This window comes from Aquihabitans sp. McL0605 (genome assembly GCF_049993875.1).
GTDB lineage: Bacteria > Actinomycetota > Acidimicrobiia > Acidimicrobiales > Iamiaceae > Aquihabitans.
In genome coordinates this window covers 1,707,861-2,159,034 of sequence record NZ_CP188252.1, presented here as the reverse complement: position 1 = coordinate 2,159,034, position 451,174 = coordinate 1,707,861, and the positions used below count along the sequence as shown (strand labels likewise).

425 protein-coding genes, 1 tRNA gene and 4 pseudogenes (1 of these 430 running past the window's edge) are annotated in these 451,174 nt (G+C 72.0%); 255 read left to right on the top strand and 175 right to left on the bottom strand.

The features are described from left to right. The first annotated feature begins 72 nt into the window (after nt 1-72). The 7 genes from ACPPVX_RS09855 to ACPPVX_RS09825 all read left to right on the top strand — a co-directional run bounded on the left by ACPPVX_RS09855 (nt 73) and on the right by ACPPVX_RS09825 (nt 15,525). Entirely contained in the window at nt 73-7,041 is a 6,969-nt protein-coding gene (locus ACPPVX_RS09855) for an SDR family NAD(P)-dependent oxidoreductase (protein ID WP_426574724.1), read from the top strand. Between the two features lie 168 nt (nt 7,042-7,209). Next, a complete protein-coding gene (locus ACPPVX_RS09850) occupies nt 7,210-11,832 on the top strand; it encodes a beta-ketoacyl synthase N-terminal-like domain-containing protein (protein ID WP_426575024.1) in 4,623 nt (1,540 codons plus the stop codon). Next, a complete protein-coding gene (locus tag ACPPVX_RS09845; protein WP_426574723.1) occupies nt 11,825-12,136 on the top strand; it encodes an acyl carrier protein in 312 nt (103 codons plus the stop codon). Before ACPPVX_RS09850 ends, ACPPVX_RS09845 begins: the two co-directional genes overlap by 8 nt. Beyond that, nucleotides 12,136-12,912 (top strand): alpha/beta fold hydrolase, encoded by a 777-nt coding sequence (locus ACPPVX_RS09840; protein ID WP_426574722.1) that lies wholly within the window; start codon nt 12,136-12,138, stop codon nt 12,910-12,912. The genes ACPPVX_RS09845 and ACPPVX_RS09840 overlap by 1 nt, the downstream gene beginning before the upstream one ends. A gap of 112 nt (nt 12,913-13,024) precedes the next feature. Further along, a complete protein-coding gene (locus ACPPVX_RS09835) occupies nt 13,025-14,212 on the top strand; it encodes a glycosyltransferase (protein WP_426574721.1) in 1,188 nt (395 codons plus the stop codon). A 12-nt stretch (nt 14,213-14,224) separates the two neighbouring features. After that, on the top strand, nt 14,225-14,737 hold the full coding sequence (locus ACPPVX_RS09830; protein WP_426574720.1) for a Clp protease N-terminal domain-containing protein: 513 nt from the start codon (nt 14,225-14,227) through the stop codon (nt 14,735-14,737). Beyond that, nucleotides 14,734-15,525, top strand: a complete 792-nt coding sequence (locus ACPPVX_RS09825; protein WP_426574719.1) for an alpha/beta hydrolase — start codon at nt 14,734-14,736, stop codon at nt 15,523-15,525. The genes ACPPVX_RS09830 and ACPPVX_RS09825 overlap by 4 nt, the downstream gene beginning before the upstream one ends. Before the next feature lie 12 nt (nt 15,526-15,537). Here the strand turns inward: ACPPVX_RS09825 and ACPPVX_RS09820 are convergent, their stop codons facing one another. The 4 genes from ACPPVX_RS09820 to ACPPVX_RS09805 all read right to left on the bottom strand — a co-directional run bounded on the left by ACPPVX_RS09820 (nt 15,538) and on the right by ACPPVX_RS09805 (nt 19,258). Further along, nucleotides 15,538-16,092: a DUF427 domain-containing protein gene (locus tag ACPPVX_RS09820; RefSeq protein ID WP_426574718.1), complete on the bottom strand. Its 555-nt coding sequence runs from the start codon at nt 16,090-16,092 to the stop codon at nt 15,538-15,540. Continuing rightward, complete coding sequence (locus tag ACPPVX_RS09815; RefSeq protein ID WP_426574717.1) at nt 16,092-16,415, bottom strand: DUF6204 family protein; 324 nt, start codon at nt 16,413-16,415, stop codon at nt 16,092-16,094. The genes ACPPVX_RS09820 and ACPPVX_RS09815 overlap by 1 nt, the downstream gene beginning before the upstream one ends. Before the next feature lie 75 nt (nt 16,416-16,490). After that, complete coding sequence (locus ACPPVX_RS09810; RefSeq protein WP_426574716.1) at nt 16,491-18,419, bottom strand: primary-amine oxidase; 1,929 nt, start codon at nt 18,417-18,419, stop codon at nt 16,491-16,493. After that, on the bottom strand, nt 18,416-19,258 hold the full coding sequence (locus ACPPVX_RS09805; RefSeq protein WP_426574715.1) for an SDR family NAD(P)-dependent oxidoreductase: 843 nt from the start codon (nt 19,256-19,258) through the stop codon (nt 18,416-18,418). The genes ACPPVX_RS09810 and ACPPVX_RS09805 overlap by 4 nt, the downstream gene beginning before the upstream one ends. 144 nt (nt 19,259-19,402) lie before the next feature. On the opposite strand from ACPPVX_RS09805, the gene ACPPVX_RS09800 reads away from it, so the two are divergent. Both ACPPVX_RS09800 and ACPPVX_RS09795 read left to right on the top strand, forming a co-directional pair. Continuing rightward, entirely contained in the window at nt 19,403-20,581 is a 1,179-nt protein-coding gene (locus tag ACPPVX_RS09800; RefSeq protein ID WP_426574714.1) for a cytochrome P450, read from the top strand. A 126-nt stretch (nt 20,582-20,707) separates the two neighbouring features. After that, entirely contained in the window at nt 20,708-21,925 is a 1,218-nt protein-coding gene (locus tag ACPPVX_RS09795; protein WP_426574713.1) for a CaiB/BaiF CoA transferase family protein, read from the top strand. Between the two features lie 8 nt (nt 21,926-21,933). On the opposite strand, the gene ACPPVX_RS09790 is transcribed toward ACPPVX_RS09795, so the two are convergent. Next, nucleotides 21,934-23,205, bottom strand: coding sequence for an acyl-CoA dehydrogenase family protein (locus tag ACPPVX_RS09790; protein ID WP_426574712.1), 1,272 nt, complete (start codon nt 23,203-23,205; stop codon nt 21,934-21,936). Then, entirely contained in the window at nt 23,202-24,308 is a 1,107-nt protein-coding gene (locus ACPPVX_RS09785) for an acyl-CoA dehydrogenase family protein (RefSeq protein WP_426574711.1), read from the bottom strand. Before ACPPVX_RS09785 ends, ACPPVX_RS09790 begins: the two co-directional genes overlap by 4 nt. A 114-nt stretch (nt 24,309-24,422) precedes the next feature. On the opposite strand from ACPPVX_RS09785, the gene ACPPVX_RS09780 reads away from it, so the two are divergent. Next, the gene (locus ACPPVX_RS09780) at nt 24,423-25,616 is read left to right on the top strand and encodes an amidohydrolase family protein (RefSeq protein ID WP_426574710.1); all 1,194 of its coding nucleotides are present in this window, start codon (nt 24,423-24,425) and stop codon (nt 25,614-25,616) included. Beyond that, nucleotides 25,613-27,265: a class I adenylate-forming enzyme family protein gene (locus ACPPVX_RS09775; RefSeq protein WP_426574709.1), complete on the top strand. Its 1,653-nt coding sequence runs from the start codon at nt 25,613-25,615 to the stop codon at nt 27,263-27,265. The genes ACPPVX_RS09780 and ACPPVX_RS09775 overlap by 4 nt, the downstream gene beginning before the upstream one ends. An 18-nt stretch (nt 27,266-27,283) precedes the next feature. On the opposite strand, the gene ACPPVX_RS09770 is transcribed toward ACPPVX_RS09775, so the two are convergent. Continuing rightward, nucleotides 27,284-28,582 (bottom strand): amidohydrolase family protein, encoded by a 1,299-nt coding sequence (locus tag ACPPVX_RS09770; protein WP_426574708.1) that lies wholly within the window; start codon nt 28,580-28,582, stop codon nt 27,284-27,286. 196 nt (nt 28,583-28,778) lie between these two features. On the opposite strand from ACPPVX_RS09770, the gene ACPPVX_RS09765 reads away from it, so the two are divergent. Then, nucleotides 28,779-30,044, top strand: a complete 1,266-nt coding sequence (locus ACPPVX_RS09765) for a TetR/AcrR family transcriptional regulator (RefSeq protein ID WP_426574707.1) — start codon at nt 28,779-28,781, stop codon at nt 30,042-30,044. Nucleotides 30,045-30,134: 90 nt separating this feature from the next. Here ACPPVX_RS09765 and ACPPVX_RS09760 read toward each other — a convergent pair whose 3' ends face one another. Both ACPPVX_RS09760 and ACPPVX_RS09755 read right to left on the bottom strand, forming a co-directional pair. Further along, complete coding sequence (locus ACPPVX_RS09760; protein ID WP_426574706.1) at nt 30,135-31,667, bottom strand: class I adenylate-forming enzyme family protein; 1,533 nt, start codon at nt 31,665-31,667, stop codon at nt 30,135-30,137. Nucleotides 31,668-31,676: 9 nt separating this feature from the next. Further along, entirely contained in the window at nt 31,677-33,830 is a 2,154-nt protein-coding gene (locus tag ACPPVX_RS09755; RefSeq protein ID WP_426574705.1) for an acyl-CoA dehydrogenase family protein, read from the bottom strand. An 86-nt stretch (nt 33,831-33,916) separates the two neighbouring features. Between ACPPVX_RS09755 and ACPPVX_RS09750 the strand changes: the two genes are divergently transcribed. Together ACPPVX_RS09750 and ACPPVX_RS09745 are read left to right on the top strand one after the other, a co-directional pair. Beyond that, nucleotides 33,917-34,840: an SDR family oxidoreductase gene (locus tag ACPPVX_RS09750; protein ID WP_426574704.1), complete on the top strand. Its 924-nt coding sequence runs from the start codon at nt 33,917-33,919 to the stop codon at nt 34,838-34,840. Nucleotide 34,841: 1 nt separating this feature from the next. Further along, entirely contained in the window at nt 34,842-35,690 is an 849-nt protein-coding gene (locus ACPPVX_RS09745; RefSeq protein ID WP_426574703.1) for an SDR family NAD(P)-dependent oxidoreductase, read from the top strand. Between the two features lie 204 nt (nt 35,691-35,894). On the opposite strand, the gene ACPPVX_RS09740 is transcribed toward ACPPVX_RS09745, so the two are convergent. Beyond that, nucleotides 35,895-36,392, bottom strand: a complete 498-nt coding sequence (locus ACPPVX_RS09740) for a hypothetical protein (protein WP_426574702.1) — start codon at nt 36,390-36,392, stop codon at nt 35,895-35,897. A 37-nt stretch (nt 36,393-36,429) separates the two neighbouring features. After that, the gene (locus ACPPVX_RS09735; protein ID WP_426574701.1) at nt 36,430-36,615 is read right to left on the bottom strand and encodes a hypothetical protein; all 186 of its coding nucleotides are present in this window, start codon (nt 36,613-36,615) and stop codon (nt 36,430-36,432) included. 306 nt (nt 36,616-36,921) lie between these two features. Between ACPPVX_RS09735 and ACPPVX_RS09730 the strand changes: the two genes are divergently transcribed. After that, nucleotides 36,922-38,535, top strand: a complete 1,614-nt coding sequence (locus ACPPVX_RS09730) for a hypothetical protein (protein WP_426574700.1) — start codon at nt 36,922-36,924, stop codon at nt 38,533-38,535. Nucleotides 38,536-38,644: 109 nt separating this feature from the next. On the opposite strand, the gene ACPPVX_RS09725 is transcribed toward ACPPVX_RS09730, so the two are convergent. After that, a complete protein-coding gene (locus ACPPVX_RS09725) occupies nt 38,645-39,856 on the bottom strand; it encodes an amidohydrolase family protein (protein WP_426574699.1) in 1,212 nt (403 codons plus the stop codon). 53 nt (nt 39,857-39,909) lie between these two features. Between ACPPVX_RS09725 and ACPPVX_RS09720 the strand changes: the two genes are divergently transcribed. Then, nucleotides 39,910-40,773 carry an amidohydrolase family protein gene (locus ACPPVX_RS09720; RefSeq protein ID WP_426574698.1) on the top strand — a complete coding sequence of 288 codons (864 nt, stop codon included), beginning with the start codon at nt 39,910-39,912 and terminating at the stop codon, nt 40,771-40,773. A 28-nt stretch (nt 40,774-40,801) separates the two neighbouring features. Here ACPPVX_RS09720 and ACPPVX_RS09715 read toward each other — a convergent pair whose 3' ends face one another. From ACPPVX_RS09715 to ACPPVX_RS09700, 4 genes are all read right to left on the bottom strand, one after another. Next, a complete protein-coding gene (locus ACPPVX_RS09715; protein ID WP_426574697.1) occupies nt 40,802-43,102 on the bottom strand; it encodes an arylsulfatase in 2,301 nt (766 codons plus the stop codon). Between the two features lie 66 nt (nt 43,103-43,168). Further along, nucleotides 43,169-44,422: a cytochrome P450 gene (locus ACPPVX_RS09710; RefSeq protein WP_426574696.1), complete on the bottom strand. Its 1,254-nt coding sequence runs from the start codon at nt 44,420-44,422 to the stop codon at nt 43,169-43,171. Continuing rightward, nucleotides 44,419-45,561 (bottom strand): M24 family metallopeptidase, encoded by a 1,143-nt coding sequence (locus ACPPVX_RS09705; protein ID WP_426574695.1) that lies wholly within the window; start codon nt 45,559-45,561, stop codon nt 44,419-44,421. The genes ACPPVX_RS09710 and ACPPVX_RS09705 overlap by 4 nt, the downstream gene beginning before the upstream one ends. Beyond that, nucleotides 45,558-46,802: a M24 family metallopeptidase gene (locus ACPPVX_RS09700; protein WP_426574694.1), complete on the bottom strand. Its 1,245-nt coding sequence runs from the start codon at nt 46,800-46,802 to the stop codon at nt 45,558-45,560. Before ACPPVX_RS09700 ends, ACPPVX_RS09705 begins: the two co-directional genes overlap by 4 nt. 120 nt (nt 46,803-46,922) lie before the next feature. On the opposite strand from ACPPVX_RS09700, the gene ACPPVX_RS09695 reads away from it, so the two are divergent. The 8 genes from ACPPVX_RS09695 to ACPPVX_RS09660 all read left to right on the top strand — a co-directional run bounded on the left by ACPPVX_RS09695 (nt 46,923) and on the right by ACPPVX_RS09660 (nt 52,907). After that, nucleotides 46,923-47,918 carry an NAD(P)-dependent oxidoreductase gene (locus ACPPVX_RS09695; RefSeq protein WP_426574693.1) on the top strand — a complete coding sequence of 332 codons (996 nt, stop codon included), beginning with the start codon at nt 46,923-46,925 and terminating at the stop codon, nt 47,916-47,918. After that, nucleotides 47,911-48,573, top strand: coding sequence for a class II aldolase/adducin family protein (locus tag ACPPVX_RS09690; protein WP_426574692.1), 663 nt, complete (start codon nt 47,911-47,913; stop codon nt 48,571-48,573). Before ACPPVX_RS09695 ends, ACPPVX_RS09690 begins: the two co-directional genes overlap by 8 nt. Next, entirely contained in the window at nt 48,570-49,016 is a 447-nt protein-coding gene (locus ACPPVX_RS09685) for a hypothetical protein (RefSeq protein WP_426574691.1), read from the top strand. Before ACPPVX_RS09690 ends, ACPPVX_RS09685 begins: the two co-directional genes overlap by 4 nt. Continuing rightward, complete coding sequence (locus tag ACPPVX_RS09680; RefSeq protein WP_426574690.1) at nt 49,013-50,716, top strand: GMC oxidoreductase; 1,704 nt, start codon at nt 49,013-49,015, stop codon at nt 50,714-50,716. The genes ACPPVX_RS09685 and ACPPVX_RS09680 overlap by 4 nt, the downstream gene beginning before the upstream one ends. Further along, complete coding sequence (locus tag ACPPVX_RS09675) at nt 50,713-51,753, top strand: zinc-dependent alcohol dehydrogenase (protein ID WP_426574689.1); 1,041 nt, start codon at nt 50,713-50,715, stop codon at nt 51,751-51,753. The genes ACPPVX_RS09680 and ACPPVX_RS09675 overlap by 4 nt, the downstream gene beginning before the upstream one ends. Beyond that, nucleotides 51,750-52,199, top strand: coding sequence for a VOC family protein (locus ACPPVX_RS09670; protein WP_426574688.1), 450 nt, complete (start codon nt 51,750-51,752; stop codon nt 52,197-52,199). The genes ACPPVX_RS09675 and ACPPVX_RS09670 overlap by 4 nt, the downstream gene beginning before the upstream one ends. Before the next feature lie 179 nt (nt 52,200-52,378). Beyond that, complete coding sequence (locus tag ACPPVX_RS09665; RefSeq protein ID WP_426574687.1) at nt 52,379-52,630, top strand: hypothetical protein; 252 nt, start codon at nt 52,379-52,381, stop codon at nt 52,628-52,630. Beyond that, nucleotides 52,623-52,907 (top strand): ribbon-helix-helix protein, CopG family, encoded by a 285-nt coding sequence (locus ACPPVX_RS09660; RefSeq protein ID WP_426574686.1) that lies wholly within the window; start codon nt 52,623-52,625, stop codon nt 52,905-52,907. The genes ACPPVX_RS09665 and ACPPVX_RS09660 overlap by 8 nt, the downstream gene beginning before the upstream one ends. A gap of 64 nt (nt 52,908-52,971) precedes the next feature. Here ACPPVX_RS09660 and ACPPVX_RS09655 read toward each other — a convergent pair whose 3' ends face one another. After that, nucleotides 52,972-54,384 (bottom strand): xylulokinase, encoded by a 1,413-nt coding sequence (locus ACPPVX_RS09655; RefSeq protein WP_426574685.1) that lies wholly within the window; start codon nt 54,382-54,384, stop codon nt 52,972-52,974. 56 nt (nt 54,385-54,440) lie between these two features. Here ACPPVX_RS09655 and ACPPVX_RS09650 point away from each other — a divergent pair, with 56 nt between their 5' ends. Then, entirely contained in the window at nt 54,441-55,682 is a 1,242-nt protein-coding gene (locus ACPPVX_RS09650; protein ID WP_426574684.1) for a zinc-dependent alcohol dehydrogenase, read from the top strand. Nucleotides 55,683-55,712: 30 nt separating this feature from the next. Here the strand turns inward: ACPPVX_RS09650 and ACPPVX_RS09645 are convergent, their stop codons facing one another. The 4 genes from ACPPVX_RS09645 to ACPPVX_RS09630 are packed head-to-tail and all read right to left on the bottom strand — an operon-like array spanning nt 55,713 to nt 60,665. After that, nucleotides 55,713-56,438 (bottom strand): ABC transporter ATP-binding protein, encoded by a 726-nt coding sequence (locus tag ACPPVX_RS09645; RefSeq protein ID WP_426574683.1) that lies wholly within the window; start codon nt 56,436-56,438, stop codon nt 55,713-55,715. After that, nucleotides 56,435-57,202 (bottom strand): ABC transporter ATP-binding protein, encoded by a 768-nt coding sequence (locus ACPPVX_RS09640; protein ID WP_426574682.1) that lies wholly within the window; start codon nt 57,200-57,202, stop codon nt 56,435-56,437. The genes ACPPVX_RS09645 and ACPPVX_RS09640 overlap by 4 nt, the downstream gene beginning before the upstream one ends. Then, nucleotides 57,199-59,319: an ABC transporter permease gene (locus tag ACPPVX_RS09635; protein ID WP_426574681.1), complete on the bottom strand. Its 2,121-nt coding sequence runs from the start codon at nt 59,317-59,319 to the stop codon at nt 57,199-57,201. Before ACPPVX_RS09635 ends, ACPPVX_RS09640 begins: the two co-directional genes overlap by 4 nt. A gap of 8 nt (nt 59,320-59,327) precedes the next feature. After that, nucleotides 59,328-60,665: an ABC transporter substrate-binding protein gene (locus tag ACPPVX_RS09630; protein WP_426574680.1), complete on the bottom strand. Its 1,338-nt coding sequence runs from the start codon at nt 60,663-60,665 to the stop codon at nt 59,328-59,330. A 307-nt stretch (nt 60,666-60,972) separates the two neighbouring features. On the opposite strand from ACPPVX_RS09630, the gene ACPPVX_RS09625 reads away from it, so the two are divergent. Further along, the gene (locus ACPPVX_RS09625; RefSeq protein ID WP_426574679.1) at nt 60,973-61,374 is read left to right on the top strand and encodes a cyclic nucleotide-binding domain-containing protein; all 402 of its coding nucleotides are present in this window, start codon (nt 60,973-60,975) and stop codon (nt 61,372-61,374) included. Between the two features lie 76 nt (nt 61,375-61,450). Here the strand turns inward: ACPPVX_RS09625 and ACPPVX_RS09620 are convergent, their stop codons facing one another. Continuing rightward, the gene (locus tag ACPPVX_RS09620) at nt 61,451-61,759 is read right to left on the bottom strand and encodes a hypothetical protein (RefSeq protein WP_426574678.1); all 309 of its coding nucleotides are present in this window, start codon (nt 61,757-61,759) and stop codon (nt 61,451-61,453) included. 29 nt (nt 61,760-61,788) lie between these two features. Then, entirely contained in the window at nt 61,789-64,053 is a 2,265-nt protein-coding gene (locus tag ACPPVX_RS09615) for an MMPL family transporter (RefSeq protein WP_426574677.1), read from the bottom strand. A gap of 97 nt (nt 64,054-64,150) precedes the next feature. On the opposite strand from ACPPVX_RS09615, the gene ACPPVX_RS09610 reads away from it, so the two are divergent. Together ACPPVX_RS09610 and ACPPVX_RS09605 are read left to right on the top strand one after the other, a co-directional pair. Next, the gene (locus tag ACPPVX_RS09610; protein WP_426574676.1) at nt 64,151-64,831 is read left to right on the top strand and encodes a TetR family transcriptional regulator; all 681 of its coding nucleotides are present in this window, start codon (nt 64,151-64,153) and stop codon (nt 64,829-64,831) included. Nucleotides 64,832-64,892: 61 nt separating this feature from the next. Further along, on the top strand, nt 64,893-66,602 hold the full coding sequence (locus tag ACPPVX_RS09605) for a carotenoid oxygenase family protein (protein WP_426574675.1): 1,710 nt from the start codon (nt 64,893-64,895) through the stop codon (nt 66,600-66,602). A gap of 94 nt (nt 66,603-66,696) precedes the next feature. On the opposite strand, the gene ACPPVX_RS09600 is transcribed toward ACPPVX_RS09605, so the two are convergent. The 6 genes from ACPPVX_RS09600 to ACPPVX_RS09575 form a co-directional block, all read right to left on the bottom strand. After that, nucleotides 66,697-68,163, bottom strand: a complete 1,467-nt coding sequence (locus tag ACPPVX_RS09600; protein ID WP_426574674.1) for a potassium/proton antiporter — start codon at nt 68,161-68,163, stop codon at nt 66,697-66,699. A gap of 27 nt (nt 68,164-68,190) precedes the next feature. Further along, nucleotides 68,191-68,922 carry an ABC transporter ATP-binding protein gene (locus ACPPVX_RS09595; RefSeq protein WP_426574673.1) on the bottom strand — a complete coding sequence of 244 codons (732 nt, stop codon included), beginning with the start codon at nt 68,920-68,922 and terminating at the stop codon, nt 68,191-68,193. Further along, nucleotides 68,919-69,695 carry an ABC transporter ATP-binding protein gene (locus ACPPVX_RS09590; protein WP_426574672.1) on the bottom strand — a complete coding sequence of 259 codons (777 nt, stop codon included), beginning with the start codon at nt 69,693-69,695 and terminating at the stop codon, nt 68,919-68,921. Before ACPPVX_RS09590 ends, ACPPVX_RS09595 begins: the two co-directional genes overlap by 4 nt. Beyond that, complete coding sequence (locus ACPPVX_RS09585; protein ID WP_426574671.1) at nt 69,692-71,794, bottom strand: ABC transporter permease; 2,103 nt, start codon at nt 71,792-71,794, stop codon at nt 69,692-69,694. The genes ACPPVX_RS09590 and ACPPVX_RS09585 overlap by 4 nt, the downstream gene beginning before the upstream one ends. Next, nucleotides 71,698-73,017, bottom strand: coding sequence for an ABC transporter substrate-binding protein (locus ACPPVX_RS09580; protein WP_426574670.1), 1,320 nt, complete (start codon nt 73,015-73,017; stop codon nt 71,698-71,700). Before ACPPVX_RS09580 ends, ACPPVX_RS09585 begins: the two co-directional genes overlap by 97 nt. A 172-nt stretch (nt 73,018-73,189) precedes the next feature. Further along, the gene (locus ACPPVX_RS09575) at nt 73,190-73,702 is read right to left on the bottom strand and encodes a MarR family winged helix-turn-helix transcriptional regulator (RefSeq protein ID WP_426574669.1); all 513 of its coding nucleotides are present in this window, start codon (nt 73,700-73,702) and stop codon (nt 73,190-73,192) included. Between the two features lie 58 nt (nt 73,703-73,760). Between ACPPVX_RS09575 and ACPPVX_RS09570 the strand changes: the two genes are divergently transcribed. Both ACPPVX_RS09570 and ACPPVX_RS09565 read left to right on the top strand, forming a co-directional pair. Then, nucleotides 73,761-74,750 carry an EamA family transporter gene (locus ACPPVX_RS09570; RefSeq protein WP_426574668.1) on the top strand — a complete coding sequence of 330 codons (990 nt, stop codon included), beginning with the start codon at nt 73,761-73,763 and terminating at the stop codon, nt 74,748-74,750. After that, the gene (locus ACPPVX_RS09565; protein WP_426574667.1) at nt 74,657-75,121 is read left to right on the top strand and encodes a hypothetical protein; all 465 of its coding nucleotides are present in this window, start codon (nt 74,657-74,659) and stop codon (nt 75,119-75,121) included. The genes ACPPVX_RS09570 and ACPPVX_RS09565 overlap by 94 nt, the downstream gene beginning before the upstream one ends. A 12-nt stretch (nt 75,122-75,133) precedes the next feature. On the opposite strand, the gene ACPPVX_RS09560 is transcribed toward ACPPVX_RS09565, so the two are convergent. The 3 genes from ACPPVX_RS09560 to ACPPVX_RS09550 are packed head-to-tail and all read right to left on the bottom strand — an operon-like array spanning nt 75,134 to nt 76,960. Further along, entirely contained in the window at nt 75,134-75,940 is an 807-nt protein-coding gene (locus tag ACPPVX_RS09560) for an acyl-CoA thioesterase (protein ID WP_426574666.1), read from the bottom strand. Nucleotides 75,941-75,964: 24 nt separating this feature from the next. Then, nucleotides 75,965-76,339, bottom strand: coding sequence for a YchJ family protein (locus tag ACPPVX_RS09555; RefSeq protein ID WP_426574665.1), 375 nt, complete (start codon nt 76,337-76,339; stop codon nt 75,965-75,967). Between the two features lie 24 nt (nt 76,340-76,363). Further along, nucleotides 76,364-76,960 (bottom strand): TetR/AcrR family transcriptional regulator, encoded by a 597-nt coding sequence (locus ACPPVX_RS09550; protein WP_426574664.1) that lies wholly within the window; start codon nt 76,958-76,960, stop codon nt 76,364-76,366. Between the two features lie 85 nt (nt 76,961-77,045). On the opposite strand from ACPPVX_RS09550, the gene ACPPVX_RS09545 reads away from it, so the two are divergent. Next, on the top strand, nt 77,046-78,470 hold the full coding sequence (locus ACPPVX_RS09545; protein ID WP_426574663.1) for a carotenoid oxygenase family protein: 1,425 nt from the start codon (nt 77,046-77,048) through the stop codon (nt 78,468-78,470). Continuing rightward, nucleotides 78,467-80,038 carry an AMP-binding protein gene (locus ACPPVX_RS09540; protein ID WP_426574662.1) on the top strand — a complete coding sequence of 524 codons (1,572 nt, stop codon included), beginning with the start codon at nt 78,467-78,469 and terminating at the stop codon, nt 80,036-80,038. The genes ACPPVX_RS09545 and ACPPVX_RS09540 overlap by 4 nt, the downstream gene beginning before the upstream one ends. Before the next feature lie 59 nt (nt 80,039-80,097). Here ACPPVX_RS09540 and ACPPVX_RS09535 read toward each other — a convergent pair whose 3' ends face one another. Both ACPPVX_RS09535 and ACPPVX_RS09530 read right to left on the bottom strand, forming a co-directional pair. Further along, nucleotides 80,098-81,630: an amidase gene (locus tag ACPPVX_RS09535; RefSeq protein ID WP_426574661.1), complete on the bottom strand. Its 1,533-nt coding sequence runs from the start codon at nt 81,628-81,630 to the stop codon at nt 80,098-80,100. Between the two features lie 194 nt (nt 81,631-81,824). After that, nucleotides 81,825-84,410, bottom strand: coding sequence for a DEAD/DEAH box helicase (locus ACPPVX_RS09530; RefSeq protein ID WP_426574660.1), 2,586 nt, complete (start codon nt 84,408-84,410; stop codon nt 81,825-81,827). Between the two features lie 2 nt (nt 84,411-84,412). Here ACPPVX_RS09530 and ACPPVX_RS09525 point away from each other — a divergent pair, with 2 nt between their 5' ends. Together ACPPVX_RS09525 and ACPPVX_RS09520 are read left to right on the top strand one after the other, a co-directional pair. Further along, entirely contained in the window at nt 84,413-84,925 is a 513-nt protein-coding gene (locus ACPPVX_RS09525) for a YbhB/YbcL family Raf kinase inhibitor-like protein (protein WP_426574659.1), read from the top strand. Nucleotides 84,926-84,932: 7 nt separating this feature from the next. After that, nucleotides 84,933-86,045, top strand: coding sequence for a sialidase family protein (locus tag ACPPVX_RS09520; protein ID WP_426574658.1), 1,113 nt, complete (start codon nt 84,933-84,935; stop codon nt 86,043-86,045). Between the two features lie 28 nt (nt 86,046-86,073). Here ACPPVX_RS09520 and ACPPVX_RS09515 read toward each other — a convergent pair whose 3' ends face one another. The 3 genes from ACPPVX_RS09515 to ACPPVX_RS09505 form a co-directional block, all read right to left on the bottom strand. Next, a complete protein-coding gene (locus ACPPVX_RS09515; protein ID WP_426574657.1) occupies nt 86,074-86,550 on the bottom strand; it encodes a hypothetical protein in 477 nt (158 codons plus the stop codon). Nucleotides 86,551-86,567: 17 nt separating this feature from the next. Continuing rightward, on the bottom strand, nt 86,568-86,987 hold the full coding sequence (locus ACPPVX_RS09510; RefSeq protein WP_426574656.1) for a globin domain-containing protein: 420 nt from the start codon (nt 86,985-86,987) through the stop codon (nt 86,568-86,570). Between the two features lie 79 nt (nt 86,988-87,066). After that, nucleotides 87,067-89,697 (bottom strand): LuxR C-terminal-related transcriptional regulator, encoded by a 2,631-nt coding sequence (locus ACPPVX_RS09505; RefSeq protein WP_426574655.1) that lies wholly within the window; start codon nt 89,695-89,697, stop codon nt 87,067-87,069. A 99-nt stretch (nt 89,698-89,796) separates the two neighbouring features. On the opposite strand from ACPPVX_RS09505, the gene ACPPVX_RS09500 reads away from it, so the two are divergent. After that, nucleotides 89,797-90,603, top strand: coding sequence for an enoyl-CoA hydratase/isomerase family protein (locus ACPPVX_RS09500; RefSeq protein ID WP_426574654.1), 807 nt, complete (start codon nt 89,797-89,799; stop codon nt 90,601-90,603). A 70-nt stretch (nt 90,604-90,673) separates the two neighbouring features. Here ACPPVX_RS09500 and ACPPVX_RS09495 read toward each other — a convergent pair whose 3' ends face one another. Beyond that, nucleotides 90,674-91,063, bottom strand: a complete 390-nt coding sequence (locus ACPPVX_RS09495; protein ID WP_426574653.1) for a phage holin family protein — start codon at nt 91,061-91,063, stop codon at nt 90,674-90,676. 15 nt (nt 91,064-91,078) lie between these two features. Further along, on the bottom strand, nt 91,079-92,650 hold the full coding sequence (locus ACPPVX_RS09490; protein ID WP_426575023.1) for an SLC13 family permease: 1,572 nt from the start codon (nt 92,648-92,650) through the stop codon (nt 91,079-91,081). Between the two features lie 98 nt (nt 92,651-92,748). On the opposite strand from ACPPVX_RS09490, the gene ACPPVX_RS09485 reads away from it, so the two are divergent. Next, on the top strand, nt 92,749-94,398 hold the full coding sequence (locus tag ACPPVX_RS09485; RefSeq protein ID WP_426574652.1) for an AbgT family transporter: 1,650 nt from the start codon (nt 92,749-92,751) through the stop codon (nt 94,396-94,398). A gap of 147 nt (nt 94,399-94,545) precedes the next feature. Further along, on the top strand, nt 94,546-96,735 hold the full coding sequence (locus ACPPVX_RS09480; RefSeq protein ID WP_426574651.1) for a DUF4214 domain-containing protein: 2,190 nt from the start codon (nt 94,546-94,548) through the stop codon (nt 96,733-96,735). A gap of 64 nt (nt 96,736-96,799) precedes the next feature. Here the strand turns inward: ACPPVX_RS09480 and glsA are convergent, their stop codons facing one another. Continuing rightward, nucleotides 96,800-97,837 (bottom strand): glutaminase A, encoded by a 1,038-nt coding sequence (gene glsA / locus ACPPVX_RS09475; RefSeq protein ID WP_426574650.1) that lies wholly within the window; start codon nt 97,835-97,837, stop codon nt 96,800-96,802. A gap of 83 nt (nt 97,838-97,920) precedes the next feature. On the opposite strand from glsA, the gene ACPPVX_RS09470 reads away from it, so the two are divergent. Further along, a complete protein-coding gene (locus ACPPVX_RS09470; RefSeq protein ID WP_426574649.1) occupies nt 97,921-98,763 on the top strand; it encodes an META domain-containing protein in 843 nt (280 codons plus the stop codon). 24 nt (nt 98,764-98,787) lie between these two features. On the opposite strand, the gene ACPPVX_RS09465 is transcribed toward ACPPVX_RS09470, so the two are convergent. The 11 genes from ACPPVX_RS09465 to ACPPVX_RS09415 all read right to left on the bottom strand — a co-directional run bounded on the left by ACPPVX_RS09465 (nt 98,788) and on the right by ACPPVX_RS09415 (nt 110,208). Further along, nucleotides 98,788-99,033 (bottom strand): helix-turn-helix domain-containing protein, encoded by a 246-nt coding sequence (locus ACPPVX_RS09465; protein ID WP_426574648.1) that lies wholly within the window; start codon nt 99,031-99,033, stop codon nt 98,788-98,790. A gap of 60 nt (nt 99,034-99,093) precedes the next feature. Further along, nucleotides 99,094-100,182 carry a glycoside hydrolase family 130 protein gene (locus ACPPVX_RS09460; protein ID WP_426574647.1) on the bottom strand — a complete coding sequence of 363 codons (1,089 nt, stop codon included), beginning with the start codon at nt 100,180-100,182 and terminating at the stop codon, nt 99,094-99,096. Next, nucleotides 100,179-101,375 (bottom strand): family 1 glycosylhydrolase, encoded by a 1,197-nt coding sequence (locus ACPPVX_RS09455; RefSeq protein ID WP_426574645.1) that lies wholly within the window; start codon nt 101,373-101,375, stop codon nt 100,179-100,181. The genes ACPPVX_RS09460 and ACPPVX_RS09455 overlap by 4 nt, the downstream gene beginning before the upstream one ends. Nucleotides 101,376-101,431: 56 nt before the next feature. After that, on the bottom strand, nt 101,432-102,148 hold the full coding sequence (locus ACPPVX_RS09450; RefSeq protein WP_426574644.1) for a TetR/AcrR family transcriptional regulator: 717 nt from the start codon (nt 102,146-102,148) through the stop codon (nt 101,432-101,434). Continuing rightward, on the bottom strand, nt 102,148-102,489 hold the full coding sequence (locus ACPPVX_RS09445; RefSeq protein WP_426574643.1) for a DUF3040 domain-containing protein: 342 nt from the start codon (nt 102,487-102,489) through the stop codon (nt 102,148-102,150). Before ACPPVX_RS09445 ends, ACPPVX_RS09450 begins: the two co-directional genes overlap by 1 nt. Continuing rightward, entirely contained in the window at nt 102,486-103,256 is a 771-nt protein-coding gene (locus ACPPVX_RS09440) for an ABC transporter ATP-binding protein (RefSeq protein WP_426574642.1), read from the bottom strand. The genes ACPPVX_RS09445 and ACPPVX_RS09440 overlap by 4 nt, the downstream gene beginning before the upstream one ends. After that, the gene (locus ACPPVX_RS09435) at nt 103,253-103,975 is read right to left on the bottom strand and encodes an ABC transporter ATP-binding protein (protein WP_426574641.1); all 723 of its coding nucleotides are present in this window, start codon (nt 103,973-103,975) and stop codon (nt 103,253-103,255) included. The genes ACPPVX_RS09440 and ACPPVX_RS09435 overlap by 4 nt, the downstream gene beginning before the upstream one ends. Continuing rightward, nucleotides 103,972-106,188 carry an ABC transporter permease gene (locus ACPPVX_RS09430; protein ID WP_426574640.1) on the bottom strand — a complete coding sequence of 739 codons (2,217 nt, stop codon included), beginning with the start codon at nt 106,186-106,188 and terminating at the stop codon, nt 103,972-103,974. Before ACPPVX_RS09430 ends, ACPPVX_RS09435 begins: the two co-directional genes overlap by 4 nt. Before the next feature lie 15 nt (nt 106,189-106,203). Then, a complete protein-coding gene (locus ACPPVX_RS09425) occupies nt 106,204-107,553 on the bottom strand; it encodes an ABC transporter substrate-binding protein (protein ID WP_426574639.1) in 1,350 nt (449 codons plus the stop codon). Between the two features lie 182 nt (nt 107,554-107,735). Then, nucleotides 107,736-108,785, bottom strand: coding sequence for an IS110 family transposase (locus ACPPVX_RS09420; protein WP_426575022.1), 1,050 nt, complete (start codon nt 108,783-108,785; stop codon nt 107,736-107,738). A gap of 253 nt (nt 108,786-109,038) precedes the next feature. After that, nucleotides 109,039-110,208, bottom strand: coding sequence for a serine hydrolase domain-containing protein (locus ACPPVX_RS09415; protein WP_426574638.1), 1,170 nt, complete (start codon nt 110,206-110,208; stop codon nt 109,039-109,041). A gap of 146 nt (nt 110,209-110,354) precedes the next feature. Here ACPPVX_RS09415 and ACPPVX_RS09410 point away from each other — a divergent pair, with 146 nt between their 5' ends. Further along, nucleotides 110,355-112,274: a DUF4214 domain-containing protein gene (locus ACPPVX_RS09410; RefSeq protein ID WP_426574637.1), complete on the top strand. Its 1,920-nt coding sequence runs from the start codon at nt 110,355-110,357 to the stop codon at nt 112,272-112,274. 235 nt (nt 112,275-112,509) lie between these two features. Here ACPPVX_RS09410 and ACPPVX_RS09405 read toward each other — a convergent pair whose 3' ends face one another. Together ACPPVX_RS09405 and ACPPVX_RS09400 are read right to left on the bottom strand one after the other, a co-directional pair. Beyond that, the gene (locus tag ACPPVX_RS09405) at nt 112,510-112,938 is read right to left on the bottom strand and encodes a PPOX class F420-dependent oxidoreductase (RefSeq protein WP_426574636.1); all 429 of its coding nucleotides are present in this window, start codon (nt 112,936-112,938) and stop codon (nt 112,510-112,512) included. A 78-nt stretch (nt 112,939-113,016) separates the two neighbouring features. Next, nucleotides 113,017-113,089: transfer RNA gene (locus ACPPVX_RS09400), tRNA-Lys, on the bottom strand. A 99-nt stretch (nt 113,090-113,188) separates the two neighbouring features. On the opposite strand from ACPPVX_RS09400, the gene ACPPVX_RS09395 reads away from it, so the two are divergent. The 3 genes from ACPPVX_RS09395 to ACPPVX_RS09385 are packed head-to-tail and all read left to right on the top strand — an operon-like array spanning nt 113,189 to nt 114,472. Beyond that, complete coding sequence (locus ACPPVX_RS09395; RefSeq protein ID WP_426574635.1) at nt 113,189-113,428, top strand: hypothetical protein; 240 nt, start codon at nt 113,189-113,191, stop codon at nt 113,426-113,428. 40 nt (nt 113,429-113,468) lie between these two features. Next, nucleotides 113,469-114,035, top strand: coding sequence for a type 1 glutamine amidotransferase domain-containing protein (locus tag ACPPVX_RS09390; RefSeq protein ID WP_426574634.1), 567 nt, complete (start codon nt 113,469-113,471; stop codon nt 114,033-114,035). Continuing rightward, on the top strand, nt 114,032-114,472 hold the full coding sequence (locus tag ACPPVX_RS09385) for an SRPBCC family protein (protein ID WP_426574633.1): 441 nt from the start codon (nt 114,032-114,034) through the stop codon (nt 114,470-114,472). The genes ACPPVX_RS09390 and ACPPVX_RS09385 overlap by 4 nt, the downstream gene beginning before the upstream one ends. 199 nt (nt 114,473-114,671) lie before the next feature. Here ACPPVX_RS09385 and ACPPVX_RS09380 read toward each other — a convergent pair whose 3' ends face one another. Then, a complete protein-coding gene (locus ACPPVX_RS09380; protein WP_426574632.1) occupies nt 114,672-115,433 on the bottom strand; it encodes a DUF4397 domain-containing protein in 762 nt (253 codons plus the stop codon). A gap of 141 nt (nt 115,434-115,574) precedes the next feature. On the opposite strand from ACPPVX_RS09380, the gene ACPPVX_RS09375 reads away from it, so the two are divergent. Together ACPPVX_RS09375 and ACPPVX_RS09370 are read left to right on the top strand one after the other, a co-directional pair. Continuing rightward, the gene (locus ACPPVX_RS09375) at nt 115,575-116,393 is read left to right on the top strand and encodes a B12-binding domain-containing protein (RefSeq protein ID WP_426574631.1); all 819 of its coding nucleotides are present in this window, start codon (nt 115,575-115,577) and stop codon (nt 116,391-116,393) included. A gap of 531 nt (nt 116,394-116,924) precedes the next feature. Continuing rightward, nucleotides 116,925-117,545 (top strand): SGNH/GDSL hydrolase family protein, encoded by a 621-nt coding sequence (locus ACPPVX_RS09370; RefSeq protein WP_426574630.1) that lies wholly within the window; start codon nt 116,925-116,927, stop codon nt 117,543-117,545. Between the two features lie 69 nt (nt 117,546-117,614). Here ACPPVX_RS09370 and ACPPVX_RS09365 read toward each other — a convergent pair whose 3' ends face one another. Beyond that, on the bottom strand, nt 117,615-118,022 hold the full coding sequence (locus ACPPVX_RS09365; protein WP_426574629.1) for an ester cyclase: 408 nt from the start codon (nt 118,020-118,022) through the stop codon (nt 117,615-117,617). A 158-nt stretch (nt 118,023-118,180) separates the two neighbouring features. Between ACPPVX_RS09365 and ACPPVX_RS09360 the strand changes: the two genes are divergently transcribed. Both ACPPVX_RS09360 and ACPPVX_RS09355 read left to right on the top strand, forming a co-directional pair. Continuing rightward, entirely contained in the window at nt 118,181-118,924 is a 744-nt protein-coding gene (locus ACPPVX_RS09360) for a pyrimidine reductase family protein (RefSeq protein WP_426574628.1), read from the top strand. After that, nucleotides 118,921-119,457: a flavin reductase family protein gene (locus ACPPVX_RS09355; RefSeq protein ID WP_426574627.1), complete on the top strand. Its 537-nt coding sequence runs from the start codon at nt 118,921-118,923 to the stop codon at nt 119,455-119,457. Before ACPPVX_RS09360 ends, ACPPVX_RS09355 begins: the two co-directional genes overlap by 4 nt. A 236-nt stretch (nt 119,458-119,693) precedes the next feature. Here the strand turns inward: ACPPVX_RS09355 and ACPPVX_RS09350 are convergent, their stop codons facing one another. The 3 genes from ACPPVX_RS09350 to ACPPVX_RS09340 all read right to left on the bottom strand — a co-directional run bounded on the left by ACPPVX_RS09350 (nt 119,694) and on the right by ACPPVX_RS09340 (nt 122,158). Next, nucleotides 119,694-120,902, bottom strand: coding sequence for a PP2C family protein-serine/threonine phosphatase (locus ACPPVX_RS09350; RefSeq protein WP_426574626.1), 1,209 nt, complete (start codon nt 120,900-120,902; stop codon nt 119,694-119,696). Nucleotides 120,903-121,118: 216 nt separating this feature from the next. Next, nucleotides 121,119-121,712, bottom strand: a complete 594-nt coding sequence (locus ACPPVX_RS09345) for a phosphatase PAP2 family protein (protein ID WP_426574625.1) — start codon at nt 121,710-121,712, stop codon at nt 121,119-121,121. A 2-nt stretch (nt 121,713-121,714) separates the two neighbouring features. Then, nucleotides 121,715-122,158 (bottom strand): YkvA family protein, encoded by a 444-nt coding sequence (locus ACPPVX_RS09340; RefSeq protein ID WP_426574624.1) that lies wholly within the window; start codon nt 122,156-122,158, stop codon nt 121,715-121,717. Here ACPPVX_RS09340 and ACPPVX_RS09335 point away from each other — a divergent pair. Next, nucleotides 122,157-122,699 (top strand): Chromate resistance protein ChrB, encoded by a 543-nt coding sequence (locus ACPPVX_RS09335; protein ID WP_426574623.1) that lies wholly within the window; start codon nt 122,157-122,159, stop codon nt 122,697-122,699. The genes ACPPVX_RS09340 and ACPPVX_RS09335 overlap by 2 nt on opposite strands. Nucleotides 122,700-122,810: 111 nt before the next feature. On the opposite strand, the gene ACPPVX_RS09330 is transcribed toward ACPPVX_RS09335, so the two are convergent. Continuing rightward, nucleotides 122,811-123,383 carry a TetR/AcrR family transcriptional regulator gene (locus ACPPVX_RS09330; protein ID WP_426574622.1) on the bottom strand — a complete coding sequence of 191 codons (573 nt, stop codon included), beginning with the start codon at nt 123,381-123,383 and terminating at the stop codon, nt 122,811-122,813. Nucleotides 123,384-123,501: 118 nt separating this feature from the next. On the opposite strand from ACPPVX_RS09330, the gene ACPPVX_RS09325 reads away from it, so the two are divergent. The 8 genes from ACPPVX_RS09325 (at nt 123,502) to ACPPVX_RS09290 (ending at nt 129,760) form a co-directional block, all read left to right on the top strand. After that, nucleotides 123,502-123,915 carry a nuclear transport factor 2 family protein gene (locus ACPPVX_RS09325; RefSeq protein WP_426574621.1) on the top strand — a complete coding sequence of 138 codons (414 nt, stop codon included), beginning with the start codon at nt 123,502-123,504 and terminating at the stop codon, nt 123,913-123,915. Next, nucleotides 123,915-124,739, top strand: coding sequence for an SDR family NAD(P)-dependent oxidoreductase (locus ACPPVX_RS09320; RefSeq protein WP_426574620.1), 825 nt, complete (start codon nt 123,915-123,917; stop codon nt 124,737-124,739). Before ACPPVX_RS09325 ends, ACPPVX_RS09320 begins: the two co-directional genes overlap by 1 nt. A gap of 7 nt (nt 124,740-124,746) precedes the next feature. Beyond that, nucleotides 124,747-125,391, top strand: coding sequence for a hypothetical protein (locus ACPPVX_RS09315; RefSeq protein ID WP_426574619.1), 645 nt, complete (start codon nt 124,747-124,749; stop codon nt 125,389-125,391). Continuing rightward, nucleotides 125,388-126,437, top strand: a complete 1,050-nt coding sequence (locus ACPPVX_RS09310) for a dihydrodipicolinate reductase (protein WP_426574618.1) — start codon at nt 125,388-125,390, stop codon at nt 126,435-126,437. The genes ACPPVX_RS09315 and ACPPVX_RS09310 overlap by 4 nt, the downstream gene beginning before the upstream one ends. Before the next feature lie 145 nt (nt 126,438-126,582). Further along, nucleotides 126,583-127,896, top strand: a complete 1,314-nt coding sequence (locus tag ACPPVX_RS09305) for an ABC transporter substrate-binding protein (RefSeq protein ID WP_426574617.1) — start codon at nt 126,583-126,585, stop codon at nt 127,894-127,896. A gap of 68 nt (nt 127,897-127,964) precedes the next feature. After that, entirely contained in the window at nt 127,965-128,090 is a 126-nt protein-coding gene (locus ACPPVX_RS09300; protein ID WP_426574616.1) for a hypothetical protein, read from the top strand. Nucleotides 128,091-128,200: 110 nt separating this feature from the next. Then, entirely contained in the window at nt 128,201-129,136 is a 936-nt protein-coding gene (locus ACPPVX_RS09295) for a hemerythrin domain-containing protein (protein WP_426574615.1), read from the top strand. A 273-nt stretch (nt 129,137-129,409) separates the two neighbouring features. Next, nucleotides 129,410-129,760 carry a hypothetical protein gene (locus ACPPVX_RS09290; RefSeq protein WP_426574614.1) on the top strand — a complete coding sequence of 117 codons (351 nt, stop codon included), beginning with the start codon at nt 129,410-129,412 and terminating at the stop codon, nt 129,758-129,760. Between the two features lie 72 nt (nt 129,761-129,832). On the opposite strand, the gene ACPPVX_RS09285 is transcribed toward ACPPVX_RS09290, so the two are convergent. Beyond that, on the bottom strand, nt 129,833-130,480 hold the full coding sequence (locus ACPPVX_RS09285; RefSeq protein ID WP_426574613.1) for an exopolysaccharide biosynthesis protein: 648 nt from the start codon (nt 130,478-130,480) through the stop codon (nt 129,833-129,835). A 436-nt stretch (nt 130,481-130,916) separates the two neighbouring features. Between ACPPVX_RS09285 and pepE the strand changes: the two genes are divergently transcribed. The 5 genes from pepE to ACPPVX_RS09260 all read left to right on the top strand — a co-directional run bounded on the left by pepE (nt 130,917) and on the right by ACPPVX_RS09260 (nt 136,948). Beyond that, nucleotides 130,917-131,657 carry a dipeptidase PepE gene (gene pepE / locus ACPPVX_RS09280; protein WP_426574612.1) on the top strand — a complete coding sequence of 247 codons (741 nt, stop codon included), beginning with the start codon at nt 130,917-130,919 and terminating at the stop codon, nt 131,655-131,657. A 145-nt stretch (nt 131,658-131,802) separates the two neighbouring features. Next, complete coding sequence (locus ACPPVX_RS09275; protein WP_426574611.1) at nt 131,803-132,939, top strand: DUF1611 domain-containing protein; 1,137 nt, start codon at nt 131,803-131,805, stop codon at nt 132,937-132,939. Between the two features lie 2 nt (nt 132,940-132,941). Then, the gene (locus tag ACPPVX_RS09270; RefSeq protein WP_426574610.1) at nt 132,942-134,009 is read left to right on the top strand and encodes an alanine/ornithine racemase family PLP-dependent enzyme; all 1,068 of its coding nucleotides are present in this window, start codon (nt 132,942-132,944) and stop codon (nt 134,007-134,009) included. A gap of 370 nt (nt 134,010-134,379) precedes the next feature. Further along, nucleotides 134,380-135,756 carry a cystathionine beta-synthase gene (locus ACPPVX_RS09265; RefSeq protein WP_426575021.1) on the top strand — a complete coding sequence of 459 codons (1,377 nt, stop codon included), beginning with the start codon at nt 134,380-134,382 and terminating at the stop codon, nt 135,754-135,756. 43 nt (nt 135,757-135,799) lie between these two features. Beyond that, entirely contained in the window at nt 135,800-136,948 is a 1,149-nt protein-coding gene (locus ACPPVX_RS09260; RefSeq protein ID WP_426574609.1) for a cystathionine gamma-synthase, read from the top strand. Between the two features lie 154 nt (nt 136,949-137,102). On the opposite strand, the gene ACPPVX_RS09255 is transcribed toward ACPPVX_RS09260, so the two are convergent. The 7 genes from ACPPVX_RS09255 to ACPPVX_RS09225 all read right to left on the bottom strand — a co-directional run bounded on the left by ACPPVX_RS09255 (nt 137,103) and on the right by ACPPVX_RS09225 (nt 143,665). Continuing rightward, a complete protein-coding gene (locus ACPPVX_RS09255; protein ID WP_426574608.1) occupies nt 137,103-138,254 on the bottom strand; it encodes an aminotransferase class V-fold PLP-dependent enzyme in 1,152 nt (383 codons plus the stop codon). A 178-nt stretch (nt 138,255-138,432) separates the two neighbouring features. Next, the gene (locus ACPPVX_RS09250) at nt 138,433-139,182 is read right to left on the bottom strand and encodes an SDR family NAD(P)-dependent oxidoreductase (RefSeq protein ID WP_426574607.1); all 750 of its coding nucleotides are present in this window, start codon (nt 139,180-139,182) and stop codon (nt 138,433-138,435) included. 190 nt (nt 139,183-139,372) lie between these two features. Then, nucleotides 139,373-140,020, bottom strand: coding sequence for a TetR/AcrR family transcriptional regulator (locus ACPPVX_RS09245; RefSeq protein WP_426574606.1), 648 nt, complete (start codon nt 140,018-140,020; stop codon nt 139,373-139,375). 119 nt (nt 140,021-140,139) lie between these two features. Next, a complete protein-coding gene (locus ACPPVX_RS09240) occupies nt 140,140-141,054 on the bottom strand; it encodes a TIGR03564 family F420-dependent LLM class oxidoreductase (RefSeq protein ID WP_426574605.1) in 915 nt (304 codons plus the stop codon). Continuing rightward, entirely contained in the window at nt 141,054-141,605 is a 552-nt protein-coding gene (locus ACPPVX_RS09235; protein WP_426574604.1) for a nuclear transport factor 2 family protein, read from the bottom strand. Before ACPPVX_RS09235 ends, ACPPVX_RS09240 begins: the two co-directional genes overlap by 1 nt. Before the next feature lie 213 nt (nt 141,606-141,818). Further along, the gene (locus ACPPVX_RS09230; RefSeq protein ID WP_426574603.1) at nt 141,819-142,898 is read right to left on the bottom strand and encodes a phosphotransferase; all 1,080 of its coding nucleotides are present in this window, start codon (nt 142,896-142,898) and stop codon (nt 141,819-141,821) included. Nucleotides 142,899-142,978: 80 nt separating this feature from the next. Next, nucleotides 142,979-143,665: a TetR/AcrR family transcriptional regulator gene (locus tag ACPPVX_RS09225; RefSeq protein ID WP_426574602.1), complete on the bottom strand. Its 687-nt coding sequence runs from the start codon at nt 143,663-143,665 to the stop codon at nt 142,979-142,981. A 223-nt stretch (nt 143,666-143,888) separates the two neighbouring features. Between ACPPVX_RS09225 and ACPPVX_RS09220 the strand changes: the two genes are divergently transcribed. Both ACPPVX_RS09220 and ACPPVX_RS09215 read left to right on the top strand, forming a co-directional pair. Continuing rightward, entirely contained in the window at nt 143,889-145,652 is a 1,764-nt protein-coding gene (locus ACPPVX_RS09220; RefSeq protein WP_426574601.1) for a chloride channel protein, read from the top strand. Nucleotides 145,653-145,656: 4 nt separating this feature from the next. Further along, nucleotides 145,657-146,106: a hypothetical protein gene (locus ACPPVX_RS09215; protein ID WP_426574600.1), complete on the top strand. Its 450-nt coding sequence runs from the start codon at nt 145,657-145,659 to the stop codon at nt 146,104-146,106. A gap of 86 nt (nt 146,107-146,192) precedes the next feature. Here ACPPVX_RS09215 and ACPPVX_RS09210 read toward each other — a convergent pair whose 3' ends face one another. Both ACPPVX_RS09210 and ACPPVX_RS09205 read right to left on the bottom strand, forming a co-directional pair. After that, nucleotides 146,193-147,245: an SDR family oxidoreductase gene (locus tag ACPPVX_RS09210; RefSeq protein ID WP_426574599.1), complete on the bottom strand. Its 1,053-nt coding sequence runs from the start codon at nt 147,243-147,245 to the stop codon at nt 146,193-146,195. Nucleotides 147,246-147,329: 84 nt separating this feature from the next. Then, on the bottom strand, nt 147,330-148,085 hold the full coding sequence (locus tag ACPPVX_RS09205) for a c-type cytochrome (RefSeq protein ID WP_426574598.1): 756 nt from the start codon (nt 148,083-148,085) through the stop codon (nt 147,330-147,332). 139 nt (nt 148,086-148,224) lie between these two features. Here ACPPVX_RS09205 and coxB point away from each other — a divergent pair, with 139 nt between their 5' ends. From coxB to ACPPVX_RS09180, 5 genes and pseudogenes are all read left to right on the top strand, one after another. After that, a complete protein-coding gene (gene coxB, locus ACPPVX_RS09200; RefSeq protein WP_426574597.1) occupies nt 148,225-149,202 on the top strand; it encodes a cytochrome c oxidase subunit II in 978 nt (325 codons plus the stop codon). Beyond that, nucleotides 149,199-151,106 carry a cytochrome c oxidase subunit I gene (gene ctaD / locus ACPPVX_RS09195; protein ID WP_426574596.1) on the top strand — a complete coding sequence of 636 codons (1,908 nt, stop codon included), beginning with the start codon at nt 149,199-149,201 and terminating at the stop codon, nt 151,104-151,106. The genes coxB and ctaD overlap by 4 nt, the downstream gene beginning before the upstream one ends. 86 nt (nt 151,107-151,192) lie before the next feature. After that, nucleotides 151,193-151,729, top strand: coding sequence for a cytochrome c oxidase subunit 3 (locus tag ACPPVX_RS09190; protein WP_426574595.1), 537 nt, complete (start codon nt 151,193-151,195; stop codon nt 151,727-151,729). Between the two features lie 104 nt (nt 151,730-151,833). Beyond that, nucleotides 151,834-152,151 carry a hypothetical protein gene (locus ACPPVX_RS09185; protein ID WP_426574594.1) on the top strand — a complete coding sequence of 106 codons (318 nt, stop codon included), beginning with the start codon at nt 151,834-151,836 and terminating at the stop codon, nt 152,149-152,151. After that, a pseudogene (locus tag ACPPVX_RS09180) lies at nt 152,139-152,843 on the top strand (cytochrome c oxidase assembly protein); the annotation flags it as partial. The gene ACPPVX_RS09185 and the pseudogene ACPPVX_RS09180, both read left to right, overlap by 13 nt. Before the next feature lie 103 nt (nt 152,844-152,946). Here the strand turns inward: ACPPVX_RS09180 and ACPPVX_RS09175 are convergent. Continuing rightward, nucleotides 152,947-154,347: a cytochrome b gene (locus ACPPVX_RS09175; RefSeq protein ID WP_426574593.1), complete on the bottom strand. Its 1,401-nt coding sequence runs from the start codon at nt 154,345-154,347 to the stop codon at nt 152,947-152,949. Further along, nucleotides 154,344-155,189 (bottom strand): ubiquinol-cytochrome c reductase iron-sulfur subunit, encoded by an 846-nt coding sequence (locus ACPPVX_RS09170; RefSeq protein ID WP_426574592.1) that lies wholly within the window; start codon nt 155,187-155,189, stop codon nt 154,344-154,346. The genes ACPPVX_RS09175 and ACPPVX_RS09170 overlap by 4 nt, the downstream gene beginning before the upstream one ends. A gap of 200 nt (nt 155,190-155,389) precedes the next feature. On the opposite strand from ACPPVX_RS09170, the gene ACPPVX_RS09165 reads away from it, so the two are divergent. Both ACPPVX_RS09165 and ACPPVX_RS09160 read left to right on the top strand, forming a co-directional pair. Further along, nucleotides 155,390-157,204: a glycoside hydrolase family 15 protein gene (locus ACPPVX_RS09165; RefSeq protein ID WP_426574591.1), complete on the top strand. Its 1,815-nt coding sequence runs from the start codon at nt 155,390-155,392 to the stop codon at nt 157,202-157,204. 129 nt (nt 157,205-157,333) lie between these two features. Then, nucleotides 157,334-158,488 carry a universal stress protein gene (locus ACPPVX_RS09160; protein WP_426574590.1) on the top strand — a complete coding sequence of 385 codons (1,155 nt, stop codon included), beginning with the start codon at nt 157,334-157,336 and terminating at the stop codon, nt 158,486-158,488. Between the two features lie 24 nt (nt 158,489-158,512). On the opposite strand, the gene ACPPVX_RS09155 is transcribed toward ACPPVX_RS09160, so the two are convergent. Beyond that, a complete protein-coding gene (locus tag ACPPVX_RS09155) occupies nt 158,513-159,070 on the bottom strand; it encodes a shikimate kinase (RefSeq protein WP_426574589.1) in 558 nt (185 codons plus the stop codon). Nucleotides 159,071-159,207: 137 nt separating this feature from the next. Between ACPPVX_RS09155 and ACPPVX_RS09150 the strand changes: the two genes are divergently transcribed. Then, the gene (locus ACPPVX_RS09150; RefSeq protein ID WP_426574588.1) at nt 159,208-160,815 is read left to right on the top strand and encodes a phospholipase D family protein; all 1,608 of its coding nucleotides are present in this window, start codon (nt 159,208-159,210) and stop codon (nt 160,813-160,815) included. Here ACPPVX_RS09150 and ACPPVX_RS09145 read toward each other — a convergent pair. Together ACPPVX_RS09145 and ACPPVX_RS09140 are read right to left on the bottom strand one after the other, a co-directional pair. Then, on the bottom strand, nt 160,809-161,246 hold the full coding sequence (locus tag ACPPVX_RS09145) for a low affinity iron permease family protein (RefSeq protein ID WP_426574587.1): 438 nt from the start codon (nt 161,244-161,246) through the stop codon (nt 160,809-160,811). The genes ACPPVX_RS09150 and ACPPVX_RS09145 overlap by 7 nt on opposite strands. 89 nt (nt 161,247-161,335) lie before the next feature. After that, the gene (locus tag ACPPVX_RS09140; protein ID WP_426574586.1) at nt 161,336-162,202 is read right to left on the bottom strand and encodes a phosphatase PAP2 family protein; all 867 of its coding nucleotides are present in this window, start codon (nt 162,200-162,202) and stop codon (nt 161,336-161,338) included. A 157-nt stretch (nt 162,203-162,359) separates the two neighbouring features. On the opposite strand from ACPPVX_RS09140, the gene ACPPVX_RS09135 reads away from it, so the two are divergent. The 8 genes from ACPPVX_RS09135 to ACPPVX_RS09100 all read left to right on the top strand — a co-directional run bounded on the left by ACPPVX_RS09135 (nt 162,360) and on the right by ACPPVX_RS09100 (nt 168,644). Beyond that, on the top strand, nt 162,360-163,094 hold the full coding sequence (locus ACPPVX_RS09135; RefSeq protein ID WP_426574585.1) for a phosphatase PAP2 family protein: 735 nt from the start codon (nt 162,360-162,362) through the stop codon (nt 163,092-163,094). Continuing rightward, the gene (locus ACPPVX_RS09130) at nt 163,091-163,984 is read left to right on the top strand and encodes a diacylglycerol/lipid kinase family protein (RefSeq protein ID WP_426574584.1); all 894 of its coding nucleotides are present in this window, start codon (nt 163,091-163,093) and stop codon (nt 163,982-163,984) included. The genes ACPPVX_RS09135 and ACPPVX_RS09130 overlap by 4 nt, the downstream gene beginning before the upstream one ends. Beyond that, on the top strand, nt 163,981-164,955 hold the full coding sequence (locus ACPPVX_RS09125; protein ID WP_426574583.1) for a YihY/virulence factor BrkB family protein: 975 nt from the start codon (nt 163,981-163,983) through the stop codon (nt 164,953-164,955). The genes ACPPVX_RS09130 and ACPPVX_RS09125 overlap by 4 nt, the downstream gene beginning before the upstream one ends. After that, nucleotides 164,952-166,145: a phospholipase D-like domain-containing protein gene (locus tag ACPPVX_RS09120; RefSeq protein ID WP_426574582.1), complete on the top strand. Its 1,194-nt coding sequence runs from the start codon at nt 164,952-164,954 to the stop codon at nt 166,143-166,145. The genes ACPPVX_RS09125 and ACPPVX_RS09120 overlap by 4 nt, the downstream gene beginning before the upstream one ends. Before the next feature lie 158 nt (nt 166,146-166,303). Then, nucleotides 166,304-166,750: a PA2169 family four-helix-bundle protein gene (locus tag ACPPVX_RS09115; RefSeq protein WP_426574581.1), complete on the top strand. Its 447-nt coding sequence runs from the start codon at nt 166,304-166,306 to the stop codon at nt 166,748-166,750. 96 nt (nt 166,751-166,846) lie between these two features. Then, nucleotides 166,847-167,641, top strand: a complete 795-nt coding sequence (locus ACPPVX_RS09110; protein WP_426574580.1) for a hypothetical protein — start codon at nt 166,847-166,849, stop codon at nt 167,639-167,641. Nucleotides 167,642-167,646: 5 nt separating this feature from the next. Then, nucleotides 167,647-168,039, top strand: coding sequence for a phage holin family protein (locus tag ACPPVX_RS09105; RefSeq protein WP_426574579.1), 393 nt, complete (start codon nt 167,647-167,649; stop codon nt 168,037-168,039). Further along, nucleotides 168,015-168,644: a DUF3618 domain-containing protein gene (locus ACPPVX_RS09100; RefSeq protein WP_426574578.1), complete on the top strand. Its 630-nt coding sequence runs from the start codon at nt 168,015-168,017 to the stop codon at nt 168,642-168,644. Before ACPPVX_RS09105 ends, ACPPVX_RS09100 begins: the two co-directional genes overlap by 25 nt. A gap of 127 nt (nt 168,645-168,771) precedes the next feature. Here ACPPVX_RS09100 and ACPPVX_RS09095 read toward each other — a convergent pair whose 3' ends face one another. Both ACPPVX_RS09095 and ACPPVX_RS09090 read right to left on the bottom strand, forming a co-directional pair. Beyond that, complete coding sequence (locus ACPPVX_RS09095; RefSeq protein WP_426574577.1) at nt 168,772-169,380, bottom strand: DNA polymerase ligase N-terminal domain-containing protein; 609 nt, start codon at nt 169,378-169,380, stop codon at nt 168,772-168,774. After that, nucleotides 169,377-170,366, bottom strand: a complete 990-nt coding sequence (locus ACPPVX_RS09090; RefSeq protein ID WP_426574576.1) for a Ku protein — start codon at nt 170,364-170,366, stop codon at nt 169,377-169,379. Before ACPPVX_RS09090 ends, ACPPVX_RS09095 begins: the two co-directional genes overlap by 4 nt. Before the next feature lie 81 nt (nt 170,367-170,447). Here ACPPVX_RS09090 and ACPPVX_RS09085 point away from each other — a divergent pair, with 81 nt between their 5' ends. The 3 genes from ACPPVX_RS09085 (at nt 170,448) to ACPPVX_RS09075 (ending at nt 173,085) form a co-directional block, all read left to right on the top strand. Continuing rightward, complete coding sequence (locus tag ACPPVX_RS09085) at nt 170,448-171,173, top strand: hypothetical protein (RefSeq protein ID WP_426574575.1); 726 nt, start codon at nt 170,448-170,450, stop codon at nt 171,171-171,173. A 170-nt stretch (nt 171,174-171,343) separates the two neighbouring features. After that, entirely contained in the window at nt 171,344-172,588 is a 1,245-nt protein-coding gene (locus tag ACPPVX_RS09080; RefSeq protein ID WP_426575020.1) for a DUF2254 domain-containing protein, read from the top strand. Between the two features lie 245 nt (nt 172,589-172,833). Further along, nucleotides 172,834-173,085, top strand: a complete 252-nt coding sequence (locus ACPPVX_RS09075; protein ID WP_426574574.1) for a hypothetical protein — start codon at nt 172,834-172,836, stop codon at nt 173,083-173,085. 51 nt (nt 173,086-173,136) lie between these two features. On the opposite strand, the gene ACPPVX_RS09070 is transcribed toward ACPPVX_RS09075, so the two are convergent. Then, nucleotides 173,137-174,291 carry an AI-2E family transporter gene (locus ACPPVX_RS09070; protein WP_426574573.1) on the bottom strand — a complete coding sequence of 385 codons (1,155 nt, stop codon included), beginning with the start codon at nt 174,289-174,291 and terminating at the stop codon, nt 173,137-173,139. Nucleotides 174,292-174,310: 19 nt separating this feature from the next. Here ACPPVX_RS09070 and ACPPVX_RS09065 point away from each other — a divergent pair, with 19 nt between their 5' ends. The 3 genes from ACPPVX_RS09065 to ACPPVX_RS09055 all read left to right on the top strand — a co-directional run bounded on the left by ACPPVX_RS09065 (nt 174,311) and on the right by ACPPVX_RS09055 (nt 176,768). Further along, on the top strand, nt 174,311-175,381 hold the full coding sequence (locus ACPPVX_RS09065) for an AI-2E family transporter (protein ID WP_426574572.1): 1,071 nt from the start codon (nt 174,311-174,313) through the stop codon (nt 175,379-175,381). A 253-nt stretch (nt 175,382-175,634) separates the two neighbouring features. Beyond that, entirely contained in the window at nt 175,635-175,832 is a 198-nt protein-coding gene (locus ACPPVX_RS09060; RefSeq protein ID WP_426574571.1) for a hypothetical protein, read from the top strand. Nucleotides 175,833-175,883: 51 nt separating this feature from the next. Then, nucleotides 175,884-176,768, top strand: a complete 885-nt coding sequence (locus ACPPVX_RS09055; RefSeq protein ID WP_426574570.1) for a methyltransferase domain-containing protein — start codon at nt 175,884-175,886, stop codon at nt 176,766-176,768. Between the two features lie 24 nt (nt 176,769-176,792). Here the strand turns inward: ACPPVX_RS09055 and ACPPVX_RS09050 are convergent, their stop codons facing one another. Then, nucleotides 176,793-177,539: a VOC family protein gene (locus tag ACPPVX_RS09050; RefSeq protein ID WP_426574569.1), complete on the bottom strand. Its 747-nt coding sequence runs from the start codon at nt 177,537-177,539 to the stop codon at nt 176,793-176,795. A 119-nt stretch (nt 177,540-177,658) separates the two neighbouring features. Further along, entirely contained in the window at nt 177,659-178,633 is a 975-nt protein-coding gene (locus tag ACPPVX_RS09045; protein WP_426574568.1) for a TIGR03557 family F420-dependent LLM class oxidoreductase, read from the bottom strand. Nucleotides 178,634-178,804: 171 nt separating this feature from the next. Here ACPPVX_RS09045 and ACPPVX_RS09040 point away from each other — a divergent pair, with 171 nt between their 5' ends. From ACPPVX_RS09040 to ACPPVX_RS09015, 6 genes are all read left to right on the top strand, one after another. Further along, nucleotides 178,805-178,954 (top strand): GPGG-motif small membrane protein, encoded by a 150-nt coding sequence (locus ACPPVX_RS09040; RefSeq protein WP_426575019.1) that lies wholly within the window; start codon nt 178,805-178,807, stop codon nt 178,952-178,954. Continuing rightward, nucleotides 178,951-179,559, top strand: coding sequence for a flavodoxin family protein (locus tag ACPPVX_RS09035; RefSeq protein ID WP_426574567.1), 609 nt, complete (start codon nt 178,951-178,953; stop codon nt 179,557-179,559). The genes ACPPVX_RS09040 and ACPPVX_RS09035 overlap by 4 nt, the downstream gene beginning before the upstream one ends. A gap of 31 nt (nt 179,560-179,590) precedes the next feature. Next, nucleotides 179,591-180,115 (top strand): DUF6328 family protein, encoded by a 525-nt coding sequence (locus tag ACPPVX_RS09030; protein ID WP_426574566.1) that lies wholly within the window; start codon nt 179,591-179,593, stop codon nt 180,113-180,115. 187 nt (nt 180,116-180,302) lie between these two features. Then, nucleotides 180,303-182,459: a catalase gene (locus tag ACPPVX_RS09025; protein WP_426574565.1), complete on the top strand. Its 2,157-nt coding sequence runs from the start codon at nt 180,303-180,305 to the stop codon at nt 182,457-182,459. A 25-nt stretch (nt 182,460-182,484) separates the two neighbouring features. Next, a complete protein-coding gene (locus tag ACPPVX_RS09020; RefSeq protein ID WP_426574564.1) occupies nt 182,485-184,095 on the top strand; it encodes a phytoene desaturase family protein in 1,611 nt (536 codons plus the stop codon). After that, nucleotides 184,092-184,538 carry an SRPBCC family protein gene (locus ACPPVX_RS09015; RefSeq protein ID WP_426574563.1) on the top strand — a complete coding sequence of 149 codons (447 nt, stop codon included), beginning with the start codon at nt 184,092-184,094 and terminating at the stop codon, nt 184,536-184,538. The genes ACPPVX_RS09020 and ACPPVX_RS09015 overlap by 4 nt, the downstream gene beginning before the upstream one ends. A gap of 21 nt (nt 184,539-184,559) precedes the next feature. Here ACPPVX_RS09015 and ACPPVX_RS09010 read toward each other — a convergent pair whose 3' ends face one another. Both ACPPVX_RS09010 and ACPPVX_RS09005 read right to left on the bottom strand, forming a co-directional pair. Next, nucleotides 184,560-184,766 (bottom strand): DNA-binding protein, encoded by a 207-nt coding sequence (locus tag ACPPVX_RS09010; protein WP_426574562.1) that lies wholly within the window; start codon nt 184,764-184,766, stop codon nt 184,560-184,562. Nucleotides 184,767-184,781: 15 nt separating this feature from the next. Then, a complete protein-coding gene (locus tag ACPPVX_RS09005) occupies nt 184,782-185,264 on the bottom strand; it encodes a hypothetical protein (protein WP_426574561.1) in 483 nt (160 codons plus the stop codon). Between the two features lie 388 nt (nt 185,265-185,652). On the opposite strand from ACPPVX_RS09005, the gene ACPPVX_RS09000 reads away from it, so the two are divergent. Then, nucleotides 185,653-188,733 carry a SpoIIE family protein phosphatase gene (locus ACPPVX_RS09000; protein ID WP_426574560.1) on the top strand — a complete coding sequence of 1,027 codons (3,081 nt, stop codon included), beginning with the start codon at nt 185,653-185,655 and terminating at the stop codon, nt 188,731-188,733. 1 nt (nt 188,734) lies between these two features. Here the strand turns inward: ACPPVX_RS09000 and ACPPVX_RS08995 are convergent, their stop codons facing one another. Both ACPPVX_RS08995 and ACPPVX_RS08990 read right to left on the bottom strand, forming a co-directional pair. Beyond that, entirely contained in the window at nt 188,735-189,154 is a 420-nt protein-coding gene (locus tag ACPPVX_RS08995) for an ATP-binding protein (RefSeq protein WP_426574559.1), read from the bottom strand. A gap of 104 nt (nt 189,155-189,258) precedes the next feature. After that, the gene (locus ACPPVX_RS08990; RefSeq protein ID WP_426574558.1) at nt 189,259-189,582 is read right to left on the bottom strand and encodes an STAS domain-containing protein; all 324 of its coding nucleotides are present in this window, start codon (nt 189,580-189,582) and stop codon (nt 189,259-189,261) included. A gap of 171 nt (nt 189,583-189,753) precedes the next feature. On the opposite strand from ACPPVX_RS08990, the gene ACPPVX_RS08985 reads away from it, so the two are divergent. The 4 genes from ACPPVX_RS08985 to ACPPVX_RS08970 all read left to right on the top strand — a co-directional run bounded on the left by ACPPVX_RS08985 (nt 189,754) and on the right by ACPPVX_RS08970 (nt 193,512). Continuing rightward, nucleotides 189,754-190,863, top strand: coding sequence for a carboxylate-amine ligase (locus tag ACPPVX_RS08985; protein ID WP_426574557.1), 1,110 nt, complete (start codon nt 189,754-189,756; stop codon nt 190,861-190,863). Nucleotides 190,864-190,910: 47 nt separating this feature from the next. After that, nucleotides 190,911-192,068 carry an iron-containing redox enzyme family protein gene (locus ACPPVX_RS08980; RefSeq protein ID WP_426574556.1) on the top strand — a complete coding sequence of 386 codons (1,158 nt, stop codon included), beginning with the start codon at nt 190,911-190,913 and terminating at the stop codon, nt 192,066-192,068. Further along, on the top strand, nt 192,011-192,250 hold the full coding sequence (locus ACPPVX_RS08975) for a CsbD family protein (protein ID WP_426574555.1): 240 nt from the start codon (nt 192,011-192,013) through the stop codon (nt 192,248-192,250). The genes ACPPVX_RS08980 and ACPPVX_RS08975 overlap by 58 nt, the downstream gene beginning before the upstream one ends. A 149-nt stretch (nt 192,251-192,399) precedes the next feature. Continuing rightward, entirely contained in the window at nt 192,400-193,512 is a 1,113-nt protein-coding gene (locus tag ACPPVX_RS08970; RefSeq protein ID WP_426574554.1) for a carboxylate-amine ligase, read from the top strand. A gap of 19 nt (nt 193,513-193,531) precedes the next feature. On the opposite strand, the gene ACPPVX_RS08965 is transcribed toward ACPPVX_RS08970, so the two are convergent. Both ACPPVX_RS08965 and ACPPVX_RS08960 read right to left on the bottom strand, forming a co-directional pair. Beyond that, entirely contained in the window at nt 193,532-193,990 is a 459-nt protein-coding gene (locus tag ACPPVX_RS08965; protein WP_426574553.1) for a ParB/Srx family N-terminal domain-containing protein, read from the bottom strand. Then, the gene (locus tag ACPPVX_RS08960; RefSeq protein WP_426574552.1) at nt 193,987-194,652 is read right to left on the bottom strand and encodes a histidine phosphatase family protein; all 666 of its coding nucleotides are present in this window, start codon (nt 194,650-194,652) and stop codon (nt 193,987-193,989) included. The genes ACPPVX_RS08965 and ACPPVX_RS08960 overlap by 4 nt, the downstream gene beginning before the upstream one ends. An 83-nt stretch (nt 194,653-194,735) precedes the next feature. Between ACPPVX_RS08960 and ACPPVX_RS08955 the strand changes: the two genes are divergently transcribed. Genes ACPPVX_RS08955 through ACPPVX_RS08925 form a run of 7 tightly spaced genes read left to right on the top strand, consistent with a single transcriptional unit; the run spans nt 194,736 to nt 199,655 of the window. Next, entirely contained in the window at nt 194,736-195,329 is a 594-nt protein-coding gene (locus ACPPVX_RS08955; protein ID WP_426574551.1) for a hypothetical protein, read from the top strand. Then, the gene (locus ACPPVX_RS08950) at nt 195,329-196,558 is read left to right on the top strand and encodes an NRAMP family divalent metal transporter (RefSeq protein WP_426574550.1); all 1,230 of its coding nucleotides are present in this window, start codon (nt 195,329-195,331) and stop codon (nt 196,556-196,558) included. Before ACPPVX_RS08955 ends, ACPPVX_RS08950 begins: the two co-directional genes overlap by 1 nt. Next, nucleotides 196,555-196,965, top strand: coding sequence for a hypothetical protein (locus tag ACPPVX_RS08945; RefSeq protein WP_426574549.1), 411 nt, complete (start codon nt 196,555-196,557; stop codon nt 196,963-196,965). Before ACPPVX_RS08950 ends, ACPPVX_RS08945 begins: the two co-directional genes overlap by 4 nt. Continuing rightward, nucleotides 196,952-197,311: a PRC-barrel domain-containing protein gene (locus ACPPVX_RS08940; RefSeq protein WP_426574548.1), complete on the top strand. Its 360-nt coding sequence runs from the start codon at nt 196,952-196,954 to the stop codon at nt 197,309-197,311. The genes ACPPVX_RS08945 and ACPPVX_RS08940 overlap by 14 nt, the downstream gene beginning before the upstream one ends. Then, on the top strand, nt 197,308-197,478 hold the full coding sequence (locus ACPPVX_RS08935; RefSeq protein ID WP_426574547.1) for a hypothetical protein: 171 nt from the start codon (nt 197,308-197,310) through the stop codon (nt 197,476-197,478). Before ACPPVX_RS08940 ends, ACPPVX_RS08935 begins: the two co-directional genes overlap by 4 nt. Nucleotides 197,479-197,529: 51 nt before the next feature. Then, a complete protein-coding gene (locus tag ACPPVX_RS08930) occupies nt 197,530-198,000 on the top strand; it encodes a MarR family winged helix-turn-helix transcriptional regulator (RefSeq protein WP_426574546.1) in 471 nt (156 codons plus the stop codon). Between the two features lie 32 nt (nt 198,001-198,032). Continuing rightward, nucleotides 198,033-199,655 carry a chloride channel protein gene (locus ACPPVX_RS08925; protein ID WP_426574545.1) on the top strand — a complete coding sequence of 541 codons (1,623 nt, stop codon included), beginning with the start codon at nt 198,033-198,035 and terminating at the stop codon, nt 199,653-199,655. 142 nt (nt 199,656-199,797) lie between these two features. Here the strand turns inward: ACPPVX_RS08925 and ACPPVX_RS08920 are convergent, their stop codons facing one another. From ACPPVX_RS08920 to urtA, 7 genes are all read right to left on the bottom strand, one after another. After that, nucleotides 199,798-200,139 carry a DUF2200 domain-containing protein gene (locus tag ACPPVX_RS08920; RefSeq protein ID WP_426574544.1) on the bottom strand — a complete coding sequence of 114 codons (342 nt, stop codon included), beginning with the start codon at nt 200,137-200,139 and terminating at the stop codon, nt 199,798-199,800. A gap of 34 nt (nt 200,140-200,173) precedes the next feature. Beyond that, nucleotides 200,174-201,100 carry a hypothetical protein gene (locus ACPPVX_RS08915; RefSeq protein WP_426574543.1) on the bottom strand — a complete coding sequence of 309 codons (927 nt, stop codon included), beginning with the start codon at nt 201,098-201,100 and terminating at the stop codon, nt 200,174-200,176. Nucleotides 201,101-201,239: 139 nt separating this feature from the next. Further along, entirely contained in the window at nt 201,240-201,920 is a 681-nt protein-coding gene (locus tag ACPPVX_RS08910) for an ATP-binding cassette domain-containing protein (RefSeq protein WP_426575018.1), read from the bottom strand. A gap of 4 nt (nt 201,921-201,924) precedes the next feature. Beyond that, entirely contained in the window at nt 201,925-202,692 is a 768-nt protein-coding gene (gene urtD, locus ACPPVX_RS08905) for an urea ABC transporter ATP-binding protein UrtD (protein ID WP_426574542.1), read from the bottom strand. Further along, on the bottom strand, nt 202,689-203,867 hold the full coding sequence (gene urtC / locus ACPPVX_RS08900; protein WP_426574541.1) for an urea ABC transporter permease subunit UrtC: 1,179 nt from the start codon (nt 203,865-203,867) through the stop codon (nt 202,689-202,691). The genes urtD and urtC overlap by 4 nt, the downstream gene beginning before the upstream one ends. Then, the gene (urtB, locus tag ACPPVX_RS08895; protein WP_426574540.1) at nt 203,864-204,748 is read right to left on the bottom strand and encodes an urea ABC transporter permease subunit UrtB; all 885 of its coding nucleotides are present in this window, start codon (nt 204,746-204,748) and stop codon (nt 203,864-203,866) included. The genes urtC and urtB overlap by 4 nt, the downstream gene beginning before the upstream one ends. Before the next feature lie 136 nt (nt 204,749-204,884). Further along, nucleotides 204,885-205,976: an urea ABC transporter substrate-binding protein gene (urtA, locus tag ACPPVX_RS08890; protein WP_426574539.1), complete on the bottom strand. Its 1,092-nt coding sequence runs from the start codon at nt 205,974-205,976 to the stop codon at nt 204,885-204,887. On the opposite strand from urtA, the gene ACPPVX_RS08885 reads away from it, so the two are divergent. From ACPPVX_RS08885 to ACPPVX_RS08860, 6 genes are all read left to right on the top strand, one after another. Continuing rightward, nucleotides 205,966-206,286, top strand: a complete 321-nt coding sequence (locus ACPPVX_RS08885) for a hypothetical protein (protein WP_426574538.1) — start codon at nt 205,966-205,968, stop codon at nt 206,284-206,286. The genes urtA and ACPPVX_RS08885 overlap by 11 nt on opposite strands. A gap of 182 nt (nt 206,287-206,468) precedes the next feature. After that, nucleotides 206,469-207,119 carry an urease subunit gamma gene (locus ACPPVX_RS08880; protein WP_426574537.1) on the top strand — a complete coding sequence of 217 codons (651 nt, stop codon included), beginning with the start codon at nt 206,469-206,471 and terminating at the stop codon, nt 207,117-207,119. 17 nt (nt 207,120-207,136) lie between these two features. Next, nucleotides 207,137-208,849 (top strand): urease subunit alpha, encoded by a 1,713-nt coding sequence (locus ACPPVX_RS08875; protein WP_426575017.1) that lies wholly within the window; start codon nt 207,137-207,139, stop codon nt 208,847-208,849. After that, nucleotides 208,849-209,529: an urease accessory protein UreF gene (locus tag ACPPVX_RS08870; RefSeq protein ID WP_426574536.1), complete on the top strand. Its 681-nt coding sequence runs from the start codon at nt 208,849-208,851 to the stop codon at nt 209,527-209,529. Before ACPPVX_RS08875 ends, ACPPVX_RS08870 begins: the two co-directional genes overlap by 1 nt. Nucleotide 209,530: 1 nt before the next feature. After that, nucleotides 209,531-210,220 (top strand): urease accessory protein UreG, encoded by a 690-nt coding sequence (gene ureG, locus ACPPVX_RS08865; protein ID WP_426574535.1) that lies wholly within the window; start codon nt 209,531-209,533, stop codon nt 210,218-210,220. Nucleotide 210,221: 1 nt separating this feature from the next. Further along, complete coding sequence (locus tag ACPPVX_RS08860; RefSeq protein ID WP_426574534.1) at nt 210,222-210,989, top strand: urease accessory protein UreD; 768 nt, start codon at nt 210,222-210,224, stop codon at nt 210,987-210,989. 82 nt (nt 210,990-211,071) lie between these two features. Here the strand turns inward: ACPPVX_RS08860 and ACPPVX_RS08855 are convergent, their stop codons facing one another. Further along, the gene (locus ACPPVX_RS08855) at nt 211,072-211,584 is read right to left on the bottom strand and encodes a hypothetical protein (RefSeq protein ID WP_426574533.1); all 513 of its coding nucleotides are present in this window, start codon (nt 211,582-211,584) and stop codon (nt 211,072-211,074) included. After that, a complete protein-coding gene (locus tag ACPPVX_RS08850) occupies nt 211,581-211,853 on the bottom strand; it encodes an SHOCT domain-containing protein (protein ID WP_426574532.1) in 273 nt (90 codons plus the stop codon). The genes ACPPVX_RS08855 and ACPPVX_RS08850 overlap by 4 nt, the downstream gene beginning before the upstream one ends. A gap of 138 nt (nt 211,854-211,991) precedes the next feature. On the opposite strand from ACPPVX_RS08850, the gene ACPPVX_RS08845 reads away from it, so the two are divergent. The 3 genes from ACPPVX_RS08845 to ACPPVX_RS08835 all read left to right on the top strand — a co-directional run bounded on the left by ACPPVX_RS08845 (nt 211,992) and on the right by ACPPVX_RS08835 (nt 213,280). After that, complete coding sequence (locus ACPPVX_RS08845; RefSeq protein ID WP_426574531.1) at nt 211,992-212,531, top strand: GNAT family N-acetyltransferase; 540 nt, start codon at nt 211,992-211,994, stop codon at nt 212,529-212,531. Between the two features lie 151 nt (nt 212,532-212,682). Further along, nucleotides 212,683-212,805, top strand: coding sequence for a hypothetical protein (locus ACPPVX_RS08840; protein ID WP_426574530.1), 123 nt, complete (start codon nt 212,683-212,685; stop codon nt 212,803-212,805). 46 nt (nt 212,806-212,851) lie between these two features. Beyond that, complete coding sequence (locus tag ACPPVX_RS08835; RefSeq protein ID WP_426574529.1) at nt 212,852-213,280, top strand: hypothetical protein; 429 nt, start codon at nt 212,852-212,854, stop codon at nt 213,278-213,280. A 9-nt stretch (nt 213,281-213,289) separates the two neighbouring features. Here ACPPVX_RS08835 and ACPPVX_RS08830 read toward each other — a convergent pair whose 3' ends face one another. From ACPPVX_RS08830 to ACPPVX_RS08820, 3 genes are read right to left on the bottom strand one after another with little or no spacing between them, the layout of a single operon-like run. Beyond that, the gene (locus tag ACPPVX_RS08830; protein ID WP_426574528.1) at nt 213,290-214,528 is read right to left on the bottom strand and encodes a hypothetical protein; all 1,239 of its coding nucleotides are present in this window, start codon (nt 214,526-214,528) and stop codon (nt 213,290-213,292) included. Continuing rightward, nucleotides 214,525-215,682, bottom strand: coding sequence for a GNAT family N-acetyltransferase (locus ACPPVX_RS08825; RefSeq protein WP_426574527.1), 1,158 nt, complete (start codon nt 215,680-215,682; stop codon nt 214,525-214,527). The genes ACPPVX_RS08830 and ACPPVX_RS08825 overlap by 4 nt, the downstream gene beginning before the upstream one ends. Then, nucleotides 215,660-216,484 (bottom strand): glycosyltransferase family 2 protein, encoded by an 825-nt coding sequence (locus tag ACPPVX_RS08820; RefSeq protein ID WP_426574526.1) that lies wholly within the window; start codon nt 216,482-216,484, stop codon nt 215,660-215,662. Before ACPPVX_RS08820 ends, ACPPVX_RS08825 begins: the two co-directional genes overlap by 23 nt. 49 nt (nt 216,485-216,533) lie before the next feature. Here ACPPVX_RS08820 and ACPPVX_RS08815 point away from each other — a divergent pair, with 49 nt between their 5' ends. Next, the gene (locus ACPPVX_RS08815; protein ID WP_426574525.1) at nt 216,534-217,274 is read left to right on the top strand and encodes a PIG-L deacetylase family protein; all 741 of its coding nucleotides are present in this window, start codon (nt 216,534-216,536) and stop codon (nt 217,272-217,274) included. A gap of 76 nt (nt 217,275-217,350) precedes the next feature. Here the strand turns inward: ACPPVX_RS08815 and ACPPVX_RS08810 are convergent, their stop codons facing one another. From ACPPVX_RS08810 to ACPPVX_RS08800, 3 genes are all read right to left on the bottom strand, one after another. Continuing rightward, nucleotides 217,351-218,664: an acyltransferase family protein gene (locus ACPPVX_RS08810; protein ID WP_426574524.1), complete on the bottom strand. Its 1,314-nt coding sequence runs from the start codon at nt 218,662-218,664 to the stop codon at nt 217,351-217,353. A gap of 78 nt (nt 218,665-218,742) precedes the next feature. Then, the gene (locus ACPPVX_RS08805; protein WP_426574523.1) at nt 218,743-219,948 is read right to left on the bottom strand and encodes an amidohydrolase; all 1,206 of its coding nucleotides are present in this window, start codon (nt 219,946-219,948) and stop codon (nt 218,743-218,745) included. A gap of 52 nt (nt 219,949-220,000) precedes the next feature. Continuing rightward, nucleotides 220,001-220,654 (bottom strand): nitroreductase family protein, encoded by a 654-nt coding sequence (locus ACPPVX_RS08800; protein ID WP_426574522.1) that lies wholly within the window; start codon nt 220,652-220,654, stop codon nt 220,001-220,003. A 196-nt stretch (nt 220,655-220,850) separates the two neighbouring features. Here ACPPVX_RS08800 and ACPPVX_RS08795 point away from each other — a divergent pair, with 196 nt between their 5' ends. Continuing rightward, nucleotides 220,851-221,507 (top strand): maleylpyruvate isomerase family mycothiol-dependent enzyme, encoded by a 657-nt coding sequence (locus tag ACPPVX_RS08795; protein ID WP_426574521.1) that lies wholly within the window; start codon nt 220,851-220,853, stop codon nt 221,505-221,507. A gap of 27 nt (nt 221,508-221,534) precedes the next feature. After that, nucleotides 221,535-222,011 carry a GNAT family N-acetyltransferase gene (locus tag ACPPVX_RS08790; RefSeq protein ID WP_426574520.1) on the top strand — a complete coding sequence of 159 codons (477 nt, stop codon included), beginning with the start codon at nt 221,535-221,537 and terminating at the stop codon, nt 222,009-222,011. A gap of 11 nt (nt 222,012-222,022) precedes the next feature. Here the strand turns inward: ACPPVX_RS08790 and ACPPVX_RS08785 are convergent, their stop codons facing one another. The 5 genes from ACPPVX_RS08785 to ACPPVX_RS08765 form a co-directional block, all read right to left on the bottom strand. Beyond that, on the bottom strand, nt 222,023-222,616 hold the full coding sequence (locus ACPPVX_RS08785) for a GTP-binding protein (RefSeq protein WP_426574519.1): 594 nt from the start codon (nt 222,614-222,616) through the stop codon (nt 222,023-222,025). Then, nucleotides 222,600-222,941 (bottom strand): DUF742 domain-containing protein, encoded by a 342-nt coding sequence (locus tag ACPPVX_RS08780; RefSeq protein WP_426574518.1) that lies wholly within the window; start codon nt 222,939-222,941, stop codon nt 222,600-222,602. Before ACPPVX_RS08780 ends, ACPPVX_RS08785 begins: the two co-directional genes overlap by 17 nt. 13 nt (nt 222,942-222,954) lie before the next feature. Continuing rightward, nucleotides 222,955-223,380 carry a roadblock/LC7 domain-containing protein gene (locus ACPPVX_RS08775; protein ID WP_426574517.1) on the bottom strand — a complete coding sequence of 142 codons (426 nt, stop codon included), beginning with the start codon at nt 223,378-223,380 and terminating at the stop codon, nt 222,955-222,957. Beyond that, nucleotides 223,377-225,965: a sensor histidine kinase gene (locus tag ACPPVX_RS08770; protein WP_426574516.1), complete on the bottom strand. Its 2,589-nt coding sequence runs from the start codon at nt 225,963-225,965 to the stop codon at nt 223,377-223,379. The genes ACPPVX_RS08775 and ACPPVX_RS08770 overlap by 4 nt, the downstream gene beginning before the upstream one ends. Before the next feature lie 244 nt (nt 225,966-226,209). After that, nucleotides 226,210-227,061, bottom strand: coding sequence for a ubiquinol-cytochrome c reductase iron-sulfur subunit (locus ACPPVX_RS08765; RefSeq protein WP_426574515.1), 852 nt, complete (start codon nt 227,059-227,061; stop codon nt 226,210-226,212). 434 nt (nt 227,062-227,495) lie between these two features. Here ACPPVX_RS08765 and ACPPVX_RS08760 point away from each other — a divergent pair, with 434 nt between their 5' ends. Then, complete coding sequence (locus ACPPVX_RS08760; protein ID WP_426574514.1) at nt 227,496-227,702, top strand: hypothetical protein; 207 nt, start codon at nt 227,496-227,498, stop codon at nt 227,700-227,702. Between the two features lie 190 nt (nt 227,703-227,892). Here the strand turns inward: ACPPVX_RS08760 and ACPPVX_RS08755 are convergent, their stop codons facing one another. The 3 genes from ACPPVX_RS08755 to ACPPVX_RS08745 all read right to left on the bottom strand — a co-directional run bounded on the left by ACPPVX_RS08755 (nt 227,893) and on the right by ACPPVX_RS08745 (nt 231,725). After that, nucleotides 227,893-228,546: a PadR family transcriptional regulator gene (locus ACPPVX_RS08755; RefSeq protein WP_426574513.1), complete on the bottom strand. Its 654-nt coding sequence runs from the start codon at nt 228,544-228,546 to the stop codon at nt 227,893-227,895. 66 nt (nt 228,547-228,612) lie between these two features. Next, a complete protein-coding gene (locus tag ACPPVX_RS08750) occupies nt 228,613-230,007 on the bottom strand; it encodes a diacylglycerol/lipid kinase family protein (RefSeq protein WP_426574512.1) in 1,395 nt (464 codons plus the stop codon). Beyond that, nucleotides 230,004-231,725: a SulP family inorganic anion transporter gene (locus ACPPVX_RS08745; protein ID WP_426574511.1), complete on the bottom strand. Its 1,722-nt coding sequence runs from the start codon at nt 231,723-231,725 to the stop codon at nt 230,004-230,006. Before ACPPVX_RS08745 ends, ACPPVX_RS08750 begins: the two co-directional genes overlap by 4 nt. 191 nt (nt 231,726-231,916) lie before the next feature. Here ACPPVX_RS08745 and ACPPVX_RS08740 point away from each other — a divergent pair, with 191 nt between their 5' ends. After that, the gene (locus tag ACPPVX_RS08740) at nt 231,917-233,416 is read left to right on the top strand and encodes a CHAD domain-containing protein (RefSeq protein WP_426574510.1); all 1,500 of its coding nucleotides are present in this window, start codon (nt 231,917-231,919) and stop codon (nt 233,414-233,416) included. 15 nt (nt 233,417-233,431) lie between these two features. Here ACPPVX_RS08740 and ACPPVX_RS08735 read toward each other — a convergent pair whose 3' ends face one another. Together ACPPVX_RS08735 and ACPPVX_RS08730 are read right to left on the bottom strand one after the other, a co-directional pair. Beyond that, the gene (locus tag ACPPVX_RS08735; RefSeq protein ID WP_426574509.1) at nt 233,432-234,160 is read right to left on the bottom strand and encodes a VC0807 family protein; all 729 of its coding nucleotides are present in this window, start codon (nt 234,158-234,160) and stop codon (nt 233,432-233,434) included. A gap of 213 nt (nt 234,161-234,373) precedes the next feature. Continuing rightward, nucleotides 234,374-235,105: an alpha/beta hydrolase gene (locus ACPPVX_RS08730; protein ID WP_426574508.1), complete on the bottom strand. Its 732-nt coding sequence runs from the start codon at nt 235,103-235,105 to the stop codon at nt 234,374-234,376. 77 nt (nt 235,106-235,182) lie between these two features. Here ACPPVX_RS08730 and ACPPVX_RS08725 point away from each other — a divergent pair, with 77 nt between their 5' ends. From ACPPVX_RS08725 to ACPPVX_RS08685, 9 genes are all read left to right on the top strand, one after another. Next, complete coding sequence (locus tag ACPPVX_RS08725) at nt 235,183-236,040, top strand: SDR family oxidoreductase (RefSeq protein ID WP_426574507.1); 858 nt, start codon at nt 235,183-235,185, stop codon at nt 236,038-236,040. Nucleotides 236,041-236,190: 150 nt separating this feature from the next. Continuing rightward, complete coding sequence (locus tag ACPPVX_RS08720; protein WP_426574506.1) at nt 236,191-237,549, top strand: NAD(P)-binding protein; 1,359 nt, start codon at nt 236,191-236,193, stop codon at nt 237,547-237,549. Then, nucleotides 237,546-239,045 (top strand): carotenoid oxygenase family protein, encoded by a 1,500-nt coding sequence (locus ACPPVX_RS08715; RefSeq protein WP_426574505.1) that lies wholly within the window; start codon nt 237,546-237,548, stop codon nt 239,043-239,045. The genes ACPPVX_RS08720 and ACPPVX_RS08715 overlap by 4 nt, the downstream gene beginning before the upstream one ends. Further along, nucleotides 239,042-240,400, top strand: a complete 1,359-nt coding sequence (locus ACPPVX_RS08710; protein ID WP_426574504.1) for an FAD-dependent oxidoreductase — start codon at nt 239,042-239,044, stop codon at nt 240,398-240,400. Before ACPPVX_RS08715 ends, ACPPVX_RS08710 begins: the two co-directional genes overlap by 4 nt. After that, complete coding sequence (locus ACPPVX_RS08705) at nt 240,397-243,660, top strand: ATP-binding protein (protein ID WP_426574503.1); 3,264 nt, start codon at nt 240,397-240,399, stop codon at nt 243,658-243,660. The genes ACPPVX_RS08710 and ACPPVX_RS08705 overlap by 4 nt, the downstream gene beginning before the upstream one ends. 387 nt (nt 243,661-244,047) lie before the next feature. Beyond that, a complete protein-coding gene (locus ACPPVX_RS08700) occupies nt 244,048-244,452 on the top strand; it encodes a DUF7144 family membrane protein (protein ID WP_426574502.1) in 405 nt (134 codons plus the stop codon). 58 nt (nt 244,453-244,510) lie between these two features. After that, complete coding sequence (locus ACPPVX_RS08695; RefSeq protein WP_426574501.1) at nt 244,511-244,636, top strand: hypothetical protein; 126 nt, start codon at nt 244,511-244,513, stop codon at nt 244,634-244,636. 109 nt (nt 244,637-244,745) lie between these two features. Further along, entirely contained in the window at nt 244,746-246,344 is a 1,599-nt protein-coding gene (locus ACPPVX_RS08690; RefSeq protein ID WP_426574500.1) for an MFS transporter, read from the top strand. Between the two features lie 84 nt (nt 246,345-246,428). Continuing rightward, a complete protein-coding gene (locus ACPPVX_RS08685) occupies nt 246,429-247,169 on the top strand; it encodes a hypothetical protein (RefSeq protein ID WP_426574499.1) in 741 nt (246 codons plus the stop codon). 10 nt (nt 247,170-247,179) lie between these two features. Here the strand turns inward: ACPPVX_RS08685 and ACPPVX_RS08680 are convergent, their stop codons facing one another. The 6 genes from ACPPVX_RS08680 to ACPPVX_RS08655 all read right to left on the bottom strand — a co-directional run bounded on the left by ACPPVX_RS08680 (nt 247,180) and on the right by ACPPVX_RS08655 (nt 255,204). Continuing rightward, nucleotides 247,180-248,124, bottom strand: coding sequence for an alpha/beta hydrolase (locus tag ACPPVX_RS08680; protein WP_426574498.1), 945 nt, complete (start codon nt 248,122-248,124; stop codon nt 247,180-247,182). Between the two features lie 29 nt (nt 248,125-248,153). Beyond that, nucleotides 248,154-248,885, bottom strand: a complete 732-nt coding sequence (locus tag ACPPVX_RS08675) for an ABC transporter ATP-binding protein (RefSeq protein WP_426574497.1) — start codon at nt 248,883-248,885, stop codon at nt 248,154-248,156. Beyond that, nucleotides 248,882-251,701 (bottom strand): ABC transporter permease subunit, encoded by a 2,820-nt coding sequence (locus ACPPVX_RS08670; RefSeq protein WP_426574495.1) that lies wholly within the window; start codon nt 251,699-251,701, stop codon nt 248,882-248,884. Before ACPPVX_RS08670 ends, ACPPVX_RS08675 begins: the two co-directional genes overlap by 4 nt. 54 nt (nt 251,702-251,755) lie before the next feature. Then, nucleotides 251,756-253,063 (bottom strand): ABC transporter substrate-binding protein, encoded by a 1,308-nt coding sequence (locus tag ACPPVX_RS08665; protein WP_426574494.1) that lies wholly within the window; start codon nt 253,061-253,063, stop codon nt 251,756-251,758. A 236-nt stretch (nt 253,064-253,299) separates the two neighbouring features. Then, nucleotides 253,300-253,938, bottom strand: coding sequence for a TetR/AcrR family transcriptional regulator (locus ACPPVX_RS08660; protein WP_426574493.1), 639 nt, complete (start codon nt 253,936-253,938; stop codon nt 253,300-253,302). Between the two features lie 63 nt (nt 253,939-254,001). Then, complete coding sequence (locus ACPPVX_RS08655; RefSeq protein WP_426574492.1) at nt 254,002-255,204, bottom strand: cytochrome P450; 1,203 nt, start codon at nt 255,202-255,204, stop codon at nt 254,002-254,004. Between the two features lie 158 nt (nt 255,205-255,362). Between ACPPVX_RS08655 and ACPPVX_RS08650 the strand changes: the two genes are divergently transcribed. The 6 genes from ACPPVX_RS08650 (at nt 255,363) to ACPPVX_RS08625 (ending at nt 263,126) form a co-directional block, all read left to right on the top strand. Beyond that, complete coding sequence (locus ACPPVX_RS08650) at nt 255,363-255,677, top strand: hypothetical protein (RefSeq protein WP_426574491.1); 315 nt, start codon at nt 255,363-255,365, stop codon at nt 255,675-255,677. A 75-nt stretch (nt 255,678-255,752) separates the two neighbouring features. After that, the gene (locus tag ACPPVX_RS08645; protein WP_426574490.1) at nt 255,753-257,003 is read left to right on the top strand and encodes an amidohydrolase family protein; all 1,251 of its coding nucleotides are present in this window, start codon (nt 255,753-255,755) and stop codon (nt 257,001-257,003) included. After that, nucleotides 257,000-260,575, top strand: a complete 3,576-nt coding sequence (locus ACPPVX_RS08640; RefSeq protein ID WP_426574489.1) for an indolepyruvate ferredoxin oxidoreductase family protein — start codon at nt 257,000-257,002, stop codon at nt 260,573-260,575. Before ACPPVX_RS08645 ends, ACPPVX_RS08640 begins: the two co-directional genes overlap by 4 nt. Then, nucleotides 260,572-261,297, top strand: coding sequence for an EthD domain-containing protein (locus ACPPVX_RS08635; RefSeq protein ID WP_426574488.1), 726 nt, complete (start codon nt 260,572-260,574; stop codon nt 261,295-261,297). The genes ACPPVX_RS08640 and ACPPVX_RS08635 overlap by 4 nt, the downstream gene beginning before the upstream one ends. Before the next feature lie 124 nt (nt 261,298-261,421). After that, nucleotides 261,422-262,297 carry an oxidoreductase gene (locus ACPPVX_RS08630; protein WP_426574487.1) on the top strand — a complete coding sequence of 292 codons (876 nt, stop codon included), beginning with the start codon at nt 261,422-261,424 and terminating at the stop codon, nt 262,295-262,297. A gap of 274 nt (nt 262,298-262,571) precedes the next feature. After that, a complete protein-coding gene (locus ACPPVX_RS08625) occupies nt 262,572-263,126 on the top strand; it encodes a hypothetical protein (RefSeq protein WP_426574485.1) in 555 nt (184 codons plus the stop codon). 51 nt (nt 263,127-263,177) lie between these two features. Here ACPPVX_RS08625 and ACPPVX_RS08620 read toward each other — a convergent pair whose 3' ends face one another. Both ACPPVX_RS08620 and ACPPVX_RS08615 read right to left on the bottom strand, forming a co-directional pair. Continuing rightward, nucleotides 263,178-263,462 (bottom strand): pyrimidine/purine nucleoside phosphorylase, encoded by a 285-nt coding sequence (locus tag ACPPVX_RS08620; protein WP_426574484.1) that lies wholly within the window; start codon nt 263,460-263,462, stop codon nt 263,178-263,180. 46 nt (nt 263,463-263,508) lie between these two features. Next, entirely contained in the window at nt 263,509-264,729 is a 1,221-nt protein-coding gene (locus ACPPVX_RS08615) for a cytochrome P450 (RefSeq protein WP_426574483.1), read from the bottom strand. A gap of 40 nt (nt 264,730-264,769) precedes the next feature. Between ACPPVX_RS08615 and ACPPVX_RS08610 the strand changes: the two genes are divergently transcribed. Then, nucleotides 264,770-265,186 carry a nuclear transport factor 2 family protein gene (locus ACPPVX_RS08610; RefSeq protein ID WP_426574482.1) on the top strand — a complete coding sequence of 139 codons (417 nt, stop codon included), beginning with the start codon at nt 264,770-264,772 and terminating at the stop codon, nt 265,184-265,186. 142 nt (nt 265,187-265,328) lie between these two features. Here ACPPVX_RS08610 and ACPPVX_RS08605 read toward each other — a convergent pair whose 3' ends face one another. After that, complete coding sequence (locus tag ACPPVX_RS08605) at nt 265,329-266,789, bottom strand: aldehyde dehydrogenase (RefSeq protein WP_426574481.1); 1,461 nt, start codon at nt 266,787-266,789, stop codon at nt 265,329-265,331. Between the two features lie 88 nt (nt 266,790-266,877). Between ACPPVX_RS08605 and ACPPVX_RS08600 the strand changes: the two genes are divergently transcribed. Genes ACPPVX_RS08600 through ACPPVX_RS08590 form a run of 3 tightly spaced genes read left to right on the top strand, consistent with a single transcriptional unit; the run spans nt 266,878 to nt 271,289 of the window. Continuing rightward, nucleotides 266,878-268,518, top strand: a complete 1,641-nt coding sequence (locus ACPPVX_RS08600; RefSeq protein WP_426574480.1) for an N-acyl-D-amino-acid deacylase family protein — start codon at nt 266,878-266,880, stop codon at nt 268,516-268,518. Between the two features lie 17 nt (nt 268,519-268,535). Further along, a complete protein-coding gene (locus ACPPVX_RS08595; RefSeq protein ID WP_426574479.1) occupies nt 268,536-270,035 on the top strand; it encodes an aldehyde dehydrogenase family protein in 1,500 nt (499 codons plus the stop codon). 48 nt (nt 270,036-270,083) lie between these two features. After that, a complete protein-coding gene (locus tag ACPPVX_RS08590; RefSeq protein WP_426574478.1) occupies nt 270,084-271,289 on the top strand; it encodes a CaiB/BaiF CoA transferase family protein in 1,206 nt (401 codons plus the stop codon). An 18-nt stretch (nt 271,290-271,307) separates the two neighbouring features. Here the strand turns inward: ACPPVX_RS08590 and ACPPVX_RS08585 are convergent, their stop codons facing one another. The 5 genes from ACPPVX_RS08585 to ACPPVX_RS08565 all read right to left on the bottom strand — a co-directional run bounded on the left by ACPPVX_RS08585 (nt 271,308) and on the right by ACPPVX_RS08565 (nt 276,177). After that, nucleotides 271,308-272,510, bottom strand: a complete 1,203-nt coding sequence (locus ACPPVX_RS08585) for an amidohydrolase family protein (RefSeq protein ID WP_426574477.1) — start codon at nt 272,508-272,510, stop codon at nt 271,308-271,310. Nucleotides 272,511-272,781: 271 nt separating this feature from the next. After that, nucleotides 272,782-273,594: an alpha/beta fold hydrolase gene (locus ACPPVX_RS08580; protein ID WP_426574476.1), complete on the bottom strand. Its 813-nt coding sequence runs from the start codon at nt 273,592-273,594 to the stop codon at nt 272,782-272,784. A gap of 51 nt (nt 273,595-273,645) precedes the next feature. Next, a complete protein-coding gene (locus ACPPVX_RS08575; RefSeq protein WP_426574475.1) occupies nt 273,646-274,488 on the bottom strand; it encodes an SDR family NAD(P)-dependent oxidoreductase in 843 nt (280 codons plus the stop codon). Nucleotides 274,489-274,537: 49 nt separating this feature from the next. Further along, the gene (locus ACPPVX_RS08570) at nt 274,538-275,716 is read right to left on the bottom strand and encodes a thiolase family protein (RefSeq protein ID WP_426574474.1); all 1,179 of its coding nucleotides are present in this window, start codon (nt 275,714-275,716) and stop codon (nt 274,538-274,540) included. Further along, the gene (locus tag ACPPVX_RS08565) at nt 275,713-276,177 is read right to left on the bottom strand and encodes a Zn-ribbon domain-containing OB-fold protein (RefSeq protein WP_426574473.1); all 465 of its coding nucleotides are present in this window, start codon (nt 276,175-276,177) and stop codon (nt 275,713-275,715) included. Before ACPPVX_RS08565 ends, ACPPVX_RS08570 begins: the two co-directional genes overlap by 4 nt. 160 nt (nt 276,178-276,337) lie before the next feature. On the opposite strand from ACPPVX_RS08565, the gene ACPPVX_RS08560 reads away from it, so the two are divergent. Both ACPPVX_RS08560 and ACPPVX_RS08555 read left to right on the top strand, forming a co-directional pair. Beyond that, on the top strand, nt 276,338-277,300 hold the full coding sequence (locus tag ACPPVX_RS08560; RefSeq protein ID WP_426574472.1) for an LLM class flavin-dependent oxidoreductase: 963 nt from the start codon (nt 276,338-276,340) through the stop codon (nt 277,298-277,300). Beyond that, entirely contained in the window at nt 277,297-279,630 is a 2,334-nt protein-coding gene (locus tag ACPPVX_RS08555; protein WP_426574471.1) for a CoA transferase, read from the top strand. Before ACPPVX_RS08560 ends, ACPPVX_RS08555 begins: the two co-directional genes overlap by 4 nt. 106 nt (nt 279,631-279,736) lie before the next feature. Here the strand turns inward: ACPPVX_RS08555 and ACPPVX_RS08550 are convergent, their stop codons facing one another. The 3 genes from ACPPVX_RS08550 to ACPPVX_RS08540 form a co-directional block, all read right to left on the bottom strand. Further along, nucleotides 279,737-280,933, bottom strand: coding sequence for an amidohydrolase family protein (locus tag ACPPVX_RS08550; RefSeq protein ID WP_426574470.1), 1,197 nt, complete (start codon nt 280,931-280,933; stop codon nt 279,737-279,739). A gap of 192 nt (nt 280,934-281,125) precedes the next feature. Beyond that, complete coding sequence (locus ACPPVX_RS08545; protein ID WP_426574469.1) at nt 281,126-281,542, bottom strand: nuclear transport factor 2 family protein; 417 nt, start codon at nt 281,540-281,542, stop codon at nt 281,126-281,128. A gap of 14 nt (nt 281,543-281,556) precedes the next feature. Beyond that, nucleotides 281,557-282,192: a TetR/AcrR family transcriptional regulator gene (locus tag ACPPVX_RS08540; RefSeq protein WP_426574468.1), complete on the bottom strand. Its 636-nt coding sequence runs from the start codon at nt 282,190-282,192 to the stop codon at nt 281,557-281,559. 229 nt (nt 282,193-282,421) lie between these two features. Here ACPPVX_RS08540 and ACPPVX_RS08535 point away from each other — a divergent pair, with 229 nt between their 5' ends. Next, the gene (locus ACPPVX_RS08535; protein ID WP_426574467.1) at nt 282,422-283,498 is read left to right on the top strand and encodes a Zn-dependent alcohol dehydrogenase; all 1,077 of its coding nucleotides are present in this window, start codon (nt 282,422-282,424) and stop codon (nt 283,496-283,498) included. Continuing rightward, nucleotides 283,491-284,267 (top strand): SDR family NAD(P)-dependent oxidoreductase, encoded by a 777-nt coding sequence (locus ACPPVX_RS08530; RefSeq protein WP_426574465.1) that lies wholly within the window; start codon nt 283,491-283,493, stop codon nt 284,265-284,267. The genes ACPPVX_RS08535 and ACPPVX_RS08530 overlap by 8 nt, the downstream gene beginning before the upstream one ends. Before the next feature lie 22 nt (nt 284,268-284,289). Here ACPPVX_RS08530 and ACPPVX_RS08525 read toward each other — a convergent pair whose 3' ends face one another. Beyond that, nucleotides 284,290-285,078 (bottom strand): hypothetical protein, encoded by a 789-nt coding sequence (locus ACPPVX_RS08525; RefSeq protein ID WP_426574464.1) that lies wholly within the window; start codon nt 285,076-285,078, stop codon nt 284,290-284,292. Nucleotides 285,079-285,341: 263 nt separating this feature from the next. Between ACPPVX_RS08525 and ACPPVX_RS08520 the strand changes: the two genes are divergently transcribed. Continuing rightward, complete coding sequence (locus tag ACPPVX_RS08520) at nt 285,342-285,977, top strand: hypothetical protein (protein ID WP_426574463.1); 636 nt, start codon at nt 285,342-285,344, stop codon at nt 285,975-285,977. Nucleotides 285,978-285,993: 16 nt separating this feature from the next. On the opposite strand, the gene ACPPVX_RS08515 is transcribed toward ACPPVX_RS08520, so the two are convergent. Next, nucleotides 285,994-286,635 carry a dihydrofolate reductase family protein gene (locus ACPPVX_RS08515; RefSeq protein WP_426574462.1) on the bottom strand — a complete coding sequence of 214 codons (642 nt, stop codon included), beginning with the start codon at nt 286,633-286,635 and terminating at the stop codon, nt 285,994-285,996. An 88-nt stretch (nt 286,636-286,723) separates the two neighbouring features. Then, nucleotides 286,724-287,566: a FadR/GntR family transcriptional regulator gene (locus ACPPVX_RS08510; protein WP_426574461.1), complete on the bottom strand. Its 843-nt coding sequence runs from the start codon at nt 287,564-287,566 to the stop codon at nt 286,724-286,726. Nucleotides 287,567-287,646: 80 nt separating this feature from the next. On the opposite strand from ACPPVX_RS08510, the gene ACPPVX_RS08505 reads away from it, so the two are divergent. The 5 genes from ACPPVX_RS08505 to ACPPVX_RS08485 are packed head-to-tail and all read left to right on the top strand — an operon-like array spanning nt 287,647 to nt 292,817. After that, nucleotides 287,647-288,798, top strand: coding sequence for an acyl-CoA dehydrogenase family protein (locus tag ACPPVX_RS08505; protein ID WP_426574460.1), 1,152 nt, complete (start codon nt 287,647-287,649; stop codon nt 288,796-288,798). Then, entirely contained in the window at nt 288,795-289,739 is a 945-nt protein-coding gene (locus ACPPVX_RS08500; protein ID WP_426574459.1) for an acyl-CoA dehydrogenase family protein, read from the top strand. The genes ACPPVX_RS08505 and ACPPVX_RS08500 overlap by 4 nt, the downstream gene beginning before the upstream one ends. Next, a complete protein-coding gene (locus ACPPVX_RS08495) occupies nt 289,739-290,518 on the top strand; it encodes an enoyl-CoA hydratase/isomerase family protein (protein ID WP_426575016.1) in 780 nt (259 codons plus the stop codon). The genes ACPPVX_RS08500 and ACPPVX_RS08495 overlap by 1 nt, the downstream gene beginning before the upstream one ends. Then, complete coding sequence (locus tag ACPPVX_RS08490; protein ID WP_426574458.1) at nt 290,515-291,708, top strand: acyl-CoA dehydrogenase family protein; 1,194 nt, start codon at nt 290,515-290,517, stop codon at nt 291,706-291,708. Before ACPPVX_RS08495 ends, ACPPVX_RS08490 begins: the two co-directional genes overlap by 4 nt. Next, on the top strand, nt 291,705-292,817 hold the full coding sequence (locus tag ACPPVX_RS08485; protein WP_426574457.1) for an acyl-CoA dehydrogenase family protein: 1,113 nt from the start codon (nt 291,705-291,707) through the stop codon (nt 292,815-292,817). Before ACPPVX_RS08490 ends, ACPPVX_RS08485 begins: the two co-directional genes overlap by 4 nt. A gap of 90 nt (nt 292,818-292,907) precedes the next feature. On the opposite strand, the gene ACPPVX_RS08480 is transcribed toward ACPPVX_RS08485, so the two are convergent. Next, entirely contained in the window at nt 292,908-294,116 is a 1,209-nt protein-coding gene (locus ACPPVX_RS08480; protein ID WP_426574456.1) for an amidohydrolase family protein, read from the bottom strand. Nucleotides 294,117-294,253: 137 nt separating this feature from the next. Then, nucleotides 294,254-295,069, bottom strand: a complete 816-nt coding sequence (locus tag ACPPVX_RS08475) for an SDR family NAD(P)-dependent oxidoreductase (RefSeq protein ID WP_426574455.1) — start codon at nt 295,067-295,069, stop codon at nt 294,254-294,256. Nucleotides 295,070-295,164: 95 nt separating this feature from the next. Between ACPPVX_RS08475 and ACPPVX_RS08470 the strand changes: the two genes are divergently transcribed. Together ACPPVX_RS08470 and ACPPVX_RS08465 are read left to right on the top strand one after the other, a co-directional pair. Continuing rightward, a complete protein-coding gene (locus ACPPVX_RS08470) occupies nt 295,165-296,334 on the top strand; it encodes an aromatic ring-hydroxylating oxygenase subunit alpha (protein ID WP_426574454.1) in 1,170 nt (389 codons plus the stop codon). A 49-nt stretch (nt 296,335-296,383) separates the two neighbouring features. Beyond that, entirely contained in the window at nt 296,384-298,090 is a 1,707-nt protein-coding gene (locus ACPPVX_RS08465) for an N-acyl-D-amino-acid deacylase family protein (RefSeq protein WP_426574453.1), read from the top strand. A gap of 82 nt (nt 298,091-298,172) precedes the next feature. Here the strand turns inward: ACPPVX_RS08465 and ACPPVX_RS08460 are convergent, their stop codons facing one another. The 4 genes from ACPPVX_RS08460 to ACPPVX_RS08445 all read right to left on the bottom strand — a co-directional run bounded on the left by ACPPVX_RS08460 (nt 298,173) and on the right by ACPPVX_RS08445 (nt 303,079). Further along, the gene (locus tag ACPPVX_RS08460; RefSeq protein WP_426574452.1) at nt 298,173-299,054 is read right to left on the bottom strand and encodes an alpha/beta fold hydrolase; all 882 of its coding nucleotides are present in this window, start codon (nt 299,052-299,054) and stop codon (nt 298,173-298,175) included. A 31-nt stretch (nt 299,055-299,085) separates the two neighbouring features. Then, nucleotides 299,086-300,360 carry an amidohydrolase family protein gene (locus ACPPVX_RS08455; RefSeq protein WP_426574451.1) on the bottom strand — a complete coding sequence of 425 codons (1,275 nt, stop codon included), beginning with the start codon at nt 300,358-300,360 and terminating at the stop codon, nt 299,086-299,088. Nucleotides 300,361-300,428: 68 nt separating this feature from the next. After that, nucleotides 300,429-301,640, bottom strand: a complete 1,212-nt coding sequence (locus tag ACPPVX_RS08450; protein ID WP_426574450.1) for a cytochrome P450 — start codon at nt 301,638-301,640, stop codon at nt 300,429-300,431. Further along, nucleotides 301,637-303,079 (bottom strand): aldehyde dehydrogenase family protein, encoded by a 1,443-nt coding sequence (locus ACPPVX_RS08445; protein ID WP_426575015.1) that lies wholly within the window; start codon nt 303,077-303,079, stop codon nt 301,637-301,639. Before ACPPVX_RS08445 ends, ACPPVX_RS08450 begins: the two co-directional genes overlap by 4 nt. Before the next feature lie 130 nt (nt 303,080-303,209). Between ACPPVX_RS08445 and ACPPVX_RS08440 the strand changes: the two genes are divergently transcribed. Both ACPPVX_RS08440 and ACPPVX_RS08435 read left to right on the top strand, forming a co-directional pair. Beyond that, nucleotides 303,210-304,400 (top strand): amidohydrolase family protein, encoded by a 1,191-nt coding sequence (locus tag ACPPVX_RS08440; RefSeq protein WP_426574449.1) that lies wholly within the window; start codon nt 303,210-303,212, stop codon nt 304,398-304,400. A gap of 34 nt (nt 304,401-304,434) precedes the next feature. Then, entirely contained in the window at nt 304,435-305,619 is a 1,185-nt protein-coding gene (locus tag ACPPVX_RS08435) for a thiolase family protein (RefSeq protein WP_426574448.1), read from the top strand. A 63-nt stretch (nt 305,620-305,682) separates the two neighbouring features. Here ACPPVX_RS08435 and ACPPVX_RS08430 read toward each other — a convergent pair whose 3' ends face one another. The 4 genes from ACPPVX_RS08430 to ACPPVX_RS08415 all read right to left on the bottom strand — a co-directional run bounded on the left by ACPPVX_RS08430 (nt 305,683) and on the right by ACPPVX_RS08415 (nt 309,581). Then, nucleotides 305,683-305,880 (bottom strand): hypothetical protein, encoded by a 198-nt coding sequence (locus ACPPVX_RS08430; RefSeq protein WP_426574447.1) that lies wholly within the window; start codon nt 305,878-305,880, stop codon nt 305,683-305,685. Nucleotides 305,881-306,019: 139 nt separating this feature from the next. Then, on the bottom strand, nt 306,020-306,646 hold the full coding sequence (locus ACPPVX_RS08425) for an endonuclease/exonuclease/phosphatase family protein (protein WP_426574446.1): 627 nt from the start codon (nt 306,644-306,646) through the stop codon (nt 306,020-306,022). 234 nt (nt 306,647-306,880) lie between these two features. Then, nucleotides 306,881-308,008 (bottom strand): hypothetical protein, encoded by a 1,128-nt coding sequence (locus ACPPVX_RS08420; RefSeq protein WP_426574445.1) that lies wholly within the window; start codon nt 308,006-308,008, stop codon nt 306,881-306,883. A 100-nt stretch (nt 308,009-308,108) separates the two neighbouring features. Then, a complete protein-coding gene (locus ACPPVX_RS08415) occupies nt 308,109-309,581 on the bottom strand; it encodes a class I adenylate-forming enzyme family protein (protein ID WP_426574444.1) in 1,473 nt (490 codons plus the stop codon). Between the two features lie 20 nt (nt 309,582-309,601). Here ACPPVX_RS08415 and ACPPVX_RS08410 point away from each other — a divergent pair, with 20 nt between their 5' ends. After that, nucleotides 309,602-310,744 carry an acyl-CoA thioesterase gene (locus ACPPVX_RS08410; RefSeq protein ID WP_426574443.1) on the top strand — a complete coding sequence of 381 codons (1,143 nt, stop codon included), beginning with the start codon at nt 309,602-309,604 and terminating at the stop codon, nt 310,742-310,744. Continuing rightward, entirely contained in the window at nt 310,741-311,421 is a 681-nt protein-coding gene (locus tag ACPPVX_RS08405) for a DUF427 domain-containing protein (RefSeq protein ID WP_426574442.1), read from the top strand. Before ACPPVX_RS08410 ends, ACPPVX_RS08405 begins: the two co-directional genes overlap by 4 nt. A gap of 10 nt (nt 311,422-311,431) precedes the next feature. On the opposite strand, the gene ACPPVX_RS08400 is transcribed toward ACPPVX_RS08405, so the two are convergent. Continuing rightward, complete coding sequence (locus ACPPVX_RS08400; RefSeq protein ID WP_426574441.1) at nt 311,432-312,190, bottom strand: SDR family oxidoreductase; 759 nt, start codon at nt 312,188-312,190, stop codon at nt 311,432-311,434. An 80-nt stretch (nt 312,191-312,270) separates the two neighbouring features. Here ACPPVX_RS08400 and ACPPVX_RS08395 point away from each other — a divergent pair, with 80 nt between their 5' ends. The 4 genes from ACPPVX_RS08395 (at nt 312,271) to ACPPVX_RS08380 (ending at nt 315,471) form a co-directional block, all read left to right on the top strand. Further along, the gene (locus ACPPVX_RS08395) at nt 312,271-312,933 is read left to right on the top strand and encodes a TetR/AcrR family transcriptional regulator (protein WP_426574440.1); all 663 of its coding nucleotides are present in this window, start codon (nt 312,271-312,273) and stop codon (nt 312,931-312,933) included. Between the two features lie 52 nt (nt 312,934-312,985). Then, nucleotides 312,986-314,203 carry a CaiB/BaiF CoA transferase family protein gene (locus ACPPVX_RS08390; protein ID WP_426574439.1) on the top strand — a complete coding sequence of 406 codons (1,218 nt, stop codon included), beginning with the start codon at nt 312,986-312,988 and terminating at the stop codon, nt 314,201-314,203. Between the two features lie 103 nt (nt 314,204-314,306). Continuing rightward, a complete protein-coding gene (locus tag ACPPVX_RS08385; RefSeq protein ID WP_426574438.1) occupies nt 314,307-315,137 on the top strand; it encodes an SDR family oxidoreductase in 831 nt (276 codons plus the stop codon). A gap of 10 nt (nt 315,138-315,147) precedes the next feature. Further along, a complete protein-coding gene (locus ACPPVX_RS08380; protein ID WP_426574437.1) occupies nt 315,148-315,471 on the top strand; it encodes a hypothetical protein in 324 nt (107 codons plus the stop codon). A 117-nt stretch (nt 315,472-315,588) separates the two neighbouring features. Here the strand turns inward: ACPPVX_RS08380 and ACPPVX_RS08375 are convergent, their stop codons facing one another. From ACPPVX_RS08375 to ACPPVX_RS08365, 3 genes are all read right to left on the bottom strand, one after another. After that, nucleotides 315,589-316,848, bottom strand: a complete 1,260-nt coding sequence (locus tag ACPPVX_RS08375; RefSeq protein WP_426574436.1) for an acyl-CoA dehydrogenase family protein — start codon at nt 316,846-316,848, stop codon at nt 315,589-315,591. After that, on the bottom strand, nt 316,845-317,975 hold the full coding sequence (locus tag ACPPVX_RS08370; RefSeq protein ID WP_426574435.1) for an acyl-CoA dehydrogenase family protein: 1,131 nt from the start codon (nt 317,973-317,975) through the stop codon (nt 316,845-316,847). Before ACPPVX_RS08370 ends, ACPPVX_RS08375 begins: the two co-directional genes overlap by 4 nt. Before the next feature lie 114 nt (nt 317,976-318,089). Continuing rightward, a complete protein-coding gene (locus tag ACPPVX_RS08365; protein WP_426574434.1) occupies nt 318,090-319,313 on the bottom strand; it encodes a cytochrome P450 in 1,224 nt (407 codons plus the stop codon). A gap of 158 nt (nt 319,314-319,471) precedes the next feature. On the opposite strand from ACPPVX_RS08365, the gene ACPPVX_RS08360 reads away from it, so the two are divergent. After that, on the top strand, nt 319,472-320,122 hold the full coding sequence (locus ACPPVX_RS08360) for a TetR/AcrR family transcriptional regulator (protein WP_426574433.1): 651 nt from the start codon (nt 319,472-319,474) through the stop codon (nt 320,120-320,122). Nucleotides 320,123-320,189: 67 nt separating this feature from the next. Here ACPPVX_RS08360 and ACPPVX_RS08355 read toward each other — a convergent pair whose 3' ends face one another. Further along, complete coding sequence (locus ACPPVX_RS08355; RefSeq protein ID WP_426574431.1) at nt 320,190-320,669, bottom strand: nucleoside deaminase; 480 nt, start codon at nt 320,667-320,669, stop codon at nt 320,190-320,192. A gap of 76 nt (nt 320,670-320,745) precedes the next feature. On the opposite strand from ACPPVX_RS08355, the gene ACPPVX_RS08350 reads away from it, so the two are divergent. The 6 genes from ACPPVX_RS08350 (at nt 320,746) to ACPPVX_RS08325 (ending at nt 325,880) form a co-directional block, all read left to right on the top strand. Then, nucleotides 320,746-321,252 (top strand): PPOX class F420-dependent oxidoreductase, encoded by a 507-nt coding sequence (locus ACPPVX_RS08350; RefSeq protein WP_426574430.1) that lies wholly within the window; start codon nt 320,746-320,748, stop codon nt 321,250-321,252. A 107-nt stretch (nt 321,253-321,359) separates the two neighbouring features. Continuing rightward, nucleotides 321,360-322,871: an alpha/beta hydrolase domain-containing protein gene (locus ACPPVX_RS08345; protein WP_426574429.1), complete on the top strand. Its 1,512-nt coding sequence runs from the start codon at nt 321,360-321,362 to the stop codon at nt 322,869-322,871. A 14-nt stretch (nt 322,872-322,885) separates the two neighbouring features. Then, the gene (locus tag ACPPVX_RS08340) at nt 322,886-323,314 is read left to right on the top strand and encodes a Zn-ribbon domain-containing OB-fold protein (protein WP_426574428.1); all 429 of its coding nucleotides are present in this window, start codon (nt 322,886-322,888) and stop codon (nt 323,312-323,314) included. Further along, nucleotides 323,307-324,509: a thiolase family protein gene (locus ACPPVX_RS08335; protein WP_426574427.1), complete on the top strand. Its 1,203-nt coding sequence runs from the start codon at nt 323,307-323,309 to the stop codon at nt 324,507-324,509. The genes ACPPVX_RS08340 and ACPPVX_RS08335 overlap by 8 nt, the downstream gene beginning before the upstream one ends. A gap of 96 nt (nt 324,510-324,605) precedes the next feature. Continuing rightward, entirely contained in the window at nt 324,606-324,824 is a 219-nt protein-coding gene (locus ACPPVX_RS08330; RefSeq protein ID WP_426574426.1) for a hypothetical protein, read from the top strand. Between the two features lie 42 nt (nt 324,825-324,866). After that, nucleotides 324,867-325,880 (top strand): enoyl-CoA hydratase/isomerase family protein, encoded by a 1,014-nt coding sequence (locus ACPPVX_RS08325; protein ID WP_426574425.1) that lies wholly within the window; start codon nt 324,867-324,869, stop codon nt 325,878-325,880. A 121-nt stretch (nt 325,881-326,001) separates the two neighbouring features. On the opposite strand, the gene ACPPVX_RS08320 is transcribed toward ACPPVX_RS08325, so the two are convergent. Together ACPPVX_RS08320 and ACPPVX_RS08315 are read right to left on the bottom strand one after the other, a co-directional pair. Next, nucleotides 326,002-327,366, bottom strand: coding sequence for an amidohydrolase family protein (locus tag ACPPVX_RS08320; RefSeq protein ID WP_426574424.1), 1,365 nt, complete (start codon nt 327,364-327,366; stop codon nt 326,002-326,004). Continuing rightward, complete coding sequence (locus ACPPVX_RS08315) at nt 327,363-328,574, bottom strand: CoA transferase (protein WP_426574423.1); 1,212 nt, start codon at nt 328,572-328,574, stop codon at nt 327,363-327,365. Before ACPPVX_RS08315 ends, ACPPVX_RS08320 begins: the two co-directional genes overlap by 4 nt. A 233-nt stretch (nt 328,575-328,807) precedes the next feature. On the opposite strand from ACPPVX_RS08315, the gene ACPPVX_RS08310 reads away from it, so the two are divergent. After that, nucleotides 328,808-329,770 (top strand): quinone oxidoreductase family protein, encoded by a 963-nt coding sequence (locus tag ACPPVX_RS08310; protein WP_426574422.1) that lies wholly within the window; start codon nt 328,808-328,810, stop codon nt 329,768-329,770. A gap of 142 nt (nt 329,771-329,912) precedes the next feature. Here the strand turns inward: ACPPVX_RS08310 and ACPPVX_RS08305 are convergent, their stop codons facing one another. Together ACPPVX_RS08305 and ACPPVX_RS08300 are read right to left on the bottom strand one after the other, a co-directional pair. After that, nucleotides 329,913-330,635, bottom strand: coding sequence for a flavodoxin family protein (locus tag ACPPVX_RS08305; protein ID WP_426574421.1), 723 nt, complete (start codon nt 330,633-330,635; stop codon nt 329,913-329,915). A 68-nt stretch (nt 330,636-330,703) separates the two neighbouring features. Then, nucleotides 330,704-331,882, bottom strand: coding sequence for a sulfotransferase family protein (locus ACPPVX_RS08300; RefSeq protein ID WP_426574420.1), 1,179 nt, complete (start codon nt 331,880-331,882; stop codon nt 330,704-330,706). A gap of 106 nt (nt 331,883-331,988) precedes the next feature. On the opposite strand from ACPPVX_RS08300, the gene ACPPVX_RS08295 reads away from it, so the two are divergent. Continuing rightward, nucleotides 331,989-333,062 carry a quinone oxidoreductase family protein gene (locus tag ACPPVX_RS08295; RefSeq protein ID WP_426574419.1) on the top strand — a complete coding sequence of 358 codons (1,074 nt, stop codon included), beginning with the start codon at nt 331,989-331,991 and terminating at the stop codon, nt 333,060-333,062. Between the two features lie 15 nt (nt 333,063-333,077). On the opposite strand, the gene ACPPVX_RS08290 is transcribed toward ACPPVX_RS08295, so the two are convergent. Both ACPPVX_RS08290 and ACPPVX_RS08285 read right to left on the bottom strand, forming a co-directional pair. Further along, on the bottom strand, nt 333,078-333,623 hold the full coding sequence (locus ACPPVX_RS08290; RefSeq protein ID WP_426574418.1) for a mycothiol transferase: 546 nt from the start codon (nt 333,621-333,623) through the stop codon (nt 333,078-333,080). 43 nt (nt 333,624-333,666) lie between these two features. Beyond that, nucleotides 333,667-334,488 carry a hypothetical protein gene (locus ACPPVX_RS08285; RefSeq protein ID WP_426574417.1) on the bottom strand — a complete coding sequence of 274 codons (822 nt, stop codon included), beginning with the start codon at nt 334,486-334,488 and terminating at the stop codon, nt 333,667-333,669. A gap of 216 nt (nt 334,489-334,704) precedes the next feature. On the opposite strand from ACPPVX_RS08285, the gene ACPPVX_RS08280 reads away from it, so the two are divergent. Continuing rightward, the gene (locus ACPPVX_RS08280) at nt 334,705-336,174 is read left to right on the top strand and encodes an LCP family protein (RefSeq protein WP_426574416.1); all 1,470 of its coding nucleotides are present in this window, start codon (nt 334,705-334,707) and stop codon (nt 336,172-336,174) included. A gap of 72 nt (nt 336,175-336,246) precedes the next feature. Further along, nucleotides 336,247-337,308, top strand: a complete 1,062-nt coding sequence (locus ACPPVX_RS08275) for a dihydrodipicolinate reductase (RefSeq protein ID WP_426574415.1) — start codon at nt 336,247-336,249, stop codon at nt 337,306-337,308. A gap of 186 nt (nt 337,309-337,494) precedes the next feature. On the opposite strand, the gene ACPPVX_RS08270 is transcribed toward ACPPVX_RS08275, so the two are convergent. Beyond that, complete coding sequence (locus tag ACPPVX_RS08270) at nt 337,495-337,731, bottom strand: hypothetical protein (protein WP_426574414.1); 237 nt, start codon at nt 337,729-337,731, stop codon at nt 337,495-337,497. A gap of 184 nt (nt 337,732-337,915) precedes the next feature. Between ACPPVX_RS08270 and ACPPVX_RS08265 the strand changes: the two genes are divergently transcribed. The 4 genes from ACPPVX_RS08265 (at nt 337,916) to ACPPVX_RS08250 (ending at nt 343,817) form a co-directional block, all read left to right on the top strand. Beyond that, a complete protein-coding gene (locus ACPPVX_RS08265; RefSeq protein ID WP_426574413.1) occupies nt 337,916-340,858 on the top strand; it encodes a LuxR C-terminal-related transcriptional regulator in 2,943 nt (980 codons plus the stop codon). Between the two features lie 76 nt (nt 340,859-340,934). Beyond that, entirely contained in the window at nt 340,935-341,192 is a 258-nt protein-coding gene (locus ACPPVX_RS08260; RefSeq protein WP_426574412.1) for a hypothetical protein, read from the top strand. 140 nt (nt 341,193-341,332) lie between these two features. Continuing rightward, on the top strand, nt 341,333-341,803 hold the full coding sequence (locus ACPPVX_RS08255) for a hypothetical protein (protein WP_426574411.1): 471 nt from the start codon (nt 341,333-341,335) through the stop codon (nt 341,801-341,803). A 139-nt stretch (nt 341,804-341,942) separates the two neighbouring features. Beyond that, nucleotides 341,943-343,817 (top strand): acyltransferase family protein, encoded by a 1,875-nt coding sequence (locus tag ACPPVX_RS08250; RefSeq protein ID WP_426574410.1) that lies wholly within the window; start codon nt 341,943-341,945, stop codon nt 343,815-343,817. A gap of 30 nt (nt 343,818-343,847) precedes the next feature. Here ACPPVX_RS08250 and ACPPVX_RS08245 read toward each other — a convergent pair whose 3' ends face one another. Beyond that, entirely contained in the window at nt 343,848-345,680 is a 1,833-nt protein-coding gene (locus tag ACPPVX_RS08245) for a flavin-containing monooxygenase (protein ID WP_426574409.1), read from the bottom strand. Nucleotides 345,681-345,813: 133 nt separating this feature from the next. Here ACPPVX_RS08245 and ACPPVX_RS08240 point away from each other — a divergent pair, with 133 nt between their 5' ends. The 17 genes from ACPPVX_RS08240 (at nt 345,814) to yihA (ending at nt 361,522) form a co-directional block, all read left to right on the top strand. Further along, on the top strand, nt 345,814-346,959 hold the full coding sequence (locus ACPPVX_RS08240; RefSeq protein WP_426574408.1) for an NAD(P)/FAD-dependent oxidoreductase: 1,146 nt from the start codon (nt 345,814-345,816) through the stop codon (nt 346,957-346,959). Between the two features lie 73 nt (nt 346,960-347,032). Beyond that, a complete protein-coding gene (locus ACPPVX_RS08235) occupies nt 347,033-347,770 on the top strand; it encodes a DUF899 domain-containing protein (protein ID WP_426574407.1) in 738 nt (245 codons plus the stop codon). Nucleotides 347,771-347,875: 105 nt separating this feature from the next. Beyond that, the gene (locus ACPPVX_RS08230; protein WP_426574406.1) at nt 347,876-348,250 is read left to right on the top strand and encodes a hypothetical protein; all 375 of its coding nucleotides are present in this window, start codon (nt 347,876-347,878) and stop codon (nt 348,248-348,250) included. A 9-nt stretch (nt 348,251-348,259) separates the two neighbouring features. Then, a complete protein-coding gene (locus tag ACPPVX_RS08225; RefSeq protein ID WP_426574405.1) occupies nt 348,260-349,222 on the top strand; it encodes an ATP-binding cassette domain-containing protein in 963 nt (320 codons plus the stop codon). Then, the gene (locus ACPPVX_RS08220) at nt 349,219-350,061 is read left to right on the top strand and encodes an ABC transporter permease (protein ID WP_426574404.1); all 843 of its coding nucleotides are present in this window, start codon (nt 349,219-349,221) and stop codon (nt 350,059-350,061) included. The genes ACPPVX_RS08225 and ACPPVX_RS08220 overlap by 4 nt, the downstream gene beginning before the upstream one ends. A gap of 264 nt (nt 350,062-350,325) precedes the next feature. Then, a complete protein-coding gene (locus ACPPVX_RS08215) occupies nt 350,326-351,312 on the top strand; it encodes a hypothetical protein (RefSeq protein ID WP_426574403.1) in 987 nt (328 codons plus the stop codon). After that, complete coding sequence (locus ACPPVX_RS08210; RefSeq protein ID WP_426574402.1) at nt 351,312-352,076, top strand: nucleotidyl transferase AbiEii/AbiGii toxin family protein; 765 nt, start codon at nt 351,312-351,314, stop codon at nt 352,074-352,076. The genes ACPPVX_RS08215 and ACPPVX_RS08210 overlap by 1 nt, the downstream gene beginning before the upstream one ends. Before the next feature lie 170 nt (nt 352,077-352,246). Beyond that, nucleotides 352,247-352,741 (top strand): DUF2505 domain-containing protein, encoded by a 495-nt coding sequence (locus ACPPVX_RS08205; RefSeq protein WP_426574401.1) that lies wholly within the window; start codon nt 352,247-352,249, stop codon nt 352,739-352,741. A gap of 172 nt (nt 352,742-352,913) precedes the next feature. Further along, nucleotides 352,914-354,608, top strand: coding sequence for an ammonium transporter (locus ACPPVX_RS08200; RefSeq protein WP_426574400.1), 1,695 nt, complete (start codon nt 352,914-352,916; stop codon nt 354,606-354,608). A gap of 8 nt (nt 354,609-354,616) precedes the next feature. Further along, a complete protein-coding gene (locus ACPPVX_RS08195) occupies nt 354,617-355,231 on the top strand; it encodes a winged helix-turn-helix domain-containing protein (protein WP_426575014.1) in 615 nt (204 codons plus the stop codon). Between the two features lie 8 nt (nt 355,232-355,239). Further along, entirely contained in the window at nt 355,240-355,545 is a 306-nt protein-coding gene (locus tag ACPPVX_RS08190) for a P-II family nitrogen regulator (RefSeq protein ID WP_426575013.1), read from the top strand. A 9-nt stretch (nt 355,546-355,554) separates the two neighbouring features. Next, nucleotides 355,555-355,899, top strand: coding sequence for a hypothetical protein (locus ACPPVX_RS08185; protein ID WP_426574399.1), 345 nt, complete (start codon nt 355,555-355,557; stop codon nt 355,897-355,899). A gap of 54 nt (nt 355,900-355,953) precedes the next feature. After that, nucleotides 355,954-356,466: a winged helix-turn-helix domain-containing protein gene (locus ACPPVX_RS08180; RefSeq protein ID WP_426574398.1), complete on the top strand. Its 513-nt coding sequence runs from the start codon at nt 355,954-355,956 to the stop codon at nt 356,464-356,466. A gap of 62 nt (nt 356,467-356,528) precedes the next feature. Next, nucleotides 356,529-357,440, top strand: a complete 912-nt coding sequence (locus ACPPVX_RS08175) for a haloalkane dehalogenase (protein ID WP_426574397.1) — start codon at nt 356,529-356,531, stop codon at nt 357,438-357,440. Nucleotides 357,441-357,542: 102 nt separating this feature from the next. Beyond that, a complete protein-coding gene (locus ACPPVX_RS08170) occupies nt 357,543-359,918 on the top strand; it encodes a putative bifunctional diguanylate cyclase/phosphodiesterase (protein WP_426574396.1) in 2,376 nt (791 codons plus the stop codon). An 18-nt stretch (nt 359,919-359,936) separates the two neighbouring features. Then, a complete protein-coding gene (locus ACPPVX_RS08165; RefSeq protein ID WP_426575012.1) occupies nt 359,937-360,770 on the top strand; it encodes an alpha/beta fold hydrolase in 834 nt (277 codons plus the stop codon). A gap of 23 nt (nt 360,771-360,793) precedes the next feature. Then, nucleotides 360,794-361,522 (top strand): ribosome biogenesis GTP-binding protein YihA/YsxC, encoded by a 729-nt coding sequence (yihA, locus tag ACPPVX_RS08160; RefSeq protein WP_426574395.1) that lies wholly within the window; start codon nt 360,794-360,796, stop codon nt 361,520-361,522. A 24-nt stretch (nt 361,523-361,546) separates the two neighbouring features. Here yihA and ACPPVX_RS08155 read toward each other — a convergent pair whose 3' ends face one another. After that, the gene (locus ACPPVX_RS08155) at nt 361,547-362,353 is read right to left on the bottom strand and encodes an SDR family oxidoreductase (protein ID WP_426574394.1); all 807 of its coding nucleotides are present in this window, start codon (nt 362,351-362,353) and stop codon (nt 361,547-361,549) included. Between the two features lie 61 nt (nt 362,354-362,414). Here ACPPVX_RS08155 and ACPPVX_RS08150 point away from each other — a divergent pair, with 61 nt between their 5' ends. Beyond that, nucleotides 362,415-362,903 carry a nitroreductase/quinone reductase family protein gene (locus tag ACPPVX_RS08150; protein ID WP_426574393.1) on the top strand — a complete coding sequence of 163 codons (489 nt, stop codon included), beginning with the start codon at nt 362,415-362,417 and terminating at the stop codon, nt 362,901-362,903. Between the two features lie 218 nt (nt 362,904-363,121). Here ACPPVX_RS08150 and ACPPVX_RS08145 read toward each other — a convergent pair whose 3' ends face one another. Continuing rightward, complete coding sequence (locus ACPPVX_RS08145; protein ID WP_426574392.1) at nt 363,122-363,787, bottom strand: TetR family transcriptional regulator; 666 nt, start codon at nt 363,785-363,787, stop codon at nt 363,122-363,124. Nucleotides 363,788-363,962: 175 nt separating this feature from the next. Here ACPPVX_RS08145 and ACPPVX_RS08140 point away from each other — a divergent pair, with 175 nt between their 5' ends. Then, the gene (locus ACPPVX_RS08140) at nt 363,963-365,081 is read left to right on the top strand and encodes a ferredoxin reductase (protein ID WP_426574391.1); all 1,119 of its coding nucleotides are present in this window, start codon (nt 363,963-363,965) and stop codon (nt 365,079-365,081) included. A gap of 56 nt (nt 365,082-365,137) precedes the next feature. Beyond that, the gene (locus ACPPVX_RS08135; protein WP_426574390.1) at nt 365,138-366,307 is read left to right on the top strand and encodes a fatty acid desaturase family protein; all 1,170 of its coding nucleotides are present in this window, start codon (nt 365,138-365,140) and stop codon (nt 366,305-366,307) included. A 68-nt stretch (nt 366,308-366,375) separates the two neighbouring features. Here ACPPVX_RS08135 and ACPPVX_RS08130 read toward each other — a convergent pair whose 3' ends face one another. From ACPPVX_RS08130 to ACPPVX_RS08110, 5 genes are read right to left on the bottom strand one after another with little or no spacing between them, the layout of a single operon-like run. After that, entirely contained in the window at nt 366,376-367,485 is a 1,110-nt protein-coding gene (locus ACPPVX_RS08130; protein ID WP_426574389.1) for a Zn-dependent alcohol dehydrogenase, read from the bottom strand. Nucleotides 367,486-367,530: 45 nt separating this feature from the next. Further along, nucleotides 367,531-368,019, bottom strand: coding sequence for a hypothetical protein (locus tag ACPPVX_RS08125; protein ID WP_426574388.1), 489 nt, complete (start codon nt 368,017-368,019; stop codon nt 367,531-367,533). Next, on the bottom strand, nt 368,016-369,188 hold the full coding sequence (locus ACPPVX_RS08120) for a molybdopterin-dependent oxidoreductase (RefSeq protein ID WP_426574387.1): 1,173 nt from the start codon (nt 369,186-369,188) through the stop codon (nt 368,016-368,018). Before ACPPVX_RS08120 ends, ACPPVX_RS08125 begins: the two co-directional genes overlap by 4 nt. Next, a complete protein-coding gene (locus tag ACPPVX_RS08115) occupies nt 369,185-369,841 on the bottom strand; it encodes a methyltransferase domain-containing protein (protein WP_426574386.1) in 657 nt (218 codons plus the stop codon). Before ACPPVX_RS08115 ends, ACPPVX_RS08120 begins: the two co-directional genes overlap by 4 nt. Beyond that, a complete protein-coding gene (locus ACPPVX_RS08110) occupies nt 369,838-370,476 on the bottom strand; it encodes a TIGR04282 family arsenosugar biosynthesis glycosyltransferase (protein ID WP_426574385.1) in 639 nt (212 codons plus the stop codon). The genes ACPPVX_RS08115 and ACPPVX_RS08110 overlap by 4 nt, the downstream gene beginning before the upstream one ends. A gap of 121 nt (nt 370,477-370,597) precedes the next feature. On the opposite strand from ACPPVX_RS08110, the gene ACPPVX_RS08105 reads away from it, so the two are divergent. Beyond that, on the top strand, nt 370,598-371,290 hold the full coding sequence (locus tag ACPPVX_RS08105; RefSeq protein ID WP_426575011.1) for a response regulator: 693 nt from the start codon (nt 370,598-370,600) through the stop codon (nt 371,288-371,290). Continuing rightward, the gene (locus tag ACPPVX_RS08100; RefSeq protein WP_426574384.1) at nt 371,287-372,492 is read left to right on the top strand and encodes a sensor histidine kinase; all 1,206 of its coding nucleotides are present in this window, start codon (nt 371,287-371,289) and stop codon (nt 372,490-372,492) included. Before ACPPVX_RS08105 ends, ACPPVX_RS08100 begins: the two co-directional genes overlap by 4 nt. 32 nt (nt 372,493-372,524) lie before the next feature. On the opposite strand, the gene ACPPVX_RS08095 is transcribed toward ACPPVX_RS08100, so the two are convergent. After that, the gene (locus ACPPVX_RS08095; RefSeq protein ID WP_426574383.1) at nt 372,525-373,181 is read right to left on the bottom strand and encodes a glycosyltransferase family 2 protein; all 657 of its coding nucleotides are present in this window, start codon (nt 373,179-373,181) and stop codon (nt 372,525-372,527) included. Between the two features lie 122 nt (nt 373,182-373,303). On the opposite strand from ACPPVX_RS08095, the gene ACPPVX_RS08090 reads away from it, so the two are divergent. The 8 genes from ACPPVX_RS08090 to lgt all read left to right on the top strand — a co-directional run bounded on the left by ACPPVX_RS08090 (nt 373,304) and on the right by lgt (nt 381,897). Further along, on the top strand, nt 373,304-374,590 hold the full coding sequence (locus ACPPVX_RS08090; protein ID WP_426574382.1) for a hypothetical protein: 1,287 nt from the start codon (nt 373,304-373,306) through the stop codon (nt 374,588-374,590). Nucleotides 374,591-374,596: 6 nt separating this feature from the next. Further along, on the top strand, nt 374,597-375,646 hold the full coding sequence (locus ACPPVX_RS08085; RefSeq protein WP_426574381.1) for an NAD-dependent epimerase/dehydratase family protein: 1,050 nt from the start codon (nt 374,597-374,599) through the stop codon (nt 375,644-375,646). Nucleotides 375,647-375,721: 75 nt separating this feature from the next. After that, nucleotides 375,722-375,943, top strand: a complete 222-nt coding sequence (locus ACPPVX_RS08080; protein WP_426574380.1) for a heavy-metal-associated domain-containing protein — start codon at nt 375,722-375,724, stop codon at nt 375,941-375,943. A 3-nt stretch (nt 375,944-375,946) separates the two neighbouring features. Beyond that, nucleotides 375,947-376,111: a hypothetical protein gene (locus ACPPVX_RS08075; RefSeq protein WP_426574379.1), complete on the top strand. Its 165-nt coding sequence runs from the start codon at nt 375,947-375,949 to the stop codon at nt 376,109-376,111. After that, nucleotides 376,108-378,468: a heavy metal translocating P-type ATPase gene (locus tag ACPPVX_RS08070; protein ID WP_426574378.1), complete on the top strand. Its 2,361-nt coding sequence runs from the start codon at nt 376,108-376,110 to the stop codon at nt 378,466-378,468. Before ACPPVX_RS08075 ends, ACPPVX_RS08070 begins: the two co-directional genes overlap by 4 nt. After that, on the top strand, nt 378,468-378,752 hold the full coding sequence (locus ACPPVX_RS08065) for a metal-sensitive transcriptional regulator (RefSeq protein WP_426574377.1): 285 nt from the start codon (nt 378,468-378,470) through the stop codon (nt 378,750-378,752). The genes ACPPVX_RS08070 and ACPPVX_RS08065 overlap by 1 nt, the downstream gene beginning before the upstream one ends. Nucleotides 378,753-378,776: 24 nt before the next feature. Next, a complete protein-coding gene (locus ACPPVX_RS08060; RefSeq protein WP_426574376.1) occupies nt 378,777-380,810 on the top strand; it encodes a neutral/alkaline non-lysosomal ceramidase N-terminal domain-containing protein in 2,034 nt (677 codons plus the stop codon). A gap of 55 nt (nt 380,811-380,865) precedes the next feature. Next, nucleotides 380,866-381,897, top strand: a complete 1,032-nt coding sequence (gene lgt, locus ACPPVX_RS08055) for a prolipoprotein diacylglyceryl transferase (RefSeq protein WP_426574375.1) — start codon at nt 380,866-380,868, stop codon at nt 381,895-381,897. A gap of 38 nt (nt 381,898-381,935) precedes the next feature. Here the strand turns inward: lgt and ACPPVX_RS08050 are convergent, their stop codons facing one another. Next, a complete protein-coding gene (locus ACPPVX_RS08050) occupies nt 381,936-384,524 on the bottom strand; it encodes a LuxR C-terminal-related transcriptional regulator (RefSeq protein ID WP_426574374.1) in 2,589 nt (862 codons plus the stop codon). Between the two features lie 178 nt (nt 384,525-384,702). Between ACPPVX_RS08050 and ACPPVX_RS08045 the strand changes: the two genes are divergently transcribed. The 3 genes from ACPPVX_RS08045 to ACPPVX_RS08035 are packed head-to-tail and all read left to right on the top strand — an operon-like array spanning nt 384,703 to nt 386,294. Beyond that, nucleotides 384,703-384,984: a hypothetical protein gene (locus ACPPVX_RS08045; RefSeq protein ID WP_426574373.1), complete on the top strand. Its 282-nt coding sequence runs from the start codon at nt 384,703-384,705 to the stop codon at nt 384,982-384,984. Next, entirely contained in the window at nt 384,981-385,409 is a 429-nt protein-coding gene (locus tag ACPPVX_RS08040) for a hypothetical protein (protein WP_426574372.1), read from the top strand. The genes ACPPVX_RS08045 and ACPPVX_RS08040 overlap by 4 nt, the downstream gene beginning before the upstream one ends. 60 nt (nt 385,410-385,469) lie before the next feature. Continuing rightward, nucleotides 385,470-386,294 carry a hypothetical protein gene (locus tag ACPPVX_RS08035; protein ID WP_426574371.1) on the top strand — a complete coding sequence of 275 codons (825 nt, stop codon included), beginning with the start codon at nt 385,470-385,472 and terminating at the stop codon, nt 386,292-386,294. 152 nt (nt 386,295-386,446) lie between these two features. Here ACPPVX_RS08035 and ACPPVX_RS08030 read toward each other — a convergent pair whose 3' ends face one another. After that, entirely contained in the window at nt 386,447-387,046 is a 600-nt protein-coding gene (locus tag ACPPVX_RS08030; RefSeq protein WP_426574370.1) for a helix-turn-helix domain-containing protein, read from the bottom strand. A gap of 158 nt (nt 387,047-387,204) precedes the next feature. Between ACPPVX_RS08030 and ACPPVX_RS08025 the strand changes: the two genes are divergently transcribed. Beyond that, the gene (locus ACPPVX_RS08025) at nt 387,205-388,044 is read left to right on the top strand and encodes an EamA family transporter (protein ID WP_426574369.1); all 840 of its coding nucleotides are present in this window, start codon (nt 387,205-387,207) and stop codon (nt 388,042-388,044) included. A 54-nt stretch (nt 388,045-388,098) separates the two neighbouring features. Here the strand turns inward: ACPPVX_RS08025 and ACPPVX_RS08020 are convergent, their stop codons facing one another. Continuing rightward, a complete protein-coding gene (locus tag ACPPVX_RS08020; protein WP_426574368.1) occupies nt 388,099-388,923 on the bottom strand; it encodes an enoyl-CoA hydratase-related protein in 825 nt (274 codons plus the stop codon). A gap of 132 nt (nt 388,924-389,055) precedes the next feature. Here ACPPVX_RS08020 and ACPPVX_RS08015 point away from each other — a divergent pair, with 132 nt between their 5' ends. Genes ACPPVX_RS08015 through ACPPVX_RS08005 form a run of 3 tightly spaced genes read left to right on the top strand, consistent with a single transcriptional unit; the run spans nt 389,056 to nt 390,121 of the window. Further along, nucleotides 389,056-389,253, top strand: a complete 198-nt coding sequence (locus ACPPVX_RS08015) for a type II toxin-antitoxin system VapB family antitoxin (RefSeq protein ID WP_426574367.1) — start codon at nt 389,056-389,058, stop codon at nt 389,251-389,253. Beyond that, nucleotides 389,250-389,681, top strand: a complete 432-nt coding sequence (locus ACPPVX_RS08010; RefSeq protein WP_426574366.1) for a PIN domain nuclease — start codon at nt 389,250-389,252, stop codon at nt 389,679-389,681. Before ACPPVX_RS08015 ends, ACPPVX_RS08010 begins: the two co-directional genes overlap by 4 nt. 11 nt (nt 389,682-389,692) lie before the next feature. Further along, the gene (locus ACPPVX_RS08005) at nt 389,693-390,121 is read left to right on the top strand and encodes a hypothetical protein (RefSeq protein ID WP_426574365.1); all 429 of its coding nucleotides are present in this window, start codon (nt 389,693-389,695) and stop codon (nt 390,119-390,121) included. On the opposite strand, the gene ACPPVX_RS08000 is transcribed toward ACPPVX_RS08005, so the two are convergent. Both ACPPVX_RS08000 and ACPPVX_RS07995 read right to left on the bottom strand, forming a co-directional pair. Continuing rightward, nucleotides 390,114-390,710 (bottom strand): M48 family metallopeptidase, encoded by a 597-nt coding sequence (locus ACPPVX_RS08000; protein WP_426574364.1) that lies wholly within the window; start codon nt 390,708-390,710, stop codon nt 390,114-390,116. The two genes, ACPPVX_RS08005 and ACPPVX_RS08000, sit on opposite strands and share 8 nt — an antisense overlap. A gap of 11 nt (nt 390,711-390,721) precedes the next feature. Continuing rightward, complete coding sequence (locus ACPPVX_RS07995) at nt 390,722-391,357, bottom strand: histidine phosphatase family protein (RefSeq protein ID WP_426574363.1); 636 nt, start codon at nt 391,355-391,357, stop codon at nt 390,722-390,724. 85 nt (nt 391,358-391,442) lie between these two features. On the opposite strand from ACPPVX_RS07995, the gene ACPPVX_RS07990 reads away from it, so the two are divergent. The 8 genes from ACPPVX_RS07990 to ACPPVX_RS07955 all read left to right on the top strand — a co-directional run bounded on the left by ACPPVX_RS07990 (nt 391,443) and on the right by ACPPVX_RS07955 (nt 397,779). Continuing rightward, nucleotides 391,443-391,685, top strand: a complete 243-nt coding sequence (locus tag ACPPVX_RS07990; protein WP_426574362.1) for a MoaD/ThiS family protein — start codon at nt 391,443-391,445, stop codon at nt 391,683-391,685. A gap of 92 nt (nt 391,686-391,777) precedes the next feature. Next, the gene (locus tag ACPPVX_RS07985; protein ID WP_426574361.1) at nt 391,778-392,914 is read left to right on the top strand and encodes a hypothetical protein; all 1,137 of its coding nucleotides are present in this window, start codon (nt 391,778-391,780) and stop codon (nt 392,912-392,914) included. 66 nt (nt 392,915-392,980) lie between these two features. After that, nucleotides 392,981-393,523: an aerial mycelium formation protein gene (locus ACPPVX_RS07980; protein WP_426574360.1), complete on the top strand. Its 543-nt coding sequence runs from the start codon at nt 392,981-392,983 to the stop codon at nt 393,521-393,523. Between the two features lie 81 nt (nt 393,524-393,604). Further along, complete coding sequence (locus tag ACPPVX_RS07975) at nt 393,605-394,147, top strand: helix-turn-helix domain-containing protein (RefSeq protein ID WP_426574359.1); 543 nt, start codon at nt 393,605-393,607, stop codon at nt 394,145-394,147. Nucleotides 394,148-394,163: 16 nt separating this feature from the next. After that, nucleotides 394,164-395,375, top strand: coding sequence for a glycosyltransferase (locus ACPPVX_RS07970; RefSeq protein WP_426574358.1), 1,212 nt, complete (start codon nt 394,164-394,166; stop codon nt 395,373-395,375). Then, nucleotides 395,372-395,836 (top strand): YbjN domain-containing protein, encoded by a 465-nt coding sequence (locus ACPPVX_RS07965; protein WP_426574357.1) that lies wholly within the window; start codon nt 395,372-395,374, stop codon nt 395,834-395,836. The genes ACPPVX_RS07970 and ACPPVX_RS07965 overlap by 4 nt, the downstream gene beginning before the upstream one ends. A 231-nt stretch (nt 395,837-396,067) precedes the next feature. Further along, entirely contained in the window at nt 396,068-396,850 is a 783-nt protein-coding gene (proC, locus tag ACPPVX_RS07960) for a pyrroline-5-carboxylate reductase (RefSeq protein WP_426574356.1), read from the top strand. A 68-nt stretch (nt 396,851-396,918) separates the two neighbouring features. After that, entirely contained in the window at nt 396,919-397,779 is an 861-nt protein-coding gene (locus tag ACPPVX_RS07955) for an SAM hydrolase/SAM-dependent halogenase family protein (protein WP_426574355.1), read from the top strand. Between the two features lie 93 nt (nt 397,780-397,872). Here the strand turns inward: ACPPVX_RS07955 and ACPPVX_RS07950 are convergent, their stop codons facing one another. Together ACPPVX_RS07950 and ACPPVX_RS07945 are read right to left on the bottom strand one after the other, a co-directional pair. Continuing rightward, complete coding sequence (locus ACPPVX_RS07950; RefSeq protein ID WP_426574354.1) at nt 397,873-398,706, bottom strand: ABC transporter permease subunit; 834 nt, start codon at nt 398,704-398,706, stop codon at nt 397,873-397,875. Continuing rightward, nucleotides 398,703-399,716, bottom strand: coding sequence for an ABC transporter ATP-binding protein (locus ACPPVX_RS07945; protein WP_426574353.1), 1,014 nt, complete (start codon nt 399,714-399,716; stop codon nt 398,703-398,705). Before ACPPVX_RS07945 ends, ACPPVX_RS07950 begins: the two co-directional genes overlap by 4 nt. A gap of 113 nt (nt 399,717-399,829) precedes the next feature. Between ACPPVX_RS07945 and ACPPVX_RS07940 the strand changes: the two genes are divergently transcribed. The 9 genes and pseudogenes from ACPPVX_RS07940 to ACPPVX_RS07900 all read left to right on the top strand — a co-directional run bounded on the left by ACPPVX_RS07940 (nt 399,830) and on the right by ACPPVX_RS07900 (nt 408,297). Then, entirely contained in the window at nt 399,830-401,320 is a 1,491-nt protein-coding gene (locus tag ACPPVX_RS07940; protein ID WP_426574352.1) for an AMP-binding protein, read from the top strand. 61 nt (nt 401,321-401,381) lie between these two features. After that, a pseudogene (locus tag ACPPVX_RS07935) lies at nt 401,382-402,011 on the top strand (redox-sensing transcriptional repressor Rex); the annotation flags it as partial. 73 nt (nt 402,012-402,084) lie between these two features. Continuing rightward, nucleotides 402,085-402,654 (top strand): DUF1269 domain-containing protein, encoded by a 570-nt coding sequence (locus ACPPVX_RS07930; RefSeq protein WP_426574351.1) that lies wholly within the window; start codon nt 402,085-402,087, stop codon nt 402,652-402,654. A 1-nt stretch (nt 402,655) separates the two neighbouring features. Next, entirely contained in the window at nt 402,656-403,303 is a 648-nt protein-coding gene (locus ACPPVX_RS07925) for a precorrin-2 dehydrogenase/sirohydrochlorin ferrochelatase family protein (protein ID WP_426574350.1), read from the top strand. Continuing rightward, a complete protein-coding gene (locus ACPPVX_RS07920) occupies nt 403,279-404,550 on the top strand; it encodes a glutamyl-tRNA reductase (protein ID WP_426574349.1) in 1,272 nt (423 codons plus the stop codon). Before ACPPVX_RS07925 ends, ACPPVX_RS07920 begins: the two co-directional genes overlap by 25 nt. A gap of 10 nt (nt 404,551-404,560) precedes the next feature. Beyond that, on the top strand, nt 404,561-405,466 hold the full coding sequence (hemC, locus tag ACPPVX_RS07915) for a hydroxymethylbilane synthase (RefSeq protein ID WP_426574348.1): 906 nt from the start codon (nt 404,561-404,563) through the stop codon (nt 405,464-405,466). Between the two features lie 131 nt (nt 405,467-405,597). Further along, nucleotides 405,598-406,359 carry a VOC family protein gene (locus ACPPVX_RS07910; RefSeq protein ID WP_426574347.1) on the top strand — a complete coding sequence of 254 codons (762 nt, stop codon included), beginning with the start codon at nt 405,598-405,600 and terminating at the stop codon, nt 406,357-406,359. Between the two features lie 152 nt (nt 406,360-406,511). Continuing rightward, nucleotides 406,512-407,630: an ABC transporter permease gene (locus ACPPVX_RS07905; protein ID WP_426574346.1), complete on the top strand. Its 1,119-nt coding sequence runs from the start codon at nt 406,512-406,514 to the stop codon at nt 407,628-407,630. Next, nucleotides 407,623-408,297 (top strand): ABC transporter ATP-binding protein, encoded by a 675-nt coding sequence (locus tag ACPPVX_RS07900; protein WP_426574345.1) that lies wholly within the window; start codon nt 407,623-407,625, stop codon nt 408,295-408,297. Before ACPPVX_RS07905 ends, ACPPVX_RS07900 begins: the two co-directional genes overlap by 8 nt. Nucleotides 408,298-408,306: 9 nt before the next feature. Here ACPPVX_RS07900 and ACPPVX_RS07895 read toward each other — a convergent pair whose 3' ends face one another. Beyond that, nucleotides 408,307-408,954 carry a hypothetical protein gene (locus tag ACPPVX_RS07895; protein WP_426574344.1) on the bottom strand — a complete coding sequence of 216 codons (648 nt, stop codon included), beginning with the start codon at nt 408,952-408,954 and terminating at the stop codon, nt 408,307-408,309. A 35-nt stretch (nt 408,955-408,989) separates the two neighbouring features. Continuing rightward, nucleotides 408,990-409,607: an ABC transporter ATP-binding protein gene (locus tag ACPPVX_RS07890; RefSeq protein WP_426574343.1), complete on the bottom strand. Its 618-nt coding sequence runs from the start codon at nt 409,605-409,607 to the stop codon at nt 408,990-408,992. A 109-nt stretch (nt 409,608-409,716) separates the two neighbouring features. Here ACPPVX_RS07890 and cobA point away from each other — a divergent pair, with 109 nt between their 5' ends. From cobA to ACPPVX_RS07870, 4 genes are read left to right on the top strand one after another with little or no spacing between them, the layout of a single operon-like run. Further along, nucleotides 409,717-411,192, top strand: coding sequence for a uroporphyrinogen-III C-methyltransferase (gene cobA / locus ACPPVX_RS07885; protein WP_426574342.1), 1,476 nt, complete (start codon nt 409,717-409,719; stop codon nt 411,190-411,192). Between the two features lie 12 nt (nt 411,193-411,204). After that, the gene (locus ACPPVX_RS07880; protein ID WP_426574341.1) at nt 411,205-412,140 is read left to right on the top strand and encodes a pseudouridine-5'-phosphate glycosidase; all 936 of its coding nucleotides are present in this window, start codon (nt 411,205-411,207) and stop codon (nt 412,138-412,140) included. After that, nucleotides 412,137-413,009 carry a carbohydrate kinase family protein gene (locus ACPPVX_RS07875; RefSeq protein ID WP_426574340.1) on the top strand — a complete coding sequence of 291 codons (873 nt, stop codon included), beginning with the start codon at nt 412,137-412,139 and terminating at the stop codon, nt 413,007-413,009. Before ACPPVX_RS07880 ends, ACPPVX_RS07875 begins: the two co-directional genes overlap by 4 nt. Next, entirely contained in the window at nt 413,006-413,671 is a 666-nt protein-coding gene (locus ACPPVX_RS07870) for an HAD family hydrolase (RefSeq protein WP_426574339.1), read from the top strand. Before ACPPVX_RS07875 ends, ACPPVX_RS07870 begins: the two co-directional genes overlap by 4 nt. A gap of 7 nt (nt 413,672-413,678) precedes the next feature. Here ACPPVX_RS07870 and ACPPVX_RS07865 read toward each other — a convergent pair whose 3' ends face one another. After that, the gene (locus tag ACPPVX_RS07865; protein WP_426574338.1) at nt 413,679-416,450 is read right to left on the bottom strand and encodes a helix-turn-helix transcriptional regulator; all 2,772 of its coding nucleotides are present in this window, start codon (nt 416,448-416,450) and stop codon (nt 413,679-413,681) included. A 75-nt stretch (nt 416,451-416,525) separates the two neighbouring features. Beyond that, nucleotides 416,526-416,693 carry a hypothetical protein gene (locus tag ACPPVX_RS07860; protein WP_426574337.1) on the bottom strand — a complete coding sequence of 56 codons (168 nt, stop codon included), beginning with the start codon at nt 416,691-416,693 and terminating at the stop codon, nt 416,526-416,528. Nucleotides 416,694-416,878: 185 nt separating this feature from the next. Here ACPPVX_RS07860 and hemB point away from each other — a divergent pair, with 185 nt between their 5' ends. The 6 genes from hemB to zwf all read left to right on the top strand — a co-directional run bounded on the left by hemB (nt 416,879) and on the right by zwf (nt 425,705). Then, on the top strand, nt 416,879-417,862 hold the full coding sequence (gene hemB / locus ACPPVX_RS07855) for a porphobilinogen synthase (protein ID WP_426575010.1): 984 nt from the start codon (nt 416,879-416,881) through the stop codon (nt 417,860-417,862). 4 nt (nt 417,863-417,866) lie between these two features. After that, nucleotides 417,867-419,165 (top strand): glutamate-1-semialdehyde 2,1-aminomutase, encoded by a 1,299-nt coding sequence (gene hemL / locus ACPPVX_RS07850; RefSeq protein WP_426574336.1) that lies wholly within the window; start codon nt 417,867-417,869, stop codon nt 419,163-419,165. Continuing rightward, nucleotides 419,162-421,705: a sensor domain-containing protein gene (locus tag ACPPVX_RS07845; protein WP_426574335.1), complete on the top strand. Its 2,544-nt coding sequence runs from the start codon at nt 419,162-419,164 to the stop codon at nt 421,703-421,705. The genes hemL and ACPPVX_RS07845 overlap by 4 nt, the downstream gene beginning before the upstream one ends. Nucleotides 421,706-421,744: 39 nt before the next feature. Further along, the gene (locus ACPPVX_RS07840; RefSeq protein WP_426574334.1) at nt 421,745-423,307 is read left to right on the top strand and encodes a glucose-6-phosphate isomerase; all 1,563 of its coding nucleotides are present in this window, start codon (nt 421,745-421,747) and stop codon (nt 423,305-423,307) included. After that, complete coding sequence (gene gnd / locus ACPPVX_RS07835) at nt 423,304-424,206, top strand: phosphogluconate dehydrogenase (NAD(+)-dependent, decarboxylating) (protein WP_426574333.1); 903 nt, start codon at nt 423,304-423,306, stop codon at nt 424,204-424,206. The genes ACPPVX_RS07840 and gnd overlap by 4 nt, the downstream gene beginning before the upstream one ends. Before the next feature lie 104 nt (nt 424,207-424,310). Further along, nucleotides 424,311-425,705 (top strand): glucose-6-phosphate dehydrogenase, encoded by a 1,395-nt coding sequence (gene zwf, locus ACPPVX_RS07830; RefSeq protein WP_426574332.1) that lies wholly within the window; start codon nt 424,311-424,313, stop codon nt 425,703-425,705. Here the strand turns inward: zwf and ACPPVX_RS07825 are convergent. The 3 genes from ACPPVX_RS07825 to ACPPVX_RS07815 form a co-directional block, all read right to left on the bottom strand. Then, on the bottom strand, nt 425,615-428,020 hold the full coding sequence (locus ACPPVX_RS07825) for a putative bifunctional diguanylate cyclase/phosphodiesterase (RefSeq protein ID WP_426574331.1): 2,406 nt from the start codon (nt 428,018-428,020) through the stop codon (nt 425,615-425,617). The genes zwf and ACPPVX_RS07825 overlap by 91 nt on opposite strands. A 174-nt stretch (nt 428,021-428,194) precedes the next feature. Beyond that, nucleotides 428,195-429,457 carry a geranylgeranyl reductase family protein gene (locus ACPPVX_RS07820; RefSeq protein ID WP_426574330.1) on the bottom strand — a complete coding sequence of 421 codons (1,263 nt, stop codon included), beginning with the start codon at nt 429,455-429,457 and terminating at the stop codon, nt 428,195-428,197. A 46-nt stretch (nt 429,458-429,503) separates the two neighbouring features. Then, a complete protein-coding gene (locus tag ACPPVX_RS07815; protein WP_426574329.1) occupies nt 429,504-430,337 on the bottom strand; it encodes a c-type cytochrome in 834 nt (277 codons plus the stop codon). Between the two features lie 341 nt (nt 430,338-430,678). Here ACPPVX_RS07815 and ACPPVX_RS07810 point away from each other — a divergent pair, with 341 nt between their 5' ends. The 21 genes and pseudogenes from ACPPVX_RS07810 to ACPPVX_RS07710 form a co-directional block, all read left to right on the top strand. Further along, nucleotides 430,679-431,173 carry a hypothetical protein gene (locus tag ACPPVX_RS07810; RefSeq protein ID WP_426574328.1) on the top strand — a complete coding sequence of 165 codons (495 nt, stop codon included), beginning with the start codon at nt 430,679-430,681 and terminating at the stop codon, nt 431,171-431,173. 3 nt (nt 431,174-431,176) lie between these two features. Next, entirely contained in the window at nt 431,177-431,593 is a 417-nt protein-coding gene (locus tag ACPPVX_RS07805) for a 4Fe-4S binding protein (RefSeq protein ID WP_426574327.1), read from the top strand. 48 nt (nt 431,594-431,641) lie between these two features. After that, nucleotides 431,642-432,415 carry a selenite/tellurite reduction operon b-type cytochrome ExtP gene (gene extP, locus ACPPVX_RS07800; RefSeq protein ID WP_426574326.1) on the top strand — a complete coding sequence of 258 codons (774 nt, stop codon included), beginning with the start codon at nt 431,642-431,644 and terminating at the stop codon, nt 432,413-432,415. A 15-nt stretch (nt 432,416-432,430) separates the two neighbouring features. Then, a complete protein-coding gene (locus tag ACPPVX_RS07795) occupies nt 432,431-433,210 on the top strand; it encodes a menaquinol-cytochrome c reductase cytochrome b subunit (RefSeq protein ID WP_426574325.1) in 780 nt (259 codons plus the stop codon). Between the two features lie 15 nt (nt 433,211-433,225). Continuing rightward, nucleotides 433,226-434,086 carry a ubiquinol-cytochrome c reductase iron-sulfur subunit gene (locus tag ACPPVX_RS07790; protein WP_426574324.1) on the top strand — a complete coding sequence of 287 codons (861 nt, stop codon included), beginning with the start codon at nt 433,226-433,228 and terminating at the stop codon, nt 434,084-434,086. Next, a complete protein-coding gene (locus tag ACPPVX_RS07785; protein ID WP_426574323.1) occupies nt 434,086-435,309 on the top strand; it encodes a c-type cytochrome in 1,224 nt (407 codons plus the stop codon). Before ACPPVX_RS07790 ends, ACPPVX_RS07785 begins: the two co-directional genes overlap by 1 nt. After that, a complete protein-coding gene (locus ACPPVX_RS07780; protein WP_426574322.1) occupies nt 435,302-436,252 on the top strand; it encodes a hypothetical protein in 951 nt (316 codons plus the stop codon). Before ACPPVX_RS07785 ends, ACPPVX_RS07780 begins: the two co-directional genes overlap by 8 nt. Before the next feature lie 2 nt (nt 436,253-436,254). Further along, a pseudogene (locus ACPPVX_RS07775) lies at nt 436,255-436,602 on the top strand (NADH-quinone oxidoreductase subunit A); the annotation flags it as partial. A 116-nt stretch (nt 436,603-436,718) separates the two neighbouring features. Then, nucleotides 436,719-437,297 (top strand): annotated as a pseudogene (locus ACPPVX_RS07770) (NADH-quinone oxidoreductase subunit B); the annotation flags it as partial. Nucleotides 437,298-437,302: 5 nt separating this feature from the next. Next, complete coding sequence (locus ACPPVX_RS07765) at nt 437,303-437,833, top strand: NADH-quinone oxidoreductase subunit C (protein ID WP_426574321.1); 531 nt, start codon at nt 437,303-437,305, stop codon at nt 437,831-437,833. Between the two features lie 47 nt (nt 437,834-437,880). Beyond that, nucleotides 437,881-439,146, top strand: coding sequence for an NADH-quinone oxidoreductase subunit D (locus ACPPVX_RS07760; protein ID WP_426575009.1), 1,266 nt, complete (start codon nt 437,881-437,883; stop codon nt 439,144-439,146). After that, a complete protein-coding gene (gene nuoE / locus ACPPVX_RS07755; RefSeq protein WP_426574320.1) occupies nt 439,143-439,763 on the top strand; it encodes an NADH-quinone oxidoreductase subunit NuoE in 621 nt (206 codons plus the stop codon). The genes ACPPVX_RS07760 and nuoE overlap by 4 nt, the downstream gene beginning before the upstream one ends. Then, nucleotides 439,763-441,148: an NADH-quinone oxidoreductase subunit NuoF gene (gene nuoF, locus ACPPVX_RS07750; RefSeq protein WP_426574319.1), complete on the top strand. Its 1,386-nt coding sequence runs from the start codon at nt 439,763-439,765 to the stop codon at nt 441,146-441,148. Before nuoE ends, nuoF begins: the two co-directional genes overlap by 1 nt. After that, nucleotides 441,141-443,801 (top strand): NADH-quinone oxidoreductase subunit NuoG, encoded by a 2,661-nt coding sequence (nuoG, locus tag ACPPVX_RS07745; protein ID WP_426574318.1) that lies wholly within the window; start codon nt 441,141-441,143, stop codon nt 443,799-443,801. The genes nuoF and nuoG overlap by 8 nt, the downstream gene beginning before the upstream one ends. Beyond that, nucleotides 443,801-445,003 (top strand): NADH-quinone oxidoreductase subunit NuoH, encoded by a 1,203-nt coding sequence (gene nuoH, locus ACPPVX_RS07740; RefSeq protein ID WP_426574317.1) that lies wholly within the window; start codon nt 443,801-443,803, stop codon nt 445,001-445,003. The genes nuoG and nuoH overlap by 1 nt, the downstream gene beginning before the upstream one ends. Next, on the top strand, nt 445,003-445,656 hold the full coding sequence (locus tag ACPPVX_RS07735; RefSeq protein WP_426574316.1) for a NuoI/complex I 23 kDa subunit family protein: 654 nt from the start codon (nt 445,003-445,005) through the stop codon (nt 445,654-445,656). The genes nuoH and ACPPVX_RS07735 overlap by 1 nt, the downstream gene beginning before the upstream one ends. Continuing rightward, entirely contained in the window at nt 445,656-446,225 is a 570-nt protein-coding gene (locus tag ACPPVX_RS07730) for an NADH-quinone oxidoreductase subunit J (RefSeq protein WP_426574315.1), read from the top strand. Before ACPPVX_RS07735 ends, ACPPVX_RS07730 begins: the two co-directional genes overlap by 1 nt. Continuing rightward, nucleotides 446,225-446,536 (top strand): NADH-quinone oxidoreductase subunit NuoK, encoded by a 312-nt coding sequence (nuoK, locus tag ACPPVX_RS07725; protein WP_426575008.1) that lies wholly within the window; start codon nt 446,225-446,227, stop codon nt 446,534-446,536. The genes ACPPVX_RS07730 and nuoK overlap by 1 nt, the downstream gene beginning before the upstream one ends. Before the next feature lie 10 nt (nt 446,537-446,546). Beyond that, nucleotides 446,547-448,511: an NADH-quinone oxidoreductase subunit L gene (nuoL, locus tag ACPPVX_RS07720; protein WP_426574314.1), complete on the top strand. Its 1,965-nt coding sequence runs from the start codon at nt 446,547-446,549 to the stop codon at nt 448,509-448,511. Beyond that, nucleotides 448,511-450,130 carry an NADH-quinone oxidoreductase subunit M gene (locus tag ACPPVX_RS07715; protein ID WP_426574313.1) on the top strand — a complete coding sequence of 540 codons (1,620 nt, stop codon included), beginning with the start codon at nt 448,511-448,513 and terminating at the stop codon, nt 450,128-450,130. Before nuoL ends, ACPPVX_RS07715 begins: the two co-directional genes overlap by 1 nt. Beyond that, nucleotides 450,130-451,174, top strand: the 5' portion of a protein-coding gene (locus ACPPVX_RS07710; RefSeq protein ID WP_426574312.1) for an NADH-quinone oxidoreductase subunit N. 491 nt of this gene lie beyond the right edge of the window; the window shows 1,045 of its 1,536 coding nt (coding positions 1-1,045); its start codon is at nt 450,130-450,132; its stop codon lies off the right edge, out of view. Before ACPPVX_RS07715 ends, ACPPVX_RS07710 begins: the two co-directional genes overlap by 1 nt.

Here is a 451,174-nt window from a genome sequence, read left to right as displayed (position 1 = left end):
ACGTCTCATGCCATGTTCCGGGGGGAATCGGGTGCATCTTCAGCTGACGCAAGTTCACGTCGATGATCAGTCATGAGCGCTGACACCCGCCGGGTCCTCGTGGCCGACCCGTGCGGTCGCTCGAACCCCCGCCTCGTCGCGGCCGGCGGCCGCGCCGGCGGCATCGGCGTGCTCGACGTGTCCGGGACCGACGACGTGGTCGCCCTCGCCGCGGAGCTGGCTCGACGGAACGTGACCGACTGGTGGCTGCGCCCGACGGCGAGCCTCAGCCTCGCCGCCGTGTCGGCCCCCGGTGTGAAGCAGGCGCACGCGCCGAGCGCCGTGGTGGTCACCGCCGACGGTCACGACCTGGCGTCGTTCATCGCGCTGGTCGACGGCTGGTCGACCGTGGCACCCGACGTGATCGCCCAGGTGGTCTCGCGCGCCGAGGGCGAGCTGGCCAAGGCCGCCGGCGTGTCCGGTCTCATCGCGTCGGGCTGCGAGGCCGGCGGACGGGTGGGCGACACCGAGGCGTTCGTCCTCTTCCAGCAGCTGGTCGACCTCGGCGTGCCCGTGTGGGTGCGAGGTGGGATCGGCCTCCACACCGCCGCCGCGGTGGTCGCCGGGGGCGGCGCCGGGGTGCTGGTCGACTCGCAGCTCGCCCTGCTGCGCGAGGGCGGCCTCCCGCTCGACGTGCGCCGGGCGATCGAGGCCATGGACGGCAGCGAGACCCGCGTCATCGGTGGCCACCGCGTCTACACCCGACCTGATCTGCCGGCCGCGGCCCTGGCCGAGACCACCAGCGCGGACGAGGTGGCTTCCTTCCTGGGCGCCGACCTCCGCACCGAGCTGGTGCCCGTGGGCCAAGACGGCGGGTTCGCCGCCGGCCTGGCCGCGCGCTTCGCCACCGTCGGCGGCGTGGTGCAGGCCCTGCAGGCCTCGATCGACGGCCACCTGGCGGCGGCGGCCGCCGACCCGCCGCTGGCCGAAGGCAAGGGCGTGGCGGCCGCCCACGGCACCCGCTACCCCATCGCCCAGGGGCCGATGACCCGCGTCAGCGACCGGGCCGAGTTCGCCGCGTCGGTGGCCGACGGCGGTGGCCTCCCGTTCCTGGCGCTGGCGCTGCTGCGCGGCCCCGAGGTGCGCGAGCTGCTGGTCCAGACCAAGGAGCTGCTGGGCGACCGGCCGTGGGGTGTCGGCGTCCTCGGGTTCGTCCCCGCCGAGCTGCGCGCCGAGCAGCTCGAAGCCGTCCACGACGTGGCGCCGCCGCACGCGCTCATCGCCGGTGGCCGACCCAGCCAGGCCACCTCGCTCGAGGCCGCGGGCATCGACACCTACCTCCACGTCCCGTCGCCGGGCCTGCTCGACCGCTTCCTCAAGGACGGCGCCCGCAAGTTCGTGTTCGAGGGCCGCGAGTGCGGCGGCCACGTCGGCCCCCGTTCGTCGTTCGCGCTCTGGGACGCCCAGATCGAGCGCCTCCTGCAGGTCGACGATCCCGAGCACCTCCAGGTGCTGTTCGCGGGCGGCATCCACGACGCCGGCTCTGCCGCCATGGCCGCGGCCGCGGCGGCCACGCTCGCCGCCAAGGGCGCCCACATCGGCGTGCTCATGGGCACCGCCTACCTGTTCACCGAGGAGTCGGTGGCGTCGGGCGCCATCCAGCCGGCGTTCCAGGACGTGGCCGTCACGTGCGCCACCACGGTGCTGCTCGAGACGGCACCGGGCCACGCCACCCGCTGCGTCGAGACCGAGTTCGTGCGGGCCTTCGCCGCCCGCCACGACGAGCTGGTCGAGCAGGGCGTCGACCCCAAGGCCCGCTGGGCCGAGCTCGAGAGCCTCAACCTCGGCCGCCTCCGCATCGCGTCGAAGGCCCTGGTGCGCGACGAGTCCGGCGTGCGCTCGGCCGACGAGGAGGAGCAGCGCCGCGAGGGCATGTACATGATCGGCGAGGTCGCCACCCTCCGCCACGAGGTCACCACCGTCGCCGCCCTCCACGACGACGTGAGCGCCGGTTCGACGGCGTGGCTGCGGCCCACCGACGAGCTCCGGCTGTCGGTCCGCGAGCCTGAGCGCGAGCCCGATCCGCTCGACATCGCCATCGTGGGCATGGATGGGTTCTTCCCCGGCGCCATCGGCGTCGAGCAGTACTGGGCCTCGATCGTGGCCGGCACCGACGCCGTCACCGAGGTGTCCGACGAGCGCTGGGACGTGGCCCGGTACTACGACGCCGACGCCTTCACGAAGGACGCCGGCCGCAAGACCCCGTCGCGCTGGGGCGGGTTCATCGACCCAGTGGGCTTCGACCCGCTCGCCTTCGGCATCCCGCCCGCATCGCTCGCCGCCATCGAGCCCGTGCAGCTCCTCTCGCTCGAGGTCGCCGCCCGCGCCTTGGCCGACGCCGGCTACGCCGACCGCCAGTTCGACCGCAGCCGCGCCTCGGTGGTGTTCGGCGCCGAGAGCGGCAACGAGCTCGCCGGCGCCTACGGCATCCGCGCCTTCCTGCCGCAGCTGTTCGGCTCGGTCCCGGCGGGCCTCGAGGACTGGTTGCCGTCGCTCACCGAGGACTCGTTCCCCGGCGTGCTGGCCAACGTGATCGCCGGCCGCGTCGCCAACCGCCTCGACCTCGGCGGCGTGAACTACACGGTCGACGCCGCCTGCGCCTCGTCGCTCGCCGCCCTCGATGCCGCCTGCAAGGAGCTGCGCTCGGGCACCTCCGACCTGGTCCTCTGTGGTGGCGCCGACCTGCACAACGGGCTCAACGACTACCTGCTCTTCGCCAGCGTCCACGCCCTGTCGCCTACGGGCCGCTGCCGCACGTTCGACGCCAACGCCGACGGCATCGCGCTCGGCGAGGGCATCGCCTGCGTGGTGCTCAAGCGCCGCGTCGACGCCGAGCGCGACGGCGACCGCATCTACGCGCTGGTCGACGCCGTGGCGGGCAGCTCCGACGGCCGCCACCTCGGCCTCACCGCCCCCCGCAAGGAGGGCCAGCAGCGCGCCGTGCACCGGGCGCTCGCCCAGTCCGGTCGTTCGCTCGAGAACGTCGGGCTGGTCGAGGCGCACGGCACCGGCACCGTCGTCGGCGACCGCACCGAGATGGCCACGCTCACCGAGGTGTTCGCCGAAGCCGGCGTGCCCGTCGGCAACGTGGTGCTCGGCTCGGTCAAGAGCCAGATCGGCCACACCAAGTGCGCGGCGGGCCTGGCCGGGCTCATCAAGGCGGCCAAGGCCATCCACCACGCGGTCCTGCCGCCCACCGCCAACCTGGTGGAGCCCAACCCGTACTACGACGCCGAGACCAGCCCGTTCCGGTTCATCGACGCGGCTCGGCCGTGGCCCGGTGCGTCGCGGCTCGCGGGCGTCAGCGCCTTCGGGTTCGGCGGCACCAACTTCCACGCCGTCCTGTCGTCCTACGACGGCGGCGACGCACCCACCCACGGCGTCGACCAGTGGCCGGCCGAGCTGTTCTTGTTCCGCGGCGCCTCGCTCGGCGATGCCCTGACGGCCGTCGCCGACCTGGCCCGGGTGGCCGCCGACATCGTCGCCACCGACCCGCACAGCCAGCGCCACCAGCTCCGCGCCGTGGCCGCCGCCGTGGGCCGCGCCGGGGCCGGGCCGGTGCAGGTGGGCCTGGTGGCCGACTCGTTCGCCGACCTCGTGGCCAAGCTCGAGGTGGCCGCCGCCGGCAGCACCGAAGCCCGCAACGGCGTGTTCGTCGCGTCGACCTCTGCCGGTGCCGGCTCCGATGGCGCCGACGGCGAGGCGCCTGCGGTGGCGTTCCTCTACCCGGGGCAGGGCTCGCAGCGGCCGGGCATGGCCGCCGACCTGTTCGTGGCGTTCGGCGGCCTGCGCGACCTGCTCGTCCCCGCCGCGCCGTGGCTCGACGCCCTGTTCCCGCCCACGGCCTTCGGGCGCGACGAGCGCGCCGCGCAGCAGGCCGCCATCACCGCCACGAACGTGGCCCAGCCCACCCTCGGCATCGCCTCCCTCGCCCTCACCCGGCTGCTCCGGTCGGTCGGCGTCGAGCCGGCGATGGCCGGTGGGCACAGCTACGGCGAGCTGGTCGCGCTGACCGCGGCGGGCACCTTCGACGAGGCCACGCTCCTCACGTTGTCGGCCGCGCGCGGCGACGCCATCCTCGACGCCGTCGAGCAGTCGGGGGGAGACCCGGGCACGATGGCCGCCGTCGAGCTCACCGCCGAGCAGGTGGCCGAGCGCCTGGCCGAGTGGCCCGACATCGTGCTGGCCAACCACAACGGGCCCACCCAGGCCGTCATCTCCGGTCCCACCGCCTCGGTGGAGGCGGCCGCCGAGGCCCTCAAGGCTGCCGGCACCAAGGTGAAGCTGCTGCCGGTGGCGTGCGCGTTCCACAGCCCGGTGATCGCGGTGGCCGGCGACCTGCTGGCCGAGCGGCTGGCCTCTGTCGACGCGGCGCCGCCCGCCTTCCCCGTGTGGTCCAACGTCACCGCCGAGCCGTACCCCGTCGAGGTGCCCGGTGCCGTCGCCGACCTGCTTGCCCTCCAGGTCACGAGCGGCGTGCGCTTCGTCGACCAGATCGAGTCGATGTATGCCGCCGGTGCCCGCGTCTTCGTCGAGGCCGGGCCGGGCCGGGTGCTCACCCAGCAGGTCGGCAAGATCCTCGGCGACCGCCCGCACGCCATGGTGGCCACCGATGTCGCCGGCGAGCACGGCGTCCGCCGCCTGCTCCTCGCCCTCGCCGAGCTCGCCACCCTCGGGGTGCCCGTGGATGCGGCGCCGCTGTTCGACGGCCGTGCCGAGCCCGCCGATCTGGCCGCTCTCCCCGCCAAGGCGCCCGGCTGGCAGATCGACGGCGCGTTCATCCGCACCGCCGACGGCGCGGTCCTGCGCAACAGCCTCCAGCCCGCCAACACGCTCCCCGCACTCGAGCTCGAAGGGTTCTCCCAGATGTCGAACGGCCATGACGACGCCAGCACCGTGGTGCTCGAGTACCTCCGGAACGTGCGCCAGCAGGTGGCCGCCGAGCGAGATGTGATGCTGCGCTACCTCGGTTCGAACGTGCCGGTCACCGCCGGGTTCGACGACCTGGCCCCGCTCGGCTCGCCCGTCGGCCAGCCCATCGCCGCCACCGCCCAGCCCACGGTCGCACCGGTCGCCGCCGTCGCCGCAGCGGTGGCCCCGGCCGAGGCCGTCGCCAAGCCGGCGCTCAGCGGCGCCGACCTCATGAAGGCCGTGCAGGCCATCGTCAGCGAGCGCACCGGCTACCCCGTCGAGATGCTCGACCCCGACCTCGACCTCGAAGCCGATCTCAGCATCGACTCCATCAAGCGCATCGAGATCGTCGGCGAGCTGGCCGAGCGCATCGGCCTCGGCGGCCTCGACGAGTCGGCGGTCGACGAGGACATGGTGGAGGAGCTGGCATCGCACAAGTCGCTGCGCGGCATCGTCGAGTGGATCGAGGGCCTCGCGTCCGAGGCCGGCGACGCCGCCCCTGGCGGTTCGGCCGACGCGTCGTCCAACGGGTCCTCCAACGGGTCCTCCAACGGGTCGGCGTCGAGCGCGGCGCCCGCCCCCGACCACACCGCCGAAGCCCACCCGGCCCTGCCGGCCGCCGCCCAGCGGTTCGACGTGCGCACCGAGCTGCTCGGCCCCGCCGTCGCCCTCGGCGACCTGCACGCCGTGGCCACCGGTGTCATCGCCGGCCACGGCGGCCTCACCGGCGCCGTCACCCTGGCCCTGATCGAGCGCGGCGCCAACGTGGTCGAGGTGACCGCCGGCGGCGACGCCCGCCTCCAGCTCCTGGCCGGGCTCGACGCCGTCGTCGACCTGTCCACCACGCTGCTCGACTCGGGCGCCGATGCCCGCTCGGTGTTCGCCGACCTGCAGCCCGCGCTGCTCGGTTCGGCCCGCCGCGCCCTCGTCGTCACCGTCCCGGTCCACCCGAACGGCGCACCCACCGGCGTGCCCGGCCTGATGCGGTCCGTCGCCCGCGAGCGCCACGACGTGCTCGCCCGCTCGGTGGCCATCGCCGACTCCGACCTCGACGGCGACCTCGGCCCGCTCGCCGAGAGCCTGGTCGACGAGCTGCTCGACCTCGATGCCCCTGCCGCGCTCTCGTGGGCCGGCGGCCAGCGCTCCACCCAGGTGGTCGGCGAGGCCCGAGACCTCTCGATCCACGGCGACCTCGGGCTCGGGCCCGACGCCGTCGTCGTGGTCACCGGCGGCGCCCGCGGCATCACGGCCCGCGTGGCGGAAGGGGTGGCCCGCGCCAACCCCTGCACCCTCGTGCTGGTGGGCCGGTCGCCGCTCCCGGAGGGCGACGAGGACCCGCGCACCGCCATCGCCCCTGATCGCAACGCCCTGCGCCGGGCCCTGCTGGAGATCGGCGAGCTCACCAAGCCGCACGACATCGAGCAGGCCTGCACCCGCATCGAGGCCGACCGCGAGATGCGCGCCACCATCGCCCTCCTCGAGCGCTTCGGCGCCACGGTGGAGTACGTGGCGATCGACGTGCGCGCCCCCGAGTTCGGCGCCCTGCTCGACGATGTCCGCGCCCGTCACGGCCGCCTCGACGGCGTGATCCACGGCGCCGGCGTGCTCGACGACCACTTCATCCGCGACAAGGGCCAGGACGGGTTCGACCGGGTGTTCGGCACCAAGGTCGACGGCGCCCGCGCCATCCTCGACCGGGCCCACCTCGGCCTGCGGTTCGTGGTGCTGTTCGGCAGCATCAGCGGCGTCGTCGGCAACCGCGGCCAGACCGACTACGCCGCCGCCAACGACGCCCTCGACACCCTCGCCCGCGCCCACGACGGCCGCCACGGCTGCCGGGTCCTCAGCATCGACTGGGGCCCGTGGGCCGGCGGCGGCATGGTGTCGCCCGAGCTGGAGCGCGAGTACGCCCGCCGCGGCATCGGCCTGGTCGATCCCGACGACGGCGTGATGGCCCTGCTCCACGAGATCGCCGAGCCCACCGGCCCCGCCCAGCTCGTGGTCATGCGCGGCACCCCCGAGGCCTTCGGCCCGCCCGTCGAGCACAGCGCGGCCGACGACCTCGTCGGTCGCCCCACCACCACCGACTAGCCACCTCGTGCCCGCCGTCGCCCCGCCCCGCCCCGCCCTTCGCTGGTCGATCTTCCCCGCGTGGGGTGGATCATCGACCAGCGCTTCGGGCCGGGGGCAGCGCTGGTCGATCTTCCCCTCGTGGGGTGGAACATCGACCAGCGGGATGCGGGCTCGTGGGGGCGGATCGTGAGCGCGGGGGAGGGCGACGGGGTCGCGATCGTCGGGCTGGCGGGGCTGTTCCCCGGCGCGCCGACGATCGAGGCGTTCTGGGAGAACGTCCGCGGCGGGGTCGATGCCATCACCGAGGTGCCCCCCGGCCGCTGGGACCCGGTCTTCTTCGACGCCGACGCCAAGGCCGCCGACCGCTTCTACTGCCGGCGCGGCGGGTTCGTCGACGACCTCGCCACCTTCGACCCGCTCGCCTTCGGGATCATGCCCAACGCGGTCGACGCGGTGGAGCCCGACCAGCTCCTCGCCCTCGCCGCCGCCTCGGCCGCCCTGGCCGATGCGGGCAACCCGCACGAGACCGCCGACCCCGCCAAGGTGTCCGTGGTGCTCGGTCGCGGCGGCTACATCGGCGACGGCGTGGCCCGCCTCGACCAGCGGGTGCGGACAGCGCAGCAGCTGGTGGAGGCCCTTCGGGTCCTGGTGCCCGGCATCGACGAGGACCGCCTCCAGCAGGTGAAGGCCGAGTTCCAGGACCGCCTCGGCCCCGAGCGCCCCGAGAGCTCGATCGGGCTCGTGCCCAACCTGGCCGCGTCGCGCATCGCCAACCGGTTCGACCTGCGGGGCGCGGCGTACACAGTCGATGCGGCGTGTGCCTCGTCGCTCATCGCGGTCGACCACGGGGTGAACCAGCTGCGCTCCGGTGCGGCCGACGTGGTGCTGGCCGGCGGCGTCCACCACTGCCACGACCTCACGCTCTGGAGCGTGTTCTCGCAGCTCCGAGCCCTGTCGCCCACCGAGGCGATCCGGCCGTTCAGCAAGGACGCCGACGGCATCCTGGTCGGCGAGGGCACCGGCATCCTGGTGCTGAAGCGGGTGGCCGACGCCGAGCGCGACGGCGACCGCATCTACGCCGTGATCCGCGGCACGGGCGTGGCCTCCGACGGCGCCGGCGCGTCGCTCATGAACCCGCGGCCCGAGGGCCAGGTGCTCGCCGTGTCCAAGGCGTGGGCGGCCAGCGGGCTCGACCCCGCCACCGTCGGGCTGATCGAGGCCCACGGCACCGCCACCCCGGTGGGCGACCGCACCGAGCTGGAGACCCTGCGCACCGTGTTCGGCGAGCGGGCCTCCGGCGGACGGGGCGGATCGGGTGCCGGCCCCGTGCTCGGCTCGGTGAAGTCGATGATCGGTCACGCCATGCCGGCCGCCGGCGCGGCCGGCCTGGCCAAGGCCGCGCTCGCCATCTTCCACGGCGAGCTGCCGCCCACGCTCCACGTCGAGGAGCCCAACGAGGCCCTGGCCACCACCCGCTTCCGGGTCCTGGCCGAGGCCGAGCCGTGGGAGTCCGCCGACGGCGCGCCCCGCACCGCCGGCGTCAACGCCTTCGGCTTCGGCGGCATCAACGCCCACGTCGTCCTCACCGAGCACCCGTCTCAACGCTCGACCGCGGCGCGCCCCGTTCGGGTCACGGATGGTTCCACCGCGACCGCTGGTGACCCGAAGGCGGAGGGCGATGCGGTCCGGGTCACGGATGGTTCCACCACGACCGCTGGTGACCCGAAGGCGGCGGACGAGGAGGTGCTGCTGCTGGCGGGGGCCGACGCCGCGGACCTGCTGGCGCAGCTCGATGGGTGGTCGGCCGGCTCGCCCGGGCTCGCCGTGCCCACCGGTGGGCCGGCGCGGCTGGCGATCGTCGATCCGAACGAGCGGCGGCTCACGCTGGCCCGCAAGGTGCTCGAGCGGGGGACGCCGTTCCGCGGCCGCAACGACGTGTGGTTCGAGCCGGGCGGCAGCGAGCTGCCGGCGGGCAAGGTGGCGTTCCTGTTCCCGGGCGTCGAGCCGGTGTTCGAGCCCCGCGTCGACGACGTGGCCGAGCAGCTCGATCTGCCGTGGGCCGGTCTGGCCGACGACGTGCCGGCCCTGGAGCGCCAGGGCCGCGGCATCGTGCAGGTCGGCCTGCTGCTCGACGCCGCGCTGGCCCAGCTCGGCATCCGCCCCGACCTCGCGGCCGGCCACAGCCTGGGGGAGTGGACCGGCCAGATCGTCTCCGGCCAGATCCCCACCACCTACGTCGACGAGTTCCTCGACAGCCTGCAGCCCGGATCGATCGAGGTGTCCGACGTGGTGTTCGTGGCCCTGGGTGCCGGTGCCGAGGTGGCGGCCTCGCTGGTCGAGGGCCTCGACGAGGCCTACGTCTCCCACGACAACTGCCCCCACCAGAGCGTGATCTGCGCGCCGGCCGCCGCGATGGCCGTCGCGGTCGAGCGGGCCAAGGAGCGCAAGGTGCTGGCCCAGGAGCTGCCGTTCCGGTCGGGCTTCCACTCACCGCTGTTCGCTCCGTTCGTGGCGTCGATGGCCGAGCAGTTCGCGGGCATCCCGCTGGCGGTCCCCGCCGTGCCCATGTGGTCGGCCACCACCGTCGCCCCCTACCCCGACGACCCGGCGGGCATCACCGAGCTGTCGGGCCGGCACCTCGTGGAGCAGGTGCGGTTCCGCGAGCTGGTCGAGCAGCTCCACGCCGACGGGGTGCGCACGTTCGTCCAGGTGGGCACGGGCAGCCTGCTCGGGTTCGTCGACGACACCCTCCGCGACCACGACATCCTCACGATCTCGGCCAACACCGCCAAGCAGACCGGCATCGGTCAGCTCCGCCGGGTGGCCGCCGCCCTCTGGAGCACCGGCCTCGACGTCGACTTCGCCCCCCTGGGCCACGCGCCCGCTCCGGCTTCGCACGGATCCGGTGCCCCCGCCGATGGGAGCCACGCGAAGCTCGCGGGCGGTGGCGGGCAGGCGCCGCCCGTGGTCCTCGGGTCCCGGCTGATCCGCGACCTCACGCCGCTCGACCGGGTCGTCACCGACCGGCCCGATGACGCCGACTGGGCCGACCTCGACGCCCCCGCGCCGATCCTCGAGGAGTTCCGCAGCGGCCTCGCCGATGCCTCGGCCGCCGCGCTCGACGTCCTCCGTGCCGCCCGCGATTCGAAGCGCCCCGTCCGCCGCGGCCTCCCCGCCGCCCAAACCCCCGCCCCCACGGCCAACTTGTTGCAGCCAGAGCTCGATGGAGCCTTCCCTGCAACAAGTTCGGAGGCGGGCGGGTCCGCCGCGGGCGGATCGCCGAGCCTTCGGGAGACGGTGCACGACCTCTCGGTGGCGGCGCAGCCGTACTGGCTCGACCACGCCTTCTACGAGCAGCCCGCGGGCTGGCCGGTGGTCGACGACCTGTTCCCGCTGGTCCCCATGACCGCCATCATCGAGATGCTCCAGCACGAGGCCGAGGCGCTGGTCCCCGGCACGGTGGCGACGCGGGTCGAGGCGATCCGGGCGTTCAAGTGGCTCGCCGTCCAGCCGCCCACCTCGGTCACGGTGCGCGCCACCCGCGACGGCGACGGTGCCGATCCGGCCACCGGCGAGACCACCGTGAAGGCATCGATCGACAAGCACGCCCGGGCCACGATCGTCGTCGCCCCGACCTACCCCGAGCCGCCCGCCCCGGCGGCGGCGCCGGTGCACGGCGAGATCGCCTGCCCGTGCACCCCCGAGACGCTGTACGACGAGCGCCACCTGTTCCACGGCCCGGCCTACCAGGGCCTCCTCACGTTCGACGAGTTCGGCGACGACGGCGCGAGCGGCCTGCTCGAGACCAAGGACTTCCCCGGATCGCTGCTCGACAACGCCGGCCAGCTCTTCGGCTTCTGGCTGGCCCAGCGGGTCGACAAGGACCGCCTGGTCCTTCCCACGAGCATCGACCGGATCAGCTTCTACGGGCCCCACCCCACGGCCGGCACCGTCGTGCGCTGCGTCGTGAACGCCACCGAGATCGGCGACGTGGTGGTGCGCGCCGACCTGGAGCTGACCGTCGACGGCGTGGTGTGGTGCCGGATCGAAGGGTGGGAGGACCGGCGCTTCCAGAGCGACGACCGGCTGTTCACCCTCCTGCGCAAGCCCCACGACCGCACGCTGGCCGAGCCGCAGGACGGTGGGTGGGTGCTGGTGCGCGAGGGCTGGCCCGACTCCGCATCGCGCGACGTGGTGCAGCGCCGCTTCCTCGGTCGGGCCGAGCGGTCCGACTACGACAGCCGCAACCCGAACGTGCAACGCACGTGGCTCCTGGGCCGCATCGCGGCCAAGGACGCGGTGCGCGACCTGCTGTGGCGCACCGGCAGCGAAGCCCGGATCTTCCCCGTCGAGGTCCCCGTGCACAACGACGCCGAGGGCGCGCCCCACGTGCAGAGCCCCGACGGCAGCGACGTGCGGGTGTCCATCGCCCACACCGCCGGGCTGGGCGTGGCGATCGCGGCGCGGGGCACCGACGTCGGCATCGACATCGAGCGGGTCGAGGGGCGCACGAGCAGCTTCGAGGTGACCGCCCTGTCCCGGAAGGAGCGGGAGCGGTTCGAGGACCTGCCCGACATCGATCGCCAGTCGGTCCGAGACGTCGAGCTCACCCGCTGGTGGGCCGCCAAGGAGGCCGCCGCCAAGGCCGCCGGCACCGGCATGCAGGGCCGGCCCAAGGACTGGAAGGTCGTCGAGGTCGACGGCGATCGGCTACGAATCGGAGACCGCTGGCTGCGCACCGCGCTGGTCGGCGACGAGCACGTGGTGGCCTGGACCGAGGTCCCACCAACAGAGGAAGACCATGCCTGAGACCGTGACCCAGCAGAGCGTCCTGGAGGAGTTGGAGCGGATCCTCGTCGAGGTGATCGGCGACGACCTGCTCCTCGACGGCCCGCTCACGATGGAGACGTCGTTCGACCAGGACCTGCAGCTCGAGAGCATCGAGTTCGTCGCCCTGTCGGAGAAGCTGCTCGAGACCTACGGCGAGCAGGTCGACTTCGTCAGCTGGCTGGCCGAGATGGAGCTGGACGACATCATCGCCCTCACCGTCGGCCAGCTCGTCGAGTTCGTGGCCGCCCACGCCGACCGCGGCGCCGGCCCGACGGGCGCCTAGTGCCCGTCGAGGAGGCCAACGGCCTGAAGCTCCACACCCAGCACCTCACCGGAGGCGACGCCACCGGCGCCCGCCCGCAGGTGGTGATGCTGCACGGCCTGGTCATCGACAACCTGTCGAGCTGGTACTACACGCTCGCCAACCCCCTTGCGATGCACGCCGACGTGCACCTCTTCGACCTGCGAGGCCACGGTCGCAGCGAGATGCCGAAGACCGGGTACACGGTCGAGGACAACGTCGACGACCTCGTCGCCCTGCTCGACCTGTGGGGGATCACCGAGCCCGTCCACCTGTTCGGCAACAGCTTCGGCGGCGTCGTGTCGCTCGCCCTGGCCCACCGCCACCCCGAGCGCGTCGCCAGCCTCTTCCTGATCGAGGCCCACTTCGCGGTCGAGGGCTGGGGCGAGCAGATGGCCGGCAGCCTGGCGCTCGCCGCCTTCGGCCTCGACGAGACCGCGGTGCAGGACTGGCTGGCCGAGAACGCCGACCGCAAGCTCTCCCGCATGGCCAAGCGCAGCGAGCGGTTCCTGATGGAGACGTCGCTCATCGACGACCTCCAGGCCGAGCAGCCGGTCACCTGGCTGCCCGAGATCGCCTGCCCCACCTACGCCATGTACGGCGCCGAGACCGACATCATGGACCGGGCGCTGGAGCTCCAGGCCAAGGTGCCCGGCTGCGAGCTGGAGATCGTCCCCGACTGCAGCCACTCGCTCCTCACCGAGCAGAGCGGCCTGGTCCGCGACCGCGCCCTCGCCTGGCTCGACCGCGTCAGCTGACCGTGCCCCCCACCCGCCACCTCCTCCGAACGATCGAACTTCCTGTGACGCCCCGGGGGAACCTCCGGCTGATCACAGAGAGTTCGTGGCGGTTGGGGCCGGGGGTCAGGGTGTGACGCGGTTCTTGTTCGTGGTGCCGCCGTTCACGGGGCACGTGAACCCGACGGTGGCGGTGGCGGCGGCGCTGGTCGAGCGCGGGCACGAGGTGGCGTGGACCGGGGTGCCGGGGGCGACCGAGGACCTGCTGCCCCCGGGCTCGACGTTCCTGTCGGCCGTGTCGCCCGAGGTGGCGGCGTTCGTGGCGGCGGTGGGGGAGCGGCGCGACGACGCCCGGGGCGCGGCCGGGTTCAAGTTCCTCCAGGAGGAGGTGCTCCTCCCGCTGGCCGACCACATGGTCGACGGGGTGGACGCCGCGGTCGATGCGTTCGGTGCCGACGTGCTCGTCGTGGACCAGCAGGCGCTCGGCGGGGCGGTGGTGGCGCGTCGCCGCGGCCTGCCGTGGGCCACGTCGGCCACCACGTCGGCCGAGCTGGTCGATCCGCTGGCCGCGCTGCCCAAGGTGGCCGAGGCCATGCACCAGCTGCGGACCGACCTCCAGGTGCGCCACGGCATCGCGGCCGGCGTGGCGGCGGCGGGCGATCTGCGCCTGTCGCCGCACCTCGTCCTGGCGTACACGGTGGAGGAGCTCACCGGGTCGCTGGCCGGCACGCCGGCGGGCGAGGTGCCGGTGCGTTTCGTGGGGCCGTGCGCGGTGGGCCGCCCCGCTCCCGGCGCCTTCCCGTGGGAACGGCTGAGCGCCGACCCGGCCATCCCCAACGTCCTGGTCTCGCTGGGCACGCTCAACGCCGAGGTGGGCGAGCGGTTCTGGGCCGCGGCGGCCGAAGCGTTCCGCGACCAGCCGTGGGTCGGCGTGTTCGTGGCGCCCGACGACCTGGTGCCCGACCCGCCGCCCAACGTGATCGTCCAGCGCCGGGTCCCCCAGCTCGAGCTGCTGCGCCGCACGGCCGCGGTGGTCACCCACGCCGGCCACAACACCGTGTGCGAGTCCCTGGCCGAAGGGCTCCCGCTCGTGGTGGCCCCCATCCGCGACGACCAGCCGGTGGTGGCCGACCAGGTGGTGCGCGCCGGCGCGGGGGTGCGGGTGAAGTTCGCCCGGGTGCGGGCCGACGCGCTGCGCCAGGCGATCGACCAGGCCCTCACCGAGCCCGGCCTCCGCGCCGCCGCCGAGCGCATCCAGGCCAGCTTCGCCCACGCCGGCGGGCCGGCCGCCGCCGCCGAGGCGCTGCTCGGCCTGGTCTGACAGGCTGCGGCCGTGTTCGAGCGCTTCTCTCCGCACGCCCGCCGGGCGGTCGTGATCGCGCAGGAGCTGGCCCGGGAGCTCCGGCAGCCGATCATCGCCCCCGTGCACCTGCTGCTCGGGGCCCTGGGTGCGGACGACCCCGCGATGGAGGCGCTGCTCGCCCAGCTGGGTGCGGACGGGTCCGAGCTCGTCGAGGGCCTCACCGCGATCAGCTCGATCGGGTCGGCCGAGGTGACCGGGCACATCCCGTTCCACAGCGACACCAAGCGGGTGATCGTCGATGCGGTGCGGACGGCGTCGGCCTTGGGCGACGATCACGTCGGGACCCCGCACCTCCTGCTGGCCATGCTGCACCTGGACCGCGGGCGGTGCTCGGCGGTCCTGGCACAGCACGGGGTCACGACCGAGAGCGTGACGTCGGCGCTCGGTGGCGAGCAGGCCGGCGCACCGACGTTCCAGGTCCGCACCACCAAGGGCGCCGGGCGCTTCCGCCGCGGCAAGAGCTCGACGGGAGCCGAGCCGTGAGCCCCGACCGGTCGGTCCAGCACGCCCAGGTCAACGGCATCGACCTGGCCTACGTGCGGGAGGGGACGCCGGGCGCGCCGCGCCTGCTCCTGCTCAACGGCTCCGGCAGCACGATGGCGGCCTCGGCGATGCTCTTCGCCCCGCTCGCCAGGAGCTTCGACCTCGTCACGTTCGATGCGCGCGGCATCGGCGAGAGCACCATCCCGGACGGGCCGTTCACGATGGCCGACTGCGCCGCCGATGCCCTGGCCCTGGCCGACCTCGTCGGGTGGGAGACGTTCCGCGTGGTCGGGATCAGCTTCGGCGGCATGGTCGCGCAGGAGGTGGCGGTCACCGCCCCGGAGCGGATCGAGCGGCTGGCCCTGCTCTGCACCTCGCCCGGTGGTGCCGGCGGCTCGTCGCACCCGCTCCACGAATCGCCCGCCACCCCCACCATCGTCGACATCCGGTTCACCCCCGAGTGGCTCGCCGACCACCCCGACAGCGCGGCCATCGTCGAGGTCATGGCCAAGGCGCGCGCCGTGCCGAAGTCCGCCGAGGTGCTGCGCGGCGAGCGGGCCCAGCTCGAGGCCCGCAGCCACCACGACGTGTGGGACCGGCTCCCTCGGATCACCGCACCCACCTTCGTCGGGTCGGGTCGCTACGACGGCCTCGCTCCGCTGGTCAACGGCGAGGCGATCGCCTCGCGCATCCCGGGTGCCGAGCTCCACGCCTACGAGGGCGGCCACGCCTTCTTCATCCAGGACCCGCAGGCGTTCCCCGAGATCCTGGCGTTCCTGGCCGCCTGAGCCGCGGCCGGGCTACCAGCCCCAGGTGCCGTCGCCGCCCTTGAACGGCCCGACGATCCTCGACGTGATCCAGCCGCCGTAGAAGGTGCCCTCGTTGCCCGCGACCTGCTCGTCCTCGATGAAGCAGGCGTCGACGAGCTGCGGGTAGAAGGCGACGTGGTCGATGAGGGCGGCGTAGGCCGGCGGGGGCTGCGGGTAGTACCAGCACGCGTCGACCACGGGCGCTGATCCCGGGACGAGCAGGTGGTGGTACGACGCCGCGCCCTTCCACTCGCAGAAGCTGTGGCCGGGGGAGGGGCGCAGCAGGCTCATGTCGGTGTCGGAGGTGGGGATGTAGATCCCAGGTGGCTGGCTGGTCTCGAGCACCCGCAGCGCACGGGCGGTCTCGCAGACGGCGCGCCCTCCGTGCACCACGCGGATCAGCTCCGACGTGGCCTCGACGCGAGGCGGTCGGGGGTAGTCCCAGACGGACTCCTGGCCGGGCCCGGGCTCGATGCGCGGGGGTCGCTCGACGCCTTGCGGTGCCTGGCCGCCGAACCGGTGGCCGGTGGGCCGGCGGCCTCGCATCAGGTCGACCAGACCTGGGACATGTCGGTGGCGGTGGCCTTCAGGTGCTTGTGGCCGAGGCCCCACTCCTGGAGCGAGGCGGTGGCCTTGGCGAGGCCCACGTCGACCGGGTCGGGCACGGGATCGGCGTCGTCCGCGATGCGCACCTCGTAGCGGAAGTTGAAGGCCACCAGGTTGCGCTCGTAGATGAACGTGCCCCACTCGGTGTAGGTGACCTGGTGGAAGTCGTGCTCGTCGGCCTCGGCCAGCAGCGAGGCGCGCTGCTCGTCGGTCAGGTCGGCGAAGTGCCCGCGCACGACGACGCGGTGGACGGTGGCAGCCATGGGTCCCAGTGTGGCCGAGCGACGGGCCATCCGTCTCGGCGGGTTCCCGGTCCACGCGCCGTCCCGGGTGGGGGCCTAGGAGTGGCAGTGGCCGGAGGGCGACGGCGGGACGTCGAGGGCGGGGTTGCGGTCGAAGAAGCCGAAGGGGGCGAGCAGGAAGCCGGTGTACTCGACGGGCATGACCGGCCAGTCCTCGGGCCGCGGCAGGTGGGTGACGCCGAACGTGTACCAGAGCACCACGTCCTCATCGACGAGGTTGCGGTCGGCGGCGGTCCACTCGGGGAGCCCGGCGCCGCCCTCGTGCTGGTTGGGGAAGTCGCCGGCGGCGCGGATCTCGTCGGGCCGGTACGGCGTGACCCACAGGTTGTGGTGGGCGAAGCCGGCCCGCTTGCCGACCGAGGAGTCGGGCGCGGCGAGCATCGTCGGCGTGGCCATGCTGGGCACCAGCTTGTAGCCCACGGGTCGGTCGACGGCGTTGGTGACCGCCGGGTTGACGACGCGCCAGGCCCGGCTGGTGGCGGGGTTGGTGGTGCGCTGGGCCTCGGACTCGGTGGCGAGCACGGTGGCGACGGGCCGGAAGGCGTTGCCCCACGGGTTGTCGGGGCCGGTGGGCAGCACCTCGACCTCGACCTCCTCCACCCGGTTGGCGGTGCCGTCGACGTCGAGGTCGAGACGGGCGCAGAACAGGTGCTGGTGCACGGGCGCGGCCAGGCCGGGCGCGATGGGGTTGGCGAACGGGCTCGACTCGCCGAGCCGCACGCCCTGCGTGGAGAGGATCCCGGAGAGCTTCACCTCGAGCTGGATGTTCCCGTCGAGGTACAGGTACCAGAAGAAGCCGTACTCGTAGTTGCCGACGGTGGCGATGTGGCTGATGACGAGGCGTCGGCTGCGGCGGACCTCGTGGGTGCCGGTCATCAGGTCGACGTGCTTCCACCCGATCCCGACGTCCTCCTCGTGGATGCAGATGGCGTTGGGCACGATCCACGGGGTGCCCTGCTCGGTGGCCATGGTGACGTCGACGTAGTGGATCTCGCCGAGGCAGTCGCACCCGAGGGTGAGCGACTGGGTCATGCGCCCGAGGCCCCATTCGCCGGCGTCGAACGCGTTCTTCCAGCCGTGCACCTCGCCGGGGTCGCCGTAGGGCACGACCATCTCCGAGACCGACCCGCGATGCAGGATCGATCGGGTGCGGGTGGTGCCGTCGGCCGCGGTGTCGTCGTAGGCGAGCTGGTGCAGGACCAGCCCCTCGTAGGGGTCCCAGCCCAGGCGCAGCGACCACTTCTGCCACGACAGGAGGTTGTCGTCGATGGTGAAGCTGGGCCCCTCGGGTTGGGTGATGGAGATGGGGCGGAGGTCGGTGCGCAGGGGCCCGACGGCGTCGGCCGAGTAGCGGCCGCCCTGCGGTGCGAGGGGGATCGGGTCGGTGCCCGCAGGGATGTGGTCGATGACCTCGAGCACCTCCTCGCGCCCGAGGTCGACGTGCACGATGAGCCCTTCGATCGGGCGGGCGTAGCCGTTGTCGTCGTCGGTCTCGCGCAGGAACGAGATGCAGCGGGCGATGCGGCGGTCGGGCTCGACGCCGTACCCGAACGACCCGGCCGGCCACGGGTCGATCTGGACCAGCTCGAGGTCGGTGATGCCCCGGCGGGCGAGGGCGGCCACGTACCCGGGGTGGTCCTTGCAGGCGAGCATGGCCAGGAACGACTCGCCCATGAGCAGCGCCGGGCGCATGCCCTCGATGACGGTGCGGTCGACGATGGCGCCCTCCGTCACCGAGATGACGAGCTCGATCATCGTGAGCTCCGGGCCGGGCAGGATCAGCGCCTTCACCCGGCGGTCGAACGGGGTGCCGGGCGTCCAGGCGGCGAGGTCGGCCTTGTCCGGCTCGACCAGGACGATGTGGACGACCGTCGCGCCCTCGGGCAGCTCGCCGGCGGCGCTCAGGACGGCGTGGGCGGCGGTGACCTCGTCGGGCGCGAGCAGCGAGAGGGGATGGGTGGTCACGGGCGGTCGGTCCCTTCGGACGGGCGGGCCGGCAACGGTCGACCGAGGTCGTGGAGGCGCGTGGTGGTGTACTCCGCGGCGCCCTGGAGGAAGCCGTCGAGGTCGCCGGTCTTGACGGGCGGGATGTCCTGGAACCAGGTGGGGACGAACGTCTCGGCCGCGCCCGTGTCGAGCGCGGAGACGACCGCGCCCACGATCTCGGCCGGCGCCAGGGGCTCCATGTCGGAGATCGACGGGTCGTTGTCGGGCAGCTGGAACAGCGGCGTGTCCAGCACCCCGGGTTGGACGACGTGGACGCCGACCGGGCTGCCGGCGACGGCGAGGTCGACCCGGAGCGTCTCGGCGAACGCGGTGATGCCGGCCTTGGCGGCCGCGTAGACGGCCTCCGACGGAGGGGCCAGCCGGGCAGCGACCGATCCGATGAACACGATGCGGCCGCCGGACGCGTCGAGGGCCGGCAGCAGGGCGAGGCTGAGGGCGATCGGCGAGTGGAGGTCGACCCGCAGCACGTCGTCGATCTCGTCGGCGCGGTGCTCCCACGCCCAGCGGCGCTTGGGCATGCCGGCGTTGTTCACGAGCACGTCGAGCCCGCCCAGGTCGTCGAGCACGCGGGCGGCGAACTCGTCGAGCCCGTCGATGGCGCCCAGGTCGACCGCCCATGCCCGGCTGTCGGGGCTGTGCGCCTGGACCTGCGCCAGCACCTCGTCGAGGTGGCCCTGGCGCCGGGCGCACAGCCCGATGGTGGCGCCGCGCTCGGCCAGGCCGACGGCCAGGGCCGCTCCCAGCCCCGACGACGCGCCGGTCACCAGCACCCGCTTGCCCTGCAGATCGAACGCCATCGGCCCCCCAAGTTTCGAACGTCGGCGTCAGGTTAGGGGGACGAGCTGCCCGCGGGTGCCCGTCGCCGGGCCTCGCGCGCGCCTACCTGACGCCATCGTTAGAAATGGGGTAGAACGAGGGCCGGGACTGCCGAAGGGAACGCGATGACCGACCTGATGTCGATGGCCGGAGACCAGGATCCGAAGGACCTGGCTGCGCCGCAGCCGTTGTACAAGCTGCTGCGCGAGGCCGGCGCCGCCGTGGACATGGGTGAGGGCGACGACGGTCCGGGCCTGGTCATCGTCGGCAACGACGAGGACGTGCGCCACGTGCTCGGCCACCCCGAGGTCTTCAGCTCGGGCATCGACGCGGTGGCGATCGGCCAGGTGCGGCCGCTGATCCCGCTCCAGATCGACCCGCCGGAGCACAAGAACTACCGCAAGCTCCTTGACCCGATCTTCGCGCCGCGCAACGTGGCGCTGATCGAGGACCAGACCCGCGCCCTCGTGCGCGACATCGTCGAGCCGCTCGCCGCCGCCGGCTCGTGCAACTTCCACGATGCCGTCGCCGAGCCGCTCCCCACCACCGTGTTCCTGCAGCTCCTCGGCCTGCCGGTCTCCCGGGCCGACGAGTTCATCGCGCTCAAGAACGGCATCATCCGCCCGCCGGTGAACTCCAACGAGGAGCGGATCGCCTACACCGCCGAGGTCGGCCAGAAGATCTACGCGGTGCTCCAGGAGGCCATCGACCTCCGCCAGGCCGAGCGGGGCGACGACTTCATCTCGATGTTCCTCGACGCCGAGGTCGACGGGCACCGCCTGACCAACGACGACGTGCTCGACATCGGGTACCTGTTCTTCCTGGCCGGGCTCGACACGGTGACGGCGTCGCTGGACTGCATGCTCGCCTACCTCGCCGAGCACCAGGACCAGCGCCAGGCGCTCGTCGACGACCCCGGCCTCATCCCCCATGCGATCGAGGAGATGCTGCGCTGGGAGACCCCCGTCCCCGGGGTGATCCGGGTGACCACCGCCGACACCGAGATCGGTGGCTGCCCGATCGCCGAGGGCCGCAACGTGGTCGTCCTCCTGGCGTCGGCCAACACCGACGAGCAGGCGTGGGACGACGCGGAGAGCGTCGACTTCCACCGGGCCCAGAACCGCCACCTCACCTTCGGCGGCGGGGTGCACCGGTGCCTCGGATCGCACCTGGCGCGCATGGAGCTGCGGGTGGCGCTCGAGGAGTGGCACCGGGTGGTGCCGCAGTACCGGGTGGCCGACGGCGTCGAGCTGCTCTACACGGCGAACCTGCGCTCGGTGGAGAACCTCGAGCTGGTCTGGTGACCTGAACGGCCGGTCCGAGACCGCCGCGCCGACCTCTGCCTCGCGGCGGCGGCTCCACCCGGCCCATCCCTGCCCACCCCGCCCACCCCTTCGCCCCACCGTTCGTCCCAACCCGAGGAGCACTGCGTGTCCGGACCACTCGACGGCATCCGCATCATCGAGGTCGCCAGCTGGATGTTCATCCCGTCCGGCGGCTCGGTCCTGGTCGACTGGGGCGCCGACGTGCTCAAGGTCGAGCACCCCGAGACCGGCGACCCGCAGCGCGGGCTCGTCACCTCGGGCCTCCTCCCGGGTGGCGCCGGCGCCGTGAACTTCATGATGGAGCAGCCCAACCGGGGCAAGCGCTCGGTGGGCATCGACCTCGCCTCGCCGGAGGGCCACGAGGTCCTGATGAAGCTGGTGGCCACGGCCGACGTGTTCCTCACCAACTACCTGCCCCAGGTGCGCGCCAAGCTGAAGATCGACACCGACGACATCCGCGCCGCCAACCCGAACATCATCATCGCCCGCGGCTCGGGCGCCGGGCCGAAGGGGCCCGAGGCGCACAAGGGCGGCTACGACGGCGCCGCGTTCTGGGCCCGCGGCGGCGTGGGCGAGTCGATGCCCGCCCGCGAGGGGTGGCCTCCCGGCCAGCCGACCCCTGCGTTCGGCGACGTGATGGCCGGACTGGCCGCCGCCGGTGCCATCGCGGCCGCGCTGGTGAAGCGCGAGCGCACCGGCGGGCCGAGCGTCGTCGACGTGTCCCTGCTGAACACCGCGATGTGGCAGGTCTCGCCGATGATCATCGCGTCGAGACTGTTCGGGTTCTCGAAGATCCCGCAGGGCGACCGCACCAGCTCGCCGAACCCGGGTGTGGGCACCTACCGCACGAGCGACGGCCGGTTCATCGCCCTCATGCTCCTGCAGTCGGACAAGTTCTGGGTCGACTTCACGGCGCGCCTCGGTGATCCCGACCTGGCGACGGACCCGAGGTTCTCCGACGCCACCGTGCGGGCGCAGAACTCCGGCGAGTGCATCGCCCGGATGGACGCCGCGTTCGAGGCGCAGACGCTCGACCACTGGAAGGAGGCGTTCGCCGACTTCGAGGGGGTGTGGAGCCCCTTCCAGACGCTCGACGAGCTCTACGACGATGTGCAGGTCGTGGCCAACGGCTACCTCCCCACGATGACCGCGGGCAACGGCCAGGAGGTCCAGCTCGTGGCCAGCCCCGCCCAGTTCGACGAGGTGCCCGTCACCGTCGAGCGCGCCCCCGAGCACGGCGAGCACACCGAGCTGGTCCTGATGGACCTCGGCTACGACTGGGACCAGATCACGGCCATGAAGGAGTCGGGCGCCATCCTCTAGGCGGGAGGTCAGCGGCGGGGCGAGGGGCCTCGGCGCACGTCGCGGTAGGGGATCTCGCGGTCGCCGGCGGCTTCGCGCGGCATGCCGAGCAGCCGTTCGCTGATGATGTTGCGCTGGATCTCGTTCGACCCGCCGCCGAGCGACAGGCCCTGGCGCGACAGCGTGGTCTGCGCCATCTGCGCGCCCCAGGGCGGTTCGCCGGCGGGCCACGCCGCCGGTGCGGAGCCGGCGAGCGTGAGACCGATCTCGGCTTGGCGCATCCAGCTGGTGGCCCCGTAGAGCTTCATGATCGATCCCGCCGGCGGGGCCATCGCGCCGGTGCCCATGCCCTGGGTGACGCGCCGGACGAGCTGGCCGCCGACGAGCTGGAGGATGTGGTCCTCGGCGACGAGCTGGCGCACGTGGGCGTCACCGGCGCGGCCCGAGGCCCGGACCGCGTCGACCAGCTGCGAGCCGCCGTCGGCGGGACCGTGGCCCACCGACCGGCCGCTGGTGTAGATCGAGCCGCCGCCGACGGCCATCCGCTCGTGGGTGAGCAGCCGGGTGGCGACGGTCCAGCCGTCGTCGATCTCGCCGACCACGGCCGAGGCCGGGATGGCGACGTCGTCGAAGAACTCCTGGCAGAACTCCATCGAGCCATCGACCTGGCGGATCTGCTCCACGGTCACGCCGGGCTGGTGGATCTTCACGATGAACATCGTCAGGCCGCGGTGCTTGGGGACGTCCCAGTTGGTGCGGGCCAGGCAGAGGGCGTAGTCGCTGACGTAGGCGGCCGAGCTCCAGATCTTCGAGCCGTTCAGGATGAACACGTCGCCGTCGCGGTCGGCGCGGGTGAGGCAGCCGGCCAGGTCGGAGCCGCCGCTCGGCTCCGAGAGGAACTGCACCCACAGCTCCTCGCCCTTGAGGATGGCGGGGAGGTGCCGGAGCTTCTGCTCGTGCGTGGCGAAGTCGACCAGGGTGGCGGCAAGGATCCCGAGCGTCGGCACGTTCAGCGAGAACGGCATGTCGTAGGGCTCGGACTCGGCGGTGAACGCCCGCTGGTGCGCGGGCGTCAGGCCCAGCCCGCCGTACTCCGCGGGGAAGCAGATGCCGGCGAAGCCGCCCTGGTGCAGCCTCGCTTGCAGGGAGCGCTCGACGGGGCGCCGTCCTTCGCTGCGGTCGGTGTAGCCGTCGGTGAGCGGAGGCATGGACTCGGCGAGCCACGCCTTGGCGCGCGCCCGGAACTCGGCGACGGGCTCCAGCTCGTCGGCCCGCTCGGTGGCGCCGGCGGTGGCGGTCACGATGCCGCTCCCAGCAGCCCGGTGGCGACGCGCTCGGCGTGCTCCTCGGGTGTGCCCAAGGTGGCCCGGTTGACGGTGGCGCGCCGGAGGTACAGGTGGAGGTCGTGCTCCCACGTGATGCCGATGCCGCCGTGGAGCTGGATGCAGTCCTGGATCAGCTCGGTGGCGTGCGGTCCGATCCACGCCATCGCCGCACTGGTCAGCTCGCCGGCGTTCGGGAGGTCGGCCGCCACGGCACGGGCGGCGCCGGTGGCGATGCCGTGGCAGGCCTCGAGCCAGACCTTGTCGTCGGCGAGCCGGTGCTTGAGGGCCTGGTACGACGACAGGGGCCGGCCGAACGAGTAGCGGTCGCCGAGGTACTCGAGCGTCATGGCGAAGACGTGGTCGAGGGCACCCACCGTCTCGGCGCACTGGAGCACGCACGCCACCCGCCACTGACGGTCGATCTCGGCGCCGGCACCACCTGGTGGGCCCAGCAGGCGGGCGCGGTCGATGGCCACGTCGTCGAAGCGCACCTCGGCGAAGCGCCGCACCAGGTCGAGCCCGTCGAGCGGGGTGATGGTGAGGCCGGGGGCGCCGGCGGGGACGAGCGCCTGGCTGAGCCCGCCCTCGAGGCGGACGGCGACGAGGAGGTGATCGGCCTGCGCGCCGGCCTCGACCGCGGCGCACGTGCCCCGGAGCGAGAGGCCCGACCCGGTGACGACCGCGTCGATCGGCTCGGGCCCGCACCACGCCGCCAGCTGCTCGCCGGAGAGGAGGCCGGGCAGGACGCCGGCGCGCTGGTCCGTGGACCCGGCGCGCGACACGGCCTCGGCGACCACGTTGACCGGTCCGAGCGGGCCGGCCGCCACGACCCGGCCCATCTCCTCGGCCACGAGGACCAGATCGGTCAGGCCGTGATCGGAGAACGACCCGCCGCCGTCGGCCTCGGCCACGAGCAGCGAGGTCCAGCCGAGCTCCGCGGCGCGCCGCCACACCTCGCGGTCGAACCCGTCCGGGTGCGGCTCGAGCGCCCGGACGGCGCTGAGGGGCGAAGCTGCGGCCAGGAACCGCCGCGTCGTCTCCACGAACGCCGCCTGCTCCTCGGTCAGCTCCAGCTCCACGCAGCCTCCACGTCGCTCGATCGGCCGACACCCCTTCCGTCGGCCAGGAGCGGCAGTGTATGGTCATCTAACAGGTATGTCACCTTTGCTGGGTGATGGGAACGGGGGTCACCGATGCCGTCTCGCCACCTCGACTTCGAGGTCTTCGACGCCGACAACCACATGTACGAGACGCCCGACGCGTTCACGCGGTACCTGCCGCGCGAGTACGCCGGGCTCATCCGCTACGTCGAGGTCGACGGGCGCACGAAGATCGCCATCCGCGGCACGATCAGCGAGTACATCCCCAACCCCACGTTCGAGCGCGTCGCCGCGCCGGGCGCCCAGGAGGAGTACTTCAAGGCCGGCAACCCCGACGGCAAGAGCCGCCGCGAGATCATGGGCCGCGGCATCGACGCCCTCCCGGCGTTCCAGGCGCCCGAGCCGCGCCTCGCGCTCATGGACGAGCAGGGGATCGACCGGGCCCTGATGTGGCCCACCCTCGCCAGCCTCCTCGAGGAGCGCCTGCGCGACGACCCCGACGCCACCCACGTGGTGGTCCACGCGCTCAACCGGTGGATGGCCGAGCACTGGACGTACAACTACCAGGACCGGATCTTCGCCGTCCCGGTGATCACCCTGCCCATCGTCGAGAAGGCCATCGAGGAGCTCGAGTTCGTGCTCGGCCACGGCGCCAAGGCCATCCTCATCCGGCCCGCCCCCGTGCCCGGGCTGCGCGGCATGCGCTCGTTCGCGCTGCCCGAGTTCGACCCGTTCTGGAAGCTCGTGGAGGAGGCCGACCTCGTGGTCGGCATGCACGCCTCCGACAGCGGCTACCAGCGCCACCTCAACGAGTGGGAGGGGATCCGCGAAGGCGAGTTCACCCCGTTCGCCGGCGGCGGTGCGTTCTCCGCCATCATCGGTGGCATGCACCGCGAGATCACCGACACCGTGGCGTCGGCGATCGGCCACGGCCTCTGCACCCGGTTCCCCAAGATCAAGCTGGTCCCGGTCGAGAACGGCAGCGGCTGGGTGCGCCCCCTCATCCACGACATGGCCAACGCCTACGAGTTCAACCCGCACCTCTTCGACGAGGACCCGGTCGAGGTGCTCAAGCGCAACGTGTTCGTCCACCCGTTCCACGAGGAGAACCCCAAGGGGCTCGTCGAGATCATCGGGGCCGACAACGTGCTGTTCGGCTCCGACTTCCCGCACCCCGAGGGCATGGCCGACCCCATCTCGTTCGTCGACGACCTCGACGGGCTGGCTCCCGACCAGGTCGCCAAGGTGATGGGTGGCAACCTCGGGCGCCTCATGAACGTGGCGTGACCCGCTCCCCGTCGTTCCCGCCGTTCCTGCCCACGAGCGGCACGCTGATCCGGACGGGTGCCGAACGGTGGGGTGACCGGCCGTTCGTGACCCTCGGCGACCACCGCCTGACCTACGGCGAGGCCGAGCGGGCCTCGGCCCGCCTGGCGAAGGGCCTGCTCGTGTCGGGGGTGGGCAAGGGCACCCACGTGGGCCTCCTCGCCCCCAACAGCCCCGAGTGGGTGGTGGGCTGGCTGGCGGCTACGCGCATCGGCGCCGTGGTCGCCCTGCTCAACACGTACAACAAGACCACCGAGCTGCGCCGGACCATCCGCCACGCCGACCTGCAGCTGCTGCTGGCCGTCGGCGCCCACCTGGGCCACGACTACCTCGACCGGCTGGAGGAGGCCGCTCCCGGCCTGGTCGAGCAGGACCACGAGCACATCGCCCTGCCGTCGCACCCCTACCTGCGCAGCGTGTGGACCTGGGGCGCTCCGGAGCGCAGGTGGTGCGGCGACCTGGACGGACTGGCCGCCCGCGGCGACGCGGTCGACGAGCAGCTCCTCGTGGAGGTGGAGTCCGAGGTCACCCCGGCCGACGCCATGGAGATCGTGTACTCGTCGGGCAGCACGGCCGACCCGAAGGGCGCGGTGCACAGCCACGGCGCCACCGTCCGCCACGCCCACAACCTCAACCAGATGCGCGACCTGCAGCCCGACGACGTGCTCTACACCCCGATGCCGCTGTTCTGGGTCGGCGGGTTCAGCTTCACGCTCGTCGCGGCCATGCACGTGGGGGCGAGCCTCGTCTTCGAGGAGCAGTTCGAGCCCGGTGCCACCCTCGACCTGATCGAGCGGGAGCGGGTGACGCGGGTGCTCGGTTGGCCCCACATGGCCAAGGCGCTCGTCGACCACCCGTCGTTCGCCGACCGCGACCTCTCGTCCATCCGGGCCGGCAACGTCACCGCGCTGCTGCCGCAGGACCAGCAGGTCGACGCCGACGTGCCCAAGGCCACCTCGCTCGGCATGTCCGAGACGCTCGGCCCGCACACGTTCGCCGACGCCACCCCGCTCACGCCGGAGCAGGAGGGGAGCTTCGGGTTCATCGTGCCCGGCGTCGAGCACCGCATCGTCGACCCGGTCACGCTCGAGGACCTGCCCGTCGGCCAGATCGGCGAGGTGTGGGTGCGCGGCTACTCCGTGACGGTCGGGCTCCACAAGCGCGAACGCGCCGACACCTTCACCCCCGACGGCTGGTACCGCACGGGCGACGCCGGGCGCTTCGACGAGGACGGCCACTTCTACTTCACCGGGCGGATGGGCGATCTGATCAAGTCGTCGGGGATGAACATCACGCCGCGCGAGGTGGAGGTGGCGCTCGAGGAGCTGCCCGAGGTGGTGATGGCGTTCGTCACCGGCATCGACCACCCCGACCGCGGCCAGGACGTCGTCGCCGCCATCGCCCTCCGGTCCGGCGAGGCGCTCGACGGCGACGTGGCGCGCACGCGGATCAAAGGCGACCTGGCGTCGTACAAGCTGCCGCGGCGCATCGCCGTGTTCGCCGACCAGAAGGACCTGCCCTGGCTCGACTCGGGCAAGGTGGATCGGCGCCGGCTGGCGGCGATCCTGGAGGAGCGGTTCGGGCCCGGCTCCGAGGCCGCGGCCCCCTGACCAGGCCGGGGCGGAGCGTCAGGCGTCGGCCTCGTTGGCGGCCGCGATGCGCTCCATGAGGGTCACCGCGGTCACGATGCCGTCGTCTTGGAACTTGCCGGTGCCGTAGCTCACCGGGTTGGTGTCGACGTCGGTGGCCTGGGCCCGCAGGGCGCCCACCGTGCACTGCTCGCGGGGGATGTGCGAGAACGGGTCGTAGCCGTAGTTCCGCATGGCGTTGCCGTGCGTGATCTTGTCGATCTCGGTGTCGGGCACGCCGTCGAGGTACTTCATCGCCATCTCGGGCGCCTGCGGCCACGTGGAGTCGGAGTGCGGGTAGTCGCACTCCCAGTGGATGTGATCGCCGTTGAGGTGGTGGCGGATCTCCATGCCGGCGGCGTCGTCGATGAAGCAGGTGAGCACGTGCTCGTTGAACACTTCGCTCGGGAGCTTGGCGCCGAAGTCCTGGTTGGTCCACTGCTTGTGGTGGCGGTACACGTAGTCGATCCGCTCGAGGAAGTACGGCACCCAGCCGATGCCGCCCTCGCTCAGGGCGATGCGCAGGTTCGGGAACTTGCGGAACACCGGCGACCACACCAGGTCGGCCGCGCACTGGACGATGTTCATCGGCTGCAGCGTGATCATGGTGTCGATGGGGGCGTCCATGGCCGTGATGACGGTGGTGGACGACGAGCCGATGTGGAGGTTGATGACCGTGCCCACCTCCTCGCACGCCTGCAGGAACGGGTCCCAGTGGTCGCTGTGCCAGCTGGGGTGGCCGAGCTTCTCGGGGTTCTCGGAGAACGTGACCGCGTGGCAGCCCTTCTCGGCGACGCGGCGGATCTCGTCGCCCATCGCGACCGGATCCCAGATCGGCGGGACCGACAGCGGGATCATCCGGCCGGGGTAGGTGCCGCACCAGTCCTCGATGTGCCAGTCGTTGTAGGCCTGCAGCAGCTCGAGCGCGATGGCCTTGTCGTCCATGGTGCTGAACAGCTGGCCGCAGAAGCCGGTCATCGACGGGAAGTTCAGCGATCCGAGGACGCCGTTGACGTTCATGTCGTCGATGCGGGCGTGGATGTCCCAGCACCCCTTGCGCATCTGGGAGAACGCCACCGGGTCGAGGCCGTACTCCTCGGGCATGCGGCCGGCCACGGCGTTGAGGCCGACGTTGGGCAGCGCCGTGCCCTCGAACATCCAGACGTCGCGCCCGCTGGCGAGCGTCTCGAGCCTGGGCGCCCGCTCGGCGGCCGCCGCGCTGAGCCGGCCGTCGAAGAGGTGGGGCGGCTCGACGACGTGGTCGTCGACGCTCACCAGGATCAGATCATCGACCTGCACGATTCCTCCTCGGCCCCTCGAGGCAGAAAGCTGACGTTGTTGTTAGATTACCGGTCACGCCCGACCGTGCAACCGGACTTGGAGGAGGGGAAGCCGATGCCCGAACCGGTGGTCGGACCTCGCCGTCCTGTGCCGGCCTCGCGCCAGGGCCGCGTCGCTGCGGGGCCTCGCGGAGGGCATCGCTAGCGTGCCCCCGATGGATGCAGGCATCGTGCGGCGGGAGCCCTTCGGGAGCAACCCGACCGTGGGCGAGCGCGGGACCGACACCCGGCGCCGCGTGCTCGATGCCGCCCTCGAGGTGTTCGGCGAGATGGCCTACTCCGAGGCCCGCGTCGAGCAGATCACCGAGAAGGCCGGCTGCTCGCGGCCCGCCTTCTACCAGTACTTCTCCTCGAAGGACGACGTCTTCTGGGCCCTGGCCACCGAGCTCGGCACCGAGATGGTGGACCTGGCCGAGCAGCTCGGCCCGGTGTCGTCCGACGCCGACGGCCTGGCCCACCTCACCGACTGGGTGGCCGCGTTCCTCGCCATGCACGAGGCGTGGGCGCCGGTGTTCGACTCCTTCTTCGCCGCCAGCCGCACCGACGAGGGCAAGGTCGGGCGGTCCGAGCCGGTCGGCGCCAGCACCGGCCGCGCCCTGCTCGACGCCTTCGGTGCCCCGTCCACGACGGCCGACAAGCGCATCGTCACCAACCTGATCGCGGTCCTGATCCGCTGCAGCTTCTACGCCGAGCACCTGCCCAAGGGCCTCAGCGCCAAGCCGCTCGTGCACGCGCTGGCCCACCTGTTCCACCGGGTGCTCGCCGGGCCGATCGACGGCGTGAACCTCGACCGCGGCCGTCGCAGCAGCCGGCGGCGCATCAAGGTGCCGGTGCCGCCTCGCCCGGCTCCGCCCGAGCCGCTGCGCCCCCGCGGCGAGCAGACCCGGCGACGGCTGCTCGATGCCGGCGCGGTGGTCCTCCCGGCCCGCGGCTACCACGATGCCCGCGTCGACGACATCGTCGCCGCCGTGGGGGTCAGCCACGGCACCTTCTACCGGTACTTCGAGAGCAAGGACGACTTCTTCCGGGTCCTGGCCCAGGAGGCGTCGGCCCGGCTGATCGAGCTGGTCGACCGCCTCGACCTCGAGGCGTCGCCCGATGAGCTCCGGGTGTGGCTCGGCGACTGGTTCGACGCCTACGAGGCCGACGGCGGGGTCATCAGCACCTGGCAGGACATGCGGACCAGCCCGGAGCTCCGGGAGTTCTCGCAGCAGGTGGGCGCCTGGGTGTTCACCCGCCTCGAGAAGCTGCTCGACCGCCGAGACTTCGGCGAGCCCCAGATCGACGCCACCATCCTGCTCGCCCTGCTCGAGCGGGCGCCCTACAGCGTGTTCGCCCTCGGCTTCAGCTCGCGCGACGAGGCCATCGACGCCACCCTCGCCGTGATCCGCCGCGGCTTCCTCGGCACCGCCGACCACTAGCCCGCCTTCCCCTCCCCGCCCCCCGAGCTCGGCCCTGATCCGGGACGAGGGTGTCCGGGATCGGTGCCCGGTTCGAGCAGGTCCGAAGGATCAGCGGCCGGGGAGGTCGGCCTTGACCACCTTGCCGGTGGCGTTGCGGGGGAGCTCGTCGACGAAGGTCCACCGGCGGGGGACCTTGAAGTCGCTGAGGCGGTCGGCGCTGAACGCCCGCAGGTCCTCCTCGCCCACCTCGCCGTCGGCGTCGGGGTCGCGCACCACCCAGGCGCCGATGTCCTCGCCGAGCACCGGGTGCTCGATGCCGGCCACCGCTGCTTCCCGCACGCCGGGGTGCTCGTAGAGGACGGCCTCCACGTCGGCCGCGTGGACGTTGTTGCCGCCGCGGATGATGACGTCCTTCTGGCGGCCGACCAGGTAGAGGAACCCGTCCTCGTCGAGGTACGCCAGGTCGCCCGAGTGCAGCCAGCCGTCCTTCCACACCTCGGCCGTGGCCTCGGGATCGCCGAAGTACTCGCGCTCGCGGCCCTGGTTGCGGACCAGCAGCTGGCCGATCTGGCGCGGGGCCAGGTCGGTGCCGTCGTCGTCGATGATCCGGAACTCGGTGGGCTTCATGGGCCGGCCGACCGACCCGACCCGCCGGCTCTGCTCCTCGGGCGGCATGAAGCAGAACGCGGGCCCGGCCTCGGTCATCCCCCAGGAGTTGGAGACCATGGCGTTGGGGAGGCGCTCCTGCAGCCGGGCCAGCGTGGCGGGGGCGACGGGCGCGCTGCCGAGCGGGCACATGGTGAGGCTCGACAGGTCGGCGCGGTCGAAGCGGGGGCTGGCGATCAGCAGCTCGGCCATCGCCGGCACCAGGAAGGCGGCGGCGGGCCGGCGCTGCTCGACGTTGTCGAACCAGGTGTCGACGTCGAAGCGCGGCAGGTACAGCAGGCGCATCCCGAGCTTCATCGGGTTGTAGACGGAGGCGATCCCGGCGAACGTGAACATCGGCGACGAGTGCAGCCAACCGCTCCCGGTCCAGCGGGGGAGCCCGTTCGGGACCATGGCGATGTTGCCGTGGCGGACCACGACGCCCTTAGGTCGGCCGGTGGTGCCCGAGGTGTACATCACGTCGGCCATGTCGGCGCCGGTGAGCGGCACCTGGATGGCGCGGTCGTCGGGATCGGTGGCATCGTCCCACGCCACCATGGGCCCGTCGCCGGTGGACGCGCCGGCCGCCGGGGCGCTGGTCACGATGCGGCGCAGCGCGGGCAGATCGGGCCGGGCCTCGAGCAGCGCCGGCAGCGTGGAGGTCCCCGTGATGGCGACGACAGCACCGGCGTGGCCCAGGACGAACCCCAGCTCCCGGGCGACGAGGCGGGTGCTGGTGGGCACGGCCACCGCGCCGGCCTTGTGGATGGCGGCGTAGGCGATGAGGAACAGCTCGGGCTCGGCGGGCGGCACGTGGATGGCGACCCGGTCGCCCTTGGCCACGTCGGCGGTGATCAGCCAGCGGGCCAGCTGGTTCGACCGGCGCTCCCACTGGTCGAACGTGAGGTCGCGATCGGTGGAGACGTCCGTGAACGCCACCTCGTCGGGCCGCGCCGCGGCCATGATCCGCAGCTGTTCGGGGAGCAGCTCAGCCATCGCTCGGCCTCAGGACGACGGCTCCGGGTCTCGGGGGAGGCCGAGCAGGCGCTCGCCGATCACGTTGCGCTGGATCTCGCTGGTCCCCCCGGCGATCGTGAGGCAGCGGTTGGCGAGGAACCCGAACGTCCACTGCGCCCCGGCGCCGGCGTTGGTGGCGCCCTCGGGGCCCAGCAGCGCCAGGCCCAGCTCCTGGGTGCGCTGGTCGTGCTCGACGCCGAGCAGCTTGCGGACGCTCGCCTCGGGGCCGGGCTTGGCCCCGGTCACGGACCGGACGGCGCTGCGCAGGCCCATGACCGACAGCGAGTGGGCCTCGGCCACCAGCGCACCCAGGTCGTCGAGCACGATCGGGTCGTCGCCGTCGATCAGGCCGGTGCCGATGCGGTCCGCCACCAGGCCGACGAGGGCCTCGATGCCGCCGCCGAACGAGGAGCCGCTGCCCATCGACACCCGCTCGTTGGCCAGGGTGGTGCGGGCGAGCGGCCAGCCGCCGTCGACCTCGCCGATCACGCAGTCGTCGGGCACGAGCACGTCGTTCAGGAAGACCTCGTTGAACATCTCCATCCCGGTCAGCTCCTTGAGCGGACGGATGTCGAGCCCCGGGGTGGCCATGTCGACGATGAAGTAGGTGATGCCCTGGTGCTTCGGTGCCGTGGGGTTGGTGCGCGCCAGGCAGATGCCCCAGTCGGCCTCCTTCGCCATCGTGGTCCACACCTTCTGCCCGTTGAGCAGCCAGCCGCCATCGACCTTGGTGGCCGCGGTGGTCAGCGCCGCCAGGTCGGAGCCCGCCTCGGGCTCGCTGAACAGCTGGCACCACTCGATCTCGCCGCGCAGCGTGGGCCCGACCCACCGCTCCTGCTGCTCGACGGTCCCGTGAGCGGCGATGGTCGGTGCCGCCCACGCCCCCACGGTGAGGTGCGGCACGCGGACCTTGGCCCGCCGCAGCTCCTGGTCGATCACCAGCTGCTCCACCGCGCCCGCATCGCGCCCCCACGGTGCCGACCAGTGCGGGACGATGAGGCCGGCGTCGGCGAGCGGCGTGCGGCGGTCGGCCTTGGGGAGCGCGGCGATCTCGTCGATGGTGGCGGCGATGCCGGCGCGCAGCGCATCGGCCTCGGGCGGGAGCTCGAGCTGGAGGTGCCGGCGCGTGCCGCCGATCGCCGCGGTGGCGAGCTGGTTCCGCCACGGGCGCGGGCCGCCGAACAGCTGCCGGAGGGCGACGGCGCGCCGCAGGTAGAGGTGGGCGTCGTGCTCCCAGGTGAAGCCGATCCCGCCGAGCACCTGGATGCAGTCCTTGGCCACGTCGACGAACGCATCGAGCGCGATGGCGCCGGCCGCGGCCACCGCCACCTGCGCGGACGGGCCGTACGGATCGTCGCCGTCGAGCGCCGCCGCCGCGTCCCACGCCACGGCCCGGGCCTGCTCGAGGCGCACGAGCATGTCGGCGCACCGGTGCTTCACGGCCTGGAACTGCCCGATCGGCCGCCCGAACTGCCGCCGGTCCTTGGCGTACGCCGCGGCGGTGTCGACGCACCAGCTGGCCCCGCCCACCGCCTCGGCCGCCGCGAGCGTGATGCCGATGGCCTGGACCTGCCGGCGGGTCACGCCCCGCAGCTCGATCGCGCCGGCTCCGCCCGCTCCTCCTTCGGCCCCGGTGCCGACGTCGAGCTCGGGATCGAGGGAGAGCTCCGCCAGCGAGCGGGTGGCGTCGAGCGCGTCGATGCGCGTCGTGGCCACGTCGGCGCGGTCGATGGCGAACCAGCGCTCCTCGCCGTCGACCTCCAGCGGGACGATGACCGCATCGGCCCCGGCCGCGCCCAGCACCGGGCCGCGGGCGGTGGGGGCGACCGTCGCCGCCGACCAGGTCGGGTCGAGGCCGCCGGCGCGCGCCACCGCGATCGCCCACGCCGTGGGGAGGCCGCCGCCCGGCGCGACCGCGCGGCCGAGCCCCTCGAGCACCACGGCCAGCTCGCCGAACCCCAGGCCGTCGTCGGGCTGCAGGGCCAGCCAGCCGAGCGCGGCCAGATCGTCCCAGAACGGTGGCCGCTGGCCGTCTCCTCCACCCGATGCGGCGCGGGCCACATCCGGCGGGCACCGGTCGGTGGCGAAGCGGCCGACGGCGTCGGCGAGGAGCTGTTGGTCGTCGCCGATGGCGATGCTCACGTGGCCGGTCCCCCCGATCTAACGACCGCGTCACCTTAGTGGCGGCCCTAAGGTGACGCGGCCGTTAGCTCGTCGAGGAGGACGCTGTGGCCGGGTTGTGCGAAGGACGGGTGGCGATCGTGACCGGAGCCGGTCGCGGCATCGGGCGGGAGCACGCGCTGATGCTGGCGTCGGAGGGGGCGGCGGTCGTGGTCAACGACCTCGGTGCCCGGCCCGACGGCGGCGGGGCCGACCCCGGACCGGCCCACGACGTGGTCGCCGAGATCGAGGCCATGGGCGGCGCCGCCATCGTGAACGGCGCCGACGTCACCGACTTCGCCGAGGCCGAGGCGATGGTGGCCCAGGCGGTCGAGGTGTTCGGCCGGCTCGACGTGCTGGTCAACAACGCCGGGATCCTGCGCGACCGGATGATCTTCTCGATGAGCGAGGCCGACTGGGACGACGTCATCAGCGTCCACCTCAAGGGCCACTTCTGCCCCACGCGCCACGCCGCCGCCTACTGGCGGGCGCAGTCCAAGGCCGGCGAGGCGGTCGATGCCCGCATCATCAACACGGCGTCGCCCTCGGGCCTCTACGGCAACGTCGGGCAGGGCAACTACGGCGCGGCCAAGGCGGGCATCGCCGGGTTCACCGTGGTCTGCGCCCTCGAGCTCGGCCGCATCGGCGTCACCGCCAACTGCCTGGCGCCCGCCGCCCTCACCCGCCTCGTGGCGCCGCTCATGGGCGGCGACGAGAACATCTCCGACGAGCTCCGCGAGCAGCTGTCGCCGCGGTGGATCGCCACCGTCGGCACCTGGCTGGCGAGCCCCCTCTCCGCAGGTGTCACCGGCCAGGTGTTCGACGTGCGCGGCGACACCATCGCCATCTCCGAGGGCTGGCACCGCGGCCCCGACGGCACCAACCCGGGCGACCCCGCCGGTGCCGGTGCGGTCATCGAGTCGCTGCTCGCCACCACCCGCCCGAGCGCCGACCTCGATGGGCGCGACGACCCGAACCGGTTCGGCGGCTGACGTGGAGCTCGCCGGCGCCAGGGTCCTGCTGACCGGCGCATCCGCGGGGATCGGCGCCGCCCTCGCCCCGGTGCTCGCGGCCCGAGGGGCCACCGTCGCCCTGGTCGGGCGGCGGGCCCACCGCCTCGACGAGGTCCTGGCGGCGTGCCGCTCGGCGTCGGGTTCATCGGGTGCTGGTGCTGGTGCTGGTGCTGGTGCGGGTTCGCCGTCGTCGTCGCCGGTCTACGAGGCGTACGTGGCCGACCTGAGCGTCCCCGATGGCGCCGAGGCCCTGGCGCTGCAGATCCGCGACGACCTCGGCGGCATCGACGTCCTCATCAACAACGCCGGTGCGCCGATGCGCCGCAAGGTCCAGGACCTGACCACCGACGAGCTCCAGCAGACGATGGCGATCAACTTCGAGTCGCCCGTCCGCATGGCCCTCGCCCTGCTGCCCGACATGCTCGCGGCCGACCGGGGGATGGTGGTCAACGTCTCCAGCTTCGGCGGGCGCGCCGGCATCCCCGCCGAGGCCGCGTACTGCGCGTCGAAGTTCGCGCTCGCCGGCTGGAGCGAGTCGATGGCGCTCGACCTCTGGCACACGGGGGTCGACGTCCGGCTGGTGCTCCCGGGTGCGGTCGACACCGAGATCTGGGACCGTCCCGGCAACGACCCCGCCCACTACTCGGGCGAGCTGGAGTCGCCGGCAGCGGTGGCCCAGGGGATCATCGCCGCCATCGACGGCGACCGCTTCGAGCACTACCTGCCCGACCTCAAGGCCGTCGCCGAGTTCAAGACCGCAGCCATCGACGACTACCTCGCCAGCGTCCGCGCCTTCGCCGACGAAGCCCAGGCCGGCACCGCCGACTGACCGCTCGCCCGAGCCGATCTCTCGCCCGAGCCGATCTCTCGCCCGAGCCGATCTCTCGCCCGAGCCGATCTCTCGCCCGAGCCGATCTCTCGCCCGAGCCGATCTCTCGCCCGAGCCGATCTCTCGCCCGAGCCGATCTCTCGCCCGAGCCGATCCGCTGCTTGCCACTCGTGGGGCGCGGGCGCCCGGCTCACCGCGGTGTCGTCAGACCAGACCGCAGTGCCGGGCGGCGTACCGGTCGAGGGCGTAGGCGTCGGCGAGGGCGGCCGGGTCGTTGCGCTGCCGGTACGACACCTCCGGATCGAGGGCCAGCTCGTGGAGGCGGCGGGCGGGAGCGCGGAGGTGGTCGGGGAGCGAGCGGAGCAGGCGCTGGTAGCCGTGCTCGTCGGCCCGAACCGTGCGGGCGATCGCCGCCCGGCTGGGCTGGTCGGCCTCGGTGAGGCCCTCGGACAGGGCGAGGCTCCACGCCGGGCCGGAGCTGGTGATGCCGTTGCTCCAGTCGATCTCATCGAGCCCGTCGACGGATGCGCCGAGCGCCGAGCACGTCTCGGCGCGGGCGCTCGACCTGAGGTGGGCCCCGGTGAGCGTGGTGATGGCCGCGACGGCGACCATCACCACCGCGACCAGCGCCACCATCCGGATGCGGGAACGGGCGGACCCGCCACTGGCGGTCCCCGCCTCGAGATCCTGCGCCGCCGCCATCGGCTGAGTGTCCCACGCCTGGCGCGTGCGGACCTGCTCAGCCGGCCGGGAGCGCCACCTTGGGGAACAGCAGGATCACCAGCAGGCCGAGCGGGCCCAGGAAGAAGGCCAGCAACAGGCCGCCCCACGAGCCGATCACGCGCCCCTGCCCGAGCACCTGCCCGTAGTAGCAGCAGGCCACGAACGCCACGATGAACACCGCCATCACCACCAAGAACCCCACGCCGCCGACGATACCTCGACCAGGTGCGGGGTACGGCTTGCCAGGGGGCAGCACCTCGATCGAGAACCCCTTCTGAACTGGTGACGAGGCCATGGACGGCCACGGTTGGTCCCGTCCTGGTCGTCGGTTCCACGGCGAGCCGGCGACCGGGTTCGGGAGAGGGAGGCTGCCCGTTCGAGCCGGGCCGGGGGGTGCCCTTCACGCGGCCGTGCTCTGTCAGGCACCAGCCCCCTTCAAATCGGACATTTCGATTCTTTTCAGGGGTTTCTGTTGTGATCGAACGTGTGTTCGACTACGGTCCTTCCCATGAAGATCACCGCTGAGCTCCGGGACCAGGCGCTGCACGTCGCGGCCGTGCTCGAGCCCGAGACGCTCACGGGTGAGCAGGCGGTGTCGGCGGTGCAGGATCTGGCCACGGCCGAGCGGGCGGCGGCATCGGCGCTTATGTTCACCGCGCTCCGGGTGGCGCGGACCAGCGCGTGGCAGGGCCAGGGGTTCGCCTCGGCGGCCGACTGGCTGTCGGCGCAGGTGGGCATCTCGGTCCGGGAAGCAGCGGGGCTGCTCGGCACGGCCAAGAAGGCCGACCGCATGCCCAAGACCAAGGAGGCCATGAAGAAGGGCGACCTCTCGCCCGATCAGGCCGGCGCGGTCACCGATGCCGCCACCGCCGATCCGTCGGCCGAGGACGACCTGCTGGACTCGGCCGCCCGAGACACCAACAAGGTCCTCAAGGACAAGGCGGCCAAGGCCAAGGCGGCGGCCACCGACTCCGCCACCCGCGAGCGGAGGATCCGCTCCGAGCGCTCGCTGCGCCGCGGCACCGACGCCGAGGGCGCGTTCTGGCTGCGGCTGCGCGGCCCTGGAGTCGACGCCGCCGGGTTCGAGGAGCTGCTGCGGCCCTTCGAGGAGCACCTGTTCCGGCACGGACGCAGCACCGGCGAGCGCGACACCTTCGAGAACCGCAGCTACGACGCCTTCATGGCCATGCACGCCTGGTTCCGCAGCCGTGCGGACCACGGCACCTCCGATCCGGGTCGCACGCCCGAAGCCACCCCCGTGGCACCACCCGCCGGGCACCGAGCGCCGCCGGCCGACACCGCCGAGCCGTCCCGGGTGCCCGTGGGGCCCGCCCAGCGCAGCGGGTCGCACGGGGAAGCGCCTGACGATGCTGGCGTTCCCGGCTCGGTCGCCCCCGCGTCGGGTCCTCCACGTGGGCCCATCGAGCCCGCCGAACGTCGCGGTGTGACCGAGCCGGGCCAGGCGGAGCCCGCGCCGCAGGGCGACGGATCACCGCCCACCTGGAGGCCGGCGTGGGATCCCGGTCGGGCGGTCCCGCTCCCCACCAAGCTGCCCGGGGGGAACAACACCAAGGTCATCGTCCTCGTGGACCACACCGCGCTCTTGCGAGGGCACACCCTGGCGGGCGAGACCTGCGAGATCGCGGGCGTCGGGCCCGTGTCGGTCACCGCCGTGCGGGAGATCCTGCACGACGACCCGTTCCTCGCGGTCGCCATCCGCAAGGGCCACGACATCGTCAACGTCTCCCACCACGGCCGCGGCCTCAACGCCCACCAGCGCACGGCCATCGAGGCCAACGGCCTCCGCTGCTCGAACCGGGCGTGCAACCGGGCCATCGCCATCCAGATCGACCACCGCGTCCCCTACGGCGGCGATCAGGTCACCGAGCTGCCCAACCAGGACCCGCTCTGCCCGGAGTGCCACCGCAAGAAGACGCACGAAGGCTGGTGCCTCGAAGACGGCAACGGGCCGAGACGCTTCCTCCCGCCCGACGGCGAGCGACGGACCGAGCACCGCGACCCAGCCCCTGGAGACGATGGGCTGCCGGCCGACTCCGAGCCGGTCGAGCCGGTCGAGCGGATCGAGCAGATGGGGCAGATCGAGCCGGCCTCGTTCTGCTGAGCGGGATCTGCCGGCCGAGGCGGGGCCGGCCGGCGGACCTCTCTCTGGCCCAAGGCCGGGGTTCGCCCGGACGGGTGGCTCGGGCGGTGCCGACCGCCGGAGGGGTGGGTCAGGCGGGGAGGCCCAGGAGGTCGAGGACGTTGTCGAGCATGACGGCCTTGGTCTCGGCGGCGTCGAACTCGGGGATGTCCTTCACGTACTGGATCGGGTCGGGGAGGCCCTCGGTGTGCGGGAAGTCCGAACCGAACAGGAGGCGGTCGATGCCGATGGCGTCACGCAGCCGGCCCATGTCGTCCTCGTAGTAGGGCGACACCCACACCTGGCGCCTGAACTGCTCCACCGGGTGGTCCTTGAAGGCGAAGGGCATCTTCCCGTAGGCGTCGTTCAGGTTGCGGAGCAGGTCGGGCACCCACATGGCGCCGTTCTCGATCGAGGCCAGCTTGAGCGCCGGGAACCGCTCCAGGACGCCGTGGCAGATCAGCGCGGCGAACGTGTCGGAGATGCCCCGGTCGGCGAAGGCCACCAGCGGGAACGCAGCGTGCTTGAAGCCCTCGAACCCGCCGTCACCACCACCGGGGGGCGCCGAGCGCCAGAACTTCCCGTAGTGGCTCACGCCGGAGAGCCCGGCGTGCAGCGCCAGCGGCACACCCGACTCGGCGATGAGCCCCCACACACCGTCGAACTGGGCGTGACCGGGGGAGACGTAGCCGCCGTCGCCGTCGGGGATCGGGCCGGGGATGGTCACCAGGATGCGGGCCCCGGCATCGAGCACCCGGCGCACCTCGGCCTCGGCCCGGGCCGGGTCGGCGAAGGTGATGACCGGCGCGGCGTAGAGGCGGCCGTCGCCCTGGTCGTAGCCCCAGTCGTCGTCGAGCCAGCGGTTGAACGCCTCGAACGCGGCGTGCAGCGCCGGCAGGTCGTGGCGCAGCGCTTCCTGCATGCCCACGCCGAGCGTCGGGAAGAGGAGGGCGCCGGCCAGCCCCTGCTCGTCGAGCTGCAGCACCCGGGCGGCCCGGTCGCGGTAGGGCGGGTGCTCGGAGATCGGATCGAGGTCGCCGAACATGGTCTTCAGGTCGAGCCCGCCGGTGTTGCGCCCCCGGAAGTAGTCCTCGAGGCTGCCCGGCTGCGCGATCGGATCGAACGTGGGGTTCGGGATGAACTTGTTGATCTTCCCGCCCACGAGCAGCCGCTGCTTGCCCCCGACCTCGGCCCACTGCATGGCGCGCTTGGCCATCTTGGGGTCGATGTGGCGGGTGAAGGCGTCGGTGGCCTCGTAGTAGTGGTGGTCCGCGTCGAAGGGCTTGAAGCCGAGCTCGCTCATGGATCTGATGGTACCCCAGCGTCTAACAGTGGTGTCAGGTATCGTCCCCGGCCATGGTCGCCGCCACCAGCACCCCGCCCGTCATCGATGCCTGGGTCAACATCTTCCCGGAGTCCTTCGCCAGCCGTTGGACCGCCAAGGAGGAGCAGCAGGGGGTGGTCCAGCTCTTCGGCCCCGACCTCGCCAAGGGCCACACGGTCCAGACGCTCCTCGAGGCGATGGACGGCGCTGGCATCCAGACCGGCGTCCTCACCGCCGGCCTCAGCGACCCCGCCCGCGCCCACCGCCGGGGCGGGTTCGCCGCCGAGGACTTCCTCGCCATCGCCGAGGAGCACCCCGGCCGCTTCCTGGTGTCGGTCACGGTCGACCGCGTCGCCAAGCCGCTCGACAACGTCCGCCGCCTCCGGGAGCTGGCCCAGCACCCCGCCACGGTGCTGGCCCGGGTCACGCCGCTCGTCGAGCAGTACGACCTCAACCACCGGCTCTACTACCCGGTCTACGCGACGGCGGCCGAGCTGGGCATCCCCATGTCGATCAACGTCGGCATCCCCGGTCCGCAGGTGCGCTCGCGCTGCCAGGACCCGGTGCACCTCGAGGACGTCCTCATCGACTTCCCTACGCTCACGGTCATCGGTGCCCACATGGGCCACCCCTACGAGGCGCTGCTCATCCAGTACATGCTCAAGTGGCCGCAGCTGCACCTCATGACCTCGGCGTACCTCGCCACGTACATGGACCCGGCGATGGTGAAGTTCATGGACTCGTCCCGCGGCCGGGGCCGCATCCTGTTCGCCTCCGACCACCCCGTCATCCCCGCCCAGAAGGCGCTCGACGCCGCCCGCGCTCTGCCGCTGTCCGACGAGGGCATGGCCCTCTACCTGGGGGGAGCTGCCCAGCGGATCTTCGGCCTGATGTGATCCGGGGCGGCTGGGGGGCCGCCTCGGATCACTGCATGGCGATGATGTCGTCGGCCTCCTGCTCGGGGTCGATCGCGGGGACGCCGTCGACGTCGATGTCGACGCGGTGGAGCGTGCCCGTGAACTCGAACCGGCCGCGGTACTCGTCGTCGGCGGGGGAGAAGTCTGGGGACCAGCCGGCGGTGAGCCCGGCGCCGGTGAGCGAGAACCGGCTCCACACGGTGCGCTTCACCGCGCCGGTCCCGATCACGTCGCCGTCGACCAGGAGCTCGGCGTGCGGCGGGTCGAACCGGAACGCGAGCGCGTGGTCGCCCGGTGCCAGCGCGCCGGCAGGCACCGGGGCCGCCACCCGGTAGCGCCGCCAGCCGACCAGGTTGTGCACGTAGACCAGGCGCGCCGGCTCGCCGTCCTCGCCGCCGCCCAGGAGGTGGAACGACCACCCGCCGAGCACGTTGCCCTGGACGGCCAGCACGCCCTCGACCACCTCGAGGTCGGGCGGGATGGTGACGTGGGCGGTGATCTGGTGGGGCCGGCCCCGCACGTTGACCGCCACCGACTCGGGCACCGGCATCCGCCCCGGCCAGTACGTATACCGGGCACGCCGCGCCACCGCCACGGGACGCTGGAACACCAGCTCGGAGAAGGGCCGGTTGTCGAGCGGGAGCACGTGGTTGCGCTCGGCCTCGGCCCACCAGCGAGCGTCGAGGTCGGCGACGCGGTCGGGGTGCTCCGCGGCCAGGTCGTGGCACTCCGACGGGTCGGCTCGCAGGTCGTAGAGCTCCCACGGCACCTGATCGAGGCCGGGCTCGTCGAGCTGGACCTGGTGGTAGGTGACCGCCTTCCACCCGTCGTGGTACATGGCCCGGCAGCCGAGCATCTCGTAGTACTGGCTGGTGTGGTGCTCGGGTGCGCCGCCGTCACGGAGGGACGCGGCGAAGCTCGTGCCGTCGATCGACAGCTGGTCGACGCCGGCCACCACGGTGGGGGCCTCGATGCCGATCACGTCGAGCAGCGTCGGCAGGATGTCGATGGCGTGCACGTACTGGTGGCGCACGGCGCCCCGATCGCTCTCGGGGACCCCCGCGGGCCAGTGGACGATCAGCGGATCGGCCACGCCGCCCTCGTGGGTCTCGCGCTTCCACCGGCGGAACGGGGTGTTGCCGGCGACGGTCCAGCCCCACGGGTAGTTGTTGTGCTGGCGGGGCCCGCCGATCTCGTCGAGGTGCTCGTCGGCCTCTTCCACCGTGCGGGGCAGCGCGTTCCAGACGCGGCCGTCGTTGAGCGACCCGACCGGACCGCCCTCCGACGACGCGCCGTTGTCGGACAGCACCACGATCACCGTGTTCTCGAGCTCGCCCATGGCGTCGAGCCGGTCGACGAGGCGCCCGAGCTCGTGGTCGGTGTGGGAGAGGTAGGCGGCGAAGGCCTCCATGTAGCGGGCGTAGACGCGGCGTTCGACCTCGCTCAGGTCGGCCCACGCCGGCACCCACTCCGGCCGCTCGGAGAGCTCGGTGTGCTCGGGCAGCAGCCCTTCGGCCTTCTGCTTGGCCAGGGCGGCGTCGCGCCACTCGTCCCACCCGCGGTCGAAGTGGCCGCGGTAGCGCTCGACCCACTCGGCCGGCGCCTGGTGCGGTGAGTGGCAGGCGCCGGTGGCGAGGTAGGTGAACCACGGCTTGTCGACGTCGACGTTGCGGAGGTCCTCGACGTTCTCGATCGCCCGATCGACCAGGTCGGCGGTGAGGTGGTAGCCGTCGTCGTAGCTCGCAGGCGGCTCGACCAGGTGGTTGTCGTGGGCGAGGGCCGGGACGAACTGGTGGGTCTCGCCGGGGAAGAAGCCGTAGAAGCGCTCGAAGCCGCGGCCGAGGGGCCAGCGGTCGCGCCGGGCGCCGAGGTGCTCCTCGTCCTCGGGTGTGAGGTGCCACTTGCCGACGGCGTACGCCGCGTAGCCGTGGGGTGTGAGCATCGCCGGGAGCATGGCGGCCGAGGGCGGGATGCGGGCGTCGTAGCCGGGGAACCCCGTCGCCAGGTCGATGATGCGGCCCATGCCGACGCGGTGGTGGTTGCGCCCGGTCAGCACCGCGGCGCGCGTCGGCGAGCACAGCGCGGTGGTGTGGAAGTTGGCGTACCGCAGCCCGCCCGCGGCCAGGCGGTCGAGGGTGGGCGTGGCGATGTCGGACCCGAAGCACCCGACCTGCGCGTAGCCCACGTCGTCGAGCACCACGACGAGCACGTTCGGTGCACCGGCGGGCGGCGCCGGCTCGTCAGGCCACCACGCCTCGGACTCCCAGTGGTACCGCCCGATGCGCCCGCCGAACTCCGCTGCCTCCACGGCTGGTCTCCTCGTCGGTCGTCAGGGTCGGTCGTCAGGGGGTGGCGACCCGTGGGCCGCACTCCGTCAGAAGGGGCGTTCGGCGGGCCCGAGCCGGGGCCCGGGCGTGAACGTGGCCGGCAGGTGCACCACCCCGTTCAGCTCGGGGTTGCCGGCGTAGAGCTGGACGCCGTCGGCATCGATCTCGTAGTCGGGGATGCGGGTCAGGACCTCGGTGATCAGCACCTGGAACATGGTGCGGGCCATGTGCATGCCGATGCAGCGGTGCGCGCCCACGCCGAACGCCAGGTGCGGGTTCGGCGCCCGGTCCAAGACGACCTCGTCGGGACGCTCGAACACGCGCTCGTCGCGGTTGGCCGAGAGCCAGCTGAGCATCAGGTGCTCGCCGCGGCAGAGCTCCTGGCCGCCCAGGGTGGTGTCGGCCGTGATCGTGCGGGTGAGCGTCTCGTTGACCGAGAAGAAGCGCAGGAACTCCTCGGTGGCGCCGGCCAGGAGCTCAGGGTGGTCGATGAGGTCCTGGCGCTGCTCGGGGTGCTGCGCCAGGTGCAGCAGGCTGAGCGAGGTCAGCGAGGTGGTGGTGTCGAGCCCGCCGCCGACGAGGTTCCAGAGGACGGACCGGATCTCGTCGTCGTCGAGGCGGCGGCCGTCGACCTCCATGGTCACCAGGTCGCTGAGCAGGTCGTCGGTGGGGGCCTGCCGGCGGGCAGCGGCCTCCTCGCCGAGCCGGGTGAGCATGGCGCCGACGTTGCCGATGGCCCGGTCGAACTCCGGCGACCCGGGGCGGTGGGCGATGGTGCCGTGGAAGAACTCGGCGTACAGGTGCCAGTCGTCGAGCGGCAGGCCGACGAGGTCCATGGTGAGCACGGCGGGGACCGGGTTGGTGAAGTCGTCGACCAGGTCGAGGCGGCCGCGCTCGATCACCTGGTCGAGGAACCAGCGGGCGCTGGCCTCCATCCGCGGCCGCATGGCCCCGATGGCGGTGGGCGTGAGGTACCGGTTCATCACCCGGCGCAGGGCGACGTGCGTGGGCCCCTCGACCTCGGCGATGCCGGCGGTGGGGATCGACCGGCCGCGCGGGATGCCGGCGATGCCCAGGTAGCTGATGCCGTCGTCGCCGGGCTCCCGCTGGTGCTTCGACGAGAAGGTCTCTCCGTCGCGCGACACCTGGTCGACCACGTCGTGGCCCGACACCACCCAGAACCCGCCGTAGCGCTCGTTGAACGCCACCGGGCACTCCCGGAGCTCGGCCCACCCCGCGACGCGGTCCTCGTGGAACTCGGTGCTGTGGTGGTCGAAGTCGACGATCGGCCGTTCGGTCACGCTTCGTCCTCCGTCAGCACCACGGGCCCATCGTCGCCCACCAGCACCAGGTCGCGCTCGAAGACGCCGCCGACGCCGGTGGCGGTCACCCACGCCGACACCGCCAGCACCGTCCCGGCCGCCAGCACCGCGCCGGCCCCGACCCCTGCGCCCGGGTCGATGACCGGCGGCTCCATGCCCAGCCCCACGCCGGTGGCGAGCGGCACCGGCGGGAGCGGCTCGCCGGTGGCGGTCCACGCGGCCGCCAGGTCCGCGCCCGTGGCGCCGGGCCGGCAGGCGGTGATCGCCGCGTCCTTGGCGGCGGCGGCCCGGCCGGCCAGGGCCCGCTGGTCCTCGGTCCACCCGCCGACGGCGCGGGTGCGTCCGACGCCGCCCTCGTAGCCCCGGTAGAACGCGCCGGGGTCGAGCACGACCAGCTGGCCGGCGGCGATGGGCTCGGTGCGGTCGAGCCGCCGCAGCGCGACCGGTCCGGTGGTCGGGGTGGCGCAGGCGACGCCCTCGGTGGGTGCGGTGGGTGCACCGGCGCGGGCCAGCGCTTCGAGGCAGGCGGCCCGCAGCCCGCGCTCGGTCGCGCCGGGCACGAGCGCGGCGTCCATGGCGGCCAACCCGATCCGCGCGATGGCGATCGCGTCGCGGATCCGCTCGACCTCCGCCGCGCTCTTGGGCGTGCGGGCCTCCCACAGCGCGGGCGCGGCATCGACCAGCTCGGCCTCGGGGGCCAGCGCCGCGAGCATCCGTCCGAAGGTGGGGCTCGACGACGAGGTCCCGACCCGCCTCGCCTCCCGGAGGCCCGGGATGGCAGCCAGCTCCTCGGCGAGCACGGCGGGGTTCCAGTGCAGGCCGTACAGGTCGGCGTGGCCGACCTCGATCGGGACGTTGTCGTCGGACACCGACAGCAGGTGGGTGTGCCCCGTCGACCGGACGGCCACGCAGGTCGCCCCGAACGGCCGGGAGCCGGCGGTCCAGAGCTGGCGGGCCCCGCTGGCGAACGTGACCTCGGCGGGTCGGCCGAGCACCAGCACGTCGAGGTCATGGGCTGCCATCGCGTCGAACAGCCGGCGCCGGCGGTCGGCGCGGATGGCGTCGTCGTCGACGGTCGAGGGGTTGGTGGCCGCGCTGGTGGAGGTGGGTGCGGTCACGAGGCGCCGACCGGGACGAAGGGGTCGTAGGGGTGGTCGCTGAGCGGCATCCAGCCGTCGTCAGTGATGGCGATGAGGTCCTCGGACCGGTAGCCGGCGGCGCCGTCGTCCCAGATCACCGGCTCGAACACGAGCACCATCCCCGGGGTCAGGACCTGGCTGGCGTCGAACTGATCGCCGAGGTCGGTCCCGATCATCGGCATCTCGGCGCTGTCGGTCCCCACGGAGTGCGCCAGGTAGAAGTGCTCGACCCACGGCTTCGCCCCGCCGCCGTCGGCCTCGATCGCCGCCTGGGCCAGCTCCTGGCCGGTTGCCCCGGGTCGGCAGCGGGCCAAGACGGCGTCCATGATGGTCCGCCACCGGTCGAACTGCGCCTGCTGGCGGCGGCTCGGCGTGGGGTCGGGGCCCGCGATCCACGTGCGGCCGAAGTCGGAGGCGTAGCCGCCGACGTGGATGCCGGTGTCGACCCAGATCACGTCGCCGTCGCCGATCGGCGTGGGCGCGCTCGGCGTGGGGAAGGCGATGTCGCCGTGCACGGTCCACGGCCCCTCGGCCTTGGTGGCCGGCATGATCTGCCAGATCGGATCGATCCCGATGTGCTCCGCGCCCCGCTCGACCGCCTCGCGCACGAACTGCGCGGTGAGGTCGGTCTGGGTCACCCCGGGTCGGCGCAGCAGCGGCTCGACGGTGGCCATGGCCCCCTCGGTGATGCGCTGCGCCTGGCGGATGCACGCCAGCTCGTCGGGCGTCTTCAGGAGCTTGGCCGGGCCCAGGACCGAGGCCGCGGCGCGAAGCGTGCACCCTTCGAGGGCGCGGGCCAGGGCGTGGGGCACGTCGTCGACGCCGATCCGCGCCGCCGGTCCGAGGAGGCGGCGCACGTGGTCGGCCAGCGCGGCGGCGCCGTCGTCGAGGTCGGGCACCGCCATGGGGTGGACGTGGTCGGCGGGGAGCTCGGGCGGGGCCCCCTCGGGGTACGGCGTGAACAGGTGCGGGTGCTCGGCGCCGGTGACGACGATGGCGGCGGGCCGGGTCAGCACCGCCCGCCCGCTGTCGCATCCGGGCAGCTCGGCGCCGGTGGCGTAGGCCACCGCGCTCGTGCCGAGCAGCAGCAGCCCGTCGAGCCCGGTGGCCGCCAGCTGCTCCTGCAGCTTGGCGTGGCGCTCGGCCCGCATCCGCCGCAGGTCAGGCACCTCGGGGACGATCCGGCCGCCGACGCTCGTGCTCGCTCCCGCGCCAGACATGACGTCGATGTTAGATGAATCCTCCGCCCCCTGCTCCCGTCCTCGGTCCGGCCCGCGCCCCCTCCGCGGGGTGGTCGCCTGCCGACTAACGTTCGTGTCACTTTCAGGGAGGGGGACCGGGTGCACACCGAGGGGACCAGCGAACGGGTGATCCTGTCGACGGCGCCGCTGCGCGGTCCGGCGCTCGCCCAGCTGCGCGAGCTGGGCGCCGTGATCATCGATCCGTGGATCGACCAGCGACCGCTCCGGCTCTACAACGCCGAGCAGCTCGCCGACCGCATCGCCTCCGAGGGCGCGTCGATCGTGATCTGCGAGGCCGACCAGTGCAAGGGCCCGGTGTTCGACCTGCCGCTCGAAGCCATCGGCTCCACCCGCGGCGACCCCACCAACGTCGACCTGGCCGGCGCCACCGCCGCGGGGATCCCCGTCCTCCGGGCGCCGGGGCGCAACGCCGATGGCGTCGCCGAGATCGCGGTGGGCCTGCTGCTGGCCGCCACCCGCGGCATCGTGGCCGCCGACCGGGACGTGCGCGAGGGGCAGGTGTACCGCGACGGCTCCATCCCCTACCAGCGGTTCCGGGGCTGGCAGCTCGCCGGCCAGACCGTCGGCGTCGTGGGCTACGGCGCGGTGGGCCGGGCTGCGGCCTGGCGGTTCGAGGGCCTCGGCATGAAGGTCATCTCGGCCGACCCGTTCGCGCCCGATGCCAGCCACAGCCTCGACGACCTCCTCGCCGAGGCCGACGTCGTGTCGATGCACGCGGCCGTCACGCCCGAGACCGTCGGCCTGATCGGGGCCGAGCAGATCGCCCGCATGAAGGAGGGCGCGGTGTACGTCAACACCGCCCGCGCCGCGCTGCACGACCTCGACGCGCTCACCGCGGCACTCCAGTCGGGCCACCTCTCGGCCGCGGCGCTCGACCACTTCGAGGGCGAGAACCTCTCGGTCGACCACCCGCTCGTGGCCATGCCCAACGTCGTGCTCACCCCCCACATCGGCGGCGCCAGCTACGACACCGAGTCGAACCACACGGCGCTCATGGCCTCGGGCCTCACCGCCCTCCTCGCGGGGGACGCTCCGCCCAACCTCGCCAACCCGGAGGTGCTCCACCGTGGGTGACCCGATCACATCGCCGACCACCACCCCCGAAGCGGTGCTCACCGCGGCCAAGAAGATGCTCGCCGAGGGCCTGGTGGAGGGCACGTCCGGGAACATCTCGGGCCGCCTCGCCGACGGGCACGTGTGCCTCACGCCGTCTTCGGTCGCCTACGACACCATGACGCTCGACGACCTCGTGATCGTCGACCTCGACGGCACCGTGGTGTCCGGTGAGCGCTCGCCCACCACCGAGAAGGACCTCCACCTCTCCGCCCTGCGGCTCTACCCCGAGCTCGGCGCCGTGATCCACACCCACGCCGTCTACGCCACCATGTTCGCCCTCGCCCACGAGCCCATCTCGGCCGTGATCGAGGAGGTGGTCGTGTACGTCGGCGGCGACGTGCCGTGCTGCGACTACAAGGGCACGGGCACGGCCTCGTTGGGCGACGAGGTGGCATCGAAGCTGGTCGATCGGGGGGCCGCGCTGCTCGCCAACCACGGCCTGGTGACCTGTGGGTCGACGCCGGAGAAGGCGCTGCACAACGCCGCCCTCGTCGAGCGCACCGCCAAGATCGTGTGGGGCGCCCGGGCCATGGGCGCCACCATCCACCCGCTGCCGGACAAGGTGAACCGCGACATGGCGGGCGTGTACCGGTACATCCGCGAGAACCCGTGACCGACACGTTCGACGAGCAGGAGCGGAGGGTGATCGGCGCCGCGCTCGATGCCGCGGTGCCCGGGGCCTCCGACCTGGGCGCGGTCGACTACGTCGACGAGCTGCTGCACGCGCTCGACCACGACCCGCCGCACATCTGGGCGGCCCCCGGCGCGTGGGCGGGCGCCGGCCCGCGGTGGCTGGAGCTCGGCCCGTGGGAGCGCCAGGCCTGGTCCCAGCGGATCGAGGCGTGGCGCCAGGTGTACGCGCGCGTCGTCGCCGGCACCGCGGATGCCCACGACGACCGCGTGGTGCACGAGCACGCCTGCGAGGCCACCTACGGCGACCCGGCGTACGGGGGCAACCGCGGCGGGGGCGGCTGGCAGCGCATCGGCTTCCCCGAGCCGATCTTCCCGCCCGCCCGCGCCGGTGGCGGCAGCACGGGCCGAGCGAGCACGTCGTGACCGACGCCGACTGCGACGTCATCATCATCGGCTCCGGTCCCGGTGGCGCCACCGTGGCCGAGGTCCTCACGGCCGCCGGGTGGTCGGTGATCGTGCTGGAGAAGGGGCGCAACCACCTCCTGGCGCTCGACGCCCCGTTCGAGCCGCTCAAGCACTTCGCCAACGACGAGATCGCGGCCCACCGCCGCCACCTCCTGGGGCCCGATCCGCTGCTCGAGCCCCGCACCTACCGGCGCACCGAGGCCGACGGCGACCGGCTGATGACCGGCGAGGTCAACAACCTCCCGTCGACGGTCGGCGGGGGCGGCGTCCACGCCGACGCCAAGCTCCCGCGCTTCCGCGAGGAGGACTTCCACCTCCTGAGCGAGCGCGGTCCCATCGACGGTGCCGAGGTCCTCGACTGGCCGCTGGAGTACGCCGATCTCGAGCTGCACTACGGCGCGGCCGAGCGGTCGTTCGGCGTCGCCGGCGAGGAGGGCAACCCGTTCGCCGCCCCGCGCACCACCCCGTTCCCGATGCCACCGGGCGACGACATGCCGATGGCGGTCGTCTCGTCCGCGGCGGCGGCGCGCGCCGGCCTGCACCCGTACCGCGCGCCGACCGGCGTGAACAGCATCCCGTTCGACGGCCGTGACGCGTGCGTCGACTGCGGCTTCTGCGGGGGCTACGGCTGCCCGGTGGCCGCCAAGGGCGATCCCATCGCCGCTCTCCAGCGGGCGCTGCAGACCGGGCGCTGCGAGATCCGGCCCGAGTCCTACGCCACCGAGATCGTCCTCGACGCCGCCGGCACGCGCGCCACCGGCGTGCGCTACCTCGACCTCACCGTCCACCCCGACGCGCCGGTGCGGGAGCTGCGGGCCGGCCGGGCCGTCGTCCTGGCCGCCGGGGCCTTCGAGACGCCGCGGCTCCTGCTGCGCAACGGGCTCGGCGGCGATGCCGTGGGCCGGTACCTCACGTACCACTACCAGACGTTCACGCTGGGCATCTTCGCCGACCCGGTCGGCGGGGAGCGGGGCCGCGACGTCACCCACCTGCACGACGACCTCATGATCGACACCCCCGAGCTGCGGGCGGTGGCGGCCGCTGCCGGCCTACCCTGGGTCCGCGGCGGCGTGGTCGAGCACGGGTCGGCCAACGCGCCGGTCGAGGAGGCCACCACCTACGGCTCCGGGCCCGGGCACACGGCGTCGATGGTCGACAGCGGGCTCCGCAAGCGCATGTGGGTCTTCACCATGCAGGGCGAGGACCTGGCCCAGGCGGCCAACCGCATCGACCTCGACCCGTCCGTGCGCGACGCGTGGGGGCTCCCTGCGGGACGGGTCACCTACGCGCCCCACCGCCACGAACTGGTGGCGTCGGCCCACGCGGGCACGGTCCACGAGGCGGTCATGCTCGACGCCGGCGCCCAGGCCTCGTTCACGGCCACGTCGCCCCCGCAGGGCGAGCTCGACCTCCACGCCGTGGCCAACCCGCTGGGCATGGCCCCGGCCAGCCGCCACGTCATGGGCACCGCCCGGATGGGCACCGATCCGCGCACCTCGGTCGTCTCGCCCGAGCAGCGGCTGTGGGACGTCGACAACGTCCTCGTCTGCGACTCCTCCGTCTTCGTGACCGCGGCCGGCTACAACCCCACCCTCACCCTGGCCGCCCTGGCCCACCGGGCCGCCACGCTGCTGTCGGGCGCGGAGCGCGGGCGATGACCGAGCTGCCGGCCGAGATGGACGCGGCGGTGCTGCAGGGTCCCGGGCAGATCGAGGTGCAGGCGGTCCCCGTGCCCGAGGTGGGCGACGACGGCGTGCTGGTGGCGGTGGACCTCTGCGGGATCTGCGGAAGCGACCTCCACATGGTGCTGGAGGGCTGGGCCCGCCCCGGCACCTGGCAGGGCCACGAGTGGGTCGGCCGGGTGGTGGCCGTCGGTCCGGATGCCGGGCGCTGGCAGGTCGGCGACGCCGTCGTCGGCGGGCCGAGCGAGCCGTGCGGCACCTGCGCCGGCTGCCGGGCGCACCGACCGTCGCTGTGCTCGGGCCGCGACGATCCCGGCCGCAACGACAACGCCGGCGCCTTCGCCACCTACAAGCGCACGCGGGCGACCGAGCTGCTCGCCCTGCCCGCCGGCCTCGACCCGCGTGCCGCCGCGCTGGCCGAGCCGCTCGGCATCGCCCTGCACGCCCTCCACAACGGGGGCGTGGCCGCCGGCCAGCGCGTGCTGGTGCTCGGCGCCGGGCCCATCGGGGCGCTCGCGATCGCCGCCATGCGCACGATGGACGTGGCCGAGATCACCTGCGTCGAACCCAACGCGCTGCGCCGGGAGCTGGCCCTGGCCGTCGGTGCCGACCGGGTCCTGGAGCCCGACGACCTGGTGGTCCCGTCGATCGCCGAGCCGAGCCTGGTGGTCGAGGGCGCGGTCGACGTGGTGCTCGAGTGCTCCGGCAACCGCGCCGCGATGGAGGCGGGCCTGGCCCAGCTGGTGCGGGGCGGGACGATGGTCCTGGTGGGCGCCGGCATCGACCCGCCGCGCTTCGACCCCAACCGGATCCTGCTGAACGAGCTGGTGATCACCGGCGCCTTCAACTACGACGCCGACGGCTTCGAGCAGGCCCTGGCCCTGCTGGCGAGCGGCCGGCTGCCCGTCGAAGCCCTGCTGGAGCCCGGGGCGGTGCCGCTCGCCGGCCTGCTCGATGCGATGCGAGACCTGGCCGACGGTCGGCTCGCCGGAAAGGTGCTGGTGCAGCCGTGACCGGACCCGCGTTCGCCAAACCGCCCACGTTCAACCACGTGGCGCTGTCGCTCCCCGCCGACGACCTCGACGAGCCCGGGCGCGCCGCCATCCTCGACTTCTACGGCGACGTCTTCGGCTTCGAGGAGTACGCCGAGCTCACCAAGGACCGGGCCCAGCTGGTCCTGCGGGCGCACACCCACGAGCAGTTCGTCTTCCTGGTCAGCGATGCGGAGCCGATGCGGGCACCGCGCATGGACCACATCGGGCTGTCGGTCTCGACCGTCGCCGACTTCGACGAGGTCGCCCGCCGCGCCGCGGCGTGGAAGGAGCGCCTCCCCGACGAGGTCGAGCTCGATGAACCGATGGCGGAGGTGTTCGTCGACGCCCTCCGCCTCCACTCGTTCTACGTCCGCTACAAGCTCCCGCTGCGCATCGAGGTCCAGCACTTCGAGTTCCTCGTCTGAGCCCGCTTCGCCGCCTGACCGTCAGAGGTCCTCGGTGACGTCGCTCGCGCCGGCCCGCCTCCCGAGAGGCCGACCGGTCCCTTCGTCCGCTCGCACCCCGGACCGCGCTCGCTGCGACGCAGCCGTCCCTGTCGACGTGCGCGCTTGGAGCGACTCGTGCTTGATATCGCGATACGATAATGGGCAGACGCATCCTCCCGTCGGCCCGCAAGCACGGGATCGACGACGACCAGATCCACCACGCGCTCGACCATGCCCTCGTGGTCGAGCGCTACGAAGACCGACTCCTCTACCTCGGCCCCGATCGAGCCTCCAACCTGTTGGAGGTGGTGACGATCATGGAGCTCACCGAGGAGCTGGTCATCCACGCCATGCCCGTTCGAGCCAAGTACCTCCCCCTGCTCCGAGGACTCGGAGACGACGATGCCTGATCGATCCACGACACCCCACGGCCGCACGATCACTGGGGTCGAGCTCACCGACGAGGTGCTCGACCGCTACGTCGCCGAGGCGGAGGCCGGCTTCGACCTGACCACGTTGCGGCCGGTCCGGGGCCGCCCGCTCATGGGGACCGCGCCGGCGAAGGCCTTCCCCGTCCGGCTCGACCCCGACCTCCGCCGCTCCCTGGACGAGCAGGCGGTTCGCGAGTCCCGTCCGGCGGCCGAGATCGTGCGGGAAGCGCTGCGCCGCTACTTGTCGGCCAGCTGACCAGATCCGGTCAGCAGCCGGCCCCGCCGGCGGGGTGGTGACCCCGATCGGAGACGCCGCCCCGTCAGCTGGTGGCTCGGGCGGTGAGCTCGCGGAAGCGGTCGTAGCGGGCGGCGGCGGGGGCGACCCAGCGGTCGTCGGGCTCGACGCGTCGCTCGGTCCGGGCCCAGCGACGGCCGTCGGCCAGGCCCGGCCCGAAGCGGCGCTCCGAGTGCTCGAGGCCGGCGACGCAGCGCGCCATGAACGCCGAGCCGAGCGCGGCGCCCTCGGGGACGGCGACCACGTCGACGGGCAGGCCCGTGGTGTCGGCCACCGCGTGCATCCAGGCTTCTGAGCGCGTGCCCCCGCCGGTGGCCACGATGCGCGTCGGCGCGGAACCGGCCGGAGCGGCGAGGTCGAGGAGGTGGCGGATGACGAAGCCGGTCGCCTCGTAGGCGGCCCACCGCAGCGCGGCGGGACCGTGGTGCAGCGCCGCGCCGTGGAGCTCGGCGCGCAGGTCGGGCCGGTGGAGCGGCACGCGCTCGCCGCGCGCGTAGGGCAGCCAGATCGGGAGGTCGGTCGGGTCGAGCGCCTCCAGCTCCTCGCGCGTCGCCGGGGCCAGCCAGCGATCGACCCGGTCGATGAACATGCCGCCGGCCGTGCTCGGCCCGCCGATCAGGAACTTGCCCCGTGCGGTGTGGGGGAGGGTCCACAGGCCGGGCGCCTTGCCCTCGTCGTCGAGCACGCTCCAGGTGATGAGGGTGGCGCCGAAGATGACCAGCACGTCGCCGGTCTGGTCGGCGCCCGCCACCGCTTGCTCGCCGAACGCGTCGATGGCTCCGCCGCCCACCAGCGCGCCGGCGGCCGGGAGCCCGTCGAGCACCCGCCCCACGGGTGTCACGCCCGGGACCACCTGCGGCAGCGCGGCCACGGCGGCGCCGGCAGCAGCGGCGCGCTCCTCGTCCCACTGGACGAAGTCGTGGAGCGGGTAGGCGGTGGTGGCGGTGGTGGAGTCGATGGCGCCGATGCCGGTGAGCGCGTGGTTGGCGACGGCCTGGGCCGGCCAGTAGCCGGCGGCGTCGGGAGCGTGCTCGGTGAGCCAGCCGAGGAAGGCCAGGAGCTCGCCGCTGTCGCCGGGCTCGGAGGGGTCGTTCTCGGCGGTCCGGCCGCGGCGATCGCCGTAGAGGAGTCCGGGCGAGAGCGCCCGGCCGTCGGCATCGACCGCGCCGAGCGATGGCACCATGGCCGACACGTTCACGGCGGCCACGTCGAGCCCGTCGGCGACCTGTCGGAGCGCCTCGATGACGCCGTCGCGCCAGGCCCGGTCGGTGTCGTGCTCGAACGCGCCGGCGGTGGGGCTCTGGACCCCGTGGGGCACCCGGGCCCGGGCCAGCACCACCCCGTCGGCGTCGGCGGCCACGGCCTTCACCGAGGTGGTCCCGATGTCGATGCCGACCGTCACCTGCTCGCCCCGACCCGCATCTAACACAGGTGTCACAATAGGCCCGAGCAGGTCAGGAGCGCGGCCGCACGGGCCGGCGACAGAGGGGGATCATGAAGGCGCTGGTGTTCGGCACGAGGACCCAACCGTTCGTCCCGCCCCCGGAGGCCAACCGGTTGGTGCAGAACCTGGCCACCACGCCGTGCGCGCTCGTCGACGTGCCCGACGCCCACCCGCTGCGCCCGGACTGGTACGTGGTCCGCCCGCTGCTCACCGGGATCTGCGGGTCGGACTCCAAGCAGATCCTCATGGACTTCGAGGGCGACAGCGACAGTGCCATGAGCGGCCTGTGCTCCTTCCCACAGGTGATGGGCCACGAGGTGGTGGGCGTGGTCGAGTCGGCCGGCCCCGAGGCGCGCGGCTTCGAGATCGGCGAGCGGGTGGTGCTGAACCCGTGGCTCTCGTGCGCGCCGCGTGGCATCGATCCGGTCTGCCCGGCGTGCGAGGCCGGCGACTTCAGCCTCTGCTGGAACTTCACCTCGGGCGACCTGGCCATCGGGATCCACACCGGCACGTCGAGCGACGCATCCGGGGGGTACGCCGAGCTGATGCCGGCGCACTCGTCGATGCTGTTCCGGGTCCCCGACTCGATCGACGACGAGCACGCCATCTTCGCCGACCCCTTCGCCGTGTCGCTGCACAGCATCACCCGCCACCCGCCACCGCCCGGCGGCCGGGTCCTGGTGTGGGGCGCGGGCTCGCTCGGCTCGGCGGCGATCGCCATCCTCCGGGCCCTCTACCCCGACGTCGAGGTCGGCGTGGTCGCCCGCTTCGACGCGCAGGCGGCGCTGGCGGCGCGCCTCGGCGCCCACCGGGTGTTCCGGCTCGGCGAGGAGCTGGCGATGGTGGAGGAGCTGGCCGCCTGGTCGGGAGGGGTGCTCAAGCCGACGATGGAGGGGCTCGGCGGCATCCCCATGTGCCACCCCGGCGGGATCGACGTCGCCTACGACACCATCTCCAAGCCCGAGACGTTCGAGATCGAGGTTCGCGTGCTCAAGGCCCGGGGCACCCTCGTGAAGAGCGGCGTCCACGCTCCTGGCCGGTGGGAGTGGAGCCCGCTCTACTTCAAGGAGATCTCGTGGGTGGGGTCCAACGCCTTCGGGATCGAGGAGGTCGAGGGCGTCCGCAAGCACGGCATCGAGCACTACCTCGACCTCGTCGCTGCCGGCCGCATCGACCTCACCGGGATGCTCACGCACACCTTCGGCCTGTCGCAGTGGCAGGAGGCCTTCGCCGCCCTCGCCGACCAGGAGCGCAGCGGCGCCATCAAGGTCGCCATCGACCCCGCCCGCTGAACCTCCGACCGGCGCCGCGCGCCGGCGCGGTCAGGTGCTGGCCCCGGTGCCGTGGTCGAACATGCGGGCGACGATGAGCTCCTCGGCGTCGTCCGACGGGCCTTCCCAGGTGATCGAGCCGTGGTCGAGCAGGATCGCCCGGTCGCACAGGTCGAGGGCGTGGGACACCTGCTGCTCCACGATGAGCAGGGCCGTCCCCTCCTCGCGCAGGCGGGCCAGCTGGACGTAGATCTCGTCGACGATGATGGGCGCCAGGCCGAGCGACAGCTCGTCGGCGATGAGCAGCGGCGGCGCCTCGACCAGGACCCGGGCCATCGACAGCATCCGCTGCTCGCCTCCCGACAGCGACCCGGCGAGCTGGGAACGGCGCCGGTCGAGCGCAGGGAACTGCTCGAACGCGGCGCGGAGCGCGCCCGGGACCGCTCGGGCCCCCTTCGAGCGGCGGAACGACAGGCGCAGGTTCTCCTCGACGGTGAGCGACGAGAAGACCGATCGGCCCTCGGTGGCATGGGCGATGCCGGCCCGCACGAACCGGTGCGGGTCGGCGCCGGTGAGGTCGGTGCCGTCGACGAGGACCGCGCCCTTCTCCGGCGCCACCAGCCCGCTGGCGACGCGGGCCACGGTGGTCTTGCCGACGCCGTTGGCGCCCAGCAGCGCCACCGCCTCGCCGGGCTGCACCTCGAGCGACACGTCGAACAGGGCGTGGAACGGCCCGTAGCCGGCGGACACGTGGCGCAGCTCCAGCACCGCACTCATGCGACGGCTCCCGGGCCGAGGTACGCCTCGCGGACCGCGGCGCTCTCGAGCACCTCGGCGGTGGTGCCCTCGGTGATGAGGGTCCCGAAGTCGAGGGCGTAGCAGCGCTCGGTGAAGCTCGACACCAGCTCGACGTCGTGCTCGACGAGCAGGATGGCGAAGCCCTGCTCGGCCTGGACGGTGCGCAGCGTGGTGGCGAGGTCGGTGGTCTCCTGGCGGTCGAGGCCCGACGACGGCTCGTCGAGCAGGAGGAGGCGGGGCTTGGTCATGAGCGCGCGCCCGACCTCGACGAGGCGGCCCTGGCCGAGGCTCAGGTGCTCGATGGGCTCGTCGGCCAGGTCGCCGAGGCCGAGCAGCTCGAGCACCTCGTCGCACGCCGTCAGCTCCTCGGCCTTCGGCTTGCCCAGGCCGAGCAGGTCCTTCCAGAGCCGGCCGTCGCCGCGGCGGATGCGCTCGGCGATGAGCAGGTGCTCGCGCACGGTCGACTCGTTGAACAGCTCGATGCGCTGGAACGTGCGCCCGATCCCGCGCTTCGACCGCTCGTGGACGGGCAGCCCGCTGAGGTCGTCGCCATCGAGCAGGACCGTGCCGCGATCGGGCTTGAGGACCCCGAGGAGGCAGTTGAAGAACGTGGTCTTGCCGGCGCCGTTGGGGCCGATGATGCCGACGCGCTCGGCCTCGCGGACCTCCAGGCTGACGTCCCGCAGCGCGGTGATGCCGGAGAACGTCTTGGTGATGCCGCGGGCATCGAGGACCGCGGTCACGACACCGGCTCCGGCACGGCGACCGCGGCGTCGCCGTCGTCAGCAGCGCCGCGGGGTGCGGCGGGATCGTCAGGTCCCCGTCGGCGCGCCATGAGCTTCTCCATGCGCTGGTGCGCCTTGCGCTTGCCGTTCTCGACGAGGCCCTCGGGGTGGCGGGCGAACGACAGCGTGGTCAGGCCGAACAGCACGTACCGCCACTTCGGCGAGATGGGGAAGAACCACGGGACGCGCTCTGGGCTGCGCAGCAGCCAGCCGATGAACGTCCCGCGGAAGATGATCTGGTCCATCAGCGAGAAGCTGGCCCCGGCGTAGGCGGCGCCCTCGACGGTGCGGGCGCCGAGCGAGATGACGAGCACCAGCCAGAACAGGGCGGCGAAAGGCGAGAAGTTGTTGGCGTAGTTCACGTTCTGCTGCTGGATCGACAGCATCGCCCCGCCGAGGCCGGCGAGGAACCCGGAGATCGCGAACGCCGTGACCCGGGCCCGGGTGGGGGAGATGCCGATCGACTGGGCCGCCACCTCGCTGCCGCGCAGCGCCTGGAGCGTGCGGCCCACCGTGCCCTCGCGGATCTTCGCCACCACGTAGGCCGCGGCCAGGAACACGACGACGGCGAGGACCAGGAAGCTCTTGTCGTCGGCGAAGTCGATCGGTCCGACGAACGGTCGCGGCACCCGCGTGCCCTGGAGGAGCGACGTGCCGCCTCCGGCGACGAACGGCAGCTTCACGATGACCGCGTCGAAGAACGCCGCGAACGCGAGGGTGGCGATGGCGACCCACACGCGGCCCAGGCGCACGGTGGGCAGCGACACGATCGCCGCGATCACGGCCGCCAGGCAGGCGCCGATGAGCGCGCCGAGCAGCGTGGAGACCCCGAAGTGCGAGGCCAGCTGGAACACGGTGAACCCGCCGGTGGCGGCGAACGCGCCCTGGCACAGCGAGATCTGGCCGGCGAAGCCGGTGAGCACGGTGACCGACAGGTAGATGGTCGAGAGGATCACGGCCTGCGTGACCAGGAAGAGCCACGAGGTGTCGGCCCGGGCCAGCACCACGTAGCCGGCGATGGCGAAGAAGCAGGCGGCGAACACCCAGGTGGCGACCGTCAGGCCCCGGCTGCGCGTGAGCGCGGCGGGCGCGGCCGGAGGCGGGTCGACGCCCGAGAGCGGATCGCTCTGCTCGCGCGTCCTGCGCACCGCCGGCCACAGGGTGACCAGGCCGAACAGCACGAGGAACGGCACCGCCGAGGTGATGTTGTCCTGGATGGGGTTGAGCCACGAGTGGCCCTCGGCGAGGTCGGGCAGGAACGTGTTGATGATGGCGATCAGCACGCCCAGCCCGAGCCCGCCGATCAGGGCCCAGGTCAGGCTGACGAGGCGGCCGATGGCGGCGGCGGCCACCGCCACCACCACCAGGTTGAAGAAGTCGGGTGCGGCCAGCGTGTTGAAGCGGGGTGCGATCAGCACGCCGGCGAGCCCGGCGAAGAAGCTCGACAGCGCCCAGGCGAACCCGGAGACGCGGCCCGAGCGGATGCCGTTCAGCTCGGTCATCCGCGGGCTCTCGACGACGGCCCGCATCTCCAGGCCGATGGCCGTGAACCGGAACAGCGCGGCCAGGCCGAGGGCGCTGGCGAGGGCGATGGCCATCGCGGTGAGCTCGTCGCGGCTGAAGGCGTACAGCCCGGTGGGGTCGTAGAAGACGGTGGCGCCGTGGGAGAGCAGGCCGCCGGGCGTGTGCCCCGCCACCGGCTCGAACCCGACGATGAGCTCGAACAGGTTGGGGATGGCCACGGCGAGGCCGATGGCGATGACCAGCTTGGCGAGCGACGACTCGGTGGGCAGGCGCCGGAAGATGAACCGCTCGAGGACCAGGCCGATGGCCGGGGCGACGATCACCACCGCCAGCACGAACGCGGGCAGCGTCGGCCAGTTCCACTCGTTGCGGGCCTGGAAGAACAGGGCGGCCGACACGTAGGCCTGGGCGCCGAACGCCAGGTTGAGCACGCCCGACGTCTTGTACGCCAGGACGAACCCGATCGCGATGAGGCCGTAGACCGTGCCCGGGGGCAGGCCCTGGAGGACGCTGGTGACCAGGTCCCCTCCGAACGAAGCGCCGAGGATCACAGCCAGGCTCAGCTGAAGTTGGTCGGCGTCGGCTCGAAGTCGACCTTCTTGCCGCCCTTCCAGCACAGCCAGGGCTTCGCGGGGTCGTCGAAGGCGACGAACTTGGCGTCCTTCACCTTCACCAGGGCGGCGCAGTCGGTGGGCGACCGCTCGCTGTCGGGGGCGTCCTTCGTGTAGGTCGTGTGGCCGGTGGTCCAGTCGGTGGGCTCGGTGAGGCCGCCGGCGGTGTAGTCGGTGAACGAGTTGGTGGCGTCGGTGACCTTCTGCCGGTCGAACTTGGGGCCGGTGGCGAGGAGCCCGTCGAAGGCCAGCGAGGCGTTGAGCCAGCCGGTCATGGCCAGCTCGGTCGGGGTGCTGCCCTGCTTGTCCATCCAGGTCAGGAAGTCCTCCATGGCCGTCCCCTTGGCCGAGGCCTCGAAGGGCCGGAACCCGACGGCGACGTCGTCACCCTCGAACAGCTTCCCGGCCTGCGCCACGAAGTCGGGGTCGTAGGTGTTCTGGTGGAACAGCACCACGTCGTTCATCCCCTGGCGGTCGAGCTCCTGGGCCAGGGTCTTCATGCCGTTGAGGTCGATGCACGTGGCGATGAACTGCACGCCGGCCTTCTTCATGGCCGTGACCTCGGGACCGATGCCGTTGGGCAGGCCGAAGTCGAGGTGGTCGTTCGTGTACACGCCCTTGACCCCGGACTCCTTCTCGTAGACGTCGTAGGACTCGGCGATGGTGTTGGTGCACACCTTCGAGTTCTCGCTGGTGCCGTAGCCGATGGCGGCCGCCTTGGTGGCCCCGGCCTTCTCGGCCGCGTACGGGTAGATCGGTCGGGGGCAGCTGGCGCAGCGCTGGATCGTGCTCGGGAAGTTGTGGGTGCGGTTGGCCGAGTCGGCGCCGTTGATGCCCCAGACGTAGGTGGGGATCCCGGCCTTGTCGAGGTCGCCCCAGCCGCTGGCGAGCAGCGTGGCCTGGAAGTTGCCGAACGCGTCGTTGGCGGAGACCACGTCGAGCGACCGGGCCTGGTTCTGACCGAGCTCGTCGTCGATGACCTTGTTGATCTTGAGGTCGCGGCCGTAGATGCCGCCCTGGCTGTTGCGGAAGGCGAAGTACGCCTTGATGCCCTCGACGTAGCAGTCGAGGATGCACGTGCCGAGCGGGTTGCCCGTCTTGGTGGCGACCACGTCGTAGCTGATGGCGTCGTCGGTCACCCCGGGCACGCCGGAGAGGCTGACCTTCTCGTTGCGGTGGGCCTCACCGCCGCCGGTCGGGACCGTGGTCTTGGTCGATCCCGCGGTGGTCGAGGAGGTGCTGTCGGAGGTGGAGTTGCCGCAGGCGGCGAGGCCCAAGACGAGCACCGCTCCGATCGCAGCCGCGCGTACTGATCGTCGCAACACCAGACCCCCTGTGTCCGTCTCTGCGCCACTCCCCAAAAAGGTGACGCAAGTGTTCGATAACTCGCACAGTACCGCGGAGCCTCTTCGCGCGCTGGACAACGCCCCGAACCGAACCTCGGCACCGGCCGTTGGCGGGCGATCGACGCGCCGGCCGCACGGTCCCCGCGTGCTTGCCCGGTGCTTGCTCTCGCGAGCACGGATGCCCCCCATCTCTGTTCTGTATGATATGACCATTTCAATTCGCTTTGACAGATGGCACACTGGACGCATGTTCTTCCGCACGATCGATCCCATCGCCACCCGACTGGTCGATCTCGGCCTGTCCACCACCGCCGCGGCCCGCCTGTCCACCGGCGGCACCCTGCTCGACCTCCCGGCTGGCACCACGCTGTGCACCAAGGGCGAGCGCGGCCGCCAGGCCTTCCTCATCGTCGAGGGCGAGGCCACCGTGCTCACCGCCGACGGCACCATCACGCTCGGCCCGGGCGAGGTCGTCGGCGAGCTCGCCGCCCTCGACTCCAAGCGCCCCCGCAACGCCGACGTGGTCACCGCCACCGCCGCCACCGTCTTGGTGTTCGACCTCGGGACCTTCCGCCTGCTGGCGAGCTCCGACGACCTGAACCCCCTGCTCGCCCCGGTCCGCACCGCCCCGGTCCGCGCCGCCGCCTGACCGGCAGTGGTCGCCTGACCGGCAGTGGCCGGTCGGGAAGATCCCGATGCCGCTGGTGAACGGCGGGAACAGACCTTCAGCTGGCCGTCGCGGTGCCCGTGGTCTGGTTGCCCAGTTTCGGTGGTGAGGAGCCGGCCGTCGGCGAGCTGCCCGAGCCGTGGTTCGCGGTCCCGTCGACCGACGGCGGGAACGTCTCGACGACCTTGACGATCTGGGTGGCCTTGAAGCCGCCGACCGCCTGGCTGTCGAGCTCGACGATGCCCCACCCGGCGGGGTGGCCCGTTCGGTCCTGGTGGGGTCCTCGACCCCGCGAACCGCTGCTGGCCGTCGTCGGACTAGGGCAGGAACCGTTCGTTCCTCCGCCGATGGCCTTGGTCCACCCCACGCGCCGTGGGGTGGACCGGACCGGGAGGATCAGACGGGCTGGAGCTCCCGATCGCCGTCGGGCACGTCGTCGCCGCCGTCGCCCTCGAGGGTGAGGTCGGCTTCGAGCTCGTCGGCCGGGAGCCTGGACTCGCCCTCGATGTCGAGGTTGGGGACGATGCGGTCGAGCCACTTCGGGAACCACCAGTTGGCGTCGCCCAGGAGGCTCATGGTGGACGGCACGAGGACCATGCGGATCAAGGTGGCGTCGACGAAGATCGCCGTGGCCAGGCCGATGCCGACCATCTTGATGGTGGGGTCGTCGCCCAGCACGAAGCTGAGGAAGACCGAGATCATGATCAGCGCCGCCGAGGTGATGACCCGGGCGGTGGTGGCGATGCCGGTGGCCACCGACTCGGTGTTGTCGCCGTCCTTCAGGTACTCCTCGCGGACCCGGGACAGGAGGAAGACCTCGTAGTCCATCGACAGGCCGAAGAGGATGGCGAACATGAGCATCGGCACGAAGGCGACGATGGGCAGCGCCTCGTGCACGCCGAACAGCCCGGCGCCCCAGCCCCACTGGAAGATGGCGACGATCACGCCATAGGCGGCACCGATCGACAGCACGTTCATGATGGCGGCCTTGAGCGGCACGAGGATCGACCGGAACACGATCATCAGCAGCAGGAACGACACCAGGATCACGGCGCCGATGAAGAACGGCAGGCGGCTGGCGATCTTGTCGGACATGTCGATGAAGGTGGCGGTGTTGCCACCGACGTAGACGTGGGCGCCGGTGCCCTTGACCACGGGCGGCACGACGTCGTCGCGGAGCGTGTGGATGAGGGTCGAGGTCTTCTCGTCCTGCGGCGAGGTGGTCGGGATGACCTGGATCACGGCGGTGTCGCCGTTGGGGCTCAGCGTCGCCGGTGCCACCGCCGCGACCCCGTCGGTGGCGGCCAGCTGGGACGAGAGCTCGGGCAGGAACGTCTTGGCGTCGGCGCCGCCCAGCTCGACCGACAGGATCAGCGGACCGTTCGAGCCGGGACCGAAGCCCTCGGCGATGAGGTCGTACGACTGGCGGAGCGTGGAGGTGGTGGGCTTGTTGCCGTTGTCGGGCATGCCCAGGCGCAGCGACAGGAACGGCACGGCGAGCAGCAGCACCGCGGCCAGGCTCAGCACCAGGTAGCGCACCGAGTGCTTGGACACGTGGTGGCTCCAGCGGGCCCAGCCGTGGTAGTTGCCGTGCTCGTCGAGGGCGCCGGTCTCCACCTTGGGCTTCATGCCCGGGATGCCGAACCGGTCGACGTTGTGGCCGGCGAAGCCCATGAGGGCGGGCAGCAGCGTGACCGCAGCAGCGGCGGTGACCGCCACGACGATGGCGGCGCCGTAGCCCATCCAGCTGACCATGGGGATGCCGGCGACGGCCAGGCCGCAGATGGCGATGACCACGGTGAACGCCGCGATGATCACGGCCTGCCCGGCCGTGGCGATGGCCCGGCCGGCGGCGTCGGCGACGGTGAGGCCGCGGGCCAGCCCGGCGCGGTGTCGGGTGACGATGAACAGGGCGTAGTCGATGCCCACGCCGAGGCCGATCATCACCGCGATGGTCTCGGCCACCGTGGGGATCGACACGAACGACGAAACGAACAGCATCAGCGCCATGCCCGAGCCCAGGCCGAAGAGGGCGGTGCCGATGGAGAGGCCCATGGCGATGATCGAGCCGAAGGCGATGACCAGGATGACCATGGCGGCGAGCAGGCCCAGGCCCTCGGAGCCGGGGGCGGTGCGCTCGTTGGTGTTGGCCATGTCACCGCCGAAGGAGACGTCGAGGCCGGCCTTGGTGGCCGACGCGGTGGCGTCCTGGAGCTTCTCGTAGTTCGCCTTGCCGAGGTCGATCGCCGATTGGTCGTACTGGACCGTGCCCAGCCCGATGGTGCCGTCCTTCGAGACCACGCCGGAGGCGCCCTTGGCGGTGGCGGCGACCGGGTCGACCGACCCGACCACGTGGGGGAGGGCGTCGATCTTGGCGAAGGTGGCGGCAACGGCCGCGGCGTTGGCCGGGTCGGCGAGTGCGCCTTCGGGGGCGTGGAACACCACCTGGGCGCGGGCGCCGGCCTGGGCCGGGAAGGTGGCCTGGAGCACGTTGAGCGCCTGCTGCGACTCGACGCCGGGGATGTTGAACTCGTCGTGGAGCTCGCCGCCGGCGGCGCGGCCCGAGACGGTGAGGACGATCAGGGCCAGGACCCAGGAGACGAGGACGAGCCAGCGTCGCCGGACGGCGAATCGTCCGAGGCGGTAGAGGTACGTCGACATGGGAGCTCCTGGTCACGATGGTTGCGGGCGCTATCCTGACACTCAGTGCCAAATAGCGCAACGTGACAATCGGCACGATGCGCCGTAGGGTGAGCCCATGGGGAAGTCCGGCGTGATCGAGGCCGCTGCGGCGGAGGCGCGCGTCCAGCTCGACCCCGCGACCGACGCCGCCCCGGGCCTGCGCGAGCGCAAGAAGGCGATGACCAGGCTCGCCCTCGAGGACGCCGCGCTCGAGCTGTTCCAGGCGAAGGGCTTCGACCACACCACGGTCGACGAGATCGCCGAGGCGTGCAACGTCTCCCGCCGCACCTTCTTCCGCTACTTCGCGTCGAAGGAGGACATCTTCTCGGGGGACAAGGAGGCCCACCAGCACGAGATGTTCGACCTCATCGCCTCTCGTCCGGCCGACGAGCCCGCGCTCGAGTCGCTCCGTGCCACGCTCCTGGCGCTTGCCGCCGACCTCGAGTCCGACCGGGCTCGCATGCTCGCCAAGGTCCGCATCATCAACGAGACCCCGTCGCTGCGCTCCGCCGGGCTCGAGCACGAGCAGGACAGCATCGACCTCGTGGTCGACGCCTTGGCCCGCCGCTCCGAGACCCCCGTCGACGACGAGGCCCGCTTCCGGCTTCGCCTCGTCACCCAGGCCGCCATGGGCGCCCTGCGCGCCGCCATCGACCGCTGGGTCGCCACCGGCGCCAAGGAGAGCTTGGGCGAGGTCGCCATCGACGCCCTCGACGCCCTCGCCGCCGGCTTCGGCCGCGCCCCCGCCGAGGGCTGACCCTGGCCGGGCCGGTCGGGCTCGGGCGCGCCTGGTCGTCCTGGGTTTACAGTGTTCACCCATGCCCCTGCCCCGCAGCCTGTTCTCCCGAGACACCCCGCAGGACCACGACCTCGCCGTGCGCAGCGGGCACTGGCCCGAGGGGCTCCGCGGCGAGCTGGTGCTGAGCGCGCCGCACCCCGGCACCTTCGACGGGCCCCACCCGTTCTTCGGGGAGGGCATGACGTACCGGTTCTCGCTGGAGCCCGGCCGCCACGGCGCCGCCCCCGGCACGTTCGCCTGGCGGCAGGCCAAGATCGACTCCCCGTCGGCCCGGCTGCGAGCGGCGCGGCCCGACGTGTTCGAGGCCACCATGATCGGCGTCCACTCGCCGTTCGGGCACGTGAACGCGGCGAACACCGCGCCCCTCCCGTGGGGCGACCGGCTGTTCATGACCTGGGACGCCGGCCGACCGACCGAGGTCGACCCGCTGACCCTGCGGTACCTCGGCGAGGCCGGGCACCGGTCCGAGTGGCTCGACTTCGAGGTGGGCCCGCAGCCGCTGCTGCCGATGGTGATGAGCACCGCCCACCCCGTCATCGACCCCGACCGCAACGTCATGTGGACCGTCAACACCCACTGGGGCTCGCTCCACGTCGTGCGGTGGGACGGCGAGGGGCCGGTGCAGCGCTGGCCGATCACCGGTGGGCTGATCCCGCAATCGGTGCACACCATCAGCCAGACGCGCGAGTGGCTGATCGTGGCCGACTGCGCGTACAAGGTGGAGCCGCAGGTCCTGTCGGGCGGCGCCCGCACCGAGCCGGCCAACGGCTCGGGCCCGGTGTACCTCATCCGCAAGGCCGATCTGGAGGCCGCCGCGCCCGGCACCGAGGTGGGGTGCCTGGTGTTCGAGCTGGCCCCGGAGAACAACCACTACTACGCCACCTACGACGACGCCGACGGCATCGCCATCTTGTTCGAGCACACCGAGAGCGCCGACATCGCCATGACCCAGAAGGCCGGCGACATCGACGCGCTCGGCCGGCCGTGCGACCCCGCGCTGCGCGGCCTCTACGGGTTCCCGATGGCGCCCGACCGCACCACCTTCGTGGTGTTCGACCCCGACCAGGGCCGCATCGTCCACCAGGCCGAGCAGCGCGATCCCGAGCGCCTCTGGACCCGGCAGCTCAACGCCATGGACTGGAGCACCGAGGGCCGCACCCGGCCGACGCTGCACCACACCGTCCACCAGGGCTTCCGGCCCGAGGCCATCACCCAGGAGATGCTCGCCCTCTACGGCGACCGCGTCGACCGCACGCTGCTGCCCGACGGCGAGACCCTGCCCCGCGTGGTGAGCACGGCGATGCCCGACCTGGAGATCACCGGCGAGTGGCTGCTGGCCGCCGACGACTTCCCCACGTCGCCGATCTTCGTGCCGCGCGACGCCGGCGCCGACCCCGGTCGGAGCCGCTACGCCGGGTCCGACCCGGGGGGCCACGAGGGCTGGGTCGTGGTGCCGATCATGAACGACGACGGCTTCCGCGTGGAGGTGTACGACGCCGCCGACGTGGGGGCCGGACCCATCGCCACCGCGGCCAAGGCCGGCATGACCGTGCCGTTCGTCCTCCACTCGGCCTGGATGCCCCGGGCCGTGTCCACCGCCGCCGACGGCATCCGCCGCAACCGCTTCGCCGACGAGATGGACCGCGTGGGCGAGCTGCCCGACGACCTCGCCGCCGTCGCCCACCAGGTGGTCGACGACCTGGCCACCGGCGCCCCCCTCCCCGCCTGACCCCTTCCACCGCCCGCCTATCCCGGCGACCCGCCCCACGGGCTGGGCAGGACGGTGTGTGGGCGACAGGGTCCTGCACGGGCCGGGCGGGGGGTCAGGGGGTGCCGGCGGCCCAGGTGACGAGGTGCTTGGCGTGGGAGCGGTGGGAGGTGACCACGAGGAGCCGGTCGCCGGGGGCCAAGACGGTGGCGCCGGTGGGGACGACCACCTCGTCGGCGCGGAAGATGGCCGCGATGCGCGCCTTGTCGGGGAGGGGGACCGTGGCCAGGGCGTGGCCGATGACCGGGGAGCCCGGGTCGAGCTCCACCTCGACGAGGTCGCCCTGGACCCGGTCGAGGGGGACGACGTCGACCATCGCCTCCCACGGCGAGGGGTCGGCCTCGAGCCCCAGCCACCTCGCCAGCGGGGTGACGGTGAGCCCCTGGACGAGGGCCGACAGGAGCACGACGAAGAACACGATGTCGAAGATGAGGACGCCCTGCGGGTGCCCCACCGACAGCGGGAAGGTGGCCAGCACGATGGGGACGGCGCCGCGCAGGCCCGCCCACGCCGTGATGGTGGTCTCCTGCCAGGTGGTCCGGAACCACGGCAGGCACACGCCGACCGCGATCGGCCGGGCGACGAACACCAAGACGGCGGCGATGACCAGGCCCCGCCCGGCCAGCTCGGTCAGCTCGCTCGGGTTCACGAGCAGGCCGAGCAGCAGGAACAGGCCGATCTCGGCCACGGAGCCGAGGCTGTCGTGGAAGCTGCGGATGAGCCGTCGATGCCGGGGGACCCGCGCCCCGATGGTGAGGCCGGCCACGTACACGGCGAGGAAGCCAGAGGCGCCGATGGCGGCCGACGCGCCGTACGCCACGCCCGCCACGGCCAGGGCGAAGACCGGGTAGGCGCTGGCGTTGCCGAGGCGGGACCGGTTCAGCACCCAGGCGCCGGCGAAGGCGACGGCCAGGCCGATGGCCGCGCCGCCGCCGAGCTGCACGACGCCGAACTCGACCCAGTCGGCCGCCGTGGGCGACGCCCTCCACGCCTCGATCGCGCCGATGGTCAAGAGGATCGCCATCGGGTCGTTCAGCCCGGACTCGACCTGGAGGAGCTGGCGGACCCGCGACGGGAGCGGCGCGCCGCGCATGGCGGAGAACACCGCGGCCGCGTCGGTGGAGGCGATGACGGCGCCGATCATCAGCGAGGTCGACGCCGGCTGGTGCAGCACCAGGTGGGTGGCCAGCCCGGCGATGCCGGCGGTGATGGCCACCCCGACCGTCGCCAGCACCAGCCCCGGAGCGACCACCCTGCGGAACGCGGCGACCGGGGTCGACAGGCCGCCCTCGTAGAGGATCAGCACGAGTGCCGTGGTGGCGAACGACTGGATCAGCCGGAGGTCGTCGAACCCCACGTCGATCCAGTGGAGCCCGTCCGTGCCGAGCACCATCCCGAGGCCCAGGAACAGCAGCAGGCTCGGCGCTCGCAGCCGTTGGGCGAGCCCCGCGGTGAGCACCCCGATCGCCAGCAGGGCGCCGGCCACCAGGAGCAGCTGGTCGCCTGGCAGCTCGATGTGCATGGACAAGCTGTAGCAGCCGCAGGACGATCAGGCTCCGAGGTAGCCCGCTTCGATGAGGTCGGGGCGAGCCTGGAGCTCGGCGGCGGTGCCGGCGAAGGTCACGTGGCCCTGGCGCAGGAGGTAGGCGCGATCGGCGATCCCGAGCACCAGCGGGACGTGCTGCTCGACCACCAGGATCCCGGCGCCGGTCTCGGTGGCGATCGACCGCAGCACCGGCAGCAGCTGCTCCACGATGATCGGCGCGAGGCCGAGGCTCATCTCGTCGACCAGCAGCAGCCGGGGTCGGCCGATCACGGCGCGAGCGAGCGCCAGCATCTGCTGCTCGCCGCCCGAGAGCAGGCCGGCCTTGCGGTCGAGCACCGGCCCGAGCGCGGGGAACCAGGTGAGGATCTGGTCCATCGGCACCGCGCCGCCCTTGCGGGGCTTGCCGAGGCGCAGGTTCTCGGCGGCGGTCAGGTCGAAGAACAGGCCGCGGTCCTCGGGGACGTGGGCCACGCCGCGCCGGGCGAGCCGCCAGACGTTGGCCACGGTCACCCGACGGTGCTCGTGCGTGGCCTCGTCGAGCACCTCGATCGTGCCGTCGAGCTTGGGCACCAGACCGGAGATGGCCAGGAGGGTGGTGGTCTTGCCGGCGCCGTTGGCCCCGAGCAGCGCCACCACCTCGCCGTGGCCGACCGTGAGCTCGATGCCGTGGATCACGGCGATGCCGTCGTAGCCGGCGGTGAGGCCGTCGACGAGCAGGACGGGCTGGTCGGTCACGCCGAGCCCTCCTCGGCGGCCGGCCCGGCGGTGGTCGAGGTACCGAGGTAGGCGGCGATCACGGTGGGGTCGTTGCGCACCTCGGTGGGGGTGCCCCCGGCGACGAGGCGCCCGAAGTCGAGGACGTGGACCTGGTCGCAGACGTTCATGATCAGCGACATGTCGTGGTCGACGACCAGGACCGTGGTGCCGACCGCCGGCAGGCGCCGCAGCAGGTCGGCCAGCGCCGCGGTCTCGCCAGGGTCGAGGCCGGCGGCGGGCTCGTCGAGCAGGACGAGCTGGGGTGACGAGACCAGGGCGCGGGCGAGGGCGACGACGTGGCGGGTGCCGTTCGACAGCTCGGTGGGGAGCCGGTCGGCGACGGGCAGCAGGTCGAGCAGCTCGAGGGTGCGGTGGGTGTCGGTGCCGTCGTGCGAGCGGGGCCAGAAGGCGTCGGCGATGGTGGACCAGAACGTGGGCGTGTGGGCGGCGACGAGCAGGTTGTCCCGGACCGAGAGGTCGTCGAACAGCTCGAGCGACTGGAAGGTGCGGACCAGCCCGGCGCGGGAGCGCTCGTGGGGCGCGTCGCGGGTGATGTCGCGGCCGGCGAAGGTGACCTTGCCGCGGTGCGGCGCGGTGAAGCCCGTGAGCGCGTCGATGAACGTGGTCTTGCCGGCGCCGTTGGGGCCGATCAGCCCGACGATCTGGCCGGTCTCGACCGCCAGGGTGACCCCGTCGAGCGCGACGAGGCCACCGTGGCGCACCGTGAGGTCGTCGACGGCCAGGACGCTCACGCCGGCACCGCCTCGGTGGCCGAGGGGGCATCGGGCGCGGGCGGGCGCTGGAGGCGGGCCACGCCCTTGCGGGCGAGGCCCGTGATGCCCTCGGGGGCGGTGATGGCGGTGACGATGAGGGCCAGCCCGCTCACCGCGAACACGTAGGTGTTGGCGTTGCCGCCCGTGAGGCGGTTCATGAACGCGGTGTAGATGCCCGCCTGGGCCAGCGCGCCGGCGAGCAGCGCGCCGCCCGTGCTGGAGACGCCCGCCAGGTAGGTGAGCGCCACGGCCACCAGCGAGCCGATGACCAGGAACGAGGTGGGCGACAGCGTGGTGACCGAGAACGCCATGAGCACGCCGCACAGCCCGGCCAGGAAGGAGGAGAAGGCGAACGCTCCGAGCTTGGCCCGGGTGACGTCGATGCCCGCGGCAGCTGCGGCTCGCTCGTTGGCGCGCACCGCCAGCCAGCGCAGGCCGGTGCGGTTGCGGCGGAGGTTGATGACGCCGAGGCTCGCCAGGGTCAGCACCGCGAGGCAGACGAACCCGAAGGCCGGGCGGAAGTTGGCGGTGCCGGTGGCCCCGATGCCGAGGTCGATCCCGAAGAGGTAGGGCCGTGGCGCCGACGAACCGGCGCTGCCGTGCGACAGCGGGGGGCTGGCCAGGACCAGGCCCTCGATCGCCACCGCCATCGCCAGGGTGGCGATCGCCAGGCTCATGCCCCGGACCCGTGTCGCCGGGTAGCCGACGATCACGCCGATCACGGTGGCGAGCAGGGCGGCCAGGACGAGGGCGATGGGGAACGGCACGTGGTGCTCGGTCAGGCGGATCGATGCGAACCCGGCGACCCCCGCGAACGCCAGCTGCGCCAGCGAGATCTGGCCGCTGAACCCGGTGAGCACCACGACCGACAGCGTCAGCAGGGCGAACACCATCGACACGATCAGCGCCTGGCGGTACCCCGAGCCGAGCGTGGTGAGCCCGACCGACACCAGGCCGACCAGCACGACCGTCCACGCAGTGACGTGGCGCGGCTCGGGCGACGGCGGGAGGCGGCGGCCGGCGATGGCGGCCCGGTCGGGCAGGGCGTCGCCCCGCCAGATCAGCACGCCGATGATGATCACGACCGGGACCATCTGCTGCAGGCCGGTGGTGGGGATCCAGCTCGGGATCCAGTTGGTGTCGGGCCGCACCGACCAGCCCAGGATCAGCGACTGGACCATGCCGATGGCGAGGCCGGCGGCGGTGGTGACGGCGAACGACTCCAGGCCGCCCAGCAGCGCCGCCGCCAGGGCCGGGATGACCAGCAGCGTGGTGGTGGTGGCGCTCAGCCCGGCGATGGGCTCGATGAGGATCACGGCCATGCCGGCGAGCACCGACGCCACCGCCCAGCACACCGACGCCAGCCGGTCGGGAGAGATCCCGAGCAGCAGGGCGCCCTTCTCGTTGCCGGCCGCGGCTCGGGTGGCGAGGCCGAACCGGGTGAGGCGGAACACGGCCCCGAGCACGACGGCGACGGCGATGACCAGGCCGGTCAGCAGCAGCCGGTTCTGGGTGACCGACGTGCCGAACAGCCGCACCGGGTCCTCGCCCAGCACCGGCCGGTGGGTGACGACCGACGCGCCGCTCACCGGGAACCGCAGCCGCACGATCTCCTGGATGTAGAGCAGCAGCCCGAGCGACGCCACCACGCGGGCCAGTGCGGGGGCTTGGCGCAAGGGGCGGAACACGAGCAGGTAGACGACCAGCCCCAGCACGACGGCGACGATCAGGGCGAACGCCAGCGCGCTGGCCAGGGTGGGCCGGGCCAGGAGGTGCACCCGGTCGGGCAGGCCGATGATGGGGATGACCCAGTCGCCGGTCTCGCGGAACTCGAAGAACGCGAACGCCACGTACATGCCCATCGCGGCGTGGGCGAAGTTGACGACGCCCGACGACCGGTGCGTGAGCACCAGGCCGAGCGCCAGCGAGGCCACGACCGCGCCGCCGCCGAGGCCCGACAGCAGGTACCCCAGGTAGGTGCTCAGGAGCTCGCCGCGATCTTGCCGACGTCGATCCAGTCGCCCAGCTGCTTCAGGGTGCCGTCGTGCATCTGGGCGAGGATCTGCTGAGGCGAGCACATCGCGGGGAGGTCGGGGAACTGCTCGCCGTCGCAGGTGTAGTCGTGGCCGCTGAAGCTCGGTGCGCCGGTCTGCGCCTTGAGCTCGGCCGTGATGGCCGCCGGGGTGATGGCGCCGTCGAGCTGGCTCATGATGGAGAACAGGTTCATGAGCGAGCGGAACGACACGGTGCCGGCGCCGACCGGGTCGAGGCCCTTGCCGTACTTCTCGATGATGGCGCTGTAGAGCACGAAGTCGGGGTTGGGCGGGTGCTGGCCGACCGGGCCCTCCACGTTGAAGATGGCCCCGTTGGTCTTGGCCGGTCCGGCCTCGTCGACGATCGACGGCGAGGCGCACGCGCCCACGTAGAACGGGGTGGCCGTGATCCCGAGCGAGGACACCCCGTCGAAGCCGGCCTTGCACCCGGTGTCGGCGGCGAGGACGAACAGGGCGTCGGGCTTGGTGGCCGCCGCCGCGTTGAGCGCCGAGCTGATGTCGGTCGCCAGGATCGGGTACGGGACCAGCTGCACCTTCACGCCGGAGCGCTCCAGCACCTGCTGACCCACCTTGGCGCTGTCGGTGATGGACCCGAACTCGCCGTAGACGATGGACACCTTCTTGGCGTGCAGCACGTGCGCCGCGTACCAGGAGAAGGCCACGGTGGCGCCCCACGTGCCGCCGCTCCACTGGAACGAGTTGGCGTCGGTGACCGACTGGGTGCTGACGGGGATGCCCCCGATGTAGGGGATGCCGTTCTGCTCGAGCGTGTCGATGGCGTTCCCGAAGACGTCGATGCCGCCGAGCACCGCGGGCACCTTGGCCTCGACGTACTTCTGGCCGCACGACGTGGACCCCTCGGCGGAGAACTCGGTGTTGCAGAGGTCGACGTGGATGGGTCGGCCGTTCACGCCACCCAGCTCCTGGTTGATGAACTCGACCCCGGCCTGGACCGCCTGGCTGAGCTCGGGGTACGAGCCGGCGGCGGTGTTCTCCTGGTTGATCATCCCGAGCTCGATGGGTGCGCCGGTGGCCTTGGTGGGCGCGTCGGGCACGTACGGGCCGATCGTGGACCGGCGGGCGCAGGCCAGCAGCGCCTTCCCGTCGCAGGTCTGGACGGCATCGCTGGTGGTCTTGCTCAGCCCCCCGGCGGCCTTGGGCTCCGGCTCGCTGCACGCCGTGAGCAGCGATGCGGTCAGCAGTGCGGCCGTGGCCAGGCCCGTGGCCCAGATTCCCGTGCGCCTCACGTGGCCCCCAACGCTCCGTGCTCGATGTGTGATCCCCGGGCCCCTGACCCGCTCGTGCGCCGAGATGGTAGGGGGTGAACACTGTTTAGCGCAGTGGGAGCGGCCGCACCGCTGGTGGGTGGTCCGCGCCGTCGGGTGCCTGGGCGCCACGGTCCGGCACGGACCGGGGCGGTCAGGGCGTGGCGGGGGTGTCGTCGAGGGAGAGGAGGACGGTGCGCAGGAGGGCGGCCAGCTGGTCCCGCTGCTTGGGGGACAGGGCGCGGAGGAGGTCTCGCTCGGTGGCCAGGTGCGAGGTCGACACCTCGTCGACCTTGGCGCGGCCCGCGTCGGTGAGGGCGACGATGACGGTTCGGCGGTCGGATCCCTGGCGGCGCTCGACGTAGCCGAGGTCGGTCAGGCGGTCGATGCGGTTGGTCATGGCGCCGGTAGTGACCATCGTCTGGGCGACGAGCTCGCCGGCGGTGAGCTCGTAGGGGGCGCCGCCGCGGCGGAGGGTGGCCAGCACGTCGTACATCCAGTCCTGGAGACCGTGCTCGCCGAAGTTCGCGCCGAGCCGCCGGTCGATGAGGCGGGAGAGCCGCGACACCCGCCCGACCACCTCGATGGGAGCTACGTCGAGGCGGGGGCGGACCTCGCCCCACTGCTGGACGATCCGGTCGACGGCGTCGGGATGCGAACGGGCCACGGGTGGATCGTAGCGCGACCCCCTTGATCCTAAGTATCTTTACATTAAGATACTGACCATGAAGGCAGAGGCACGAGACCCGAGGCTCACCGCGCTGGCCACCCTCCTGGCGCCCATCTCGTGGGGGACCACCTACGTGGTGGTCACCCAGCTGCTGCCGGCGGGCCGGCCCCTGCTCGTGGCGGCCCTGCGGGTGGCGCCCGCGGGGCTCCTGCTGCTGGTGCTGGGGCGGCTCACCTCGACGTGGCGGCCCCGCGGCCGCGAGTGGGGGCACACCGCCACGCTCGCCCTGTGCAACTTCGGGCTGTTCTTCCCGCTGCTCATCGGGGCGGTGTACCGGCTGCCGGGAGGGGTCGCCGCGGCCGCGGGCGGCATCCAGCCGATCCTGGTCACCGCCTTCTCGTGGGTGGTGGCCCGGCGCTCGCCGCGGCGCCACGAGCTGGCCGTGGGCGCGGTGGCCGCCGTCGGCGTCGCCCTGGTCGTGGTGAGGCCTGGCGCCGGGCTCGACCCGGTCGGCGTGGCGCTGGCGCTGGCCGCCAACGTGTCGTTCGCGAGCGGCGTGGTGCTGACCAGGCGCTTCCCCGCGCCGCCCAACCGGGTGGCCGCCACCGGGTGGCAGCTGGCGATGGCCGGCGCCGTGCTGCTCCCGGTGGCGCTCGTGGTGGAGGGCCCGCCGCCGCACGTGCCGGGCTCGGGCGTGGGTGGCTTCGCCTACCTGAGCATCGTCGCCACCGGGGTGGCGTTCCTGCTGTGGTTCGACGGCATCCGCAAGCTGCCGGCGCCCGCCCCACCGTTGCTCGGCCTGGCCGCTCCGGTCACGGGCGCGCTGCTCGGCTGGGTGGTGCTGCACGAGTCGTTGTCGCCCGTGCAGCTGGTCGGGTTCGCCATCACGGTGGCGGCCATCGCCCGCGGCGCCACCCTGCCCGAGGCCGAGCGGCCGGTACGGTGCGAGCCATGGCCCGTTCCAGCAGCCTCAGCGAGATCGGCGACGCCGACGGGTGGCGGTGCTGGCTCTGCGACGAGCCCGTCGATCCCGACATGTCCGTGAACGACCCCCGCGGGCCCAGCCTCGACACCCGCACCACGAAGGCCAAGGCCAAGGCCAAGGCGAAGTCGTCGGGCCCGCCGGCCGAGCGGCTGGCGCACCGAGGGTGCAACACCGGCAAGGGCGCCACCTCGCCGGTGGTCCCGTGGCCCGACCACCTCTTCGTGGTCGATCCGGCGCCGATCATCGCCAGCGTCGAGCGCCTCGACCGGAAGGGCGGCCGCGAGCTCATGGCGCGGTGCCCCACGCGCGGCGATGCCGAGGACGCCGCCGCCTGGCTGGTGGACCGCGTGTCGCGGCTCGAGCCGAGCCTTGCGGTCACCGGTGAGGTCGAGCAGGGCGGCGGCCAGTTCGTGGTGGTCCTGCGCGCCTAGGAGCAGACGGGCTCAGCGGTACCAGGCCAGCTGCTCGGTGGTGGCGAGCAGGACGCCGCCGCGGCTCCAGATGCGGGCCTGCTGGCCCGACGTGGACTCGGCGCCGCGTGTGCCGACGGCGTCGACCAGCACGTGGTCGTCGCCGACCGCGTCGAGCTCCGCCACGGTGGCGTGGAAGTACACGGACAGGGTGACCGAGGCCGACGGCCTGGGGCCTGCGCCCCAGTAGAACGAGCGCGGCGGGTACTGGTCGGCGAGGTAGGCGAGCAGCAGGTGGTCGACCGGCCGCCCCGACAGCTCGCGCAGCCAGTGCCGCGACGTGGTGTCGGCCTGGGCCTCCGGGGGGAACCCGGAGATCGGCCGCAGCACCGTGCGCTGGCCCTGCGGGCCCGGGGCCCGGTACTCGTCGAGCCCGTCGGGTTCGGGCACGGCGGGCACGGCCGGCTCGACGTGGCCATCGGTGGCGCGGCGGTTGGCCAGCACGACGGTGGCGGTGGTGAGCATCCGGTCGTCGTCGAGCGAGTGGATGTCGGCGCGCCAGTGGGCGAGGGACCGGCCCCCGCCGAGGTGCTGCACGTGGAGGCGCACGTCGTGGCCGGGGGTCACCCGCTCGATGAAGTTGATGGTGAGCGCGGCGGGGGTGGTCGGGTCGAGGGGCTCCCCCTCGGCCTCGGCGGCGCACTGCACCGCGTGGAGCGAGACCGCGCTGCTCCAGCCGCCGAACATGGCGCTGATCGACTCCTGATGGGGGTCGGCGAACGCGAACCAGGTGCCGGGCTCGCCGGGTTGCAGCGAGATGGACTCGTCGAACGGGGACACGGCGTCCGACCGTACCGGCGGCCGTCAGCCGATGCGGCCGACGTAGACCCACGCGCCGTCGACGCGGGAGAACGTGCTCACCTCGTGCAGCGCGTGGTCGCCCTCGTCATCGGTGTGGTGGGCGTGGAACTCCACCGTGCCCTCCTGGTCGAGCATGCCGCCCTTGGTGGTGGCCACCACGTCGAGCCCGGTCCAGGTGCGCGACGGATCGTCGTGGATCCGTCGGGGCCGGGTGTCGGGGTGCCAGGAGCGGGCGAGGTACGCCACGTCGCGCCGGGCGAACGCGCTGTAGCGCGAGCGCATCAGCTGCTCGGCGGTGACCGCCGGCGCCTCGCCGCGGTGGATCCGACCGCAGCACGCGTCGTACGGCGCGGGCAGCCCGCACGGGCATGCGCTCATGGCCGGGCGCTCACGGCCGGGCGGTCACGGGCGGTAGCCGGCGAGGATGCGGTCGGTGACCTCGTCGATCATGGCGTCCTCGAGCTCGCGGGGGAGCTCGAAGCCCAGCTGGAGCACCGACGCGACGCCGTGGGCGCCCGACCAGAGGGTGAGGGCCACGAGCAGCGGGTCGTCGGAGGCGATGGCCCCGGACCGCACGGCCTCCTCGACGGCACCCGCCGCCGCCGTGAACGCCTTGGTGGCTCCGGGGAGCTGGACGTCGGCGGGGACGGCGGCCGGGGTCAGGTCGGGTGGGAAGAGGAACATCACCCGGAACAGCTCGGGGTTCTCCCGGGCGTGGGTGACGTAGGCGCGGCCGTGGGCCTTGATGCGGGCGACCGGGTCGTCGTCGGTGACGGCGTCGAAGCGGGCGACGAGGCGCTCGAACTCCTCCTCGGCGAGGGCCCGCAGCAGGTCCTGCTTGTCGCGGACGTGGGCGTAGAGCGCGGGTGCGGTGACGCCGAGCCGTGCCGCCAGGCGCCGCAGCGACAGCGACTCCAGGCCCCCGGTGACGATCAGCTCGCGGGCCGCGTCGACGATGGCGTCGCGCTGGAGCGGAGGTCGTTCTGCTGCGGTGGCCACGGCGGAACTGTACCGGTGGAGCGACGGCGCCCCGCTCCGCGGTGAACACCGTTCACCCGAGAGGGATCCTTGGTACCGTGCCGCCATGACCGTCATCCCCGATGCTGCTGATGCCTTCGCGAGCGTCACCAACCCGTGGCTCCAGGGCGCCTTCGCCCCTGTGTTCGACGAGCGCGACGACCACGACCTCGAGGTCACCGGGCACCTGCCCGGAGGCCTGCGCGGGAGCTTCCTGCGCAACGGTCCCAACGCCCTGTTCCCGCCGCTCGGCGGGTACCACCTGTTCGATGGCGACGGCATGATCCACGGCCTCACGTTCGACGGCGACGGCGGCGCGTCGTACGCCAACCGCTGGATCCGCTCCGCCGGTCTCGAGGCCGAGATCGCCGCGGGCGGTGCGCTGTTCGGCGGGCTCACCGACTTCCGCCTGCCCCCCGACGACGTGTTCGCCACCGTCGGGCCGATGAAGAACACCGCCAACACCCACGTGGTCCGCCACGCCGGGAGGATCCTGGCGCTCATGGAAGCGGCGCCGCCCACCGAGCTCACCGCCGACCTGGCCACGGTCGGCGAACACCGCTTCGGCGGCGCGCTGCAGGGGCCCATGACCGCGCACCCCAAGGTCGATCCGCGCACGGGCGAGATGGTCTTCTTCGGCACCTCACCGTTCCCGCCGCACCTTCGCATCCACGGCGCGTCGGCCGACGGCACGCTCACCTGGACCACCGAGGTCGACCTGCCGGGGTCGGTGATGATGCACGACTTCGTGATCACCGAGACCCGCGTCGTCGTGTTCGACCTGCCGGCCGTGCTCGACGTCGACGCCATGCTCACCGGGGGCACCGGCATCTACTGGGCGCCCGAGCGCGGCGCGCGCATCGGCGTGCTCGAGCGCGGCGCACCCGGCAGCACCATCCGCTGGATCGAGGTCGATCCGTTCTGGGTGTTCCACTTCATGAACGCGTTCGACGACGGCGATGCCATCGAGGTGGTCGGTTGCCGGTCCACCCAGCTGAACACGAGCTTCGACGGCAGCGAGGTGGACGCCGACGTGCGCCCGATGCTGTACCGCTGGCGCATCGACCCGGTGGCCGGCACGTTCACCGAGCACCAGCTCGACGACCGCCCCACCGACTTCCCCCGCATCAACGACCAGCGCGCCGGGCGCACCAACCGCTACGGCTACTCGGGCCACAGCACCGGGTGGGCCGACGACGAGCCGCCGTTCGACGGGGTCATCAAGCACGACTTCAGCTCAGGCACCACCGCCACCCACCTCTACGGTCCCGACACCGTGTGCGGGGAAGCGGTCTTCACGCCCGACCCGGCCGGCGCCGAGCGCGCCGACGGCGGCGACGAGGACCGCGGCTGGCTGCTCAACTTCGTGCACGACCTGAGCACCGACCGCAGCTCGGTGGTGGTCCTCGACGCCGCCACCCTGGAGGAGGCGGCCCGGGTGCACCTGCCCCGCCGGGTCCCGTTCGGGTTCCACGGTAGCTTCCTGGCATGACGGCACTCCTCGCTGACATCGTGGCCAAGCGGGCCGACGAGCCGGCGGTGATCGATGAGCGGGGCACCACCACCTGGGCCCAGCTCGACCGGCGTGCCACCCGTCTGGTGCACGCGCTCCAGGACCGTGGCCTCCGCTCCGGCGACACCGTCGTGGCCATGGTGGGGAACCAGGTCGAGATGATCGAGCTCACCATCGCCTGCGCCCACGGTGGCTGGATCATGGTGCCGCTCAACTGGCACTGGGTGCCCCGCGAGGTGGCCTACGTGCTCGACGACGCCGAGGCCGCGGCGGTGATCGTCGATGCCCGTTGGGCCGAGGTGATGACCCATGCGCTGGTCGACGCCGACACCCCGTTCCTCAAGTCGCGCCTGCTGGTGGGCGACGACGTGCTGCCGTCGGGGTTCGAGCGGTACGAGGACGCCCTCCGCTCGGCGAGCACCGCCGAGCTCATCGACCCGCAGCGCGGCGGGCCGATGTTCTACACGTCGGGCACCACCGGATGGCCCAAGGGGGTGCGGTCGTCGCTCAGCGCCGTGGGCGGCCCGCCCGAGGTGCTGCTCCTGATCGCCCACACCATGGCGCCCATCATCGGCGTGACCCCGGGCGACCCCACCGTCCAGCTGGTGTGCGGTCCGCTCTACCACTCCGCCCAGTGGGCGTTCGGCCTGTTCGCGCTGTGCTGCGGAGCCACCGTGGTGCTGCAGCACCGCTTCGACGCGTCGGGGATCCTCGAGCTGATCGACGAGCACCAGGTGACCAACGTGCACCTCGTGCCCACGCAGATGATCCGCCTCCTCGAGCTGCCCGACGAGCAGCGCGAGGCGTTCGACGGGTCGTCGCTCCGCCAGATCATCCACGGCGCCGCACCCTGCTCGCCCTCGGTCAAGCGCCGCATGATCGAGTGGGTCGGACCCATCGTGACGGAGTACTACGGCGGCACCGAGGGAGGGTTCCTCGCCTTGATCCACGCCGCCGACTGGCTGGCCAAGCCGGGCAGCGTCGGCAAGCCGCTCACCATCATCGAGATCCTCGTCATCGGCGACGACGGGCAGCTGCTCGGGCCCAACGAGACCGGCGACATCTGGTTCCGCAACCTGCTCGGCTCCGACTTCGAGTACCACAAGGCACCGGAGAAGACGTCGTCGGCGCACCGCAGCGGCGGCTTGGGGACGCTCGGCGACGTGGGCTACCTCGACGACGACGGCTACCTGTTCCTGAGCGACCGCAAGATCGACATGATCGTGTCGGGCGGCGTCAACATCTACCCGGCCGAGATCGAGGGCGTGCTGGGCGACCACCGCGCCGTCGCCGACGCCGCGGTGTTCGGCGTGCCCGACCGCGAGATGGGCGAGGCCGTCCACGCCGCGGTGGTGCTGCGCCACGGCCACGTGTGGTCCGAGCAGCTCCAGGACGACCTCGACGGCTTCTGCCGCGACAACCTGGCGGGCTACAAGGTCCCGCGCACGTTCGAGGTGCACGGTGAGCTCCCCCGCAGCGAGGCGGGGAAGCTCACCAAGCGCACCCTGCGCGATCCGTGGTGGGCCGACCAGCACCGCCAGATCTAGCGATCACAGGTCAAGCGCCCGCCGTCGCGGTGGGTCGGTGACCCGAGATCGATCGGGTGTCAGGCGGGGACGGTGGCGGCGCTGACCGGAGGGGCCACCATCGGCCACGGGCGCTCGCGCTCGACGGCGAGGGCGACGTCGAACAGCAGCTCGTCCTGGTGGTGCTTGCCCAGCACCTGCATGCCGACGGGCAGGCCGTCGACGGTGCCGGCCGGGATCGACACGGCGGGGTTGCCGTACACGTTGGAGATGATGGTGAGCCCGCCCATGGTGACCATGTCGGGGAACTTCGCCGACGCGTAGTCGAGGATGATGTTGGGCAGCTTGGGGGCGAACGCCGACGCCACGCGGGTGGCGAACAGGGCGCCGCGGCCGGCGTACTTGGCCGCCTTGCTGGCCTGCACCAGGTCGAGCAGGTCGGACTCGGAGTTGCTGGTGGTCGCGGTGGCGGCGAACGCCGGGCCCGGGTTGGTGGCGGCGATGATGAAGTCGACGTCGTCGAACGCGGCGGCCATCTCCTTCTGGGCCAGCACGCGGAGCTTCTCGGCCACGGCCGCGGTGTGGAGGTTGTACATGGCCTGGGCGAGGTACAGGCCGGTGGCGACCTCGTCGGTGAGGTCGTCGGCGCACGCCGGCCACTTGGGGCCGAGCTCGGCGAGCAGGGTCGAGAGGTTGCCCATCATCCACTGGGCGGCGAGGTTCGGCGGGTTGACGGGCCGGTCCACCAGGATCATGCCGGTGTCGGCGATGAGCTCCTCGGCCGAGGCCCGCAGCGCCGCTTCGACGCCGGGCTCGAGGTTCACGCCACCGATGCCCGGGACGATGGTGACCTTGCGGCCCTTGAGGTCTTGCGTGCCGAGGCCCTTCTCGTAGCTGCCGGCAGCGGGCAGGGAGGTGGGGTCCCAGGTGTCGGTGCCGCCGCAGACGTCGAAGTAGCGGGCGGAGTCTCGGACGGAGCGGGACACGTTGCCGAGCACCACGGTGTTGGGGCGGGCGTAGGCGTCGGGGCCGCGGCTGATGCGGCCGAAGGTGCCCTTGAAGCCGAGGAGGCCGACGTAGCCGGCGGGGATCCGCAGCGAGCCGCCCCCGTCGCCGCCGCACGCCAGCGACACGTGCCCGCCGGACACGGCCGCGGCCGAGCCGCCCGAGGAGCCGCCGACCGTGCGGTCGTACTGCCACGGGTTGTGGGCCACGCCGTTGAGCTTGGTGATGCTGACGTTGAGGCCGCCGAACTCGCTGGAGGTGGTGAGGCCCACGGGCACGACGCCGCCCCGTTCGAACAGGCGCTGCATGTGGTGGCTGGTCTCGGTGGCGACGCGGTCCTTGAACACGAGCGAGCCGCCGGTGTCGGGCCAGCCCTCGACGCCCTCGAGCTCCTTGACCCCGGTGGGCACGCCGCCGAAGGGCAACGACAGGTCGGCGTCCCTGGCCGCGGCGCGGGCCCGCTCGGGGTCGAGGTGCGACCAGCAGTTGAGGTTGGAGGCCTCGATGGTGGCCAAGGTGGCGTCGAGCTCCTCGAGCGGCGTGCGGTCGCCCGCCCGGAACGCATCCACCAACGAACTTGCATCCTGCTGCCACGGGGTATCGGTCATGGCCCCATCATCCCGCGATCCGAGCATTCGCTCGTCATTTGTGCCCAATGACACATCCCGCCGCCCCCGCCCGATCGACCCCCTCCTTCCCGATCCCGCCCCCACCCCGAACTTGTTGCAGCGAGTGCTGCATGGAGCACTGGCTGCAACAAGTTCGGGGTTTGTGTGGGCGGCTTTGTGAGCGGTGGATGGGATCAGGTGTGGGGGCCGACGTGGGTGACGTGGACGACGGCCCGACCGGCCTCGTCGCTGGCGGCGAGGTCGACGAGGGCCTCGATGCGCCAGTCGTGGTCGTCGGCGGGGTCGTGGAGGATCTGGGCGACGCGCCAGTGGCCGGGGTGGTCGACGGGGGTCTCGTCCACCACGAGCAGGGCGGGGTTGCGGGCGTCGGAGCCGATGCCGATGGTGCCGTGCTCGGCGAAGTACGGGGCCATGGCGTCGAACCACCGCTGGGCGTCCCAGCCGTCGTCGCCGTCGAGCGCCTCGAGCTCCTGCCACTGGCGGGTGCCGATGTGCTCCACCCGCTGGAACATGGCGTTGCGCACCAGCACGGTGAACGCCCGGCGGTTGGCCGTGAGCGCTGGGGGCGGGCGGTCGAGGGGCGGGGCGGCGGCGGGGTCGGCCGGGTCGCGGAGCTCGGCCCACTCGTCGAGGAGGCTGCTGTCGACCTGGCGGACCAGCTCGCCGAGCCACTCGGTGATGTCGACGAGCTCGTCGGTCTTGCGGTCCTCGGGGATGGTGCGGGCGAGGGCCTTGTAGGCGTCGGACAGGTACCGGAGCACCGTGCCCTCCGAGCGGGCGAGGTTGTAGAAGCGGATGTAGTCGCCGAAGTCCATGGCCCGCTCCCACAGGTCGCGGGCGACCGACTTGGGCTGGAGCGGGTGCTCGGACACCCAGGGGTTGCGCTGGCGGTACACCTCGAACATCGGGTCGAGCAGTTCGGCGAGCGGCTTGGGGTGGGTGATCTCGTCGAGCGCCGCCATGCGCTCGTCGTACTCCATGCCCTCGGCCTTCATGGCGGCGACGGCCTCGCCCTTCGCCTTGAAGAGCTGGGCCGAGATGATCTGGCGCGGGTCGTCGAGCACCGCCTCGATGATGGAGATCATGTCGAGGGCGTAGGTGTCGGACTCGGGGTCGAGCAGGTCGAGGGCGGCGAGGGCGAACGGCGCGAGCGGCTGGTTGAGGGCGAAGGTCTGCTGCAGGTCGATGGTGACGCGGACCGTGCGGTCCCAGTCGTCGGGCTCGTCGAGCTCCTCCACCACCCCGGCGTCGAGCAGGGCGGCGAACAGGTCCTCGGCCCGGGCCACGTGCTCGGCCTGCTTGGTCTCGGTCTCGTAGTTGTCGGTGAGCAGGGTGTGCAGCGCGGCGCGCCCGTCGCCGGGCCGGTCGAGCACGTTGAGGAGCATGGCGTGGCTCACGGTGAAGCTGGAGGTGAGCGGCTCGGGCGGGGCGGCCACCAGCCGGTCGAAGGTGGGCTGGCCCCACGAGACCTGCCCGGGCGGTGGCTTCTTCTTGACCAGCTTGCGCACCTTCTTGTCCTGCTCGGTGCGGGCGGCGGCCTTCACCGCCGCCTTGTGGTTCTCGATGACGTGATCGGGGGCGAGGGCGATGACCGTGCCCATGGTGTCGAAGCCGGCGCGTCCGGCGCGGCCGCCGATCTGGTGGAACTCGCGAGCGCTGAGCAGGCGGGTGGAGGTGCCGTCGTACTTGGCCAGGGCGGTGAAGACCACCGTGCGGATGGGCACGTTGATCCCGACGCCGAGCGTGTCGGTGCCGCAGATCACCTTGAGCAGGCCGGCCTGGGCCAGCCGCTCCACGAGCCGGCGGTACTTGGGGAGCATGCCGGCGTGGTGGACGCCGATGCCGTGGCGCACGAACTTGGAGAGCGTCTTGCCGAAGCCGGGGGCGAACCGGAAGTCGCCGATGAGCTCGGCCACCTCGTCCTTCTCGGGGCGGGTGAGCAGGTTGATGCTCATGAGCGACTGGGCCCGCTCCACCGCCGAGGCCTGCGTGAAGTGCACGACGTAGACCGGTGCCTGGTGGGTGGTGAGGAGCTCCTCGATCGTCTCGGTGAGCGGGATCATCCGGAACTCGTGGACCAGCGGGATGGGCCGGGTGGCCGAGCGGACCACCGCCACCTCCCGTCCGGTGCGCCGCGGGAGGTCGTCGGTGAAGCGGGTGACGTCGCCGAGCGTGGCCGACATCAAGATGAACTGCGCGTCGGGCAGCTCGAGCAGCGGCACCTGCCACGCCCAGCCGCGGTCGGGGTCGGCGAAGTAGTGGAACTCGTCCATGACCACCTGGCCGACGTCGGCGGTGGGCCCTTCGCGCAGAGCGAGGTTGGCGAGGATCTCCGCGGTGCAGCAGATGATGGGGGCGTCGGGGTTGACCGACGCGTCGCCCGTGAGCATCCCCACGCGCTCGGCGCCGAACGTGGCCGACATCTCGAAGAACTTCTCCGACACGAGCGCCTTGATGGGGGCCGTGTAGTAGGTGCGGCGCCCCTCGGCCAGGGCGGTGAAGTGGGCCGCGGTGGCGATGAGGCTCTTGCCCGAACCGGTGGGCGTGTCGACGATGACGTGCGAGCCGGCCACCACCTCGAGGAGCGCCTCCTCCTGGTGGGGGTACATGGTGAGGCCGCGCCCCTCGACCCACTCGAAGAACGCCCCGACGATGGCGTCGCCGTCAGGCGGCTTCGGGACGAGCTCACCCAGGTCGGTCACCGGCGCAGCGTAGGAGCGGATCGGTCGCCCGCGGAGCAGGTTCGCGCTACAACTCATCCATGGACCTCGCTGATCGCCCCCTTGCGCCGAGCCCCTACGACCTGCTGCCGCCGGTCCCGTCGTTCACCGTCACCAGCGACGACCTCGTCGACGGCGACCGCATGGACGACCTGTTCGTCCACTCCGGTGGCAACCTCAGCCCCCACCTGAGCTGGTCGGGCGCGCCCGAGGGCACCAAGTCGTACGCCATCACCTGCTTCGACCCCGACGCCCCCACGGGGTGCGGCTTCTGGCACTGGTTCACCATCGGCGTCTCGGCTGCCACCACGTCGGTGGCCCGTGGCGAGGCGGCGCCGGGCAGCCACTGCGCCCGCAACGACTTCGGCGACGAGGGCTACGACGGTTGCGCCCCGCCCGAGGGCGACCGCGTGCACCGCTACATCTTCGCCATCCACGCCCTCGACACCGGCGACACCGGCGTGCCCGCCGGCGCCAGCCCCACCTACGCCAGCTTCGTGCACGTGGGGCACACCATCGCCCGGGCCACCATCACCGGCACCTGGTCCTGCTGAGCGGCCGGTGAGGGTCTCGGCCCCGCGGCCCGTGGTCCCCGGTCCGGGCCTGCCCCCAGGGCTCGAGCTCGGGCGCTCGAACAACAACCTCGACGCCGTCCGCCACGACGGTCGGTTGTGGCTGGCCACGCGCACCGCGCCCACCCACTACGCGTCGGCCGCCGCCCGGCTGCTCGTGCTGGTGAGCGACGACGAGGGCGAGACGTGGGTGCTCGACCGCACGGTGGCCATGGGTCGCGACGTGCGCGAGCCGCGGCTGGTCCCGTGGCAGGGGCGGCTGCTCCTGTACTGGTTCAGCGCCGGCACCTCGGGGACGAGGTTCCAGCCCGACCGCATCTGGGTGAGCGAGCGTGCGGTCGCGGACCAGGGCGACGGCGCGCCGTGGACCGATCCGGTCGCCGTCTCGCCGCCGGACTGCGTGGTGTGGCGGGTGCGGCCGGCGGGCGGCCGCCTGCTGATGACCCTCTACCGCGGGGCGGGCGCCCTGTTCACCGCCCACCCGGTGCCGCTCACGGTCGAGCTCTGGGCCAGCGACGACGGGATCGCGTGGGGGCCGGCCGACCCGGCGCAGCCGGTGGTCCACCACGGTGGGGCCGAGGCCGAGCCCATCGAGCTGCCCGACGGCCGGTTGCTGGCGGTGGTCCGCAAGGAGGGGCCCGAAGGCGGCTGGGGCAGCGACCTCGCGGTGGCCGACGCGTCGGCGATCGCCCGCTGGCGGCTCCGCCACGACCCCCGGAAGTTCGATTCGCCGCTGCTGTTCCTGTCGGCAGGGGTGCCGTACCTGGTGGCCCGCCGGCAGGTGGCGTTCGGCGGCCGCTACGACCTGGGTCTGCGCTGGCTGCCCGACGGCCTGCGCACCAAGGTGAACCTGCTCGCCTACGTGCTCACGCCGAAGCGCACGGCGGTCCACCGGATCGATCCCGACGCGCTCACCGCCACCTGGCTCGGCGACCTCCCGAGTGCCGGCGACACGTCGTTCGCAGCGGAGGTGCCCACCGCCGACGGGCACGGTCACCTGGTCTTCAACTACTCGTCGCCGGTGCGCCACCGCTGGTGGCCGTGGGTGGTGGGCCAGCTGCGGCCCACCCACATCTACGCGGTGGAGCTGTCCGACCTCTAGCCCGGGTGGGGCGCCGCTCGATCCCGCGTCAGGCCCGGTCGCGGTGGACGGTGATCCGTCGGCCGTGGCTGCCGTCGACGGTGGTGAACTCCTCGCCCTCGTGCCACCCGAGCGCGTCGAACGCGCGGTGGAGGACGGCGAGCGATCGGTCGTTGCGGTGCGACACGAAGAACGTGCGGGGAGGGTCGCCGTGGCGCTGGTCGCGGAGGAGCTCGGTGATGGCGGTGGTCCCGACGCCGCCGCGCGCCCACGGCTGGAGGAAGTACTCGAGGTTGCCCGACAGCGGGTTGCGGCCGATGTAGCCCGCCCGCCGGCCGTCGACCTCGATGATGCACCGCGGGCCGGACCGGACCGGTGTGCCGCGCAGCGGCGCGATGGCGAGCTGCAGCGGGGTCTCGGCCCAGTGGTACTGGACGCCGATCATCTCCGGGGCGAGCCCGGCGCGGGTCAGCCACCCCCAGTCGCCGCGGGTGGCGGGCCTCACGGTGACGGATCGGGTGGGCACGGCCTGGTGCTCGGGGGTCAGGAGGTGGCGGCGCGGTGGCGGCCGGACATCATCGATTCCGCCACCAGGTCGTGGACCGCTCGCCAGGCCTCGAGCATCGGCGGCGTGGCATCGCGGCCGAGCGTCTCGCTGATCGAGGTGACGAGCGCCTCGCTGGTGGCCCGGTAGTGCACGGCGCGCACGCCGTAGCCCACGTGGTCGGCGCCGAGCTGGCTGGCGCGGTCCTCGAACTCGTCGAGGTTGCCGATGAGCTCCAGCAGCGCGGCGATCTCGGCCACGAACTTCCCTCGCTGCGCGGTCATGTCGGCGGGGAACATCGATCGCAGGTCGGGGTGCTCGCGGAACAGCGCCCCGTAGAAGTTGGTGCTCCACGTGTCGGCCTGGCCGAGCAGGGCGACGGCCGAGCGCTGCACGAGCTGGATCTGTTCTGGGTTCACGACGGGGCTCCTGACGGCAGCAGAACTTCGAACGTCATGGTGCGCCTCCGACGGGGGGAGGCACATGAGCAAGCGGTACTCATCGTTGCCGGTCCAGGGCTTCGGCGAGCTCGGGCCGGCTCGACACCCCGAGCTTGGCGTACACGTGCTGGAGGTGGTTGTGGACGGTGCGGACCGACAGGAACAGCCGCTCGGCGATGTCCTTGGAGCTCACCCCGTCGGCCGCGAGCAGGGCGACCTCGCGCTCGCGCGTCGACAGCGGCACCACGGCCTCGGCCACCACGCTGCCCGGGGTGCGGGCCCCCTCGCAGCGCGCCAGCAGGCCCGAGGCCCGACCGGTGAGCGCGGCGGCGCGCCGGGGCTCACGCTTGGAGCGCCAGGCGTCGGCGGCGGCGTTGGCGGCCTCGGCGGCGAGGAGCAGCGCGCCCGTGGCCTCGAACGCATCGCTGACCGCGGTGAGCTGCTCCGGGTCGCCGGCGACCAGGGCGGCGGCGTGCCCGGCGAACGCCTCCAGCAGCTCGGAGTCGGACTGGTCGGCCGCCTCGCGCAGCAGGAGCGCGGCGTCGGCCGGAGCACCGAGCCGGGCCAGGTCGTGGGCCACGCGGCCCGTGGCGATCACGTTGCCGTCGGTGGCGGCCTCCTCGGCGGTGGCGCGCAGGATCCGGCGGGCCGATGGGACGTCGCCCGCCGCGGCCGACCGCCAGGCCAGGCCCATCTGCTGCTCGGCCGCGAGGAACGAGAACGGGCGGAGGCCGAGGAGCTGGTCGGCGGCGTCGTCGGCCGCGGCGCGGTCGCCCAGCACCCCCGCGGCGATGGCCAGGCCGGCCAGCCCGAGGCGGCGGGGACCGTCGAAGCCGGTGGCGCGGGCGAGGCCGGTGCCCTCGGCGTACCAGCGTCGGGCGGTGGCCGGGTGGCCCTGGAGGATGGCGATGCGGCCGAGGTTGAGGGCGAACCAGATCTGCCCGATGATCGACCGGTCGGCCACGGTGATGGCGTGCCCGGCCATCGCCAGGTCGTGGGCCTCGGACAGGCGGCCGGCATCGGTGAGCGCGAACGCCTGGGCCACGATGTGCGACCCGGGGTGGGCGATGGCCAGCTCGTCGCCCAGCGCCGTGTGCTCCAAGAAGCCCTGCTCGGCGACGGCGAGGGCCTCGGCCGTGCGGCCCACCGCCGTGAGCGCGGGCGACAGGCCGATGGCCCGCACGACGCGGGTGCGGGCGTCGTCGGCGTGGTCGAGCGCTTCGAGGGTCTCCAGCGCCAGGATCGGCCGGTTCGAGAACGTGTGGCGCGACGCCAGCTCGACGAGGAGCTGGTCGGCTTCGTCGTGGTGGGCGAACGTGCCGACCGCCGACGCCAGCAGCTCGGTGGCCGCCGGCGCGTCGAGCAGCCCCCAGAACTGGTTCTTGCTCCGCGTGACGAGCAGGAGCAGGCGCGTCCGGTCGTCGGCGGCGGGTACGGGCGGGTCGGCCAGCACCGCTTCGGACTCGGCGAACTGCGCCGTCTCGTAGAGGGCCTCGCCGAGCAGGAGCGTGCGGGCGGCCGTGGGCTCCTGGCGCAGCGCGGCGCGCGCCAGGCGGACCACCGCCGCGAAGTCCTGGGCCCCGCGCGCCACCAGCGCCGCCTGCTCGAGCAGGCGGGGGTCGGCCTGGCCCTCGGCGTCGAGGCGCCAGGTCGCCACCCGGAGCGCATCCTCCCGGCGGCGCAGTCCGTGGCACTCGAGGCGCTCGGCCTCGCGGACGAGCAGGCGGCGGGCGCGGCCGGCGGGGACGCGGGCCCGGATGACCTCGGCGTGGATCGGGTGGCCGAGCATCGCCTCGGTGCGCAGGCCGCTCTGCCGGATCTGGATGAGGCCGGCGGCTTCCAAGCGCTCGATCTCGGCGAGCGCGATCCGCTCCTCGAGGACGGCGACGGCGACGGGTTGGCACAGGGCCAGGACCTCGAGCGCCTCGCGGCTCTCGGGATCGATCGATGCGAGGCGCGACTCGATGAGGTCGACGAGGCGATCGGACGAGGCGTCGAGGTGGTCGAGCCGCCAGATGCCGTCGACCTCGGTGAGGGCCCCGCTGTCGATCGACGCCCGAACCAGCTCCGACAGGTAGAGCGGGCTGCCCTCGCTGGCGTTCCAGAGCAGGGCTTCGCCCGCGGCTTCGAGCGGCCCGCCGAGCACGCGGTGCAGGAGGGTGCTGACGGTGCCGCGGGGGAGCGGACCGAGGTCGATCCGCTCCAGGCCGTGGTTGCGCCAGAGGCCGGTGACCACGTCGGGGGCGGCCTCGCCGGAGCGGACGGTGGCCACGAGCAGCACCCGGCCGGCCAGCACCAGGTGCTCGACCAGCACCGCCGACGAGGCGTCGAGCAGGTGGGCGTCGTCGATGCGGAGGATGAGGCGCTCGGTCCCGAACCGTTCGTCGAGCGTGTCGGTGGCGCGGGCGAGCAGTTCGACGGCGTCGGCCTCGCCGGTGGCGGGCAGCAGGTGGGCCACGGCGGCGAGCGGGATGGCGGCCGCGGTGCGGCTGGCGGTGGCGCGCTCGGTGGGGCGCCCCTCGAGCTCCGCCCGATCCAGGCACTCGTCGGCCAGCCGGCTCTTGCCGACCCCGGCGGGCCCGTAGAAGACGATGCCGCGCGCCTGCGGGTCGAGCAGCGCATCGGAGAACAGCTCCAGCGCTTCGGAGCGCCCGGTCAGAGGCCACCGCTGCAGGGCCCTGGTGCTCACCCGCGCCTCCGTGCGAACCCGTGATCCCGGCCCGTCCGGGTGGACGACGAGACGCTACCGCCTGGCGCGATGGCCCTGGTTTGCTGGCAGCATCGGGCCATGACCGACCGCTACGCCGAGTTCGATGCCCTCACCTTCGACCGCCCCGCCTCCAAGGTGCTCCGGATCACGCTCGACGGGCCGGGGCTCAACTCCGTGGGCCACGACGCCCACCGCCAGCTGGCCGACGTGTGGCTCGCGGTGGACCGGGACCCCGACACCAACGTCGCCCTCATCCGCGGCGCCGGGAAGGGCTTCTCGGCCGGCGGCAGCTTCGAGCTCCTCGACGACCTCATGACCGATCCGGCGGTGCGCCTGCGCATCATGCGCGAGGCGCGGGACCTGGTGTTCAACGTCATCAACTGCTCGAAGCCGATCGTGTCGGCGATCCACGGCCCGGCCGTCGGCGCCGGCTTGGTGGCGGGCATCCTGGCCGACGTGTCGGTGGTGGGCCGCAACGCCAAGATCATCGACGGCCACACCCGCCTCGGGGTCACCGCCGGCGACCACGCCGCCATCTGCTGGCCGCTGCTGTGCGGCATGGCCAAGGCCAAGTACTACCTGCTGACCTGCGATCCGCTGAGCGGCGAGGAGGCCGAGCGGATCGGCCTGGTGTCCATCTGCGTCGACGACGACCAGGTGCAGGAGCGCGCCCTCGGCGTGGCCACCCAGCTGGCCGACGGCGCCCAGTCGGCCATCCGCTGGACCAAGCAGACGCTGAACCACTGGTACCGCGAGCAGTCGGCCGTGCTCGACGCGTCGCTCGCCTACGAGTTCCTCGGCTTCGCCGGCCCCGACGCCCGCGAAGGCCTCACCAGCCACACCGAGAAGCGCGACCCCGTCTTCGGCGGCCCCACCAGCGAGTGACCCTGACCTCGCCCGTTCTCGGCACCGATCGCAGACGGCGGTGTCCTGGATCGGTGCCGGCTTGGAGCGGTCAGTCGTTGCGGCGGTTGGCGAGGGCCTTCTTGAAGATGATCAGCGGGAGCAGCAGCTGGGCGGCGAGCGAGACGGCCCACACCAAGATGGTGGCGAAGAGCCAGGTGCTGGCCCCGGTGATGCTCAGGCCGTCGCTGATGGCGGCGGTGATCACCAGCCCGACGAACGTGGCGAACAGCGACGTGCCGCCGGCCAGGGCCCGGGCGTTGCGGGTGGCGAGGTCGCGGAAGAGGGGCTCGACGAGGACCTCGATGCCCGTGAAGATCAGCACGGCCAGCAGGTACGCGGCGCCGCTGACCGACATGTCGTCGAGGACGAAGTTGCCCACCAGCAGGGCGATCGCGTTGGCGACGAGCTTGACGACGGCGCTGGCGAGGAGGCGGATCACCCGGCCAGCGTAGGTTCAGAACGCCCAGATGGCGGGGACGAGCAGCACCGCCACCAGGCCGTACAGCACCAGGAGCGGCAGCCCGAGCTTCCAGTAGTCGCTGAAGCGGTACCCGCCCGGGCCCATCACCATCAGGTTGGCGGGGGTGGCCACCGGCGTGAGCAGCGAGGCCGCGGCGGCGACCGTGAGGCACATCATCACGGGCCGGACCGACACGTCGAGCTCGGACGCCGCGGAGATGGCGATCGGGATCATGATCAGCGCGGTGGCCATGTTGCTGATCAGCTGCCCGAGCGTGACGGTCAGCACGAAGATGCCGAGCAGCAGCGCGTAGGGACCGGCGTTGCCCACCAGGTCGACCAGCTGCGTGGCGATGCGCTCGGCGGCGCCGGTCTCGGTCATGGCGACCGACAGCGGGATCATGGCGCCGACGAGGACGATGGTGGTCCACGAGATGCCCCGGTACGCCTGGTCGACCGTGACCACGCGGCACAGGACCATGGCGCAGGCGGCGAGCAGGCCGGCCACGGCCGGGGGCACCGCGCCGGTGGCGAGCAGGACCACCATGGCTCCGACGATGAGCAGCGCCGGCGTGGAGCGCGGCCCGAGGGGCACGGCCTGGCGGCGGACCAGGTCGGGCTGGTCGACGGCGATGACGTCGGGGTCGGCGGCCACGTGCTCGTCGAGCGCCGCCCACGGGCCCTGCACCAGCAGGGTGTCGCCGACCCGCAGCTCCACCTCGGCATCGTCGAGCTGCTCGCCGTGGCGCTGGATGGCCAGCACGATGAGGTCGCCGCTGTCGGTGACCATGCCCGGGAAGACCTTGGCGCCGATCAGCCCGGACCGGGGCGGGATGACCAGCTCGGCCACCCCCTGCTCACGGTCGAGGAGCGTGTCCTCCTCATCGTGGTCGAGGAGGTACTGGGTGGACAGCGTCCGGGCGTGGGCGCTCAGGTCGGGGGCCAGGGACCGGGGCGTGCGGGTGGGCAGCAGCTTGTCGCCGAAGAGGGCGATGATGGCGACGGTGCCCACGACGAGGGGCACGCCCACGAGGGCGAACTCGAGGTAGCCGAACCCCTTGGCGCCGGTGCCCTCGGCCGCTTCCGACACGAGCACGTTGACCGGCGTGCCGGTCAACGCGAGCAGGGAGCCCGCGTGGGCACCGAAGGCGAGCGGCAGCAGGATCTTCGAGGGGGCCGTCTTGGTGCGGATGGCCACGATCACGACCATCGGCAGCAGCGCGGCCACCGCACCGTTCACGCTGATGAGCGCCGTGAGCAGCGCGACCAGCAGCAGCACCAGCACGACGAGCTTCGGCCGGTCGTCGCCCGCCAGCCCGATGACGCGCTGGCCGGCCCAGGTGGTGACACCGGTGGCGTCGAGCCCTTCGCTGACGACGAACAGCGAGGCGATCAGGATGACGGCCGGGTCGCCGAAGCCGGCGAGGGCCTGGTCGAGGTTCAGCACCCCGGTGGCCCAGAGGGACAGGGCGGCGCCGATCGCCACCAGCTCCACGGGCACGAGGTTGCTGACGAACAGCACCACCACCGCGCCGAGGATCAGGAAGGTGATCGTGATGTCGCTGATGGCCGGAGCCTACCGAGGTCCGAGAGGGGCCTTCCCTGGTGGTGGTACGTTCCGGGTAGGTGGACGCGGGTCGGCCTGCGGTGACACGGAGGGCGTCCATGAGCGAGGCAGCTGCGGAGTCCGTGGTTCCGAAGCGGGGTGCCATCCAGCGCTTCCTCGACGGGATCGAGCGGGTCGGGAACAAGGTCCCGCACCCCGCCATCATCTTCCTCGGCCTGTGCGTCGTGGTCATCGTGCTGTCTGCGCTGCTGAACGCGTTCGACGTGAAGGTCACCTACGACGTCGTCGAGCCACCACCGGCGCTCGCCCACGAGACCGAGCTGGGCGGGTCGGTGGTGCCCGACATCGCCGTCGAGAGGGACTACCTCGCCGAGGGCCACCTCGAGGTCCACCAGAAGACCACCCGCATCGAGAGCATGCTGAGCCGCGACGGGATCTCGTTCTTCTTCTCGTCGTTCGTCGACAACTTCGCCGGGTTCAGCGTCGTCGCGGTGGTGTTCATCGCCATGATCGGCGTCGGCGTGGCGGAGGCGGCGGGGTTGATGGGCGCGCTCATCCGCAAGCTCGTGGGCTTCGCCGGAGGTGGGTCGCTCACGTTCATCATCGTGCTGGTGGGCGGCCTGTCGAGCGTGGCCACCGACGCGGGCTACCTGATCCTCATCCCCCTCGCGGCGGCCGCGTTCTACTCGGTGAAGCGAAATCCGATCGTGGGCCTCGCCATCGCCTATGCGGGCGTGAGCGCCGGGTTCGCGGTGAACGTGCTGCTGACCCCGCTCGACGGGCTCCTCACCGAGGTCACCAACGAGGCGATCCACCTGAGCGACCCGAGCCGGTCGATCGACCTCACCGCCAACCTGTGGTTCTCGATCGCCTCCACCATCTTCGTGGCGATCGTGATGACGATCATCGCCCAGCGCATCACCGAGCCGGCGCTCGGCGAGTACACGGGGACGCCCGACACCACCGAAGGCGAGGACGAGATCCCCGAGGGCGAGGCGCGGGGGCTGCGGTTCGCCGGCCTGTTCACCCTGGTCGGGGTGGCGGTCATCACGCTGCTGACCGTCTTCCCGAACGCACCGCTGCGCAACCCCGACACCGGGGCGATCTTCAACAACTCCCCGCTGATGGGCAGCCTGATCTTCATCATCACGCTGCTGTTCCTGGTGGCCGGCCTGGGCTTCGGCTACGGCGCCAAGACGTTCACGAGCAGCGTCGACGTCATCGCCGGCATCGAGAAGGCGTTCGCCGGGCTGGCCTCGCTGATCTTCCTGCTGCTGCTGATCAGCCAGTTCATCGCCTACTTCAACTACTCGAACATGCCCACCGTGATCGCCGTGAAGATGGCCGACTTCCTCGAGCGGTCCGACGTGAGCGCCCTGCCGCTCCTGATCGGGTTCATCCTGGTGATCGTCTTGCTCGACATCATCATCCCGGGATCGCTGCCCAAGTGGGCGATCTTCGCCCCGATCTTCATCCCGCTGTTCATGCGCCTCAACGTGGCCCCCCAGACGGTGCTCGCCGCCTACCGGGTGGGCGACTCGCCGGCGAACGTCATCACGCCGCTGATGGTGTACCTGCCGTTCATCGTGATCGTCGCCCGGCGGTACAAGCCCGATGCGGGCGTCGGCACGATCATCTCGATGATGATCCCGTACACGCTCATCGTGCTCGCGGCCTGGCTGCTCTTCTTCGCCGCCTGGTTCCTGCTCGGGATCCCGATGGGCCCTGGCTCGCCCGTCGGGATGTAGGCGGCGCACCGGCGCGAGGGGCCTGGTTTCTGACGGTGCGTCAGGCCCGACTCGCTTCTGTTTCTGACGGTGTGTCAGAGTTCTCGTCGGCTGCCTGACCACCATGGTCAGGCCGTCTTCATCGAAGCCCCGGGGAGCTCCACCGACATGAAGCCGCGTTCCATCCGTTCTCTCCTGCTGGCTGCCGCTGCTGTCGCCGGCGGGCTCGCCATCGTGAGCGCCACCGGCGCCCCGGCTGGGGCCGCCACGGTCAGCCAGGTCCTCGGGTGCGGGGTGGGCGGCAACCAGACCGTCTCGCTCGTCACCAGCGCCCCGGCCACCGTGCCCGCGGGCGGCACCTTCACCGTGGTCCTCGCCGGCAACGGCAGCACCTCGCCGCCGGCCGAGATCAAGAACATGGTCACCACGTTCCAGGCCCCGACCGGCTCGACCATCGTCGCCGGCTCCGCCAGCTTCTCGGGTGGCAGCGGCACGCTGGGCAACGTCACCACCACGATCAGCGGCTCCACCGTGAACATCAAGGTCCCCGGCCCCATCGCCAGCGGCAAGCCGTTCACCCCGCCCACGCTCCAGTTCCAGCTGAAGGCCACCGGCGCCGGCGGCACGGTCCTCAAGACCACCTTCCGCCAGAGCGCGGGCTACACGCTCACCGCGGCCGGTTCGTTCAACGTCTCGTGCGATGCCAACACCCCGCTGGCCACCCTCACGTCGACCACCATCGAGGCCGGGGCCACCACCACGACCACCGCCGGTGCGACCACCTCCACCACCGCGGGCTCGGGCTCGACCACCACCACCACAGCAGCGCCCACCACCGGCACCTCGGTGTGGTCGCCCACGGGTACCTGCGGAACGGTCCAGACCACCACGGCTCCGGCCAACACCCAGTCCGTCTCGATCACCGCCGCCACCGGGGCCGGCGGCCGCAGCGGCTCGCAGGCCAGCAGCGCCACCGTGGCCGGCGGCGCCGGCAGCACGGCCGGCGGCACGTTCGCCGCCAGCGCCGGCCAGACCTACTCCGCCATCGTCGGCTGCGCCGGCGCCAACGGCGGCAAGTTCTCGAACCCGGCCACCGGCGGGTACGCCTCGGGCGGTGGCACCGGTCGCGGCAGCATCATCGCCGGCCAGTCGGGCTCCTCCGGCGGTAGCGGTGCCGGCGCCAGCGCCGCCTGCCTGGGCGCAGCGTGCACCTCGGCCGCAGCCGGGGTGGCGCCCCTGGTCGTCGCCGGTGGTGGCGGCGGCGGTGGCGTGAGCAACTGCAGCGGCACCGGCTCCGGCGCTGGTGGCGCTGGTGGCGCTGGTTCGTCGTCCTCTGATGGCGTCGGCGCCGGCAGCTCCGGTTCCGTCGGTGCCAGCGCGAACGGCTCCGGTGGCGCCGGCGGCGTCAACGGCTCCGGTGGGGCTGCCGCTGGCGGCAGCAACGGGAACGGCTCCGGCGGCGCCGGGGTCAACGTGGTCGGTGGCGGCGGTGGCGGCGGCTACGCCGGCGGCGCAGCCGGCAGCAACAGCAGCACCGGGTGCAAGGGCGCCGGCGGCGGCGGTGGTGGCTCCTCGTGGGTCAAGGCCACTGCGACCAGCCCGAGCTTCACCGACTCGACCGCCGCGACGGTCGTGCTCACCTTCAACCTGGTGATCCCACCCACGACGACCACCACCGCTCCCTGCGTGGCCGACAAGGTGCCGTTCCCCACGGTCACGGCGCTGGTGAAGCAGCAGTACCAGGACTTCACCGGCAAGGCGCCCACCACGGCGCAGACCAACCAGTGGGTCCCGGCCATCACGAACTGCACGGCGTCGCCCGATGCGCTGATCGTGAGCCTGCTGCCCACCAACGTGAGCAACAGCGACGATGCCCGGCTGGTGCGCCTGTACCTGGCGTACTTCCACCGGCCGCCGGACCCCGATGGCTTCAACTACTGGCAGGCGCAGCTCGATGCCGGCAAGGGCCTGATCAACGCGGCCAAGAAGTTCTCGGAGTCCTCGGAGTTCAAGCGGGACTACGGCACGCTCGACAACGGCCAGTTCATCGACCTCGTCTACCTGAACGTGCTCGACCGGCCCGCCGACCCCACGGGCCGGACCTACTGGCTCGATCGGCTGAGCAAGAAGACGGCCAACCGCGGTGACGTGATGATCAACTTCTCGGAGTCGACCGAGAACATCCGCGACAAGACCACGCACGTGCAGGTCTTCCGGATGTACCGGTCGATGATGGCGAAGTTCCCGTCGAAGGCGGGCTTCTTCGACCTCGTCAACCCGATCCTCAACGACGGCAAGACGCTCGACGACGCGGCCCACACCATCCGGCTCAGCGCCGCCTACGACGCCCGCGTCTGACCCGCACCACCATCTGCAGTTCACCGAGGCCGGTCCCTCACGGGGCCGGCCTCGGCGCGTACCGCTACGCCAGCCGGCGCGCGGTGCCTGCGGGCGGTGACGCCAGGCCGATGGGCTTCGAGGCGAACATGTTCAGGCCCAGGCGCTCGGACAGGTACTTCACGAGGCGCTGGCCCCGCACGCTGTTGCCGGCGTCGTCGAGCGGCGGGGAGAAGGTGCCGATGGCGCCCTTGCCCGGGGCGATGGCGACCATGCCGCCGCTGACGCCGCTCTTGCCCGGGATGCCGATCTCGTAGAGCCACTCGCCGGAGCGCTCGTAGAGCCCGGCGGTGGCCAGCACGGCGAGGACCCGCTTGCAGTGGCGGGGCTCGATGGCCTGCTCGCCCGTGATCGGGTTGATGCCGCCGTCGGCGAGGGTGGCGCCCATCACCGCCAGGTCGTGGGCGGTGACGAGGAGCGAGCACTGCCGGGTGTAGACGTCGGTGGCCTCGTCGGGGTCGAAGTACAGGCGCCCGTACCCGTCGAGCAGGTGGGCGATCCCCTGGTTGCGCAGGTTGGTGGCCGTCTCCGACGCGTAGACGGCGTCGTCGACCTCGAGTCGGCGGCCGGCGAAGCGCGACAGGCCGTCGACCAGGAACTCCCACTTCTCCTCACCGCTCCGGCCCGGGATCAGGCTGGTGGTGGCGATGGCGCCGGCGTTCACCATGGGGTTCATGGTGCGGTCCTGGTTGAGCTCGATGGCCATCACCGAGTTGAACGGGAGGCCCGTGCCGTTGACGCCCACCTTGTCGAGCACCTGCTCGTGCCCGAGGGCATCGCACACGAGCGCGAACACGAACGGCTTCGAGACGCTCTGGATCGAGAACGGGTGGGCGGCGTCGCCCACGTCGGCCACGTTGCCCGCGGCCCCGACGATCGACGCGCCGAACAGGGACGGGTCGGCCTGCGCCAGCGCGGGGATGTAGTCGGCGACGGCGCCGTCGTCGTCGTAGCGGTAGTGGCCGTACGCCTCGTGGAGGTGCTGCTCGACCTCGAGCAGCGAGGGCAGGTCGCCGGTGGAGATGGACGCGAGCGAGTCTTCGAACGGGAGCGATTCGTGCACGACCAGTGTTCTACTGGCCCCAGCCCGCAGGGTGAGCCGTGGGTCGCCCGTACGGGAGCGATGTCCGGTTTAGGGTCACCGTCATGACCAGGAACCTCACCAGGCAGGCCGGACGGATGGGCGCACTCGCGATCGTGGGCATCGTCCTGCTGGCTGGGTGCGGGAGCAGCGACTCGGGCGCCAAGGACACCACCACCACGGCCGCCAAGGGCGGTGGGACCAGCACCACGGCCGCCGGCGCCGCCGCGTCCGAGCTCGATGGCAAGGAGTTCACCGCCACCGGCGTCGAGGGCTACACGCCGGTGGCCGGCTCGCAGCTCACGCTCACGTTCGACGACGGGAACCTCTCCGTCAACGGCGGCTGCAACACGCTGTTCTCCTCGTACGCGGTCACCGACGGGAAGCTGGCGTGGACCGGCACCCCGGCCGGCACGATGATGGGCTGCCCCGACGATCTGATGAACCAGGACACCTGGCTCATCAAGTTCTTCACCGACGGCGCCACGGCCAAGCTCGACGGCGACACCCTCACCCTCACCTCCGGCGACGTCACCATCACGCTCGCCGCCGTGGCCGACGCCCCGCTCACCGGCACCGAGTGGTCCCTCGAGAGCACCATCAGCAAGGACGCGGTGACCACCAGCACCACGCCGAAGGCCGGGGCCCCCACGCTGACGATCGGTGCGGACGGCACCGCCAAGGTGTTCACCGGGTGCAACAACGGCAGCACCACCGTCGCGGTCACCGACACCACCCTCACGTTCGCCCCCATGGCCCTGACGCGGATGATGTGCGAGGACGCTTCCACGGTGGAGGCCGCGGTGACCACGGTCCTGTCCGGCGAGACCACCTACTCGATCGAGGGCCACACGCTCACGATCACCAAGGGCGACACCGGGCTGATCTACACGGCCCCGGCGTCCTGAGCCTCCGGCCCCTGAGGGGTCAGCTCACCAGCCGAGGGCCTCGGTGAGCTGACCTTCGGCGCCGAGGATGATCTCGGCGGCCTCGACCACGGGACGCTCCCACTCCTTGGGCGCGCCCTTGCCGTTCTCCCAGTTGCTGACCTCGTCGGCGCTGATCTCCTTGCCGCACGCGGCCAGCTCGTCGGCGAGGTCGCCCGGGGTGAACCCGGCGCCCTGGCGCGCCGAGCGGAGGCGCATGCGGAAGTCTCGGGTCTGGGTTGCGTTGCTCATGCGGGATCCTCCCTGGATGGACCACGAACACTAGTTCGATGGCCACCGGGACGGGCGGACCTACCGGACCGGAGCCGTGGCGCAGCCGATGCGGGAGTCGGCCATCCCGTAGTAGAGGTGCCAGCGGTCGCGGTGCAGCACCAGGCCCTGGGCGAAGCACACGTTGCCCACCTGGCCGCGCTCCTCGTCGTCGCCCTCGGGCCGCAGCATCGGCTCGGTGGTCCGGGCGATCGGTGACAGCGGGTCCTGCTGGTCGAACAGGGCCTGGCCGGGCTGGTAGCTGAAGGCCGGGAGCGACGGGTCGCCGTCCTCCCAGTGGTTGGCGCCGTTGTAGATGAGCACGATGCCGTCGTCGGTGGTGACGGCGGGCGGGCCGGGCTCCACGAGGAGCGAGTCGAACCGGCCCCGGCGGGGGAACAGCAGCGGGCGGAGCTCGTGGTGGCCCGGCACCCGTTCGAGGCCGAAGCCGGGCGACGCCGGATCGAACGTGAGGTAGCGGTCGCGGCCGGCCTCATAGGTGACGGGCTCCCAGCGGACCAGGTCGGTCGAGGAGGCGGCGGCCGCCGTGCCCTCGCCCCAGTACATCCAGTAGCGGCCGTCGCGCCGGGCCGCGACGAGGCGCCCGTCGACCACCTCGGTCAGCACCGCGCCGCTCTTCGAGGTGGACTTCGCGTACCGGGTGCCGGCGAACGCCGGTCCGTGCTTGGTCCATTGCCGCAGGTCGGGCGACGTCGCCACGAACAGGGCGCCATTCTTGCCGTCGAACGCGGTGTAGGTGCAGACGAAGCCGCCGTCGGGCGCCTCGACGACCCGGGGGTCCTCGCAGCCGCCGGGCCACTCCCAGGCCTGCCAGGCATCGTCGTCGGGGTGGAGGACCGGCTCGGGCTCCAGCTCGAAGTGGATGCCGTCGTCGCTGGTGGCCAGGCCGATGCGCGACACGCCGGCGTAGCGCCCCACGGCGTCCTCGGCGCGCACCAGCAGGTGGACCCGGCCCTCGTGCACCACCGCGCCCGGGTTGAAGACGTCCTTGGCGGCCCAGGCCACGGTCTCGCCCGACACCGGGCAGTCGAAGGTGAGCTCGGGCGCCGGGCGGATACCCATGGCGGGCTCGCGCTCGAACGGGCCCAGGGCCCAGGAGGGATCGCTCACTGCCGGGCTTCCCGCTTCAGCACCTGGGCGCTCGGCCGGATGTTGCGGTCGCGGTCGATGATGCCGAACTCGACGTCGTAGCCGTGGATCCACTCGTAGTTGTCGACCGCGGTCCAGTGGAAGAAGCCGCGGATGTCGATCCCGTCGGCCAGCGCCTCGTGCGTGATGGCCAGGCCCCGCTCGAGGTAGGCGGCGCGGAGCGCATCGTCGGGGGTGCCGACGCCGTACTCGGCGATCAGGATGGGTTGGCCGGGCAGCAGCTCGTGGAGCCGGCGGAGGATGCGGTCGAGGCCGTCGGCCCAGATCTTGTAGCCGATCGGCGAGGAGGGGCCGTCCTCCTCTGGGAAGAGGGTCATGGCGCCGTCGCGCACCGCGAAGCTGGCGTAGTACGAGAAGCCGTAGAGGTCGTAGGCGCCGGCCAGGTCGGGCCGCTCGATCGGTTCGCGGCCGCGGATGCGCAGCACGCCGTCGCGCTGGAGGCCGACGCCGGGCTGCCAGTGGACGTCGTCGAGCTTGGAGAGCTCGGCGAGCGTCTCGGGCTTGTCGTCGAGCGCTTCGAGGTGCATGAGGGCGAAGATCGACGAGACCGGCGCGCCGGTCTGCTTCAGCCGGACGGCCGCCTCGGCGGCCGCGAGGTGGAGCTGCTCGGACACCACGACGGCGAGCTCCGGATCGCCCAGCCCGGGCGGGATGTTGAGGCCCGCGTAGGCGGCCACCGGGTAGAAGTTGACCTCGTTGACGGGCTTCCAGCCCCGGACGAGGTCGCCGAACGTGTCGGCCACCCAGTCGACGTGGCGGGCCCAGTGGGTGGTGCGGTTCTCGTCGGTGGTGAACCCGCCCGCCTCGGCGAACCAGCGCGGGAGGGTGAAGTGGTGCAGCGTGACCCACGGCTCCACGCCGGCGTCGAGGGCAGCCTGCAGGATGGCCCGGTAGTGGGCCACCATCGCCTCGTCGTGCACGCCTTCCTCCGGTTCCACCCGGGCCCACTCGATCGAGAGCCGGTGGTGGTCCAGCCCGAGCGCGGCCAGGGTGGCGAAGTCCTCGGCGTAGCGGGTGGCGAAGCCGTTGCCGTCGCCGGAGACGGGGGCCTTGCCGGCGCGCTCCCAGTCCCACCAGTTCGACGCCGGGGCGGCCCCTTCCGCCTGGTTGGACGAGGCGCCGGTGCCCCACATGAATCCGTCGGGCCACTGCATCGGGGTTGCTCCTGGGGAGGGTTCGTTCGAGGGGAGGGTCGGGTCGGCCGGGTCGGTCACGGCGCGAGCCGTCCGCGCAGGCCGTCGACGTAGCGCTGGACGACGCCGACCATGTCGATGGCGCCGGGGTCCATGAGCCACTGGATCTCGAGGCCCATCAGCAGCGAGATCACCTCGACGCCGATCTGCTCCAGATCGAGGTCGGCGCGGACCTGGCCGCGGGCCTGGTCCTGCTCGAGCGTGGCGACGACCAGGTGGCGGGCGCGCTGGTAGCGGGCGACGAAGAACTCGTGCAGCGGGCCGTCGACATCGATGTTCTCGGCGGCGAGCACGACGTAGAGGCGGGTGAGCTCGGCCGTGTCGAGCACGAAGCGGGCCACCACGTCGAGCTGGAAGATCGACGTGCCATCGGGGGCGGAGGAGAGGTAGCCGGCCCGCTCGGTGGTCTCGCGGGAGTCGACCACCTCTTCGAGCAGCCGCTCCTTGGTGCCGAAGTAGTAGAGGAGGCCCGGGTGGCTCATGCCCACGGCGTCGGCGAGGTCGGCGAGGCTGGTGCCGCGGTAGCCGCGGGTGGCGAACATCTCCACGGCGGCGGCCATGATCTGGTCCTTGCGGGCCTGGCCGCGGGTCTGGCGGGCCCGGTCGTCGGCGCCGGCCTTCGTCTTGGCCTTGGGCTTCGCCTTGGGTGCGGCCTTCGGCTTGGGGGCAGCCTTCGGCTTGGGGTCGGCCTTGGGGGTGGCCTTGGCCGTGGCCTTCGGTGTGGGGGCAGCCATCAGGACGACTGCTCGACCACGAGGCGGAGCAGCCAGAAGCGCAGGAACTGGGCGAGCGAATAGCGCAGGAACACGGCCAGGCCGGCGACGGTGAGGGCGATCCCGCAGAGGCCGAGCGACACCTGGGTCGACTGGTCGAGCGGGTTGTCGCTGGCCTGCGAGAGGACGACGCCCACCACGGTCAGCACCACGCCGATCACGAGCAGGGCCGCGCCCAGCCGGCTCATCGTGACGTTGCGGCTGCTGCTGTCGTGCTTGACGTCGGACAGCTCGGCCAGGAAGCGATCGGCGCGGGCGGTGTCGGCCGCGGGCTCGGTGGTGGTCGGGGAGTCGGGGCTCATGGTGATACCTCGGTGGTGGGGCGGGCAGCGGTGGTGAGATAGGCGGAGTGCAGCTGGGGTGCGACCTCGGCGGGGGTGCCCGAGACGACGATACGACCGCCCACGAGGGCGGCGGCCCGGTCGGCCACGTCGAGCACGGTCCGCACGAACTGCTCGACGACCACGATGGTCACGCCGGTGGCGGCCACGGCCGCGACCGACTCGTAGAGCTGGCCGACCACGAGCGGAGCCAGGCCCATCGACAGCTCGTCGAGGAGGAGAACTCCGGGGTCGGTCGCCACGGCGCGGGCCATGGCGAGCATCTGCTGCTCGCCGCCCGACATGCTCCCGGCCAGCTGGGCGCGGCGCTCGCCGAGGCGGGGGAACGTGGCGTAGGCGCGCTCCTCGACCTGGTCGCGCGACGGCCCCCGGTTGGTCATCATCCAGAGGTTCTCGGCGACGGTGAGGTTGGGGAAGATGCCCCGGCCCTCGGGGATGAGGCACAGGCCCCGGCGAGCGAGGACGCCAGGGTCGGTGCCGGTCATGACCCGGCCGCCCATCAGGAGGTCGCCCGCGGTGGGGAGGTGCAGGCCGGCGAGCACGCGCAGCAGCGTCGACTTCCCGGCGCCGTTGGGCCCGAGGACGGCGAGCACCTCGCCGGCGTGCACGTCGAGATCGATCCCGTGCAGCACCTCGATGCGGTCGTACCCCGCCCGGACGGCGTGCAGCCCGATGAGCGGCGCCCGGGTCGTGGTGTCGGGGGCGTCGGGGGTGGGGTGGGCGGTCATGCCGGGACCTCGTCGCCCAGGTAGGCGGCGCGGACCTTGGCGTCGGCCTGGATCTCGGCGGGCGTGCCGCTGGCGAGCAGGCGGCCGAAGTCGAGCACGTGGATGCGGTCGCACACCCGCATGACCAGGTCCATGTCGTGCTCGACGAGGAGCACCGCGGTGCCGGCCGCGGCCAGCTCCGTGAGCACCGTGGCGAAGCGCTCGGTCTCCTGGTCGTCTTGGCCCGATGCCGGCTCGTCGAGCAGCAGGACCTTCGGGTCGAGCGCCAGGCAGCGGCCCAGCTCCACGATGCGGCCGGTCCCGGTGGAGAGGGAGTCGGCCCTGGTGTCGGCGATCGCGCCGAGGTCGAGGCGGTCGATGAGCTCGTCGGTGGCGGTGGCGACCTTGGTGGTCTGGCGGCCGGGCCGGGCGCTCACGGCGACGCGGATGTTCTCGCGCACGGTGAGGCTGCTGAACAGCTCGAGGCGCTGGAACGTGCGGCCGAGGCCGCGCTTGGCGCGGGCGTGGGGCGCCAGCCCGTCGAGCGGGGCGCCGTCGAGCAGCACCGAGCCGCCCGCGGCGCGCTGCACGCCGGTGATGACGTTGAACAGCGTCGTCTTGCCGGCGCCGTTCGGGCCGATGAGCCCGGTGACCGCACCCGCAGGGGCGTCGACCGCGACGGCGTCGAGCGCGGTGTGCCCGCCGAAGCGGACCGTCACGTCGCGGACCTCGAGGCTCACGACCGGCCTCCCGTGGTCACGAGCTGGGGCAGGTCGAGCGCCTTGTCGAGCACGGCCCGATCGGCGGCGCTGACCGGCGCGGCCAGGCCGAGCAGCTCGGGGGCGGCGCTGAGCCCGTCGGCCTCGGCGTCGAGCACGGCCCGCTCCGGCTGGGTGCCGAGCGCCCGGCGGGAGGCCGGCGGGAGGGCGAGGGCGACGGCGAGGACCACGGCGATCAGCGCCCAGTTGCCGATGACGTCGGTGAGGGTGAGCGCGTAGGCCACCACGACCACCGCGGCCGCGACGCCCAGCACCAACCGCGACCGCAGCACCGGATCGAACCGGGGACGCAGGTCGGTGGGCACGAGGCCGTTGGGGTTCTGGCCGAGGCCCACGCCCGCCGTGCCGATCATCATCGACGACAGCTGGGCGAGCGAGGGGAACAGGTTGGCCAGCGCCGGCCCACCGAGGAACAGCCCGGCCCCGGCGGCGGCACCGAGGGAGCTGACCCCGAGGATGACGAGGGCGATGAGGATGCTGAGCCCCTGGAAGAACGTGAACACGTCGGGGGCGGGGCGCTGGATGGCGGCGCCGTAGATCGCCCCGCCGATGCCGGCCATCCCCGCGGACAGGGCGAACACGGCCAGGGTGGCGAGCCGGTCGTTGATGCCGAGCGTGGCGCAGCCGACCTGTGAGTCCTTGAGGGCGATGAGCCGCAGCCCGAAGTTGCTGCGCCGCAGCCCCGCCACCAGCAGGACGAGGATCGCGAAGACCACCGAGCTGAACACGAGGAACGCGTGGTCGCTGGTGGCATCGATGCCGAGCGCATGGAACCGGTCGACCGCCAGGTTGCCGCCCTGGAACAGGTCGACCTGGTGGCGGTAGAGGGTGGTGTCGGTGAAGGGGATGCGCAGCACGAACGTGAACGGCGGCAGCTTGAAGATCCAGCCGTCGAGCATCACCGCGAACGCCGCCGTCGCCAGGGCCAGGTAGAGGCCCGACAGGCGGAAGGCGGTGAGCGCCACCAGGGCGCCCACCGCGGCGGACACGAGGGCGACCGCGACGAGGACCAGCGGGCTGCCGTTGCCGAGGTGGGCGGCCACGATGGCGCCGATCGCCGCGAAGCTCAGCGGGCACGCCGACAGGCGGCCGGCGTACCCGACCAGCGGCACCAGCGACAGCGCCACGATCGCCAGGCCCCACACGTGGGTGACCGAGTTGAGGTCGCCGGGCGCGAGCAGCGGGGCGATCGCCACCGTGAGCACGACCAGGCCGATGGCCAGGGCGAACGTGCCCGGCCACGTGGGGGTGAGCGAGAGCTCGCGGACCCGGAGCGAGCGGCTGCCGCGCAGGCGGCTCTGCGGCAGGAACTGCAGGGCGATGAACAGCACCACGACGGGGAGCACGTTGATGAGCCCGGTCAGGTACTGGACGCCGGCGATGTCGCGGCTGCCGATGTAGCCCTGGGCGTACCCGTTGACCAGGCCGAGCAGCAGGGCGCCGGCGAACGTCATCGGCAGGCTGCGCAGGCGGCCGATCACCGCGGCGGCGTAGGCGTTGACGATCAGCAGGGCGAGGGTGGTGGCCGTGAGGGCGGCCTTCGGGGCGATGAGGATCCCGGCGAGCACGGCGAGCGTCGACCCGATCGCCCACGACTGCATCGCCGTGCGGCGGACCGAGGCGCCGTTGAGCGTGGTCAGGGTGCGATCGTCGACCGCGGCACGCATCTCGACGCCCGCTCGGGTCCGGTACAGCAGCCAGCGGAGGGCCACGGCCACGAGCAGGGCGACCCCGATCACGATGATGTCGTTGTACGGGATCCGCTGGCTGGCGATGGTGACGACGTCACCGCGGAACAGCGGCGGGACCAGGCGCTGGACGCTCGGGTCCCAGATCCAGGTGATGGCGGCGAGCAGGCCGAGCAGCAGCGCCAGCGTCACCACCATCTTCGTGGTCTCCGAGGTGCCCTCGAGGCGGTGCATGATCCCCAGCTCGATGACCGCGCCCATGATCGGGCCGAGCACGAGCAGGCACAGGGCGATGGCCACCGGCGTCGGCACGCCCCAGCCCACGGTGAGCTGCCAGTAGGCGAACGCGCCCACCGCCACCAGGGCGCCGTGGGCCCAGTTGAAGATGCCCGTCGTCGTGAACGTGAGCGTGAGCCCGCACGCCACGATGGCGTAGATGCTCGCCGTCACCAGTCCGGCGATGGTGAACCCGATGAAGTCGTGCATCAGGGCGGCCAGGGATCAGTCGGCGTCGACGACGTTCTCGGGGTCGCAGTTGAAGACCCCACCGTCACCGTCGGTCGGCTGCGTGATCTTCTCGTCGTAGGCGAAGCCCTTCGCGGTGGCCGAGAGCACGGCGATGCACGGCGGGATGGCGTCGGGGTCCGAGAGGTCGACGGGGGAGAGCAGGCCGGCGGCGGTGTAGTCCTTCTGGGCGGTGGCCTTGTCGATCACGCACTGGACGGTGAGGTCGTTGCCGCACGCGGTCGCCGACTGGGCGAACAGCAGCCACGAGGCCCACGGCGGGATGGCGCCCGCGTCCCAGGGCAGCTTGGAGCCGACCGTGTCGGTCAGGTCGTGGGCCAGCTTGGTGGCCGGGTTCTGGTCCTCGAGCTCGAGCGGGTAGATCGTGGTCCCGAGGTAGAACGGCGCATCGATGGGAGCGGCCTTCATCGACGTGATCAGCTGCTGGTTGTAGGCGTTGCCCATGGCGTTGAACAGGAGCGTGGGCTTGTAGCCGACGTCGTTGATCGCCTGGAAGAGGGCGGTCGGATCCGAGGGGGCGGGGGCGACGGCCTCGGCCGTGCCGACGAGCGGCTGGACGACCGTGCGCCAGTTGTCCGTGGTGAGGGGGAGCTTCTGGTACGAGGTGATCTTGTAGCCGGCGTTCAGCATGGCGGCCTTCGTCGACTCCGACGGCTTCAGCAGCGACGGCGTGTCGACCGCCATCATCCCGATCTTCTGGAACGCATCGGCGAACTGCGGCTCGAGCAGGCGCATCATGCCGAGGTTGGCCTGCTTGTTGGCCACCCGGGTGGGCAGGGCCTGGAGCTTGCTGTCGATGGCCTCGGGGGATGCGGCGTAGGCGGGGATGGCACCGAGCCCGCACTTCTCGCGGGGCTGCACCGTGTTGGCGTCGAACGGCGTGGCGCCGCCGACGAGCATGAAGTCGCTCTGGCAGGCGTCGATGATCCGGGCCGCGGCCTGGCTGATCTGGGCGTCGCGGCCCACGAACTCGATCTTGCGGCCGTTGATGCCGCCGGCCTCGTTGCACCAGTCGGTGAACGCCTTGGCCACATCGAGGTAGCCGGCACCGAGGCCGGGGGAGAGGGTGCTGGTGGCGTCGTTGAGCACGCCGATCTGGATGGTGCTGTCGCTCACGCCGCGGACGGCCTTGCCGCTCGACTTGGGGTCGCCGGGCCCGCAGACGCCCTTCATCGTGCCGAAGTCGCCGGTGGCGGCCTCGGCCTTCGCCGTGGTGGTGGTGGCGTCGCCGGCGGTGGGCGCCGGGTCGGAGTGGCCGCACGCGGCGAGCAGGATCGAGCCCACCGCCAGGATCGCCAGCATCGGTGCGCGAGCAGTTCGTTCCATCACGAGTGTCCCCTCGAGGGCGTCGGTGCGGCCGCCGATCCCCTCGGAAGCCGCGTTTTCTACAGGTCTGTAGGATCTGCGCGCCGCTGCGAGGTGTCAAGGGGTTTTCTACAAGTCTGTAGAAAACTGCAGGTCAGTCCCGCCCCACCTGTTCGGGTCGGCGGGGACGCTCCTATGGATCGTCAAGTGGGTGATGGCTGGTTCTCGAGCTGCTTGTAGAGCTGGCGGGCGATGTAGCGCTTGAGGCAGCGGCGGATGGCTCGGTCGGAGATGTTGTCGTCGGCTCGGCGTCGTTCGGCGTAGGCGCGGGTGGTGGGGTCGTAGCGGAGCCTGCTTATGGCGATGACGTGGAGGGCACGGTTGAGCTGACGGTCTCCGCCTCGGTTGAGGCGGTGCGCGGTGTGTTTGCCGGAGGAGGCTTCGAGGGGTGCTGCGCCAGCGAGGCTGGCGAAGGCTGCATCGCTTCGGCAGCGGCCGGGGTGCGACCATGCGCACAAGACGGTGGCGGCGACGATGGGGCCGACGCCGGTGAGCTCAAGAAGGTCGGGTCGCCAGTCGATGACGATGGCTCGGAGGGTCGCTTCGTGTGCTGCTGCTTCGTCGTTGAGCGCGTTGATGCGCCGGGCGAGGGAGCGCAAGGCGGTGGCGCTGGCCGTGGTCTCGATGTCCCAGCGGGTATTGATCCGCAAGCCCGTGGCCGTCGCTGTCATCACGATCGTCGACTGGCCGCGGAACCGGGCCCGGAGCGCCTCGGGGGCGACGAGGACCAGGGCACGCAGCTGGCGCTGGGCATCTGAGGACGCGTCGACAGCGGAACGGCGCGCAGCCAGAGTGGCCGCCAGCGCAGCGCGGGCGCCGCGACGGCGTGGCTGGGCGTGATGTTCGAGGCCCATGGCTTCGCGAGCACCGCGGACAGCGTCGATCGAGTCGGACTTCCCGCCGCGTCGGGCGGGGCGGTTCGGGCGCTCGATCTCGATGACCGTCTCGCCGGCGGCTTGAAGGTGGTCGGTGAGCCCAGCGCCATAGCTGCCGGTTCCCTCGATCGCCCAGACGCGTAGACCGTGGTGACGGTCAGCCAGAGCGACAAGGTCGTCGTAGCCATCGGGATCGGTTCCGACCGTCAGTTCCTCGAGCACGGCACCCGTCGAGGTTGCGACGACGGCTGCGGTGTGGGTGTCTTGGTGTGTGTCGACACCGATGACGGCATCGAACTGGTCTGTCAGCATGGTCACTGCGTTCTTCTCCTTGTCAGGACGGGACGTGTGGTTCCGGTCCGGTAGGAGTTCGGCAGGACTGTGATGGGACACACCAGCATCACCTGGTGGTCAGGCTCCTGATCAGGCCAGTCGCCCCTGCCGGGCCGGTGCCGACACCAACGCCCGGACAAGTCCGGTCAAAGGCACGAAGCCAGTCAGTCGAAGGGTCACGAACGCTGGTATCGGCGATAGCCCAGCACGAAGACCGAGCCACCGCTGATCCTCACAGTCAGTCGAGGCAGGTGTGGAGGGCGGCCATGAGGGCGGCGGTTCGGACGTCCTGCTCGGCGGTCACGAGCATCTGGTTCAGGACGTGGCTGAACGCGGCGCCGCGCTCGGGGTCGGCGAAGGCGATGGAGCCGCCGGCGCCGTCGTGGCCGAACGACGAGCCGCCGAGCATCGGCTGGCGGGCGAACGGGCGCATGAACCCGGCGCCCCACGACGCGCCCAGGTACGGCTCGCCCCACTGGTTGCCCTCGGAGCGGACGACGGATGCGGCGGCGATGGTCTCGGGCTCGAGCAGGCGCGGGTGGCCGTCGACCTCGCCGATCACGTTGGCGTAGAGCCGCGAGAGCGAGCGGGCGTTGGTGATGCCGTTGGCCGCCGGGAGCTGGACGCGGTGGACGACGGGGTCGTTGATGCCCGTGCCGGGGCCGGCGACGGTGGATGGCAGCAGCCCGTTGAGGGTGAGGGCTCGCCAGCCGAGGCCGCCCTCGGGCAGGACCAGGGCGATGAGCGCCGGGTCGACGTCGGGCGGTTGGATCGGGGCGACGCGCGGCTCGATCTCGTCGGGCAGCCCGATCCACAGGTCGAGGCCCAGCGGCCCGGTGAGCTCGTCGGCCACCATGGCGCCGACGGTCTTGCCCGTCACCCGGCGGACGATCTCGCCGAGGGTCCAGCTGAACGTGATCGCTTGGTACAGGTGGTCGCTCCCCGGCTCGAAGAGGGGCTCCTGGGCGGCGAGGCGAGCGGCCATGCCCGCGGGGTCGGCCAGGTCCTCGAACGTGACGGGACCGTCCACCACCGTCAGGCCGCTCTGGTGGCTCATGACCATGCCGACGGTGGTCTCGTCCTTGCCGGCTGCGCCGTACTCGGGCCAGTGGTCGGTGACCAGCGCGTCGAGGTCGAGCAGGCCGCGCTGCACCAGCAGGTGGGCGCAGATCGACGAGACGCCCTTGCTCACCGAGAACACGATCGCCACGGTGTCGCGATCCCAGGGCCGGCCGCTCACGGGGTCGGCGGTGCCGCCCCAGAGGTCGACGACGAGCTGGCCGTCGACGTGCAGCGCGCAGCTGGCCCCGAGCTCGCCGCGGTCGAAGTTGGCGGCGAACGCGTCGGCCACCGCGCCGTAGCCCGGCTCGGCGAACCCATCGATGTGCACATCCGTGGAAGCGGTCATGGCCGCGCACGATACGCCCGGCCGTCAAGGTCTGATCCGCCACGATCCCGACGAGGCCCTGGTCAGCGGGGGTCTGGGCCGGTCTCGGACCACAATGAGTACCGATTGCTCATGCTGCTCGTCGTGGGGGACCGGATGATGCTCCCATGAGCAAGAACCTCCTCTTCCGCGGTGCCGTCGCCGGCCTCGCCCTGGCCGCGGCGAGTGCCGTCGTCCCGTCCGCCGCATCGCCCGCCTTCGCGCAGGGCTCGCACCACGAGGTCGCCGTCACCATGCGCGTCAGCACCGATGGCGCCGGGACCCAGCCGCCGTGGGGCTCGTACTCGCCGGCCCTCACGCCGGACGGCCGGTTCCTCGCGTTCGAAGAGGTCGGCTCCCAGCAGGCCTGGGTGGAGGACCTGCTGACCGGCCAGACCGAGGTGGTGTCGAAGAACGCGGCGGGGGCCGAGGCCGATGACACCGTGATGGTGAAGGGCATCAGCGCGGATGGCAACCGGGTGCTGTTCGAGAGCTCCGCCACCAACCTCATCGCCGGCCCGCACACCGCGCACGACCTGTTCATCCGGGACCGCAAGGCGAACACGCTGGAGCGGGCCAACGTCGACCCGAACGGTCAACTGTCGGAGGTCTACGACTACCAGGCGAGCATGGACGAGAGCGGCTACCGGGTGGCCTGGGTGTCGGCCGACGAGAAGGTCTGGACCCGGAACACCTTCTACCCGGGCACCACCCAGCGGGTCGACGTCTCGAGCGCCGAGGTGGGTGCGAACGGCATCTCGTACCAGGCGGCGATCTCCGGGGACGGGAACCACGTGGTGTTCACCTCGTACGGGAGCAACCTCATCGCCAACGACACCAACACCTGGGCGGACGTGTTCGAGCGGACCGTGTCGACGGGCACCACCGTGCGGGCCTCGCTCGGGTTCGGCTCGTCCCAGGCGTCGAAGAACTCGAACACCGGCTCGGTCAGCAAGGACGGCCGCTACGTGGCGTTCCTGTCCGACGCGACCGATCTGGTCGCCGGCGACACCAACCTCGCGACCGACGTGTTCGTCCACGACCTCGTGAACGACGTGACCCAGCGGGTCAGCCTCGGGGCCACCTCCATCCAGGGGAACGGCCACGCCAACTCGCCGCACATCAGCGCCGACGGCCAGTCCGTCCTGTTCCGCAGCGGCGCCTCGAACCTGGTCCCCGGCGACGGGCTCGGCCACCAGAACTGGTTCGAGCGGAACCTCAAGACGCAGTTCACGGTGGCGGTCGACCAGTCGCTCGGGCTCAACCTCGGCAACGACGAGGCCAACTTCGAGGGCTCGATCAGCGCCGACGGGTCGGTGGTGGCGTTCGTGACCAAGTCGAGCAACCTGGTCGCCGGCGACACGAACACCCGTGACGACGTGTTCGTCCGGATGGTCGAGTCGGAGGGCCCGCACCTCGCCCTCTCGTCGGTCGTCAACGCCCAGATCGCCAACTTCGGCGGCGCCATCGGCGACGCCGCGCCGCTCACCGCCGATCTGGAGAACGGGCGCATCTTCGTGCCGCACCTCATCTCGAAGCTCGCCCACGCCCCGGCGTGGGCCGCGAACCGGGAGCCGGTCGCCCGCCTCTACCAGGCGTTCTTCCACCGGGAGCCCGACCTGAACGGCCTGGAGTACTGGGTCGACAAGAAGGCGCACGGATCGGGCCTGTCGGTCATCGCCAGCAGCTTCGCCAAGTCGTCGGAGTTCAAGACCCACTACGGGGACGTGTCCGATGCCGACTTCGTGAAGCTCGTCTACCAGAACGTCCTGGACCGGCCCGCCGACAAGCCCGGCCTGGCGCACTGGACGGCCAAGATGGGCGAAGGCCTCAGCCGGGGCGGCGTGATGATCCAGTTCTCCGAGTCGTCGGAGGGCCGGCGCCACCTCGCCCCGCAGGTCGACGCCGTCCTCATCGGGCTCGGCATGCTGCAGAAGATGCCGGCGAAGGCGGACTACGACAAGGCCGTGGCCGCCGCCGCCAAGGGCGGCCCCGAAGCCGAAGCCGCCTACTACCTCGACAGCGCCGCCTACTACGCCCGCTACTGAGGCCGAGCGGGTGACGGGTCAGCCGCCCGTCACTCCGACCCACCCCGAACTTGTTGCCGCCAGTGTTCGATGGAGCCCTGGCGGCAACAAGTTCAGCGACCCGCCCGAACATGTTGCACCGAGTGTTCGATGGAGCCCTGGCGGCAACAAGTTCAGCGACCCGCCCGAACATGTTGCACCGAGTGTTCGATGGAGCCCTGGCGGCAACAAGTTCCGGGGTCAGGCGGTCACGCGGTCAGCCCTTGGCGGCGGCCTGCTCGGCTTGGGTCATGCCGCCGGAGACGGCGATGTAGCCGGTGGGGCGGACGGTGACGACGACGCGGACGGGCGCGTCGCCGCGGCCGATGCTGAACCCGTACCGCTCTTGCAGGCTGACGTAGAAGTCGGCGTTCGGGTCGGGCTCGATCGACTCCACGACGCCCCGGACCTCGAGGAACCGGTAGGGGTCGTCGGGGTCGGCGATGGAGAACGAGACCCGGGGCTCGTGGGCGAAGTTCTTGAACTTCTGGCGGTTGTTGGTGTGCGTGAAGCGGACCACCTCGCCGTCCCACACGAACCACATCTCGCTGACCTGCGGCGCCCCGTCCGGGCGCACGGTGCCCAGGTGGGCCGACACCGGCAGGTCGAGCAGGTCGGCATGGGAAGGGGGGAGCGTCTTCGGCATGGCATCCACCGTACGGACGCCCCCCACCGATTCCGACCGTCACCCGTGGGTCGGGTCGGAGCGGTTGTGTCGTAAGGGTGGGCCATCCGGGGATCGAACCCGGAACCAGCGGATTAAAAGTCCGATGCTCTGCCAGTTGAGCTAATGGCCCGGGGCCGGAAGAGAACGCGGAAGAAAGACTCCGTGTTCCGAGGCGCCGGCGACGGTCGGACGATCGTAGGTCCTGACCCGGCCCCTGCCGGGCTCCAAGGTGGTCTTCGAGGTCGACAACAATCGCCAGACCAGCGTGGTGATCGAGCGCGCCATCTTCCGTTATCCGATCCCGGCTCAAGTGCACCTCATCATCGCGGTGGACTTCCCCGGTGCGTCCCCCACGTCGGCCGATTCGCGATCGTGGCGGATCGAGGCAGGCCAGGTCGTGGTCGAGTTTCTTCGGTCGCTGCCGGCGATCGCGGGGCCCTCGCTCGCCTTGGGCTGGGGGTGGGACTGAGCGGGTACCGGGGAAGACCTACGACACCCCAGGAGCCACCATGGCCAACGATCGAGACCTCACCGGGATGCACATCGCGTTCCTCGCCACCGACGGGGTCGAGCAGGTCGAGCTGACCGGGCCCTGGGACGCGGTGAAGGAAGCCGGTGCAGCCGTGGACCTCATCTCGACGGTCGACGAGGTCCAGGGCTTCCGCCACCTCGATCAGGCGGACACCTTCCCGGCCGACGAGCAGGTCGCCAAGGCAGACGCTGCGGACTACGACGCCTTGGTCCTGCCGGGGGGCGTGGCGAACCCGGACGCCCTCCGCATGGATGACGACGCGATGGGCCTCGTCCGCTCCTTCGCGGCCTCGGGGAAGCTGGTCGCGGCGATCTGCCACGCCCCCTGGCTCCTCGCCGAGGCGAACCTCATCGAAGGCCGAACGGTCACCTCCTGGCCCAGCCTCCAGACCGACCTGCGCAACGCCGGGGCGAACTGGGTCGACCAAGAGGTCGTCGTCGACACCGCGGCCACCGGGACCCTGATCACCAGCCGCAACCCTGACGACATCCCCGCCTTCAGCGAGGCCATCATCACCCACCTCGCAACGAGCGGCACTCGATGATCGAGTTCACGACCACGATGGAGACCGGACGGACCCCCGAATCGGTGTTCGCCTACCTTGCCGACCTCACGAACTTCGCGGAATGGGACCCGGGGACGAAGCGATCGGTGCAGGTCGAGGGCGATGGCCCCGGGTTCGCCGCCGGGTACCGACTGAAGGTCGGGCTGATCTCGATGCACTACACGATCACCGAGTTCGACGCTCCAAAGCGTGTGACCGCGCAGGGGACCCATCCTCTGGTCCGCTCGACCGACACGATGCTCGTCGAGCCGATCCCCACCGGGACACGGGTCACCTACCGCGCCGATCTCCGCCCCCGCGGGCCCCTTCAGCTCTTGAACCCAGCGTTCGAGCGCATCTTCAAGCGCATGGGTGACGATGCCGCCCAGGGTCTCGCTCGGGCGCTCGATGCCCGCCTCTCGGAGATCCACCTCTGAACAGGCCGGCTGCTCCGTTGCGTTGAGCCTCCCCAAGGGGCTCCCGGCAGCTCCGCTCGGGCGGCCATGCGGGCAAGCATCGGCTCGTACGGGTGGAGCCCGTCGCGACCAGCAAGGCGACGCGCGCCCTGGCCCCGATGAAACCGCAGATCGGGGCCCGGCCGAACGGCCGGGCCCCGATGGGTGGGGAAGGTGCGGGTCAGAGGTTGATCCTCTGGATGATGAACCCGAAGTTGGAGCCGGGCGTGCCGACGGCGTAGACGGCGGTCAGCTGGTTGGCGGCCACTCGCAAGCGCGGGACGGCGGCGACCCGAGCCCCGCTGCCGGCGACGTGCACGACGACGTCGTAGCGGCCGGCCATCGTGGTGACGTCGGCCTGCTGACCGTTCTCGGCGGGGCCGTAGCGCCGGTTGAAGAAGCTGAAGGTCCGGTTCCACGGGTAGTACCCGAGGTCGACGTTGACGGCTGGTGCATTGGCGGCGTGCCGGATCGAGACCCGACCGCCGCCGGCGGGCGCCTTGGTGGTGCTGTTGTTGAACACGTTGATGGTCGGCTTGCCGCTGCCGTCGAAGCTGGCGATGGCCGACAGGTTCTTGCCCGAGGGCACGTCGAGGGTCTTGGAGAAGATCACCTCGCTGGCGCTGAGCTTGCCGTCGTCGTCGGCGGTGGGCGCGGCGATGTACACGGTGTACGAGGCCGGTGCCAGCGAGACCGGCCCGGCAACGTGCTTGAAGGTGAAGTCGTCGGCGAGCAGACCGGCGTCTCCGACCGCCCCGCCGGCAGCACCGGCGTAGACGTCGACCTTGGTGCCCTTGTCGTCGAGCGGCAGCCCGTGGATGACGTACACCTTCGACGGGGCGGAGGCCTTCGGGGCGGCGCCCGAGGCGAGCGGCTGGCCGGCGATCGCCGCTCCGGCCAGGGTGGCGACGGCGAGCAGGCCGGCGGTGAGCTTGGTTCGCATGATGGATCCCTCCGGGGGAGTTGGGTGGTTTCAGGTTTCCTACGGCGCCAACTCTCAGCCGGATGACATTTAGTGCTAAATACTTCGGGACCAGGAGAGGATCATGTCGATGCCACATGGAGCTGCCCGGGGCGGGACCCCATGACCGGCGGTCAGTTGCTGACGCTGGACGAGGCCGCCGAGCGACTGGGCGTCCACTACATGACGGCGTACCGCTACGTGCGCACCGGGCGCCTCCGCGCCGTGAAGGTCGGAAGGATCTGGCAGGTCGATTCGGTCGACGTCGACGCCCTGGGCGGCGGCGGGCCCGGCGCGGTCTCCGGGCCGAAGGGCGACGCGGCGACTCGGTTCGAGGCCAGGCTGCTCGCCGGCGACGAGGCCGGCGCCTGGACGGTCGTCGAGGAGGAGCTGGTGAACGGCCGGGAGCCTGCCGAGGTGATGGTGGGGATCATCGCCACCGCCATGGGCTCCATCGGTGCCCGATGGGACCGAGGCGAGGTGACGGTGGTCGACGAGCACCTTGCCACCACGATCGCGACCCGCGTCATCGCACGGCTCGGGCCGCAGTTCGCCCGGCGAGGGCTGGCTCGAGGCGTCGTCGTGCTCGGCGCGCCGGCAGGCGACCACCACGCGCTCCCGACGGCGATCGTGCGAGACCTGCTTCGCGGCGAGCACTTCGACGTGGTCGACCTCGGCGCCGACGTTCCGGCGGATTCGTGGGCTGAGGCGTCCGCGAGCGCAGGGGTGAGCTCCCCGTCGCTCGTCGCGGTCGGCATCGCCGTGAGCACGGCGGACAACGAGCGCGCCGTCTCCGGGGCGATCGACGCGATCCGTTCGGTCACGGCAGCACCGATCGTGGTGGGGGGCGTCGCTGCGGTGGCGTTCGAAGCCGCGCAGTCCGGGGTGATGATCACGGCGAGCGCCCTCGACGCGGTGGCGTTCATCACCTCGTTGGTCTGATCCGACCAGGCCACGGGCCGGGCGCGGGCGCGATCAAGCCTCGGTCTGCGCGCCGATTCCTTGTCAGAAGTGAGGGTGTTGCCCGCTGTGTTCTCCCCCTGGATGGAAAGACGGAGCCCCGCAACACTCGCGGGGGCATGGGCACGGGGCTCCGTCAGATCGTCCGCTACCCGACTGAGGCCACGGGCAAACCGAACGAAGTTCGGTACGCCTCGGGGTCGCACCAGGCCGTTGCGTTCGATCGTCCTCCCCGACCAGACCCATCGGCGCCGGGGACTGACGGCGGGCCGGTCCGGGTACCCGAGGGAGGTCAGGGTCCCCACCCGGGGCCTCGCCGTCTGGAGGACCGATGGATGTCCGCATGTGCTGCCCGACCTGCGATGGCTGGGTCGTGCTGGCACCACGCCGAGCAGGGGACCGGCCGAGCCACGGCCGCTGCGAGCGTTGCGGCCGGACCTACGACCTCGCCCCCGCCGGCCTCGCACCTCGCCGGCACGACGGCGGGTTCCGGTCCGCAGAACCCAGGCACGCGTGAGCGCCAGCGATCGACCCGGTGCCCGGGTCGCCGTCGTCATCGTCGTCGTCGCCATCGCCGCCGTCGGGATCTGGTTCTGGCGGCGCCCGGCGCCGATCGCGCCGGGCATCTTGTTCGTCGGCGACTCCGTCACCTACATGTCGACGAAGCAGCTCGACGAAGAGATGCACTCGGACAGCCCCGAGGTCCTCGCACGCGTCGGGTTCACGTCGTCGGACATGCTCCCGCTGGTCACGCGCGAGGTGGACCGGCGGGCCAAGGACGACGAGCTCCGGCAGGTGGCCGTCCTCATCGGGTACAACGACGTGCTCAAGCAGCACGCCGACAGCCCGGCGCTGGCGCGCGTCATGGCCCTCGCCAACCGGTTCGACTGCGCCGTGTGGCTCACGCTCCCGCCGATCCCCCTGCGGGAGAAGGAGGTGGCGGAGTGGAACCGGCGGGTCGCCGAGACCGCCGGCTCGTATCCGCACGTCCACGTCGTCGACGATTGGCGCAAGGCCGTCGAGGCGGCTCCTCTGGGCGAGCTGATCACGCGGCGGGACGGGGTGCACCCCACCCCGGGGGGCGCCAAGCGCCTCTCGGAGATCTACACCGACGCCGTCCACCGAGTCTGCTGAGGTCGGGACGGACCAAGCGTGCTCGTGGTCCGGCGCTCGGCCGAACGGAACGCCGTCGTCTGCCGACCGTCAGGTCTGCACCTGGGCGAGCAGAGCCATGTCGTCTCGACAGGCCCAGTGCTCGACGATCATGCCGTCGACCACGCGCCAGATGTGGATGAACGTCCACGCCGTCGGGCGGTCGGATACCGGCACGCCCGCGAGCAATGGCATCGTGGAGCCCCGGTGGGTGCCGCGCAGCGTCAGGTGCTGCGCGACGAGGTCGCCGTCCGCGAGGAGGTGATGAGGCTCCGCGATGACCGGCCCGAGGTCGGCGTCGATCGTGCTCAGGATGACCCTGAGTCCCTCACGGCCCTGAGGCCCCGCCGCATGGTTGACCATGTCCACGGCTACGAGCTCGTCGAGGACCGTGGCGTCGCCCGCCTCCGAACGTCGGAGCAGCTCCTCGACGACGTCCTTGGGTGTGCGCTCACTCATGTCAGGGAGCATCTCATGAACGGGGCGATGGAGGGGCTCCGTCGGGTTGAGCTGGCTTGCGTCGGGACCGGCGAAGCTCACGGGATGTAGCCCGGCCCACGAGATCTTGGCTGGCCCCGTGGCGTCTCTGGACCCGACATTGCGGGTACCCCGGTGCGATGCAGACTTGGGAACCTACGGGCACCGACCTTCTCGGGGAGTACCTGCGGCCTCGTACGCCTTGGCGCGATCGGCCGTGGGTCGTGGCGAACATGGTCGCGGGTCTTGACGGGTGCGCCGCGAGAGGCGGCCGCGTCGGGTCCCTCTCGGGCCCCGCCGACAAGGATCTGTTCCGGCAGCTGCGCCAGGTGGCCGACATCGTCCTCGTGGGCGCGCAGACCGTTCGACTCGAGCGCTACGGGCCTGTTCGCCTCACCGAGGCCGAAGTGGCGGTCAGGGTCGAGCGAGGACAGCAACCAGTGCCGCGGGTGGCCGTCCTGAGCGGGTCGCTCGAGTTCGATTGGAGCATCGCGCTGTTCACCGCAACAGCCGACCGACAGCCCCGTCCCATCCTCGTGACCGCCGCATCCGCCGATCCAGCGGCGGTCGCCGAAGCCAGCCAGCATGCCGATGTGCTCGTGGCCGGCGAGGAGACCGTCGACGTCCCCGTTGCGCTGCGCCGGCTGCACGAGCACGGGGCGCGCACCGTGCTCACCGAGGGCGGCCCCCACTCGCTCGGTGAGCTGGCCGCTCTGGGCCTCCTCGATGAGCTCTGCCTCACCCTCTCGCCGGTCATGGGCGGCGATCCGCTCCCTGTGGCCGTGTGGCCGCTCGGAGCCGATCCGACGGACTTCCGCCTGGCGTCCGTCGGCTCGGATGACGGGCACCTGTTCCTCCGCTACCTCCAGGAGCCCTGCCCATGAGCGACCACCCCAGCATCGACGCACCCGACCGCGAGGCGTTCGATGCGCTCATGGCCGACCTCGACCAGCCCCTCGTCATCGTGACCACGGCATCCCACGATGTGCGGGCCGGATGCGTCGTGGGGTTCCACGCCCAGTCCGGCATCGATCCCGTCGAGTACGCGGTGTGGCTCTCCAAGGCGAACCACACCTACCGGGTCGGCGCACTCAGCGAGCACTTCGGCGTGCACTTCCTCTCGAAGGAGCACCACGACCTCGCTCGACTGTTCGGCGGCCACAGCCAAGAGGACGTCGACAAGTTCTCGGAATGCGATTGGTCCGCTGGACCCGACGGCGTCCCCCTCCTCGATCGGATCACGAACCGCTTCGTGGGCCGCCGTCGCGCATGGCTTGACCCGGGCGCTGACCACATCTGTCTCGTGCTCGCCCCGGTGGCCGCCGACCGTTCGGGCACCACGGGATGGCTACGTCTCGCCGACGCCGCCGACATCGACGCCGGCCATGGCGCCGAGGAACGGCAGCGCCCCGACTGAGTGCCCCCACGATGGCTGGACCCGTCCGCCGGCGTGAGCAGAGGCGGGTCGCCCAGGAGCAGGCCGCGGCCGATGCGAAGGCGGCCGAGGCAAACGCAGTACGGCCGAGGAGCGGATCGAACGCCAGGAGCGGAAGGCGAAGAGCGCGGCGATCGCCACCGAGTGCCGGGCGCTCGCCTCGGGGGCCAGCGGCCCGAACCGGCGATCGCGGGGCGGGCCACTTCATGGTTCCTTCGTCAGGCGTGCCCGTGGTACTCGACCATGAACAAGGTGGCGTCATCGTGCAGCGGCTCGCTGGTGTAGGCGAGAACCGAGGCCGCCAGACGGCGGATCGTCTCGGCCGGAGAGGTCCGCTCTGTGCACGCACGGACCGCCAGGTCGGCCAACCGCTCGACGCCGAACAGCTCCCCATCAGGCGACCGGGACTCGGTGACCCCGTCGGTGTAGAAGAGCACGCGGTCGCCGGGCTGCAGCTGACAGGACGCGACCTCTTCTACTGGTCCACCGAAGCCCATCGGCCTCGAGGGCCGGCACGCGAGCTCGCCGATGAAGCTCCCGTCGCGCACGAGCAGGGGAAGCGGGTGTCCGGCGTTGAGCCACGTCAGCTCGCCGGTGTCGAGCTCCAGCGACCCGATCTGTGCGGTGGCGAAGGCTCCGTCCCCCACTTGCGAGCGGATGAGTGCTCCCGCCTCCAGGTACGCCTTCTCCATGCCCTGCATCTCCCGCCGGGAGTTGCGGAGGGCGTTCAGCGCCAGGACCGCGATGGAGACGGCGGAGATCCCGTGGCCGACGGCGTCGATGATCGCGAACTCGGCACGCTCGGGGTTGATCGCGTAGTCGAAGCAATCGCCGCCGATCGAGTACGCCGGCTCGAGGATGCCGCTCACCGACACGGTGCTGGTCGAGCAGGCGAGGGGCGGCAGGAGTGCCCATTGGATCTCGGCGGCGATGGAGAGCGGCTCCGCTCGCCGGCCCCGCAGGAAGACATCGGTGTAGCGGCGCTTGCTGATCAGGGTGAGCACGAGCACCCGAACGATCGATGCGGCGGTCTGGGCCCGTTCATCGGTCCAGTCGGCGTGCACCAGCTCGAGGACTCCGAGCCGTTCGCTGCCCTCGGTCAACGGCACGCAGACGGTCGCCTCCCCCTCAGGTGCCGTGATGATCTTCCCGGTGGCGAAGCAGTGTCCCGAGAGCGTCCCTTCGATGGATTCGCGGGGGCCGAGATGGCCGTCGTGCCCGAGCTCGCGCAGGGTGGTCAGCCCGTAGTCAGCGACGAGCATCCGGGCAGATGTCGCCCCCATGGCGATGCCGGTGAGCTCGACGACGGTGGTGAGCTCGCTCACCGGAAGATCGCTCGTCCTCGTGATGAGCGCCGCCAGGGCGCTCCCGAGGTCCGGAGGCCCGGCCACGTCGGGCGAAGCGTCGGGGCTGGATGGCTCTGTCATGTCCGTCCTCCGCGTCTCGGCGTCGCCGACTCACCATGGTCTACCGGACGGTGTCCCCGATGCGAGGGGGAGACAGGCGGATCGCCCGACCGATCCGAGCCGAGCGCCCCCGGCGCCAGGCGCCGTCGCCTCGCCGCGCGCCGGGAGCACCGAGACGGCGAATCGCCCGAGGACCTCGACCCCCGTGGGCGCTTCGCCTTCGTGCGGCGACGTGGTTCAGGCGTTGGGGGCTGTTGCGCGGCCGGTGAACGCGGACACGAAGGCGGCGTGGTTGGCCCAGGCGAGGATGCGCTCGATGATCCTGGTCCCGATCGTCGCCCCGACGCCGGAGACGAGCCCGCCGAGGGCGAGGCCGGCGAGCACGTCGGTGGCGTAGTGGGCGCCGACGTAGACCCGGGTGAAGGCCATCAGCACGGCGAGGGCGACGGTCGCTCTGCCGAGCGGCCGGTCGCTGATCCAGAGCCCGACCGCGACCGCCCCGACGGCGGTGGCGTGGTCGCTGGGGATCGAGAAGTCGGTCGTGCGGCTGACGAGGACGTGGACGCCGTGCAGGGTCTCGTACGGGCGATGGCGGTCGATGATGCCGCCGATGATCTGGCCGAGACCGAGGGCGATCCCCGCGGCGGCGGCGGACCATAGGGCGCCAGCGAGTCGGTGGAGGTCGCCGGTGCTGCGTGCTCGCCACCAGGCGGCGAGGAGGATGCCGGCGAACACCACGACGCCGTAGTTGGCGTAGGCGGTGGCGAACGGGTGGGCCCATGCGGTTCGTGCGGCGAACCGGTTGATGCTCAGGTACAGGCTCTGGTCCATGGTCAGGACGGCTCCGGGGTCGGTTTGGGAGCGCCGAGGAGGCGGTCGATGAGAGCGGGGTCGGCGGGCCAGGCTTCGTGGATGACGTCTCGGGGGACGCTGCGCCCGGCGTAGCGGAGCGCGAGGGCCACGACGACGATGTCATCGAGCGGCCCGATGACCGGCAGGAACTCGGGGATCAGGTCGATCGGCGACAGGACCCAGAGGCCCGCGAACGCCACGGCGGCTTTGGCTCGACCGGGGACGCGCGGGTCGGTGCGGAGCCGGCGCAGCATGGTGGCGCACGCGGGCAGGAATCCGGCCAGGTCCTTGGCGGCGCCGGCAGGGAGCCGAGCTGCGAGGATCACCATCAGGGTCCACGAGCACGCCACGACGGCTGCTCCGATGACCAGTAACCTCAGCACATCTAGAACTGTAACCACGGTTACATCGGAGCTTCCGGTCATGGATCACGAACAGGAGTGGCTCGTCGTGGTCGCCCGCCTCCCAGCCGACCCGTCGCGGCACCGCGTGGCCGTCTGGCGTGAGCTCCGGCGGGCCGGTGGCATCCCCCTCGGCGGAGGGACCTGGGCGCTGCCCGAGGGACCGACCACCCCGGCAGTGCTCGAACAGGTGCGTGCCCTGGTCTCACGGGCCGAGGGATCGTTGATCGAGCTGACGGCGATGCCTCGCGACGACGAGTCCGGCCGGCTGCTCGAGGCGTCGTACACCGATGCGTGCGAGGCCGAGTGGATCGAGTTCCTGGCCGACTGCGACAAGTACTCAGCAGAGATCGCACGGGAGATCGCGAAGGAGAAGTTCACGCTCGCTGAGCTCGAGGAGGAGGAGCAGAGCCTCGACCGCCTTCGCCGCTGGCACCGCGCGGTGGCCCTCCGGGACCGGTTCACGGCTCCATCAGCGGCCGCCGCCCGAACGCGCCTCGAAGCGTGCACCGCAGAGCTCGAGGACTTCGCGGAGCGGGTGTACGCCGCACTCGGCCAGCTCTGACCGACCGCCCAGCGGCCCGGGTGCTGGATCCAGGACCGCCACGGCGGGCACGTCGCGTCCAGGGTCCGGGTGCAACGAGCGGCGCGTCTCGTGCCAGGTCGTCGGCGTGCTTCAGAGCACGTCGAGGTGCTCGTCGATGAAGGCCAGCATCTCGACGTGTCCGTCGGCGAGACCGAGGGCCTCCTCGATCGCCATGACCTGGATCACCCCCGTCATGGCCAGCAGGAGGACGTTTGGGGAGATGGCGACCGCGGGGCCATCGCGCTCGGCCAGCACGGCCGCGAGGGCATCGAGCTGCAGGGCCCGGAACCGCTCGGCGTAGCGGGCGAGCTCGGCCCGGATCACCTTTCGGTGGTTGGCCAGGGCGGCGAACTCGATGTTGTACGCCGCCCCGACGGTTCCACTGCGGAACGCCCAGATCGACTGCAACGAGCACTCCTCGGCCATGGCCTGCTCGAAGAGCGCGATGCCTTCTTCGGCCCGTCTGCGAAAGACCTCCACGAAGAGATCGTCCATCGTGCGGAAGTAGTAGTGGACGAGCTGGGGGGCGACATCGGCCTCACGCCCGACATGCCGAGAGGTGACGGCTGCGTAGCCCTCCTCGATCATCAGCTTCTCGGCGGCGTCGAGCAGCTTCCGGCGAGTCTCGGAGTCGGTCGCGCCGGGCTTTCGCTGCGATGCCATCCGCCCACCTTGCCATCCCCCCATCTCGCCACCCCTCGTCTGGGGCCCGGGACGTGCTAAGCAACTGCTCAACATGGTTGTGCAGTTGCACAATTCAAGAGCGCGATGGAGTCGACGGTTGGAAGATCTCGAGGCGATCAAGCAGCTGAAGGCCCGGTACTTCCGCACGATGGACACCAAGGACTGGGAGGGGATGCGTCAGGTCTTCACCGACGACGTGGTGATCGACACCAGCGAATCCGGCGGCGAGATCCTGACGGGGGCCAGCGAGTTCCTTATCTACCTGCAGGAGGCACTCGCGGGAGCCACCACGGTGCATCAGGGGCACATGCCCGAGATCATCATCACGTCGGATGCGACGGCCACGGGCGTGTGGGCGCTGGCTGACATCGTGATCTGGCCGAACGGGGTCCGGCTCGACGGATACGGCCACTACCACGAGACCTATTCGAAGATCGACGGCGAGTGGCGGATCGCGTCCTCGAAGCTCACCCGACTCCACACCGACTTCGCCGTGCCGGAGGAGGCCTGATGCCGGTCGCGGTGATCACCGGTGGTGCGTCGGGTCTCGGCCTGGCGTTGGGGGAGTCGTGCGCGGCGCTCGGGATGGACGTGGCGCTGCTCGACCTCGATGGCCAACGGGCGGCCGATGAGGCGGCCCGCGTTGCGGAGGCACACGGCGTCGAGGTGTGGGGCTCGGCGGTCGACGTTGCCGAGGGCGCCAGCGTCGATCGCGCTGCGACCCAGGTCGGGGAGCGCTTCGATGCGGTCGATCTGGTCATCTCCAACGTCGGGGTGCAGCTGTTCGGTGCGGTGGAGACCTTCACCGACGACGAGTGGCGCTGGGTGCTCGATGTCAACGTCGTCGGCTCGGCCCGCGTCGCCCGCTCGTTCCTGCCGCTCCTCCGCAAGGCTTCGTCGCCGCGGCTGGCGTTCACGACGTCGTCGTCGATCCTCGATCCGGCCAGCCGTCTCGGCGCGTACCAGTCGAGCAAGTTCGCCGTCTGGGGCCTGGCGGAGACGCTGCGAGTCGAGCTCGCCCATGAGGGCATCGGCGTTTCGGTCATCCTCCCGTCCGGCATGATCACCCGCCACCTCGAGACCAGCGAGGCAGCTCAACCCGAGCGCCTCCGCCGGCCGATCGCCAACGACGGCGACTTCGACGCCATGATCGGCAGCAACCCGGGCATGGCCGAGATGCTGGCGACGTCGGACGACGCCGCAGCCGGAGTGGTCGAGGCCGTCCTTGCCGGTGAGCCCTACGTGATCACCCACGGCGACCTCACCGAAGCCGTCGCGACCCGCTCCGCAGCATTGCAGCGTGCCGCGACGTCGGCCCGAGACGCGCGGAGCTGAGTCGGCGGTGGGCCACGCAAAGAGCACCGATGAGGCGGCCGGCCCTCGCCGGCACTGGACCGCGGCGATCTACACGCGGCTCAACCCCCTCATGGGTCGGGTGCTGACCTCACGGTGGCACCGCCTGGCCAGTGGCCGAACGGTGCTCCTCGGCATCACCGGTCGTCGGACAGGACAGCAGTACGAGATCTGCGTGGGGTACGCACCGTTCGAACCCCACGCGATCGACGTGCTCGTCTCCGACGCGTCGAACCGAACGTGGTGGCGGAACTTCAACGACGGTGGACCGGTTCGAGTGGTCCTCCGAGGGGAGGAGCTCGACGGGTGGGCGACTGCTCATCGGGCCCCGACCCCGGAGTTCAAGACGATCGCAGACCGGGCCCTGCCGGCGATCCTCGGCCGCGCCGGAGCGAAGCGCTTCTTCGCGGTTGCCGACCTCGATCCCGAACGTGGCTTGAGCCCAGAAGATCTGGCTCGCCTCGATGGGTTCGCAGTCGCCGTCTCTGTGACCGTCCATCCGTCGATCGAGCCGGGGCCGGGTGGCCTTGACTCCCGAGAAAGGAACCGAGCGATGACCCAGACCCAGACCAACGCCGAGGCGCGCGACACCGTCGCGGCCGGGGAGCCAGACGCCAGGGGAGGCGATCGATGACCCTTCGCATCGTGCAATGGACCACGGGCAACGTCGGGCAGCGGTCGGTCCGCGCCGCCGTCGCCCATCCTGACGTCGAGCTGGTCGGGTGCTACGCCTGGTCGCCCGACAAGGTCGGACGTGACGTCGGCGACCTGTGCGGCATCGATCCGGTGGGCGTGATCGCCACCGACGACGTCGACGCGCTGCTCGCCCTCCAGCCGGATTGCGTCGTCTACAACCCGCAGTGGCAGTCGCCCGACGAGCTGGTGCGCATCCTCGAGGCCGGCGTCAACGTGGTGAGCACGGCCGCCTTCGTCAACGGCCGCGGCCTCGGACCCGATCGCGACCGCATCGCCGATGCGTGCCAGCGCGGCGGGTCGTCGATGTTCGGCACCGGCATCAGCCCCGGCTGGATCGAACTGATGGGCATCGCCAGCGCCAGCATCTGCGACCGCATCGACAAGGTCACCATCCACGAGGCGTCCGACACCACGCTCTACGACTCGCCCACCACCGAACTGCCAGCGGGCTTCGGCCGGCCGATCGACGATCCCGAGCTCCCGGGCATGGCGGCGAAGGGCACCGCTGTCTTCGGCGAGGCGGTCGCCATGCTGGCCGACGCCCTCGGCATCGAGCTCGACGACATCGTGTGCGAGGCCGAGTACGCGCAGACCACCGAGGACCTCGTGATGGACTCGTGGACGATCCCCGCCGGCCACGTCGCCGGCGTCGCCGCCAGTTGGCAGGGGCGCATCGGCGACCGCACGGTGGTCGAGCTGACGGTCCGTTGGAAGAAGGGCACGACGCTCGAACCCGACTGGCAGATCCAGGAGGGCCACGTGATCCAGATCGACGGTCGCCCGTCGGTGAAGACGACGTTGGAGTACCTGCCGCCGCCCGACTTCGAAGCCACCACGTTCGCCGACTTCATGGTGCTCGGCATGATCATGACGGCCATGCCCGCCATCAACGCCATCCCGGCGGTCGTCGCTGCGCCGCCCGGCATCGTGACCTACAACGATCTGCCGCTCGTCCTGCCGAAGGGATTGGTGTCCGGTGTCTGACGACTTCGACCAGGAAGCAGATCACCCGAAGTTGCGGACCTCGCGCGGGGGTAGCACGACGGGGACGGCCACCCGCGTGGGGGGACGGCGGCACCCGCGCCGCCGCGGACGCACGGCACCCGATCGTCAGCAGTTGGAGGAGAACATGCCGATCGTCGGAGCCCGCGGGGACGCGCCGCGCCCAGCCCGCACGGTGCTCATCGCCGTCGCCACCGCACTGTTGCTGGTCGTGGCCAGCTCGTGCGCCAGCGAGAGCGATGCGGGCGCCGGCGGCGGCGGCGGCAAGGCCAGCACCACGACCGCCCCGAGCAGCTCGGCGGTCGACGATCTCCTCGGCCCGGTCGACAAGGCCAAGGGTGAGCCGATCAAGATCGGGTTCGTCGGCGACGGGCAGACCGCCGCGTTCGACAACACCAGCGAGTTCACCGCAGCCCAGGCAGCCGTCGACTACTGGAACGAGCACAAGGCCGGCATCGCCGGTCGACCCGTCAAGCTGGTCACGTGCCCGACCGGTGGCGACCCCGCTGGGGCCACCGACTGCGCCAACAAGCTGATCGAGGACAACGTCGTCGGCGTCGCCCTCAGCCAGTCGTCCGTGACCGAATCCGTCTGGGAACCGATCCACCAGGCCGGCGTGCCCATGATGCTGCTGGCCGCCAACGGCACCGCCCTCCTCGAGGACGACCAGAGCACGTACAACCTCAACGACGGCAACGGCACCCTCTTCACCCTCCCCTTCTCGATCGCCAAGGAGAAGAAGGTCAAGAAGATCGCCTTCGTCGTGATCGACGTGCCCCAGGCCATCAGCACCTTCGAGGACGTCGGTCCCGACCTCATCAAGAAGGCCGGTCTCGAGTACGAGCTGGTCAAGGTCCCGGTCGGCACCGCGGACATGACCCCGCAGATGCAGCAGATCGCCGCTGGCGGGGCGGGGCTCGTCCACGTCATCGGCAACGACGCCTTCTGCATCGCCGCCTTCCAGGGCCTCGAGGCGGTGGCCTACGACGGCGAGGTCACCTCCATCACGTCGTGCATCACCGACGCCACCCGCAAGTCGGCACCGGCATCGATCCTCGACGGGATGTACGTCACGGCCCTCACCGCCGTGGGCGCCGCCGACGATCCGAGCTACCAGCTCTACGACGCCATCATGCGCCAGTACACCGACTCCAAGGCCATCAACGATCCGATCACCATGAGCGCCTACACCACCGTCAGCTCGTTCCTCACGTCGCTCACCGACCTGAAGGGCAAGACCATCGACAAGGACACCGTCAACACGGCGATCAAGACGATGGACGAGCAGGAGATGCCCGGTACCGCAGGGATGAAGTTCCGGTGCGGGGCCGGCGAATCGAAGCGCTACGCCTCGGTGTGCTCCACCCAGACCCTGCAGGCGCAGCTCGACTCCGAGGGCAACCCCAAGTCGTACACGGTCGGCGAATCGGTGGGGAACTAGTCCATCGTCGAGGACAGGGGGCGGGGCTCAGCTGGTGTTGAACGAGACCCGATCGGGTAGCAGAAGACATGCTCGCCACCTTTGCCACCACCATCGGTCGCCGCCTCCTGATCGCGCTGGCGGCCGCACTGGCCGCCGCCCTCGCCCGACGCTTCGCCGATCGCCTGCTCGCCCCGGAGTCCACCAGCGCCTAGCCGCGCGACGGGGTCGTCGCCGCCGTGACGGCCTTGGGTCCGTTGTGGCGCCGTGACCAACGACCGCGGCCGGGCCGGTATCTGGTCGTCGGGGTTGGGTAGTGGTCTGCATGGACGCCATCACCCTGCTCAAGAACGACCACCACGCGATCGAGAAGCTGTTCAAGCGCTTCGAGAAGACGAGCGACGCTGCCCTCGTCGAGCGGCGCAAGATCGTCGACCAGATCATCGCCGAGCTCTCCAAGCACGCGGCGATCGAGGAGCAGCTCTTCTACCCCGTGACCCGGGCGACGGTCGACGACGTCGACGACGACGTGCTCGAAGCCCTCGAGGAGCACCACGTCGTCAAGTGGCTGCTCTCGGAGCTCGAAGGCATGGACCCCGCTGACGAGCGCTTCAAGGCCAAGGTCACGGTGCTCATCGAGAGCGTCCGCCACCACGTCCGGGAGGAGGAAGACGACTACTTCCCGAAGGTCCGATCCGAGCTCGGCCGCAACGACCTCTCCGACCTCGGCGATGCCATGGCTGACGCCAAGGCCTCGGCACCGACGCATCCGCATCCTCGGTCGCCTGACACCCCTCCCGGCAACATCGTCGCCGGGGCCGCCGCAGGCGTCGTCGACCGGGTCACCGACACCGTGAGCGGCCTCGCGCAGGGTGGCGTGAGCCTCGCCCAGGACCTCATCGACCGGTTCACCGGCAGGGCGAGGCCCCGCACCTCGCCCACCGGCTCACCGGCAGCGCGCGCCACCGCCACGAGGGTTCGCAAGGCGGCGAGCGATGCGACGGACAAGGCCGCCCACACCGGCAAGGCCACCGTCACCTCGGCGAGGTCGGGTGCCAAGACCACCGCAGCGACAGCCAAGGGCGCCTCGACGGCGACCGGCCGCAGCGCCAGCGCCGGTGCAAAGCGGACCGCCAGCACCGCATCCACCAGTGCGAAGCACACCACCAAGACGGCCAAGGCCGGCGCGAAGCGGACGGCGACGACGGCGGCCAACGCGGCACGGAAGACGGCTGCGACGGCGAAGCGAGCTGCGAGTTGACGGTGCCCGCCGAGTCCGGGCCGATGGATGCCACCCCATCGTGATCGGGCAACTCCCGCTTGCATGGGACGCACGATCGACCTCGACGAGGTGCGAGACGCCGCGGACGGTGCCCTGATGCTGGGGCCTCTCGCGCTCGACGGCCGTGGCCATGTACCGGGCCCGCTACGACACCTTCCCGTTGCCGATGCGGGCGTCGAAGGGCGGACGGTGCCCGCTGTGGCGGCGCGAGGACACCGAGGCAGGGCCGGCAGCCCGGTGACGAGGGTTGCGGTGCTGCTCCTGGCGCTGCTGATGGCGGGCTGTGGGTCATCCGGGGGCGGCGAAGCGGCACCCAGGACGGCGCCGTCCACGACCTATCGGGCCCCCGACAACGCCCCGCCGAAGTGCACGGCGGTGTTCGCCGAGGGCGTCACCACGAGCATCGATCTCTGGCAGTACGAGTGCATCGACGGTGACGGCGTCGCGCGCCTCCTCAGCACGGCGGTCGAGGATTGCACGAACGGCCGCCGCCTCGCCCACAACGTCGCCGGATGGGGCTACCTCGACGAGCCGTGGCACCGCTACCCGGCCGGCAGCGAGCGGGTCGTTCCTCGAGCCGAGCGGGAGTCGTGTCGTGGGTGACGGCCGACGGCTCCCACGGCCCGGAGCCTCGTCAGCGGTCGTTCGGACCAGCGCCGCAGTGGCCGGTGGTCCTCAGGAGACGAGGTCGCTCACGAACTGAGTCGCCTGGGCACCGAGGAACACGGAGAGGCCGATGCCCGCGAGCCCGATGGTGATGCCGGCGATCGCGAACGCGGCATCCTCCAGCAGGATCGCCAGGGCGACGAGGACGACGCCCAGCGACGGGAGGGTGTCGAGGCCCGAGAACGGAGGCGCGAGGGCCGCCGCCACGATCAGCACCAAGATCACCCCGCCGAGCAGGCGCTCGCCGGGCCGGCTGGCGATCAGGCCAGCGAGCCGGCGGTGCGAGACCCGCTCGCAGAACCTCACGAATCGGACGAGGACATGGAGCCCCTTCTGGGTCCGGGCACCCAGTTCCCGCCTGCGCCACTTGTCGGGCAGCCAGACCGATCGGCGCGCCAAGACCATCTGCGCCGCGAACACCACGGCGAGCACATCGAGCACGTGGGTGGCGCCGCCGGACGGGATCGGCAGCGCCGATGGGGCCATGAGCGTCAGGCAGGCGGTGGCGAGGATCTTCTCGCCGAACGCGTCGTTGAGCGACCCGAGGGTCGTGGCTTCGTCGCTCTCCAGCCACGCTTCGAGCCCGGCGCTGACCCGCCAGCGCGCCGCCCTGCGAACCTGAAGCCGCTTCTTGCGCCGCTCGAGGATCGCGGTCATCGCGGGACCTCCAGCAGCGGACCCGTGGCGCGGCGCGGGACCGACCCGCCCACGAACGTGGGCGGGTCGGTCCGGGCGCGAGGCCAGGTCCAAGAGCACCACCTGGTCCGAGCATCTCGTGGCACGAGCTTCAGACCGACCGTCCTCCGCTGCGGACGACGTTGAGGACGATGACCGCCAAGATGATGGCGGCGATGATCACGAGGATCGTGTACAGCATGGGTTGTCTCCGTCAGTAGGTCACCGTGGGCACGACGCCGGTACCCCGTGTCACGCTTCGGCAGACCGCCTCGTGCTGGCACCGCCACCAGGGCGAGCTGGCGTGGGCACCGCACCGCACGCCGGAAGGAGCTCGACGCCTCGACCATCCTGTTGAGGGCGCCGGCGAAGTCGGGGCCGATGATCGTCCGCCTGGGTTGCCCTGCCAGGCTGCCGCATGGAACTCCTGCTGCTGTCCAACTCCACGAACCACGGCAGCCGGATGTTCGCCCACGCTGCGGCCGCGATCTCAGAGGTGGCGGCCGGGTCGACGGTGACGTTCATCCCGTTCGCCCTCGCCGAGTGGGATGACTACGCGTATCGGGCCGAAGCGGCGTTCGGGTCGTTCGGCGTGGAGCTGGTCTCGGCTCACCGGGCCCCCGATCCGGCGAGGGCGATCCTCGAGGCCGATGTCGTGATGATGGGTGGAGGCAACACGTTCCGGCTGCTCGACACGCTCATCGGCCTCGACGTGATCGATGGACTGGGAGCGCGCGTCCGAGCCGGCGACACCCGCTACGTCGGTGCGTCGGCCGGGACCAACGTGGCGTGCCCGACGATCCGCACCACGAACGACATGCCGATCTGCCAACCGCCGACGTTCGGAGCCCTTGGGTTGATCCCGTTCCAGATCAACCTCCACTACGTCGACCCGGATCCGTCGTCGACGTTCATGGGCGAGACCCGCGAGGAACGGATCGGTGAGTTCCTCGAGGAGAACCCGTGTCCCGTGCTCGCCCTCTACGAGGGTTCGTGGCTGCGGGTGTCCGGGGGCACGGCGACGGTGACGGGCCCGTCGCGCCTGTTCCAGCGGTCGGGCCCGGAGGCGTTCGACGATGGGCTCGACATCTCGCACCTCCTCGACCTGACCGCCCGCTTCGACCGGGGCAAGCGTCCCTACGAGGCCAGCGCGAGCTGAGCGTCCGAGCACCTCGATCAGGGGTTCGGGATCGAACACGGGTACGATGGGGAGTCCAACGTTCAGCGTTGACCTCTACCGCCGCTCCGCCCCGACTGGGCCCGAGCGCCCTGGTCGCCTCCTCTGAGCCCACTCGAGGAGCACCATGCCCACGTCATCCCCATCTTCCCTTTCGCCCGAACGCGCCCAGAGCCGGCGACCGACCGCGGTCGTCTACTGCGAGGCCAACTTCGGCCAGCAGGACGGCAAGACCGCCAACGGCCTCGTGCGTCACTCCGAGCGGTACGACATCGTCGCGGTCATCGACAGCACCCGTTCGGGCCTCGATGCCGGCGAGGTGCTCGAGGGCCAGCCGAACGGCACCCCCATCTGCACCGACCTCGATGCTGCCCTCGATCACCTGGGCGGGCCCGTCGACACGTTCATCTTCGGCGTCGCGCCCACGAGCGGCATGCTGTCGCCCGCGGAGCGCGAGATCATGCTCGACGCCATGGGGCGCGGCATGAGCCTCGTCAACGGCCTCCACGAGTTCCTCACCGAGGATGCCGAGTTCGTCGCCGTCGCCCTGGCCAACGGCGTGGCGATCCACGATGTGCGCAAGCCCAAGGCGAAGAAGGACCTGCACATGTTCAGCGGCCGCATCGCCCAGGTGGCCTGCCCCCGCATCGCCGTGCTGGGGACCGACTCGGCCATCGGGAAGCGGACGACGGCCACGATCCTCACCCGGGCCCTCAACGACCGAGGCATCAAGGCGGTGCTCGTCGGGACGGGACAGACCGGGCTCATCCAAGGGGCTCGCTACGGCGTCGCCCTCGACGCGATCCCCTGCCAGTTCTGCTCCGGCGAGATGGAGAACGCCGTGGTCGAGGCCTGGGAGGGCGAGCACCCCGACGTGATCATCGTCGAAGGGCAAGGCGCGCTCAGCCACCCGGCCTACCTGTCATCGACCTTCATCCTGCGGGGCAGCCAGCCTCACGCCGTCATCCTGCAGCACGCCCCCGGACGAGGGCGCCTCGGCGACTTCGCCGCGGTGCCGATGCCCACCCCGGCGAGCGAGATCAACCTGCTCCAGACGTTCGCCGACACCAAGGTCATCGGCCTCACCATCAACCACGAGGCGCTGACCGACGCCGAGGTCAGCGCCGCGATCATCGCCTACGAGGACGAGCTCGGCATCCCCGCCACCGATGCCCTCACCCGCTCGCCCGACCGCTTGATCGACATGGTGGTCGGCGCCTTCCCCGCCCTCGCAGCGAAGCTCACGGTCGCCGTCGACGGGTGAGCATGCCGAGGCTCGAGGTCCGGCTCGACCTGCTCGCCCACAATGCCGCCACCCTGGTCGGCCGCCTCGCCGGCCACGGCATCGGGGTCACCGCGGTCACCAAGGCCACCCTCGCTTCGCCCGACGTGGCCCGGGTGCTCCTCGCCGCGGGGGCCGCGGGGCTGGGCGAGTCGCGCGTCGAGAACGTCGAACGGCTCCGTGCCGCGGGCATCACCGCCCCCATCACGCTGCTGCGGGCGCCGATGCTGAGCCAGGTGGACCGCGTCGTCGCGGCGGCCGACGTCAGCCTGAACACCGAGCCCGATGTCCTCGCGGCCCTGTCCGCCGCCGCGGTGCGGCTCGGTCGGACCCACGGTGTCGTGCTCATGGTCGAGCTGGGAGACCTTCGCGAGGGGATCTTGCCCGCAGACCTCGCCCGCATCGCCCGCCAGACCCTCGACCGGCCCGGCCTCGACCTGCGCGGGATCGGGACCAACCTGGCCTGTCAGCGCGGCACCGTGCCCGATGCCGCGAACATGGACGAGCTCTCTGACCTCGCTCGGTCCCTGGAAGGCGACCTCGGGGTCCGCCTCCTCGTGGTGTCGGGCGGGAACTCCGCCAACCTCGACTGGCTCCGAGGGCCGAGCCCTCAGGTGGGCAGGATCAATGACCTGCGCCTTGGCGAGTCGATCCTGCTCGGCCGGGAGCCCCTGCACCGGCAGCCCATCTACGGGCTCCACCTCGATGCCTTCACCCTCGTCGGCGAGGTCATCGAGGCCAAGGCCAAGCCATCCGTCGGATGGGGGAGGGTGGCCCAGACCGCGTTCGGCCCCACCGCTCCCGCCGTCGATCGCGGTGCCACCACCCGCGTGCTCGTCGCCCTCGGACGCCAAGACGTCGACCCCGATGGGCTCACGCCGCCGCCGGGGTTCGACGTGCTCGGTGCCAGCAGCGACCACCTCGTCCTCGACGCCGGCGACTCCACGGTCCCGGTCGGGACCCTCCTCCGGTTCGGGCTCGACTACGCCGCGCTCCTGCGGGCCGCAGCATCCCCCTCGGTCGCCTTCGTGTCCCTCGAGGGCCCCGCCTGAAGGCGGCCGTGCCCGGGCGCTCGGTGGGAGTCGGTCCCCGTCGCCGTCGGCCGGAGCGGCTCGACGGCCTGGTCGGTAGCGTCGAGGCATGGACCTGCTGCTGGTCGTCGGGGATGTCGAGGTGCCCGCGGGGCTCGCGCTCCGAGCTCGGCGGACCCAGCACCTGGCGCACGGCGAGCCGCTGACCTCGGTGTTCACGGACCTGCGCGGCCACATCCCGAGGCGGGTGGGCGTCGCCGGGTCGGCCGCCGACGGCTCGGCCGTGGCCCAGCAGCTCCACGACCGCGGGCTGCCGGTCACCCTCTACGCCGACGGGGCTGCTCCCATCGACGGCGTCACCGTCCAGCCCCTCCACGACGACGGCCCGCCCATGGACGTCGCCGACGACCTGCTCGCCCTCATCGGCAACACGCCGATGGTGCGCCTGGACCGCACCGCCCGCAACGTCGACTGCCATCTGCTGGCCAAGCTCGAGCTCTACAACCCGGGCTTCTCGTCGAAGGACCGTCCGGCGTTGGCCATGATCACCGCGGCCGAAGCTGACGGGCGGCTCCAGCCGGGCGGCACCATCGTCGAGCCCACGAGCGGGAACACCGGCGTCGGGCTGGCCATCGTGGCGGCGCGCCGCGGCTACTCGTGCATCTTCGTGTGCCCCGACAAGGTGGCCCCGGACAAGATCGCCCAGCTGCGCGCCTACGGGGCGGAGGTCATCGTCTGCCCGACCTCCGTGTCGCCCGACCACCCCGACTCCTACTACTCGGTCTCGGCCCGCTTGGCCCGTGAGCTGCCCAAGGCGTGGAAGCCCGATCAGTACCACAACCCCGACAATCCGCGGAGCCAGTACGACACCACCGGGCCCGAGATCTGGCGCCAGACCGCAGGGCGGATCACGCACTTCGTCTGCGGCGTCGGCACCGGCGGGACCATCTCGGGCATCGGGCGCTACCTCAAGGAGCAAGACCCGACCATCCAGGTCATCGGGGCCGACCCCGTCGGCTCGGTGTACTCCGGGGGCAGTGGTCGGCCGTACCTGGTCGAGGGCATCGGTGAGGACTTCTGGCCCACCACCTACGACCCATCGGTCGTCGATCAGGTCGTCGCGATCAGCGATGCCGTGAGCTTCAGCACGGCGCGCCGGGTCACCCGGGAGGAGGGCCTGCTCATCGGAGGTTCGGGGGGCACCGCCATCGCCGCGGCGCTGCGGATCGCTCAGGGCCTCCCGGCCGACGCCGTCGTCGTGGTGCACATCCCCGACTCCGGGCGGGGCTACCTGTCGAAGCTCTACGACGATGGCTGGATGTCCGACCACGGCTTCCTGCGAGCGTCGGGCACGACGGTGGGGGACCTGGTGCGCGAGCGGGACCCGGACCTGCCGTCGCTGGTGCACAGCCACCCAGACGAGACCGTCCGCACCGCCATCGAGATCCTGCGCGAGTACGGGGTGAGCCAGATGCCCGTCGTGAAGCACGAGCCGCCGGTGGTGCTCGCCGAGGTGGTGGGGTCGGTCGACGAGCGCGACCTGCTCGGTGCAGCGGTGGCCGACTCCGGCGTGCTCGACCAGCCGGTCGGCTCCGTCATGGGCCCGCCCCTGCCGACGGTGGGGATCGGCGAGCCGCTCGCGGCGGCGGCCGCCCGGCTCCAGTCCGCCCCGGCTGCGCTGGTGCTCGACGGCGGCCACCCCGTCGCCGTCGTCAGTCGGGCCGACCTGCTCGGGGCCATCGCCAGGGCCGGAGCCCCGCACTCCTGACACGAGCCGTGATCCGCCGACCCCTCGACCGATCTGAGGACCCATGGATGACCTGACCGGGCGAGGCTTCGCCACCAGATGCGTGCACGGTGCGGGGCCGGCGGACCCCGTGACCGGGGCCGTGGTGCCGCCGATCTCGGTGGCGTCGACCTTCGCCCAGGACGGCGTCGGGGGCATCCGAGGGTTCGAGTACGCCCGCTCCGGCAACCCCACCCGTGCCGCGCTGGAGGCCCACCTCGCTGAGCTCGAAGGGGCCGCCCACGGGTTCGCCTTCTCGTCAGGCCTCGCCGCCGAGGATGCGCTCCTGCGCACGCTCGCCCCGGGCGACCACGTGCTGATGCCGAGCGACGCCTACGGGGGCACGGTCCGCCTCGCCCTCCAGGTCCATGCGCCCGCCGGCACCCGCGTCGACACCGTCGACCTCTCGGACCTGGCGGCGGTGGCGGCGGCATGGCGCCCGGACACCCGCATGGTCTGGGTGGAGACCCCCACCAACCCGCTGCTGGCGATCGTCGACATCGCCGCGATCTGTGAGCTGGCCCACCGGCGGGGAGCGGTGGTGGTGGTCGACAACACGTTCGCCACCCCGGCGCTCCAGCAGCCGCTCGCGCTCGGCGCCGACGCGGTGGTTCACTCCACGACCAAGTACCTCGGCGGCCACAGCGACGTCGTCGGCGGCTTCGTGGCCACGTCGCACGAGCACCTCGCCGAGCAGGTCGCGTTCCTCCAGAACGCGACGGGCGCCGTCCCGGGGCCGTTCGACTGCTACCTGGTCCACCGCGGGGCCCGCACCCTGGCCCTGCGCATGGAGCGCCACTCGGCATCGGCGGCGGCCGTGGCGTCGCTGCTGATCGACCACCCGGCGGTCATCGAGGTGCGATGGCCGGGCTTGCCGTCGCACCCCGGCCACGAGATCGCCGCCCGGCAGATGTCAGGCTTCGGGGGCATGGTCTCGTTCCGGGTCGCCGGCGGCGAGCAGGCCGCGCTGGACGTGTGCTCCCGCACCCAGGTCTTCACGCTGGCCGAGTCCCTCGGTGCCGTCGAGAGCCTCATCGAGCACCCGGGTCGCATGACCCACGCCTCGGTCGCCGGCACCACCAACGAGGTCCCCGCCGATCTCGTCCGCCTGTCCGTGGGCATCGAGGACCCGGCGGACCTCCTCGACGACCTCGGTCAGGCGCTGCGCGCCTGACCGGTGGACCGCAGGACCGACGGCTCGCACCAGCCTGCCGAGGGCGAGCGGTGCCCGTCTCCTGGATGGGCGGCCAGTCGACGGTGGCGATCGGGTGATCGTCCTCAGGGCTGGAGGACCACCTTGGCCGCGCCGTCCTGCTCCTGCTGGAGGCTCAGCGCGGCGCCAGCGCCGCGGTGAGCCGCTCGATGTCGTCCTCGTGGTTGTAGAGGTGGATCGAGAGGCGCAGGTTGCCGTCGCGAGCCGCGCAGACGATGCCCTGCTCCCTCAACTCCCGGAGCTGTTGCGCGGGATCGGCCTCACCGAGGGGTACGGCGACGATCGTGCTCCGGTTGGCCTCTGGAAGATCGACCGGGGTCCAGCCGGCACCGGCCAGCGCCGCCCGGAGCAGATCGGACAGCTCGCGGTTCCGTTCGTAGATCGCGTCCGTTCCGAACCGCTCGAAGACCGAGAGGGCGGCCTCGTCGCCGATCGCCGCCAGCCAGCTGATCGAGCTGTCGAACCGCGACGCGGTCGGGGACAGCTCCATCGACGGCCCGTAGTAGCTCTCGAAGGGGACGGCACCGGCCTTCCAGCCGGCGTTGATCGGCGTCAACCGCTCCTGGATCCCGGGCGAGAGGTAGCAGTACCCGATGCCGCGCCCGGCGTTCAGGAGGAACTTGTGGTCCGACGTGGCGAGCACGTCCACGAGTCCGAGCTCGCTTGCGACCGGCATCGCGCCGACCAGCTGCGACCCGTCGACGAAGACGATGGCCCCGACGGCCCGCGCGATGGCACTGATCGCCGGGATGTCGGAGCGGTGTCCTGTGGAGGACTGCACCGCGCTGAACGCGACCAGCCGCGTCTTGCCGTCGACGTGCCGCTCGATGTCACCGGGTTCGAGGCCGCCGTTCCGGAACGGGACCTGGCGGACCTCGTAGCCCTTGTTGGCGAGGAGCCGCCAGGGGAAGTGGTTCGAGCTGTACTCGCGCTCGCCGATCACGACGTTCTGTCCCGATCTGGCCGGCTCGAGCGAGGCGCTAACGAGCCCCGCCGCCGCGGACACGGATGCGATCAGCGCGACATCCGACGGGTCAGCTCCGATGAGCGCCGCGACTGCCGCTCGTGCGGTGTCGGCCGCGGCCTCGCCACGGACGAAGTCGAGCCCCGACTCGGTCCACTCGTCCACGAACTGGTGGTACGCGGCGGCCAGCACGCTGCTCGCCAACGAGACGGCGGCGGTGTTGAAGTAGGCCAGCTCTGCCGTGGCCGGGAAGAGCTCCCGGGCCCGTCGAACGTCCGTGATCGGCACCGGCTGGTCGTTCATGGACGAGCAACCTCGACCGGATGTCGCAGGGACGATGAACGCCAGCGCATGGAGGTGGACGCTACCCGGCCGGCGAACCGATCCGACCGGGGCAACGGGGGGCCGCGCAGGAGATCCTGACCGGGTCGGCGTACGCCGATCGGATCGCGGCTTCGTGGTGACCGAGGTCGAGCCGTCGTCAGCTCGCGTCGATCACGTCCCCTCGAGCGGAGAGGATGGCCTCGAGTCGAGATCGGACCTCGGCTGTCGAGTGATCGTCGGTGAAGACGTAGGGCCGCTGGCGTTTGATGGCGTCGATGACGTTGGCGGCGACCGTGGCCGGTTCGACGGTGCCGATGGGGTTCATGCCGGTCTTGATCCGGCCCGGGAAGACGACGCTGACACCGACGAGCGCGTCGACGGATGCCAGGTCGGCGCGCAGGACGTCGGAGAGGCCGAGGACGCCGTGCTTGGCGACGGTGTAGGGGGCGAGGCGGCTGATGGCGTCGACCGCAGCCATGGAGGCGACGTTGACGACGTGGCCCTCGGCGCCGGAGGCCAGGATGCGGGGCACGAAGGCGTGCACGCCGTGGATGACACCCCACAGGTTGATGTCGATGACCTTGTGCCAGTCGTCGAGGGACAGCTCCCAGGCGAGGCCGCCGTTCACGATGCCGGCGTTGTTGACGGCGATGTTGAGCGCGCCGAAGCGCTCGACGCATCGGTCCCCCACGATCTCGAACGCTGCAGGGTCTCGCACGTCGAGCGTGGCCGCTTCGACCTGCGTGCCGTGGGTGCGGAGCTCGGCGGCAGCCAGGGCGAGACCGTCGCCATCGATGTCGGTGACGAGGAGGTTCGCGCCCTCGGCGGCGAGGCCGTGAGCGATGCCGAGGCCGATGCCGCTCGCCGCACCGGTGACCACCGCGACGCTCCCGCGGATGTTGTTCACGCTGATCCTCCTAGGACTCGGGGTCGTGCGGTCCGCCCGGCGATCGAGGGCGGCTCCAACGTAGGGCCAGGTCTCGCAAGGCATCGCCGTGCCCAGCGGACGACCATCGTCGGTGCGGTCTCACGAGAAGGCGCCCCGGGCAGGAAGGAGGGTCGGGATCGGCAACCGAGCACTGGCGCCGCCATGCGCTTCAGCGTGAACGCTTCTGCGTCGCTGGTCGCCGCGTCCTCGGTGGGGCTGCCGGCGCGGCGGAGGGTGGCATCTCGTTGTCGAGGTGGTGCTCGAAGAAGTCGAGGATGTCGCGGTGGGCCGTCTTCATGCCCACTCCTCGTTCGAGGCGGACGAGCTTGGGGATGCCGGTGATGAGGAAGAGCAGCGCGCCGGGGGTGAGGCCGTCGAACGTCGGATCCCCAGAAGGGGGGCGGTCAGCCAGGGCGCTGAGCTGGAGCTCGCGGACCGCTTCACTCACCTGCGCGATCTCGGATCGGATCGACTTGCGGTGGTTCCCGAGCGCGAGGAACTCGACGGTGAGCGCTGCGGTCGATTCGTCCTGGCTGTAGTCCCAGAGCACGCGAAGTGGTTCCTGGGGCCGGGCCTCGAGCAAGGCGGCGAGGTGCTCCAGGTTCTGATCGGAGCGGCGGCGGATCGCGGCGAGGAAGACGTCGTCGAGCGTCGGGAAGTAGTACTGGACGAGGCCGGAGGTGACGCCGGCCTTCGCCGCGACGGCTCGGTAGGTGATGGAGGCGTAGCCGTCGCTGAGCATCAGCGATTCGACGGCGTCGAGGAGCCCGTCTCGGCTCTTCGAGGTCTTTGCGCCGACTCGCCGCTGAGAAACCATGGTGACCTCTGTCGTGTCGAGTCAGGGCCCGCAGCCTGGGCACCCGACAGCCGTGCCGGTTCTCGGATGCTCCGATCACCTTACGACCGTACAGCAGGTCTGTGCGGTCGTGAAGCAGGTCAGTCGAGGAGGGACTTCAACAGCGCGGTCGTCCTCTGGATCGAGCCCCGGCGATCGTCGCCGACCGGGAAGATCGCAGCCCAGATGTCGGTCGCGCCGGCATCGAGCAGCGATTGCAGCTGGGCGGTGACCGATGCCTCGTCGCCCACGACCGCTGCATCGGCTGGGGTGGCCGCCCCGCCGAGCTCGAGGATGCGCTGGTAGTTCGCCATCCCCGCGTACATCGTCGAGGATGCGACTGCGGCCGTGCGTGCCTCGACCTCGTCGTCGTGGACCGCGACGGGCAGGCCGGCGACGATGCGGGGTGCCGGTCGGCCCGCGGCCGCGGCCGCCGCGGTGACGCGGGGGACGACGTGCTCGCCCACGGCCCTTGCCGGCGCCATCCAGAGGATCGTGCCATCGGCGTGCTCGCCGGCCAGGCGGAGCAGGCGTGGGCCCAAGGCCGAGACCAGCAGGGGGACCGGGTGGGCAGGCGCCACCGCTCGTCCCGAGGTGTGGGCGCTCCAGTCGGCGCCGTCGACGTCGACGTCCTCCCCCCGGAGCAGCGGGGCAAGGATCCGCACGTACTCCTCGGTGCTGCGACCCGGATGGTCGTAGGACAGCCCGTACACCCCGCTGACGAGCGGCTCGTGCGAGGGACCGATCCCCATCGTGAAGCCCGAGCGACCCATGCCGGCGACGACGGACGCCGCTCGGTTGGCCTGGAGCAGGGGATGGCACGGATAGGTCTGCAGCACCGCGGTGCCCAGCTCGATCCGCTCCGTCGCCCGCCCCGCGATCGCCATCGGCACCAGCGGGTCCCCGCCCACGACGCTGGCGTACCAGAGCGAGGTGAACCCGTCGCCGTCGGCCCGCTGCGCCTGCTCCACCAGCTTGTCGACCGTCGACGCACCACCCGTCAGCCCGATCCTCATCAGCGCACCGTCCCTGCTGCTGTGAGGGGGCGTTCGTACGACGGATCGGTGCGGTCTCGGCGCCCACGCTCGTAGCCCTGCGCAACGAAGAAGTCCGACTGCAGCAGGCGGGCATCAGCGGTGTAGGCGAGCTCGAGCGTGGCGCGACGCAGGGCGATGCGCCACTCGCCGTCCCGGCGCTCGAGACGATCGAGGTACCGGCCGCACATCACCGTGGCGGCGGCCTCGTCCGGGCTGAGGAGCGTCACCATGACGTAGCTCTCGGCGTGAGCGGCATCGCCATCGATCTCGCAGCGGTGCGTGGTGATGTGGTGGAGGTGGTTCGCCGAGGTGGCGCCGTGGACGGCGTTGGCCCAGTCGGCATACCCCGGCCCGACGTTCACGGCCGCGCCGTGCTCGTCGACCCCGTCGGGGTGGTACGTGCTCGTGATGAGCTCGGCGTCGTGGCGATCGCAGCCACTGGCGTGGCGGGTGACGCAGCCGAGGACGTCGGCACGATCCTTGAGATCCTGGACATCTCGGCCGAGCCGAACGAGGTCTACGTCGGTCATCACCGCTCCTCTAGCTGCTGTACGTGTGTATAGCATGGCACGACGAGCAGCCATGCGCCATACAGGTGTACGGCGCGACGCGAGCACAGGACCCCAAAGCTCGTCCGCCTCGAACAGGGCGTGGGCATCAAGACGGCGCACCGCGAGGTCCTCGACTGCTTCGAGCACCACCTCGACGCCGAGGGGCCCCTTCCGCTCGGCCAGGGGCAGTGGTCAGGCGCCCAGTTCCTGGAGGGCCGCGGGGGTGTCCAGGTCGAGGAAGGCGTGGGCGAAGCGGTTGGCGAGCGAGGCGCAGACCTCGGGGGCCTGGTACTGGTCCTCGGCCCCGGTGGTGATCCAGATGGCGAGGCCGTAGGGGGGCGACGCGCGGAACCGGGTCCACGCTTCTTCGGAGGTCGGGCGTTGTGCGTCGGGGACGTCCAAGGCGCGGCGATAGAGCTCGATGAGGTCGGCGGCGTGGGCGCGTCGGTCGGCGACGTCGAGGGTGCTGATGATGAAGTAGCCGACGTCGAAGGACCAGTTGCCCCGGCGCACCACCCCCCAGTCGTAGAACCCGACCTGGCCGTCGGGCAACGTGTACGTGTTGCCGACGTGGGCATCGCCGTGGAGCAGCGTGGCGGGCCCTTGTCCGACGGTGACGACCTGTCGCCTCCACAGCTCCACGAGAGCTGCTGGCCCGAGCGAGGCCACCTCCGCGGGGAGGTGGTCGATGAGCCGGGGGATGCCGCGGGAGCAGCCGAGGCGAACCAGGAACCGGAACGTCGCGTTGGCTCGACACGGCCGGACCCAGCTCAAGGCGGGGTGGGTGGACGAGTCGAAGTTCCAGTAGCTGCTGTGGAGGCGCGCCAGCCCGCGCAGGCCGGCGGCGACCTCGTCGACGGTCAGCGGTCGGGTGGCGTCGTTCAGCACCGCGTCGCGGTGGGCGACGTCCTCCATCACGATCATGTCGTTGAGCTGGAGCCGGTTGACCACCCCGGCATAGAAGCGGGGGTGCTCGATGGGGAGCTCGACGTCGGACTGGACCAGCCGCCCTTCGATAAACGCGTTCTCGGTCATCCACTGGAAGGCGCGGCGAAGCGGATCTCCCTTGGTCTTGGCGAACACGGTCTCGGGTCCGGAGCCGCTCGCATAGGTGAGCTCCAGGACGGCGCGGCTCGACGTGCCGTCGGATCCGCCGACGCGGCGGACGTCGGAGACGACCGCTCCGGGGTGGTGCGCAGCGATGATCGGGGTCATCCAGTCTGCTGACACCTCCCAGTTGCGGGGGATGGCGGAGGAGGGTCGTCCGGGCATGGGTTCCTTTCGAGGACGGAGGTCCTGTGGCTGGCGGTGAGGCGTCTTCGGCTGACGCCCCCGTTCCGGTCCTGGTGGCGTCAGGTGGTGGCGGCGATCAAGGCGGGGAGGGTCGGCTCGAGCGTGGCCATGTGCTCGATCAAGCGGTCACGGGTCCGAGGCATGGCGACGGCGAGCAGACACAGGTCGTACGCGTAGAGCACGCTGCACCGGAGCTCGTCCTCGTCGATCTGGCCCCACGCCCACTGGGCCAGGCGGTGGGCGTGGACCGGCCCGGCCTGGTCCACGAGCCGGTCCGGTCCCACGTCGGGGCGCAGCACGCGGTCATGGACGGCGGTGGCGATCGCATCGAGGATGCGGTCCCGGCCGCGCCAGCGGGGAGCGATCCTCGCGTTCAGCGCAGGATCGGTGATGACAGCCACCACGAGCGCCGGCGGCACCGATCGGCAGTACGCCTCGATCGAGATGGCCACGGTCTCCCAGATCCGGTCGATCGGGTCCGTGGCGTGGCTCACCGCCATGGCCGCGTCCATGGCGTCGAAGGACTGCTGGACGACGGCCGCGACCACCGCCTGCTTGTCGCCGAAGATGTTGTAGATGGTGCGAACGCTGACGTCAGCCTCATCCGCCAGGCGCCGCATGGACAGGTCGCCGAGCCCCTCGGACGTGATCAGGCTCCGAGCGGCATCGAGGATCCGGCCGCTGCTGCGGGCCTGGGGGCGCGAGAGGGAGCCGGGAGGCCTCGTCGAGCGGTCGGTGCTGGGCACCCGCCGACCCTACGCCAGATTGCCACGCCGTGCGATAACTGCAACACCGTGCATTCCTGCCGTGGACGTGCGGCCCAGCGCGCGGTGATCCGACCTGCCCAGGACCAGGGCAAGGCGCTCGGCGAGCGTCACGCCTGAGGCTGGTGGTGCGACCGAACCCCTTAGGGGTTGACGTTAGATCGTAATACGATCTAATAGTTGAGCAGTGGAAGGAGGTGGCGCCGTGGTGCTCATCTCTCGAACCTCCCCGAAGCGACTCTTCGTGCTCACGATCCTGGCGGCATGCATCGGCATGCTCGGCGGCGCCGCCGCGTTCCTGCTCGTCCACCTCATCGGCCTGCTGACGAACCTGCTGCTGTTCCACCGGGTGGGATGGGACCTGCCGAGCTTCGCCCACCTCCATCGCAGCCCTGCGCTCGTCCTCGTCCCCATGGGCGGGGCGTTCGTCGTGTCCTGCTTGGCCCGCTGGTCGCCGGAGATCCGAGGTCACGGGATCCCCGAGGCGATGGAGGCGGTCTTGTCAAACCAGAGCCGGGTCCGCCCCCGCACTGCTGTGGCCAAACCCATCTCCGCCGCGATCGCCATCGGGACCGGAGGGCCGTTCGGAGCTGAGGGCCCGATCATCGTCACGGGAGGGGCCATCGGATCGCTCGTCGGCCAGGTCGTCCCCACGTCGCCGTCGGAGCGGAAGATCCTGCTGGCCTGCGGTGCTGCCGCCGGGATGTCGGCCACGTTCGGGTCACCGCTCGCCGCGGTCGTGCTGGCCATCGAGCTGTTGCTGTTCGAGTTCTCGTCGCGGGCGTTCGTGCCGCTCGTCGTCGCGTCGAGCCTGGCCGCAGGCGTCCACTCCATCGCCTTCGGCAGCGGCCCGCTGTTCCACGTTCCGCCCCACGACTACACGGGCCTCGACAAGCTCCCGTTCTACGCCCTGCTCGGCGTGGCCTGCGGGTTGCTCGCCGTCATCGTCACGAAGGGGCTCTTCCTGGCCGAGTCCGGGTTTCGCCGCCTCCCGATCGATCCGTTCTGGCACCCCGTCATCGGTGCTGCCGGGTTCGCCCTCATCGGGCTGGCCGTGCCCCGGGCCCTCGGCGTGGGCTACGACGCCATCAGCGACGTGCTGGCCAGCCGCCTCGCGCTCGGAACGGTCCTCGTGCTCGGCCTGGCCAAGGTCGGCGCCTGGTGGATCGCTCTCGCCTCGGGGACCTCGGGCGGCACCCTCGCCCCCCTCCTGCTGATCAGCGGGTGCTTCGGCACCGCGGTCGGCGTCGGGGTCGAGCACCTGGTCCCGAGCGCCCAGGTCTCGCCGGGGGCGTTCGCCCTCGTGGCGATGGCGGCCACCTTCGGCGCGTCCGTCGGCGCCACCTTCACCGCCATCGTGTTCCTGTTCGAGCTGACGCGCGACTACCAGATCATCCTTCCGCTCATGCTCGCCAGCGTCCTCGCCCAGCTCGTCGCCTCGGCGCTGCTCACCGACACGCTCATGACCGAGAAGCTGACCCGGCGGGGCCTGCACGTCCAGGGCGACTACGGGATCGACGCGCTCGAGGGATCGACCGTCCGGGAGATCATGACGACGGAGGTCGAGACCCTCGACCAGCGGGCGACCGTCGCTGAAGCCCGCGAGCTGCTCGCTCACGGGCCGCACGGCGCCTACCCCATCGTCGACGGCGACGGCCGATGCGTGGGCATCGTGGCGAGGGAGGACTTCCTCGAAGACACCGCCGACGAGGTCGCACCCATCTCCGAGGTCGCCAGCACGAACGTCGTGACCGTCTCCGCCGACGACACGGTCCTCGACGCCCTGAGCCGCATCCTCGACGAGGGCATCGGCCACCTTCCCGTGGTCGACGGCGATCGGCTCATCGGGCTGGTCACCCGCACCGACGTCCTCCGAGCCCGGAGCCATCAACGTGAGCTCGAGCACCGCCAACCCGGACTGCGGATCCGACCGCGCGCCCGATCGGCCGCGACACGAGACGAGGGCTGAGATCATGCGAACCCACCTCCTCATCGCCAACCAGACCCTCGGCGGGCCAGATCTACGTCGGGTGATCCAAGCCCGGATGGAGGAGGGCCCGGCCCGGTTCCACGTCGTCGTGCCCGCCACCCGACGATCGGGCCTGATGGAGCGCGCCGTCGACGCCTACGCCGGGGAGCCCGACGCCAACGACATCCTCGACGAGCGGGCCGCGGCCGCCCGCCGGCTCGAGCGCGAGCTCGCTCGCCTCCGCAGCATCGGTGCCGAGGCCGACGGCGAGATCGGCGACGCCGACCCGGTGCAGGCGGCCTGCCGGGCGCTGGCGGCGCACGACTTCGACGAGGTCATCCTGTCCACCTTGCCGGCGGGCGCATCGCGCTGGCTCAAGCTGGACCTCCCCCATCGCCTCGAACGAACCCTCGACCGCCCGATCACCCACATCGAAGGACCGGCAGCATCCTGAGCGGAGCGCCGGCGGTGAGGTCGTCGCCCGCTGCTCGACCCGCCGCCCGCCGCCGGCCACCGGGGCGGAGCCCAGGCCCCGGCCCGTCAGTGACGCCCAGACCACCGGCGGCGACGCCACGAGAGCTCTTCTCGGACCAGGCCCGCGACCGCGCCGCCGAGCGTCGCCGCGGCCGAGGGCAGCGAACGGAGGAACGACGGGTCGAGGAACCCGCCTGAGCGGTCGCCGAAGATGCCGCGAGGGCCGGCGTCCTCGGTGGCATCGACGGGATGGCGGAGGTTGGCGGGTCGGCTCGGGTCGCTGGGTGTGCTGGTGAGCTGGGACTCCCAGGCGCCGCGAGCGACGTAGTGGTTGCCCAACCCCGGGGCCAGCCGTCCCATCAGCACGACGAGCCGGTTCCAGGAGCCGACGACCCGTGTGCGCCGACCGTCGAGCACCACGGCGACGATCTTCCTGGCGATGACCTCTGGTTGGTAGATCGGTGGCACCGGCTGGGGGTGGCGGTCCATCTGGTTGCGGCACCAGCCGAACTGCGGGGTGTTCACCGCGGGCAGGTGGACCATGCTCATCCGAATGCTCGATCCCTCGTGGATCAGCTCGGCGCGCGTGGATTCGAAGAAGCCGCGGCAGGCGAACTTGGAAGCGCAGTAGGCCGATTGCAGCGGGATCCCCACATAGGAGAGGGCGGAGCCGACGTTGACGATGGCACCGCGGTCGCGCGGCCGCATGATCGCGAGCGCGGCGAGGGTGCCCCACACCTGGCCGAGGAACGTGACGTCGACGGCGCGGGCGAAGTCGTCCGGCTCGATCTCCCACGAGGGGGCGAACACGGTCGTCATGGCGTCGTTCACCCACACGTCGATGGGCCCGAGCTCGGCTTCCACCCGCTGGGCCGCGGCCACGACGGCATCGGCGTCGGCGACATCGACCGCCACGATGAGGCCCCTGCGGCCCTCGGCCTCCACCTCGGCCAGGGCGCCACGGAGCCCGGCGGCCCCTCGGGCGAGCAACGCCACGTCGAAGCCGGCTGCGGCCAGCGCGACCGCAGTCGCCCGGCCGACCCCAGCCGATGCACCGGTGACCACGGCGGTCCCACGTCCAGGGCCGGTGGGGCGGGATCGATCACGGTCGGTTCGCATGGTTGGAGTCCTCTCTGCTGACGCGTCGACCTCTCGTACCCGCTGCGGCCCGGGACGAGCCGATCCACCGCTCCCCGAAGCTCCTCACGACGACTGGTCGTCCGCTCGGGTGGTGCCGAGCCAGCGCGCCACCAGGACCACGCCACCCAAGCCCACGACCCAGGCGACCATCCCCTCGGGCACGGGGCCCAGGTGGCCGAGCCCCAGCCCGCCCCGGTCGTGAGCGGACAGCTGGAGGACGTAGCCGCTGATGTCCTCGACGTCCCGGTCGCTGGTCGTGCTCCTCGAGAAGGCCGGCATGTTCCCGGGCCCGGTCCGGATCGCCTCGCCGATCTCTCGCCGATCGGCGGCATGGAGGTCGGGTGCCGTGTCGCCGTTGGCCAGCGCGCCGCCTGCCCCCGCGGCCTGGTGGCAGGCCGCGCACGAGGCCACGTACTGGGCCTGACCCGCGCCCAGGTCCACGTCGTCGGACGCGGGCGTGAACGCCTCGGGGCCGTCGATCAGCGAAGCGGTGAAGTGGTTCAGGGCTTGGATCTGGGCCTCGTCGTAGCGTGACGGGTGGCGCTGCATCTTCTCGTCGGGTCGCGTCAGGGGCATCCGCCCGGTTCGGACCATGAAGTCGACCGAGGCGGTCCCTTGCTGTCGGAGGTCCGGCCCACGGCTGGTGCCCGATGCATCGGGACCGTGACAGGTCGCGCAGTCGGCCAGCCAGATCTGGCGGCCCTCAGTTGCGCGGTCCTGCGTCGGCGCCGCGGCCGAGCTGGCACCGGCCCCGGACCAGGCCACGCACGCCGCGATCACCAGCGCACCGAACGGCGGGAGATGACGGAGGCCGAGCATCACCCTGCAGTACCCCGATCGGGGGCGCCCGACACCGACCCGGTCCTGATGGCGGAGAGACCGACGTGACGGCGGGTTGGCAGGGGCCATCTCCGGGTACTGGTTGCCGTCCGTCCACCCGCCCACGGATCGGCCTCACATGGAGCCCCATCGTCACCCTGGTCGGCGCGCAGGCAGGGCGACCGTGGTGGCGCTCGTCCTCGCCGGGTGCTCGGGTGACCACGCGGTCCTGAGCCCGAAGGGTCCTGAGGCCGCCCGGACGAGTGCCCTGGGGTGGGGGATGATCGTCGCGGCCACCTTCGTCACGGTCTTCGTGTTCGGGCTGCTCGTGGCCGCGCTGGTGCCGGGGGATCGGCGCCGGCTGCGCGGCCTCGATGACCGGGTGTTCCTGATCGGGGGAGGGATCGTGCTCCCGCTCGTGGTGATCGTGGTGCTGTCCGGCGCCACGATCTGGTCCACCGCCGCCACCGGTCGCCGGGGCGACGAACAGATCGAGGTGATCGGGCACCAGTACTGGTGGGAGGTCCGCTACCGGGGGAGCCGTGCGGTCACCGCCAACGAGATCCACATCCCTGCCGGGCGCCGCGTGCGCGTGACCCTGCGGTCCGACGACGTCATCCACTCGTTCTGGGTCCCAGCGCTGGCCGGGAAGATCGACATGATCCCGGGCCGGACCAACCACCTGGTCATCGAAGCGGACCACCCCGGGACCTACCGCGGCCAGTGCGCCGAGTTCTGCGGGATGCAGCACGCCCGGATGGCCTTCGAGGTGATCGCCCAACCGCCGGCGGCCTACCAGCGGTGGTTGCAGGCCCAGGCCCTTCCGGCGACCGCCGATCCAGGGTCGATCGCCGGTCAGCAGGAGTTCCAGCAGGAGACCTGTTCGGGTTGCCACACGATCCGGGGCACCGAGGCCGTGGGCAAGCGCGGCCCGGACCTGACGCACGTCGCGTCGCGCCGGACCATCGCCGCCCTGACGCTCGCCAACGATCCTCGCCACCTGAAGTCGTGGATCGCCGATCCGCAGCGCTACAAGTCCGGCGCGCTGATGCCCCCGAGCGAGCTCACGCCGGCCGAGCTCACCTCCATCACCGACTACCTGGCCGGTCTCCGGTGACGGCGCTCGTCGAGACGATCGGTCCCGATCAGGCGGCGACGCCGTCGCTCGACGCCATCTGGAGCGACGAGCCTGGGATCCCGGGCTTCCTCGCCACCGTCGACCACAAGCGCATCGCCATCCGGTACCTCGTCACCGCCGTCGCCTTCTTGATGCTGGGCGGGGTCGAGGCGATGGTCATCCGGGCTCAGCTCGCCGGTCCCAACGGCACCGTCGTCGGACCCGAGACCTACAACCGGATCATGACCATGCACGGGACGACGATGATCTTCCTGTTCAACACCCCCGTGTTCGCCGGGTTCGGCAACTACCTGGTCCCGTTGATGATCGGCGCCCGGGAGATGGCGTTCCCACGGGTGAACGCCTTCAGCTACTGGGTGTACGTGCTGTCGGGCCTGTTCCTCTACAGCAGCTTCACGTTCTCGCAGGTCCCCGACGGCGGCTGGTTCGCGTACACACCGCTGACCTCGTCGGCCTACAGCCCGGGCATCGGCCTCGACCTGTGGGCCATGGGCGTGGTCTTCCTGGGCATCTCGACGACGGCCGGGGGCATCAACTTCGCGGTGACGATCCTGCGGATGCGCGCGCCGGGCATGACCTTGAACCGCCTGCCGCTGTTCTGCTGGTCGATCCTGACCATGTCGTTCATGATCATCTTCGCCCTGCCGGCGATCACCCTGGCCGGCCTGCTGCTGGAGCTCGACCGGGCGTTCGGCATGCGGTTCTTCGACCCGGCCGGCGGCGGCGATCCGCTCCTCTACCAGCACCTCTTCTGGATCTGGGGCCACCCCGAGGTGTACATCTTGTTCATCCCCGCCACCGGGATCATCTCGATGATCGTGGCCACGTTCACCCGGGTGAAGATCGTGGGCTACCACCTCGTCGTGGCGGCCCTGGTGGCGACCGGCTTCATCAGCTTCGGCCTGTGGGTCCACCACATGTTCGCCACCGGGGTGCCGTTGCTGGTCACCTCGTTCTTCTCGGCGGCGAGCCTCGTGGTGGCCATCCCCAGCGGCGTCCAGATCTTCGCGTGGCTCGCGACGATGATCCGGGGCCGGGTGATCTTCGAGGTGCCGATGCTGTTCGCGATCGGGTTCGTGGTCACGTTCGTCATCGGGGGGATGACGGGGGTGATGGTCGGGGTGGTCCCGTTCGACCAGCAGGTCACCGACAGCTACTTCGTCGTCGCCCACTTCCACTACGTGCTCATCGGCGGCACCGTGTTCCCCGCCTTCGCCGGCCTCCACTACTGGTTCCCGAAGGCCGTGGGCCGCATGCCGTCGCGGCGCCTCGGCATCTGGTCGTTCTGGTTGACGTTCGTGGGCACCCAGGTGACGTTCTTCCCCCAGCACCTGCTGGGCCTGGCCGGGATGCCCCGACGCATCTGGACCTATCCGGCCGACACCGGCTGGGGGCCGGGGAACCTGTGGTCATCGGTCGGCTCGGTGATCCTCGGGATCGGCCTGCTGCTCTCGGTCATCGCGTTCGCGCTGGCGTGGCGACGGGGGCCCCGGGCGGGCGCCGATCCCTGGGGCGGCGAATCCCTCGAGTGGTCGATCGCCTCACCGCCACCGCCCTACAACTTCGCCGGCATCCCGGTGGTCCGCAGCGACGCCCCGATGTGGGACCAAGAGGATGCGCCCGAGGTGATCACCGCGATCGACGCAGAGGACCTGACCATCCCGGCGCACGGACACCACCGCGCCGTGCTCACCTCGGTCCTCGACGCCGCCGATGCCGACGTGGTCTCCATGCCGCACCCATCCCTCACGCCGCTCGCGTTGGCGGTGGGGCTCACCACCGGCTGCGCGGCGATCGTGGCGGCCTCGTGGATGCTGGGGGTGGCCGCCCTCGCCATCATCGTGGTCTCGTTCGTCCGCTGGCACGACGGGAGCGGCAGTTGAGCGCCCTGGTCCCTCCGCTCGGCCGGCCCCTGCCGACATCGGCGGCGGCCAGCGCCCCGCGCGGGCGCCCACTCGGGTGGTGGGGCGTGGTGTTCCTGATCGCCACCGAAGCCACCCTGTTCGCGCTGCTGCTGTTCGTCGACCTCTACCTCCGCTCGAACTCCACCCGCTGGCCACCGAAGCCGGTCGAGGATCCAGAGCTGGTCCTCACCACGATCCGATCGGTCGTGCTCATCGGCTCGAGCATCCCGGTGGCGCTGGCCGCACGGGCGTTCGCTCGATCCGACCAGGTCGCGGCGCGCCGGTGGCTCCTCGTCACGATGGCGATGGGCACGGTGTTCCTGGCCGGCCACGTGCAGGAGTACCTCAAGATCTGGCCGGAGTTCACCGTGCACACCGATGCGTACGGGTCGATCTTCTACACGGTCACCGGGCTCCACGCCCTCCACCTGATCGTGGGGCTGGGGGTCCTGATGTACGTCTGGGTCCAGAGCCTTCGCGGCCGCTACGACCGCGTCGGCGAGCCCACCGCGGCCACCGCGGGCGTCCTCTACTGGCACTTCGTCGACGTCGTCTGGGTGTTCGTCTACGTCACGCTCTACCTGTCGGTCCGGCTGCGATGACCGCCCCCGCCGGGTCGGAACCAGCGACGGTGCCGTCACCCTGGGACGAGCCGTCGCCCCCCGTACCCGCCGGTGCCGGTGGACGGCCGCGGCCGCTGACCCTGATGGCGATCCTCGCGGCCGGCCCCGTCGTGTGGATGGTCCACCTGGCCGGAGCAGCCGCGCTGGTCCCGGTGTCCTGCGACCGCGGGCGCATCGGGTACTGGGCGATCAACGGCCTGACGCTCATCTGCTGCGCGGCCATCGCGGTGGCCATGGTCGGCGCCGGACGCATCCTCCGGACGCACCGACCGTCCGGTCCGACCCCGGACCGGGTGATCGAGCTGGTGTGCGTCCTGGCGCTCCTGTGGGGTGCGATCTCCCTGCTGGTCACGGTCACCGAGGGCATCCCGAACCTGGTCATCGACGCATGCCCGGTGTGATCGAGCCGTCGGCGCTGATCCGGGCCTGGCCCTGGTCGCCGGGGGCGGTGCTGGCCCTCGCCCTGGCTTCGGCGGCCTGGGTGGTGGCCGACCGTCGTGCCGGGCACCCCGGCGGGAGCGGGTGGTGGTGGACGGGCCTGGCCGTCCTGACCGTGGCCCTGCTGTCGCCGCTGGACACGATCGCCGACTCGCTGCTCTCGTTCCACATGGTCCAGCACCTCCTCATCGGGCTGCTGGCGCCCTTGCTCATCGTCCGTGCCCGTCCGCTGCGGGTGCTGCGGCACCTGGTATCCCCCGCTGACCGTCGGGCGGTGGCTCGGTGGACGGCGAGGTGGACCCGGTCGCGGTGGCTGGCCGCCGCCGTGGTCCTCGGCCACGTCGCCGTGTGGTGGACCTGGCACGTCCCCGCGCTCTACCGGGCGGCCGTGCTCGACGACCGCATCCACGTCATCGAGCACGCGGCCTTGTTCGCGTCGGGCCTGGCGCTGTGGGCGCTGGCATGGCCCGCCGGCCCCGTACGCCAGCGGGGTGGCGAGGCCGTGGTCGGCGTGTTCTTCGCCGCGTTGGGCACCGGGGGCCTGGCCGCGCTGATCACCCTGTCGAGCCGGGCCCGCTACCAGACCGATGCCGCCACCGCCGCGGCGTGGGGCATGACCCGCCTGAGCGACCAGCAGCTGGCGGGAGCGCTCATGTGGGTGCCCGGCGGGTTCGCCTACCTGGCGGTGGGGGTGGCCGTCTTCCTCGGTTGGCTCACCGGCCGACCGGCACGAGATCCGGGCCTCGATCGGGATCGCATCACGGTCCGCCGGTGTCCACCTCGTGGGGGACCGGCGGATGCGGCTCCGCCTCCGCCAACCGGTCGAGCGCCTCGGCCGCCTGCCGGTCTCCCCGACCCAGATCTCGGCACCACCGGTGCACCGCGAACCCCGCCACCACCGGGAGCACGATCGCCGCGCCGCGCAGCACCCAGTTGAGGTGGTTCACCGAGATGTTCCACTTCGCGGCGATGACGTCCTGGCTGCCCGCGACGAACAGCACCAGGTAGAAGGTCAGCGCGGCGGCGCCCAGCGCGGAGCGCACGGGCCGATCGCGTGGTCGGTCGAGCAGGTGGTGCTCGGCGTGGTCGTGGGTGAAGCGCCGTTCCAGGAACGGCCAGGCGTAGAGCGCGGCGAACGTGAGCCCGGGCAGCAAGACGGCCGGGAAGAAGACGTTCGGGACGGTGTGGCCCCAGCCGCGCACCTCCCACGGCGGCATCAGCCGCAGGGCGCCTTCGAGCCAGCCCATGTACCAGTCCGGCTGGGCCGCGGTGGTCACCTCGGCGGGGTCGTAGGGGCCGTACAGCCAGATCGGGTTGATCTGGAACAGGCCTCCCAGCAAGGCCAGCGATCCGGCCACCGCGAGGAACAGGGAGATGGACTTGGCCGCATAGGTGGGCCACAGGCGGGTCCCCACCACGTTGTCCTCGGTCCGGCCGGGACCGGCGAACTGGGTGTGCTTCTGCCTGGTCACGAGGGCGAGGTGGATGCCCAGCAACGCCGTGATCATGGCCGGAACGAGCAGCACGTGGGCGATGAACAACCGGCCGATCACCTGGTCCGACGGGTACTCGCCACCGAACACCCAGAAGGCCACCGTGTCGCCGACCACGGGCACCGACTCGACGACCGAGAACATGATCCGCAGGCCGGTGCCCGAGAGGAGGTCGTCGAGGAGCGAGTACCCGGCGAACCCGTTGCCGATGGCCAGGACCAGCAGGGTGACGCCCACGATCCAGTTGATCTCCCGAGGGCGCCGGAACGCGCCGGTGAAGAAGATCCGGGCGAGGTGCAGCACGATGGCGGCGAGGAACACCAGCGCCGCCCAGTGGTGGATCTGGCGCATGACCAGACCAGCGCGCACGTCCCAGCTCAACCGCAGCGCCGAGTCGTACGCCGCCGACACGTGCTGGCCGTGCATCGGGCGGTAGCTGCCCTCGTAGGTGACGGTCCGCGAGCTCGGGACGAAGAAGAACGTCAGGAACACCCCGGTGACCACCAGCACCACGAAGCTGTAGAGCGCCACCTCCCCGAACATGAACGAGAAGTGGTCCGGGAACACCTTGCCCAGCGCCTCGCGGACGAACCGGGCGCCGCCCACCCGTTCGTCGACGAACTCCGCGGCCCGCCGGGTCGCCGTCTTGCGCCGCCGATCGCTCACGAGGTGCCCCACCACGCCGGTCCGACGGGTTCATCGAAGTCGTGCTGGGCCACCAGGTAGCCGTCAGCGTCGAGATCGAGCGGCAGCTGCGGCAGCGAACGCGTCGCGGGGCCGAAGGTGGGGCGGGCCCCGTCGGTCACATCGAACAGCGACTGGTGGCACGGGCACACCAGCTGGCGGGCCTCGGCCTCGTACAGCCCGACCGGACAGCCCGCATGGGTGCACACCTTCGAGTACGCGATGCACCCGGCCGCCGTCCATCCCGCGCGCCCGGGTCGGGGCCGGTTGACGCCCGCCGGCAGGCGGATGAGCACGGTCTGCGCGTCGCCGGGGGAGGGGTCACCCTCGGGGAAGACCGTCACCACCCCGTCCAACGGCAGGTCACCGGGCCGGACCGGGTCGCCGTTCGAGGTCACGAGGCGTCGGTTGCGGCGCCACGGCGTCTCGCTCAGCTGGTGGCCGGGACGGGGACCGAGGGAACGGACGGGGAACAGCAGCGCGCCGCCGAGCGTCCCCACGCCGACGGCCAGGAGCTTGAGCAGCAGGCCCCGACGGCCGAGGATCCGCTCGCCGGCATCGAAGTCCGCCGCGACGGCCCGCCGGTCCTCGTCGGAGGATCGCAGCGGCTCGCGCGCCTCCACCTGATCGCCGGGCCCCATGGCGTGCTTGGCCCACAGCCCGATGCCGACCGCCAGCCCGTAGAGCGCGACCGCGAGCAGCAGGCCCTCGAGCTGGGTCTGGCCACCGTTCCAGTAGACGACGGCCAGGCCCACCCCCGCGGCGGTGGTGACGAGGAACGACGCCGCGACCGCCACCTCCAGCCGATCAGGGGGGTCACTCAACGGCTGCTCCGTTCACGTGTCCTTCCCGCCCCACTACCTCCGCAACGGCCCCTCCATACCCCCGGTCATCGCCGGCCGGGTCAGACCGAGGGTCTCGTGCGGATGGGAAGACCGATCTGCGGGTACCAACGGCCATGTCCGACCGCAGCCCACGCCCGTGAGCACGACGCGGGTCGCGCTCGGCGCGGGGCGGTCCGCCGGTGGCTGACACCGGCTTCGAGCCGATCTCCTCGTACGCCTTCCTCGCCGACGGGCGGTCCACGGTGCTGGTCAGCCGCGACGCGTCGATCGATTGGGCCTGCCTGGACCGGTTCGACGCAGCATCGACGTTCGGTCGGCTGCTCGATGCCGACCGCGGCGGCTCGTTCCAGATCCGCCCCACGAGCCCGATCCTCGAGAGGTCGCGTCGCTACCTCCCGGGCACCATGGTGCTCTCGACCGTGCTGACCACCGCCGACGGCACCCTGTGCTGCACCGACGCGCTGGCGCGCACGGACACCAGCGGTGGGGCCAACGGGGATTCACGGATCGTCCGCTCGATCGAGGTGACCGCCGGCGAGGTCGAGGTCGAGCTGCTGATCGAGCCGCGGTTCGACTACGGCGCGACCACCCCGTGGGTGCGCGACCACGGCGGCTGCCGTTACAGCGCCGTCGGGGGCGACCAGGCGGTGGTGGTCGGCTCCTCGCAGGAGCTGGACCTCGATCGGGACGGGGGTCGGTTGACCGGCCGGCTCGCGCTCCGCCCGGACGGCGGGTCCTGGGACCTGGTCCTCGTGGCCCAGCAGCCCCATCGCCTCGTCCCGGACGCGGCGGTCGCCTCATCGGTCGCCGACCTGCTGGACCAGACGAAGGCCTGGTGGCGCGGGTGGTCCGCCCGCACCCAGGTCGTCGGACGGGACGCGGACACGATCCGTCGCTCGGCGATGGTCCTGAAGGGCCTCAGCTGCGAGAGGACGGGCGGGATCGTCGCCGCGGCGACCACCTCGCTCCCCGAGGTCGTCGGGGGCCCGGCCAACTGGGACTACCGCTACTGCTGGGTGAGGGACGCCGCGCTCACGGTCGACGCCCTGGACCAGCTGGGGCACCACGGTTCGGCGCAAGCGTTCCGCGACTTCGTGCTGCGCTCGTCGGCCGGGCAAGGCGACGAGGTCCAGGTCCTCTACGGCACCTACGGGCAGCGATCGCTGCCCGAGCGCGAGGTCGATCACCTGAGCGGGTGGCGGGGGTCGGGTCCGGTGCGGGTCGGGAACGCAGCCGCAGGGCAGCGGCAGCTCGACTGCTACGGGCACGTGCTGGACGTGGCCCACCTGTGGCACGACCGGCACGGCGTGCTCGACGCGGACGAATGGCGGTTCCTCGCGTCCGTGGTCGATGCGGCGACGCGCTACGCCGACGACGAGGACGCGGGCATCTGGGAGACCCGGGGCCCGCTCCAGCACTTCGTGCACTCGAAGGTCATGGCCTGGGTGGCAGCCGATCGCGGCATCCGCCTGGCCGAGGAGCAAGGCCTTCCGGCCCCCCGCCTCGAGGCCTGGAAGGCGACGCGCCGTGACCTGCGGCAGGCCGTCGATCGCCGCGGTGTCGACCCCGACCGGGGGAACTTCGTGTCGCACTTCGGGACCCGTGCCGTCGATGCCAGCCTGCTGCGGCTCCCGCTGGTGGGCTTCGTCGCGGCCGATGACGACCGGATGCGGACCACCACCGATGTGATCATCGACGAGCTCGCCGACACGAGCGGGCTCCTGCGGCGCAACCGGCACGACGTCGGCAGCACCGACGAAGGGCTCTTCCTGCTGTGCACCTGCTGGCTGATCGAGGTCCTGGTCCTCCAGGGCCGTCGCTCCCTGGCCTCGGAGCTGTACGACGCCGTGCTGGCTGCCGGCAACGACCTGGGCCTCTTCTCGGAGGAGGTCGATCCCTCGACCGGCGAGATGCTGGGCAACTTCCCGCAGGCCTTCACCCACCTCGGGCTGATCAAGGCCGGGCTGCGCCTCCGGCGGGGGGTCGACACCTAGCGCGCCCGCGGGTCCTGCGCCCCGGCTCCCGATGCCGCGGGATCGAGCGGTGTCTCGATCACCGGCCCTGCGGCTAGTGGAGGGGGAGGCAGATCGGCCCGGGCCTCGGCAGCCAGAGAGGAGCGTCCCATGAACCAGGTGATCGTCGGGATCGACGCGGAGGGCTCGGAACAGCCGGCCCTGCGCTGGGCGAGCTCGTATGCGGCCGCGACGGGGTCGGGGCTCACGCTGGTCACGGCGTGGTCTCCCGATCAGGCGGAGCTGCCGCCGGGCCGCGCCGAGCGCCTCGAAGGGGAGGTCCGGCGCCATGCCGAGCAGGAGCTCCACCGGGCCGAGCGGTCCACCGATGACGTCCCCTATGACGTGGTCGTCACCTCCGGAGACCCCGAGGACGCCCTGACCAAGACGGCCGATGACGTGTCCGAGCAGGCGGAGGCCATCGTCGTGGGCCATCCTGCGGCCGCGCTGGCTCCCCGATGGAGCTCGTCGGTGCTGCGCATGGCCAGCACCAGTGCGCTTCCCGTGGTGATCGCCCAGGGAGCGCGACTCGAGGTGGGAGCGGGGCCCATCCTGGCGGCGGTCGACGGGAGCAAGGCGGATACGGCCGTCCTCGCCTGGTCGGGCGACCTGGCCCACCGGATCGGCACCACCGTCCATGCCGCGTTCGCGACGCCGTCCCTCGCAGACTCGTATCCCCATCCCGCCGGGGCGACCGAGGCGGAAGGGGACGCCGAGCGGATCCGCCAAGAGGTGGAGCTCGCGGGGGCGATCGACGAACGCATCCCGGAGGGGCTCGAGGTCTCGGTGGTCGAGGGCGATCCCAGCGATGCGCTCCCCGCTCTGGCCACCCGCATCGGCGCGACCCTGATCGTCACCGGCCAGGGCCGGGGTCCGTTGCTCGACAAGGTCCCGGCCGGAATCGTCGAAGGTGGGGTGATCAGCGTGGCGGTCGTGCCGGCTGAGCTGCCGACGGCGTGGCACCACGATGACGAGGCCGAGCCGCTGGCGGGAGGAGCTCCGTCGAAGAGCCGCTGGCAGGACATCCTGGGCTGGGCCGAGGAGGCGCTCGGGTGGGCCACAGCCGACCGCCGGGTCGAGGCGCACGGCGAGCTTCGCCGCCTCGACGCCGCCGGCCCCGATGCCACCGCCCGCACCGGAGCCACCGACGACGCCGGCCGCGTCCTGGACGAAGCGGAGCAGCGCGTCCGGCGCGACCACGGCGACCTCGCTCCGGGCACGGCGGTCGCCGAGGGCGATCGACGCCAGCCTCCAGAAGCCGGCTGACCGTCCGGCGTGCACCGGCCGAGCTCAGGCGTTGAGGGGGCGACCCTGATGGGGTGTGGCGGGCGCCGCCCCGATCGCCTCGATCACCCGATCGGCGAGCTCCGTGGGCGAGGAGCCCTCGACGTCGAGGATCACGTCGGCCAGCTCCTCGTAGAGCGGCGCCCGCTCGCGCGCCTGCTGCGCGAGCACGGCCTCGGCATCGCCGTCGAGCAGGGGGCGGTGGCTGCTGAAGCGGACGCGCTCGGCCAACGTGGCCGCGTCGGCGCGGAGCCAGACCCTGAACACCCCGGGTTGCTCGAGCGAGGCCACCGCCACGCGATCGGTGACGACGCCGGCAGGGGCGCTCAGCACGTCGGGCCCGTTGCCGGCCAGCGTCTGGGTGACCACCTCGCGCTCGTGGGGCCGGTACGCGGCCTCCCCGCCGCGGTGCCAGAGGGCGGCGACGGTCATGCCGGTGCGCTCCTCGATCCATGCGTCACTGTCGACGAGCGGCCGCTCCAGCCGCTGGGCCACCTGGCGACCGACCGTGGTCTTGCCCGAGCCCATGAGGCCGAGCATCACGATGTGCTGGGGAAGGTCCATGTCCTTTCGGTACCCCGATCCGCCGGCTTCCGACCGCCCCATGCGGGTGATCCCATGGTCACCTCGCTCCGGGCGGCGACGACCGCAGGCACAACCACGTGGGTATCGCCGCCCGAGGGTCCGGGTAGGGACCAAGGGTGAGGCTCGATGACTGGTTCCTCACCCCCGAGGAGCGGGCCAACCCGGCGACCGAGATCGATCGACGGCGCGCGCCCCCTGCGGCGTGGAGCGTCGGCAACGACGTCACGGTCTGGCTCGACGGAGCCGGCTACTTCGGCCACCTCGAGCAGGTCTTGGTCGATCTCGACGAGGCGTCCACGGTGTGGTTCACCGACTGGGATGGCAACGCCGACGAGCGGCTGTCCGGGAGCGGGAGCGAGGTGGGACCGCTCCTGACCCGGCTGGCCGAGCGGGGCGTGCAGATCTGCGGCCTGCTGTGGCGGTCCCACCCGCGGCAGGCCCAGTTCTCCGAGCAGGACAACATGGCCCTGGTGCGGGAGGTCAACCGTCGAGGAGGTCTGCTGGCCCTCGACGAGCGGGTCCGCCGAGGCGGGTGCCACCACCAGAAGCTGGTGGTGATCCGCCGGCCGGCGAGGCTCGGCCCGGACCTGGCCTTCGTCGGGGGCATCGACCTGTGCCACGGCCGCCACGACGACGCCGACCACCTCGGTGATCCGCAGGCCGTTCGCCTGAGCGATCGGTACGGTGCTCGCCCTCCCTGGCACGACGTGCACCTCGCGGTCGAGGGACCCGCGGTCGACGATGTGGCGTGGTCCTTCGCGGAGCGGTGGAACGACCCGGCCCGGCTCGATCACCGGAACCCGGTGCGCGCCTTCCTCCGCTGGCGCAACCACCAGCCTCGACGGCTCCCTCCGGTCGAGGTGCCGATCGGGTCGCCGTCCACGACCGGGACCAGTGCGGTCCAGGTCCTGAGGACGTACCCGTCGCGTCGCCCGCGGTACCCGTTCGCCCCGGACGGCGAACGGAGCGTCGCCCGGGCCTACCTCAAGGCGATCGGTCGGGCTCGCTCCTTGGTGGTGCTGGAGGACCAGTACTTCTGGTCCGTGGAGATGGCCCGCGCCCTGGCGAAGGCGCTTCGCGGCAACCCTTCGCTGCGGCTCGTCATCGTGGTTCCCCGCCATCCCGATCAGGACGGAGCGGTGACCGGGAACGTGAGCCGGATGGCCCGCGAGCGAGCCCTGGCCATCGTCACCGCGGCCGGCGGCGACCGCGTCGCCGTGTTCGACCTCGAGAACCGGCTGGGCACGCCGATCTACGTGCACGCCAAGGTGTGCATCATCGACGACGTCTGGATGGAGATCGGCTCCGACAACCTCAACCGCCGGTCGTGGACCCACGACTCCGAGATCGGCTGCGCGGTCATCGATGAGCGACGTGATGACCGGGAGCCAACCGATCCTGGAGGTCGCGGCGATGGGGCCCGGGTGCTCGCCCGCGAGACGCGCCTGAGGCTGTGGTGCGAGCACCTCGGACGGGTTGGCGGCGACGACCACGACATCGTCGATCCCCAGCAGGCCTTCGAGGTCCTGAGGGCGAGCGCTCGGCGTCTCGACGCGTGGGCCGCCGCCCCCGCGCCCCGCGGCGAGCGGCCCGCCGGGCACCTCCGCCCCCACCGCCTCCAGGCGGTCCCCTGGTGGGGCCGGCCGTTCCTTGCGATCGTCTACCGGCTGTTCGTCGACCCTGATGGCCGGCCCTTGCGGCTCCGCCGCTCCCGGACCTACTGAGGTCGCCGGCTCCTCGGTCTCCGGTTGCTGGCGTGATGACGGGCGGCCTCGCGCTCGCGCTCCTCCAGCTCCACCTCATCGGCGTTCTCCAGGTGCGCGGCACGGTCGTCCGGCTCGGGCAGGGCCCGGATGAGCTCGTCGAGCTTCAGCTGCGTCGCCACCTGCTGTCGGCTCTGGGCGTGTTGGATCACGAACGTCATCGAGACCGTGACGGCACCGGTGACGCAGGAGAACGCCGCGACCCAGCGGTCCGGGAACCCGTCGATGACGAGCAGGGCCACGGCGAGGACCACGGCCACGACCACGGCCACGACGGCGTGCGGACTCGAGGTCAGGCGGTCGACGCGCTTGATCTCCACGGTCAGGCGGCGCCTCGACCGCTCGCGCCGCCTGGCCGAAGCGACGGGAGCGGACAGCGAGGGATCGACCATGGTCCCCACTTCCCCGTTGATCGGATTCGAGTCCGGGGTGGAGGCATCGAGGGAGGTTGCGTCGGCCGCCGTCACCCGACCAGTGGTTCCTAGTGGGGCACGGGAGCGGGCGGCGCGGACGCTTGGGCCTGCTGGATGGGTGCTCCGTATCGGAGGATGCGTCCTCCGAACACCATCGAGCAGATGGCGAACCAGGCCCATCCGAGCAGGAGCCCAGCGATGACGTCGGTGAACCAGTGGACCCCGAGCAGGACCCTGCTGGCGGCGACGCAGCACGCGATGGCGACCGCGCCCCCGACGAGAGCGGCTCGGACGCGGCGGCTGCGGCGTCGCCCGATCAAGAAGGCGGCGGTCATGAAGACGGCGGCGGCGGCGGTCGCGTGTCCGGAGGGGAACGACGAGCCCGAGAAGCCGGTCAGGGGGAGGATGTCGGGTCGATCGCGGTTGACGATGACCTTGAGGAGGTTGGCGATGGCGAACTGCCCGCCACAGGCCAGCACCAAGAAGCCGAGGAGGGCGAAGGTGCGGGTGCGGCGGACCTCGACCAGCCCGATGAGGACCCCGATCACGATGACGCCGACGGTGCCGCCCAGCAGGCTGATGTCCCGGAGGAACGTGGTCGAACCGGCCGTCGCGTGGGTCGCTCCGAACCGGGCGAACGCCGCGTCCCACCGAGCGAACCCGCTCCCGGTGCGGATCATGGCCAGGAGGAGGCCGATGCCACCCGCGGCCAGCAGGCAGGCCGCGGCGGCGACCGTGAGGGCGAGCCCGGTGAGCTCAGCGGGATCGGTCCGCGTGCGGAGCAGCGCGGCCAAGGCAGGGTGCCGTTGGACCTCGTCGCGCACCGTTGCGGTGTCGACGCGAGGGGCGCCGATGGGGTCTGGCCAGCGGTACGCCGCGAGGTACGCGCCCAGCCCGATCAGCATCGCGGGGATCAGGACGGCCGCTTCGATCACGATCTCACGCCCCCTTCCAGTGCGCGCGGACAGTAGGCCAGTTCACCTTCCGTTCACGCACTAAACAATCGCCATGGGCGATCAACCGCGAACCCAGGCGCCGTCATCGGCCCTCGGTTCTGGGCGTTCGGTGACGGAGCGGGCATCCTCGCGGTCGGTGGAACAGGCTGCGGGCGCGGTCGCCGCCCGCGGGCGGGGACCGGTCGTCTCTGCCCTTGCGGTCGGCGTGACCGGGTGGCTGGCCTTGGTCCTGGTCGGCGTGGCGATCGGGGCGCTGCTCACCCATGTCGGCGTGTTCGGCGGTCTGCGCCACTGGGACGACGGGGTCAACCGTTGGCTGGTCGCGCGGCGCTCGGACGGGTGGACGTCGGCATCGGGTGCGCTGTCGAAGTCAGCGGAGACGGTTCCGATCATCGTCGGCGCGCTCCTGCTCGAGGCGGTCCTGGCGTTGCTCCGCCGGTGGCGGGACCTGCTCGTGGTGGTCATCGGGCTCACCATCGAGCTGGCGACGTTCCTCGCGATCAACCAGATCGTTCGCCGACCCCGGCCGACCGTGGCGAAGCTGGGAACGGAGCCGAGCACGTTCAGCTTCCCGTCCGGTCACACGGCGGCGACGGTGGTGCTGTGGGGCGCGGCGGTCCTGCTGCTGGTGCCGATGACCGCTCCGTCGGCGGTTCGTGCCGTCCGGTGGTTTCTGGTGGCGGCCCTGGCGGTGGCGGTCGGTTGGGCTCGCGTGTACCGAGGGATGCACCACGTCACCGATGTGACCGTCGGGGCCCTGGTTGGCGCTTCGGCACTCTGGCTGGCGGTCGTGGCGACCCGGGTCACGGTGCTGGCCGATGGACGGCTCCGTGAACGATCCGTGGACCCGACCCGAGTGGAGACCAGATGAAGTCCGTCGCAGTGATCGCGCACAGTGGCAAGGCGTTCGGGGGCGGCCTCGACGAGCTCAGGACGGTCTTGGCCCACAACGGGGTCCACGACCCGATCTGGTACGAGGTCCCGAAGAGCCGGAAGGCGCCCAAGCGGGTGCGCCAGGCGATCGATGCCGGCGCGGAGCTGATCTTCGTGTGGGGCGGCGACGGCATGGTGCAGCGCTGCATCGACGAGCTCGCCGGCGAACCGGTGACGGTGGCCGTCCTCCCGGCCGGCACGGCCAACCTCCTCGCCACCAACCTCGGCATCCCGAAGGACAGCGTCGCCGACGCGGTCCAGGTCGGCCTCCACGGCCGTCCTCGCGTTCTCGACGTGGGCGTCATCAACGGCGAGCGCTTCATGGTCATGGCCGGCGTCGGGTTCGATGCCGCGATGATCCGCGATGCCGACGCGGGGTTGAAGGACAAGGCCGGGAAGCTCGCCTACGTGTGGACCGGGGTCCGCAACGTGGGGTCCGACCAGGTTCGGATGAAGATCAGGGTCGATGGCGCCAAGTGGTTCGACGGCAAGGCGACCTGCCTCCTGGTGGGCAACGTGGGGACGATCACGGGCGGGCTCGTGGCGTTCGCCGATGCCCGACCCGACGATGGTGTCCTCGAGGTCGGGGTCGTCACCGCGGCAGGCGCCCTCCAGTGGTCGCGGGTCCTGGCCCGCATGGCTGCGGGCAGCGTCGAGAAGTCGCCGTTCACCCGCCACACGTCCGCCCACACCATCAAGGCCACCCTGTCCCGGAAGCTGCCCTACGAGCTCGACGGTGGGGCCCGCACCGAGGTCAAGACCATCAAGGTCGAGATCGAGGCCGGTGCCGTCACCATCTGCGTCCCGAACGCCGAAGGTGAGGGATGAGCACTGCCAAGCTGGTTCCCGAGACGTGGGAGCTCACCGGCGACGATGCCTGGCGCACGTTGTCGCAGACCGGTCGGCGCCAGCTGCTCAAGGAAGCCTTCATGCGCCTTCGGGTGTCCGACGGCTTCAGCCACGCCCGTTCGCTGGCGTTCATGACCTCCCTCGTGCTCGTGCAGGGGACGATCGTGCTGGTCGGTACGGCGAGCGCCCTCGGCGGAACCGACGTCTCCCACGCCATCGTGAGCGCGATCGAGCACGCCGCTCCCGGTCCCGCCGGCAACGTGCTCACCCAGGCGGTCCACCAGGCCCGCCACGCCGGCGCCTCACGCCGTTACACCGCGCTGGCCCTCGGACTCGTCGGCACCCTGGTCTCGAGCACCACGGCCATGGGGCAGCTGGAGCGGGCCCTCAACCGCATCTACGGGGTGGAACAGGACCGCCCGGCGGTGCAGAAGTACGGCTTGGCCCTGCTGCTCGCCCTGAGCGCGGGCGCCCTCGTGGCGGTGTCCTTCCTGGCCCTCGGCTTCGGCAGCACGGTCGGCACCTCGCTCCACAACCCAGCCCTCAACCGAGCGTGGACGATCCTTCGCTGGCCGGTCGCCCTGATCCTGATCGCATCCGCCATGGCGCTGCTGTTCCGATGGTGTCCGCGTCGCCATCAGCCCGGCTGGTCCTGGCTGGCGTTCGGGTCCGCCATCTCCATCACCCTCTGGTTCGCGGTCACCACGATCATGGGGGTGGTGCTGCGCGCGAGCCGCTCGTTCGGGCAGACGTACGGCCCGTTGGCAGGGATCGTCGCCCTCCAGGTCTGGGCGCTCCTGTCCTCGGTGGCCATCCTCTACGGCGCCGCGGTCGCGGCGCAGCTCGAGGCGACCCGATCCGGAGACATCGAGCCGCAGGACGAGGAGAAGGTGAGCCAATCGGAGCCCGACGCCGACGCGACGACATCCCGGGTCACCGAGCGCACATGACCGCGGATGCGATCGGCCGCCAGGTCCCGGACGATGACGGGACCACCCGGATCCGCCGCCATGTGGAAGGCATCCTCGGCGTCCCTGCCACCGAGGGGAACCTGATCGACGTGCTCCGCAACGGTGATGAGATCTTTCCCGCCATGCTCGAAGCCGTCGAGCAGGCCGAGCACACGATCGACTTCCTGACCTTCGTCTACTGGAAGGGCGAGATCGGAGATGAGCTCGCCTCCCGTCTCTGCGAACGGGCGCGTCACGGCGTCCGCGTCCGAGTCCTGCTCGACGCGCTCGGCGCCCGTCCCATCGATACCAAGCTCCTCGACGACATGGCCGACAACGGCGTCGACGTCCGCTGGTTCCGGCCCCTGAAGCGCTTCCGACCGACCCAGGTGAACCATCGGACCCATCGCAAGGTCCTCATCGTGGACGAGGACCTCGGCTTCACCGGAGGCGTCGGGATCGCCGATGAATGGCGCGGCGACGCCCGCAACGCCGACGAGTGGCGCGACACCCACTTCCGCATCCGCGGACCCGCGGTGGATGGGCTCCGGGCCGCGTTCCTGGACAACTGGATCGAGACGAACCCCACCCTCTACGACGACGACGTCGACCGCTTCCCCGAGCCGCCCCAGCACGGCACCGCCATCGCGCAGGTGGTGCGCAGCGCATCCGAGACCGGCTGGAGCGATGTCGACACCCTCTTCCGCACGCTGCTCCAGCTCGCCGAGCACCACGTGCGGATCACCACCGCGTACTTCGTGCCCGACGACGAGCTCTGCGACCGGCTCTGCGCCGCCGCCGAAAGAGGCGTCTCGGTCGAGATCCTGCTCCCCGGTCCGCACGCCGACAAGCGGTTCGTCCAGCTGGCGGGGGAGCGGGCCTACGAGCGCCTGCTCGATCACGACGTTGCCATCTGGAGCTTCCAGCCTTCGATGCTGCACGCCAAGGTGATGACCATCGATGGCTTCGTGAGCAACATCGGCAGCGCGAACCTGAACAACCGATCTGCCCGCCTGGACGACGAGGTGAACCTCGTCGTCCTGGATCCACACGTCACTGCGGTCCTCGATGAGCAGTTCGAGTCCGACCTGGAGCGGAGCGTCCGGATCGAACGTGGGCGCTGGGAGAGGCGTTCGCCCCTGCAGCACGCGGCCGAGTGGGCGGTCAGGCCCTTCAAGCACTTCTTCTGACCGCGCCCGCCCGCTTGGTGGTGCCGACCTCGCGTTCGCCACCGACCCCGACGCCGCCGTCGGCACCTCGTTCCGTCGTTCGACGCGGCCGGCGTGGCGATGGTTGCCGACCCTCCACGCCGGGTAGCGACCATCCCCACCAACGCAGGAGGACACCCATGTCGAACGATGAAGCAGTGACGAAGGATCTCATCCAGACCCTCGAGGACGGCAAGGACGGGTTCGCTCGGGCGGCTGACAAGGTCGAGAAGGACGGCGAACCACGGCTGGCCGGAACCTTCCGCCAGCTCGCCGCCCAGCGGGGCCAGCTCGCCGACGAGCTCCAGGCGATCGCAGCCAGCTACGGCGACCAGATCGAAGCGTCTGGCACCGTGGCGGCCAAGGCCCACCGCGGATGGATGGCCGTCAAGGACGCCATCGCCGGATCCGATCCTGATGGCGTGCTCGATGCGGCCGAGCAAGGAGAGGACCACGCCGTCTCCGAGTTCGAGAAGGCGCTCCAGAGCGACATCTCACCCGAGCTCAAGACCATCGTGCAGCGCCAGCTCGCCGCGATCCGCTCCGCCCACGACCAGGTCAAGGCGCTCCGCGACCGTCAACCCTGACGCGGGACCGCCTGGCGCGCTGCGGCCCGTGCGGACCGAAGGGGTAAGGAAAAAGTCCCCCATCGGGTGAGGTTGGAGGTCCAGAACGCAGGGGTAGTGAAGGCGGTCCACGGCGCTCGGGGCGATCGCCTCGCTCATGACGAGCGCCTCACAACTCCAGAGGAGGACGGAACGATGACGGATCTGAGACCGCAGAACACGGAGGCCGATTCGGCCAAGGAGAAGGTGATCGGTGCGGCCGGAGATGTCGCTGGCACCATGACCGAGCAGGGCCAGGCGGTCGCCCAGACCGCAGTGTCCGAGGCACGCGATGTGGCGGCCCATGCCAAGGAGCAGGTCTCGACGCTCACCGCAGAGACCAGAGATCAGGCGATGCAGGCGCTCACCTCGGCGACGGCCGAGCTGGAGACCCAGCTCGACCAGCGCCTCGGCGACGTCACGTCGATGGCGCGCACCACCGCCGAAGAGCTGCGGGCGCTGTGCGAGGGTCGTCCAGAAGATGCTGGGCGCACGGCCGACCTGGCCCGGCAGGCGAGCCAGCGGCTCGATCGGTTTGCGGAGCGGACCGACCAGCTCGGTGTGCGCGGCGCGGCCGAGGAGATCGCTGACTTCGGTCGTCGGCGACCCGTCGCGTTCCTCCTTGGCGCGGCCGCGGCCGGGGTGCTCGTGGGGCGCATGGCCCGAGCGGGAACGAGCGTGCAGGGAACTGCTGCGGCGGCACCCGACGCCCCTCGCAGCCTTTCGTCCCCGCCTCCGGCGCCCAGCACGGCAGGGTCTGCGTATGCGGCCCCGTCGGTGCCGTCGGCCGCGCCGCCGGTCGTGGCCCCCTCGACCATCGGTCCGAGGCCGGACCTCGCGCCTGCGAGCCCGGTTGCGGGGGCCGAACGATGACGGCCATGCAGCCGTCGCAGGGGGAGCGGTCGCTGTCCGAGCTCGTTGCGACGATGACCGAGGACGTGTCGACGTTGATGCGCAAGGAGGTCGAGCTGGCCAAGGAGGAGCTGCGGGTCGAAGCCCGCCGCGCTGGGAAGGCCGGGGCCGGCTTCGCTGGTGCCGGCGTCAGCGGCCTGTACGCCGGCATTGCCCTGGTCATGGCGATCGGCTTCGCCCTCGACGAGCTCCTGCCCACCTGGCTCGGCTTCCTCCTCATCGCGCTCGTGCTGGGGGCCGTGGCCGCGGTCTTCGCCCAACGGGGTCAACGCGAGCTCCAGGAACTGAATCCCGCCCCAGAGCAGACCATCGAGACCATGAAGGAGAACGCGCAATGGCTGAGCGAACAGAGGAACTGAGGCGTGACATCGAGCAGACCCGCGCCCACATGAGCGGGACGCTCGACGAGATCGGCGATCGGGTCAGCCCCGGCCGGATCGCCGAGAGGCGGTGGCAGAGCGTCCGTGAATCCGGATCGCGTGTTGCGGCGACGGTCATGGGCGCCCCCCGCTCCGCTACCCAGCGCACGGGATCAGCGATCGGCGACGCGCAGAGCTCGGCCTCGGATGCCGCTTCCTCTGCGGCGCAATCGGTTGCCGAGGCGCCCGAGCGGGTGAAGGAGGCGGCATCGGGGAACCCGATCGCGGCAGGTGCCGTCGCCTTCGGCATCGGGGTCCTGATCGGTTCCCTCGCCTCCTCGTCCCCCGAGGAGCAGCGCATCGCCGAGCAGTTCCTGGAACCGGTGCAGTCCGAGCTCAGCGACACCGGTCGCCAGCTGGCGAGCGCGGTGAAGGAGCAGGTCCAGGAGCAGATGGCCCCCGTCGTCGAGCACGCGACGGAGGCCGCCGCAGAGGTGAAGGACCACGCCGTCGACTCGGCGGAGACGATCCGGGCCGAAGCCACGTCCGCCAAGGGAGCGGTGGAGAGCGATGTGAAGGACGCAACCCGAGAAGCCCGCGGCTGAACGCTCGGCCCCGAGCGGCGAGACGGCCGGCCCGCGAGTACGAGGGTCGGCCGTCGACCGCTGCGCAGCCGCGGGCGGCGCTGCCTGCCGCCCGATGGTCGAGCGGCTGACGACCGGCAGGCACCGTCTAACCGAGACCGGCGGGCCGGGTGCCGCGCTCGACGACCTCGTCGTTCGTCAAGCCCGATCGCACCGATCGTGGGTAGTCCTCCGGGTTCCAGCCTCGAACCGCGGCGTCGTCGTCCTTGTGGACCAGGAGCCACTGTTCGCGGGTGGAGGACGGCTTGCCCCGGCGCACGAGGGCGAAGCGGCCTCCGAGCTTCTCGCCGTGGAGGTCGAGGTGCAGGTCGCCGGCGGCGAGATCATGGGCGGGATCACCGTGGCCGGATCGCCAGGTGCCCCAGTCCCAGACCACCACATCGCCTCCTCCGTACCCGCCCGTCGGGATCACGCCCTCGAAGTCGAAGTAGTCGAGCGGGTGGTCCTCGACGCGGACGGCGAGCCGGCGGGTCGACGGATCGAGGGTGGGCCCTTTGGGAACCGACCAGCTCGCGAGCACCCCGTCGATCTCGAGCCGGAAGTCGTAGTGGAGGCGGCTGGCGCGGTGGCGCTGCACCACGAACCGAGGATCACCCGAGGCTGATGGTGCGACCGACCCTTGCGGCTCCGCGGTGAGCGTGAAGTCGCGCTTCTCGCGGTACCTCCTGAGCGGGTCCTTCCCCTGGTCCTTGCTCATGCTGACTTCCGGGTGGGGCGCTTCGCCGCTGCCTTCTTGGCGGTCGCCTTCTTCGCAGCCCGCTTCGTCGCCGGCTTCTTGGCCGCCGGCTTCTTCGCAGCCGCCTTCTTCGCGGGCCCCTTCTTCGCCGTGGAGCGCTTGGCGCTGCGCTTCGTGGCTGCCGCCTTCTTGGCGGGCCGCTCCTTGGTGCCCGTCCTGGATCTCCCGGTGCTGCGCTCGATGCTGGCCCGCAGGGCGTCCATCAGATCGATCACCTCGCCGCCCTCATCGTCGCTGGACGGGGGCGGGGTCATGGTCTTGCCCTTCGACTTGGCGGTGATGATCTTCTTGACCTCTTCGGTGTACGTGTCGTGGTACTGGCTCGGGTCCCATGCACCGGCCAGGGCGTCGATGATCTGGCCGGCGAGCTGCACCGCCTTGGGGTCGGCCTTGCCGACCTTCTCGGGGATGTCGTCGATGGACGACCGGTCGATGACCTCGTCGGCGAAGCGCATGGTCGACATGGCGAGCGCGCCGTCCAGCGGCCTCACCGCGGTGAGGTACTGCTTGTTCCTCATGACCACGGTTCCGATGCCCACCCGGCCCTTGTCCTCCATGGCCCGCAGCAGGAGCGCGTAGGGCTCGGCTGCGGCATCGCCATCGGGCGCCAGCCAGTAGGTCCGCTGGTAGTAGATGGGATCGACATCGTCGAGGGCGACGAAGTCCCGGATCTCGACGGCGCGGGTGCTCGCGGGTCGGAGGTCGTCGAGCTCGTCGCGCTCGAACGTCGCGTACTTGCCGTTGGGCAGCTCGTACCCGAGCACCATGTCGTCGCGCTCGACCTCCTTGCCCGACTCCTCGGACACGGTGTGGTTGCGCACACGAGCACCGCTCGACCGTTCGAGCTGGTGGAAGTGCACCGTGTGATCCCGGGCCGCGGTGAACGCCCGCATCGGGACGCTCACCAACCCGAAGCTGATCGACCCCTTCCAGACTGGACGCGCCACAGCGAGCTCCTCTCGTCGGTGATCAACTGGATGATTCCCCGCAGACGGCCCCGTCAGACCCGACGGCTCGGTAGGAGCGCCGTGAACGATCCCGTCCGCCGGCTCGGCCCAGGACGGGCGGCCATGTCGTCTTCGCTGAGGACTGAGATCGCCGGGCCCGACTGCGCGGAGACGATCCGGGGTAGTCGTGGATCCAACGCTCCTGGAGGTTCAGCCATGTCCGACGTCCACCACTTCCCGTTCGGGTTCGATCCGCTGTTCGCTGTGCCCGCACGGCTCTTGGGGATCCGATCGACCACCGCCTGGGTGGATGTCGACGAGGAGCGCATCAGCGCCCGGTTCGGACCGTGGAGGGTCGAGACGACCCGTGCGAACGTCGCCGAGGCTGCGATCACCGGGCCCTACTCGATCCCGAAGACCATTGGTCCGGCCCACCTGTCGCTGCGGGATGGGGGCCTCACGTTCGCGACGAACCAGCGCGCGGGCGTCTGCATCTCGTTCAAGGACCCGGTGCGTGGCATCGATCCTCTCGGTCTCGTCCGCCACCGCGGCCTCACGGTCACCGTGGAGGACCCCGGCGCGCTGGCGGCGTTGCTGGATCCGATCGGGCTGGAGCGGCGCGACCGAGGGGCGGAGCTCGAAGCCCAGGAGGTCATCGACGAGCTGCACTCGATGACCGCCAGCGAGGTCCGGTCCTACGCCCGCTCGCACGGCATCGAGCACGCCGGGTCATCGAGCAAGGCCGAGCTGATCGGGGAGATCGAGCACGACCCGGAGATCGATCTCGAGCGAGAGCTTCGAGGTTGAGCCCGTCGACGGGGTCGAGCCCGGGCGGGCGCGGGTGCGGCGAAGGTCGGGTGGTCACCCACCAGGTGATCCGGCTCGACGATCACGGTGGGCGCGCGTCGTGGGGCCTGGCTCGTCTACCGCGGCGCACCTTGGGGCACTGAGCACCGACGAAGGAGCACCACGTGCGCATGTTCAGGCTCTTCAGCAGCGCGAAGACCGGGCTCTGGTTCCTGCCGGTGGCGTGCGTGCTCGCGGGCGTCGCGACGTCGTTCGCGACGCTCTCCATCGATCGCTGGTCCGACTACGAGCTGGTGCCCGAACGCTTCGTGGGAGGACCGGACGCCGCCTTGACGATCCTCTCCACGGTGGCGCTGTCCATGGTGTCGCTGGCGGCGCTGGTGCTGACGATCACGATGGTCGTGGTGCAGCTGGCGATGGCCCAGTTCTCTCCGCGGATCGTCCAGACGATTCTTCGGGACCGTCCGAGCCAACTGGCCATCGGCATCTTCGTGGCCACGTTCGCCCACGCCATCTTGGCGATGCGCGCGGTCAACTTCACCGGCTCGGGCCAGGTGCCGGGGCTCTCCGTGGTCGTGGCGTTCGTCCTGGTCCTCATCAGCATCGCCACGCTCGTCGTGTACGTCCACCACCTCGGTCAGGCCCTGCGGGTGGCTTCGCTGATCGAGCTGGTGAGCGACGACACTCGGCGGGTGTTCGACGAGCTCTACCCCGGTGAGCTGGACGAGGCCGTGGTCGACGATGCCGACACGATCACGGCTCCGTCGTCGGGGGTGGTGTCCCGGGTCGACCACGAGTCGCTGGTAAAGGTGGCCCACCAGGCGGATTGCCTCCTGGAGCTGATCCCGGCCATCGGGACGTACGTGCCGGTGGGAGCCCCGATGCTCCGGGTCCACGGCGACGCGGCCGAGCTCGATCGATCTGCGGTGATCAACGACGTGCTCCTGACGAAGGAGCGGGAGCTGGACCAGGACCCCGCCTACGGGTTGCGGATGCTGGTCGACATCGCCGAGCGATCCCTGTCCGACTCGCCGTTCCTGGACCCGACGACCGCCGTGCAGGCGCTCGATCGCGTGCACGACTGCCTCCGCCAGCTGGCCGGACGCGAGTTCCCCGACGGCAACCACGCCGACGCCGAAGGGACGATCCGCCTCGTCGTGCCCACGATGACCTGGGACGCGTACGTGCACCTCGCGTTCGACGAGATCCGCATGGCCGGCGCCGGCTCCCCTCAGGTCGCCCGCCGGCTGCGCGCCGCGCTGGACGACCTGCTGGCGGTCGCCCCCGAATCCCGCCAGCCCGTGCTCCGCCTCCAGCTCGAGCGGTTGGAATCCCTGAGCGGCGCGGAGGTCGAGGTCGACGTCGATCTGGCGGCGGGCAGCGACGCGCTCGGCCTCGGCGCCGTTCGGCTGTGAGCGGCGGCACGAGCGAGCACGCCCTTCTCGGCCAGGGTGGGCTCAGCGTTGCCAACGATGCGGCCGCGCTGACCCGCGCCGGCTGGACGTAGGGATCGCCGCACTTCGCTGTCGTTGAGATTCGGGAGGGCCGGATCGACGGTCGCTCACCGGGCCGTGGTGGATTCGGTCCCGATCGAGGTTGGTCGATCGTGGCGCCGGGTACTCACTAGGCGATCGACGCGGATCACCGAGGAGGAGTCGAGATGGAGATCCATCTGGAGTGCCTGAGCTGTGGCGGCGACATCGTGTTCCGGGCGGGCCGAGGTCGGACGAGCGGCCGTGTCCTCGGCCGCTGCACCGACTGCCGCCGGGCGTTCACCCTCCAGGGAGGCAAGGTGCTCACGGCCGCCCTGCCGGCACGGCCCCAAGGCCTCTGGCGGTTCGGCCGCCCAGCGAGCGACGAGCCGGTCGGCGCCCCGGCCCGCGAACCCGGTGACATGCCGGCCGCGTCCTGAAGCCGGGTGCCACCACGCGCCTGACGATCGCACGGCACGCGCTCGACCGGCTCACGGCGGGGAAGCGTGCGATCCGCCGTCGTGGTCGTCGCCGTCGCCGTCGTGGTCGCGATCCGTTGCCTCGATCAGCTCGCTGTCGCGCTGGCGCACCGCAAGGAGGATCGCCTTGACCGAGCCGACGAGCGGCGTGGCGATCAGGGCGCCGGGCACGCCGGCCGCCGTGCCCCCCACGATGGCGGCGATCATCGTGGTGGGGGGCGACAGGTTCACCGCCTTGCCCACGATCGCGGGTTGGATGAAGTAGTTCTCGGCGCTCATGTAGGCCATGAAGGCGACCGCGGCGATGGCCCCGGTCGCGGCCCCTTGGGTGAGCGCGAGGACGACGAAGACCGAGCCGCCCAGGAACCCGCCGATCTGGGGGATCAGGTTGGTGATCATCACCCAGATCGCGGCGAGCACGATGAGGGGGACACCGATCACGAGGCCCACGGCGAGGATGTAGGTGCCGTTCATGACGGCCACGAGCAGCGAGCCGGCGAAGTAGCGGCCGAGGATGTCGTAGACGAGGGCTCCGCCGCGGTCGACGCGCGATATGAGGTGATCGGGGACGAGCGAGCGCGTGCGGGCCACCAGCGTCTCGCCGTCGAGGATGAACGCGAGGGTGAGCAGCAGCACCTGGAGCACGCTGGCGATCCCCAGCACCAAGCGGGTCATGATGTCGCTCACGCTGTCGGTGGTGACGGTGCCAGGGAGCTCCTCGAGCCACCGGTCGGACTTGGCCGCGATGTCGGCCTGGGCGATGCGGTTGCCGACGACCGGGAAGTCGTAGAACTGCTCCAAGGTGGAGGGGAGGTCGTCGGAGAACGCGGCGGCCTGGCGCACCGCCGGCGGGACGAGCAGCACCGCCACCAGCACCAGTGCGCCGATGAGCGCCAGGGTCACCACGGCGGCGGACGCCCCCCGTGACATGCCGCGTCCCTGGAGCATCCGGACCGGGCGGTCGAGCGCGAGCGCCAGGACGCCGGCGATCACGATCTTGGTGAGCGAGTCGACGGTGGAGCGGGCGAAGCCCGTGACGACGAGCAGCAGCAGCAGGCCGAGCGCGAGGTGGAGGTAGGAGTGCCAGTCCACCACCGCCAGGATGCGCCCCTCCTCGATCCCGATCTCGCGGGCCGAGGGCGTTGCGTCCGAACCGGGGTCCGTCATCGTCGGTAGCCTAGGTGCGATGCCCAGACCTGGCCTGGCTGCCCGCCCGGAGTGGACGGCTCGCCGGGTGCGGGCCTCCGGTTCCTCGGTGCTGCTCGCCGTCGCCACGATCGTCGGGGTCATCGTCGCCCGCAACGTGTTCCTGGCGGCCCGCCAGCCGATCGGCTGGGTCGTGGCGGCCGCGGTCACCGCGCTGGTGCTCTGGCCGATCATCGACCGCCTCGACCGGTGGGTGCCCCGCGCCCTCGGGATCATCCTCACGCTGCTGCTCAGCGCGGGAGCCGTGATCGGGCTGTGGTTCGCCGTGTCCCACGAGCTGCAGGGCCAGCTCGCCCAGCTCCAGGAGCGGCTGCCCGCCGCCGCCGCCGAGCTCGAGCAGCGCGGCGGCAGGGACGGCGTGCTCACCCAGCTGCGCTTCGGGTCGCTCGTCGACGATCTCGTGCACCAGACGTCCCAGCACGTCGCACCCGAGCCCACCCTCAAGGATGCCGCCGGCACCGCTCCCGCCTTCCTGGTGAGCGGGATCCTGGTCGTCTTCTTCCTCATCTGGGGCCCGTCGATGCTCGACGGCGCTCAGAAGCAGATACGCGACCCCGAGCTCCAAGCCCACGTGGGCGACGTCGCCGCGCGCGCGGCGTGGCTCACCCAGCGCTACGTCATCACCGCGGGCGCCCTCGGGATCGCCGCGGGCGTGATCGGCGGGATGCTCGCGTGGTGGGCGGGTCTTCCCACGCCCCTCGTGCTCGGCATCGTGCTGGGAGTGGCGAGCGTCATCCCCTACGTCGGCATCCTGTTTGGCGCCATCCCCATCCTGCTGCTCGCGGTCGCGTCCCAGTCCAACGTCGAGGCGGTCGCGATCGCGGTGGCCCTGATCGGTGTCCAAGCGGTGTGCACGACCACCCTGCGCCGGCTCTCTCAGCGAGGACTGCTGCGCGCGGGACCCGCCGTCATCGTCGTCGCCGCGCTCGTCGGCTCCGACCTGTACGGGCTCGGTGGCGCACTGGTCATGGTGGTGGTCGGCATCTTGGCGGTCGCCGTCATCGAGTGCGAGGTCGAGTCCCCGGCACCTGCCACCGACGCATCCGCCTAGACCCTCGCTCGGTTCCGGCACGGGCCTTGGCGCGGTGCGACGCGAGCGCTGGTGCGGTCGCCTCGCGGCACGAGGCTGGTGGGGCGGGGGCCCTCCGGACCTTCTTGCTCCGTCGTGTCTCGGGAGCGTGGCGGGTGGGTAGTCGGGTGCGTCCCGCCAGCCATAGGAGGCGCCGTGTACATCGGGGTAGGAACGCTCGTCATCATCCTCTTGATCATCCTGATCCTCACCTGAACCACGGAGGCAGACCCTCATGATCGATCTCAAAGGCCAGTTCTTCTTCTACTTGGCTGCGGTCCTGTGCTTCCTCGTCGCCGCGGTCGGCGAAGGGTGGAAGTACGGCAAGCGCACGAGAGCCGGCCTGCCGGCACTCGTGGTCACCCTGCCGTTGGGACTCGCCCTCTGGCTGTTCCCGCTCATGTGGAACACCGGCTACCGCGCGTTCCGCTGATCGCTCGGAGGGGCCATGAGCCTGGGTGGAGCGCGACGAGATCGCGTCGAGGTGCTGGACCTCTTGCAGCAGTTCGCGCCCGACGGGTCGCGCCCCGCGGTGTCGCGGCAGGCCGCGATCCGGTCCTGCGAGCTGGCTGGTGATGCTTGGGCCGCGCGCCTGGTCACCCAGGTGCCGGGCGGGGCCACGCTCGATCCCGTGGCCATCGATCGGCTCGAGGTCGAGGTCCACCGCGAGATCGCCCGCCTCTCGCGGGTGACGGCGAACCACCGGCGCATGAGGTGGCTGCTCGCTCCCGTCGTCGATGGGATCCGACAGACCGATCGATCGGCTCCGATCCGGATCGTCGACCTGGGTTGCGGAGACGGTGACCTGGTCCGCAGCCTGGCGCGCCGGCCCATGGGCGCAGACCTCGAGCTCGTCGGGATCGACCTCAACCCGATGCTCGTCGATCGGGCCCGAAGCTTGGCGGCGGCGGAAGGCCTGGCCTGCCGCTTCGAGGTGGGCGATGCCCGCGCGCCTCGCGACGACGCGACCATCCTCACCTCGACGGCGCTGCTCCACCACCTCCGTGGTCCCGACCTCGATGCCCTGTTCGCGGCGCAGTCGGCAGGGTCAGCCGAGGCGTGCGTCCACCTCGATCTGCGCCCCGATCGGCACGCCGTCGCGGCGGTCGCGGCCGCCCACCTCGTGCTGATGCGCTCGCCCGTGAGCCGCCACGACGGCGTGCGGTCGGCGCAGCGCGCCCATCCGATCGAGGAGCTGATCCGAGCAGCCCGGGGCGCCGAGGGTTTCGCCTTCAGGACCCGGGTCCTGAGCCGGTTCGATCCGCTCTGCTCGATGCTCAACGTCCTCGTAGGCGTGCGGACCCCGATCCCTTCCGCCGGCACCGAGCGAGCGGAGATCAGCGAACCCGCAAGCGTCGCGGTCGCGTGAGGTCGGCCGGCACGGGAGCCCGGATCAGCGCGAGCGGACCGTGAGCTCGTTGCCGTCGGGGTCGGCCAGCAGGACCCGGCCACCGCCCGGGGAGCTCCTGCTCTCGCGCTCCTCGACTCGGGTGGCGCCGAGCGAGACGAGGCGCTCCACCTCCGAGGACGGGTCGGAGGCCGGGCGCGGCGCCAGATCGAGGTGCAGGCGGTTGCGCCCGTGCTTCGGGACCAGCGGCGGACCGCCCCACGTGATCATCGGGCCGGTGCCGTCGGGGGCGCGGACGGCTGTCTCCTCGTCCTGGTCCCACACCAGCGGCCAGCCCAGCGCCTCGCTCCAGAACACGCCGACCGCTCGGGTGCCGTCGCAGCAGACCGCCCCGAGGCGAGGGCAGTCGGCGAGGAACCGGTTGTCCGGTCCGATCAGGCACAGCTCGTTGCCCTCCGGGTCGGCCAGGACGAGATGGCCCTCCTCCGGTGTCTGGCCGATGTCGATGTGACGGCCACCGAGCCCGACCAGCTGCTCCGCCGACCCCCGTTGATCGCCGAGCGACGAGGTGGTCAGGTCGAGGTGGAGGCGCTTGCGGCTGGTCTGATCGCCTGACAGCGGTCGGAACAGCAGGGTGAACCCGGTGCCGTCGGTCGGGGTCAGGGGTACGCCGTCGGAGGTCGCCTCGGCGACCTCCCAGCGCAGGGCCTGGGCCCAGAAGCGGGCCAGGCCCGCGGGATCGGCCGCCCCGAAGCACACGGCGACGAGCTGGGATCCGGCTGCTTCCGTCATGGACCGACCTCCGAGGTCGCGATCGACACGCCTTCCCCGCGACGATCCCACGTCGAGCGCCGCCCAGGCTCGAGGGTTTCGGGACGGACCGGTCTCCCGGTCCCGCCGACGGGGAGCGCTCAGCTGCTCCGGTGCGCGCTGCGGAGGGCAGGGAGCAGGTCGGACTCGGCCCAGGTCGTGAAGCCCTCCTGGGCGTCGCCACCGATCTGGCACAGCGCCAGATGCGTGAACCCGGCATCGGCCCACTCCGCCGCGGCGGCGACCACCGCGTCGACGTCGTCGCCGCACGGGATCGACTCGGCCACGTCGTCGCGGGTGACGAACTGGGACGCCGCGGCGAACGCGGCGGGCCCGGGCAGCTCGGCGTTGACCTTCCAGCCGCCGCCGAACCACCGGAACTGATCGTGGGCCCGGTCGATCGCGGCGTCTCGATCGCGGTCGAAGCTCACCGGCATCTGGCCGACCCTCGGCTTGCCCTGGCCGCCGGCCGCATCGAACGCGGCGCCGAGCTCGGCGTCGGGCTCGACCGCGATCATGAGGTCGGCCAGCTCACCGGCGATGGCGCACGACTGGGCGCCCGACACGGCGAGGCCGATCCGCACCGGGTCCTCGGGCCGATCCCACAGCTTCGCCGAGTCGACCTCGAAGTGGGTGCCCCGGTGGTTGACGTAGCCGCCGTCGAGCAGGCCCCGGATGATCTCGACCGCTTCGACGAGCATCTCGTGGCGGGTGTTCGCCGGCGGCCAGCCCCCGCCGACGACGTGCTCGTTGAGGTTCTCGCCGGCGCCGAGGCCGAGCGTGAACCGCCCCTCGGAGAGGAGGCCGACGGTGGCCGCCTTCTGCGCCACGATCGCCGGGTGGTACCGCTTGATCGGGCAGGTCACGTAGGTCATCAGCTCCATCCGCTCGGTGGCCTGGGCGACGGCACCCAGCACGCTCCACGCGTACGGTGAGTGCCCCTGCTCCTCGAGCCAGGGGAAGGCGTGGTCGCTGATCACCGAGAAGTCGAAGCCAGCGGCCTCCGCGGCCACCGCGTTCCGCACCAGGCTCCGCGGATCTGACTGCTCGCACATGAGGGTGTAGCCGATCTCCATGGCCTCGCCGGTACCCCGACGGCGCCGGGACGAGACCGCTCGCTCGCGCTTGCGGCTGTCCCTGCGCCTGCCCGTGGGGCCGATCGACCATCGGCGCCGGTCCGGTTCGAGTCGATCGATCGTCACGGGGGCAGGTTTCGATCCGATCCGTTGCGGGCAGCAGGATCCATGATCGGAACCATCCTCTGGCTCATCGCAGCCATCCTCGTCATCGCCGGCATCGTCCAGATCGTCCAAGGGCAGATCATCTTCGGGATCATCCTGATCATCATCGGTGCCCTGGTCGGCCCCGGCGGCATGTCCATCACCAGCCGACGATGACCGCCCTCGCTGCTGTCGCCATCAACTGCACGCTCAAGCCCTCACCGGAGGATTCGAGCTGCGATCGGATGCTCAGCCTCATCGCCGATGCGCTCGGCGAGCACGACGTCACCACGGAGACCATCCGCGCCGTCGACCTCGACATCAAGCCGGGCACCAGCTCGGACGAAGGTGACGGAGACGCGTGGCCGCCGATCCGGCAGAAGATCCTCGATGCCCAGATCCTCGTCATCGGCACGCCGATCTGGCTGGGGAACCCGTCGAGCGTCTGCCGCCGGGTGCTCGAGCGGCTCGACGCCCTGCTCAGCGAGACCGATGACGATGGTCGGATGATCACCTTCGATCGGGTCGGCATCGCCGCCACGGTCGGCAACGAGGACGGGGCCCACAACGTGTCCGCCCAGGTGTTCCAAGCGCTCAGCGACGTCGGCTTCACCATCCCCGCCGGCGGTCACGCGTACTGGGTCGGCGAAGCCATGGGCTCGGTCGACTTCAAGGACCTCGACCCGGTCCCCGAGAAGGTCACGGACACCATCGGGACCATGGCCGCCAACGCAGCGCACCTCGCCAGGCAGCTGGCGGCGTCCGGCTACCCGGCCGGCTGACGGAACCGCCGAAGGCGCAGGTCGACGCGAGATGGGCCCGGTCAGCAGCGACTCGGACAGCGGTGCTCATCCCGCTCAGGCGCCGAGGGAGGAGAGCGAGCCCGAGCGCCTCAACCGGGAGCTCGACCAGCTCCTCGGCGAGCTGCGGGTGGCGCTCCCCGGCGTCCAGGTGCTGTTCGCCTTCCTGCTCACCGTCCCGTTCACCGACCGGTTCCACGACCTCCCGACGAGCGCCCGCGACGTCTACTTCGCGGCGGTGACCCTCGTCGCCCTGGCGTCGATCCTGCTCATCGCTCCCACCGTGCACCACCGCCTCCGGTTCCGCCGAGGGATCAAGGAGGAGATGATCATGATGGCGAACCACCTCGCCCTGGCCGGCACCGCGTGCCTCGGGCTCGGTCTGGGAGCGGCGATCTACGTGGCCGGCGAGGCGGCGTTCCCCGGGTCGTGGGTGCGGTGGTTCGGGCCCCTGGTGATCATCGCCGCGATCTTGATCTGGTACGTGATCCCGCTCGGCTACCACTCCCGACGGCACGGGCCCATCGACGAGCGCTGATCGGTCGCAGCGGGCCGGCCCGAGGGCCCTGGGGTCATCTGAGGCATGTCGGGATAGGCCGCTCGAACTTCGGGTAGGAGGAGTCGCCCAGGACCTGCACCTGCCGTGACCGGCAGCTGGGCTGCGGACAGGCGAGGACGGCGGCCCGTGCCCGCCTCTCGCCACTCACCCCATACGGAGGGAATCCATGGCTGCGAAGCGAACCCCGAAGGCACCCACCGGGCCCATCGCCCGCGACGGGGCCCGATCACCGAACCGCGACGAAGCGACGAGCGCGTCTCCCCAGGACAACCCGGTCGGCTCGTCCCGCCCGCCGAAGGCGGCGGCAGTCGCCGCCGCGGAGCTCAAGCGGGCCGCGGGGAAGGTCAGCGCGACCGAGACCGGGACCGGGGTCGATGAGGCCACGTCACCGCCCTGGGCGCAGGCCGGCGATCGGCTCACCACGGCGCACGGCGTCCGGGTCGACGACGCCGACAACTCTCTCACCGCCGGGGCGCGCGGCCCCTCGCTCCTGGAGGACTTCCACCTCCGCGAGAAGATCATGCACTTCGACCACGAGCGGATCCCCGAGCGCGCGGTCCACGCCCGTGGCGCCGGCGCCCACGGCACCTTCCGGGCGGTCGACGGCCTCGAGGACCTCTGTGCGGCGAGCTTCCTCCGGGCGGGGACCACGTCTCCCGTGTTCGTGAGGTTCTCGACGGTCGCCGGTTCGCGCGGCTCGGCGGACACGGCGCGCGACGTGCGCGGCTTCGCCACCCGCTTCTACACCGACGAGGGCAACTTCGACCTGGTGGGCAACAACATCCCGATCTTCTTCATCCAGGACGGCCTCAAGTTCCCGGACCTGGTCCATGCGGTGAAGCCCGAGCCCGACCGCGAGATCCCGCAGGCCCAGTCGGCGCACGACACGTTCTGGGACTTCGTCAGCCTGCAGCCGGAGTCGACCGCCATGTTGATGTGGGCGATGTCGGACCGGGCGATCCCTCGGTCCTTCGCCACGATGGAGGGCTTCGGGGTCCACACCTTCCGCCTCACCGCACCGGACGGGTCCACGTCGCTCGTGAAGTGGCACTGGAAGCCGGTCGCCGGGGTGCACTCGCTCGTCTGGGAGGAGTCGCAGAAGCTCGGCGGCATCGACCCGGACTTCCACCGCCGCGACCTCCACGCCCGGATCGCGTCCGGCAACCCGCCCCAGTGGGAGCTCGGCGTGCAGGTCATGCCCGACACCGATGACCAGACCTTCGAGGGCATCGACCTGCTCGACGCCACCAAGCTCGTGCCCGAAGAGCTCTGCCCGGTCCGCACCGTCGGGGTCATGACCCTCGACCGCAACCCCACGAACTACTTCGCCGAGACCGAGCAGGTGGCGTTCCACCCGGGGCACGTGGTCCCCGGGATCGGGTTCGTCGACGACCCGCTGCTGCACGCCCGGCTCTTCTCCTACCTGGACACGCAGCTCACCCGCCTCGGCGGGCCCAACTTCAACCAGATCCCGATCAACCGGCCCATCGCCCCGGTCAACGACAACAACCGCGACGGTTCCATGCAGCAGGCCGTGCACGAGGGCGTGGCCGCATACACGCCGAACTCGCTCGGCGGCGGTTGCCCGTTCGCCCGCACCGGTGACGGCGCCTACACGCACCCGCCCCGCGAGGTGGCGGGACCGAAGGTGAAGCTGCGCCCCGCCAGCTTCGACGACCACTTCAGCCAGGCCACCCTCTTCTACCGGTCGCTCACCGCCGTCGAGCAGGAGCACATCGCCGGAGCGTTCAGCTTCGAGCTGGCCAAGTGCGTGAGCCCTGGCATCCACGCCCGCATGGTGGCCAACCTGGCCCAGGTCGACGCCGATCTCGCCGAGCAGGTGGCGGCCCACCTCGGCATCGCCGTGCCCGACGGTGCCCCCGTCGAACCGGCGATCCTCTCGGGGGCCCTCTCCTTGGACCGGCAGGAGCCGACGACGCCGGCCGGCCGGGTCGTCGCCGTGATCGTCGACGACACGACCACCACCAGGGCGCTCTCGGCCTGGCGGTCCGCGGCCGACCCGCTGGGCGTCGAGATCGTCGCCGTCGGCCCCCACCTCGGGAAGCTCGCCAAGGGCGTCGCCTCCGACCGGACGGTCCACATCACCGACCCCGTCGAGTACGACGGCGTGGTCCTCGCGTGCGAGCCCGACGAGGGGACCGGGATGTTCGTCCAGGAGGCGTACCGCCACCACAAGACCATCGCGGTGACCGATCCGGCATGGGCGGAACCGCTCGGCATCGACGCCTCCGCGGCCGGCGTCTCCACCGGACCCGACGACTTCTTCGACCAGCTCGCCCTCCACCGCCACTGGGACCGCTGACCGCCGGTCGGGCGGTGAGCTGACCATGTCCGTGGGGACCGAGCCGGTGGATGCCGACGCGATCGTGATCGGCGCCGGCCCGAACGGCCTGGTCGCCGCCAACCTGCTCGCCGACGCTGGTTGGAGCGTCGTCGTGCTCGAAGCCGGCGACGAGCCCGGAGGGTCGGTGCGGTCGGCCGAGCTGATCGAGCCCGGCTTCCTCAACGACGTCTGCAGCGCGTTCTACCCCCTGGCCACCGAAGGGAGCCCGATCGACGACCTCCACCTCTCGGACCACGGGCTCCGCTGGCTCCACGCGCCGACCGTCCTCGCCCATCCCGCGCTCGACGGTTCGTGCCCGGTGATCTCCAGAGACATCGACGTGACGATGGCGTCGCTCGATGCGCTCCACCCCGGCGATGGCGCCTCCTGGGAAGCGCTCGTGCAGCGCTGGACCGACCTCCAGCCCCACCTGTCGCACCTCCTGTACCGGCCGTTCCCACCCGTCGCCGCGGCCGCCGGGCTGGTCCGGCACCTGCCCCCTCGCGACCTCGCCCGGCTCGGCCGGTTCTTGATGCTCCCGGCGCGCCGGATGGGTGAGGAGGAGCTGGGCGGGTCGGCCAGCCGCCGGCTGCTCGCCGGCTGCGCCCTCCACGCCGACCTGACGCCGGAGTCCACGCTGAGCGGGTTCTTCGGTTGGCTGATGTGCTGCCTCGGCCAGACCAACGGGTTCCCCGTCCCCGAAGGCGGCGCGAGGGCGGTGACCAGCGCGCTCGTCGCCCGTCTGGAGTCGCGCGGCGGCCAGGTCCACTGCGCGGCGGCGGTCGATCGGGTCGAGGTGCACCGGGGCCGTGCCGTCGGTGTGCACCTGACGGGCGCCGGCACCGTCCGCGCCGGGCGGGCCGTGCTCGCCGACGTCAACGCCCCGATGCTCTACACGAGCCTCGTCGGAGCCGGCGACCTGCCCGATGCCGTCCTCGGCGACATCGAGCGGTTCCACTGGGACGACGCCACGTTCAAGGTCGACTGGACGCTGGACGGCCCGATCCCGTGGTCCTCGGCCGAGGCTCGCGGTGCGGGCACCGTCCACGTCGCCGAGGACACCGACGCCCTCACCGTGGTGGCCTCCGAGCTGGCGCGGGGCCTGCTGCCGGCGCGGCCCTTCCTCCTGATCGGCCAGCAGTCGATGACCGACCCGAGCCGTCAACCGGCCGGGAAGGAGACGGCCTGGGCCTACACGCACGTCCCCCGCCGCGTGAGGGGCGATGGCGCCGGGGTGCTGGGCCGCGACTGGTCCGACGACGACGTCGGCGGGTTCGTCGCCCGCATCGAAGCCCAGGTCGAGGCGCTCGCCCCCGGGTTCCAGCACCTCATCCGCGGCCGCCACGTGCTCACCCCGGAGCGGTTCGAGGCGGAGAACCCGAACCTGTCATCGGGGGCGATCAACGGCGGGACCGCGCAGCTCCACCAGCAGCTCGTGTTCCGGCCCGTCCCCGGGCTGGGCCGAGCCGTCACGCCGATCGGCGGCCTCTACCTGGCCTCGTCATCGGCCCACCCCGGTGGCGGCCTGCACGGCGCACCGGGCGCCAACGCGGCGCGCGCCGCGATCTGGCACGACCGAACCCGACCCTGGAGACGCAGAGGAGCTCACCCGTGACCACTGTCCGTCGTTCCTTCGACCACCCGATCGATGACGTCTTCGCCGCCGTGGCCGACCCTCGCACCTATCCGCACTGGCTGGTGGGGGCCAAGGCGATGCGGGCCGTCGACCCCACCTGGCCGGCACCCGGCTCGTCGTTCCACCACCGGGTGGGGCTGGTCGGCCCCCTCACCCTCGACGACAGCTCCAGCTCGAAGGAGGTCCACGCCCCGAACCTCCTCGTGCTCGAGGTGCGGGCCCGGCCCATCGGCCGCGCCGAGGTCCGCTTCGAGGTCACCGAGCCCGGAGGCGGCGTCACCGAGGTCGCCTTCTCCGAGGAGCCCATCGGCCCGGCGCGGCTCTTCACCTTCATCGCCGCACCCCTCGCGGTGATCCGCAACCGGCGCTCGCTCGACCACCTCGAGCGGTACCTCGCGGATCCGTCGGCGGAGGGGCGGTAGCGCTTGGCGTGCGGTGCTCGATCAGCGGCGACCCGCGGCCCGGGCCCACTCCTCGACATCGGGCCAGCTCCACGCGGGGCGGCCGCCCACGGTCCACCGGGGCTCGGGGAACGGTGGGGTGTGGGGCCGGACCCGCCACTGCTCGACCGTGGCCCGGGCCACGCTGAGCCGCTCGGCGATCTCGAGCGCGCCGACGGGCTCGTACTCAGGGTGCTGGGGCTCGTTCACGGCCGGGGCACGGGATCAGCGCACGACGGTGGTGGTGCGGCGCCGCGACCACCACGGCATGAGCGAGCAGACGAACGCCACGGCGCCCACGATGATGAAGAGGCCCGCCGAACGGTGGTCCACCTGCACCTTCGCATCGGCTTGACCGTCCACGACCAGCGCGGCGATGCCCACGGCGATCGTGACGAGCCCGACGAATGCGGTGGCGCCGCGGTCCTGGTCGGCGAGCGCCGACACCAGGATCGCGCCGCCGAGGAGGATCGCAGCGATGGCTCCAGCTGCGCTGAAGCCGAAGTTCGCCACCGACCCGGACGTGTCGAGGAGGCCGACGGAGAAGTCGACCTTGAAGACGGCGACGAGCCCGAGGCCGAACAGGACCGCCCCTGCGATCGCGGAGGCGAGCTGGAAGATCCGCAGCCCCGCGGAGCCGGCGGTCGGTCGGGTCTCGACCTGCTGGGAGACGACGGGTCGTCCCGCCGAGTCGATGGCCTCGTTCATGGTTCGCATCCTTCCTGGGGACCCGAAGTGGGGTCAGTGGGTTCTGTGGGTTCTGTGGGTTCTGTGCGACCGAGCGCCCCGATCAGCCCGTCGATCGTGATCGGGGCAGCTCTCGGGGCCACGTCGGCCGGTTCGTGCGGGGGCGGGTGGGATCAGACGGTCCGGCCGCCGCTGCGGATGACGTTCAGGATGATCACGGCCAAGACGATGGCGGCGATGATGACGAGGATCGTGTACAGCATGGGGGCTCCAGATGTTTGGGAGGGTTGTGCAGCCCCAGTGCCCGGGTTGCCACCCGGTCATACCCACGGGTGAGGTTTGCGGTGACCGTCGCGCGGGCAGCGCGTCGCCATGGGAGGATTGGCCCACGGGTCGAGAGGAGGGGCAGGTGCCATCGGACGTCGAGCTTGATTCGCTCCTGCTCCGCCGCATCGTCGATGTCCTGCCGCGAGCCATCGTGGTCACCGATAGGTGGGGGACCATCCGCCTGTGGAACGCGACCGCCGAGCGGCTCTACGGATGGCCGGCCGCCAGCGTCCTCGGCCGCCCGATCTTCGAGATCCTCGGCCCGGATGACGCCGCGGCCGACGGTCCCGCCATCTTGGAAGCCCTCCTGGCGGGCCGCACGCACCATGCCGAGCGCCACCTGGTGCACCGCGACGGCACCGCCGTGCACGTCGTCACCGTGACCACCGCGCTCCTCGGCGACGACGGCGAGATCGAGCTCATCGTGGGGGCCACGGACGATCTGGCCGAGCTCGCGCTGCTCCAGCGCGAGACCGAGGCCCTCACCGATCACCTTCGGCTCGCACTCGATGCCGGCGGGTTCGGGACGTGGCGCTGGGACCTCGCCTCCGGGGTCACCGAGTGGGATCCCGAGATGGAACGGGTCTTCGGTGTGGAGCCCGGGGGGTTCGATGGCACCTTCGAGGCCTGGACCTCGCTGCTGCACCCCGACGACCGCGACGAGGTCCTGCGCGGCGTCGAGGAGGCCGTGGCCAACAAGTCCCACTACCGCGTCGAGCACCGGGTGATCGCCCCCGATGGATCGGTCCGGTGGGTCGAGGGCGCCGGGCGGGTGACGCTCGATGCCGCCGGTGAGGTGACGGGCACCATCGGGTGCTGCCACGACATCACCGAGCGAGCCGCGGCCGAGAGCCAGCGCCAGCACCTCGCGGCCATGACCGAGGAATCGCTGGCTCGGGAACGGGTGCAGCGCGAGCGGCTGGAGCTGGTCCAGGCCGTCAACGATGCCCTCGAGGACGCCAACGACCTCGCGGAGCTGATGACCAGGGTGACCCAGGCGGTGGTCCCGAGCTTCAGCGATTGGTGCGGCATCTCCGTCCTGGAGTCCGAGTCCGCCACCGTGCCCCTGACAGAGATCTCGCACCGGGACCCGGCGATGGTCGCGTACGCCCGGGAGCTGCAGGACCGGTTCCCGTTCGACCCGGCAGCGAGCGGGGGCGTCGCCGCGGTGATCCGCACCGGCCGTGCCGAGTTCCACCCGCACATCGACGAGGCGGTCATCGCCGCGTCGGACGCCTCGCCGGAGCTGCGCCAGATCATCCGCGACCTCGGTCTGCAGAGCTCGATCACCGTGGCCCTCCGCAAGCGCGGCCGTTCCCTCGGGGCCATCCAGTTCGTGATGGCCCCGGGCCGCCGGTCGTACGCGGAGGAGGACCTGGCGGTGGCCGAGGCCATCGGTGCACGCATCGCCGCGTCCCTCGACAACCGCCGCCTGCGCGTGCAGCGCGATCGCACGGCGCGGACCGATGCGGCGCTGGCCAACCTCGGTCGTCGGCTGGCCGCGGCGGCCTCGGAGAAGGAGGTGCTGGCGGTGATCGGCGAAGACGCGCCCGTCGTCCTCCGGGCCGACCACGTCGACATCGGTCTCGCCCACGATGCCGAGAGCATCACCATCAGCGGCGACGTCGAGCGGATCGTGCCGCTGGACAGCGCCGGTCCCGTGGCCGCCGCGCTCGCCCAGGCCGAGACGATCCTGCACCACCCCGATGTCGCGACGCCGGGATCCGAGGTCTTCGCCGACCCGCTGGGGGCGCTGGTGGCGTCGCCGCTCTACGACGACGTCCACGAGCCGATGGGCGTGCTCGTCCTGCGGTGGGAGGAGCCCACCTCGCTCGACGAGGTCGACCTCAACGCCATCGAGACGCTCTCACGGCTGTGCGGCCAGGCCATCGTGCGCTCCCAGCTGGCCGGCCACACCGAGGACCTGGCGCGACTCGCCTCGTCGATGGCCGCGGCGCGCAGCACCACCGATGTGGCCCGCCTGCTGCAGGCGCACGGTCGGTCGGACCTCCGGGCCACCGTGGCGAACCTCCGCCTCCTCGACTCGGAGTCCGCCGCCTTGCTGCCGGTGATCCCGAGCGGACTGCCGGCCGAGATCGACCGGCGCTACGAGCGCATCCCGGTGACCTCGGACCTGCCGGTGACCGATGCGGTGCGCGACGACGAACCGATCTGGATCCCCGACCTGGACCACTACCGCGCCCGCTACCCCGAGGCCGCGGCCCAGGCCGCCCGAGGAGGGATCGGTGCGGCGGCGGTCGTGCCCCTGTGCGACAGCGACGGGACCCCGATGGGCGTGGTCTCGCTGGGGTGGCCGACGGCGATGCGCTTCGACCACCGCCTGCGAGCCACCTTGTCGACCCTCGCCGACCTGGCCGCCCAGACCCTCGAGCGCGTGCGCCTCTTCGAGGCCGAGCACGCCGTCATCTCGTCGATGCAGCGCCGGCTGCTGGCACCGCTGCCCGAGGTCGCCGGCCTCGACATGGTGCCGTTCTACGAGCCCGCCGCCGCCGCCCTGGGGATGGGCGGCGACTGGTACGAGGCGATCACGCTCGCCGACGGCAGCGCGGTGGTGATCATCGGCGACGTGGTCGGCCACGGCGTCAACGCCGTCGCGGCCATGGCCCAGATCCAGCACCTCCTGACCGGTCTCCTCCGCGCCGGCGCCCCGCTGGGGGAGGTGCTCGCCACCGCCAACACCATGATCACCGGACCCGAGCCCACCTACGCGACCGCCCTGCTGCTGCACCTCGACCCGGTCGGCGGGCGGATCGGCCACAGCAGCGCCGGGCACCCGTACCCGCTGGTCCGCGAGCCCGACGGGACCGTGCACGTCCTCGACGGCAACCAGCACCCCATGTTCGGCCTGCCGCTCCAGGCGAGCGAGCTCGTCTACAGCCCGCTGGTCGACGGCGCCATGGTGCTCGCCTACACCGACGGCCTGGTGGAGCGGCGGGGCGAGACCATCGATCGGGGGATCGAGCGGCTCGCGGCCAGCTTCGGGCGGTCCCGTGCCCCCGACCTCGACGACGACCTCCACCGCCTGGTGGAGGAAGCACGCGGCTCCGATCCCGAGCACCGGGCGACCTCCGACGACGTGGCCGCCATCTTGATCCGGGTCGGGGAGCGGCCCCCGTCGAAGACCCCGGGCCGTCCGTCTTGATCTAGGGCTGCGCGACGAGGCGCACGGTGAACCCGTCGGCGTGGCGGCCCATGGTCACCTCGCGGCACATCTGGTGGGCCAGCCAGAGCCCGAAGCCGCCTTCGCCGGGGCGCCGAGACGCGGGTTGGAGGCCGGCCTCGGGGTCCGCAGGGCCGTTGCCCTGGTCGGTCACGGTGATGACGGCCTGGCCGTCCTGGGCCCAGCCGAGCACCCGGACCGGTGGCGCGCCGTGCAGCACGGCGTTGGTGACCACCTCGCTCACCGCGCCGACCAGCCCCTCCTCGGTCTCGTGGTCGAGCGATGCCTGGGCCAGCAGCCGTCGGGTGGCCCGTCGAGCCTCGACGGGCTCGGGGTCTTCCATCTGGAGGTGCGGAGCGGTGGACTCCACGGGGATGGGGCGGTAGCTCGGTCGATCGCTCACGGGTCAGCCGATCGGCCCGGTGAGGTACTCGTGCCCGATGCCGCACCGATCGGCACCACGCGTCGGGTCCAGGAGACGCACCGCCATCGTCGGGGCGCTGGCCGCTACGGGTTCAGGAGGGCGGTCACGCCGGTGATGTCGAAGATGCGCTGCACCGCATCGCTCGCCGGCGCCACGGTGAAGGGCCGGTCGTGCTCGCGGGCGCGGCGGAGGGCGACGGCGATCACCCGTAGGCCCGACGAGTCCATGAACGTGACCGCCCCGAGGTCGAGCACGACGCCGCCACCCGCTTCCAGGGCCGAATCGATCGCTTGGCCGAACTCCTCTGCCGACGCGGCATCGATCTCGCCGGAGGCCGTGACACGAGGGGGCGTGGCCTCGCTGTCCACGCTCACCTGGAAGTAGTCGTCGATCGGGCCATCGTCCATGGCCTGATCGTAGGTCGGCGTTGCTCGGCTCGGCGCCGGACTGCGTCGGCGGCATGGTGCACCGCTTCCCTTGCTCGTGTCGGACAGGTCTCGGTTCCCGAGGTCAGGGAGGATCAAACCTCGTCCGATCCCCGTGGTTTGGACCGCCCGTCAGCGGGAACTGCTCGCGACATGAGAGGCACCCGCCCGCCCGACGCTCGCGCCATCCGGGCCGTCTTCGATCAGAACGAACCGGGCACCGTCGGCCTCGAGGAAGAGGTGCTCCTCCTCGACCCCTCCACGTTCCAGCCGGTTCCTGTGGCCGCGGAGGTGGTCCGTGCCGCCGCCCACCCCCAGATCAAGACCGAGCTTCCGGCGTGCCAGGTGGAGATCATCACGGAGCCGCACCGGACCGCAGCTGCTGCCGCCCGCGAGCTGGCCGCCGGGCGGGCGCGGCTGATCGACACGTGTGGGGGAGACGCGCGGCCGGCTGCGGCTGCGGTGCACCCGCACCTCCAGCAGCCCGTCGCCGTCAGCGCCAACGAACGGTCGCGGGCGATGGGATCGCAGTACGGCATCGTCGCCGAGCGCCAGGTCGTCGGAGCGCTGCAGGTCCATGTGGCCGTGGGCGATGCCGACGCCGCCCTCGCCGTCTACAACGCGCTGCGCGGCCTCCTCCCCGAGCTGGCCGCACTCGCCTCGGCCGCCCCGATCCACGAGGGCCGTGACACCGGCCTGAGCTCGGTGCGCCCGCTGATCTGCGCCCAGCTGCCCCGCCAAGGTGTTCCGCCCGTGCTGCGATCGTGGGAGGCGTACGCCGATGAACTGGCCTGGGGCGCCGACACCGGCTGGGTTCCCGAAGCGGGGCGGTGGTGGTGGGAGCTCCGGCCCCACGTGGTGCACGGCACCCTCGAGGTCCGGGTGCCCGACGTGCAGCCCACCATCGAGGCGGCCCGCGCCGTGGCCTCCCTGGTCCAGGCGCTGGTGCTCCACCTGGTGGACCGGCACCGCGACGGGGAGGCGCTGGGCGCACCCTCGAGCTGGCGCATCGCCGAGAACCGTTGGTCGGCGCTGCGCGACGGCACCCACGGGGAGATGGCCGACCTCGTCACCGGCGAGACCATGGCGACGACCAGCCGGCTCCACCAGCTCATCGACGCATCGGAGCCCTTCGCCGGCGGCGGCCTCGACGGTGCTCGGACCATGGTCGGCTGCAACTCGGCCGACCAGCTGCGGCGCGCCGGGCCCGAGCGGTCGGCCCGGTGGCTCGCCGAGGTGTTCGCCCCGGACGGTGAAGGTTGAGCGCTCGGCGCGCGGTTGGGTCGGCGGCTCGATGGGAATCGACTGGCATGGCGCCCTCCACTCCTGCTCCGCGGGGCCCGCTCACCCGTGCTCTGCTCGCCCACCTCACCGACTCGAAGCCGCTCGAAGCCCCCGATGTCGGTGGCCTCGATGCGCTGGTCGACGATGACCTCCACCTGGCCCTGTGGTGCTGCTACCAGCTGCACCACACCGGGTTCACCGACGTGGCCGATGGCGCCGAGTGGGACCTGGACGTCCTCGGGTTCCGCCAGGTCCTCGAGCGAGCGTTCGAGTCGGCGCTGCGCGAGGAGCACCGCCCTGGCTCCCTGCCCGAGGACCCGGGGGTGGCCTTGCGGGTCATCGCCACGGGGGCCGGCCCGTCGCTCTCGTCGTTCGTCGCGCGGGAAGGGACCCGGTGGCACCTGCAGGAGTTCGCCATCCACCGGTCCGCCTACCAGCTGAAGGAGGCCGACAGCCACACCTGGGCCATCCCCCGCCTTCGGGGACGAGGGCGGGCGGCGATGATCGAGATCCAGGCCGACGAGTACGGAGGAGGCCGCCCGGGCGAGGCGCACAGCGAGCTGTTCGCGGCGGCTATGGCCGGCCTCGGGCTCGACCCGGAGGTCGGCGCCTACGTCGACCAGCTGCCCGGGGCCACGCTCGCGACCGACAACCTCGTCGCCATGTTCGGCCTCAACCGCCGCCTCCGGGGCTGCCTCATCGGGCACCTGGCGCTGTTCGAGATGACCTCGGTGACCCCGATGACCCGGTACCTCGACGCCGCCCGCCGGGTGGGCGGGCAGCCGGCCCTCGAGCGCTTCTACGAGGTGCACGTCGAGGCCGATGCCCACCACAGCGCCCTCGCACTCGACCGCATGGTCGGCTGGTTCGCCCACGACGAGCCCGAGCTGCGCGAGGACATCATCTTCGGCGCGGCCGCGCTCACCAACGTCGAGCGACGGTTCGCCCACCACGTCATCGACAGCTGGGAGCACGGCGACAGCTCGCTGCTGCCCAGCGCGAAGGACCGGCCGGAACGCCGTGATCCCCCTGCCTCGGCGCCGGCGTGCCGGGTGTCACCCGTGCGCGCGACTCAGGTGAGGGGCGCCTGGGTATCGGATCCCACCGCTACCAAGAAGGAGCACCGATGGCTGGCAACGAGACCGGACCCGAAGCAGGCGCCAAGGGCGTCGTCGAAGGCGTGAAGGGCAAGGTGAAGGAGGCCGCGGGCGCCCTCACCGGGAACCGCGACCTCGAGAAGGAGGGCGAGGCCCAGCAGGACAAGGCCGACGCGCAGCGCGATGTCGCGGCCAAGGAGGCCGAGGCCGAGAAGGCCCGTGCCGAGGCCGAGGCCCACGAGGCCGAGCAGCGCGCCCACCAGCGCTGACGCCGCTCGCTCCCCAACCGAATCGGGTCCGCTCCTCGGAGCGGGCCCGAGTCGCGTCGGGACCAAGGCCGAGCCGCGGCCGACGTACCTGTCCGGTTGGTGCCGGCGCGATGGGGGTAGTGGAGCGCACCGATCAGACCGGAGTCCCCATGCCCGCATCGCAGCCGCCACCGTTGACGATCGGGGTCGAGGAGGAGCTCGCGCTGGTCAGCGCCGGGGATCACCACCTCGTGGGCCGTTCGGCCGACCTGATCCGCCGGGTGCCCGTCGACGCGCAGCCGTTCGTGGAGCACGAGTTCAAGACGAGCCAGGTCGAGACCGTGTCGCCGGTGTGCTCGACGCTTGACGAGCTCGAGGGGCACCTCGCCGCGCTGCGCACCCAGGTGTCGCGGTCCGCAGGGGAGATGGGCTGCACGGTCCTCGCGTCCGGCACCCACCCGGCGAGCCGGTGGCAGGACCAGGAGCTGACGCCCGAAGCGGCCTACGTGGTCCTGGGCAGCGAGTACCAGCGGCTGGCCGAGGAGCAGCTGGTGTTCGGCTGCCACGTCCACGTCGGCATCGACGATCAGGATCTGCGCATCGCCGTGCTCGACCGGGTTCGCGGGTGGCTGTCGGTCCTGCTGGCCCTCACCGCCAACTCCCCGTTCTGGAACGGAGAGGACACCGGCTTCGCCAGCTACCGGTACATCGTGTTCTCCCGGTGGCCCACGTTCGTGACGCCCGGCGCGCTCGGAGACTGGGCGGGCTTCAAGGCCCTGGTCGACGAGCTGGTTCGCAGCGAGGCGATCGACTCTCCGCAGCGCCTCTACTGGACCGTCCGGCCGTCCAACCGGTTCCCGACGCTCGAGTTCCGCATCGCCGACGCGTGCACCGACCTGGCCGAGACGGTCATGCTCGCCGGGCTCGTGCGAGGCCTGGTGTCCACCGCGATCGGTGACGTCGAAGCGGGCCGGCCGGCGGTCGCCCTCCGGGGCGAGATCGTGCGGATGGCCGAGTGGCAGGCCGCCCGCTACGGCCTCGACGGCGACCTGATCGACCCGATCGGTGGGGGCACCCGACCGGCCGTCGACGCGGTGCGCCAGCTCCTCGACCACGTCGGCCCCGCGCTCGACGACCACGGCGATCGCGAACGGGTGACCGGCACCGTCGACCGGATCCTCACGGAGGGCAACGGCGCCCAGCGCCAGCGAGCGGCGTGGCGGTCCGCACCCGGTGTCGTGCCGCTGCTCGAATCCCTGACCGCCCGCGGGGTGAGCCCGTGATGGCGTGGGGCGGGTCGCCTCAGGGCTGAGCCTCGGTGCGGACGATGAAGTCGTCGCGGGCGGCGGGATCGTCGAAGCCGACGATCGCCCAGACGTGGTCATCGCCGGCGCGGCGCAGGGCCTCGACGCGGTGGTTCCCGTCTTCGAGCAGCAGGTCTCCCTCTCGGTACGAGACGATCACCGGGGCCGGTTCCAGCCCCTCGTCGATGCGCTCGGCCAGCTCACCGACGTCGTCGCGCCACTCGTGCTCCTCCACCTCCTGGGCGACCGGGTGGCCGGCCGGCCCGGCGAGGCGGTGGAGCCGATCCAACGGGAGCAGCACGGGGCCCAGCCACGATCGGGGTGGGTCCGAGAGCAAGACGGCGAGCCCGGCGTTGTCGCTTCCAGGGCTGGCCAGGAACCGGGCCACCCAGTCGGCCAGCTCGTCGCGCTCAGCGGCGGCCCGGGCGGTCGCGGTCGAGAACTCGGGGGCGGTCATGCTCCGCTCGCGACCCGGTCGGTGCCGCCATCGGTGGGCGCCGCGACCCCGATCAGGTGGACGGCCTCGTTGTACGAGCGCAGCGTCCAGGTGCCGTCCTGGTGCTCCCACTCGGTCAGCCCGGTGTTCGAGGGTCGGAGCTGGGCACTGATGTCCGGCTCGAGGATCCCCAGGAGGAGCCGCATCGAGGCCATGATCACCCCGGCGTGGCACACGGCGACCACGGTCTGGTCCTGGTGCTCGCGGGCCAGCCGATCGAGCGTGCGCGCCACCCGGCCGTGGAAGCCGTTCCAGCTCTCGCCGCCGGGCGCGAAGGGCCGGTCCGGCTCGGCTTCCATGTCGAAGGATCCGTACCGGCGGTTGTAGTCCGCCCAGTCGACGCCGTCGGCTTCGCCGGTGAGGACCTCGCTCAGATCGCGATCTCGACCGCTCAGCTCCACGCCGAGGCCGGGAGCGATGATGCTCGCCGTCTCGATGGCCCGCGGCAGGGTGCTCGCCAGCAGCACATCGGCATCGATGCGCCTCGAGGTCGCCAGGTGGTCGCGCAGCGCGGCGGCCTGCGCCCGGCCGAGGTCGGTCAGGCCGGTGCAGCCCTTCGGGCCGGCGATGGGGCCGTGGAAGCCGGCCAGGGCATCGCCGTGGCGGATGAGCAGGAGTCGCATCGGGGTCCGTCCTCGTGGGGTCGGTGAGGAGTACCCGCATCCGCCACCTGTCCAGACCTTCTGATCGCTGCCGTTGCTGATCGATGGACGCGTGGTTCACGGTCTCGGTGCCTGGGTATCGGGCGTCGACGGCCGAGAAGGAGGACCTCGATGCCACGTGCAGGGAGCGACGAGGTGCAGCTCGGACGAAGGGTCGACCGCTGAGCGGCGCCCGGGCGGTCCTGCCCGTCCCGCGATGGGTCTGGCCCGTCATCGCGCTCGTCGTGGTGGCTGCGGCCTGCACGGGGCCGGCGCGGACCGGCGGCGAGTACCGGGGCAAGGCGGCGACGACGGTGGACGTGGTCCACGGGTCGGTCGAGTCCGCCCTGGTGCTCATCGGCGCCACCGAGCGCCACGGCCTTCCTGCGGCCTACGTCTCGACCGCGATGGCCGAGGCGGAGTCCGACGCGCTTGCCGCGGAGTCGACGCTCTCGTCGATCCAGCCCCCCGACGGGGCGAGCGACCGGGTCCGGACCCTGTCGCTGTCCACGATCGGCGATGCCACGGACGTGCTCTCCTCGGCCCGGATCACCGCCCGTCGCGGCGAGCTGGGTGACCTGGTCCGCTACGAGGCGCCGCTGCGCCGATCGGCGCGCGCCCTCGCCGCCCTGTCGGCGTCGCTCCAGGCCGGTGCGTGATGCGGAAGTACCTCCAGGTCACGCTCGGGGTCCTGACCGCGATCGGCGGGTTCGTCGACATCGGCGACCTGGTGGCCAATGCGGCGGTGGGCGCCCGGTTCGGGTGGAGCCTGGCGTGGGTGGTGGTGTTCGGCGTCATCGGCATCATCCTCTACGCCGAGATGTCGGGCCGCGTGGCCGCGATCACCGGCCGGGCCACGTTCGACGTGATCCGCGAGCGGCTCGGCCCTCGCTTCGCCCTCGGCAACCTGCTGGCGTCGTTCGCGGTCACGTTCCTCACCCTCATCGCCGAGGTCGCGGGCATCGCGCTGGCGCTCCAGCTGATGACCAGCGTCAACTACCTGCTGTTCCTGCCGACCTGCGGCCTGCTCGTGTGGATCGTCATCTGGCGCGTCCAGTTCGACCGCATGGAGCGCATCTTCGGGATCCTCGGTCTGGCCCTCGTGGTCTTCGCCGTCGCCGCGTGGCGCCTCGGTCCCGACTGGGCGGATGTGGTGCACCAGGCGACCCATCCGCACGCCCCGAGCGGCGAGGGCGCACCGACGTACTGGTACTACGCGATCGCCCTGTTCGGAGCAGCCATGACGCCCTATGAGGTGTTCTTCTTCTCGTCCGGGGCCGTCGAGGAGGACTGGGACAAGTCGGACCTCCAGACCAACCGGGCCAACGTGTTCGTGGGGTTCCCGTTGGGCGGCGTGCTCTCGTTGGCGATCATGACCTGCACCGCGGTCGTGTTCGCCCCTCGCGGGATGACGGTCAGCCACCTGTCGGAGGTGGCGCTGCCGGTGGCGTCGTCGCTGGGCCGGATCGGGCTGGCGTTCGCGCTGATCGGCTTCTTCGCGGCCACCTTCGGGGCCGCGCTCGAGACCGGCCTCTCCACCGGGTACACGGTGTCCCAGTACTTCGGGTGGCCGTGGGGCAAGGCGACGAAGCCGCTCGATGCCGCCCGGTTCCACGGGGTCGTCCTGGTGTCGATCCTCGTGGCCGTCGCCGTGGCGCTGACCACCGTCGACCCGATCAAGGTCACCGAGTACTCGATCGTGTTCTCCGCCGTCGCCCTCCCGCTCACGTACTTCCCGATCCTCATCGTCGCCAACGACCCCGACTACCTCGGCGACGACGCCAACTCTCGGTTCACGAACGGGCTCGCCACCGTGTACCTCGTCGTCATCGTGGTCGCCGCCGTCGCGGCGATCCCCCTGATGCTGATCACGAAGGCCGGCGCATGACCGCCGAACCGATGCCGGCCGGCCGGATCATCGACGCCGCGCTCGAGCTGCTCGACCGGCAGCTGATCGACAGCGACGGCGTGGCGGCCGGCAAGGTCGACGACCTCGAGCTCACCGAGCTGGCCGACGGATCGCTGGTGGTCACCGCGATCCTCTCCGGTCCGGGTGCCCTCGCGCCGCGTCTGGGTGGGCGCCTCGGCACCGCCTGGGCCGCCACGTTCGCCCGCCTCCACCCCGACGCCGATCCCGCGCCCGCCCGGATCTCGTTCGGTGTCGTCCGGGATCTGGACGGCGCCCAGGTCCGCCTGTCGCTGTCGCGGCACCACCTCGACGGCAACCGGCTCGAGCACTGGGTCCGAGATCGCTTCATCAGCCGCATCCCAGGAGCAGGCCATGAACCTGAGTGACCTCCTCGGGGCCGACGTGGCCGACGCCGACGGCCGGCCGATCGGCCGCGTCCGCGACGTCCGCCTGGTCCAGGACGGCCCGCTGCAGGGCACGTTCGGCGCCGGGCTCCGCGTCGACGGGCTGATCGTCGGACCCACCGCGATCTCCTCCCGCCTGGGCTACGACCGGTTCGGCGTCGACGGGCCCTGGCTCGTGGCCGCCATCGCCCGCCGCCTCCAGCGCCGGAGCCGCTACGTCCCGTGGCCGAGCGTGGAGAGCATGGCCGGCCGGACCGTCCACCTCAGCTGCTCGCACCTCGACCTCGCGGCGCCCGCCCCGCTGCCCCGACCTGGGAGCGGGTCGTGAACGACGGCCTGGCGATCCTGGTGGGCTGGGTGCAGTGGCTCGCCCTGGTCGCCCTGCTGCTCGTGGTGGTGCTGCGCGACGTCGCCCACCACCACGACCAGCGCGACGTGACCTACCAGCGGCGCGACCCGGATCCCGACCCGCCCGGACCGACGAGCCCCACCTGAGACCGGGCGACCCGACTCGCACGAATCCTTGTCGCATGCAATCATTGCGACGTGCAACGTTCTGGCGACGCCGACCTAGTCGAGGCGATGGTGCTGGCGTCGCGGGCGCTCGTGGCGGTCGCCGCCCGGTCCGTGTCGGCGATGCCCGGAGAGGTGACCCTGCCGCAGTTCCGGGTGCTGGTCGTCCTCGCCACCCGGGGACCGCAGCACCTGGCGCCGCTGGCCGACGAGCTGAAGGTCGTGCCGTCGTCGATGACGCGCCTGGCCGAGCGGCTCGAGAGCAAGGGCCTGGTCTCGCGCGCTGAGGTGCAGGGCGACCGCCGCCAGGTGCAGCTGCGGGTCACGAAGGACGGGCGGCGCGTCGTCGACCAGGTCACGTCGGAGCGGCGGGCGGAGTTCGATCGGTTGGTGGAGGCGATCCCGCAGGGACAGCGGCCGGTGTTGACCGAGGCCCTGCGGCTGATGGGCCGGGCGGCTGGCGAGGTGCCGGAGCAGGCCTGGTCGGTCGGCTGGGGCGAGTGATGCGCCCGGGCCGGTGGGTCGGTGGGCACCGCATGATCGGTCCGGCCGTCGTGGTCGGTGCCGTCACCGGGCTCGGCGTCGCGCTGTTCGACCGGGTGGTCGCGGTCGGCCTGTTCGGCCGGATCCTCCGGGCTCCGCTCGCGGTGCAGGTGGTGGTCCCGGGGGTGGGGCTGGCCCTGGCCCTGATCTGCCTCCGGTACCTGGCGGCCGGAGCGTCGTCGTCGACAGCCGATGCGTACATCGAGAACTTCCACCAGCGCGACCGGTGGATGGACCTCCGGCCGGTGGTGGGCCGCCTCCTCGCGAGCGCCTTCACGCTGGGCACCGGCAACGCGATGGGGTTCGAGGGACCGTCGATCTACCTCGGCGCCTCGATCGGTTCCGCCGTCGAGGAGCGGGCCACGCGCTGGATCTCCCGCGACGACGCCAAGGTGCTGATGGTCGCGGGGGCGGCCGCGGGCGTGGCGGCGATCTTCAAGGCCCCCGCCACCGGTGCGCTGTTCGCCCTCGAGGTCCCCTACCAGGCCGATCTGGCTCGCCGGATGCTGCTTCCCGCCCTCTTCAGCGCGGCCGCGGGCTACCTGGTGTTCGTCGCCATCAACGGGACCGCTCCGCTCTTCCCGACCGGCGGGTCACCTCAGCTCGACCTCCGCGACCTGGCGGGGGCCGTCGCGATCGGGCTCGTCGCCGGGGCCGCGGCGCGCTCGTTCGCCTGGTTCGTGCTGCTGGCCAAGCACCGATCGGTCGGCATCCACCCCGTCCTGCGGGTCACCGGCGCGGGCGTGGCGATCGGCGGCCTGATCCTGGTGTCGAAGGCCCTGACGGGTGAGACCCTCGCCTTCGGCCCCGGCTACCGGACGATCGCCTGGGCCCAGGACCCGCACCACGCGATCGGCCTCGTGCTCGGCATGTTCGTCGTCCGCTGGGCGGCGACCGTGGTCGCGGTCGGTGGGGGCGGAGTGGGCGGCCTGTTCATCCCGCTGGTGATCGAGGGCGCCCTGCTCGGCCGCATCGCCGGTGGGCTCGTCGGCCTTCCGGGTTCCACGCTGTTCCCGGTGCTCGGTGTGGCCGCCTTCCTCGGCGCCGGCTACCGGGTGCCGCTCGCCGCCGTGGTGTTCGTCGCCGAATCGACCGGCAAGCCCGGGTTCGTGGTGCCGGGGCTCATCGCGGCGGCGGCGTCTCAGCTCACGATGGGCCCGCGCTCGGTCTCGCCCTACCAACGGGAGCGCCAACCCGGTCACATCGAGGGCCGCCTCGAGATCTCCATCGGGGAGATCCTCGATGTGGGCGCGAGCTTCGTCCCGCCGGACCTGTCGGTCGCCGAGCTCGTCGATCGGCGCCTGCTCGGAGCGCGGTCGCGGCAGGTGCCGGTGGTCGACGGCACCACGTACATCGGCATGATCGGGCTCGGCGAGATCACCGCCGTCGACCGGTGGCAGTGGGACGCCACCGACGTCGGGGCCCTGGTCGACCGGACGCCGCCGGCGCTGCCGCTCGATGCCACCATCCGGGAGGCACTCGCCATCATCGGGGACCACGACCTCGACCGGGTCGCCATCACCGACGGCGGCGCCTACGTGGGCGTCGTCACGGAACGGGAGATCATGAGCCTCGACGCGATCCTCGGCGGACCCGGCGACGACGCGCGTCCGTAGCCCCGCGGCGGCGTGCTCGGAGGGCGTGCGGCGCGTGGCGGCGATCGGGGCCGTTCCGACGACCGTGCCCCCGCGGCCCATCGACACGGACGACGTCACCTACCTCACCTGAAGGCGTGCGGCCGGTCACGGCCCTGGCTGCTCAGGACCGCAGCACCTTCTCCATCGCCTTGCCCTTGGCCAGCTCGTCCACGAGCTTGTCCAGGTAGCGGATCTCCTGCATCAGCGGATCGTCGATCGACTCGACCCGCACGCCGCACACCACGCCGGTGATCGCCGACGCGCTCGGGTTCAGCCGGGCATCGGCGAAGAACGCCTCGAAGGTCGTCTCGTCATCGAGGTGCTGCTGCAGCTCGGCCTCGTCGAAGCCGGTCAGCCACTCGATCACCTGGTCGAGCTCGGCCTTGGAGCGTCCCTTGCGCTCCACCTTGGCCAGGTAGAGGGGATAGACCGAGGAGACGCTCGTGGCGAAGATCCGGTGCACGCCACCAGGGTAGGTGCGGCCTCGGGCGGGCGGGTCAGTTGCTCTGCAGGTTGATGGTGAACAGCGTGGCGCCCGCATCGGGGTTGACCGTCAGCTGCACCCAGCCGCTGGGGGCGCCGCCGGGCACCTCCACCCGGTGGAGGTTGGCCACCGTCGCTCCCGTGGCGGTGCGCATCGGGTGGTCGTCGGTGAACGTGTGGCCGTCGCCGTGCACGTACAGCACCTCGCCAGCGAAGCCGGTGGTCTCGGTGCGCAGGGCTTGGAACATGGTCTCGTAGGCCCCCTTGTCGCCCTCGGCCCGCTCGAAGCGCAGACCGGACTGCGTGATGACCACCACCCCACGATCGCTGCGCGCCTTGGCCTGATCGAACGCCTGGTGGAGCCACGAGATGTTGGCGGCCCGCCGGGGATCGAACTCCGCCTTGTTCGACTGGCCGTCGCTGCTGCCGACGACGTGGATGGTGACGTAGGTGATCGGCCCCTCGGTCCAGCGGGCGTTCTCCGGGTAGCCGGGCTGGCTGGTCAGCGGTCGGGTGGTGCGCCCCCGCGACGCGGTGCCGGTATCGCGGTAGATCATCGTCCGCAGCCGGGCGAGCCGGGTCGTCGGCGCGCTGCAGTCCGTCCAGTCGTTGTCGCCGGGCGTGAAGATCAGCGGGTGGTCCAACGAGTCGAACCAGTCGATGTTCTTCTGCACGACGGCGTCGGTGCAGTTCGAGGTCGACGCCTGGAAGTCGCCGACGTGGGCCGAGAACGTCACGTCGGCATCGTTCACCGCCTGGAGCAGCCGCTGGTAATCGCCCTCTTGCGACGTCGAGTACGGCATGTCGCCGAAGAGCGCCACCCGGTAGCAGCCGCTCAACCCGAGCACGAGCGCCAGGCCCAGGACGGCGGCCCGCACCACCCGGCGCCGTGGGGATCGCCCGCGCTCGTCCTTCTGGATCGGTTGCGCGTCCGCGGTCATCGGGGCCTCCCGGAGATGAGCACCGCCCACGACCTCCATCGTCGCCGGGCACCCCGGTGTCGAGGCACCTGCAGGAGGGTGAGCGCGCATGACGCGTCGACGGGGGCCGCGGCCGGGCCCTCCTCCTCGGAGCGGTGCGTCAGACGACCATGGCGGCTCTGACCTCGTCGAGGGCGGCCTCGCCGCCGGCGCCGGAGCCGGTGACGCGGCCCGACTCGAGCACGTAGTAGGCGTCGGTCGAGCGCAGCGCGAAGCCGACGTGCTGCTCGACGAGCAGCACGGTGAAGTCGCCGCGCCGGGTGAGCTCCACGATGACCTGCTCGATCTCGGCGACGACGTTGGGCTGGATGCCCTCGGTCGGCTCGTCCAGGATCAGCAGCCGCGGCTTGGTGAGCAGGGTCCGGGCGATGGCCAGCTGCTGGCGCTGACCGCCCGACAGCAGGCCGGCGGGCCGGCTCAACAGGCCGGTGAGCGCCGGGAACGTGTCGAGCACCTCGTCGAGCTCGGATTGCACGGTGGAGACGAGCTGCAGGTTCTCCAGCGCGCTCATCTGCGGGAAGCAGAGCTGGCCCTGCGGGACGTAGCCGAGGCCGTTGCGGACCCTGCGGTTGGGCTTCGTCCCGGTGACGTCCTCGCCGTCGAGGAGGATCCTCCCCGACCGCACCGGGATCAGGCCGACGGCGACGCGCAGCAGCGTGGTCTTCCCCGCGCCGTTGTGCCCCATGACCGCCACCGCTCCGTCCTTGGGGACCGTCAGGTTCACGTCGAACAGGACCATCGAGCGGCCGTAGCCCGCCGTCACGTCGACCAACTCGAGCATGTTCTCAGGCATCGGCTGCCACCTCCGTCACGGTTCCCAGGTAGACCGACTGCACGTGCGGATCCGCCTGGATCTCGGCGACCGTCCCCTCGGCGAGGACCTTGCCGCCGTGCATGACCGTCACGAAGTCGGCGTAGCGGCGCATGAACTCCATGTCGTGCTCGATGATGACGATGGTCCGGTCGGCGACGATCCGCTGGAGCAGGTCGCCCGTCTCCTCGCGCTCCTCGGCGCTCATGCCGGCGACGGTCTCGTCGAGGAACATGACCGCGGCGTCCTGCACGAGCAGCATGCCCACCTCGAGCCACTGCCGCTGGCCGTGGGCGAGGAACCCCGCCGGTCGGTTCGCCAGCGCCGTCAGGCCGATCGTCTCCAAGGCGTCGGTGACCCGCTCGGGCACCTTGCCGCGAGCCAGCAGCAAGCGGCCCGACCGGCGGTGCATGCCGGCGGCGATGTCGAGGTTCTGCAGCACGCTGAGCTTCTCGAACACCGTCGCCGTCTGGAAGGTCCGCCCGACGCCCAGGCGCACGATCCGGTGCGACTTCATGTCGAGCAGGTTGCGGTCGCGGAACTCGGCGCGCCCGGTGCCGTGGACGAGCCCGGTCAACGCGTCGACCAACGTGGTCTTGCCGGCGCCGTTCGGGCCGATGAGGAAGTGCAGCCGCCCTTGGCGGAACGTGACGTCGACGCCCTCGATGGCCTTGAAGCCGTCGAAGTCGACGGTGAGGTCGCGGACCTCCAGGTAGTCCTCGCCGAGGAAGGAGGCGGTCATGCGACGGCCACCTCCGGCTCGGTCTCGACGGTGGCGACGGCGGCCGACCTCGTCGGCACCAGGTCCTTGAGCTTCGGCCACACCGAGGCGATCCCGCCCGGGAGCAGGAGGATGACGAAGATGAACAGCGCTCCCTGGAAGTAGGTCCACTGGCCCGGGAACTGCTCGGAGAGGGTGGACTGCCCGTAGCCGACCGCGATCGCGCCGAGCGCCGGGCCGAGCAGCGAGGCCCGGCCGCCGAGGGCCACACCGGCGATCATCATGATCGAGGCGGCGGCGTCCACGTTCGACGGCGAGATGATGCCGGCGATCGGGACGAACATGGCGCCGCCGATGCTGGCCATGATGGCCGCCAGCACGAAGGCGACCAGCTTGATGTTGGCGGGGTCGTAGCCGAGGAAGCGGACGCGCTCCTCCTGGTCTCGGGTGGCGACGAGGAGCTCGCCGTACCGGCTGCGGTAGAGCTGCCAGATGACCACCAGGAAGAGGATCATCAGGGCGGCCGTGATGAGGTACAGGTTCTTCTTGACCTGCTCGTCGTAGAGGTTCTGGCCGAAGAACGTCGAGAAGGTGTTGAGGCCGTTGAACCCGCCGGTCTGCTTGATCGTCGAGATCAGCAGGGTGGCGAAGGCGACCGCCAGCGCCTGGGTGAGGATGGCGAAGTAGGCGCCCTTCACCCGCCGCTTGAGGATCCCGTAGCCGAGGATCAACGAGATCAGGGCCGGGAGTGCGATGATCGCGAACAGGGTGAACGGTCCGCTGCGGAACGGCCCCCACCAGGCCGGCATCGTGCCGTTGCCGTAGAGCTGCATGAAGTCGGGCACGTTGCCCGGGCCGGCGGCCTCGAGCTTCATGTGCATGGCCATGGCGTAGCCGCCGAGGCCGAAGAACACCCCCTGGCCCATGACGAGCATGCCGCCCCGGCCCCAGGCGAGGCCGATGCCGATGCCGGCCAGGGCCCAGGCGCAGTACTTGCCCAGGTTGCCGAGCCGGAAGGTGCTCAGCGCACCGGGGGCCCACACCAGCATGATCAGGGCCAGCACGCCGATGGCGACGAGGCCCCCGTACGAGGAGACCAGCTTGGCCGGCGTGAACCGGCTGGCCTGCTCGATGGCGCCGGCGGTCGGCGCCGCGGTGTCGGTCGCCTCGGGTTCGAGAGGAGCGGTGTCCGTCATGCGAGCGACCTCGTCCGCACGGTGAACAGGCCCTGGGGTCGGATCTGGAGGAACACGACGACGAGGGCGAACGTGATGACCTGCGACCAGCTGCCGCTGAACCGGTCGGTCAGGTACGCCGTCATCACGCCGATGACCCACGCCGCGATCACCGTCCCCTTCAGCTGCCCGACGCCGCCGGCGACGACCACCAGGAACGCCGGGATGATGTAGGCCGTGCCGAGCGTCGGGTTGGTGCCGGAGATCATGGCGATGGCCACGCCGCCGACGCCGGCCAGGCCCGATCCCAAGAAGAACGTGAGGCGGTCGACGTTGCGGGTCGAGACGCCCAACGTCTCGGCCAGCTCACGGTTCTGCACCGTGGCCCGGATCCGCCGGCCGAACGAGCTGTACTTCAGCAGGGCGCTGAGCGCCCCGAGGGCGGCGACCGCCAGCAGGATGGTGAAGAGCTGGCGGTGGGGCCAGGCGTAGCCGAACACCGAGATGCTCCCCCCGAGCCAGCTCGGCGCCCGCACCGGGTCGCCTTGAGCGCCGAAGAGGTCTCGAGCGAGCTGCTGGAGGACCAGCGACACGCCGACGGTCACGAGCAACGTGTCGAGCGGCCGTTTGTACATGAACTGGATGATGGTGACCTCGAGGAGCAACCCCATGAGGCCGGCGACGAGGAAGGCGGCAGGGATGGCGACGATGATCGACAGTCCGCTGCTGGTGATCACCTGCTGGGTGAGGTAGGCGACGTAGGCGCCGGCCATGAGGAACTCACCGTTCGCCATGTTGATCACGCCCATCTGCCCGAACGTCAGGGTCAGGCCGAGCGCAGCCAGCAACAAGATGGCACCGGAGGCGGTGCCGGTGAGGAAGGGGGTGATGAGTTCGCGCATCCTGCTGCTTTCAGGGTTCGTTCAGGAGGTCTGGGAACCGGTTCCGGGGCTCGTCCACGAGGTCGGGAACCGGCCAGCGGTGGGGTGCCGTGCTGGCGCACGGCACCCCACCGATCAGGGACGGGTCAACCTGGGATCAGTTGGCGTCGGGGTTCCACCAGCTGTAGCCCTTGAGGAACGGATCGGGCTCGATCGGCGTCTTCGAGGTCCAGACGATGTCGAACTGGTTGTCGGCGTTGATCTGGCCCATGAGGGCGGTCTTGGCGATGTGGTGGTTGTCGCCGTTCACCGTGACCTTGCCCTCAGGTGCGTCGAAGGTGACGCCTCCGGACGCCTTGTTGACCGCGTCCACGCAGAAGGACTTCGCCTTCTCGACCATGTTCTTGTAGAGGTACATGGAGGTGTAGGCGGCTTCCATCGGGTCCGACGTGGGCCGGTCCTGGCCGTACTTGGCCTTGAACGCCTTGATGAACTTGGCGTTCTCGGGGCTGTCCACGCTCTGGAAGTAGTTCCAGGCGGCGAACTGGCCGGTGAGGTCCTCACCCATCGACGGTGCTTCTTCTTCGGCGATGGACACCGAGATGATCGGCGACTTCTTCGGGCCGAGACCGGCCTCGTAGTACGCCTTGATGAAGCCCACGTTGGAGGAACCATTGATGGTGTTGAACACGAAGTCCGGCTTGGCCTTGGCGATCTTGGCGACCTGGGTCGTCCAGTCATCGCTGTCGAGCGGCACGTACTCCTCACCAACGATCTCGATGCCGAGCTCCTTGGCGTACTGCTTGATGATCTTGTTCGCAGTACGGGGGAACACGTAGTCGGAACCGGCCAGGAACAGGGTCTTCACGCCCTTGGACTTGAGGAAGTCCATGGCCGGGATGATCTGCTGGTTGGTCGTGGCGCCGGTGTAGTAGATGTTCTTCGAGGCCTCGAGGCCCTCGTACTGCACCGGGTAGAACAGCAGGCCCTTGTCGCCTTCGACCACCGGCAGCATCGCCTTGCGGGAGGCCGAGGTCCAGCCGCCGAAGACCGCGGCGACCTTGTCTTCGGTGAGCAGCTTGTTGATCTTCTCGGCGAAGACGGTGGGCTCGCTCTGCCCGTCCTCGACGACGGGCTTGATCTGCTTGCCCATGATGCCGCCGTCGGCGTTGATCTCCTCGGCGGCGAGGTTCAGCGAGTCGAGGACCGTCTGCTCGCTGATGGCCATGGCGCCGGAGGTGGAGTTCAAGAAGCCCAGCTTCACGGTGTCACCGCTCTGGCAGGTGCCCGAAGACGAGGCCCCGCTGCTCCCCGAGCTACTGGATGAGTCACTCGAGCCACAAGCTGAAGCAAATAGCGCCAGCGAGCTGACTGTTGCGATCACCATGAGTGATCGAAACCGCGTCGTTCCCAACATCAAAGAGCTCCTTTCAGGCCCGCACGAACATGTGCGAGGACCGGGAACCTATGGAGCGCCAATGTCGCCACGTGGTCAGCGCCGTTTCCTGGGAACGACTTCTACCTTGACGGAATATGACTCGTACCTTCACGGAACATGACTACTGGTGAAGCGTCCGGAAAGGCGCCGGTCCTTCGACAGATTGTGAACAGCTTGTGTCCACCCTTGTTGGCGATGGGCGCTCTGGTTACCTTCTCGCCATGCCCGTTCCCGACCGTGTGATCGACGCGCAATCCGAGCGCGTCGCACTGCCGACCATCCACCTGTTCCTGGGAGCCCGCCGTGCACCTGTCACCCCATGAGCAGGAGCGGCTGCTGGTCCACGTCGCGGCCGATGTGGCTCGGAGCCGGCGCGAGCGCGGGCACCGCTTGAACCATCCAGAGGCGGTGGCCGTGCTGACGGCATGGGTGTTCGAGGCGGCTCGCGACGGCCGCAGCGTCGCCGACACCATGGCGGCGGGACGCGAGGTGCTCGATGCCGACGATGTCATGGACGGGGTCGGCCACCTGATCGAGGAGCTCCAGGTCGAGGCCACCTTCCCCGATGGCACGAAGCTGGTCACCCTGCACGACCCCATCCAGGCCGGCGCGGGCACCGGCGGAGGCTCGGTCGTGCCCGGCGAGGTCCTGGTGGCCGGTGAGCCGATCACGCTGTTCGAGGGCCGGCCGCTGACGCCGCTCGCGGTGGTCAACGATGGCGACCGCCCGGTGCAGGTCGGCTCCCACTTCCACTTCGCGGAGGCGAACGAGGCGCTGCGCTTCGACCGGACGACCGCCACCGGTCGGCGGCTGGCGGTGCCCGCGGGCACGAGCGTCCGCTTCGAACCGGGGATCCCCATGGACGTGCTCCTGGTCGACCTGGCCGGCGAGCAGATCGCGGCGGGGTTCCGCGGCCTCCACGGCGGCGCCGTCACCCCGGGGGGTGCGTCGTGACCGATCCCGCGGTCACCATGGACCGGGCGCGGTACGCCGCGCTCTACGGGCCCACGGTCGGCGACCGCATCCGCCTGGCCGACACGGACCTGCTGATCCGCATCGAGGCCGACCTGTGCGGTGGGCCCGGCGGGGCGGGCGACGAGGCCGTCTTCGGCGGGGGCAAGGTCATCCGCGAGTCGATGGGCCAATCGGGCCGGACCTCGGCGGCCGGCTCACCCGACCTGGTGATCACGGGCGCCATCGTCCTCGACCACTGGGGCATCGTGAAGGCCGACGTCGGCGTGCGCGACGGCCGCATCGTGGCGCTGGGCAAGGCCGGCAACCCCGACACGATGGACGGCGTCCACCCCGACCTGGTGATCGGCCCCGGCACGGAGATCATCGCCGGCAACGGCAAGATCCTGACGGCCGGCGCCATCGACTCGCACGTGCACCTCATCTGCCCGCAGGTGATGGACACCGCGCTGGCCACCGGCATCACCACGATCATCGGGGGCGGCACCGGTCCGGCCGAGGGCACCAAGGCCACCACCGTGACGGCGGCCCCCTGGTACCTGCACAAGATGCTCACCTCGCTCGACACGTGGCCGGTCAACGTCGCGCTCCTCGGCAAGGGCAACACCGTGTCCACCGACGCCATGTGGGAGCAGCTGCGCGCCGGCGCCAGCGGGTTCAAGCTCCACGAGGACTGGGGCTCCACCCCGGCCGCCATCTCGGCGTGCCTCGACGTCTGCGATGAAGCCGGAGTGCAGGCGGCGCTGCACACCGACACGCTCAACGAGGCCGGGTTCGTGGAGACCACGCTCGCCGCCATCTCCGGAAGGTCGATCCACAGCTACCACACCGAGGGTGCGGGAGGCGGCCACGCTCCCGACATCATCACGGTCGCCAGCCAGCCCAACGTCTTGCCGTCATCGACCAACCCGACCCGGCCGCACACCGTCAACACCGTCGACGAGCACCTCGACATGCTGATCGTCTGCCACCACCTCAACCCGTCGGTGCCCGAGGACCTGGCGTTCGCCGAGAGCCGCATCCGCCCCTCGACCATCGCGGCCGAAGACGTGCTGCACGACCTCGGTGCCATCTCGATGATCGGCTCCGACTCGCAGGCCATGGGCCGCGTCGGCGAGGTCGTGATCCGCACGTGGCAGACCGCCCACGCCATGAAGCGGCGGCGCGGTGCGCTCGAGGGCGACACCGACGCCGACAACGCTCGAGCGAAGCGCTACGTCGCCAAGTACACGATCTGCCCGGCGATCGCCCACGGGCTCGACGGCCAGGTCGGCTCGGTCGAGGTCGGCAAGCTGGCGGACCTGGTGCTCTACGACCCGCGCTTCTTCGGGGTCCGCCCGCACCTGGTGGTGAAGGGCGGCATGATCGCCATGGCGCAGATGGGCGACGCCAACGCGTCGATCCCCACGCCCCAGCCGGTCATGGCCCGGCCGATGTTCGGTGCCGTCGGCGCCACCGCGGGGCAGACCTCGGTGGCCTGGGTCGCCCCCGCGGCCCTCGATGACGGCCTGGCCGAACGGCTGGGCCTGGCCCGCGAGCTTGTGGCGGTGAAGGACTGCCGGGCGGTGGCCAAGGCCGACATGGTCAACAACACGGCGTGCCCCGACATCCGCGTGGACCCCGACTCGTTCGAGGTGTCGATCGACGGCGACGTGATCGAGCAGTCCCCGGTCAGCGAGCTGCCGATGGCGCAGCGCTACTTCCTCTTCTGATGGCCGCCCCCATCGTCTCGGCCGATGCCGCCTCGATCTCGGCGCTGCTGCTGCTCGCCGATGGCCGGTTCCCGGACGGGAGCCATGCCCACAGCTTCGGCATGGAGGCCGCGGTGGCGATGGGCCGCGTGCACGACCCCGCCTCGCTGCACCGGTACATCGAGGCTCGCCTCTGGACCACGACGCGCACCGACGCCGCCGCGGCGGCGCTCGCCGCCCGGGGTGCCCACGCGCTCGACGACATCGACGCCGCCCTCACGCTGCGCCAGCCCAGCCCCGCCACCAGGGCCGCGTCGCGCTCGTTGGGCCGGTCGCTCGTGCGCACGGCGGCCAGGATCTGGCCGGGTCGCGAGCCGCAGCTCATCGACGGACGCCCGCCGCTCCAACCGATCGCCCTCGGAGCGGTGGCCACGCTCTCGGGGTGCGGGCCGCTCGAGGCCGCGCTCTGCACGACGCACGCGGCGGCGGCCTCGCTGGCGAGCGCGGCGCTCCGGTTGCTCGGCCTCGACCCGTTCTCGGTCGCTGGGGTGCTGGCCGACCTGCGGGGGCCGGTGGCCGAGGTCGCTGGATCCATCGAGGGCATCGCGTCACCCACCGACCTGCCCACCACCTCGACCCCCCTCGCGGAGCTGGATCCTGAGCTCCAAGCCACCATCGAACCTCGACTCTTCGGGAGCTGACATGCACGGACCGTTCCACACGCACCACAACGAGGGCGGCGAGAACCGCCGGACGCGCCGTCCCGGCGAGGCGTTCCGCGTCGGCATCGGCGGCCCCGTCGGCACGGGCAAGACGGCGCTGGTCGCCGCGCTCTGCGGCCTCCTCGCCGACGAGCTGCGGATCGGCGTGGTGACCAACGACATCTACACGACCGAGGACGCCGACACGCTCCGCCGCCGGGGCGTGCTGCCCGCCGAGCGCATCGCCGCGGTGCAGACCGGGTGCTGCCCGCACACCGCCATCCGCGACGACATCACCGCCAACCTCGACGCGATCGAGGACATGGAGCAGCGCGAGGGCCCGCTCGACCTCTTGCTGCTCGAGAGCGGCGGCGACAACCTGACGCTCACGTTCTCCACGGGCCTCATCGACGTGCAGCTGTTCGTCCTCGACGTCGCCGGGGGCGACAAGGTGCCCCGCAAGGGCGGACCGGGGGTCACGCGCTCGGACCTCCTGGTCATCAACAAGACCGACCTGGCGCCGCTCGTGGGCGCCGACCTCGATGTCATGGCCCGCGACTCGGCCGCCCAGCGGGGCGAGCTCCCGGTCCGGTTCATCTCCCTCGTCGACCCAGCTGGGGCCGAGCCCATCGCGGCGTGGATCCTCCACGAGCTCGCGCACTGGCGCGCCGACGCCGGCGCCGTCGTCTGAGGTGCACGCCGAGCTGGCCATCGAGCTGCACCGGGCCGGCGACGGCTCGGTGGTCGCGCACGGGGCCCTGGCCCTGGCGCCCTACTGGTGCCGCTGGGACGGCGCCACGCTCTGGATCGTCGGCTCCGCGGCCACGCCCGTCGGCGAGGACGACATCACACTCGACCTCCGCGTCGGCGAGGGCGTCCGGGCGACGGTCCGGAGCGTGGCCGCGATGGTCGTCTACGCCGGGCGCGGCGCGGGCACCCGGCTGACCACCCGCCTCCACGTGGCCGCGGGCGCGTCGTTGCGCTGGCAGCCCGAGCCGGTGATCGTGACGGCTCGGGCCCGTCACCGATCGGTCCTCATCGCCGACGTGGCCTCGGGCGGGGAGCTGGTCGCCGACGAGGTGGTCGTCCTCGGCCGCAGCGATGAGGTCGCCGGCGCCTACGTCTCGGCGACGGACCTCCGCCGCGACGGGGTGCCAATCTGCCTGACCTCGTTCGACACGGCAGCGCCGGGCTGGTCGGGTCCCGCCGGCACCGCCGGGGCCAAGGTCGTGGGCACCCGCCTGGTCATCGATGCCACCACCGCCATCGGCGCACCGACGCCGCGCGTCGATGCGAGCACCGTCGTCCTGCGGCCCGAGGGCGGCGGGACCATCGCGACCACGCTGGCACCAGACCCGGGCCGTGCCCGCGCCCAGCTGGACGCGGCGCTCGCCGGTCCGGCGGCAGGGGCAGATCGCGACGAGGGCCTGGCCTCGGTCGGCTCCGGACCCCCCGCCTGAACGGGCCCGGGCTCGGCGGGCACCGAGCAGGCCCGCACGGTGGGGTGCGGGCCTGCTCTCGGTGCTCCGTCCTCGCTGGTGGTCAGCCCAGCGACGCGATGGCGCCGACGGCCATCAGGTCCTCGGCGTGGATCCACTCGTCGGCCAAGGCGATGCCACCGGCTCCTCGGATGGCGTCGCGCAGCGGGATGGCCCACAGGTGCTCGATGAGCAGGATCGCGGCCGTGGTCCCGTTCGGGATCGTGTCGGCCACGTACCAGACCTCGTCGTCGGGGATGAGGTGGCCGTCGGCTCCTTCGAGCGCGCCCGCCTCGGCCCCGGCGATGACCGCCTCCTCGTCGCCGTAGCCGAACCCGATGAGGGCACCGGCGATGGCGCCCATCTCGGACGCCTCCTCGGGGCTGAGGTCGCTGATCTGGACGGCCGTGATGTCGCCCTCGTCGTCCTTGTCGACCACGAGCGCATCGACGACGCGGATCAGGTCGAGGTCTCGGAGCCGCTCGAGCTCCGCCACGATCGTGCCGTGGAAGTCGGCGTCGGCGAAGCCGAGCACCATCATCTGGACGGGCCCGATGGTCCCGTTGGAGTCGCTCATCGGGCGTTCAACACCTTCTGCTTCTGCGCATCGAACTCGGCCTGGGTGAGGACACCCGAGTCGAGGAGGCCCTTGAGGCTGGTGAGCTCGGCCACCATGTCGGTACCGCCGGCAGCGGGTGCGGGCGGCGGGGGTGCGTACTGCGGCTGGGCGTACTGCTGCTGCGCCTGCAGGTCGGCGAGCTGCGCGTCCTGCGCTTGCTCGGCGGCCTGGTTCTCGGCTGACCTCTTGCCGGCGTGGTGCGCGGCAGCCGCGACCCCTCCGACCACGGCGGCACGCCGAAGCGGCCTTCTGCGTCGCATCATCTCGGACTTCTCCTCTGTGGACGGGCAAGCGACGGGGTGTCTGATCCGTCAATCGGAAGCTACCGCGTCCTTGCCTCGTAGGGTCCGGGCATCGATCCGCAGGTGCCGTACCCCGATCCGCCGCTCGTCGGCCGCACCGTCGCCCTGCGCCCCTTCCGCGCCGACGACTACGGCCCGGCATCGGTGCCCGACCCCGATCCGGAGGCGGCCCGCTGGGTCCCGCCGATGCCCGACGACGACGGTCCGGGCGTGGCCGCGCACTACGAGGAGTGCCGTCGCGACGGCGTGCTGCTCCACCTGGTGATCGCCGACCGGGCGACCGACGAGTACCTCGGTGAGGTCATGGTGGCGTTCGGCGAGCACCGGGTGGCCGAGGTCGGCTGCGTCGTGGGCCCTGCCGCCCGGGGGAGGGGCGTGGCGGTGGAGGCGTTCGGCCTGCTGGTGGACTGGGCGCTCGGCCCGCTCGGCCTGGCCCGGCTCCAGGTGTTCGTCGCCGCCGACAACCCCGGCGGGCTGCGCCTCTCGGAGCGGACCGGCTTCCGGCGCGAGGGCGTCCTGCGGTCCTACGGGGAGCACGACGGCGGCCGCTTCGACGCCATCGTGCTGGCCCGCCTCGCCGAGGATCCTCCCCCGGCACGATGACCCACCGTGAGCTGCGGGTCACCTGGCCGTCGGCGCCCGACGCCAGCGCAGGCGGCACCGGTCAGACCTCGATCGGGAAGGCCAGCACGCCCACCGCCGAGGTGCCCGACCCGGTGGCAGCTCCTTCGAGCCACCCGACGGATCCTCAGCCGTGGCGTACCTCATCGCTCGGCTGTCGGGGAAGGCCCGGGTGCCGTCGGTGGTGTTCGGGGTGACCGCCCTCGCGCTGGGGGTCCTCGTCGCGTTCGTCAAGTACACGCTCGCGGCCCACTAGGCCTCGTGCGTTCCCGGCTCGATCGGGGCCGGGTACCGTGCTCGCCATGGAGGGCACCGGCGGACGGGACAGCGACGGGGTCGGCCCGGCTGCCCACGAAGCGTCGGTGTCGGCGCTGGTGCCCCGGGCGCTGTCGTCGACGGCCCGGTACCGCGACATCCCGGAGCTGCGCCGGCTCGAAGCGGTGGGCTCGCCCACCCACGTCATGGTCCACCACATCGACGGCGTCGCCACCGACGAGCACCGCGACTACTGCGATGCGCACGTCCACCCGTTCGCCGAGCTGAACCTCGTCCTGGGGGAGCCGGGCGCGCTCACCTACGAGATCGTGCTTGCCGACGAGACGATCGTGGTCTCGTCGCCGTCGACGGTCTGGATCCCGGCCGGTGTCCCGCACTCGGCCAACCTCCGGAGCGGCACCGGCACCTTCGTGGCCGTGTACCTGGCCGAGCCCCAGGCCGGCCCGCCGGCCTGAAGGGTGCGCTCAGCCGCCGGCTGGCGGCGGGAGCGGGGGATGGGGCTCGCCGTCGATGACGAGCGCCAGGGTCTCGTTGAGGCGGTGGTTCCGCAGCCAGTACGGCCCCGACCACACGGGGTCGCCCCGCTGGTCGCGGTGGTCGGCGCCGGTGAGCGCCGAGGTCCGAAGGGTGGCTCGGGCCGCATCGCGCAGCTCGCCGTCGAGGCCGGTGGTGCCCAGCGCCCGGGCCACCTCGGCCCAGTCCGCCCGCGCCTTCAGCGTCGGCAGGCGGAACGCGCGGATGTCGTCCGGGTCGATCTGGGTCGGGAACGCCGTGGCGGCACCGAGCGCGCCGTGCAGGTGCAGGCACACCATCGTCAGCAGGCACTTCCCGCACCGGCCGCAGTTGTCGACGCGGTTCTCCTTGAAGCACACCTTCAGGTCCGCGAGCAGGTCCGGCCGGTGCTCGACCAGCCAGCCGACCTTGCCCAGCCGCGAGTGCACGAGGGAGTCGTGGACGACCTGCACCCTGGTGGTCGAGAAGAGGGGGTCCAGCAGGGGGCTGGTGCCGCACGGCTCGACGGTGGCGTAGCTGTCGCCCGACGGGATGACCACCGCGTCGTAGCCGCCCGCGAGCGACAGGGCGATGCTCGCCAGGCCGGCGCCGACCGCGTCCTCCCAGTCGAACCCGGCGGGATCGAACAGGTCCCGCACGTTCGTCCGGACCACGACCAGCGGCAGGTCGAGCCGCGCCGCAGCTTCCCTCGCGAGGTCGATCTCGCCGGAACGCACCTCGTCGTCGTGGCCGGGCTCGAGCCCGTCGGCGAACACCAGGGCGTCGAGCTCGCGGGCTCCGGCGCGGTCTCGCGCCGCCGTGTACACCGAGTCGACGCCCCGGGAGAAGAACGCCGCCCGCCGCGGTCCGCGCCTCGTGCGCCCGCGGCGTGAGCGGGACGTCGACGGTGCGGCAGCGGCGGCGAGGTCGACGGGCGATGCCATCGGGTCCCACGCCAGGTAGGCGGCCTGGATCTCCTCGGCGCGGCGGAGCAGGAGGGGATCGATCGGGCCCTGGACCTGGAGCTGATCGGCGTGGCGCATGGCGAAGGCGAGCGCGGCGGCGGTGGGGGCCGAGGCATCGGCGGTCGGGTCCATCACGTCTCGGGGCCCGGTGACGGAGAGGCGCAGCTCGCCGCCGTCCCACCGCAGCCACGACGATCGCTCGGTCTCGGTGCCGCGGTGCTCGACGCGGACGGGCTCGACGATCACGGGTTGCCCCACCGCGGCGACCCGCCGGTGCCCCACGCGTACGGCGCCGGCACCCAGCGCTTCTGGGCGAGTGAGAGCCGGGGCAGCCGCGCCAGCCCGGCCACGGCCAGGTCACCGCGGCGGCCACGGGCCCAGGCGACCGACTGGAGCTCGACCGTGGCATCGGCGAGGCGGGCCTTGTACGCCTCGTCGCCGCGGAGGAACCGGTACTCGCGCACGCCCTCGTCAGCGCAGGCGCGGATGGCCCGGTCCTGGAGGAGCAGGCCCACCGAGCACCGGTCGAACGCGGGGTCGCGCCCGCCCTGGTAGTGCGACTCGGTGCCGTCGAAGCGGAAGCTGTGCAGCGCGGCGACCGGCCACCCGTCGAGCTCGAGGAACCGGAGCCGCAGCCACCCGCGGTCGAGGAACGTGCGTGCGACGTCGTGGTGGAACGCCTCCCGCCCGGCGTAGGCCCGGGACCCGCCCGCCGGGTCCCAGCGGAGGTGGTGGAGCCGGAGGAGGTGGTCGAGGTCCTCGTCGAGCGCCGCCTCGGAACCGGTCGTGCGGAACCCGACGGTGCCGAGCGCCTCCAGGCGGCGCCCGTCGCGGCGGAGCTGGTCGCGCAGCTTCCGGGGCCGGGTGGCGAGCCACTGCTGGCCCGTGCACCCGGTGAGCGGGGCGACCCGGCCCTGGTCGACGCCGAGGGTCCGCGCGCCGGGAGCGCCCGCCGTCCCGGCGATCGGGAGCTCGTCGGCGAGCGCCACGTCCCACGACCGGGTCCCGGCTTCGGTGAGGAACCGGGCCATCGCCGCCAGCGCATCCGCCCGGTCGCCGGCGGCGCAGACGGGCCCGAGCTGGTCGGTGGCCCCGTGCCCGATGAGCCGGATCACCCGGAGCGGACGGCGGGCCGCCTGGTACAGCGGCAGGATGGCGATGAGGTCCCCCTCGCCATCGACCACGCCGGTCAGCAGCAGGCGCCGATCCCGTCCGAAGTGCCGCCACCAGGTGTGGAGCCACTCGAACGTGGAGAACACGTTGTCGCTGTCGGCGGCCAGCGCCCGCCACGCCGCCTCAGCCTCGGCGAAGTCGCGGAACGGCCGGTACGACCAGGGCCCGCGTTCGTTCGTCCGCCCCGCGGCGATGGTCTGCACGTCAGCAGGTCGCGGCGAGGGCATCGGGCAGGGGACGCCCGGCGAGCGCGCCCAGGTGGGCGACGAACGCCGCGTCGTCCGCTCCCGGAGCGGGCTGGTCGGTGACGAGGGCGCGCACCGGGTCGATCCAGGCGTCCCACACCGGGCGGGCGGCCGCGTCGAGCCGCCCGTGCCGCACCGCGGCATCGAGGATGGCGGCGGCCACGTCGTCGAGGATCGCCGGGATGTTCCGGTACTCGCGCAGCGAGCCGCGGAAGCCGCCGACAGGGCAGCTCACCACGTGATCGCCGCCGAAGGTGGCCTCCAGGTTCAGGTGGGTCTCGGCGCCGTAGCCGGGGGGCAGCGGCGACCGGAGCACCGACGGCCGCACCGCCCGGAACCCGCTGAGCGCGATGTCGATGTGCTCGAGCGCCTCCGGGGCGAGGGCCCCCACGAGCGGGTGGTACACGCCGGGCATCACGACGCGGCGCCGGCCGGCTTCGTCGTAGGTGCCGACCACCATGTCGGCGCCGGTGCGCACCGCCTCGGCCCGCAAGGCGGCGGCGATGTTCACCTCCGACCACTCGTAGTCGGCGTCGAGGAACACCAGGTGGCCCTCGTGGCAGCGGTCGAACGCGGCCTGCATCGCCCGGCCCTTGCCCTCGGGTGCGGCCACCACCTCGACCCCGAGCCGCGCCGCGATGGCCGCGGAGGCATCGGTCGACCCGCTGTCGACGAACCAGACGCGGTCGCCGGGCTCGGCAGCCTCCATCGCGACCCCGAGCGCGGTCGGCAGGGTCGCTTCCTCGTCGCGGCCGACGACGGCGAAGGTGAACGGCCCGGTCATGCGCGAGGATCGTACGGCCCAGTGTCCGGTTCGAACGCTTTGGAGTCGCGTGGCCGAGGATCTCGAGGGGCCCATCGTGGTCGTCTCGCCCCATCTCGACGATGCCGTCCTGAGCGCGTGGTCGGTGCTCCGGACCGAGGTCGAGGTAGCGATCGCGGTGGTGTTCGCCGGTGTCCCGGTCCCGGGGACCACCGGGGCCTTCGACCCGATCTTCGGCACATCGGACTCCGCAGGGCTGATGGTGGCGCGCCGCCAGGAGGACCTCGCCGCGCTCGCCTGTGCCGGGCGGACCCCGACCCACCTCGACCTGCTCGACGTCCAGTACCGCACCGCCGACCTCGGGCCCGATGAGGTGCAGGGGGCGCTCGAGCCGGCGGTCGCGGCCGGTTCCACCCTGGTGGTCCCCGCCGGCATCGGGCGTCACGTCGACCACCTGCTGGTGCGCGACGCCGCGCTGGCCATCGCCCGCCGCCGTGGCGATCGGGTCCTGCTGTACGCCGATCAGCCCTACGCCACCAACATGGGCTGGCCGTCCTGGGTGACCGGCGCGCTGCCCGAGCCCCACCTGGTGCCCGACGCGGCCTGGGGCCGGACGCTCGCCGAGGTGGCCGAACCGTCCCGGCTCGTCCCGCTCGTCCGGCCCCTGGCGGAGGCAGAGCAGGCGGCGAAGCTCCGAGCCCTGCGGTGCTACCGATCGCAGATCGCCGCGCTCGAAGGTGGTCCCCACCGCCGCATCTCGCACCCGGCCATCGCCGGCTTCGAGCTCCTCTGGACGGTCACCGAAGCCTGACGGCGGCCGCCGTCCGAGGTCGGCCGCCCTACCTGGCCGGCAGACCGCCGCTTCGGCCGCCGCTCGCCGCGGACCGCTAGGCCGGGGTGCGGCGGCTGGTGAGGGCGAAGCGCCAGAGCAGCAGGGTGCCGGCGAGGCCGGCGGAGACCACACCGATCTGCGGGCTCGACCAGGCCTTGATGCTGAGCGAGAGCAGGCCGGCGGTCACGAGCACCGAGGCGGTGCCCCAACGCCAGGTGCTGGGCCCGCCGAGCAGGGCCCGCTGCTCGATCGGCGCCACGCGCTTCACGAGCGGGACCAGGACGGCGAGGTTCAGCAGCAGGAACGGGATCTTGGTCCACCACCAGGCGGTGGTGCCCGGCTCGACGCTGGGCAGCACGCCGGCCAGGTAGGCCACCGCCACCACCACGACCGCCGCCGTCATGTGCCACAGGTACACCGACATGGCGACGGCGTTGGCGGCGATGGTCACCCGCCAGGCGCGGGCCGAGCGCTCGAGCCACCGGGTCACCGCGGGCGCGAGGGCGGCCGCGGTGAAGGAGTAGGCCAGGCCGAACAGCAGCAGCGCCGTCGACGGCGGGTGGGTGGGGCTGTGCTCCAGCCCACCGTGGTGGAGCATCACCGCCGGCCACGGGCCGAGGTTCACCGCCGCGAGCGCCAGGGCCCAGAACGCAGCGGCCAGGGCGACGAGCTTGCGTCCCACCGGCAGGCGGCCGTCCTGCCAGGCGAAGCCGGCGACCTGGAAGCCGAGCCAGCCGATCACCCAGTTGATCTCGGGGAGGAACGCGATGTGGGCGAAGCTCGCCGCTTCGCCGATGGCGAACAGGACGACGAGCCCGCCGATGAGCCGAGCCGGGTGGCTCCGGAACCAGCGGAACGTGAACGGCGCCAGGGCGGTGTCGATCGTGTAGTTGGCGAGGAACCAGAGCGGGATGGCGGCGCCGATCGCGCCGAGCGAGACGATGCCGAACCGGCCGACGGCGCCGCCGACGACGAGGGCGACCGCCCAGAACGCGGCCAGGGCGACCGCCGGCGCCATCATCCGGTGGAGCCGGGTGGCGATCCAGTCGGCGGGGCGGACGCCGCGGCGCTCGGCGGACCGCAGGGAGGTGGCCGAGGCGAAGCCGCCCACGAAGAAGAACAGGGGCATCACCTGGCCGATCCAGGTGAACCACCCGTACTCCGGCGAGAAGTCGAGCAGGTTGCCGCCGACGAGCTTGCCGTGGCGCATCACGGCGACCATCCCGAGCCAGTGGCCGACCGCCACCATCGCCATGGCGGCGGCCCGGTAGAAGTCGACGGCCCGGTTGCGGTCGTGGGCGGTCTGGGCGGCGAGGTCGGTGGCGGACACCGCCGTCGGGGCATGGTGAGGCAGGGCTGGGGTGGTCATGGGGACCAGTGGGCCACGATCCCGTCCGCGGTCCTACCCGGGGTTCCCCCAGTGCGCCGGTGGGGGATCCCTGGGGGATCAGCCCGCGGCGGGGAGCCAGTGGCGGGCGGCGGCCACCAGGGCCTTGATGCCCAGGTCGATGGTGGGGCTGGGCACCGGGGCGTAGAAGGGCGAGTGGTTGGTGGGCAGGCTCGCCACCCGTTCGGCGATCTCGTCGATGGTGGTGAGCCCGGCGAACTCGGCCGGGTCGGCCCCGCCGAGGAGCCAGTAGACGCAGGGGCACTCGGCCGCCGTGGCGAACAGGCCCACGTCCTCGCTCCCGGGGACGCCGCCCGGGTCGATGACCAGGGCGCCGGTCGAGGAGAGGGCCGGCTTGGTGGCCTCGCACGCGGCGGCGTCGTTCATCACCGCGGGGAGCGATTCGAAGTGGTCGACGTCGGGCGGCTGGGGTGCACCCGAGGTGGCCGCCTCGCCCTCGACGATGCGCTCGATGGCGGCGAGCACCCGGGTGCGGACCCTCGGTTCGTAGGTCCGGACGTTGACCTCGATGCGCGCCGAGTCGGGGATGATGTTCGCCTTGGTCCCGCCGTCGATGCGGCCCACCGTGACGACGGCGAAGTCGCTGGGCGCGGTCTCGCGCGACACCACGGTCTGGAGCCGCAGCACGGTCGCTGCGGCCAGGACGATGGGGTCGACCGCCGCGTGCGGGCTCGACCCGTGGCCGCCGGCGCCGTGCAGCGTGATCTTCAGGCTGTCGGCGGCCGCGAAGGAGGCGCCGGCGTGGAGGCCGATGGTCCCCGCCGGCATCGGCACGACGTGCTGCCCCAGCACCACGGTGGGCGTGCCGTGGCGCTCGTAGAGGCCGTCGTCGATCATCGCCTGGGCGCCGGCGCCCACCTCCTCGGCGGGCTGGAACACCGCGAGCAGCGTGCCCGACCAGGTGGAGGGCGATCCGGCCAGCTCCTCGCACGCCGCCAACAGGCACGTCACGTGCAGGTCGTGGCCGCAGGCGTGGGCGACGCCATCGACGGTGCTCGTGTAGGGGAGGCCGGTCCTCTCCGTGACGGGCAGGGCGTCCATGTCGGCGCGCACCAAGACGGTGGGACCGTCGCCGTTGCGCAGCACGCCGACCACTCCGGTGCGGCCCACGCCGGTCTCGACCTGGAAGCCGGCGCCGCGCAGCGCCTCGGCGACGAGCGACGCGGTGCGCTCCTCCTGGAAGCTCAGCTCCGGGTGCTGGTGGAGGTCCCGGTAGAGGTCGGTCCAGGCGTCGAGGTCCGTCATGGGCCGAGCCTAGGTGCGGTCCCGGCGGACACGCCGGGGCTGGTGGTCGGCGTCAGGGCCAGAGCGGGCCGGCCACCTCGAAGCCGAGCGGGCGGCCCCACTGGTTGCGGAACGACACGTCCTCCACCGGGGTGCGGGCGGCGACGCCCCAGCGCCCGGTGGGGTACCCGAAGGTGACGCAGGCGGCCATGTTCCAGCCCTCGTCGGTGGGCACGCCGAGAACACCGAGCACCTCGCCCAGCTTGAACGCGAGCACCGAGGTGAGCGCGGCACCGACGCCTTCACCCCGCGCCGCGAGCATGGCGTTCCAGATCGCCGGGTAGATCGAGCCGCCCGACGGGTCGTACTGGGCGAACCCGAACAGCAGCATCGGGTAGCCCTCGAAGTGGTCGGCGAGGTGCTGGGCCGAGCTCCGCACGCGCCCGAACGACTTGGACTCCTCGGACTCGGGGTCGGCGGCCGCCGCCGCGATCCGAGGTGCGTAGGGGCCGGTCCACAGCAGCTCCATGCACTCCCGGTAGATGGGGCCGAGCTTCGCCTTCACGTCGGGATCGTCGACGATCAGGAACCGCCAGTTCTGGGCGTTGCCGCCGCTCGGGGCCCGTACGGCGGCGTCGAGGATCCGGGCCTGCACGTCCTGGGGGATCGGCTCGTCCGAGACCCGTCGCATGGCCCGGGTGGTGTACAGCGCTTCGCGTAGGTCCATGGCGGGCATCGTACGGTCGGCGCTCCGCTCGTGGTCCTGCCGTCGAGGCCCGTGCCGTTCCGTGTCCCCACGACGAGGTCGGGCCCGCACCACGCCCTCGAGCCGTCTCCCGGGACGGCGGTCGCTCGGTGTGGCACGCTCGCGATCGCGGCCCTGCCGGTCGTGCTCGTCCCGTTCGCCCGCCTCGAGGAGGACCGTGACCCCTCCCACCGACACCGTCGGCGCCCGCTACGCATCGACCCGGCTGCGGCTGACGGCGCTGCTCGAGTCGATGGACGAGGCCGGCTGGGAGCGGCCCGCGGCCGCCTGCCCGGGATGGCGCGTCCGGGACGTGCTCGCCCACCTCGTGGGCATCATCGAGGATGCGGTTGCCGGTCGCCTGAGCGGCCCCCCGCCGCCGGCGCTGACCGCCGAGGCGGTGGCGCGCCACCTCGACGACGACCCGAGGGACCTGCTCGCGTCGTGGGCCGTCGGCGGGCCGCTGTTCGAGGCGGCGATCACCGAGCGCGGGGTGTGGCCGGCGTTCATCGACGTGCTGTCGCACGAGCACGATGTCCGGGGCGCGCTCGGTCTGCCGGGCGAGCGCACGGGCGACGACGTGCGGTTCGCGGGCCGCCTCCTGACCGCCGAGCTCCCGCCCGGGCTGGTGGTCCACGTCGATGAGCCGGTTGGGACCGAGCCCGTCGCCGACGGTGAGGCCCGGCTGGTCACCACGTCGTGGGAGCTGCTGCGCGTCCGCCTCGGGCGGCGGTCGCGAGCGCAGGTGCTGCTCCTCGACTGGGTCGGTGATCCCGAGCCGTTCCTCGACGACCTGTTCGTGTTCGGGCCGGCGGCCCGCGACCTCGTCGAGTGACCGCCGCGTCGGCCGTACCCTTCGACGATGGCTGATCGCGTGGTGTTCCGACGGGCCGGGCCGGACGACCTGGCGGCGATCGTCGGCCTCCTGACCGACGACGTCCTGGGCGCGGACCGGGAGTCCGCTGCGTTCGGCGCCTACGAGGACGCGTTCGCCGAGATCGACGCCGATCCCCGCCACCTGTTGGTGGTCGGCGACCTCGATGGCGAGGTGGTGGCGTGCCTCCAGGCGACGGTGCTGCCGTGCCTCACCCACGGCGGGCGCCGGCGGGCCCAGCTCGAGGGCGTCCGCGTGAGCGACCGGCTCCGCGGGGGAGGGGTCGGCGCGGCGCTGATCAGGTGGAGCATCGACTGGGCGCGCGGCGAGGGCTGCGGCCTGGTGCAGCTCACCACCGACAAGCGCCGGCCCGATGCTCTCCGCTTCTACGAGCGCCTGGGGTTCACCGCCACCCACGAGGGCATGAAGCTCGCGATCGCCCCGGACGGTGCTCCGGCCGCGTGAGCCGGACCGGGTCAGATGCCGGCGGGGACGCGGGCCTGGGAGATGAGGTGGTCGAGCAGGCCGACGAGCGTGGCCTTCACGTCGACGCGGGAGCGGGCGTCGCAGCTGACCAGCGGGATGTGATCGTCGAGCCCGAGCGCCTCGCGGATCTCCTCGGTCTCGAACTGCTGGACGCCCTCGAACGGGTTCACCGCCACGATGAACGGGACGCCGCGGGCCTCATACCAGTCGATCGCCACGAACGAGTCGTCGATGCGGCGGGTGTCGACGAGCGCCACGCCGCCGATGGCGCCGACGGCGAGGTCGTCCCACATGAACCCGAACCGCTCCTGGCCGGGCGTGCCGAACAGGTAGAGGATCAGGGTCGGGTCGATCGTGATGCGCCCGAAGTCCATGGCGACCGTGGTGGTGGTCTTGGAACCCACGAGGCTGGTGTCGTCGACACCGGCGGACATCTTCGTCATAGCCGCCTCGGTGGTCAGCGGCCGGACCTCGGACACGGCACCGATGAAGGTGGTCTTGCCGACGCCGAAGCCGCCGGCCACGACGATCTTGACCGCCGAGACATCGGCGGGACTCGATGGGGATTCAGAGAGCTCGGACACCGTCCACCAGCCTTTCCAGCACCGAGATGGACACCACGGACTCCTGCCTCTGGTGCACGAGGAGGACGTGGTCTGCGAGGAGGTCGTCGACGACGACGGAGATGACGCCGACCGGCAGCTCGAGGTCGGACGCCAGCTCGGCGATCGACGTGGGCTGCTTGCAGCGCTGGAGGACGGCTCGATGCTCGAACCCCCGCTCGGTCGCCTGGTCCCCGGGCGCGGCCGACACCAGCGTCTCCAACCGGAGATCGCTTCGGCGCAGCTCGGTCCGGCCGCCGGTGATGACGAACGGACGGATGAAGCCGTGGCCCGAGGACTCGCTCATGCGCGCGGCTCGCTCACCGGAGGACCGAGCCGCGGAGCTCGTGGATCAGGTCGGGCGTCAAGACGGTGCCGGCCCGCTCCACCAGCAAGGTGGTCTGGTAGCCGACGAGGCCGATGTCGCAGCCGCTGGTGGCGACCACGCCGAGGGCGCTGCCGTCGGAGATCGCCGAGACGAACAGGTACCCGCGCTTCATCGACACGATCACCTGGTTGAGGCCGTGGAAGTCGAAGCAGGTCGACGTCGACTGCCCGAGGCTCACGAAGCCGGTGACGATCGCCGAGACGTGCTCGGCGTCCTCGCGGCCCAGCGACCGGGACATGGCGATCAGCAGCCCGTCGCTGGAGACGGCCACGGCGTCGGTGACGCCCGCGGACTTCTCCACGAACTCGTCGATCAGCCAGTTGAAGTTCTGCGCCGAGGCGCTGAGGAGGTCGGTCATCGGTCGTCATCTCCGTGGGCGGGCACCTCGGAGCCGGGAGCGGCCCCAAACTCGTCGAGCAGCTTCCCGAAGTCCTCGCGACCCCGTTCCGACCCCGACTCGAACGTGCTCAGCAGGCTGAACATGCCGTCGGCGCTGCCGTTGCCGTTGCCGCTGGTGCGGTCGGCGGGGGCGGCACCGTCGGTGTCTCCGCCGCGGCGGATCTGGCGACCGGGGCCGCTCGTGGCCAGGCCCTCACCTCGGACCCGCTTCTTCAGGCCGTTGGCGGTGGTGCGCTGGGACTCGGGCTTCCAGTCGTCGGCGGCGATCGCACCGGAGCCCCAGCCGCCGTCGGCGGCCGGCCCTTCGGCGGCAACGGGCTCGGGGGCCAGGACTGCGGCCACCGGTGCCGGCACCGCGACCACCGGTGTCGGGACCATCGCGATCGGTGCCGGGGTGATCGGTTCGGGGGCAGCAGCCAAGGTGGGAGCGGCGGCGACCGGGGCCGGGTCGGCTGGAGCCGGATCGACCGGGCCCAGGTCGAACGGCGCGGGGCCGGAGCGGCGCGGCAGCCCGGTGAGGGACCGCTCGCTCCTGGGCTCGGACCGCTGCGGGCCCCCGAGCGCGGGGGCCGGCTCGGCCATGATCGGCTCGGCGGGGGCCGGATCGCCGAGGTCGGCGGCGGGGATGGCCTCGTCGTGGTGGAGGGTGCTCTCGGGGACCACGATCTTGGCGGCGATGCCACCGGTGGGCGACTCGTCGAGGCGCACCTCGGCGCCGAGGCGGTCGGCCAAGATGCCGGCCACGTAGTGGCCGAGGTACCGCGAGGGCGCCACCGTGTAGGACTCGCGCCCGCCGAGGCGGTCGTTGGCGACGGCCATCTCCTCGGGCGCCATGCCCATGCCGTGGTCGATGACCGCGAGGACGTACCCGTTGCGGGTCATGCGCCCGTAGATCTCGACCGGTCGGCCGGGAGGCGAGAACGTGAGCCCGTTCTCGAGCAGCTCGGCGAGCAGGTGCACCAGGTCGGCGGCCACCAGGCCGGGGACCATGGCGTCGGCGATGTCGCGGATCTCGACCCGGGTGTAGTCCTCGACCTCGCCGAGGGCGGCGCGGACGACGTCGTTCATGGCGATCGGTGCGGTCCACGTGCGGGGCGGGATCAGCCCGGCGAGCACGACGAGCGACTCGGCGTTGCGCCGGGCGCGGGTGGCGAGGTGATCGAGCTTGAAGAGGTTGTCGAGCGCCGCCGGGTCGGTCTCGTTGCGCTCCAGCTCGGTGATGAAGTCGAGCTGGCGGGCGATGAGGCTCTGGGTGCGTCGGCCCAGGTTCACGAACGAGTCCGAGATGTTGCGCCGGAGCACGGCCTGCTCCACCGCCAGGTCGAGGGCGGATTGCTGGACCGAGTTGAGCGCGGCCGCGACGTCTTGGACCTCGTCTCGCGTCTTGACCTCGATCGGCGGGACGTCGGGCATGACCACGTCGTCGCCGAGCGGCGTGTCGAGGATGCCCTGGACGGCAGCGGGCAACGAGCTCGTCGCCATGTCCTCGGCCTGGCGGGTCAGCGACAGCAGCGGACGGGTGATCGAGCGGGCGGCCAGGAAGGTGAACACGAGCCCGGCCAGGATCGTGAACCCGGCGAGCAGCGAGAAGTTCCGCTGCTGGTCGGCGGCTTCGCTGCGAAGGGTCGTCGCCCGGGCGGCGAGGGCCTCGCCGGTGGTCTTGGAGGCGACGTCGAGGCCGTTGGCCATGTCGCTGGTGCCGGCGGCCGCCACGCCTTCGATGTCGAGCTCGCCGGTCGAGGTGTACCCGTCCAGCATCTTGATCTGCTTCTTGTACCCGGCGTTCGTGACGGCGTTCTTGGCGGCCTGCTCGTACGGGCCGGTGGCGAGGAGCCCGACGTGCTGCAGGTCCTGCTTGAACTGGTTGACCTGGGCGACGACGTCGCTCTTGGTGGCGCCCTTCTGCTTCCCGCCGCTGAGCGCCGAGTTGCTGCCGAGTGCCGTCATCCGGCCCGAGTCCTCGTAGGTGCGCACCAGGGTGTCGAGCATCTCGGCGGAGCTGCGGAGCTGCGGGTCGCTGATCCCCAGCGTGAGCCTCGTGCCGGCGCCGATGAGCGCATCGAGCGCCGGGTTGTACATCTGGTACGCCGCGAAGCTCTGGGGGAAGTTGGCGAGCGAGGCCGGCTTGCCGGTGTCCGACGTGGTGTCGTAGTTCTTCCGAGCCGCGGCCAGCTGCTCGTCCACCTTCGCCAACGCCGGCCCGTAGACGGCCTCGGCTCCGGGGCCGAGCGAAGCCACCGACCGGCCGAACTCGGCGCGGGCGTCATCGACGAGCTGTCGGGACCCTGCGAGGCTCTTGGTCTTCAGGTTGGCCTGATCGCGGAACCCGACCATCGATGCCGCTGAGTCGTCCCGCTCGCTCTGCATCGATCGGATCAGGCCGCCCGGGCCGAGGGCGGCGGTGGCGAGCGCCGTGTCGGCCTGGACCTGGTCGCGCTCCTGGGTGGCCTGGTCCACCTCGTAGATGCTCACCGCGACGATGGCGATGATGGGCACCAGCAGCGCAAGCGCCAACTTGGCCCGGATGGGGAAGCGGGTGGCCATGGGGGGTTCTCTCCAGGGGTGCCGTCGGTATGACACTGCGGTCAGGCGGGTCGACCACCGGCCTCAGATCTCCAAGCCCGACCGTCACCCGCATGACTGTCGTCCGCCTCCACATCGGCACGGTCCCGCTCATCCCAAGCCAGCCACGACGAAATAGGCCGAACGGCCTATCCTGTGGGGCGAACATGCTGGTGACAGCGTTGTCAGCGGGTGCTGGGTACCGCCGTGGACCGTACCGGCCCGGTCACTCGTGGGTGGTGATGCAGTGAGGGCCCTCGGCCTCCTGGCCGGTGGTGTCGGTCCCGATCGGGGGGCCGAGGATGATGGTGCCCGTGTCGACGGTGAGCACCCCGCCGCTCACCAGCATCGGGAAGCGGTCGAGCCCGCGTGGCGCCGGGCCGGCCTTCTTCTCGCCGGCCTGGTTGTACTGCGAGCCGTGGCACGGGCACTCGAACCACTGCGAGGTGTCGCACGCCGGCACCCGGCAGCCCAGGTGGACGCACTTCTGGTAGAGCGCCACCACGCCCGCCTCCATCCCGGTCAGCACGCTCGGGGGGTACACCTTCTTCGCCTTGTCGAGCGCGCTCGACGGGTAGGCGGTGATCCACATGCGGCCGTCGGGGTAGTAGGCGAAGCCGTCGCCGGCCTGGATGGCGTCGTTGATGTCGGTGAGCTTGCCCACCGTGATCTTCGAGCCGAAGCCCGCCGAGGGCGACGGCCAGAGGTAGGCGAGGGTGGCGCCGCCGAACGCGGTGATCCCCAGGATGAACCCGCCGATGATCGAGCGGTTCAGGAACTGCCGACGGTCGATGCCGAGCTGCTCGGGGTCGGGTGCCACCCACGGGGCCGGCGGCGCCGGCTCGGAGATGGGGACCAATTCGCCGCCGACGCGGGCGAGGTGGGCCGCCTGCTCGACGTCTCGCCCGGTCGTGCCCTCGAGCACCGGCGTCGGCTTGCGCGACCGCTGGTCTCGTCGGCGCGTCTCCTTGGAGACGTAGCCGATCGCTTCGGCGTCCTGGCGACGTCGGAGCGACGACGCCACGAGCAGGGCAGCCGCCCCGGTCAGGCAGACAGCAACGAGCACGAACGTGATCATCGGGCGTTCCTCCTGGATCTGGAGAACTGGCCCCGCCAGGTCCGAGGGTACGGCGGCCGGTGCCGCAGGAGACGTCAGGCCTCGCAAATCCGCGTCGCACGCGATGCCGGCGACATGACCGCGGTGCTGATGGTCCGGGCCGGTCGCGAGGTGTGGGGCACGACGCCCGGCCATGACGCCCTTCCGCCGGCCGCTCGCAGGAGCGGCGTCCAGCAGCACCGACCGACCGTGGACGCTGGTGGCCAGGCAAGGCGGGGAGCCCTCAACCACCACGACGGTGGGGCGGCCCTTGGCGGGTCGCCCTGCCGCTCTCGCTCGAGGCCGCGTCATAGGGCCCGTCTGCGGAGGCTCTTCCAGGTGTGCACGGCGGCAACCAGGACAGACAGAACCCAGCCACGCCCCCGGTCGTCCGCCGGCGTGGCTGGTGGCGCCAGGTGCTCCACCTCTCGACGGCGATCGACCACCCCTACGGGCGGGGCGAGACCCACGGGATCGAGGACGCATCGCTCGGCCTGGCCCCGCTGGCGATCGCCCAGCTCGCCCACCGGCGGGGCGACCACTACGCCGCGGGGTACCTCGACGGGTACCGCTCGATCTTCCCGAGTTGGGACGGGGTGTCGGGCAAGCGCCCGCCGCGCTGACAGGCCAACCGTGGTGCTGCAGCTGCGCCCAGGTCACCAGGTGATCGCCACGCCGCCAGGCGATGGCCACCCGCCCCACGCTCGTTCCGCCACATCGCCACACCGACGACGCCGGGAACGACGACCAGCACGGCGGCGACGATGGACCACGTCCGAGGTCGCTGCCCCGACGGCGAAGGCCGTCTGTCGGCTACGCCGGTTCCCCGGGCGGGGTGCGGGGGAGCGGGGCCAGCTCGAGGATCGCCCGGGTGCGGTCGCGGTGGGTCTGCGCCGGCGAGGTGGTGTCGGGCCAGGACGCGATCTCGTCGAGGGCCCATGCCGACCAGTCGATGATGTTGGTGAAGTGCCCGATCATGAAGCGGTTGGCGAGGGCGAACGTGTGCTCCCGCTCGGGGAACGTGCCGCCGGTGGCGAGCATGAACTGCGCGTGGGCCGCGTACCGGTCGCGCCCGGTGGCGGCCTGCTCGCCGATGTCCTCGATGGTGCGGCGGAGGTCGTCGATGGTGCCGTCGTCGGCCACGAGGACCCGGACCATGCCCTCGAACTCCATCGTCATGGGCTGCGGCCGCTCGGTCAGCCACGCCGCCAGCGCCGCCCGGCCGGCATCGGTGATCGAGTAGATGGTGCGGGTGCGGCGGCCGGTGGCCTCGACGGTGGCCTCCACCAACCCGAGATCGGCCAGGTGCTTGGCGGCGTTGTAGCGCTGGCGGTCGGCGCGCGACCAGATGTCGTCGAGGCCGCGACCGACCTGCTCGGCCAGCTCGTAGGCCGACCAGTCCTTCGAGGTGAGGACCCCGAGGATCACGTACGACAGCGTGTTCAGCTTCGGTGGCGACCCGGACATCTCTCCAGTTCTACTGGTCGTGCACCCGGAGGAGCGAGGCCTGGGCGGCCGGTGCCGGCGGAGCCGCTAGCGCAGGGATTCCTCGATCGGCGTGGCCCGGCCGACGGCGGCGCGCAGCAGGGCGCGCAGGGTCCACCACCGCGACGGGGGCAGGAGCGCGGCGGGCGAGTAGCCGGGCGCGTGGTGCGGGAGGCGGATCCGCACCGCGCCGGGGAGGAGGCGGAACGCCAGCGGCGGATCGAGCAGCAGGGCCTCGCCATCGACCCCGGCCTCGACGGGTGACCCCGACGCCACGGTGAACGTGGGCGCGCTCCACTCGGACCACCCGGGGAACCGGGCCAGCCGGCCGGCCGACTCCGCGGCGACGAACGCGGCCACGTCGGCTCCGCCGCGCACCTCGGCCGCGGCGATGCCCAGCTGCCCGGTGTCGAGGCGCGCCCGGCTCCCGAACCCGGCCATCGAGGTGAGGACGTAGGGGTTGTTCGAGACCTGGATGATCTGGGCGCCATCGCGCTGCTCGCCGTCGGGGCCGGTGAAGTGGAGGTCGAACGGCGGGGCCTCGGGCCCCAGCAGCTCGGGGAGCATGGCGGCGGTGGTCTGACCCTTGGCGTCGCGGTACTCGGGCGCCTGCACGACCTTGGCGTAGACGCCGAGGGACACGTTGTTGACGAACACCCGGCCGTTCACCTCGGCCAGGTCGATCCGGCGCTCGACCGCGTCCCCAAACGCATCGAGCGCGCCGACCACGTCGTCGCGGTCGAGCCCGAGGTCGAGGGCGAAGTGGTTCCGGGTCCCGGCGGGGATGCACACGAGCGCCACGTCGGCCGCCATGGCCACCGATGCGACGAGGGCCTGCGAGCCGTCGCCGCCGGCCATGCCGATGACGTCGGCGCCGCGGTCGATCGCCTCCTGGGCGAGGACGACCATGTCGTCGCCGGGCTGCAGCACGACCGGCTCGATCCCGCGCGCCCGGCACTCGTCGACCAGCGAGAACCGCTCGGCCTTCCCGCCCCCGGACTTGAGGTTCATGATCAGGACGGCGTGGCGGGCCGGGCCGACCGGGTCGCCGGGGGTGTCGAGCGCCTTGAGCTGCGCCGGGTCGCGTCGCAGCGCGTACCGCGTGAGCGCGGTGGACGCGGCGACGACGGCGGCGAGCAGGAGCAGCACCAGCCCCTGGCCGCTGGCCGTGACCACCAGGACGAGCACGAGGACCAGGGCGAGGGCGACAGCGATCGCGGCCATCATCCGCACGGGGCCCTTGCGCGTGGCGGCCATCCAAGCGGCGGCGATGGCGACCAGCAGCAGCAGCGGCACGACGAACACCCGCGCCACGTCGCCGGCCAACCCGATGGTCCCGGCCACGAGGGCGGTCGCGCCCAGGGCCAGGGCGCCGATGGCGGCCAGCCGGCGGCGCAGCTCGAGCCGCTCGGACGTGCTCTCGGTGGTGCTGGTGGTGGTCACGGCGCCTCCGTGGCGGCGGGGCCGTGCTGGGCGGCGAAGGCCTCCACGGCGTCGTCGAGCGTGTGGAAGAAGTGGGCGGGGTCGATGGTGCGGGTGAGCTCGTAGCGCTCGATCTTGCGCTGCACCGGCGACTTCATCTCGGCGAACACGAGCGACACGCCGGCCGCGTTCAGCTCCTCGTCGAGGTCTTCGAGCATGTCGGCCGCGGTGGTGTCGACGTCGGTGATGGGCTCGGCGGCGATCAGGATCCACACCGGCCGGGGCTCGGACGCGGCCAGGGCCCGGATCTCGTCGCGGAACGTGCGCGAGTTGGCGAACACGAGCGGCGCATCGAACCGGAAGATCACGAGCCCAGGGATCCGCGCCCCCTCGGGGTGGGCCTCGAGGTCGTGGTAGCCGTCGATGCCCTCGACCGGAGCGAGCTCGGCCCGGTACGGCCTCCACATGCGCCGGAACACGTTCAGGATCGAGATCGCCACCGCGATCCCGATGCCCGGCAGCACCCCCAGCAGCGCCACGCCGGCGAAGGCGGTCATGGAGACGCCGAACTCCATGCGCCGCTGGTTCCAGAGCCGTCGGGTGGCCGGTATGTCGGCGAGCGACAGCGACGCGGCGATCACCACCGAGGCCAGCACCGGCTGGGGGAGGTTGCGCATCAGGCCGGGGACGAACAGGAGCATGGCGATGATGGCGAGCGCGCCGACGATGCCGGTCAGCTGCGACTTGGCCCCGGCCTGCTCGGCCACTGCGGTGCGCGAGCCGCTGGTGCTCACCGGGAAGCCCTGGAAGAAGCCGGCCGCGAGGTTGGCGGTGCCGATGCCGATCATCTCCTGGTTGGCATCGACCTCCTGGCCGGTGCGGGCCGCGAACGCCGACGACGTGGAGATGGTGTCGGTGAGCGACACCAGCGTGATGCCGAGCGCACCCGCGACCAGCAGCCCCATGTCCCGGAGCGGGACGCCGGGGAGCGTCAGCGGCGGGAAGCCCTGCGGGAGCGTCCCCACCAGGGACACGCCGTGCGCACCCAGGTCGAACGCCACGGTGATGGCGATCGCGGTCACCACCGCCACCAGCACCGCGGGCACCTTGGGCAGGACCCGGCCCAGGCCCACGATCACGATCAGGCCGCCCAGGCCGACGGCCAGGGCGGCGCCGACGGTCTTGCCGTCGCCCACGCCCTTGACGAAGCCGCGCAGCTCCTCGATGAACCCGTCGGCGTCGATCGAGAACCCGAACAGCTTTGGCAGCTGCCCCACCAAGATGGTGAGCGCCAGGCCGTTCATGTAGCCGATCTGGGTGGGCTTCGAGAACAGGTCGGCGACGAACCCGAGCTTGGCCACCCCCGCCCCGATCATGAAGACGGCCACCAGGATCGCCAGCATCGAGGCCAGGGCGATGGCCTTGGCCGGATCGCCGTCGGCGCCGACCAGCGGCAGGATCGTGGCCGCGATCATCGGGCCCAGCGACGAGTCGGGGCCGAGCACCAAGATGCGCGACGGGCCGAACACGGCGTACGCGAGCAGGCACATGATCGACGTGTAGAGCCCGGTGATGGCCGGCAGCCCGGCCAGCTCGGCGTACGCCATCCCCTGCGGCACGAGCAGGGCCGTCAGCACGAGGCCGGCGACGATGTCCTTCGGCAGCCAGGCCCGCTCGTAGTGGCGCGCGGCGGCGATCACGGGAACCCGGCGCCCGATCGCCGTCACGGCATCACCCACGTCGTGCCCTCACGCCGGGAACACTACGGCCCACCAGGAATCGCGGTGGCGAACGCTCGGAGCAGCCTGCGGGCCGGCCGGGCGCGGCGCCATGACCGTCCCATGACGGTCCGGCAACAGCGCGGCACGGCGCCGAACGGCTCCGTACACTGCCGGCACGTTCGTCGGCAGCAGGGCGGGTGCATCGGGTCATGGCTGAGCGTGAGACGCGTACCGAGCGGGAGGTCAAGCTCGCTCCGCCGCCGGGCTTCGAGCTCGCGGACCTGAGCGCCCTCGTCGGCGCCGACGTCCGGGCCCTTCCGCCCGCCGACCTGGTCGCCACCTACTTCGACACCCACGATCTGGTGCTGGCCCGCTCCGGCATCACCATCCGCCACCGCACCGGGGAGGGCGCCCCCACCTGGACGGTGAAGCTCCCGGCCGGTGAGCACGCCGGTGCGCTCGTCCGGCGCGAGATCGACATCGAGGGCGATCGGGCCCGGCGGCCGCGGGAGCTGGCGGCCACGGTGATGGCGCACCTGCGCGGCCGGCGCCTCGGGCCCGTCGCCGAGGTGCGGTCGCAACGGGACCGGGCGCTGATCGAGGACGGTGCCGGGCAGGCGCTGGTCGAGGTGGTCCACGACCACGTGACCGCCGTCCGGGGCCGGCGGCTCCTCGGCTCTTGGGAGGAGGTCGAGGTCGAGGCCATGGACGCCCCGGGTGCGCTCGACGCCCAGCGGCGCGTGGTGCGCGCCCTGCGCAAGGCCGGGTCCGCCAAGGCGCCCGCCGTGCCCAAGCTCGTCCGGGCGCTCGGCGACGAGGCCGCCGCGGCACCCGACCTGATCGTGCCCGAGCTCCCCGCCCATCCCAAGGTCATCGACGCGCTGGAGCTGGCGATCGCGCGGTCGGTCGTGCAGATCCTCGAGCACGACCCCGCGGTGCGCGTCGGCGGCGACCCCGAAGACCTCCACCAGCTCCGGGTGGCCACCCGCCGTCTGCGGTCCGATCTGCGCACGTTCCGAGGGTTCCTCGACGCCGACGTCTCCGCCCGCGTCCGCGACGAGCTCCGCTGGGTGGCCGACCAGACCAACGAGCTGCGCGACCTCGATGTGCTGCGGGCCTGGCTGGTGGCGAAGACCGCCGCGCTGCCCGACGACGACCGGCCGGCGATGGAGGAGCTGATCGGGCGCTGCGACGAGCAGGCCGCCGCTCGGCGCGCCGTGCTGCTGCGGGCCCTCGGCTCCCCGCGCTACGGGGCCCTGGTGCACGACCTGGTCCACCTCTTGGAGACGCCTCCGGCCGTGGACCAGAAGCAGGAGCGCCGCGCCCGCAAGCGCCTGGATCGCCAGGTCCGGCGCCGCTGGCACGAGCTCGAGGCCCTGATGGGTGCCCTCGGCGACGACCACGACGACGCCGACCTGCACCAGGCCCGCATCGCCGCCAAGCGCTGCCGGGCGGCGGTGGAGGCGGTCATCCCGCTCGTGGGCCGCGACGCTCGCCGGCTGGCCCGAGCCCTGGCCAAGCTCCAGGACGTCCTGGGTGCGGTGCACGACGCGTCGGTCACCGAGGCGTGGCTGCGCCAGGTCCGAGCCACCCCTGCCGCGTTCGCGGCGGGCGAGCTGGCGGTGCTGGCCCGCATCGACGGCCGGGTCAGCGGCGAGCGCTGGCCCGACGTGTGGGCGAAGGTCGAGCGGCGCCACGCCGCGATGTGACGCGGGCGGGGCGGGTCAGGCGGCGAGCGGGAGGGCGGCCGGGGTGATGGCCGATCCGCGCGAGGCGCCGCGGCGGCTCGGGGCGATCATGCCCTCGCGGCAGGCCGTGCGGTGCGACCACACGATGGTGACGGCGATGGCGGTGATGGTGATCGCCAGGCCGGAGATCTGCTTGGCGGCCACGAAGGTGGTCAGCGGCAACGAGACCAGCAGCACGAAGGTGACCGACGCGGTGGCCAGGTTCACCCCGGCCCACAGGACCGTGAGGCCGCAGAGGAGCGAGCGCACCCGGGGGTTCTCGGCCTGCTCCGGGGTGATCGGCCAGAAGTCGTGGGCCAGCTTGGCGATGAGCGGCCGGCCCATGACGATCGACCCGAGGAACACACCACCGGTGACCAACGTGCCCACGATCGGCTGCGCGAAGTAGATGAACGAGCTGCCGCTGCTGACGGCGAGCCCCGTGCGGATGGTGATCCCGACCGAGGCGAGCACCAGGACGCCCGACACCTCCGCCCGACGGAGCAGGCGGCCGGCGAGGCACCCGTAGGTCCAGGCGATGGCCACCAGGTAGGCGAGGCCGAGGCTCCCGAACGCAAGGCACGTGTAGAAGAGCACGCTCGGGATGATCGAGGCCTCGAGCAGCTTCGGGCCGCCCCGGCGGATGATCGCGGCGACGATCGTGCGCTTGGAGAGCTCGGGCGGAGCCTCGGTCTGGGGGCGATCGGTCCGTTCGGCCTCGTGCACGCTGCTCCATCGGCGGTCGGCTGGTGACCTGAAGCGATCACCTCTGGTCGGCTCGGAAAGGGGCCGACCGGCCCACTCCGCTGGTGGCGGCAGGTCGATGCTCATCGGGCGGCCACGGGGATCCAGTGTGGCGCGCTGCCCCTCGGATGTATCCGCGCCCCCTGGACGGATGTCCAGGCCCCGGTCAGGGCGCTGCGGCGACCGGCCCGACGGTCAGGAGACGTGCTCCCACCGGCCGTCGAAGGTGGGGTGGGGACCGGTGGTGCCGGCCAGGAGGTCGTCGGTGGGATGGCGCTCGCCGCGCTGGAGGGCGGCGAGCCACAGGCCGACCTGGCCGGCGGCCTCGTCGGTCATCACGTGCTCGCCCTCGGACTCGACGTAGGTCAGGTCGAGGCCGGAGTCGCGGATCAGCGCCGCCCCGGCCCGCGACGACTCGATCGGTGCGAAGTGGTCCTGGCGGGCGCTGGACAAGAAGTACGGGTGGCCCGCTGCGGCAGCCCGGTCGACCCGGAACCCGCGCACGAACGGCGGGAAGCTGCAGATGCCGAAGCCCGCGGCCGGACGGCGGCGGACGTCGGCGCCCAGCAGGAGCCCGAGCGCCAGCCCGCCCCCCTGGCTGAACCCGCCCACGACGGCCTCGGCGGACGGGAGCCCGAGCTCGTCCTCGAGCTCGCCCAGCAGCGCGTCGAGCGCCGCGAGGCTGACGAGGAACTGCTCCTCGGCCTCGATGCCGGCGTTGGTGCCGCGGTGCCAGATGGCTCGGCTGCGCCGCTCGAACGGCGCGTCGGGCACGACCGCGCAGAAGTCGCCGCCGGGGTCGATCAGGTCGAGGCGATCCGACAGGTCGGCGGGCGACTCGCCGTAGCCGTGGAGCAGCACGAGCAGGCGGCGCTGCGGGCCCTGGCGCCGCAGGACGGTCCTCTCGAGGTGCGGGGGGCTGGGCATGGTCCTCGATCCCACCACACGGCACCGGGCGGAGGCGAAGCGAGGTCGTGGGGTGCCGGTGGAGGAGGATGGCCGGCATGGATCAGTTCACGAGCGTGGTCACGGGAGCGAACACCGGGTTGGGGAGGGCGACGGCCCAGGCGCTGGCCGCCCGCGGGGATCGGGTGATCTTCGCCTGCCGCACCGAGGCCAAGGCCCGGGAGGCGATGGACGCGGTGGCCGCAGCGACGGGAAGCGACCAGCTCGAGTTCCTCGCCCTCGACCTCGCCGACCTCGATCAGGTGCGCTCGGCGGCAGGCACCCTGCTCGAGCGCGGCGACCCGATCCACCTCCTGGTGGCCAACGCCGGCATCGCCGCGCAGCGCGGCACCACCGCGCAGGGCTTCGAGCTGGCCTTCGGCGTCAACCACCTCGGCCACTTCCTGTTCGTCAGCGAGCTCCTGCCGCTGCTGGAGGCGGGCTCGCCCGCGCCCGACGGCGCCCCCGCCCGGGTGGTGGTGGTGTCGAGCGGCAGCCACTACGCGGCCAAGAAGGGCATCGACTTCGAGGCCGTCCGCCAGCCCACCGCCAGCTTCTCCGGCATGCCCGAGTACGGCGTCTCGAAGCTCGCCAACGTGCTGTTCGTCCAGGAGCTGTGCCGCCGCACCGACCCCGCCGACCTGTTCGCGGTGGCGCTGCACCCCGGCAACCTGATCGGGACCGACGTCATGCGCCGCGTGCCCAAGCCCCTCGAGTCGCTCGTGAAGCGGTTCCGCCCGTCGGCCGAGGTGGGGGCGAAGACCTCGGTGCTGTGCGCCACGTCGGCCGAGGTGCTCGACCACCGCGGCGAGTACTACTCCGTGCTGAAGCTGAAGGACCCGGCCAAGGTGGCCACCCCCGAGCTGGGCGCCGAGCTGTGGCGCCGCAGCGAGGAGTGGACCGCTCCAGGAGCCTGAGCTCCGGCCCGTCGGCCCGAGCTCACCCGATCGGGTGGATCGCCGCTGGTCCCCGCGGGTCGTTCTCGAGGGCGGAACGCCCAGGTCTGTGGGACCATGGACGGGTCGACCGCGTCCGGTCGGCACCGTTGCGGGGCGGGAGGTGGGACGATGCCGATCGATTCCGGAGCGCGGGTGTGCATCGTCGGTGCCGGGCCCGCGGGCCTGGCCACAGCGCACCGGCTCCGCCACGCCGGCTACGCCCACGTCACCGTGCTGGAGAAGCTCCCCGACGTGGGCGGCCTGTGCCTCACCTACGAGTACGAGGGCCGGGCCTTCGACCTGGGCGCCAACTACGTCACCTCCGCCTACCGGCGCATCCGGCGGATGGCCGAGGAGGTCGGCGCGTCGATGTACATCGAGGCCGACGCCAGCTTCTACGACACCACCACGCGGCGCTACCAGTCGATCCGGCAGACGGCCCAGGGCTCCACCTCGTTCCTCCGGTTCGGGCTCGACTGCGTGCGCTACCTGTTCAAGCGGCGGGCGCTCGACCGGTACCTCCCGGCCACCGGCTACGGCGACATCGACACCCGTCCCGAGCTGCTGTGCTCGTTCGGCGAGTGGCTCGACGCCGAGGGGCTCGCCGAGCTGCGGACCCTCTTCGAGATCCCGATCACGCTCATGGGCTACGGCGTCCTCGACGAGATCCCGGCGCCCTACGCGCTCACCTACATGAGCGTGCCGACGGTCATCGACCTGATCATCTACGGCTCGCTGCCGTTCCACCGCTGGCCGCGCCGGTTCGTCAACGGCTTCCAGCGGTTCTGGGAGCGGGTGGCCGAACCGCTCGACGTTCGCACCGACGTTCAGATCTCGCAGATCGTCCGGACCGCCGACGGCGTGACCGTGACCGCCGACTTCCCGGTCCGCGTCGACGACCACATCGAGCGGCAGGTCGAGACCCACCAGTTCGACTGGCTGGTGCTGGCCTGCCCGCTGCAGCACGAGGTGCTCGGGCGGTTCCTCGACGAGACGCCGGAGGAGGCCGAGCTGTTCGACCGGATCTCGTTCAACCCGTTCTGCGTGACGACCTACGACCTCGACGCGTCGGGCGAGGACGGGCTGCACACCCGGCTGGTCAACGTGATCCCGATCCCGGCGCGGGGCACGTCTCGGCCGACGATCCTCACCCAGCAGTTCAGCGACGATCCCCTCGTCACCTTCTACACACCGGTCGACGCGTCCGGCGACAGCGTCCGCGACGACGTGCTGAAAGGCGTCCGCGGGTTCGCCGACGAGCTGGGGATCGTCCTCGGCGACACGCCCGTCACGTGGGACAACTTCCCGTACTTCCCGCAGGTGACCGTGGAGGACTTCCGGGCCGGCTGGTACCGCCGGGTCGAGGCGATGCAGGGCCAGAACCGCACCTTCTACAACGGAGGGATCCTGGCCTTCGAGCTGATCGAGCCGATCGTCGAGTACTCCGACGCCCTCGTCGCCCGCTTCTTCAGGGGGTCCGGACGATGACCGCGATCGGATCGGCCCCCACGTCCACCGCCGCCGACCCCCTCACCGCGAAGGGCCTGACCGCCGGGTTCACCGACCTCATGGAGGAGGCCGACGCCGACCTCGAGGTCGAGGGCACCATCCCCGAGTGGGTGGTCGGCGGGTTCGTCCGCAACGGCACCGCCCGCTGGATGATGGGCGGGACCCGCCTGAACCACTGGTTCGACGGCACCGCGATGCTCCACCGCTTCGGCATCGAGGCCGGCCGGGTGCACTACCGGAACCGGTGGCTGCGCAGCGCCAACTACGAGGCGGTGGTCGAGACGGGACGGAACGAGTACGCCCAGTTCGGCACCGACCCGAAGCGCTCGTTCTGGGGCAAGGTCATCGCCTCGCTCGACTTCTCGCTCCAGATCGGCAACAACGACTTCATCACCGTGACCGAGCTCGGCTCCGAGTGGATCTCGGTGGGGGAGACGCCGACGCAGATCTCGATCGACATCGAGAGCCTCGACACCAAGGGGATCTTCCGCTTCAAGGACCGGATGATCAGCATGTGGACCTGCAGCCACATGCTCCACGACCGGGCTCGTGGGCGGGTCTACAACTACAGCATCTTCGCCTTCCCGGGCTTCTCCCGGTACCGGGTCTGGCACATCGACGAGAACGACCACACCCGGACGCAGCTGGCGACGGTGAAGGATCCGCGACCCTCGTGGATGCACAGCTTCGGGATGAGCGAGCGCCACATCGTGCTGGCCCAGTTCCCCCTGAAGCTCGACGCGTTCCAGCTGTTCACGAGCGGCTTCACCGGTCGTCCGATCGAGCGGTGCATGCACTGGCACGAGGGCATGCCCACCCGGACGGCCGTGCTCGACAAGGAGACCGGCGCGGTGGTGGCGACGGTGGAGCTGCCGGCGATGTTCGCCTTCCACATCCTGAACACGTGGGACGAGGACGACCACGTGGTGCTCGACGTGGTGGCGTACGACGATGCCGCGGCCGTCGGCCACATGTACTTCGACTCCCTCCTCGGCCCCGAGGGCGGCGACGTGCCGCCCTCCCGGATCGTCCGGTACCGCATCCCGCTCGACGGCTCGGCGCCGGCGCCCGGGCAGCGCATCAGCGACGCGGTGATCGAGATGCCGAGGATCCACGGCGCCCGATCGTCGCTCCCGTACCGGTACGCCTACGGACAGAGCTGGAGCCGGCCGGGGCGCTTCTACGACCGGTTGGTCAAGATCGACACCCACGGCGCCGACCCGTCCTCCAACGCCACCGCGTGGGGGCGCGACGGCTGGCTGCCGTCCGAGCCGGTGTTCGTGCCCCGCCCCGGGGGGACGGCGGAGGACGACGGGGTGGTGCTGGCCGTGGTCCTCGACGTCGCGGGCGAGGAGCCCTCCTCGTTCCTGGTGGTGCTCGACGCCGCCACGTTCACCGAGGTCGCCCGGGCCACGGTGCCCCACGTGGTGCCGTTCGGCCTGCACGGCGAGTTCGTCGGGCCGGCGAGCCGGTGACCGCGTCGCCTGGCCTCCGGGTCGTCGTCATCGGGGCCGGGCCCGGTGGGCTCGCCGCGGCGCGGCTGCTGCAGCTCCGCGGGCACAGCGTCACGGTGCTCGAGCGGCTCGACCGCGCCGGCGGCATGTGCCACTCCGTCGAGCACGACGGCCGGTGGTTCGACATCGGCGGCAACTACGTCACGAGCGACTACCGAGAGGTCCTGGCGCTGGCGAAGGAGCTCGACCTCCCGCTGGTCACCGACCAGTCGCTCGTCCACCAGAAGGCGATGGACCCGGTGAGCGGCAAGGTGGTGGACGCCACCGAGGTGTTCAACGCGGGCCACTCGATGTTCGCGTTCCTGATCGCTGCCATCCGGTACTTCGGCTGGCAGTGGAGGTACCGCCGGATGGTCTCGGCCCCCGGGTACCGCGGCGTCGCCGACCTCGACGACCTCATGGTCCCGTTCGGCCCGTGGCTGCGCAGCCACAAGATGGCGCCGCTCCAGAAGCTGTTCAGCCTGCCCATCACCGCCATGGGCTACGGCCCCCTCGACGAGGTGCCCACCCCGCACGCCCTCCGGTACCTGAACGCGTCGATCTTCTGGTCGCTGCTCAAGACCGGGCTGCACATCCCGCAGGCCTGGCCGAAGCGGTTCGTCGGCGGGTTCGGCTCGATGTGGCAGGTGGTGGCCGACCAGCTCGACGTCGAGTACGACACGACCACGATCTCGGTGGCGCGCGCCGAGACGGTGCGCGTCGTCACCGAGCGGGGCGGGGAGCGCCAGACCCGTGAGTTCGACCGCCTGATCCTGGCCATGCCGCCCAGCGACGCCCTCGGGTTCCTCGACGCCACCGAAGCCGAGCAGGCGCTCTACGCCGAGGAGACGGTCCTCTACAACCGCTACGTGGTGGCCACCGCCAACGTGACCGGGTTCCCGTGGTGGGTGGTGAACGAGCTGCAGCCCGGCCTCGACGACACGCCGGCCTGGCCGGAGCAGGACGGTCATCCGTTCATCTTCGGCCAGCAGTGGGAGCACGCCGAGCTCACGCTCTTCTACGCGCCCATCGCCACCGACGTCGGCCGGGATCAGATCGAGGCGCAGATGAAGGCCGATGCCGTGAAGTCGGGCCGCACGGCGGACCCCCCGATGACGTGGGGCACGTGGCAGGACTACGCCGAGTGGCCGCGGTACTTCCCACGGGTGAGCCTCGCCGACATGGAGAGCTTCGACGGCGGGCCCGGCTGGTACGACCAGGTCGAAGCGATCCAGGGCGACAACCACACGTACCTCTGCCACAGCGTGCTGTCGTTCGAGCTGGTCGAGCGCGTCGCCCGCTACGCCCGAGACCTGGTGGAGCACCGGTTCCGGTGAGCCTGACCTGCGAGACGTGCGGTCGGATCAGCCCGGAGGGCGATGCGTTCTGCCCGGGGTGCGGGACCCGGCTCCCCGCGGCGGCGCCCTCACCGGCGCGTGCGCTCGCCGGCGAGCGGCGTCAGCTGACCCTGCTCTTCTACGACCTGGTCGGCTCCACCGAGATCTCCACGCGCGTCGACACCGAGGACCTGCAGCTGGTGATGGCGCGCTACCAGGACATGTGCGGCCGGATGGTGCGCGACGTGGGCGGGTACGCGGCCAACACCATGGGCGACGGCGGGCTCGTCTACTTCGGCTACCCCGAGGCGCAGGAGGACGATCCCTTCCGTGCGGTACTGGCGGCCCAGGCCATGCTCGACGAGCTGCCGGTGCTGAACGACGCGCTCCACGCCGACTTCCCCTCGTTCACCGACGAGCTCCAGATGCGCATCGGCATCCACAGCGGCATGGTCGTGCTGGGCGAGGAGGGGTCCGACCTCGGTTCTGGGCGCCTGGCGATCGGTGAGGCGCTCAACATGGCCTCGCGCATCGAGACGGCGGCGCCCGTGAACGGCATCGCCGTGTCCGACGTGACGGCGCGGCGGGTGCACGGCGTCGTCGACCTCACCTCGCTGGGCCTGGTCCAGCTGAAGGGGATCGACGGGCCGGTGGAGCTCCACCGCGTCGAGCGGATCCGCCCCGGCCAGTCGCGGTTCACCTCGGCGCAGGCCATCGGGCCGTTCGTCGGGCGGGAGGGCGAGCTGGCCCGGCTCGAGGCGGGCTGGGCCGGGGCGCAGGCCGGCCGGGCGGCCATGGTCGTGCTCAGCGCCGATGCCGGTCTGGGCAAGAGCCGCCTCCACAACCACCTGCGCCGCGGCCTCGGCAGCACGGTCCACACCTGGTTCGAGCTGTACGGCTCGGCCGTCATGGGCCAGAGCGCATTCCACCCGATCATCCAGGTGATCCAGCAGGTCCTCGAGCTCGACGGCCGGACGGTCGCCGAGCAGCGGACCCGGCTGGTCGACGCCCTCGCGCTGGTCGGCCTCGATGCCCCCGACCTCATCAGCCACCTCGCCCACCTCGTGGGCGTGGAGGACGACGCCGACGCCGGCACGGTGAATGCCGACGGCACCACGGCCGACGGACGGCGCCGGGCCGTGATCGACGCTATCTGCACCTGGTGGCTGGCCATCGCCGACCGCCTCCCGACGGTGATCGTCGCCGAGGACCTCCACTGGTTCGACCCGTCGACCCTCGAGGTGCTCCGCGAGCTGTGGCGCCGGGCGGAGGGCCACGCCCTGCTGATCATCGGCACCACCCGCCCGGGCACCGACATCACCTGGGACGACCGCGTCGAGGTCATCGACCTGGAGCCGCTCGCCTTCGAAGCCGTGACCTCCCTCGTCGAGCGCCTGGCCGAGGACGGCGAGCTGTCGCCGGTGCAGCTGACGCAGATCGCGGCGCGCAGCGACGGTGTCCCCCTGTTCGCCGAGGAGCTGGTCCAGGCCGCGCTCGACGCCGGCGGCAACGTGGACGCGGTGCCCGAGACGCTGCGGGAGCTGATGAGCTCGCGGCTGGACCGCCTCGGTCCGGCCAAGGAGGCGCTCCAGCTCGCCGCCCTGCTGGGCCGGGAGTTCCCGCGCAACCACCTCGCCGCGGTGGCCGAGGTCGCCGACCTCGACGTCATCCTCGACGTCCTCATCGAGCAGCGCTTCATCGTCCGCCGCGTGGCGGGCGACCAGCCCCGGTTCCTGTTCCGCCACGCGCTGCTCCAGGACGCGGCGCGCGACTCCATGCTGCGGCGCCGCCGCGAGGCCGAGCACCGGCGCATCGCCCAGCTGCTCATCGACGAGTTCGCCGGCACCCGCGATGCCCGCCCGGAGATCATCGGCCACCACTACGCCGAGGGGGCCGAGCCGGCGCTGGCCGTCGAGCAGTTCCGCCTCGCGGGCCACGAGGCCATCGGCCGGGCGGCGCTGCGCGAGGGGGCGGCTCACCTCACCCGATCGATCGAGGTGCTCGCCGAGGTCGATCCCTCGGAGGACCACGACCAGCTCGAGATCGAGCTGCACCTCCAGCTGGGCAGCGCCCTCGCCCTCAGCGACGGGATGCGGTCGCCGCGCGCCACCGAGGTGCACGAGCGCGCCGTCGAGCTGTGCCGGCGGACCGACCCGCGCAACCACCGCTACGGCCAGGCGCTCAACGGCGTGCTCCAATCGCACGTCACCGCCGGCCGGTTCGACGACGCCCTGGCCACCGGCGAGGAGCAGCTGCGGTGGGCCACCGAGACCGGCAGCCGGACGGCCCAGCTCTCGGCCCACGCCGCGCTGTGCCAGGTCCACTTCTGGCCGGGGCGGTACGGCAGCTGCTGGGAGCACGCCACGCGCGCGTGGGAGCTGTACGACCCGAGCGACCCGATCGAGGAGCGCCAGGCCGTGGGCATCGACAGCGGCCTCACCGCGCTCACCTTCGCCGCCGTCGGGGCCTGGGCCCTGGGCCACCTCGGCGAGTCGCGCGACCTCGCCGATCGCGCGCTGGAGCTGGCCAAGGCCCAGGACGACGTGTACCAGGTGGCGTTCACCGCGGCCTACCTCTCCATGCACGCGATCATGCTGAACGAGGCCGAGCGGTGCCGGGCGCTGGCGCTCGAGGGCCAGGAGCTCGCGATCCGGCACGGGTTCCTCCCCATGCAGGGGCTGACCACCTACACGCTCGGCTGGGCGCTCGCCGAGCTGGGCGATCCCGCCGGTCTCGATGTGGCCCGCGAGGGCGTCAACCAGCTGGCAGGGATGGGTGTCGGCATCGGCGCCCCCGGCTGCATGGCGGTCCTGGCGGAGATGTGCGCCAAGGACGGTGCGATCGAGGAGGGCTTCGGCTACGCGGCCCTCGGCGAGGCCATGGCCGCCGACCTCGCCCAGGACTTCTACACCGCTGAGATCCACCGGTCGGTCGCCCTGCTCCAGCTGGCCACCGCCGATGCCGCCGACGCGGCGGACGACCCCGAGGCGGCAGACGCCGCCCTCGCCGCCGCCGATGCGGCTGCCGACGCGGGCATCGCCATGGCGCGTGCGCAGCGGGCGCCGAGCCTGGAGCTGCGCGCCGTGCAGCCGAAGCTGACCCTCCTCCACCGGCGAGGGGAGCACCATGCGGCCCGCGATCTGCTCGCCGAGGTGGTCGACCGGTTCCCGCCCGACAGCCACGGCGTCGACCTCGACCGCTCGCGCGCCGACCTCGACGATCCCGCCCGCTGGACCGCGCCGGTCACCAGCCCCCGCTGACTCCCGGTCACGCCTGACGACACCCCATCCCCCCGGACCTGGCACGGATCCGGGTCCCGGGCGGCCCGGATGGGTGCCGGGATCGGTGGGGGGACCATCCGAGCGGGCCGATTCGAGCTGTGTCAGAATTTGCCCAGGTACGGTCACCCGTACGGGTGACCGGTGGAGAGGGTCGATGGGGCCGACACGCCAGCCGATCGAGGATCACCCCGTGCACCGCGGTGCACCCGGCGGGGTGAGCGGCGCCTCTCCTCGTTTCGCGGCGGCCCGCACCGGGCCGATCGGCCTCGCGGCCCCGCGGCTCACGTTCTGCCGTCGACGACGGTGGGTCCGGCGGTAGCGACGGACCGGCGCGCCCGCGCCATCGCTGCGACAAGGAGGAAGACCATGTCGGAAGAGAACCCAAGTGGTTGGGCCGTGGGCTGGGCGTCGTTCGCGGCGTTCATGCTGTTCGTCGCCGGGACGCTCCAGTTCTTCTCAGGGCTGGCGGCGATCCTGAACGACGGCTACTTCGTGATCGGCAGCGACTACGCGTTCAAGTTCAACGTCACCACGTGGGGCTGGATCCACGTGATCATCGGCATCGTCGTGTTCTGCTCGGGCCTCGGCATCTTGAAGGGCCACGTGCTCGGGCGCACCGTCGGTGTGTTCGCCGCGTGCGCCAGCCTGCTCGCCAACTTCCTGTGGCTGCCGTACCAGCCGGTGTGGTCGACGGTGATCATCGCCGTGTGCGTCGCGGTGATCTGGGCGCTGACCGCTCACGGGCGGGACGTCGAGGCCATGCGCGGCTGACGCCGTCCGTCCCCGTGCACGTCGTCCCGGCAGGTCGCCGGGGTGGGAGCCGGTCGTCTTGGGCCGTACCAGGACCGCCGTCTCCGCTTCAGAGGAGGGCCACGTGGCCAAGAAGAAGGACAAGAAGAGCAAGAAGAGCAAGAAGAAGGACAAGAAGAAGAAGGGCAAGAAGAAGAAGAAGTAGGCGCGGCGGGGCCGGCGCCGGGGGCTCCCGGTGCCGGCCCGGCCCGCGCCGCCCGCCGTCCGTGGCACCATCCTGTGGTGAACCACGAGCGGGAGCGGAGCGAAGGACCATGACCAGCCCGGTGAACGGCCCGGAAGCGGCTGTCGACCAGAACCCTGGGCGGCTCGGCCTCCTGCTGGCCATGGCGATGTTCGTGCTGGTCGTCGACACGTCGATCATGAACGTGTCGATCTCCGCGGTGGTGAAGGACCTCGACACCACGGCCAGCGGCGTGCAGTCGGCGATCGCCCTGGAGGCGCTGGTCTCGGCCGCGTTCATCCTCATCAACAGCAAGGTCGGCGACCTGATCGGGCGCAAGCGGGCCTACGTCCTGGGCCTGTGCGCGTACGCGGTGGGCGCGCTCGCCATGACCGTGGCGCAGGACCTGCGGGCGATGATCATCTTCTGGGCGATCCTCGGCGGCCTGGGTGCCGCCCTGCTGCTGCCGGCCATGCAGTCGCTCATCCACGGCAACTTCACCGGCACGGCCCAAGCCAAGGTGTACGCCCTGGTGGGCGCGGCGGCGGCCATCGCCGCCGCGGTGGGCCCGCTGCTCGGCGGGTTCATCACCACCTACCTGTCGTGGCGGGTCGGGTTCGCGCTCGAGGTGGTGATCATCGCCATCGTCTTGTCGCAGATCAAGCTGGTGCAGGACGTGCCCTACACGGGCGAGCGGGGGATCGACCGCGTCGGCGCGCTGCTCTCGGTCGTGGGCATGGGCGGGCTCGTCCTCAGCATCCTGGTGTGGCAGGAGGGCGGCGAGGCCGTCGGCGCGCTGCTGGTGGTCGGGGGCGCGGCGCTGTTCGGGTTCGCTCGGTGGCTGGTGCGCCGCAAGCGCGAGGGCAAGCTCGCGCTGATCGACGCCGGCCTCTTCTCCTCGCCGAACTTCCGGGTCGGCATCACCTCCCAGATGTTCAACCAGACGGCGCTCGGCGGGGCCATGATCGCCCTGCCGCTCTTCTTGCAGATGGCCCTGGGCTACGACGCCATGAAGGCCGGCCTCTCGATGGCGCCGCTCTCGCTCACGATGTTCGCGGTGGCCGTCGTCGCCGGGAAGCGGGCGGGCCGGCGGCGCCCGGCGGCGATCATCCGCGTCGGCTTCGCCCTCACCGCGGTGGGCTTCGCGGTGATCGTCCCGATCGTGCCCCGAACCGGCTCGGGCCTGGCCCTGGCGATCCCGCTGGTGATCGCCGGCGTCGGGATGGGCCTGCTGGTGTCGCAGCTCAACAACTACGCGCTGGCCCCCATCTCCCAGGAGCGGATCAGCGAAGCGGCCGGGGTGAACTCGGCGGCGGGCTCGTTCGGGCTGTCGTTCGGGCTGGCCTTCGCCGGCGGGATCATGCTCGCCACCCTGTCGTTCGCGTTCACCAACCTCAGCAACGACAGCGCGGTGCTCCCGCCGCAGGACAAGCAGCAGGTGTCGACGGTGCTCGAGCACGACGCCGAGGTGATGAGCGACGCTCAGCTCCAGGCGCAGATCTCCGGGCAGCCGGCGGCCATCCAGGCCGAGATCATCCGGATCAACGACGAGGCGCGCGACCGGGCCCTGCAGGTCGCGATGCTCGTACCGGTCAGCGCGGCGGTGCTCGGGTTCCTCAACTCGTTCCGGATGATGCGCCTGCCCGACATCGAGCCGGCGGCCGACATTGAAGCGGCCGCCCTGGGCTGAGCGCGACGGTTGCTCCGGGGCGGCCGCGCCGGTCAGCATCGACGAGGCGCTCCCCGCAGGGCGCGCCGCGAGAGGGGAGTGCGGATGGCGAAGGTCGTGTTGGTGCACGGGGCGTTCAACGAGCTGTGGGGCCCCAACGAGCTCAAGGCCCGGTGGATGCCGGCGCTGCGCGACGGGCTGTGGCACCAGGGCGCCCAGATCGCCGATGACGACGTGGCCGTCTGCTTCTACGGCGACCTGTTCCGCCGCGATCCGGAGGCGGCCGACGCCGCCGCGTTCGAGGCGTCGCGGGCGGGCGCGGCCGAGCTGCTCACCAACCTCGGCGGGAGCATCGACATGGTCAGCCAAGCGGCCGGTGAGGCCGCGTTCGATCGGACGGTCGACCTGGTGGCGATCATGACGACGATGCCCGACCTCCAGGCGCGCGTCTGGGAGCGCATCGATGCCGCGGTCACCGACGACACCCGTGTGATCGTCGGCCACAGCCTCGGGTCGGTGGTGTCGTACAACGCGCTGCGGCGCAACCCGCACTGGAAGGTGCACACCCTGGTGACCCTGGGCTCGCCGCTCGGCCAGCCGATGGTGACCGGTCAGCTCGATCCGCCCATCGGCGAGGGGGCGGGCTGGCCCGGCTCGGTGCAGCGCTGGGTGAACGTGGCCGCCGTGGGCGATCGCGCCGCTTCGGTGACCGCCCTGGCCGAGGTCTACGACGAGCGGGTCGAGGACGTCCTGGTCGACAACGGCCATCGCGCCCACGACCCCGAGCCCTACCTGAACGCGGTGCCCACCGGCGCCGCCGTCGCCGCCGCCCTGGCCGCCTCCTGACGGGCGGCGCTCAGCCGGCGAAGAGGTCCCGCAGCCACCGTTCCGCCTCGCCGACGGCGGCGAGGGAGGTGGTCGACTCTGGAGCGACGAGGTCGAAGCCGTGCGGAGCGCCGGCGTAGATCTGCACGTCGGTGGGCACCCCGGCATGGATCAGGCGGGTGGCGTAGGTGACGTCCTCGTCGAAGAAGCGGTCGGCGGCCCCGACCAGCACCAGCGTGGGCGGGAGCCCGTCGAGGCGCTCGGCCCGGGCCGGCGCCGCGTAGGCGGGGACGTCATCGCCGAGCTCGGTGCCGAGGTAGGACCGCCAGCCGAACTCGTTGGAGGTCTGCGACCAGATCGGCGCCTCCCAGGTGCTCGACGCGGTCTGCTGGCGGTCGTCGAGCATCGGGTAGAAGAGCAGCTGCCCGGCGAGGGCGATGCCCCGGTCGCGGGCGGCGAGGGCGAGCCCGGCGGCCAGGCCGGCACCGGCGCTGGCGCCGCCGACGACGATCCGACCCGCGTCGATGGCGTGGTCGGCCGCCGCCGCCAGCACCCACTCGAGCGCCCGGACGGCGTCGTCGTGCGCCGCGGGGTACCGGTGGTCGGGTGCGAGGCGGTAGTCGACCGAGGCCACGAAGCAGCCGAGGTCCTCGGCCCACCGCTGCATGCGGACGCTGTCGAGCGCAGCCGAGCCGATGACGTAGCCGCCGCCGTGGAACCAGACCAGCGCGGGGTGGGGGCCGGGCGCGGTGGGGGTGTACGTGTCGATGGCCACGCCGGCATCGGCGTCGAGGACCACCCGATCGGCGCGGACGAAGTCGGAGGCCGGCGGCTCGGGCATGGCGGCGGAGACCGCGGCTCGCATGCCGGCCAGGTCGAAGTCGGGCGTGCCGAAGCCGAAGCCGAGGTCGAAGTCGGCGAGGTGCTCGAAGTCGGCGGCGAGCGGTGGGATGAAGGGGGGATCGGTGGTGGTCATGGCGGAGCCCTCAGCTCGAGCGGGAGGGTTCAGCTCGGGACGGCGGCCTCGTCGGCGGCATCGACGTCTCCGAAGTACGCCTGCTCGATCCGCGAGTCGCCGCGCAGGGCCTCGGCCTCGTCGTGCAGGACGATCGTGCCCCGGTTCAGCACGATGGCCTCGTCGGCCACCTCGAGCGCCAGGTTCACGTGCTGCTCGACGAGCACGATGGCGGCCTCGTGGTCGGTGGCGATCTCGCGGACGGTGCTGAACAGCTGCTCCACCACCAGCGGCGCCAGGCCCATGCTCATCTCGTCGACGAGCAGCACCTTCGGCTGCTGGATGAGCGCACGGGCCATGACGAGCATCTGCTGCTCGCCGCCCGAGAGCGCGCCGGCCGAGACCTTCCAGCGCTTCTCGAGCGCGGGGAACGTGGCGATCATGTCCTTGGGGGAGGGGCCGCCGCGCTGGCTGGCCACCTCGAGGTTCTGCTCGACCGTGAGGGTGGTGAACAGGCAGCGGTCGTCGGGCACGAGCACGATGCCCGCCTTGCTGGCCGCGTTGGGCCGGCCGCCGTGGAGCGCCACGCCGTCGATGCTGACCGTGCCCGCCTTCGAGGGGAGCAGGCCGGCGAGGGTGAGCAGCAGCGTGGTCTTGCCGGCCCCGTTGGGGCCGAGGAGCGTGAGCACGCGCCCGGCCTCGAGGTCGAGGTCCAGGTCTCGGAAGACGATCGAGGACCCACGGCCGCCCGTGAGCCCGCTGCACGCGAGGCGGGGGGTCATGCCATCGCTCCCGACGGTGAGGCGGGCCCGGCGACCGGCTTGGCGGTAGCCGGAGGAGCGGCGGCCAGGGACGGCTCGGCGGTGTCGTCGTTGCGGACGGAGCCGAGGTACGCCTCGGCCACGGCCGGGTCGGAGCGGATGGCCGAAGGTGGCCCGTGGGCGATGACCCGGCCGAAGTCGAGCACGTAGATGAGGTCGCACACGCCCAGCACCAGCGAGACGTCGTGGTCGACCAGCAGCACGCCGGTGCCGCCGCCCGCGATGTCGCGGATGCGGTCGGCGAGGCGGGTGCGCTCGGTGCCGTCGAGACCGGCGGCGGGCTCGTCGAGGAGCAGGACCTCGGGCTCGGCCACGCAGGCCCGGGCGATGGAGACCAGCTGGCGCTCGCCTTGGCTGAGGTCGCCGGCGGGGCGCTCGCTCAGGGCGCCGATCCCCACCCGGGCGAGGGCGGCGGCGATGGCGTCTTCGCGATCGGCCTGGCCGGAACCGAAGGCCGCCACGCTCACGTTCTCCTCGACCCACAGGTCGTCGTAGAGCTCGAGCGACTGGAAGGTTCGGCCCATGCCGGCGCGGACCCGGGCGTGGGGCTTGAGGCCGGAGATGTCGTTGCCGTCGAGGGTGACGGTGCCCCGGGCCGGGGCGAAGCCGGTGATGGCGTCGATGACGCTGGTCTTGCCGGCACCGTTGGGCCCGATGAGGCCCACGATCATCCCGGCGCCCACCTCGAGCGTGACCTCGTTGACGGCCACCACGCCGCCGTAGCGGACGGTGAGCTCGTCGACGGCCAGCACCGTGCGGGCCGGGACCACCGGCAGGCGCTCGGGCTTGGCCTCGGCTCCGAGGGCATCGACGGCGTCGGCCTCGTCGGCGGTGCGGGCGGTGGTCTTGCCCCGCCGGGCGGCCAGCCGGTCGGCGAGCGCGTGGCCCGAGCCGGCCAGGCCCTCGGGGTTGGTGATGAGGGTGACGATGAGCAGGACGCCCATGATCACGGCGTACCAGGCACCCAGGTGGATCCAGGTGCCGACGGCCAGGAACACCACGCCGGTGGTGGCCAAGATGCCGGCCATGATGCCGCCCCACACCGAGGTGACCCCGGCGAGGTAGGCGGTGGACAGGAGGGCTAGGCCGCCGAGGGCGGTGAACGAGTCGTAGGTGACGACGGTGCGCCGGTACGCCAGGAGGCTGCCGCCCAGGCCGGCGATGAACGAGGCGATGGCGAAGGAGATGACCTTGACCCAGACCACGTTCACGCCCACGCCGGCGGCGGAGCGCTCGTTGGCGCGCACGGCGAGCATGGCCGAGCCGAGCGAGCTGCGGCGCAGGAGGGCGACGCCGACCGCCACCAGGACGAGGGTGAAGAGGCACACGAGACCGAACTGGATCCGGGGGAAGGCGTGGCCGATGCCGATGCTCAGGTCGACGCCGAACAGCTTCGGCGGGGTGGCGCGGGCTCCGGCGGAGCTGACGATGTCGGTGTTCTTGAACCAGAGCGCCTCGATCGCGTAGGCGAACGCCAGCGTGACCACGCCCAGCGTCAGGCCGCGCAGGCGGAGGGCGGGCAGGCCGATGAGCACGCCCACGAATGCGGCGACCAGGGCGGCGAGCAGCGGGGCGATCGGGAACGGGATGTGCCAGCTCTGGGTGAGGTAGCTCAGCGTGAAGGCGGCGACCCCGGCGAGCGCGAGCTGGGCGAGCGACACCTGGCCGGCGTAGCCGGTGACCACGACGATCGACAGCCCGATGATGGCGGCGATGAAGCTGCCGATGACCGCCGCGCGCCACTGGCCGCTGGTGGCCAGCAGGGCCACGAGCCCGATGGACGAGCCGATGATGACCGGGAGGAGCAGCCCCCGGGCCCGGGGCGCCTTGCCGAGCGACTGCTGGGCCAGGCCGCCGCGCGTGGGCATGTCGCGGCCGGCGACCAGGAGGGCGATGAGGATGACGATCAGCGGGACCAGCTCGGAGGCGCCGGTGTGGGGCATCCAGCTGTGCTTGCCGGCCAGCGTGATCGCCTCGGACTGCAGCATGCCGATGCCCAGGCCGGCGACGGCGGTGACGATCAGGTACTGGAACCGCCCCACGACAGCGGCGGCAAGAGCCGGCACCACGAAGAGCGTGTAGGTGATGGGGGTGAGGGGGCTCAGCGGGGCGATGAGGATGCCGGCGGCGCCGGCGACGCAGGCGCTCACCATCCAGTTGAGCAGCGCCACCCGGTCGGGCGAGATGCGGCTGACGTAGGCGCCGGTCTGGGACTCGGCGACGGCTTGGGTGACCAGGCCGAACCGGGTGAACCGGTAGACGGCGGCCAGCCCGAGGGTGAGCCCCATCACCGCCAGGGCGAGGTAGGCGCGGTCCGAGAGGATGAGGACCGAGCCGAGCTTCCAGCGCTGGACCAGGAAGAGGGGAGCGACGCTGATGGGCGCCGTGCCCATGCGCACGGCGAGGGCTCCCTGCATGATGACCAGGACGCCGAGCGAGGCGACGGCCTGGGCGAGCTGCGGCGCATCGCGCAGCGGTCGGAAGACCACCAGGTAGAGGACCGCCCCCAGGATGGCGGCGAACACCATGGCGATGGCCGCCGCCGGCCCGAAGGCCAGCGGCGAGCCGAGGTCCACGCTGTTCTTGAACCCGGGGATGATGACGAGCAGCTCACCCCTGCGCAGGCCGGCGTACACGTACGCCACGTAGAGGGCGATGACCCCCGTGCCGAAGTTGACCACCCCGGAGCTGCGGTAGGTGATGACGATCGCGACGGCGAGCGCCGCGAACACCCCGCCATTGCCGAGGCCGAGCATCATGCTCGCGATGTGATCCACGGGTGTCTCCGTTGGTGTGTTCTTCGGGGGGCCTGCGAGGGGTGAGCCCGCTGGTTACGACTCGAACGGCTCGCCGACCGTGTACTTGGTGGGTCGGCCCTTCGAGTCGAGCTGTGCCTGGAGGGTCTGGTTGGTGCAGACGGTGACCGGGTAGTTCTTCGACTGGCCGGCACCGCACTGGTACTTGAGGCCGGCCGCACCGGGGTACTCCGACAGCTTCATGGTCTTGATGGCGGTGTTGGCCGTGTCGGGGGTGACGTCGCCCTTGACGCCCTGGAGCGAGGTGAGCAGACCGCTCATGGCACCGTAGGCCTGCATCGTGATCGAGTCGTCGATCAGCTTGGTGTCGGGGGCGAAGGTGCGCATGATGGCGTCGTAGAGCTGGTAGCTCGGGTCGTCGCTGGCGCCGACGGCCGCGGTGGCGGTGACGTACATGCCGTCGAGGATCTCCGGCGGGGCCGACTTCCGGGTGGCATCGGTGATGCACTGGGTGATGGAGGTGACGGTGCCGTCGTAGGCCACGGCCTGCAGGCCCTGGAACGCTGCGATGCAGAAGGCGTCGTTGCCGATGACGTGGACGAGGCCGGCGCCGCTGCTGGCGACCTCCTGCATCTGCGGGGTCATGTCGGCGGTGCCGGCGGGCACCTTCACGAGCACGTAGTCGAGGCCGGCCTTCTTCATGGCGGCGGGACCGGTGCTCTCGAAGACGGCGACGGCCTGGGGCACGTCGATGACGACGAACGCCAGCTTCTTCACCTTCTGCTGCTTGGCCACCGAGAACGGCAGGCTGAACAGGGCGCTGGTGCCGTCGTAGACCACGTAGGTGTAGTTGGGCGACTTCAAGATCGAGTCACCGTTGGCCGCCATGATGAACATGGGGATCTTGGCCTTGTTGATGGGCTCCCACGCCGATTCGGCCACGGCCGACTGGGCGAGGGCCACGGCGGCCACGTTCTTCTGGACGAGCTGGTTGCCGCAGTCGGTGGCGCCTGCGGGGTCGCCGCCGGTGGTGCAGGTCTCGAGCTCGACCTTGTGGCCGGCCACGCCCGCCTGGTGCTCGTTGAAGTAGTCGACCGAGGCCTTGGCGGCGTCGAGCTCGCTGGTGTTGTCGAAGGCGTCGGTGGCGCCGTCGGAGATGAACCCGAGCTTGATGGTGCTGCCCGTGGCCTTGTTCACGGGGCCCAGCAGGGTCTCGACCTTCGACTTGGTGGGGGCGGTGGTGGACGCCGAGGCCCCGCCTGACCCCGCATCGCTCGATCCCGCGCAGGCGCTGACCGCGAGCAGCAGCACGGCGCTCCCGGCCACCGCGGCGATCCTGAAGCTCCGGCGTGCAGCCTGCTTGTGGTTCCCGGCGTTTCGCATGTACCCCTCCGACTCGATGGTCGTTCTGATCCGAATGTGATGGTGGACGTCAGCGCTTCGACGACGCCGGCCGTGGCCGAGCGATCCCCGATGCGCTCCCCTGCGCCCGGCGTAACTTAGTGCACGCTCACTTCCATCGCCATGTGCTGACGCTGGTCCTGGGCGGCCCTGGTGTGCATGATGTTTCCGCTACGTGGAAGGCAGCTTCTCACAGGCGGAAACGGTACTAGATCAGCTCAGCGCGCGCCGCTCGGCGGTTCGCCGGCGGCGATCGCGGCCTCCACCAGGCCGATCACCCAGGTGAGCCCGGCGGTGGCCTGGCCCGGATCGAGGTCCCAGTCGGCGACCAACCGCTCGAACGCGGCGACGCTCCACAGCACGTCGAAGACCGCGGCGACGGTCCGGCGGTCCGCCGGCGACCACCCGGCGGTGCCCGCCCCGACCGCGTCGAGCAGAGCCTGCTGCTGGCGCGCCTTGGCCTCCGACAGCGTGGGGTCGAGCGTCGGCCGGGCGGTGGGCGGGAACGACGCCACGTGCTCGAAGAGCCGGGTGGTGAGCGCGGCGAGGTCTTCGAGCCGCATGCCCTCGAGGCTGATGTCGGCCTCCTGCTCGAGCCGGTGCATCACCGCGTCGCGCAGGCCGCGCTCGGACTCGAAGTGGCGGTAGATGGTGCGCTCGTTCACGCCGGCGCGCTCGGCCACGGCCCGCACCGTGAGCCCCTGGAACTCGCGGACGGGCGCGCCGTGGAGCAGCTCGGACCCCGCGGTGACGATCCGCTCGCGGGTCTCGGCGGCCCGCTGGCGGCGCAGCGTGTTGTCGTAGGCGCGGCGAGGAGGCGCGGGCTCGGGTGCGTCGGGGGCCGGGGGAGCACTCATGACGGTGGCGATGCTACGGACGCCGGCGCCGGGGTGCGGCGCCGGCCCGTCCGGCCTCGGCGGTCAGGCCCGGGTGGTGATCGGGAGCGACTCCCAGCCGCGCACCGTGGAGGTGGGCGCGGTGCGGGCGTTGACCATGTCGACGTCCCACTCGGGGAAGCGGGTGAGCACCTCGTCGAGCGCCACCCGGCCCTCGAGCCGGGCCAGCGCGGCGCCCAGGCAGAAGTGGATGCCGTACCCGAACGTGATGTGGGTGCCGTCGGCGCGGTGGATGTCGAACCGGTCCGGGTCGGGGAAGCGGCGGTCGTCGTGGTTGGCGGAGCCGTTCAGCATGAGCACGGCGCTGTTCTCGGGGATGGTCTGGCCGTGGAGCTCGACGTCTCGGGACGTGACCCGCCCGGCGTGGGGTGCCGGCGTCTCGAAGCGGAGCAGCTCCTCGATGGCACCCGGGATGAGCGACCGGTCCTCCACCAGCTCGCGCCGCTGATCGGGGTGCTCGGCCAGGACCTTGCCGGACCAGCCGATGAGGCGGGCGGTGGTCTCGTTGCCGGCGCCGGCCACCACCGCGAGGTAGGTGAGGATCTCGGGCCGGGTGAGGGTGCGGACGGTGCCGGTCTCGTCCTCGAACTCGGCGTGGAGGAGCTCGGTCATGATGTCGTCGGACGGGTGGTCGGCCCGCCAGTCGATGTACTCCTCGAACAGCTCGCCGTTGCCGAGGCGCTCCGGGTTGACCTCCATCGGCTGGCCCCGCTCGGTGCGGAGGTTGTCGTCGGTCTGGTCGCGGATCGCCATCTGATCGGCTTCGGGGATGCCGAGGAGCATGCCGATGGTCCACATCGGGATCAGCGCACCGAAGTCGGTGACGAGATCGAAGCCCTCCTCGCCCACGAAGGGATCGAGGCTGCGGGCGCAGAACTCCCGGATCTTCGGTTCGAGCGCGGCGACGCGCTTGGGCGTGAACATCCGCGACAGGAGCCGGCGGTGGATCGTGTGCGTGGGCGGATCCTCGAAGATCAAGATCCCGGGCGGCATCTCGATCCCCGACTTGATGAGCTCGAGGATCCCGCCCTTGCCGGAGATGAACGTCGAGGGATCGAGCAGGCTGCGCTCGACGTCCTCGAAGCGGCTCAGGGCGTAGAAGTCGTGCTCGGCGTTGTAGTAGAGCGGTGCCTCGTCGCGCAGGCGCCGGAACGTGGGGTACGGGTCGGCGTCGATGGCCTGGTCGTACGGATCCCAGTACACGTCGCTGGCATTGGTGATGGTCATCCGCGGGTCCCCTCGCAAGTTGGTGTCGGCACACTGACACCAAACACGGGTACTGTCAACCGGAGCGAGCGGGCGCCCGGTGGTGCGCGCTCGGTTCTCGCGCGATGGTTCCCGCAGGGGTTCCATCCCCACCCCACCAGAAGATGAGGAGCCTGACGATGACGATCGAGCTGCAGGCCGGAGCGAGGCTCCGGTCGACGGTGTGCGACACCGAGGTGGCCGTGATCAAGGCACCCGTCGGGGCGGTCGATCTGCGCTGCGGCGGCGCGCCGATGGCGCTGCTCGCCGACGACGCCGCCGAGCGGGGGGCGATCGAGCCCGGCTTCGCCGACGGCACCGCCATCGGCAAGCGCTACAGCGACGACGAGGCGTCGATCGAGCTGCTGTGCACGAAGTCGGGCGAGGGATCGCTGTCGATCGGCGAGGCCGCGCTCGGCCTCAAGGGGGCCAAGCCGCTGCCGTCGTCGGACTGACGGCCCGCACCCGGGCGGCGCGGGATGCGTACACTTGCGGAGTGAGCACTTGCTCACCAACTGAGGAGGTCGGCGTTGGCCGAACGGACGCTGCTGAGGGACGCCAGGGTGCTCACCTGCACCGGGGATCTGGCCGAGGTGCCCTTCGACGGCGACGTCCTCATCGAGGGCGAGCGCATCGCCGCGGTGGCCCACGGCCGGCTCGATGTCGACGAGGGTGCCGTGCGCGTGGTCGACCTCGCCGGCGCCACCGTCCTCCCCGGCCTGGGCGACGCCCACACGCACATCAGCTGGCCGCTCGACTTCGTGTTCGACCATGCCGGCGTGGCCGCCTCGCCCCCCGAGGAGCACATGCTCGACGTGGCGGCCGTGGCCCGCACCTTCCTCGAGAGCGGCTACACGTCGATCATCGGGGCCGGGGTGCTCCAGGCCCACGACGACGTGCTGGCGAAGGAGTCCATCGACAAGGGCCTGATCCCCGGGCCGCGCATCGTGCCCAGCGGGATGATGATCGCCGAGGTCGGCGGGCTCGGCGGTGAGGGCGAGATGATGGACGTCGCGTCGAACGCGGCCGAGCTGCGCGCCATCGTCGCCCAGCAGTGCGACTCGGGCGTCCGGGCGCTCAAGCTGTTCATCTCCGGCGACGGCGTGGTGCCCGAGCACCCGTCCGACGACGTCTACATGGACGACGAGATGCTCCTCGCCGCGGTCGACGAGGCCGACAAGTACGGCGCCTTCCTCACCGCCCACGCCCGCGGTGCCGCCAGCGTGGCCATGGCGGCGCGCACCGGGGTGCGGATCATCCACCACGCCTGCTTCCTCGACGACGAAGCCCTCTCCGAGCTGGAGCAGCGGGGCGACGACGTCTGGGTCTGCCCCGGGCTCCACTACCTCTACGCCGTCGTGAACGGGCACGCCGAGCCGTGGGGCCTCACCGCCGAGCGGATCGACGCGTCGGGCTACCGCATCGAGCTGCCCGCCCAGATCGAGTCGCTCCGACGGCTGCAGGCGGCCGGCATCCCCATCCTCTCGGGCGGCGACTTCGGCCACCAGTGGACCCACCACGGCACCTACGCGGCCGAGCTCCAGCGCTACGTCGACCAGGTCGGCCTGACCCCTGTCGAGGCCATCCACACCGCCACCCGCAACCTGGCCGCCGCCGCCCGGTTCGACACCGGCGAGGTGCGCGAGGGCCTGCTCGCCGACCTGCTGGTCGTCGACGGCGACCCCACGGACGACATCACCGTCCTGCAGCAGCCCGAGCGCCGCCGGGCGGTCATCAAGGGCGGCGCGTTCGCGCACGTCAACCCGGCGATCTACCCGTGACCGACCTGCCCGTCACCGACCCGGCCGCGGGGGAGGCACCGCCCCCGGTGGTACCCGAGGTGGCGGTCCGCCCGCGGCCCACCACCATCCTCTCCGGGGTCGACGCCCTGGCCCGCCTGCTCGTGCTGCGCCAGCAGCTCGACGAGGCCGCCGGCCTGCACACCGCCACCATGGTCTCCGGCTACCCGGGCTCGCCGCTCGGCACGTTCGACCTCACGCTCGAGAAGCTCGGCCCCGAGCTCGCCGCGCACGCCATCCACCACCGGCCCGGGCTCAACGAGGAGCTGGCCGCGGCCACCGTGTGGGGCAGCCAGATGGGCGCGTCGATCGACTACGCCGAGGGCGTCGACGGGGTGGCCGGCGCCTGGTACGGCAAGACCCCGGGCCTCGACCGGTGCGGCGACGTGCTCAAGCACGCCAACGCCATGGGTGCGGGGCCCAACGGCGGCGCCGTGATGTTCTGCGGCGACGATCCGGGCGCCAAGTCGTCCACCCTCAACTGCGACAGCCAGCAGGCGTTCGAGGATGCGTGCGTGCCGGTGCTCTACCCGGGCGACCAGCAGGAGGTGCTCGACCTCGGCGTCCACGCCTTCCACCTGTCGCGCTACGCCGGGGCGTGGGTGGGGCTCAAGGTCGTCACGTCGGTCGCCGACGGCATCGGCAGCGTCGACGTCGGTGCCGACCGCCACCACCCGACCGACCCGGAAGGCGTCGTCATCGCCGGGCAGCCGTGGCAGCACCAGCCGCTCCCCACCATCGGCCCCCACGCGGTGCCCGACCAGGAGGCGCTCGTCGTCGACCTCCGCCTCCAGGCGGCCCGGGCCTACGTCCGCCACAACGGGCTCGACCGCGTCAGCGGCGCCGGGCCGGGCGCCGCCATCGGCATCGTGTGCGCCGGCAAGACCTACTTCGACGTGGTGCAGGCCCTGGCCGACCTCGGCGTCACGGCGGACGAGCTGGCCGCCGCCGGCATCCGGATCCTGAAGCTGGCGATGACCTATCCGCTCGTCGAGGAGACCGTGCTCGAGCTCGCCGACTCGGTCGACGAGGTGGTGGTCATCGAGGAGAAGCGGCCGTTCGTCGAGAGCCAGCTGCGCGCCATCCTCCACGAGGCGCGCCGCACCGTGCCGGTCGTCGGCAAGCGCGACCGTGACGGCAGCCCGCTCAGCTCCACCGTCGGCGAGCTCGATCCGGGATCGGTGGCCAAGATCCTCACCCGGGTGGTGCCGGCGCTGGCGGCGGGCGCCGAGCCGGTCCCGGCCCGCTCGCGGCTGCCCCTGATCGACATCCCCGGCCGGGCGCCGGGGTACTGCAGCGGCTGCCCGCACAACCGCTCCACCGTCGCGCCCGAGGGAGCGCTGGTGGGCGGCGGCGTCGGCTGCCACGGGATCATGTACTTCGAGGCCCGCAACGCCGGCATGAAGCGGCTCCCGCCCACCCCGATGGGGTCCGAGGGGGTGCCGTGGCTGGGCCTGGCGCCCTTCGTCGACGAGCCCCACCTCATCCAGAACATCGGCGACGGCACCCTGAGCCACTCGGGCACGCTGGCCATCCGGGCCAGCATCGCCGGGGGCGTCGACGTGACCTTCAAGATCCTCTACAACGCCGCCGTCGCCATGACCGGCGGCCAAGACGTCACCGGCCTGCTCGACGTGCCGTCGATGACCCGGGCCCTCGAGGCCGAGGGCGTCCGCAAGGTGGTGGTCTGCGCCGAGGACCCGAAGCACTACGGGCGCCGGGCCCGCTGGGCGCGCGGCGTCGAGGTCTTCGGCCGCGGCCGGCTGCCGGAAGTGCAAGAGGAGCTGCGCGCGGTCCCCGGCGTGACCGTGATCATCTACGACCAGCAGTGCGCCGCCGAGGCCCGCCGCCTCCGCAAGCGCGGCGACCAGGTCGAGCCGCCCCAGCGCGTCGTCATCAACGAGGCGGTGTGCGAGGGCTGCGGCGACTGCAGCACCAAGAGCAACTGCCTGTCCGTGCAGCCGATCGACACCGAGTTCGGCGAGAAGCGCGAGATCCACGACCCCTCGTGCAACCGCGACTACACGTGCCTCGAAGGCGACTGCCCCTCGTTCGTCACCATCACGCCGAAGGCGGGCGCGGCGGCCGGCTCGAAGGCGGCGCCGGCGGCGGCCACCCGGCCCCGGCCGACGCTGCCGGCCGGTGCGCTGCCCGGCCCCGAGCTGCCCACCTTCGACCGGCAGTACGGCGTGTGCTTCAGCGGCATCGGCGGCACGGGCGTGGTCACCGCCAACCGGGTGATCGCCGCCGCCGCCGAGGCATCCGGGCTGGTCATCGAGGGCATGGACCAGACCGGGCTCTCCCAGAAGGCCGGCGCCGTGGTGTCGCACCTGCACCTGGCGCGCCAGCGCGACGCGCTCGGCTCGGCGGCCATCGGTCCGGCGGGCGCCGACCTCTACCTGTCGGGCGATGTGCTCCAAGCAGCCTCGTCGGCGCACCTCACCAAGGTCCGGCCCGGCCGCACCATCGCCGTGGTCGACGCCAGCCTCACGCCCACCACGGCGATGCTCCAGACGCAGTCCCACCCGCCCGACGTGGCCGCGCTCCGGGCCGCCATCGCCGAGCGCGTCGGTGCCGAGCGGGTGGCGTTCATCGACAGCAAGGGCATCGCCGACGCGGTGTTCGCCAACCACCTGCTCGCCAACGTGGTGCTCCTCGGGGCCGCCTTCCAGCTGGGCGGCCTGCCGCTCCCGCTCGCCGCCCTCGACGCCGCCCAGGGCGCCGGATCACGGGGGGATCAGAGCCGGGAGGCGTTCGCCTGGGGCCGGTGGGCGGTGCACGATCCCGCCGCCGTGGAGGCGCAGCTCGACGCGGTCGAGGAGACCGCCGCCACCACCGGCATCTGGGACCCGTCCGCCGCGGCCGAAGCCGAGGCATCAGCGCTCGTCGTCGACCGGCAGCTGCCGGCCGAGCTGCGCACCCTGCTGATCCGCCGGGCCGCCCAGGCGATCGACTACCAAGACGCCGCCCGCGCCCGCCGCTTCCTCGACCTCGTCACCACCGTGGCTGCTGCCGACGGCGCCGAGCACGGCTGGGCCCTCACCCGGGCCGCCGCCGAGTCGTGGTTCAAGCTGCTCACCTACAAGGACGAGTACGAGGTCGCCCGGCTGCACCGCAAGGTCGACTACGGCGAGGTGGCCCGCAGCCTCGGCATCGAGGGCGACTACACGGTCACGTACCAGCTCCACCCGCCGGTCCTGCGCCGTCTCGGCCGCAAGACCAAGTTGCCGATGGGCGCGCCGTACCGCCTCGGGTTCGGTGCCCTCGCCCGGATGAAGGGCCTGCGCGGCACCCGCCTCGACCTGTTCGGCCTCGACCGCGACCGCAAGGCCGAGCGGGCGCTGATCGAGGAGTACGCCGCGCTTGTGCCCGACCTCACCGGGACCCGCCTGAGCTACGAGACCCGCGTCGAGCTGGCCGCATCGGCGCAGGCGATCAAGGGCTACGCCGTGGTGAAGGACCGGGCCATCGAGCGCTGGCACGCTCGGGTGACCGACCTGACCAGCCCGTCCTCCGATCCGGCCGCGGCGTCCTCCTCCTCGTCGATCTCGTGATCCAGCGCCTCCGCTTCGCCACCATGCGGGAGGGCGCCGACCCTGCTCGCTTCGAGTCGGCCCTCAACGCCCTCGCCGCGGTCGCCCTCGGTGAGCCGGACGAGGTTCGTCCGGCGCGGGCGACGGTCTCCATCACGCTTCCCGATCTCGTCGATGGCCCGGCTCGCCACGATGGCGTCCTCGCCTTCTGGTTCACCGACGACGCCAACCTCGCCCGGTTCGAGTCGGTCGTCGCCGGTGCCGGCGGCGCTGGTCTCGCGGGTGAGGAGTTCGGTGCGATCGGCGACATCGAGACGAGCCCGGTGGTGGTGGCCGAGCCGATCGTGGTGCGCGGGGAGGCGTGGCTCGACGACCGCTGGGTCGATGGCAGCCCCCGGTTCAAGCACCTCGCGCTGGCGGTGAGGGCCGAGGGCCTGACCCACGCCGAGGTGTCGGTGCGCTGGCGCGATCACGCGGGCAGTGCCCGTCCGGCCGGTGCCGCTGCGCCGGCCCCCATCCCCGCCGAGGCCCGCGGCGCGGCCTACGTCCAGGACCACCCGAGGCCCAGGACCGACGGTGGCTGGGCCTACGACGCCATCAGCGAGGTCTGGTTCGACACCGTCGCGGCCCTCCAGGCGCGCATCGCCTGGTTCGCCCAGAACCAGGTGGGCCGAGAAGCCGACGACCTGTTCGCCCGCTCCTGGTTCCTGCCCGTCCGCGAGCAGGTCGTCTCGAAGCGCTGAAGCCTCCGTCCCACGCCGCTGGACCACAAGACCCCCGTCGTGTGTGCACAACCGTGTCCCTGCGACTCGCTTCTGCACGGGGTGCCGGGCGGAAGCTCGGGTGGTCGTCCCTAGCGTGGCGGCCATGCAGTCGTTCACGTTCTCTGGTTCGCTCGCCGGCCGTTCGGTCCGCCGCATCGGCTTCGGGGCCATGCAGCTCCCCGGTCCCGGCGTCTTCGGTCCTCCCCGCGACCGGGACGAGGCGCTCGCCGTGCTGCGGCGGGCCGTCGAGCTGGGCGTCAACCACATCGACACGTCGCAGTACTACGGGCCCGACGTCTCGAACGAGCTGATCCGCGAGGCGCTGCACCCGTACCCGGAGGACCTGCTCCTGGTGTCCAAGGTCGGTGCCGAGCGCGACGCCCAGGGTGGATGGGTCTCCGCCCAGACGCCGGCCGACCTCCGGCGGGGCGTCGAGGACAACCTCCGCTCGCTCGAGATCGATCAGCTGGGCGCCGTGAACCTGCGGCGCATGGACGAGCACAGCGATGGTGAGGTCGTCCCGCTGGAGGACCAGCTGGCCGAGATGGTCGCACTGCGCGACGAGGGCAAGATCGGCGGCATCGGGATCTCCACCGCACCGCTGGCCGAGGTCCAGACCGCGATCGCCACCGCAGGGATCGTGTGCGTCCAGAACCCGTTCAGCCTGCTCGACCAGCACGACGCCGATGTGCTCGCCGCCTGCCACAACGCCGGCGTCGCCTACGCCCCGTACTTCCCCCTCGGCTCGGCGTTCCCGCACCTGCCGAAGGTGGTCGACGACCCGGCGGTCGTCGCCGTCGCCGATCGCCTCGGCGCCACGCCGGCCCAGGTCGGCCTGGCCTGGCTCCTCGCCCACGACGACTCGATCCTGCTCATCCCGGGCACGTCGAGCGTGGCACACCTCGAGCAGAACATGGCCATCGGCGATCTCGTCCTCTCGCCGGAGGACCTCGCCGACCTCGACGCCGCCGGCACCTGAGGCGGCCCGGCTGGGTCAGTCGCCGCACTCGGTGGCCAGGACCATGCTCGTGCCGTGGCCCGTCGGGGATGGCATCGGGTGCGGGGTGCACATCGGGCGCGGGCACGGCGCTGGTGGTCGTCAGCCCCTCCGCCCCGCCATCCGCATCGAGCCAACCTACTTCCAGCCCTCGAACCGGCGAGGTCGCTCCGCCCTTCGCCCGGTTCCTTCAGCCCGGTGCCGGGACTGCCGATGGGACCCGGTGGACCGAGGCGGATGGAGACGAGCAGGACCGGTGCGGGCGCGCTCGCGCTTCGGAGCGGTGGCATCGGTCGTGGTGGCCATCGTGCTGGTCGTGTCCGTTGCCGGGTGCTCGATCTTGGGTCGATCGGCAAGCGATGCCGATCGGACCACCAAGGAGCTGTGCCACCCGGACGCGAAGGTCGGCGGCGAGCTCGACCGGTGGATGCTCGATTCGTGCCCGGCCATCGCGAAGCCGGTGGTCATCACCGAGCAGGAGTTCACGCCCGCCATCGTCGGCGAGCATGCCCGGCCGCCCGACGGGCCCGGCTGGGACTGGGACCGCATCCTCGACGCGTGCAGGCACATCCACGACTCGCTGCCGCCGATCTACGACGCCGCCACCCGCGTCCCCGAGTCCGCCCAAGCGGTGGCCCGGCCCTTGCGCACCTACGCCGGCGAGCTGAGCGAGTTCACCAACGGCTGCATCGAGGTCGCGCCCCACCAGGACTACGAGCAGATGCGGCCCCTCACCGCCCACCTCAACGCGGCCACCCGTGCGGTCAACGAGGTGGAGTCCGCCCTGCTGCAGGCGGCGGGCGTCAACTGATCACGGCCAGGACCTGCGTCAGGCGGCTTCCGCCCTGAGGGCGGGCTCAGGTCAGAGGTACTCGCAGAGGTAGGCGGTGGGCGCGGCGACCTGGAGGTCGAAGGCGCTGGAGCCGGGGACCTCGAACGAGGTGCCGGCGCCGAAGGCCTGCCAGTCGGACGAGCCGGGCAGCTGGACCACGAGCTCGCCCGACACCACGGTCATGCGCTCGGGGGCGTCGGTGCCGAAGTGGTAGTCGCCGGCCGCCATGACGCCGACGCTCTGGCGAGCCCCCTCCTGCTCGAAGCCGATGCTCTGGACGCGGTCGTCGAAGTAGGTGTGGTGCTGCAGGGCCATGGAGGGGGATGGTGCCAGGTCGGCGCCGGTCGCACCCAACCTGCGCTCAGCTGCGGCGGGGCCCGGGGGTGAAGGTGATGGGGACCGACAGGGGGACGCGGTTCAGGACCGAGTGGAACTCGATCGGGGCGGCGCCGTCCTGGAGGCGGACGTCGACGAGCCGGCGGGTCAGCTCCTCCACGGCGACGCGCAGGTTCATGCGGGCCAGGTTGGAACCGGCGCAGCGGTGCGGGCCGGCGCCGAAGGCCAGGTGGCGGTTGCGGGTGCGGTCGATGTCGAAGGCGTGGGGGCACGGGAACTCGGCCTCGTCGCGGTTGGCCGACGCCCAGTAGATGAGGACCTTGTCGCCCTCGGCGATCGGTTGGCCGCCCACCTCGACGTCGCGGGTGGCGGTGCGGGCGATGGCGATGAACGGGCCGTCGAGGCGCAGCAGCTCCTCGACGGCACGGGGGATCGCATCGGGCTGGTGCCGCAGCAGCTCGGGGATGGCGGGGTCGTCGGCGAACCGGAGCATGAACTGGCCGAGCGCCCCGGCGGTGGTGTCGAGGCCGCCGAGGATCAGGAGCTGGATCATCCCGATGATCTCGGGCTCGGTGATCGGCCGGTCGTCGATGGTGGCGCCGAGGATGGCGTCGACCACATCGCCCTGGGCCGGCTCCCGGCGCCGATCGGCCACGAACCCGGCGATCCACGTGTTGAGCGCCACCCACGCCTGCCCCCGCTCGGGGTTGTTCGGGTTGGTGGCGGCCATCACCGTCTCGTTCAGCGAGGCAACGGTGTCGGCGGGGGCGTTGAGGATCAGCTCGAAGAACGCCAGCCCCGGGAAGGGCCGGGCGAACTCGGCGAGGAAGTCGCACGAGCCGGTCTCGACGAACCCGTCGATCAGCCGGGTGACGAGGGCCCGGGCATCGGGCTCGAAGCGAGCGACGGCCTGGGGCGTGAAGTAGGCGTTGATGACCTGGCGGTAGCTCTTCTGCAGCGGCGGGTCGATGTGCTCGGGGATGGCGACGACCGTCGACTCGGTCTTCGGGATCGACACGCCCTGGGCCGAGCTGAACGCCGCCCAGTCCTGGGCCACCGCCAGCACGTCGGCGTGCCGGGTCACCACCCAGAACCCACCGTGCTCCTCGCTCCAGGTGACCGGGTGGTCCTCTCGCATGTGCGTGAGCGTGTCGTGGAGGTCCTGCGCGAGCGCGGGGGAGAGGTGGTCGAAGTGGTGGGCGCGCCAGTCGTCGGTGATCGGCGCGACCGACGGGGCAGGGTCCATCGCCGAGCACGCTAACAAGGTGAGCGATTACTTTCTAGGTATGACCGGATGGAAGCGCGTGGATGGGGTGTCGGCGGTGAGCGGCGCCACGGTGACCGCCATGGAGCGCCACTGGGAGGACGGCTGGAACGGCGAGGACACCGACCTGATCGTCGGCCCGTTCGCGCCCGACGTGGTGTTCAGCTCGCCGTTCGTGTCGCGCCTGGTGGGCGACCCGGCCGTCACGACCATCGAGGGGTTCGACGCCGTGCGCCAGTACGTCGCCGACTCGTTCGTCCGAGCCACCCCCGGCATCCGCTACACGCTCGACCGCTCGTACGCCGGCACCGACAGCGTGGTGCTCATCTACACCGTCCACCACCCCGACGGCACCGACCGCCCCGGCGCCGACACCATGCGCCTCGACGCCGCCGGCCAAGTCGTCGAGTGGCGCTGCCACTACCCCTTCGACCTCTGACCCCGACCCCCGCCCCCACCGGGCCCAAGCCCCCCCCCGAACGTTCTGTGATCACCCGGGCACTTCACCGGGCAGTCACAGAACGTTCGAGCGGTCGGGGTGGGGCGACGGGTGAAGTTCGAACGGTTGGGGGTGGGGCTGGTCAGGCGAGGGCGGGCGGGAGGCCGATGCTGCGGGGCTCGAGGTAGCCGAGGAGGCCGTCGGGGCCCAGCTCGCGGCCGAGGCCCGACTGCTTGAACCCGCCGAAGGGCACGAGCGGGAACGGGGCGGCGGTGCCGTTGACCGTGACGCTGCCGGTGCGCATCCGGCGGGCGATGCCGAGCGCCCGCTCGTCGCTGGCCGACCACACGCCGCCGGCCAGGCCGAAGTCGGAGTCGTTGGCGATGCGGACGGCGTCGTCGTCGCCGTCGTAGGGGATCAGGCACAGGACCGGGCCGAAGATCTCCTCGCGGGCCACGCGCATGTCGTTGCTGACGTCGGCCAGGATCGTCGGCTCGACGTACCAGCCCTTGGGGAGGTGGGCGGGGCGCCCTCCGCCGGCGGCCACGCGGGCGCCGTCGGCGATGGCGGAGGCGATGTAGCCCTCGACGCGGTCGCGCTGGCGCTCGGCGACGAGGGGCCCGACGAGGGTGGCCGGGTCGTGCGGGTCGCCGACGGTGATGCCGGCGGCGACGGCGGCCGCGGCGTCGACCAGCTCCTCGTAGCGAGCCCGTGGCACCAACACCCGAGAGTGGGCGCCGCACACCTGACCGGACAGGTGCATGGCTCCACCGACGAGCGTCGGCACCACGAGATCGAAGTCGGCGTCGTCGAGGACGATCGCCGCGGACTTGCCGCCCAGCTCGAGCGACACGCGCTTCACCTGGTCGCCGCAGAGGCTCATGATCCGCTTGCCGGCGGCGGTGGATCCGGTGAAGGCGATCTTGTCGGTGCCCGGGTGCGTGACGAGGTGCTCGCCGACCTCGCGCCCCCCGGGGATCACGTTGATGACGCCGTCGGGGATGCCGGCCTCCTCCAGCGCCTCGGCCAGGAGGTAGTTGCTGAGCGGCGACTCGGGCGGGGGCTTGAGCACCACCGAGCAGCCGGCGGCCAGGGCCGGCGCCACCTTCCAGGCGGCGAGGGTGACGGGTGCGTTCCACGGCACGATGGCCCCGACCACGCCGACGGGGAGCAGGCCGAGGAGGCCGTGGCGCGGTCCGGCCGTGACCTGGCGCTCGAACTCGAAGGTGCGGATGAGCTCGGCGTAGTAGTCGAACACGGGTGCCACCAGGCCGGTCTGGGCCTTGGGGGCCTGGCTGATGGCGCAGCCCATCTCCTCGGTGGTGACGGCGGCGATCTCGTCGGTCCGCTTGCGCAGCAGGTCGGCGGCGCGGGCCAGCAGGTCGGCTCGCTTCCCGGGCGCCATCTGCGGCCAGGGCCCCCGGTCGAACGCGGCGCGGGCGGCCTCGACGGCGTGGTCGATGTCGTCGGTGGTGGCCAGCGGGACGGACCCCACGACCTCTTCGGTGGAGGGGGAGATCACGTCGAGGAGGGCGTCGCTGGCGGGCGGGACCCACCGGCCCCCGATGAAGAAGCTGTGCCGGTGCAGGAGGCGGTCGTCCACGGGGGTCGAGGCTACCAAAGTAAGCGAACGCTCGCTATGTTGGTGGCTACGGTCACCGTGACCGGGGAACGAGAGCGTCGGAGCACCGATGGACCTGCTGCTGGGCAACGCCACGTTGATCGATGGCACCGGATCGCCGGCGCGCGCGGCCGACGTGGCGGTCACCGGAGGGCGCATCGAGGCAATCGGTGTCCCCGGGTCGCTCGTGCCCACCGACGGCACCGAGGTGGTCGACCTGGCCGGCCTGGTGCTCGCCCCCGGCTTCATCGACATCCACACGCACTACGACGCCCAGATCCTGTGGGACCCGAACCTCACGCCCTCGAACTGGCACGGCGTCACCAGCGTGATCATGGGCAACTGCGGCTTCGGCGTGGCCCCCACCCGGCCCGAGCACCGAGACACGATCATCCGCACGCTCGAGAACGTCGAGGGCATGTCGGCCGAGGCGCTCGAGGTGGGCATCGACTGGTGCTTCGAGACCTACCCCGAGTACCTCGCAGCCATCGAGGCCCTCCCCAAGCGCCTCAACGTCGGTGCGTTCATCGGCCACTCGCCGCTGCGCCTCTTCACGGTGGGCGGCGACGAGCGCGCCGCCACCCCCGAGGAGGTCGAGCAGATGTGCGACCTCGTGCGCGAGGCCATGGCCGCCGGCGCCATCGGGTTCTCCACGTCCCGCCAGCCCGCCCACCAGGGCGCGTTCGGCCGCCCGGTGCCGAGCCGCTTCGCCGAGGTCGACGAGGTGGCCGCCATCGCCGGGGTGCTGGGCGAGCTGGGCGCGGGCGTGCTGCAGGTGTCGATCGGGCCGGGCCTGTTCATCGACCAGTTCTCGGAGCTCGCGGTCCGCTACGGCATCCCCGTCACCTGGACCGCGCTCGTCACCCGCGCCGACAAGCCGGGCGCCGCGCTGCGCACCGTCGAGCGCGGCGCCGCGCTGCCCGGCGAGGTGTACCCGCAGATCGCGTGCCGCCCGATCGTCATGCAGATCGGCATGGCCGACCCCATCCCGTTCGCCGAGCTCGACGAGTGGAAGGAGGTGCTCGCCCTCCCCCGGGAGGAGCGGGCCGACCTCTACCGCGACCAGGCGTGGCGCGACCGGGCCCGCCCCGCCACCCTCGAGGCGTGGAGCCAGCGCTGGCCCAAGGTCAGCGTCGAGGAGACCGGCACCCACGGCGAGCTGGTGGGCGTGCCGCTCGACGCCCTCGCCGCCGAGCGCGGCACCACCCCGTTCGACCTGCTCCTCGACCTGGCCCTCAGCGACGACATGGCCACGCGCTACCGGATCGTCCTCGAGAACGACGGCGACGACGAGGTGGCCGAGCTCCTGGCCGACAAGCGCACGCTGCTCGGCCTGTCCGACGCCGGGGCCCACGCCACCCAGCTGTGCGACGCCTGCTACTCCACCCACCTGCTCGGGCACTGGGTCCGCGAGCGCGGCGCCCTGTCGCTCGAGGACGCGGTCTGGCGCCTCACCGGCCACCCCCACCAGGCGTTCCGCATCCCCGAGCGCGGCCTCGTGCAAGCGGGCTTCCACGCCGACCTGGTGGCGTTCGACCCGGCCACCGTGGGCGCCCTGCCCGTCGAGCGGGTGCACGACCAGCCCGGCGGCACCGACCGCCTCGTCGTCCGCAGCACCGGCATCGAGCACGTGTGGGTCAACGGCACCGCCGTCCGCACCGACGGCACCGACGTCGACGACGTGGCGCCCGGCCGGCTCGTCCGCAGCTGAACCAACCAAGGAGCCCGATGACCACCATCGCCGCCAGTGCCGACCAGCGCCTGCCGTTCCTCGACGGCCGCCCCAAGCAGCTGCTGATCGGTGGGCAGTGGGCCGACGCCGCGTCGGGTCGGACCTTCACCACCGCCAACCCCTCCACCGGGGCGACCATCGCGGAGATCGCGGCCGCTGACGCCACCGACGTCGATCGGGCGGTGGCGGCCGCACGCGCCGCGTTCGAGGGGCCGTGGTCGCGCCTCACGCCGGCTCAGCGGCAGGGGCTGGTGTGGGCGGTGGCCGACGTGGTCGAAGCCAACTTCGAGGAGCTGAAGTTCCTGGAGTCGGTCGATATGGGCATGCCCATCGGCTCGGCACCCGCGGCCGGCGCCGAGCACGCCGTGTCGGTGCTGCGCTACTTCGCCGGGTTCGCCACCAAGCTCGGCGGCGACACGCTCCCCAACTCGATGCCGTGGGAGATCCTGACCTACACGCTGCGCTCGCCGGTGGGCGTGGTCGCGTCGATCATCCCGTGGAACAGCCCCATCAACAACGTGCTCTGGAAGCTGGCGCCGGTGCTGGCGACGGGCTGCACGATGGTCCTCAAGCCGGCCGAAGAGGCCAGCCTCGTCCCCCTGCGCATCGGGGAGCTGCTGGCCGAGGCGGGGCTGCCCGACGGCGTGGTCAACATCGTCACCGGGCCGGGCGAGACCGTGGGCGTGGCGCTCACCGAGCACCGAGACGTCGACAAGGTGGCGTTCACCGGGTCGACCGCCACGGGCCAGGCCATCGTGCGGGCGTCGGCCGGCAACCTGAAGCGGCTCACGCTCGAGCTCGGCGGCAAGTCGCCCGACGTGGTGTTCGCCGACGCCGACCTCCGCCGCGCCGTCGCCGGGGCGACCATGGGTGTGTTCATGAACTCGGGCCAGGCCTGCACCGCCGGCACCCGGATCTTCGTCGAGCGCCCGATCTACCAGGACTTCATCGACGCCGCCTCGGAGTACGCGCAGAAGCTGACCCTCGGCGACAGCCTCGACCCGGGCACCCGCATCGGCCCGGTCGTCTCGGAGACCCAGCTCGACCGGGTGACGGGCTACCTCGGCATCGGCGCCGACGAGGGCGCCCGCGCCGTGGTGGGCGGCCAGCGGGCGGCGGGCGGGTCGCTCGACGACGGCTACTTCGTGGAGCCGACGATCTTCGTCGACGCCACCGACGACATGCGGGTGGCCACCGAGGAGATCTTCGGGCCCGTCGCCTGCGTGCTCCCGTTCGACACGGTGGACGAGGTGGTGCAGCGGGCCAACGCCACCAGCTTCGGCCTGGCCGGCGGCGTCTGGACCAAGGACCTGAGCAAGGCGCACACGCTGGCGCACCGGATGAAGGCCGGCACGGTGTGGGTCAACACCTACAACCTGTTCGATCCGGCGATCCCGTTCGGCGGCCACAAGATGAGCGGGTGGGGCCACGAGTGCGGGCCCGACGCGCTCGACGCCTACCTCACCACCAAGGCCGTCTGGGTCCGCACGGACTGACGCCCGGTGGCTGCTGCGAGCGAGGGGGCTGGACCGGGGACGGGCCCGATGGCGGGGGTGCGGGTGCTGGAGGTGGCCTCGCACGTGTTCGTCCCGGTGGCCGGGGCGATCCTGGCCGAGTGGGGCGCCGAGGTGGTGAAGGTCGAGCACCCCGTGACGGGCGACCCGTACCGCGGCCTCGCCACCCACGGCCTGCACTCCACGTACCAGGGCATCGACCTCAACTTCCAGCACGCCAACCGGGGCAAGCGGTCGGTGGCGATCGACCTCAAGGCGCCCGAGGGCCGGGCGCTGCTGGCCCGGTTCGCCGCCCAGAGCGACGTGTTCCTGACCAACCTCCGGTCGTCGGCTCGCCGGCACCTGCGGATCGACCTCGATGACCTCCGGGCCGCCAACCCCGCCATCGTCTACGTGCGGGGCAGCGGCCAAGGCGCCCGCGGGCCGCACGCCGACCGGGCCGGGTACGACATCGCCGCCTACTGGTCGCGCAGCGGGCTGTCGTCGCTCACCGCGCCGCAGGACGGTGAGCCGCCCCGCTTCCCGCCGCCCGCGTTCGGCGACTACGCCGGCGGCCTCGCCATCGCCGGCGCCATCTCCGCGGCGCTCTACCAGCGCGCCGTCACCGGTGTGCCGTCGGAGATCGACGTGTCGCTGCTCGGCGTGGGCATGTGGCAGATCCAGCCCGACATCGTCGACGCCGCCCTCCGCGGACCGGGCGCCGACAAGCCGCCTCGGGACCGCTTCGCCACCTGGAACCCGCTGGTCGAGCACTACCGCACCCGCGACGGCCGCCTCATCGCCCTGGTGATGATCGATGCCGACCGCAACTGGCCCGACCTGTGCGCGGCCATCGGCGCCCCCGAGCTGGTCGACGATCCGCGCTTCGCCGACCTGGCCGCCCGCCGCGAGCACTGCCGCGAGTGCGTGGAGGCGCTCGACGCGATCTTCGCCCGGCGGGACCACGCCGACTGGTGCGAGGCGCTGGCCGGGCTCGGTGGGGCCTGGGCGCCGGTGCAGTCACCCGGTGAGGTGGCCCACGACCCCCAGGTGGTGGCCAACGGCTACCTCGGCGAGGTCGACCTCGGCGTCGGCGATCCGCTGCCGTCGGTCGCGGCGCCGTTCCAGTTCGACGGCCGGCCGACGCCACCGCAGCGCTCGCCGGAGCACGGCGAGCACACCGAGCAGCAGCTGCTCGAGCTCGGCCTGACGTGGGCCGACATCACCGCCCTCAAGGAGGCCGGCGTCATCGCCTGACCCGCTGGAGGGGTGGGGTCAGGGCCGCTTGGGCGGATCGAGGTCGTAGAGGCGGGTGGCGGTGTGCTGGAGGACCTTGCCGGCGATCTCGTCGGGAACGCCGCCCATCGAGCGCTGCATCACGACCTTCGGGCTCGGCGACTCCGACGCCGGGCCGGGGGAGAGGCTGGTGGCGTGGGGGAAGTCGGTCTCGAACATGAGGTTGTCCTCCATCACGTCGAGGACCCGCTGCACCGACGCCTGCTCGAACCAGTACATGCCGTAGATCTGGCGCTTCATGTACTCGCTGGGCAGGAGGCGCCCCGGGTAGTCGTGGTGGGCGCCGACGTTGAGCCACTGCCAGTCCATGCTCTCGCCGAGGAACGGGAGCCAGCCGGCACCGTTCTCGACCGACACGAAGTTGAGGTCGGGGTAGCGCTCGCACACCCCGCTCAGCACCACCTCGGCCACGTTCTGGGCGTTGCCCAGCAGCACGAGCGAGCTCTCGCGGGTGAAGTCCATCTTCTTGGACTGGTCGACCGCGCCCTTGAGGTCTTCGGGGTTGTTGAGGAACCCGACGTGGAAGTTCATGCTGAGGCCCATCTCCTGGGCCTGGCCCAGCAGCGGCTCCCAGTAGTCGTCGACGAGGCGGGGGAGCCCGACCTTGTCGTAGCGGGCGGCGAACAGCACGCCCTTGTGGCCGATGTCGTGGGCCCGCTTCATCTCGGCCACCGACTCGTCGATGTCCCAGAACGGCAGCATCATCATCGGCACCAGCCGGCTGGAGTCGGCGGACGCCCACTCGACGAGCCAGTCGTTGTAGGCCTGCACGCACTGCGTGGCCAGCTCCTTGGGCATGTGGTTCAAGAAGACGTGGCTGTGGAAGCCGAGGATGTTCGGGTAGAGCACCTGGTAGTGGACGCCGACCGAGTCGTTGTACTCCAGGCGGGCCTTGGCATCGATGGCCGGGAGGAAGGCCTCCTGCAGGCGCTTCGGGTGCGACGGCGGGAACTCGGGCCACTGCGCCTGGGCGAACGCACCGACGCCGTAGAGCTTCTGGTCGCCGATGTACCAGTAGTCCTCCTGGCGGCGCTCGTGGAACCGCACGTGGGGGATGAGGTCGCCCCACTTCGGGTCGAGGCGGGCGGTCCAGAGGTCGGCCGGCTCGATGATGTGGGAGTCGACATCGGCCACCGCGAACTTCTCGTAGACGGCGGTCCCGTCGGTGGGCAGCTCGGTCATCAGGTCGTCCCCATCATCAGCACGTTTGAGAGTATTCGCTCACTTACATTAGGGCTCGCCCGTCCGAGGTGTCAACGCGGCCGCCCTGCCGCCACCGGCTCGCGCCCCCCCCCTCGGCCTTTGTGGTCGATCTTCCACGCGTGAAGGGGAAGATCGACCACAAAGCGGAGGGGTGGTCGCCGCCCTCGGCTTTTGTGGTCGATCGTCCACCCGTGGAGGGGAAGATCGACCAGAGAACGGAGCGTGGGGTGGAGCAGGTGGTCGGCGTGGCTTAGGCCAGGTCGTCGAGGAAGGAACGGATGGCGGCGTTCACCGGTTCGGGGAAGGTCAGGTTGGCGGCGTGGCCGGCGCCGGCGATGAGCACCAGCGGCTCGGCGCCGGGGAGGCCGGCGACGAGGTCCTCGGCCTTCGAGACCGGGATGGAGGCGTCGGCGTCGCCGTGGATGACGAGCGCAGGGCAGGCGATCTCGCCGAGCCGGTCGGTCAGGTCGTCGCGGGTCACGAGCGGGTGCATCATCTGCGGGGCGCGGTGGGGCGGCAGGCCGGCCCAGTGGGCCTTCCACGATTCGTCGTCGGCGCGAGGGCCCAAGATCGCCGCCGCCGCGAAGTCGAGCGTCTCCTGGGCCGGTCCGTCGGCCGCCCACGCCTCGGCCATCCCCAGGTACAACGGCACGATCTCGGGGTCCTCCACGCCGGCTTGGGTGTCGATCAGGACCAGGCCCCGCACCCGCTCCGGGGCCCGCAGCGCGGCGCGCAGCGACAGGAACCCGCCCTGGCTCATGCCCGCGAGCACCGCGCGCTCGACGCCGAGGTGGTCGAGCAGCGCCAGGACGTCGTCGGCGCTGTCCCAGTACGACCACGGCTCGTCGTGCTCGGCCTCGCCGTGGCCGCGCTCGTCCCAGGTCACCACCCGGTAGCCGTCTCGCAGCGCGTCGACCTGCGGGGCGAACATCGTGTGGTCCATGAGCAGCCCGTGGCTGAACACGATCACCGGTCCGTCTCCGCCCGAGTCGGTCACGCCGACGGTCGCACCCGTCGCGAGGGTCACCTGGACGAGTGGGTCTGCCATCGATGGGAGCGCCATGCCGGGAGCGTAGGCAGCGCCCCGGTCGTCTGCCCGACCTCCGGTCCGCGCCTAGCTCTCGGGGGGTGCGGGGACGCCTCGGAGGTGGGGGGCCATGAGGAGGGGGGTCACGCTCAGGACGCCGGACTCGACGGGGAGGGTGGCGCCGGTGATCCATCGGGCCTCGTCGCTGGCGAGGAAGGTGGCCGCCCACGCCACGTCCCAGCCGTCGCCGGGCGTGCCGAGCAGGCCGGCCTCGGAGCGCATGGCGTTCATGAACTCGAAGCTCGCCGGGTTCGACACCGACATGACCATGGGGGTGGTGATGTGCCCAGGCGCGATGGCGTTGACGCGGATGCCGTCGCGGCCGTGCGAGTACGCCATGTCCACGGTCATGGCGAGCAGGGCGCCCTTGGCGGCTGAGTAGGCCAGGGTGCCGTCGCCGCGCAGCGCCGAGATCGACGAGATCATCACGATCGAGCCGGCGCCCTTGGCGGTCATCACCGGCACGGCGTACTTCGACGCCAGGAACGCGGAGCGCACGTTGATGGCGAGCGACCGGTCCCACTCCTCCTCGGTGGTGTCGACCACGGTGCCCAGCTTCGGCAGGCCCACGTTGTTGACGAGGATGTCGAGCGTCCCGAAGGCGTCGACGGCGGCGTTCACCATGGCCTCGCAGTCCGCCGCGCTGGTGACGTCGGCGGCGAACACCTTGGCCGTGCCGCCCTCGGCCTCGATCATGGCGAGGGTCTCCTCGGCCCGTTCGGGGTGGAGGTCGGCGAGCAGCACGCTCGCCCCCTCGCGGGCGAGCTGCACCGCGGTGGCCTTGCCCGTGCCGATCCCGGCCCCTGGCGTGGATCCGGCCCCGGTGACGATGGCGACCTTGCCCTCGACCCGTCCTGCGCGCTCGCTCATCGTTGTGCTCCTGTGCTCTGTTCGTTCAGATCTGTCATCGGGCCGGCCCTCATCGGGTCAGCACGGCGGCGCCGGCCTCGTAGCCGCCGACGTTGGTCACCACGGCCACCTCGGCGCCGGCCACCTGGCGGGCGCCGGCCTCGCCGCGCAGCTGGCGGACCGCCTCGGCCGTGTGGCCGAACGCGGCGTGGAGGCGTCCGCCCGAGAGCTGCCCGCCCCACGTGTTGAGCGGCAGCTCGCCGTCGAGCGAGATGCGGTGCCCGCCCTCGACGAACGCGCCCGCCCCACCGGTCTCGCAGAACCCGAGCGCCTCGAGCCACCACACGGCCTCGATGGTGAAGCCGTCGTAGAGCTGGGCGACGTCGACGTCGGCGGGGCCGAGCGCGCTGCGCTCCCAGAGGGCGGTGCCGGTGGCGTGGCCGACGCGGCCCATGTCCTCCCACTGCTCCCACGACGGTCGGCCGTCGATGACGCTGGCCATCGACTCGATGCGCACCGGGCTGCGCAGGTCGGCGACCGTGTCGGCGGCCGACACCACGATGGCGGTGGCGCCGTCGACGGGCACGTCGCAGTCGAACAGGCACATCGGCGTCGAGATCATCCGCGAGGCGAGGTAGTCGTCGACGGTCAGCGGGTCGCGGTAGACGGCATCGGGGTTGAGGCCGGCGTGGGCCCGCTGCGTGACGGGGATCCAGGCCAGCTGCTCGCGGGTCACGCCGAACTCGTGCATGTAGCGGGCGGCGTACGGGGCGATCTGGACGACGGGCGACAGCATCCCGACCGGCAGCAGCCACGCGAGCGGGCCCTCGGCCACCGGCTTGGTCGAGCCGTAGGCGGGCCGGCCGCCGGCGTTGCGGGCCGCGCTGCCCTCCTTCACCGTCCGGTAGATCACGACGTGGCGGGCGGCGCCCGAGGCCACGGCCATGGCCGGCGCCGAGAACGGCAGGCTCATCCCCTCGACCTGGCCCTGGCGCCAACGGGTGGTGATGCGCAGGGCGTCCTGCACCTCGTAGAGGTTGGCGGTGGAGTAGCCGGGCACGTTGGCGACGCCGCCGCCGGGGAACATGGCCAGGCCGTCGATGTCGTCGATGGTCAGCCCGGCATCGGCGACCGCGGCGAGGATGGCGTCGAGCGTGAGCTGGAACCCGGACCGGTCGATCTGGCGGCCGATCGCCGACTGGCCCACACCGGAGATGACGGCGCGGTGCTCGAAGTGCTCGGCGCTCATGCCCGCTCCTCGACGGTGGCTGCGGTGGCGCTGGTGGACGTGGCGGTGGCGGTGGTGGCCGCCACGAAGCTCGGGATGGCGAAGCCGCCGGGGCCGGGCTCGAAGCCCACCTCGACCTCGTCGCCGATGGCGGCGTCGGCCGGGTCGATGCCTCGGAGGCGACCGACGACGCGCACGCCGGGGTGGTCGTAGAACTCCACCAGCACGACGGCGAACGGGACCTCCAGGTCGGGCAGCCAGCGCTGGTGGTTCACGGTGAGGCTGTAGATGCGCCCCGGGCCCGTGACGTCGACGGGCTCGAGCACCCGCCCGCGGCACACCCGGCAGATCCCGCGGGGTGGGAAGGCGTCGGTCCCGCACGCGGTGCACCGGTCGATGACCAGGCGGCCCTCGGCCGCGGCGGCCCAGAACGCTTCGGTCTCGTCGGTGACGGCCGGGGGGATCCCGGTGGTGGCGTCCACGTGCTCCTTCGGATCGGTCGGTGGCAGCAGGGTGCCAGCTGGTCGGGCGGGGTGCTCGGGGGCCGGGCCCCGGAGCAGTTTGAGAGTGTACGCTCACTTCTCGCGGTGGGGTGCGGAGTGCGCCCGCAGCCGTGCCGGGACGAGTCGGAGAGGTGTCGAGTTGCCAGCTGATCGCATCACCCTCGGGGCCGCGGCGCTCCCCGAGCCCGACCGGGACTGGCTCGCCGCCGTGGAGCAGCTGCCCATCGATTCGGTCTGGCAGGGCGGGCACCTGCTGCCCCGCACCGGCACCGGCGAGGCGATCACCCGCCTGGCGCTGCTCACCGCCTGGACCGAGCGGGTGCGCGTCGGCACGGCGATCCTGCTGCTCCCGCTGTACCACCCCGTCGTGATCGCCAAGCAGGTGGCCGACCTCGATGCCCGGTCGGGCGGCCGGGTCACCCTGGGTGTCGGCGTCGGCGGCGAGTTCCCGGCCGAGTTCGACGCGGTCGGCGTGCCGGTGGCCGAGCGCGGCGCCCGCACCGACGAGGGGATCGAGATCCTCCGGGCCCTCTGGTCCGGCGAGCGGATCACCCGGAAGGGCCGGTTCCACGACCTCGACGAGGTGCAGCTCGTCCCGGTGGTCCCGCCGGGGATGACGTCGTCGCCGATGCAGCCCGGCGGTCCGCCCATCGTGGTGTCGGGGCGCAAGCCGCCGGCGATGCGGCGGGCGGCGCGTGCCGGCGACGGCTGGATGCCGTACCTCCTGTCGGCCGACGCCTACGCCCGCACCGTCGACACGGTCACCACCCACGCCGACGAGCTGGGCCGCGACCTCGACGGGTTCGAGTGGATGCTCTACCTGTACTGCTCGATCCGCGCCGACGGCGACCGGGCCCGCCGCGACGTGCGCCAGTTCCTCGGCAGCGCCTACGGCGACAAGCCCGACGAGATGCTCGACCGCATCGCCCCCGCCGGGACCCCCGATGAGGTGGCTGCCCGGGTGCAGGCCTACCTCGACGCCGGCGTCCGCCACATCGTGATCTCGCCGGCCACCCCCGCCGACACGCTCGAGGTGGTCACCCTGGCCGCCGCCGAGGTGCTCCCGCAGCTGAAGCTGCCCACCACCGGAGCGCGGGCATGACCGGGCCGTGCGATGGGCTGGCCGTGGTGGAGGTGGCCGTCGGCGTGAGCGACCTCGGCCTCGGCCTCGCCGGCGGCCTGCCCGGCCGGATGCTCGCCGACCTCGGCGCCACCGTCACCCGGGTCGTCGGCACCGAGCCCATCGAGATCGACCGCGGCGTCACGTGGACGCGCTCCTGGCACCGCGACAAGCAGGTCGTCGCCACCGACGATCCGGTGCAGATCGCTGCGCTGCTCGCCACCGCCGATGTGGCGCTGGTCTACGGCGACGAGCCGGTGGTGGAGCAGCGGGGCCTGGGTTACGGCGACGTGAGCCGGACCAACCCTGCGCTGGTCTACGCCCGCTGCCGGCCCAGCCGCACCGGTGCGGGCGCGGTCGACGACTTCGGCCTGCTCGTCGAGGCCCGCGCCGGGTTCTGCACCCAGCTCGCCGGCCACCGCCCCGGCCCCACGTTCGTCGACGTCCGGGCGCCGGGCTCCGGGGCGGCCTTCCTGCTCACCACCTCGGTGCTCGCCCTGCTGAACCGGCGCGCCGCCACGGGCGAGGGCGGGTGGGCCGACACCTCGCTGTACGACGGGATGCTCGCCACGCTGGGCTGCATGATCGGCCGGCCCGAGCGGGCCAAGCCCGACGTCGAGAGCTACTGGCAGCACGGCTCGACGTTCCCCAACTTCCTCTACCGCTGCGCCGACGGCGAGCTGATCCAGGTCTGGTTCGGCGGCAAGGGCATGTACGTGGCCCTGCTCGACGTGCTCGGCGACGAGCCGAGCCCGAACGGCTACTACGACGACCAGATCACCGGTGCCCTGAACGACCGGGCCCTGCGCTGGCGGTCGCTGTTCGCCACGCAGACCCGCGACGTGTGGATCGAGCGCCTCCGCGCTGCGGGCGTGGCGTGCGAGCCGGTGCTCCACCCCGGCGAGGTGCTGTCGGACCCGCACGTCACCGAGATCGGCCTGTCCGTGCCCCTGGTGCACGACGGCCACGACGACCTGGTCGCCGGCTCGCCCATCGCCGTGGCGCCCCTGGTCGACCACCCGGTGGAAGCGGTCGATGGGAAGCCGGCAGACCCCTCCGAGGGGCCGGTCGCGGTGGCCGGCACCGCCGGCGGGCCGGCGCCGGTGGCGAGCGGTGACCGTCTGCTCGAGGGGCTGCGGGTCGTCGACTTCTCGGCGTTCGTCGCCGGGCCCCTGGGGGCCCAGGTGCTTGCCGACCTCGGCGCCGATGTGATCAAGGTCGAGCCGCCCGCCGGCGAGGCCATGCGCGCCGCGGCGTACGCGGTGGCGGCGTGCCAGCGAGGCAAGCGCGGGTTGGCGCTCGACATCGGCGACCCGGCCGCGCGCCCCGTCGTGGAGCGGCTCCTCGACTGGGCCGATGTGGTGCTGCACAACTTCCGCGTCGGCGTGTCGACGCGCCTCGGCATCGACGAGGCCGTCGTGGGCGAGCGCAACCCCGGTGCGGTCTACTGCCACGCCAGCGGCTTCGGCACGGGCGGGCCGCGGGCCACGTCGCCGGGCAACGACGCCTTGATGCAGGCGCTCACCGGCTTCGAGGTGGCGGTCGGTGGCGCGGGCAACGACCCCATCGCCGGCACGTGGATCCCGATCGACATGACCGGCGGCTGGGTCGCCGCGATCGGCATCCTCGCCGGGCTCTACGCCAAGGCCACCACCGGCCGGGGCCAGCAGGTCGCCACCAGCCTGCTCGGGGCCGGCATGGCCCTGCAGAGCGGGGTGTTCCAGCGCGACGGCGAGGTGATCCCGGGCCCCGAGCTCGACGGCGGCCAGACCGGGTACGGCCCCGGCTACCGCATCTACGAAGCCGCCGACGGCGAGTGGTTCGCCCTCGTGGTGCCCGATGCCGCGGCTTGGGAGCGGCTGCGCGGCGTGGTCGTCGACGCGGTGCTCCCCGCCACCTACGCCCCGCTGCGCGGCGGGACCGACGACGCCCTCGCCCGGGACGCCGAGCTGGCGCTCGAGGTGGGGTTCAAGGCCGCCTCGGCCGCCGAGTGGGTGACGCGGCTGCGGGCCGCCGACGTGCTGGTGGAGCCCATCGAGCCGATGGACCGCGACCAGTTCCGTCGCGGCATCCTCGACGATCCGGTGAACCGCCTGCTCGGCCGGGTGGCGTCGTACGCCACCGCCGACTGGGGCTGGTTCGAGCAGATCGGGCCGCTGCTGCGGTGCGGCCCGTCAGCAGGTGGGGGACCGGCCGGCCGGATCCCGCGCGTGGGCGAGGACACCGTCGGCGTGCTCGAGGAGCTGGGCTTCGATGCCGGCGCCATCGAGGTGCTCCTCGGCGCCGACGTCGCCCGCCAGCTCCGGACCTGAGGGCCACCTGTCCGAGGGCGCGACGGCGGTGCGCCACGGGCGATCGCCCTGCCGCACCCCCTGTCGCCCGCTGCCTGGTGACCGTGATCGCTGAGGTGGGGAGCCGCTACCCGGCGGGCACCGCGTCGCGCAGGCCCAGCAGGCCGGCCGTGTTGGTGCGGAGGACCTGGCGGGTGGTGACCGGGTCGCAGCCGTCGAGCAGGGCGCAGAAGTCGGCCGGCTCGCGCAGCCCCTCGGGGTGCGGGTAGTCCGATCCGAACAGCACGTGCTCGGCGCCGAGGATGCCGATGAGCTCGACGACGTCCTCCTCGGGGAACGGGCACACCCACAGGTGCTCGGCCAGGACCTCGCTGGGTCGCGCCGGGAGCTCACCGCCGAGCATCGGGCCGCGGCGACCGAGCGCGGCGGCCTTGTCGACCATCTTGAGCAGGGCCTTCAGCCAGCTGCTGCCGTTCTCGATCGACATGATCTTCACGTCGGGGTGGCGCCCGAAGAGGTTGTGCAGGCTGAGGGCGCACAGCGTGTCGACGATGGGTCGCTCGGTGCTGCACAGCGCCCACTGCAGCGGTGACTGCTTGTGGGAGGGGTTGCGCGGGTCCTCGGACCACAGGCGGCCGACGTCGGCGTTGTAGCCGCTGTTGGACACGTGGAACGCGACCGGCACGCCGGCCTCGGCCACCGTCGCCCAGAACGGGTCGAACATGGGGTCGGCGGGGGAGTGGCCGCCGATGGGCCCGGGCCGCAGGTGCACCACGCGGGCGCCGGCCTCGAGCACCCGGTTGAGCTCGGCCAGGCCCCGGTCGAGATCGAGGAGCGACAGCATCGGCACGGAGAAGAGGCGGCCGTCGTCGCCGTAGCCCCAGTCCTCTTCGAGCCACCGGTTGAACGCGCGCAGGCTGGCGTAGCAGAGGTCGAGATCGCCCTGCATGTCCTGCTCGACGGCCACGCCGAGCGTCGGGAGCATGATCGTGGCCTCGAGGCCCTGCTCGTCCATGAGGGCCAGGCGGGCGCCGCGGTCGATGAACGCCGGGTGGTCCTTGGCGTTGATCACCTCGCGGTGGGTGAAGCCGTCGGCCACCTCGCCGGCGAAGAGCCCTTGGAGCGCACCCGGAGCCGACGCGTGGTCGCCCGGCATCACGCTCATGAACGTGCGCGAGCTGCCCAGGAACACGCGGCCGAGACCGTCCTTGCTGCGATCGACCCGGATGGTCGCGTCCTGGTACCGGGCCTCGATGTGGCGCGAGAAGCAGTCGTCGGGCTCGTAGTAGTGCCCATCGGCATCGATCAGCGGGTATTCCTGCACCGGGACCTCCTCCACTGGCGCTTAGAAAGTGAGCGCACAGTTACTTACTGTCCCAGGCGGCAGCCTCGGCTGTCAACCTTCTGCGCCGACATCGGCGCGCGGACGAGCCCTCGCTGGCCCGTCAGCGGGGTGGTCGTCCGCTCGGCGTCGCGCCACCACACCGGGGATGGTGGGGTGGGTGGGTCGACCCGGCTACTGCGGGTCGAGCGTGGCCAGGAGGGCGTGGACGTCCTGGGGGAAGACGCGGATCTCGGTGATGGCGCCGTCGGCCGCGGTGAACAGCTCGACCACGTCGGTGGTGGCCGAGCGTCCGGTGTCCTTGGCCGTCCAGGTCTGCGTGGTGACCATCACGGCCACGTCGCCGGCATCGATCAGGCGCGACGACGGATCGATCACCCGGTCCCAGTGGCGGGCGAAGGTGGCCGACATGGCGTCGATGCCGCCGAGGCCGACGTTGCGGCCGCCGTGGGGGAGCGATGCCGGCTGCTCGATGCAGATGCCGGGGGCGTAGAGCGCGCGGGCGTCGTCGATGGCGCCGGCGCGGAACCGGCGGCCGAGCTCCTGCACCAGGGCGGCGGGGCCCTCAGGTGCGTCGGGTGCGGTGGTCATGGCCGGCCGTCCGATCAGGAGGGGTCGCCGATGGCGGGGAAGAACCCGTCGCGGGTCCCCTCGCTCACCAGCTTCACCGCCCGGTCGACGTCGAAGCGGGGCTTGTGCCGGCTCTCGAGCGACACCATGAGGGCGATGCCCATGACGGCACGCGCCGCGATGTCGGGCGACTCGAGCTCGAACCCGTAGCGCTGCTCCACCTCGCGCCACGCCTCGGCCAGGCGGTCCATGGCCACCGAGAAGCTCTCGCGGTAGAAGCGCTTGGCCACCTGCGGGTCGCCGAACAGCACGAGCCCGAGGAGCGGGAGCACCTCTTCGAGCGTGGAGATCAGCTGGCGGTAGAGGCCTTCGAGGGTCTCGATCTGGCGCTCGGGGGTGAGCGGCTCGTCGCGGTCGACCACCTCGGTGGCGGCCACGAGCTGGTCGACGGCCTCGCTGAGCGGCTCGACCACGGCCTCGAAGAACAGCTGGTCCTTGCTCTCGAAGTGCCGGTAGATCACGCCCTCGCTGATGCCGCCCTTCTCGGCGATGGCGCGGATGGTGGTGCCGTTCATGTCGCCGGTCTCGGAGAACGCCCGGCGGGCGGCCTGCAGGATCGACTTGCGGCGGGCTTCGGCGTTGAGGCGCTTGGCGCGTGGCGCACCGGTCACCGACTTGGAAGCGCGGGGCGGTTGCCTGGCCAATCGATTCCTCCTCGGAACGCACCCGCGCGGCGTGCGCGAACCGGGCCAGACTACGGCATCGCAGCCCGAAGAAAGTAGTTCCTCACTCGGAAGTCGAAAATGGCCGGTGGCCGGTCCCGATGCTGGTGGGGGGCCGCTGGCAGCCCTACCATGAGCGAGCGCTCGCTCACTTCGGGACCCAGGGAAGGACCATGCGATGCACGCAGCAGTCGCCTACGAGGCGGGCCAGCCGCTCGTCGTCGAAGACCTCGACCTGCCCGAGGTCGGACCCCGCGACGTGCTCGTCCGGCTGTCCGCCAGCGGCATCTGCCACACCGATCTGACCGTCATCGACGGCCTGTCGGCGCTGCCGCTGCCGATGGTGCCGGGCCATGAGGGTTGCGGGGTGGTCGAGGAGGTCGGGGCCGAGGTCCAGCGCGTGCGCGTGGGCGACCGCGTGGCCGCCTCGGTGTCGCCCGCGTGCGGCCGGTGCTGGTGGTGCCTCAACGGGATGTCGCAGCACTGCGAGCTCAAGCCCGTCGTGTCGGCTCACCACCGTTACACCCTCCCCGACGGCCGGACCGCCCCCGCGCTGTGCGGTTGCGGCACCTTCGCCGAGGCGATGGTGGTCGACGAGGCCTCGGTGGTCGCCGTCCAGACCGACCTGGCCGACGAGCAGCTCGCGCTCCTGGGCTGCGGCGTCACCACCGGCCTGGGCGCCGCACTCATCACCGCCGGCGTCACGCCCGGCGCCACCGTCGCCGTCATCGGGTGCGGGGCCGTCGGCCAGTCGGTGGTGCAGGGCGCCCGCATCGCCGGGGCGGCCACCATCATCGCGATCGACCTGGCCGAGGCCCGACGCGACGCGGCCGTCGCCGTCGGCGCCACCCACGCGATCGACCCGGCGGCCGGCGACCCGGTCGAGCAGGTCCGGGCCCTCACCGGCGGCCGGGGCGTTGACTTCGGCTTCGAGGTGGTGGGTCACCCCGACCTGATGGTCCAAGCTGTCGGCATGGTCCGCACCGCCGGCGTCGTCACCTTCGTGGGCATGCCCCCGAAGGACGCCATGCTCACGCTCCCCGCGGTCGGCGCCATCTTCTCGGGCAAGCGCATCCAGGGCTCGGTGGTGGGCGGGGCCCAGATCCTGCGGGACATCCCGCGGTTCATCCGCCTGGCCGAGTCGGGCCGGCTCGACCTCGAGTCGATGGTCTCGCGGCGCATCGGTCTCGCCCAGATCAACGAGGGGATCGACCTGCTGCGCCAGGCCGACGGCGTCAGGACCGTCGTTGTCTGACCCGGTGCCCGCCGCGTTCGAGCGCTTCCGGCTCGACGGGCGCGTCGCCCTGGTCACCGGGGCCTCGTCGGGCCTGGGCGAGGCGGCGGCTCGGGCCCTGGCCTCGGCCGGTGCCCGGGTGGCGGTGGTGGCCCGGCGGCTCGACCGCCTCGAAGCGCTGGCGGCCGAGATCGGCGGCCAGGCCGTGGCGTGCGACCTCCTCGACGACGATCAGCTCGATGCCCTGGTGCCCACCGTGGCCGCCCGCCTCGGTCCGCCCGAGATCGTGGTCAACACGGCCGGCCACATCATCGGCGGCGACCGCGCCGAGGACGAGGCGCCGGCCAACATCGACCAGACCCTCCGCCTCAACCTGGTGGCGCCGTTCCGGGTCGCCCAGGCGGCCCACCCGCACATGGTGGCGATCGGGCGCGGCTCGGTGATCAACGTGTCGTCGATCAGCGGGCTCGTCGGCATCCCGGGCATCCCGCAGGCGTCGTACGCGGCGAGCAAGGCCGGGCTGTCGGGGCTCACCGTCGAGCTGGCCGTGCAGTGGGCCCCGCAGCGCATCCGCGTGAACACGGTGGCGCCCGGCTTCTTCCGCAGCGAGATCACCGAGTCGCTCTTCGAGGGCGAGCGGGGGAGCCAGTGGCTCCGCCGCAACACGCCGCTGCCCGACGTGGCCACCGCCGACGATCTGGTGGGCGCCATCTCGTGGCTCGCCAGCGACGCCGCCCGCTACGTGACCGGCCAGACCATCGTGGTCGACGGGGGCTGGACCGCCCGCTAGCGCGCTGGGGCCGGCCGCCGACCTAGGGCTGGTCGAGCAGCTGGGTGATCAGGGGCTCGTAGGCGTCGGTGGGCGCCGGCTCGGACAGCGCCCGGAACACCACCGCTCGGATCAGCAGCTGCCTCCCGTGCGGGCCGAGCACCAAGGGATCGAGCCGCTCGTCCTGAGCGTGGTCGACCGCTCGGTCGACGAGGGCGATCGCGTCGGCGTAGCGCGCCGCGCGCCAGTAGGGGCTGATGTCGATGACGGCCGGAGGCAGGCTCGCGTGGAACAGGACGTTGCCCGCGAGGTCGCCGTGCACCAGCTGGCAGGGAAGGGAGAGGGGCCGTCGAGCCTCGGCCAGCAGCGCGAGCGATCCGGGGAGGGGTGGGGCCGACTCGCCCCACGCGGCCCGATCGGCGTGGGCCCACCGGTCGTGTCCCCGCATCGCGGCGCCCCACTGGACCGGGGCGACGGCGGCGTGGAACCGTGCCGACACGTCGAGTAGCTCGGATCGCGTCGCGCTCCGTGGCTCGCCGTCGAGCCAGTGCCAGGCGGTCCAGCCGTCGACCACCCACGTCCCATCGACGCTCCGGGCCGGGCGCGCCACGCGGACGGTCTCCGAGGGGGCCAGGCCGTCCAATGCGTCGGCCAGCCAGGTGGTGCGGGCCGGCTCGGGCGCCGGCTTGAACACGAGGAGGCCGGAGCGGAAGGCATCGCCCTGTCCGCCCGGCAACGGCGCCACCTCGTCGACGCCCCACGCTCGCAGGACCGACCCCGGCGGTGGCGCGTTGCCGCCGACTCCCTGCGCCCGAGGAGTGGAGTCGCCCATCTCCGAAGCATGCCCGCCCCGGTCGTCCCCGCGCCGGCGGTTCGCTCCGTCCCCCCGGGGTGGTGCGGCCGTTGCCGCGCGTGCGGCCACGTCGCAGCGACAATCGTGTCGCCGGCCTGCGATTGTCGCTCCGACGTGGCCGGACGCGGACGGTCGGCACCGGGAAGGGTCGCGTGGATCCGGTCTGCGTCGTGGCCTCGGCGGGCGGGAGACCTGGTCGCAGGAGCAGATCGCCTGAGGTGGCGGCGTGGGAGGATGGGCCGGTGCGGGATGCGGAGCGGTGGTGGGCCGTCGCGGCGGGGACGCTCGGCCTGGCCTGCTTCGTTGCGGGCGCGCTGCTGACGCGGGCTCCGGCCGTCGACCGGCCGATCGAGGAGGCGGTGACGGATCTCGTCCAGCGCCGCCGGGTCGTGCTCTCGGGCTCGGTGATCTCCATCACGGGAGCCGCCCTGCTGCTCTGGCCGCTCGCCCTGGTGGCCGCGGAGCCAGGCTCGGATGGTTGGCGGTCGCTGGCCGTCTTCTCGATGGCGGCGTGGGTGTTCGGCTTCGGGTTCCTCGCGCTCGGCTCCCTGCTCCTGATCGGGGTCGTCTGGCGCGTCGACGGTGGTCCGGGCCCAGGCCTCGCCCGGGCCCTCCTCGACATCAGCCACCTCGCCGTGTGGTCGGTGTCGGCGCCGATCGGCGCGCTGTCGGTCGCGGCCACCACCGCGCTCGGCGTCCAGGTCGGGCGCTTCGGTCCAGCCGTCGTGGTCGCGGCGGCGGTCAAGATCGCCACCGTCGTGGTGGAGCTCGCCGGCACCGGCCGCCAGCGCGGCTGGAACGCAGGAGGCTGGGCGCTCGGGGTGAGCGGGTACGCCACGGTCGCCTGGTTCGCGCTCGTCCTCGTCGCCCTCGCCTGACGGCGGCCGGCATCCTTCAGCGGGTGAAGGTGAGGTGGGTGACGCCGCTGGGCGTCGTGACCGCCTCGATCTCGTAGCCCTGCTCCCAGCCCTCCAGGCCGTCCCACAGGCGGACGCCGCGGCCGAGCAGGATCGGCACCTGCACCACGTGGAGGTGGTCGACCAGGCCGGCGGCGAGGAACTCGCGCACCATGGTGGGTCCGCCGCCGATGCGGACGTCCTGCCCGGCGGCGGCGTCGCGCGCCACCTCGAGCGCTTCCGTGGGAGAGGCATCGAGGAAGTGGAACGTCGTCCCGCCCTCCATCTCCATCGAGGGCAGCGGTCGGTGGGTCAGGACGTACGTCGGCGTGTGGAAGGGCGGGTCGTCGCCCCACCACCCGCGCCACGCCGGATCGTCCTGCCAGCCCGGAGGCCCGAACTTGTTCGCGCCCATGATCTCGGCGCCGATCCCGGAGCCGTGCCGTTCGGCGATCGCGTCATCGGCGCCCTCGCTGCCGCCCGGCTCGCGAAAGATCTCGCTACGGGCGTACCGGGTGGCGAACATCCACTCGTGGAGCCGCCGCCCGGCGTGGCCGAACGGCGTCTCGAGGGACTGCCCCTCTCCGGTGGCGAACCCGTCGAGCGAGATCGAGAAGTTGTGGATGCGGACGCGAGACATGGCGGTCTCCCTCAGGTGGTGGTGCGAGTCGGTCGGACTGGTTGACCGGTGCGGCGGCGAGATCTCATCGGTCGCCGGTGCTCGCTGTCTACAGGCGGCCGGAGTCGAGCGTGGGCTCGGCGCCCCGCCGGCGGGCGTAGGCGGCGTCGACCACGCCTTCGGGATCATCGGCGAGCACCAGGTCCTGCGTGGCCGCCACGTGCACCCGGACCAGGCGCTCGGCCTCGGCGGCGTCGCCCGCCTCGATGGCGTCGGCGATGCGGCCGTGGGTGCGCACCACGGCCCGCGCCTCGGCGACCGAGGGGTACTCGCCCCGGCTCGACCGGGACTCGGCCCACGCTTCCTCCTGCGCCGACCACAGCGCCACCAGGCTGCGGATGACCGAGCGCAGGGTGGCGTTGGGGGTGCAGGCGACGACGAGATCGTGGAACTCGCGGGCGGTGTGGGTGAAGTCGACGCCGTCGGAGACCAGCTCGGCCGACCGCTCGATGTTGTCGCGCAGCAGGGGCAGCACCGCCCGCTTGCGATCGGCGCGGCCGGCGCAGGCCGCCGCGCCCAGCGGCTCGAGCTGCTGCAGGGCACCCGCCAGGTCGGCCACCGACACGCCGTCGCCCTGGAGCACGAGCCCCAGGTGGTACGCCGCCGACCGCTCGTCGGGGCGGTGGGTCTCGAGGCCGCCGATCTTGCCGCGGCGCACGGTGACGAGGCCCTCGGTCTCGAGGATGCGGACCGCCTCGCGGACCGAGGGGTAGCTGACGCCGAACTCCTGGACGAGCTGGTCCTGGGTGGGCAGCGCGTACTGCTCGTCGCCGGAGGCGAGGATGCGGCGGCGCAGCTCGGCCGCCACCAGCTCGCCCACCCGGGGCTGCTGGACGCGGGTGCGCCGGGTGGCAGCGGGCGCCGTGCTCGCAGCGTCATCCGGGGCGGCCATGGGTGGGACCGTAGCAAGCTTGGTTGACGAATCCTTGTAAGTATTGATGGGATTGACCGAAGCGGATAGCTTGCCGACCGATGGACTTCGACCTGGGGAACGACGTCGCCGCCCTGCGGGAGCGGCTGCGGGGCCTGATCGCAGACGAGATCGCGCCCGACTACCTCGGCGCCTTCACCGCCAATCCCGATGACCTGGAGGTGGCGCAGCGGTTCTGCCGCCTGCTCGCCGCCCAGGGCCTGCTCTGCATGGCCTGGCCCGAGGAGTTCGGCGGTCGGGGCGCGTCGGCCTGGGAGCAGACCGCGGTGCGCGAGGAGATGTGGGCGCACCACGAGCCCCGCGGTGCGCAGTACATGGGCGTCAACTGGGTCGGCCCGACGATCATGCGCCACGGCACCGAGGCCCAGCAGGCGCTGCACCTGCCGCCGATCGCCAACGGCGAGGTGATCTGGTGCCAGGGGTTCTCCGAGCCCGACGCCGGCTCCGACCTGGCCTCCATCCAGACCGTGGCCCGCCGCGACGACGATGGCGACGGCTGGCGGATCACGGGGCAGAAGATCTGGACCTCCTACGCCACGATGGCGCAGTGGTGCTTCCTCCTGGCCCGCACGTCGAAGGAGGCCAAGAAGCACCAGGGCCTCACCATCTTCCTGGTCCCGATGGACGACCCGGCGATCGAGGTCCGGCCCATCGCCACCATGCTCGGGCCCCACCACCTCAACGAGGTCTTCATCGACGACCTGCACGTCACCGACGCCAACGTGCTCGGCCAGGTGGGCGACGGCTGGTCGGTGGTCCGCGAGGTGCTGTCGTTCGAGCGGGTCGGCATCGCCCGCTACGCCCGCTGCGAGCGGCTGCTCCAGGGTGCGCCCGCCGCGCTGGGCGACCGGTGGGACGACGTGTCCGACGACCTGCGCGGGCGCTGGGCCCGGATGCTCGTGCACTGCCGCCGGGCCCGGCTGCTCGCCTACTCCGTGGTGGCCGAGCAGGAGGCCGGACGGGTGGCACCCGCGAACGCGGCGACGTACCGCATCGCCGCCACCCGGCTCGACCAGGAGAGCGCCGAGGTGCTCATGGACCTGGCCGCCCTCGCCCCGCACGGCGACGAGGCCGACCGCTTCGTCCGCGCCGTCGAGGACCACCACCGCTACTCGGTCTCCGCCACCATCTCCTCGGGCAGCATCGAGATGCAGCGCATCCTCTTGTCCCGCGTCCTCCTGGCGGCATCGTGATCACCGACCTGAGCGACGAGGCCCAGGAGTACGGGCGCCAGGCCTCGCGCGCCTTCGAGGCGGCGGGCGGCGACGAGCTGGTCCAGCGCGGTGAGCGCGATCCCGAGCAGCGCCAGCACCTGGTCGACGCCGTCCTGGCCGAGCTGGGCGCCTGGGACCTCGATCCCGCGGCCAGCGCCGACGAGCTGGAGGCTGCGGCCGCGCTGTGCCGCAGCGCCGGCCGCCACGCCATCCCGCACCCGATCGCCGAGCGCCTCTCCAAGCCGAGCGACCTCGATGTCGACGGCTTGGTGGTCGTGGACGATGCCGCGCCCCGCGCGGCCGTCGGTGGCACCGACCTGCGCTGGGCCGCCGTGCACCTCGACGGCCGCCGCAGCCGCGCCACCGCCCGACCGATGACGGCGCCGCCGCGGAAGTCGGCGTTCGTGGTCGAGCTCGACCTCGAGCCCATCGACCAGCTCGGCGCCGGCGACCTCGCCCGCGCCCTGGTGCTGCCGTGCTGGACCCTGCTCGGCATGCTCGACCGGGCGATCGACCTGACCTGTGCCTACGTTCAGGAGCGCCAGCAGTTCGGGCAGGCCCTCGCGGGGTTCCAGAGCGTGCAGTTCCAGCTCACCGACGCCGAGGTCGAGCGCAGCGGCGTCGAGCAGCTCGCCCGGTACGCCCTCTGGAGCGTGCAGGCCGGTCGGCCCGAAGCCGTCGAGGACGCCCTCGCCCTCCGCCTCGCTGCCATCGAGGGCGCCGAGGTCGTGTTCCGCATCACCCACCAGCTCCACGGGGCCATCGGGTTCTGCGACGAGACCTTCTTGTCCTGGCTGTCCCGCGCCAGCCAACCGTTCCGCCGCATCCCCTTGGGGCGGGCCGCCACGACCCAGGAGCTGTCACAGCTCCTGGGTCGGCACGGCCTGTCAGGCTTGTACTCCACGGCCTTGGAGGGATGATGCAGTACGACCTGCCCGACTCGATGCGCATCGAGGTCGACGGCCCGATCCGCACGGTCGTCCTCGACCGTCCCGACGACCGCAACGCCATCGACAAGGACCTGCACCGGGCCCTCGCCCAGGTGTGGCGCCAGCTCGCGGCCGACCGCGAGGCCAAGGCCGTCATCCTCACCGGCGCTGGGCGGGCGTTCAGCGGGGGCGGCGACCTGGGTTGGATCACCACGTTCCTCGACGATCCGGTGGGCCGCGACGAGAGCCTGCGCGAGGCGGCCGAGATCATCGACGAGGTGCTGCGCTTCCCGCTCCCCGTCATCGCCGCCGTCAACGGCCCGGCCGTCGGGCTCGGCTGCAGCGTGGCCGTGCTCTGCGACGTGGTGCTCATGGCCGACACCGCCTACCTCGCCGACCCGCACGTCTCGGTCGGCCTGGTCGCGGGCGACGGTGGCGCCGCGTTCTGGCCGCTGCTCGCGCCGCCCCTGCGGATACGCGAGGCCCTCTTCACCGGCGACCGGATCGCGGCGGCCCAGGCGGTCGAGATCGGCCTCGCCTCGCGCACCGTCGCACCCGACGACCTGCTCGCCGAGGCCCACCGGCTGGCCACCCGGTTCGCCGCCCAGCCCGCCGAGGCCCTCCAGGCCACCAAGCGCGTCGCCAACATGCACCTGGCCCAGGCCCTGAGCGGCGCGGTGCCCGCCGGCCTGGCCGCCGAGGCCAAGACCATGCAGTCCGACGAGCACCGCCGCCTCCTGCTCGCGCTGTCCGCCCCGAAGCCCTCGTGAGCGACCTCGACGAGTTCCGCGCCTCGGTGCGCGACTGGTGCCGGGCCACCATCCCCGCCGACTGGCGCGCCGCCCAGACCGGTGTGGCCGACGACGCCTTCGTGTCGTTCCAGCACGACTGGTTCCAGGCGCTGCGCGCCGCCGGGTACGCCGTGCCGCACTGGCCCGCCGAGTGGGGCGGTGGCATGTCGACCGCCGAGCAGGTCGTGCTCTACCAGGAGCTCGCCGCCCACGACGCCCCTCGCCTGGTGATGGCGTTCGTGTCGATCCACCACGCCGCGTCCACGCTGCTGGTCGGCGGGACCGACGAGCAGCAGGCGCGGCACCTGCCGGCCATCCTCGACGGCGAGATCTGGTGCCAGGGCTTCTCCGAGCCGCAGGCCGGCTCCGACCTGGCCAGCCTGAGCTGCGCCGCCCTTCCCGTCGACGGCGGCTACCGGGTCACGGGCCAGAAGGTCTGGGTCAGCGGGGCGCTGCACGCCGACTGGTGCCTGCTCCTGGCCCGCAGCGACCCCGAAGCGCCCAAGCGCTCGGGCATCTCGTACTTCCTCCTCGACATGCGGTCGCCCGGCCTCGACGTCCGGCCCATCCGCCAGGCCACCGGCGAGTCGCACTTCTGCGAGATCTTCCTCGACGACGTGTTCATCCCCACCGAGAACCTCGTCGGCCCGGCCCACGCCGGGTGGCAGATCGCCCAGGCCACCCTCGCCGCCGAGCGCGGCATGACGATGCTGGAGCTGGCCGAGCGCCTCGGCAACGCCGGGTTCGGCTGGCTGATCGACGCCTGCGAGCGGCCGGGCCTCGGGGGAAGCCGACCGATCGACGACCCGGTGGTCCAGGACCGGCTGGCCGCCTTCGACACCGAGATCGCCGGGCTGCGCTCGTTGTGCCGCAGCCACGTCGACCGGGCCGACGCCGGCCTCGACGGGCCCGCCGACGCGTCGATCGTGAAGCTCTACTACTCCGAGCTGCTCCAGCGGATGACGGGGTTCGGCGCCGAGATCGTGGGCCTCTCCGGCCAGACCGTGCTGCAGAAGCCCATCTCGAGCGGCTGGGAGTCGGGCGCCTGGGTGCTCGACTTCATCAGCTCGTGGGAGTGGACGATCCCCGGCGGCTCGAGCGAGATCCAGCGGACGATCATCGGCGAGCGCGGCCTCGGTCTGCCCCGGGAACCGAAGGGCGCGTCGTGACCGACCTCTCCGAGCACCACGACGAGCTGCGCCAGGTGGCTCGAGACCTGCTGGCCGCGTCGCCCGACGGCGATCCCGGCTGGGCGCAGCTGGCGGAGCTGGGGTGGATCGGCCTGGAGGTGCCCGAGGCGCTGGACGGGTCGGGGGCCACGTTCGCCGAGACCGCGATCGTGCTCGAAGAGCTGGGCCGCGCCGCATCGACCACCGCCTTTTTCGGCACGGCGGTGCTCGGCGTCGGCGCCCTCGCCGCGGTGGCGCCCACCGACCAGCGGGATCAGCTCCTCCGCCAGGTGGCGGCCGGGCAGCGGACCGTCGCCGTCGCCCTCACCGCCGGCGGCGACGAGGCCCTGGCCGCGCCGCCGTTCTCCCTGGAGCGGACCGACGGCGGCCTCCGCCTCCACGGCCGGGCCGAGTTCGTGGTCGACGCCGCCGAAGCCGACGACCTGCTCCTCCTCGCCACCCACCCGGGCGATCCCGCGGCGCCCGGCATCGCCGGCGGGTCGAGGCTCGTGCTGGTCCGGGTGGCTCCCTTCCTCGTCGAGGTGGACGAGGTCCCCGTCGTCGACGCCACGCGGCGCTTCGGCACGGTCGCGGCCGACCGCGTGGAGATCGACGACGACGCCGTCTGGGCCTTCACCGGCGACGGTGGGGCGGCCGCCCAGCGGGTCCTCGACCGGGCCGCCGTGGCCGTGGCGTGCGACGCCATGGGACTGGCCGGCGCCATGCTCGACGCCATGGTCGCCTACCTCGGCGAGCGCCGCCAGTTCGGCCGCCAGATCGGTTCGTTCCAGGCGGTGAAGCACGCGTGCGCCGACCTGCTGGTGGAGCTGACGATCGGCCGTGAGCTGCTGACCGCCGCCGTCGCGGCCTCCGCCGCCGGCGACGTCGACGCGGGCCGGGCCGCCTCCCGGGCCGCGTCGTTCGTGACCGCGGCCGCCGTCGACGTGGTGGGCGAGGCCCTCCAGCTCCACGGCGCCATGGGCTACAGCTGGGAGAGCGGCCTCCACGTGTACCTCAAGCGGGCCATCCTCGACCGGTCGCTGTACGGCTCCCCGGCCGCCCACCGCCGCCGCCTCGCCGCCCTCCTCATCGCCGCCCGCCCCGCCTGACACCAGCCCGCGCGCACGCGGCTGGGTGGGCAGAACCGTGTCCATGCGGCACGGTTCTGCACCCGCCACGCCGAGCGGCGCGGTGGGCGCCTAGGGGAGCTTGATCGAAGCGGGGTCGGCGGGCTCGAAGTCGTACACGCGGCAGGCGTTGCCGATGGTGATCTTGTGCTGCGTCTCCTCGGGCAGGTGCCCGAGCCACTTGCGGGCCAGGTTGATGGTGTCGGGCCAGGTGGAGTCGGAGTGCGGGTAGTCGCACTCGAGCATCACGTTGTCCTCGCCGATGATGTCGAGCAGGCGCAGGCCGGCGGCGTCCTCGATGAACGTGCCGAAGACGTGGTCCTTGAACAGCTGGCGGATGTCGGTGTCGAGGTCGAACGACGCCTCGCCGAACGACTCGCCGCGGTCGTGGGCCGCGTTCATGTTGATGTCGAAGCGCGAGGCCCAGAAGCGCTGCTTGTCGATGACCTGCTCGGCCCGCTCGAGGAAGTAGGGGATCCAGCCGATCGAGCCCTCGGACAGGGCGATCTTCAGGTTCGGGAACTGCTCGAAGTTGCCGCTGAACAGCCAGTCGAGGAGCGTGCCGGCCTGGTTGGCGGCCGCCGAGTACGCCATGAAGGCGAGCGTCGGCATGTCCTCGGAGGTGCGGATCAGGTTCGAGGACGAGCCCACGTGCATGGAGATGACCTGGCCGGCGTCGTTCGCCGCCCGGAACATCGGGTCCCAGAAGTCGGTGTGGATCGACGGGAGGCCGAGCTTGGTGGGGTTCTCGGAGAAGGCGATCGACTTGGCGCCCAGGGCGGCGGTGCGCTCGATCTCGGCGGCGGCCAGCTTGGGGTCCCACAGCGGGATGATCATCATCGGGATGAACCGGCCCGGGTGGGCGTCGGCGAACTCCTCGAGGATGAAGTCGTTCCACGCCCTCACGCACTCGAGGGCCACCACCTTGTCCTTGGCCTCGTGGAAGATCTGGCCGCAGTAGCGGGGGAACGACGGGAACAGCATCGACGACAGCACGAAGCCCTGGTCCATGTCGGTCACGCGGGCGTCGGGCTCGTAGCAGCCGAGGCGCATGTCGTCGTAGGAGATGGGCTCGGGGGAGAACTCCTCCTTGGACTTGCCGGCCACGGCGTTGAGGCCGGTGGTGACGATCTGGCGGTCCTCGTAGACCCAGAACTCCTGGCCGTCGGCCCGCTCGATCCGCGGCGCGATGGACCGCATCTTCTCGGGCACGCGCTCCTGCCACAGGCGTTCCGGCTCGATGAGGTGATCGTCGACGGAGATGAACCAGTTGATGGACACGCGAGCCTCCTGAGGCCGTCTAGCGCAGTGCGGTGGTGCGGTCGGGATGACGCCCGGCGGAGCGAGAAAGTGAGTGGGCGTTCACGTTCTCCATCTTCGGCAACCCGCCGCGGCCTGTCAAGCCGGGCGCCCGTCGATCAGAACGTGTCGGCGATGGCCCAGGGGCCTTCGGTGAACGGGCGGCCGAGCAGATCCATGCTGTAGACGATCTGGCCGGTGACGGCGCCGGGCGCGCCCGAGCACAGCTCCAGGGCGGCGTCGGCCATGGCCTCGTCGGGCTCCACCGGTGCGTTGTCGGGGGTGTGCGGCGACACCACGGCGACGCCCGGGGTCATGACCAGCCCCGACGTGCCGAGCGCGTTGACGCTGATGCCCCGGCCCTCGGTCTCGGCCGCCAGCCCGGTGGTGAGGCGGTCGAGCGCCACCTTGCACATGCCGTAGGGCGTGCAGCCGTCGCTGGCCCAGTCGGGGTACGGCGGCCCCTTGGGGTGGCGGGCCTGCTTGGACGTGATGTTCACGATCCAGCCCCGGCCTTCGTCGAGCATCGACGGGATGGCGAGCTGGCACAGCCGGAAGGGGGCGTGGACCATCATCTGGAACATCAGGTCGTAGCGGCGCGGGGCGATGTCGAGCGCGGGGCCGTAGAAGTTCACGCCGGCGTTGTTCACCAGGGTGTCGACCGGACCGACGAGCGCGTTGGCCCGCGACACGATGGTCTCGACCTCGTCGGGGTCGGTGAGGTCGGCCCGGAGCGGGACGGCGAACCCGCCCGCCGCGGTGATGGCGTCGACCGTCTCCTCGATCGAGCCGGGCAGCCGCGACGTGCCGGCGGACAGGGTGCGGGCCACCAGCACGACGGCCGCGCCCTCGCCCGCCAACCGCTCCGCGATGTGCTGGCCGATGCCGCGGCTGGCGCCGGTGACGATGGCCACGCGTCCTTCGAGTGCTCCCACGGCGGTGACCATAACAAAGTGAGCGCCCACTCTGTAAGATGGCCGGGAGCGCGTGCGCTGAGTACGCTGGATCGAGCACGCACAGGGGGTGCCCCATGGACAAAGAAGCCTTCGAGCACGACCTCGTCCGCCGGCTGCTCCAGCACGTCGAGCACGGCACCACCGACCTCACCGACGAGATCCTCGAGGTCCCGGTCGACGTGTACACATCGGCCGACCGCTTGGCCGAGGAGCGCACCGCCCTCTTCGGCGACCAGCCGCTGCTGCTGTGCCTGTCGGGCGCGCTGCCCCGGCCCGGCAGCTACCTCACGGTCGACCTGTGCGGCACCCCGGTCCTCGTCAGCCGGGGCAAGGACGGCCGCGTCCACGCCTTCTTGAACGCCTGCCGCCACCGCGGCGTGCGCGTGATGGACGGTGCCGGCGAGGCCCGCCGCTTCACCTGCCCGTTCCACAACTGGACCTACGACAACGAGGGCGCGCTCGTCGGGCTCCCGGTCGCCACCGCCTTCGAGGGCATGTGCCGGGAGGACAAGGGCCTCGTCGAGCTCCCCGTCACCGAGGGCTACGGCCTGGTGGTCGGGCGCCTCCGGCCCGGCGCCGAGATCGACATCGACGAGTACCTCGGCCCCGACCTGGCCGCCGAGCTGGCGCTGCTCGACTTCGCCGACTGGGAGCTGTTCGGCGAGCCCCACACCCACCCGGTGGGCGCCAACTGGAAGGTCACGCTCGACACCTACCGCGAGAACTACCACTTCGACTTCCTGCACCGCGACACGCTCGCCGCCTACGCGCACGGCGGCATCCTCACGTTCGACCCGTTCGGCCGGCACCTCCGCAACTGCTCGGCGATCAAGTCGATCGACCAGCTCAAGGGCGTGCCCGAGGAGGAGTGGGGCGACGTCGGGGCCCACTTCAGCCTCCAGTACGCGCTGTTCCCCAACATCAGCCTCACGTTCGACAGCCGCCACATCGAGCTGTGGCAGATCCTGCCCACCGGCGTGAGCTCGTCCGAGGTGGTGCACACCACGTACGTGCGGCCCGGGCTCTCCGAGGACGAGACCACCAAGCTCGCCGACATGGCGCCGTGGATCTGCGAGACGGTCGTCGACGGCGAGGACTTCTGGGTGGCCGGCCGCACCGAGCCGGGCATCGGCACCGGCCTGCTCGGCACCGTGGTCTTCGGTCGCAACGAGCCCGCCCCCCAGCACCTGCACCAGGGCTTCGAGGCGGCCATCGCCGCCGCCCGAGCCGCCGGCCGCGACTGATCCCAGCTCTGCACCACCCCCGGCGCCCGCCGGCGAAAGGACCAACGGCATGCACGACATCGTGATCCGCGGCGGCGAGGTCGTCGACGGCACCGGGGCCGGGCCGAGGCGGGCCGACGTGGCCATCGACGGCGATCGCATCACCGCGGTGGGCGACGTGCCCGATGCCGGCCGCCGCGAGCTCGACGCCACCGGCCGCCTGGTCACGCCGGGCTTCGTCGACATCCACACCCACCTCGACGCCCAGCTGTTCTGGGACCCGGTGGCCAGCCCGTCGTGCTTCCACGGCGTCACCACCATCGTGCTGGGCAACTGCGGCGTGACGTTCGCGCCGGTGCAGCCGGGCAAGGAGCGCTACCTCGCCGAGATGATGGAGTCGGTCGAGGACATCTCGGCCGACGCGGTCATGGACGGCATCGCCTGGGGGTGGGAGACCTACGGCGACTACCTCGACGCCCTGCGCGGGCTGGCGCTCGGCGTCAACGTCGGCGGGCTCGTCGGCCACTGCGCGCTGCGCTACTACGTGATGGGCGAGCGGGGCCTGGCCGAGGAGCCGGCCACCGACGCCGACATCGCCGCCATGGCCGCGCTGGTGCGCGAGGCGATGGACCGCGGCGCGCTCGGCTTCTCGTCGTCGCGCAGCTTCATGCACACCGTCCCCGACGGCCGCCCGGTGCCGGGCACCTACGCCCAGCCGGCCGAGCTGGCCGCCATCGCCCACGCCCTGGCCGACTGCGGGCGCGGGGTCATCGAGGTGGTCCCCCGCATCGGCGAGCGCGACGGCCCCGACCGGCAGAACTCCATCTCCGAGCTGGCGTGGATGGAGGAGGTCAGCCGCTCGTCGGGCCGGCCGCTCACCTTCGCCATGATGCAGAGCGACCGCCGTCCCGACCTGTGGTCATGGGTGATGGGCGAGGTGGGCGAGGCCCGCGGCCGCGGTGCCGACCTGCGGCCCCAGACCACCGCGCGCGGGAGCGGCATCCTCTACGGCCTCGCCGGCCACTCGCCCTACGACGCGCTGCCCGCCTGGGTGGAGCTGATGGCCAAACCGTGGGCCAAGCGGGTGGAGGCCCTGGCCGACGCCGACCTCCGCGCCCGCCTGGTGCACGAGGCCGACCAGCCCGCCGACCTCTCGGGGCCGCTGGCGCCGAAGGACCCGGCCAAGCTCTACCTGCTGCCGCCCGGCATCGCCCGCTACGACGTGAGCGAGGCCAACAGCCTGGCGGCCGAAGCGGCGCGCCGGGGCACCACCGCGGCGGGCGCGTTCTTCGACTTCCTCGCCGAGACCGACGGCCGTGGGCTGCTCTACTACCCGGTCCTCAACCAGGACCTCGGGGCGGTGGCGCAGATGCTGGTGAACCCCGATGTGATCGTCGGCGTGGCCGATGCCGGGGCCCACGTCGCCCTCACCATGGACGCCGGCCAGTCGAGCTTCCTGCTCAGCCACTGGGTTCGCGACCAGGGCCTGCTCGACATCGGCACCGCCGTGCGCAAGCTCACCCAGGAGCCGGCCGAGTTCTTCGGCCTGGTCGACCGCGGCGTGGTGGCCCCGGGCGCCCACGCCGACCTCAACGTCATCGACCTCGAGGGGCTGCAGCTGCACACCCCCGAGATCGTCGACGACTTCCCGCTCGGCTCGTCGCGCTTCCTCCAGCGCGCCGACGGCTACGACTACACGCTCGTCAACGGCCAGGTCCTCGTCGACCACGACGAGCTCACCGCCGCCCGCCCCGGCACCGTCGTCAGCCCCGCCTGAAACCAAGAACCCCGCACCCCAACCGCTCCGAACCTTCTGTGATGATCCCGGCTCAGCCCCGGGCCATCACAGAACGTTCGGGTCAAGGGCGGCGGGGGACGACCTCGTCGGCCCAGGCCTGGAGCTGGGGGACCAGGAGGGGCCAGCGGGCGAAGAGGCTGCCGCCGGCGGCTCGGGCGGCCTGGCGGTCGAGCCACTCGCGGTCGCCCCACGGGGGCTCGACCAGGCGGGCGCTCGGCAGGGTGGCGGCCACCGCTTCGGACGTGGCGCGGGTGTGGTTGAGATCGCTCTCGCCGCTGCGGAACACCAGGGCGGGCAGGGTCATGGCGGCGGCATCGGCGGCCGTGAGGCCGGGGACCACCTCGTCGCCGCAGGGGCAGTAGACGAGCATCCACCGCTCCATGAGCTCGATGAACTCGCGGGGGTCCTGGGCCAGCAGGCGCTCGCGGTTGGCGGGGTTGCGCTCGAGCGGCTCCTGCCACTCGGGGAGGGCGGCCACCGCCTCCATGCCGTCGTTCCAGGCGGCACGGATCGACCCGCTGCAGTAGTGGTACCCGAGCCCGATGAGCCCGAGCACGCCGCCGCTGATCCACCACACGGCAAGGGCCGAGGCCACGTCGGGGTGGCGGGCGGCGGTGAGCAGCGACACCCGGGACCCACCGGAGCCGCCGGCGATGACGACGGGCCCGAGGTCGAGGTGGCGCAGGAGGCCGGCGAGGGCGTCGGCCTGCATGGCCGACTCGGATGCGCCGGTGAAGCACACGTCGGAGGCGCCGGTGTTGGGCCGGTCCCAGATGACGACCTGATCGCCCGACGCGGCGAGCGCCTCGGCCAGCTCGCGCACGCCGCCGTAGTCCTTGCTGAACCGGCCGCCGGGCGTGAGCGCCCACGGCCGCCCGCCGCGGCCGGCCTCGCCGATCACCTCGTAGGCGATCGTGAGGCCGTCGATCGCTACCGAGGCCACGTCGGGCCGAGCGCGATCCGCAGCGGCTCGATCACGAGAACACGCCGATGCCGGCGGCCTCGTTCCGCGCCTTCCAGTCCGCCTTCGGCATGCGCGTCACGTCGACGTCGGTGGAACGGGCGCGGAGGGCGCCGACCGTGGCGTCCTCTCGCTTCACGTGCTTGAACGGGTCCCAGTCGAAGAACCGGGTGGCGTTCTGCCAGGTGATCTTGTGGATCTCCTCGTCGCTGCACCCCGCGTCCTGGAGCTCGCCCCAGGCCTGCTCGGGGGAGTTGGGCCAGGTGGTGTCGGTGTGGGGGTAGTCGCACTCCCAGGCGATGATGTCGATGCCGATCCGGTCGCGGAGCAACAGGCCCGACGGGTCGGTGATGTAGCAGGCGAGGATGTGCTCGCGGAACACCTCGGAGGGCAGCTTGCCGCCGAAGTCGTCGCGCTCGTGGAGCCACGCCTGGTTCTGCACGTGGCGGTCGATGCGGTCGAAGTAGAAGGGGATCCAGCCGATCCCGCCCTCGGACAGGGCCACCTTGAGGTCGGGGAACCGGCGCAGGGTGGGGCCGAAGAGGAGGTCCTGGGCGGTGATGGCGCTGATCTGGCAGGCCAGCACCATGAGGTGGTCGACCGGTGCCTCCTTCGGGCGCTGGATCACGTCGAACCCGCCGCCGATGTGCAGCGACAAGATGATGTTGTGGTCGCACATGGCGGCCAGCATCGGATCCCAGTAGCCCGACAGGAAGCTCTCGAAGCCCTGGACGTGCGGGGTCTCGAGGAAGCTGATGGAGCGGCAGCCCTTCGCGGCGAGGCGGTTGACCTCTTCGACGGCGAGGTCGACGTCCCACATGGGCACGATGCCCTGGGGGATGAACCGGCCGGGGTAGCTGCCGGCCCACTCGTCGATGGCCCAGTCGTTGTAGGCCCGGAGCATGATGAGGGCGACCTCCTTGTCGCCCGCCTCGGTGAACGTGCGGGCGTTGAAGCCGGCCATGGTGGGGAAGTTCATCGAGGCGTGGATGCCGTTGGCGTCCATGTCGCGCACGCGCTGGTGCACGTCGAAGCAGCCGGGGCGCAGCTCGGAGTAGGTGCCCGGGTCGAACCCCCACTCCTCGGCCGGCCAGCCCACGGTGGCGGCCATGCCGAAGCGGGTCGAGGTGGCCTCGCCGCCGAACACCCACTCGTCGACGCCCTGGGCGTTGCGGACGACCTTGGGCGCCTTGTCGGCCCACTTCGCCGGCACGTGGTTCTCGTACATGTCCGGCGGTTCGATGATGTGGTCGTCGATGCTGACCAGGATCATGTCGTCCATCTGCATGGGAGGGTTCCTCTCGGGAGGTTCGTCAGGCGGCGATCGTCGGGTCGGCGGTCGTCAGGAGGTGGTGGTCAGGCGGGGGTGATCACGGGGAGGTGCTCCCACCCGCGGACGGTGGAGGTGCGGGCCTGCTTGGCGTGGTCCCAGTCGACGTCCCACTCGGGGAAGCGCTGCAGGATCTCGTCGAGCGCCACCCGGCCCTCGAGGCGGGCGAGGGCCGCACCGAGGCAGAAGTGCAGGCCGTAGCCGAACGACAGGTGGTGGCCGATCTTGCGGTGGATGTCGAACGAGTCGCCGTCGGCGAACTCGCGGTCGTCGCGGTTGGCCGAGCCGTTGAGCAGCAGGATGGCGCTGCCGGCCGGCACGGTCTGGCCGTGGTGCTCCACGTCGGCGGTGACCAGGCGGGCCTGCACGGGGGAGGGGGCCTCGTATCGGAGGATCTCCTCGATGGCCTGCGGCACCAGCTCGCGGTTCTCGGCGATCTGGCGGCGCTGGTCGGGGTGCTCGGCGAGCACCTTGCCGGTCCAGCCGATGAGCCGGGTGGTGGTCTCGTTGCCGGCGGCGGCGAGCAGGTTGATGAAGTTGAGGAGCTCGGTGCGGGTGAGCTTGCGCCGGGTGCCGCTGGCGGAGTCGTCGAACTCGGCCTGGAGCAGCTCGGTCATCAGGTCGTCGGAGGGGTGCTCCGCCCGCCAGTCGAGGTAGTCACCGAACGCGTTGGCCTGGTCGAGGCCGGCGTAGAAGTCGGTGGCGTCGGGGATCTTGTCGTCCTCCATGCGGAGGCCGCTGTCGATCTGGTCGCGCAGCGCCACCTGGTCCTGCTCGGGGATGCCGAGGAGCATGCCGATGGTGCGCATGGGCATCTCGGCGCCGATGTCGGCGATGAAGTCGAAGCCCCCGGAGCCGACGAGCGGGTCGAGGCTGCGGGCGCAGAACTCGCGCACCTTGGGCTCGATGGCGGCCATCTTCCGGGGCGTGAAGACCCGCGAGAGGATGCCGCGGTGCTCGTCGTGGCCGGGCGGGTCGTCGAAGATGATCGAGCCCGGCGGGATCTCGATGTCGGCCTTGATCAGCTCGAGCAGCGAGCCCTGCTTGGAGCTGTAGGTGTGCCAGTCCTTGAGGCCGTCCTCGACGTCCTTGAACCGGCTCAGCGCGTAGAAGTCGAGCTTCTCGTTGTAGTAGAGCGGCGTCTCTTCCCGGAGCCGGCGCCAGATCGGGTACGGGTCGGTGTCGATCTCGAAGTCGTACGGGTCGTAGTACGCCGGGTCGGTGCTGGTGGCGGTCATGCCGGCCACGCGATCGACTTGGTCTCCAGGTACTGGTCGAAGCCGGCCACGCCGTTCTGGCGTCCGACCCCGCTCTGCTTGTAGCCGCCGAAGGGCAGGTCGGCCATGTAGGCGGCCCCGCCGTCGACGCTCATGGACCCGGCGCGGACCCGGCTGGCCACCGCCATCGACCGCTCGGTGGAGCCGGAGAACACGGTGCCGGCGAGGCCGTACTTGCTGTCGTTGGCGATGCGCACGGCGTCGTCGTCATCGTCGAACGGGATGACCACGAGCACCGGCCCGAAGATCTCCTCCTGGGCGATGGTCATGGAGTTGTCGACATCGGTGAACATCGTCGGCTCCACGAAGAAGCCCTTGTCGAGGTGCGCCGGCCGCTTGCCGCCGAGGGCGAGCGTGGCGCCCTCGTCGATGCCCTTCTGGATGTAGCCGAGCACGCGGTCGCGCTGCTTGGCCGAGATCTGCGGGCCCTGGAGGTTGCCGGGATCCTGCGGGTCGCCGTAGGGCACGGCGGCCATCATCGATCGGATGAGCTCGACGCCCTCGTCGTAGCGGCTGCGGGGGAGCAGCATCCGGGTGGGGATGGCGCAGCCCTGGCCGGCGTGGGTGCACACGGCCATGCCCATGAACGACGCGATGCCCAGGTCGGCGTCGTCGAGGACGATGGTGGCCGACTTGCCGCCCAGCTCGAGGAACAGCCGCTTCATGGTGGCGGCGCCCTTCTCCATGATGCGCTGGCCCACGGTGGTGGAGCCGGTGAAGGAGATGGCGTCGACCAGCGGCGAGAGCGTGAGCTCCTCGCCGACGAAGTGGTCGGAGGCGTTGACGATGTTGATGACGCCGGCGGGGATGTCGGTGCGCTCGGCGATGACCCGGCCGAGCAGCGTGGCGTTCCACGGCGTGTCGGGGGCCGGCTTGACCACCATGGTGTTGCCGGTGGCGAGGGCCTGGCCGACCTTGTTGATGATCACCTCGAACGGGAAGTTCCAGGGGGTGATGGCGCCGACGACGCCCACCGGCTCCTTGACGATGCGGCGGTGGGTGAGCGAGCCGCGGAGGTCGGGGACGTCGGGGAGGTCGGTCACCCACGGGTACTCGTCCATGAGCTTGGCCGGGTACGTGAGGGAGTGCTCGAGCGGCACGTCGAGCTGGGGGCCGTGGGTGAGCATCCGCGGGGCGCCCACCTCGAGGATCAGCTGCTCGCGCAGCTCCTCCTGCACGGCTTCGAGCCCCGCCTGCAGCTGCTCGATGCAGTGCTTGCGGAACGCCCGGTCGGTGGACCAGGTGGTCTCGTCGAACGCCCGGCGGGCGGCGGCGATGGCTCGGTGCATGTCGTCGGCGGTGCCGTCGGCGACGACGCCGAGCACCTCCTCGGTGGCCGGGTTGACGTTCTCGAACGTCGCCCCGGTGCTCGATGCGACGAGCTCACCATCGATGAGCATCCTCGACTCTGGATCGACCACGGCTCTTCCCCTTCAATGCGGTCCCCTACGCGCGATGGCGGCCCCATCGAGCAGGATCGGAGAGTACCTGAATTTGACGTCGCAGTCAAAACGGGCTACTTTCGGGCGCATGGTACGCAGCCTGGACTTCCCGGTGTTCGACGCCGACAACCACCTGTACGAGACGGAGGAGGCCTTCACCCGGCACCTCCCGAAGCAGTACCGGAGCGCCATCGACTACGTGCAGGTCAAGGGCCGCACGAAGATCGTGGTGCGCGGCACGATCAGCGACTACATCCCCAACCCCACCTTCGAGGTGGTGGCCCGGCCGGGTGCCCAGGAGGAGTACTTCCGCATCGGCAACCCGAAGGGGCTGTCGTACCGGGAGCTCATCGGCGACCCGATGAAGTGCATCCCGGCGTTCCGGGAGCCGGCGCCCCGCATCGAGCTCATGGACGAGCTGGGCGTCGACCGCACGCTCATGTTCCCCACCCTCGCCAGCCTCCTCGAGGAGCGCATGCGCGACGACCCCAAGCTGATCCACGCCGTCGTCCACTCCCTCAACGAGTGGCTCTACGAGACCTGGCAGTTCGACTACGAGGGCCGGATCTTCACCACCCCGGTGATCTCCCTGCCCATCGTCGACGAGGCCATCAAGGAGCTCGAGTGGTGCCTCGAGCGCGGGGCCAAGACCGTGCTGATCCGCCCGGCGCCCGTGCCCGGCTACGGCGGCTCGCGCTCGTTCGCCCTCGAGGAGTTCGACCCGTTCTGGGAGGCCGTGCAGGAGTCGGGGATCCTCGTGTCGATGCACGCCTCCGACAGCGGCTACTCCCGCTACACCGCCGACTGGACCGGCCCGCAGGAGATGCTCCCGTTCCGGCCCGACCCGTTCCGGATGATGACCTCGCAGAAGCGCCCGATCGAGGACACCATGTCCGCCGCGGTCTGCCACGGCCTGCTCACCCGCTTCCCCCGCCTCAACATCGCGGCGGTCGAGAACGGCGGCGACTGGGTCCTCCCGTTCCTGGAGCACCTGCAGGACACCTACGAGAAGATGCCGCAGGCGTTCGACGAGGACCCGATCGTGGCGTTCAAGCGGAACATCTACGTCAGCCCGTTCCACGAGGACAAGCTCGACGAGCTCATCGACGCCCTCGGCGTCGACCACATCCTCTTCGGGTCGGACTTCCCGCACCCCGAGGGCCTCGCCGATCCGTGCAGCTACGTCGACCACCTGCCCTCGGACCTGGCGCACGAAGACCTCGCCAAGGTCATGGGCGGCAACCTCGGCCGGCTCATGGGCATCGACGCCCTCGTCTGAACCCCTCTCCCCACCTCTCCAGGAGCACCACCGCATGAGCCACGAAGCCGTCATCGTCTCCACCGCGCGCACGCCGATCGCCACCGCCTTCAAGGGCTCGCTGATCGAGACCGATGCGTTCACCATCGCCACCCTCACGGTGGCCGAGAGCGTGCGCCGCTCGGGTCTCGACCCCGCGCTGGTCGACGACGTGGTGCTGGGTGAGTCGCTCTACGGCGGCGGGGCCATCGCCCGCTACGCCGCCATCGAGGCCGGCCTGGTCCACGCACCTGGCATCGCCCACAACCGCCACTGCGCGTCGGGCCTCGGCACCCTCTCCACCGCGGCCGCGTCGGTCATGGCCGGCATGGACCGCGTGGTGGTGGCCGGCGGCGTGCAGTCCACCTCCACCTCGCCCAAGGCGGTGCGCCGGGTGCCCGGCACCGACTTCGTCGACGAGGACTGGCTGTCGCCCAGCCACCCCGCCACCGACGACGCCCCCATCCGCGACATGACCATCACGGTCGGCTGGAACGCAGCGCGCAAGGCCGGCATCTCCCGCGAGGACCTCGATGCCTGGGCCTACCGCTCGCACATGCGGGCCATCGGCGGCATCGACAGCGGCGCCTTCGCCGACGAGATCGTGGCGGTCCCCGTCACCCTCCGCGACGGCACCTCGTTCTCGTTCGACACCGACGAGCACCCGCGGCGCTCCTCGTCGCTCGAGAAGCTCGCCTCGCTCAAGCCGCTGCACCCCGAGATCGAGGGCTTCAGCATCACGGCCGGCAACTCGGCCGGCGTCAACGACGGCGCCGCGGCCATGGTCGTCGCCGACCGCGACTTCGCCATCGCCAACGGCGCTCCGGTGCTGGCCACCGTGAAGTCGTGGGCCTCGGCCGGCGTCACCCCCGCCGACACCGGGCTGGCCCCGCCGGTCGCCATCCGCAAGGCGCTCGAGCGCGCCGGGCTCACCGTCGGCGACATCGACCTGTGGGAGATCAACGAGGCCTTCGCCTCGGTGCCGATCGCCGCGGTCCGCGAGCTCGGGCTCGACGAGGACCTGGTCAACCCGCTCGGCTCCGGCTGCAGCCTCGGGCACCCCGTCGCCATGACCGGGTCCCGCATGGCGATGACCCTGGTCCACGAGCTGCGCCGCCGTGGCGGTGGCCTCGCCGTGGCCGCCATGTGCGCCGGCGGCGGCATGGCCTCCGCTGTCATCCTCGAGGTCCCTGCTCCTTAAGCGGGGTCTCCCGCCGAGCTGGCCGACAGGGCGATCGGCGATCGCCCCGTGGCGAGCGCCGGATCAGGGATGGCCGGGTGCTGCCCGGAGACGGTGGATGCACCAGGCGACGCTGCCCGCCGCCAGCCCGATGACGGCCCCGACCATGCCGGACGGGATGCCCACCTCGAACACGGCGAACCATGCCGTGGGCGGGTAGGCCGCCAACCCGAGCACCAGGCCCACGACACCGCCGATCGCACCCAGCCCGATCGCAGCCACCAGCGACCACCGTGCCGGGGTCGGGATGTCGCTCAACGTGCTTGCCACCCCGGTCGACCAGCTTCGACGTCGGTCCATCCAGATCACCCTGCCAGACCCGCAGCGCCACGCCGGCCCAACCGATGTGCCACTCGTCGAGTCAGGTGTGCGCCTCGCCCACGAGGTAGCAGTGGTCGGAGAAGGCGAAGTCACAGTTGATGAAGGCCGAACCGGGCTGAGAGAAGAACGATTTTCGAACCCACACGTAGTCGATCTTCTCGTCGACGCCCGGTGATCTCTCCGTATCGGTTCCCGTCCAAGGAAGGCCGGGGTAGTCGACATCCCACGAGTTCGGGAAGTACGCGTTCGTCTGTGCCGCGCTCAAGTTCATGTCTCCCGTCATGAAGATCTGGCCGGGGTGGTCGTCCCAAAAGGCTCTGATCAGGAGGAAGTCGAACGATGCGTTGGCATCGCTGTCGGCTGTCAGGTGGGCCACGCATCTGCGCCACTGGAATCCCCAGCCCTGCTTGACGATGCAGTTCAGGTCGGGCGAGTAGTACAGGTTCATGCTGTAGGTGCCACCGACATCTGCGCCGAACTCGAGCGAGGCATTGCCGAACCCGTGGGCCATGCACGACGCGGTCCTGACCTGGCTGTCGGCCGCGTAGTCGCGGAAGAAGTGTGAGTGCATGTTGCTTGGAGAGAGGTGAAATGCGATGTACGCGACGTCGTCGGCGCAGGCCTCGGTGAGCCCGACGTACCAGACCGTTGGGGCCGTCGTGTTCACGAACCAGATGACCTTGCTCTTTGGTTGGTCGGGTCGCCAGTGTCCGTTGTTCCGGTCGCGGTGGCAGAGGCTTGGCACATGTTGAAGGTCTGAGCCGGTGCATCTGTCGCCCCCGCAGGACTCGCCCACCGGGCTTCGAGGCAGGAGGCGATCGTTGCCGCCAGCGAGAGCGCGATCAGGGCGTTCAACAGGCTTCGTGTCGGGCCCCTCCTGGCAATACCGGTGTTGCTCATGTCAATGACCCGCGATCGAGTCGGGTGCTGGGGCCTCGCCGACGTTGTAGGACGGCGGTTTGGGCCTGACGTACGTCAGGGTCCGGTCTCCGACGCCGACCTGGATCGTGTCGTTGTTGGTGGTGGTCCAGGTCCCATCGATCGATCGGTGCAGCACGCCGGAGTCGACCTGTCCGACCAGCGAGCCGTCTCCGAGGTGGCGTGGAGCGTGGGCGTTCTCGTTGGTGATCCCGTCGGTCATGGCCGCCTGACGCTTGGTCCAGGTCCCCCGCACGTACTCCCAGGCCGCGTGCTGGCCCACGATCGCAAGCCCTCCCGGTATGCACATCGTCCCGAGCTCGGTCCAGTCGGCAAGGACGGGCTGCGCTGCGTCTGGAAGCGCAACGGGCTCGAGGGTGTCGGTAGCTGCACCCGTCACGAACCGTTGCGCGTCGTGGGGGTCGGGCTTCCAGCCCTCGGGGAGCGGTCCCCACGGCACAGCTCCAGGTTGGTCCGCATCGACGACCTCGAGCGCGGCATAGCCGTCGCCGGTTGGACAGAGCTCGGCCAGAGAGGCCGAGAGGGGTTCGCTCTTCGTTCCGTGCTGGGACACGTCGAAGACGAGACCACCGGTTGCACCTGTCGAGTAGAAGGCCTGGAGGGTGGTGCCCCCGGAGGAGATCCACCCCCAGTTGTGCAGGCCGTCGATCACTGGCGTCGTCCCGAGCGTCGAGACCTCACCGTGGGTCAGGGTGAACGCAGTCCCTCGCACCGGAGCCCCGCCGTCTGGCGCGATGGCATCGCAATCCCCGTCGCAGAGGTTCGCGACGCCGAGGAGCTCGCCGCCCGAAGTTCCCAGGATGAGGCTGTCGAGGGACGCTTCGGGCCAGGGGAACGCGACCGTTGTCCAGGTCTCGTCCTTGACCGAGTACGTGGCCAGGTCCTTGAAGTCGCTCATCCAGATGTGGTCGTCATCGCTGGCGAGCGGTGCCGCTCCCGGACGCGCCACCGGCGACCGCTCCATGGCCTGATCGAGGGTTGCCTTCACAACCTGTGGCGGACCGCCGCTCCTGACCGCTCCGCTATCGCCGGCGGATCCACACGCGGTCACCGTCGTCCCGGCCGCCGCCGCTAGCCCGATCACGAACATAGTTGAAATCCACCGTAACATCATGAAATATACCTTCGCGCGCCCACGGGTGGCAGTCAAGGGTGATCTCAGATGACGTGGAAGCGTTCCACCTCTGTGTTCAACCGCCGCGGGCCTCGATCAACGCGCTGCGGCTGATCTTGGTGGCCTCGCTGCGGGGCATGGCGTCGATGATCTCGATCGACTTCGGGACCTTGTACGGGGTGAGGCGCGCCTTGGCGTAGGCCACCACCTCGTCGAGCGTCGGCGGGTTGGCGGCGTCGTGCGGCTCGATGATGGCGTGGACCCGACGGCCCCACTCCTCGTCGAGCAGGCCGATCACCACCACGTCGGCGATGGCGGGGTGGTCGATCAGCGCCGCCTCCACCTCCGCCGGGAAGATGTTGGCCCCGCCGGAGATGATCACGTCGACGCGGCGGTCGACCAGGTGGAGGAAGCCGTCCCCATCGACGAAGCCGAGGTCGCCGGCCGTCTCGAACCCGTCGTCGGTGCCCCGCAGCTGGGGCGCGCCGCCGAGGTACTCGTAGCCCCCGTACAGCGGGGAGCGGAGGTAGATCTCACCGATCTCGCCGTCGGGGACCTCGTGCCCGTCGGGGTCGAGGATGCGCACCTCGGTGCCGCGCTGGCCGCGGCCGACGCTGCCGGGGTGGGCCAGCCACTCGTCGCCGCGCAGGGCGGTGAGGCCGAGGCCCTCGGTCATGCCGTAGGCCATGAGGATCCGCTCGGATCCGATCAGGCCCGCCCAGCGGCGCACGAGCGACGGCGGCATCATCGCCGCGCCCTGGAGGATCCAGTCGAGGCTCGAGAGGTCCCGCCGCTCGATGCGGTCGAGGTCGGCGATGCGCTGGAGCATCGTCGGGGTGGCCGTGAACGTGGTGATGCGGTGGCGCTCGACCACCTCGACGGCGAGGGCGGCGCCGAAGCGCTCGAGCACCACCAGCTCGTCGCCGCCGAGCAGGTTGAGGAGCGTGCTGAACCCGTTGGCGTGGTACATCGGCGCCAGCACGAGGATGCGCTGGGGCTGGGGAACCTCGTGCCACCCGGCGATCATCGGCGTGGCGAACTGGGGGTCGAACAGGCCGGGCCGCCGGGTCAGGATCACCTTGGGGGTGCCGGTCGATCCGCTGCTGCAGATGCCCTGCATGTGGGGTGAGGTGGCGTCGGCCAGCTCGGGCACGGGTTGGTCGGCGGTGGCGTCGATCCAGGTCCGGTCGGCGCTGGCCAGGTGGACCACCGGCTCGATCACGGCGGTCAGGCGCGTCAGCTCCCACTCGGGGACGTCCCACCGCACGGGGATCGGCACCGCCCCGAGCTTCCAGGCGGCGAGAGCGCCCAGCACCAGCTGCGGGGTGTTGCCCAGCGCCAGGGTGACCCGGCTGCCGAGGCCGACGCCGCGCGCCGCCAGGGCGCCGGCGAGGCGGCTCGACCGGTCGTCGAGCTCGGCCCAGGTGAGGGCGGTCTCGGCCCCGTCGGTGCCCACAAACCGCAGGGGCACGGTGGTGGGACGGTCGGCGGCCAGCTGCGCGATCCGCGCTCCGATCGTGGGGAGCGCCGCATTCTTTGAGTTCGACATCAGTGTTAGTTTTGCACGTCATGACCGCACCGTCACCGCAACCGTGCTCGTACGAGGCCAGGGCGTGGCTCGGCGACCAGCTCATCGCCACCTCGGCGGCCACGCTCCGGGTCGACGAGCCCGGCGCGGCACCCGTGCTCCTCTTCCCTGCGGCCGCCGTGGCGCCGGCCGGGGCGGCCCTCGCGGCGCCCGCCACCGACGGGTACGTGACGTTCGATCCCGAGCGGGTCCGGGTCGAGCTGGTCGACGCTGCGCCCGGCAGCGACGAGCGCGACGTGACCACCAAGGCGTTCCCCACCTGGGGCGACGCCTCCGATCTGGTCGCCATCATGGACGTCCGCCCGGGCCCGGCCACCGGCCGCGGCGCCACCTACGTGAGCGTGGGCCGCGCCGACCACCGCCGCCCGGTGGTCGAGGGCAGCCAGATGCTCGGCCAGGCCATCGTCGCCGCCGGCCGGCACGCCCCCGGCCGCCGCGTGGTGTCGGCCTCGATGGTGTTCGTACGGGTGGCCGACGCCGCCCAGCCGATGACCTTCGAGCTCGAGGAGCTGGCGAACGGGCGGACCTTCACCGGCCTCACCATCCGTGTCCACCAGGGCGACCGCCTGTGCGCCAGCGGCACCTTCCTCCTCGACGTGAAGGCCCCCGACGCGATCCGCCACGCGGTCGACGCACCAGAGGTGGCCGGGCCCTACGAGAGCATCCCGTTCGACATGTCGGTCACCGGCCGCGACATCCGGGTGGTCGACGGCGCGTACACCGGCGACCCCGAGGCGCCCGTCGGCCCACCCGAGCTCGACGCCTGGGTGCGGTTCCGCGACCTGCCCGCCGACCCGCCGCTGCACGCCGGCCTGCTCGCCCAGTTCACCGGGCACATGCCCATCGCGGCGGCCTTCCGCCCCCACGCCGGCATCGGCCAGGACGCGGCGCACCGCACGCTGTCGACGGCCATCAACGCCATCACCATCTCCTTCCACGCCGACCCGCGCGCCGACCGGTGGATGCACTACCACCACCTGTCCACGTCCGCCGGCGATGGCATGACCCACGCCGAGTGCCGGGTGTTCGACGAGGGCGGCGCGCTGCTGGCGTCGTTCGCCGTCGAGGCCATGGTCCGGCCGCTGCCCACCCACCACGTCGTCGACGAGAGGAAGTCGCTGTGAGCCTCACCACCGGCCGCGGCCCGCTGAGCCCCCACCCCGCCGGCCGCTTCGAACCGCCCCTGCCGGGCGAGGTCACCTACATCGAGCCGTTCCTGCGCCGGATCCGCGGCAAGGACCGCGTGCGCACGGTCATCGACACCGAGCGCGCGTTCCTCGTGCACCGCTCCGGTGCGCCGCCCACCTACGCCTTCCCCGCGTCCGACGTGCACGACGTGGCCTGCGAGCCCGAGCCCGCCGTGCCCGGCTACGTCCGGGTGGCGTGGCACTCGGTGCCGCGCTGGTACGAGGAGGAGGAGGAGGTGTTCGGGCACCCCCGCAACCCGTACCACCGCGTCGACTGCGTCGCGTCGCACCGGCGCCTGCGCGTCGAGGTGGGCGGCGAGGTGCTGGTGGACACCACCGACGTGATCGCCCTGTTCGAGACCTCGCTCGCACCCAAGCTGTACGTGCGGCGAGACCTGGTCCGCATGGACCTCCTCGTCGCCGGGGCCACCACCACCTACTGCCCCTACAAGGGCACCGCCTGGTACTGGACGGCGGTGGTGGGCGACACGGTGGTCGACGACGTGGCCTGGTCGTACCACGAGCCGCTGCCCGAGTCGTCGCCGATCGCCGGGTACCTCAGCTTCGACCCGGCTCGCGCCGACGTGCGCGCCGACGTGCTCACCGCCGACTGATCGGCAGCGGTCAGCCGGCCGGCGCGGCGGGGGCGCGGGGGATGACCGCGACCGTCGGGATCGATGCGCTGGCGCCCAGGTGGAGCACCGAGTCGACCACGCGGACCAGCTCCTCGACCTCGATCAGCGAGCCGGACATGAGGCCCTTCTCGATCCAGGCCGGGGCGACCTCGGCCGCCAGGTCCATGTCCCAGGCCATCGGCAGCTCGGTGCCGCCGTGGCCGTCGCCACCGGCGCAGTCGCCGACGATCAGGCGGGTGAAGCCCACCTCGGGGTGCTCGACGCGCAGGGCCTCGACGAGCTTGTCGAGCGCGGCCTTGCTCACGATGTACGCACCCAGCCCCGGCCACGGAGCCGTCATGGACGCGCTGACCGACGACAGGTACACGGCCACGCCGTGCGAGGCGGCCAGGTGGGGGAGGGCAGCCGCGGTCACGAGGGCGGCGCCGGTGACGTTGGTGGCGAGCGTGCGGCTCCACGTGTCGGCGTCGAGCTCGGCCAGGCGGCCGAGGGTGCCCACGCCGCTGGCGAAGACGAGGGCGTCGATCCCGCCGAGCTGCTCGGCAGCCTGGGCGATGGCCTTCTCGACCGAGACCTGGTCGGTGACGTCGCAGGCGATCGCCACCGTGCCCTCGCCCGCCTCCGCGGCGGCCGCATCGAGGCGGTCCTGGCGCCGGGCGAGCAGCGCCACCTCGCCTCCACGCTGTGCGAGGCCGATGCCGATGCACCGACCCAGTCCGCTCGATGCCCCCACGACGACGGTCCTCATGGCAGCATCCTAATACCGACATCGACGTCGAATTCTCGTCCGGGGCCGCGCTATCGTCCCGGCGTCACCAGGAGGCGCCCGTGTCCGAAGCCACCCCCGATGAGGCCGACAAGGCGGGGCCGCGCACGCCCAAGGGGACCAAGACGCGCGAGCGGCTGCTCGAGGCGGCCAAGGCCACCTTCGAGGAGACCGGGTTCCTCGATGCCCGCATCTCCGACATCGCCGATCGGGCGGGCCTCTCGCACGGGTCCTTCTACTACTACTTCGATTCCAAGGAGCAGATCTTCCGCGAGGTGGCGATCGCGGTCGACGACCAGCTCGCGGCCCCCCTCGGCGACGTGATCCTGTCGCCCACCTCGCGCGAGCTCCCCCGCGAGCGCATCCACGAGGCGATCCGCCGGCACTTCGAGAGCTACCGCGACGAGGCCCGGATCATGGGCCAGATCGAGCAGGTGTCGCGCTACGACGACCAGGTCAACGCCGTGCGGGCCGAACGGAACCGGGTCTACGGCGCCCAGGTGGCCGACTCGATCCGCTCGTTGCAGCGCCGCGGGCTGGCTGATGCCGAGCTCGATCCGGTGGTGGCGGCCGCCGCCCTGGGTGCGCTCACGTACCGGTTCGCCGAGATGTGGCTGGTGCACCAGGGCATCGACGCGCCCCTCGAACAGGGCATCGACCAGGTGGCCCGCCTCTTCGCCAACGCCCTCGGCGTGGAGGACGGACGAGCCGACGGCGCCGACTAGGTTTACATTTGACGTCGATGTCGAAAAACGACCCGTTCCCTGAGGTGATCACGTGACCGCAATCCTCCAAGGTGTCCGCATCCTCGAGGTGGCTGAGCACACCTTCGTGCCGGCCGCTTCCGCCCTCCTGGCCGACTGGGGCGCCGAGGTCATCAAGATCGAGCACGTCACCCGGGGCGACGCCATGCGCGGCCTCGCCTCGTCAGGAGTGGGCGTGGTGCCCACCGACGTGCACGTCCTGCTCGAGCACTCCAACCGCGGCAAGAAGAGCCTCGGCCTCGACCTGACCACCGACGAGGGGCTCGACATCCTCCACAAGCTGGCGGCCACGTCCGACGTGTTCCTCACCAACAAGCTCCCGGGCGTCCGCACCAAGCTGCACATCGGCGTCGACGAGATCCGCGCCCACAACGAGAAGATCATCTACGTCCGCGGCACCGGCCAGGGCGAGCGCGGCCCCGACGCCGACAAGGGCTCCTACGACGCCCTCGCCTTCTGGGCCCGCGCCGGCATCGCACTCGGCTCCAACCGGCCCGAGTACGACCTCGTCCCCATGCCACCCGCACCCGGCTTCGGCGACTCCATCGGCGCCATGACCATCGCCGGCGGGATCATGGGCGCCCTGTTCCACCGCGAGAAGACGGGCGAGGCCACCGTGGTCGACGTGTCGCTGCTCGGCACCGGCCTGTGGGCCATGGGCCAGGCGGTGGCGCTGTCGCTCGTGCTCGACATCCCGTGGGGCGCGCCGCCGGCCAACCGCCCCCGCTCCAACCCGCTGACGCGCAACTACGAGACCAAGGACGGCCGGTCGCTGATGTTCACGTGCCTCCAGGGCGGCAAGTACTGGCCCCTGCTGTGCGACGTGCTCGAGCGCCCCGACCTCAAGGCCGACGAGCGCTTCGCCGACCAGGCGTCGCTGCTCGACAACAGCGCCGACGCCATCGCCATCCTCGACGAGATCTTCGCCGGCGCCACCCTCGCGGAGTGGCGTGACACCCTCGAGCCGTTCGAGGGCCAGTGGGCCGTCGTCCAGCACACCCTGGAGGCGGCGGTCGATCCGCAGACCGTGGCCAACGGCTACCTCCAGGACTGCGAGACCACCACCGGGATCCCGTTCCAGATGGTCGCGGCACCGGTGCAGTACGACGAGCAGCCGGCCCCCACCCACCGGGCGCCGGAGTTCAACGAGCACGGCGATGAGATCCTGGCCGACCTCGGCCTCGACTGGGACGCCATCGTGGACCTCAAGGTCCGCGGCGTCGTCGCCTGACCCGCTCCGGCCCCGGCTCGGCGCCACCTCCGCTCACCCCAGACCTTCGTCCACCACCACCCATCCGCCGGCGCCTCGCCGGCACCCCAAAGGAGATCCCCACATGTCGCAGTTCGATGCCTTCCGGTTCGACGGCAAGCGAGTCCTGGTCGTCGGCGGCGCGTCGGGCATGGGCGCCGCAGCCGCCCAGCTCGCCCAGGACGCCGGTGCCGACGTCATCGTGATGGACTACGCCGACGTCACGCTCGACGGCGCCCAGGGCATCCACGTCAACCTGGCCGAGCGGGAGTCGATCGACACCGCGCTGGCCTCGGTCGAGGGCCCCATCCACGCCCTGCTGGCCTGCGCCGGCGTCGCCGACGGCACGCCCGGCATCGAGCGCATCAACTTCGTCGGGCACCGGTACCTGATCGAGCAGGTGGTCGCCGACGGCCGGCTCGGGCGCGGCAGCGCCATCGGGTTCATCTCGTCGGCGGCCGGCCTCGGCTGGGAGGCCAACCTCGCCGAGCTGCAGGAGCTGCTCGCCCTCTCCGACTGGGACGAGTCGGCCGCCTGGATGGTCGCCCACAACAAGGCCGACTACATGAACTCCAAGCAGGCCATGTGCGCCTACGTGGCCCAGTCGGCGTTCTCGATGCTCCAGAAGGGCATCCGCATCAACGCCATCTGCCCCGGCCCCACCGAGACCCCGCTCGCCGTCGCCAACAAGGAGACGTGGCTCGGCTTCGGCGCCGACTACCGCGAGGCCACGGGCATCGAGGCCTCGTCGCCGCTCGACCAGGCCTACCCGCTGCTGTTCCTCTGCAGCGATGCCGCCGTGGCCATCAACGGCATCACCATGATCACCGACGCCGGCTACATGAGCTCGGGCATCACCGAGTCGTTCCCCGACGCCACGATGGTCGCCCAGTTCCTCATGGGCAAGCTCGGCTGAGGGCCCGCTGATGGCGAGGGGCATCTTCTCGGTCGAGTCGATGCCGGCGTCGCCGGACCGGCTCGACGAGTTCCACGCCTGGTACGACCAGGTCCACATCCCGCAGATCCTCGCCATGGACGGCTTCGTGTCGGCGCGCCGGTTCGCCCCGGTCGACGGCACGGGCCCGTTCGTGGCCATCTACGAGCTCGAGGCCGACGATCTCCAGGCCGCGCTCGACGGCTTCCGCGCCGCCTCGCGCCGCGGCGAGACCGACCGCTCCGACGTGGTCCAGACCGACCCCCCGCCCCGGGTCCGCCTGCTCGCCGAGATCGCCACCACCCACCCCGAGTAGCGCACCGACCCGCACCCCGCCCCCCGACTGCACGAACGTTCTGTGATCAGCCGGGGCTCTCCCCGGGCCATCACAGAACGTTCGTTGGATCGGCAGGGGAGGGGTGGGGTGGTGGGGTCAGTGGGGGGCGACTCGGGGGACGTCGCGGAAGGGGACGTCCTTGTCGAGGGTGCGCTCGCGGGGCATGCCGAGGACGCGCTCGCTGATCACGTTGGCGGCCATCTCGGTGGTGCCGCCGCCGATGCAGCTGATCTGGCGCATGAGGTAGTCGTTGCCGACCTCGACCAGATCGTCGTCGTCATCGATCCACGCCGCGCCGGTGGCCCCGGCCAGGTCGAAGGCGATCGTGGTCTTGCGCACCATGGCGCGCCCCGCGAACAGGCGGATGACGGCGGAGGACTGATCCGACATCGTGCGGGTCATGATCCCCTTGCCCACCCGCCGCTTGAGGGCGTCGCCCACCAGCTCGAGCATCTGGGCCTCGCCGACCAGGTCCTGGGCGCGAGGGTCGTCGGTGCGGCCGGCCTTGGCGGCGATGGCGTGCACCGGGGTGGAGGCGCCCTCGGTGCCGGTGTTGCCGACGGGCACGGTGACGAACGGCGAGTTCTTGCCCATCCGCTCGTGGACCATCCAGCGGGTGCCCACGGTCCAGCCCTGGTCGACCTCGCCCACCCGGTCGGCATCGGGGACGCGCACGTCGGACAGGAACTCCTGGCAGAACTCCTTCGATCCGTTGAGCATCTCGATGCGGTGGACCTCGATGCCCTCCCGGTCGATCGGCAGGAGGAACACGGTGAGGCCGCGGTGCTTGGGCACGTCCCAGTTGGTGCGCGCCAGGCAGAGGCCCCAGTCGGACCACCAGGCGCCGGTGGTCCAGACCTTCGACCCGTTGAGCACCCACTCGTCGCCGTCGCGCACCGCGGTGGTGAGGGCGGCGGCCACGTCGGAGCCGCCGGAGGGCTCGGACAGGAACTGCATCCAGATCTCGTCGCCCTTCAAGATGGCGGGGACGTGGCGGAGCTTCTGCTCCTCGCTGCCGAACTCGAGCAGCACGGCGAGGATCGGGGCGAACGTGGGCGACTGGAACCGCTCGGGGTACTCGCGGTCGCTCAGCTCCTCGTTCAGCACCCGCTGGTGGGCGGGGCTCAGCCCCTGGCCCCCGTAGGTGGTGGGGACGCAGATGCCGGCCAGGTCGGCGTCGAACAGCATCCGCTGCACCTCGCGCTCGCGCGCCACCTCGGCCAGCTCCTCCTCGTCGGTGCGCGCGTTGCGCAGCAAGCCGACGGTGAGGCGCCGCTTGGCGGGCCGGAGGTTGGCGGTGGCGAAGGCCCGGGCGCGGGCCCGGAAGGCGTCGAGGTCTTCCATCTCGGTGCTCATGATGCGGCCTCCGGTGCGGTGAGGACGGCGAGTCTCCGCCGGTGCTCGGTGGGGGTCCCGTAGAGCGCCCGGTCGACGGTCAGCCGTCGGAGGAACAGGTGCAGGTCGTGCTCGAACGTGACGCCGATGCCGCCGTGCAGCTGCACGCACTCCTGCAGGAGCTCGCCACCCTGTTCGCCGATGTACGCCTTGGCGGCGCTGGTGAGCTTGGCGGCGTCGGGGCTGCCCGCCGCCACGGCTGCGGCCGACTCGTCGCTGATGGCGTGGCTGGCCTCGAGCCACGTCTTCATGTCGGCGAAGCGGTGCTTGAGCGCCTGGTACGACGCGAGCGGCCGGCCGAACGAGTAGCGGTCGAACGACCACTCGACGGTCATGTCGAACGCGGCCTGCATGGCTCCCACCGCCTCGGCGTCGGCGATCACGAGGGCGTGGAGCAGCTGGCGCTCGACGTCGTCGTCGGCCGTGCCCACCTCGCCGAGGACCGCCGCGGCGGGCACCCGCACGCCGTCGAACGCCACCACGCTGAAGCGCCGGGTGAGGTCGACGCCGCGCATCGGCGTGATGGTCACGCCGGGAGCATCGGTGGGGATCACCACCTGGGTGAGGCCGTTGCCGGTGCGGCCGGTGACGAGCAGGTGGGTGGCCTCGGCGGCCGACTCGACCGGGCGCTTCACGCCGTCGAGCACCACCTCGTCGCCGTCGGCGCGGATCTGCAGGTTGACCTCGCCCAGGCCGTCGTGCGGCGGGCCCTCGGCCAGGCACCACGATGCCACGGAGGTGCCGGCCACCAGGCTGGCGAGGAGCTCGGGCTGGTCGCCCGCTGCGCTCAGCGCGCCGGCGACCACGTTGGTGGACAGCAGCGGGCCGGGGGCGGCGCGGCGGCCGAACTCGTAGGCGATCACGGTGAGGTCGAGCAGGCCGTCGCCCGAGATCGACCCGCCGCCGTGGTCCTCGTGGACCAGCAGCGAGGTCCATCCCAGGTCGGCGCCGCGCTGCCAGTACGTGGGGTCGAACCCGGCCGGCTCGTCGCGGAGCCGGCGCAGCTCGCCGACCGGCGCCAGCTCGTCGAGGAACTTGATGGTGGTGTCGCGGAAGAACTCCTGGTCCGCGCTCAGCTCCAGCAGCATCGGCTGCCCAACCTTCCTGGTGTGCGGCGGGGGGCGAGGGATCGGACCCGCCCTCGGAGCGTCGACCCTACACGGTGCAAGTGAGCGAACACTCGCTCAACTTGGGGCCGGTGGTCACGCCTCGCGGGGCCCTGGGGTGAAGGCGATCGGGACCCGCACCGGCGCCCGGTTGTACATCGAGTGGAAGGGGATCGGCGCGGCGTCGTCCTGGAGCCGGAGGTCCGGCATGCGCCGCAGCACCTCGGTGAGGGCGATGCGCAGGTTCATGCGGGCGAGGTGCGATCCGGCGCAGCGGTGGGGCCCGGCGCCGAACGCCACGTGGCGGTTGCTCGTGCGGGTCAGGTCGAACTCGTCGGGCGTGGAGAACTCGCCGTCGTCGCGGTTGGCCGACACCCACGACAGGAGGACCTTGTCGCCCTGCTTGATCTGCTGGCCGCCCACCACGGCGTCGCGCCGCGCCGTGCGGCCGATGAAGATGAACGGGCCGTCGAGGCGGAGCAGCTCCTCGACCGCGGCGGTCACCTGGTCGGGCCGGGTGCGGAGCAGATCGACGATCGCCGGCTCGTGGCAGAGCCGGATCATCATCTGGCCGAGGGCGCCGGCCGTGGTGTCGAGGCCACCGAAGAGCAGGAGCTGGAGCATCCCCACCACCTCGAGGTCGGTGATGGGCCGGCCCTCGATCTCGGCCCCGAGGATGGCGTCGACCACGTCGCCCTGCGGCTCCTGCTCGCGGCGCTGCGCGGCGAATGCGCCGATCCACCGCAGCATCACCCCGCGCGCTTCGCGGCCCTCGGCCGTGGTGGGGACGGAGGCGACCGTGGCCAGGCGGTTCACCTCGGCCAGCTCCTCGCTGGGGGCGTGCAGGAAGCGCTCGAAGAACACCAGGCCGGGCAGGGGCCGGGCGAAGTCGTCCATGAAGTCGCAGGAGCCCGCCTCGATGACCTCGTCGATGAGCCCGTTGACCAGGTCTCGGGTGGCGTCCTCGTGCTCGAGCACCGCCTGCGGCGTGAAGAAGGCGTTGATCAGCCGCTTGTACTCGCGGTGCAGCGGAGGATCGACCATCTCCGGGATGGCCGGGATCGGTGACGGGCCGCCGGGGATGGTGATGCCGTCCTCGGAGCTGAAGCTCTCCCAGTCCTGCGCCACGCGTACCACGTCGGCGTGCTTGGTGACGATCCAGAAGCCGCCGTGCTCGCTGCTGTGCGCCACCGGGCAGTGCTCGCGCATCTGGGCCAGCGTGGGCTGGAGCTGATCGACCAGCTCCGGGGCGAGGTGGTCGAAGCGGTGCGTGCACCACTCGGCCGTGAGGACCTCGCCGTCCGTTGCCCCTGCCTCCATGCACCCAGCTCCTTCGCTCCGCGATCCGTGCGCCCGATCCTGCCCAAAACAGGTGAGCGATCACTCTCTATCGTAGCCGTGCATGGTCGGGGGCCCCGTCCTCCGGCCAGTAGGTTCGTGGCGCACCGATCCACGAGGCAGGAGGGAGGCGGGTGCAGGTGACCACTCCTTCGCTGGAGACCGATCGGCCGAGCGGCCCCCGCTCCCGCAAGGGCGAGCGCACGCGCGCCCGGATCGTCGACGCCGCCAAGCTGGTGTTCGAGGAGACCGGGTTCCTCGATGCGCGGATCTCCGACATCGTCGAGCGCGCCGAGCTCTCGCACGGGTCCTTCTACCACTACTTCGATTCCAAGGAAGACGTGTTCCTCGAGGTGGCGGCCGCCCAGGAGGTGCGGTTCAGCCGCGACTCCATCCTCGAGAGCGGGCTGCTCGACGAGGCCACCGGGGCCACGATGGGCGACCGCCTCCGCACCTCGCTGCGCCTCTTCCTCCAGGAGTACCGCGCCGAGGCCCGCATCATGGGCGTGATCGAGCAGGTGTCGCGCTACCACGAGCCCGTGCGCGCCATCCGCCAGGCCCGCACGCAGGCCTACCTCCGCCAGGCGGAAGAGGCCATCAGCGAGCTCCAGCGCCTCGGCCTGGCCGACCCCGAGCTCGACCCCGCCATCGTCGCCTCGGCGCTGACGTCGATGATCACCCGGTTCTCCGAGATGTGGCTGGCGCAGGGCATGCTCGACTGCGACTTCGACCACGGCGTCGAGCAGCTGGCCCGCCTGTCGACCAACGCCCTCCGGCTGCGCGAGCCGTAGCGGCCGAGCCGTCGCGCCCCCGTCCCGCCCGGCCCCGCCGCTCGTGCGGCAAGCGGTCAGCACCAGGTCAGTAGTGCAGGTCCGAGGCGTGCTCGGAGAACCAGCGCCACGCCACCAGGGCCCGGTCGCGGCCGACCTGGGTGTGGGGCAGCTGCCGCTCGGGGAGCGGGCGGATGATGTCGTCCCAGAACGCGTCGTCGTCGAAGCGGCCCCACTCGAGCGCGTCGGCGCGCGACGAGGCGTAGACCACGCGGTCGACGCGGGCCCACAGCGCCGCCCCGGCGCACATCGGGCAGGGCTCGCAGCTGGCGTAGAGGGTGGTGCCGTCGAGGTGCGGCGAACCGAGGGCCCGTGACGCGTCGCGGATGGCGTTGACCTCGGCGTGGGCGGTGGGGTCGTGGGTGGCCAGGACCGAGTTGTGGCCCTGGCCGATCACCTCGCCGCCGCGTGCGACCACCGAGCCGAACGGGCCGCCGGCGCCCGCTTCGGCACCCTGGCGTCCCAGGTCGACCGCCAGCTGGATCATCTGCTCGTCGACGTCGTCCATCGCGGCACGCTACGAGACCCGTGACCTGCCTCCGGACGGGTGTGGGAACCTCGGGTCACCCGACGAGGAGGCACCCATGGCGAGCGCACCGAAGAAGCTGCCCAAGGACGACCCGCGATCGGCGCACCGGTCGAGCAACGTCACCGTCGACCTCGACGGGCTGGCGGCGCACCTGGAGGGGAAGAACCACTGGGTCCTCGCCACCACCCGCACCGATGGGCGGCCCCAGATGAGCTTCGTCACCGGTGGGATGACCGCCGGCCGCAAGCTGGCGATCTCCACCTACCCCGAGCGGGTGAAGGCCGTGAACGCCCGCCGGAACCCGCTGGTCTCGGTGGCGGTGATGGGCGACTCGTTCAACAGCTCGTGGGTGCAGGTCGACGGCGTGGCCGAGGTGCTCGACCTGCCCGAGGCCGGCGACGCGTTCGTGGAGTACTACCGCTGCATCTCGGGCGAGCACCCAGACTGGGACGAGTACCGCCAGGCCATGGCCGACCAGGGCAAGTGCATGATCGTGATCGATCCCACCCGTTGGAGCCCGATCAGCACCGGTGGGTTCCCGCCGTCGCTCTTCGAGGACTGATCCACCCCGACGGTGCCCCGCCCGTCGGGAGGGTGCCCAGCAGAGAACGTGGTTCTCGTTTATCGTCACCCCTCGTGATCCAATCGGGAGGGCATCGATCCGGACGGGTGGGCAGGTCAGGGGCGCTGGTCCCGGTGCTGCTCGCCCTGGTCGTGGGGGCGGTCGCCTGCTCATCGAGCGCCGGCGACGGGGCGAGCCACCCCGACGCCAGCACCACCGCGATCAAGACCACCACCACGGTCGACCGGCCCGCGGGCCCCGCGGCCGACCTGGCCGACGAGCTCACCGGCGGCAAGGGCGCGTTCATCGGCTCCTCGACGCCCGACGAGCACATCCCCGGCTACGTGGAGCACGAGTACGCGGCCAGCGGCACGGCCACCTCGTACCAGGTCGACGGCGAGCAGGGCCGCGACGGCCGCTGGGCGTTCTCGCCCGCCGGCTCGGCCGGCTACCGCACGAGGATCCTGGTGCGCCGCCCGCAGGACCCGGCCGACTTCAGCGGGACGGTCGTGGTCGAGTGGCTGAACGTCAGCGGCGGCGTGGACGCCGGCGCCGAGTGGATGTCGGTCCACGAGGAGCTGGTGCGCAACGGCGACATCTGGGTCGGTGTGTCCGCCCAGCAGCTCGGCGTGGTCGGCGGGCCGATCCTGGTGGCGGCACCCGGCGGCGAGGGCGTCGCCGGCATGGGGCTGAAGAAGATCGACCCCGTCCGGTACGGCACGCTCGAGCACCCCGGCGACGGCTACTCGTTCGACATCTTCACGCAGGTCGCCCGAGGCCTCCGCGAGGGCGGCGATCCCGTGGGCGGGGTCGTGCCGCAGCGGGTGCTGGCGGTGGGTGAGTCGCAGTCGGCCTACGCCCTGACCACCTACGCCAACGGCGTGCAGCCGTTGACCAAGGAGTTCGACGGGTTCCTCCTCCACAGCCGCGGCGCCTCCGGGCTCCCGGTCGTCGGCGACGGCAAGAGCGCCGACCTGGCGACGGCGCTGGGCAACGCCAACCCCACCATCATCCGCACCGACCTGGGCGTGCCGGTGATGGACCTCCAGGCCGAGAGCGACCTGACCTCGCCGCTGAACTCGCTGGCCGCCCGCCAGCCCGACAGCGACACCTTCCGGCTCTGGGAGGTGGCGGGCACCGCCCACGCCGACAAGCACACCCTGGGCGAGAGCACGGCCAGCCAGCTCGACTGCGGCGTGCCGATCAACGACGGCCCGCTCCACCTCGTGTCGAAGGCCGCGCTGCGCGCCCTCGACACCTGGGTGGAGGACGGCGACCTGCCGCCCACGGCTCCCCGCATCGAGGTCACCGGCGGCGAGGCCCCCGCCGTGGTCCGCGACCGCGACGGCATCGCCGAGGGCGGCATCCGCACGCCTCTCGTGGACGTCCCCACCGCCACGCTGTCGGGCGTCGCCGGCCCCAAGCCCTCGACCCTCTGCCTCCTCCTCGGGTCCACCACGCCGTTCACCCCCGAGCGGATCGCCGAGCTCTACGCAACCCCCGCCGAGTACACCGAGAAGTTCGGGGCCTCGGCCGACAAGACCATCGCAGCCGGCTTCGTGCTGGCAGACGACAAGCCGGCGCTGCTCGCCTACGCCGACCCGTCTGCCGTCGGCTGAACAGGAAGGAACCCATGACCGACCAGATCCCCCTCGTCGACTACCTGGTGCTCGGCGACGACCCGCACCTGGTGGCCAACCGCTGCACCAGCTGCGGCGCCGAGTTCTTCGGGCGCCGCAACGCGTGCGCCTCGTGCTCGGGCCTCGAGTTCGAGAAGGCGCCGATCCCCACCGACGGCACCCTGCGCGCCTTCACCATCGTGGCCTTCGCGGCACCGGGCATCACCGTGCCGTTCGTCGCCGGCGTCGTCGACTGCGGTGCCACCCGGGTGCGCGGCAACATCGTCAACGTCGACCCCGACCCCGAGCACGTCACGCTCGGGATGCCGGTCCGGCTGACCACCTACGTGATCGGCACCGACGAGGCCGGCACCGAAGCCATCGGCTTCGGCTTCGAGCCGGCCGACCCCTCTGCGAACGGAAAGGCCGCGAGCCATGAGTGAAGACCTGTGGATCCTCGGGATCCAGATGACCAAGTTCGGCAAGCACCTCGACAAGGACGTTGTCGACCTCGCCTCGGAGGCGGCGCTCGGCGCGCTCGCCGACGGCGGCGTGACCATGGCCGACATCGGCGTGCTGGCCGCCGGCAACCTCATGAAGGCCGGCGAAGGCGTGGGCCAACAGGTCCAGAAGCAGATCGGCCAGACCGGCATCCCCGTCTACAACGTGGCCAACGCCTGCGCCACGGGCGCCACCGCCCTGCGCGTGGCCGCCATGGCCATCCGCGCCGGTGAGACCGACATGGCCATGGCGTTCGGCGTCGAGAAGCTGGCGGGCGCCGGTCTGCTCACCGGCAACTCGGCCCAGAAGACGTCGGAGACCTGGGAGCCGAAGGGCCGCCTGGGCGCCGTCGCTCCGCTCGACGGCCGGATCGGGACCGACATCATGCCGGGCGTGTTCGCCCAGATCGGCATGGAGTACGGCCACAAGTACGGCGGCACGTCGTTCGAGCTGTTCGCCCGCATCTCGCAGAAGAACCACGCCCACTCCACGCTCAACCCCAAGGCGGCGTACCAGAAGGCGTTCACGCTCGAGGAGATCATGAACGACTTCATGATCGCCTACCCCAACACCCGGCCCATGTGCTCGGCCAACACCGACGGCGCCGCCGCGGTGGTGCTGGTGAGCGACAGCAAGCTCAAGACGCTCTCGCTCGAGCAGCAGCGCCGGGCCATCAAGGTCTCGGCGTCGGTGCTCACGAGCGATCCGTGGGAGCCGGGCTGCGAGGCCCTGTTCGACGTGAACACGCTCACCCGGAACGCGGCGAAGCAGGCCTACGAGCAGGCCGGCGTCGGGCCCGACGACCTCGATCTGGTGGAGCTGCACGACTGCTTCGCCACGGCCGAGCTGGTCCACTACGACAACCTCATGCTGTGCGAGGAGGGCGGGGCGGTCGACTTCTTCGAGTCGGGCGCCACCACCCGCGACGGCGCCACGCCGGTCAACGTGTCGGGCGGCCTGGAGTCGAAGGGCCACCCCATCGCCGCCACCGGCATCGCCAACGTCTACGAGGTGGCGGTGCAGCTGCGCGGCGAGGCCGGTCAGCGCCAGATCGCCGACGCCAAGGTGGGCATGACCCACGTGATCGGGCTCGGCTCGGCCTGCGGCATCCACATCCTGGAGAAGGCCGCGGTCTGACGGTCTGCCTCCGCCGGCACGGCGGGGCGGGCGACCGTAGGATGACGAGCCGAGGGTCAGGGGACCCTCGGCAGACGTGGGGCAAGGGGGTCGGCCGTGGCCGACGAGCGCTACTTCGAACTCGAGTGGGCCCGGCTCGTGCGCGAGCTGGAGCGCCCCGACCCGCCCGAGACGGGGGCGCGGGCGTTCGTGCGGCGGTCGCTGCTCGCGATGGTGGGAGCCTTCGCCAGCGCCTCGTACTGCTCAGCGGCGATGGGCGCGATGCCCGATCCCACGGGCGGGCGGCCGGCCGCCGCGCCGTCCCCCGCTCCGTAGGCGCCGTTGGTGCCGGCCGGACGGGCCGGGCAAGCTCGCGAGGTGACCGACGCTCCGGCCCGCACCACGCTCACCGGCGACGAGCTGGTCGACCTGCTCGCGGGCCCGTTGGCCGGCCGGCCCGATGTGGGCTCGGTGATGATCGTCGACGGCGTGCCCACCGGCCGGCGCGACGAGCTGGCCCGGGCCGGCGCCCGGCTCGCCACCCTGCCGTGGCTCGTGCTCGCCCGGCACGGCTGGGACGGTGCCGCCGCGGGCGCGCTGGGCCTGGTCGACGCGATCGTGGACGACCCCGACGACCTGGCCGCCATCGACGAGACGGTCGACCGGGCGCCCATCGCGTCGGTCGCGCTCGCGTTGCACCTGCGCTCGCGCTGGCCCTCGATCGCCGACGGCCTGGTCTCCGAGTCCACCCTGTACTCCGCCCTCCAGGCCGGTCCCGAGTTCGCCCGCTGGCGCGCCGAGACCCCCCGCCGCACCGACCGGGTGCCGGGCGGGCCCGCCGTGCGGATCGAGCGCACCGGCGACGAGCTGCACATCGAGCTGACCCGGCCCGAGGTGCGCAACGCCCTCAGCGCCCAGCTCCGCGACGAGCTGCTCGAGGCGCTCGCGGTGGCCGAGGCCGATGAGGCACTGCACGTGACCCTCACCGGGCAGGGGCCCTCGTTCTGCTCCGGCGGCGACCTCGACGAGTTCGGCACGTTCGCCGACCCGGCCAGCGCCCACCTCCTGCGCGTCGAGCGCAGCATCGGCGCGGTGCTGGCTCGCCTCGCCGATCGGCTCACCGTCCGGATGCAGGGCGCCTGCGCCGGCTCCGGCATCGAACTGCCGGCGTTCGCCGGCACGGTGATCGCCGACCCCGGCACCACGTTCCGCCTGCCCGAGCTGGCCCTCGGCTTGGTCCCCGGCGCCGGCGGGACCGTGAGCCTGCCGGCTCGCATCGGCCGCCACGCCACGGCGCACCTGGCCCTCACCGGCACCCCCATCGACGCCCCCACCGCCCTGCGCACAGGCCTGATCGACGAGGTCGCCGAGGTCCCCGCGCCCCCAGCCTGAGCCCTCCCCGTCACCTCAGGTCCCCCGCACACCACCCCCCACCCACGAACGTTCTGTGATCACCTGGCGCTTCCCGGCAGTTCGCACAGAAAGTTCGGGGGGGGGAGTGAGGGGTGGCGGGTCAGGCGGGGAGGGTGCCGGCGATCGGGACGCCGGCTCGGAGCGTGGCGCAGAGGTCGGGGTGGTGGGCGAGGCGGTCCCAGCCGTCATCGAGGATCACCAGGTCGGCGGGCGCGCCCGGGCGCACGGCGCGCGGCGTCGACGGGTCGAGCGGGTCGCCGGTCAGCAGGGCCAGGGCGGTGCGGGGGTCGAGGCCCTCGTCGGGCCCGAGCACGCGGCCCGACGGCGTGCGGCGGTCGACGGCCGCGGCCAGGGTGGTCCACGGGTCGGCGGGCCCGTAGGGCGCATCGGAGCCGGCGGCCACGCGCAGCCCGACGGCCTGGAGGGAGCGGAGGCGGTGCAGGGCCGGTCGCTCGTCGGTCCCGTGGTCGTCGAGGTAGCGGTCGCCCCGGGTGGCGACCAGGCCGGGCTGGACGACGACGGTGGGCGCCGCCTCGACGAGCGCGGGCAACAGGCCCTCGGGCAGGTAGGTGCCGTGCTCGATCCGGTCGCGGTGGTCGAGGCCGGCGGCGAGCGCTAGCACCACCTGCACGTCGGTCACGCAGTGCACGGCGACGGCGCGCCCCGATCGGTGCGCCTGGTCGATGCGGGCGGCGAGGTCATCGAGCGGCGGGAGGCGGTCGTCGTCGAGCAGGACCTTCACCGGCCCGAGCTCGATGCCGGGCGGGCCCGCCACCTCGACGTCGCGCGCCATGCCGACGACGCGCTGGGGAAGCCGGGCGGCGGCCAGCAGGGCCAGCTCGGCGGGACCGTTCTGGGCGCCGGCATCGGTGACCGCGGTGATGCCGCGCCCGGCCAGCCACGCGCCGACACCGGCCAGGTCGGGAGGGGCGTCGTCGAGCCGCTCCCGCAGCCACCCATCGAGGCGGACGAGGACGCCGGTGGGCCGGCCGGCACCATCGCGCTCCACGCCGTCGGGCCACTCGCCAGGGTCTCGGGGGAGGACCTGATCCAGGCCGCGCTGGTCGAGGATCCAGCGGATGCCCGTGCGGTCCTGGATGCGGACGGGCCCGGCGTCGAGCGCGTCGAGGGCGCGGTGGTCGAGCTCGCCGGACCCGGCCACGTCGTAGCCCACCCCGCGGAGCCACCCCTCGGGGCGGCGGGCGCGGGCGGCGCGCAGCGCCCCGGCCAGCCCACCGGCCTCGTCCAGGGCGATGGGGGAGAGGTCGACCGAGGCCCACGATGCGGCCAGACCGAGCAGGTGCACGTGGTGGTCGGCCAGGCCCGGGAGCACCGGCCGACCGCCCAGGTCGATCGCGTGGGCGCCGGTCGGGATCGGTCCGGCGCTGATGCGGCCGTCGACGATCAGGAGGTCGGACTCGGTCCCCGGTCCCGGCGAGGCCCGGCGCAGCAGCAGGGCGCTCACCGCTCGGCCAGCACCGCGTCGGTGTCGGCGCCCAGCTCGGCGGCAGGCCCGGCGGCGATCCGGCCCTCCGGTCGGGCCACGGGCTCGCCGTCGATCGTCCACGGCGGCCCGGCCGCGGCGCGGGCGGTCGCCTGGACCGCGTCGAGCGTGTCGGCGGCCGCGCCGCCGAGCGACGCGTCGATGAACCAGCGTCCGCCGCGGTGCCACGCCGCTCTGGCCGCGGCCGCGGCACGCGCGCCGCCGATCGGGTCGGCGATGGCATCGCCCGCGAACCGCGGCCGCCCGTCGGGGTGCCAGGCCACCAGGCCCGCGGTGGCGGCCACGTCGTCGCCGAAGCCGACCCGGTCGTCGGCCCAGCCGTGGGCCGTGATGGCCACCCAGGTGCGGTCCGTGCCCCCCGCCAGGTAGGCGTCGGGGTCGAGCCCGAGCCGGTGCAGGGCGGTCGCCCGGCCCGAGGTGATCACGATGTCGGCCGCCATCACCAGGGCGAGCAGGCGGGCCTGATCGCCCGCCGCCGCCAGGTCGAGGGCGACGCTGCGCTTGCCCGCGTTGAGCAGGTCGTAGAAGCCCGGGTGGCCGCGGCGGGCCCCGTCGGGTCGACGCTCGTCCTCGACCTTGATCACCTCGGCCCCCAGCAGCTGGAGGCACGACGCGGCGAGGGGCCCCGCCCACAGCGAGGTCAGGTCGACGATGCGCGGGGGCGGCGGCGGCTCGCTGCCCCGGGCCCGACCCGGGCCGCGCTGCTCGGTGGTGAAGGCGCCCGACCCCGCCCCCACGATGCCGGCGGGCACCCCGAGCAGGCGGGTGCGGGCGGCCACCTCCTCCGCGGGCCGCTCGGCGATCAGCTGCGCCACCTCATCCCAGGGGGCGGCCTCGCCCACGTCGGCGGGTCCGCGGGAGAACCGCTCGGGCTCCACCTCGAACACCGCGGGCAGGGCGGCGACGTCGTCGGGTCGGGAGAGGGTGAGCGCCACCCAGCCATCGGCGGCGGGCAGGAGCCGGGTCCCGCCCCCGCACGAGTGCAGCCCGGATCGGGTGAGCCCGCGGATCGCGGCGCGCTCGGCCAGCACCCCGGCGTCGAGGCCGAACGGGCGCAGCGCCCAGCCGATCTGGTCGGCGGCGTTGGCCGCCGGCACGAGCGGCGCCCCATCGGCGTCGCCGGTGAGGGCCATGGCGCCGCACGATGCCCAGCTCGCCGCGCTCGTCACCCCGCCGAGCCTAGGGCTGGGCGCGGTCCGGGCCGCACGGCGAGCGGGTGGTGTCGGCGGGCGTGATCGACGCAATTGCGGCTCGGCATCGCGCACCACCTCGGCTGGGCCGTGGCCGTCATCACTGCGGCCAGGGTCGTCGTCGGCTGAGCCGCGGGCGGTCATCGGGCACGTCTCGGCACTCGGTCCCGGTGCGGTCGTAGCGTGGCGGGGCTGACGATCCAGGGGGACCGATGAAGGCTGCCGTGTACTACGAGACCGGAGCGCCGTCCGTGCTGCGCTACGAGGACGTGCCCGACCCGGAGCTGCACGCCGGCTTCGTGCTGGTGGAGGTGGCCGCCATCAGCATCGAGGGCGGTGACACGCTCAACCGCCTCGGCGGCGACCTGCCCTCGGTGCCCCACATCGTCGGCTACCAGTGCTCCGGGACCATCGTGGCCGTCGGCGACGACGTCACCGATCGCACCGTGGGCCAGCAGGTGGTCTGCTCGATGATGTTCGGCTCGCACGCCGAGCTGGTGTCGGTCCCCTCGTCGTTCACGTGGCCGGTGCCCGAGGGCCTCGACCTGACCGTCGCCGCCTGCATCCCCATCGCCTTCGGCACCGCCGACGACTGCCTCTTCGAGTTCGGCCGCCTCCAGGCCGGCGAGACGGTGCTGATCCAGGCCGGTGGCGGCGGCGTCGGCATCGCGGCGATCCAGCTGGCCAAGCGGGCGGGCGCCACCGTGCTGGCCACGGCGTCGAGCGCCGACAAGCTCGATCGCCTGGCCGCCCTGGGCCTCGACCACGGCATCGACTACCGCACCGACGACTTCGCCGATGTCGCCCGCCAGCTGACCGACGGGCGCGGCGTCGACCTGGTGGTCGACTCGGTGGGCACCACCCTGCAGGGCAGCATCCGCTCGCTCGCCTACCGCGGCCGGATCTCGTACGTGGGCAACGCCGGGCGCGAGCCGCACCGCATCGACCCCGCCCCGCTCATGGGCGGCAACCAGTCGATCCACGGGGTGTTCCTCGGCGCCGAGCTCATCATGGGCCGCCGCGCCTACGACAACATCGAGCGCCTCATCGGCCTGGTCGCCGCCGGCGAGCTGCAGGTGGTGATCGACAGCACCTACCCGCTGGCCGACGCCGCGTCGGCCCACGCCCACCTCGAGGACCGCGGCGCCTTCGGCCGCGTCGTCCTCATCCCCTGACCACCCGCAACCTCTGGTCGATGTTCCCCCTCCCACGGGGAAGATCGACCACAAGATCGGTACGCCCATGTTCTCTGGTCGATGTTCCCCCTCTTGCGGGGAAGATCGACCAGAAGAGGGTGGGGGCGGCGGGGGGAGGGGGTCAGCGGCGGTACTCGGGGTTGTCCCAGCCGAAGCGCTCGCCGGCGTCCCACGCCGTCCGCTGGTTGCCGTAGGCGGTGATGCCGCCGGCGTCCTTGAGCAGCTTGGCCACGTGCAGCAGGTTCCACGTCATGAACGTGGTGTTGCGGTTGGTGAAGTCGTTCTCGGGGCCGCCCGATCCAGGGTCGAGGTACGACGGGCCCGGTCCCGCCTCGCCGATCCACCCGGCGTCGGCCTGCGGGGGGATGACGTAGCCGATGTGCTGCAAGGAGTAGAGGACGTTCTGGGCGCAGTGCTTGATCCCGTCCTCGTTGCCGGTGATCAGGCAGCCGGCGGTGCGGCCGTAGTAGCGGTACTGCCCGTCGTCGTTGAGCAGGTGGGAGCTCCCGTACAGCCGCTCGATGACCTGCTTCATGATCGAGCTGTTGTCGCCCAGCCAGATCGGCCCGGCGAGCACCAAGATGTCGGCGGCCCACACCTGCTCCTGGATGGCGGGCCACTCGTCGGTCGCCCAGCCGTGCTCGGTCATGTCGGGCCACACGCCGGTGGCGATGTCGTGGTCGAGGACGCGGATGCTGGTCGTGGCGACGCCGTGCGCCTCCATGATCTCGGCGCTGGCATCGACGAGGGCCTGGGTGTTGGACACCTCGGGCGATCGCTTGAGGGTGGCGTTGAGGAACAACGCCCGGAGTCCAGAGAAGTCCGGTGCATCGGTGGTGCTCATGACGCGGAACCTACGCCCGCACTCCGCCGCCCGCGCCGGAGTTGATCACTTCGTCACATCTGGAGGGGTCAGACGAGGGCCTCGGTGGCCACGCCGAAGTGGTCCTGGTAGCGCTCGGCGCGCGCTCGCAGGGCACCGGCATCGAGGCCGGTGTCGGCGAAGCGGTACCGGGAGCCGCCGCCTCCGCCGTCGCCGGGGTTGGCGGCCAGGAAGTCGCGCATGCGCTGGGCGGTGAGGTCGTCGAGGTCGCGTCCGAGCGCGACGTAGATCTCGCGCACGGTCTCGATCGGGTCGGCGATGAAGGCCTGGAAGTGCACGTCGACGATGCGCTCGGGCGGGACCACGCCGCGGGCGCGGGCGTCCATGCCCCGATCGAGGCCATCGAAGATGTCCTCGGCGTACTCCCCGGCGATCTCGGTGAGGTCGACGTCGTCGCTCGCCATCTTCCGCAGGTGGGCGGACAGCGCGCTCACCGAGGTGATGACCTTGAGCGGATCGCGGTGGGTCTGCACGATCACGGCGTCGGGGTACTCGGCGGCCAGGGCATCGAGGTGCCAGAGGTGGGCCGGCGACTTGAGCAGCCACTGCGGGGCCGGGTCGCGCGCCTGCAGGTGCTGGAGGAACTGCCGGTGCCAGCGGTAGGCCGGGGCCATGTCGGCGTCGTGGAGCAGCCAGCGGTTGTAGGTGGGCACCCGGTACTGGACGGGGAAGATCATGCTGCGGAAGTCGCCGCCGGTGATCCGCACGCACTCCTGGGCGAGGCGGGCGCCCATCGGGTGGAAGGTGGTGAACCCGGGCATGAGGGCGTCGGCCATCGACAAGATGGCATCGACCTCGTCGATGCGCGGGTCGGTGTCGCGGGTGTCGGTCTCCGGCGGTGGGCATGGCTTGTCGACCTCCCACGTGAGCGGCGCGCGCAGCGCCGGGTCGAGCGCGAGGAGGTCGTAGAGGATGGTCGTGCCGGTGCGGGGCTGGCCGACGATGAAGATCGGGTGGTCGACCGGGCCCTCGGCCACCTCGGGGTGGGCGGCCCGGTACGCGGTGATGCCGAGGCGGGTCGTCAGGTAGTCGGTCACCCCCATGGCCGCCACCTCGACCCCGAGGTCGGAGAGCTGCGCTTCGTTGGCGAGCCCGTCGAGCAGCACGTCGAGCCCCTCCTGCCAGGTCGGTGCTCCGAAGTCGTCGCTGCCGGCGAGCTCGATCGCCTCGGCGGCCAACCGGTCGCGGTCGAACCGTTCGTTGCCCATCTGTTCCCCTGTCTGGAGCGGCCGACGGGTCGGCTGCGTTCCCCTGCCGGCGGAACCTACCGCCGCTATCGTTCGCCTGCCGCGGCCACCAGGGAGGCGAGCGCTGATGACCAGTGATCCGCAGGAGGCGCCGCCCACGATGCGGGCGTGGCGCACCCACCAGTACGGCCCACCGCTCGAGGCGCTCCGCCTCGACACGGTCGAGCTGCCCGTGCCCGGACCAGGTGAGGTGCGGGTCCGCGTGCAGGCCATCCCGCTCAACCTCAACGACCTCGAGCGCATCACCGGCGGCAACATGATGGTCGAGCCCGAGCTGCCCTACAGCCCGGGCATGGAGGTCATGGGCATCGTCGACGCGTGCGGCGACGGCGCCTGGCACTGGATGGGCCGCCGGGTGGTGGCCATGCCCCGGCAGGCCCACGGCGGCTACGCCGAGTACGCGGTGTGCCCGGCGGTGTCGACGTTCGACGTGCCCGACACCATCGCCCTGCCCGACGCGGCCGCGCTCTACTTCCCGTTCCACCTCGCGTGGCTCGGCCTCGTCGATCGGGCCGCGCTCCAGCCCGGCGAGACCGTCCTGATCCACGCGGGTGCGGGAGGATCGGGCAGCGCGGCCATCCAGATCGCCAAGCACCTCGGGGCCCGGGTCATCGCCACCGCGGGCAGCGCCGAGAAGGTGGCCCTGTGCCGGGAGCTGGGCGCCGACGTGGCCATCGACTACACGGTGGACGACTTCGCCGAGGTGGTGCTGGCCGAGACCGGAGGGGCCGGGGTCGAGGTGGTCTTCGACAACGTCGGTGAGGCGGTGCTGGAGGCGTCGATCAAGGCCACCGCCTACAACGGGCGCTACCTCATGATGGGCTTCGCCTCCAACAAGGTGGTGGCCGACGAGCCGTTCATCGTCCCGCGGCGCATCCTGATGGCCAACATCAAGCTGGGCGGCGTGCTGCTGGCCTACGCCACCGACGACATGCGGGCGCTGGTGAAGACGGCGATGGGCTGGAACTTCCTCTCGGGCGACCAGGGCACCGAGATCCAGCGCCGCATCGTCGAGCTGTTCGAGCAGGGTTCGGTGCGCGCCGTGGTGGGCGCCGTGGTCGGGTTCGACCAGATCCCCGAAGCCATCACCGCCATGGCCAACCGCGGCACCACGGGCCGGACCATCGTCCTGCTCGACTGAGCGGCCGGGCGGCGATCAGCGGGGGCGGTGGGCGCGCTCGGCGAGGCCGCGGACGTACGAGGCCTGGCCGAGGTGCTGGAGGCAGTCGCTGGTCACGGACACGAGCCGGGCCGACGCGGTGACCGGCGGGTCCCACGACGCGTCCACCACGCGCGAGAGCTCGTCGTGGTCGACCGAAGCGAGGTAGGCCGACGTGAGGTCGTGCACCGCCTCGTGGTAGCCGCGCAGCAGCAGGGCATCGACGCCGTCGAGGGCGCCGACCTCCTCGCTCGACGCCCCGTAGCCGGTGTCGTCGGGGCCCAGCGCCAGGTCGAACTGCTCGACCCAGCCGCCCGCCTCCCAGACCGCCGGCTCGTGGGCCAGCTCGGCCACGTGGGTGTCCTGCACGCGGGTCAGGTGCCAGATCAGCCAGGCCACGGTGTTGGCGTCGGCATCGGCCCGGAAGCAGAGCACCGAGCGGTCGGCCCCCTCGGTGACCCGGCCCACCAGCTGGTGGATCCGGCCGAAGGCATCGGTCAGCAGCTCGCGCGCGGCGGCGTCAGGTCCTCGATCGGGGTCCATGGAAGACACCTACCCGCCGTGCCGGATCGTCAACCACCAGGGGTCAGGTGGCCTCGAGGGCGCGGCTCGTGAGGTCGGTGGTGATGTAGGCGGTGCGGTCGCGGGTCCAGGCCTGTCCCGACTGGGCGTCGTACGCGGTGGGCAGGTGCACGCCTTCGGGGACGACGGCGTGCATGCCGGCCTGGGTGGCGGTGGAGGCGCAGCGCACGGCGTGATCGGCGAAGCACACGACCCCGACGGTGCCGAGGGGCTTCCCTGCGGCGGACGCGTCGGCGACCGCCTGCTCGGCGACGCCCGCGGTGCTCAGGTACGTGGTGGCGCCGTCGGCCGCCACCTTCGGTTCGATCGAGGTCACGCCGGCGACGCCGCGGTCCGCCAGGATGTGGGCCACCTCCCACTGGGCGTAGACGGGGACCGGGTGGTCGGCGACGAACGCGGCCGTGGCATCGGCGAGGGCCTCGTTGGTGGGCCCGGCGGTGGTGGTGCCGTCGGCGGCCACCCGGTTGCCGAACGAGAAGACCACGACGCTGTCGACGGAGTCGTCGGGCGCTCGCTCGGGCCGGTACCGGAGCACGGCGCTGGTGGCGACCTCGGCCATCGGGACCTTGGTCTCCAGCGCCTTCAGCGTGTCGGGAGCCAGCCCGGCCACGACCGCCGTGGCCTGGGCCGGGTCGCCGAGCTCGTCGGCCAGCCGGAGCGACACCGCCTCGGCGTACGTCTGCGGGGCGGTGGTGGTGGTCTTCGGGGCCGCCGTGGTGGGTGCGGTGGTGCCGGCAGCATCGGACCCCGAGCTGCTGCACCCGGCGAGCGCGAGGAGGGCGACCACGGCGACGAGGGTGGTGGCAGCAGGGCGGTGGGGGCGCATGGAGCCGAACGTACCGGCCCGGCACGGGGGGCGACGGTTGCCGTGGAGGCGGGCCGGGTACCGTCGTCGGCGAGACGCACCACCTCACCCGGGCGATGCCCGAGACGTCTACGGGTCGCTGTCGCGATCCGGACGGCTCGAGCGGGTGGGGCACCCGACCCACCCGAGGCGGCCCGTGGTACCGATGTCCGAGATGGCCAGGCGCAGGAGCGAGCGGTGAGGCTCCGTCGCGGGCACGCCCACCGCACGTGGCCCCAGCGCGGGCTGCTCGCGTTCAACTCGTTGGCCGTGGTGGTGGCGCTGGCCACCGCGGCGGTGCTGACCTACGCCAAGGTGCGCGTGGACCAGGTGCCGCGCGTCGAGCTGACCTCCGACGGGTTCAAGTCGGCCCGGGACCTCAGCCACGACGCCCCGCGCAACTTCCTGGTGGTCGGCGCCGACGACGCCACCACCATGGACCCCAACGCGCCCGAGCGGGCCGGCCGCGGCGGCGTCACCGGCATCCGCTCCGACACGATCATGGTGGTCCGCCTCGAGCCCTCCACCGGCCAGGCGCGCATCTTGTCGTTCCCGCGAGACCTCTACGTCGATCTCCCCAACGGCGGCCACGGCCGCATCAACGCCGCCCTCGAGTACGGGGGCCAGAACGCCCTGGTCGACACGCTGCAGAACAACTTCGGGATCGAGATCAACAACTACCTCCAGATCGACTTCGCCGGCTTCAAGAAGCTCGTCGACGAGGTCGACGGGGTGCCGATCTACTTCGACACGCCGGTGGGCGACGGATCCAACGAGGGCAGCTCGGGCCTCAACGTGACCACTCCGGGCTGCACCAACCTGAACGGCACCGGGGCCCTGCAGTACGTCCGGGCCCGGCACTTCTACCGGATCATCGACGGCAAGCGGGTCTACGACGGCTCCTCCGACCTCGGTCGCATCAAGCGCCAGCAGGACTTCATCCAGCGGCTGATGCGGCGGGTCATCAACCAGGGAGGCCGCAACCCCGCCCGCCTGGCGCGGTACCTCAACATCGCCACCGGCAACATCACCTTGGACCAGGGCACCACCCCCCGCGACCTGATCGACCTCGGCGCCGCGTTCCGCAACTTCGACCCGGCGAAGCTCGAGACGTTCACCATCCCGGCCACGGGCGTCTACAAGGGCGGCGCCGCGGTCCTGGAGGTCGACGCGGCGAAGGCGGCGCCCCTCCTCGCCCAGTTCCGCACGCCGGCCATCGGCCAGTACGCCGGAGCGCTCGGCGTGGCGGTGTCGGTGTCGAACGGCACCGGCCAGCTCGACCAGGGCGCGGCCATCGCCAAGACCCTCGGCGAGCGCGGCTTCACCACCACCGTCGCCCCCGACACGCCGGCCGTGACCCAGACCGAGGTCCGCTACCCGGCCCGCCTGGGCGCCCAGGCCGCGGTGGTGGCGTCGTTCCTCGATGCCGGCCCGAAGCTCGTCGAGGATCCGACCGCCACCTCAGTGGAGGTGGTCACGGGGCCCGACCTCCACGGCGTCCTCGCCAAGCCGAAGACCGTGGGAGCGGCGCCCACCACGACCACCGCCCCCACCACGACCACCACGTCGCCCGCCTCCACGTCGAGCTCCACCCCGTCGAGGAGCGTGAAGGCCGCCACCCAGGAGTACGTCCCCGGCGCGCCGCCGGCCGGGGTGTCCTGCAGCTGACCGACCGCCCCGCGACCGGCACGCCCGCACCACCCCCAGCGTCGTCGGCCGGGCCGTGCCACCATGCGGCCCATGACCGATCGCAGGATCTACCGGGTGGTGCAGTGGGCCACGGGCAACGTGGGCCGCAACGCCATCGAAGGCGTGCTCGCCCACCCCGACCTGGAGCTCGTCGGCGCCTACACCTACGACCCGGCCAAGGCCGGCCGAGACCTGGGTGAGCTGTGCGGGATCGGTCCGATCGGGGTCACCGCCACCGCCGACGTCGACGAGGTGCTGGCCATCGACGCCGACTGCGTGCTGTACGCCCCGATGCTGCCGAGCACCGACGAGGTGCTGCGCATCGTGGCGGCCGGGCGCAACCTGGTCACCCCCACCGGGTGGTTCTTCCCGTTCCACGCCCACGACGTGGCCGAGCTCGAGGGGGCCTGCCGACAGGCCGGGGTGTCGGTCCACGGCACCGGCATCAACCCCGGCGGGATCACCGAGCAGCTCCCGCTGCTGCTGTCGGGCTACTGCCGCGACATCCGCCACGTGCGCGCCGAGGAGTTCTCCGACATCCGCACCTACCCCTCGGAGTTCGTGGTGCGCGAGATCATGCTGTTCGGCAAGCCCCCCGCCGAGGCGGCCACCAGCCCGATGCTCGCGATCCTGGGCGACGGCTTCGGCCAGTCGATCGACATGGTCGCGGCCGCGCTGGGCTGGGAGCTCGACGCCGACAAGCCCGCCACCATCGACACCGCGGTGGCCACCGCCCCGATCGACACGCCCGTGGGCGTGCTCGATGCCGGGACGGTGGCGGCCCAGCGCCTCACCTGGCAGGGCACGGTCGGGGGCGAGCCGGTGATCACCGTGCGGGTGAACTGGCTGATGGGCACCGATCACCTCGATCCGGCCTGGGACTTCGGCCCCGAGGGCGAGCGCTTCGAGGTGGCGTTCGATGCCGTCCCGCCGGTGTCGGCCTCGTTCCACGGCATGCACCCGGCGTCGCTCGACGACGACCTCGACCGCAACCCCGGCATCATCGCCACGGCCATGCACTGCGTGAACAGCATCCCGGCCGTGGTCGATGCCGAGCCGGGGATCCGGACGTACCTCGACCTGCCGCTGATGCCCGGGCGCGCCGCTCGCTGACCCGCCTGCGGGCGGGGTTGGCTCGTCGGCCCGCACCTCGATGGGAGCGGGCGCCGCGCGCCAGGGGCCGGGACCCGGGGGGAGGGGAGGCGCAGCCTCCTGGCGCACGGCTTCAGATCCACTACCCACCGCGCACCCGATCGACACGAACGACCGGCCGCGAGCCGGTCGCGGGTGCCGACGACCTCAGCCGCGAGGCGGGTGGTGGCGGTGGCGGTGACGCTCGCGGATCCGCCACCCGGTGTGCACCGTCAGCCCGACCACGAGCGTGCCGCCGATGGCGACGAGGCCCCAGTGCCGGGGAGAGATGAGCCCGAGCCCGAGCGCCGGGATGCCGAACATCCAGCCCACCCAGGCGACGGACGCTCCACCCCTGGTGGCGTCCCGCACCATCCCCAGCTGGGTCTCGGGTTCCATGACCACGGGCCGACCCTACGACGGCCAGAGGACGAGGCGCCCCAGCCGTCGCCAACGTTCACCGTGGCGTAGCGTTCCGTTCGTTCAGCGAGGGAGGGCGGCGCGATGGACCTGGTGGGCTCGTTCAGCGAGGCGGCAGACGAGGCGCTGCCCCGGCACCGTCGCGCCGGCCGGAGCTGAGGGCGGCACCGTGCTGATCGGTCGGGCCGCCCTCCTGGGGTCGATCCTCGCGGCGCTCGAGCGCGGCCCGGTCGTGCTCAAGGGGCCGCCGGGCGTGGGCAAGACGTCGCTGCTGCGGGCCGTCGCCGCGGTCCGGGCGCCGGGCCTCGTCCTGGCGGGCGTCCCGGTCCTGTCGACCGTCCCGTACCTCCCGGTCCGGGTGGCCCGGCCCCATGCCGATGCCTCGTTGGCGCCCGGTCCGCTGGCGGACGCCCTGGTCGCTGCCTCCGCGGGTGATGCGGTCGCCACGATCGACGACCTCCAGTGGTGCGACGTGGACACCCTGGCGCTGGTGGGGGAGCTGGTCTACCGCCGACCGACGCTGGCCACCGTGCGGTCGGTCCCCGGTCCGGCGGGATCGCTCATCGACGACCTGGCCTCGCTGGGGACCGTGGTGGAGGTCGGGCCGCTGGATGAGGCGGCCGCCGCCGAGCTGGTGCTCGCGCTGCGACCGACGGCGTCGGTGGCCGACGTGGCGCAGTGCCTGGAGACCGGTCGGGGCCTGCCGCTCGAACTGGAGCTGGCGGCGCTCGGCCAGGGCGACGGCTGGGACGGCGTCGCCGAGGCGGTGGGGGCCCTCGACCCCGAGGCCCTCGACCTCTTGGCCGGGCTGGCGATCGCGGGCACCGATGCGGAGGCACAGGGGGCGGCCCTCCACCAGCTGGTGGGCCACGGCCTGGTCGTGCCAGTCGGCGAGGGCCGGTGGCGGCCGCGCCACGAGCGCTTCGGTGCCGCGGCGATCGACTCGATCGGGTCGGACCGGGCGGGGGAGCTGCACCGGCTGGCCGCCGGGCGCAGCACCGATCCCGCGGTGCGCGCCGTCCACCTCAGCGCGGCTGGGTGCCGAGCCGATGCGGCCCTCGCCGCGGCGCGGGCGGCCGACGAGGCGCCGACGATCTCGTCGCGAGCGCAGGCGCTCGGCATCGAGGTGGCCTGCACCGACGATCCGTCGACCGAGCTGGTCCTCCAGGCGGCCGACGCCTGGTCGCGAGCCGGCCGCTACGACGAGGCGATCGCCCTGCTCGACGCCTGCCCGGCGGCGGCGGCGGGGACCGGTGCGGCGGTCCTGGCCCGGGCGTGCTGGGCCACCACCGACATCGACCGCTGCCGCGCCGCGGTGGCCGCCACGCTCGATGCGCTCGGCTCCGACGACGGCGATCTCGCCGCCGAGATGCTGAGCATCCGGTCCCGCATCCTGTGCCGGACCGACTGGGACATCCCCGGTGCGGTGGCGGCGGCGCAGGACGGCATCGCCCGAGCCCCCGGCCCCGGCCCCGGGCTGATCGGGGCCCTCACCTCGCTGGGTCTCGCCCACCTGATGGCCGGCGAGGGCGACTGGGCGTCGGAGCTGGAGGCCGCGGGGCGGATGGCGGTGACCGAGGACGACCTGCACCAGGCGGTCGTCGTCTACGACACGGTCTTCTTCGGGCACCTCCTGTCGGGCGATCCGAGGCGCTGCCCCGAGATCGCCGACGAGGCGATCCGTGCCACCGAAGGCGCGTCGGCGGCATGGAACGGCTACTTCCGGGCCGTGTCGCTGCTGGCGCGGGTGCACGTCCTGGCCGACCACGCCGGGGTGCTGGCCGACAGCGGCCTCCTGGTGCGCCGACCGCTCACCATCAAGAGCCGCGAGGCAGCCCGCACGGCCCGGATCATGGCCCTGATCGACGGCGGCCGCGAGCTCGACGCGATCGAGCTGGCGGAGTCGTCGCTCGTGCTGGCCAGCGACGATTCGGCCCGGTCGATGGCGTCGTGGGCGCTGGCCGAGGCCGCGTGGCTCGGCGGCGAGGCGCGCCGGTCGTTCGACGTCGCCGTCGCGTCGCTGGACCTGAACGCAGCCGGGTTCGCCGGGGCCGTGAACGCGGCCCTGCTCGGGCTGTGGGCGGCGACCGACCTGGAGCTCGCTCACGACGAGCGGTTGGTGGCCGCCACCAGGTCGGGCTTCGCCAACTTCGCGGGCGTCTCGGTCGAGGCCGATGCCCTGGTGGCGCTGCCGGACGATCCGTGGGCCGCGCTCGAGCGGTTCGAGGAGGCCCAGCGCCTGTGGTCGGCGTGCGGGGTCCGCTCGGCGCTGCGCGCCCGTTGGGGTGCGGCGATCGCCGCGTACCGCGCCGGGGCGCCCGACCGCGTCGAGCTGCACCTGCGAGCGCTCGAGGCCGAGGGCCATCGGCTCGACCTCCCGTGGGTGCGCCGGCGGGTGGCGGCGGGCCTGCGCATCACCGGGCTGAAGCCCGACCCGGCCTTCACCAGCGGCGCGCCGATGCGGGCCGAGGTGCTGCGCCGCGTGGCCCGAGGCCAGACCACCCAAGCCATCTCCCGGTCGCTGGCGATCCGCCCGGCCACGGTGGAGGACCACATCCGGGGTGCGATGGTCCGCACCGGCGCCCGCACCCGCCTCCACGCCGCGGTGCTGGAGGCCACGGCCGAGGCGGCCGCCGAGGTGCGGGTGGTGCTCGCGCCCGACGGCCGCGCGTCGGTGACCAGTGCCGGGATCTCGTCGGAGAGCCGCCGGGTGCCGGTCGGGTCGCTGCCGGCCGTCCCGTGGCACCTCGGCGACGCCCCCGTGCTGGTGGGCCAGGTGGACGGGGCCGAGCAGCTGAGCGAGGCGGTGCTGGCCGTCGCCCGGGGCGCCGACCTGGATCTGACCGTGGCCTCCGGGGCCGAGCCGGTGCTGGCGGCCCTGCTCGACGGCCTTCGGCGGATCGGTCGCCAGGTCGGCGCTCCTGAGGAGGGCCTGCCGGCGCTCGACCCGGAGGACCGCAGGCTGGTCGACCTCATGGCCGACGGTCGCACCGCCGCGGAGATCGCCGCCATCCTCGGCTACAGCCGGCGGACCGTGCAGCGCCGCATGGAGCGGGTGCGCCTGACGCTCGGCGCCTCGTCCAACCGCGAGGCGGTCTCGCGCTCCCGCTGAGGTTGGCGCACTTTGGGGGTGCGCCCGGTGGCCGCTCCTTCCTACCTTCGACGTGGAGGCTGTGGAGGGAGAGGGCGTGGTGGTTCGCACGCAGAAGGTGGCGGATCCGATGACGGTCACGTGCTCGGTGCTGGCCGGCGGCCAGCAGCCGGTGCACGTCCGTCTGACCGACACGGGTGGCGACCCCGTGTCGGTCACGGTGTCCCCCGACGTGGGGGCGATCGCCCCCACGTCGGCGGCTCCTCTGCTCCACCAGGCCCTGCCGGCCCATGAGGCCGCGGCGGCGGTGGAGCGGGTGAAGACCTCGAGGGGCGCGATCGAACGGATCTCCTGACCGACCGGCTCTGCCGGTCCCACGGCGGCTGCCCCCGCCCGCCACGGTCACCCCCCTTTCACCCGTGGCGGGTGGTCGCGGCCATCGGGCCCGGGTGTCAGCGGTGCCGTTCCGATCTCCCCAAGTCGACCCTCGGCCGCGTGGGCCAGACTGCGGGGATGGAGCTCGGGCTGTTCGACCAGGTGGCGGATGCGCTGCGCGCCCTGGTCCCGCCGCAGCTCGGCACCCTCCGCACGCAGGAGCGCCGCTGGGGCGTGAAGGCGTGGTTCGACGCCGACCAGTGCCCGCGCGAGCACTACGAGGCCCAGGTCATCGGGGCCAAGCACGTGGCCGGGGCCGAGTACCTGGCGGTCGAGGTCGGCTTCCACGCCGAGCACCCCAAGGAGCCCGACAACCAGGTGGCCATGGCGGCGATCCTCGCGGGCGAGGCCACCTGGCGCCCCGAGCTCGGGCCCGAGGCGGAAGCCGGCCCGTTCCTCGGCCGCGGCGGGTGGCAGCGCGTCTCGGAGACCTGGGTCGATCCCGACCTGAGCGACCCGGAGATCTGCTTCGAGATCGCCGACCGCCTCGCCACCTACATCACGGCCATCGAGCCCCTCCGCACGTCGTGACCAGGCGCTGTGCCAGCCGAGCCGCCGCGTCGACGGCGGCTCCGGTCCACCCATTCCCCAGGCCGGCCGGCCTCGGTCGGTACCGTGCTTCGAGGAGCCGCGTGGCTCCTGCCCCCGACCCTTGGTCCCCACCTCGGCCGTGACCATCTCCACCACCACTTCCACCACCACCGAGCCGCCGGCGACGCGCGCCCGGGCCCGCATCAACGGGCTCGATGGCCTGCGCGCCATCGCGGTGATCGGCGTGCTGCTCTACCACGCCGATGTGCCCTGGGCGAAGGGCGGGTTCATCGGGGTCGACATCTTCTTCGTGCTCAGCGGGTACCTGGTCACGAGCATCGTGCTCGACGGCCTGGAGAAGCGCGGCGAGCTCGGCTTCCGCCGGTTCTGGTCGGCGCGGCTCCGGCGCCTGGCCCCGGCGCAGATCGCGCTCCTCGTGGCGGTCACGCTCACGGTGGCCATCGGGTACCGCTCCGAGCTGTCGACGCTGCGGGGCCAGGTCATCGCGGCGCTCACCGGCACCACCAACTGGTACCTGATCGCCACGCAGGGCTCGTACTTCGAGACGCTCGGCCGCCCGCCGCTGCTGCGCCACCTGTGGTCGCTGGCGATCGAGCTGCAGTTCTACCTGGTGTGGCCGCTGGTGCTGGTGGCGGCGTTCCGCCGGTTCAACGACCGGGTGCACATGATCGTCATGGCCCTGGTGGCCGCCATCTTGGCGTCCTCGGCCTACATGGCCTTCCTGTACCACCCGAACACCGACCCGACCCGGGCCTACTTCGACACGTTCGCCCGCATTGAGGCACCGCTCGTCGGCGCGCTGCTCGCCCTCCTCTGGCGCCCGCGGGCCCTGGCGCGCAGCCGGGCCGGCCAGCACGGCGCGCCGTACACGGCCCTGGCCGTCGGGGCCCTCGCCGCGCTGGTCTGGATGATGCACGTGTGCGGCGATCGCTCGGCGTTCATGTACCGCGGCGGCTTCCTCCTCACCGCCCTGCTCACCGCGGTGGTGGTGGCCGGCATCACGCACCCGAACGGGTCGATCGGTGGCAAGCGGGGCCTGGGCGGCCCGGCCATCGTGGCCATCGGCCTGCGCTCGTACGGGCTGTACCTCTGGCACTGGCCGGTGTTCGTCCTGCTGCGGCCCCGCATCGATGTCGGCTGGTCGTGGGGCGTGGTCTTCGTGGTCCGCATCGTCGTCACCGTCGTCCTGGCGGAGACCTGCTATCGGCTGATCGAGAGGCCGTGGCACAGCCGTGCTCCCGACGCGTCGCTCGCCGGCGTCAAGCGGCGCCTGGCCCACCCCAGCCGCCTCGCACCGGCGCCGCGGTTCCTCACCATCGGCTCGGTCGTGGCCATCGGCATCTCGCTCGTGATCCTGGCCGTCCCGCACCAGCCCAAGGACGCCATCGGCGACTCGCTGCGCGCCGGCGAGGCCGCCCTGGCCGACAACCCCGGCACCGTGCCCAAGGGTTCGGTCACCACCACCGTGCCCGGGGCCACCACCGACCCGAACGCCACCACCACCACGGCGGTGCCCGGCACCGCGCCGGTCACGCTCATCGGCGACTCCGTGATGGTGGGCGCCGCGCCCGACGTCATGGCGGCGTTCGGGCCCCGCGCCAACATCGACGCCAAGGTGTCCCGTCAGGCCGACGCCATCCCGCCGATCCTGCGCCAGCTCGCCTCCCAGGGCCAGCTCGCCGGCACCGTGGTCATCCAGGTCGGGATCAACGGCACGGTCACCGAGGAGAACCTCCGCGACATGCACGATGCGGTCGCCGGCCGCCGCATGATCATCCTCAACGCCCGCGTCCCGCGGTCGTGGGAGACGGCCAACAACGCGCTGGTGGAATCGCTGGTGCCCACGCTGTCGAACTCGAGCTACATCGACTGGTACTCGGCGTCCGACGGCCACCGCGACTGGTTCCTCAACGACGGCGTGCACCTCACCGAGCCCGGCCGCCTCGCCTACGCCGACATCATCCGCGCCAAGGTCGACGGCAAGAAGAAGTAGCTCGGCCCGGTCGGCTCCGGCTCGGCCCGATCAGGCGCGGGGCGGTCGGAACTCCAGGCCCTCGAAGCGGCCCGAGGTGCGCCAGGCGTCGATGAGCTGGAAGAACGGGACGGCCCCGGCGGGGTAGCCGCTGAAGTTCAGGCGCTCGCGCCGGCCCAGCGCCTGGCCCTCGTTGTTGTAGTAGCCGGGGGTGCAGTCCTGGTTGCCGAAGATCCCGGTGACGCCGGTGTCGAGCTGGGTCACCCAGTCCTGCTCGGCCGCCTCGGTGACCTCGACCTGCTCGGCGCCGACGGCCTCGGCGTGGGCCACCACCTTGGCGATGGTGGTGCCGGCCTCGGTGAGGTTGCTGGTGATGTTGGACACCAGGTTGGCGCCCTGCGACGCGCCCACCAGGAACAGGTTGGGGAACCCGTGGACGTGGATGCCGTGCAGGCTCTGCATGCCGTCATCCCAGTGCTCGGTGAGCGTCTCGCCGTCGCGGCCGGTGGTCTCGAAGCCGGCGCGGCGGGCCAGCCCGGTGCCCACCTCGAAGCCCGAGGCGAACACGAGGCAGTCGAGCTCGTAGTGGACGCCGCCGACCCACACGCCGGTCTCGTCGATGCGCTCGACGCCCTTGCCGTCGGTGTCGATCAGGTGCGCACCGGGCTCGTTGTAGGCCTGGAGGTACTCGTCGTGGAAGCACGGCCGCTTGCAGAGCTGGCGGTACCAGGGCTTGAGCCCTTCGGCGGTCGCCGGGTCGGCGACGATGGCGTCGACGCGCGCGCGGATCTCGGTCATCTTCTCGTCGTCGCTGTCGGCGAACGCCTGGGCCACCAGCTCGGGGGTGAGCTCGGCGCCCTCCTTGCTGACCTCGGCGACGACGCGGTCGCGGATCCGCTGGGAGATGTCGGTCCAGCCGTCCTTCACCAGGTCCTCGTCGGCGAACCCGCCGGTCTGGAGGGTGGCGAAGTTGAGGAGCCACTCGCGCTGCCACCCCGGCCCGAGGGCGGCGAAGGCGTCGGGGTCGATGGGCTGGTTGTTGCGGACGTCGATCGACGAGGGCGTGCGCTGGAAGACGAACAGCTCGCCGGCGTCGCGCGCCAGGTAGGGGATGCACTGCACGGCGGTGGCACCGGTGCCGATGATGCCGACGCGCTTGTCGGCGAGGCCGGTCATGGGATCGCCCGCGGGGCTGCCGCCGGTGTAGCCGTAGTCCCAGCGGCTGGTGTGGAAGCGGTGGCCGGCGAAGGTCTCGATCCCGGGGATGCCGGGGAGCTTGGGGCGGTGCAGCGGCCCGGTGCCCATGGCCACGTACTTGGCGCGGAACTCGTCGCCGCGGTCGGTGCGGACGATCCACCGTGACGCGGCCTCGTCCCACGTGAGGTCGGTGACCTCGGTGGAGAACAGGGCGTGGTCGTAGAGCCCGTACTGCTTGGCGATGCGCTGGGCGTGGGCGAAGTTCTCGGGCGCCCGCGTGTACTTGGCGCTGGGCATGTGCCCGGTCTCCTCGAGCAGCGGCAGGTAGATCATCGCGGCGGTGTCGCACATGGCGCCCGGGTAGCGGTTCCAGTACCAGGCGCCGCCGACGTCGCCGCCGCCCTCGATCAGGCGGACGCTGTCGATGCCGGCGTCTTTCAGGCGGGCGCCGGTGGTGAGCCCGGCGAAGCCGCCGCCCACGAACGCCACGGTCACCTCGTCGTGCACCGGGTCGCGCTCCACCCGCTCGACGTAGGGGTCGTCGGTGAGGTGGGCGAAGGGACCGACGGGCTGGACGTACTGGTCGTTGCCATCGGGCCGAAGGCGCTTGGCCCGCTCCTCGGCGTACCTGGCGCGCAGGGCGGCCTTGTCGAGCAGCGCCTCGGCCCCCGGGGTTTGTGCACTCATGGTGCAAGTTTCTCACACCTGCCGGTCCCCGTGCAGGTCGGTGGGGGCGTCGCTCGGAGCGGAGGGCGCCGGACCCCGCCTAACCTCAGGCGCCTGGAGGGCAGGTGCTGCGCTCCCGACGAGGAGGAACATCATGCGGGTCCTGGTGCTCGGTGCCGGCTTCGGTGGGCTGGAGCTCACCGCCACGCTGTCGGAGGAGCTCGGCGACGACGTCGAGATCGTCCTGATCGACAAGGGGGAGGGCTTCGTCTTCGGCTTCTCCAAGCTCGACGTGATGTTCGGGCGGCTGGAGCCCGAGGCGGTGGTGCACCCCTACCGAGACCTGGTGAAGCCGGGCGTGCAGTTCGTCCAGACCACCATCCGGTCGATCGACCCCCAGGCCCGGCGGGTGGAGACCGATGCCGGTCCGTTCGAGGCCGACGTGATGGTGGTGGCGCTCGGCGCCGACCTGCACCCCGAGGCCACGCCCGGCCTGGTCGAGGGGGGCAACGAGTTCTACACGGTCGCCGGCGCGTTCGCCCTGCGAGACGTGCTGGCCGCGTTCGATGGCGGGCGGGTGATCGTGGGCGTGTGCTCCACCCCGTTCAAGTGCCCGCCGGCGCCGAGCGAGACGGCGCTGCTGGTCCACGACCTGCTCACCACGAAGGGTGTGCGCGACCGCTCCGAGGTGGCCCTCGTGATGCCGCTCCCGGTGCCGATCCCGCCGTCGCCCGATGCCTCGGCCGCCCTGCTCACCGCCTTCGAGGAGCGGGGGATCAGCTTCCACCCCGGCACCCTCGTGGACCACCTCGATCCCGACCGCAAGGTGGCGGTCATGGCCGACGGCGCCGAGATGCCCTACGACCTGTTCCTCGGCATCCCCACCCACCGGGCGCCGGAGGTGGTCCAGGCGTCGGGCCTGTGCGTCGACGGCTGGATCCCGGTCGACCCGCTCACGCTCGAGACCTCGTTCCCCGGCGTCTACGCGGTGGGCGACGTCACCAGCGTGGGGACGCCCAAGGCCGGCGTGTTCGCCGAGGGCCAGGCCTCCGTGGTGGCCGCCGCGCTCATCGCCCAGCACCGCGGCGAGGGCAGCGACACCACCTACGACGGACGGGGAATCTGCTACCTGGAGTTCGGCAACGACCAGGTGGCGCTGGTCGACGTCACGTTCGTCAGCGGCCAGGCGCCCGTCGGCTCGATGGTGGCGGCCTCGCACGAGAACTCGCTCCAGAAGACCGAGTTCGGCACGTCCCGCGTCCGCCGCTGGTTCGGCCGGGAGTGGTCGGCCGACGCCTGACCCGCCGCCCGCGCCGATGAGGTGCGGGCCCCCGGCACGTCTACCTACCGAACCCGACGGGAAGGAAGACGTCATGGCGCTGCCCAAGATCGTCTCGCAGTCCGAGTGGCGCGCCGCACGCGTCGACCTGCTCCAAGAGGAGAAGGCCATGACGAGGGCCCGGGACGCGCTCAACACCAAGCGGCGCGAGCTGCCGATGGTCCGCATCGAGAAGGACTACCGCTTCGAGGGCCCGGACGGGGAGGTGGCCCTGCTCGACCTGTTCGAGGGCCGGCGCCAGCTCATGGTGAGCCACTTCATGTTCGACCCCGGCTGGGACGAGGGCTGCCCGAGCTGCACCGCCGGCGCCGACGAGGTGTCCGACGGCCTGCGCCGCCACCTGGCCGTGCGCGACACGACGCTGGCCTTCGTCTCCCGGGCGCCGCTGGCCAAGATCGAGGCCTACCGGGCGGCCAAGGGGTGGACCTTCCCCTGGTACTCGTCGTTCGGCAGCGACTTCAACTACGACTTCCACGTCACCCTCGACGCCGCGGTGGCCCCCGTCGAGTGGAACTTCAAGGACCAGGCCGAGCTCGAGGCCGACAACCCGGCGTGGGCGGGCTGGTCGGGCGAGCAGCCCGGCATGACGTGCTTCCTGCGGGTCGGCGACGACGTCTTCGAGACGTACGCCTCGTTCGCCCGCGGCGCCGAGGCCACGGGCGGCTCGTACGCCTACCTCGACCTCACCGCGCTCGGCCGCCAGGAGGACTGGGAGGAGCCCGCCGGGCGGGCCGGATCGGCCCGCGCCGCCGTCCCCGACTTCGCCTCCTGAGCACCTGACGCGTCCCTGCCGCGTCCATGCGACGAGGTGGGTGCCGGGTTGCGTCGCAGCGTGCCAAGATGCCGTTCCACCCCACGAACACGAGAGTTGAGGGCCATGCCCGAGCAGAGCGACGCACCCACCGGCGAAGAGGTCGAGATCGACAGCGACGTGACCGTCGACGTCTACGACGTCGATGGCGACGGCACGGCCGACACGGTCGTCGTGACCGAGACCAGCGTGGTCGACGTCGACGGCGACGGCGTCCCCGACATCGTGCAGCAGACCGTCACCACCGCGATCGACGTCGACGGCGACGGCGTCCCCGACATCATCGACCAGGTCACCACCACGGCGATCGACGTCGACGGCGACGGCGAGATCGACATCATCGACTCCGTGACCACCACCGGCATCGATGTCGATGGCGATGGCGAGCTCGACGAGATCGAGGTCACCGAGGCCACCTTCGTCGCCGAAGACGAGGCCTGAGGATCTGACGTGAGGGCGCCGACCGCTTCTGACATCGTCATCGAGACGGTAAGCCTGACGAAGGTCTACCCCGGCGACGTCAAGGCGGTCGACGCCCTCAACCTCTCCGTGCACCGCGGGGAGATCTTCGGGCTGCTCGGCCCGAACGGCGCCGGCAAGACCACCACCGCCGGCATGCTCACCACGCGGGTCGTGCCCACGTCGGGCTCGGCCATCGTCGGCGGGATCGACGTCTGGGCCCAGCCCTCCAAGGCCAAGTCGCTCATCGGCGTGGTCCCGCAGAGCAACACGCTCGACCGCTCGCTCAGCGTCCGCGACAACCTGGTCTTCCACGGCCGGTTCTTCGGGATGCCCGCCAAGACGGCCAAGGCCGAGGCCGACGACCTGCTCGGGAAGTTCCGCCTCAGCGAGCGGGCCGACGCCCCCGTGCTCGCCCTCTCCGGCGGCATGGCCCAGCGGCTGATGGTCGCCCGGGCCGTGATGCACCGCCCGGCCGTGCTGTTCCTCGACGAGCCCACCGCCGGCCTCGACCCGCAGAGCCGCATCGCCATGTGGGAGATCCTGGGCGAGCTCCACACCGACGGCCAGACCATCCTCCTCACCACGCACTACATGGAGGAGGCCGACGAGCTCTGCAGCCGGGTCGCCATCATCGACCACGGCTCCATGCTCGCCCTCGACACGCCCGACGCGCTGAAGGCCTCGACCGGCGTCGACACGGTCGTCACCATCACCGCCGAAGGAGACCTCGACGACCTGGCCCAGGTGCTGCACCAGGGGATCAACGGCGCCACCGCCGCCACCGTGGTCGACGGCACCGTCCTGCTCGAGGTCAACGGAGCGGCCGGCGTGCTGCCCGCCGTCGTGCAGCTGGCCGACGACAAGGGCCACACCGTCCGAGACCTCTCCATCAACGAGCCCACGCTCGAGACCGTCTTCATCAAGCTCACGGGGAAGGACCTGCGCGAATGACCACCGTCGCCACTGCACCCACCACCGCGGCGCTGCCCGAGGCGCCCAGCGTCTCCGTCGGCGGCGCCTTCCTCGCACTGCTCGCCCGCGACTTCTACGTGCTGCGCCACAACCTCAAGGAGTTCATCCCCCGCACGGTGCTCCAGCCGCTGCTGCTGGTGTTCGTGTTCACGTACGTGTTCCCCAAGATCGGCCAGGGGATCGGCGGTTCGGCCGGCGGCAGCTCGGCGTTCTCCACCATGCTCGTCGCCGGCGTCCTCGCCAGCGTGATCCTGTTCCAGGGCATCCAGTCGGTCGCCCTGCCGCTCGTGTCGGAGTTCGGGTACACCCGCGAGATCGAGGACCGGGTGCTCGCCCCGCTGCCGGTCGAGCTGGTCGCCGTCGAGAAGGTCGTGGCCGGCGCCCTGCAGTGCGTCATCGCCGCCCTGATCGTGTTCCCGATCGCCTACTTCGTGCCGGCCGAGCCGGTGCACATCACCTACCACTGGTGGGTGCTGCTCACGCTCGGGCCGCTCGCCTGCGTGGCCGCCGCCTCGCTGGGGCTCATGTTCGGCACCATGTTCGACCCGCGCACGGTGCCGCTGCTGTTCGGCATCATCGTCGTGCCGCTCACCTTCCTCGGCTGCATCTACTTCCCGTGGAAGAGCCTCGAGGCCATCCGGTGGCTGCAGATCGCGGTGCTCGCCAACCCGCTCGTCTACATGAGCGAAGGCCTCCGGGCCGCCCTCACGCCGGTGCCGCACATGTCGCTGCTCGCCATCTTCCCCGTGCTGCTGGCCTTCACGGCCTTCTTCCTGTGGCGCGGCATCGAAGGCTTCAAGCACCGCGTCCTCGCCTAGCCGTCCGGCTGGGGCCCGGTCTCGTCGGACCCCACCGCGCCCCGGCGCCCCCGCCTCGGCGCCCCGGCACCGCTGCCCGCGGCGCGGCCTCTGGGCCCGATCGCGCCGGCTGCGCGCGTTCCCACCAGCGGTCCCGGTGCCGGGTGTGGCCCTGGTGGGTGGTCTGGGCCTAGCACCGCGGGGTGCTGCATTCGGTGTTCGTGACGGCGCGAACGGGATCGCTTGGCAGAAGGCGGGAGGTGGGATACCCTATGTTCTGTGTTCGTGACGGCACGTACAGAGGAACAGCGGCAACTGCTGGGCGACATCGCCGAGGCGGCGTCGGCCCTCGACATCGACGCGCACTTCGACGGTGAGGCCCTGGTGGTCGACGGCACCCGCCTGCTGCCCCAGATCGTGCGCCGCGCCCACCCCACGCCGGCCGACCTGAGCCAGCTCATCGCTGAAGCGCCCGGCAAGCTCCCCGCCATGGTGGTGGCCGACCGCATCAGCGATGCGGGCCGAGACGTGCTGCGCCGGGCGGGCTGGGGCTGGCTCGATCGCCGCGGGCACCTGCGGCTGTGGGCGTCGGGGGTGCGCGTCGAGTCCGACCTGCCGTCGTCGGCCGCCACCGCGGGGCGGAGCGGGCCGGTCAACGCCTGGACCACCGTCGGCATGGAGATCGCCCTCGCCGCCCTGTGCGATCCGGAGGCGCCGGTCACCGCCCGGCGCGTGGCGGCGGTGATCGGGCGCAGCGTCGGGGCCACCCACGAGCTCATCGGCCGGTTCGTCGAGCTGGGCCTGGTCGGGCGCCAGACCCACCTGGCCCTCCTGCCCGACCTGTTCTGGGAGGCGTCGGCCCGCTGGCCCGACGGCGGCTGGATCGGGCTCCCGGTCGGGCTGGCCGAGGTGGCCGAGCGCGTCGGCGGGTCGGAGCTGGTCCGCGTCGACGAGCGGGCGGCCACGTTCGGCGGCGCCCGCATCACGGCGGCCGGCGACCTCCCGGCGCGCTGCTACGTGCGCTCGGCCTCGGCGCTGCGCCGGGCCCGCGCCCTGGCCGAGCGGCGCCCCGACGACCGCGAGGAGCCGGTGCGCTGCTGGGTCCGGGCCTCGCCGATCACCTGGCTCCCGCTCAACGAGGAGCACCCGCCCGACGCCGAGCACCCGTGGGGCATCGGCCACCCGCAGCTGTGCGCGCTGCGCCTGGCCGCCGACCCGTCCCGCGGGCGCGAGATCGTCGAGGCGTGGGGCATCGTGCCGGGGACCGACTGATGCCGGCCGCGCTGCCGGTCGTGCTGTCGGGCCGGCGGGGCGGCACCACGCACCGGGAGGTGGAGCTGCTGGCGTCGCTGCCGCCCGAGCTGCGCCTCATCGGTGGGCTGGCCGTCATGTGCCGCGTGGGCTCGCCGCACCGGGCCACGATCGACCTCGACGCCGTCGCCCGCAACCTCGACGGCATCCACCCCGACCTGCTGCGCCTGGCGCTCACGGCAGCGGGGGGCGGGCAGTACCGCTTCGCCGGCGACCTCGACCTCGACGTGATCGACGTGACCCTCCTGCCCACCGACGAGCTGCTCGAGGTGCTGCTGGTCGACGGCGGCGAGCTCACCGACCTGGAGCTCAACGTGGTGGCGCACACCTGGGCCCACGACACCGCCGCGCCGCTCGACATCGTGGCGGTCGACGACGAGACCGGGGCCCGCCTGGCCGAGGCACCGGGCCGCCTGGTGGCCACCGCCGCGGGCATCGTGGCCATGAAGGCCACCACCATCCCCCTGCGGGCCTCGTCGAAGCCCGAGAAGCGGTCGTCCGACCTCTACGACCTCGGCCGGCTGCTGGTGGCCGGCCGGCTCGAGCCGGCCGACCTCCAGGCCCTGCCCGAACCGCTCGGCTCGCGGGTGGCCGCTCGCCTCCGCCAGTGGTTCGTGAGCGGTGCCGGCCGGGACCGCACCTACCGCGACGTCCGCCGCTTCGACGAGCCCCTGCTCGACCTCGATGCCGCGGCCGACGCCGTCGAGGACCTCGTCGGCGCCTGAGCCACGGTCCACCGGCCCGCCCTCCCTGGCCCGTCCCACGAGCCCGCCCGGTGATGATCACCACCCGGGCCGAGGTGCTCGGGGCAGACTTCGGGGCCGATCAGTGGCGGCGGTGGACCGCGCCACCACCTCGATCGCCGAAACGATGCAACCCGCCTGAGGAGGCCACCATGGAGCTCACCTTCACCCACCGCTTCGACGCGTCGATCGACGAGCTGTGGGCCATGGTCCACGATCCGGCCTCCCACGTCGCCAAGTTCACGAGGATGGGCCACCGCGACCTGGAGGTCCTGGCCGAGGAGGTCGGTGACGACGCCCTCGACATCACGATCCGCCGCCAGGTCGACATCGACGTGCCGTCGATCGCCTCGAAGTTCATCAGCCCGGCCAACACGGTCACCTCGGTCGACCACTGGAAGCGCGCCGCCGATGGCTCCTGCGCCGGTCACTACGAGGTCGACATCAAGGGCGCACCGGCGCAGACGCGCGGCACCACGCGCATCGTGGCCGACGGCGACGGGGCCAGCTACACCGTCGTGCTCGACGTGAAGGTGAAGGTCCCGATGGTCGGCGATCGCATCGCCAAGGCGCTGCGGCCGCAGCTCGAAGCGCAGATGCTCCAGGAGTTCGAGGCCTCGGAGGCGTGGCTGGCGGGTGAGCGGTGACGCTCCCTGACCTGCGCTCGCCACGGGTCTGACACCGACCTGAACCGCTGGTCACCAAGGGTGACGGCTACCTGACACCCCTCCCGCGCGTCAGGTTTCTGTCAGAGAACCGCCTGATTGCTGTTACCAAGAGCGCACAACGGTGAAATCCGCGGTCCGTACGTTGCCCGCCATGAACACCTTCCGACTCCCATGGTCCGGTGAGGTGGCGGGTTCGCTCGCCCTCTCCGGCGCCGACATCGACCACGCACCACCAGGCACGCGCCGCGGCCTCTTCGGACGACAGCGTCCCGAGCGGATGCCCGTCAGCGCGTTCAAGAACAGCAAGGAGGTGCGGAAGAACTTCGGCATCTTCCTCGCCGCCAAGATGATCAGCCTGGCGATCGTGGCCGGCGTGCTGATGCTGTTCATGTACCTGTTCGAGACCCGGGCCGGCGCCTCGCCCATGCAGGCCGAGCCCAAGGCCGCCGACCTGATCAACCCCATCAACACGATGTGGGTGCTCGTCACCGCCTTCCTGGTGTTCTTCATGCAGGCGGGCTTCATGGCCCTCGAGGCCGGCTTCGCCCGGTCCCGAGAATCCGTCAACATCATGATGGAGTGCATCTTCGACACCTGCTTGTGCGGCCTCCTCTGGACCGCCTTCGGGTTCGCCTTCATGTTCGGTGTCGGCAACGGCCTCATCGGCCACAGCCAGTTCCTGCTGCACCACACCACCGCTGATTGGAACGGCACGGGCATCGCGTTCTTCGCCTTCGTCCTGTTCCAGTTCGCCTTCGCCGACACCGCCTCCACGGTCACCTCCGGTGCCATGGTCGGGCGCACCTCGTTCAAGGGCGACATCCTCTACAGCTTCGTGGTCTCGGGCTTCATCTACCCGATCTTCGGCCACTGGGTCTGGGGTCCGGGCGGCTGGCTCGGCAACACCATGGGCTGGTTCAACGGCCTCGTGCCCGACGGGATCGTCTTCCGTGACTTCGCCGGCTCCACCGTGGTGCACACCGTCGGCGCCGTCATCGCCCTCGCCGGTGCGGTCGCCCTCGGCCCGCGCCTCGGCCGCAAGTTCGCCAAGGACGGCGGTGGCCCCACGGCTCCGCACGACATCAACATCGCCGCCATCGGCGCGGTCATCCTCTGGTTCGGCTGGTACGGCTTCAACCCCGGCTCCACCCTCTCCGCCATGGACTGGGAAGGCATCGGGCGAGTCGCCTGGAACACCACCATCGCCGCCTGTGCCGGCGGCATGGTCGCCGTCTTCTTCGTCTACCCCCGCAGCAAGAAGTGGGATGTGGGCATGGCCATCAACGGCTTCCTCGGTGGCCTCGTGGCCATCACCGCCCCCTGCTACTGGGTCGGGCCCTGGGAAGCGATCCTGATCGGCGGCATCGCCGGCATCTTGGTGCCGCTCGGCGTCGACCTGCTGGAGCGGCTCCGCATCGACGATCCGATCGGCGCCGTGCCGGTCCACGGCATCTGCGGCATCTGGGGGACGATCAGCATCGGCCTCCTCGCCACCGGCCAGTACGGCATCCCGACAGCGACGGGGGCCGACAACAGCACGCCGATCGAGGGCTTGTTCCACGGCGGTGGGACCGGTCAGCTGATCGCCCAGTGCATCGGGTCCCTGTCGTGCCTCGTGGTGGTCGGAGCGGTGGCCTTCGCCCTGATGTTCGCCCTCCGCAAGCTGCCCGGATCGTGGAACCTGCGCCTGCCGGAGGCCGAGGAGCTCGAGGGCATCGACATCGTCGAGCACGGCCTCCCCGCCTACCACATGGAGTTCGGTGCGGGCTTCGCCTACACCACCTACTCCGGCAAGCCGGTACCGGAATCCTCGCCTGAGGTGTCGTCCGAGACCGAGACGGTCTGACCGTGTCGATGAGCACCGGAGCGTCGGGCCTGGCAGTGGCCCGGCGCTCCGCGCCCACCGTCGAGGTCCTCCGCTGGCCGGCCCAGGCCGACCGGCGACCGGACCTGGTGGCCAGCGGCCGCCCGTGCCTCTGGGTGCTCGACACGGCGGAGCTCCCGCCGGCCGTGGGTCCGCTCGAAGACTGGGCTCGAACCACCGATGGCGAACGGGACGTGGCGGCTCGGGTGCACCGGCTGGCGGGGCTCGCCCCCGACGCCCGCACCCTGGCACCGGGTGAGGCTTGTGTCGACGGGGATGGGATGCTCCACTTCGGTGGCCAGCGCATCTCCATCCCTCCGACCGAGGCCACCCTGCTCGACCGGCTCGCCACCACCCCCGAACGCGTCGTCAGCCGAGACGAGCTCGGCCGTCTCCTGTGGGACGGCCAACCCAGCAACCGCAGCTCTCTCACCAGCCGGATCCACACCCTGCGCAAGCGGCTTCGGCCGGTGGGGCTCAGGATCCACGCCATCCGCGGCCACGGCTTCCTGCTCGCCGCGGATCCGGTACAACCCATCGAACCCGTCAGCGTGCGGGAACCAACAAGGAGGACCTCGTGGTCCAGCTCGTCACAGCCATCGTGAAGCCGTTCATGCTCGAAGACGTGAAGACCGCCCTGCGGACCTTCGGCGTCCAGGGCATCACGGTCAGCGAGGTCCAGGGGTACGGCCGCCAAGGCGGCAAGACCGAGACCTTCCGGGGCTCGGAGTACACCGTCGACTTCGTCCCGAAGGTCCGCATCGATGTCGTCGTCAAGGCCGACCAGGTCGACGGAGTGTTCACCGTCTTGGCCGACGCGGCCCGAACCGGCAAGATCGGTGACGGCAAGATCTGGGCGACCGAGGTCACCCAGATCATGCGGGTCCGCACATCGGAAGTGGGTGACGACGCCATCTAGGGCGATGTCATGAAGCGCAGGGATGGCAGGGAGAACTGGTGGCGTCCAGCGGGCCTCGTGCTCGTCGCGATCGTCGCCGCCTTCTCCCTGCCATCCGGCGTCCTGGGCCCCTCGTCGTCGGGGGTCCACCGGGCCGAGCAGGCCCAGCTGCAGCGGGCCCACCCCGATGCCAGCACGATCGCTCCCCGTGCCTCCCGCCGGCCCTGGTCGGGTCTGGAGGTGCACCTCCCGGCGGCCGCGCTGCTGGTCGCGGTGCTCTCGCTGCTCGGGCTCGTGGTGCTCGGCCCCGCCGGTCGGCCCACCTGGTCGCCCGCCCTCGTCCCCGTGTCCCGGGGGCCGCCTTCGTTGCGCTGAACCTCACCGTTCACCGCTGATCTCGGGCCTGGCCCGAGCAACGAAAGGCATCCCATGACCACGTTCGCCCCTGGCGAATCTCCCATCGCCCTCGTGCGCTGGCCCGAAGAGGCCGACCGCCGTGCTGCGCTCGCCGAAGCCGGCCGACCCCGGCTGCTGCTGCTCGAGCCCGGCGCGGCCCCACCGTCGAGCTGGGACCAACTCGAGGACTGGACCCGGCTGCCGGCCGACCCGGTCGAGCTCGAAGCCCGGATGGCCACGCTCCTGCAGCGGGTGCCGGCCGATCGGCCCGCCCCGCTCCTCGACGGCGACGGGGTCCTGCGCCACGGCGCCGGCTGGGTGGCGCTCCCCCCGGTCGAGGCCCGGATCACGGCGGCGCTCCTGGCGCGGCCCGACGCGGTCGTGGCCCGCCAGGACCTGCTCGACGCCGGCTGGCCCGCGGGCCCGGGCTCCCGGTCCGGCTCCAACATCCTCGACGGCCGGATCAAGCTCCTGCGCCGCCGCCTCGCCAAGGTGGCGATGCAGATCCACACGGTCCGCGGCGTGGGGTTCGTGCTCACCTACTGAGCCGTCCGGGCCGGGACCGCAACCTATTGGCACAGCGTGTGCCAGGAGTAAGGTCTCGGCCCATGGACGCCGTGCGCACCCCCGATGAACGGTTCGAAGGCCTGCCCGGGTGGACCTTCGCGCCCCACTACGTGACCGTGGACGACGGCGAGGGCGGCTCGCTGCGCGTCCACTACGTCGACGAGGGCCCCGCGTCGGCGCCGCCCGTGCTCCTGATGCACGGCGAGCCGTCCTGGGGGTACCTCTACCGCACGATGATCCCGCCCCTCGTGGCTGCCGGCCACCGGGTCATCGTCCCCGACCTCGTCGGCTTCGGCCGCTCCGACAAGCCCACCCAGCAGGGCGACTACACGTACGAGCGCCACGTCGAGTGGATGCGCCAGGCCCTCTTCGACCACCTCGACCTCCGCGGCATCACCTTCTTCGGCCAGGACTGGGGCGGGCTCGTCGGCCTGCGCCTGGTGGCCGAGCACGCCGACCGCTACGCCCGCGTCGCGGTCGGCAACACGGGCATGCCCACGGGCGAGATGCCCATGAGCGACGCCTTCTTGGCCTGGCAGACCTTCGCCCGGGAGACCGAGACGTTCCCCGTGGGCGCCATCATCAACGGCGGGTCGCTCTCGGACCTCCCGCCCGAGGTGGTGGCGGCGTACGACGCCCCGTTCCCCGACGACACGTACCTCGCCGGCGCCCGGGTGTTCCCCTCGCTGGTGCCCACCAGCCCCGACGATCCCGCGGCCGCGGCCAACCAGGCCGGCTGGGCATCGCTGCGGCAGTTCGACCGGCCCTTCCTCTGCGCCTTCAGCGATGGCGACCAGATCACCAAGGGCGGCGACGCCATCTTCCGGCGCGAAGTCCCCGGAGCCGCAGGTCAGGCCCACACCACCATCGAGGGGGGCGGGCACTTCCTGCAGGAGGACCAAGGCCCGGCGCTCGCCGCGGTGCTCATCGGCTTCATCGCTGCCAACCCTTGATGGGCCATATGGCCTGATCTGCGGTTCGGCCCTTGGATCGGGGTCGGAGCGACCGATTTGCAGGGGTGGTGGGCGCTGTCAGGCGGATCACCGCACCCCACCATGACCCGGACCACGCACCGCAGCCTCAGCGTCTTCGTCGCCGTCGTGATCGGTCTCTTCGCGGCCACGGTTACCTCGGGCCTGCCCAGCGAGCGCGGCGCGGTCATCATCTCCAACCTCGGCCAGTGCCTGGCCCCGGCCATCGCGGCGCTCGGCTGCTGGTTCGCCAGCCGCAAGGCCGTCGTGGCCAACCACCGGACCGGTTGGCGGCTGCTCGGCGCATCGGCGCTGTCGTGGTCGATCGGGCAGTGCTTCTGGACGTACTACGAGATCTCGGGTGCCGCCGCGCCGTTCCCGTCGTGCGCCGACGTGGGGTACCTGCTGGCGGTGCCGCTCGCCCTCGCCGGGATCTGGACGATGTCGGTCCGCACCAGCACGTCGACGTGGCTGGTGGCGGTGCTCGACGGGCTCATCATCTCGGGCGGCCTGCTGGCCATCAGCTGGCCGCTGGTGCTCGGGCCCAGCTGGAAGGCCGGCGCCGGCACCCCCTTCGAGTTCGCGCTCACGCTGGCGTACCCCATCGGCGACGTCATCGTGGCGTCCGCGGTGCTGCTGGCCATCATGCGCACCGACCGCCGTCGCGACGCCGTCCCGCTGGTGTCCATCGCGGTCGGCCTCATCGTGCTCGGCATCGCCGACAGCATCTTCGTGTGGACCACCCTCCAGGGCACCGAGCAGGCCGTGTCGGTGGCCGACATCGGGTGGACCGCCGGCTACCTGATCCTCTTCCTCGCCGCCATGGAGTACCCGCTGCCGATCGCTTCGGGGCGCGCCGAGCTGCACACGGCGCCGAGCCTGCGCCGCGCCGCCGTGCCGCTCACCGTGGTCAGCGTGGCGTGGATCCTGCGCATCGTCATGGTGGCCACCAACCAGCCCGAGGACCGCTTCCTCACCGTGCTGACGGTGATCACCGTCGCCCTCGTCCTCATCCGGTTCCTCATGACCATGCGCGAGAACCAGGAGCTCACCGAGTCGCTCGAGGAGAAGATCGGCGAGCTCACCGCCCGCGAGCAGCAGCTGAGCCACCAGGCGCTCCACGATCCGCTCACCGGGCTGGCCAACCGCCGGCTGTTCAGCGACCGGGTCGAGCACGCCCTCAACCGCAGCCGCCGCACCGGTGACCTGAGCGCGGTGCTGTTCATCGACCTCGACGACTTCAAGACCGTCAACGACAGCCTCGGTCACGCTGCCGGCGACCGGCTGCTCGCCTCGGTCGCCGCCCGCCTCAGCGGGTGCGTCCGGCCCGGCGACACCGTGGCCCGCCTCGGTGGCGATGAGTTCGGCGTCCTGCTCGAGGAGATGGAGGGCGCCCAGCACGCGCCCAACGTGGCCCGCCGGATCCTCGAGTCGCTCGACGTGGCGTTCCCCCTCGACGGCCGCCAGGTGTTCACCCGCGCCAGCATCGGGGTGGCCGTCGCCGACAGCAAGGCCGGGTACGCCGGCGCCGACCTGCTCTCGGACGCCGACGTGGCCCTCTACGCCGCCAAGGGCTCGGGCAAGTCGACGTTCCGCGAGTTCGAGCGCACCATGCGCGTCACCGCGATCGAGCGGCTCGAGCTGGGCCAGGACCTGCGCCGGGCGCTGCACCAGAACCAGTTCTTCTGCCACTACCAGCCCATCGTCGACCTCGTCACCGGCCGGGTCGTCGCCCTCGAAGCGCTGCTGCGCTGGGACCACCCGAGCCGCGGCCTCGTCGGGCCCAACGCGTTCATCGAGCTGGCCGAGGAGACCGGCATGATCGGCCAGATCGGCATGACGGTCCTGCAGATGTCGTGCTGGCAGGCCGCCAACTGGCGCGCCGAGGGCAAGGTGCCGGCGAGCCTCGAGCTCCACGTCAACCTGTCGGGCCGCCAGCTCGAGGACCCGTTCCTCGTCGAGAAGGTCAAGCGGGTCCTGGCGTCCACCGGGTTCCCCGGCTCGCTGCTCGTGCTGGAGATCACCGAGAGCGTCGCCGTCGAGACCGGCGCCGCCCACCTCGACCTGCTCGAGCAGATGAAGCAGCTGGGCATCCGCTTCGCCATCGACGACTTCGGCACCGGCTACTCGTCGCTCAACTACCTGCGGGCCCTGCCCGTCGACGTGCTGAAGATCGACCGGGCCTTCGCCCAGACGCTCGACGGCCAGACCGACACCGTGCTGCTCGAGGCCATCGTCCGCCTCGGCCACTCGCTCGGCATCGACATGATCGCCGAGGGCATCGAGCACGCCGAGCAGGCGGCCACGCTCAAGCGCCTCGGCTGCCGCCGGGCCCAGGGCTACCTCTTCCACCGCCCCCTCTCCGTCAGCGAGATCCCCGGCGCGGTGGCCGGCGTGGTGACCCCGCTGGCGATCGACACCGTCGTGGACCGTCCGATCGGCGACCCCGCCCCCAAGTGACATCCTGGTCCGGTGGCGATGGACCTGGAGCCCGGATGGGTCGAGATCGACGGCATGCGGCTGCGCTGCCTCGACGTCGGCCCCACCGAGACCGCTGACCCCGGCCTGCCGCTGCTGATCATCCCCGGCCACACGGCGCGCATCGAGGGGTTCCTCCCCATGATCGGGGCGCTCGCCGCCCACCACCGCGTGGTGGTGGCCGACCTGCCCGGCAGCGGCGAGTCCGACAAGCCGGTCCGGCGCTACACCGTGGCCTTCTACCGCGACACGCTCCTCGCCCTGCTCGACCACCTCGGCATCGACCAGGCCATCCCCGTCGGCGGGAGCCTCGGCGGCAACCTCGTCCTCCAGCTCGGCCACCACCGGCCCGAGCGGTTCCCCCGCCTCGTGCTCTGGGCGCCCGGCTCCGCCTGGAAGGCCAAGCCCGCGGTGGCGTGGGTCACCGAGCACGTGGTGGGGAGCCGCCTGCTCGGCCACGCGCTGTTCTGGCCGATCGTCCGCACCCAGAGCCGGTTCTGGTACTCGCCCGACCACCCGGGCCGGCAGCGCGAGCTCGACGAGACGTTCGAGTACTACCGGCGGGTGATGAGCCCCGGGTTCCTCGCCATGTACTGGGGCATGGCCGCCGACCAGCTGCGCCGGAGCCTGTTCGACCTCGCCCCCGCCATCCGCCAGCCCACCCTGCTCATGTGGGGCGACCAGGACGACGGTGCCCAGATGGGCAAGGGCGTCGCCCGCCTCCACCAGCTGCTGCCCGACAACCGGCTCCTCGTCTTCCCCGGCCGCCGCCACTCGCTCGAGGCCGAGTGCCCCGCCCTCCTCGCCGAGCAGATCCTGGCGGGGGCCCGCTGAGCCGGGCCTGCTAGCAACTTCCCATGGCCACCCCTCCGCTGCCGCTCCGCTTCGTGATGTCGGCCACCCGGGTCGACGACCTGCCGCCCACCCGCGGCGAGGTGGCCATCGTCGGCCGGTCGAACGTGGGCAAGTCGTCGGTCATCAACTCGATCGCCAACCGCAAGGGCCTGGCCAAGGTCTCCAAGACGCCCGGCCGCACCCAGCTGCTCAACCTGTTCGAGCTGCCCGACGGCACCTCCGTGCTCGACCTGCCCGGCTACGGCTTCGCCAACGCCCCCGCCAGCGTGCGGGCCACCTGGCCCGAGATGATCGAGGGCTACCTGCTCGGCCGGGACCAGCTGCGCACGGTCATCGCCCTCATCGACGCCGAGGTCGGCCCCACCAAGAACGACACCCAGACGCTGGCGTGGCTGCGCTCGCACGGGCTGCCGGTGCAGGTCATCGCCACCAAGCACGACAAGGTCAAGCCCTCCCAGCGCGACAAGCGGCGCAAGGACCTGGCCGAGGGCTGCATGCTCACGCCCGCCGACGTCCTCTGGGTCAGCTCGGCCAAGAACGTCAACATCGACGAGCTCCGCCACCGCATCCTCGGCTGGCTCGACCCCGTCGACGACTGGCCGCCCGCCGCCCCCACCCGCAAGGAGCGGGCCGAGTCCCGTGCGGCGGCCGCCGCGTCGGCGTCCGCATCGGCCGAGGCCGCCGACGATCCGGGCGCGGACGAGGACGACGACGAAGACGAGTGGAACTGACCTGAGCCCGGCAGGCCGGTGCGCTCAGCCCGGCGTCTTGCGCACCCGCTGGTCGAAGAGCTTGCGGTAGATGCCGGGGGCGGTGGCCACGGTGCGGGCGAGCGCTCGGGTCTGGGCGTCGGCGTAGATCTCGGCGGTGCGCCGGTCGACGCCGCGGATGATCGCCTGGGCCACCTGGTCGGCGGAGATGGGCTTGATCGACCCGGCGATGGCCCTCGTCTCGGCCGGCTTCACCAGGTTCTCCGCCGCGAGCATCGGCGTGTCGACGTCGGGCGGGAACACGCAGCCGACGTGGACGCCGTGGGGGACCAGCTCGGTGCGCAGGGCCTCGAACAGGCCGCGCACGGCGAACTTGGCCGCGCCGTACGCGGTGTAGCCGTAGACGCCGACCAGCGCGGCCGCTGATGCCACGCCCACGATCGAGCCGCCGCCGCGCTCGACCATCGAGCGCGCCACCGCCCGCACCGGCCACAGCGTGCCGTAGTAGTCGACGTCGATCATGTCCGTGAACGTCTGGTCCTCGGCCTCGAGGAACCGGCCCGGCAGGGTGATGCCGGCCGAGCAGACCAGCACGTCGACCGGCCCGCGCTCGTCGACCGCGGCGGCCAGCACCGCGACGACCGCGTCGCGGTCGCTCACGTCGCACGGCACCCCGGCCACCCGCACGCCGGGGGAGCGGCGGCCCACCTCGGCCGCCACCGCATCGAGCCGCTCGGCCCCGCGCGCCAGGAGCGTGAGGTTCGCCCCCTTGGCCGCGGCCGCCAGCGCCAGCGCCTCGCCGATCCCGCTCGAACCACCGGTGATGACGACGTGCCTGCCCTGCCAGTCCATGCCCGCAGCCTGCCACCCGAGCCGTACGCCCCGGGCCGGGGACCGCGTAGCCTGCACGGCCATGCCCGCGTTCGACGTCGACGGTCCCGTCGGCAAGCTCACCCGCAAGATGGCCACCAGCTCGTGGTTCCGCAAGGTCGGGCCCAAGGTGGTGCCGCCCATGGACCGCACGCTCCACAAGCTCTCCGGTGGGCGCATCATCGTCAGCCGGATGATGGTGCCGAGCATGGTGCTCACCACCACGGGCGTGAAGTCGGGCCTGCCACGCGAGTCGCCGCTCGCGTGCGTGCCCGACGGCGACGGAGGCTGGTGGGTGGTCGGCTCCAACTTCGGTCGCGAGAAGCACCCGGCGTGGACCGGCAACCTCCTCGCCGACCCCAACGCCAGCGTCTCGTTCGAGCACACCGAGACCGCCGTCCTCTCCCACCTCCTCACCGACGACGAGAAGGCCGAGACCTGGCCCAAGCTCATCGCCGTCTGGCCCGCCTACGACGACTACGTCGAAGTCAGCGGCCGCAGCCTCCGCGTCTTCCACCTCACGCCCGCATAGCGGTCTCGTCACTCGCTCGCTTCGCTCGCTCCGTTCCTCGAACTTGAGCTGAGCGGCTGACGCCGCGCTGTCTTCGCTCCTCGGCACGACTGCGTCGCACCTCGTCGACTTGAGGGCGCTCCGCAGGCTCCGCGCCTCAAACTCCCCGGGGCTCGCTTCGCTCGGAACCAAACCCACCCCTCGCTCGTGGTCCTCGTCGGGGGGGGTGGGGGTGGGGGTCAGCGGGGTCTTGGGTGCCAGGTGATGGCGCCTTGGCTGAGGTACCTCAGGCGGCGCTCGGTCTCGCGGACCACCTCGGGCTCCCGCTCGGGCGCTTCTTCGAACACGTCGATGAGGCGCTTGGCGGTGTCGACCATGAGCCCCACGATCAGGTCGGCCAGCATCACCAGGTCGGGGGTGGGCCAGGCGTTGACCACCGGGAGCCGGGCCAGGTCGGTGGCCAGCTCGGTGGCGAACAGCTTGATCTCGCGGCGGATGGCGAGCTTCACCGCGGTGACGGGGGAGAACTGCTCGCGGGCGATGAACCGGTAGTGGTCCTGGTGGGCCCGCACGTGGGCGACGAGCGCGGTGACCGAGCGCTGGATGATGTCGTCGGCGTCGGACACGTCTTCGCGCGCCTCGTTCATGAGCTCGCGCAGGGTGGCGAACGCCTCCTCCACCAGGACGAGGCCGAGGTCGTCGATGCGCTGGAAGTGGCGGTAGAAGGCGGCAGGCGCCACCCCGGCGGCGCGGGTGACCTCGCGGATGCCGAGGTTGTCGAGGCTGCGATCGCGCAGCAGGTCGAGCGCCCCGTCGAGCAGGGCGCGGCGGGTGCGGCTCTTGTCGACGGACCGGGGCTCGGTGGCTCGGGGAGCGGCGTGCAGCGATCGGGGTGGGCGGGGCACGCCGCCAGCGTAGACGGAAGACGCGACACAACTGTTCACGCACTGGAAACGGTCACTGTGACGACTGACTCTTGCCGTGGCCCCGATCAGTCCGCATACTGTGAACAGTTGTTCACTCGTTCTCCGAGTGAGGCCTCGGATCGACCGAGGTCCCGTCCCCGAGCAAGGAAGCACCATGGCGAGGTTCGCTCCCCCCTCCATCGTCCGCAAGGCTTTGGCGTCTGACCTGGTCGACCGCCTCACCGCGCCCCACGGCGTCGACCGCTACCTGGAGCTGGTCGACCCCACCTGGACCGTCCGCGAGGTCCGGGCCGAGGTGGTGGCCGTGCGGCGCCAGACCCCGGGCACCGTCACCCTCACCCTGCGCCCCAACCGCACGTGGACCGGCTTCGCCGCCGGCCAGCACGTGGTGGTGGGGGTCGACATCGACGGCGTCGTCCACGACCGCTGCTTCAGCCTGGCCGGCTCGCCCCACGCCTCCGACGGCACGCTCGAGCTCACGGTCAAGGCCAACCCCGCCGGGCGGGTGAGCACCCACCTCGTCGAGCACGCCGCGCCCGGCCTGGTGCTGCGGCTGTCCGAGGCCCAGGGCGACTTCGTCCTCCCGTCGGCCGCCCAGCGCACCGCCCGCGGCGACGACCTGGTCTTCATCAGCGGCGGCAGCGGCATCACCCCCGTGCTGTCGATGCTGCGGGCCCTGGTCGACGAGCGCCACATCGGCGCCGTCACGTTCGTGCACTACGGGTTCACTGCGATGGACGTCTGCTACCGCGACGAGCTGGCCGAGCTGGTCGCCGCCCTACCGGGGGCCCGGCTCCTGCTCGGGCTCACCGATGCGCCCGGTGAAGGCCACCTCGACGGCTTCTTCGGCCCGGAGCACCTCGCCCAGATCACCGACCGTCCCGAGCGGGCCCAGGTCTACCTCTGCGGCCCGGCACCGCTGATGGCATCGGTCGAGCAGGTCTTCGCCGACCTCGGCCTCGCCGACCACGTCCACCTCGAGCGGTTCGGCCCGCCGCCGATCGACCCCACCATCGCGGTGGGCGACGGCGCCGTGGCGTTCGCCCGCTCCGCCGTCGCCGCCCCGTCGGTCGGCACCGTGCTCGAGACCGCCGAGGCCGCCGGGCTCACCCCCGCCTTCGGCTGCCGCCGCGGGATCTGCGGCACCTGCACCCGCACCAAGACGTCCGGCCAGGTCCGCAACGTGGTGAGCGGCGAGCTGTCCGCCACCGACGCCGAGCCCATCCGCCTGTGCGTGTCCGTGGCCTGCGGCGACGTCGTCGTCGACCTCTGACCGCCCCGTCCGCCCCTTCGCCTCCGGTCGACTCCCCCAACCCAAGGAGCCTCCCCATGCCCGTCCCAACTGCCGCCGCCCACCTCTCCCGTGAGCAGATCGACGCCCTCGGCGCCGAGCTCGACGCCCTGCGCCAGCGCACCGAGGCCAGCCTCGGCGAGCGCGACCGCAACTACCTCGAGCAGGTGGTGCGGGCCCAGCGCGGCCTCGAGTTCGCCGGCCGCGCCCTCCTGTTCGCCGGCTTCCTGCCGCCCGCCTGGGTGGGGGGCACCTCGGCCCTCGCGCTGTCGAAGATCCTCGACAACATGGAGATCGGCCACAACGTGATGCACGGCCAGTACGACTTCCTGCAGGACCCGGCGTTCCAGGGCACCACGTTCGAGTGGGACACCTCCTGCCCAGCCGACCAGTGGCGCCACTCGCACAACTACCGCCACCACACGTTCACCAACGTGATCGGCGAGGACCGAGACCTCGGCTACGGCGTCCTCCGCATCGACGCCGGCAAGCCCTGGAAGCCGAAGGACCTCGGCAACCCGATCTACGCCGCCCTGCTGGCGTCGTTCTTCCAGTACGGCGTGATGCTCCACGACCTCGAGGTCGAGCGCATTGTCAAGGGCAAGGTGAAGTGGTCCGACACCGAGGATCTCCGCCGCGCCATGGCCCGCAAGCTCGGCAGCCAGACCCTCAAGGACTACGTGCTGTGGCCGCTGCTGACCGGTCCCTCGGCGCCGTTCACGCTCGCCGCCAACGCCACGGCCAACCTGGCCCGCAACCTGTGGTCGTTCACCATCATCTTCTGCGGCCACTTCCCCGACGGGGTGGCCACCTTCACCCGCGAGGAGGCAGCCGACGAGAGCCGCGGCGGCTGGTACCTGCGCCAGCTCCTGGGGTCCGCCAACATCGACGGCGGTCCGCTGCTCCACCTGATGAGCGGCAACCTCAGCTTCCAGATCGAGCACCACCTGTTCCCCGACATCCCGGCCCACCGCTACCCGGAGCTGGCCGTCGAGGTGCGCGAGATCTGCGAGCGCTACGGCCTGCCGTACAACACGGGTGGCCTGGTGCAGCAGTTCGGCTCGGTGGTGTCGAAGATCGTCCGCTTCGCCCTGCCCTGGTCCACCGGCGCCACCCCGCCGGCGCCCGCCCCCGACCCCACCAAGGCCTGGACCGAGCTCGACCTCGCCGACCGCGCCGAAGCCCTCACCGGCCGCGCCGCCGCCTGACCCACCCGGTCTGGGCACAACCGTGTCGCATGGGCACGGTTCTGCACGGACCCGGGTGGGTCTGGGTGCTACATGTCGATGACGGTGCGGATGCCGGTGGTGGCGCGGAGGTCGTCGAAGCCGGTGTTGATGTCGGCGAGGGCCACCCGGCCGGTGATCATCGACGCGAGGTCGAGCTGGCCCGACTGCATCAGGCCGATGAGCCGCGGGATGTCGCGCAGCGAGTTGCAGCTGCCCAGCACGCTGCCGATGACCTTCTTCTCCTGCATCGCCATCAGGGCGGGGAGCGGGAAGGTCAGCGGGTCGTCGAGTGCAGGAACGCCCACCATCACCGTGGTGCCGCCCTTGCGGGTGGCCTCGACCCCGGCGGCGATGAGGGCGCTGCGGCCCACGGCGTCGAACGCGAAGTCGGCACCGATGCCGTGGGGGGAGAGGTCCATGACCGCGGCGACGAGGTCGTCGGAGGTGGGATCGACGGCGTCGGTGGCACCCAGCTTCATGGCGGTGGCGCGGCGCTCGGCGTCGGGCTCGCTGATGATGATCCGGCCGGCGCCGGCCACGCGGGCTCCCTGCACGATCGACAGGCCGATGCCGCCGGCACCCATCACCAGGACCGTGTCGCCCTCTTGCACCTTGGCGGTGTTGATGGCGGCCCCGACGCCGGTCTGCACGGCGCAGCCCACCACGCACGCCACGTCGAGCGGCACGTCGTGGGGGATCTTCACGGCGCCGTTGGCCTGGATGACCACCATCTCGGCGAAGGCGGCGACGCCCACCCCGCGGTAGACGACCTCGCCGTGGCGCGACAGGCGGGTGCCGCCGTCGGGGTGGGCGCTGGTGAGCATGGAGTCGGCGTTCACGCACAGGCTCCACTCGCCGCGCACGCACCACGGGCACACACCGCACGGCGGGCACGGGGTGAGCACCACGTGGTCGCCCACCTGGAGGGTGGTGACGCCGGCTCCGACGGCCTCGACGATGCCCGCGGCCTCGTGGCCCAAGATGACCGGCAGGGCCGAGGGGAACACGCCGTCGGCGATGCTCAGGTCGCTGTGGCAGATCCCGCAGTGCTTGACGCGGACCGCCACCTCACCCGGCTTCGGGTCCTCGATGTCGACGTCGTCGAGCACCACCAACGGTGCTCCACCCTGTTCCAGCACTGCAGCGCGCACGTCCATCCCCTGATCTCGTGGTGGCCGGCGCCGCGGTCGGCGTCGGAGCCGTCACCCTGCCACGTCGGCGGGGCCGCCGTGCGCCGCCGGGCGGCGTGAGCGCCCGATCGCGATCACGACCAGGGCCGCGGCCCCGACGAGCCAGGTGGCGCCGAGCGCCCAGCCGAGGCCGGTGCGGTAGTCCCGCGGCCGCACGGTCGGGTTGTCGGGCAGACCGCCCTGGTGGGTGACCAGCGGCAGGGCGAACGCGATCAGCACGACCGAGGTGAACAGGACGGCCCGCACCACCGGCCACGACCAGGCCGGCACCAGCCGCTTGGCCACCCAGCCGGCCATCGCGCCGAGGGGCACGACGAGCAGGTCGAGCGCCAGCGCGCCCCCGACGAACCACCTCGCCGCGCTGGGCACCCCGGTGCGCTCGTTGATCCAGAGGCCCCGCACGCCGAAGGCCACGACGGCGGCGCCGATCGCCGCGGTGATCCAGAACACCGGGCCGTAGCGCTGGCCGCCGTCGTCGGGGGCCTCGGTGGTGGCGCTCATCCGACCTGCACCCGGTTGACCCACTTGGTCTGGAGCACGCCGGGCCGGTTGGGGGCGATCAGCCGGCACGGGTACCCGTGGTCGAGCGCGAGGGGCTCGCCGTTCAGCTCGAGGGCGAGGAGCGTGTCGCGGTCGGCGGCCACGTTGGGGGCGACCGGAGACGATCGGTAGAGGCTCCGCGCCTGGAGCGACTGCAACCGGAGGTGCTGGCCGGGCTGGGCGCCCGCGAGCTCGAGGAGGTCGCGCAGGCGCACGCCGCGCCAGGTGGCCGAGGCGCTCCAGCCCTCGACGCACGCGATCGGCAGGGTCGCCTGGTGCTGGGGGAGGGCCTGCAGGTCGGCCAGGGTGAGCTCCAGCTCGCGGTCGACCCGGCCGGTGACGCGCAGCGTCCAGGCATCGGCCATCTCCTGGGTGACCCGGGCCGAGCGCGCCGTGCGGTTGATCGGGATGCCCTGCGGCCCCACGTCGGGGTCGCGAGGCGCGAGCACCGACACGCCGCGGAGCGGATGGAACGTCTGGCCCACCGTGGCCACGGTCAGGGCGCCCGCGCCCGCGGCGACGCTGCCCAGGAACCACCGCCGCTCGGAGCCGCTGGCCCGGTCCGCCAGCTCGCCGCCGGTGGGATCGCCGCGGCGCAGCGAGCGCCACGTGAGCGCCGCCTTGGCACCGATGTGGGCGATGAGCCCGCCGATCATGATCCAGGCCGCCCAGTAGTGCGCGTGCGGGAAGAAGAAGGCCCACGGGTACCACTTGAACGTGTTGAGCGTGCCGCTGACCAGCAGGAACACCGCCCCGCCGACCAGGGGGAACAGCAGCAGCCGCTCGACGCCGTGGGCCGCCGACCGCACCGCGGGGCGGGCCCAGAAGCGCGGGGCGACGACCCACAGCTTGGCGACGACGAGGGGGATCGACGCCATGCCGGTGGCGACGTGCACGCCCTGGGTGAACCGGTACAGGCCGGCCGGCCGGCTCGGCCAGGTGAACCAGCCCACGGGGTTCTGGATCACGTGGGAGATCAGCCCGGTTGCGAAGCAGACGGTGAACGTGACGCCGAGCGCGGTGCCGAGCGCGGCGGCGACGCGGGTGTCGTGCAACGAGGACCGGTAGTGCTCACCCGGGTCGGGCGCCCGGTCCGCCAGCCCCTTGGCCCGGTCGGCCAGCGCGGTCACCTCGGCCCCCAGGGCTCGAGCGCGGCGAACCAGCGCCCGTCGTCATCGATGAGGTCGACCTGGCGCAGACCCGCGGCGTCGGCCACGTCTGCGATGTCGTCGGCGCCCACCTGGGCCCAGATGAACCAGTCGGAGACGGCCTCGCCGCGCTCCACCCGCACGGGCAGCGAGCGCGACGCGGTGCCGGGCGCACCGGTCTCCACCAGCGCCCGGCCGTCGCGGGCGAGCAGCTCGCCGACGCGCGTCAGGAGCCGCACCGGATCCCCGCCGATGCCGACGTTGCCGTCGAACAGGAGCGCGGTGGCCCAGCGCCCGGTGCCGGGGATCGGGTCGAACACCGAGCGGACCAGGGCGGCGGCCCGGCGCTCGATCGCCTGGCTCACCGCTTCGGGTGACGCGTCGACGCCGAGGGCCGGGATGCCGCGCTCGGCGAGGGCGACCACCAGCCGGCCCGGCCCGCAGCCGATGTCGAGGACCGGGCCCTGGACGTCGGCGAGCTGGCGGTGCTCCACCTCGTCGGCGGGTGCCGACCAGCCGCCCACGTCGAGCGGGATGACGGTCCCGTCGCGGCCGCGCAGGCAGGTGGCGGGCCCGCCGCCCGGTTCGCCGTCGCGCTCGGCATCGGCCACCGAGGTGGAGGTGGCGGCACTCATCGGACGCCCTCGCCCACCGTGGCGAGGAGCCGGGAGGCCACCTCGGCGAACCGGGTGTGGGGGGCGGTTGCGGCGACGATCGCCACGTCGGCGGGCTCGTCGACGTCGCGCAGCACCGGGAGCAGGGTGGTGGCGAGGCCGAGCTCGGTGAGGCGCCGGCGCTGGTGGTCGCCCGTGTCGGTCTGGCTCATCGGCACGCCGTCGAACAGCCCGGGCTCGGGCTCGTGCAGGCCCAGCGCCCACCAGCCGCCGTCGGCCGCGGGGCCCAGCACGGCGTCGGTGTGCGGTGCGGTCAGCTCCAGCAGGGCGGCATCGAGGTCGGCGGCGGTGAGCTGCGGCGTGTCCATGCCGATCTGCAGGGCGGGGCCGCCCACGTCGTCCCACGCACCGGCCAAGCGCTCCTGGAACGACCCCGGTCGCTGCGGCACCACCTCGAAGTCGGTCGGGACGATGCCGGTGGGATCGCCCTCGAACGACACCAGCACCCGGTCGGCGAGGCAGCCCCGGACGGCGTCGAACGTGTCGGCCAGCGCGGCCGCCGCCAGCTCCGCGGCGCCGTCCGCGCCGAAGGCGGGCATGAGCCGGGTCTTGGCGAGGCCCGGGAGCGGGCGCTTGGCGACCACGAGGAGGTGCATGGATCGACTGTGGCCCGGAAGTCCTTGCGACCAGCCTCCGATCCCCTTACGAACCGCGGAACAGCGCTCCACCCCCGACGACGGCGCCAGATCGCATCCGTAGGCTGCGGCCGTGCCTTCCCTGGAGCGTCAACGCGTGCTCGTCATCGACGACGACCCCAACGTGTCCGAGGTGGTGGCCACGTACCTGCGCCGAGAGGGCGCCATCGTCGAGGTGTGCAGCGATGGCGAGACGGGCCTCGAGACGGCGCTCGCCGACCCACCCGACCTGGTGGTGCTCGACCTGATGCTCCCCGGCCTCGACGGCCTCGAGGTGTGCCGCCGGATCCAGGCGCTCGCTCCGGTACCGGTGGTCATGCTCACCGCCAAGGGCGACGAGACCGAGCGCATCGTCGGCCTCGAGCTCGGCGCCGACGACTACGTGAGCAAGCCCTTCTCGCCCCGGGAGCTCGTCGCCCGGGTCAAGGCGGTGCTGCGCCGGGCCCACGCGCCCCTCCAGCCCGTGGGGGCGGGGGCGGCGGTGCTCGACGCCGGGGTGGTCCAGATCGACGTCGCCGCCCACGAGGTCCGGCGCGGCGACGAGATCCTGCCGCTGACCGCCCGCGAGTTCGAGCTGCTGGTCCACCTCGTCCGCCACCCGCGCCGGGCGTTCCGTCGCGAGGAGCTGCTCGAACGGGTCTGGGGCAGCCGCTACGGCGACACCTCCACGGTGACGGTCCACGTGCGCCGCCTGCGGGAGAAGGTGGAGGAGGATCCATCGAACCCCCGGCACCTCGTGACCGTGTGGGGCGTGGGCTACCGGTGGGAGCCGTGAACACCCGGCGGACCGAGCTCATCGTGCTGCTGCTCGGCGGCGTGCTCACCATCGTCGCCACCGCCTGCTCGGGCGCGTCGCTGCGGGACGGGCTGGAGCTGATCGGCCTGGCGGTGCTGGGCGCCGGCGTGATCGCCGTCGCCGGCTCCCTCGTCGGCCACCGCCTCCGCGCCCGGCCGCTGGCCGTCCAGGTGAGCCTGATCGCCATCACCGCCGTGCTCGCCACCCTGGCCGGGGCCCTGCTGGCGGCGAAGGCCATGTTCGTGTCCACCCACGACCTGCGGGTGCTGCTGGTCGTCATCGCCGCGGGCGCCACGGCCGCCCTGCTGGCCGCGCTGATGCTCGCCGAGCGGTTGGGGCGCGCCAGCGCCGAGGTCCAGCACCTCTCCGAGCGGCTGGCGCTCGACGAGCACGCGTCGGTGGCGACCCCGCTTCCGACCGAGCTCGCCGAGGTGGCCGAGCAGCTCACCGACACGTGGGGGCGCCTCAACGCGGCCCGCGAGCGGGAGCGGGCCATGGAGGCGTCGCGGCGCGAGCTGGTGGCGTGGGTGTCGCACGACCTCCGCACGCCGCTCTCGGGCATCCGGGCCATGGTCGAGGCGCTCGAGGACGGGGTGGTCGACGACCCGGCCACCGTCACCCGCTACCTGTCCACCATCCGCCACGAAGCCGACCGGTTGGCGCAGCTCGTCGACGACCTGTTCGAGCTGAGCCGGATCCAGGCGGGCGCCCTGGAGCTCGAGCTCGAGCGGGTGGGCCTCGCCGATCTCGTGTCCGACGCCATCGCCGCCACCGGCGTGGCCGCCGATGCCCGGGGCGTGCAGCTGTCGGGCACGCTGAACGACCCGGCGCCCGAGGTGGCCGCGTCGGTCCCCGACCTGGCGCGGGTGATCCGCAACCTGCTCGACAACGCCATCCGCCACACGCCCCGCGGCGGTGCCGTGCGGGTCGAGGCGTCGACCCAGGGCGACCACGCCGTGCTGTCCGTCCACGACAGCTGCGGCGGCATCCCCGTCGACGAGATCGATCGCGTCTTCGACCTGGCCTTCCGCGGCGACGCCGCCCGCACGCCGGGCACCGGTGGCGGCGGGTTCGGCCTGGCGATCGCTCGCGGCCTGGTCGAGGCCCACCGCGGTGACATCGCCGTCGCCAACGAGAACGGCGGCTGCCGCTTCACGGTGCGGCTGCCCCTCGAACCGTGACCGCGGCATCGGGACGGCCTGCCCGGTGCTCGTCAGCCGGGCTGGATCTCCCGGAGGATCCGGCTCATGTCGCGCACCGCCCGCGCCGTCCCCTTCACCGTGCCGGTCACCTTCGAGCGGCCCTCGCGGGGCCGGTACGGCACGTCGACCTCGGTGACGCGCCAGCCCGCGGCGCCGGCGCGCAGCACCATCTCGAGCGGCCAGCCGAAGCGGCGGTCGGTCAGGCCCAGATCGAGCAGGTCGGTGCGCCGGGCGGCGCGCATCGGTCCGATGTCGCGCAGGTCCAGCCCGGTCCGGCGCCCCACCTGCCAGGCGAGGTAGCGGTTGGCTGCCCGGGCGTGGGGCGGCCAGGCGCCGCGCTCGGGGTCGCGGGCGCCGAGCACCAGGTCGGCCGAGCCGGCCAGCACCGGTGCCGCCACGCGCACCAGATCGGCCGGGTCCATCGAGCCGTCGGCGTCCATGAACAGCACCACGTCGGCGGTGGCCGCCAGCAGCCCGGTCCAGCAGGCGGCGCCGAAGCCGCGGTCGGGCTCCTCGACCACCAGCGCGCCGGCGGCGCGAGCGATGGCCGGCCCGCCATCGGTGGAGCCGTTGTCCACCACGATCGGCCGGTAGCCGTCGGGCATCGCGGCCAGCACGCCGCCGATGGCGGCCTCCTCGTCGAGCACGGGCAGCACGACGTCGGGCACGAGCGATGACGGTACCAGCGGTCCTCGAGCGTCCTGCGGGGCGACCGTCCTCGACCGGGCCGGCCCCGACGCGGTTGCGGCGGGGGTGGTGGCTCACGGCGATCGGCCTCGGCGGCTGGGTCGTGGCGGTGGTCGCGGCGTGGAAGGTGGCCCTTCCCGACCGCCGGGCGTGGAAGCTCCAGGCCGCGCCGCTCACCGGCCTGTTCGACCGCCACCTCACCCCGCTCACGCTCACCGTGCTGGCCCTCGGCCTGGTGCTGGCGCGCACGTTACCCGGGTGGTGCCGTCGGGGGTCGTGGCGCCAGGTCCTGGTGGCCACGGCGGTCGTGGCGCTCGGGTGGGGGATGGCGCTGGCCGTGACCCGAGGGGTCGACGGCCTCGACCGGGGCTCGTCCAGCCCGCACGACTACCCGGCAGTGGTGGCCCAGGTCGATCGGGTCGGGGTGCGGAGCTTCGTCGACACGTTCACCCAGGAGCCGGTGCTGCGCACCTACCCGATCCACGTCCAGGGCCATCCGGTCGGCGCCGCCCTGCTGTTCGTCGGGCTCGACCGCGTGGGCCTCGGCGGGCCGCGGGGCGCCGCCGCGTTCACCTTGCTGGTGTCGGCCACCGCGGTCGTGGCCGTGCTGCTGGCGGTGCGCGAGGTCGCGGGCGCCGACGCGGCGCGCCGCGTCGCTCCGTTCCTCGCGCTCATGCCGGGGGTGGTGTGGTGGGTGGTGTCGGCCGATGCGCTGTTCGCCACCGTGGCGGCGTGGGGGATCGCGCTGGCGGTGCTCGCCACGCGGCCCGGCGCCACCCCGCGCCGGCGCGCCGTGCTGGCGCTCGGTTCCGGCGCCCTGTGGGGCATCGGGGTCAACCTGAGCTACGGCCTGGCGCCGCTGGTGCTCGTCGCGATCGTGGTCGTGGTGGCGCGGCGGTGCTGGGCCGTGCTCGGGTGGGCGGCGCTCGGCGGCGCCGCGGTGGTGGCCGCGTTCGCGGCGGGCGGGTTCTGGTGGTTCGACGGCCTGGCCGCCACCAAGGTGCGCTACGACACCGGCGTCGCCCAGTACCGGCCCGCCGGCTACTTCCGGTGGCTCGGCAACCCGGCCGCGTTCGGGTTGGCGATCGGGCCGGCCGCATGGGTGGCGGTGCTGCGGGTGAAGGACCGAGGGCTGGCGCTGCTCGCGGGCCCGGCGCTGCTGGCGGTGGCGATCGCCGATGCCACCGGCTTGTCGAAGGCCGAGGTGGAGCGCATCTGGCTCCCGTTCGCCCCCTGGGTACTGGTGCTGGCCGGCGGCCTGGTCGACCGCCCGGCGGGTCCCGCCCGCCGGTCCTCCTCACCGGGCTGGCCCGCCCTCGCTTCGGGCCTCCTCGTCGTCCAGGTCGTGGTGGCCGTCGCCGTCGAGACGTTCGTCAAGACCCCCTGGTAGGTGTCCGTGCGCATCCTCGTCACCGGTGGCCTCGGCTTCATCGGCTCCCGTCTCGTCGACGACCTCGTCGCGCTCGACCACGAGGTGGTGGTGCTCGACTCGGTGGCCGACCACGTCCACGCCGTCGACCCCGACTACCGCAATCCGGGCGCCGAGCACGTGGTGGCCGACGTGCGCGACCCCGATGCGTGGCTCGCCGCCCTGGCCGGGGTCGATGCCGTCTCGCACCAGGCCGCTCGCGTGGGTCTCGGGGTGTCGCCCGCGGATGTGCGGGGCTACGTCGGCGACAACGGCGTGGGCACCGCGGTGGGGCTGTGGGCGATGCACGAGGTGGGGTTCGCCGGCCGGTTCGTGCTGGCCTCGAGCATGGTCGTCTACGGCGAGGGGGCCTACACCTGCCCGGTGGACGGGCCGGTGCGGCCGGGGCCGCGGTCGGCGGAGCGGCTGGAGGCGGGCCGGTTCGAACCGCCCTGCCCGCACTGCGGCGCCGACCTAGCCCCCGGTCTCGTCGACGAGGGCGCTCGGCTCGACCCGCGCAACACCTACGCCGCCACCAAGCTCCACCAGGAGCACCTGGCCACCGTGTTCGGCCGGGAGACGGGCGTGCCCGTCACGTCGCTGCGCTACCACAACGTCTTCGGCCCGCGGATGCCCCGGGACACGCCCTACGCCGGTGTGGCCGCCATCTTCCGCTCGGCGCTCGAGCGCGGCGAGGCGCCGCAGGTGTTCGAGGACGGTGGCCAGCGCCGCGACTTCGTGCACGTCGCCGACGTCAGCGCTGCCAACGTGGCCGCCCTCACCGCGGCCGAGCCGCTCATCGGTGCCGCCAACGTCGCGAGCGGCACGCCGCACACGGTCGGCGACCTGGCCGTGGCGCTGGCGGCGGCGATGGGAGGGCCGCCCCCGGTGGTGACGGGTCGGTTCCGCCTGGGCGACGTCCGCCACGTCACCGCCTCGCCCCAGAGGGCCGCCGACCTCCTCGGGTTCCGGGCGTCGGTGGGGTTCGACGAGGGCGTGGCCGAGTTCGCCACCGCCCCGCTGCGGGCCGCGCCGTGAACGCGGCGACGCGGGGTTGCAAATACCCCTAGGGGGTATAGGGTCGGTAGTGCAACCGAGCCGAGGAGCACCCCGATGAGCACCACCACCGCCACCTACGCCGTCACCGGGATGAGCTGCCAGCACTGCATCGATGCGGTCACGGCCGAGGTCGGGCGGCTCGTCGGCGTCGAGCAGGTCCAGGTCGACCTGCCCACCGGCGAGGTCACGGTCACCAGCGCGGCGCCGCTCGCTCTCCACGAGGTGCGCGCCGCGGTCGACGAGGCCGGGTACGACCTGGCCGAAGCGGAGAGCTGAGCCGTGGCCGTCACGGTGCGCCTCGCCATCTTCTCGGTCGCGCTGCTCGTTGCGTTCGGGGCCGCGTTCGGCCTCGGCCGGGCCGTCGGCCCGATCGGCGGCGACGCCTCCACCCCGGGCCCGTCCGTCACCACGACGATGCCCATGGACCACGGGAGCCACCCATGAGCACCCCCACCCACACCGATCCTGCGCTCACCGAACCCTCCGGGGCCGAGCCCGAGGTCTGCCGCACCGAAGACCTCCAGATCGCCGGGATGACGTGCGCCACGTGCGCCACCCGCATCGAGCGGCGCCTCAACAAGCTCGACGGGGTCGAGGCCACGGTGAACTACGCCACCGAGGCGGCCCGGGTCAGCGCCCCCGACCGCGTGTCCCGAGACGACCTGGTCGCCCAGGTCCAGGCCGCCGGCTACCAGGTGGTCGACGCGCCGCCTCCGAGCAGCATCCTCGGCCACGACGGCCACGAGCACGACGGCCACGGCGATGCCCACGAGGGCCACGAGGGCCACCACGTCGAGCTCGACGACGCCGATCTGCGCCGTCGCGTCACCATCTCCGCCGCCCTGTCGCTGCCCGTCCTCATCATGGCGATGGTCCCCGCCGCCCAGTTCGACCACTGGCAGTGGGTCTCGCTCGTGCTGGCCACCCCCGTGGTGATCTGGGGCGCCGCCCCCTTCCACCGCGCCGCGTGGACCAACCTCCGCCACGGCGCCGCCACCATGGACACGCTCATCTCGGTGGGCACCCTCAGCGCCTACGCCTGGTCGGTCTACGCCCTCCTGTTCACGGCTGCGGGCGACGACGGGATGCGCATGGGCTTCGACCTGGTGCCCCGCCAGGGCGGTGGCACCGACGAGATCTACCTCGAGACCGCCGCGGTGGTGGTCACCCTGATCCTGGCCGGCCGCTGGTTCGAGGCCCGGGCCAAGCGCCGTTCGGGCGACGCCCTGCGCGCCCTGCTGGAGCTCGGGGCCAAGGACGTGGCCGTCCTGCGCGGCGGCCAGGAGCAGCGGATCCCGGTCGAGGAGCTGGTGGTGGGCGATCGGTTCGTCGTGCGCCCCGGCGAGAAGGTGGCCACCGATGGGATCGTGGTCGAAGGCACCTCGGCCATCGACGCCTCGCTCCTCACCGGAGAGCCGGTGCCGGTCGACGTGGCCCCGGGTGATCCCGTCGCCGGCGCCACCGTGAACACGGTCGGCCGCCTGGTGGTCGAGGCCACCCGGGTGGGGGCCGACACCGCCCTCGCCCACATCGCCCAGCTCGTCACCGACGCCCAGACGGGCAAGGCCCAGGTGCAGCGCCTGGCCGACCGCGTGTCCGCCGTCTTCGTGCCGGCCGTCATCCTCATCGCCGCCGCCACGCTCGGCTTCTGGCTCGGCACCGGCGCCCCGGCCACCGAGGCGTTCACCGCCGCGGTCGCCGTGCTGATCATCGCCTGCCCGTGCGCGCTCGGCCTGGCCACGCCCACCGCCCTGTTGGTGGGCACCGGGCGCGGCGCCCAGCTCGGCATCTTGATCAAGGGCCCCGAGGTGCTCGAGTCCACCCGTGCCGTCGACACCGTGGTCCTCGACAAGACCGGCACGGTCACCACCGGCCGCATGCAGCTGGTCGACGCCGTCGCCGTCGGCGACCGGTCCGCGCTGCTCCGCCTGGCCGGCTCGCTCGAGCACGCCAGCGAGCACCCGATCGCCGCCGCCATCGCCGCGGGCGCCGCGGCCGAGGGCACCGCGCTCGACCCGGTCGACGGGTTCGCCAACCACCCCGGTCTGGGCGTGGCCGGCACCGTCACCGGCACACGCGTCGTCGCCGGGCGCGAGGTGTTCGTGCTCGACCAGCTCGGTGCCGCCGCCCTCCCCGCCGCGGTCGCCGAGGTTCGCGATGCCGCGGCGGCCGCGGGCCAGACGGTGGTCTACGCGGGCTGGGACGGCGAGGTGCGGGGCGCGCTGGTCGTGGCCGACACGGTGAAGCCGTCGTCGGCCGGGGCCATCGACGCGCTCCGCGGTCTCGGGCTCCGCCCCGTGCTGCTCACCGGCGACAACCGGGCGGCCGCCGCCTCGGTGGCGGCCGAGGTGGGCATCGCGCCCACCGACGTGATCGCCGAGGTGCTCCCCAGCGAGAAGGTCGACGAGATCGCCCGGCTCCAGGGCGAGGGCCTGGTGGTGGCCATGGTCGGCGACGGGGTCAACGACGCCGCCGCCCTGGCCCGAGCCGACCTCGGCCTGGCCATGGGCACCGGCACCGATGCCGCCATCGCCGCCTCCGACCTCACGCTGGTGCGCGGCGACCTGCGGGCGTCGGTCGACGCCATCCGCCTGTCGCGCCGCACCCTCGCCATCATCAAGGGCAACCTGTTCTGGGCCTTCGCCTACAACGTGGCGGCCATCCCGTTGGCGGCCGCGGGCCTGCTCAACCCCATGATCGCCGGTGCGGCCATGGCGTTCTCGAGCATCTTCGTCGTCAGCAACAGCCTGCGGCTCCGCCGCTTCCGATCTGCCTTCCCCGACCCCGAGAGGACCCCCTGATGCGCGGCTACACGATGGAGAAGGACGATTACCTGAAGCGGCTCCGGCGCATCGAGGGCCAGGTGCGCGGCGTCCAGCGGATGATCGACGAGGACACGTACTGCATCGACGTCCTCACCCAGATCTCGGCGGTCACCAAGGCCATCCAGAGCGTGGGCATCGGGCTCCTCGAGGAGCACATCAACCACTGCGTCATGGAGGCGGCCCAGGGCGGCGACGACGAGGCGGCCCGGGAGAAGGTGGCCGAGGCCACCCGGGCGATCGAGCGCCTGGTCCGCTCCTGACCGACGCCGCCTAGGGTCCCCGGGATGGGCGAGCACGACGACCAGACCGCCAGCCGCCGCACTGCGATCGGCCCGACCGCGCTGAGCGGCCTGGTCGACGGCCGCAGCCGGCGCAGCCGGTTCTCCGTGACGGTCCGGCCGCCGGTCGACCTGCCCCACGTTGACGGCATCCTCGCCGGCGCGGCCGAGGCCGACCTCACCCCGCCCCCCGGGATGCCCAAGGCCGGCTACTCGGCGAACGCCCACGACGGCAACGGGTTCCGCACCCGGCTGCGGGCCCGGGTCACCCACCTGCGCGCCGGCACGGCGTCGATGGCCCTGGTGCAGTGCGACCTGCTCGCCGGATCGTCGGTCGTCCAGTACCTGGTGGCCGAGGCGGTGGCCGAGCGCACCGACATCCCCCTGGCGGGGATCTGGATCGGGGCCACCCACACCCACGCGGGACCGGGCCAGTTCCTCGGCACCGACTTCTACAACCACCACGCGTCGAACCGGGTCGGCTTCGATCCGGCGTACACCCAGTTCCTGGTGGAGCAGATCGCCGGGGCAGTGATCGAGGCCCACGACACCCGGGTGCCGGCGAAGGTGGCGATCGGCAGCGCCGAGGTGTGGGGGCTGACCCGCAACCGCTCGCACGACCCGCACACCCAGAACCGCACGGTCACCGACAAGCGCCTCGACCCGCAGCGCAAGTGGGTGGCGGTGAACCCGCTGCTCCACCTGATCCGCGTCGACCGCATCGTCGACGACGCCACCACCGAGCCCCTCGCCGCCGCCGTCATCTTCTCCATCCACGGCACCGGCGTCCCCATGCAGGCGCACGAGTACAACGCCGACGTGTGGGCCTACCTGGTCGGCGAGCTGAAGCACCAGATCGAGCGGCGCCACGACGGCCACCCGATCGTGGGCGCCTCCGAGGGCACCCACGCCGATGTGGCCCCCGCGCTGCGCCCCGGGCTGGCCGGCCACCGAGAGGCCCGCCGCATCGGCACGGGCATCGGTGCCGAGGCCGCCGACCTGTTCGACCGGTTGGCCTCGGAGCTCCGCGACGAGGTCGCCCTCGACACCGGCCTGCGCGAGATCGACCTCGACCGCAGCGCCAACCGCCGCATCGGTGATGTCGAGGTGCCCGATCGCCCGGCCGTCGGCGCCGCGCTCGTGGCGGGGGCCACCGAGAACCTCACCCCGGTCCTCCACCGCATCCCGCCGTTCAAGGCCGGCTCCCCGCGCCGCATCGGCCGCAAGGGCGCCCACGGTCCGAAGTGGATCCTCGGAGGCCGCTGGGGCCAGCCGCTCATCCTGCGCAAGAAGGGCTTCCCCCGCCGCCTCTCGGTCCAGGTGCTCCGCATCGGCGACACCGCGCTGGTGGGCCTGCCGTTCGAGATCACGGTGGAGTCGGGCCGGCGCATCGCCGCGGCGGTGCAGGGGGCGCTGGCCGGTCAGGCCGTCGGCCAGGTGATCGTGTCGTCGCTGGTCAACGAGTACTGGGGCTACGTGGCCACCGAGGAGGAGTACTCCCGTCAGTTCTACGAGGGTGGGCACACGCTCTACGGGCCCAACACGGAGCGGTTCCTCAGCGCCCAGGCCGCCAAGCTCGCCGCCGACACCGTCGGTCGCGGCGTGGTCCTCGACGTCACCGACCGCAGCTGGGACCTGGCCACGAGGCGGTTCTTCCCGCTCCCGCCGGAGGCTGCTGCCCCGGAGCGGCGCTTCACCGGGCGGGCCGTCTTCCACGACCCCACCGACCGCGACGACGCGGTGTGGGAGCAGCGCTGGGTCGACGTGGCCCCGGGTGGGCTGCACTGGTACGAGCCGCTCGTGCGCGTCGAGCAGTCCGACGACGACGGCGCCACGTGGTCGCCGGCCGCGCCCGGCGGGCGTCGGGCCGACGACCAGGGCTGGGCCCTCGAGGTCACCCACATCGACGGGCCCGACGCCGGCCGCCACACCTACCGGGTGCGCTGGCACGACCCCGGCCACCGGTTCGGACGGCGCCACCGCTTCGTGCTGTTGGCGAACAACGACCGCCCCGAGCTGGCTGGCGACCCCTTCGACTGACCCCGTCCGAGGTCGCCGCACCGGACCCGCGCTCCCCGCGTGCTAACCCGGTGAGGTGCTGACCTCGCTCGCCGGACCCGTGCTCGCCTTCCTCCCGAGCCCCAGCTTCAACACCATCTCGCTCGGACCGTTCACACTGCGGCTCTACGGCCTGTGCATCGCGCTCGGCGTCATCGCAGCCGTGTGGATCTCCTCCCGGCGCTGGGAGGCGCGGGGCGGCAACCCCGACGACATCGGCACCATCGCCCTGTGGGCCGTCCCCGCCGGGGTCATCGGCGCCCGGATGTACCACGTCGCCACCGACTACCGCACCTACGAGGGCCGGTGGCCACAGGCGTTCAACATCACCAACGGAGGGCTCGGGATCCCCGGCGGCATCCTCCTCGGCACCCTCGTCGGCATCATCGTCGTCAAGCGGAAGGGCCTGCCCGTGGGCCCGCTGCTCGACGTGGTGGCCCCGGCCATCCCCGTCGCCCAGGCCATCGGCCGGTTCGGCAACTGGTTCAACCAGGAGCTGTTCGGCCGGCCCACCACCCTGCCGTGGGGCCTGAAGATCGATCTGGCCCACCGGCCGATCGGCTACGAGCAGTACGCCACGTTCCACCCCACGTTCCTGTACGAGGCGCTGTGGAGCCTGGGCATCGCCGGGCTGCTGATCCTCATCGACCGCACCCGCAAGCTGTACCCCGGCGAGCTGTTCTGCGTCTACGTCCTGGGCTACGCCATCGGCCGGTTCTGGGTCGAGGAGCTGCGCATCGACCACGCCTCGCTCATCTGGGGCGTGCGGGTCAACGTGTGGATGTGCGTGGTCATCGGGACGGTGTCGGCCTTCGTGCTGATCCGCAACCGGCTCCACCCGCCCCAGGTCGCGGTCGACCGGGAGCGCGAGGCGGAGACCGACGAGCAGCTCGCGGCCGACGAAGCTGAGGTGGAAGCCGCCGGCTCAGACGCTGACCCGGCCGACGTCCCCATCGCCTCGGATCCGGTCGCGGCCGCGCCTGCCGGGGCGGACGACGACGACGACATCTGGACCCACGACGACGAGGCCCCCGCCGACGCCTCCTCGGACCCCGACGCACCCACCTAGGGCGCGGTCGGGCCGCGGCGGCCCGGCTCGACGTCCGGTCAGGACCGGAGCAGGGCGATGAGCTCGCCTCGCCGCGAGACACCGAGCTTGGCGAAGACCGAGACCAGCTGGTTGCGGACCGTGTGCTCGGAGATGAACAGGGCCTCGCCGACCTGACGGTTCGTCTGGCCGGTGGCCACCGCAAGCGCGATCGCTCGCTCCCTCGGGGTCAGCACGTCGAGCCTCGGATCTCGGGGGACTGGAGGTTCGGCGACATCGAGGCGCTGGAGCCGCGCCAGCACGGGTCGCAGCCCCCGAGGCTCAGCCACGGCTCGGGCTCGCTCGGTCGCGTCTGACCGCCCTTCGGCATCGCCGGCCCGGTGGTGGGCCTCGGCGGCTGCCGCCCAGGCTTCGGCCGCACCGATGAAGCGTCTGCTCCCGAGCCACCGGCTGGCCGCCTCGCGGTGGTGGGTGGCGGCCGCGGCGTGATCCTGGTCTCGGGTGGCCGCGAGACCGGCGACGGTCTCGAGCGTGGCCTGGATCTCTCGGCCCGCGCCTCGCGCTTGGAGGTCGGCCACGTCGGCCGCGGCTCGATCGAACGCATCGTCGTCGCCGATCTCGGCGGCCGCGGTCGCCTGCAGGAGGAGGCGGGACGGGCGAGTGGGTTCGAACACATCGCCGCTCAGAGCAGCGGCGGCGGCGAGCTCGGCGAGGGCATCGGCTGGGTCCCCTGACTGGTAGGCGGCACGGGCGCGGACCCAGTGGACGCCGATGGTGAGGTGCATGATGCCCAGCGCCGCCACCGCATCCATGCGCGTCAGCCGTGGCCAGGCGGCGTCGAGGTCTCCCCGCTCGATGTCGACGATGCAGGCCGGGAAGTCGGCGAAGCCCGCGGCGATCGGTGAATCGGTGGCTCGGACCTCGGCGATCAGCTCGTCGGCTTCGTCGAGGTCGCCCAGGTAGGCGAGCAGCGTGGCGACGCCGGCCTCCATCAGGTAGGCCGCGGTCTCGCCGCGGCGCGCCGCCGCCAGCGCCTCCCGGTCGACGACCAGCGCCTTGGCCATCTCGCCCCGACTCATCTCCACGTAGGCGAGCGTCGACAGCACGTTGGCCACCAGCGCGTGGTCCCGGCGGGCCACGGCCTGGGCCTTGACCCGGTGGAGGACGGTCTCGCCCTCCGCCATCTGGCCCACGGCGGTCAGGCGGAACCCGGCCTGCACGATCCACGGGCCCGCGCCGCGATCGGTGGCCACGTGGAGCGCCCGTCGGAGCAGCGTCGCGCTCTGCTCGAGCTCGCCGGCCAGGGTGGCCTGGCGCTCCTCGGCGAACAGGCGCTCCACCGCATCGTCGGCCAGCAGCGCCTGGTCGAGCACCGGCTTGGGGATGTGGTTGAGGCCCGGGCTCAACCACATCGCCACCGCGCGCCAGGCCTCGCCCGCGGCGCGGTACGCGGCGTCGGCCTCGGTGGCCCAGGAGATCGCCTCCTGGTCGGCCCCCGCCCAGCCGGCCGACACCGCTGCTTGATCGAGCAGCTCGGCCCGATCCAAGGGTGGGAGATCCGGGTTGCGGATGGCCAGCCGGAAGTGCTCGGTGGCCGTCCGGTAGGCACGGGCGGCCATCGCCTCGGCGGCGGCCTGCCGTGCGGTCAGCGCCGCCTCGGCCGGGAAGCCCGCCTCTTCCCAGTGGTGCGCCAGGACGGCCGAGGATGTGTCGCGCTGCTCGGACAACGAGCGGGCGAGCTGCTCGTGGTGGTGCCGACGGATGTCCGCCGGCATCCGGCTGACGATAACCTCGGACACGAGACCGTGCCGCAGCGACAGCGCCGAAGGACCGTCGGGCACGGCGATGGCCGCGTCCAGCAGCGCAAGCGAGGGGTCGGTGCCGCCGCAGGCCGCGGAGAGCAGCGCGATGTCGAGCGGGCCCTCCGAGAGCGCGAGCAGCTCGGCCGCGTGGCGCGCCTCAGGCGAGAGGGCATCGACCCGGCCCAGGACCGCCTCGGTGACGGTCCACGGCGGTCTTCCGCTCGCGGACAGCAGGACCTCCTCGACGAAGAACGGGTTGCCGGCGGTGCGCGCCAGGAGCCCTGCGGCGTCCTCCACGCTCCGTCCCAGGGCCGCGGCCATGGCCTCGATGCCGCCGACGGTGAGTGGCGGCACCGGAACCTCGAGGGCGGCGCGGCGACGGAGCAGACCGGCCAGCGCTCGCGCTCGCTGGGAGCCCGGCGGGAGCACGCCGGTGCGCAGGGTGGCCAGCACCAGGACCGGCTCGGCGGCGACGGCATCGAGGGCGATGCCCAGGTCGGCGATGGATGCGGGAGCGAGCGACTCGATCGACTCGACCACGACGACCGTCGGGCTCCCTGCTGGTCCGGTGCGCATCGCCGCCAAGACGTCGTCGACCGGAGCGTCGGCGGCAGGCGAGTCGGCGGCAACGGCCTCCCGCCGGTGCTCGCGCCGGCGCAGCACGCCGCCGTCGTCCTCGAGGAAGACGACGGTCCAGCTTCCATCGAGACCGGAGAGGAGCGCCTCCACCAGTCGGGTCTTGCCGATCCCCGCCTCGCCGGTGACGAGGACGAGGCGTGCCGTTCCGGCGTGGGCGGAGGCGGCCGCGCCCTCGAGCACCGCGCGTTCGTCGGCTCGCTCGACCATGTCGGGTCTCTCGGCGAACGGTCCCGTCGACTCCAACCTGACCGACCCCCCTCGTCGCCTTCCATCGAGCGTATACAGCGAGATCGCCGCGCTGGAGGCCCACATCAGGACAACGGTCGGACGGCTCGGGACACTCGTACCATTGGCCGTTCGGACCGGGTTTCCTACCGTCGAACGGGTGGAGATCAGACCGTTCGGCGAGGCGTTGCGGATGGGGCCCGACGGCGTCGGATCAGCCTCGTTCGCGTGGCCGTTCGTGGTCGAGTCGATCACCGATCAGCTGATCCGCCACGTCGAGGGCTCGCTCCGCTGTCCCGTCGTGTTGATGGGCCTCCGCTTCGTCGATGCCGACGGGCGCGACACCACCGGGCCGGTGCCCGGAGGCGTGGTGCTCGTCGGGTTCTCGACGGGGCCGAGCGATGGGCCCGACCATCCCACCACCTTGGAGGACATCCCATGACCACCACCACATCGACCCTGGTCGACCACCACGCGACTGCCCGGCGCCCCTGGGCCGCGCTCGCCGGCGTGGCGCTCGCCGCCCTGATCGTCGTCGTCGGCAACACCAACGTCGACAAGGGGGCCGGAGACAACGGTGGCACCGGACCGATGATCGTCACGGGCATCGTCTGCCTGGTCGCCGCGGCCGTCATCTACTTCTGGGCGCTCAGCCGGGTGCAGCGCCCGAACCGGGCCGCGCTCTGGTACGGCATCGCTGCCGTCGTGTCCCTGCCGGTCTTCTGGAGCGGGATCACCCCGATCCTCGCGGCGACATCCGTCGGCCTCCTCGCCGAGTCCCCGGCGCGGTCGCGCGGCGCAGCCATCGCGGCGGCAGGCGCGTGCGTGGCGACCGTGCTCGCCATCATCGGCGCCGTCTCCCCATAGCGGTTCGACGCGCCCAGCAACCAGCCCGACCACACCCACCACCACCCAGGAGGACATCCCATGACCCCGAACCGTCCACGAACCCGACGCATCGTCACCCGAACCGGCGCCGCGGTGGCGGTGACGCTGATGCTGATCACCGGGACATCGGTCGCTCGAGCGGCCACCGCCACCCCCGACACCACCGTCCACGGCTGCATCAACCAGGCCACTGGCGTCCTGCGAGTGATCGACCCGACCAAGACCGGCGGCCTGGGTCACTGCATCACCTCACCCGCAGCCCTCCGCGAGACGGAGCTCACGTGGAACCAGAAGGGCGACCCGGGACCCATCGGGCCCAGTGGCCCGGCCGGCCCGGCCGGCGCTCCCGGGCCTGCGGGACCCGCGGGCCCCCAGGGCAGCGACGGGGCAGCAGGGGCCACCGGTCCCCAAGGACCCGCTGGCCCCGCCGGTCCCGCCGGATCGACCTCGTCGCTCGATGGCGTCGAGGGATCGCCGTGCCGTGTCGCTCAGCCCGCACACGGGCTGACGCACCTGGCCTACGACAGCACGGGGGTCGCGACCATCACCTGTGTGCCCGACGACCCGGCGCACATCGTCGTGCAGATCCTGAGCAACGTCGGAGCCCCATCCGACCCGACGTCCGGAGCCGTGATCACGAGCGACCCCGCGGGGATCTCGTGCACGGGCGTCCAGACCTGTGACGCCCTCTTCATCCCGGGCGAGCCGGTCACCCTCACCGCCCACCGCGGCACCAGCACCCTCGGCGTCAACTGGCGAACGGGCCCGTGCGCAACCCCCGAGCTCCACAACGACACGGTCTGCGTCGTGCCGACCGACACCGACTGGGGAACGATCCAGGTCACCATCTCCCTCACTCGCTGAACCGAGGGACCGCACCCGCCTGGTGGGCACCGGATGACCGGTGCCCACCACCGCGTCTCGGCGGCCGCGAGCCGGGTCCGCGGATGGCAGCGGCGGGGAGATCCGGGGCCGTACGCGGGCGGGCCGTCGTCATCCGACCCCGGCCAGCTGGCTCAGCCGGGGTGCGAGGCGGAGCCGGGCTCGACCACCGGGGGCTGCACCACCACGAGGACCAGATCCAGCGGGCGCTTGTGGGCGTTGCGGTAGCGGTGGGGCCGGTCGGCATCGAACAGCACCGCGCCGCCCGCCTCGACGCGGTGGTCCTCGCCGTCGACCTCGAGCGTGAGGGTGCCCGACAGGACCGCGAGCAGCTCGCGGGTGCCGGTGAGGTGGCCCTCGGAGTCGTGCTCGTCGCCGGCGGCGAGGTGCCAGCGCCACAGCTCCACGTGCTCGGACCGGTCGGTGCCCACCAGCAGATCGCCGGCCGAGCCCTCGGCGCCCTCCCAGAGGCGGACCACCTCGGCGGCGTCGACCACCCGCACGGTGGCGCCGGCGCTGAGCTCGACCAGCTGGGCGAGGCTCACCCCGAACGCATCGGCCAGCCGGCACAGCGTGCCGATGCTCGGGTTGGTGCGGGCCTGCTCGATCTGCACGAGCATCCCCTTGCTGATGCCGGAGCGGGTGGCGAGCTGATCGAGCGACCACTGCCGATCACCGCGCAGCTCTCGGGCGTTGCGGGCGATGGCCGCCGCCACGTCGTCGGGATCAGGCACCCGCCGAGGCTACCGACTGCCAGGCCAGGTGGTCTGCGGTCACCCTGTTGGGATGACTGGTGCAACACACTGTCCTACTGCTACACTGCACTGACCGGTACAGCGTAGTGACCGTGGGCTGAGGGACAGGGCTGGCTGATCCACGGAAGGGATCACCCATGGCCATCGTCCTCGCCCTCGGCGCCGCCTTCGCGTACGGCTCGGCCGACTTCGTCGGCGGTCTCGCCGCCCGGCGCACCTCCCCGCTGGTCAGCGCGTTCGGCGCCCAGGTCTCGGGTCTGCTCGTGCTCCTGACGGCGATGCCCTTCCTGGGTCACGCCTCGTTCACGCCCCGCGACCTCGCCTTCGGCGCCGTGGCCGGCCTGTTCGGCGGGGGCGGACTCGTCCTGCTCTACCGGGCGCTGGCCGAGGGCCCGATGAGCGTCGTCGCTCCGGTCACCGCTCTGAGCGCCTCGCTGGTCCCCATCCTGGCCGGCCTGCTCCTGGGCGATCGCCCGGGGCTCATGGTGATCGCCGGCATCGCCGTGTCGCTCGTCGCCGTGCTCCTGATCACCCGTGAGCGCCCGGCGTCGGAGCACCACGTCCCCGCCAGCCGCCAGGTGCTGCTCCTGGCCCTGGGCGGCGGCGCCATCTTCGGCCTGTTCTTCGTGTGCCTGCACCAGACGTCGTCGTCGGCTGGGCTCTGGCCGCTGCTCGCGGCCCGGTTCGTCTCGGTCCCGATGCTCGCCCTCCTCGTGCGCCGCAGCCACGGCGGCGCCTTCGAGGTGCCCCGCCTCACCAAGCACGTGATGGTCAGCGGCAGCCTCGACATGGGGGCGAACATCTGTTACCTCATCGCCCTCCGTCACGGCATGCTCGCCGTGGTGGCCGCCCTCACCGGCCTCTACCCGGCGTCGACGATCATCCTCGCCCAGTCGCACCTGCGCGAGCGGCTCCACCTCCCGCAGGTGGTCGGCCTCGGCGTTGCCGCCTGCGCTGCCGTCCTCATCGCGCTCTGACCTCCGGGCCTGGCGGATCGGCGAGCTCGAGCCGGCCGGGCGAGCTCCTCGCGGTCAGCTGAAGAGGTCTCGTCGGGGCTCGTCGGTGTAGATGGGCGGGCGGTCCTCGGCGAAGGCCCGCATGGCCTCGGGGAGGTTGCCCGTGAAGCCCATCATCAGCTGGTTGCGGTCCTCGAGCTCCTGGGCGGCGGCCAGGCTCGGGATCTCGAGGCTGGCCCAGATCGTGCTCTTGGTCATCGCCAGGCCGTAGGCGCTGTAGCCCGCCATCTGCCGGGCGGTGGCCAGGGCGGCGTCGAGCAGCTCGTCGGCCGGCAGGACCCGCGACACCAGGCCCATCCGGACGGCTTCGTCGGCGTCGATGACCCGGCCGGTCAGTAGGAGGTCGTTGCTGTGGGCGGCGCCGATCAGGCGGGGGAGCAGCCACGACCCGCCCATCTCGACGCTGCTCAGCCCGTTGACGATGCCGGTGGCGTTGAACCGTGCCCCTTCGGCGGCGAACCGCAGCTCGGCGGCCAGCGTGAGGCACATGCCACCCCCGTACGCATCACCGTTGATGGCGGCGATGACGGGCTGGGGGAGCGAGCGGATGAGCGGCGTGAGGCGGGAGTACACGTGCATCGACCGCTGGGCGATCTGGCCGATCTGCAGCCCGTCGATGCCGGGCACCGCGCCGTGGTCCTTGAGGTCGAGGCCCGAGCAGAACGCCCGCCCGGCACCCGTCAGCACGATGACCCGGCACGTGTTGTCGGCGGCGATGCCCTGCAGCACCTCGGCCAGCTCGAGCACCAGCTCGATGGACATGGCGTTGAGGCGCTCGGGCCGGTTGAGGGTGACGACCGCGACGTGCGGCTCCGGCTTCTCGACGAGCACGACCGACATCTGCGAACCCCCTGGCGCCGCCCCGATGGCCGCGAGAACGTGTTCTAGTCCGGTGAGCACCAGGCCGACGCGCTGCGCCAGATTGATATCATCTGGACCGATGTCCGATATCAAGCCCGGAGGCCGGCTGAGATGCGAACCGTGATCGACGTCAACGACGAAGCCCTCGCCGCGGCGGCCAAGGTGCTGGGCACCACCACCAAGGTCGCCACCATCAACCGCGCCCTCGAGGAGATCGCCGCCCGCCCCGAGCGGATGAAGCTCATCGACTCGTTGATGGAGCTCGAAGACCTCAGCAACCCCGAGATCATGCGGGGTGCCAGGTGGTGACCATCAGCCCCGTCCTCGCCGACAAGTCGGCGCTCGAGCAGGTCCGCCACTCGTCGTCCGCCCGGGAGCAGGTCGAGCGCCTGGCGCAGGCCGGTGCCATGGCGAGCTGCGAGGTCAGTGCGATGGAGATCCTGTACTCCACTCGCAACCGCGCTGAGTGCGACCGGGTTCGGGGTCAGCTCGAGGCCCAGGTGTGGTTGCCGGTCGACGCGGAGTCGGCGGCTCGGGCGCTCGAGGTGCAAGCGCTGCTCGCCCGTCGCGGTCAGCACCGTCTCGCCGTGATGGACCTGCTGATCGCGGCCACGGCCGAGGTGCACGGGGCGACGGTGCTGCACCACGATCGAGACTTCGACCGCATCGCCGCGGTCACCGGGCAGGCCACCCGGTGGATCGTGCCCCCGGGGTCGGGGTTCGGGGCCGACCGGTAGCATCGCCGATCGTGACCGACGCACCCTTCACGCCCGACGGATCCCCCGAGCCCGCGGCCGGCAAGGCGCAGGAGATCGAGGTCGACCTCGCCGCCTTCCTGCCCGAGGGCGTCGAGCTGGGCGATCCCGGTGCCGACGCCGATGTCGACGCCGATGCCGACGTGATCGAGGAGCTCACCGTGATCGACGAGGTCGTGGTGGTCGACGGTGTGGTGGTCGCCGAGGAGATCACGGTCGTCGACGAGGTCATCGTGGTCCCGGCTCCCGCCGAGGCGCCGCCCGCGGTCGACCTGGAGGCGCTCACCCAGATCGAGCGCGACCTCGACGCGGTCGACGCCGCCATCGCCGCCCTCGACGCCGGGACCTACGGGATCGATCCGGCCACCGGGCAGCCCATCGACGACGCCCTGCTGGCCGAAGACCCCACCCGCGTCAGCTGAACAGGCGCCCGTCGGCCGGGTCGCCGTCGCCCGCATCCCCGTCGCCGTCGCTCCGCTCGGTGCCGCGTGCGGCGGCCTCGTCGGGCTCCTCGTCGTCGGCGAGCGCATCGGTGTCGGGCGCGTCGCCGCCGGTCTTGGCCAGGAGGTAGCCCTCGGCCCGCTCGGCCAGGGGGTACCGGTCGGCCAGGGCCTGGAACGCCGGGCCGTGGCGCCGCTCCACCAGGTGGGCCAGCTCGTGGACGATGACGTGGTCGACCACCCACGGCGGGTACTCCGCCATGCGGTCCGAGATGCGGATGACCCCGGTGGAGGGCGTGCACGACCCCCAGCGGTGGGCCTGGTTGCCGACCCAGCGGATCTCGGTGGGCACCGGCAGGTCGAACTGCTTGGCCAGCTTCTTGGCCCGGGCCGTGAGGTCGACCTGGGCCGAGGTGCCGGCGCGCTCGTAGCGGCGGCGGAACACCTCGACGAGGCGCTTCTCCTCGGCCTTCGACGACCGGGCCGGGATGCGGACCTCGAGCCGGCCGTCGACCATCCGCGCCTGCGCGGTCTTGCGCCGCTTGGGGCTGCGGATGACCGTGACCTCCACGACAGCTCCGGTCAGATCCGGTCGGCCTCGATGGCGGTGGCGTCGGCGGGGTCGATGAGGTCGACCCGCGGCCCGATCGCCATCCGGTCGCCATCGACCTCGAGCCACACGGCGCCGAGGTTGGACAGGCGCCCGCGGTCGGGGGCGCCGAGCCGCCGCTCGATGGCGTACATCACACCGCCGTGGGTGACGACGACGATGTCGCCGTCGGTCACCAGGCGGGCGATGGCGACCAGCGCCACCTCGACGCGCTCCCAGAGGTGGGTGTCGGACTCCCAGTCGGCGGGCCAGGCAGGCAGCCCGTCGGCCCCGGCGACGTACCCGTTGGGGTCGTCGGGGAGCAGGCCGGGGAACTCGACGTGGATCTCGGGCCGGGTGAGCCCCGAGAGCGATCCGGCATCGCGCTCTCGCAGCCGGGGCTCGACGACGACCGGCTCGATCCCGATGATCCGGGCGATGATGGCGCCGGTGTCGGCGGCCCGCTCGAGGTCGGAGGTGATGATGGCGTCGACGGTGCCGATCGCCCCGGCGGCGGTGGCGGCCTGGCGCCGGCCCCGCTCGGACAGCGGCGGGTCGGCCTGCCCCTGCCAACGCCCGTCGGCGTTCCAGATCGATTCACCGTGGCGGACGAGGAGGAGTCGGGTCATGGCGTCGGCCACCGTACCGGGTGGGTGCGGCGCCGCCGGCCGGATGGGTTGCGGTGACGGCCCACCGGTAGGATCCCCATCCGCCATGGCCGTCCTCCGGCTCTTCGCAGCTGCCCGCACCGCCGCCGGCACCGCCCGGGACCTCGTGCCGGGCGACTCGGTGGCCGACATCCTCGCCTCCGCCACCGAGCGGTACGGCGACGACTTCGCCGCGATCCTGCCCAGCTGCGCCGTGTGGGTCAACGGCGATCCGGCCTCGCCCGACCAGGTCGTCGGCCCCGACGACGAGGTGGCGATCCTGCCGCCGGTCTCCGGAGGTGCCTGGTGAGCGACGCCGCCCCTCCCGGTCCCCGCCGCCCGCCGCGCCCGCCTCGGGGCGCCGGGTCCCCACCCCGCTCCGGTCGCCCTCCGGCCGCGCCCGTGGCGCCCGCCCCGGCGGCACCCCGTCCGGCCGACAGCCCTCCGGGGCCCGTCCCGCCGCGCACCAAGGCCCCCATCCCCGAGGCGCCCGGCCCGCGCCCCGAGCCGGTCGCCCGCCCGCCCCGACCGCGCCCGGCGGTCGCCCCGCCCACCGGCGTCACGTTCCGCGAGACCGACCCGGCTCCCGCCGCGCCCGAGGCCGCCGAGCCCGAGACCGTCGCCGAACCGGCCCCGGCCCGTTCCCGCAAGCGGGCGCCCGGCCCCGACGGCGAGACCCACACGGCCCGCCTGCGCCGCATCCGGGCGACGCGCCCGCCGGCGGCCGAGGTCCTCCCCCAGGAGGAGGACCACGCCACCACGTTCCGCAAGCGCTACGGGAACCCCTACGACACGCAGGGGCCCAAGGTCCGCCTCGGGGTCCTGTGGGCCCTGGCCGTGGTCGCCGCCCTGGCCCCGCAGGCGCTGCGCCCGTGGGGTCTCGCCGTGCTCTACGGCATCACCGCCGGCTGGGCGGCGGCGCAGGTGATCGAGGCCCACCGCGGCACCCGGTCCACGGCCGACTGGGCCGTCGCCGCGTTCGGCGGCTCGGCGCTCGCGGTGGCCGCCACGCTGGGTACCCAGGCGCTCGGCATCGGCTACCTGCTGCTCGTGGTGGCGGCGCTCGCGGTGGCGCTCGCCACGCCCGAGCCCGGCCGCCTGCCCATCCCGCGGGCCGGGCTCACCGTGGCGGCCGCCGGCATCTGCGGCGGAGCCGCGGCATCGCTGGTGCTGCTGGCCGAGTACGAGATCGGGGCCCTGCTCATCCTGCTGGTGTTCGTGATGGTCTACGACGCCAGCGACTTCATCATGGGCTCCGGTGCGAGCAACGGCGTCGAAGGGCCCGTCTACGGGATCTTGTTCATCGCCGCCGCCACCACGCTGTTCGCGGTGCTGAAGGTGCCGCCGTTCCGCGGGGTCGACATCTGGAGCTTCTCGGTGCTGGCGATGATCGCCTGCCCGGCCGGCCAGATCCTGGCGTCGGCGATGCTGCCCCGGGCCAACAGCCACGCGCCGGCGCTGCGGCGGCTCGACACCATGCTGGTGGTGGCGCCGGCCTGGGCCGGCCTCGTGGGCCTGTACCTCGCCCGAGCGGTCTGACCACTCGGCGAGGCCGCCGCACTACCATCGGTCACGACGGCCGTCAGCCGCTACCCAGGAGATTGCATGGACCCCGAGCTGGATCGGATCCTCGCCGACGACTACCTCGATGGCCTCGCCGACCTGTCGGTCGCGCAGCTGCGAGCCCTCCGGGGCGAGTGCCAGGCCGTGGAGACGCAGCTGTCGTACCTGCGCCGCATGGTCCAGGGCCGCCACGACATCGTCACCGGCGAGATCGACCGGCGCGGGCGCGGCGGCGACCGCTACGACGTCTCCGACCTGGTCGACCGGCTGCCTGAGATCCTGGCCGACCGGATCCACGCGCCCGGCCCGGGCCGGCTGCCCCCCACCATGGAGCCCGGCGAGCTCAGCGGCGAGCTGGCCGACCGCCTCACCGAGATCACCGAGCGGGTGCCGATCGAGTCGCCCGGCGAGGCCGACGACGAAGCCCTGGCCGCGGTGGCCACCGAGCTGAGCGAGCTCGAGCACGAGGTCTCGGGCTTCCGCCGCCGCCTCTTCGACCGCATCGATGCCCTGCAGGCCGAGATCACGAACCGCTACCGCAGCGGCGAGGCCCAGGTCGACGACGTCCTGAGCGGCGGGGCCTGACCCGCACCACCGTTCGCGAGCGGCAAGCAAACGCTTGCCCCGGTTGGGGTTCCGCGCCGACCAGCCCGTATCGTTGGGCGCATGGCCGAGCTCGAGACGCGATGGGGTGACCTTGGCGAGTTCATCCGTGAGCAGCGCCGTGTCGGGCACCTGTCCCTGCGGAAGCTCTCCGAGATGGCGGGGATCTCCAACCCGTACCTGAGCCAGATCGAGCGCGGGCTGCGCAAGCCGTCGGCCGAGATCCTCCAGCAGATCGCCCGAGCCCTCGAGATCAGCTCGGAGACGCTCTACATCCGCGCCGGGATCCTCGAGCCGCGAGAGGGCGACACCGACCTCATCACCGAGATCCGCCGCGACATCTGGCTCAACGAAGAGCAGAAGAAGACCATCGTGCAGATCTACGAGTCGTTCCGGGCCGAGCGCCGGGCGGCGGGGTTCGAGCCCGAGATCGACGGCCAGGGCGCGTTCACCGACGACGGTGGGGGAGACCTCGGGTCGACCCCGGCGGCGCCGAAGGCCACCCCCAACGGCCAGGCCAAGGCCAAGGCCAACGGCACCGTCGGGGGCCAGGCTCCGCCAGAGGATCTGGGCGACGCGGAATCCGAGGCGCTCGCCGGGCGTTGAACCCCTCGTGCCTTCCGTGACCGAGCTCGCCGTCCTCTCGCTGCACTCGTCGCCGCTGACCCAGCCGGGCACGGGCGACAGCGGCGGCATGAACGTCTACGTGCGGGAGCTGGCGGCATCGCTGGCCCAGTCGGGGGTCGGAACCACGGTCTACGTGCGCAGCTGGGACGACGCCCTGCCCCACGAGGTGGCCGTCGAGCCGGGCTTCCGGGTGGTCCACATCCCCGCCGGCCCGGCCACGCTCACCAAGGAGCAGCTGCCCGAGACGGTCGACGCCTTCACCGGCGGCGTGCTGGCCGAGCTCCGCGAGCGCCCGGTCGACGTGATCCACGCCAACTACTGGCTGTCGGGCGTCGCCGGGCACCGGCTCAAGCACCAGCTCGACCTGCCCCTCGTGTCCACCTTCCACACCCTCGCCCGGGTGAAGGCCGAGACCGGCGATCCCGAGCCCCAGCGCCGCATCGACGCCGAGGCCGAGGTGGTGGGCTGCTCCGACGTGATCCTGGCCAACTCGGTCGAAGAGGTCGGCCAGCTCGAGTCGCTGTACGGGGCCGACCCCAAGCGCATCGAGATCGTGCCGCCGGGCGTGGAGCACGCCTTCTTCTCGCCGGGCGAGCGCGCCGGCGCCCGCCGGGCCCTCGGCCTGGGCGACCACCCGGTGCTGCTGTTCGTGGGCCGCATCCAGCCGCTGAAGGGCCTTCCGGTCGCCATCGGCGCCCTGGCCGAGCTGCGCCGGCCCGATGCCGAGCTGGTGGTCGTCGGCGGCCCCAGCGGTGCCGACGGCGATGGCGAGCTGCGGGCTGTGCTGGCGCTCGCCGATCAGCTCGGGGTGCGCCAGCAGCTCCGGTTCGTCCCGCCCCAGCCCCACCACCTGCTGTCCACCTACTACCGGGCCGCCGATGTGGTGCTGGTGCCCAGCCGGTCCGAGTCGTTCGGCCTCGTCGCCCTCGAGGCGGCCGCCTGCGGGATCCCCGTCGTGGCTGCCGCGGTGGGCGGGCTGCGCACCCTGGTCGACGATGGCCGCACCGGGTTCCTGCTGGAGGAGCGCGACCCGGCGGCGTTCGCTGCCGCGGTCCGCACCCTGCTGGCCAGCCCTGAGCGCGCCGCTCGGATGGGCGCCGACGCTGCCGTCCGGGCCCAGGGCTACACGTGGTCCACCGCAGCCGCGCGGCTGCGCCGCATCTACGGCGACCTGTCGCTGCGGTCGCTGGTCGACTGCGCCGCATGACCGATCCGGCCACCGAGATCGAGCTGGCCCGTGCCGGGGAGCGGATCGATGCCTGGGCGGCGCGCGAGCTGGCCGGCAACCCGGTGGTGGCCGCGGTCGAGCGCGACGCCTCCGCCGACGTGGCCCGCTGGTACGTGCGGGTCCACGGCGAGGAGAAGGACGTCTTCACGCTGTGGCTCACCTTGCGCCAGCGCTCGCTGCACCACGAGACCTACGTGATGCCGGCACCCGAGGAGAACCACGGGCAGCTCTACGAGCACCTGCTGCGCCGCAACCAGAAGCTCCACGCCATGGCCTTCGCCATCGGGATCGAAGATGCCGTGTTCCTGCAGGGCCAGGTGCCGGTCGAGACGGTCACCGACGACGAGCTCGACCGGATCCTCGGCTCCACCTACGCCTACGTGGAGCAGTGCTTCCGGCCGGCCATGCGGATCGGCTTCGCCTCCCGCTTCCACGGCTGAGCCCTGCCGGCGGCTTCGCTCCGACCCCCGGCGGGCGGAACCCGCAGGATGACTCTTGTTATCTTTCGATTGCTTTGGTACTGTGGCCACACCGGCGGAACGGGGGCATCGGGAAGGTGCTCCTGCCGACCGGTCTCGTCGGGCTGCAGCCGGCCCACCCTCCCCCCGAGCCGGCTGCAGCTCGTCCTTTCCCACCAGGGCGTCTGGCCGTGGTCGCCTAGCCTGCGGGCCATGACGCAGCTCGTGGTGGTCGGTGGCGGGAAGATGGGCGAGGCCCTGCTCGGCGGCCTGCTGGCCAGCGGCTGGGCGCCCCCGGACGAGGTGGTGGTGGTCGAGCTCGACGCCGCCCGCCGCGCCGCCCTGCTCGAGCGGTTCCCCGGGATCCGCTGCTCCGCCGAGCTGGTGGCCGCCGACGGCGCCATCGTGGCGGTGAAGCCCCAGGGCGTGGCCGAGGTGTCGGGTGCGCTCGGCCGGCTCGGGGTCCGCCGCATCCTGTCGATCGCCGCGGGGGTCCGCCTGGCCACGCTCGAAGCCGCGGTGCCCGACGGTACCGCCGTGGTCCGGGCGATGCCGAACACCCCGGCGCTGGTCGGGATGGGCGCCGCGGCCATCGCCGGCGGCGCGGCCGCCACCGATGACGACCTGGTGTGGGCCGAGCAGATCCTCGGCGCCGTGGGCACGGTCGTCCGGGTCAGCGAGGAGCAGATCGACATGGTCACGGGCCTGTCCGGGTCGGGCCCGGCCTACGTGTTCCTCATCGCCGAGGCGCTGATCGACGCCGGCGTCCTGGTGGGCCTGCCCCGGGACGTGGCCTCGGCCCTCACCATCCAGACCCTCCGCGGCTCGGCCGAGCTGCTGGCCCAGGGCACCCCGCCCGCCGAGGCCCGGGCCAACGTCACGTCACCGGGGGGCACCACCGCTGCCGGCGTGCGCGCCCTCGAGGCCGGCGGCGTCCGGGCATCGCTCATCGATGCCGTGGTGGCCGCCGTCACGCGGGCCAAGGAGATGGGCTGACCCTGCGCCGCGCCCGCGCGTCCGTCGCCTGTCGCGGCGGTCAGGTCAAGCCGTAGGGTCGGAGCACTGTGCCCCGCTACGACACCATCTCCTTCCTGACCGACTACGGGCACGCCGACGAGTTCGTCGGCGTCGTCCACTCGGTCATCCGCCAGCTCGCACCCGAGGTGGCCGTCATCGACATCTCGCACCAGGTGCCGGCCCACGACATCCGCGCCGGGGGGCTCACGCTCGCCCGGGCCGCGCAGTACCTGGCGCCCGGCGTGGTGCTGGCGGTGGTCGACCCGGGGGTGGGCACCCATCGCCGGGCCATCGCCGTCGAGGTCGGCGGGGGCGCCTCGGTGCTGGTGGGGCCCGACAACGGGCTGCTGGCGCCGGCGGTCGCCATGGTCGGCGGCGCCACCCGTGCCGTCGAGCTGACCAACCTCGACTACCAGCTCCCCGCGCCCGGCCCCACGTTCGCCGGTCGCGACATCTTCGGCCCGGCGGCCGCCCACCTCTGCAACGGCGTCGACCTGCTCGACCTGGGCCCGGAGCTCGACATCAACGGCCTCATGCCCGGCATGATCCCGATCACCCGGGTCGAGGACGGCGCGCTCGCCGCCGAGGTGCTGTGGACCGACTCGTTCGGCAACCTGCAGCTCAACGTCGATCCCGCCGAGATCGACGAGTTCGGGCCGCGGGTCGAGCTGCGCTTCGGCGGCCGCACCCGCACCGGCGTCCGCCACGACACCTACGGCGACGTGGCCACCGGCGAGATCGGGCTGGTGGTCGACTCCTACGGCCTGGTGTCCATCGCCGTCGACCGCACCTCGGCCGCCGACGAGCTGGGGATCGCCACCGGCGACGAGGTGATCCTGGCCCCGCTCGGCGATGACGGGATCCGAGCCGGCGTGATCACCCCCGTGACCCTCAAGGAGAAGCCATGAGGCCCGCCACCACCATCGTGCTCGCCGTGCTGCTCGGCATGATCCTGCTGGCCGCCACGCTGCAGCTGGTCATCCTGGGCAAGTGAGCGAGCGCTAGAGGCGGGCCGCCAGCCGGTCGCGGGTGAACCCTCGCACGCCGCGCACGTTCAGCCAGATCGCGATGACCCAGAAGACCGCGCCGGCGGTGACGGTGGCGGCCATGCCCGCCAGCATCAGCGCCGTGGTCTGCGCGACCGCCAGGATCACCAGCGGGAGCACCACCGCGCCGCCGAGCTGCTGAGCCTCCTGGGTGCTGTTCACCCGGATCGACACGCGCACCATGATCCCCAGCCCCAGGGCGGCCACCGCGGGCGCGATCCACAGGATCATCACGGCCCACAGGACCGTGGGCATGAAGATCCGGTGCATCACTCGCCACGCCGAGGCGTTGGCCACCACCGTGAACAGGGCGAACCCGATCCACGAGACGGCGACCGAGGGCAGGAAGCCGACGAGCAGCTTGGCGATGTAGAGGTCCTTGTCGCGGACGGGGAGGTGCAGCATCGTCTCGAGCGTCTTGCGCTCCTTCTCGCCGGCGAACGCATCGCTGGCCAGCACCGCCGACACCATCAGCGGCACGATCAGGAACAGCGGGGCCACCAGGTAGCCGAGGACCAGGATCACCAGGCGCTCGTGGTGCGGGAGCCCGATGATGGGCTCGATCAGCCGGCCCGGCAGCACGTTCAGGAAGTCATCGACGTCGAGCCGGGAGCTGCCGGCGGCCAGACCGACCGACAAGGGCAGCAGGACCAGCAGCACGACCGGGACGAGCAGCATCGGCAACATGACCGCCTTCGACCGGCGGACGGCGGTGAGGTCCTTGCGCACGATGGCGCGGACCGCCGCCCAGTCGACCTTCGTGGCGTCGACGGGGCCGTCGGCGGTCACGGGACCAGCTCCGGGCCGGCGGCACCTGCGGGCGCCGACGGCGGCTCGGCCCCGGCGGTGGCGGCGGCCGTGGCGGCGGCCTCGATGGCGAAGTAGACGTCCTCCAGGTTGGGGTCGTGGGGGTCGACCGCGTACACCGACGCTCCGGCCGCCACGCAGGCCGCGACGACGACGGGGACCTCCTTGCGGTCGCCGACGTGCACCCGGGCGCCGTCGTCGGTCGCCGTCGCCTGCCGCACGAACGGCAGCTCGGCGAGGTGGCGGACCAGCCCCGGCGCGGCGGGGGCCCCGAGGTCGAGGCCCACCTCGAAGCTCGACCACAGCTCGGCGGCGAGGTCGTCGGGGGTACCGAACGCGTGGAGCCGGCCGTGGAACAGGACGGCCATCCGCGACGCGAGGTGGCCCGCCTCGCCCAGGAAGTGCGTGCAGAGCACGACGGTGCGGCCGAGGTCGTTGGCGAGCGACCCGATCAGATCGACGACGTCGCGGGTGGCCGCGGGGTCGAGGCCCGACGTGGGCTCGTCGAGGAACAGCAGCTCCGGGTCGTGGAGCAGCGCCCGGGCCAGGGCCACCCGCTTGCGCTGGCCGGTGGAGAAGCCCTGCACCTTGACGTCGGCGCGGTCGCCCATGTCGAAGCGCTCCAGCAGGTCACCGCCGCGGCGCCGGGCCTCGGCCTCGGTCATGCCGCGGAGCCGCCCCACGAACTCCAGGTTCTCCAGCGCGGTGAAGCGCTCGTCGAGCCCGGCGTTCTCGGTGAGCACCCCGGTGCGCCGGCGGAGCTCCTCGCCCTGCGTCCACGGATCGAGCCCGAGGACGCGGGCCCGGCCGTGGTCGGGGTGCAGCACGCCGTTGAGGAGGCGCATCGTCGTGGTCTTGCCGGCTCCGTTCGGGCCGAGCAGGGCGATCACCTCGCCGGCGCGCGCGTCGAGGGTGAGCCCGTCGAGCGCCACGCCCGACGGGAAGCTCCGCGTGAGGCCCTCGCAATCGATGACCAGCGCCCCGTCCCCCATCGGTCCAGTGTGCCAGGAGGCTCGGCTCGACGGATCGGACGCGGGGCGCCGAGTTGTGCTGCACTGGTTGCCCGGCCGGTTCCGGCCGGTTTGTGCCACCACCTGAGGTCCACGTGAATCTCGCTGCTGCCATCGAGCCCCACCCCGCTGAGGCCACCGCGCTCATCAGCCGCGGTCGCACCACCTCCTACGGCGAGCTGCGCGAGCAGGTGGGTGGCCTGCGCGCCGGCCTGATCGGCCTGGGGATCGATCCCGGCGACCGCATCGGCATCATCTGTGCCAACAACTGGTACTTCGTGGCCTCCTACCTGGCGGTCCTGGGTGCCGGCGCCGTGGCCGTGCCGCTCAACCCGCTCAGCCCGGTCCGCGAGCTCGAGCGGGAGCTGGCCGCCGTCGGCGCCCGCGCCATCCTCGTCGGCCCCGCGGGCCGCTCCACGGCCGACGGCATCGACCGCAGCCGCCTCCCCGTGCTCGAGTTCGTGATCCACAGCGAGGGCGTCCGCGAGGAGGGCGCCATCCTCCTCGACGACCTGCTGGAGACGCCGGCCGTCCCCATCGTCGATCGCGGCCCCGACGACCTCGCGGTGCTGATCTTCACCAGCGGCACCGCCGGCTCGCCCAAGGCGGCGATGCTGTCGCACGGCAACCTGCTCGCCAACCTCGAGCAGATCATCGCCCTGCGCGGCGAGGGCGATCCCACCGATGTGGGCTTCGGCGTGCTGCCGATGTTCCACATCTTCGGCCTCAACGTGGTGCTCGGCACCGCTCTCGTGGCCGGCGCGTCGGTCCTGCTCGTCGAGCGGTTCGATCCCATGTCGGCGCTCGACGCCATCGAGAAGCACGGGGTCACCGTCCTCCCCGGCGCCCCGCAGATGTGGGCGGCGTGGGCCGCCATGCCCGGGCTGCCCGCCGACTCGTTCGCCACCATCAAGGTGGCCACCTCGGGAGCGGCCCACCTCGACCCGCACGTCGCCGAGACCCTCCGCTCCCGCTTCGGCCTCGAGGTCGGCGAGGGCTACGGCCTCACCGAGGCGTCGCCCGTCGTCACCGCCTCGATCGGCCTTCCCTGGCGGCCCGGTTCGGTGGGCGCGCCCGTCGACGGCGTCGAGGTCCGTCTGGTCGACGTCGACGGCGAAGACGTCCTGGTGGGCGATCCGGGCGAGATCTGGGTGCAGGGCCCCAACGTGTTCCAGGGCTACTGGAACGACGCCGAGGCCACCCGCGCCTGCATCGACGACGAGGGCTGGCTCCACACGGGCGACATCGCCCTGGTCGACGACGAGGGCTTCCTCTTCCTGGTCGACCGGGCCAAGGACCTCATCATCGTGTCGGGCTTCAACGTCTTCCCGGCCGAGGTCGAAGAGGTGCTGCTCGAGCTCGACGGCGTCCGCGAGTGCGCCGTGGTGGGCGTCCCGCACCCCCACACCGGCGAGGCGGTCAAGGCGTTCGTGGTGGTGGCCGACGGCTACTCGCTCGAGGAGGACGCGGTCATCGAGCACGCCGCCAAGCACCTCGCCCGGTACAAGTGCCCGCAGAAGGTGAACTTCGTCGAGGAGCTCCCCCAGAACCTGTCGGGCAAGGTCCTGCGCCGAGCACTGCGCTGACCCCCGGGCCGACGGGCCCGGCTGCGAGTCATGTGAACGGGCGCACTAGCGTCGTGCGGGCATGTCTGATCGTGTCCGACACATCCCCGAGGCCACCGTCGCCCGGCTTCCGGTGTACCTGCGCAGCCTCGCGGAGCTGGTCGACGAGAAGATCGCCACCGTGTCGTCCGAGCGGCTCGCCGAGATGGCCGGCGTCAACGCCGCCAAGGTGCGCAAGGACCTCTCGTACCTGGGGTCCTACGGCACCCGCGGCGTGGGCTACGACGTCGAGTACCTGCTGTTCCAGATGAGCCGCGAGCTGGGCCTCACCCACGACTGGCCCGTCGCCATCGTCGGGGCCGGCAACCTGGGCAGCGCCCTCGCCAACTACGGCGGCTTCACCCAGCGGGGCTTCCCCGTCGCGGCCCTGATCGATGCCGACAAGGGCAAGGTCGGCATGTTGATCCACGGCGTCGAGGTGCACCACATCGACGAGCTGCCCGACCTGGCCAAGACCATGAAGATCGGCATCGGGGTCATCGCCACCCCCGCCGCCGCCGCTCAGGACGTCGCCGACCGCCTGGTCGCGGCCGGCGTCGGCTCGATCCTCAACTTCGCCCCCGTGGTGATCACGGTGCCCGACGGCGTCTCGCTCCGGAAGGTCGACCTGGCCCTCGAGCTCCAGATCCTCTCCTTCTACCAAGAGCACCGAGACCTCCAGACCTGATCGCGTCGGCGCCGGAGCCGCCCGGCGGTCGGCGGGGTGCCGTCGGTAGGATCGGGGGATGACCGAGCCCATCGCCGACGCTGCCGTTGCGGGCACCACCGACATCACCGGGGAGCTCGGCGTCTCCGACGGCGACCACATCATCGGGGTGTCGTTCGAGAAGGTCACCCGGGCCGAGGAGGTCCTGCTGGCGCTGTCGCACCTCCAGGGCGAGGGCGAGATCGCCATGCACGACGCGGTCGTGGTGGTCAAGACGGCCGAGGGCAAGGTCCGCATCCACCAGACGGTCGACCCGACCCCCGGTCGCAGCGCCCTCACCGGGTCCATCTGGGGCATGCTCGCCGGCCTGCTCTTCGGCGGGCCCATCTTCCTGGCCGCTGCCGCCGCAGGTGCAGGTGGCGGGGCGCTGCTGGCCAAGCTCATCGACCTCGGGCTGGACGACAAGTGGGTCAAGGAGGTCGGGGAGTGGCTCGACCCCGGCACCTCCGCCCTGCTCGTGCTGGTCGCCGCCGAGGTTCGGCCCGCGGTGGTGGCCGAGCTCGGGCGCTACGAGGGCACGGTCCTCTACTGCACGTTCCCCGACGCGGTGCGCCAGGAGCTCGAACGCGCCCTGAGCGACCCGAGCTGACGTGGGCGCTCGCTACCCCGTGCTCGTCGACCTGACCGGAGCCCCGTGCCTGGTGGTCGGCGGCGGCGCCGTCGCCACCCGCAAGGTGCTCGGCCTGCTCGCGGCCGCGGCCGACGTCACGGTGCTGGCCCCCGCCCTCACCGCCCCCCTGCTGGCGCTGGCCGAGTCGGACCGCATCCGCTGGAGCCAGGGCGCCTACGCCGCGGTGGGCACCGCCCCCGGCGGCGGCCCCTGGGCGTTCGCGGTGGCCGCCACCGACGATGTCACCGTGAACGACCGGGTCGTCGCCGACGCCCGCGCTGCGGGGACCTGGGTCAACGACGTCACCGATCCCACCGGCGGACCGGCCGCCATCCCCGCCACCCGGCGGGAGGGCCCGGTCACCGTGTCGGTGTCCACGGGAGGCATCCACCCGGCCGCCGCCCGGTGGCTGTGCGACCAAGCGGCCCAGGTCATCACCCCCGAGGTCCTGGTGGCCCTCGACCTCGTCGAGGAGGTCCGCCTCCACGATGTGGCTGCTGGAGGGACCGGCGCCCGTCCCGATTGGCGGTTGGCCGTCGATTCGGGAATGCTTGACCTCATCCGCGAAGGCCAACTGGCCGAAGCCAAGGAGCGCCTACAGGCGTGTCTGTCGTCGTCATCGGACTGAACCACCGAACCATGCCGCTCGATCTCTTCGAGCGCATGACCATCGATGGTGCACGCCTGCCCAAGGCGCTGCACGATCTCGGCGCGCGCTCGCACGTCGGCGAGGTCGTGGTGCTGTCCACGTGCAACCGCACCGAGGTCTACGCCATCGCCGAGCGGTTCCACGGGGCCTACGCCGATGTGCGCAACTTCTTGTCGGAGCTGGCGTTCGTGCCACCCGACGAGTTCGCCGACCACCTCTACGTCCACTACGACGCCGAAGCGGTCCGCCACCTGTTCTCCGTGGCCGCCGGGCTCGACTCGTCGGTCATCGGCGAGGCCGAGATCCTGGGCCAGGTCCGGGGCGCCTGGGAGATGGCCGGCCAGGAGGGCACGGCCGGACCGGTCCTCAACCTGCTGTTCCGCCACGCCCTCGAGACCGGCAAGCGGGCCCGCACCGACACCGACATCGCCCGGGGCACCGCGTCGGTGTCGCACGCTGCGGTCGAGATGGCGGCCGAGCGCCTGGGAGACCTCGTCGGCAAGAAGGTCCTGATCATGGGCGCCGGCGACATGGCCGAGGGCATGGCCACCGCCCTGCAGGGCGCCGGCGTGGCCGACGTCATGGTCGCCAACCGCACGTGGCGCAAGGCCCGGGCCCTGGCCGACCGCATCGGTGGCCAGGCCGTCCGCCTCTCCGACCTGTCGCTCGCCCTCCTCGAGGTCGACCTGCTGCTCACCTCCACCGGCGCCACCGTGCCGGTCGTCGAACGAGACGACTTCGCTCCGGTCATGGCCGAGCGAGCCGGCCGCGAGCTGCTGATCGTCGACATCGCCGTCCCCCGAGACGTCGACGCCACGGTGGCCGACCTCGACGGCGTCACCCTGCTCAACATCGACGACCTCCGCCGCTTCGCCCAGGCCGGCATCGAGCGCCGCTCCCACGAGCTGGCCGCCGTCGAGTCGATCATCGACGACGAGCTCGAGCGCTTCCGCTCCGCCGCCTCCGCCCGCGGCGCCGCTCCCGTGGTGGCCGCCCTGCGCGGCTGGGCCGACGACGTGCGCACCGCCGAGCTGGCGCGGTTCGAGTCGAAGCTCGACGGGCTCGACGACCGCCAGCGCGCCGCCGTCGAAGCGCTCACCAAGGGCCTGGTCGCCAAGCTCCTCCACCAGCCCACCGTGGCGCTCAAGGACACCGCCGGGTCCACCACCGGCGAGCGGCTGGCCGACGCCACCCGCCAGCTGTTCGACCTCGACGACCCCGCGTAGCCCTCCGGTCGTGCCCGTCGTCCGTGCCGCCACGCGCGGCAGCGCCCTGGCCCTGTGGCAGGCCACCCACGTCGGGCGCCTCCTCGAGGCCGCCTATCCGGGCCTCGACGTCGAGTTCGTGATCGTCGACACCGAGGGCGATCGCCGCCTCGACGTGCCGATCTCGGCGTTCGGCGGCAAGGGCGTGTTCGCCAAGGAGGTGCAGGCCGCCGTGCTCGACGGTCGCGCCGACTTCGCGGTCCACTCCGCCAAGGACATGCCGTCGGTCGCCATCCCCGGGCTGGTCCTGGCCGCCGTGCCCGAGCGCGGCGACCCTCGCGACGCCCTGGTCGGCGGGCGCATCGAAGACCTCCCGAACGGGGCCACCGTCGCCACCGGCTCCCAGCGCCGCCGGGTGCAGCTGGCCCAGATCCGCCCCGACTTCCAGTTCACCGAGCTCCGAGGCAACATGGCCACCCGGCTCACCAAGGTGCCTGCCGGTGGCGCCATCGTCGTAGCCGCCGTCGCCCTGCAGCGCTTGCAGCTGACCGAGCACCTCGCCGAGATCATCTCGCCCGACGAGCTCGTCCCCCAGGTGGGCCAGGGCGCCCTCGGCATCGAGTGCCGCGCCGATGACGGGGTCATCTCGGGCATGCTCGCCGCCATCGAGCACGGGCCGTCCCGGCGCCGCGTCGACGCCGAGCGGGCGTTCCTCGTCGAGCTGGGCGGCGACTGCGATCTGCCCGCGGGCGCCCACGCCACGTTCGTCGACGATGTCGGCGATGTGGCCGACGCCGGCGCCCTCCGCCTCTCCGCCTTCCTCGCCACCGACGGCACCGCCAGCGCCGACCTGGTCCGCGCCCGCCAGCTGGGCGAGGACCCGGTCGCCCTCGGCACCCAGGTCGCCAAGGACCTCCGCACCGCCCTCGGCGCCTGAACCCGGCACCGCCCTCGGTGCCGGTTCGTGGGTTCGTGGGTTCGTGGGGTGCGCGGTGGGGCGGGCCGATGAGTTCGGCGGGCTGACGGCGTCAGAGCTGGCACACGAGACCCAACGACCCGGAGACCCTGATGCCCACCCGTGAGAACGCCCCCCTCGGTGCCCCCTGCTGGATCGACCTGTTCACGTCGGACCCCGATGCCAGCCGGGCCTTCTACGCCGACCTCCTCGGCTGGACCGCCGACGAGCCGAACGAGGAGTTCGGCGGCTACTTCAACTTCCGCCTCGGCGAGGCGATGATCGCCGGCGGAATGCGCAACAGCGAGCCCGACAAGGTCCCCGACATGTGGAACGTCTACCTCGCCGTCGCCGACGCCGAGGCCACCACCGCAGCCGCGGCCGCGGCCGGCGCCCCCGTGTTCGTCCCCGCCATGGCGGTCGGCACGCTGGGGTCGATGGCGGTGATCGCCGACCCCGGCGGCGCGTCGATCGGCATCTGGCAGCCCGGCGAGCACAAGGGCTTCGGTGTGCTGGCCGAGCCCGGCGCGCCCGCCTGGTTCGAGCTGCACACCAACGCCTACGACACCGTGCGGCCGTTCTACTCCTCGGTGTTCGGGTGGGACCTCACCACCATGAGCGACGAGCCGTCGTTCCGCTACAGCACCCTCGGCCAGGGCGACGGGGCCCTCGCCGGCGTCATGGACTCCAAGGTGCTGCCCGACGGTGAGCCCGACCACTGGGCGATCTACTTCAACGTGGCCGATGCCGACGCGTCGGCGGCTCGGATCGTCGAGCTCGGCGGCAAGGTGCTGCAGGGGCCGGACGACACGCCGTTCGGTCGTCTGCTGGTGGCCACCGATCCCACGGGTGCCCCCTTCCGCCTGGTCCAGTAGCCGTCGGCGGGCCGGCGGCCACGCCGAGCAGGGGCTCCGCGCCCGCGGGGCTCGGCGACGGCCCGGGTCTCGGCCGTCCGGAGGTGCGAGAGTGTCACTGGCGAGATCGACGGTCCCGCCGCTCGCGACGGCCGGAGGGGAGGACCCCGCGCATGTCGTTCGCCTGGCTGATCGTGCACAACGTGTGGGTGAAGTGGGTCCGCTCCCTCCTCACCGCGTTCGCCGTGGCGGTGGGCGTCGCCACGGTGGTGACGCTGGGGATCGTCACCAACAGCATCCGGACGAGCGCGGCGGGGATCTTGCGGGTCGGCGCCGCTGACTTCACCGTCGCGCAGAAGGGCGTGAACGACATCCTCGAGAGCGCCCTGACCGAGGGGCAGCTGGCCCGCCTCCGGAAGCAGCCCGGCGTGCGCAGCGCCGTCGGGGTGCTGCTGGACACCGAGAAGCTCGATAGCAGCCATCCGCTCGTCGTGGAGATCGGGATCAGCCCCCGCGACCTCGGCCCGTTCGGCGTGAGCATCGCCGAAGGGCGCGCCTTCGACGCCACGGCGGATGACCAGGTGCTCGTGGGCATCCGCCTGGCCCAGGACCTGGGGGTGCACCCGGGGGACACGCTCGACGTCGCCGGCGGCAAGAAGCGGGTCGTCGGGATCTTCAACACCGGCAACACGTACGGCGACAGCGCCCTGATGTTCCCCCTCGCACCGTTCCAGGGCTACGAGCGCCAACCCGGCGGGCTCACCCTCCTGTTCGTCAAGACGGCACCCGGAACGACGGCCACCGCCGTGCGCGCCCGGGTCGAACGGTCCAACCCGCTGCTCGTCGGCCTGACCAACCTGCTCGACTACGGCAGGGCCGACCGCAGCTACCAGCTCATCAGCGCCGCCGATCGGGCGAGCTCGATCGTCGCGGTGGCGATCGGCGCCATCATCGTGACGAACGCCATGCTGCTGTCGCTGGTCGAGCGGTACCGCGAGTTCGGTGTGCTCCGTGCCGTGGGCTGGTCGCGCCGGCGGCTGGTGGCCATGGTGTTCGGCGAGGCGTTCATCATCGCGATCATCGGGGCGATCATCGGCATCGTGCTGGCGTTCGCGGCCGTGCGCATCCTCGCCGACCTCCCGTCGCTGGCCGGCGTGCTCAAGCTGGACTACGAGTCCTGGGTGTTCTGGCGAGCGCTCGGGACCGCGCTGGCCGTGAGCCTGCTCGGCGCCCTCTACCCCTCGATCCGTGCGGCGCGGCTGTCGCCGCAGGAGGCGATGCGCCGTGAGTGATGCTGCGCTGGCCATCGACGCCCGCGAGGTCCGCAAGACCTACGACCACGGCAGGGTCGTCGTGCTCGAGGACGTCACCCTGCAGGTGGCCGTCGGCGAGTACGTGGCCCTGACCGGGCGGTCGGGCGGCGGGAAGTCGACCCTGTTGAACCTCCTGGGCGCGCTCGACCGTCCGGACTCCGGTTCGCTCCAGGTGGCCGGGCAGGACCTCATGAAGCCGGAGCACCCGAACCGGTTCCGTCGTGAGCAGGTGGGCATGGTGTTCCAGATGCACAACCTGCTCCCGCACCTCGACGCGCTGGGCAACGTCGGCGTGGCGATGATGGGGTCGAACCTGAGTCGTCGAGACCAGCGGGCCCGAGCCGCGGAGCTGCTGCGGCTGGTCGATCTCGCCGACCTCGGCCACCGGCGCCCCCCGCAGATGTCGGGCGGGGAGCGCCAGCGGGTGGCGCTGGCCCGGGCGATCGCCAACAACCCCCAGGTGCTGATCGCCGACGAGCCCACCGGCAGCCTCGACGCCGAGTCCCGCGAGCTCGTGCTCCGCCTGATGGAGCGGCTCCGGGCCGAGGAGGGGATCACCGTGGTGGTGGTCACCCACGACGAGGCCGTCTCGGCGACGGCCGACCGTACGCTCCACCTCCGCGACGGTCGGATCGTCGCGCCCTGAGGCGGCTCGTCAGCGGATCTCGCCGTGGCGGACCACCTCGACCCGCCCGGTCATGAGCACGCGGGCGACCATCATCAGCGCCAGCCCGTAGAGCACGGTGAGCACCACCGGCCAGAGGATGGCTCCGTGCTCGGTGAGGCTGGCGATGATGATCTGCTGGGGCCCGTAGAACGGGAGGACCTTGGCGACCGGCGAGCTCGGGTCCACCGCGAGCTGCATGCCCACGACGCCGATCAGCACCAGCGTGCCCTCCAGCTCTCGGGGCACCGCGGCGCCCACCGCGAGGCCGAACGGGATCGACTGCACCGCCACGGCCGCGACACCGAGGAACGTCAGCGCCGGGCGGGCCGGGCTCGACGCCGTCGACATCAGCACGCTGAACGCCGCGGAGACGACCAGGCCCATCGGTCCGAGGAACAGGAGGCGACCGAGGAGCAGGTCGAAGGGGCGGTACCCGCCGAGCACCAAGCGCTGGTCGACATCGGTCGAGGACAGGACGGAGAAGAGCGTGGCTCCCGACACCGAGAAGGCCATGCCGACGCCACCCGCGGTGATGGCGTCGTTCCCCGAGCCTCGCGACGCCAGGTAGAAGCTCAAGGGCAGGGCGACGAGCAGGATCAGCGCGACGTGGCGCCGGGTGAGATCGCGTCCGTGCATCTCCGCCATGATCATCACCCGCCGCGCCGCCGCCCTCACCTCGCCCCCGGCGCTCGCGACGCGTGCGCCTGCAACTCGACGACGCGATCGACGCGATCGAGCTCGGCCAGCATGTGCGTGACCACGACGACCGCCTTGCCGGCCTTGCGCCACACGTTGCAGTGCTCCCAGAAGTCGACGTAGGTCCCGTGGTCGAACCCTTGGTACGGCTCGTCGAGCAGGAGCACCGTCGGATCGCCCAACAGGGCCAGGGCCAGGTTCAGCTTCTGGCGGGTACCGCCCGAGAGGTCCCTCGTCACCGAGCGCTCGTGGAGCGGGTAGCCGAAGTCGGCGAGCAGCTCATGGCCCCGGTCGAGCGACTCCATCCGCCCCATGCCGGTGCCGCGGCCGAACATGACGAGGTGATCGTCCGCGGTCAGGAGCTCGAACAGCCCCGGCACCTGTGGGCAGTAGCCGATGGCGCCGCCCACGGTGACCTCGCCGGCATCGGCCGCGATCAGCCCGGCGCAGATCCGCATGAGGGTGCTCTTGCCGGCGCCGTTCTCACCGGTCAGGGCCACCACCTCGCCGCTGTGCACGGTGAGGTCGACGCCGTCCAGGATGGTCGTGCGCTTGTAGCGCTTGGCGATCTTGGACACGATCAGCTGCGGCATCGCTCCCCATGGTTGCCCGTCGCGCCGCCCTGGTCGACCTGATCACCCGGGGCGGGCCGACCTCGTCGGCCAGGTACACCGAGGTCCGGCGGGCACGTAGGGTCCGGACGTGACCGTGTACTTGGTGGGCGCCGGACCTGGCGACCCTGGGCTGCTCACCCGGCGCGGCGCGGAGCTGCTGGCCCGGGCCGACGTGGTGGTCCACGACCGCCTGTCGGCTGCCGAGCTGCTCGACCTGGCGCCGGCCGCGGCCGAGCGGATCGACGTGGGCAAGGCCCCCAAGGCCCACCGCATGGACCAGGCGCAGATCAACGAGCTGCTGGTGGCGCGCGGCCTGGCCGGCCAGACCGTCGTGCGCCTCAAGGGCGGCGACCCGTTCGTGTTCGCCCGCGGCAGCGAGGAGGCCGGCGCCCTCGCGGCGGCCGGGGTGCCCTACGAGGTGGTGCCGGGCATCACCTCGGCCCTGGCCGTCCCCGCCTACGCGGGGATCCCCGTCACGCAGCGGTTCTCGTCCACCTCGTTCACCGTCGTCACCGGCCACGAGGACCCGTCGAGCGGCGAGGGCACCGTGGCGTGGGACGCCATCGCCCGCACCGGCGGCACCCTCGTCATCCTCATGGGCGTCGGCCGCTGGCCGCAGATCGCCGAGCGCCTCCTGGCCGCGGGCCTGCCCGCCGACACCCCGGCCGCTGCCGTGCGGTGGGGGAGCCGGCCCGAGCAGCACACCACCCGCGCCACCCTCGCGACCCTGGCCGACCACCCCCTCGCGGCGCCGTCGGTGATCGTCGTCGGCGGGGTGGCGGCGGAGCAGCTCGACTGGTTCACCACCCGACCGCTCTCGGGCAAGCGCGTGGTCGTCACCCGGGCCCGCGCCCAGGCCTCGGCCCTGGCCCAGCAGCTGACGCACCTGGGCGCCGAGGTGGTCGAGGCCCCGATGCTGGCGGTCACCGACCCCGACGATGGCGGCGCCGCGCTGGCCGCCGCGCTCGGCCGGATCGGCACCTACCAGTGGCTCGTGCTGTCGTCGCCCAACGGGGTGCACCGCACGTTCGCCCACGTGCCCGACGCCCGCGCCCTGCACGGGGTCCAGGTCGCCGCGGTCGGTCAGGGCACCGCCGCCGCGCTCGCCGGCTACCGGGTGGTGGCCGACCTCGTGCCGCACGCCTTCGTGGCCGAGGCGCTGCTCGACGCGTTCCCGGCGCCGCCCGCCGACGGTGGCCGCGTCCTGATCGCCCGGGCCGCCGTGGCGCGCGACGTGCTCCCCGATGGCCTGCGCGCCGCGGGCTGGGAGGTCGACGTGGTCGACGCCTACCGCACGGTCCCTGCGCCGCTCACCGAGGCGCAGGCCCACGCCGTGGCGCACGCCGACGCGGTCACGTTCGCCTCGTCGTCGGCTGTCACCAACCTGTGCGATGCGGTCGGGGCCCAAGGCATCCCGTCGGTGGTCGTCAGCATCGGTCCGATCACCTCGGCCACCGCCCGGTCCCTCGGGTTGGCGGTCACGGCCGAGGCCGACCCCCACACCATCGATGGCCTGGTCACGGCGGTCCTGGCCACCCTGGCGGAGCCGGCGACAGGCGTCTGACAGACTCCATCGATGCCTGGATCCCCGCTCGACCGGCTCCCCGACGGCGTCGTGGTGGCGCCCGAGGTGGCTGATGCGCTCCGCTCGGGGGGCGCGGTGGTGGCCCTCGAGTCCACCATCATCTCCCACGGCCTGCCCCGCCCGACGAACGTCGACGTGGCCCGCCAGATCGAGGCGGCGGTCCGCGAGCAGGGCGCCGTGCCCGCCACCATCGCCATCGTCGACGGCACCGTTCGCGTCGGGCTCGACGAGGCGGCCCTCGCCACCGTCGCCGGCTCCGACGACGTCGTGAAGGCCAGCGTTCGAGACGTCGCCGTCGTGGTCGCCCGGCGCGGCCACGGTGCCACCACCGTGGCGTCCACCTCCACCCTGTCGGCACTGGTCGGCATCGACGTGTTCGCCACCGGCGGGCTCGGCGGCGTGCACCGCGGCGCCACCAGCACGTTCGACGAGTCGGCCGACCTCACCACCCTGGGCACCACGCCCATCACCGTGGTGTCGGCCGGGGTGAAGTCGATCCTCGACGTGGCCGCCACGCTCGAGCGGCTCGAGACCCTCAACGTCACCGTGCTCGGCTACGGCACCGACCGCTTCCCCGGCTTCTACCTCGCCGACTCGGGCCACGACGTGCCGCACCGGGTCGACGCCCCCGAAGAGGTGGCTGCGGTGATGGCTGCCCGGCGCTCGCTCGGGGCTACCGCGGCCCTCCTGGTCGCCAACCCGCTCCCGGCCGACCGCCAGGTCGACCCCGAGCTCCACGACCGGGTGCTCGCCCAGGGCCTGGCGGCCGCCGACGCCGCGGGGGTGCGGGGCAAGGACGTCACCCCGTTCCTGCTCGCCCACTTCCACGAGGCATCAGGCGGCGAGAGCTTGCGGGCCAACACCGAGATCATCCTGGCCAACGCCGCCCTGGCCGGTCGGATCGCCGTGGCGGGAGCCCAGTCGTGAGCCACGTCCTGGTGGTCGGCGACCTCATGGTCGATGTGGTGGTGGCGCACAAGGATCCGATCCAGGTGGGGACCGACACGCCGGCACGCGTGCGCATGGCCGGCGGCGGCTCGGCCGCCAACACCGCGTGCTGGCTCGCGTCGCTCGGCGAGGCCCCGCAGCTGATGGCCGCCCGGGGCGACGACGACCTCGGCCGGATGGCGGCCGCCGCCCTCGAAGCGGCCGGGGTCACGTTCGTCGGGCCGGTCCTCGAGGAGCACCCCACCGGCACGTGCGTCGTCCTGGTGGCCTCCGACGGGGAGCGCACCATGCTCCCCGACCGCGGCGCCAACGACCGGCTGCCCCTGTCGGCCATCATCGGCGGGCTCGACCCCATGCCCGACTGGGTCCACCTGTCCGGGTACGCCATCTTGCACGAGGGCTCCCGCAACGCCGGTCGGGCCGCGCTCTCCGCCGGCATCGCCGGTGGTGCCGTGGTGTCGGTCGACGCGGCCAGCACCGCGCCCATCAAGGCCGTCGGCGCCGAGGCGTTCCTCAACTGGATCGACGGCGCATCGCTCGTGTTCGCCAACGATCAGGAGGTCGACGCGCTCGGCGGGGTGAGGGCCGTCCTCGACCACGTGGGTGCGGTCGTCGTGAAGCACGGTGCGGCCGGGGCCACCTGGACCGACGGGCGCCAGACGCTCACGGTCGACGGGTTCCCGGTCGACGCCGTCGACAGCACGGGCGCCGGCGACGCGTTCGCCGCCGGCTGGATCGCCGCCACCCGCTTCGGTGCCGAGCCCCAGGGCGCCCTGGCCGAGGCAGTGCGCGTCGGAGCCCAGGCGGTCACCCAGGTCGGCGCCCGTCCCGCCCTGCCGGGCTCGTGAGCAGCCCGCTCCCCGCCGCGGTCGTCTTCGACTTCGACGGCACCATCTTCGACAGCGAGACCCCCATCTACCTCGCCTACGCCGCCGCGCTGGCCGACATGGGCCACACGCTCACCGTCCCCGGCTGGGCCACCGTGGTGGGTCACGGCGAGGACGACTCGTACCGGGCGATGTGCGCGGCGGTCGGAGCCCAGTTCGACCGCGACGAGCTCGAGGCCCGCTACGAGCAGCAGGACCGGTCGTGGCGGGACACGCTCCCGGCGCTGCCGGGGGTCGAGCTGCTGCTGCAGGAGCTCGACGCCGCCGACGTGCCGTGCGGCATCGCCTCCAGCTCGCCCGAGCGCTGGGTCGAGCCCCACCTGGTCCGCCTCGGCCTCCGCCACCACTTCGACGTCATCGCCACCCGGGACCACGTCGGGGGGCGCAGCAAGCCCGACCCGGCGTCGTACCGCTACGCGGTCGAGCAGCTCGGCGCCGACCCGGCCCGCTCGATCGCCATCGAGGACTCGAGCCCGGGCATCACCGCGGCCCTCGCCGCCGGCCTCCTCGCCGTGGCCGTGCCCAGCGAGATCACCCGGCACACCGACCTGAGCGCCGCCCACCTCACCGTCTCGTCGATGGAGGCGCTCACCCTCGCCGCTCTGATCGAGCTGCTGCCGTAGCTCCGGCCTACCGGCGCATCGCCCAGGCGGCGGCCTCGGTGCGAGACGACGCGCCCAGCTTGGCGAGGATGTTCGAGACGTGGACGGCCGCGGTGCGCGGCGAGATGTAGAGGCGCTCGGCCACCTCGGCGTTCGACAGCCCTTCGGCCACCAGCGCCAGCACCTCCTGCTCGCGCGGCGTGAGGCCCTCGGCTCCCGATGCCGACGGATCGCTGCGGGCCGCGAACCGCCGCTGCAGCGCATCGGACGCCTCCTTGCGCCGACCCGGCCAGCGGGCGAGCAGCCGGTCCGCAGCGGCGGCGTGGTCGGCGGCCTCCTCGGCGCGCCCGAGCAACAGCAGCGCCCGGGCCGCCGCCAGGTTGTCGGTCGCCCGGTAGGGCGCTGGCAGCGGGTACACGTCGTCGGGCGTCTGGATGACGGTGAGCAGGTGGTCGAGCCCGGCCTGGGTGGCCTCTTCGGCCAGCTCGATGTGGGCGAGGAAGCGGGTGCGGGCGATGTCGACGATGAGCGAGTGGAACCCCCAGACCCGCTCGAAGGCGCCGGCCAGCTCCCGGGCGGCCGCCGGGCTGAGCCCGGGCTCGCCCACGAGGGTCATCGTCGCCCCGAACGAATCGGCGTCGAGCCCATCGACCGCCGCCTTCTTCCGCAGCCAGTCGATCTGCACCTCGGCGCCGGCCCGATCGCCGCCGACGATGGCGGTGGCGAGCCGGACCACCGCCAGCATCTCGGCCTTCTCGCGCGTCACGGGCCCGAGGATGTCGAGCACGCGGGTGGCGGTGGCGGCATCGCCGCTCTCGAGGTGGAGGAGGGCCTCGTTCATCGCCGCCCACCCGCCGAGCGATGCGGGCCGGGCCTGGTCCAGCTCCTCCTGCCCCATCATCCAGCGGTCGGCCTCGGCCCGGTCGCCCTCGTAGAGCGCCAGCTCGAACCGGCCGTGGATGTACGACAGGCGGCCCTCGGGCATCCACCCCGCCCGTTCGGCCGCTTCGAGCATCCGGTCGAAGATGAGCAGCCGCTCGTCCACGGGAAGGAGGCCCATGGCCGAGTGGCCGGCGTTGCCCCAAGCGCGCGAGGCCATGAACCACTCGCCGGCGGCCGCGGCCTCCTCGGCCACCGCCACGAGCGAGCGCACGGTGATCAGCGGGTCCTTGCGGCGGTTGATCATCACGCTGCCCTGCTCGACGAGCGCGGCGCGCCGGACGCTGGGGACGTCGTTGCGCTCGGCGGCGGCGATGGCCTGGGCGGCCCAGTCGAGGACGGCGTCGAGGTCGTTGACGAGCATGGCCTGCTGGGCCAGGACGCCCAGGACCTCGGTGCGCTCGGGGCCATCGGTCAGCACGTCGAGATCGTCGGCCAGGGCGGTGAGGGTCTCGGCGAGCGACTCGTCGCGGCCCATCTCCCAGTAGATGCGGGCCAGCCCGCGGTTGGCCCGCGACCGCAGCTCGAGGTTCCCCGCCTCGTCGGCCAGCGCCCGGAGGCGCTCCCCGTGCTCCGCCGCGTCGGGGTACAGGCTGGCCAGCCACGCGGCGCGGGCGGCCGACGCTCGCAGATCGGTGTCGTCGGGGGCCTCGGACAGGCCCAGCTCGGCCAGCTCCAGCGCCTGGTACGTGGATCCGATGGCCAGGTAGCGGGCGGAGCCGCGCCGGGCGAGGTCGATCATCTGGTCGGTGCGCCCCGCGCCCTTGGCGTGGTGCGCCATCGTGGCGAACATGTGGCTGTCGGCGGCGACGAGCGCATCGAGCGCGGCCTGGTGGATGCGGCGGTGCTCGCGGCCCAGGAGGCGCTGCTCGATCGCTTCGCGGGTGAGGTCGTGGCGGAAGCCGAAGATGTCGGGCTCGACCTCCACCAGCAGCCCGCGGCCGATCAGGTCGCGCAGCACGGCGATCAGCTCGGCCTCGTCGAGGTCGGTCACCGCGGCCAGCACGTCGAAGGAGATCCGGCGCCCGAGCACCGCGGCGGTCTCGACCACCCGGCGGGAGAGGGCATCGAGCGCGTCGACCTGGGCGTGCACCGCTTCGGCCAGGTTCCAGGGGAGGGGGGCCGAGCCGAGGTCCTCGAGCGAGACGCCGGCCGAGGCCATCAGCAGCTCCTCGAGGAAGAACGGGTTGCCGCCGCTGCGGGTGGCGAGCGCCTCGACCACCTGTGCGGACGGCCGGGTGCCGTAGACCGCGGTGAGGAAGGCAGAGACGTCGGCGGCGCCGAACCGCTCGATCCGCAGGTGCACCGTGCTGGCGCGCCGCTCGAGGCGGGGGATCGCCTCGGTGAGCGGGTGGCGCCGGGTGAGCTCGCTCGGCCGGTAGGTGCCCAGGGCCGAGCAGGTGCCGACGGCCATCTGCTCCAGGACCGCGATGCTCTCGGAGTCGGCCCAGTGCAGGTCCTCGAAGATCACCACGGCCGGCTGGCCTCCGGTGGCCTCGGCCAGCAGGTCGAGCGCGAGGCGGTGGCGCTCGGCCAGCGTCCGGTCGGTGGGGGAGAGCTCGTGGTCCTCGGACGACCGGAGGAGCGCGGCCCGCTCGTCGCCCGCGAGGCGGCCGCCCAGCGCGTCGAGCAGCAGGCCGAACGGGTGGCCCAGGCCGCCCGGCTCGGCCTGGCCGGCGAGGACCAGGATCCCGGGGTCGAGCCGGCGGCGGAGCTCCTCGACCAGGCGCGACTTGCCGATGCCCGCCTCGCCGCCCACCAGCGCGACGCCCGGGCCGGGGACCAGCGCCGCTTGCAGGCGGTCGAGCGGTTCGGCCCGGCCCACCATCACGGGGCTGAGCCCCCGGTGACCGAGCTGCATGGCGCGAGCGTACCGACGATCGGCGTCCCGATCGTCGGTACCCTGCTCGTTCCGTGACCTCCCCAACCTCTTGAGTCAGTACGGACGCTGGAACCGGGTGGATGCCCGTTGGCTGGGCATCGGGCTCACGTGCTCGGCACCGTGGTGCCACACCACCCGGTCGGCGGCCACGTGGGCTCGATCCCGGGACGCAGTGGCGCCCGACCGTGGGTGGCGAACCCGCTGGAACAGCTTGCTGGACATGGCGAACCTCCTGTCTCCGTCATCGACCCTGGCGGCCGGTGGAACGAAGACCATCGTGCGCCCCTGAGGTGGGCCTCCACATCGGGAGACCTACCTATTTCCCGGCCGGCCGCGTACGTAGTGCGACGTCCGTCATACGTATGTGCTCGCCTTCGGCGCCGCCGCCCGGGCGCCCGTAGGCTGAGCTGGTGTTCCCCCAGCGCCGCCTCCGTCGTCTCCGCCGCACGCCCGCCCTCCGGCGGATGGTGGCCGAGACCCAGCTGACCAGCGCCGACCTGATCGCCCCGCTGTTCGTGCGCGAGGGCATCAGCGAGCCGCACCCCATCTCCTCGCTCCCCGGCGTGGTGCAGCACACCCGGCCGTCGCTGGTCCAGGAGGCCAAGGAGCTCATCGCCCTGGGGGTCCCGTCGGTCGTGCTGTTCGGGGTCCCTGAGCACAAGGACGCCGAGGGCTCGGGCGCCAGCGACCCCGACGGCATCGTCCAGCTCGCCATCGCCGACCTCAAGGACGCCTTCGGCGACGACCTCGTCGTCATCGCCGACCTCTGCCTCGACGAGTACACCGACCACGGCCACTGCGGCCTGCTCACGCCCGACGGCACCGTCGACAACGACGCCACCCTCGACCGCTACGCCGAGGTGGCCATCGCCCAGGCCACCGCCGGGGTCGACATCGTCGCCCCCTCGGGGATGATGGACGGCCAGGTCGCCGCCATCCGCGACGCGCTCGACGAGGAGGAGTTCGGCGACATCGCCGTCCTGGCCTACGCCGCCAAGTACGCCTCGGCGCTCTACGGCCCGTTCCGGGAGGCGGTCGATGTGGAGATCGCCGGCGGGGGCGACCGCAAGGCCTACCAGCAGGACCCGGCCAACGTCCGCGAGTCGCTCGAAGAGGTCCGGGCCGACGTGATGGAGGGCGCCGACATCATCATGGTGAAGCCGGCGCTCGCCTACCTCGACGTCATCGCCAAGGTCCGGGCCGAGCACGACATCCCGGTGGCGGCGTACCACGTGTCCGGCGAGTACGCCATGATCAAGGCGGCGGCCGCCAACGGCTGGATCGACGGCCACCTCGTGGCCATGGAGCACCTCACCTCCATCAAGCGGGCCGGCGCCGACCTGATCCTCACCTACCTCGCCCGCGAGGCGGCCGAAGCCCTGGCAGGGTGACGCCATGACCACCAACCAGGAGCTGTTCGACCGGGCCCGCGCCGTCATCCCCGGCGGCGTGAACTCGCCGGTGCGCGCCTTCACCTCCGTGGGGGGCACCCCGTACTTCGTCGCTCGAGCCGCCGGCGCCCGGGTCTGGGATGTCGAGGGCACCGAGTACCTGGACATGGTCCAGTCGTACGGGGCGATCATCGCCGGCCACGCCCACCCCACGGTGATCGAGGCCATCCGCGCCGCGGCCGGCGACGGCACGTCCTACGGCGCCCCCACCGAGCGCGAGGTGCTGCTGGCCGAGGAGATCCGCCGGCGCGTGCCCAGCTGCCAGAAGGTGCGCATGGTGTCGAGCGGCACCGAGGCCACCATGACCGCGCTGCGCCTGGCGCGCGGGGCCACCGGCCGCAACAAGGTCGTGAAGTTCGCGGGCAACTACCACGGCCACGGCGACGCCCTGCTGGCCGAGTCGGGCTCGGCGGTGGCGCACCTCGATCCCGCGCACAGCCCTGGTGGCATCCCCGGCTCGGCGGGCGTCCCGGCGGCCGCGGTCACCGACACGATCATCGCCCCCTACAACGATGTCCCTGAGCTCGACGAGTCGATCGCCTGCGTCATCGTCGAGCCCGTCGCCGCCAACATGGGCCTCGTCCAGCCCGCCCCGGGGTTCCTCGCCGGCCTGCGCGCCGAGTGCGACCGCGTCGGCGCCATCTTGATCTTCGACGAGGTGATCACGGGGTTCCGCCTCGGCTGGGGCGGGGCTCAGGAGGCGTTCGCCGTCACCCCCGACCTCACCTGCTTCGGCAAGGTCATCGGCGGTGGCCTCAACGTGGGTGCGTTCGGTGGCCGCGCCGATCTCATGGACCACCTCGCCCCGCTCGGCTCGGTGTACCAGGCCGGCACGCTGTCGGGGAACCCGCTGGCCACGGCGGCCGGCCTCGCCGCGCTCGGCCTGTGCACGCCCGATGCCTACGCCCTGCTGATCTCCCGGGCCGAGCGCCTGGCCGCCGGCTTCCAGGCGGCGCTCGACGCCGTCGCCATCCCCGCGGTCGTCGCCACCGCCGGTCCGCTGATCGGCCTGCACCTCGGGGCCGCCGCCCCGCGCAACTACGCCGAGGCCCGCACCACCGACGAGGCCACCTACGCCGCGCTCTTCCACGCGCTGCTCCGACGGGGCGTCGCCCTCGCCCCGGGTGCCTACGAGGTGATGTTCCCGGGCATGGCCCACGACGACCAGGTGATCGACCGCATCATCGAGATCGCCGGCGAGGCAGCAGCGATCGTCGCGGCGGCGGGGCCCGAGGGCCGATGATCTGGCGGCGGGGCGGCCTTCCCGCCGGCGTCGAGCCCGCCGCGCTGGTCGCCGCGCTGCCCGACATCGTCGTGCTGTTCGACGACCAGGGCCGGTTCACTGGGTTCGGCTCCTCGGTCGGCAACACGTTCGGCTGGGACCCCGACGACCTGATCGGTCGCAGCATCTTCGAGGTGTTCGCCAAGGAGACGAACCACCAGCAGCACATCGATGCGCTGGTCCACGTCGTGTCCACGCCGGGGCTCCACGGTCCCATCGAGGTCACCATGGTCACGGCTGATGGGCGCCTGCGCGAGGCGGAGTTCATGATCAACAACGCGCTCGGCGATCCTCGGGTCGGCAAGCTCGTCGGCATCGGGCGCGACATCACCGATCGCGAGAACCAGCACGAGATCTTCCGCCAGCGCGACGCCTGGGCCGCATCGATCCTCCGCAGCGCCTCCGAGCTGATCCTGGTCACCGACCGATCGGGCTGCATCTCGTACGCCAGCCCTTCGGCCGAGCGCATCCTCGAGCGCCCCGCCGCGGCGCTCACCGGCGCCATGATCACCGACCTCGTCCACCCCGACGACCTGCTGGCCCAGCCCGGGCGCGGCCTGCACCTCGACCGGCTGCTCGGCACCGGTCCGGGCCGCCAGCGCATCCTGCGGGTCGCGGCCGGTGACGGTTCCTGGCGGCGGCTGCGGTTCGAGCGGTCGGCCGGCGACGATCTGGGCGAGCACCTCATGCTTCTCACCGGTCGACCGGTGCAGGGCGAGCACGCTGCGGCCGACCTGCTGTCGGAGCAGACCGTCCTGCTGGAGCGCATCGCCCGCGGCGCGCCCATCGGCGAATCGCTCCGCGCCGTGGCCGATCTGGCGGCGCGCCGGCTGGGTCAGGGCGAGGTGGTCATCGGCTACTTCGACGGCCCCAGCTACGTGTCCGAGGCTCCGGCGGTCGACGACGAGCTGCTCACCGTGCTGGAGAAGACCGGCATCAGCCGCCCGCCGCTCGCGCCGGGCCTCGACCCCATCGGGGCCCTGCGGGTGAACGAGGGCTGGGACTCGGTCGTGAAGGCGGCGTCGGGCGGCCGCTACGTGCGGGTCTGGGCCGCGGAGCTCACGGGGTCCGAGGGGCTCGTCGGGCGCCTGGTCCTGCTGCGCCAGCACGCCGACGAGCTCACCTCCGAGGAGGCCGATCTGCTGGCCCTGGCCGTCGACCTGGCCACCATCGCCGTCGACCGCCACCACCTCCAGGCCCGGCTCGCCCACGGCGCCCTCCACGACGACCTCACCGGCCTCCCCAACCGCCGGTTCCTGCTCGACCGCCTGCGGGAGACCTTCGCCACCGAGGGGGTGCAGGCCGGGCTGCTGTTCGTCGACCTCGACCGCTTCAAGCTGATCAACGACAGCCTCGGCCACGAGGCCGGCGATCAGCTCCTCCAGGAGGTCAGCTACCGGTTCCGGCGGGCGCTGCGCCCGGCCGACCTCGTCGCCCGCGTCGGCGGCGACGAGTTCGTGGTCCTCTGCCCCGACCTCGGTGGCGTCGACGAGGTCGCCGCGCTCGCCTCGCGCCTCACCGACGCGCTGGCCGCACCCATCGACCTGCCGGGTGGTCGCGTCGTCGTCTCGGCCAGCCTCGGTGTCGTCCACATCACCGGTCCGGCCGATCCCGCCGAGGTGCTGCAGGATGCCGACCTGGCGATGTACGACGCCAAGGAGCGCGGCCGCAACCGCACCGCGCTGTTCCACGTCGGCCTCCGCGACAAGGCGATGGCCCGCCTCGAGGTCGAGAACGCGCTGCGCGAAGCCCTGCGCGCCGACGAGATGGTCCTGCACTTCCAGCCGGTCGTCCGCCTCCGCGACAACACCATGGTGGGGGTCGAGGCGCTGCTGCGCTGGGAGCGGCCGGGCATCGGCCTGGTGAAGCCGAGCGCGTTCGTCCCGGTCGCCACCGACACCGGCCTCATCCTCCCGCTCGGGCGCTGGGTGATCGAGCAGGCGTGCCGGGCCGCGGCGCGGTGGCCGTCGCTCGAGGTGGCCGCCAACCTGTCGGCCCGCCAGCTCGCCGACGCCGACCTGGTCGACTTCGTCGCCGGCTGCCTCTCGCGCAACGGCGTCCCTCCCGAGCAGCTGTGCCTCGAGGTCACCGAAGCCGACCTGGTCACCGATCCCGACGCCATCGTCGAGCAGCTGCGGCGCTTCAAGGAGCTGGGCATCCGCCTCGCCATCGACGACTTCGGCACCGGCTTCGCCACGCTCGACTACCTCCGCCGCTTCTCGGCGGCCGACATCTTGAAGGTCGACGCGTCGTTCGTGGCGGGGCTCACCGACCCGTCGTCGCACGACCTCGCCATCGTGTCGGCGGCCTTGGTGCTCGCCGACAACCTCGGCTTCGACACCATCGCCGAGGGCGTCGAGACCGCCGCCCAGGGCGAGGTGCTCGAGCGCCTCGGCTGCGAGCTGGCGCAGGGCCACCTGTTCAGCGAGTCGGTCACCGCCGACGAGATCGACGCGCTGCTCGCCGGTGGTGGCGTCGTCGGCGGCGCTCGTACGCGGTAGAACCCATCCAACGCCCTCAGACCCGCAGGAGCTTCAGCGATGAGCAGTGCCGGAATCCGCCGTGAACGACTCGGTCCGATCGCAGGTGAGGTGGCCGGAGCGCTCGCCGAGCTGGACGAACGGGAGGCGGTGCGCCGGCTGTGGGAGCGCGACCACACCCTCTGGTCGTCCGATCCCACCGAGCTGAGCGACCGCATGGGCTGGCTGGAGGTGGCCGCCGACATGGTGGCCGCGGCCGCGGAGATCGACGAGTTCGTCGCCGGGTGCCGGGCCGACGGCGTGACCGACGCGGTGGTCATGGGCATGGGCGGCTCGAGCCTGTTCCCCGAGGTGATCGCGGCGTCGTTCGCCCCGGGGGCCATCCGCCTGCACGTCCTCGACAGCACCGACCCGGCTGCGGTGGGGCACGTCGCCGCCCACCTCGACCCCGAGACCACGCTGTTCGTGGCCTCGTCGAAGTCGGGCTCCACCGTCGAGACCCGCAGCCACCTCGACTTCTTCTGGGAGCGAGACCCTCGCGGCGATCGCTTCGCCGTCGTCACCGACCCGGGCTCGGCGCTCGGTGCCCTCGCTCGGGAGCGGGGCTTCCGCCACGTCTTCGAGAACCGGCCCGACATCGGCGGCCGCTACTCGGCGCTCAGCTTCTTCGGCCTCGTGCCCGCCGCCCTGGCCGGCGTCGACTGGGCGGCCCTGGCCGGCCGGGGCCTCGCCCAGGAGGCTTCGCTGCGCGACACCGATCCGGCGGTCAACGTCGGCCTGCGCCTCGGCGCGGCGATGGGTGCCGCGGTGCGCGCCGGCCGAGACAAGCTCACGTTGCTCATCGACCCGTCGATCGAGGCGTTCGGGCTCTGGCTCGAGCAGCTCCTGGCCGAGTCCACGGGCAAGCAGGGCACCGGCGTGGTCCCCGTTGCCGACGAGGCCCTCGGTCCCGTCGACGTCTACGGCGACGACCGCCTCTTCGTGTCGATCGGTCACGTCGACCACCCCATCGGGGTCGATGTCCTGGCCGACGCCGGCCATCCCGTGATCGAGCTCGACCTGGGCGACGCCCTCGATCTCGGCGCCCACGTGATCGTGTGGGAGGTGGCCACCGCCCTGTGCGGAGCCGTCCTGGGGATCAACCCGTTCGACCAGCCCAACGTGGCCGAGGCCAAGGAGGCCACCAACGCGGTCCTGGAGTCGGGCGCGTCCGGTCTGCCCACCACCACGCTGGCCGAGGTGCTGCTCGAGGTGAAGCCGGGCGACTACCTGTCGATCCAGGCCTACGTCGACCCCAACGGCGACGAGGTGGCCGAGCTCCAGGAGATCCGCCTGGAGCTGCGCGACGAGCTCCAGGTGGCCACCACCTTCGGCCTCGGCCCGCGCTTCTTGCACTCCACCGGGCAGCTCCACAAGGGCGGCCCGCCCACCGGCGTGTTCCTCCAGGTGGTCGGCGCCGATGCCACCGATGCCGAGATTCCTGGTCGAGCGTTCACGTTCTCGCAACTCAAGCACGCCCAAGCTGACGGAGACTTGCTCACGCTCGCTCGCCACGGGCTGCGCTCGGCACGCGTGACCATGGCCGAGCTCGCCGCTCACGTCAACCAGGGAGAACCGCAATGAAGCTCGGCATGATCGGCCTCGGGAAGATGGGCGGGAACATGGCGCAGCGCCTGACCCAGCACGGCCACGAGGTGGTCGGCATGGATCCGGCCAAGCCCGAGGCCGCGGCCCACACCCTCGAGGAGCTGATCCCGCTGCTGGCGGCCGACGGTCAGCCGAAGGTGGCGTGGTCGATGGTGCCGGCGGGCCCCATCACCGATGGCGTGATCACCGAGCTGGGGGAGCGCCTGGCTCCCGGAGACCTCGTCGTCGACGGCGGCAACTCCAACTACCTCGACTCCATCCGCCACGGCGAGGAGCTCGCCGCCAAGGGCATCCACTTCGTCGACTGCGGCACCTCCGGGGGCGTGTGGGGCCTGGCCAACGGCTATGCGCTCATGGTCGGCGGCACCGCCGAATCGGTCGCCATCGCCCAGCCGCTGTTCGACGCCCTCGCCCCGCCCAAGGGGTTCGCCCACGCCGGGCCCGTCGGCGCCGGCCACTACGTGAAGATGGTCCACAACGGCGTCGAGTACGGCCTCATGCAGGCCTACGCCGAGGGCTACGCCATCTTGGAGGCGTCGCCGCTCGGCATCGATGTGGAGGCCGCCATCGGTTCGTGGCAGGAGGGGAGCGTCGTCCGCTCGTGGCTGCTCGACCTGCTCATCAAGGCCCTGGCCGAGACCCCCGACCTCGACGGCATCGCCTCGGTCGCCGCCGATTCGGGCGAGGGCCGCTGGACGGTCACCGAGGCGGTGGCCAACGGCGTGTCCGCGCCGGTCATCTCCGCCGCCCTGTTCGCCCGCTTCACCTCGCAGCACCGCGAGGACGACAAGACCATGAAGGTCATCTCGGCGCTGCGCAACCAGTTCGGCGGGCACGCCATCGAGCTCGAGGACCCGAAGGGCGAGGTCCACTGATCCACCCACCGGCACCCCCGACCGGGCCTCGCGCTGCGAACGCCGTGCGGGACCCGGTACACAGGTGATCCAGATCCACACGAGTTCGAGAGGTGCGTGGGGCAATGAGCGAACGAAGCGATGCGCTGGTGCTGTTCGGAGCCACCGGAGACCTCGCCCACAAGAAGATCTTCCCGGCCATCTACGCCCTGGCGGCCGAGGGCCGCCTCGAGATCCCCATCATCGGCGTCGCCTCGTCGCCGGGAGACGACGGGTTCATCCACGAGAAGCTGCGGGCGTCCATCGACGAGCTGGTGCCCCACGCCGACCCCCGCGTGGTCGACCGCATGTGCGCCCGCCTGACCTATGTCTCGGGCGACTACCGCGAGTCCACGGTGTACGACCTCCTGGCCAAGGTGCTGGGGAACAGCAAGAACCCGCTCTTCTACCTGGCCATCCCGCCGACCCTGTTCGACGATGTGGTGGCCGGGTTGGGCCGGGTCGGCCTCGCCGCCGCCGGGCGGGTGGTGGTGGAGAAGCCCTTCGGCCGCGACCGGACCAGCGCCGCCGCGCTCAACGCGTGCATCCACTCCGCGTTCCCCGAGGAGCGGATCTTCCGCATCGACCACTACCTCGGCAAGGAGTCGGTCGAGAACCTGCTGATCTTCCGCTTCGCCAACTCGATGCTCGAGCCGATCTGGAACCGCAACTTCATCTCGAACGTGCAGATCACCATGGCCGAGGACTTCGGCGTCGGTGGCCGGGGCAAGTTCTACGAGAGCGTCGGCGCCCTCCGCGACGTCCTCGAGAACCACCTCCTCCAGATCGTCGCTCTGCTCGGCATGGAGCCTCCGATCGGCGCCGACGCCACCTCGCTGCGAGACGAGAAGGTGAAGCTGTTCCGCCAGATCCGCACCTTCGACAGCGATCAGCTCGTCCGCGGCCAGTACCGCGGCTACATCGACGAGGACGGTGTCGACGGCGGCTCCGACGTCGAGACCTTCGCGGCCATCCGCTTCGAGATCGACTCGTGGCGCTGGGCGGGCGTGCCGTGGCTGGTGCGCACCGGCAAGGACCTTGCCGTCAACGGCACCGAGGCCATCGTCACGTTCAACGCTCCGCCGCGCCTCCTCTTCACCCCCGAGGGCACGCCCCAGCCCGGCCCCAACTACCTCCGGTTCCTCCTCGGCAAGGCCGACGGCGTGAAGCTCCACCTCCACGCCAAGCGGCCGGGTGACGACCTCGTCCCCGAGCCCATCGACCTCCAGGTCTCCTACGACGAGGCGCTCGGCCCGCGCCAGGAGGCGTACCAACGCCTCCTCGACGACGCCATGGAAGGCGACGCCCGCCGCTTCGGGCGTGAGGACGCCGTCGATGAGCAGTGGCGCATCGTCGAGCACGTGCTCGAGCACCACGACCGCGTCTACCTCTACGACGGCGGCACCATGGGCCCGGTCGAGGCCGACCGCCTCGCCGCCGACGTCGGCGGCTGGGTCGATCCGGTGGCCTCCGCCACGTAGGCGGCCACCTGCGCGGCGGGCATCGGTCGGGCGTAGAGGTACCCCTGGGCGGTGGGGCAGCCGAGCGCCCGGAGCAGGGCGGCCTGCTCGACGGTCTCCACCCCCTCGGCCACGCAGCCGAGCGCCAGGGCGCGAGCCACCTCGATGATGGCGCGGACCACCACCTGCGAGGCGTGGCCGGGCGTCGGGTCGAGCTGCGCCACGAACGCCCGGTCGATCTTCACCGTGTCGACCGGGAGCGCCCGGAGGGTGGCGAACGACGAGTAGCCGGTCCCGAAGTCGTCGATCGCCAGGGCCACGCCCGTGGCGCGCACCGCCTCGAGCGCCGCCTGGGCGTGGCGATCCACCACCCCGGACTCGGTGACCTCCAGCTCCACCCGGCCGGGATCGACGCCCGACGCCGCCAAGACCCGGGTGAAGCCGTCGACGAACCCGGCGGAGACGAGCTGGGTGGGGGACAGGTTGATGGCCACCCGCAGCGGCTCGGGCCAGGAGCGGGCGTCGGCCAGCGCTCGGCGGGCCGCCCACGCCCCGATCGGCACGATGAGCCCGGTCTCCTCGGCCACGTCGATGAACGCGCCGGGAGCGACCAGCCCGCGGGCGGGGTGGTGCCACCGCAGCAGGGCCTCGAACCCGAGCACCCGGCCGGTGGCCAGGTCGATCTGGGGCTGGTACCAGAGCGCGAACTGCTCCTGGTCGATCGCTCGACCCAGATCGTGGAGAGCCAGCGCTCGTGCCGCCATCCGTTCGCCGAGCCCCCGGTCGAACCGGCGGACCACGCCGGGGCCCGCGCCCTTGGCGGCGTAGAGCGCCAGATCGGCGAGGCGGACGAGCTCGTCGGGCTCGGCGGCGTCGCCGGGGAGCGCCGCGTGGCCGAGGCAGCCGGTCACCTCGAGCCGGTTGCCCTCGACCGAGAACGGATCGTGCAGCACATCGAGGAACGAGCCGAGCCGGGCAAGAGCCGAGGCGCCTCCGGTCTCGTCGAGCAGGATCGCGAACTCGTCGCCGCCCAGCCGGAAGCACTCCTCGTCGGCCGTGAGGTCGTGGCGGAGCCGCTGCGCCACGGCGCGAAGGAGCCCGTCGCCGACGGGGTGGCCGAGGGTGTCGTTCACGATCTTGAAGTTGTCGAGGTCGACGATGGCGAGCACGAGGCGACGATCCGCCGACGCCGTGGCGGCTCGCGCCGCGAGCGCCTCGTGGAAGCGGTGCCGGTTGGGCAGGCCCGTCAGCGTGTCGATGGTGGCCAGCCGCAGGACCTCGCGCTGGTGACGGTGGCCCTCGGTCACGTCGGAGCACACGCCGCGCCACCCGCTGGGGCCGGCGCCGACCGGCGTCGGGTGGCCGGAGATGGACCACCACGACCGAACGCCCTCCACGAGCACCGGCACCACGAGGTCTCGGAACGCACGGTCGGCCGCCAGCGCGGCGACCAGCGCGTCGAACGGGGCGCGGCCGTCACGGTGGTCAGCGGCTCCGAGCTCCGCCAGCAGGTCGGGCAGCGACCGGCCCTCCACCCGGTGGACGGGCCGGCCCGTCCGCGCCGCGAACCGGTTCGACACGCCGACGAGCGCCCCGTCGGGCTGGGCCTCCCACAGCCAGTCCCGGGCGCCGCCCTCCACATCGTCGAGCAGCAGCGTCACCACCTCCCGCTCGGCGTCGGCAGCCATCTCGGCCCGGCAGCGCAGCTCGAACGTGACCGAGAGGTACAGGATCGCCAGGCTCAGCGCGGCGCCGTAGACGACGAGCTGCACCGTGAGCAGCCGCAGGGTCGGCTGCCCGGTCGCCACGAACGCCGTGCCGATGGTGAGCACGTGGCCCCACAGCCAGGTGAACCCCACGGTGCGCTCGGTCGACAGGGCCATGGCGCCGGCGCCGATGACCCCGGCGATGGTGGCGACCAGCAGCAGCTGCTGGCGGGGGTCGGCGACGGGCAGGGCCTTCCAGGCGAGGATCCCGTTGAGCACGCTCCACGTGGCCGCCTCGGCCCGCAGCCCCCACAGGTCTCGCCGGCCGCGGTCGTAGGTGGCCTGGCTCCGCGGCAGCCACCACCGCACCGAGTTGAGCCCGAGGAGGACCATCGCCCCGGTCCAGGCCGGGCGGAACCAGCCGGTCGAGCTGGGGATGAAGAACAGCCCGGTCATGACGATGCTGGCGAGGTGGAGCAGGTTGGCCAGGGGCGCCAGCCGGCACGTCACCTGCACCTGGCGGTCGGCGAGCAGTTCGGCCTGGTCGGGGGTCAGCGGCACCGCTGCGCTCCGGGCCATCGGCAGCAGCTCGTGCGCCGCCTCGCGGAAGTGGTCCACCGTCAGCGCCACGTCGCACACCCTGATCCTGATCGAGGTCATCGGATTGGGGTGGAAGGTCCACGATAGCGGTGGGGCCGCGGTCGGCGAGCGGTCTGGTCCTGGGCGCGACCGTCCCGGGTGCCGCCCGGGCCCAGGTGCAGGTGGCCGGCCCCGTGCTCGCCGAGGGAGGCCGGACCCGATGGGTCAGGGCAGCGGTTCGGGGATTCGCTTCACGACCGCCGCGGCCATGGCGTAGGCGGCTTCGGCGGGGCCGATCTCATCGGGCTGGAGGAGGTTGGCCATGATGCGCAGCACCCAGTCCATGAGGCTGCGCGACTGCATGCCGACCTTGGTGAGCTCTCGCATGAGCGCGGGTTGGCCGATCACCTGGGCGAACAGGCGGGCCACCTTGAAGTACAGGCCGTACTCGGCGTCGAGCCACTTCGGGTACTGCTGCAGCGCCATGCCGTCGCCGGTGGCGATCGCCTCGGCCAGGAACTCCGACACCTGGCGCCCGGTCTCGTACGCGTAGTCGATGCCCTCGCCGTTGAACGGGTTGACCGAGCCGCCGGCGTCGCCGACGACGGCCCACGTGGGGCCGACCTTCGGGTTCACCGAACCGGCCATGGGGATGCGTCCCCCGGTGGGAGCGCAGACCGGGTTGTCGGGGTCGATCTTCCAGTAGTCGGGTGCGGTGGCGGCCCACTCCGTCATGAGGTGCGTGGTGTTCACGTCGCGCCAGTCGCGGAACGTGGACAGCAGCCCGATGCCGACGTTGATGGTGCCGTCGCCCACCGGGAAGATCCAGCCGTAGCCCGGCATCGAGTTGCCGTTGCGGTCGCGCACGTCGAGGCAGCTCTCGATCCACGGCTCGTCGTGCAGCGGGCTCTCGTAGTAGGTGCGGATGGCCATGCCGAGCGGGTAGCTGCGGTTGCGGGCGGTGCCGAGCGCCCGGCCGAACCGGCTGTTGGCCCCGTCGGCGATGACGATGTAGCGGGCCTTGATCTCGCGGGTCTCGCCGGTGGCCTTGTCCTTGACCACCGCACCGGTCACCAGGCCGCCCTCGACGATGGGGGCCACGGCTTCGGTGCCCTGGTGGGTCTCGGCTCCGGCCGCCGCCGCGTGCTCGAACACGAGCTGGTCGAGGTCTCGCCGCTTCACCACGAACCCGTGGTCGGGGTAGATCGGGTGGTCGGGCCAGTTGAGCTCGAGCGTCACCCCGTGGGCGACCGCTCGCAGCCCGGTGTAGCGGTGGTACTTCTCCAGCGACTCGTGCAGGCCCATGTCGGTGAGCTGCTTCACGGCCCGGGGGGTGAGCCCGTCGCCGCAGGTCTTGTCGCGCGGGAACGTCTTGCGCTCGACGCACACCACGCGGACGCCGGCCTTCGCCAGCCAGTACGAGGTGGATGCGCCGGCGGGGCCTCCGCCGACCACCAAGACGTCGTAGCGATCGGCGGCGGCGGTCATGGGGCGAGTGTACGGAGCGGGTTCGGGAGCGAGCCCCCGAGACGAGCTACTTGCCGCCCTCGGCGCCGGTCACGGTGGACACGGCGTCGGGATCGCCGGCCTTCAGCGCGGTCACGGCGTCGACCAGGGCGGCCATGGCGGCCGGGTCCTGGGCGAAGAGCTCCGAGTTGAAGTTCGGGTCGTCGGCCGGCTTGCCGCCGTCGATCTCCTCGCGGATGTAGATGACCACTGCGGCCATCTCCTCGGAGGTGAGCGAGGCGAACCCGGGCATCTGGGCGCTGGGCAGGTCGTTGACGTTGCGGGCGCCGCCCTCGCGGGTGGAGTCGCCGTAGGTGCCGTCGGCCCGGGCTCCACCGTCGGCGGCGCCGAAGTGCTCCCAGTAGACCTGCGACAGCGGGTCGGCGAAGGTCTTCTCCACCTCGCCGTTGGTGAGCACCTGGCCGGTGCCGCCGCTCTTCACGCCGGAGCCGTCGGCCTGGTGGCAGCTGGCGCAGTTGGCGGTGTAGACGGCCTTGCCGATGACGAACGGGTCGCTCTCGCCGGCCGGCGGCGGCTGGACGGACGACACGTAGAGGACGCCCCAGAGGGGGAGGAGGGCCAGGACGGGAGCGGCCCAGTAGGGGATGCGCTTGCGGCGCTTGGCCGCGGCGACCACCGCGATGTCGGGCTTCGCCGCGGGCGCGGCCTCGTCGAGCGTGGGCAGCGGTGCGGGGGCAGCCTTCGTCTTCTCGACGGCGGCGGCCGGCGCCGCGGCAGCGGCAGCCGGTGCGTCACCGCTGGCTGCGGCCGGGGCGTCGGCCGGCGCGTCGCCGTCACCGCCGCTCTTGGCAGCGCGAGCGGCGGCGGCTCGCTTCAGCAGGTGCTCGGGGATCTCGGTCAACGCAGGTTCCTCCGCAGGCGGATCGGCACCCATCAGACGGAGGCTGATAGGTGAAACGCGGCCACTCTAGGCCCGGCCTCACGGGCGGGGCCAAGCCGCCGATACTCGTCGTCGAGCCCCGTGGATCACCCGCTCCGCACGCCCTCCGGGCAGGGGCCTGACCCGCACCTCGGCGGGTTGATCCGATGCACCCTCGGGCACCGAACAGAGGGTGTGAACACGGCCTCGATCGAATGTGTGGTCGCGGAGGACGCGTGCTAGACCGTCAGCGAACCGGGTCGACGTACAGGCGCGGTCGAAGTGTTGGATTGTGATCGGATTCACGAGGAGGAGCCGTCGCAGTGATCGGAGCAGATTCAATCCCAGCGCAGCTCTGGGTGATCGTGTGCGCCATCGCCAGTGGTTTCGCCAACGTCGCCTTCACGGGTGCGTTGATCGTCGAGTTCCTCCTGGCCGGGATCGTCGTCTGGTACTCCAAGCGACGGCCCAGGGATGCGTACCTGACCTGGGGTGAGGCGGCCGCCGCGTCGGTGTTCGTCACCTTCGCCCTCTTCTGGTCCTTCGGCGTGGTCCCGCACCAGTGGCTCACCTACTCCGGCAGCGAGCTCGCCATGCGCTCCGATGCCCTCCTGGCCGGCCCCGGCTCCAAGGGCCTCATGCAGTGGTCGCCCATCGTCATCTCCAAGCAGACGGTGGCCGACCTCATCGCCGTGAGCATCTACGGCATGAACCTCACCATCACCATCGTCCTCTGGTCGGTCTGGCAGAAGCGGGGCCAGAAGAAGACCGAAGAGGTCGAGACCTCGTCCTACGGCCGTCCCCTGGTGAAGGCCTGATCCATGGCCAAGACCGACGCCAACCCCCCGATGCCGGAGTTCCGCACCGACTACGCCCTCGTGCAGGTCGATGCGGACTACTTGGCCAAGGCGGTCAAGCCCAAGCAGTTCATCCACATCGATCAGTCCGAGTGCATCATGTGCGAGGGCTGCGTCGACATCTGTCCGTGGAAGTGCATCCACATGGTGCAGCCACAATCGATCGCCGAGGCGGAGGGCACCGAGCTCCCCGGCATCGATCCCAGCGACAACGTGGTGTTCCTCATCGACGACGACGTGTGCACCCGCTGCGCGCTCTGCGTCGACCGGTGCCCCACCGGCGTGATCATCCTCGGAAAGGTGGGCGACCCCGCAGCCAACGGCGACGGGCACCAGCGCACCAACACCCACGGCTACGGCTACGGGATGCGGCTCGGATGAGCGCGATCCCCACCTTCGCCGGCGCACAGAATCGGGAGCAGTAGACCGATGGCCAAGACCATGCAGAACAAGGGCCCGAGCAAGGTGAGCCAGCTCACCGATCAGGTGCAGGCCAGCCAGGCCTGGAACTCGATCTTCCGCCCGGGCTCGATCTTCCGGAAGGGCTACACCGACAGCCCCCGGAACCGGTCCTACGTGATCATGAACTCGGTGCTGTACCACCTGCACCCGGTGAAGGTGAAGCGCCACGCCGTCAAGGTCAGCTACACGCTGTGCCTCGGTGGGCTCTCCTTCTTCCTCTTCATCCTGCTCACGGTGACGGGCATCTTCTTGATGTTCTTCTACCGGCCCACCGCGGCGCAGGCCTGGAACGACATCTACGCCCTCCAGACCTCCGTCACCTTCGGTCTCCTCGTGCGCAACATGCACCGATGGTCGGCCCACCTCATGGTGCTGTCCGTGTTCTTGCACATGGCGCGCGTCTTCTACCACGGGGCCTACAAGCCGCCCCGTGAGTTCAACTGGGTCATCGGCGTCGTGCTGCTGCTCCTGACCCTGCTGCTCTCGTTCACCGGCTACCTGCTCCCCTGGGACCAGCTGGCGCTGTGGGCGGTGACGGTGGGTACCAACATGATGGGGTACACCCCGGTCTTCGGGAACCAGGTGCGGTTCGTGCTCCTGGGTGGTGCCGAGATCGGTACCGACACGTTGTTGCGCTGGTACGTGCTCCACGTGTTGATGCTCCCCTTCGTGATCGTGATCTTCATGGCCATCCACTTCTGGCGTGTCCGCAAGGACGGCGGCATCAGTGGTCCGCTCTAGGTCGAGGAGGACGTCGTGACCGAGATCCCCGAGCACCTGCGCAAGCGAGCCGAAGAGGCTCGCGCCAAGGCTGCGGCGGCCAAGGCCGAAGAGGCCGCGCCCGCCGCCGAGGCACCTGCCGCAGACGCTGCAGACACCGACAGCAAGATCCCCGCGCACCTGCTCGAGCGGGCCAAGGCCGCTCGAGCCAAGGCCGGCGGCGCCGAGGCGTCCGCGGGCGGGTCCGAGGTCTCCCCGGCCACCAGCGGCGGCGGCACCGCCGTCGCCACCGCGGCACCGCCCGTGGCGGCCGGCCCCGGAGGCCACACCCAGCGCCTGCTGACCGTGGTCAAGTCGGGCTCGATCCAAGACGTGAAGGCCGCGCCGCAGGACAAGGTCCACGTGTGGCCCCACCTCCTGTCGGTCGAGTTCGTCGCCGCCCTCGCCTGCACCGCCTTCGTCTTCATCTTCTCGGTGTTCGTCAACGCTCCGCTGCTGGAGCTCGCCGACATCAACAAGACCCCCAACCCGTCGAAGGCCCCCTGGTACTTCCTCGGTCTCCAAGAGCTCCTCGCCCTCTTCCACCCCATGGTGGCGGGCGTGCTGCTCCCCGGCATCGGTCTGGGAGGCCTCATGATGGCCCCCTACATCGACCGCAACCCCTCGGCGAAGCCCGAGGATCGCAAGTTCGCCGTCGCACTCTTCACCATCTTCCTCATGGCGTGTGCGGTGTTGACCATGATCGGCTCGTTCTTCCGAGGCCCTGGGCAGCTCTTCGTCTTCCCGTGGACCGCCGGACTCTTCTTCGAGCTGTGAGGAAGGAAGGCTGAGATGAATCCCCTCGTCATCCTCATTCCGGTGCTGGTCCTTCTGGCCGGCTTCGTGATCTTCGCGTCGCAGCGACGCCGCGAAGACGCTGGAGCTGCCGGCTACCTGTCCCGAGAGACCCGCAAGCGCGACCGGTCGTCGCGCAAGGCCACTGCCCTCCAGGAGGGCAGCACCGGCAAGGACGTCGAGCGCGCCGCGCAGCTCGCCCGCAAGGGCGGCGACCTGGTGCCCGTCACCGAGCCCGCGCCGCCGGCTCCGTTCGTACCGCCCGACGCCGAGGAGATCGGCGTCTACCGCCGCCAGTTCCTGAACCGGTCGATCATCGGCGGCTTCATCCTCGGCCTCAGCGGCTTCGGTGCCGCCGTGCTGGCCTTCCTCTGGCCCCAGACCCGAGGCGGGTTCGGCTCCAAGATCGCCGTCGGCAAGCTCTCCGACGTGCAGAAGGCCATCACCAACGGCAACGGCTTCGCCTACTACCCCGAAGGCCGCATGTGGATCACCGCCTACCCGTCGAGCGCCCTCGACAAGGCTGTGAAGACCTACAGCGCCCCCGAGCTGGCCGGCATGAAGGAGGGCGTGATCGCCCTCTACCAGAAGTGCGTCCACCTCGGCTGCCGCGTGCCGGCCTGCCTCACCTCGCAGTGGTTCGAGTGCGGCTGCCACGGATCGCAGTACAACCAGGTCGGCGAGAAGAAGGGCGGCCCGGCTCCCCGTGGCCTCGACCGCTTCGCCATGTCGGTCGCCAACAACTCGCTCACCGTCGACACGGGCGTGATCATCCAGGGTCCGCCCATCGGCACGAACACCACCGGTCAAGAAGCTGAAGGGCCTCACTGCGTGACGGGTGCAGGAGGTCACCACTGATGGTCGCTGAAATCGCAACCCAGACGTCGATCGGTCTCATCTTCCTGATCGTCGCCGTCATCATCGGGTTGACCTACGCCTTCATCAACATCCGCCAGGCGAAGCCGGAGATCGGCTCGGAGATCGAGCTCGCTCCCAACCGCAAGCCGTACCTCGACGACGAGGCGCTGGAAGGCAAGAAGCTCGACCGCACCCTGTCGTTCGGTCTGCTCGGCCTCTTCATCATCGGCATCGGCCTCCCGCTCTACTGGCTCCAGGAGCCCGGCCGCCAAGACGGTGCCAAGCAGCGCATCCACGACGAGTTCGTCTCCCGCGGCTCGGCCATGTTCGACACCACCGAGAAGGGTGGCTACAACTGCGCCTTCTGCCACGGTGCCAACGGTGTCGGCGGTGCCACGCCGTACACGATCACCGACTCCCAGGGCCGGTTCATCAAGACCGTGACCTGGAAGGGGCCGGCGCTCAACACCGTCCTGCTGCGCTACAGCCGAGACGAGGTGCGCTACGTCCTCACCTACGGCCGTCCGTTCTCGCCGATGCCCGCCTGGGGCACCGCTGGTGGTGGCCCGCTCACCGACCAGAAGCTCCAGGAGCTGATCGACTACATCCAGACGTTCCAGCTCACGCCCAAGCAGTCACAGGCGCAGGTCAAGACCCAGCTGGCCACGATGATGAAGCGCAAGGAGGCCACCTGCGTCTCGTCGGTCACCGACAAGGCCCAGGAAGGCCTGAGTGCCAAGCAGCTGGCCGCGTTCGACCCGGCCTCGGTCGACACGTCGTCGTGCCCGCCGATGTACAAGTCCGAAGGCGAGGCCCTGTTCAACATGGGCTACGACGACGGCTTCGCCGGCGGCGCCTACTCGTGCGGCCGCTGCCACACCAAGGGCTGGTCCTACGGCGAGAAGGCCGCCGACGGCACCGGTGCCTTCGGACCGCCGTTGACCAACGTCCTCCGCCAGTTCCCGGGGGCCAGCCTCGGCCCGCAGGAGCAGACCGACTTCGTCTGCAACGGCTCCGACCAAGGTGTCCGCTACGGCCTGAACGGCCAGGGCACGGGCCGCATGCCCGGGTTCTGCATCACGCCCGGCTACAAGATCAACGCCACCAACGGCGAGGTCGGCATCGACAACAAGGACACCGGAACCGCAGAGCAAGGCGCCATGTTCACCCAGGATCAGGTACGCGCCATCGTGGAGTACGAACGGAGCCTCGCACGTGATTAACGTCCTCGCCTCGCTGTGGTCGTGGGACCCCGGCTTCCGGGGCATCCTCACGGTCCTCGTCGCAGTCACCGTGTTGTGCGGGTCGGTCTTCTTGATCCTCGCCACCAACAACGGTGCGCGCCTCGGCTTCCTCCTCGCGCTCACCGGCTTCACCGGCTGGCTGTTCGTCATGGGGATCATCTGGTCGATGTACGGCATCGGCTACAAGGGCAACGCCCCCACCTGGAAGGTGGAAGACGTCGTCCGCAGCGAGTCCGGCAGCGGCGAGGTCCCCTCGTCGCTCGACAAGGCCACCACGCTGCCCCTCCCCGACGAGCTCCCCGACCCGGTGAAGCTCCGCAACGGCGACGCCGAGTTCACCAAGGCGTTCCCCACGGCCCAGCGAGACCCCAACCTCGGCGACCTCGTCACGGTGCCCGGTCCCGGCGCCGAGCTGCTGAAGCAGGTCAACAAGCAGGTCGCGCCCTGGCGGATCCTCGAGACCTCGAACAAGTACACCGGTGAGACCCAGGCCGTGGTGGCCGAGGCGCTCGGGCCCGACGGCCAGAACCTGTTCGCCGCCGCCAGCGACTACGTCGTCATCGACTCCTTCGTGGTCGGCGGAAAGACCTCGCGCACCGACAACAGCATGGTCGGCCGCGTCAAGTGGCGGGCGCGCTCGACCTTCAACTTCCGGCCGCCGGAGTTCTACGCGGCCGTCCAGCTCCAGGCCGCCATCCCGCAGGCCACCAAGCCCGGCCAGGCCCCGCCCACGCCGGTGCGAGACCCCAACGCCCCCATCATCACCGTGGTGCTGAAGCGGGTCGACGGGCACCTCCTGCGTCGCCACGCGATCGCCCTGACCATCTTGATGGGCGCCAGCACGGCGGTCCTGTGCAGCATGCTGCACCGCCGCGACAAGCTCGCTCAGGCCCAGCGCATGGCAGTGGCGGGAGCCAGCTGACGATGGGCCAGTACCTGCCCATCCTCGTGATGCTCATCTTGGGCATCACCTTCGCCGGCGCCAGCCTGGTGATGTCGAAGCTCGTCAGCCCCAAGCGCCCGTCCGCGGCCAAGGCGGCCCCCTACGAGTGCGGCATCGTGCCAGGGCAGGCGCCGCCGGAGCGCTTCCCGGTGCGGTTCTACCTGGTGGCCATGATCTTCGTGGTCTTCGACATCGAGATCATCTTCCTGTACCCGTACGTGGTGATCCACGACCAGCTCGGGCTCTTCGGCCTCATCGAGATGCTCGTGTTCGCCGCCGCCGTGTTCGCCTCGTTCATCTACCTGCTCGCCAACGGCGCCCTCGACTGGGGGCCGGTCCAGCAGCTGCGGCGCACCGATCCGGCCGTCAGCACCGAGCGCACCACCACCTCCACGGTGCGGCGCGTCGGCCAGGACGGGCGCGAGCCCGCCGAGGTGGCAGCCTGATGGCGGGCCTCGACTTCAGCAACGGGCTCGAGACCCTCGACCACAACTTCGTCACGGCGAAGGTGGAAGACGTCGTCAAGTGGGCCCGGACCCGCAGCATGTGGCCGGCCACCTTCGGCCTGGCCTGCTGCGCCATCGAGATGATGGGCACCGGCGGCGCCCACTACGACCTCGCCCGCTTCGGGATGGAGGTCTTCCGCGCCTCTCCCCGCCAGGCCGATCTGATGATCGTGGCCGGCCGGGTCTCGCAGAAGATGGCCCCGGTCCTGCGGCAGATCTACGACCAGATGATGGAACCCAAGTGGGTCATCTCCATGGGCGTCTGCGCCAGCTCCGGCGGCATGTTCAACAACTACGCCATCGTGCAGGGCGTCGATCAGGTCGTCCCCGTCGACGTCTACGCCCCCGGGTGCCCTCCCGGGCCCGAGACGCTGATCCACGCCATCGGCACGCTCCACGCCAAGATCGAAGACGGCGAGATCTTCCGGCGCCGTGCCGAGAACGGCGGCGGTGCCGGCATCGAGGTGACGCAGCTCGATGGCCAGCGTGCACCGCAGCCCATCATCCTGGGTCGGGCGTAACCATGTCGGAGTCCACCACCGCCACCGACGAGTCGGTGGCGCCTGAGCCTGCGCCCGAGCCCGAGCTGATCCACGGCTCGCCCGTGACCCGTCACCGGGGGTTCGCCGCGGTGCACGTGGCGCCGGACCAGTTGGTGGCCACCGTGCGCGCCCTGCGCGACGAGGGCTGGCTGCAGTGCCTCGATGTCACCGCGGTCGACTACCTCGCCCACCCGCAGTCCGACCTTCCGCCCGGCGTGCAGCCCGAGCGCTTCGAGGTGGTCGTCACGCTGATCTCGCACCTCGCGCACGAGCGCATGCGGATCCGCGTCCAGGTCCCCGAGGCCGACCCCATCGTGCCCACGCTCTTCGAGGTCCACCCGGGCACCGAGGCCATGGAGCGCGAGGTGTTCGACATGTTCGGCATCGCCTTCGAGGGCCACCCCGATCTCACCCGGATCCTCATGCCCGAGGACTGGGAAGGACACCCGCTGCGCAAGGACTACGGCATCGGCCGCATCCCCGTGCAGTTCAAGGAAGCACCCGACGCATGACCGCCACCGAAGAGCACGCGCACCTCACCGGCGAGGGCGACCAGGAGATGGCCCCGCGTCCGATCGCGGGCGGCACCGAGGTGCTGCGAGAGGTCGGATCGGTCCTGCGGATCTCCGAGGCGCAGGCGCAGGAAGACGCGCCCGACGACGCCGAGACCACCATCATCAACATGGGGCCCCAGCACCCCAGCACCCACGGCGTGCTCCGGCTCATGCTCGAGCTCGAGGGCGAGACCGTGCTGCGCACCAAGCCCGTGATCGGCTACCTCCACACGGGGATGGAGAAGACGGCCGAGACCCTCACCTACCTCCAGGGCGGCACCAACGTCACCCGCATGGACTACGCCTCGCCGATCTTCAACGAGCTGGCGTTCTGCCTCTCGGCCGAGCAGCTCCTCGGCCTCGAGCTCCCGCCGCGGGCCACCTGGATCCGCATGCTCATGTGCGAGCTGAACCGCCTCACCTCGCACTTCCTCTTCCTGGCCACCAACGGCATGGACCTCGGGTCCACGTCGATGATGATCTACGGCTGGCGCGAGCGCGAAGAGGGCCTCCGCATCCTCGAGATGATCACGGGCCTGCGGATGAACCACAACTTCATCCGCATCGGCGGCAGCGCAGCCGACCTGCCCGACGGCTGGCAGCAGCGGCTCACCACCTACCTCGACTCCATCCCCGAGCGGCTGGAGGAGTACGAGGTCCTGATGACCAACCAGCCCATCTGGCGAGAGCGCCTCCAGGGCGTGGGCTCCATCTCGGCCGAGGAGGCGCTGGCCCTCGGCGCCACCGGCCCCATCCTGCGGTCCACGGGCTACGCCTGGGACCTGCGCCGCGACATGCCGTACCTCGCCTACGACCAGGTCGAGTTCGACGTGATCGTCGGCACCTACGGCGACAGCTTCGACCGCTACGCCATCCGCCTCAACGAGGTCCGCGAGTCGGTGCGGATCCTGCGCCAGTGCATCGAGATGATGCCCAAGGGCGACTACCGGATCCAGGACAAGAAGGTCACGCCCCCGCCGCGCGCCCGCATCGACGAGTCGATGGAAGCGCTGATCCACCACTTCAAGATCTTCACCGAGGGCTTCAAGGTCCCCGAGGGCGAGGCCTACGAGGCCGTCGAGTCGCCGCGCGGCGAGCTGGGCGTCTACCTCGTGTCCGACGGCTCGGCCAAGCCGTACCGCATGCACGTGCGCGGCCCCAGCTTCGTGAACCTGCAGGTCCTGCCCCACCTGATGCACGGCGGCCTGATCGCCGACGCCGTCGCCGTCATCTCCTCCGTCGACCCGATCATGGGAGAAGTCGACCGATGAGTCGGTTCAGTGACGACAACCTCGTGACCGCGCTCGAGATCCGGTCGCGGTACCCCGTGGCCAAGAGCGCCACCATCCCGCTGCTGCACCTGGCCCAGGAGCAGGACGGCTACGTCGCCGACGACGCCATGGAGCACATCGCCGAGCTGGTCGGCACCACGCCCGCCCAGGTGCTCGGCACGTGCTCCTTCTACGAGATGTTCAAGCGGGAGCCGGTCGGCACCTACCTGGTCAACATCTGCACCAACATCTCCTGCCAGATCATGGGCGGCGAGGAGCTGCTCCACCACGCCGAGCACAAGCTGGGCATCAAGGCCGGGAGCACCACGGCTGATGGGGCGATCACCCTCGAAGACGTCGAGTGCATCGCGGCGTGCACCGAGGCCCCGTGCCTCCAGGTCAACTACCGCTACCGCCACAAGATCACGCTCGACGAGTTCGACCAGCTGATCGACGACCTCCGCGCCGGCAACCTGGCGGCCGACATCCCGCCTCACGGCACCCTTGCCAAGGTCCGCCAGCACATCCCCGCCGACAAGGCCGCCGGCACCGCCGATCCCACCGGCGTCCCCGAGCCGGTCTGGCTGGCCCGCAACGCCGAAGGGGCGGAGAGCTGATGACCGTCACCGACGCACCCAAGATCATCACCACCCGCTTCGACGTCCCCGACGGCCACACCCTCGAGGGCTACCTCCGCACCGGTGGCTACCAGGGCATCAAGGCCGCCCTGGCCAAGAAGCCCGCCGACGTCGTCGAAGAGGTCAAGTCCGCCTCGCTGCTCGGTCGCGGCGGCGCCGGCTTCCCTGCCGGCGTGAAGTGGGGCTTCTGCCCTCCCGGCGTGTTCCCCCGCTACCTCGTGGTCAACGGCGACGAGTCCGAGCCCGGCACCTACAAGGACCGGCTCCTCATGGAGCGCGATCCCCACCAGCTCATCGAAGGCGTCCTCATCGCCTGCTACGCCGTCGGCTGCAGCCAGGCATTCCTCTACGTGCGCGGCGAGATGGCGCACGCCCAGGAGCGCATCGCCCAGGCCCTCAACGACGCCTACGAGGCCGGCTACGTCGGCAAGGACATCCTGGGCTCCGACTTCTCCGTCGACATCGTCCTGCACTGGGGTGCCGGCGCCTACATCGTCGGCGAGGAGACGGCCCTCATCGAGAGCCTCGAGGGCAACCGGGGTATGCCCCGCCTCAAGCCGCCGTTCTTCCCGGCCGCCAAGGGCCTGTACCTCCAGCCCACCATCGTCAACAACGTCGAGACGCTGGCCAACCTCCCCTGGATCGTCGAGAACGGTGGCGCCGCGTTCGCCGCCCTCGGCGCCGAGAACTCCCGGGGCATGCGCATGTTCGCCGTGTCCGGGCACGTGAAGAACCCGGGCGTGTACGAGGTCGAGTTCGGCGTCACCACCTTCCGCGACCTGCTGTACGCGCCGGTCTACGGCGGCGGCATCCGGGGCGGCAAGGAGCTCAAGGCGTTCATCCCGGGCGGTGCGTCCGCCCCGTGGCTGTACCCCGAGCACCTCGACACCCCGCTCGAGGCCGGCGTCGTCGGGAAGATGGGCACGATGCTCGGCTCCGGCGCCATCGTGGTGTTCGACGAGGACACCGACATGGTCAAGGCCTGCCTGCGCCTGGTGCGGTTCTTCGCCCGCGAGTCGTGCGGCAAGTGCACGCCGTGCCGTGAGGGCACCAGCTGGCTCGAGAAGATCCTCGAGCGCATCGTCGACGGCCACGGGCGCCCCGAAGACCTCGACCTCCTGCTCGACGTCTGCGACAACATCTCCGTCGGCATGAACTGGCCCCCGAAGCAGACCACCATCTGCCCGCTCGGCCAGAGCGCCACCACGCCGGTCGCCTCGGCGATCATGCGCTTCAAGGACGAGTTCGAGGCGTACCTCGGCGGGCCGGCCGAGACCACCGTCCTGGTCAAGGGCCCCGCGTTCGTGGGCCCGTACACCCTGCCTGCCGCTCCTGCTCCCAACGAGGTCACGGCCGATGCCTGACGCACCTACCGAGACCACCGTCTCCATCACTGTCGACGGCAAGCAGGTCGACGCCAAGCCGGGCGAGCTCGTCATCGATGCCGCCGAGCGCAACGGCGTCTACATCCCGCGGTTCTGCTACCACCACCGCATGGAGCCCGTCGGCATGTGCCGGATGTGCCTCGTCGAGGTCGACACCGGCCGCGGCCCGGCGCTCCAGCCCAGCTGCATGCTCACCGTCGCCCCCGACATGGTGGTCGAGACCGAGTCGCCCGTGGCCAAGAAGGCCCAGGACGGCATCCTCGAGTTCCTCCTGATCAACCACCCGCTCGACTGCCCGGTCTGCGACAAGGGCGGCGAGTGCCCCCTTCAGGACCACACCATCGCCTTCGGCCCGGGCGAGAGCCGGTTCGTCGAGGAGAAGCGGCACTACGAGAAGCCGATCGCCATCTCCGACAACGTCTACCTCGACCGGGAGCGCTGCATCCTCTGCGATCGCTGCACCCGGTTCGCCAAGGACGTGGCCGGCGACACGCTGATCCACTTCCAGGACCGCGGCAACGGCACCCAGGTCAACACCTTCCCCGACCACCCGTTCGCCTCGTACTTCTCGGGCAACACCGTGCAGATCTGCCCGGTCGGTGCCCTCACCGCCAAGCCCTACCGCTTCAAGGCCCGGCCGTGGGACCTCGACGTCGTCGAGTCCACCTGCACCGGCTGCGCCACCGGCTGCCGCATCGTGGTCGACGCCTCCCGCAACGAGGTGCTCCGCTACGTCGGCGTCGATTCGGACCCGGTCAACTGGAGCTGGCTCTGCGACAAGGGCCGCTTCGGCTTCGAGTCGGTTGGCGCCGAGGCCCGCTTCAGCGCTCCGCTCATGAAGGACGTGTCGGGCACCCTCGCCGAGACCCGGTGGGCCGACGCCCTCACGGCCGCCGCCCGGGCCATCAAGTCCGGCCTCGACCGCAGCGGGCCCTCGGGCACCGCGGTGATCGGCGGCTCCCGCCTCACCAACGAGTCGGCGTACGCCTGGGCCAAGCTGGCCAAGGGCGTCATCGGGACCGACTCCGTCGATGCCCAGCTGGGCGACGGCCTGCCCGCCGAGGTGGTGGCGTCGCTGCCGCAGGCGACCATCGACGAGGCCTGCGCCGCCGGTGGCACGCTGCTCGTGATCGGGTCCGACCCCAAGGACGAGCTGCCGGTCCTGTTCTTGCGCATCCGCGACGCCGTCACCCGCCACAAGGCCACCGTCATCGAGCTGGCCCCGGCGCCCACCTCCCTCACCGAGCTCGCCGCCCACTCGCTGCGCACCACCCCCGGCGCCGTCAACGAGCTGGTCGCCAAGATCATCGCCGGCGAGGGCGATCTCGCCCCCGTCCGGGATCAGCTCGCCTCGGGCCGCTTCACCGTCCTGCTCGGCCGGGGCTCGGTCGCCGAGAGCCCTGACGCCCTGGTGGCTGCCGCCGCCGCTCTGCTCGAAGCCTTCCCCGAGACCACCTTCCTGTCGGGTCTGCGGCGCAGCAACGTCCACGGCGCCATCGACCAGGGCCTCGCCCCCGGGATGCTCCCCGGCCGGGTGTCGCTCGCCGACGGCCGCAGCTGGTTCGACCGCTTCTGGGCCACCACGCCCACCGAGACCGGCCTCGACACGGCCGGCATCCTCGCCGCCGCCGCCGACGGCAAGATCGACACGCTCGTCCTGCTGGGCGCCGACCCGCTGGGCGACTTCCCCGACCGCGAGCTCGCCGCCCGCGGCGTGGCCGGTGCTCGCACCGTGATCGCCATCGACACCCTGCCGAACGCCTCCAACACCGAGGCCGACATCATCCTCCCGGCCGCCGGGTTCACCGAGGTCGACGGCACCACCACCAACATCGAAGGCCGCCTCTCCGTGGTCAACCAGAAGGTCACCGCGCCGGGCACGGCTCGCCCCGACTGGATGATCGCCGCCGAGCTGGCGTTCCGCCTGGGCGCCGACCTGCAGCTCACCTCCGTCGACGACATCTGGGACGAGATCTCCGAGATCTCGGCCATCCACGCCGGCATCACGCTCGAGCAGCTGGCCAACGAGACCGACGGCATCCTCCTGCGCCCCCGGGTCGAGGTCGCCGTCGTGGCGGCCCCCGAGGTGATCGAGGCCGAAGCCACCGCCCAGACCGAAGCCGTTGCCGCCGAGGCCGCCGACGATGTCGACGAGGCCCAGGCGCACGAAGCCGCCGCCAACGAGGCGGCCGGCGACGCGGCGGCGGCCGAGCAGGCTGCCGAGGCCGAAGCGGCCAAGCCCGTCTCGTCGGGTCCCACCCCGCCCGAGACCATCGCGTTCGCCGCCCCCTCCTACGAGGCGCCGGCGCTCGACGCCTACTCGCTGCGGCTCGTCACCTACCGCAAGCTCTACGACCAGGGCACCATCGTGCAGGCCGCGCCGTCGCTGGCGGGCCTCGCAGCCGGTCCCGCCATCGCCGCCAACCCGGCCGACCTCGACCGCCTCGGCGTCGGGGGCGACGACCGGGTGAAGGTCTCGTCGGCCCACGGCTCGCTCACGGTGTCGGTCACCCCCGACGCATCGGTGCCGGTCGGCACCGTGGCCATGGCGATCGGCCAGGGCGATCCGTCGCCCACCGTGCTGATCGATGCCACCAGCGCGGTCACCGAGATCCGGGTGGAGACGCTCTGATGTTGCTCGCCAACGACCCGCTGCTCGCCGGGCACATCGACTTCGGCGTGGTGCTCATCGTCATCATCAAGGCGGCCATCACCCTGGGGATCACCCTGATCGCCACCATGTTGATGATCTGGTTCGAGCGCAAGGTCATCTCCGACCTGCAGAACCGCGTCGGCCCCAACCGCGCCGGGCCCTTCGGCATCCTGCAGACCCTTGCCGACGGCCTCAAGGTCCTCCTCAAGGAAGACCTCATCCCCGACAAGTCCGACAAGTGGATCTTCCGCCTGGCCCCGATCCTCACGATGGTCCCGGCGTTCATCGTCTTCGGGCTCATCCCGCTCGGCGGCGACTTCCGCAACGGCAACGACGGCGTGGTCCACATGTTCGGCCACGACACCTACCTGCAGCTCGCCGACCCCGGCGCCGGCGTCCTGGTCATCTTGGCCATGTCGTCCATCGCGGTCTACGGCGTCATGCTCGCCGGCTGGTCGTCCGGCTCGAAGTACCCGCTGCTCGGCTCGGTCCGGGCCAGCGCCCAGATGGTCTCCTACGAAGCGGCGCTCGGCCTCTCGGTGCTCGCCGTCGTGCTCGTCTCGGGCACCCTCACCACCAACGGGATCGTCGCCTCCCAGAGCATGTTCGGCTGGAACCTCTGGACCACCTGGTTGCTGCCGTTCGTGATCTTCTGCCTGGCCGCCACCGCCGAGCTCAACCGCCCGCCGTTCGACCTCGTCGAGGCGGAGCAGGAGCTGGTGGGCAGCTTCCAGACCGAGTACTCGGGCTTCCGGTTCGCGATCTTCTACCTGGCCGAGTTCCTCAACGCCATCACGATGGCCGCCATCATCGTCACCTTGTTCCTGGGCGGGCCCAACGGGCCGGTGCTCATCGGGCCCGGCTGGGCCTGGGGCTTCGTCTGGTTCCTCATCAAGATCGTGGTGATCTTGTACATCTTCGTGTGGGTCCGGGCCTCCGTGCCCCGTGTCCGCTACGACCAGCTGATGGACCTCGGCTGGAAGCTGCTGATCCCGCTCGGGCTCGGCTGGCTCCTCGTCCTGGTCGCCCTGCAGCTGGCCCAGAACGAAGGCTGGACCGTCTTCCAGCAGATCCTCACCGTGCTCGCCGGCGTGGTGGCCATGGCGCTGTGCGCCTCGGTGCTGTCCATGGCGATGCGCGCTGCCAAGCGCAACCGGGTGTTGGAAGGGGTGATCGACTGATGGGGTACCTCGGAGGGTTCAAGGTCACCTGGAACCAGAAGGGCAAGAAGCAGCGCGTCACGCGCGAGTACGCCAAGGACGAAGGGGGCAAGCGCGACAAGCCCGAGCGCCTCCACGGCCGGCACGTGCTCAACCGCTACGAGGACGGCATGGAGAAGTGCATCGGCTGCGAGCTGTGCGCCGGTGTCTGTCCCGCCAAGTGCATCTACGTCCGCGGGGCCGACAACGATCCCGCCGATCCGGTGTCGCCGGGCGAGCGCTTCGGCTTCGTCTACGAGATCAACTACCTGCGCTGCATCCACTGCGACCTGTGCGTGGAGGCCTGCCCCACCGAGGCCATCACCGAGAGCAAGCTGTTCGAGTTCTCGTTCACCAACCGCGAGGACGCGATCTACACCAAGGCCGAGCTGGTCGTCGACGACGACGGCCTGCCCCAGCAGCTCCCCTGGGAGGACTGGACCGACCTGGCCGACATCGCCCGCAACTCGTCGGCCTGGGTCCGCGCCACCGCCCCCGGCGGCAGCGCCGACTACGTCGGCAAGGTCGGCTGGAGCGGTGAGCTGGGCTTCGGCGTGAAGGATCCCGAGCTGGGCCAGACCGCCCCCGATCCCGTCGTCCCCGCACCTGATGCGTCCCACGGGGGTGGCCACTGATGGAGACCGCCGTCTTCCTCGCGGGCGCCGCCATCTGCCTGGCCGGCGCCTTCGGCGTCATCTTGTTCCGGAACCCGGTCCACTCGGCGCTCAGCCTGGTCCTCACCCTGTTCGGGATCGCCGTCTTGTTCATCGCCCTCGACGCCGAGTTCCTCGCTGCGGTCCAGGTCATCGTCTACGCCGGAGCCATCGTCGTGATGTTCCTCTTCGTGATCATGCTCCTGGGCGTCGATCAGCAAGACGACATCACCGTCGAGCACCTCAAGGGCCAGCGCCCCGCCGCCGCGGTGGCCGGGGTCTTGCTGCTCGGCGGCCTGGTCGCCGTCTTCTTGACCGGGGCCATCACCGGCCAGTCGTCGGCCAACGCCAAGATCGACGACCTCACGCCCAACGTCGAGCAGCTCGCCCGCTCACTGTTCACCGACTACCTGTGGGCCTTCGAGATCACGTCGGTGCTGCTCATCATCGCCGTGGTGGGCGCCGTCACCCTGGCCCGCCACCGCCGCGACGCGTTCATCGACGACGACCCGGCCGATGAGATCCCGGGCCCCGAAGAGGTGACCTCGTGATCGTCGCCTCCGTGGCCCCCGAGGCCTACCTCGTGCTGGGCGCCATGATCTTCACGCTCGGCGCGGTGGGCCTCCTGATCCGCCGCAACGCCCTGGTGATGTTCATGTGCGTCGAGCTCATGCTCAACGCCGTCAACCTCACCTTCGTGGTCATGGCCCGCGAGCTGCACGATCTCGGCGGCCAGGTCGCCGTGTTCTTCGTGCTGGTCGTCGCCGCTGCCGAAGTGGTGGTGGGCCTCGGCATCATCGTGTCGATCTTCCGGCGGCGCCCCGGCGCCACCGCTGATGACCTGTCGGTCCTGAAGGGCTGAGGGAGCAAACGTGCGCGACCTTCTCTGGCTGATCCCGGCGTTCCCGCTGGCCGGCTTCTTGTTCCTCGTGGTGTTCGGCCGCCGGCTGGGCGAACCGCTGGCCGGGTGGATCGCCACCGCGGCCGTCGGCGGCTCGTTCGTGGCCTCCGCCGCCACCTTCATCGCCCTCCGGGGCGAATCGGTGGGGGACCGGCAGTACGTCCTGACCCTGTGGCAGTGGCTCCCCGCGGGCGGCCTCCACGTCGACTTCGGGCTGCTCGCCGATCCGCTGTCGATCAGCATGTGCCTGTTCGTCACCGGCATCGCCACGCTGATCCACCTGTACTCCATCGGGTACATGCACGGAGACCCCCAGTTCAGCAAGTTCTTCCTCTACCTGAACCTGTTCGTCTTCTCGATGCTCATGCTGGTCCTGGGCGACAACATGCTCGTCACGTTCCTGGGCTGGGAGGGCGTCGGCGCCTGCTCGTACTTCCTGATCTCCTTCTGGCACACCGACGACGCCAACGCCTCGGCCGGCAAGAAGGCGTTCGTCACCAACCGCATCGGTGACTTCGGGTTCATGGTGGCGATCTTCTTCACCTTCGGCGCCCTCGGCACCATCAACTACGTGGGCATCACGGCGGCGTCGCCCAGCCTGGCCACCACCACGGCCACGGTCATCGCCGCCATGCTGTTCCTCGCCGCCTGCGGCAAGTCGGCCCAGCTGCCGCTCTACGTGTGGCTGCCCGACGCCATGGCCGGTCCCACGCCGGTGTCGGCCCTCATCCACGCCGCCACCATGGTCACCGGCGGCGTGTACCTCTTGGTGCGGATGAACCCGGTGCTGGCCATGTCGGCCAGCTGGGTCCCCACCATGATCGCAGTGGTCGGTGCGCTCACCGCCCTGTTCGCCGCCACCATCGCCGTCGCCCAGAACGACATCAAGAAGGTGCTGGCGTACTCCACCGTCAGCCAGCTCGGCTTCATGTTCATGGCCATCGGGTCGGGCGCCTACGTGGCGGCCATCTTCCACATGATCACCCACGCCTTCTTCAAGGGCCTGCTGTTCCTGGGCTCGGGCTCGGTCATCCACGGCATGGAGGGCGAGCAGGACATGCGCCGCATGGGCGGCCTGCGCAAGAAGATGCCGATCACGGCGTACACGTTCATGATCGGCTGGCTCGCCATCGCCGGCTTCCCGTTCTTCGCCGGGTTCTTCTCGAAGGACGAGATCCTGCTCGCCACCTTCGACAAGAGCTGGGTCCTCTGGCTCATCGGCATGGCCGCAGCCCTGCTCACCGCCTTCTACATGACCCGCCAGGTGATCATGGTCTTCTTCGGCACGCCGAAGTGGGACCGCCCCATCGAGGAGGCCGCTCCTGAGCTCGCCGCCGAGCGCGAGGCCGCAGGCGTCCACGAGGGCCACGGTGTCGGCCCGAACGGGGTCATCCACCCCCACGAGTCGCCGTGGACGATGACCCTGCCGCTCCTCATCCTCGGCCCGCTCGCCTTCCTCGGCGGTCTGCTCAACCTGCCGTTCTGGGATCGGGCCAAGTCGCTCGAGCACTGGCTCGCCCCGGTCGTCGACTTCGGCGAGCACCACCTCCACGTGCTCACCGCCACCAAGGTCGAGCTGGCGTTCGGCGCCACGCTCATGGGCCTCATCGGCATCGGCCTCGGCTGGTTCGTGTACTCCCGCAACAAGGGCGAGGCCGCCGACAAGATCGAGCTCAAGGTGCTGGCCAAGGGCTGGTACTACGACTCCACCATCGCCGCCTTCATGGGCGGCCCGGGCCGCAAGGGCTTCGACGATGTGGCCTGGTTCGACAAGCACGTCGTCGACGGTGCCGTCAACGGCGTCGCCACCGGCGTGAAGGTCACCTCGTCGAAGGGCCGCCTGGCCCAGACGGGCTTCGTGCGCAACTACGCGCTGGGCCTGGCGTTCGGTGCCGTGATCCTTGCCGCCTTCATCCTGACCAAGGCGGTGGCGTGATGAGCGCCCTGCTGTTCGCATCGGAGACCGTGCACACCGCCACGCCCGCCTTCCCGATCCTGTCGGTCGTGATCCTCACGCCGGTGCTCGGTGCCCTGATCGTCGCGCTCATCTCCAAGCGCCGCCCCGAGATCACCAAGCAGGTGGCCGTGCTGTTCGCACTGGTCACCGGCGCCCTCACCATCGGCATCCTGGTCCTCTTCAACCGCCACGACCCGGGCTTCCAGCTGCTCGACGACGTGCAGTGGATCAGGAACCCCGACATCGCGTGGAAGCTCGGCGTCGACGGCATCTCGCTCTGGATGGTGGTGCTGACGGGCATCCTCTTCCCGATCGCCATGCTCGGCGCCCCGCCCCACGACGACGAGAAGTCGTTCTACGCCTGGCTGCTCGTCCTCGAGGCCGGCTGCCTCGGCGCCTTCTTGGCCCTCGACACCTTCTTGTTCTTCGTGTTCTTCGAGATCGTCCTGGTCCCGATGTACTTCCTCATCAGCGGGTGGGGCTACGGCGAGCGCAAGTACGCAGCCACCAAGTTCTTCCTGTACACGATGTTCGGCTCGGCGTTCATGCTGGTGGGCGTCGTCGCCCTCTCGTACCTGCACGCCAAGGGCGGCCCGGTCACCTTCGACCTCCAGACCCTCGCCAACCAGCAGGGAGTGCTGGCCCAGAACACCAGCCGCCTGATCTTCGTGTCGTTCGCCATCGCCTTCGCCGTCAAGGTGCCGATCTTCCCGGTCCACACCTGGCTGCCCGACGCCCACACCCAGGCGCCCACGGCCGGCTCGGTCATCCTCGCCGGCGTCATGCTGAAGCTCGGCACCTACGGCTTCTTGCGCTACGGCCTCTACCTCTTCCCCGAGGCCTCCACCTGGGCCGCCCCCGGCATGGTGACGCTCGGTGTGATCGGCATCATCTACGGAGCCATCTGCGCCACCATGCAGAAGGACCTCAAGCGCCTGGTGGCGTACTCCTCCGTGGCCCACATGGGCTTCATCGTGATGGGCATCTTCGCCCTGACCCGCCAGAGCCTGCAGGGCTCGGTGCTCCAGATGGTCAACCACGGTGTCTCCACCGGCGCCCTCTTCCTGCTGGTCGGGTTCATCTACGAGCGCCGCCACACCCGGGAGATCTCCGAGCTCAAGGGCCTCCAGAAGCCGGCGCCGATCATGGCCGCCGTGTTCACCCTGGTGATGCTCTCGTCGATCGGGCTGCCGGGCCTCAACGGGTTCGTCGGCGAGTTCCTCATCCTGATCGGTTCGTTCCTCACCGTGCGCTGGTGGGCTGTCGTGGCCGTCAGCGGCGTGATCCTCGCCGCCCTCTACCTGCTCTGGGCCTACCAGCGGGTGTTCCACGGCGAGCCCGACGAGGCCAACGCCAAGTTCCGCGACCTCAAGTTCACCGAGGGGCTCGTGATGGCGCCGCTCCTCTTCCTCATCGTGTTCATGGGCCTGTACCCCAAGCCCTTCCTCGATCGCATCCAGCCGGCCGTGGCCAAGCTGGTGCACCACGTCGAGGTCAACTCCGACTACAAGGAGCCCAAGGTGTCCACCCGCGGCGACAAGGTGGTGCCGGAGTCCGAGCGCCGCGCCGAGGCCGATCACGCAGGGGCGGGTGAGTGATGCTCGCCGAAGTGCAACGCCTCGCCACGCCGCAGGTCGAGTGGTCTGTCCTCGAACCGGTCCTGATCCTGATCGCCGGCGCCGTCGCCTTGATGGTGATCGGCGCTCTCACGCCCCGCCGGCCCCGCCTCCCGTGGCACGCCGGCCTCACCATCGTCCTCGCCGGGGCCGCCATCGTCTCGGAGGTCTTCCTCTGGTTCCGGGTGCGGGCCCACGGCCCCATCTCGGCGGTGGCCGGCGCGGTGCGCGTCGACGGCCTGAGCATCTACCTCGGCATCGCGATCTCGTGCTCGGTGATCCTGGCCGCGTTCCTCACCCACGGCTACCTGCGCCGGGAGCGCCTCGAAGGCCCTGATGCCTACGTCTTGATGCTCCTCTCCGCCGCCGGCGGCCTGGTCATGGTGGGCGCCAACGACCTCCTGGTGCTGTTCCTCGGCCTCGAGATCCTGTCCATCGCGGTCTACGTGCTGGCCGGCATCCACGTCCGCCGGGCCCGGTCGGGCGAAGCGGCCATGAAGTACTTCGTCCTGGGCGCCTTCTCCTCGGCGTTCTTCCTCTACGGGATCGCGCTGGTCTACGGCGCCACCGGGAGCACCAACTTCACCAAGATCCAGACCTTCCTCGCCACGCACGTCCTCACCAACAACGTGCTGCTGCTGGCCGGGTTCGCCCTCCTGCTGGTGGGCCTCGGCTTCAAGGTGGCAGCCGTCCCGTTCCACGCCTGGACCCCCGACGTCTACGAGGGCTCGCCCAGCCCGGTGGTGGCCTACATGGCCTCGGGCGTCAAGGTGGCGGGCTTCGCCGGCCTCATCCGGGTGTTCACGTACACGTTCTCGGCCTACCGGACCGACTGGCAGCCGATGATCTACTTCGTCGCCGTCCTCACGCTCGTGGTCGGCGCCGTCCTGGCGGTCAGCCAGACCAACGTCAAGCGGATGCTCGCCTACTCGTCGATCAGCCACGCCGGCTTCATGCTGGTGGCCCTCGAGGCCGGCACCGTCACCGGCACCCGGGCGCTGCTCTTCTACCTGGCCACGTACACGT

Excerpts from the sequence above, each read along its gene's own strand:
- ACPPVX_RS09425 (WP_426574639.1), bottom strand. The coding sequence starts at position 107,553 with ATGGAACGAACTGCTCGCGCACCGATGCTGGCGATCCTGGCGGTGGGC.
- ACPPVX_RS08240 (WP_426574408.1), top strand. The coding sequence starts at position 345,814 with ATGCGGGTCCTGGTGCTCGGTGCCGGCTTCGGTGGGCTGGAGCTCACC.
- ACPPVX_RS09275 (WP_426574611.1), top strand. The coding sequence starts at position 131,803 with ATGCCCACGTCATCCCCATCTTCCCTTTCGCCCGAACGCGCCCAGAGC.
- ACPPVX_RS07930 (WP_426574351.1), top strand. The coding sequence starts at position 402,085 with ATGACCGAGCCCATCGCCGACGCTGCCGTTGCGGGCACCACCGACATC.
- ACPPVX_RS09080 (WP_426575020.1), top strand. The coding sequence starts at position 171,344 with ATGTTCAGGCTCTTCAGCAGCGCGAAGACCGGGCTCTGGTTCCTGCCG.
- ACPPVX_RS08035 (WP_426574371.1), top strand. The coding sequence starts at position 385,470 with ATGACCCCGAACCGTCCACGAACCCGACGCATCGTCACCCGAACCGGC.
- ACPPVX_RS09205 (WP_426574598.1), bottom strand. The coding sequence starts at position 148,085 with ATGCTCGGCCTCCGTCATCTCCCGCCGTTCGGTGCGCTGGTGATCGCG.
- ACPPVX_RS09330 (WP_426574622.1), bottom strand. The coding sequence starts at position 123,383 with ATGGCATCGCAGCGAAAGCCCGGCGCGACCGACTCCGAGACTCGCCGG.
- ACPPVX_RS08020 (WP_426574368.1), bottom strand. The coding sequence starts at position 388,923 with ATGTCGGTCGTGCTCGTCGAGAAGCCGGAGCCGCACGTCGCGGTCGTC.
- ACPPVX_RS08685 (WP_426574499.1), top strand. The coding sequence starts at position 246,429 with ATGGCGAAGGTCGTGTTGGTGCACGGGGCGTTCAACGAGCTGTGGGGC.
- ACPPVX_RS08200 (WP_426574400.1), top strand. The coding sequence starts at position 352,914 with ATGAACACCTTCCGACTCCCATGGTCCGGTGAGGTGGCGGGTTCGCTC.
- ACPPVX_RS07995 (WP_426574363.1), bottom strand. The coding sequence starts at position 391,357 with ATGACCCGACTCCTCCTCGTCCGCCACGGTGAATCGATCTGGAACGCC.
- ACPPVX_RS08770 (WP_426574516.1), bottom strand. The coding sequence starts at position 225,965 with ATGGCCACCCGCTTCCCCATCCGGGCCAAGTTGGCGCTTGCGCTGCTG.
- ACPPVX_RS08720 (WP_426574506.1), top strand. The coding sequence starts at position 236,191 with ATGCCGATCGATTCCGGAGCGCGGGTGTGCATCGTCGGTGCCGGGCCC.
- ACPPVX_RS09730 (WP_426574700.1), top strand. The coding sequence starts at position 36,922 with ATGAAGATCACCGCTGAGCTCCGGGACCAGGCGCTGCACGTCGCGGCC.
- nuoF (WP_426574319.1), top strand. The coding sequence starts at position 439,763 with ATGACCGTCACCGACGCACCCAAGATCATCACCACCCGCTTCGACGTC.
- ACPPVX_RS08060 (WP_426574376.1), top strand. The coding sequence starts at position 378,777 with ATGGGCGAGCACGACGACCAGACCGCCAGCCGCCGCACTGCGATCGGC.
- ACPPVX_RS09005 (WP_426574561.1), bottom strand. The coding sequence starts at position 185,264 with ATGAACGAGGCCATCGACTCGGCGGGACGACCCGTCGTCTCCCAGCAG.
- ACPPVX_RS09060 (WP_426574571.1), top strand. The coding sequence starts at position 175,635 with ATGATCGATCTCAAAGGCCAGTTCTTCTTCTACTTGGCTGCGGTCCTG.
- ACPPVX_RS08835 (WP_426574529.1), top strand. The coding sequence starts at position 212,852 with ATGGAGGGCACCGGCGGACGGGACAGCGACGGGGTCGGCCCGGCTGCC.
- ACPPVX_RS08380 (WP_426574437.1), top strand. The coding sequence starts at position 315,148 with ATGGCGAGGGGCATCTTCTCGGTCGAGTCGATGCCGGCGTCGCCGGAC.
- ACPPVX_RS09365 (WP_426574629.1), bottom strand. The coding sequence starts at position 118,022 with ATGAGTGAGCGCACACCCAAGGACGTCGTCGAGGAGCTGCTCCGACGT.
- ACPPVX_RS08400 (WP_426574441.1), bottom strand. The coding sequence starts at position 312,190 with ATGAGGACCGTCGTCGTGGGGGCATCGAGCGGACTGGGTCGGTGCATC.
- ACPPVX_RS08650 (WP_426574491.1), top strand. The coding sequence starts at position 255,363 with ATGACGATCGAGCTGCAGGCCGGAGCGAGGCTCCGGTCGACGGTGTGC.
- ACPPVX_RS08515 (WP_426574462.1), bottom strand. The coding sequence starts at position 286,635 with ATGTCTCGCGTCCGCATCCACAACTTCTCGATCTCGCTCGACGGGTTC.
- ACPPVX_RS08295 (WP_426574419.1), top strand. The coding sequence starts at position 331,989 with ATGACCAGTGATCCGCAGGAGGCGCCGCCCACGATGCGGGCGTGGCGC.
- ACPPVX_RS09485 (WP_426574652.1), top strand. The coding sequence starts at position 92,749 with ATGAGCGAGGCAGCTGCGGAGTCCGTGGTTCCGAAGCGGGGTGCCATC.
- ACPPVX_RS08130 (WP_426574389.1), bottom strand. The coding sequence starts at position 367,485 with ATGGACGTGCGCGCTGCAGTGCTGGAACAGGGTGGAGCACCGTTGGTG.
- ACPPVX_RS09050 (WP_426574569.1), bottom strand. The coding sequence starts at position 177,539 with ATGACGGAAGCAGCCGGATCCCAGCTCGTCGCCGTGTGCTTCGGGGCG.
- ACPPVX_RS07760 (WP_426575009.1), top strand. The coding sequence starts at position 437,881 with ATGGCCCCGCGTCCGATCGCGGGCGGCACCGAGGTGCTGCGAGAGGTC.
- ACPPVX_RS09215 (WP_426574600.1), top strand. The coding sequence starts at position 145,657 with ATGCGAACCCACCTCCTCATCGCCAACCAGACCCTCGGCGGGCCAGAT.
- ACPPVX_RS07905 (WP_426574346.1), top strand. The coding sequence starts at position 406,512 with ATGTCGTTCGCCTGGCTGATCGTGCACAACGTGTGGGTGAAGTGGGTC.
- ACPPVX_RS08025 (WP_426574369.1), top strand. The coding sequence starts at position 387,205 with ATGGCCATCGTCCTCGCCCTCGGCGCCGCCTTCGCGTACGGCTCGGCC.
- ACPPVX_RS08080 (WP_426574380.1), top strand. The coding sequence starts at position 375,722 with ATGAGCACCACCACCGCCACCTACGCCGTCACCGGGATGAGCTGCCAG.
- ACPPVX_RS08510 (WP_426574461.1), bottom strand. The coding sequence starts at position 287,566 with ATGGCCGCCCCGGATGACGCTGCGAGCACGGCGCCCGCTGCCACCCGG.
- ACPPVX_RS08065 (WP_426574377.1), top strand. The coding sequence starts at position 378,468 with ATGCGCGGCTACACGATGGAGAAGGACGATTACCTGAAGCGGCTCCGG.
- ACPPVX_RS08115 (WP_426574386.1), bottom strand. The coding sequence starts at position 369,841 with ATGAGTGCCGCCACCTCCACCTCGGTGGCCGATGCCGAGCGCGACGGC.
- ACPPVX_RS09100 (WP_426574578.1), top strand. The coding sequence starts at position 168,015 with ATGGCTGAGCGAACAGAGGAACTGAGGCGTGACATCGAGCAGACCCGC.
- nuoG (WP_426574318.1), top strand. The coding sequence starts at position 441,141 with ATGCCTGACGCACCTACCGAGACCACCGTCTCCATCACTGTCGACGGC.
- ACPPVX_RS08965 (WP_426574553.1), bottom strand. The coding sequence starts at position 193,990 with ATGACCGCCCCCGAGTTCTCGACCGCGACCGCCCGGGCCGCCGCTGAG.
- coxB (WP_426574597.1), top strand. The coding sequence starts at position 148,225 with ATGGAGCCCCATCGTCACCCTGGTCGGCGCGCAGGCAGGGCGACCGTG.
- ACPPVX_RS08300 (WP_426574420.1), bottom strand. The coding sequence starts at position 331,882 with ATGGGCAACGAACGGTTCGACCGCGACCGGTTGGCCGCCGAGGCGATC.
- ACPPVX_RS09240 (WP_426574605.1), bottom strand. The coding sequence starts at position 141,054 with ATGAGGATCGGGCTGACGGGTGGTGCGTCGACGGTCGACAAGCTGGTG.
- ACPPVX_RS08180 (WP_426574398.1), top strand. The coding sequence starts at position 355,954 with ATGACCACGTTCGCCCCTGGCGAATCTCCCATCGCCCTCGTGCGCTGG.
- ACPPVX_RS09625 (WP_426574679.1), top strand. The coding sequence starts at position 60,973 with ATGTTCTTCCGCACGATCGATCCCATCGCCACCCGACTGGTCGATCTC.
- ACPPVX_RS08275 (WP_426574415.1), top strand. The coding sequence starts at position 336,247 with ATGACCGATCGCAGGATCTACCGGGTGGTGCAGTGGGCCACGGGCAAC.
- ACPPVX_RS09605 (WP_426574675.1), top strand. The coding sequence starts at position 64,893 with ATGCCCCTGCCCCGCAGCCTGTTCTCCCGAGACACCCCGCAGGACCAC.
- ACPPVX_RS08580 (WP_426574476.1), bottom strand. The coding sequence starts at position 273,594 with ATGGCGCTCCCATCGATGGCAGACCCACTCGTCCAGGTGACCCTCGCG.
- ACPPVX_RS08040 (WP_426574372.1), top strand. The coding sequence starts at position 384,981 with ATGACCACCACCACATCGACCCTGGTCGACCACCACGCGACTGCCCGG.
- ACPPVX_RS08805 (WP_426574523.1), bottom strand. The coding sequence starts at position 219,948 with ATGACGGACCTCGACGCCTGGACCGACCTCTACCGGGACCTCCACCAG.
- ACPPVX_RS08715 (WP_426574505.1), top strand. The coding sequence starts at position 237,546 with ATGACCGCGATCGGATCGGCCCCCACGTCCACCGCCGCCGACCCCCTC.
- ACPPVX_RS07805 (WP_426574327.1), top strand. The coding sequence starts at position 431,177 with ATGGCCAAGACCGACGCCAACCCCCCGATGCCGGAGTTCCGCACCGAC.
- ACPPVX_RS08960 (WP_426574552.1), bottom strand. The coding sequence starts at position 194,652 with ATGCGACTCCTGCTCATCCGCCACGGCGATGCCCTGGCCGGCTTCCAC.
- ACPPVX_RS09340 (WP_426574624.1), bottom strand. The coding sequence starts at position 122,158 with ATGACCGGAAGCTCCGATGTAACCGTGGTTACAGTTCTAGATGTGCTG.
- ACPPVX_RS09845 (WP_426574723.1), top strand. The coding sequence starts at position 11,825 with ATGCCTGAGACCGTGACCCAGCAGAGCGTCCTGGAGGAGTTGGAGCGG.
- ACPPVX_RS09805 (WP_426574715.1), bottom strand. The coding sequence starts at position 19,258 with ATGGCGTTCGATCTGCAGGGCAAGCGGGTGCTGGTGACCGGCGCGTCG.
- ACPPVX_RS07890 (WP_426574343.1), bottom strand. The coding sequence starts at position 409,607 with ATGCCGCAGCTGATCGTGTCCAAGATCGCCAAGCGCTACAAGCGCACG.
- ACPPVX_RS08415 (WP_426574444.1), bottom strand. The coding sequence starts at position 309,581 with ATGTCGAACTCAAAGAATGCGGCGCTCCCCACGATCGGAGCGCGGATC.
- ACPPVX_RS07785 (WP_426574323.1), top strand. The coding sequence starts at position 434,086 with ATGGTCGCTGAAATCGCAACCCAGACGTCGATCGGTCTCATCTTCCTG.
- pepE (WP_426574612.1), top strand. The coding sequence starts at position 130,917 with ATGGAACTCCTGCTGCTGTCCAACTCCACGAACCACGGCAGCCGGATG.
- urtB (WP_426574540.1), bottom strand. The coding sequence starts at position 204,748 with ATGCGCGAACTCATCACCCCCTTCCTCACCGGCACCGCCTCCGGTGCC.
- ACPPVX_RS08630 (WP_426574487.1), top strand. The coding sequence starts at position 261,422 with ATGCAGTCGTTCACGTTCTCTGGTTCGCTCGCCGGCCGTTCGGTCCGC.
- ACPPVX_RS09765 (WP_426574707.1), top strand. The coding sequence starts at position 28,779 with ATGGATGCAGGCATCGTGCGGCGGGAGCCCTTCGGGAGCAACCCGACC.
- ACPPVX_RS09800 (WP_426574714.1), top strand. The coding sequence starts at position 19,403 with ATGACCGACCTGATGTCGATGGCCGGAGACCAGGATCCGAAGGACCTG.
- ACPPVX_RS08440 (WP_426574449.1), top strand. The coding sequence starts at position 303,210 with ATGGTACGCAGCCTGGACTTCCCGGTGTTCGACGCCGACAACCACCTG.
- ACPPVX_RS07730 (WP_426574315.1), top strand. The coding sequence starts at position 445,656 with ATGGAGACCGCCGTCTTCCTCGCGGGCGCCGCCATCTGCCTGGCCGGC.
- zwf (WP_426574332.1), top strand. The coding sequence starts at position 424,311 with ATGAGCGAACGAAGCGATGCGCTGGTGCTGTTCGGAGCCACCGGAGAC.
- ACPPVX_RS09440 (WP_426574642.1), bottom strand. The coding sequence starts at position 103,256 with ATGACCGCCCACCCCACCCCCGACGCCCCCGACACCACGACCCGGGCG.
- ACPPVX_RS08585 (WP_426574477.1), bottom strand. The coding sequence starts at position 272,510 with ATGACCGAGCTGCCCACCGACGGGACCGCCGTCTACGAGAAGTTCGCG.
- ACPPVX_RS09245 (WP_426574606.1), bottom strand. The coding sequence starts at position 140,020 with ATGGTTTCTCAGCGGCGAGTCGGCGCAAAGACCTCGAAGAGCCGAGAC.
- ACPPVX_RS08385 (WP_426574438.1), top strand. The coding sequence starts at position 314,307 with ATGTCGCAGTTCGATGCCTTCCGGTTCGACGGCAAGCGAGTCCTGGTC.
- ACPPVX_RS08410 (WP_426574443.1), top strand. The coding sequence starts at position 309,602 with ATGACCGCACCGTCACCGCAACCGTGCTCGTACGAGGCCAGGGCGTGG.
- ACPPVX_RS08435 (WP_426574448.1), top strand. The coding sequence starts at position 304,435 with ATGAGCCACGAAGCCGTCATCGTCTCCACCGCGCGCACGCCGATCGCC.
- ACPPVX_RS08765 (WP_426574515.1), bottom strand. The coding sequence starts at position 227,061 with ATGATCACGTTCGTGCTCGTTGCTGTCTGCCTGACCGGGGCGGCTGCC.
- ACPPVX_RS08210 (WP_426574402.1), top strand. The coding sequence starts at position 351,312 with ATGCCGGCCGCGCTGCCGGTCGTGCTGTCGGGCCGGCGGGGCGGCACC.
- ACPPVX_RS09780 (WP_426574710.1), top strand. The coding sequence starts at position 24,423 with ATGCCGTCTCGCCACCTCGACTTCGAGGTCTTCGACGCCGACAACCAC.
- ACPPVX_RS09450 (WP_426574644.1), bottom strand. The coding sequence starts at position 102,148 with ATGGCTGCCCCCACACCGAAGGCCACGGCCAAGGCCACCCCCAAGGCC.
- ACPPVX_RS09300 (WP_426574616.1), top strand. The coding sequence starts at position 127,965 with ATGCTCGCCACCTTTGCCACCACCATCGGTCGCCGCCTCCTGATCGCG.
- ACPPVX_RS09120 (WP_426574582.1), top strand. The coding sequence starts at position 164,952 with ATGACCGCGGATGCGATCGGCCGCCAGGTCCCGGACGATGACGGGACC.
- ACPPVX_RS09045 (WP_426574568.1), bottom strand. The coding sequence starts at position 178,633 with ATGGAGATCGGCTACACCCTCATGTGCGAGCAGTCAGATCCGCGGAGC.
- ACPPVX_RS09260 (WP_426574609.1), top strand. The coding sequence starts at position 135,800 with ATGGATGACCTGACCGGGCGAGGCTTCGCCACCAGATGCGTGCACGGT.
- ACPPVX_RS08950 (WP_426574550.1), top strand. The coding sequence starts at position 195,329 with ATGCGGAAGTACCTCCAGGTCACGCTCGGGGTCCTGACCGCGATCGGC.
- ACPPVX_RS07880 (WP_426574341.1), top strand. The coding sequence starts at position 411,205 with ATGCCTGGATCCCCGCTCGACCGGCTCCCCGACGGCGTCGTGGTGGCG.
- ACPPVX_RS09530 (WP_426574660.1), bottom strand. The coding sequence starts at position 84,410 with ATGAGTTGTAGCGCGAACCTGCTCCGCGGGCGACCGATCCGCTCCTAC.
- ACPPVX_RS08780 (WP_426574518.1), bottom strand. The coding sequence starts at position 222,941 with ATGAGCGAGTCCTCGGGCCACGGCTTCATCCGTCCGTTCGTCATCACC.
- ACPPVX_RS08335 (WP_426574427.1), top strand. The coding sequence starts at position 323,307 with ATGAGTGAAGACCTGTGGATCCTCGGGATCCAGATGACCAAGTTCGGC.
- ACPPVX_RS09525 (WP_426574659.1), top strand. The coding sequence starts at position 84,413 with ATGGACCTCGCTGATCGCCCCCTTGCGCCGAGCCCCTACGACCTGCTG.
- ACPPVX_RS08725 (WP_426574507.1), top strand. The coding sequence starts at position 235,183 with ATGGATCAGTTCACGAGCGTGGTCACGGGAGCGAACACCGGGTTGGGG.
- ACPPVX_RS09185 (WP_426574594.1), top strand. The coding sequence starts at position 151,834 with ATGGCGATCCTCGCGGCCGGCCCCGTCGTGTGGATGGTCCACCTGGCC.
- ACPPVX_RS09270 (WP_426574610.1), top strand. The coding sequence starts at position 132,942 with ATGCCGAGGCTCGAGGTCCGGCTCGACCTGCTCGCCCACAATGCCGCC.
- ACPPVX_RS08305 (WP_426574421.1), bottom strand. The coding sequence starts at position 330,635 with ATGAGCACCACCGATGCACCGGACTTCTCTGGACTCCGGGCGTTGTTC.
- ACPPVX_RS09335 (WP_426574623.1), top strand. The coding sequence starts at position 122,157 with ATGGATCACGAACAGGAGTGGCTCGTCGTGGTCGCCCGCCTCCCAGCC.
- ACPPVX_RS08445 (WP_426575015.1), bottom strand. The coding sequence starts at position 303,079 with ATGCTCATCGATGGTGAGCTCGTCGCATCGAGCACCGGGGCGACGTTC.
- ACPPVX_RS09360 (WP_426574628.1), top strand. The coding sequence starts at position 118,181 with ATGCAGACTTGGGAACCTACGGGCACCGACCTTCTCGGGGAGTACCTG.
- ACPPVX_RS09700 (WP_426574694.1), bottom strand. The coding sequence starts at position 46,802 with ATGTCTGGCGCGGGAGCGAGCACGAGCGTCGGCGGCCGGATCGTCCCC.
- ACPPVX_RS08155 (WP_426574394.1), bottom strand. The coding sequence starts at position 362,353 with ATGGACTGGCAGGGCAGGCACGTCGTCATCACCGGTGGTTCGAGCGGG.
- ACPPVX_RS09255 (WP_426574608.1), bottom strand. The coding sequence starts at position 138,254 with ATGAACGACCAGCCGGTGCCGATCACGGACGTTCGACGGGCCCGGGAG.
- ACPPVX_RS08150 (WP_426574393.1), top strand. The coding sequence starts at position 362,415 with ATGCCCGCGTTCGACGTCGACGGTCCCGTCGGCAAGCTCACCCGCAAG.
- ACPPVX_RS08620 (WP_426574484.1), bottom strand. The coding sequence starts at position 263,462 with ATGGCCCTGCAGCACCACACCTACTTCGACGACCGCGTCCAGAGCATC.
- ACPPVX_RS09760 (WP_426574706.1), bottom strand. The coding sequence starts at position 31,667 with ATGGCTGAGCTGCTCCCCGAACAGCTGCGGATCATGGCCGCGGCGCGG.
- ACPPVX_RS08915 (WP_426574543.1), bottom strand. The coding sequence starts at position 201,100 with ATGACCGCGGACGCGCAACCGATCCAGAAGGACGAGCGCGGGCGATCC.
- ACPPVX_RS08615 (WP_426574483.1), bottom strand. The coding sequence starts at position 264,729 with ATGGACCCTGCCCCGTCGGTCGCGCCGATCACCGACGACTGGCGCGCC.
- ACPPVX_RS09350 (WP_426574626.1), bottom strand. The coding sequence starts at position 120,902 with ATGACAGAGCCATCCAGCCCCGACGCTTCGCCCGACGTGGCCGGGCCT.
- ACPPVX_RS09105 (WP_426574579.1), top strand. The coding sequence starts at position 167,647 with ATGCAGCCGTCGCAGGGGGAGCGGTCGCTGTCCGAGCTCGTTGCGACG.
- ACPPVX_RS08190 (WP_426575013.1), top strand. The coding sequence starts at position 355,240 with ATGCTCGAAGACGTGAAGACCGCCCTGCGGACCTTCGGCGTCCAGGGC.
- ACPPVX_RS09070 (WP_426574573.1), bottom strand. The coding sequence starts at position 174,291 with ATGACGGACCCCGGTTCGGACGCAACGCCCTCGGCCCGCGAGATCGGG.
- ACPPVX_RS08420 (WP_426574445.1), bottom strand. The coding sequence starts at position 308,008 with ATGTTCGTGATCGGGCTAGCGGCGGCGGCCGGGACGACGGTGACCGCG.
- ACPPVX_RS08290 (WP_426574418.1), bottom strand. The coding sequence starts at position 333,623 with ATGGACCCCGATCGAGGACCTGACGCCGCCGCGCGCGAGCTGCTGACC.
- ACPPVX_RS08855 (WP_426574533.1), bottom strand. The coding sequence starts at position 211,584 with ATGAGCGACTCCAACGGGACCATCGGGCCCGTCCAGATGATGGTGCTC.
- ACPPVX_RS09020 (WP_426574564.1), top strand. The coding sequence starts at position 182,485 with ATGTCCGTGGGGACCGAGCCGGTGGATGCCGACGCGATCGTGATCGGC.
- ACPPVX_RS07975 (WP_426574359.1), top strand. The coding sequence starts at position 393,605 with ATGGCCGAGCTCGAGACGCGATGGGGTGACCTTGGCGAGTTCATCCGT.
- ACPPVX_RS09725 (WP_426574699.1), bottom strand. The coding sequence starts at position 39,856 with ATGAGCGAGCTCGGCTTCAAGCCCTTCGACGCGGACCACCACTACTAC.
- ACPPVX_RS09160 (WP_426574590.1), top strand. The coding sequence starts at position 157,334 with ATGAACCAGGTGATCGTCGGGATCGACGCGGAGGGCTCGGAACAGCCG.
- ACPPVX_RS08590 (WP_426574478.1), top strand. The coding sequence starts at position 270,084 with ATGGCGGGGGTGCGGGTGCTGGAGGTGGCCTCGCACGTGTTCGTCCCG.
- ACPPVX_RS09030 (WP_426574566.1), top strand. The coding sequence starts at position 179,591 with ATGGGCCCGGTCAGCAGCGACTCGGACAGCGGTGCTCATCCCGCTCAG.
- ACPPVX_RS09545 (WP_426574663.1), top strand. The coding sequence starts at position 77,046 with ATGACCGTCATCCCCGATGCTGCTGATGCCTTCGCGAGCGTCACCAAC.
- ACPPVX_RS08675 (WP_426574497.1), bottom strand. The coding sequence starts at position 248,885 with ATGACCCCCCGCCTCGCGTGCAGCGGGCTCACGGGCGGCCGTGGGTCC.
- ACPPVX_RS09500 (WP_426574654.1), top strand. The coding sequence starts at position 89,797 with ATGACCGACCGCTACGCCGAGTTCGATGCCCTCACCTTCGACCGCCCC.
- ACPPVX_RS07820 (WP_426574330.1), bottom strand. The coding sequence starts at position 429,457 with ATGACCGCCGCCGCCGATCGCTACGACGTCTTGGTGGTCGGCGGAGGC.
- ACPPVX_RS08790 (WP_426574520.1), top strand. The coding sequence starts at position 221,535 with ATGGCTGATCGCGTGGTGTTCCGACGGGCCGGGCCGGACGACCTGGCG.
- ACPPVX_RS09285 (WP_426574613.1), bottom strand. The coding sequence starts at position 130,480 with ATGACCGCGATCCTCGAGCGGCGCAAGAAGCGGCTTCAGGTTCGCAGG.
- ACPPVX_RS08535 (WP_426574467.1), top strand. The coding sequence starts at position 282,422 with ATGCACGCAGCAGTCGCCTACGAGGCGGGCCAGCCGCTCGTCGTCGAA.
- ACPPVX_RS09465 (WP_426574648.1), bottom strand. The coding sequence starts at position 99,033 with ATGAGCAACGCAACCCAGACCCGAGACTTCCGCATGCGCCTCCGCTCG.
- ACPPVX_RS08970 (WP_426574554.1), top strand. The coding sequence starts at position 192,400 with ATGCCCGCATCGCAGCCGCCACCGTTGACGATCGGGGTCGAGGAGGAG.
- ACPPVX_RS09415 (WP_426574638.1), bottom strand. The coding sequence starts at position 110,208 with ATGACCGCTTCCACGGATGTGCACATCGATGGGTTCGCCGAGCCGGGC.
- ACPPVX_RS08070 (WP_426574378.1), top strand. The coding sequence starts at position 376,108 with ATGAGCACCCCCACCCACACCGATCCTGCGCTCACCGAACCCTCCGGG.
- ACPPVX_RS09295 (WP_426574615.1), top strand. The coding sequence starts at position 128,201 with ATGGACGCCATCACCCTGCTCAAGAACGACCACCACGCGATCGAGAAG.
- ACPPVX_RS07910 (WP_426574347.1), top strand. The coding sequence starts at position 405,598 with ATGCCCACCCGTGAGAACGCCCCCCTCGGTGCCCCCTGCTGGATCGAC.
- ACPPVX_RS08310 (WP_426574422.1), top strand. The coding sequence starts at position 328,808 with ATGAAGGCTGCCGTGTACTACGAGACCGGAGCGCCGTCCGTGCTGCGC.
- ACPPVX_RS08285 (WP_426574417.1), bottom strand. The coding sequence starts at position 334,488 with ATGCGCCCCCACCGCCCTGCTGCCACCACCCTCGTCGCCGTGGTCGCC.
- ACPPVX_RS08505 (WP_426574460.1), top strand. The coding sequence starts at position 287,647 with ATGGACTTCGACCTGGGGAACGACGTCGCCGCCCTGCGGGAGCGGCTG.
- ACPPVX_RS08525 (WP_426574464.1), bottom strand. The coding sequence starts at position 285,078 with ATGGGCGACTCCACTCCTCGGGCGCAGGGAGTCGGCGGCAACGCGCCA.
- ACPPVX_RS08985 (WP_426574557.1), top strand. The coding sequence starts at position 189,754 with ATGAGAGGCACCCGCCCGCCCGACGCTCGCGCCATCCGGGCCGTCTTC.
- proC (WP_426574356.1), top strand. The coding sequence starts at position 396,068 with ATGACGCAGCTCGTGGTGGTCGGTGGCGGGAAGATGGGCGAGGCCCTG.
- gnd (WP_426574333.1), top strand. The coding sequence starts at position 423,304 with ATGAAGCTCGGCATGATCGGCCTCGGGAAGATGGGCGGGAACATGGCG.
- ACPPVX_RS09320 (WP_426574620.1), top strand. The coding sequence starts at position 123,915 with ATGCCGGTCGCGGTGATCACCGGTGGTGCGTCGGGTCTCGGCCTGGCG.
- ACPPVX_RS08910 (WP_426575018.1), bottom strand. The coding sequence starts at position 201,920 with ATGCTCGAGTTGGTCGACGTGACGGCGGGCTACGGCCGCTCGATGGTC.
- ACPPVX_RS09065 (WP_426574572.1), top strand. The coding sequence starts at position 174,311 with ATGCCCAGACCTGGCCTGGCTGCCCGCCCGGAGTGGACGGCTCGCCGG.
- ACPPVX_RS09035 (WP_426574567.1), top strand. The coding sequence starts at position 178,951 with ATGACCGCCCTCGCTGCTGTCGCCATCAACTGCACGCTCAAGCCCTCA.
- ACPPVX_RS09455 (WP_426574645.1), bottom strand. The coding sequence starts at position 101,375 with ATGCAGTGGCCCGACGGATTCATGTGGGGCACCGGCGCCTCGTCCAAC.
- ACPPVX_RS08165 (WP_426575012.1), top strand. The coding sequence starts at position 359,937 with ATGGACCTGGAGCCCGGATGGGTCGAGATCGACGGCATGCGGCTGCGC.
- ACPPVX_RS08980 (WP_426574556.1), top strand. The coding sequence starts at position 190,911 with ATGGCGCCCTCCACTCCTGCTCCGCGGGGCCCGCTCACCCGTGCTCTG.
- ACPPVX_RS08340 (WP_426574428.1), top strand. The coding sequence starts at position 322,886 with ATGACCGACCAGATCCCCCTCGTCGACTACCTGGTGCTCGGCGACGAC.
- ACPPVX_RS08365 (WP_426574434.1), bottom strand. The coding sequence starts at position 319,313 with ATGGAGGCAGGGGCAACGGACGGCGAGGTCCTCACGGCCGAGTGGTGC.
- ACPPVX_RS08940 (WP_426574548.1), top strand. The coding sequence starts at position 196,952 with ATGAACCTGAGTGACCTCCTCGGGGCCGACGTGGCCGACGCCGACGGC.
- ACPPVX_RS08375 (WP_426574436.1), bottom strand. The coding sequence starts at position 316,848 with ATGAGCACCGAGATGGAAGACCTCGACGCCTTCCGGGCCCGCGCCCGG.
- ACPPVX_RS07860 (WP_426574337.1), bottom strand. The coding sequence starts at position 416,693 with ATGTCCAGCAAGCTGTTCCAGCGGGTTCGCCACCCACGGTCGGGCGCC.
- ACPPVX_RS09855 (WP_426574724.1), top strand. The coding sequence starts at position 73 with ATGAGCGCTGACACCCGCCGGGTCCTCGTGGCCGACCCGTGCGGTCGC.
- ACPPVX_RS09470 (WP_426574649.1), top strand. The coding sequence starts at position 97,921 with ATGACCAGGAACCTCACCAGGCAGGCCGGACGGATGGGCGCACTCGCG.
- ACPPVX_RS09355 (WP_426574627.1), top strand. The coding sequence starts at position 118,921 with ATGAGCGACCACCCCAGCATCGACGCACCCGACCGCGAGGCGTTCGAT.
- ACPPVX_RS08470 (WP_426574454.1), top strand. The coding sequence starts at position 295,165 with ATGGACAAAGAAGCCTTCGAGCACGACCTCGTCCGCCGGCTGCTCCAG.
- ACPPVX_RS08690 (WP_426574500.1), top strand. The coding sequence starts at position 244,746 with ATGACCAGCCCGGTGAACGGCCCGGAAGCGGCTGTCGACCAGAACCCT.
- ACPPVX_RS09675 (WP_426574689.1), top strand. The coding sequence starts at position 50,713 with ATGACCGAGCTGCCGGCCGAGATGGACGCGGCGGTGCTGCAGGGTCCC.
- hemL (WP_426574336.1), top strand. The coding sequence starts at position 417,867 with ATGACCACCAACCAGGAGCTGTTCGACCGGGCCCGCGCCGTCATCCCC.
- ACPPVX_RS09430 (WP_426574640.1), bottom strand. The coding sequence starts at position 106,188 with ATGCACGACTTCATCGGGTTCACCATCGCCGGACTGGTGACGGCGAGC.
- ACPPVX_RS08875 (WP_426575017.1), top strand. The coding sequence starts at position 207,137 with ATGGACCGGGCGCGGTACGCCGCGCTCTACGGGCCCACGGTCGGCGAC.
- ACPPVX_RS09600 (WP_426574674.1), bottom strand. The coding sequence starts at position 68,163 with ATGCACATCGAGCTGCCAGGCGACCAGCTGCTCCTGGTGGCCGGCGCC.
- ACPPVX_RS08955 (WP_426574551.1), top strand. The coding sequence starts at position 194,736 with ATGGACGCGTGGTTCACGGTCTCGGTGCCTGGGTATCGGGCGTCGACG.
- ACPPVX_RS08465 (WP_426574453.1), top strand. The coding sequence starts at position 296,384 with ATGCACGACATCGTGATCCGCGGCGGCGAGGTCGTCGACGGCACCGGG.
- ACPPVX_RS08450 (WP_426574450.1), bottom strand. The coding sequence starts at position 301,640 with ATGACCGCCACCAGCACCGACCCGGCGTACTACGACCCGTACGACTTC.
- ACPPVX_RS08455 (WP_426574451.1), bottom strand. The coding sequence starts at position 300,360 with ATGCAGATGGACGACATGATCCTGGTCAGCATCGACGACCACATCATC.
- ACPPVX_RS08220 (WP_426574404.1), top strand. The coding sequence starts at position 349,219 with ATGACCACCGTCGCCACTGCACCCACCACCGCGGCGCTGCCCGAGGCG.
- ACPPVX_RS08575 (WP_426574475.1), bottom strand. The coding sequence starts at position 274,488 with ATGAGCGAGCGCGCAGGACGGGTCGAGGGCAAGGTCGCCATCGTCACC.
- ACPPVX_RS08495 (WP_426575016.1), top strand. The coding sequence starts at position 289,739 with ATGCAGTACGACCTGCCCGACTCGATGCGCATCGAGGTCGACGGCCCG.
- ACPPVX_RS08185 (WP_426574399.1), top strand. The coding sequence starts at position 355,555 with ATGAAGCGCAGGGATGGCAGGGAGAACTGGTGGCGTCCAGCGGGCCTC.
- ACPPVX_RS09565 (WP_426574667.1), top strand. The coding sequence starts at position 74,657 with ATGGCCCGTTCCAGCAGCCTCAGCGAGATCGGCGACGCCGACGGGTGG.
- ACPPVX_RS08800 (WP_426574522.1), bottom strand. The coding sequence starts at position 220,654 with ATGGACCTACGCGAAGCGCTGTACACCACCCGGGCCATGCGACGGGTC.
- ACPPVX_RS08125 (WP_426574388.1), bottom strand. The coding sequence starts at position 368,019 with ATGAGCGCCACCACCGAGGCCCCCGACGACGGCGGCCAGCGCTACGGC.
- ACPPVX_RS08975 (WP_426574555.1), top strand. The coding sequence starts at position 192,011 with ATGGCTGGCAACGAGACCGGACCCGAAGCAGGCGCCAAGGGCGTCGTC.
- ACPPVX_RS08740 (WP_426574510.1), top strand. The coding sequence starts at position 231,917 with ATGGCTGAGCGTGAGACGCGTACCGAGCGGGAGGTCAAGCTCGCTCCG.
- ACPPVX_RS09535 (WP_426574661.1), bottom strand. The coding sequence starts at position 81,630 with ATGACCGATACCCCGTGGCAGCAGGATGCAAGTTCGTTGGTGGATGCG.
- ACPPVX_RS09380 (WP_426574632.1), bottom strand. The coding sequence starts at position 115,433 with ATGCGAACCAAGCTCACCGCCGGCCTGCTCGCCGTCGCCACCCTGGCC.
- ACPPVX_RS08810 (WP_426574524.1), bottom strand. The coding sequence starts at position 218,664 with ATGACCACCCCAGCCCTGCCTCACCATGCCCCGACGGCGGTGTCCGCC.
- ACPPVX_RS07945 (WP_426574353.1), bottom strand. The coding sequence starts at position 399,716 with ATGGGGGACGGGGCGCTGGTCATCGATTGCGAGGGCCTCACGCGGAGC.
- ACPPVX_RS09345 (WP_426574625.1), bottom strand. The coding sequence starts at position 121,712 with ATGGACCAGAGCCTGTACCTGAGCATCAACCGGTTCGCCGCACGAACC.
- ACPPVX_RS07895 (WP_426574344.1), bottom strand. The coding sequence starts at position 408,954 with ATGCACGGACGCGATCTCACCCGGCGCCACGTCGCGCTGATCCTGCTC.
- ACPPVX_RS09145 (WP_426574587.1), bottom strand. The coding sequence starts at position 161,246 with ATGGTCGATCCCTCGCTGTCCGCTCCCGTCGCTTCGGCCAGGCGGCGC.
- yihA (WP_426574395.1), top strand. The coding sequence starts at position 360,794 with ATGGCCACCCCTCCGCTGCCGCTCCGCTTCGTGATGTCGGCCACCCGG.
- ACPPVX_RS08350 (WP_426574430.1), top strand. The coding sequence starts at position 320,746 with ATGGCGAGCGCACCGAAGAAGCTGCCCAAGGACGACCCGCGATCGGCG.
- ACPPVX_RS07980 (WP_426574360.1), top strand. The coding sequence starts at position 392,981 with ATGGACCCCGAGCTGGATCGGATCCTCGCCGACGACTACCTCGATGGC.
- ACPPVX_RS08925 (WP_426574545.1), top strand. The coding sequence starts at position 198,033 with ATGATCGGTCCGGCCGTCGTGGTCGGTGCCGTCACCGGGCTCGGCGTC.
- ACPPVX_RS08545 (WP_426574469.1), bottom strand. The coding sequence starts at position 281,542 with ATGACCACCGCACCCGACGCACCTGAGGGCCCCGCCGCCCTGGTGCAG.
- ACPPVX_RS09125 (WP_426574583.1), top strand. The coding sequence starts at position 163,981 with ATGAGCACTGCCAAGCTGGTTCCCGAGACGTGGGAGCTCACCGGCGAC.
- ACPPVX_RS09660 (WP_426574686.1), top strand. The coding sequence starts at position 52,623 with ATGCCTGATCGATCCACGACACCCCACGGCCGCACGATCACTGGGGTC.
- ACPPVX_RS07765 (WP_426574321.1), top strand. The coding sequence starts at position 437,303 with ATGTCGGAGTCCACCACCGCCACCGACGAGTCGGTGGCGCCTGAGCCT.
- nuoH (WP_426574317.1), top strand. The coding sequence starts at position 443,801 with ATGTTGCTCGCCAACGACCCGCTGCTCGCCGGGCACATCGACTTCGGC.
- ACPPVX_RS08755 (WP_426574513.1), bottom strand. The coding sequence starts at position 228,546 with ATGTCCGGGTCGCCACCGAAGCTGAACACGCTGTCGTACGTGATCCTC.
- ACPPVX_RS09305 (WP_426574617.1), top strand. The coding sequence starts at position 126,583 with ATGCCGATCGTCGGAGCCCGCGGGGACGCGCCGCGCCCAGCCCGCACG.
- ACPPVX_RS08140 (WP_426574391.1), top strand. The coding sequence starts at position 363,963 with ATGGCGAGGTTCGCTCCCCCCTCCATCGTCCGCAAGGCTTTGGCGTCT.
- ACPPVX_RS08665 (WP_426574494.1), bottom strand. The coding sequence starts at position 253,063 with ATGCGAAACGCCGGGAACCACAAGCAGGCTGCACGCCGGAGCTTCAGG.
- ACPPVX_RS08050 (WP_426574374.1), bottom strand. The coding sequence starts at position 384,524 with ATGGTCGAGCGAGCCGACGAACGCGCGGTGCTCGAGGGCGCGGCCGCC.
- ACPPVX_RS09720 (WP_426574698.1), top strand. The coding sequence starts at position 39,910 with ATGGTCGCCGCCACCAGCACCCCGCCCGTCATCGATGCCTGGGTCAAC.
- ACPPVX_RS08730 (WP_426574508.1), bottom strand. The coding sequence starts at position 235,105 with ATGCCCAGCCCCCCGCACCTCGAGAGGACCGTCCTGCGGCGCCAGGGC.
- ACPPVX_RS08170 (WP_426574396.1), top strand. The coding sequence starts at position 357,543 with ATGACCCGGACCACGCACCGCAGCCTCAGCGTCTTCGTCGCCGTCGTG.
- ACPPVX_RS09820 (WP_426574718.1), bottom strand. The coding sequence starts at position 16,092 with ATGCGAGGCCGCCGGCCCACCGGCCACCGGTTCGGCGGCCAGGCACCG.
- ACPPVX_RS09740 (WP_426574702.1), bottom strand. The coding sequence starts at position 36,392 with ATGGCGGCGGCGCAGGATCTCGAGGCGGGGACCGCCAGTGGCGGGTCC.
- ACPPVX_RS09375 (WP_426574631.1), top strand. The coding sequence starts at position 115,575 with ATGACCGGCGGTCAGTTGCTGACGCTGGACGAGGCCGCCGAGCGACTG.
- urtC (WP_426574541.1), bottom strand. The coding sequence starts at position 203,867 with ATGACGGACACCGCTCCTCTCGAACCCGAGGCGACCGACACCGCGGCG.
- ACPPVX_RS08135 (WP_426574390.1), top strand. The coding sequence starts at position 365,138 with ATGCCCGTCCCAACTGCCGCCGCCCACCTCTCCCGTGAGCAGATCGAC.
- ACPPVX_RS08370 (WP_426574435.1), bottom strand. The coding sequence starts at position 317,975 with ATGCTGCTGGAGCTGAGCGCGGACCAGGAGTTCTTCCGCGACACCACC.
- ACPPVX_RS08820 (WP_426574526.1), bottom strand. The coding sequence starts at position 216,484 with ATGACCGGGCCGTTCACCTTCGCCGTCGTCGGCCGCGACGAGGAAGCG.
- ACPPVX_RS08775 (WP_426574517.1), bottom strand. The coding sequence starts at position 223,380 with ATGACCGACCTCCTCAGCGCCTCGGCGCAGAACTTCAACTGGCTGATC.
- ACPPVX_RS08235 (WP_426574407.1), top strand. The coding sequence starts at position 347,033 with ATGGCGCTGCCCAAGATCGTCTCGCAGTCCGAGTGGCGCGCCGCACGC.
- ACPPVX_RS07845 (WP_426574335.1), top strand. The coding sequence starts at position 419,162 with ATGATCTGGCGGCGGGGCGGCCTTCCCGCCGGCGTCGAGCCCGCCGCG.
- ACPPVX_RS09405 (WP_426574636.1), bottom strand. The coding sequence starts at position 112,938 with ATGCCGAAGACGCTCCCCCCTTCCCATGCCGACCTGCTCGACCTGCCG.
- ACPPVX_RS09665 (WP_426574687.1), top strand. The coding sequence starts at position 52,379 with ATGGGCAGACGCATCCTCCCGTCGGCCCGCAAGCACGGGATCGACGAC.
- ACPPVX_RS09610 (WP_426574676.1), top strand. The coding sequence starts at position 64,151 with ATGGGGAAGTCCGGCGTGATCGAGGCCGCTGCGGCGGAGGCGCGCGTC.
- ACPPVX_RS08700 (WP_426574502.1), top strand. The coding sequence starts at position 244,048 with ATGTCGGAAGAGAACCCAAGTGGTTGGGCCGTGGGCTGGGCGTCGTTC.
- ACPPVX_RS09115 (WP_426574581.1), top strand. The coding sequence starts at position 166,304 with ATGTCGAACGATGAAGCAGTGACGAAGGATCTCATCCAGACCCTCGAG.
- ACPPVX_RS09540 (WP_426574662.1), top strand. The coding sequence starts at position 78,467 with ATGACGGCACTCCTCGCTGACATCGTGGCCAAGCGGGCCGACGAGCCG.
- ACPPVX_RS09815 (WP_426574717.1), bottom strand. The coding sequence starts at position 16,415 with ATGGCTGCCACCGTCCACCGCGTCGTCGTGCGCGGGCACTTCGCCGAC.
- ACPPVX_RS09025 (WP_426574565.1), top strand. The coding sequence starts at position 180,303 with ATGGCTGCGAAGCGAACCCCGAAGGCACCCACCGGGCCCATCGCCCGC.
- ACPPVX_RS09445 (WP_426574643.1), bottom strand. The coding sequence starts at position 102,489 with ATGAGCCCCGACTCCCCGACCACCACCGAGCCCGCGGCCGACACCGCC.
- ACPPVX_RS08015 (WP_426574367.1), top strand. The coding sequence starts at position 389,056 with ATGCGAACCGTGATCGACGTCAACGACGAAGCCCTCGCCGCGGCGGCC.
- ACPPVX_RS08825 (WP_426574527.1), bottom strand. The coding sequence starts at position 215,682 with ATGCCCTCGCCGCGACCTGCTGACGTGCAGACCATCGCCGCGGGGCGG.
- ACPPVX_RS09155 (WP_426574589.1), bottom strand. The coding sequence starts at position 159,070 with ATGGACCTTCCCCAGCACATCGTGATGCTCGGCCTCATGGGCTCGGGC.
- extP (WP_426574326.1), top strand. The coding sequence starts at position 431,642 with ATGGCCAAGACCATGCAGAACAAGGGCCCGAGCAAGGTGAGCCAGCTC.
- ACPPVX_RS08945 (WP_426574549.1), top strand. The coding sequence starts at position 196,555 with ATGACCGCCGAACCGATGCCGGCCGGCCGGATCATCGACGCCGCGCTC.
- ureG (WP_426574535.1), top strand. The coding sequence starts at position 209,531 with ATGCACGGACCGTTCCACACGCACCACAACGAGGGCGGCGAGAACCGC.
- ACPPVX_RS08570 (WP_426574474.1), bottom strand. The coding sequence starts at position 275,716 with ATGAGCGCCGAGCACTTCGAGCACCGCGCCGTCATCTCCGGTGTGGGC.
- ACPPVX_RS09615 (WP_426574677.1), bottom strand. The coding sequence starts at position 64,053 with ATGTCGACGTACCTCTACCGCCTCGGACGATTCGCCGTCCGGCGACGC.
- ACPPVX_RS09555 (WP_426574665.1), bottom strand. The coding sequence starts at position 76,339 with ATGAGCGCATGCCCGTGCGGGCTGCCCGCGCCGTACGACGCGTGCTGC.
- ACPPVX_RS09645 (WP_426574683.1), bottom strand. The coding sequence starts at position 56,438 with ATGAGTGCGGTGCTGGAGCTGCGCCACGTGTCCGCCGGCTACGGGCCG.
- ACPPVX_RS08110 (WP_426574385.1), bottom strand. The coding sequence starts at position 370,476 with ATGCACCTCCTCGTGGTCGCCAAGCGCCCGCTCCCGGGCCTCGCCAAG.
- ACPPVX_RS08610 (WP_426574482.1), top strand. The coding sequence starts at position 264,770 with ATGACCGGATGGAAGCGCGTGGATGGGGTGTCGGCGGTGAGCGGCGCC.
- ACPPVX_RS09480 (WP_426574651.1), top strand. The coding sequence starts at position 94,546 with ATGAAGCCGCGTTCCATCCGTTCTCTCCTGCTGGCTGCCGCTGCTGTC.
- ACPPVX_RS07790 (WP_426574324.1), top strand. The coding sequence starts at position 433,226 with ATGAATCCCCTCGTCATCCTCATTCCGGTGCTGGTCCTTCTGGCCGGC.
- ACPPVX_RS09650 (WP_426574684.1), top strand. The coding sequence starts at position 54,441 with ATGAAGGCGCTGGTGTTCGGCACGAGGACCCAACCGTTCGTCCCGCCC.
- nuoE (WP_426574320.1), top strand. The coding sequence starts at position 439,143 with ATGAGTCGGTTCAGTGACGACAACCTCGTGACCGCGCTCGAGATCCGG.
- ACPPVX_RS08655 (WP_426574492.1), bottom strand. The coding sequence starts at position 255,204 with ATGACCATCACCAATGCCAGCGACGTGTACTGGGATCCGTACGACCAG.
- ACPPVX_RS08680 (WP_426574498.1), bottom strand. The coding sequence starts at position 248,124 with ATGACCACCACCGATCCCCCCTTCATCCCACCGCTCGCCGCCGACTTC.
- ACPPVX_RS07865 (WP_426574338.1), bottom strand. The coding sequence starts at position 416,450 with ATGCAGCTCGGTCACCGGGGGCTCAGCCCCGTGATGGTGGGCCGGGCC.
- ACPPVX_RS08660 (WP_426574493.1), bottom strand. The coding sequence starts at position 253,938 with ATGAGTGCTCCCCCGGCCCCCGACGCACCCGAGCCCGCGCCTCCTCGC.
- ACPPVX_RS09265 (WP_426575021.1), top strand. The coding sequence starts at position 134,380 with ATGGACGTCGCCGACGACCTGCTCGCCCTCATCGGCAACACGCCGATG.
- ACPPVX_RS09075 (WP_426574574.1), top strand. The coding sequence starts at position 172,834 with ATGGAGATCCATCTGGAGTGCCTGAGCTGTGGCGGCGACATCGTGTTC.
- ACPPVX_RS08990 (WP_426574558.1), bottom strand. The coding sequence starts at position 189,582 with ATGGACGATGGCCCGATCGACGACTACTTCCAGGTGAGCGTGGACAGC.
- ACPPVX_RS08600 (WP_426574480.1), top strand. The coding sequence starts at position 266,878 with ATGGACCTGCTGCTGGGCAACGCCACGTTGATCGATGGCACCGGATCG.
- ACPPVX_RS07840 (WP_426574334.1), top strand. The coding sequence starts at position 421,745 with ATGAGCAGTGCCGGAATCCGCCGTGAACGACTCGGTCCGATCGCAGGT.
- ACPPVX_RS08355 (WP_426574431.1), bottom strand. The coding sequence starts at position 320,669 with ATGGACGACGTCGACGAGCAGATGATCCAGCTGGCGGTCGACCTGGGA.
- ACPPVX_RS09390 (WP_426574634.1), top strand. The coding sequence starts at position 113,469 with ATGGCCAACGATCGAGACCTCACCGGGATGCACATCGCGTTCCTCGCC.
- ACPPVX_RS07990 (WP_426574362.1), top strand. The coding sequence starts at position 391,443 with ATGGCCGTCCTCCGGCTCTTCGCAGCTGCCCGCACCGCCGCCGGCACC.
- ACPPVX_RS09230 (WP_426574603.1), bottom strand. The coding sequence starts at position 142,898 with ATGCCCGGACGACCCTCCTCCGCCATCCCCCGCAACTGGGAGGTGTCA.
- ACPPVX_RS07715 (WP_426574313.1), top strand. The coding sequence starts at position 448,511 with ATGAGCGCCCTGCTGTTCGCATCGGAGACCGTGCACACCGCCACGCCC.
- ACPPVX_RS08175 (WP_426574397.1), top strand. The coding sequence starts at position 356,529 with ATGGACGCCGTGCGCACCCCCGATGAACGGTTCGAAGGCCTGCCCGGG.
- ACPPVX_RS09235 (WP_426574604.1), bottom strand. The coding sequence starts at position 141,605 with ATGACCGACGTAGACCTCGTTCGGCTCGGCCGAGATGTCCAGGATCTC.
- ACPPVX_RS09095 (WP_426574577.1), bottom strand. The coding sequence starts at position 169,380 with ATGAGCAAGGACCAGGGGAAGGACCCGCTCAGGAGGTACCGCGAGAAG.
- ACPPVX_RS09130 (WP_426574584.1), top strand. The coding sequence starts at position 163,091 with ATGAAGTCCGTCGCAGTGATCGCGCACAGTGGCAAGGCGTTCGGGGGC.
- ACPPVX_RS09570 (WP_426574668.1), top strand. The coding sequence starts at position 73,761 with ATGAAGGCAGAGGCACGAGACCCGAGGCTCACCGCGCTGGCCACCCTC.
- ACPPVX_RS09310 (WP_426574618.1), top strand. The coding sequence starts at position 125,388 with ATGACCCTTCGCATCGTGCAATGGACCACGGGCAACGTCGGGCAGCGG.
- ACPPVX_RS09385 (WP_426574633.1), top strand. The coding sequence starts at position 114,032 with ATGATCGAGTTCACGACCACGATGGAGACCGGACGGACCCCCGAATCG.
- ACPPVX_RS08195 (WP_426575014.1), top strand. The coding sequence starts at position 354,617 with ATGAGCACCGGAGCGTCGGGCCTGGCAGTGGCCCGGCGCTCCGCGCCC.
- ACPPVX_RS08205 (WP_426574401.1), top strand. The coding sequence starts at position 352,247 with ATGGAGCTCACCTTCACCCACCGCTTCGACGCGTCGATCGACGAGCTG.
- ACPPVX_RS09210 (WP_426574599.1), bottom strand. The coding sequence starts at position 147,245 with ATGCGAACCGACCGTGATCGATCCCGCCCCACCGGCCCTGGACGTGGG.
- ACPPVX_RS08230 (WP_426574406.1), top strand. The coding sequence starts at position 347,876 with ATGCCCGAGCAGAGCGACGCACCCACCGGCGAAGAGGTCGAGATCGAC.
- ACPPVX_RS08595 (WP_426574479.1), top strand. The coding sequence starts at position 268,536 with ATGACCACCATCGCCGCCAGTGCCGACCAGCGCCTGCCGTTCCTCGAC.
- ACPPVX_RS07735 (WP_426574316.1), top strand. The coding sequence starts at position 445,003 with ATGGGGTACCTCGGAGGGTTCAAGGTCACCTGGAACCAGAAGGGCAAG.
- ACPPVX_RS08555 (WP_426574471.1), top strand. The coding sequence starts at position 277,297 with ATGACCGGGCCGTGCGATGGGCTGGCCGTGGTGGAGGTGGCCGTCGGC.
- ACPPVX_RS09410 (WP_426574637.1), top strand. The coding sequence starts at position 110,355 with ATGAGCAAGAACCTCCTCTTCCGCGGTGCCGTCGCCGGCCTCGCCCTG.
- ACPPVX_RS08245 (WP_426574409.1), bottom strand. The coding sequence starts at position 345,680 with ATGAGTGCACAAACCCCGGGGGCCGAGGCGCTGCTCGACAAGGCCGCC.
- ACPPVX_RS07965 (WP_426574357.1), top strand. The coding sequence starts at position 395,372 with ATGACCGATCCGGCCACCGAGATCGAGCTGGCCCGTGCCGGGGAGCGG.
- urtD (WP_426574542.1), bottom strand. The coding sequence starts at position 202,692 with ATGACCGCCTCCTTCCTCGGCGAGGACTACCTGGAGGTCCGCGACCTC.
- ACPPVX_RS08870 (WP_426574536.1), top strand. The coding sequence starts at position 208,849 with ATGGCCGCCCCCATCGTCTCGGCCGATGCCGCCTCGATCTCGGCGCTG.